This is a genomic window from Hydrogenovibrio crunogenus (assembly GCF_004786015.1).
Taxonomy (GTDB): Bacteria; Pseudomonadota; Gammaproteobacteria; order Thiomicrospirales; family Thiomicrospiraceae; genus Hydrogenovibrio; species Hydrogenovibrio crunogenus.
The window spans coordinates 1,842,645-2,304,017 of record NZ_CP032096.1 but is presented as its reverse complement, the minus strand read 5'-3'; the positions used below and the strand labels follow the sequence as shown (position 1 = coordinate 2,304,017).

The window sequence follows — 461,373 nt, the reverse complement described above, 5'->3', positions numbered from 1 at the left end:
AAAGAAGAGTTAAAAATTCTGGTTGAACATAACCAGATCTTAGAAAAAGGCCTTCCTAAACAATTTTATTATCAAAGCCTACTGCTGGACTTTGATGCCATTCAAGAAGCCAAAGAAGTACTCTATACGGAAGTGATTCCGACGCAGGATTATGCGGATGGACTGCTTTCTTCATTTCACTTGCTTGTTGGTCATTCCATCGAAAGGTTACAACAAGAGCATCTTGCCAAAAAAACAGAACGAAATAAGAACTTTAAACAGCAAGTCTGGCTAGTCATTATTCTGGTGTTGGTGATCAGTATTCTGGTGATTTCACTGGTCAGTTATTCTAAGCGTCGGTTACAGTCCTATACCGTTGAGTTAGAACAGGAAGTTAAGTCTCGAACCTTCCAGTTGACTGAAGCTAAAAACGAGTTGCAAAACTCATTGGCAGACTTGGAAAGTATTCTTCATGCCGCGCCAGATGGTATTTTAAAGACCAATAAGGATGGCAGAATCATGGAAGTAAACCCGGCAATGGAAAAATTGTTTGGGTACTCCGCAAAGGAATTGATTGGTAATAATGTCGCGATGCTGATGCCACGCGCCTACCGAAAATACCATACCGAAATTATCCATAACCTGAATGCCAATAGCTTCGATCGCACCAGTTTAATGGGGCAAGATGGTCGTGTTAAGGGGTTGCATAAGGAAGGTGGGATCTTTCCGATTGAAGCGGCCATTGGTCCGATTAAAGACTCTAACCAGGATGGCTTTACCATTATCATCCGAGACATTACCAATAATATTCATATTGAATATAAATTGAAAAAACAAAAAGAGCTACTTGAAACGCTTTGGAAAGCCACGAATCTATTTATGGTTTACAAGGATCTTTCAGAGGTGGCCGATTATTTATTGGGCCGAATTCTGAAATTGACCAAAAGTGACTATGGTTTTATAGGCGAAGTGTTACAAGATGCAGACGGGCGAAGCTATTTAAAAACCCATGCGTTGACCAATATTGCCTGGAATAAAGAAACTCGAAAATTTTATGATGAAAATGCCCCAGAAGGGCTGGAGTTCAGAAACCTTAATACGTTGTTTGGACATGCCATCACCACTCAGCGTGTAGTGATTAGTAATGATCCTAAGCAGGATGCGAGAAGTGGCGGACTGCCGGAAGGTCACCCAGATTTGAACGCCTTTTTGGGGGTACCGGTCTTTTATGGTTCTAAACTGGTCGGTATGTATGGTCTTGCAAATCGTCCTGAGGGGTATGATGATGAAATGGTTGAGTTTTTGGCATCTTTTACCCAAAACTATGGTGCCTTGATTTACGTTAAACGCATGCTGTCTCAGCAAGAAGAAATGCATGAAGAAATTTTAAAAGAGCGTAATGAAGCGGAAAAAGCCAGCCAAGCTAAATCGCAATTTTTATCCAGCATGAGTCATGAGTTAAGAACGCCGTTAAATGCGGTGCTGGGGTTTGCCCAGTTGTTGGATATGGATGAGAACCTAACCGCTGATCAAAAAGACAATATCTATGAAATTGTAAAAGCCGGAAATCATTTGCTTGATTTAATTAATGATGTGTTGGATTTAGCAAAAATTGAATCGGGTAATGTTGATTTATCGATTGAACCAGTCGGTTTAAAAGAAGTGCTTGAGGAGTGTCGTAACTTGATGTTACCGGTTGCCGAGAATAAAGGCATTTCATTGGATATTCCTGCTTTGAGTGAGCTGTATGTCCGTGCGGATCGTGTTCGTCTCAAACAAATTCTATTGAATTTGTTGTCGAATGCCGTGAAATATAATGATGACCATGGCCAAGTCTGGGTGGAGTGTGCATTGCAATCCGAAAATACCCTGAGGATTTCGGTCAAAGACAATGGGGTGGGCGTACCAGAGGGTAAGCAGTCGGAGCTTTTTCAGCCGTTTAATCGTTTGGGGCAAGAAGGCGGCGGCATTGAAGGGACAGGTGTCGGGTTGTCCATTACAAAAACGCTGATTGAGTTGATGGGGGGTGAGATTGGTTATCAAGCCAATAAACCCAAAGGGAGTTGTTTCTTTGTGGAGTTGCACATTGATTCATGCCACCCATTTGAAGCGGATTTTGATCAGACCTTGGTGATAGATTCAGATCAAGAAGGGGCATTGGGCAAAACCATTTTATACATTGAAGATAACCCGGCCAACTTAAAGCTGGTGTCACATGTTTTAGCCAAACGAGATCATACCCATTTAATTACCGCGCATGAACCTCAACTTGGAATTGAATTAGCGAAGGCGAATAAACCGGATTTAATCTTACTGGATATCAATATGCCAGGTATGAGTGGGTATGAAGTGTTAGAAGTGTTTAAGAAAGACAGTGAAGTCAGTCAAGTGCCTGTGGTTGCGATTACGGCGAATGCCATGTCGCATGATATTCGACGAGGGAAGCGTGCCGGGTTTGACGATTATTTAACCAAGCCGTTAGATGTTGAGAATTTCTTAAACGTGGTTGAGCGATACTTAACGAGAACGGAAGCCAAATAACATGGCTGACGGAGTGTAAAGTTGCATTCTATACCTAGATTGAAACCTTATTTTTCGAATGCGGAGACGCGCTCATTCGAACAAATTCCCAGCCTGTACGATGATAGCAGTCATACGATTTTTTTGCATGAAACGGCGAGCCAAAAAGAAGTCATTAAAGCTCTCAACTCGCAATCGGCTGAAGATTCCCCTTTCTGGCAAGGGATGGCCGAATTTTTCGGGGTTCATTTAAAACAGCAGTTGCAACACTTTGACTCGCTTTACCCTTTGATTGCACAATATTCTCCCCTTGAAATCCCCGCATTACTGCAGACGCTGGTTGTGCCAAACGAGTCCATTTGGGCAATCAAAACAGATTTTCTACCTGGTCAGTCTGTACAGTCTGAGCTGGTCACTTCTCAAATGGTGCGACAATTAGCTGAACACTTGGCCTGTTTACATCAAGTTGAATCCGATCAATTTGGTTATATTTTTGGCAAAACAAAAACAGAAACGAAACCGTCGTGGCCTCAGCATGTAAAGCAGCAATTAACACAATTACTGAGCGTTCATCCTCTATTGAATTCCACTGAACAAGAAGCGTTGCTTGGTCAAATCGATGCCCGCTTTCAACCCTCTGAATTTGGGGTGATTATGCCGGATTTGAGGTGGGATCAGTTTTTGCAACAAGAGAACGCTTTAACCGGATTAACCGATTTGGACGCATTGGTGTTTGGTCCGGTTGAGCTTGACTGGGTACTTCTGGAGTATTTGCTAAAGCCTGAGCAGGCTCAGCTATTTTGTGCGGAATATGAACGTCATCGAGCCATTCCTGAGATTGGCGCGGTTCGATCTGTGTATCGTGTGATGTTGTTTTTAATGAATGTGCTGGGAGAAAAAAACTACCAGGCCTGGCGAGATTATCCAGCGCTTTTTGTTTGAATACGTTCCCCTATCCGTGCGCTATTTGGCGTGTAATCCAGTCTTGACGCCATGCACGATAACCTGCAATGGCGAGACCAAAGTATAAGATAAACATCAAAATCGTAAAATAAAATCCGCTTTGCCAGTACAAAACAATCGCCGCGCTGTTAATCACCAGCCAATAAAGCCAATTCTCCAAGACTTTTCGTGCCATCAGGTAAGTGTTCATCACTGAAAAAACCATAACGCCTGCATCTAAAAAAGGCGCACGAGAATAGTCTCCTTGCTGCATGTAAAAGCCGATTGTCACAGTTAAAATTGTACCGATGACTAAAAACCCCAGATGAAAAGCAATGGGTTTTGTGTGGACGTGAATCGCTTTGTCCGACTGAATGGGCTTTTTCCAAAGCCAAAAGCCATAAATCGCCATGACTAGGTAGTAGGCGTTGAGAACCGATTGAAGTGGAAGTTGTCCATCCCAAAACAATAATGTGTAAATAAAGGTACTGAAAAAAGCACATGGCCACGCCCAGATGGATTGCTTAATCGCGAAAAGAATATAGCCAATGCCTAGAAGGGTGGCAAGCGCTTCCCAGCCAGATAACGCTAGGATAGAGGCCAAGACGTCAGCAAAAAGGTTAGGCGTTTCCACAGTGCTCAATGTCCGCTTTTGAACGATCTGTCCCGAGTAACTTTAAAACAAAAATGGTTTTGGGATTTTGTTGCAAAACCTGTTCGATATCCTCTGTCAGAGCCGCCATTAAAATACGATAATCACCGAAGATTTGTGTGCTCATGGCATTTTTCTCGATACGAATAGATTCATGTCTTTCCAGTGAAGCAATAAAGTATAAAATGGGCTGACAGTATTGTTCCTGTAATGGGTACATACTGATGTCAATAGACGCTAACATAGGCAGTCCTTTATTAATAGCCGTTAAAAATGGCCAGGCCTGGCCATTTTTTGAATCGTTTAGAAGTGAATTCGCAAGGTCGCGCCAAATTGACGCGGATCGCCTAAACGAATGTATTCTTGTACGCCATCGCCGTCATAATGGTCAAACTTGAAGCCTCGGGTGGCATAACGCTCATCGGTTAAGTTGTTCCCCCAAACATAGGTTTCCCAGTCTTTCGCTTCATATCCAATGCGGGCATTAATGATTTGATACGCCCCCGTTTTTCCATCGTTGACATTGTCAAAATAGTAACTGTCCATTCCTCGCACTTCGGTACGGGCAAAAAAACCGTTGGCAGCGCGATATTGTGTACCCAGGTGGAACTGATAGTTCGGGGCATGCGCTTGATCTCTGCCAGACATAGTAAAGTTGCTGTTTGCTGGCGTCCCTTCCACTTCGGTAAAGAGTAAGCCTAACGAACCGAACAGCTGCCAGGCATAAGTCGCTTGCCAGTCAAACGAGGTTTCCAGACCATAGTTTTGAGCCGCATCCAGATTTTCTTTATAGAAAATCCACTCTCCGGCACTGTCGTACGAATAACCGTCAAATTGTGGATTGTTTCGGTCCATATAAAAAACCGTGGTGGCGGTTTGCAAACGGTTATTCAGATAATTCGATTTTAACCCAACTTCATAATTTAATAAGGTTTCAGCATCATAAGTGACGTTGGTACTGGCACCACTACCTGCATTGAACCCGCCCGCTTTATAGCCTCGTGTAACTCCGGCAAAAGCCATATGGTTCGGGTTGTAACGATATTTGTAATGAATTGACCCTCCCCAAAGCGTTTCATCCGGTGAAAAATCATCGGTTAGGGTTTGGTCGGAATAGGTTTTTTTCGTTTGTTTGAAGGTTTGTCGATTATGTTCGACACGTAGCCCATAAGTCATTGTTTGCTTTGAGCTCACATGTTGGTCCAGCTGTGAGTAAACGGCCAGTTTTTGGTGGTTAAAGTCACTGTCAATCAACTCTGTTGAACCGGCGTAATAGTTATCAGAGTAGTTACTTTCATCCATATTGGAAGCATAAGCCCCTATTAACCAATCGGTTGAGTTATTAAAAATACGCGCTGATTCTTTCGATTGGAAGCGTAAGTCTTGTGACATATGACGACGGTGCTTTTGGTTTTCATAAAACTGTTCCGCTTTGGCCAGCCAGTCACCATCGTAATTATAAAGTGCGTCTGTGTTTGAGAGGCTGGTTGTGGAAATCACGTTGTAAGCCGTATTGCCTTCATAGGTCACTTTCATTGAAGCGGCATTCGACAATTGGTTGTCGTTTCCGGGTTGGTTAGAACGTGTGGTAAAGGTATTGTCGCGAGACCAAGCGTCATAGCCATCATTAAAATCGGCGTGTAGTAATGTTAAATCGACCGTGGTGTTCGCGGTAGCGAACATGCGCAACTTACCACGCAACGTCAACTCGTCTTTACCGTTAGTGTCTTTGCGGTTCAGGGTCTCATTTTGATAAAACCCATCACTTTGGTGTTTAAAAACCGCGATACGGTATTGTGTGGCCTCTTTCTTATCGCTCACTGGACCACTTGTCATGACGCCAAGTTCTTTATGGCCATACTGCCCAATGCTGGTTTCAACGAGGCTTTCGCGATAAGGGGTCGGATCGTTGCTTTGAATGTTAATCAGTCCGCCAATGGCACTTTGCCCATAACGCGTATTTTGAGGGCCGCGTAAGATTTCAACTTGTTGTACGTCAAATAAATTGCCAATGCCGCCCAGCCCACTGAAATCGATGTCATCAATAGCAAGCCCAACACTGGCATTTGGTGCGCCGGTATATTCGTCTCGCTCGCCCATGCCGCGTACTTGAATGTGTTTGACGCGTGCATTCTGATTTGAAACGTTAACGTTCGGGGCGCTTAATAGAACGTCATCTGTGTGGGTTGCGCCCGCATCTTGTAGTTCAGTAGAATCCATCACCGTGATGCTTACCGGCATATCTTCCGCTTGAGATTGTCTTAGGTCGGCCTCGACTTTAACCGGAGCCAATACAACGGTATCATCTGATAAGGCAAGTGGGCTATGCAATAAGCTCAATAATAAGGTTGGGGCTATGGAATAAGCAAAAGGCTTAAAGGGTGTTTTAGGAGTCATAATTCATTCCTTTTTAGTTAACCAAAAAGGACAGGGCAGGAATCGGTTCTTTGGAGAAAACAAAGTCGAGTTGCAGCCTGTTCCTACGCCAGTATTAACTGGATCAGGTTATAAGGGTTCCCAATTTAGGATCTCAGGCCGTATGGCCACCCCTCGGCGATAATTCAAAATACGATAAAGAGCCGGGATTATAAGGCAAAAACCTTCCAGACACAAAAACAACTTTAACTAATTGAAAAAATAAAGGATTTTTTAAGATTGTATAGAGACGGTTTGTATTAAAATAAAAAGAAGTGAATACGATATTCATTTTATTATTTTCGAAAGGAAATGCCATGGGTAATCAAAGCTTTGAAAAAAAGAATGCAATAAAACATGTATCCCGTTTGAAAGTGTTAAGTTTTGTGCTTTTTTTAAGCGTTTTTGCTGTCAATGCAATGGCGGATACTTCTCCTATCGTCACCGGTTGGGTCGAGAAAGTGGCGATTCCTGAATACAATTTGACGCTTAAAGCCAAAGTGGATTCCGGTGCGGACAGCTCTTCTTTACATGCGGTTTCGATTCATCGGTTTACTAAAAACAACCAGGCCTGGGTACAATTCAGAACACAAGATGGTATTGCGATCCAAAAGCCGGTTCTCCGGATTGTGCACATCAAAACGAAGACAAAAGGGACGCAAGCAAGGGAAGTCGTTGAGCTGCCAATTTGTTTGGCGGGGCAATTGACAACTGTACCGGTCAATCTTGTAGACCGAGGTCATTTTTCTTATCCAATGTTAATTGGGCGTTCTGCGATGGAAGGCAAGTTTTTGATCAACCCCAATCAGAAATTTTTAACAGAACCGAAATGCGGTTCCGTGAGTCGTAAAACGTCTTAAATGGATGGAATATCGTCATTATCGTAGGGGAGCGTGTCATCTCCATGAATGTCTTCGGCAAACGAACCAACACGTTCCTCAGCTAAGTCAGTACGGGCAAATTGGGCGATATGATATAACGCCTCACCTTCATTCACTAATGGCATGACCATTTGACCAATGACAATGCCACTGGCATTGGCGAAAATTTCAAACTCCTCCTCACCAAAGGGGTCGGAGACCACGCCTAATAAGGTTTTATCTTTTTGAACGCGATCACCATCGTTGACCAAAGAGCGGAAAATACCACTGTGTGGTGCACGAATCCAGTAACTTGATCGAGCAATCACAGGCTTTATCGGTGTTTTTTTAGAACGCCCTTTTGCAATCATGTCTAAAGATTTCATTACGTTCAAAATACCGTTCACGCCAGCACGAATACCAAATTCATCAAATCTGAGAGCTTCACCCGCTTCATACAACAGAATTGGAATGCCTTTCTTTACGGCTGAAACCCTTAAAGAGCCGGGTCGAAGTGCGGCATTCATCATTAAAGGTGCACCGAACGCCGTCGCCATTTCCAAGGTTTGAGGGTCTTCCAGGTCGGCACGAATTTGGGGTAAGTTGGTACGATTGATGGCGCCGGTATGCAAATCAATGCCATGTGAGCATTGCGCCACAATTTCTTTTAAAAATAAATTCGCCATGCGACCTGCCAAGGAGCCTTTTGAGGAGCCGGGAAAACTGCGGTTGAGGTCGCGCCGATCAGGCAAGTAGCGGCTCTGGTTAATGAATCCATATAAATTCACAATCGGCACCGCGATTAACGTGCCTTTTAAACGGTTGAGGGATTTGACTTTCATTAGACGTCGGATGATTTCGACGCCATTCAATTCATCACCGTGAATCGCAGCGCTGACAAACAATGTAGGCCCTTTTTGTTTGCCATTAATGACTTGTACCGGCATATTGAGTTCGCCGTGGGTATAGAGTTTGCCAACTTGTAAATCGACGGTCTTGCGTTCACCGGGGTGAATGGTTTCTGGCCCGATTTTAATTGGACGGTTTGCAATTTTTTTCATCAGGTGCGTTCCTAATAAACTCCGATTGGTTAGCCTTTACCACGGGTTTTGGTGTTATGCGGTTTAGCGTTTTTTTCAATAAACGCGATAATTTGACTCGCAATATCTTTTTGTGTGGCCGTTTCAATGCCCTCAATACCGGGGGAAGAGTTCACTTCCATTACCACGGGACCATGGTTAGAGCGGAGTAAATCGACACCACACACATTCAGTCCCATGATTTTGGCTGCCCTAACCGCCGTTGCACGCTCTTCTGGTGTGATTCTAACCAACGAAGCTGATCCGCCTTGATGTAGGTTTGAACGGAACTCTCCATCTTTTGCTTGGCGCTTCATGGAAGCCACAACCTTGCCACCAATGACGAAACAACGTAAGTCCGCGCCTCGGGCCTCTTTAATGAATTCTTGTACCAGAATGTTGGCTTTTAACCCGTTAAAAGCTTGGATAACCGATTCGGCAGCTGAATGCGTATCCGCTAACACCACGCCCACGCCTTGTGTGCCTTCAAGTAACTTAATCACAACAGGCGCGCCTCCAACGGTTTCCAGTAAGTCGTTAACATCATCAGGGGAATGGGCAAACCCTGTTACCGGAAGGCCGACACCACGTCGAGATAATAGCTGCAAGCTTCGAAGCTTATCGCGAGAACGAGAAATGGCTACGGATTCATTCAATGGGTAAACGCCCATCATTTCAAACTGTCTTAAAACCGCTGTCCCGTAGAATGTAATGGAGGCGCCGATTCTTGGAATAATCGCATCAAACCCGTCCAGAACTTCACCTTTATAGTGAACCTGTGGATGGTTAGACGAAATGTTCATGTAGCAGCGTAAAGCGTCAATGACTCTAACTTCATGACCACGTTCTTCAGCCGCCTCAATTAAACGACGGGTTGAGTAAAGTTTGGCATTACGGGATAAGATAGCGATTTTCATACGGATTTCTCTTTAAATTCTGTGTTTCAGTGAGGTGTTCATCTTGTTGAAATGCTTGAGGGAATTCAATCAAGTTAAATGACGCTTACCTACTACTCTAACTATAAGATATTTCTTGTCAAGGAGGTAAAAAAACACAAATTATTTGTGGTGTAACCGAGCGGTATGCCTTTAGTTTATGATGTAATTAGGGTATAAAGAGGGCGGCCTAGAAAAATGGCCGTTATAAAGCACATCTCCCTCATGATCAAGATGCAGTTCAGAACCTGATAGTCGGTTCAATATGATAAAAATGCCAGAGGTGAGCTCACTTACCCGAAAAAGAGATCGTTATGACTGTGAATGAAGAAACGCCATTCTCCTCAGAAGAAAAACTTGTCCAGCTCCAAGCCTTATTAACTCAGGAAGATCAAACAGCCGTTTGTGATTTTTTTGTTGATCTGCCCGATACCGAAATTGCTTTGTTATTAGAATCTTTTCCCGCAAGCGACCGGGAAAAGATTTGGGTATGTGTTCCCGAAGACTTGAAAGGCGAAGTGCTGGCTGAGGTTGGTGATGATGTCCGAAGCGCATTAATGTCTGAAATGGCTCTGTCTGATGTTTCTGAATTGACAAAAGACTTGGGCGCGCAAGACATTGCCGAAATCCTGGATACCGTGCATGAGTCAGTCAAAGAGGCGGTGATTGACAACTTGGATGACAGCACGCGCGAACAAGTTCAGGCCTTGCACGCTTATGACGATAATATGGTCGGTCGTTATATGGATCCGAGTACGGTAAATATCAAGCAAGATGTTACCTTGGAAACGGTGCAGCGCTATATTCGAATTAAGGGATTGTTGGACGAAACGACTCAGGAATTTATGGTCACGGACAAAGACAATCGTTTGGTGGGGTCTTTAGGGCTGGTTGATTTGGTTAAACAAAACCAAGAAGCAGAAGTCTCTGAATTCATGCATCAATCTGTGTCATTGTTGGATGAAATGAACGTTCATGATGCCGCAGTGATTCTACGGTCTAAAGAACTGCGTTTCGCTCCGGTTGTGAATCAAGAAGGCATTCTAGTTGGACAGTTGAATATCGATCATATTATGGAGATTACGCGTGAAGATGCTGATAACACCTTGCTGAGCATGTCCGGTGTCAGTGATGATGAAGAACTCTTTGCCCCGATTCTGTCCAGTGCCAAAAGTCGAGGAATTTGGTTAGGCATTAACCTGGCGACGGCTTTTTTAGCGGCCTATGTGATCGGACAATTTGAAGCGGTGTTATCTCAAGTGGTGGCGTTGGCCGTTCTGATGCCAGTCGTGGCGAGTATGGGCGGCATTGCCGGAAGTCAGACCCTGACCGTAATTATCCGCGGTTTGGCAATGGGTCAAGTTGGGGGGAATAACCGATGGTGGTTATTTAATAAGGAGTTATGGGTCGGAGCGTTAAACGGCTTGGTTTGGGCGCTCGTTGTTGGTGGTGTGGCTCAACTTTGGTTTGATAACTGGATGATGAGCCTGGTGATTACACTGGCCATTGTCATTAATATGACCGTAGCCAATGTGTCTGGTATCGCCATTCCTTTATTGTTGCGCCGAATGAAGATTGATCCTGCTTTATCTGGCGCAGTGATTTTGACGACAGTCACCGATGTGGTTGGGTTTATGTCTTTCCTAGGGCTTGCCACCCTGTTAATCTTGACTTAGATACAATCACCTAAAACCTGCTTTGCCTTATCAATCGATGACTTGATAGAAGCTTCATCGCCAGCCATTCCAGGCGCTTCGACAAGTGTGACGTCTTTAATTCCGATAAAGCCCAAAGCGGTCTTCAAATAAGGTGTCACGAAGTTCATCGCATCTAATGGCGCTTCTGTGTAATCTCCACCTGATGCCGCTACAACAATCGCTTTTTTTCCTTCTAATAATCCTTTTGGGCCTTTGTCCGTGTAAACAAATGTTTCACCGACGCGTAAACTGTGGTCTAAATAAGCTTTCAAAGTTGATGGAATGCCAAAATTATACATAGGGGTGCTGATTAGAATGACATCGGCGTTTTTCAACTGTTCGATATAATCAGTGGATAATGCCAGTTGTTGCGTTTGTTCATCAGAGCGCTTTTCAGCAGGGGTAAACATCGCGCCAATCGTCGCTTCGGATAAATGCGGTGGCGGTGTCTGGCTTAAATCAAGTGTTTGAAACGTATCGGTCGGGTGTTTTTCTAACCATTGGGTTTGAAAAAAATCGGCCAATGCTTTCGAATGAGACCCGTTTGATAACGCGCTGCTGTCAATTCGTAATACCGTTGCCATGTCGCTTTCCTTTTGAATATCAATTAAATTATCACTAGTGTAAAAAATTTAAGTGTTCTTAAAAAGCAAGGAAATAGCAAAAAACTATTGCGATTTTAGCAACAATAACGGGGAAAATAGGCAGGGGCGTCATAGCGTGTTTAAACACTGAGTGAACACGCTATGGCAAAAAGGCTTTTTATTTTAAAGCGGAAAGAATCGATTTCTCAACCGTATCGATCGGTTGCGTTCCGTCGACTTGAATATACTTCAATTGGTCGTTTTTCTCAGCTTCTGTTTTGTAATAGCCGATTAATGGGGCCGTTTGTTCATGGTAGACTTTTAAACGATCCAAGACCACTTCGGCTTTATCATCTTCTCGTTGAATCAGATCATCCCCAGTTTCATTGTCTTTATTTTCCACTTTTGGTGGGTTATAAGTGATGTGATAAGTACGACCAGATGCTGGGTGGACGCGACGACCTGCCATACGGTTAACGATTTCAGAATCAGGGACATCAATTTCAATGACGGCATCAATCTCAACGCCTGCCGCTTTCAGCGCATCTGCCTGTGGTACCGTTCTTGGGAAGCCATCTAATAAGAATCCATTGGCACAGTCAGGTTCTGCAATACGGTCTTTAACAAGGCCGATAATGATTTCATCCGTAACCAATTTACCGGCATCCATAAATTCTTTGGCCATTTTTCCCATGGGGGTTTGTGCTTTGATTGCTGCGCGCAACATATCCCCAGTAGAGATTTGAGGAATGTCGAATTCTTTGGTTAAGAATTGTGCTTGCGTTCCTTTGCCGGCACCCGGGGCACCTAACAGAATAAATTTCATAGTCAGTTCTCGCTAAGTTCTTGTTTTAAAATTAAATCAGACGGTTCATAAAAATTTTGGCGCTATTCTATCAAACTGAATCCAAAAGCGTTTGAATCATTCGTTCAGACTGGTTGGCATAGTGCCCACCAAACAAATTAAAATGATTGAGTACGTGGTACAAGTTGTAGAGATTTTTGCGCTGGGCATAGCCACTATCAATCGGGAAAACAGAGTCGTAGCCTTGATAAAAATCAGGACGAAAGCCACCAAATAATTCTGTCATCGCTAAATCTGTTTCTCGATCTCCATAGTAGCTGGCAGGATCGTAAAAGACAGCCTCACCGGCGTGGGTAAAGCTGCTGTTACCTCCCCAAAGATCGCCGTGCAAAGGGGAAGGCTCTGGTTGATATGTTTGGAAAAACTCAGGGAGTTTGTCGATGAGCTGAATGCCCTTATCCATTAATACAGGCGATGCCCCATTGGAAAGCGCTAGCTTTAATTGTGGCAATAAACGATTTTGACCGTAAAACTGAACCCAGTTCGATGTCCAGCTGTTTGGTTGGCGGGTCTTTCCGATGAAGTTGTCTTCAAACCAGCCGAATTGCTTCGTTTCGTTGATTTGATGATGCAGTAGTGCCAAATCCTTGCCGCGTTGAAAATCGTCGCCCTGTGGGGTCAGCTCTAAATATTCCAAAAGAAGCCAGGCCTGGTCATTTTCCACTCCCGTTGCAATGACTTTAGGCACGGTAATGCTGAGTGTGCTGGAAAGGGCTTTTAAGCTGTTTGCTTCTGTTTCAAATAAAGCGGCCTGAGAAGATTGGTTGCTCTTGAGAAAAAAGTTTCCCTCAGCGCTATGCAGGCGATAGGCTTTATGAATATCGCCTCCGCCAACGGGAGCGGCGCTTTCAATTTGAAAAGGCGTTCCGGTGAGTTTAGAAATTGAGTCTGCGAGTGCGTTCCAATTCATAGTCTCTCCTTTAATAGGGGATTCGCCTCCCTAGGGTTATTCAAACAGTTCTTGCGTGATCTCTTCCATACGTTTTTCGGAAAGGTCAGGAATTTTAGGCGCATAGGCTTCTCTGAACACCTCAAAGAAAGCACCCGGCGTGTCAGCGGGAACCGCCATGCCTGTTGAGCGATCAATGGGAACATTCACCAGTCCTTCTGGTAACGGGAAGGGGGCATTAGGGTAAGGCTTTAATGCTTCACGCATATAGTCAATCCAAATCGGCAGTGCGGCACGCCCACCGACTTCTGAGCGTCCTAATGTTTTGGGAGTATCAAATCCGACCCAAACGGTGGTGGCAATTTCTGGGTTGAACCCAGAAAACCAAGCGTCTTTTTGTTCATTGGTCGTGCCCGTTTTTCCGGCAATGTCTTGTCGTCCTAGCACTTTGGCTTTACGCCCAGAGCCATAGTTGATGACGTCTTGCATCATGGACGTCATGATGTAAGCATTTTGCGGAGTAATGACGCGCGGCGCATTTTGAGGGTCGCCTTCATAGCATTGAGTCATGCACGCTTTTAACGGATGTGCTTTATACAACGTATCACCATTAAAATCTAAAACAGAGTCAATAATGTAAGGGTCAATACGATAACCGGTATTGGCAAATGTGGCATACCCTCGAACCACTTGAATGGGGGTCAGGGGTACCGATCCTAGTGCCAGAGATAAATCCCGGTGTGCATTGAGTTGGTCCTTAGGAAACCCGAAGCGCTCCATGTAATTAACCGCATAACGAATGCCGATTTGGCGTAATAACCGAATCGATACCAGATTTCGAGAATGCGCTAAGGCTTTACGTAAACGGGTTGGGCCATAGAAACGACCAGAATAATTTTCTGGACGCCACGTATCTTCTAATGCGCTATCATGAAACACTACCGGCGCATCGTTGATGATGCTGGCCGCTGTCAGTCCTGTCTCCAGAGCACTGGAATACAAGAAAGGTTTGATATTAGACCCTACCTGACGCTGTGCTTGGAGGACACGGTTGAACTTACTTCTAAAGTAATCAAATCCTCCCACGAGGGCAATGATTTTGCCATCCTTAGGATCAACCGAAACCAAGCCTGACTCAGTTTGTGGGTCTTGAGCCAATTGCCAGTGGTCGTCTTTATTTTGCAAATAAATGACATCTCCGGCAGACAACACATCCAAAGCACTTTCAGGGTCGGGACCGGTTTTGTTTTCATCAATATAGGGAGCCGCCCAGCGCATGTCATCGAAATTCAAAGTAATTTGTTCATTGTTTGCCATCAACACGCTGGCATTGGCTTCGGTTACATCCGTAACCACGCCCACTTCAAGGAAGCCAAATTTTGGAATATCGTCCAAGGTTTCCAACAGTTGTTCGTTGTCGGAAAGCAGGGTTGGGGCAAGGTGTTTGATCGGGCCTCTGTATCCATGACGTCTTTCATAGTCCTGCAGTCCATTTCTGACCGCCAGGTTGGCGACCGATTGAAGGTGACTGTCAATGGTGGTGACAATTGTTAATCCGTTCTTTAAGGCATCCTCTCCAAATTTATCAACCGCGAAACTTCGCGCCATTTCTGCGACATAGCCGGCTTCAATATCAATTTGAGCTCCGGTTAACTTAGCGTGAACCGGAACATTTTGCGCTTGGTTCATCTCTTCCTGAGTGATGTAATGGTTTTCGTACATACGACGTAACACATAATTACGACGCAGTTTTGCGCGCTCAGGGTTGTAGATCGGGTTGTAGCGGGATGGTGCTTTAGGTAATCCTGCAATCATGGCAAACTCATCCAAAGAAAGCTCGTTGATGGATTTACCATAGTAAGTTTGGGCGGCAGCGGCAACCCCGTAAGAACGATACCCTAAAAAGATTTTGTTGAGGTACAGTGCCAGAATTTCCTGTTTGCTGATTTGGTGTTCAATTTTATAAGACAGGACAATTTCATTCACTTTACGTAAATAAGTTTTTTTCTTAGTCAAAAAGAAGTTACGCGCCACCTGCATAGTGATGGTAGACCCCCCTGACTTTTTACTACCGGTGGTTACCAATTCATAAACGGCGCGGGCTAATCCTTTATAGTCGACACCGCCGTGTTCAAAAAAGCTTTCATCCTCAGAGGAAATAATCGCCTGAGTCATGCGTTCGGGGATTTCTGAATAATCTAGCGGGATACGTTTTTTAGTTCCAATTTCAGTAATCAACTGGTGATCTTTGGTGACAATTTTTAAAGGAACTTGATAGGTCACCTCTTTTAATGCAGAAGCATCCGGCAGGGTTGGATAGATGGTAATGGCATAGGTGATCGCAATCGCGGCCGGAGCAACAATAAACCCGAAAAACGTGGAAAACCAGAAAAAGTGTTTAAATCGGCTGCGTTTTTTCTTTGGTGGCGTATCGTGTTCTTCAGGCGTCTGCGAATTTGAGTCTGTGGTCATGAGTGCGTTTTTTACCGTTTAGGGATTAAGGAATCTTTATAATATCAACTACCTAGGATAGGTTTAAGCAGCCTGTTAAATTATCGCATGTCTTTTGATAATTCAAAAAGATTTTTTGGCTAAATTTAGAGGGGGATTATACGAGAAAATCTTTAAATACTAAAGAGATAGGTTGAATGAAAGCAAAAACCCGGTATGAACCGGGTTTTTAGGCACGTTTTATTCAACGAAAGTTTATTTTGAATAACGCTTTGTTTTGATGTCACTGTAGATCATATAAATGTGACCTACAACAATCACAGTGATTGCCGCAATAACACCAAACATGCCGATACCAACTTGTAGAGAGTCTGGTAGGTAACCTGCCCAGATTCCTAATAGGACTGCCAGTGGGATAACAACCGTAACCACGAGCACACCAAGCATTTTCATAAAATTGTTCATTTTTTTTCCTCAGATAAGTTGTGATTCCTTACAACATTTCGAACTATACTGCGCTTATAGTCAAATTTCAAATAAAAATCTTGATTGAGGTCAAGAAAGAATCTTTATAAGCTGAAAAACTTTTAACAGGGGCTGTGTGCGATATTTGCTTTCAAACCAATAAGCCTATTGCACGCTATTTAAGCGGTTTGTTTATTCAATATTTTGAATTTGTTCGCGAATTTGCTCAATCAGGACTTTGAGTTCCACGCTGATTTGAGCAGTACGACTGTCGATGGATTTAGAACCCAGTGTATTCGCTTCCCGGTTTAATTCTTGCATTAAAAAGTCTAAACGACGCCCCATCACCCCTGTGGTTTTTACCAGCCGTTCAACTTCATCTAAATGCGTGTTGAGGCGATCCAATTCTTCTGCAACATCCATTTTTTGCGCTTGGATGGCCACTTCTTGATGGTATCTAGCTTCATCTAACGAGTCGGCCAATTCCATAATACGTTGTTTTAGCTGTTCGGCGAAGTGAGCTTGTATTTCTGGCAGTAACCCTTGTGCTCGGTTTACGAGTTCTCTCATGGCTTGTGTTTTCTCGATAATGATTTTTTGAAGCGATGTTCCTTCTCGTGAACGGGTTTGGTTAAACTCGTCCAAACAGGCTTGAAGTGTCCTTAAAATATCGTCATTGAAGGCGTCATTGTTTTCCGCATTTAGGTTTTGCAGCAGGCCTGGCCATTTCAGTAAGTCAACAGGGTTTACTTGAGTCGCTTCGGGTAACGCCATCTGTACTGTTTGAATGGCTTGAGTCAGGTCTTTTAGTAGAGGTTCATTCACACTGAACTCGGTTTCGGATTGTGTCACCGAAAGGCGCAGTGTCGCTTCAACCTTGCCTCGAGAAATGTTTTTTTTGAGTTGTTCCCGGATGGTCATTTCTAACGGTTTAATGCTGTCAGGAAGTCGTAAGTGTACTTCTAGAAAACGTTGATTGACAGCGCGCAATTCCCAAGTAAGGGAACCCCAGTCAAAAGCGTGTTTGGATAAGGCAAAAGCGGTCATACTTTTCATGATGGTTCCTTGCTGAATGTGTAGGCTTTTTGTGAAGCAAAAGCTGAGCTTTGGGTATAATGCCTTTATTCTAAAGGGTTATCGTTTTTTTTGCACTGAGTGAGTGTGATGGACAAAATACAGGAGTCATTTCATGAAAACCGTTATTCTTGCCACGGGAAACGTCGGAAAGCTTGCTGAGATGCAAGAAATTTTGGCGCCTTTGGCATTCAGTGTGCAGGCTCAATCGGACTATTTCAGCGAAGAAGCGGTTGAAGATGGATTCAGTTTTATTGAAAACGCCATTCTTAAAGCGCGGTTTGCCAGTGCTAAAACCGGTTTGCCAGCCATTGCAGACGATTCCGGGTTAGAGGTCGATTTTCTACAAGGTCGCCCGGGCATTTATTCCGCGCGGTATTCTGAAGGGTATCAAGGTCAGCCAGCTTCGGATGCACTTAACAATCAAAAACTATTAGATGAGTTGAACGGCGTACCGGTTGAAAATCGACAAGCGTGTTATTACTGTGCCATGGTGTATGTTCGGCATAAAGATGACCCAACCCCTTTGATTGGCTTAGGGCAATGGTGTGGGCGTGTGTTAGAGTCGCCAAGAGGCACAGGCGGCTTTGGATATGATCCTCTGATTTGGATGGAAGAGGAAGGGTGCTCGGTGGCGGAGCTTTCCAAGGCGGTCAAAAATAAAATCAGTCACCGAGCAAAAGCTTTACAAGCACTGGTTGCTCAATTGAAATAATTCATTAGTCGAATGCTTTTAATTGAACGCATTCGGCGACAACCCTGCCTCAATGAAGCTGGCTTTAGCCGATTCGACCATCGGCCAAGGGCCGCATAAATAGACCCGGGATTCACTTAAATCAGGGTGGTCTTGCAAAACTTTGTGGTGAATACCGCGTTGATCTGGGTGTTCCGCAAAATCTCCAGACACACTGGTGATATAACGAATGTTTGGATGGAAATCTGCCAATTGTCGCATGGCTTGGTCCAAATAAAGATCTTCTTCGCTTCTCGTGCCCCAGTAAAACTCAATTGATAGAGATTCATCCTGTTTGAGCAGTTCATCTAACAGCGCTTTCATTGGCGCAAATCCGGTTCCTCCCGCCACCAAAATGATGCGTCGTGATTTGAGCATGTCGATAGGGTCCAGCTCATATTGATTATTCGGCCCATCTATGTAAACGGTTTCTCCGACGTTCAGCGCAAACAGATCTTGCATCCATTGCGAATTGTCTTGGTTTCGAATGTGAAGTTCAATCAAGTCATCTGTACGACTGGCAGAGGCAATGGAAAAAGGCTTGAGATCGGTTGGCACCAGCCCGAGCATGACGTATTGTCCACCGTGATAAACGAATTCTTTGGACGGTCGCAATAACAACAACAGGGTGTTTTCTGTTAATTTTTCCGTTTTCTCAACCGACATGGGTTGCAACGCAGTTTGAAGCATGTTGATTCCTAAGCTTTTTCAGCGACGGGGTTAAAATTTAAATTCAGTCCAGACCGGTGCATGGTCGGAAGGCTTTACCATCCCACGAATATCATACGCAACACCACTGTCTACGGCTTTTTCAGCCAAACATTTGGTGGCCAATACGGTATCGATTCTGAGCCCACGTTTCGGCTCGGCATCGAACCCTTTGGAGCGGTAATCAAACCAGCTGAAAATACGGTCTTCTTCAGGATGAACTTTACGATAAGTGTCTTTCAGTCCCCAACCGATCAAGGTCGCCCACCATTCTCGTTCTTCCGGTAAGAAACTGGTTTTTCCGTCTCTTAACCAGCGTTTGCGGTTGGGTTCGCCAATACCGATGTCTTTATCTTCTGGTGAGATATTGAAGTCGCCGATGACCACCAGGTTTTGTTCAGGTGAACAGTCTTCTTCCAAGTAAGTCATCAGGTCTTGATAGAACGCTTCTTTTGCCGGGAATTTAATCGGATGGCTTCGGTTCTCACCTTGGGGGAAATAGCCATTCACGACACGGACTTCATTACTCTCTTGGTCTTCAAAGTCGGCCATGATCATACGCTTTTGAGCGTCTTCGCCATCGTGTGACCAACCATATTGGCTGTCTTTAAGAATAAGGGATTTTTTATACAGAATGGCGACACCATAATGGGTTTTTTGCCCCATATAAATCGCATGGTAACCCATGGCTTCGATATCCGACAAAGGGAATTCATGGTCTTGCACCTTGGTTTCTTGCAAGCCGATGATATCCGGGGCATAAGTATCGGTCAGCGCTTGTAGTTGATGTAAGCGCATACGTACGCTGTTAACATTAAAAGAGACAATTTTCATAAGGGATTGAGCTGTCATAATAAATAAAATTAATAAAGATAAAGTATAACAGACTTAAAGAAAAACACCCAGGCCTGGGTGTTTTTGGGAGCATTGTTGCGTTTTGATGCCGAAACGGACGGAATTTGCTAAACTATCTTTTTTTATTTAATAGCTTAGCGCTGATTTGAGAATTTATTATGAGTCGTGTTTTTCGTTTAATCATTTCTTGTCCGGATCAAGTTGGGATTGTTGCCAAGGTAGCAGGGTTCATCGCTTCTGAAGGGGGGTCGATTATTGAAGCCAACCATCATACCGATGCGTTGAACCAATGGTTCTTTATGCGCCATGAAATTTTGGCTTCTTCTTTAAATAATGATCTGGATGGGTTTAAAACGAAATTTGCAGAGATTGCAGCAGACTTCGATATGGATTGGCAAATTACCGACTCCGATCAGCCGAAAAAAATCGCCTTGTTCGCCTCAAAAGAGTCGCATTGTTTGGCGGACTTACTCTACCGTTGGCATGAAGATGACTTGCCGGGGGAAGTGGCTTGTGTAATTGCCAACCATGATGATTTGCGTCGAATGGTGGAATGGTATGACATTCCTTTTCATCATGTACCTGTCACGCCTGATACGAAGCCGGAGGCGTTTGCAAAGTCACAACAGCTGGTGGCGCAATACGATGTTGATGTGATTGTGCTTGCGCGCTATATGCAAATCCTTCCGCCACAAATGTGTCTGGATTACGCCGGTCGGGTGATTAATATTCACCACAGCTTTTTACCGTCATTTGTGGGGGCGAAACCTTATCATCAAGCCTATGAGCGAGGGGTGAAATTGATTGGCGCCACGTGTCATTATGTAACGGAAGAATTAGATGCCGGGCCGATTATTGAACAGGATGTGATTCGCGTCAGTCATTCGCACAGCATTGAAGACATGCGCCGTTTAGGGCGAGATGTGGAAAAAACCGTGCTGTCTCGTGGCTTGCGTTATCACTTGGAAGACCGTGTTTTGATTCATGGCAACAAAACCGTGGTTTTTGACAACTAAGAATGATTTGTGCGCTTAAAGATGTGCTTTTAACCAAGCCTTAAATTCGAATTCCAGCGCTTTTCGATTCAAACTTTCTTTTAAACACACCTGCTGCCAAGGGTGTGTTTGCAACACTTTTTCAACCCAACTTTCCGCCAAAGGCTGTGTCGCCAAGTGGTTGATGTGGGCTAAAGTCCACTGTCGTAATTGATACGCCACCACTTCATAAGGCTGTTGTTGTAAGTAACCTTTAGGAAAAGAAACGATGGGAAAGTCACACCCTTGCAGTAATGTGATGACCAGTGCTGATTCCAATCCTTTAAAACTCTCGGTCAGATTCCAGGCAAATTGGTTTTGGAACGCGGCTAAGGTCGAGTCAGTCAATGCCTTAGCAGTGGCGGAAAAGGGCCGACACATCGCTAAAGAGTGCATACCACTGGCCTTATCTCGTTTGAGCCCTAGATGTAAGGGAACAAATTGGTGTTTGCGCCAAAACTGGATCAATTCTGGAGTTGCGCCGTAGCTGGTGGTTACACAGTCGTAGTCAGCTTGATTGGCTTGCAGAAATTCATTGAGCAGTTGTGAGCCAATGCCTTGCTGTTGTGCATTTAACTGCACAGCAATCCGTTGAATGCGTAAAGTTTTGAGTGCAAGCCAGGAACGCTCTGCTGTATTCTTAGCCATGAGCTGAGGAAATAAGTGCCCTTGCGCACGACGATTTTCACCCAAATCTTGCGGCAGCAATCCTTCTTCAACAGCCAGTACCACACCGATGATTTGACCCGATACCTGTGCAACCCAAAGTTGTTGGTTCGGCACTTCCAAAATCTGCATTAAATCATTGGGTCGTGTTTGGTAGTGCGCTTGCGTTAACAATTGAAAAATTTGTTTGAGTCGAGTTTTACCTTTTGACGAATCCAACAATTCCAAAACGGAACAGCGTTCTATTTGGCAGGCTTCAATTGGTGAGCTCTGATGGGATTTGACCTCGGGCAGCGCTTCTTCTAACAATAAGAGTTGGTTGACACTTTTTTCCAATGGATCTTGAGCATGCCATCGAATCGGTGTCTTCATTTGTAGAGGCTTCCAACCTGGGTAATGTTGGGTCAAATAGTGTGAGAGTTTGAGTTGAAACCCTCGTCCTGATCCCTCATAGCCTTGCTGAGTGGTCGCCAGAACCGTCCGGGAATACTGTTGCAAAAGCTGTTTTAACATCGGTAAGGGTAAGTGTGCGGATTCGTCTATCAGCAGAATGTCGGTGACATTTGTCTTCGCAATCAAATCATCAGGCGCTTTGAACTCAATGCGATAGGGTTGATTGTTGTGTTCAAAAACCACCAGGCCTGGCCGTTTTTCAATGCATTCAAACCCGTTATACGTTAACGCATCGATTTGTTCTTCAATGGCTCTGAATGCCATCTGTACTTGTGTCAACCGTGCCGCCGTGAGCGTAATATGTTTTTTGCCGGATCGAATCAACTCAACGCAAGCCAATCCTAGAGCTGTGGATTTCCCTCGTCCTCGGTCAGCGGTGAGTACCAATGGACGTTTTCGATGACCATAAGCAACATGATGAATCGCGTCTAAAGCCATCACTTGGTCCGGCGTTTTGTCGCCTTGCCACTCCAAGCTGTCCGTGGCTGGTTTCAAGACGGATAAGTCGGGTAAAGGATTGTGTGGTGTGCACCATAAAGCGGTGTGTTGTAATTGTTGCCAGAGATAATGGTTAAACCCTTTTAAACTGTCTTTCGGTGTCAAAGGGAAATTCAGAAAGTGTTTCAGTAATGGGTTCGGTAAGTTTTTAAATGTGGCCTGGTCTGGCAAACAGATGATACACAATCCCCCTGCCCGAATCATGCCGCTGACGATTCCGAGTGCATCGGCTTCAATACCTTCTTCCGCGCGGAAAATAGCGAAATCGGTTTCCTGTCCCAGTAATAATTTGAGCTGTTTAGGGTGCGTGGCTTCGGCTTGAAGATGTAAGGAGTGAGAGCCAATAAAGAGCCCTTTTGTATCGGGCTGGATGACAGTATTGAGCATCTGTTGTTGCCAGCTAAGCTCGCCACTTAGAACCAAACAGGCTCGATGACGGTGAAAGGTCAGCGTATTGTGCAGTTGCTGGGACCAGTTTTTTAAGTCAGGGGAGGCTTGAGTCATAATCATATTCTAGCGCAACAAGACTGACAGGAGAGGAAACCTCATCCTAATCGGTTTCAATTTCAAACCGTATCAAGGTTTGACTGGGACCATAGGCAATAGAAAAGGCACCGCCAAATGGCGCAGCATTCAAGGTAACCTGAATGGTTTCGCCATCAATAAAGTGGCTGCTGACTTCAATGGACTTAGGTATTTGTTTGCGCATCACAATGGTTGACGCCATTTTGCACTGGCTAGGCGGGAAGTACAACGTATAGGTCTGGCCTTTTTTAATTTTAAGCGTCTGTTTTTGTGCTTTTTCGGCCGAAAAAGTGACCAGGCCTGGCTGGTTTGGCGTGGTAAATTGCCAGCGTTGGGTTTTGCGTTGTCCATCTTCTTTGTATTGGATTTCAGCTTGATACTGGCTGCTCCAATTCAAACGGTGTTTTGGGAAAAAAGCCACCCAGCGGTCTTTTTTTGAAGATGGTTTTGAATGGTTTGTTAGGGCGTTTAATTCTCTGACAGGGTTGCTTTGATTGTCAAAAATGGTTTCGGCGACGATGGGAATCAGTTCGTCATTTTTCTGTTCAAAGACTTTAAAGCTGTCATTCAGAAATTCGATACGTCCGGCATAAATCGGGTTGATCTGAATATGAACCGGATAACCTGAGACATTACATTCCGGCAATGGATCAGGAGACTCTTCATAGAAAACGGGAGAAACCTCTCCACCAGGGTTGGGCCAAGTAATCAGTTTGGGGTTGTTTTTCGCGACCTGATTCAAGGCTTGATCGTAATCCCGCTTTGAAACAGGACGATTGTTTTGACAGACCTCCTGGTAATAATAAGTTCCAGGTTTAGGAGATAGAGGCGATTGGCACAAGGCATTTAATGCTTGATTGCCCAGTAAAGCCGTTAAGCTTGAATTGACAGGCCCTTCGCCATTGCCAGAAATGCCGACACCGATTTGATCTTTGGTCATGTCCAGTAAAGACAAGCGGTGGTAGATTGCAGACATCAAGTCATCAATAAAAGGATGTGGACGGCGGTGGTTGTATGCAATGACTTCGGCAACCGGGCTTTGATAGCCTGCACTAAAAGCGCGTTCTGTAGGGGTGTGGCCACTGAATCCTGGAAGGTTGGGTTGCTCTTCGTGGCTTTGAAGATTGTTGAGTGAAGAATAGTTCGCATGGTGGCGTGCAGCATTTGACAATGCGGGTTGGTATTGCAATGAGGTCAGGTGTACGCTTTGGCGAATGCGATTCAGATAAAGCATGGCTTCGCGCTCCTGTGCTTCCACCATGGAAGGCGTTAGCGGCTTGGTGACAGGTGTTTTTTGATAAGGGTTCTGTTGCTCAGGAATGCTGGAAAGATCACTGGGTGGGGTCATGATTTTTTCCAGGCCACCGTTGAAAAACCAGATCAGAAACAGCCCGAGCATAAAATATAGCAGTAATCGAATCAGCATAGCAATCCTTTATGTCAGCCATTCTGTAAGAGGTTTGGGACGACCCAAGAAATAGCCTTGTCCATAAGTAATCCCAATTTCAGTTAGGGCATCCACATCTTCCTGTGTTTCCACATATTCGGCCACTGTTTCCTGATTTCTTAAGGCACTGATTTCTTGAATGTAGCGGATGACCGCCTTGTCGCTGGGATCCGAGTGCATGTCTTTGACAAAACTGCCGTCTATTTTAATCACATCAAAAGGAAGGCTCTTTAGGTATTCAAAAGAGGACATCCCGGTACCAAAGTCATCCAGAGCGAGCCCGATCCCTAGTGCCTGGCAGTATTGAATAAACGGCATGGCCTGATTGAAGTTGCCCACAGCAGAGGTTTCAGTGATTTCCAATTCCAGCTTACGCCAAGGGAAATGAGGGTGTTCACTCACAAGCTGTTTTAAGCGTGCTTGGAAATCTGCATTATTGAGACTGGAGCCTGCCAGGTTGATATGGGCTTTATGCAGCTTGGTTAAATGGGTTGGTAACGATTGCACCATGTTTAAGTACTGAGTGAGCACAAACCCATCGATATCGGCCATCATTTGATAGCGTTCTGCGGTAGGTAAAAACGCATCGGGTGCAATCAGGTTACCATTCATATCGCGTAAACGAATTAGGATTTCATAACTGACCTCATCGTGGTTATTATGTTGTAAGGGGGTAATGCCTTGTGCAAACAATTCGAAATAGGCGGTTTTTTTAGGCGGCTTGGATACAGGCGACTGCGCCAAAGCCTCTTTAATGTAACTGGCGATTTGTACTTCATGTTTATGATATTGAGACTCTTCATCCTCCGAGTGGAAAATATGAAGCTTATTACGTCCAGAAGATTTGGCGGAATAGAAGGCGGAATCGGCTGCTTTAACCAGTTCTTCCAGAGTGTATTCATAAGGTTTGAAAGCCACCATACCAATGGAGACCGATACAGAATAGGCTTGACCTTCCCAGCTAAAACGAAAATCTGACAAGTGTTCCAGCAGCATTTCGGCGATGGCCTTACCAATTTTTTCAGAATGATTCGGGAGTAAGATATAAAAGTCATCCCCGCCAATACGGGCCATGGAAACACTGTCAGGTAAAATGTCCTGGCAGCTGTGCGCCACCATTTTCAGCAGTTCATCGCCGGCACTATGACCTGCGGCATCATTGATCAGTTTGAACTGATCTAGGTCGATATTTAATAATACATGATGTTGGGTAGTTTCGTCTTGAAGGGCTTTTTGAATCAACAGTTCAATGTAATAACGATTATAAAGACCTGTTAAATCATCATGCTCAGAAAGATAACGCATTTGCTCAGTCGTGGCTTCTATTTTATGGATCATTTCGTTATAGCCATTAAAAAGCGCCCCAATTTCATTTTTAGCATCCGTATGCACAGGAGAAAACCGGTTGAGGCTGACGTCATTATTTTTCATCGCTTCGACTAATCGAGTGAAAGGTTGGTTGTAGCTTCGACTTATCCACCAAGTAAAGAGCAGTGCCAGCAATAACTCTAAGGGTAAAGCGATGAATAAAAAGATTAAGTGCTTTTGGAACTGGGTTGAAAAAGACATCATATCGATGACATAAACAGCGGACCCATATTGGTGACCGTCCTCTATTAGAGGATGTTTGACAAATAAATCTTCTCCATGAAACTGTGGGGTTTCCGTACTTCGGTCAACCAGGTCTTGATACGTTTTGTGGGTATGTAGGTAATTAAATACCGGCTGGTTTTGGTCATCCAGCAATAAAACCCGATCAATCTGTTGGAATCCGGCCAAACGAAAACTGAGATCTGAGTAAACACTGGCGTCATTGGACACAATGCCTTTCAATAAATCATGGCGTAAGGCAGCATTAACGGTAGTGGATAAACTTACCGCCAACGTTTCTCGTTGTTTCATATCTAACCAAAACGCAATGCCTAAAGAACCGATCGCAATCATAAAGGTCACGGCTGAAATCCAAATCATCAGTTGAACTTTGATGCTGAGTTTACGCCACATGCTCTATTCCTTACTTTTTCGCTTCAGATTGAGAAGGGTTGACGATTGGGAGAGAAAAGTCGTTGCCCCATTCCAACCAGGAGGCGTCATAGTTCGCCACATCATAGCCCAATTCACGTAATGCCAGGTAGTTGGTTGCCGAAATGCGACCGATGGCGCAATACAGCACGACCTTTTTATCTTTCGGAATATGGGCATAAACGTTTTTGAGTTGCGTTACCGAGGAAATCTTTGCAAAGTGGTTATTGGAATCAATATTATGAGAAGCTGGAATATTAATCGCTTTCGGGATATGCCCGAACCGTTTGGCATGCGATTTTAACCCCATATAAGCCGGCTCAGGACGGGCATCAATCACGACTTGATTTGGGTTTTGTGTGGCGATTTGTGTCGAAAACTTGGTGGCCAATCGTTTGTGGTTGATGACCGGGACATAGTCACTTGGGCGCACCTTCGGCACTTCTTCATTAATGGGATAATTTTGTGCAGCCCAGTAATCGTATCCTTGGTTTAAAACTTGAACATGGGTGAATCCGTAAACTTCTAATGTCCAGAATAGGCGAGCCGCATCGACCAATGCGCCTTCATCATAGATTACGATCGGCATTTCTCTATCTAATCCCAGTCGGCGCAAAATAATTTGAACCTGGTTGGGAGAGATGATTTTACCGTTGAGGCGTTTGTGTTGATAGGTCCAGTCGACAGGAAAGTTGCGTGACCCTGGAATATGGCCTTGTTGATATTGATCAGGGGATCGAGCATCCAAAATGGTCACGCTGTTATTGGTGAGGGCATTTTTTAGTTGTTCAGGCGCAAACAACAAGCTCTGTGCGTAGAGAGGAGTGCTGCATAGGCAGAAAAAGAGTATTCCCAGTTGTTTTTTCCACCAAGACATCATGCCTTCCTTTGCTGACCGAGTACATAAAATCAAATATAGCGGTTACTCTGTTATTATTCAATAAAATTTGTCCGGAATTTATAAAAGAAACGCCAAAATTTTTAAAGAAAATCGCTCCGTATATTTACCCAGCAATAATTTGCGTATAATGTTGTTAAGTTAAAAGGTTGCCGACAAAAAGGACAGGATCATGTTGAATCATAAAATGCATATTGGGTTCCTGCTCGGATGGTTTTGCATCAATGCATTTCATGTTGCTGTTGCAGAAGTTCAGCATGAACATACATTAGAGGGAACGTTGGAATCAGAGGTGTATCCTGCCACTAAGCCGATTGCAAACGTGCTGTGGGTGCCTTCCGAGCATGGGGTGCTTAAGGAAGAGCAGAAGGTAGCCGAACAGTTAGCCGATGCAGGGTTCACTGTGACCATGCCAAATCTATTTGAAAGTTATTTCCTGCCGGTGGCTTCTAGCAGTCTGAGAAAAATTCCGTCCAATATTATTGAACGGGAAATCGCCCGACTACATGCCAATGAGATACCTTTGTTTGTGATCAGTTCGAATGAAGGTGCATCATTGGTGATTAAAGCGCTCGCATCTTTCCAGCAAACGTCAACCTCGATGGTTGGCGTGGTCCTGCTGAACCCTAATCTCTATATTGAAACGCCTCAAGCAGGCCAACAAGCGAAATATTGGCCGACGGTGTCACAGGTTAATGCCCCAGTTTACGTTATTCAGTCTGAACTGTCTCCTTGGCGTTGGCATTTACCCCAGTTACAACAGGAATTGAGCTTGTCAGGATCAGATGTCTTTATTCGCTTGTTGCCCAAGGTTCGGGATCGTTATTATTTTCGTCCTGACGCGCTTCCTGTCGAGCAGAAACAAGCACAGACGTTGGCATCGGATCTGATGCAAGCGATGAAAACATTGTCTCCTTACTTACCGGTCTTTCGCGAGTCTGCTCTGGCGCAAAATGTGCAATCCGGGGAAGGGAAGGGCGTGGTCAGGACGAAATCTTCTCCTCAACCAACTGACAAAACCGGTTTGCAGCCTTACTCTGGGTCTCAGCAACGCTATCTAAAGCTCAATGATATGAACGCTCAAACGCATGCGTTGGAAGCTTATCGTGGGAAAGTCGTTTTACTGAATTTCTGGGCGAGTTGGTGTCCCCCTTGTGTGCATGAAATCCCCTCAATGACACGATTGAAGACGATGTTGAAAGGTCAACCGTTTGAAATTCTAGCTGCGAATTTGGCAGAGAATAAACCTGCCATTCAGGCGTTTCTGAAACAACATCCGGTGAACTTTCCAATCTTACTCGACCCGAAAGGATCGGCCGTGCAGGCCTGGCAAGTTTTTGCTTATCCGAGCTCTTACTTGATCGATGGCAACGGCAAAATTCGTTATGCTTTATTTGGTGGGCATGAATGGGATGATCCGTTAACGGTACAGAAAATTCAGTCCCTTATCGAGCAAACCACGGCTTCAAATTAGGAAACGCGAGACAGCTTATGAAATTGATTCAGCTTTTCTATTTAATTCTTTTATTGACGTTAGGCTTTTCCACCACTGTGAAGGCAGATGAGTGGCGTCTGAATACGATTGAAGATTTTTCCAAACTCGGTCAAAAAGCAAAACAGGACAAGTTGCCCATCGCTATTTATTTTAATCGCGTGCGGTGCGGTGCTTGTGAAAAGCTGAAGGATGCGGCGATTTTACCGATGATTGAAAATGGGTTGCTTGATGGTTATGTGCATATGGTTGAAATTCGTACCGATGCGAAGAACACCCAAACACGAGATTTTTACGGTGAGCAGGTAAAAAACAGTTTTTTTGCCGAATTGTATAACGTGACGACTTTTCCCAGTATTGTGTTTGTGAATGGCGATGGGGATGAAATCGGGAAACGTATGGTCAATTCCGGGGCGTATGATTATGTGCCCTATCGGTTAAAAAAATTGATTAACCGTGCTTTAGTTGACATGGATAATGACAAAAGAATGCAATGAGTTGATGACATGAATACGAAATAAGATTAGGTAACTTAATATGGAGTTGAGCTTGTTGATTATTTTTTGGTATGGTGTACTGCATGCAATGGGACCGGATCATTTAACGGCGATTGCCGATTTTTCAATTGGTAAAAACATCAAAAAAACCATGACCGTCACGTTGTTGTTTGCTGTCGGACATGGGGTGACCTTATTTTTGTTTGCCAAATTATTGCAAAATGTGCCAGGTCTTCAGGCGTACACTGACTATGGAGATATTATTTCTGCCAGTGTGATTGTAATGATGGGTGTCTATCTACTGTATATGGCTTTGAGCAATCGAATTTTATTGAATAAACACACCCATGACGGCAAAGAGCATATTCACATCACTTTTTCACGAAGTCACCAACATCGTTGGTCCGAGATGATGCCGGCACTCAGTTTAGGGGTATTGATGGGGATCGGTGGTGTTAGAGGCATGCTGATTACACTTGGATTGGTCAGCCATCAGGAAGTTACTTTGAGCATGGTTGCTTTGTTTGCCTTGGGCGTCATGTTGGTGTTTATCAGTTTCGGGGGCGTTATTTTGCTGCTGAACCGTTATTGGCTAAATTCACTAACGAATGTACGACGTGTGTTCGGAGGGTTAGGTGTTGGCTCCATCATGGTTGGCACGCAGATGTTATGGTTTTAATTCTCAAAGAAGTTAAAGGAAAAGATTATGTGTGAAGATTGCGGTTGTTCCATTACCGATGTTGCTGAAGAGCCACATACTCATTCTCACGACCATGCTCATGTGCATGATAACCCACAGTTAAATGAGCCAAAAACGGTGGATGTGATTAAAAATATTCTGCATAAGAATAATCATGAGGCCATGCATAATCGCGCGCATTTTGAGAAAGCAGGGGTTTTAGCAATTAATTTGATGAGCAGCCCCGGCAGTGGTAAAACCAGCTTACTGGAGGGGTTGGCCGAGTTTGACAAGCGCCCGTTTGAATTCGGCGTGATTGAAGGTGATTTGCAAACCTCCCGAGATGCAGAGCGCATTGAAGCCAAAGGGATTCCAGCCTATCAGATTCAAACCGGTTCGGCCTGTCATTTGGATGCTTTTATGGTGCACAAAGGGTTGCATGCGATGCCGATGAACAGCCTGGACGTATGTTTCATTGAAAACGTTGGTAACTTGGTGTGCCCGGCCAGTTACGATGTTGGAAGTCATTTGAATGTGGTGTTGGTGTCGGTGCCGGAAGGCGATGACAAGATTGAAAAATACCCTGTCATGTTTCATCAAGCGGACTTGGTCATCATCAGTAAAGTGGATTTGCTACCGCATTTTGAGTTTGATATCGAAGCGGCAAAAGCGATGGCCAGAAAACTCAAGCCCAATGTGGATATTTTAGAACTGTCGACCAAAGATCCGGCTTCCGTTCAGCGGTTGGTTGATTGGATTGAGTTCAAACGCAAAATGCGCGGATAAGGAAAACTGGCAGAGCTGATTATGTGTTTATCGATTCCTTCAAAAGTGATTCAGATTGATGCCACTAATATCGCGACAGTCGATACGATGGGGGTGCAGCGTCAAGTGAGCTTAGACTTGATGCCGGAACCCGTTGAAATCGGAGAGTATGTCTTGATTCATGTCGGGTTTGCTATGAATAAGATTGATCAAGAAGATGCCTTGGAAAGTTTGAAGCTGTATCAGCAGATTCATGAATCTCTCGAGGTCGAAGCCTTATGACGACGGCACTTCAATTACAAGATTTGTATCAAGGGTTCCGGCAGCCTCAAACCATTCAGGCGTTGGCGCAGAAAATTCAACAAGCGGCGCATTCTTTAAGTTCTCCCCTTCGTATTATGGAAGTCTGTGGTGGCCATACCCACACTATTATGAAGTATGGTCTGAATCAACTATTGCCTGACAATATCGAATTCATTCATGGCCCTGGATGTCCTGTTTGCATCATGCCGAAAGAACGGATTGATCACGCCATTGCCTTAGCGAAAATGCCAAATACCATCTTGCTGACCTTGGGCGATATGATTCGCGTCCCCGGTTCCAAAACCAGTTTGGCAAAGCAGCGCGCTTTAGGTAGCGACATTCGAGCTTTGTATTCGCCATTGGATGCCTTAAAAATTGCCCAGGAAAACCCGGATAAACAGGTGGTGTTTTTTGCCATAGGGTTTGAAACCACCACGCCGATGACGGCAGCAGTCATTCAGCAAGCGCTGACCCTGAAACTCCCCAATCTTTTTTTTCATATCAATCATGTCTTGGTACCCCCGGCTGTAGCAGCCATTTTGTCGGATAAAGACTGTCAGATCAATGCGTTGATCGGTCCTTCGCATGTCAGCGTCATCAGCGGCGCGCAAATTTATCAGCCGTTAGCGGCTCAATATCAAATGCCGATTGTTGTCAGTGGGTTTGAACCGGTGGATGTGATGCAAAGTATTCTGATGATTGTCGAGCAAGCCCTTCAAGAAAGACATGAGGTTGAGATTCAGTATTCACGGGCGGTGACAGAACAGGGTAATCAAAAAGCGCAGCAGGTGATGGAAACCTATCTAGAACCTCGCGCTCATTTCCGGTGGCGTGGATTAGGGGATATTCCGCTCAGTGCACTGCAACTAAAAGAGCCCTATCGTTTTTTGGATGCCGAAACGGTTTTTAAAGCGGAATTGTCTGATAAACCGATTGACGATCATAAACTCTGTATTTGCGGGGATATTCTTAAAGGTGTCGCCAAACCACAAGATTGCAAGGTATTTGGTCGAGGCTGCGATCCGTCACGGCCCTTAGGCAGTTGCATGGTGTCCAGTGAAGGCGCCTGTAATGCGTATTATCGTTATGCTGAGGTGAGCTTGCCTAAAGGAAAAACGCTTGAAAAAAAACGAGCCATAGCATGAAAGTGATTGAACTTAGCCAGGGCGGCGGTGGAGTCGAAAGTCAGCAGCTCGTCCAACAATTGTTTTATCGTCATTTCGGCAATGAGATTTTATTAAAATCGGAAGACGCCGCCGTACTTTCCCTGCAAGGCAACACCGCGTTTACCACCGACAGCTTTACCGTCAGTCCGTTGTTTTTCCAAGGGGGAAATATCGGTAATCTAGCCGTGGCCGGCACCTTAAATGATTTGGCGATGATGGGCGCAACGCCGTTATATTTAAGCTGTGCATTTATGATTGAAGAAGGGTTGCCTTTTAGCACCTTGGAAAAGGTGGTCAAAAGCATGGCCGAAGAGCTTAAAAAAACCAATGCGAAAATTGTGTGTGGTGATACCAAAGTCGTTCCACAAGGGGCTGTGGATAAGTTGTTTATAAATACGTCAGGTATCGGGCAGGTACCAACCAACCCTCAAGCGGTTCCTTCGGCGCATCGACTGCAAAAAGGGGATGCCATTTTAATCTCGGGAGACATTGGACGACATGGTGCGGTGGTGATGTCGGCACGTGACAATATGAATCTGCAGAGCGACTTGAAAAGTGACTGTGAGGTGTTATGGCCAGTGGTTGAATCCCTTATAAATAAAGGGCTGTCGGTGCATGCGCTGCGAGATGCGACCCGCGGTGGTTTGGCCGCTGTATTGAATGAATGGGCACAAACCTCACAGGTCTGTATCGAAGTGGAGGAAGATAAAATTCCAATTTCGGATGCCGTGCAAGGGTTGTGCGAACTGTTGGGTTTTGAGGCGTATGACTTTGCAAATGAAGGCACTTTTGTGATGAGTCTGCCCTGTTCACAAGTTGAAGACGCGTTAGCAGTTTTTCAACAATTTGAATTTACTCAGCAGGCAGCGATGATTGGAAAAGTGACCGAATTTCAGCCAGGCCTGGTCATTTTGCAAACCCCTTGGGGGAGCCAGCGGGTTTTAGAATTACCTAAGGGCGAATTATTGCCCAGAATTTGTTAAGCGAGTGCAAAGGCGATGCATGAATATTCTATTGTTCAGGCGCTGATTGAGCAGTGTGAAAGCCTGGCTCAGGAACACCGAGCATGCCAAGTTTCTAAAGTTTCGGTCAAGGTCGGACAGTTAAGTGGTGTAGAGCCGTATCTGCTACAAACCGCATTTGAAGCCTTTAAAAAAACCAGTGAGGTTTGTCGGCGAGCGGAACTGGATATGCAAATTCAAGCGGTAGAGGTCTTTTGTTTAGGCTGTGGAGAAACCAACCGATTGTCAGAACATCATTATGTCTGCCCAGCTTGCCAGAGTGATCGAGTAACGATAACGGATGGCAAAGAGATGTTTTTAATGCAGTTGGAAATGGCGTAGTATTTATTTCAGGTGAGCTGAACTTTAAAAAAGCGTCATCATTATGAGGGGGGAATCATGCGAATTGTCATCATTGGCGGCGGAATCGCAGCGGATTATTTAGCCAACCAGATTTTGGAAAAAGATCCAGCCACGGAAGTGCTGATCTTGTCCAAAGAGTCGTATGCGCCTTATGATCGTATTCATTTATGCGATTTGGTTTCGGGAACCTCCTGTATTCAAGATATTACGCTGGAACTGAACCCTAACGTCAAAGTGATGCTGAACCAAGAAGTGACGGCCATTGACCGACAGACCAAACACGTCATTACCGAACAAAGCCAATTCGAATACGACTATCTCATCATTGCCTCGGGTTCTCAGCCCAAAACCTTGTTTGATATTGAACATATTGATAATGCCGTTACCTTCCGCAGCGCGGATGACAGCTTTAAAATTGCTGAAAATTTGCAGGACCGCAACGTGGTGATTATCGGTGCCGGTCCAATTGGGCTGGAACTCTTGGATACGTTGATGGATATGCCCGCACCGAAGCGTATTTACCTGATTGTACGGGATGAATCTCTCTATTCCGGCGATTTAGACCCTTCCAGCGTTGCATTGATGCAAAAAACTTTTGAAGAAGATCCTCGAATTGTTTTGTCGTTCAATGATGAGATTGTCGATAAAACGGTTGAAAAAGGTCATATGACGGTGTTGCAAACCAAGCAACACCAAATTGATGATCCGTTGCTGATCTTCGGGATTGGGATTCGCCCCAACATCGACTTTGCACGGTCGTCTTTGGAATGTGATCGAGGGGTGCTGGTGGATCGTACCATGCGCACCTCAGACTTGTTTATTTACGCTGTCGGTGAAGCCGCGCAAATTGATGAAAGCGGCTTTAGTGCCGGTCACGCTAAAGAATGTCGCTTAGAAGCGGATGTGGCCGTCAGTAATATCTTCAAAACCGAGCCTGCGGAATTCCATCGTGAAGTGGCGATAGACGGTTTGAAAGTCGGTGCGTTTGAATTTATTGACGTGGTATCTCCTCGTTACAATATGCACGATGAAGACAATGAAGTGGTGTTGTTGCGCTCTAAAAAAGAAGGTCGTATCGACCAATACATTCTCAATAATGAGAAGCTGATGCGCTTTATTGGCGTCAATTCCAATGTGGACGCGTTGTATCTCAAGCAGCTGATCATTGAAAATGAAAACGTTGATGCTTCTTATTTGTACAACAATCGTCATGAGAATGAACGTGGACGGCTGGTCTGCAGTTGCACCGGCAGTTATCAGAAAGATTTGGTTGACCTCATCGAGGCAGAAGCGGTGACCAGTTTTGCGGAACTGAAGCCTTATTCCGAAGCTGGACGCGTGTGCGGACGTTGTAAAAAAGATGTCGCCAACCTGATCGCGCATGCCCATGTCGATAAAGCTGAAGTCGAACGTAAGAAGGCAGAACGTGAAGCAGCGGCAAAAGCCGCGCAAATCAAAAAAGTGGAAAAGCGACTGGAAAAGTTCAACCGTTTACATCCATCCAATCAAATTGATATGGCCGATTTTGAAGCGGCCTTGCAATCCTTTGATAAAGCGCAGGACTTTAATGGTTGGGTGTCGATGATGACGTTGAACTTACAACTGCCGCCAGAGTATGACAATCTGGTGTATCGAAGTATCCAGCATTTAAATAAAGTCCCCGTCATTTGGCTTGAATTGGCGGATTGTACAGGTAATTCCGAGGCCTTTATCAAAACGGTCAACCCGACGATTGACGAACTGATTTTGAAATTCATCTCACTCGATTATCATGAATTATTAATGGCTGCTTCCGGCCCCCACTCTGAAAATCGATTGGATCAATTGATTGAAGAAGACCAGGGCGACTATATTTTGATTGTGGAAGGTGCGGTACCGTTAGGCATGGGCGGCAACTTTCTGCGAATCGGCCCCCAAGGCGAAACGGGGGAAGCATTGTTAAAACGTGTGGCGCAACATGCTTCCGCGGTCATGGCGGTTGGTTCTTGCGCCTTTGATGGCGGGGTGGTCGCGGCCGCTCCGAACCCGACCGGTGCGGTTGGCGTGTCCGAAGCTTTAGGCCGTGATGACATTATCAATTTACCGGGGTGTCCGGTCAATCCGATTAACGTGGTCGGCACTTTGTTGCATTACATTATGTTTGCAGAAATGCCCGAACTGGGTGAAAACAACAAACCGGTTTGGGCCTATGCGCCTCGCGTGCATGACAACTGCGAACGTCGTGGACACTATGATGCCGGTGAGTTTGTCAAAGAATGGGGTGACGAAGGCGCCAAAAAAGGTTGGTGCCTGTTTGAAATGGGGTGTAAAGGACCTTACGCCGATATGAATTGCGCGCAAATGAAATTCAATGAAGGAACGTCCTGGCCGGTGCAAGTTGGTCATGGCTGTATCGCCTGCGGCAAAGGTAAAGTCGCCTTCGATGAATTTGCCAATAATCGTAAAGTAATCAATGTGCCAAAAGAGTTGACGTCATGACAGAAGCCACTAAAAAACAGAAAATTGTAATTGATCCGGTCACCCGAATTGAAGGGCATTTAAGGGTTGAAATTGAAGTCGATGAGCACAATACCGTCACCGAAGCTTGGGCATCCGGTCAATTGTTTCGCGGGATTGAAACCATTTTGAAAGGTCGGGATCCTCGGGATACCGGTTTGATTGCGCAGCGTATTTGCGGTGTCTGTACCAACTCACATTATCGTGCGTCAATCAGTGCGGTGGAAAATGCTTATGACATCGTGCCGCCGCGCAATGCTGAAATCGTTCGCAATCTGATTTCCCTAGCGTTGTTTGTGCAAGATCATCTCGTACATTATTACCACTTACACTCTTTGGATTATGTGGATGTTACCAGCGCATTGGAAGCCGATTGTCACAAAGCCAGTGAAATAGCCCATCAATGGCATAAACACCCGTATAACTGTTCGCAAGGGGATTTGGCAGCCGTGCAGGAAAAGCTGGCGAATTTTGTTAACGCCGGTCGTTTAGGGCTTTTCGCCAATGGCTATTGGGGGCATGCCCAATACAAGTTATCGCCGGAAGAAAATTTGATTCATATGAACCATTATCTGGAAGCACTGCGGATTCAAAGGGAAGTCAGTAAAGCCATCGCCATTTTCGGGGGCAAAACCCCACATCCGCAAAATCTGGTGGTCGGCGGGGTGACCAGCGTGATGGACATGCTGAATCCGCAGCGTTTGAACGACTATCTTTTCATTATCAAAGACATGCAGGAATTTCTAAAACGGGCGTATCTGCCGGATATGAAAATGGTGGTGGCCGCTTATGGCGACAATATCAAAGCCGGAGAAGGTCGCGGCCACGGCAATTTTATGTGTTCGGGAGGCTATCAATTGTCGGATGATGAACCGTTGTTTGCCAGTGGCATTATCTGGGGACATGATTTCTCGAAAACAGAACCGTTTGACGACACTCAAATTACCGAAGAAGCCTCTCGTTCCTGGTATGCCGATGAGGCTCCGACCAGCCCCTATGATGAAACCACGGAGCCGGATTACACCGATATGAATGCGGATGGAACCTTGAAGACCGAAGGGAAATACAGCTGGATTAAAGCCCCGCGTTATCAAGGGCAACCAATGGAAGTCGGGCCGGCTGCTAGAATGATCATTGGGTATGTGAAAAATGCTAAGGCGGTACGCCCTTATATGCAGCATTTTATGGATGAAACCGGTTTGGAGCTGATGGATTTCTCTTCCGCCATTGGCCGAAATGCCGCACGTGCCGTTGAGGCCGAAGTGGTGTGTGATCTGATTTTTGCATTTGTCAGTGAGCTGATTGAAAACATTAAATATTACGATGAAACCACATGGACGAAGTACGATTTTGAAGCCTTACCGCTTGAAACCAAAGGGCGAGCGGTTTTGGAAGTGCCGCGAGGTATGTTGAGTCATTTTATCCGCATTCAGGAGGCTAAGGTTAAGAATTACCAGGCGGTGGTCCCCACGACTTGGAATGCCTCGCCCAAAGATGGTCAGGGCGTTCGTGGGCCTTATGAAGAAGCCATTGTCGGCTTGAAACTGGCCGACCCGCAGCAACCTTTGGAAGTGCTTCGGGCGGTGCATTCTTTTGATCCGTGTCTGGCCTGTGCCGTGCATGTAATTGATGCGCAAGGTCACACCTTATCGGAGCACCGTGTAAATCCAATCGCAACTTGTTAAGGTTTTTATGACGTTTCCCGAGCTTTCTTCCAATCCTCCTTGCATTGCAATCATGGGGGTGGGTAATATTTTGTTCACCGATGAAGGAATCGGTATCTATGCCACGGAGTTTTTAAAGCAGAACTATCAGTTTTCTCCCACCATCGATTTGATTGATGGTGGCACGATCGGGATGGATTTGATTCATTATTATCAGAGTTACGATCACTTATTGTTATTGGATACCATCAGTGTCGGAGAGGCTAAAACGCCCGGAGAAGTCTATTCCTTAAGCTCGGAAGTCTTGCAAGGCATGGGACAATATCGACAGACCGCGCATGAAGTCGAAGTCTTGCAAACCTTGGAGTTAGGCGCTTTGGCAGGTGAGATTGCCCAGGTACAAATTATCGCGATGGTACCGCAAGACATCGAAACGGTTGCGTTTGAATTGACCCGACCCGTTCGGCAAAATATTGGATTGTTGATTAATAGTGTGATTCAGCACCTCAAAACTCTAGGTGTGACGGTCACGCCGGGTGCCTCACCAGCAACGTTGGATGCGATTATCGAACAGTTTAGCCAAGTCTCAGCCAGTGCCTAAGGGGAATGGTTTGACATTCGAAGAGACTATTCAACTCAGATTACACCTTTTTGGCCGTGTCCAGGGTGTGGGATTTCGTCCGTTTATTTTTCAGCTGGCGCAGTTGCTGGGACTGCGAGGATCGGTCGCTAATGATACGCAAGGCGTTGAGGTGTGGTTACAGGGGACGCCACAAGCCATTCAACAGTTTCAGCAATGTCTAACCAGCCAGAAACCTGATTTTTTTCCCAAGCAAGCGGTGATTGATGGAATTGAAAGCCATTCTGTGCCACTGGCAGAACAGAAGCGCTTTGAGAATTTCTCCATTATTGCCAGTTCGTCCGAGAATCAAGAATCGCAAGCCATTCAAATTTCACCAGACCTGGCGGTGTGTGACCATTGTTTGCAGGAGTTTCATGATCCGACGAACCGGCGTTATCATGACCCTTTTATCAATTGTTCAGATTGTGGGCCTCGCTATTCCATTTTATCTCATTCACCTTATGATCGACCGCATTCCAGTATGCAGGCTTATACGATGTGTGCAGCCTGCGCAGCAGAATATCAAAACCCAAATAGCCGTCGTTTTCATACTCAAGGTATTTGCTGCCCAGATTGCGGTCCGAGAATAACGCTGTTTGATGCTTTGCGACATCCTCTTGCCGAAGGAGCTACTGCGATTCAACAGGCTGCACAATGTTTGAAAACAGCAGGCCTGGTCGCTTTTAAAGGGGTGGGCGGGTTTCATTTGTTATGCAATGCGACCGATTCCAATGCGGTGGCAACCCTTCGGCAGAGAAAGCGTCGAGCGACCAAACCGTTTGCAGTGTTATGCTCCAACTTGGAGATGGCACAACAAATCGCTCACCTAAGTTCGCATGAAATCGAATTGCTGACCTCTGAAGTAAAGCCGATTGTGTTGGTTGAAAAAAGAACGGATTCTGACCTGTGTGAGGAGGTCGCCTCCAACATTCATCGTCTTGGTGTGTTTTTAGCGTATACGCCCTTGCATCACTTATTGTTTCAGTTAATCGATTTCCCCTTGGTGGCGACCAGTGCCAATCTCAGTGGCGAACCCATTTTGTATGAAGCGTCCGATGTTTTTGAGAAGCTTTGCCAACCTAATCATTCGTTAGTGGAGGCGGTGCTCGATTTTGATCGAGAAATTGTCAATCCTTGTGATGACAGCATTGTGCAAAGTATCAATGGCAAATCCATGGTGTTACGCTTGGGAAGAGGGTTAGCGCCTTATTATCAACCCTTGTCGCATCAGGCGGAATCCCCTAAAAAAACCGCCTTAGCGGTGGGGGCACAACAAAAAAGTGCCGTAGCCTGCGACGATGGCAAACGGGTTATGTTGTCGCCTTACCTGGGAGAGTTAGGGTCTTTAGCCGCTTTCCAACGCTTTCAATATACTCTGCAAAGCTTTCTTACTTTGCATCATCTCACGCCAAATCAAGTAATGAGCGATATTCATCCAGACTATGCGAGCAGTCAATGGGCGGCGGAGTATGCCCAACAGAATGCACTGCCTTATGTGACGGTGCAACATCATTACGCCCATGCGTTGGCCTGTATGGTGGAACATCAGTTGGAATCTCCCGTGCTGGCCTTTTGTTGGGATGGTACGGGACTGGGAGACGACCTCTCTAGTTGGGGCGGCGAAGTGTTGCTGGCTGACAAAACAGGATATGAACGTGTTTTGCATGTGAAACCATTTAAATTGCTGGGGGGCGATCAAGCCAGTCGCCAGCCTCGTCGAGTGGCGTTAGGTCTGTTGTTCGACTTTTATTCTTTAGAAACCGTTTTAACGTTGGATGTTCCGACGATTGACGCGTTTAGCCAAACAGAAATAGAACAACTGTATTCTCTGTATCAGCGAAACTTAAACAGCCCTTTTTCCAGTTCCATGGGGCGGGTGTTTGATGCCATTGCCAGTCTGTGCGGCATTGTGCAAACGCTGGATTATGAAGGGCAAAGCGGCCTTTGGATGGAACCCTTCTATGATAATTCGATCACGGAGGCGTATGATTGTCGAATCAAACAGAATCAGATTGATTTTGAACCGATGATTCAACAGCTCATTATGGATCACCAACAAGGCGTCGCTATATCTACCCGGGTCAGTCGCTTTTTGAATGCGTTGGTGAATGTCATCGACGACGTTGCCCACCAATTCAAGGAGCTTCCCGTCATTGTCACGGGAGGGGTGTTTCAGAATAAAACATTGATGGCCTTGCTTGAGCGACGCTTTGTCGATAAAGCCCGCCCATTCTATTTTCAACAACACACCCCATTGAATGATGGATCGATTGCGTTAGGACAATTGTTGGCAAAAAGAAAAGCGTCAAATTTATAGCCAGGCCTGGCTATTTTTGATGCATTTTTCTATGCTTTTGCGTATTTATCTGTAAAATCGAAAGGGAACGTTGGATTATCCATAAGAGGAAAAAATCATGTCAGAAGAAGAAACAGTTAAGTCCTATAAAGATCGTAATGTTTGGATGCGCGGTTTATATATGGTGATTTTTATGGTCTTTTGGGGTGTGGCGGAATTCGTCGCTTTTTTTGTGGTGCTGGTGCAGTTTCTGACGGTACTGTTTACCGCTAAAACGAATGACAAGCTGGTACGGTTTGGGAAGAGTTTGTGTCTGTATCAATATGAAATTCTGTTATTCCTGACTTACAACAGTGAAGAACATCCTTATCCAATGGGTGATTGGCCGGAAGTGCCTGAAAACATCGAGAAAGATGAACATGAAGTGCCCGAATATAAATCGGATATTTCTGAAAAGTAATGCACATTCATCATTTTTCAGCTGATTAAGATGGCGTTTAAATGGCTGAGCCACCTGCACACACGTTACATTCTGCATCGGCACCCGATTCCGCATGAGCTCTGGCATCGTTTGATGCGAGACAATGCTTTATTTCATGGTCTGACCTCGGTGGAAAAGGCGCATCTGCGAGAACTGACAACCTTATTTCTGCACCAAAAAAACTTTAAAGGCACGCAAGGGTTTGAAATAACGCTGAATATTGGGGTGGCAATTTCTGCTCAAGCTTGTTTATTAATCTTACATTTGGGGCTGGAATATTATGATGAATGCGACGATATTATTATTTATCCTGGTGCATTTAAAGTCGCAAGGCAGACACCGGATGAAATGGGCTTAGTCTCACATGAAGCGAAAGTGCTGGCGGGTGAATCTTGGTTGCAAGGACCGGTCATTGTCTCTTGGGATGCTTCTTTCGCAGAAATGGAAAAGACAATGCCAGGGCATAATGTGGTGTTGCATGAGTTTGCACATAAGCTGGATATGTTGAATGGCCGTGCCAATGGTATGCCGCCTTTGCACCGTAATATGGTGCGAGAAGTTTGGACAAAGGTGTTCACTGAAGCGTTTGAGCATCTTCAAACTCGGTTAGAGCATCATCAACATCCCGAAATTAATGAGTATGCTGCCACCTCACCGGCCGAATTTTTTGCCGTGACCACGGAATACTTTTTCACCGCACCGACAAAGCTGCGCCGTCATTTTCCAAAAGTCTTTACTCAGTTGTGTTTGTTTTATCGACAAAACCCAATCAAATGGCAATCAGGTTCATTCTCCTAGGGTTTCAGCCATTTTGTCGTAGACGATTTGGCTGCGTTCTTTGATTTCATGATTAAGAATACGATCATTTTCGCTGTAATCCATCGGCACTTCCACTAAATGCACACCGCCGGCTTCAAAGCAGGCTTCCATTGTGGGCATTAAATCGTCGGCTTTTGTAATACGGTGACCGTGCGCGCCATAGCTTTGCGCATACATGACAAAATCCGCATTGCCCACATCCAGTCCGAAATCGTCAAAGCCCATATTCGCTTGTTTCCATTTAATCATGCCAAATGCATTATCATTGAGTAATAGAATCACTAAATCCAATTTGAGACGGACAGCGGTTTCCATTTCCTGTGAGTTCATCATAAATCCGCCATCGCCACAGATGGCAATGACCCGTCTTTCCGGGTGAACCAGTTTGGCTGCAATGGCAGAAGGCAAACCCGCGCCCATGGTGGCGAGGGCATTATCGAGTAGAATGGTATTGTGATGATAGGCTAGGTAATTGCGAGCGAACCAGATTTTGTATATACCATTATCCAGAGCAATCATTCCGGTATCTGGCATAATTTTTCGAATGTCAGCGACGACGCGTTGAGGATACATTGGAAAGCGTCCGTCGTTAGCGCCTTCCATAATCTGTTTATCGATCAAGCGTTTGGCCTGTATAAAACAGTCGAAGTCCCAGGTTTCCTGTCGCTCGATTCGTTCTTTGATTTGATAAATACCGTTTCCAATGTCGCCGACTACCTCAGCTTGGGGAAAATACACCGGATCAACCACCGCATTGGTAAAGTTGATGTGAATGACTTTAAAGCCATCCGGCTGCATGAAAAAAGGCGGTTTTTCGACCACATCATGCCCGATATTGATAATCAGATCGGTATAACGAATGGCACAATGCACAAAGTCATGATCAGACAAAGCGGCACAGCCAAGATAAAGGTGGTGGCGCTCATCCACCACCCCTTTCCCCATTTGAGTGGTAAAAAAAGGAATACCGGTTTTATCGATAAATTGACGCAGCATTTTTCCAGCTGTTTTTCGGTTGGAGGCTGCGCCAACCAAGATTAAAGGGCGCTTGGCTTTTTCAATCATCTCCACCGCCGTTTTCACCGCTTTTTCTTCTGCCAAAGGGCGTCGATGCATGCCTTTTTGAATTACGACAGTATCGGTTTCTTCGGCTGCAATATCTTCAGGCAGTTCTAAATGACTGGTGCCAGGGCGTTCTGTATGAGCAGAACGGAAGGCTTCTCGAATGCGGGCGGGAATGTTTTGGCCGCTTTGAATTTGGCAACTGTATTTGGTGATGGGATGCATCATATCCACCACGTCGATAATCTGGAATTGCCCTTGTTTACTGGTTTTGATGGGTTTCTGTCCGGTAATCATCACCATCGGCATGGCGCCCAGTTGGGCATAAGCTGCAGCCGTGACTAAATTTGTCGCACCGGGCCCAAGAGTTGATAAACACACCCCTGCATTGCCGGTTAAGCGTCCATAAGTGGCAGCCATAAAACCGGCAGCTTGTTCATGGCGTGTGACGATAAGTTTTATTTTAGAATCTTTCAGGGAATTGATGAGGTCTAGATTTTCTTCCCCTGGGATGCCGAAAACGTATTCGACGCCTTCCGCTTCAAGTGCTTTTACAAATAAATCAGAAGCTTTCATAACCTTAACCTTACTCAGATTCGATTACCTAAAATCATAGCATGGTTTGAAAATAATTAAGTCATTTTACCCATTAAAAATGACGATAGGAGGTTAGAAAGTATTTGTGTTTTGGTAAATCAATAATCCGATCAGGGTTATAAAGAGTATGAAGCTGGTGGCTTTCCAAAATAAAACGGGATGTCTCTCCATCAAAGGTGGACGAGTTTTGTTAAGGAAAGTACGATTGGGATATCGTAAATCAAAAATGAATTCAGATAACTCATCGTAACGACGATTAGGATCCGGGTGAAGTGCTTTTTTTAATGCTTCGTCTATCCATGCCGGGATTGCGAGGTCATCATTCAGGACGCTTCGGTACATCAGATTACGTTGTGCGTTTTTGGTTCTGGCTTTGCTCACATTTGTGCCATAAGGCAGTTTGCCTGAAAGCATTTGGTAAGTTATGACGGCCAGAGAAAATAAGTCCGATTTTGTAGAACCGGCTTGACCTAAAAAATATTCCGGGGCGGTATAGGCGGCCGTTCCCAAAATTTCCGGTTGGGCGTTGTTGATTTCAGCAAGGCCTGCCACGTGAGTGGCGCCAAAATCTATGATCTTAACGGTGCCTTTTGAATCAATCATGATGTTATTGGGGCGAAGATCTTGATGAATCATTTCCTGATGGTGAAAAGCTCGGAGCCCTTTGGCAATCTGTTCAACAATGCTTCGCACGGTTTCAATATCCGGTTGAGGGTGATCTCGCATCCATTGATCCAATGATTTCCCTTTGATGTATTCAGTGGTTATGTAGAAATAATGGCGCTTTCGGGTTGGTGCATAAGCTTTTAACACATGCGGATCATTAAGACGTCGGGCGACCCATTCCTCCATTAAAAATCGCTCTAGATAGATAGGGTCATTCCGTTTTTCGATTGAAGGAAGTTTGAGGATGACGTGTTTTTGAGTGTCGAGGTCTTCAGCCAAATAGACATGGCTACGGCTACTGATATAGATCTCTCGCAGAATGCGATAACCGTCCAGTTCTGCGCGCGGTTCAATTTTCGGAGGAAAGGGTAAGTGGGTAATTTGTTGGTAAAGTTCACTTTTGCTGTGTGCAGGAAGATGATCAATTCGGACTATCTGAATGGTTAAATTATCATCGCTCCCTTGTTCATATGCCTTTTCTAAAATGGTTTGGGCTGCGAGGTTTAAATTATCAGAATGGCGGTCGATGATCTGGAGGATTTGCGAGGTTTCCACAAACTCATAAATACCGTCAGTAGCCAAAATGAATAGGTCATTTATTTCAACGGGAACGCTTTGATAATCAATATCACAATAATCGTCAACACCCAAGGCACGGCTTAAATAGCTTTTCTCTTCCGAGACGATCATGCGGTGGTCTTCAGTGAGTTGTTCCAGATTTTGCCCATTCAATCGATAAATACGGGTATCCCCCGCATGGAATAGATGAGCGGTATTCGATTTCAAAACCAGGGCACTGAAGGTGCAAACATACCCTTTGTTCTTATCAAATCGATAGTGGCTGCTACGTGTCTGAGCGTGTAACCAGGCATTAATGGCCAAAATAACTTTATAGGCCGACGTTTTGACTGACCAGGCATCGGATGTGCAATAGTAATCTGCTAAAAAACTGCTCACAGCGGATTCACTGGCTTCTTGGCTAACTTGGCTACTGCTGATCCCGTCTGCCAAAGCGATTGCGATGCCTTTTGTGCTAAGCAAAGGCTCTTTGGGCGTGTAAACACCAAAGAAGTCTTGGTTGATGGGTTTACGACCTTTGTCGCTGGACTGCCCTATGCTGATTTGGAGAGTGTTTTTTTCCATAGTCTTAAAATTAAAAAGCCCCTGTAGAGAACAGAGGCTTTTTTCCTTAATTATAAATTGACGGATTAACCGATTTTACGTTCTGGACTGGTTTTAACATGCGTGTAGTAAAGCGGAAGAGCGACAAATAAAATACCGCCTACCAAGTTTCCTAACGCCGTTGGAAGTTCATTCCAAAGTAGGTAATCCGTTACGGTGAATCCACCCCCCATAATCATTGAGAATGGGAATAGGAACATGTTTACAATTGAATGCTCAAATCCCATGAAAAAGAAGAGCATGACAGGCATCCACATTGACAAGATTTTACCGGTTGCTGATGTTGAGATCATCGCACCGACCACACCCATCGAAACCATCCAGTTACATAACATGCCACGCATAAAGATGGTTAGCCAACCTTCCAACCCGTGTTCTTTATAACCGAGCGTTCTGGCTTCACCAATATGTCCGACTTTTTCGGCAATGGCACCGCCATCAATACTGTACCCAAAGGTCAGAACAAAGGACATGATAAAGGCAACGGTCAAGGCCCCCATGAGGTTTCCTATGAATACCAAACTCCAATTCCGCAGCAGCTGATTCATGGTGGCGCCGGGTCTTTTATCTAAAATCGCCAATGGCACTAACATGAAAACACCGGTTAACAGGTCAAACTTCATTAGATACAGCATAATGAATCCAACCGGGAATAGAATAGCTCCTAATAATGGAGAGCCTGTTTTGGTTGCAACAGTGATCGCGAAAATGGCAGCAAGGCCTAGCACGGCACCAGCCATGAATGCTCGTATGACGGTATCTTTGGTCGACATATAGATTTTAGATTCACCGGAATCGACCATCTTGGTAACAAACTCATTCGGTTCTAAATAAGACATTTTGTTATTCCTTCAAATAAACGTATAACACTTTGGCAAGTTGATTAGGAAGCCGTTTTCCTACGTTTGCCAAACCGAAAATTCATTTAGAGTCTTCAGGGAGAAGGCAAAAAAAAAGCCCACAACAAACGGACTACTGAGGAATAGTCCGTTTGTTGTGAGCGTCATCACTCTTAAATCAATTTAAATACAATTAAGAAAGAAGTGTGCCAATGATTTTGAACCCTTTAAATAAAGGGGCTAAACATTTTTACTTATCAATAAAGGCAATTTTTTGCACCAATAATGATGTTGTTGCACCAAGCTTATGATGTTAAAAAGGACCAGGCCTGGCCATTTATAAGGTCAGTTGGACAGAAACAGAGGGTTAATTTTTATAATATGGCACTAGGTAAATTTTATTTGCCTGCCTAGTTGGAAAGAGTATACTCAGGCTTAGAAAAACGCCTGTTTTTCAGTTCAATAGAATGTCGAAACCAAACGTAAACTGCCCCTGAATGGGAGGATCATAATGTACCCACGGCATGACAACAGACCCGTTTATTTGAATCTGTTCAAGTTTCATTTTCCTCTCAATGCCATTCTTTCCATTTTGCATCGCATCACCGGTGTGTTGTTGGTGCTTTCTTTAGGGATTGGTTTGATTTGGTTACATGGCATGATTCTGCAGCCTGACGCCTATGCTGAAAATCTTCAAATATTAACGCACCCGATTGGGCAGTTGGTGTTGACGCTTGGCGGGCTGAGTTTGTGGTTTCATTGGTTGAGTGGACTGCGACACCTGGCCATGGAACATGATCTGGGCGGTTTATTGTCACAGCTGGAAAGAAGTCGATTATCCGCTCAGGTTCTGCTTTTGATTTTTGTGATCGGATCCCTGTGGTTATTGTGGGAGATTTGGCTATGACGTATTTTTTGTCCGGTTTGAGAGCACACACTTGGCAACGTATCAGTGCCTATTATTTGTTGTTATATATTCCGTTCAGTGTGTGGTACCTAAGTGATCGATCTTTTGATCGGTATGAGTTATTTCAAGCGCATTTGTTACAGCCTGAATTTTGGGTGCCGACGTTCATTGCGTTAGGTTTGTTAATCGTGCATAGCTGGGTCGGCCTGCGTGATGTTTTGCTGGATTATCTGCCCCGACGTTTTAATGTGATGGGGTTGGTTGTGTTGGGGGGTGGTCTGCTCTGGGTGAGTGCAGAGCTGATTTACCTCGCCCTGCAACTGACGCGTTAATTTTTTTAGTCAAATTAAGCGAGTGTGTAATACATGGTTTCATTAGACAGTGTGGATACCTTTCATTTTGACGCCATTATCATTGGTGCGGGCGGTGCAGGTTTAAGGGCTGCATTGCAATTGGCGAAGTCCGATCAGCGAGTGGCCGTGGTGTCCAAAGTGTTTCCAACGCGTTCCCATACGGTGGCGGCGCAAGGTGGCATTAATGCTGCGTTAGGGAACTTAACCGAAGACAACTGGCATTGGCATATGTATGACACCATCAAGGGCAGCGACTATCTTGGGGATCAGGATGCGATTGAATTCATGTGTCGAGAAGCTTCCGAAATCGTGCGAGAGCTAGAGCATTTTGGCGTCCCTTTTTCTCGAACCGAACAAGGCAAAATTTATCAACGCCCGTTTGGCGGGCAAAGTCAAAATTTTGGCGAAAGCCAAGCCACAAGAACCTGTGCCGCGGCCGATCGTACCGGGCATGCCATTCTACAAACGCTCTATCAACAGAATATCCAAGCCGGCACAACTTTTTTCGATGAATACTTCGCCATTGACTTGGTCAAAGACGAACTGGGTCATATCGGTGGTATGGTGGTGATGAATATTCAAACTGGGCAATATCAATTGTTGCGAGCTCATGCTGTGATGATGGCCACAGGCGGAGCCTGTCAGTTGTTTAAAACCAATACCAATGCCAAGATTAATACCGGCGATGGTTTGGCAATGGTGTTACGAGCTGGATTGCCTTTGCAGGATATGGAGTTTTGGCAGTTTCATCCTACTGGCGTCGCGAATAAAGGCATGTTGTTGTCAGAAGCCGCAAGAGGTGAGGGTGGGGTATTGCGTAATGGCAACGGTGAAGCCTTTATGGTGAATTATGCCCCGCATGTGAAAGACTTGGCATCCCGAGATGTGGTGTCTCGTGCGATTGCCATCGAGGTGAAAGAAGGTCGTGGCTGTGGACCGAATAAAGATCATGTGCTACTCGATTTAACCCATCTGGATGCTGACGTCATTAAAAAACGGTTACCCGGTATTCGAGAAATCGGCCTGACCTTTATGGGGCTGGATATGTGTTCCGATCCGATTCCGGTCTATCCCACGGCGCACTATATGATGGGCGGTATTCCCACCAATTTTAACGGTCAGGTGGTGACGCTGGATGAGAGTGGTCAATCTGTTACTGTGCCTGGTTTGTATGCCGTAGGCGAGTGCGCGTGTGTGTCGGTGCATGGGGCAAACCGGTTGGGTGGGAACTCCTTATTGGATATCGTGGTGTTCGGTCGCGCGGCGGCCAGTGAAATTGAACGCATTCTCAAGCTACAAAAGCCGGCCAGTTTTTTTGATAAAGCTTTGGAGTTATCATCCGTGGAAGCACGTTTGAATAAATGGGAAGCCAAGCCCGATGTTAACGCTCAAACCGAATCAACCGCCCAAATTAAACGTGATTTACAAACGGTGATGCAAGAAGGTTGTGGCGTCTTCCGAAATCAGGAAACGATGTCGACCTTGATTGAACAGCTGGAACCAATTCAAAAACGAATTGATCAGGCGGTTTTACAAGACCATAGTCATGCATTCAACTTAGAGCGGCTGGAAGCGTTTGAATTGGAAAACCTGATGACGCTCGCATATGCCACGGTGCATTCGGCCATTGAACGGCAGGAAAGTCGTGGTGCTCATTCCAGAGTTGATTTTCCGCAACGTGATGATGAAAACTGGTTACAACACAGTTTGTACTTTCAACAAAACCACCAGCTACGTTATAAACCGGTTTGCTTAACGCCGTTAACTGTGCCAGGGTTTGAACCCAAGGCGCGTGTATATTAGTCGTCGGAGAGAGAAGATGTTGTTTTCCATTTATCGTTACAACCCTGAAATAGACGCCGAACCATATCTACAAGATTATGAATTGGACGATGCACTGATCAGTCACGATATGATGCTGTTGGAAGCATTGGAAAAGTTACGAGAACAAGATCCAGGCCTGACGTTTCGGAGTTCTTGTAAAGAGGGCGTTTGCGGATCGGATGGCATGAATGTCAATGGTGAAAATAAACTCAGTTGCATTACCCGTGTGTCAGAGCTGAAGCAGCCCATCAAGATTCGTCCACTACCAGGGCTGCCGGTGATTCGAGATCTGGTGATTGATATGGCGCAGTTCTATGAACATTACCATGCGGTGGACCCGTTTTTAAAACCTGTGCCAGACGGTGTCTCGATTGATTTAGACCATGAGTTGCTGCAAACACCGGAAGAGCGTGAAAAATTAGATGGCAGTTATGAATGTATTTTATGTGGCTGTTGTTCAACCAGCTGTCCATCGTTTTGGTGGAATCCGGATAAGTTTCATGGTCCCGCTGCACTTTTGGCGGCGCAACGGTTTGTGGTCGACAGCCGAGACATTACCACTCGCGACCGCCTGGCCGAACTGGATGACCCCTTTAAAACGTTTCGTTGTCGAAATATTCAAAACTGTACCGCGAGTTGTCCGAAAGGACTCAACCCGAGTCAGGCCATTAATGAATTAAAATCCTTGATGTTGAAAAAGCAAATAGACTGATGAACCATTTGAGCTTATCAACGCAAATAAAAGCCATTCGCCTCAATTGTCGACGTGGAAATTCAGAAACGGAGCTTTTACTGCAGGCCTACATAGATCTTTTGGCTGAAAACCCTGACCCTGAAGCATTGCGTGAGTTATCAACGTTGGTGGCGGAAAATGATCAGGATTTATTTCATTGGTTAATGACGCCTGCGGAAGCGCCACACCAATACCAAACCTTAATTGAACGCATTCGGCAGACATATCTGAAGAGAGCTTAAATGTCGGTCTCTCCCGTAAAAACTGCCCAGGCCTGGCGGTTTATGGTTTTTTTGCCAGCTCTGAAAAGTAGATTTTGGCTGCCGCATTGACTTTCGGAGCCAATAATAAAGTGGCCACCATGGTTGGAATGGCCATCAAACCATACATGCCAATCATAAAATTGAAGATCACTTCCATCGACATCACCGCGCCTATTACGATCATTGCCAAATACAGGTATTTGTAAAAGTCGGCATATTCGGCTCCCAGCAAGAAACTGAAACATTTACTACCGTAATACCAAAACGTGAAAATGGTGGTTAAGCTTAATACTAACACCATTAATGCTAAAAAGATTTCACCGAAGAGTCCTAGTTCCTGACTAAAAGCCAGCATTGTCATCTGTACCCCTTGAATGCCATCGGCATGTTGCCAAACATCACTGGCGATGATAATAAGTGCCGTACAGCTGCAAACAATCAAGGTATCAATCACCGGCCCCAGGCTGGCAACCAGACCTTCACGAATCGGTTCATTGGTTTTGGCCGCGCTGTGTGCCATCACTTCGGTACCGATGCCCGCTTCATTTGAAAAAGCACCACGGCTCACTCCTATAATAATGACCCCTAATAACCCGCCTGTGAGGGCGCTGGGTTGCCAGGCTTCGGTGAAAATGAGTTGAAAGTAATGGGGAATGTCGCTGGCATGTTGTCCCAGTATCCAAACGGTAATGAGTAAATAACCGATGACCATCGAGGGCACCAGCGCGACGGATAAATGGGCGACGCGTTGTAACCCACCCCAAATGACGGAACCGACCAGCAACGCTAAAGCAATGCCAAACGCCCAATTAAAAAAAGGAATTTGGCTGACCCAGTCCGCCGTGAGGGTTTGAGTGCGCATGACTTCAACCAACTGGTTGACTTGAAAGGACGGGAAGGTGCCGAACAGCCCAGCGATGGCAAATAACATGGCCAGTGCCTGCCATTTTTTCCCTAAGCCTTCCTGAACGATGTACATCGGTCCACCTTGTAACTGGCCTAAGCTGTCATGGCCACGATACATAATCCCTAACGAGCAGGTGTAATATTTGGTGGATACGCCGACCAGCGCCGTGACCCACATCCAGAAAATGGCCCCGGGCCCACCCGCACTGATGGCTAAGGCAACACCGGCAATGTTTCCCAGTCCCAGGGTTCCGGCTAAGGCCGCGGATAAGGCTTGACGATGCGTTAAATCACCTTGTGCGTAGCGTCGATCGTAACGACCAGTGAGCAAGGCTATGCTGTGGCGGAAGTGGCGAAAGGGTTGAAGGCGGGCATAAAACGTGAACCAAAGTCCGCCGCCGACCAATAGAATCAGCATGGGAACTCCCCAAATAAACCCAACAAATGCATTTACCCAGTCATTGATCACGTGCTTCGTCCCTGATTAACATTGGGTCAATATGATACCTGTCATTGAACCGGATTGAAATGACCAGGCAGGCTTATTCCGATTCTTAAGCGTTCAGTTTTTCGGCAATGGCTTGCACCACCGCCCCAACACCAAAGTGATGCGTGCCTTCTTCAATGTTGCGCTCCAGTTCGGCAAGGTGCTTGAAATACATCCCGTTGAGTTCTTCCATCAGTAAGGATTTCGACATCATCAAACTGGCGTCTTTGGGGCCACCTGTTCCGTGTTCCAGTTGTTTTGGGGTATAGGCTTCCAGTAAAAAAATACCGCCAGGTTTTAATGCCGTGGTAATGTTGTTATGCAAGGGTTTGCGAATGGATTCCGGTAAATGACAGAAAATTGAGATGATGCCATCCCAACGATTGTCACCAAGATTAAACGTAGCCAGATTGGCATGAATGAACTGAATCGAGACATTTTCCGATTGCGCCAGTTTTCGAGCTTTGGCAATGCCGACCAATGAATTATCAACGGCGGTAACCCTGTATCCTTGTTTGGCCAGAAAAACGGCATTGCGACCTTCGCCTTCAGCAAGGCATAATACATCTCCGCGAGGGAGGGTTTCCACATTTTGCCGTAAGAATTCATTCGGCTCTGTACCATAGATATAGTGGTCCGCGCTGTATCGTTCATCCCACATAAGTTGCTCTCCCGTCTCATCGATGTGTTGAGTTAAAGGTATTGTGTGTTGCGTGGTCGAGACTGTCAACTTTTCCGGGACGGATAACGTCTTCGCACTTGTTTAGGTTGAGGGGTGGTTTTTAAGAAAGGCCTCAAATTCTGCAACGGGAAGCGGGGCGGAACAATAATAGCCTTGATAGGTTTCGCAGCCTGTCTGGGCGATGTAATTCAGTTGTGCTTCTTGTTCGATTCCTTCCGCGACCACATGCAAATCCAACGTGTGAGCGATTTTGACAATGGTCTCAATAAAAATGGCGCCGGATTCTGTGGCGTAATCATCGATAAACGTTTTATCAATTTTTAACGTATCAATCGGGAACTTTTTCAAATAAGCCAAGGATGAATAACCGGTTCCGAAATCATCCAATGAGATGGTAATGCCTTGTTCTCGCATCGCCGCAAGGCTGTTCAGGTTTTGTTCCGTGTTTTCCATAAACTGCGATTCGGTCATTTCGATATCGAGTTGGCTAGGATTGATGCCTGACTGATTGATAAGTGTCTGCAATTTACGATCAAAAAGCGTATCAATCAGCTGAACAGGGGATAGGTTAACGGAAATGTGTAGGTCGGCCAGCCCCTGCTCTTTCCATGCAACTTGCTGCTCAATCGCTGTTTTTAATACCCAGTCACCTAAAGGCACCATTAATCCTGTTTTTTCCGCCGCGGGAATAAAATCATTCGGTGGAACCAAGCCTTTCTGGGGATCATTCCAACGTACCAATGCCTCCGCGCCGACAATTCTTCCATCTTTCACACAGGTTTTAGGTTGGAAATACAGCTCAAACTCATCGTTTTTCAGGGCTCGTTGCATATCCTGTTCTAACTGAATCTCACCGATGACCTGTTTGTGCAATGACTCAGTAAAGAATTTAAAACGGTTTTTACCCGAATTTTTCGCCTCGTACATCGCAATGTCAGCATTTTTCATCAAGGCACTGATGTTGTCACCATCTTTCGGGAAACAAACAACTCCAATACTGGCAGAGACTTTCACAGGATGTGAGTCCACCATGTGCACTTCACTGATTCGATCCAGAATGCGATTAATGACATGGGTAAGTTCAAAGTTAGATTGGTAGTAGTTCAAAACGATCACAAACTCATCTCCACCGACACGGGCGATGATGTCATAATCACGCAGCACTTCCTGAATAATGGTCGAGACATTTTTTAATAAGTTATCCCCCACTTCATGGCCCAGCATATCGTTAACGGTTTTAAAGTTATCCAGATCCATGAACAGCACGGCAAACTCCTGTCCCGTGCGAGAGTATTCTGAAATCAACCAGTTGATGCGTTCATTCAAATGATTACGGTTTGCCAGTCCCGACAGGTTATCGGTTCGTGCCTGACGATATAGTTCATTTTTTTCTTTGTCTAAACGGTCAAACGTTTGCACCATGGAAGAGCGAATATATTCCAGTTCACGCAATTTAAATTTACTTGGAACGGTTGATTGATAGTAGGCGTATTGGCGCAGCGTTTCCAGAGGAGAAGTCACATACCTCTTCAATACCAGCCACAATAGCACAAGCATCAAAAAAGGCACCAAGCCAAAAAACATGAAGAAATTGTATTGGCTTTCTGCAAAATACTTTTGGATATAAGCGTGGTTAGCATAGAGAAAAAGCTTTAAATGAGCCGGTTTATCCTGAATAAAGAAGTGGATGTCCGTTTCAAATATGCGATGATCCACCAGCTCTTTCGGGCTCAGACCTATAAGTTTTTTTTGTATGGAAAGATCGGCCGGTAATGAGCGAATGGATGGGTCAGTGGTCAGAACAATCTTGTTTTCATACCCCACAGCTAAAGCAGAGACCAGAGAACTGTTGGCAACCTTACGATGTAAAAACGATTTAAACGTTCGAATGGCTTTTGGCGTTTTAAGTTCGCTTGAAATCACATAGGCGGTTTCGGATAAGTCATGTCGAATACTTTCAATAATCAGGTCTGTCTTTTTTTGTTGGTCATCAACAAAATAATAAAAAAAGACACCGTAAAAAACCGTCATGATTGTGACCAAAGCAATCACAAAAAAGGTGCGAATTGAAAGCATGTTATAACAAATCTCTTATTGGGAATTGGGCTTCATTGATTCGGTCGATGAGCGATGGAGATATCCCGCCATTCAGCCACTCGATGGTTCTTAGGCTTTCTTGAAACTCGGAATAACTTGTGTTTTCCAGGTAGGGATTGACCTTGTCATAATAATTTTTTGGGTTTTGTTTTAAAGCACGTATCGCACGGTTCACTATGGTTTTTAACGCTAAAAACTGTTGTTGGTGAGTATGATAGTTTTCTTTATTCGTATAAAGCGCATCCAGCACCAATAAGTTGAGTCCATCTCCTGTTGAGGCAATGGTCATAAAGCCTTGATTTTCCAATTCATGATTATAGGGTGCATAGGTCACGATAATGCTGGGGCTGTCCTTTTCGGCGATGGCGCGCTGCATTTTCAAGTGGTCGTTATTGATTAGGTTGAAAGACCGATTTGAGAGGCCATAGTGTTGCTTGAAATCTTTAAACAGCGGATAGTTGATGCTGTCAATTTCCAAAAAAACATCAATAGTCTGGTTGGCTGGAAGCGCTTGAAGCGTTTCGAGATTTCGGTTACTCATAATCATATCGCCGCCAACTGAGCGGTCAAACATCATAATGGGGATTAATGTGGAATCTTTTGCATACGCTTTATTGAATTCGTATTGTGTCCCAGTAAACCCGTCGAGTTTAGCGGAATGATAGATGTGTGTGCTTTCGCCTAACGAAACCACTGTCGACAATTCAATATTATGTTCTTCTAGCCAACCCTGTTCCTTGGCATAAAAAAGCGGAGAGTAACCAATCCAGCTATTGGTGATAATTTTTAAGGGTTCTTCAGCTTGGGAACTACATCCAGAGATTAGGACCACACAACTCATCAACAGTGCTTTTAAGGCGTTCATTTATTCTATGCGCTCATTTATTATTTACAATAAATCCTACCATATAATATAGGGGAATTTAAGGGTTTTATCTTTCCTATAATTGGCTTTTTTGGCACGATTTTTTCAGTCTTAAAAAGTAAGTACAAAACCTTATTTACTTATTGACCATAAGGAAAATGTTTATAAAATAAAAAGACCTTTTTTAAATAAGAGCTTGAAATTTTTTGAAATGCTCTTATATAAAAAAAGTATTTAAATCATTGGGTTATTTTTTGGAGGATAAGACAATGAGTTTATTTTTAAGACGTTTGGAACCGTTTAGAGAACTTAGAGACATAGAAAACCGTTTACATCAATTATCTTCAAAAGAAGGCGAATCGAATGTGGCGGCATTTACACCGACCGTAAATACTCGGGAAGGCGATTATGCTTACCACATTGAAGTGGACTTGCCCGGAGTTAAAAAAGAAGACATTCATGTCGAAGTCAAAGAAAACCGTTTGACGATTTCCGGCGAACGTAAAGTGAAAGAAGAAGTGAAAGAGGAAGACTACCATCGTGTTGAAAGCAGCTATGGTAAGTTTGAACGCAGTTTCACTCTACCGGATAATGTCGATGCGGAAAATGTCGATGCGAGTACCAATGACGGTGTTCTGGAAGTGGTGTTGCCGAAAAAAGAACGCGGTACCAGCAAGAAAATTGAAGTGAAATAAGGTTGGTGCTTTAAAACGGTTAAAACAATAAACCGGTATTTAAAAGGGCTCTATTTGAGCCCTTTTTGGTTTATTTTTATCAAAAACAGCCAGACCTGGCTGTTTTGTTTTTATTACTAAGCCGCTTTGATGGGCGTGAGATAACGATCACGTTTTTTAGGTTTGATTTTATCAATTTCAACCAAAATCAAACTGTCGATACAATCATTGAAATCCGGGTCCACACTGAAATCGATAAAGCGACAGCCACCCGGTTCACACAGCTCGGCATATTGCTTGAATAAAGTCGGCACTTTCACGCCATCTTCGGCTAATAAAGAGTTGAGTCTTTTGTAGCTGGTTTTGTAATCGCCGCTGAAGTATTCTTTGGCGATTTCCTGAACACTGTTGCTTGGAATAAATGGCCGTTTACCAATGGCTAAATCCTGTTTCGATCCCATCTGGGTTTGGAAAAAAGACACGATTAAATCTTTCGAATGGGTTGGGTAGGCATCCGACAAGCTTACCGGACCAAACAGGTATTTGGTTTCTGGGTGGCGGGCGACATAGGCTCCAATGCCATACCAAAGATAATCCAGGCTGCGTTTGCCCCAGTAACGCGGTTGTACAAAACTGCGCCCCATTTCCAACGCATTGGGTAAATAATCCCCCATTTCTGGTTTGAGATTGAATAAGGTGCTGGTGTAAAGACCATCAATGCCTTCTTTTTCAACAATATGTCGACATTCTCCGATACGGTAAGCGCCGACAATCTCTAAATCCTCATCATCCCATAACACCAGATGGCGGTAATCGGCATCGTATTTATCCAAGTCGAACGAATGACCGGTGCCTTCCTCCACGGTTCGGAAGGTCAGTTCCCGCAAGCGACCGATTTCGTGCATCACCGGAGAGTCCGGCTCATAATCAAATAGAAAAATCTTTTTGCCATCTGCCGTTTCCCCTAACAGTTCCGCACTTTTCAAATCTTTTTTCAGCGCTTTTCGATTCACGGGATGGGCGATGGTATTTTCCGTTTTAAACGGAAATTTCTTGGCCGCTTTGGCCGGTTGGTTGAGGCGGTAAATGTGTTTACGAAACAATTTAGCAATGGTTGTGATCGGTAAATCACACGTAGCCACCGATTTCCACGGCACGGGCGAGCCGACATGAAACGCGATTTGCTGATCGTTCTTATTAAACATTTCTTTTACTAGCATCAACGTACCAAGCGGTTTATAAAGTGTCGATAACCCATAAAACAACGCTGAGTTACGCGCATCGATATACACTGGCACAATTGGAGACTGGGTTTTTTTCGCCAGTTTCAGAAACCCAGTTTTCCAAGCACTGTCTCGAACCCCATTCGGACGAATGCGCGAGACTTCGCCGGCGGGAAAAATAATCACCGCCTCTTCATTTTCCAATGCGGCAATCATCGCTTTGAAATGGGCCTTGTGGCTTGCTTGACTCGACATGTTATCGATGGTCAAAAACAACGATTGAAACGGTTTGACCTGCGCCAGCAACTGATTTGCGACCACACGTACATCCGGGCGAATGCTACGAATAAACTTAAGCAATGCCAAGCCATCCAAAGAGCCAATCGGGTGATTGGCGACAATCACCACACGGCCTTCTGCTGGAATATTATTAAAAGAGCGGTTATTCACTTGATAGGTGAAGTTATAATGCTCTAAACTTTTGTCCAGAAATGCGAATCCACGCAGATGTTTGTTTTCTTCAATAAACTGGTTGATCTGTTTTTCAAAGGTCAGTTTCTGTAAAAACGAAATCAATTTTTTCGCCCCGGTTTTTTGATGAAAATCAGGGTATTTTTCCAGAATGGTTTGTTCAATATCTAGCATCAAGTGACTCTTTCAGTAATGTCAGGTAACGGCTTTATTTTGCAATGCTTACTTGACCTGAATATGACAACTGCGTGAGCGTGTGATGACCGTTATATAACAGGAATATGACAATGATAACCTTAGGGTATATGGATTTAGCCAGCCTGGCAGGCATGGTGTTTTTACTTGGCATTTTATTGATGCTGAACGGGTTTAAAGAAACTCGGCAACTGTGGATTGCCTCCGTTCGAATGGTGGTGCAATTGCTTTTGATGGGCGTTTGGTTAAGCTGGGTTTTCAATTCAGACAGTCTATGGTTGGTCGGCTTGGTCGGTGGCATCATGCTGGCGTTTGCCGGTTATGAAATTCTCAAGCGCCAAACCTATCGTTTTCAAAAAGCCGGTTCGTTTGTGGTCGGGTTGATGTCGTTATCCATGACCGCATTGGTGTTGACGATTTTCACACTCACGCTGGTCGTACAGCCGCAACCTTGGTATGAAGCGCAATATGCCATTCCATTGTTAGGTATGATTCTGGGGAACAGCATGACTGCCATTGGATTAGGGCTGGATGCGTTGACCAAAAGTGCAGTGAAGCAGAAGAACCAAATCGAAGCGCAATTGGCTTTGGGCAAAACCGCCAAAGAATCCATGTTATTTTTAAAGCGTCAAAGCCTGCACACGGCAATGATTCCGGTCATTAATATGCTTGCCGCCGCCGGGATTGTGTCGCTGCCCGGTATGATGACCGGGCAAATCCTCGCCGGCATCGACCCGATTGAAGCAGTGAAATACCAAATCATGATTATGTTGTTGATTACCGTCTCCACCGCATCGGGCGTGTTGATTGCATTGAGGTTGGCGCAAAAGCGCTTATTCGATCAGCGCATGCGCTTAACGCTGGATCATTTGATTCGAAATTGATTCGGTTTCTCTTTCCTGATGCGTTTCAAAAATAGCCAGGCCTGGCTATTTTGATTCAATGTGGAACCGTTTTCTCTTGTGCTTTCCCCTGCGCTTTGTCTGGTTAAAGTCACCTGTTTCTTAGGTGAACAGCCTCTCGTCCGTTATAATGAAATCCAACTAATAAAGCTTTGAAATCATTTTATTTCAGGGGTTTGATAAGGATTCAAGGTGTATGCAACAAAGTGCGTTTTTAAAATTGCCGAAAAGTTTTTACGAGTTGGTGTTGCCAGAGCCGCAGCAAAACGCTCGCTTAGTCGCGGTCAATCATAGCCTGCTGGATGAATTGAATTGTGATTTGAACGACAAGCAATTGCTGGCACTGGCATCGGGCAATTTAACCGATGAAAGTCTGATTAATTTCAATCTGATTCCATTGGCGCAAAAATACACAGGCCATCAATTTGGGTATTACAATCCCGATTTAGGGGATGGGCGCGGCTTACTATTAGGGCAATGGCACGACAAAAACAACCAGGCCTGGGAGTTTCATCTCAAAGGCGCCGGGCGCACACCGTTTTCTCGCCGGGGCGATGGGCGCGCCGTATTGCGCTCCGTCATTCGGGAGTATTTGGCATCCGAAGCGTTGCACGGTTTGGGGGTGCCGACGACGCGCGCCTTGGCGATTGCCAGCAGTCAAGAACAAGTACAGCGTGAAATCTTTGAACCGCGCGCCAGCCTTATTCGCGTGACACCCACGCATATTCGTTTTGGTCATTTCGAATGGGCCGCCTCATTAGGCAAAGAGGCGTTGGACGCTTTGATTGCCTTTGTGATTGAACATTATTATTCCGAATTGGCAGACTTGCCTGAAACCGAACAAGCCGGCGCTTTATTGAAAGCCGTCTGTGGTCGAACCGCCACTTTGATGGCAAAATGGCAAGCCGTCGGCTTCAATCATGGTGTGATGAATTCCGACAATATGTCGATTATCGGCGAAACCTTTGATTTCGGCCCTTACGCTTTTTTCGATGACTTTCAGATTGAATACATCTGCAACCATTCCGATGTGGAAGGGCGCTATGCTTACAACCAGCAACCTAAAATCGGGGTGTGGAACTGCCAAGTGCTCGCCGCCGCGTTTGGGCAAAGTGTCACCGAGGCGGAACAAACCGCCGCGCTGGATCATTTTGTGCAAACCTATAACCAACAGTATGTGAATGAAATGAACGCCAAACTCGGTTTGGCAACCCAGCAGGATACGGATAAAGATTTGATTGGCGATTTGCTGGTGCTGATGGACAAGCAACGGGTCGATTTCAGTTTGTTTTTCCGTCGCTTAGCCAAGTTAGGCCATACCGATGAAAATGAATTGAGGCAGTTGCTCAAAGAGCCGTCAGAGTTTGATGAATGGTTTGAGCGTTATCATCTGCGTGTGGCACAAGAAGAACTAGGTGAAACGGAACGACAGCAACGTATTTTAACCAACAACCCTTCGATTATCTTACGTAACTACATTGCGCAACAGATTATCGAAGCCGCCGAAGTGGGCAATTTCCAACCGCTGAATGATTGGGTCAAAGCGTTGCATTCGCCATTCGAAAATCACCCAGGCCTGGCCGAATTTCAACAATCGCCAACCCCGGAACAGAAAGGCCTGCAATTGAGTTGCTCTTCTTAAATGCTTATATCATTTATAGATAAATGAGTTTGATTAACCACTATTTTAACGGCGAGATAAATGTGGTTTAATTTCTAGCTCAATACCTTCAATGGCTTTGTTGATACGTTGGGTTAACTCATTTTCTTTAGATTTAGTATCAGATATACTTTGTCGTACCTTTTTACCAAACTCTCTGTCTTTAAAGTGTTTACCTCCAGAGTATTCATTCTCGATAAATGCTTCGATATCTACTTCCAGTGACCTAGTGCATTGTCGCAATTTATTAGCTTTTTCTTTTATTTCTTGTCCCCAAATAGCCTCAGCTTCAAGTGTGGCTGCATCAAATGCCTGAATTGCAGAGCTAACAGGTTCCCATCTTTTGGTATATACATATGCCCAGGCCTGCCCTTTTTCTTCAGGAGTTAGCTTTCTCTTACTCTGTTCTATTACATAGCTTTCGGGAAATTCTTGAGCTGCAACAAATGGTGAACGGCAGTAACTAATTTCATCTCTTAAAGAATAAAGCGTCTTCGCTAAATCACGTGCTACCTCGAAGTTTGCTTTACCTTTCAGTTCCTTCTGCCACTTTTCAACCCCGTTGTAAGCAACATAAGCCGTTGTACAAGCAGCAGCTGAGAGAGCGATGTCTTTTATTATTGAAAATATATCTACTGCATTCATGCTTAATACTTAGAATCCTTAAAATTAGTACACTACTGTATATAAAGGTTATACAAATGATGTTAGCTATTTCAGAGCATCCGTCACAATCGCTTGCGCTTCTTTCAGAATTTCATCCAAATGCGTTTGACCTTTAAAGCTTTCGGCGTAGATTTTATAAATGTCTTCCGTGCCGGATGGACGGGCGGCGAACCAGCCGTTTTCGGTGGTGATTTTCAGGCCGCCAATCGCAGCACCGTTGCCCGGTGCATGAGTGAGTTTGTCTACAATCGGTTCACCCGCCAAAGTATCGGCTTTCACCATTTCCGGAGACAAGTTTTTCAGAACGGCTTTTTGTTCCCGGTTGGCCGGCGCATCAATGCGGCTGTAAACCGGGTTACCGAATTGTTCGGTGAGCTCTTGATACAGTTGCCCCGGGTCTTTGCCAGTCACGGCGGTGATTTCCGCGGCGAGCAAGTTCATGATAATGCCGTCTTTATCGGTGCTCCAAGTGGTGCCGTCCATGCGCAGGAAGGATGCCCCGGCGGATTCTTCGCCACCAAAGGCAAAGTCGCCTGAAACCAGTCCGTCCACAAACCATTTAAAGCCGACCGGCACTTCGGATAGGTTTTTGCCTAAGGACGCCACCACGCGGTCAATCATGGAACTGGACACCAAGGTTTTCCCAATTTTAACCGAGTCTGACCATTGCGGACGATGGGTGCAAAGGTAGTGAATGGCCACCGCCAGATAATGGTTTGGATTCATCAAACCGACTGATTTAGTGACAATGCCGTGGCGATCAACATCGGGGTCGTTGCCGAAAGCAATGTCGTAGTTGTCTTTTAAGGCAATCAATCCGGCCATGGCGTAAGGCGAGGAACAGTCCATACGGATTTTGCCGTCTTTATCGACACTCATAAACGAGAATGTCGGGTCAACTGACTGGTTGACGATTTCCAGATTCAAACCGTAATGCTCGGCAATGGGTTGCCAGTAATCAATTGCGGCGCCGCCCATCGGGTCAATCGCCAGTTTCAGCCCGGCGTCTTTAATCGCTTTCATATTGACGACGTTTTTCAGGTCTTTGACATACGGCATGATTAAATCTTCGGCGGACACAAATTCCGAGGCCAAGGCGTCGGCTAACGGCATGCGGTTGATGGCACTCATGTCGTTCATCAGAATGTCATTGGCGCGGTCTTGAATCACCGTTGTGGCATCGGTATCCGCCGGACCACCATTGGGTGGGTTGTATTTAAACCCGCCGTCTTGCGGGGGGTTGTGCGATGGGGTGATGATGACGCCATCGGCCAAATCTTGCGTGCGGTTTTGGTTGTAGGTCAAAATGGCGTGAGAGACCACAGGTGTGGGAGTGTAGCGTCCGTTGCCTTGGATGATGACGTTCAGGCTGTTGCCGGCAAACACTTCAATGGCGGTGGCGTGCGCGGCTTCGGATAACGCATGAGTATCCATGCCGATGAAGATGGGGCCGCTGATGCCTTGTTCGTCACGATATTCGACAATGGCTTGTGCGATGGCGGCGATGTGGTTTTCGTTAAAGGCGGTGTTGCTGGCACAGCCACGATGCCCCGACGTACCAAAAGCGACCGCTTGATCGGGGTTGCTGGCATCGGGAATCAGGTTGTAATAGTCGGTCATCAGTTTGGGAATGTTTTCCAATAATGATTGGGGAGCGGGTTTTCCAGCATACGGTGAGAGCGACATAGAACATCCTTTATTTAATCTTGGTAATTTTCATTATAGACAGATTTGTTGAAAAATTCAGGTGGGATCAGTTGAATTCATTCAGTCGTCATAAAACCGATAAATTGAGTGGAGTCTATTTACTGAACAGGCTAGAATAATCTTCATGAAACAAGATCTGACATTGAATCAAAATACCGCTGTCCATTTGTTGAGCCATTGGCGACGCTTATTGCTCGTCTTTGTGTTGGCGTTTGCGCAATTCAGTGCATTGATCCATTCGGAAGTCCATCCGTTTCATGAACACAGTGAACTGTGTGATATCTTTACCGGGGTCGAGCATCAATCCAGTGATGTGACCCCGGACTTTGCTCTGAATGAGCGCCCTTTCCAAGGACACTTCGAATCGTCCGAATCGGTTTTTGCCTATGTGGGTGAAGTCGTTCCTGTCTATTCCAGCCGCGCCCCTCCAGCCTTTTCTTAATGTTAGAGACCTTTAAACTTTAATTTAAGAAACAATTCGGAGAATCCAGATGATTCGATATCAGCTTGTGTCGGCCATATTGGTGGTTGGCAGCAGTTTGCCGTTCGCTTATGCGGATGAAATAGAACAGAAAAAAACGGTTACTCAACTGAATAAGATTTCGGTGGAGTCCACGCAGGAAACCGTGTTAGAACCAATTGACATCAGTACCTCCACCCATTTAGCGGTGGATAAAAAAGACAAAGAACGCAATGGAACGGCGTCGTTAGGCGCTTCTTTAGAGACGTTGCCAGGCGTGAATAATTTAGGGTCGGGGTCACAGTCGGGCAAGCCGGTGGTGCGAGGCGATACGTCATTACGGTTGCCGGTTTTGTCTAACGGTGTGGCGATGGAGTATCAGGCCGAAGGAACACGACACAACCCGAATGTGGACCCCGCGTTGATGGAAAAAGTGGAAGTGATTCGCGGGCCACAAGGTCTTAAGTATTCCAGTCAGGCCGTAAAATCGGCCGTGAATGTGGAAGGGCTGCAATTGGATTATGCGGCACCGGGCGAGACACGCACATCGGGCGCACTAATGGGTGAGGTGAATTCAAATAATCATGAAACCATGCTGGGCGCAAAAGCAAAATATTCTTCTAATGGTGTGGCAGTGCTCGGGGGTTTGACGAAAAGAAAAGGCGAAAATGTTGTGTCGCCGCAGGCAGCGGAAGCCGGTGCGGTAAAACCGGGGGATCCGGCGGGCTCGAAACCGTTGGTAACCGGCACAATCCCTTACACTAACTTTGAAGGTCAGACCGCGGTGTTTGGCGTCGGGTATCTGGGGAATTGGGGTTCGGTGGAATTACACCATTCTCTTTGGGAATCGAAACAAAACTATCTGGGGGTGGAAGCCGATCCAGCGGGGTACGAGCTGATTCCCTCTGCGGGGCAGAAGCTGAAAAATGAAGAGACACAGTTAAAGGCGGAAATCTTTCAAGGGGATTGGGTCATCAAGCCGTCATACGCACACACCCGAAACCAGCGTGAAGCGATGCACGATGTGGCCTATGAGCAGATGTCGGCTTATGAAAATGATCCGGAATATTTGGATTTGGTGGTGCACCGTAATGACTATCAACTGGCGGTGGAGCACCCCGATTTTAAAGGGTGGTCAGGTGAATTTGGAGTCAGCTTTTTGGACAAAGACCAAAAGCTTCGCTCGGGGCATTTGAGCCCGAGCGCCACGGAAAATGGGACGGGCATCTTCATGGTGGAAAAGCAAACATTTGGTCAATGGGATGTCGAAATCGGAGGGCGTTATGACTCGCATCGGGTTAAGGCACCACTCAGTGCGGAAAATGCCCATTTCTGGGATGAAACTCAAGTGTATGATGCCTCCAATAATGAACGCACATTTTCAGACTGGTCTGGTGCCTTAGGGTTGGCGTTTCATGCGACGCCAAATTGGACGTTTACAGGAAACGTAGGACGCAGTTTCCGTGCGCCTTCGGTGTTTGAGCTGTATGCTTCAGGCGCGCATGGCGGTGTGCAGGCCTATCAGGTGGGGAACCCCGACCTGAAAGCGGAAACCTCCATCAATACGGAGTTGGCAGCCGTTTGGCAGTCAACGAAACTGCATTCCTCCTTATCCGTCTATTCGAATTGGGTCGATAACTACATTGTGCTGGAAAACACAGCGACGGAATTGTATTGCGATCATGAAGGGGTGTGTCAAACCACGCAGAGTTTGGCGTTTCCATACCGCAAAATGATTAATGCGCAAACCAATGCTTTGATTCAAGGTGTGGAATGGTCGGCTAAATACCAAATGACCGCACAGTTGCAATGGCGTGCAACCGCCGAAATCATGCGGGGACGCGATACGAAACATGACCGTGAATTGCCGTTGATGCCGGCGCACAACGCGACACTGGATGCGCAATATACCTTTAAGGGCCTTGACGGCTTGAAGCAACCGTATGTCGGATTGGGCACGCGTTATGTGGCGGAGAAAAAAGCGGCTGGGCTCTATGAGCCGTTCAGTCAATATGACAATTTGCCTTTTGGAACGGCATCCACATCGGATTATTGGTTGTGGAACCTGAGCGCAGGAACCGGTATTGCGTTTGATAAACAGACGCTTTGGCTTGATTTGACGGTGGAAAACGTGCTGGACACGCCTTATCGGGATTTCTTAGATACCTATAAAGGCATTGCGTTAGGCATGGGTCGAAATTTCAAATTGAATGCGCGCATGCCCTTTTAAAAGGCGCGTTCTTCAGACATAAAAAACCGCCAGGCCTGGCGGTTTTTTGGTTTAAGGCTCGCTTAGAAATGCGTTCTTGGGTTAAAGGGCATTTCTTTAGCCATTTTTTCATAAAACGCTTTGGCTTCATCCGTGTCCGCTGGGGGCGTATGGATTTGAATTACGATGTATTGGTTACCGGCTTTATCGCCTTTACCAAGACCGCGGCCTTTAATACGCAACTTCGCACCGGACTGCGTGCCCGCTGGAATGTTCATATTCACCTTGCCTTTCAGGGTCGGGATTTCTGCTTTTGTCCCCAAAGCCGCTTCCCATGGTGTTAACGGAAGATTCAGAATGATGTCTTCTCCATCAACCTTATACAACGGGTGATTTTGTAAATCGACTTCCAGATAAAGGTCGCCGTTCGGGCCACCGCCATAGCCAGGGGCACCTTGTCCGCTTAAGCGGATACGCGAGCCTTGCTTGACGCCGGCCGGGATTTTAACTTTCAGTTGTTTGGGTTGCTGAGACACCTGGCCGTAGTTGTTGGCCGTTGGTACTTGAAGGTTGAGTGACTTGGACGCGCCGCTGACCGCGTCTTCTAAGCTGACCAGCACCTTGACGATTTGATCGTCGCCTTTCTGCTGGAAACCGCCTTGATGACCGAAGCCACCTTGGCCGCCAAAGCCACCACCAAACATCGATTCGAAAAAGTCACTGAATCCGCCGGCTTGGCCGCCGCCGAAACCGCCGCCACCAAAAATATCTTCATAGCCTGGAGGTGGTTGGAAATTCTGACCATTATGATAGTTAGGCCCCAGTTGATCGAACATCTGGCGTTTTTCTTTATCGCCCAGCACTTCATACGCTTCATTGATTTCTTTGAACTTAGTTTCGTCACCTGACGGTTTGTCGGGGTGATGTTTCCCCGCCAACTTACGGTAGGCCTTTTTGATATCGGCTTCCGAAGCATTACGGTCGACACCTAAGATTTCATAGTAATCTTTGTATTCCATCATTTTTCCTAATTAATTAAGCTACTTTAGCTTATGGGGGCAAAGCGACTGTTTTTCAAGGGAGAACATGAAAAACGGACGCTCTTTTGAACGGTATCACGGTATTTTATTACTTTCAATAGTATTGAAATATGAATTATTTTTACATTTATCCCTTGGATGTTGATGCATTATTGTCTATATTGGGATAAGTTAGATCTTATATTTAAATCTGTCAGAGAACAGCATGTTTTATAGCACCCTTGAACAAGATATTATTCATTCCGACCCGGTGGCCACCCCGTTCAGTTTTCATTATGGCGAGGATGTGTTAGTCGGACGTTGTCTTTTTAAAGAAGGCTTAAGCGTTTATTGCCCTAATAAAGGCACTAAAGCGTTTCATTATAGCCGACAGCAAAAATTAAAGGACTGCTACATTCAAGTGGATGGTGTGACAGTGTATATTTGCTCTTTGGTTGTTTCGCAACTCCAAGAGATTGGCACTGAGTACGTGTATCGCTTAAAGATTAAAAGCATTTTGCCGGCTGAAAAAGAAAAACTGTTGCATCTTTATGAGAAAAAATCGGTTGATCCGGAAGCCTGTAGCGCTTCCTAATCCTTTTTAAGTCGGTTAAGACGCATCGACGATTCAGTTATTTAGGCTGTAGTGCTTCCGATTCAAACCGAATGCCTTCCCAACCATTATCAACAAAGTTACGAATGTTCGCATGATCGGTGCCTGTTGGGTTTTGCATGACATCCACCGTATAAAAGTTTCCGAACGCATTCAATGTGGCTTGTTCGCTTAAGTCATTTAATTGAGCGAACGCAAAAATCTTACAAGAACCATTATTGGTATTGGCTTCATTGACCTGTTCACTATTGATGAATTTGGTTGGCGTAAAGTCATAATGCGCATCAATGGTTTCCATCACCTCTTCAAAATTGACAGGGTGGCGATTGAGTTGTTTGATGAGTTCTTCAACAGTCATTTTGTTTTTCCTTTATTCCATGGACGACTTGGATCGTCATATTTTTATCGGCCTATTGTACTGATATCAAAGCCGTCGCGTTATTGAAAATCTACTCCTTTTAAAATTAACCCAGATAAGCAATTGAAAAAATGGCAAAATATTCAGCAATTAAATTGATTGCAAGGAAGTAGCATGAAAAGACGTGATTTTATTGGCGCCATTGCTGGGGCCACGGCAACGACCGCATTAACGGCTTGTGGTCAAAAAGATGAGCCGAAAGCGCAGGCCGCACAACCGATGGAAACCGTTGAATGGAAAATGGTGACGACTTGGCCAAAAAACTTCCCAGGCCTGGGGACGGGTGCAAACCGAGTGGCGGAATTGATTAACGAAATGTCTGGCGGAAGAATTCATGTCAAAGTCTATGGCGCAGGTGAATTGGTCGGGGCTTTTGAGGTGTTCGATGCCGTGTCTCGCGGCAATGCGCAATTAGGGCATGCTGGCGCCTATTATTGGAAAGGCAAAATTCCTTCTTCGGTCTTCTTCTCATCGGTTCCGTTTGGCCTGACACCGGATGAAATGAATGCGTGGCTTTATAATGGCGGCGGTATGGCGCTGTGGGAAGAAGCTTATAAGCCGTTTGGTTTGATTCCAAACCCGGCAGGAAATTCCGGTACGCAAATGGGCGGATGGTTTAATAAAGAAATCAACTCTGTGGCAGATTTGAAAGGTCTGAAAATGCGTATTCCGGGGTTAGGTGGCGAAGTCTTGAAAAGAGCGGGTGGTGTGCCTGTGACGTTGCCTGGAGGAGAGCTTTTCCCAGCTATGCAATCTGGGGCGCTGGATGCGACGGAATGGGTTGGACCTTATAACGATTTGGCTTTTGGGTTCTATAAAGCGGCGAAGTATTACTACACACCGGGTTGGCATGAGCCAGGTACGACGATGGAATGTATGATTAATGAGGAAGCTTTTAATCAATTACCTGCTGACTTACAAAGCATTGTGCGTAATGCAATGAAAGTGGCTAACTTAGAGATGTTGTCGGAATATACGGCGCGTAATCAACAAGCGTTACAAACGTTGATTGAAAAGCATGATGTTCAGTTACGCCACTTCCCAGATTCAGTGTTGAAAGAATTAAAAACGCTTTCGGCCGAAGTGGTGGAAGAAGAAGCGGCGAGAGATGCTTTATCGTCCAAGGTATGGGCGTCACAAAAAGCCTTTAAAGAGCAAGTGACAAAATGGACAAATGCATCTGAATTCGCCTTTATTCGAGCGCGGAATCTCTAACGTTTTATCAATATAACGAAAGATGAAAACCACCCGATTGGGTGGTTTTTTGTTTCCGGTTTCAAGAAATAGGTCTTTTACGGGTTTCGATATTTTTTAAATTCAAAAGATGCTAGTATTGGTTAACCTTATTGCTTTGTGTCAGGAGAGCCCGATGATCAAAAAAACCTTAATTGCTATCAGTGTCGCCAGTGTTTTGTCGGGCTGTGCCACTATTAAACTGGGGCCCTCCTACAATGAACCCTTAACAGAACAAAGATTGATTGAAACGCCGAATGCAGATGCGAAAGTACTGATGATTCCGGTAGAAGGGACGATTTCCAATGAAGAAGGGAATGGATTGCTATCGAAAAGCCCTGGATTACTCGATAGGGTTTCGATGCAATTGCGTAAGGCAGAAAAAGATGCCAGTATTCGAACCATCTTATTACGGATCAATTCGCCTGGCGGCGGGGTGACGACCAGTGATATTTTGTATCATGAGTTGCTCGCATTTAAACAGAGAACCGGCAAGAAAATCTTTGTGCAGATGATGGATGTCGGCGCCTCGGGGGCTTATTATATTTCGATGGCGGCTGACACCATTCAGGTACATCCAACGACTCTGACTGGGTCGGTCGGTGTAATCACCGTTGTGCCGAATGTGGTTGGACTCTCTGAAAAAATAGGGGTTGAAGTCAAAACCTATAAAACCGGTGCCAATAAGGATACTGGGTCGCCTTTTCGTCGTATGACAAAACAAGATGATGCGTATCTTCAATCAATCATTGATGGAATGGCAACGCGTTTTTATGACATTGTTCAAACCCACCGTGGCTTGAGTGATGCGCAGATGCAATCGGTTAAAACAGCTCGAGTTTATTTAGGAAAAGACGCGGTAAAAGCAGGCCTGGCAGATTCTGTTGGGTATTTATCCGATGCCCGGTCCAAGGCTTGTGAGTTGGGAGGAGCAAAGCGTTGTGACTTGGTGACTTATCGTTTTGAACCGAATGTGAATGCCAATATGTATAGCCCGAGTATGGAAAACCCCAGTACATCACCTGATATGAGTTTGGTTAAAACAAAATTACTAAGCCCGGTGATGAATTTAAAACCTGGGTCTTATTATCTTTATTTAGAGTGAAGCGTTAGGTGTGACTGATTAAATAACACAAAGCTTAAAATAAAAAGGCCAACATTTGTTGGCCTTTTTCGTTGGTATCGACGGAGCTTAAAATTCGCTCCATTCTTCTTCTTTAATTGGTTGAGAAGCAGGGTTGTTAGGGCTTTTTATCGGTTCTTGTTTCTGAGTGGGCGCCGTTTCTTTTTGTTTCTCTTTTGGTTTTTCTTGTTTAGGTGACGGTAGCGCCGCAGGAGCCGTTTGTGATTGTTGAACAGGTTTTTGTGTCGGCTTTGTGTTTGAGATTTGAGCAACATTGCCGGTTTTAAAGAAAGCCATGTCTTTTTCTAGAATGCCTGCTTGTTCACTCATGCTTTCTGCCGCGGCAGAGGTTTCTTCCACCAAGGCCGCATTTTGCTGTGTGACTTCATCTATCTGGCTGATGGCTTTATGGGCTTGTTCAATCCCTTCTGTTTGTTGAACAGAGGCTTGAGCGATGTGTTCAATCATTTGTGCGACGTTATCAATTGATTGGTTGATGGTTGATAATACTTCACCAGATTCAGATGCCAGTTTGGTGCCTTGGTCAATACGTGTCACACTTTCATTGATCAGGTTGGTAATGTCTTTAGCCGCATCGGCTGACTTCTGCGCCAAGGCACGTACTTCACCAGCAACCACTGCAAAGCCGCGACCATGATCACCGGCGCGAGCGGCTTCAACCGCAGCGTTCAACGCCAATAAGTTGGTTTGGAAAGCAATGCCATCGATTAAGGTAACGATTTCAGAGATTTTATGACTTGATTCTTGAATCGCATTCATGGCTTCAATGGTTTGTTGCATGACGCTTGAGCCTTCAGTGGATTTCTGCTGAACATCATGCGCAACATCGGTTGCTTGTTTGGCATGTTCGGCATTGTTCTGAACGGCAGAGTTCATCTCTTCCATGGTAGAAGAGGTTTCTTCCAATGCTGCAGCTTGTTCTTGAACACGCTGACTTAAGTCCATTGATCCTTGCGCGACTTCCGTGGCACCACTGTTCACAATGTTGGTGGCATTGATCGCTTTCGTAACCACATCGGTCAGTTTGGCAGCAGAGGTATTGATGGCATTTTTCAATGTCTTCAACTCACCATAGTAATCTGCCGTGATGTTTTGTGTTAAGTCTCCTTCAGATTGGGCAACGACCACTCGCGTAACATCTTCAATCGCGCTGTCTAATGCCGTCATTGACGTGTTGATACCTTCTTTTAAGGTAAGTAGATCCCCTTTTGCTTCGGCTTCCACCCGTTTGTTGAATTGACCTTGTTGCATCGCATCCATTACATTGATGATGTCGGAAATGGAGCTGTTAAGTGCTTTCATGGTGGCGCTGACATTGTTCACCATTTTAAGGAAATCGCCTTCTACATCGGCATTGACTGTAATGTTGAAATCACCGTTGTTCATTGATTCCATGACTCGACCAAGTTCTTTCATGGTTTGATCAATTGAATCGGCCGAGTCGTTAATCCCTTCTTTCAAGGTATTTAAATCACCATTAAGGTCCGCAGTAACACGCTGGTCAAATTGCCCTTTCGCTAGGGCGGTGACGACTTTATTTGCCTCTTGAATCGCATTTTGCATATTGTTCAGTAAGAAGTTCACAGAGCGCCCCATTTCACCGATTTCATCTTGACGTTCTTCATCGGCACGAATCGAGAAATCACCGGTTTTTCTGACCTTAGAAAGGGTGGATTGAATGCCGGAGATACCTCGTGCAATGGAGCGAGGAATAAAGATCGCGATGATGGTTGAAAGGGCGGTAATGATGATTGAAATAATAATCATCGCACTGATAATGCTGTCATTCAACGCCTGAACTTCTGGTCCGATACGGTCTTGATCACGTTTGATGGAAATCTGGACGTCGTCGGCCCATTTGCCTATTTGAGGCCCTATGACATTCAAGTCATTGTTAACGATCAAATTACGATTGCTAATTGCTTGATTTAACTCATTCACACCAGATTGGTATTCTGTGATTAATTGTTTAACTTGTCCTAATTGCTCAGTCCGCGTCGGGTTCTGAATCGAGGCCTCTAAGTCGAGCACCTGTTCATTAAGGTGATCGAATTCACTTAGCGTACGTTCCATGTCGGCGGCTTGGTTTGCTTCCATGAATTTAATGGCATAAATGCGTGCTAATAACAAGGTGCGAAGGGATTCTGCTGCTTTGTTCGCTGCCTCAACATTTTGATCCTGATAAGCGCTTCTTTGAACGCTGGTAATAAGTTGTTCCAGTGTTTTGCCGTTTTTATTCAGGTTATTAAAAACGATGTCGTTACGCTCATCCATTAATTTTTGAACAGAATCAAATTTGGAGCGGTAAGTAATTAAAGCTTCGTCTATCTGATCAATCAATTTGGCCCGTTCAGGATCTTGAATCTCTTTTTGTTCTTTCTGGATCAGTTCGGCTGTTTTGTCATAGTAGTGATTAAATTGTTCCACTTCTTTTTTGACAGGGTCGACAAGGTAACCTTTGACAGTCATGCGAACCTTAAGCATATTGCTTTGAACTTCTCCTGCCAGTACCGCATCTCTGGCCATGCCGTGATAATCTTTAAACCCGTCTGCGGAATCAAAGATTTTGCTCACACTGAAGATGGACATGAAAATAACGAGAATCGCGACTAGGATGAAACTGCCAAGCAACTTGGCGCGAATGGTTTTAAACATAAAGGTGTCCTCTTCGGGGTTCGTAAAACAAGCGTTGTTTTTTATGCCTTGTTTGACCGTTTAAATACTATGGGAATAAACATATATGTATGGGATGATAATGAAATATATCTGGCTATTCAAGGTTTTTATAAGGCGTGATTAGTTATAAGGTGGTGAAAAGAAGGGGTTAAGCATAAAAAAAAGCCAAACAAAGTTGGCTTTTTAATCTAAAAACGGTTTGTAGACGTTTGGTTGTTAGCCAAGCCGATTACGTTTTTTATTTTTTACGCGGTTTTAAACGACGTTTCGCACTTTGAGACACGTCTTTAACCGGGTTGATTTTAAGTTGTTGACCACAGACCCATGCACCTTTCAATTCATTGAAAACGTTTTTAGGCATGTCTGATGGTAAATCCACCATGCTGTAGCTGTCTTCAATGGTTAGTTTTTGGATAAACTCACCATCTAAACCTGCTTCATTGGCAATACAACCAATGATGTTGCCAGGTTTGACACCATGTTGACGGCCGACTTCCACTCTAAAGCGAGCCATTCCTTCATTAGGCGGTGTTTGACGACGACTACGGTTGCCACGATCGCCACGCTCACTTCTTTCGCCTTTGGCACGACGTGGATTTCTTTCACGGCCGCCATCACGCTCTTTAAACTCTTTATGTTTAATTGGCTTTTCGTCTAAGAAGAAAGGTACATCCCCTTGAAACAACTTGGCTAAGCCAGCCGCAATTTCAATGGCTGGAATATTGTTGTCAGATTCGATAGATTCGACCATTTTTTGATAGAAATCGAGATCTTTACCTTGCGCCGCATCAACGATTTTATCTTTAAAGCGCGTAATACGGCTATCGTTGATTTCTTGTGCGGTTGGTAATTCCATTTGGGTGATTTTTTTCTTGGTGGACGCTTCAATTGAGCGTAATAAACGGCGCTCTCTTGGTGCAACGAATAAAATCGCAGTTCCACTTCGGCCTGCACGACCGGTACGACCGATACGGTGAACGTAAGATTCGTTATCATAAGGAATGTCATAGTTGATGACGTGACTGATTCGTTCAACGTCTAATCCTCGCGCCACAACATCCGTGGCAATCAAGATGTCTAACTTGCCTTTTTTCAGTTGATCAACGGTACGTTCACGTTGATTCTGAGCGACATCCCCATTTAAGGCTGCGGCAGCGTAACCACGGGCTTCTAGTTTTTCTGCTAACTCAACGGTAGCCGTTTTGGTACGTACGAAAATAATAATGCCGTCAAACGTTTCAGCTTCTAAGATTCGTGTTAAGGCATCTAGTTTATGCAACCCACTAACCAACCAGTATTTCTGATCAATCAACGAAGCGGTTGCGGCTTTTTGCTTGATGATAACTTCGGTTGGAGATTGTAAGTAAGTGTTGGCGATACGGTGCACTTCTTTCGGCATCGTTGCAGAAAATAGGGCGATTTGACGCGAGTCTGGCGTATGTTTCAAAATCCATTCAACATCATCGATAAAGCCCATGCGAAGCATTTCGTCTGCTTCATCCAAAACCATCGACGTTAAGCTATCCAGCTTTAAAGTGCCTTTTTTAATATGATCCATAACACGACCGGGTGTGCCCACTACGACGTGAACCCCGCGTTTTAGAGCGCGTATTTGGGTGCCATATTCTGAACCGCCGTAAATAGGCAGTACGTGTAACCCTTTTACGCCACGGGAAAAGGTTTGGAATGCTTCAGCTACTTGGATAGCCAATTCACGAGTCGGTGCAAGAACCAAAACTTGAGGGTCTTTTTGCTTGAGGTCGATGGTAGATAGAATTGGCAAAGCAAATGCAGCGGTTTTACCGGTACCGGTTTGCGCCATCCCTAAAATATCTCCGCCTTTCAATAAAACGGGAATTGCTTGTTCCTGGATAGGAGATGGGGTTTCATACCCTATTTCTTCAAGGGTTTTTAAGATGGGCGCAGAAAGCCCTAGATCGGAAAATTTGATCTCTGTATTCATGTGGAGTCCTTTTTAACATGAGTGGCGACTTTGTGTTTTTTCACAGACAAAGTCTAATAAGCAAATGCCACCCTGTTTGCTCAGCGTTATGCTGGCTTTTAATCCCCAAAACAGAATATTTCGTTGCAAACAAAATACTCTTAAATAATGAATAACAGTACAGGCAGGCATTTAGAAAAGAGGCATTCTACAGTAAATTGAAATAAATATCTGTTTTTGTTTACAAAAGATGTCAAAAAAGACCAGGCCTGGTCAAATATCAAGCCGTTTTATGGCGAGCGTCAGATTTAATCAGTTCTTGTTCAAATTCAACAGCTGGAAGCGGTTGGCTGAAAAGATAGCCTTGTAAGACCATTTCGGGATTACGATTGATTAGGTATTGCGCTTGTTGTTGGGTTTCAACCCCTTCAGCGACGATTTTAAGTTGTTTGCTGGATGCCAGTTGAATGATGGAGTTTACGATGGCTTCATCATCGATATTTCCGGGCACTTGGTTAATGAATGTTTTATCTATTTTAAGTTCGTGAATGGGCAGTCTTTGCAGGTAACTCAAAGAAGAATACCCTGTACCGAAATCATCTATCGAAATTTCAAATCCTAAACTGACGAGGTGCTGGATTTTTTGCAATGCCAGCTTGGCATTTTTAATTAAGACGCCTTCAGTCAACTCCAAAGTAATGGTTTTGGGATCGACTTGGGTGAACTTAATCAGGCCGATAATCATCTCAATGAAACTTTGTTCATGAAACTGAACCGGACTGACATTGATGGCAATACGAATGTTACGGTGAATGGTGTTCCATGCTTTGGCTTGCAAAAACGCTTTATGCAGCACCCAAAGACCAATTTTAATGATTTGACGTCCTTCTTCCGCAACCGGAATAAATTTACTTGGAGAAACAGCCCCAAGTTTTGGGTGCACCCAGCGGAGTAGTGTTTCGGCCGAGACGATTCTTTTATCCTTGTCGACTTGTGCTTGAAAGTAGATCTGAAATTCATCATCCAGCTCGGAGTGATTTAAAGCTTCGATTAATTCCAAGCGGCGCTTGGCTTTTTGAATTAAGGTGTCTTCAAATAAATAGGCTTGATTACCGCCCAGTTTCTTGGCCTCATGCATTGCCATATTGGCATAACGCGTCAACTGGTCACTGTCCAATGAAACCGGTTGGTTTAATGCAAACGTGCAAATCCCGATGCTGGCGGCGCTATGAATGGAGTGTTTTTCCAGTTTGTAGCGATCATCGATTGCATCTAAGAGTTGTTCACCATATTGGTTGATGTCTTCTTTGGCGAGTTGAAGGTCTTGAGTTTTACATGTGTAAAGTATGGCAAAGCTTCCACCGCTCAAGCGAGCCAGCATGGATTCTTCTGGGAGTTTTTGTTTTAATTTTTGAGCCACCTGAGTGAGAAGTTGGTCGCCTGTTGTGTGACCAAAGGTGTCGTTAATGATTTTAAAGCCATCCAGATTAATCAGGTAGAGCGCGCGATAAGGGGTGATTGAGGTTTTGTCTTGTAGTGTTTTTTCGATGCGGTCATTTAATAAGGTTTGATTGGCTAACCCCGTCAGTTTATCAAAATAAGCCAGTTGCTGAATTTCAGCTTGTGCGGCACGAATATCTGTTGTGTCTTGTAAGACACCAATGAAATGCTCGACGTTTTTAGACTCGTCTAGAATCATAGAAAGACTTAAGACCGCATAAAAAGTGCTGTCGCTTGTCGTATGAATTTGTACTTCGCCCGTCCAGAAATGCTCCCTTAAAAGAGAAGAAACGACTTTTTCAAAGGGAACTTTGAAGCTGACTTGCTGCTTTAACCAGTCCAGATAAGTCAGTTCATTCAGGGCTTGATGGGAGAGTCCGGTGTAGGCACAGAACGCATGGTTAGGTTGTTTGATATAACCTTGAGAATTGGTCACAAATTGGCCCGCATAGCTGGCTTCCATCAGTTTGTTTTGTGCCGTGATTTGTTTGCTCAGGCTTTGGTCTGTGACAATAAGCAGAATATGTGGCGTGGTATGAAGGTCAATCCAATAGGCTTGCAAGCGAACGGGAACAGCCGTTTCCCTTTGTGAGCTTTTCAACCAGACTTGGCAATGTGGCGCTTCTTTGTTTTGGTGTAACGCTTGTAACCAGGTTTTTAAATCAAAGGTTTCACCACGGTGCTTTTGCTTGAATAATACGATCTCTTGATAGAATTTTTGCGGCGCTTCCAACGCGGGGTAATAATCTTTAAACGGTTGGTTGAATAAAATCGGGCTGGCATCGGCAGTGAAGAGAGCGACCCCTTCATCGAAACGGTTAATGATTTCGAGGGTTTGAGTGTGTGAGGTTTTTAGAGCTTTTAAATGCTTTTCTTCAAGTTCAGTATGCATTCGAGTCTAAGTTTATATAAGCAGCCATAATTGTTTTAATCATAGCGCATTTTCAATGCGCTTTAAGATTTTTTTAAGCAAATCACTGTTTAAGTGAATTTTCGCCAAAACAGCGTCTTTCCATGAGGTTAATTGTCATAGATTACGCTGGGCAACCAAGTCGCCAGTTCTGGCCAAACGGCGAGCATAACCAACACAGAAAGTTGAATCAAAATATAAGGCATGACCCCTTTGTAGATATCGATGGTTTTAACTGAAGGAGGCGTCACGCCGCGTAAATAAAACAATGCAAACCCAAAGGGCGGCGTGAGGAAAGCGGTTTGCAAGTTAATCGCAATCATAATACCAAGCCAGATTGGATCAACGCCCATCATAAGCAAGATGGGCGCGACGACCGGCACAATGATGTAAGTGATTTCAATGAAATCTAAAAAGAATCCGATAATGAACATTAAGACCATGACGATGAGTACCGCGGTAAAGACGCCACCGGGTAGATCCATTAAAAATTCCTGCATCAGTTCGTCACCGCCCAGCCCGCGGAAAGTCAGTGAGAAAAAGGCCGCACCGATAAAAATCAAGAAAATCATGCTGGTGACTTGGAGTGTGCCGCGCATTACGGTTTGAATCATGGTGAGGTTCAAACGGTTTTTGGCGGCTGCAAGCAACATGGCGCCAAGTGCTCCAAGAGAGGCTGCTTCCGTCGGCGTGGCATAGCCTCCTAAAATGGAACCTAATACCAATAAAATCAGAGCCAGTGGCGGAATCAAGCTATTGATGACACGTTTACCTAAGCCTGGTGGGTGTTTCACATTTGAGTCGGCTGGAACGGTTTCAGGTTTTAACATCGCCATTGTGAACACGTAGAGCATGTACAGCACTACGAGCAGCATGCCAGGGAAAAGCGCTCCGATAAAGAGATCGCCGACCGATAAGGTTTCAGGCGAAAAGATTCCCTGATTAAGTTGTGCTTGTTGATAAGACGAAGATAAGACATCCCCGAGTAGAATTAGAATAATGGATGGCGGAATGATTTGGCCTAACGTACCTGAAGCGCAGATGGTACCAGTTGCCAGCTTGGGGCAATAGCCTTGTTTTAACATGGTTGGTAAGGCCAGTAGCCCCATCGTGACCACTGTTGCTCCGACAATCCCGGTGCTGGCGGCCAGTAGCGCTCCGACCAGAATGACTGATAAGCCTAAGCCGCCTTTAAACCCTCGCATGACTTCATCCATTGTGCCAAGCAGCTGCTCGGCCAGTTTGGATTGTTCCAACATGATGCCCATAAAAACAAACAATGGCACGGCGGTTAAAGTCGGGTTGCTCATAATCGAATAAACGCGATTGGGAATGCTTTGTAAAAAAGCCATATCAAACCAACCGAATTGGACAGCCACCAAAGCGAATAACAGTGACACCCCAGATAGGGTCAAGGCCACGGGAAAGCCGATCATTAAGGCGATAAAAACAAGGGCAAAGAGTATTAACGCAAGAAATTCCATTAAAACATCTCCTTGCGATCGGATTGTTTTTGCACCAGTAGTGCTTTCACTCCATCATGGTCAGGGGCGGTGATTTGCAAATAAGATTCCGAAATCATAGCAAGGACTTGCAAAAGCATGAGTCCGCCCATGATCAAAATGAACGTTTTGAGTAGATAAAGATAAGGCAGTCCGCCGGCTTCAGAAGAGCCTTCTTGAATGGCCCAGCTACCACTGACATATCCCCAGCTTACCCAGAGTAAAAAAATGAGGGTCGGTAAAGCAAATACAAACCCGCCGATCAAATTCACCCAGGCCTGACGAGAGACAGACATTTGGCTATAAAATACATCCACTCGGACATGACGGTCTTGCTGAAGTGTATAAGCCATTCCCATCATAAAAAAGATCGCATGGTTATACAGGATGGTTTCTTGAAGTGCGATAGAACCGCTGTTGAAGCCATATCGCAATACAACGATCAACGCTGATAGAAGAACCAGAGAGAGTGCCAGCCATGCAGTCAGATGTCCGATTGATTTTTGAAATTGGTTTTGTTTGATTACAAACTGGACAAGAGCAGGGGTGATGTTTGTCATTCGGGTCTCATTTTGGCGGCTGGAAGTTGCGTTGATTCGACTTCAATATTGTTTTTTTTAGTCGCAAATATTCTACCTTAACTGATGTGAAAATCGCAAATAAGGGCTTAATTTGGCTTGAAAAAACAAAAAATGACCAGGCCTGGTCATTTTTTATAAAGCTCAATAAAGCGTCAACCCTGTTTAGCTTATTGGATTTTCAGATAAGCAAATCCCTCGCTTTGCAACATGGCGATTTTAGCCACGCCTGAAGCGGTCAGGTCAATGCCTTTGTAGACTTTCGCTTTATCCAATCCAACTTCTTTGCGAGTTTTATCACAAAGATGCACTTTCACACCACGAACATTAATTAACGCATCTAAGCGACCTTTGAGTTCCTCTCGGCGTTCCAAAAGCGCTTTGTCAGCCGCATATGGCGTGCCTTTGAGGGCATCGTCCGTGGTAAAGCGTAAGCCATAGCCGACAAAGACCAAATGAACTTCGGCTTCCATTAGTTGTGATTCGTAAAAGTTAATGATGTTGTTGATGGAGGTCAAGGTAGCGGAGTAGCGAGTGGGGTTCTTGAAGTCCACATGGTAAACCACTTTGGCACCGTCATCGGCGGCTTGAGCCGTCATGCTGGTTACCAAGAAAAAACTGATGAGCAATAGCGGAAGTAACTTAAAAAAACGCATGGCAAAATCCTTTTAAAAAATCAATGACATTTCATGTATTAGCGTAGACCGAAAATTTTGCAATGTCCAGTAAAGTGACGAGAAAGCATTTTGGATATGAAAATCTCGGTTGCTGATGTCGTTTTAAGGTGAGATATGTTGTACAGTGTTGTATAGAATTTGTATAATTATTCAAAGTGTGCAACAATATTGGCCAGAAGTATTGATTTATGTCATGTTACCATGACGTTCAGAATGAAAGATCAAAAAACGCCAGGAGTTGATATGTTCCACCAGAAAATAAAACAAACATTAAAAGATTGTGAACAAGAAAACAGTGCATTGCAGGGCGTTGTTCAAGCCATCAACCGTTCTATGGCAATGATTGTCTTTACACCGCAGGGCGAAATATTAGATGCGAACGAAAACTTCCTGAATGTGGTCGGGTTTTCTTTAGCAGAACTGAAAGGTCAGCACCATCGGGTATTGGTGCCGGAGGAAATCAAGCAATCTTTGGAATATCAGCAGTTTTGGCAAAAACTGGCTCAAGGGGATTATTTTCAAGATCGTTTTTTACGTCAGGATGCTCAAGGTAATTTTATTTGGTTGGAAGCCAATTACAATCCTGTTTTTGATGAAAATGGACGCGTGATCAAAGTCATCAAGTTTGCCACTGATATTACCGAGCAGGTTGAGCAGGAAGTTAAAATCGCGGCGAAACTGGAAGCGATTGACAACTCCATGGCGGTAATTGAATTTGATTTAGACGGTAATATTCTCGAAGCAAACGATAACTTTTGTCAAACGATGGGGTATGACTTGTCTGAAATCAAAGGGCAACACCATCGTTTGTTTGTTGAGCCCAGTTATGCACAAAGCCCAGCTTATGCAGCATTCTGGCAACGTTTGCAAAACGGGGAGGCGCAAATCGGAACTTTTGAACGTTTTGACAAGAATGATAACCCTATCTGGCTGGAAGCCAATTACAATCCAGTCTATAACCAGGAAGGAAAATTAACCCGCTTTGTGAAGTTTGCAACGGATGTCTCTACCAATAAAAGTACGTTGCTTTTGACGACCGTGGTAGACGATGCGGTTTCTGTGCTGGACGAATTCAGCCAAGGAAACATTACGGCCAGAATGAAAGACCATTTGGATCCTGCCAATAGAACCATGTTTGATGACAGTATCGGTCGGCTCAGTCATGGATTTGAAGTTGTGGCAGACCGTTTAGGCGAAGTGGTGGCTACGGCATTGAATGCCTCGGAAACAGTGAGTTCCGCAGCCCATGAAGTGTCTGAAGGCTCCGCAACACTGAATCAGCAGGTTCAAGAACAGGCTGCCGCATTGGAAGAAACCTCCGCAACCATGGAGGAGATGAATTCTGCTGTGCAAAACAATACCGATAACGCTCAAGAAACAGCCAAAGTCGCTTCGGATGTTCAGTTGAAAGCGGAAGAAGGGGCAAAAGTGATGCAAGAGACCATTGAAGCAATGAATGCGATTCAGGCGTCCAGTCATAAAATTGCAGAGATTGTCACGCTGATTGACGGCATCGCTTTTCAAACCAATTTGCTGGCGCTGAATGCAGCGGTTGAGGCGGCTCGAGCAGGAGACCACGGGCGTGGGTTTGCTGTGGTGGCAGGTGAAGTACGTGCTTTGGCTCAAAAGTCTGCCGAAGCGGCACGAGATATTAAAAAGTTAATTGACGAAAGTGTGGAGCGGATTGATATTGGTACCGGATTGGCCTCCAACTCGGGAGAGATGTTGCAAGGCATTCATCAATCGGTAGATCGAGTAGCTGAAATGATTGAGCAAATTGCCACCGCTTCGGTTCAGCAAGCACAAGGCATTAATCAAGTACGTCAATCCATTGCGCAAATTGAATCTGTGACTCAGCAAAATGCGGCGCTGGTTGAAGAGACTAATGCATCATCTGAAAGCCTCAGTTATCAATCTCAAGTGTTGCAGAAAGACATGTCTTTTTTCACGGTATCGCCACAATTAGCTGCCCCAGAAGATTCGATGAGTGATGCGAACCTGATGAAGCGAATCGCATAGTGAGATAAGAAGCGTGTGGTCGACACGCTTTAAAACAAAAAAACCGCCAGGCCTGGCGGTTTTTTATTGGAAGCAGTGGCGACTTAAAAACGATTGTTTCGGAAGTCATCAAATGCTTGATGAAGTTCCTCTTGCGTGTTCATGACAAAAGGTCCGCCTTTGGCGATGGGTTCACGAATCGGTTGCCCTGAGATCAATAAGAATCGTCCCGGCGTGTTGCCTGAATCGACTTGAACGCTGTCGCCGTTAGACAAAATGCCCAACATCCCTTTTTGTAAAAGCACACCTTTGTTGCCGACTTTGACACTGCCTTCAACCACTAGGATGAAACTGTGACTGTCCGTTTCTAAGGGTTGGCTAAATTCACTGTCCGCCGCCAAGCTCACGTCTAAATAAGTTGGGTTCACGAAAGTGTTTTTAACCGGCCCTTCGGTTCCTTTTTCGGTTTTCCCGGTTACCACTCGGATTTCAGTGCCATTTTCCCAGGTTTCAACCGGCACTTGGTCTGGTGTGAACTCTTGGTAGGCCGGCGGGTTCATTTTGGCATGGCCTGGCAGGTTGATCCAGAGCTGAAATCCTCTAAGCAACCCATTTTCTTGCTCGGGCATTTCAGAGTGAATGACCCCTTTTCCTGCTGTCATCCATTGCACCCCTCCGGATTCAATGACGCCTTCATTGCCCTGATTGTCCTGATGTCGCATCCGACCATTGAGCAGGTAAGTGACTGTTTCAAATCCGCGGTGTGGGTGCGGTGGAAATCCTGCAATATAATCATCCGGATCATCGGATTCAAAAAAATCCAACATGAGAAATGGATCCAAATCTTGAATTTCCGGTTGGCCGATGAGTCGGGTTAAGCGAACGCCAGCACCATCCGATGCCGGCATCCCGCGTGTCACGATCATCACTTCTTTGGTTGCGTTCATGGGATTCTCCTTTGAATGTCTGCAATAAGATTCTTTATCCTATGAAATAGATTAACGCTTGATTTGAGTGTAAAAAACCAGCAAAATCCAAAAACACTGTTCTAAAAAATAGAACAATCTCGAGGTGAGTGTTGAGGAGTATAGAAATAATGGGTCAACTTGAAGATATTCAGGTCTTTGTCCGGGTGGTTGAGGCTGGAGGGATTGGTCGGGCGGCTGAGCAATTGAATTTAGCAAAATCTGCGGTGAGTCGAAGACTGGCTGACTTGGAGGATCGATTAGAAACCAAGTTAATCAACCGCACAACTCGAAAATCAAGCTTAACCGAAGCCGGCCAAGTTTATTATGAAAAAGCGTTATCTGTGTTGGATTCGGTGACGGAAATGAATCAAATGACGGTGGCTCGAGAAGCCAGTTTGGAAGGTACCTTAAGGTTAGCCGTGCCACTTTCGTTTGGGCTGGAACATTTATCTCCTGCGCTGGATAGTTTTACGCAGGCACATCCTAATTTAACATTGCATGTCGACTTTTCAGATCGGGAAGTGGATATTGTTGAAGAAGGATTTGACTTGGCTTTTCGTATTACCGATTTAAAAGACTCAACGATTCAGGCACGAAAAATTGCGCCGATTCGATTTGTGATGTGTGCCAGCCCGAGTTATTTAAAAAAACATGGCACACCGAAAACGGCTGAAGACTTGAAGCATCATAAAATTTTACGTTATGGGTCGAAAGGCGCAGAGAATTGGCACTTGATTGGGCCGGATAATAAAGAGCGTCATTTGAACTTGCCCAGTCATCTCTATTCGAATAATGGCAGCTTTCTGTTGAATATGGCGAAAGCCGGGCACGGAATTGTATTGGAACCCACCTTTATTGCTTGGGAGGCTTTGGCGACAGGTGAGTTGGTTCCTCTTTTAACCGATCATAAAATTCCAATGATGCATGCTTATGCGGTGTATCCACAAAATCGTTTTCTTTCTCAAAAAGCGCGTGCTTTTATTGATTTTCTGGTCGATCGTTTTGGCAACAACGCTTACTGGGATCAAGGGTGAGTAAATCCACTTTATTTGCATATTCCGTAGGCATTTCAAGTCATAATAGAAAATTATTATTTACCGTAATTTGTTTTTGAAGGCAATAAACATGTTGGATGTTTTTTTTAAGTGGCGAGGCCATTACGCTTGGCTTTTTTTGATGACAAGTTCAGTTCTTGCTGATGAACTTAAGTCGACCCCATCGATTTCTTCTAAATCGCAAGCTGTTCCTGTCATTGCATACAGTGTGAAGCCCGTCAAAATCCCCGTTGATTTGGAAGTTTTAGGAACGCTTCATGCAAAGGAGTCGGTTGATATTACTGCTAATGTGACGGAGATTGTCCAGGCTATTCATTTTAAGGATGGTGAAAAAGTTCGCAAAAGTCAGCTGCTGGTGGAGTTGAATTCGCAAGAAGAGTTGGCTTTGCTGGAAGAGGCGAAAGAAGCGACTGAAGAAGCGAAACGTCAATATGACCGGGTTAAAGAGATTGAAGGACGAGGGTCCGTTACGCGTTCTTTAATTGACGAGCGTTATCGTTTGTGGAAGACTTCCGAAGCCAAGCGAAAAGTGATTCAAGCACAGTTAGCAGACAGACGTATTTATGCGCCTTTTTCCGGTCAAGTTGGGTTTCGTCAGTTAAGTGTAGGCGCTTTGGTTCAAGCTGGAACGAAAATTGTCAGCTTGGACGACACCAGTCAAATGAAATTGGATTTATTGCTTCCAAGCCAATATTTATCGAATTTAAAAATTGGTCAGGCAGTTGAGATTGAAACGGCTTCCTTTCCAGGGCGCCGTTTTAAAGGCGCGTTGCGAGCCATTTCCCCGCGAGTTGAAGCAAACCTGCGCATGATACAGGCAAGAGCACTTATCGCGAATCCGAAAGCAGAATTGAAAACAAATATGATGGTTCGAGCTTTTTTGCATTTGCCTCCGCACGCCAAGTTAATGATTCCCAACAGTGCCATCTTGATGTTGGGTGACCGCCAGTTTGTTTACCGATTAACCCCTTCAGAACGGTCGGGAATATACCAGTTGCAGAAAGTGGAAATTGAAACGGGGGATAGAAAGGCCAAATTGACACAAGTATTAAAAGGGCTTGGAGAAAACGACATTATTGTCAGTCAGGGCTTGATGCGAATTTCGTTGAATAAACCTGTCCGTATTAAAGCGATGCAGTCTGGACAGCCTCAAGAACTCTTACTCAAGAAAACCGTACCTCAAAGAGAGGTGCCCTAATGTGGTTGTCTGATACGTCGATTAAGCGACCCGTTTTAGCGACCGTCGCTTCTTTCTTATTGGTGGCTTTTGGGTTGATGGCTTTTGATCGTATGAGTTTGCGGGAATATCCGAATGTGGATCCGCCGGTTATTTCCATTGAAACCACTTACTTAGGCGCTTCTGCCGAAGTGGTTGAAAGTCGCATAACGAAACAGATTGAGGATCGCATTGCAGGCGTTTCGGGAATTGAGTATATCTCCTCCCAATCTACTGATGGTCGATCTAACATCACTGTAGAGTTCAGCATTAATCGGGATATTGATGCCGCTGCCAATGATATTAGAGATCGCGTTTCCCGGATTGCCGATAATTTGCCGGTTGCGGCCGATGCTCCGGAGGTTGAAAAAGCCGATGGGGATGATAGTCCGATCATTTGGTTTAACTTGGCCAGTGACCGTATGACCATTCCAGAACTCACGGATTTTGCGGAACGATATATTGTTGATCGTTTTTCCGTGTTGGATGGCGTTGCCCGTGTACGAGTCGGAGGAGGACAATCGTTTGCATTGCGTGTTTGGCTGAACCCACAAAAGCTTGCCCTTTACGGGCTTTCGCCCACGCAGATTGAGAATCAGATTCGTGCGTCAAATATTGAGTTGCCTGTGGGATCTCTCCAGGGAGATGACGTGATGTTGACGCTGCAAGCTGAAAAACCGCTACAAAGCGTTGAAGATTTTAAACAACTGGTCATTAAACAAGATAAGCAAATTGGTCAAATCACTCTGGGAGATGTGGCTCAAGTTCAGATGGGTGCGATAGAGCGGCGTCGGTTCTTTAAAGGAAATGGCATGCCGATGGTCGGAATCGGGATAATTAAACAGTCTAATGCTAATACCTTGACCGTTGCCGAGCTAGCCAACGAACGTAAGGAGTTGATTAATCAGACCTTGCCTGAAGGTCTGAACTTGGAAGACAGTTATGATGCTTCCGTTTTTGTGCATCAAGCTGTGAATGAAGTGTTCAAAACGTTATTTATCGCCTTAGGCTTGGTGGTACTGGTGATGTTGGTGTTTTTAAAAAATGTCCGTGCGGCTTTAGTGCCGGCTGTCACATTGCCGGTGTCATTAATAGCCACTTTCTGGGTGTTGTGGATGCTAGGTTTTTCGGTCAATTTGCTGACATTGTTAGCATTGGTACTGGCGATTGGACTGGTAGTGGATGATGCCATCGTGGTGCTCGAAAATACACAACGACATTTGGATCTGGGGTATAAACCGATTGCCGCTGCTTACCTTGGCACCCGGCAAGTTGGATTTGCGGTTATTGCGACCACGATGGTGTTGATTGCTGTCTTTTTACCGATTGGGTTCTTAGAAGGGAGTGTGGGGCGCCTGTTCTCAGAGTTTGCCATTACCTTAGCGGTGGCTGTGCTTTTTTCCAGCTGGGTCGCCCTAACCTTGTCTCCTGCATTGGCTTCCAATATTTTGTCTGCTTCTAAAACAACAGGCTCAACCGGTCAAAAAAGACATCATTCACGGCATCGGTTTAAAAAAATATTGGTTAAAAATTTACGTCATCCAGTTTGGGTCGTGTTAATTTTTTTAGGCGTGATAGCTTCCATGGTTTTCCTTTCTCAGAAAGTCCCGCAAGAGTATGTGCCTAAAGAAGACCGAGGCGTCTTTTTTGTAATGGTAAAAGGACCGGAAGGAGCCACATTTGATTATATGCAAAGTTATATGAATGAAATTGAAAATCGGTTAATGCCTCTGGTGGAAAAAGGTGAGGTAAAGCGCTTGATTGTTAGAGCGCCACGTTCATTCGGGTCTGGAGAGGTTTTTAACTCAGGTTTTGTTATTGTGGTGCTGAATGATTGGTCACAACGACGATCTGGTTTTGACATCATGCGCTCGGTTCGAAAAGATCTGGCAGACCTTTCCGGAGTGAAAGCCTTTCCAGTGATGCGATCGAGTATTGGTGGCCGTATACAGAAGCCAGTGCAATTTGTGATTGGGGGACCTAGTTATGACGCATTGGAACAATGGAAAGGCTTGATGGATCAGGCAATTGAGAAAACCAATCCAGGGTTGAACAGTTTGGATTGGGATTATGAACCCAGCAAACCACAACTTCGATTGAAAGTGGATTATGCCCGTGCTCGCGCATTGGGGATTTCTCATCAGGATATCACTGAAACATTACAGATTTTGCTGGGTTCAAAGAAGGTGACCACATTCGAATATGATGGAGAAGAGTACGATATTCTTCTAAAGGCAGATCCTAAATGGTTTAAGACTCCTGATGACTTGAATCAAATTTATCTCAATGCTGATGGAAGCGAACAGATGATTCCCTTGTCGAGTTTGGTTTCCATGAGCGAAGATGCAACGGCGTCCAGTTTGAATCGTTATAATCGAGTACGGGCGATTACACTGTCTGCAAAGTTGGATGATCATTTGTCATTGGGACAGGCCTTAAATTATTTAAATGATTTAACTCGTCAGACACTTCCTTCAGAAGCCACAATTGATTACAAAGGACAGTCCAAAGAATTTCAAACAGCAACCAGTTCGCTGTATTGGATCTTTTTATTTGGCACACTAGTTGTCTTTTTGGTGTTGGCTGCGCAGTTTGAAAGTTTTATTCAGCCGTTTGTCATTATGTTGACGGTTCCGTTAGCGTTTGCAGGGGGCATTTATGCGTTGTTATTCTATGGGTTAAGTCTGAATATTTACAGCCAGATTGCATTAATTATGTTGTTGGGTTTAGCAACTAAAAATGGGATTTTAATTGTTGAGTTCACCAATCAATTACGAGATAAAGGGGTGCCGGTCTATCATGCTTTGGTCTCGGCAACACATCTACGTTTACGGCCCATTATTATGACGGCATTTACGACTTGTGCTGGAACCATTCCTTTGATGTTTTCAGAGGGCGCGGGGGCAGAAACCCGTCAGATTTTAGGCTATGTGTTGTTGTGGGGGGTCGCATTTTCAACTCTGTTAAGTTTGTTCGTGCTGCCGGTGGCTTATGCGTTGGTGGCAAAAAATACCGGTTCGCCCCAGGCAAAAACAGGTGCCCTTAAACGGGCACTGTCAGAATCATAAGGCCTATCGTAGGAGGCCTATTTGTAGGTTTTGAATTGACCGATCAGCGTAGAAAGTTGTGCGGCATAATTATCCACTTCTTTACTCGCATTATCGGTTTTCGCAGCGCCTTGAGCCACCGATTGCGCGATGTCGTTAATTTGATTGACACTGTTATTCACGACTTCTGTCTGTTTGCGTTGGTCTTCCGCTGAGTTGGCAATTTGGTTGTTCATTTCAGTAATGGTGTTGACAGCCGCGGCGATATGTTTAAGAGAGTCACCTGCCTCGTTGGCTTTTTTAACACTTGAGCAAGCTTGTTCTCGACCTTTATTCATAACATCCACTGCCTGTTGAGCAGCTGTCTGCAAGTTGGCGATCATCGATTCAATTTTCTTAGCAGATTCTTGCGTTTTACTTGCTAGCGTTCGAACTTCGTCTGCGACCACGGCAAACCCTCGACCATTTTCCCCAGCGCGAGCCGCTTCAATTGCCGCATTTAAGGCAAGCAAGTTGGTCTGTTCGGCAATGTCTTTAATCACATCCAAAACGGTGGCAATATTTTCACTGTCTTCTTTTAGAAGCTGAATCGCATTGGCCGTTTTTTCTACTTCATCGGCCAAAGCTTGAATCGAACTGACTGTGTCCTGTACCACCATGGAACCATCATGGGTGGCCGTGTTGGCTTTTTCGGCGGCTTCTGAAGCAGCAAATGTGTTGTTGGACATTTCGGTAACCGTGTTGGTCATTTTGCCAATGGCTGAGACCACCATCTGAGTCCCTTCCTGTTGGCGACTGACGCCATTTTGAGTTTCATGCGTGACCGAAACCATTTCGTTGGCAGACTGGTTTAAATGGCTTGAAACGTCGGAAATCTGACTGATCATATTTCTAAGGTTTTCTGACATCAGGTTAAAGCTGTTGGCCATGTCGCCAATAAAGTCGAAACTGATGAGGCTGCAGTTATGCGAGACATCATTATTACTGATCGCATTCGCCACTTCACCGATGCGTTTTAAACGATTTAACAGCATGTAGTTCAATAACCAATAATTGAAAACCCCGATGCTGATCCCGGCAATGATACAAGAGAGGACGAACCATGCCAGCATACCTTCTTTCCATTCAACAAATAAGTTAGCAAACAATGGAAATGAAATGCCCATAAAAAAGCCGAAGCCGAGGAATACAAGCAGCATCTTTCTTAAAATACTGGGTTTGTTATAGTTCATAAAAGCCATATTGAAATTATCCATCTATTTTTGGTTAGCCATCATAAAGCAATTAGCTTGCCAGTGCGATCAAGAAAAAGCAGGCATGTATTAATATTTGTTATCTGTCTCGCTTTAAACCCTTACAAAATTTCATTGTTACTGAGAGATTAATTTTTTTAAAATCGAACTAGTTGTAAAGCAATTTCATTAAGATATTGTTTTATATAGATATTTATGTCGAATTATAAGGAGGGTGTTATGGCACATGTCAGTACAGTTCATTCACACCGACATTATAGTGATATGCCACAGGGCGAAGTCTTGATTTCGCATGAAGTTCAACTTCACCAAATAGGGGATTGGCTCATAAAGGGCTGGCAGGATATGGCTCGTGCGCCACTCGGTTCTCTATTTTATGGCTTGGCGTCGATGCTTATTATTATGTTAACGATGGCCTTTTTTAGAGGGGCTCCACCGTTGATGTTAATCGCTGGCGCGACCTTTATTTTTGTGATGCCATTTCTTGCGATGGGGTTGTATTACCTTGCCTATCGACTAGAAAAAGGCTTATCTCCGGATTTAATCTCGTCTCTTTTTGCATGGCGAAGCAATAGTTCCAATATAGCCTTATTTGCCTTAACGCTTGGGGGAATTTTAAGTTTTTGGTTAATGATGGCAATTGTAATCGCAGGGGGTGCAAGATCAGAAGCGCTGTTAATTGTTGATACCAGCGAAGGGATGTTGGGATTCTTAACGTCTGAAGCAGGCATGGTCTTTATGAGTGGTTTTTTCCTATTGGGGGCCGCGGTTTTGGCATTGGTTTTTACCATCAGTGTGGTCACGATGCCATTAATGTTGCGAGATGAAAAAGTGGCCTTTATTCCGGCAATGATCATGAGTTATAAAGTCACCATGGAAAATAAAGCTGTGATGACGGTCTGGGCTCTCACTTTAGGCATCCTTGCGACGATTGGGATTGCTACGATGGGGCTTGGTTTAGTCGTGATTATGCCGTTATTGGCTTATGCCAGTTGGCACGCCTTTAATGATTTGGTTGAAATACGACAAGAACCGTAATCCTTTCTAATTATTTTGGCTTATTAAAAAGCCCTTTACTTAAAAGGGCTTTTTTTATGTTTAACGTCATTTAGCTGACCATTTGTGCCAATAAATTTTCAGTGCCGCCAAAAAGAGGATAAGCAAGCTTAAAGCTTGAAGCCAAATTGGTAATGTTTCATGATGAGCTTGCATTGAGGTGACAAGGTTCCAGTTCCATTGTGCGAGCAGTGCATCGAAAACCAAGCCGGCAGCCAAAGCGGAAAAAACGGTACCGGCTAAATAAAGCCACATGGTTTTTCGTCCCAGTAGTTGCGAAATAATACCCAATGTGCCGATGTTGGTGGCGGGACCTGATAATAAAAAAACCAAGGCTACGCCAGGGGAAATGCCTGCCAAAATCAACCCCACAGCGATAGGTGTTGAAGCGGTGGCACAGACGTACATCGGAATACCGATTAACAGCATAATAATCATGGCCACTAACCCTGAGCCCCATTGGGTTAAGAAATCTGTCGGAATGTAGGTTTGTACGATGGCGGCAAAAATTAACCCTATGGTTAACCAACCCACGATATCAGCTAACATGTCACTGAAGGCGTAGCGAATGCCTTTCCATGAATTTTGCAACCATGATGTTTGACTCGAATGATCGTTGCTGCCACAGCAACGGGTAGAGGTTGTTTTTGGTGTTGAATCGCAGCGGCTAGATTCGGCTTGGCAACAAGACGAAGGGATCTCAGCTTCTTGTTGTTCATGTTTTGCAGGCCGTTCTTTGCCAAAAATCAGTACCAACAGCCCGGTAAAAAATGCTGAGAAAAGGGCGCTAATGGCTCTTACAATTGCCATCACCGGCCCCATTAATGCATAGGTCACACTGATTGAATCAACGCCTGTTTCCGGTGTGGAAATTAAAAAAGACACCGTGGCTGATTTGGAGGCGCCTGCTTTTCTCAACCCTACGGCTGCTGGAACAACGCCACAAGAGCACAGTGGTAAAGGAGCGCCAAGTATAGTGGCTTTGGTGATGGCACTTAAATCATTAGCTTGTAAATGTTTATTGAGAAAATCAATGGGCAGTAATGTTTTGATGAGTCCACCCAGCACTAACCCCAGCACTAACCAGGGTGCTGACTCTAGAGCTAAAGACAGAAAGTTCTCGAATAGTATCATGGGGCTTGCTTCCTAGTGAAATCTTTTAGCAAGCCTACTCTATTTGCTGTCAAAACTCAATTGCATTGGTGGTTTAAACCACGAGTATGACTTGTTATTTAATGGAGAATCGTTTATTTTGGCGCTCCGATTTAAAACGGTTCTTAATTATATAGAGAGTTTATGTCCGATTCGAAAGCTACCAATGCCTTATCCCTTTTACAAACCGTTTTTGGGTATGATGCATTCCGTTCCCATCAAGCCGAAATCATCGATGATTTGGTTGCGGGCTCAGATTGTTTTGTATTGATGCCGACGGGGGGCGGAAAGTCGCTTTGCTATCAGATTCCCGCCTTGATCCGTCCAGGAACGGCTATCGTCGTCTCGCCGTTAATTGCATTGATGCAAGATCAGGTCAGTGCTTTGAAAGCCAATGGGGTGAAAGCGGCTTATTATAATTCGACCTTGGATTATGAGTCTGCCGATCAGGTCCTGATGCAGTTGCATACCGGACAATTAGATTTACTTTATGTATCCCCTGAGCGTTTATTGAATCAAACGTTTTTTCAACAGTTACAACAATTACCCATTGCACTCTTTGCCATTGATGAGGCGCATTGTATTTCACAATGGGGACATGATTTCCGGCCGGAATATAGCAAAATTGGTCAATTACGAGACTATTTCCCGCAGGTTCCGTTTATTGCCTTGACCGCGACAGCCGATGCCGCGACCCGCCAAGATATTTTACAGCGCTTGAATTTGCATCAACCTCATGTGCATGTCAGCAGTTTTGATCGCCCTAATATTCGTTACACCGTGTTTGAAAAACGACAGCCGATGAAGCAATTGCTTAGCTTTTTGGAAGCTCGGCCAGGTCACCAAGAGAGTGGAATCGTGTATTGCCTGAGTCGAAAACGCGTTGAAGAAGTGGCTTTGCAATTGCAAGATAAAGGCTATCGGGCGAAAGCCTACCACGCAGGATTACCAGGAGATGTTCGACAAGCAGTGCATCAGCAATTTATTCGAGATGAAGTGGATATCGTGGTGGCCACTGTGGCATTCGGCATGGGGATTGATAAACCGAATGTGCGATTCGTGGTGCATTATGACTTGCCGAAAAATATTGAAGGTTATTATCAGGAAACCGGTCGAGCGGGTCGAGATGGCTTAGAGTCAGAAGCATTGCTGCTCTACGGCGCACAGGATATCGTCACCGCAAGGCATTTTGTCGAGAATAACCCGAATGAAGATCAGCGTCGTATTGAAAACTTTAAACTGAGTTGTATGGTCGATTTTGCCGAAGCACAATCTTGTCGCCGCAGTGTGTTATTGAATTATTTCGACGAGAGAACGGATCATGCCTGTGGCAACTGCGATATTTGTTTGAATCCGCCACGATTTTTTGATGCCACGGTTGCCGCGCAAAAAGCGCTGTCTTGCGTCTATCGGCTCGATCAAGGGTTTGGGGTGCGTCATGTCATTGATGTTCTACGAGGGATGGAGCATGAGCGCATTCGTCAGCTGAACCACCAAAGCTTGAGCACCTATGGCATTGGCAAGGAATATTCAGTGGTGGAATGGGATAGTCTTATCCGCCAGTTGATTCATTTGGGGTATTTGGTTCAGGATATCCAACAGTATTCCGTGCTCAAGCTGACCGAGAAAGCGGGAGACCTCCTCAAGGGCAAGGTGTCGCTGCAACTGGCGATGCCACGTAATAAAGTGCCCAAATCAACTCGTGGTGGTCAGAAAAATAAAGCCGACTTAACGGCAGATGAACTGGAGCGCTTTGAAACGTTACGCCGTTTGAGAAAAGACATTGCCGACAGTGAAGAGCGCCCAGCTTATCAAGTATTTGGTGATGCCGCTTTGATTGAAATGGCGAAACGCTGCCCGCAAAATGATTCGGAATTGTTGGCGATCAACGGCGTGGGCGAAAGCAAACTGGCCAGGTATGGCTTTGAATTCCTCAATCAACTGCGCCAGTTTGAATAATTATGACCAGGCCTGGTTATTTTTATGAGATGATTTCGGTCATTGGATCAATATAAAGAAAAATGAATATGCATATTTGGGTGGATGCGGATGCTTGTCCGGTCGTGATTAAAGAAATTTTATTTAAAGCAGCACAACGGGCTAAAGTTCAAATGACTCTGGTGGCAAATCATACGATGCGGATTCCAAAGTCTTCTTATATTGATTTTTTACAGGTCACACAGGGCTTTGATATCGCCGATAATGCAATTGTGAAACGCCTTTCAGAGAAGGATCTGGTCATTACCGCCGATATTCCGCTGGCTGCCGAAGCGATTGAAAAGGGAGCAATCGCTTTAAACCCTCGCGGCGAACTCTATACCACAGAAAATATTCGTGCTCGTCTCAATATGCGAGATTTTATGGACTCGTTACGTTCCAGCGGTATCGATACTGGGGGGCCTCCGCCGCTGAATCAAAAGGATCGTCAAGCCTTTGCCAATCATTTGGACCGATTATTGACGCAATATGCGCGTCAGCGTTAAAGCCCTTATTACTGATCTAACAAGCATTACTTAACCTTTTCTTCAGTTTTCCATACTCTTCTCAAGGTTACTCAATCGTTTTAAATTGCTTTATCCCTATAATTTCAGTGGAAATTAATAGGCCTGTGAATAGGGCTAAAAATAAAAATGATAGGACTGAGGACCAACCAAGTGAAGCATTCAAAAGTAGGACTAGCTGTGTTAGCAGCGATGTATAGCCCTTTTTCTTTTTCGCAAACGACGTTAGACGCCATTACTGTGACCGCCACCAAAGAAGAACGTAAAGCTTTAGATGTGTCTCAAAGTGTGGATGTTGCTGATCGAAAAACGATTGAAGATAAAAATGCCCGTAACATCAATGATGTGATTAAAACCATGCCCGGGGTGATTGCGGTGAGTAAGAACGGTGGGTATGACTCTCGTTTAATCATTCGAGGCGCTGGTTTAAAGGCACGTTATGGTGTGCGTGAAATCATGGTTATGCGAGATGGGGTTCCGATGACGGACCCTGATAGTTTTACACGTTTCGACTTCATTGATATTGATGATATGGAATCGGTTGAAGTGTTTAAGGGACCTGGTTCCATTGAAGCCGCCAATGCCAGTGGCGGGGTTATCTCTGTCCGATCCATTTCCGTATTTGATGATTCAAAAGATTATTTTAAAGTGGGAGCAGGATCTGAAACCAGCCGTAATGCGGCGATTCATAAAACCTGGCAGGCGGGAGATGATGACAATTTTGCCGTTCAGCTTTCTCGTCGCCAAACAGATAATAATTGGCGTGAACATAATCAGTTCGATACCACGCAGTTTTCGGTGAAGCAAGGACATTTTTTTGCTGATGACAGCACCTTAGAAACCGAGCTCAGCTATCAAGAATCCAATATGCAATTGCCAAGCTCATTGAATGAAGATGGGTTTGCTTACTATAAAAACACCGGAGAAACCTTAAATGATAAGGCCAATACCGGGTCAGTTTGGTCACACAGTGCGCGTGACAGTAAAACATTGTTCTTTAATACCCGTTATAAGACAGAGCTGGGGAATGGCATTAAATTTAACCCTCAGTTCTATGTCAACAAATGGGAACACCTTCACCCGGTGACCGGGTTTATCAATGATTCAAAAAATAATTATGTTGTCGGAACAGATTTAATGTTCAGCCGTCAACACTCAGCCTTTGGCAAACCTGCCAGCCAAGTGTTCGGGCTGACGATGCGGGCGGATATTCGAGACGATAGTAAAAAATATAAATATCGTGATATCACCACCATTCCATCAGGGCGTATTGTTCAAATTTCGTCTGATGAAAAAGGCGATCTGGCTCAAGTAGAAGATGCAAGCAGTCAATTGAGCGGTGCTTATTTCCAGCAAACGGTTTCGGTTTCGCCCGATTGGACTTTGGAGGCTGGGCTACGTTATGACCACTTGAATATGGACATTTCAGGTCAGCAGTATTATGCATTCGATTATGCAGCGGGAGGTTATAAAGCCGGTGAAGGAGCGTATTCGTATAAAGCCAGTTATGACTTGTTTGCGCCAAAAGTGTCCGCGAACTATGCGCTTAATAAGCAAAGTCGTCTTTATGGAACAATAAGTGGCGCACAGCAGGCTCCGACGGATAGCGAAGTCAGCGCCAATTATGCTTATGGTCAAGCAGATAAACTCAAAGCGTCAACAGCACTACAGTATGAATTGGGCTATAAGCTGAATGCAAGCAGATTGGCAACGACGGTTGCGGTGTATCAGATAGACTTAACCGATGAGATTGTTGGCGTGAAAGATGGCTGGACAACTTATTATGTGAATGCCGGGAAAACGCAAAAGCGTGGTGCGGAGCTAAGCGCTTCCTATCGTTTAACGCCTTCCGTGACGCTAGGAGGAAGTGCTGCTTGGCAAGATTACCAGTATTTAGAATATGAGGACAGCGGTAATGATTATTCTGGTAATCAAGTGCGTTTTATTCCGGAACAGCAGTATAACGTTTTTGTCGGGTATCAATCGAATGAATGGCAAGCTCGAATGGAGGCGTTAGGGTTTGGCAGTTATTATATCGATGATGCCAATAGCGAAAAATATGATGGGTATCAGATGGTATCGAATATGATGCTGGGATATGAAATGAAAAAGCATAAGCTTCAATTGAATGTCAATAATGTTTTTGACATGCGTTATGCCGAAGAAGTCTCGAAAGATACGCGCGGAACCTATGCTTATACACCCGGCGCCCCGAGAAACATTCAATTAAATTATCGTTACCAACTCTAAGGAAAGATCATGGCAATAAATAATTTATTACGTTGGCCTTTTTTGGGAACGATTTTGCGTCATCCATGGATGTTGAACGCCCTTAGGATGGCTGTGCTTATTTTATTTTCCAGTGCGGTTTATTTTGGCATCACGTATCCGACGGAAACGGCCAACCCTTATACGGTGGCCATTTTTTGGTCTCTCTTTTGGCCGTTCTTTTTAGTGGTCTCGATGGTGACGTTTGGACCGCTATTCTGCGCGGTCTGTCCGCACAGTTTTATTGGAAAGTACCTTAATAAGATAGGGCCTCAAAAACTGATGCCGAATTGGATGCGGCATCGTTCATGGGGGCTTGGGTTGTTGGTCTTGAGCTACTGGGTGCCGGTTTATGTCTTCCCGGATTTCTTAAAAGTGCCTTATGTCAGTGCGATGTATTTTCTCGTACTGACCATGATCGCGTTGGTCGGGTTTTATTTGTATCGTAATATGGATTATTGCCGCTACGGTTGCCCAATCGGATCGGTGATTAAATCTTATGGTAAGGTCAGTTTTGCCCGGTTAGAAACGCAGTCGTCTGATTGCCAGACATGTCGAAGTTTTGATTGTGTGAAAGCCTGTCAGTGGAATCTTCGCCCGTATTTATTTGAGAAAAAGAATAATATGCAGGACTGCACGCTTTGTATGGACTGTGCGCAAGCGTGTGATTCCGTGCAGTGGAAGGTGTCTTCTTTCGCCAAGCAAGTAATTCAACCGGTGAAACAGTTAGACCGAATGACCATTTGGGTCTTTATTACACTTTTGGCAGTCATTACCATGGCCATGCGATTCCACCATGCATTGGGTCACAGCCCGATTCAAGAGAGCCTGCCATGGTTTCAAGTGGGGAATTGGTTAGAAATGGTCATGCCCGTCATTCCGATGATGGATTGGGTTGGATTGGTTGCGCTGTTGATGGCGGTCATTATGACGTTCAGTTTGACCTTGGGAGGCATGTGGCTGACCAGTCGATACACGCAAATTGATTTTTGGAAAGTGTTTGAAACAGCTGGGTTGGCTTTTGGCTCCTTGATGTTGATTGGGGCGCTCAGTCATATTGGGAGTTTTTTCTTTATTCACTATGCGCCGGATTTAGGAAATGCGTATTATTGGTTGATCAATTCTGATTCAGTCATGAAACCTCTGGCAAGCCATCGAGATGGCTGGATTCATTTGTTTAACCTTTTTAATTTCCTTGCGGTCATTGTGAGCAGTGTGATTTTGTACCAAAAACTGAAGCAACTTAATTTGTCGGGGACTCGACTGGGTGTGGCTTACTTTTCATCTGGGGTGGTTATTTGGGTGTATTTAGGATTGGTCATTTTAACGCTTTGGGCCAGAGCGCAGTAGCAACTAGATCATTCTTTATTTAAAAAAGGCGCTCATTGAGCGCCTTTTTTATTTTAAGATAGAGGCTAGGAATAAGTCGGTGTGGGGTTGGTGATGGATGAAAAAACGATACAGTGCCCTTATTGCTGGGAACTCATCACGGTTTTGGTCGATACAAGTGTTTCCGAACAGGATTATATTGAAGATTGTAGTGTCTGCTGTCATCCGATTCATTTTCGAATCAAAGTGGACGAAGGTGAAACTGTCGAGATAGAGGCTTTACATGAGGATGCGTTTTAATGACTTTGAATTTATCCGATTTAAGACAACGTTATTTAAAAGATGGCTTGGATGAAAACAATACCGATGAAAATCCGTTTGTGCAATTTGAAAAGTGGTTCCACCAAGCACAAAAGTCAGAGTTGTTAGAGCCGAATGCGATGGTGTTGTCTACCGTCAATGAAGACACTCAGCCCTCAACAAGAACGGTTCTGCTCAAACAATTCAGCCACGATGGGTTTGTTTTCTTTACCAACTATCGAAGCCAAAAGGCCAAAGACATTCAACATAATCCTAAGGTGGCTTTGCACTTTAACTGGTTGGAGCTGGAGCGCCAGGTTAAGATTCAGGGCGTCGCGACAAAAATTTCTTTAAAACAGTCTATGCGTTATTTCGCAACGCGTCCGAAGGGCAGTCAGATTGGGGCTTGGGTGAGCCATCAAAGTGAAGTCATTTCATCAAAGCAGTTATTGTTATCTCAATTTGAAAAGATGAAACAAAAGTTTCAATCCGGAGAAATTCCTTTTCCAGATTTTTGGGGTGGCTATTTAGTGGCGCCTCACCAAATCGAGTTTTGGCAAGGTGGGGATAATCGTTTGCATGATCGTATTTGTTATACCTTGGCAGATAACCAATGGGTTAAACAGCGCTTAGCGCCTTAAACTAAAAACGTTGTTTATCGACAAGGTTGGACTTGAATCCATTGCTCTTGATTAATGCCAAGCTGTTGCGCTGCCTTAAAATAGACATCGCATTGTGTTTGGGTCGGGTGCTTTTGTCGAGATAGAATCCAGGCATAGTCTTTTGAAGGACCGACAATCAATGCCATTTGGTAGTCGGAGTCCAACTTGGCAATATGGTAACCGCCATAGAAAGGACCGAAAAAAGACACTTTTAAGCTGCCAACATTTTCCGAACCCAGAAAATAAGCTTTTCCGATCGCTTCTTTCCATTTGTTTTTTTCATTATTCCAACCACGGTTTATGACTTTAACACCGCCATCTTCTCGGCGAGAGTAGGTTGCTGTTACTTCGGTTAACCCTTTTTCAAAAGAATGGTCCAGTCGGGCAACCTCATACCAACGTCCTAAGTAAGATTGGAGCTGAAACGGACTGACGGGAGTGACCCCTTCAGGTACTTGGGTGCATCCATTGAGCAGGAAAACGCCTAATAATGCTGTCGCTCTTGTTAACCAATACCGTAACCGCATGACCTCTCCGAATTTGAGTTTAATCGAGCCGAGCTAACAACATACCGTGCCCAAGAAAGAGATGCAAGTGCTAAAGTTTGCCAGCTGCTTTTAGCGCTTTGATGGCGTAAATGTCATAACGCGTGTTGGGGCTTTGAATGGAAGCATTCGGTTGGATTCCCACTAATGTGGGGGCGTTTTTGGGACGTTTGACAACAACCCGTTTTTGCGCAACATGGAGTGCCGCCTTGAGAAGGGTTTCACTATCCATGTCTGGACCAACCAGATGTTGCAAAGCTTGCATGTCTTTTTTGGTAGCGGCGCTTTTTTTCTTTTCCGGGTACATCGGATCAAGGTACACCACATCACAGATCGGTGTCTGATTCGTTAAATATTGGGTGGCATCGTCATTGATTAAGCTGAGCCGGCTGACTATTTCTTGGATTTCTTCGGGTGTATCATTTTGTTGGGCTCGATTTAATGCGTCCTGCAATAATGCGGCAATGATGGGCGAACGTTCAATCATAGTGACTTGGCAACCGAGGCTGGCAAAGACAAAGGCGTCCCCTCCCATGCCTGCAGTGGCGTCTATGATGGTAGGGTGTTCGGCCGCCAGTACAGCACGAGCCAACGGTTGGCCTTTCCCGCCACCGAATTGACGGCGATGATTTTTTTTGCCGGTAACAAAGTCGACATATACCGGCCCGGTGTTGGGCGGAAATAATGCCAGTTTATAATCTGTTTCACCGATGTCATCGCCTGATTTTTTACCGTCTTGCCACCACCCCAGTTTCATCACCGGCTTGTCCTTTTCGGTATTGGAAGGGGACATTAGAGGAATGTTTAATTGCTGTGCCAAAGCATGCGCTTTATCTGGCAAAAGTTGGCCGTCAATGACGATGGGGAATGAGGAAGTCTGCATCAGCTTATTATAAGAGGTTTTAGTGTAAAGCTGGTAACTTGTTGACAGGGAGAGAATGGATTAGACAAGTGGTTCTTGCCTAATCCGTTTTGAAGAAAGGAGGCTACAAGTTTTCACCGAAGCCGAAGTTTTCCGTGACATAGTCGATGTCTTTATCCCCTCGGCCAGATAGATTGATCAGAATCGTACTGCCTGGGTTTTCCTGTCCATGTTTCATCGCCCATGCAACCGCATGAGAACTTTCTAGTGCAGGGATAATGCCTTCTTTGCTCGATAGTTTGTAGAAAGCATCCAGCGTTTCTTTATCAGTGACGCCGTGATAGTTCACTTTACCTTCCATTTTGAGGTGTGAATGTTCCGGACCGACGCCTGGATAATCTAAACCAGAGGCGATTGAATGCACTGGTGCGGGATTTCCTTCCTCATCCGAAAGTAACATGCACTTGAAACCATGGATCATGCCTGGTTTGCCATACGTCATGGTGGCAGAGTGCTCACCAAGCTTGGTGCCTTTTCCGAGCGGTTCGACCCCATTGAGCGTTACGTTTTCATCATCGATAAAGCCGGCAAACATGCCCATCGCATTGGAACCGCCTCCAACACAGGCACCGACCTGGTCAGGCAATTCGCCGACCATTTCCAAAAACTGTTCGCGAGATTCATAACCAACAACCGATTGGAAGTTGCGCACCATCATTGGGAAAGGGTGCGGGCCAACTACGGAGCCAATGGCGAATAACGCTGTGTCAGCTTGAGGCACGTAGGATTGGAATGCGGAGTCAACCGCTTCTTTTAAGCTGCGACCACCAAAAGAAACCGGCACGACATTCGCTCCAAGTAACTTCATGCGAGTGACATTGGGCGCTTCTTTGGCAATGTCAATTTCACCCATATGGATTTCACACTCCATACCAAAGTAAGCGGCGGCAGTGGCTAGCGCCACCCCGTGTTGTCCTGCACCTGTTTCGGCAATGAGTTTGGTTTTTCCCATGTGCTTAGCCAACAAGGCTTCTGCCATGCAGTGGTTCAGCTTATGCGCACCGGAATGGTTAAGGTCTTCTCGTTTCATATAAATATGCGCCCCAATTTCTCGACTGAGGTTGTGGGCATAATAGACAGGGGTCGGACGACCTTGGTAATGCTTACGGATATACTTTAATTCATTCAAAAAATCGGCAGAACGTCCTAACGTTAAATAAGCTTGATTAATCTCTTCGAAATGCGGCTCCAGTTCAGGCGGTAAAAAAGCGCCACCGAATTCGCCGAAATACCCTTCTTGGTTGGGGAAGTTTTTAAGATAGGACATGCTTGCTCCTGTTTTTATTGTTCTAAGTGTGAAAATAAATTTTTGTAAAGCATACACTTTGCACGGATTGATGCAAAGTGTTTACCGGTAAAAGCCACGTTATTCAGGCGCTTTTTCTTGCTGTTGTTTTTGTTGTTTATATTTAGCAATCACTTTTTCAGCGATTTGTTGTCCCCAAAGTTGACCCGCAATCATCGATTCTTTAGAAATTTGCGGTTGAACACGAATAAGTTTTTGGCCAACGGGGCTTTGATAAAAGGCATTGATGGCTTGAACATCCTGTTCCGTTAAATACTTTTGATAAATAGGGATAATCAATTCGTTAATTTGCTCGGCATTGATTTCTTTAAAAAAATCGTCCCAAAAACGATCAGGCGCTTCCGGCACCAGTTTTTTGAGCATGGGAATGATTTGGGTGGCCATTTGTTGTGCCATGTTTTCCGCCCCGGTGGTTTGCATCAGGGTTTGGATACTTTCTTTCGTGGCGGGTTGAGCGTTTTCGGATTGTGCATAAAAAGGCGTTAAACTTAAAACTACGCCAACGAGCAAATGAATGAGTTTAGAATGAATCATGGAGTCTTCCTTATTGAATCTAGACAAAAGTTTAGCGGAAGCCGGGACCGTATGACAACTTTTCTCAAGACGATCTGATTGGGCGTCTTTTTCAATCAGGATTGTTGGACTCATCATCTGATAGGGTTACAATAATGTGCTTGCACATTGTTTGCAAAGTCGCTTTGTATCATGAAGCCCATTAAAGCTTAATTTTTCTAAGGACTCTTCCCTTCTTATGTTCGTTAAAGTAGCCGTGCCAGGTCCTTTCTTATCCCCTTTGGATTATCGTATTCAAGCTGAAACAGCCGACTACAAGACCGAGACATTGGCGTTGGACTTAGAACCTGAAGAGTCGACAGAGCCGACCTCTTCTTTTTTACCTGTGATTGGGGGGCGGGTCAAAGTTCCTTTTCGTAATAAATCTTTGGTTGGCATCGTGATGGCAATGAGCGAGGACGCTGCGGTTGATTCTAAAAAACTCAAAGCACTTGAAGCCGTGATTGATGAAACGCCAATTTTTTCTGCACAGGAAATGGCATTATTGAATTGGGCCAGTCATTATTATCATGAGCCGATTGGCAATGTGATACAAACAGCGCTGCCGAAACGATTAAGAGAAGGAAAAACGGTCGAGGTTGCAGGGGTGCCGGCGTGGCAATTGACGGAAACCGGGCGAGAAGCAGAGAAGCAGATATCGTCACGGGCGACACAACAAAAAGCGCTATGGCAACTGCTACAAACGCAAGGCACAGCGTTGACAGCGGACATATTAAACCGTTCTTTGAACCAATGGCGCCTGCCTATGAAACGATTTCAGGAACAGGGTTGGGTCACTGAAGTCGAAAAAAGCTGTTTGCATGCCATGCCGATGCGTGAAAAAACAGCCAGGCCTGGCCACATTTTAAATGCCGAGCAACAGGTTGCGGTGGAGACGGTTTTGGCAACGTCTGGTTTTGATGCATTTTTGCTCGAAGGGGTGACGGGCAGTGGCAAGACCGAGGTGTACCTTGGCATGATTGAATCGGTCATCGCACAAGGGAAACAGGTGTTGGTGTTGGTACCCGAAATCGGGTTAACCCCGCAAACGGTTAAGCGGTTTGAAGCTTATTTGCAGGCGCCCGTTGCGGTCATGCACTCCGGTCTTAATGATAAAGAGCGTCACTGCGCCTGGTCATTGGTGAAAACCCACCAGGTAAATGTTTTGTTGGGAACGCGTTCAGCGATTTTTACGCCCTTTGCTGAATTAGGGTTATGCATTATGGATGAAGAGCATGACTTGTCTTTTAAACAGCAAGACGGCTTTCGTTATTCAGCTCGGGATTGCCTAGTTCGTCGGGCGCAATTAGAAAATGTGCCTGTGGTATTAGGATCCGCCACGCCTTCTTTGGAAACTCTTCATAATGCCTTAAGCGGACGTTATCGACATCTGCACTTAAAACAGCGAGCCGGTCAGGCTGAAATGCCGGAAGTTCAGTTGTTGGATGTTCGAGGGCAAGTTGAAGAGGAAGGTGTTTCCGAACCTTTAAGAGAACTAATGGAAAAGCATTTGAAGGCGGGCGGACAAGTGCTGTTGTTTTTGAATCGTCGTGGGTTTGCACCGGTGCTGATGTGCCATGATTGCGGTTGGCAAGCAGCTTGTCCAAGCTGTGATGCGAATATGACCTTTCATCAACAAGTCAATGAACTGCGTTGTCACCATTGTGGCTATCAGACAAAAGCCCCGTTGGATTGCCCAAGTTGTGGGTCGGCTTCGTTTACCAAGATCGGGCAGGGCACAGAGCGGTTAGAAGCCTTAGTCCAGCAATGGTTTCCTGATTTTAAAACATTACGAGTGGATCGAGATACCACGCGTAATAAGGGGCAAATGATGGCCCTGACAGAACAGGCCAGTCAAGGGCATGCGGATATTCTCATCGGTACCCAAATGTTGGCAAAAGGACATCATTTTCCAAAGGTCACTTTGGTCGGGTTACTTGATATCGATCAAGGTTTGTTCAGTTGTGACTTTCGAGCGGTCGAACGTATGGCACAATTAGTGGTTCAAGTCTCCGGTCGAGCCGGGCGAGGAGAAAAGCCCGGACAAGTTGTGATTCAAACACATCATCCTGAGCATCCGTTACTGAAAGTGTTGGTGGAGCAAGGATATGAAGCATTCGCGAAAGAAGCTTTGAAGGGGCGTGAACAGGCGGATTTGCCGCCTTATCAATATCAGGTGCTATTGCGAGCCGAGGCGGTAGATCCAAATGCGGGTTGGACTTTCTTAAATGATGTTAAAAGTGCGTTGAACTTTGCTAAAATGTCGTTGTTGCGTTCGTATTTATCAGTAAATGATTCTGAAAGTACTAAAGTGGAAGCATTACAGGGGTTGGAGGTGTTTGGGCCGGTGAGTGCTCCGATGCTCCGACGTCAAGGACGATACCGTTATCAGTTGTTGTTACAAGGTGCACATCGTGGTTTTTTACATCAATGGCTGGCTCAGGTTGAAACGCAGTTGTATACGTCCAACCAAGCCAAGAAAGTTCGTTGGTCGCTAGATGTTGATCCACAGGAAATGAGTTAAACCCCCGCTAAAAAGTGGACTAGGAGAATGCATGTCATTGTTGATTAAACTGTTCAAAGCATTAAATGCGAATCAATATCCCGGCCAAATTGCGTTGTCGTTTGTGCTGGGGATGATTCTGGGGCTGACCCCTTTGTTGTTCCCGCATAACCTGCTCACATTGGCTTTGGTTTTTCTTTTGAGAGTCAATCTGTCTGCCGTGATTGTGTCCACTCTTTTCTTTAGTGGGTTGGCGTACTTGTTGGATCCGGTATTCAACCAAGTGGGTCTGTGGGTTTTGCACATAGAAAGTTTGCAGCCTATGTTCACAGAGATGTATAACAATGCCTTTTGGCGTATTTTGCACTTTAATAACTCCATCGTAATGGGCAGCGTATTGACCGCTTATCTTTTAAGCCTGCCAGCATTTTTCTTATTCCTGGTACTGGTCAAAACCTATCGAGCTCGTTTCTTAACCTGGGTGAATAAATTTAAAATCATCCGTGTTTTAAAAGGGGCAAAAGGCGCTGGCTTTTTATCGGAGGTGATGAAATGAGTGCAGAAAAGCAAACAAACGATACCCTCACGGCTGGATCTAAAGAGTCGGTTAAATCTCCGAAAGGCTGGATTAGATGGTCAGGCCTGGGTGTTTTTGCGGCGTTAATCACTGCCATTTTGGCGTTAGGGTATTTCAGTTTTACGTTGGTTTTGAAAAATCAACTTGAGCATTATGCTTCCCAGGCCTGGGGCGCTAAAATTGAAATCGGCAGTTTAGACTTAGGATTAATGCCTTTGGAACTGGGCGTCCAAAACCTACAAATTACGGATCCGGAACATCCGATGGAAAATATTTTGGAGATCAAACGGGTTGGAGCATCATTGAATTTTTATCATTTGGTGGTGGGGCGTACAGTAATTGAAGATGTTTTTTTTAACGACTTGGCATTACATCAACCTCGGAAAACCTCCGGTGCCTTGCCTAAAAAAATAAAGAAAGAGGCTGCCGCTGACGCACAGGAAGCCAAAAAGAGCACAGGAATTGCGCTACCGAAGATGGCTTTGCCGAACCCGGATGAGATTTTGAAGCGTGAATCGTTGCAGACCGTGGAAACTGCGAATGACATTGAACGCCAGTTAAATGACGTTGAGCAGACTTGGGCAAAATTACAAGACAATTTGCCGAGTGATCAAACTTTGCAATCTTACCAAAAACGTTTGAATGAATTAACGCAAGGCGATCTAAGTGATTATAAAAATTTCGCGGCTAAAAAAGAGGCGTTTGAGCAGCTGAAATCTGAATTGGAAGGGAAAAAACAATCGATTGAGAAAGCCAGTCAATTGTTGCAAACGCAGTTGCCGAAAATTCAACAACAGGTAGCGGCATTAAAATCGATGCCGCAGAAAGATTTCAATCGTCTGATGGATAAATATGCGATGAACCAGACAGGTTTGTCGAATGTGACGTATTTGTTATTTGGCCCCCAGATTCAACAATGGACTGACACCGGGTTGAAATGGTATCGCAAAGCAGAGCCGTTTATTACTAAGCTCAAAGCGATGCAAGCCGAAAGAGCGGCAGAAGAGGCCAAGGCAAAAGCTCAGGCTCCGCAGCGCGCATTAGGCGAGGAAGTCGCTTTTAAGGAATATGATCCGCAACCAGATTTTATTATTAAGCGAGTGGATATTTCGGGTGATATGAAATGGGGGCGTTTAGAGGCAAAAGCGACTCAGGTTACGTTTGATCATCCGTCCTCGAAATTGCCTATTTTGTTTAATGTTAAAGCGACTCCAAAAGGGCAACCCAATGCCTTAAGCATTAAAGGGCAGAGTAATTTTGTGACGCCGGGAGCACCGGTCAATCAAGCTGATTTTTCATGGCCAGCGTACCAGATTAAGCAGTGGGCTATTTTAAAAGATGACACTTTACCCGTGACAATGAACCAAGCGGTGGTCGATGCGGCCGGTCAAGTGTCCTTGGTTGGGTTGGATAAAGTGGATGCACTGATTAATTTAGAGTATCAAAAGGTGGATATGGTCGTGTCAGGGTCGAAGTCTGATGACGTCTCACGTTATATTGCGCCTATTTTTAAAGAAGTGAATCAATTTAATGTGAAGGCCGATATCACAGGCAGTGTGACCTCTCCTGATATTGGCGCGAAGTCGAATTTGGATCAGTTGCTGTCAAAAGCGTTTAACAAAGCTTTGAACAAGGAAGTGGCTCAAGTCAAAACGCAACTGAGACAAGAGTTGAATGCTCGACTGGAACAAGAACTCGGTCCAATCAATCAGCAACTGAAGGGGCTGTTGGGCGAACAATTGTCGTTGCAAAAAGACAGTCAAGATATTGAAAAAATGTTGAGCGCTAAGCTTGAAGATCAAGTCAAAAAAGAAACAGAAAAGGCCGTTGGCGAAGAGCTGAAAAAACTTTTTAAATTTTAACGATATGTCTATCAGCCAAGGATTGGTTGATAAATACATGATAATTAAATAATTTTCTTTATAAAAAGAAAGTTGCACCACAGGAAAAAGGCACGTTGATGAGAAATAATTCTCCGGTTACCCAAAAAGAGTATGACATCCCCAGTAATTACATCCTTGTTTCAGAAACCGACTTACAAGGCAATATTACGTTTGCGAACCAGGAATTTATTGAAGTCAGTGGCTTTTCATGGGAGGAGTTAGAAGGCCAACCCCATAATTTGATTCGCCATCCCGATGTGCCTGAAAAAGTCTTTGAAGATTTATGGCGTACGCTGAAAAAAGGTCAACCATGGCATCAACTGGTTAAGAACCGTTGTAAAAATGGAGACCATTATTGGGTTGAAGCGAACATTGCTCCTATTGTTCAAAATGGAGAAATTGTCGGATATAAATCGATTCGTAACCCCATCGGCCAGAAAGAAGTGGCGTTGGCTGAAAGTGCTTATGCTCTGATTCAAAAAGGCGAGCGTTTTATTAAAGGTGGGGTTGTTGTGACGCCTTTTTCGGAAAAGCTTGCACGTTTCAGTCCATTACCGCAAAAAAGTATTTTGGGTAAAACCATCATTCCTTTGATTGTGATGGCCATTATATGGAGTGCGGTATTACAGGTGTATTTGCAGAATGTCGCCGATAATCTTTATTCTGGTGCCGTGAAAGACCGTCAGGAACTTCTATTGAAAAACCTGGATTCGGAAATTTCGAGTCAAAGCCAAATCGCTTTGACGAATGCGGTTGGGATAGCCGGAAACTCTGCGGTCATTTATGGTTTGTATGATCATCAAGATACGGTGCTGTGGCAAATCGTTAAAGTCAACTATGAACAGTATGTCAAACGCGCCAATATGTCTGGGATTGGGATTGCAATCTTTGATGCAGATTTAAAGAAAGTTGCCAATAGTGGGGTCAATATTGATGTTGGTTCGCTGCCGAAAGAAGCACAAACCTCTGTCCATTTCCAAAAAGAAGGCGGTTACATTCAAGCACAGGTTCCCGTGCCTTATGGGGATAAAACGATTGGCTTGGTGGTGATTAGTTTACCGTTAACTCAGGTGGCTGATTTAGAAAAAGAATCCAAACACGGTTATGCGGCGCTGGCCTTTGAGGAAGGTCAATTCCACTTGGCAGAAGGGTTTCAAAAATCGCCAATTCAACAATTGCTTAATGACGTTGATATTAAGCTTTTAACTGCTCAAGGTTATGCGGTGGTGGATAATGAATTGCTGGTCTTGGGACAGGTTAAGCAAGGTGACCAAGTTGTGGGTGCTCATGTGGTTTCAGAGCCGATGGTCATTCTGGATAAATTGTTAAGCGATACGTATTTTATGATTTACGTGTCGCAAATTGCGATGACAGGCGGCTTCATTCTGCTGTTGATCCAAGTGTATTGGAGAATGCGTAGTTTTGTATTGAAGCCGCTTAAATCTTTGACACAAAAACTGTCAAGAGCTTCGGAAGAAGGCAGCTTGTCGGTGCGGGCAGAAGTGGTAAATCAAGATGAAATCGGTCGGATGGCGATGAACTTTAATCTGTACGTCACGTCGGTTCAGCAATTAATGATAGGGGTCTCTGATATGGTATCCGCCTTGTCGAAAGGCAATTTGGATCATCGCTATAAAGCGGATGCAAAAGGTGATCTGAATATTCTAAAAGAAGACGTTAATATGTCAGCGGACAAGATTCAAGATGTCATCTCCGAGCTTGAGCGTGCGATTCATTGCATTAAGGAAGCCACGTATGACTTTGAATCTCAAACCCAGTTTGAAGGGGATTTTTCTGTGATGGTGTCCGATCTGCAAGATGCGATGAAAGTCACTCATGAAGCCGTTACCGGCATTAATGCGACCATGGAGCATATCGCGGCTGGAGAGTTTTCAAGCCGTTTGAATGCCAACTTGATGGGCGAATTGGACGCGTTGAAAACCAATATTAACCACTCATTAGACCAATTAGAAGATGGTATGACTGAAGCGGTGGATGTGATTGTCGCACAATCTAAAGGCGATCTAACGCAACGCATTGAAGGCGATTATCAAGGGAAGTTAAATGTGATGAAAGAGGCTTTAAATGCCTCTTTGGATAATGTCAGTGGTGCGGTGTCTGGGTTAATGTTGTCATCGCAAACCGTGAATGATGCTTCCAGTCAGATAGCTTCAGGCAGTCAGGATTTATCGGACCGTATTCAACAGCAAGCATCTACTTTGCAAGAAACCGTTAATTCTATGGAGTCGATTACGCAAACCGTGCGTAAGAATGCAGACAGCGCCAAAGAAGCTTCCGATTTAGCTTCATCAGCTAAAGTTCAAGCGGATAGTGGCGCGGCGGTCATGTCTCAGACAATGAATTCGATGCAGGAACTGTCAGAATCCAGTCAGAAAATTTCCGACATTATTGGACTGATTGACTCTATTGCCTTTCAGACCAATTTGTTGGCACTGAATGCGGCGGTAGAAGCTGCAAGAGCAGGTGAGCAGGGTCGAGGGTTTGCTGTGGTGGCCGGTGAAGTTCGTACCTTGGCTGGAAAGTCTGCAGAAGCCGCCAAAGAAATTCGAAGCTTGATTGAAACGAGCGTGAGTCAGGTGGCGCACAGTGAAGGATTGGTTGCGAAATCAGAACAGGAGTTTTCATCCATTCTGGAAATGATTTTACAGATGGACCGTTTTATTTCAGACATTGCAAAAGCCAATAACGAGCAAACGAAGAGTATTGAGGAGATCAATGAAGCGGTTGAAGACATGGATGGTGTGACCCAGCAAAATGCGGCATTGGTCGAAGAAACAGCGCATGCAGCCGATATGCTTAAGAGCGAAGCGGAAGAGATGCGCAGTCAGGTCACTTACTTCCGTGTAAAGCCAGGACAAAATAATAGGTTGGCAGCTCCTAAAAAGGTCCAAATGGCTGCGCTGCCTGAAGTGATTAAATAAAACAGGTAAATGAAAATGTCATTACGGATGAAAGGCATGTTTTTCGCTATGGCGGCTTGGATGGTGCTGGCCTCTACAGGGTGCTCAAAAAATGTAAAGATTCAGGTGTTGGAGCCTGCTAAGATTGACCGTGCAGCCCAAACAAAACAAATCGCCGTTTCCGATTTCAAGGACGATACAGTCGGTTTGGCAGGCAAGATAGAGGCTTTGTTGGCAAACCAAACTGTGGATGGTCAGAAGTACTTTACAACGGTTAGCCGAAACGAAATGGATCGCATTTTAGAAGAACAGAAACTGCAATACAGCGGCGTGGTTAACGATTCAAATATGGTTGAAGCTGGAGAGATTTTAGGCGCACAAGCCTTTATCTCTGGTGAAGTGATTTCAGCGTCGGTTAAAGACAATCGTCATTATGAAAAACGGACAAAATGTATTGATGATAAGTGTAAAGAGATTCGATCTTACCTAGTTTCATGTCTTAGCCGCAGTATTGATTTGAGCGCGAATATTAAAATGACGGATGTGAGTAAAGCCGATATTATTTACGCCGATGCTTTTTCAAAAAATTACCAGTGGAAGCACTGTCAAGATGATCGTAATGTTTTACCTTCCAAGTCTGATGGCTTAGGAAAATTAGCGAGTGAAATCGCCAATGAATTTGTGTATCAGTTGACGCCTCATTACACCACCATGTCGGTCTCATTACTCGATGATCCTGATTTAGATTACACCTCGAAACAAGAAAATACATTAGACATCGCCATTGATTATATTGAAGCTGGGCGCTTGGATAAAGCAGAACAACTATTAGGGACGTTGTTGACTTCAACTCAGAATCGATCCTATGTAGCAGCTTATAATTTAGGGGTGGTTAAAGAAGCACAAGGTGAATTGGAAGATGCAAAACGTCTTTATTTAATGGCGGATAAACTTCAGAAAGAGCCTGTGGATGAAATTAACCAAGCTGTGGTTCGAATTGATCAAATCATGCTGAAGCGTGAAAAAGCGTTATCACAAATTTCCCGATAAAAGGATATGGCATGAAGCTTTGGAATGTAGTCTGGTTGATTCTTCTCATACAAGGGTGCAGTACACAAAGCACTCAGCCTTTGTCGACGGCTGAAAAGCCGATGCCGGGATGGTTTTTACAGTTACCGACTGACAAGGCAGGAAAGGCGTTATACGGTGCAGGAGAAGGGACTTCTAGAAAAGCGGCGATTCAAGCGGCGTTAGTGGACATTGCTTCTCAGCTAAGTATTCAGGTGGCGTCTGATTTTGAAACTCGGTTGAATGTTAAAGAATCGACTTATACGCTTGTCGATCGAACCACACAGAAGCAGATTCGTTCTCAAGTTTCTGAGATCACCATCCAGGATTACCAGGTTTTGGAAGTGGAGCGATTGTCGTATGATAAATATGTCGCATTGCTGAAAGTGAGTAAGAAAAAATTATTTAACGACTTGAAGCGACAAGTGCAACAACAGGTTTCTTTATTAACTGCGGCGGAACAAAACCAATCCCAAAACAGTGCTTTAGTACAGTATCTGTTTTATCAAAACAGCCTGGATTCATTAAAAACATTCGAACAGACGCTCAGGATTCTGGAAACGTTAAATCCAACTGTTTCATTACGATCTTACCGACAGTTTTTAACGCATTATCAAAACCAAGCCAATCAATTAAAATCCCAAATTCAGTGGAAAATTGAAGCGGATCAACCCAGTCAAAAATGGGTGAGTTTAATTCAACATGCCTTGAGTCAGAAAGGATTCCGAGTGGCGACCTCAGTTGCCTCAAATTCAGCAACGGTGGTTCGTTTGAGAACCCAGCTTAATTCATCTCAAGCCTATGGATTTCATATTGCACGCGTGGTGTTGAATATTGATATTTTAAGCCAAGGGAGTTCAGTTGGGGGCAATCAAATTCATTTAAAAGGCCAAGCGGTTAAAAGTCTGGATCAGGCATTAAATAATGCCGCCACTAAGCTAAAAAAACAGCTAGAACAACAAGGGGTGAATCAGGTGGTTGGGTTGCGTCATCTTTAAAGCGATTGGGTTTGTTTGGCGAACTCATCTAGGCTGATTTCCACTATCCCTTCACGATTACGGTTGGGTCCTTTTATCACCTCGGGAGTAGCCCAAGCATGACCGTGAATCACTTCATAAGTTGCTGGGATTAATCCATTTTGACGTTGTTGTTCATAGGCTTCCAGCATTTGCATAAAACGCTGTTTACCCATTAAACCATGTTGACGGTTCTCAGTCGCATTCGTGGCGCCAATCGCTTTTAAATCTTTTAAAACGCCAATGGGTTTTTCATAAGTCAGTGTAAAGTGCTCAACATCCATGACGGGTTGACCAAAGCCGTTGCGAATCAAGGCATCCCCGATATCATGCATGTCAATAAAAGTATTGACATGTTCCTGACCGTCCACTTTTGACCAGGCCTGGCGCAGTTCTTTTAACGTGTCAGGCCCGAAAGTAGTGAGCATTAGTAACCCTTCAGGTTTTAATACGCGACGAAACTCTTGAAAGACCGTGTCCAGATCATCACACCACTGCAACATCAGGTTCGTGACAATCAAATCGACCGAGTCATCGGCTAACGGGATGTGATTGGCATCAGCATTGATGAATTTAGCCTGAGGCTTTGTCAATCCCAATACGTTTGATAGAAACTTTGGTAACCCCTTCCAGTGTGAACGAGCCAGATTTTTCTGTGCCCTTTCAAGCATGTTGTGAGACAAGTCCAGTCCGACGATATTGGCGTTTGGGTAACGTTGTATCAGTTTTTGGGTTAAGATCCCTGTCCCTGCTCCGACATCCAAAATGCTCTTAGGTTCGATAATGACTAGTTCTAAACGCTCATCAACATGGCTTGCGACTTGTCTTTGCAGCACGGCGGCTTCATCATAACTGACGGCAGCATGATTAAAATGTTTTTGAATATGAGCTCTGCTGAATTTTTGCATATCTTAAGGGGCCGCTTTGTAAGGGTGCGCTTGAAGGAATTGAATCAGTTGTTGCGCCGTTTCTTCCGGGTGTGAAAAAAAAGGCATGTGGCTGGCACCTGAAATTAGACAGGTTTTACCATCTGGTTGAAGGCTTGCAAGGTCTTCTATTAATTCCTTCGGAATTAAAGGGTCATGTTCTCCCAGTAGCCATAAGGTTGGCTGTTCCAATCTTAACAATAAGTCTCGGTTATCAATGTCACGCAGTAGATACAAACCTTGTATCAATCCTAAATAATGCGGCAAACGTCGGTTTGTCATGTGTTGAGTGAGTTTTTTCATTAAGGGGCGCGCATTGTCTGAACCTTGCAGTTGTAATCGCCAGAACTGTTTCAGCACACCGCCATACTCAACGCCCATCGCTTTGATGAAATCAGTAAGCAATGGTGGACTGACAGCCCATTTCCAGCCATCGTTCTGCACGAAACGGGGGGTAGATGCGAGACAAGTAAGGGTCTTGATTTTTTCTGGAAACTGCTCAGCCAGTTGTTGTGCCAGCAATCCACCGAGTGACCAGCCTAATAAATGGGTCTGCTCGGGGAGCTGAGCGTCTAAAACTGCCAACCAGGCTGCATTGATGTCTTCTTGTGCCAGCGTTTCAAAAGGGGGGCTTTGTCCAAACCCTGGTAACTCAATCAGAGTGACTTCGAAATAGGGGCAAAGGGTTTCTTTTGCCCAATCATCCCAGATCGAATTTTCTGCCGCCCAGCCATGTATGAGTGTCAAGCTTTCGACTTGCTCAGTGGGTAAGTTGCCAAGATAAGGCAGGGTGTCAGTATGCAGGGTGATTTCTTCCATGGCGCTATTTTACGTGTTTGATGTTGGAAAATCATCTTGGCACTGAGCTAAAGCCTGTAATAATTTTTCAATGTGTTGCGCAGTGTGTGCTGCAGATAGCGTCACCCGGAGTCTGGCGGTATTTTTAGGTACCGTTGGTGGGCGAATGGCCGTGACCCAAAGTCCTTGTTGTTTTAAAGCCTCGGACCATTGAATGGCTTGCAGACTGTCGCCCAGCATTACGGGTTGAATGGCACTGTCTGATGGCCATAGAGTCAGACCGAGTTGATTTGCTCCAGTTTGAAAGTGTTCGATATTGCGTTTTAGCTTTTCGCGTTCCGCATCGGCCTGTTGAACTTGTTTTAGAGCGGTACGTGCGACTCGAGCATTAATAGGTGGCATGGCCGTGGTGTAAATATAAGGTCGAGCCATTTGGATCAAGGTTTCGATAAGCACGTCACTGCCGGCCACAAAGGCACCTGATGCGCCAAATGCTTTACCCAGTGTCCCCATGATAATGGTGTTTTCATCTGGAGTGAGGTTGAAATGCGCCAATGTTCCCTTACCGTGTTCTCCCAGCGTGCCAAAGCCATGAGCATCGTCTAAAAACAGCCAGGCCTGGTAGGTTTTGGCTAATGTTTGAATGGTTTTTAATGGAGCACAGTCTCCGTCCATGCTGAAGACCCCATCGGTGACAATCAAGCATTGGCGGTTTTCCTGTTGTGCTTTTTGTAAGCGTGCTTCCAATGCTTGCATGTCCAAGTGAGGATAACGTTTAAGCTCGGCTTCGGAATACCGTGCACCATCAATCAGAGAGGCATGGTTCAGTTTGTCAGCAATGATCCAATCGCCTTTCTGCATCAGGGTCTGTTGAACCGCTAAATTGGCCATATAGCCAGTGGAAAACAGTAAAGCACGATCACAACCTAACCAGTCGGCCAGTTCATCTTCCAGCAGATGATGTTCCAAGTGATGTCCCGTGACTAGATGGGCCGCACCGGAGCCATAACTGAGGTCTTGAATGGTTTCGCAACTGTGTTTGAGTGCAGGGTGATTGGCTAAGCCGAGATAGTCATTCGAGGAAAAGTTAATGACCTGTAATCCATTGATTTGCATCTCGGCCGTTTGTGGAGACGTGACGAGTGGACGGCGGCGATAGAGTGCTTCGGCTTCCCGTTTTGCTAAAACCGGCGCAAAACGGTTTTTGATAGATTCAATGGCCATATAAGAAACTGGTACGCAGGGTTAGGCGGTCAGCTCTGTGGTTTGTTCAGCGAGTTTTTTGGCCGCGGCTTCCGCTTTGGCATTTTGCTGCATTTGAATACCGAGTTTCGCGAACAATTGCTCATCATGCCCAGCTTCTGGGTTGTCGGTCGTCAACAACTTGTCTCCGTAAAAGATCGAGTTGGCGCCTGCAAGGAAACATAAGGCCTGCGCTTCGTCAGTCAATTCCATTCGGCCTGCAGATAATCGAACGTAAGTTTGTGGCATCACGATCCGTGCCGTCGCGATGACTCGGATAAACTCGAAAGAATCGGTTTTATCTTTCATATGGGCTAAAGGCGTGCCTTCAACCGGTACCAATAAGTTGATCGGAACTGAGTTAGGATGATGGCGCATGGTGCCGAAAGTGCGGATAAGTTCGGCACGGTCTTTGTGTTGCTCGCCCATGCCGATGATGCCTCCGGAGCAGACATTGATACCGGCTTCCTGCACCTTATCAATGGTTTCCAAACGGTCTTGATAGCTTCGGGTCGTGATGATTTTAGGATAGAACGCTTCTGATGTATCCAGGTTGTGGTTGTAGTAATCCAGCCCAGCTTCTTTCAATTGCTTGACTTGATCATCATTCAGCATGCCGAGAGTCAGACAGGTTTCCAATCCCAAATCTTTAACGACTCGTACCATTTCCAGTACGCGTGGGAAGTCTTTTTTGGTCGGGTTGCGCCAAGCCGCGCCCATACACAAACGGGTGGCACCTTTTTCTTTGGCGGCCATAGCTTGTTCAATGACTTCTTGCACTTCCATCATCTGCTCTTTTTCAACTTCGGTTTGGTTGCGGGCACTTTGAGAGCAGTAGGCACAGTCTTCCGCACAACCACCGGATTTAATGTTAACCAGTGTACTGGTTTGGATTTCATTTGGATTAAAGTGTTGACGATGAACCGTTTGCGCTTGAAACATCAAGTCGTTAAACGGTTGATTCATAATGTCTTTAATCTCTTCGAGAGTCCAATCGTTGCGTACGTCACCCAGTGCCATATCTTCTTTCCATTATTGCATTTCGTTACGTTATTATAGCTTATTTAGCAAGCAAACTATCTTAAGAAATATGAACCGATTTGAAAAGTGGTTGTTTCCACCGGTCTGTGCGTTAACGGAACAAAAAGGTACATCGGTTGATTTAGCGCCCGAGTTATTGAAAAAAATGATTCGACCGGACCGGTGTTGTCCTGTCTGTGCTGAAAAAATGTCGAAGACACAAATCTGTGGGCGTTGCCTGGTAACGCCACCTGCATTCTATCGCACTCAGGCGGCGTTTTATTATGAGAGTGTGGTGCAAGATTTGATTCAATCACTAAAATTTGATCAACAGATTCATATCAGTCGGTTGTTGGTCGACTTATGGATGGATCGCTTGGATGTCGGTTTGACTGAAGTGATTATTCCTGTGCCGTTACATTCTTCACGTTTATTGGAGCGAGGCTTCAACCAATCTTTAGAGTTGGCGAAACAGCTTTCTAAAAGGACAGGGATTCCGGTTTTGTCGAATGAGGTGTCTCGAGTGAAAGCCACATCCTCCCAAGCGTTATTGGATGCGAAGGCACGACAGAAAAATGTCAAAGATGCTTTTTCTGTGATTGAGAATGTGGCGTCTAATCTTGCAGATATTAAAGAAGTAGCTTTATTGGATGACGTGATGACCACGGGAGCCACTCTGGATCAACTTGCTCAGACTTTGCAACGCAGTCATCCGCATTTAAATATACAAGCTTGGGTTGCCGCAAAAGCCACCGATAAAGTGGTTTAGCGCCCTTTAATGGCTCGAATCCATTTCCACAAATTAAACAGGCTCGATAATGATGCCGCAACATAGGTCATGGCGCAGGCACGTAAAATCTTATGTGCTTTTTTCAGATCATTGTTGGAAAGATAATGTCCTTCTTTTAGGAGTGGGAGTGCGCGCTTATAACTGGCATCAAACTCGACGGGCAGAGTGGATAAATGAATCATGACTGGCACTCCCATGGCAATAAATCCAGCGCCAAACGTTACTAGCCCTATCATGGGTGTGTGAAGCAGTGGAATTAAAACAGGGGTAATCATTAAGGCGATTCCGCTGAATTTTTGCATCCATTGAGAACGTTCAATCAAAACCGTTCGTTGCGTTAAGGGTTCATAGCCGGTCTTATCTTGTAAGGCATGGCCAATTTCATGCGCAACCGTTGTGATAGCCGTCAATGAATTGGAATGATAGTTTTCTGAGGAAATACGTACCACTTTTTCTACTGGGTCATAATGGTCACCTGAAGGTGTTTCTTCCAAGGTGACGGGGAGTTCATATTTTTTGATTAAATGTTCCGCAAATTGCCCCCCGGTTCCAGGTATATCCGGGTGCGGGCGGCTGTATTTTTTGAGAATATGATTGGTCCATAAATTGGGTAAAGAGGTTATCGCAAATAAAACGATAAACCCAATGATGAGTAACCCCATTGTTTAATCAGTCCTTTCAGTTAAAGAGTGGCAGTTCCACGCAGTCGCATAGCTCGCATAAGCAAGTGGGTAGCGTTGCAATTCATTTTGAGAGTGTGCCAGATGGGCTGAATTTCCGCAATCTAAAATCGCTGTTGGACTGGGGAGGGCATCGTCTTCCATTGCCCAGATTCCATGTTGTCCCGGCAACGGAGGTGCATCGCTGTAATGCCACCCTTGGGAACTCAAAAAGATGGTTTCAGCCTGTTGTTGGAGTTTTAAGAGAGTGGTTTGTATTGAGCGTTGTTTGGTCATAGCCTGCCAGTCTTTCAGGCCTTGAAGCACAAAGGCATAATCCTGAATATTCGCTTTTCCCATTGGTTTGTTTTCAAGGGAAAAGGCACGTGGTGGATCGGCTTGAAAGGCTTGGACGAGACGCTGGGCCAGTCGTTGTGCTTTTTGTTTTATTTGTTTGGAGTGTGTAGGGTCTGATTGATACGCGGTGACGTAGGTAGAGAGCATTAATCCATTCCAACCGAGAATGCTTTTGGTATCGGTTGGAATCGTATCAGGATGACTTTGTAATCTGGCTTGAATAATGGGCCAAAACTGTCGTGTTGGCTTGGGGTGCCAGCCTGCATCATAGGGGGCGGGTTGATCAAGTTGCCACTCTGTTCTGACTTGCTCATAGGCGTCAGGCGGCAGCTTTTTTTTAAGCGCTTCTTTTGTCAAAAGATAGTTGCCACCTTCTATGTTGTTTTGATCAATGGCAGATTGGCTGCCTCTAAAAAGCTGAGTTTTAGGGTTCCAAAGGTGGGTTTCAGCATATTTTAAGGTTTGCCTTGCGGTCTCGATATAATCCTTTCTTTGCCACTCGTTCCCCGCCTGATAATAAAGTTTTGCCAGTAACGCTTGAGTGTAGAGCATCTTTTCAAAGTGCGGGGTCTGCCATTCCGGATCAATTGTATAGCGATAAAACCCGCCATTTACATGATCAAATAAGTGCTGAGATTGCATTTGATCGAGGGTTAGTTGAAGCCAATCGGAAATCATGTCCGGCCGGTTTTTTTGGTCAAATGCCGTTTGTAGAATGGCGGCATTCGGGAATTTATTGCTGGCTTTCAAGCCTCCGCTGAGTTCATCTGCCTGATAAGACAGCTGCTGATTGAATCGTTGGATGAAGTCATGCTGCGTTAATCTTAGGGGTTGTGTTTGGACAGGATCGGGTTTTGAGATGGCCTTTAGGGCCGCTTGCCTAACCTGATCGGGCGAACTTTTCCATAGGGCGACAACGCGTTTTAAGGTAGTGAGAAGTTGAGCTTTGGGTTGGTAAACAAACGCGAAGAAGGGCAACCCATCCGGCGTTAAGATCACATGCTGTGGCCATCCCGCATGACCGGCCGCTTTTTGCGCAAATTGAATCAGGTATTGATCAATGTCTGGTGATAATTCACGGTCAATTTTGACGGATAGGAAGTGTTGGTTGAGGTAAGTGGCAACGGTTGTATCTTGATAGTTCTCTTGTTGCATCACATGACACCAGTGGCAGGAAAAATAGCCACTGGATAGGAAAATCAATTGATTGTTTTGCTGAGCGGTTTTAAGAACAGATGGTTGCCAGGGTTGCCAGTTTACAGGATCTTGCCCATGCATCGCCAAATAAGGGGAGGCATGTTGGTCTAAAGCATTTTTGGAAGCAGATTCGGGCTGAGCAAACAGAGAAAGAGGGAAAAGAAGACAAGAGAAAAAGAATAAAAAAGCCCTCAAAACCACCAGGCCTGGTGGTTCTTGAGCATTATTTATCCGATTTCGACGGTTTGTCTGATGAGTCTTTTGGCGTTGAGTCAGAAGGAAGGTCATCATCTTCTTTTTTCGCCTCTTTGTTTTGAGCGTCTTTTTCAGCTTGTTCGGCTTCTTTACGCTTTTTATATTCCTGCTCTAAGATGGAGAATTCGGAATCAATTTCATCAAAGGCTTTGTCCCAATCTTCATCATCTTCAAGCTGGTCTGCATAACGGTTATCAAAGTCTTCTTCCGGAATAGCGTACGGGTCTGTTTCGTCAGACGCTGGGGAAGCTTTATCATTAGATTGACCGGAATTGGTTGGATTTTGTTTCGCAGTATCATTCTCTTCTTCATTGGTATCTTCCTCGTCTTTGCGCCGGCGCGCTTTTTGCACGGCCGAGCCGACAATGATGCCGGCTTCATACAGCAACCACATTGGAATGGCGAGTAATGTCTGAGAAACGATATCCGGTGGTGTTAACAACATGCCGATGACAAAAGCGCCTACCACGACATAGGGGCGAGCATGGGATAGCTTTTGTGGAGACACCATGCGAGTCAGAATTAACAGCACGACGACAATGGGAACTTCAAACGCAATTCCAAAAGCGAAGAACATTTTGATGACGAAGTCTAAGTAAAGAGAGATATCGGTCGCAACCGTCACCCCTTCCGGTGCGGCAGTGGATAAGAAACCAAATACCAGAGGGAAAACGACATAATAAGCAAAGGCTCCGCCAGCATAAAACAAGAAAGAACTGAAAAACAGTAAAGGCCCTACCAGTTGTTTTTCATGATGATAAAGGGCAGGCGCGATGAAAGACCAGACCTGGAATAGTAAAAATGGCATGGCCAAATAAATGGCCAACACCAAACTTAACTTGAAAGGCGTTAAGAAAGGTGATGCCACACCTGTCGCAATCATGCTGGTGCCTTCAGGCAGGAAACGTGATAACGGTTCCGATATATAAAGGTATAAGTCGTTCGCAAAAGGGAATAAGATAACGAACAAGACCAGAATCGCTAGAATTCCCTTAGTAACGGAGTTCCTAAACTCTAACAGGTGTTGAACCAGAGTCATTTCCTGGTCATTTGGTGGCAGTGCGCTTTGACTCATGATTTATTCGAACTTTTAGAGGATGAATCAGTGGGCGTCGACCCGTCAGAAGTACTGATTTCTTCAGTCTCTTTTGTATTGGTTTCCGGTGTCGAAGGGTTTGATTCATCAGGGAATGGCATTTTAGGCTGCGCGGGAGCCTTATTAAATTGCGTGCCTGAAAATGCTGTCGGTTCATCAGAGTCGAAAGGGCGTGAAATCTCTTGATCGATGCCAAACTCATCTTGAATTTTAGAAAAGTCATCTTGAAGCGTATCGCTGACACTTTCGAGATTTCGTTTCTCTTCTTCAAGATTCATAGAGTTTTGCAAGTCGCGCACAGTCTCAGTGATTTCACTGTTTTCTTTCATGGAGTTGATAAACCGTTTGGTTTTTCCCATGAATTGACCGATTTTCCGAGCCACCTCAGGCATACGCTCAGGGCCAATGACGATGAGTGCGATGACCATAATGACGATGATTTCTAAAAAACCAATATCAAACATCTAGCGTATGCCTTTAATAAGTGGAAGTGAAATGAAAAGCAGTTTTATGCTTTGTCTTTTGTTTCTGTTTTGTCGTCTGCTTTTTGCTCAGCCTTCACATCAAAAACGTTTTCACCTTCTTTCTGTTCCAGTTTTTGCTCTGCTGTTGCTTTTTCTTCTTCTTTCTTATCTTCATCTGCAACCGCTTTCTTGAAACCTTTGATCGCACCACCTAGATCAGATCCAACGTTTTTTAATCTTTTGGCGCCAAACAGAACCAAAACGATTGCTAGGATGATTAATAATTGCCAAATGCTAATGCCCATTTTTGTTTCTCCAGTAAAAAGGATGACCCTTTTATAAAATGACCGCTAATAATAGCAGACTCTTAGTATATTTTTCAAATAGGATGAAAGGTTTAAAGGCCTTTCAAAAAAACCATTTAAATTGAATTAATTTCCTAACAGGTGGATGTGGATATGAAAGACTTCTTGTCCACCGGATTCCCCTGTATGTATTTGTGTTTTAAAACCGTCTAGTCCTTGAGATTGAGCCAGTTGAGGCAGTAATAACATCATGTGACCCATCAAGTCTTTGTCTTCAGGTGCTAAGTCAAACAAAGTAGCAATCGGTTTTTTAGGAATCACCAGCAGGTGTATTCTGGCTTTTGGATTGATGTCATTAATGACGATACACTTTTCATCTTCGTAAACAATTTCTGACGGGATTTCACGATCGATGATTTTACTAAAAATACTTTTTTCAGGTGTCATGATATTTTCCTGTATTTTAAATTATGCGTCGTTTTTTGAACGGTTCGCTTTTTCTTCATGGCCGGATAGGCCAAATCGTTTTTGTAATTCATTGGTGATGTCTGTGCTGGACAACCCTTGGTGTGACAGCAGGATTAAAGTATGAAACCATAGATCCGTCACTTCATAAACTAAGTTGTCGTTGTTTTGAGTATACTCGGCATCTTTGGCTGCCATCACGGTTTCAGTCGCTTCTTCGCCGACCTTTTTTAAAATCTTATCCAGCCCTTTTTCATATAGGCTGGCCACATAAGAAGTCTCGGGTGATTCTGTTTTTCGAGCGTCTAGAATTTTGTCTAATTGTAATAAGATATCATTACTCATAATCGAACCTCAATGCCTTCTTTTTGCATAGCTTGTTTGGCTTCTTGGACGGTGTGTTCACCAAAGTGGAAGATGCTGGCGGCTAACACCGCTTCAGCATGGCCTTGTGTAATACCGTCACATAAATCTGAAAGCTTGCCAACGCCCCCTGAGGCAATGACCGGGATTTTAACGGTGTCTGAAATGGTGCGGGTCAACGCTAAATCAAATCCGCTTTTGGTGCCATCTTTATCCATGCTGGTAACCAGTAATTCGCCTGCGCCAAGTGTTTCCATTTCCTTGGCCCATTCAATTGCATCAATACCGGTTTCTTTGCGACCACCATGGGTGAAGATCTCCCACTTGTCTGGTTCGCCTTTAGGGCTGACTTTTTTGGCGTCAATTGCTACGACAATGCATTGAGAGCCGAATGTGTCACAGGCTTCTTTGACAAAAGCGGGATTGAAAATGGCTGCGGAGTTAATCGCCACTTTGTCAGCCCCAGCGTTCAACATGGTGCGTACATCTTCAATTGAACGGATGCCGCCGCCAACCGTTAAAGGGATGAATACTTGGCTCGCAACGTCTTCTACCACATGAATAATGGTGTCTCGTTCGTGAGCCGTTGCCGTAATATCGAGAAATGTAATTTCGTCTGCACCCTGCTCGTCATAGCGTTTTGCTACTTCGACAGGGTCTCCGGCATCGCGGATATCGACGAATTGTACTCCTTTGACAACTCGTCCATTATCGACATCTAGGCAAGGGATGATTCGTTTTGCTAAGCTCATATTGAAATCTTACGCCTTTGATAATTCATCAGAAAGCGCCTGGCCTTCTTTAAAGTTCAGGCTGCCTTCATAAATAGCACGTCCTGTTATAGCGCCACTAACTCCATCTTCTTCGATGGTGGCTAGAGCTCGGATATCTTCCAGATTGGTGATGCCTCCCGACGCAATAATAGGAATGTTAAGCGCTTTTGCTAGTGCTTGAGTTGCTTCAATGTTTACGCCTTGCATCATGCCATCTCGTCCAATGTCGGTATAAATAATCGCTTCAACACCATCATTTTCGAACTGTTTTCCGAGGTCAATAACATTGTGATCGGTGACTTCAGCCCAGCCATTGATAGCCACCATGCCTTCCTTGGCATCAAGTCCCACCATGATATGCCCCGGAAAAGCCTTGCACGCTTCCGCAACAAACTCTGGGGTATGGACGGCTTTTGTTCCGATAATGCAGTAACTGACACCAGCTTTTAAATACGCTTCAATGGTTTCAAGGTCTCTGATGCCGCCGCCAATTTGAATTGGAAGGTCAGGAAAAGCTTCTCGTACTTGGTAAACCGCTTCTCCATTAACTGGCTTTCCTTCAAAAGCGCCATTCAGATCAACCATATGTAATCGTCGAGCGCCTTGATTGACCCAGCGTTCTGCCATTGCAACAATGTCGCCGGAGAAAACAGTTGCATCGTCCATTAAGCCTTGACGAAGTCGAACACACTCGCCATCTTTTAAGTCAATTGCAGGTATTAATAACATGAGAAGACCTTCTTGTTTATTGCCCGTTCCAGTTTAGGAGGTTTTTAAAGAGTTGTATGCCAGCGTCCGCACTCTTTTCCGGGTGCGCCTGAATGGCAAATAGGTTGTTTTGTGCAATGGCGGAGGTAAACCGGTTTCCATGAGTGGTTTCTCCAGCAATGATTTGTTTGTCATGCGGGCTGACAAAATAGCTGTGCACAAAATAAAATCGACTGTTTTGTTCAATGTTATGCCACAAAGGGTGATCGATTGTTTGATGTATCTGATTCCAGCCCATGTGCGGCATTTTGAGTTCTGGGTGAGCGCTAAGGTCAAATTTTTGAACATCCCCTTTTAGGATATCAAGACAATCCACCCCTTCATTTTCTTGGCTGTGGGTCATTAAAACCTGTAGTCCCATGCATATGCCTAGAAATGGTTTTTCAGCAGCTGCCTGGGTCAAGGCATGAATGATATTCGTTTCATTTAATGCTTTCATGCACGCTTTCGCTGCGCCTTGTCCGGGAAAAATAATCGCATCAGCCGAAAGAATGTCTTCGGCTTTATCACTGATACAGATTCGAGTATTGCTGTCAGCTGCATGCTCCGCTGCCTTAGCAACAGAGCGCAAGTTTCCCATGCCATAGTCTATAACGGTTACCAGTTTTTGATCAGCCATGGTTTACAGCGCACCTTTTGTTGAGGGTAGTTGATCAGCCATTCTTTCATCGGTTTCTAAAGCCATTCTAAGTGCACGGCCAAACGCTTTGAAAATCGTTTCTGCTTGGTGGTGAGCGTTTTTGCCACGAAGACAATCAATGTGTAAGGTGGTTTGAGCGTGGTTGGTGAATCCTTGAAAAAATTCTGCGACAAGCTCTGTATCAAATCCGCCGATGCTGGCACGGGTGAAGTCAGCTTTGAAAACCAATCCAGGTCGGCCAGACAAGTCAATGACCACTCTGGATAGTGCTTCATCTAATGGGACATATGCATGCCCATAACGTTTGATTCCTTTTTTGTCACCGACTGCTTCTTTTAACGCCATCCCCAAGCTGATGCCAATATCTTCAACTGTGTGATGATCGTCAATGTGAGTGTCTCCATCCGCTTTAACGGTGAGGTCGATTAAGCCATGCCGTGCAATTTGATCCAGCATGTGCTCCAAGAAAGGAACGCCTGTGTTTAAGTCGGCTTTTCCAGAGCCATCTAAGTTAACAGACAGTTCTATTTTCGTTTCTAAAGTGTTTCGCTGAATAGTCGCTTGACGCATGAAGTTGACTCCCTTTAAAGATAGAGGGTATTAAAAGGCGATATTATAGCTATTTTCGATTGAATTTAATGGTTAAATTTTAGTTTAACTTTAGAGGGTTAGGAAAATTTAATACGTGTTATAAAAAAAATTTGTAATAGAAAGCTAAAAATCTATCCGTTTTTTGAGATAATTGCGTCGATATTTTTTAGGTCGATTCTTTTGTTGAGAGACTGTCTAAAAGCGAGTTTGAGTCAATTTGTTGATTTAGATTAAGTTTTTCGGAACTTTAGGGCTGGTTGCATTTGTTGGACATTCATATAATGCGCTTGAGGAACTCGCTCTATGCTTTGGGATTTGGTCTCCCATTGAAAAAGAGTTGATTAAATTTTGACTATAAGGGGGAATCCAACTGATGGATACTACAGCAAAACCACAATATGATGATGGTGTGGTTAAGTACTTAGCTGTTGGTGCGATTACGTTTTTGGTACTAGGGACCTTTTTGGGAACTTTTGCCGCAGCGCAATTAGCATGGCCAGCTTTAAACTTCGATATTGCAGAAATTACTTTTGCAAGATTGCGTGTAATGCATACAAATACCGTTATTTTTGCTTTTGGTGGTATGACATTGATGGCAACGGCTTACTACACAGTTCAGCGCACCAATGGCGTTCGACTTTGGAGTAATGGCATGGCATGGGTGAACGCTATTTTGTTCACGATTGGTTTGTTAGCGGTTGTTTTGACTATTTCTCTAGGGATGACAACAGGTAAAGAGTACCATGAGCAAGAATGGCCATTGGCGATTGCAATTGCACTGGTTTGGACGCTTTATACGTTAAACTTTGTCATGACAATTGCTTCTCGAAATAAAGAAACACACCCGAACGTTTATGTTTCGAACTGGTTCTTTATGGGGATGATGATTGCCATCACATATCTTTATGTAGTGAATGGTCTTGCTATTCCAGTATCTATGTTCCGTTCTTATTCACTGTTCGCGGGTGTTCAAGATGCCATGATTCAGTGGTGGTGGGGGCATAACGCAGTTGGTTTCTTCCTGACAGCTGGTTTCTTAGCGATTATGTATTACTTCGTTCCTAAGCAAGCACAGCGTCCTATCTATTCTTACCGTTTATCTGTTATCCACTTCTGGGCATTAATGTTCGGTTATGTTTGGTTAGGTGCTCACCATTTACAATATACAGCGCTACCTGACTGGACTGGGTCTTTAGGTGCGGTGATTTCTTTGGCGATGATTATTCCTTCTTGGGGTGGGGCGCTTAACGGGATGTTAACGCTTTCAGGTGCTTGGGATAGACTTCGTACAGATTATATTTTGCGATTCTTGATTATTGCTTTGGCCTTCTACGCAATGTCAACTTTTGAAGGGCCTGTTATGGCTGCTAAAACAGTTAATGCGCTTTCACATTATACTGATTGGACGATTGGTCACGTTCACTCAGGTGCGTTAGGCTGGGTTGCAATGGTTTCTATCGGTGCGCTTTACCATATGGTTATGAAATTATGGAATACGGAAATGTATTCTATGAAACTGATTAACTTCCACTTCTGGTTGGCGACAATTGGTACTGTGTTCTATATCGTAGCGATGTGGGTATCCGGTATTATGCAAGGTCTGATGTGGCGTGCTTATGATGAGTACGGTACGCTTGCATATACTTTTGCTGAGTCTGTTGCGGCGATGCACCCATACTATGTCATGCGTACAGTAGGAGGGGTTTTATTCTTCTCTGGTGCGGTCGTAATGTTGTATAACGTTATTATGACAATCCGTATGGCGAATGCGAAGGAAACAGCGGCGGCAACAGCCAACGCATAATCCTGTATCAATCGAATTGCGGCAGTTGATAGTGTCCTGTCGCAAACTTTGAAATTATGAGTTGAGGAGCAATAGACTCATGTCAGATAATCAAGAACCTAAAAATTTACAGGAACGTCTGGAGAGAAATATCTTCGGGCTGTTCATGGCAACTGCACTAGCCGTTTCAATTGCGGGTATTGTAGAAATCGTCCCATTGTTTTATCTAAAAGAAACAGTGGACTATACTGAAAAAACCGATAAATACGGTAACGTAAAGAACGAGAAATTCCCTGAGTTAGTTTGGGAGCGTACCTTTACACAAGATGCTGATGGAAAGTTAGTATCTGATAAAGCATTATATAAACAAGATCGCAACGGTAACTGGGTGATTGCAGATTGGAAAGCCGGTGACGGTGTCCGTCCATATACACCACTTGAGTTAGCGGGTAGAGATATCTATTTGCGAGAAGGTTGTTATATTTGTCACTCACAAATGATTCGTCCATTCCGTGATGAGCGTGAACGTTATGGTCACTTCTCATTGGCGACAGAGTCAATGTATGACCACCCTATGCAATGGGGTTCAAAACGTACAGGGCCTGATCTAGCGCGTTTGGGTGGCAAGTATTCGGATGAATGGCATGTTATGCATTTATTACGTCCTCAGGATATGGTTCCGGAGTCAGTAATGCCTGCTTATCCTTGGCTGGCAGAAAATCCGATTACAGAAGATTTCTTTGGAACAAAGCGTGATATGACAAAGCGTCTTTCTGTAATGCGTACATTAGGTGTGCCATATACGGATGAAGAAATTGAAAATGCCAATAAAGCGATTGAAGGGTATACCGAGATGGATGCGATGGTTGCATACCTTCAGGTGTTAGGCACCATGGTTAAATTAGACGATAGTAAGTCTTACCGTGAGTAATCTTGAAGCCTACCTTGATACCGATTGGTCAGCAATGACAGGCTCGGACTGGGCTGGCCTAATTATAACGGTTGTCGTGTTTTTTGGCATGCTCTATACCTTTGCTAGAACGCTGCGTCCTAGCAAAAAGAAAGAATTAGAGCAGGAAAAATTCAAAATACTAGATGAAGATTAAATTATTCTGAGGAGAATAAATATGGCACATAATAATCCTTGGCCAGATGAAGGGAACACTGGTCACATTTGGGATGAAGATATTCGTGAATTAGATAACCCACCTCCACTATGGTGGATGTTGTCTTTGTATGCTGGGTTTGTCATGATGGTTTTTTATGCATTGTACTACCCAACAATTCCATTAAAAGATTCTCACTTTGAAGGTCTGGCTGGTTGGACACAGATTGAAGAGTATAAAGAAGACAAAGCGGTTCTGGAAAATTGGCGTAAAGCAAAATTTGCAGAACAAGAAGAGCAGTTAGCAGCCTTGTCTGTCGATGAGATTCTTAAAAATGATGAATTGAAAACCTATGCGGTTAAAACGTCTAAAGTGTTGTTCGGTGATTACTGTGCAGCATGTCACGGAGCAGGTGGACAAGGAAATCCTAACTTTCCAGTGCTAGCTGATGATGATTGGTTGTGGGGTGGTAAGCCAGCTCAAATCAAAGCATCGATTTCAAACGGACGTGTTGGTAACATGCCTGCTAGAGGGATGATGGGTAACCTATCTGATGAAGAGATCGGACAGGTTGCTGACTATGTCATCGCTTTAAGTGAAGGGAATGCGGATCAACCAAAATATGCAGCTGGAAAAGCCGTTTATACCAAAGGGATGTGTTTAGCATGTCATGGTCCGGCTGGTAAGCCATTGGCACCTGCTGGTGCAACGAACCTAACCGATGGTGTATGGCGTTTCAGTGGTGATCGAGATGAAGTCATCAAAACCATTACTTATGGTGTGAATGTTAAAAAAGGTGGCGAGTTAACAGAGAATACTCGTAAAGCAGTTATGCCAGCCTTTAAAGAGCGTTTACCCGATCCAGAAGTTAACATTAAGCGTTTAGCAGTTTATGTTTATTCACTTGGTGGCGGTCAGTAAAAGATAAAGAGGGCAGTTTTGCCCTCTTTATCCATAGTAGATTGATTGATGTCAATAAGGAGACAGAAATGAATGATTTAAATAGTGACTGGGTTTTATGGGGTTCTATTGCTGCTGTGGTTTTTTCAATCGTTGCCTTGATTGGTTTTGCTTGGAAAGCAACACGAGGCATTGAAGGACTGGAAAAAGATGAAAAGGATTCTTAACGCGAAGTGTTAAGTAACCCAATTAATTAAAGGCCTAATATTATTAGGCCTTTTTTCGTTTATTAGAGAGTATAAAAAATATTATTTATGCCTGAAGTAATATTTTTTATAGAATCTATCCAGCGCATGATGACGACTAAGGATTAAGTGATGTCAGAAGAAAATAAAACAGAATATACCAATAGCTCACAAACCAAGTCTTTACTGGATGACATGGATACCTCAAATAAAAACCTACAGCATATTGGTGTCGAATTATTAACAGTTCATACAGAAGGAACGGTTCACGCGAAACGAATGAGCGGAACTTTTAGAACCATTAAGTGGCTGGTCGCTGCAATGTGGTTATCCTTATTTATTGGGCCCTATCTACGTTGGGATGACCGTCAAGCCATTTTGTTCGATTTAGCGAATCGTCAGTTTCATTTTTTCGGTATTACCGTTTTACCTCAGGATATCTGGATTCTTGCAATGATTTTGCTTTTCTTTGCATTATTGCTTGCTGCAACAACCGCGATCGCTGGAAGGCTATGGTGTGGTTATGCTTGTTTCCACACAGTTTGGGTGGATGTGTTTACTTGGATAGAGGAAAAAATAGAAGGTTTGCCTAACAAGCGAGTTAAGCTTGATCAAGCACCGCTAAGCATCAGTAAGCTTCAAAAGAAAATTCCAAAATGGATTTTATGGGGCATCATCGGGTTTATGACAGGGTTTAGTTTTGTTGCCTATTTTGATCCAGTGTTTGGATTATGGGAAAGACTGTTTACTTTGGATTGGACCGTTACAGAAACCACTATCATTTTAGGACTTGCTGCGGCGACCTTTTTCTTCGCAGGTTTTATGCGTGAACAAGTATGTATTGGTTTTTGTCCTTATGCCCGTATTCAAGGGGCCATGATTGATACTGAAACAGTTGTGCCAACTTATGACATTGATCGTGGAGAACCTAGAGGTCGTATGAAACGTCCAAAACCAGGGGAAGAAGCGCCAGAACTAGGAGATTGTATCGACTGTAATTTGTGTGTGGCTGTGTGTCCTACAGGGGTGGATATTCGAAAAGGGCAGCAGTTCGGTTGTATTACTTGTGGTCTTTGTATTGACGCATGTGACTCGGTGATGGAAAAGATTAAAAAGCCAAAAGGGTTGATTCGATATGCTTCACTGGCTGAGTTTGCAGGTAAGGCTTTTGTTCCATTTTATAAGCGTCCGCGTGTTTTGGTTTATACATCCATTATGACATTTGCTGCAGCAGCGATGATTTGGGGATTAGCAACGATGTCTCCTATTGATGTAAAGGTACTACATGAGAGAGCTCCTTTGTTTGTACAAATGAGCGACCGTACCATTCAGAACAAATACTATGTCAAAGTGGTCGATAAAAGTAATGAGCCTATTGCGGCAAAAATAACTGTAACTGGTCCTGATAGCTTAATATATATAGTTGATAAAGTGATTCATGTTGCGCCAGGCAATGTTGGGACGGCAACACTGCTGGTTAAAATACCGAAGAAAGATTTGACCAGCTCCAATACACCGATCCAGATAAAAGTACAGGATTTAAATAACCCTAATATCAAGGAAACTTACGACAGTATGTTTATAGGGCCAAAAATGCGTTAAGCCTATTTCAATAAACTACTGATGTCGTCGCGCCTGAAGTTCAGGTATAATTAGGCTCTTAACAGGGCCTTTTTTATGGAGGAAAAATCCTTGGAAAATCTTGAAGAACAAACAAAACCATCTGCTAAAAAAGATAAGCGTGACTGGAGCGTCGCTTGGAAGAATCCTTTTGTAATCGGGTGGTTCTTAATTCTTACCGTCGTATTGACTGTTAATTTCTTTATGGTCAGTATGGCGATTGTGACGTCACCCGGCCTGACAATTCCTGACTTTTACGAGAAAGGAAAAAACATGGGTGCGATTATTGCAAAAAGAAAGCATATGGAAGACCTTGGTTGGCAGTTTAATATTGATCTGCCGCTGTTAAAAGAAGGCTCTGATCAGGTCGTCACTGTTAAGGTGCTGGATAAAAACGGTCAAGAATTTGATGTTGATAGCGCTGTATTATATTACTATCGTCCTTCTAATAAAAAATACGACGGTCAGTTAGTGCTTCAGTCAACAGGTCAAACAGGGACATATCAAGGGACATTGAACCTGCCCTTGAAAGGTAAGTATGACCTAGTCATGGAAGTGACGAAAGGAGAAGAAGTTTTTAATTTAGGTCGCTCCATTATGGTTCAAGACGCCTCCTAGGCAAATAATCATTATGAATCCATCCTGTTACCACTGCGGTCAAGGCATTAATCAAGGTGCCTTGGTTCTGCGTAAAATCAATCAAGTCGAGCGAGAATTTTGCTGTCATGGCTGTGCTGGCGTTTGTGACGCCATCCATGAAGCAGGGCTTGAAAGCTTCTATCGAAGAACGCCTGAAGGGGAGCTTTTTTCGCCTCCTCCACCTCCTAACAAAGATATTGAATTTTTTGACTATGATGAAGTTCAGTCACAATATGTGGGAGGGCTGGATCAGAAACGCGAAATTACTTTGATTTCTGAAGCGATTCATTGCGCTGCCTGTATTTGGCTTATCGAGCATACGCTGGCGAAGTTGGATGGCGTGCAGATGGCAAAAGTGAATTTTACCAATAAGCAAATCAAGCTACGTTGGGATAATGACCAGATCAAGCTGTCACAAATCATTCAAGAGTTAAACCGCGTTGGGTATGACGCAACCCCTTATGATGCGTCTAGCAGTGAAGAAGCCTTCCGCAAAGCCAATCGTGACTTGCTTTACCGGTTAGGATTTGCCGGGTTTGCGATGATGAATGTCATGTGGTTTTCGGTAGCGCTTTATGCAGGGGCCGACGAAGATACAGAATTTAGACATTACTTTCACTGGATCGAGTTTATCATTGCAACAATTACCCTGGCTTATTCTGGAAAGCCATTTTTAGCAGGTGCAATCACTTCTCTAAAAGCCCGTTCGGTAGGAATGGATGTCTCCATTTCATTGGGGATTTTAACCACGTACTTCTATTCATTCTGGGTCACAATTGATCCTCTGCATCCCGGCAATGTCTACTATGACACGATGATCGACTTTATGTTTCTATTGTTGATTGGACGTTACCTAGAAGCTATTTCCAAAAACAAAGCCATTGATTCAACCCGACGGCTTATGGATCTGCAACCAAAAGTCGCTCGGTTAAAAACTGAAAATGGCATAGAAATAGTTCCAGTCAGAAAACTGCAAGCGAATGATGTGGTGTTAGTAAAGCCTGGTGACCAAGTGCCGGTAGATGGAGAGGTGGTTGAAGGCATTGGAAATGTTAATGAATCTATGTTGAGTGGTGAATCTCGAGAAGTTTTTAAAACGGTAGGATCTCATGTTTCAGCAGGAACTTTGAATCTCGATGGCGCGCTGTTTATCAAAGTGACTTCAATCCTACAGGACACCATGTTAGGGAAAATCGTCCATATGGTGGAAGATGCGCAAGGTTCCAAGGCTCCGATTCAATGTACAGCTGAGAAAATTATGCCTTGGTTTGTATCAGTTGTGATTGCATTGGCAACTTTGAGTTTTGTTTATTGGATTGTTAATGCAGATTTAGAAACAGCCATGATTGCTGCGACTTCTGTATTAATTATTACCTGTCCTTGTGCTTTTGGTTTAGCAACACCAATGGCAACAGCCGTTGCTTCGGGAGTTTCAGCACAAAATGGCATCCTGATTAAGAATGGTGCTGTGTTGGAAGTTTTGAACAGTATTGATCATTTTGTATTTGATAAGACCGGTACTTTGACCAAAGGTCAGATGCAGCTGAAAGATTACAATTTTTATGACATTGAAAGTGAATATGAACTGCTGAAAGATTTGGTTAAAGTTGAGTTTCATTCTGAGCATTCTCTAGGAAAAGCAATTGTACAAAGCTTACAAGCGCAGCACCCTGAGTTCAAAACGTTGGATATGAAGACGACCTATTTTCAAGCGCATCCTGGAAAAGGGGTGGAAGCGAAAGTACAAGGTAAACATTATCAGATCGGTACATCGCAATGGTTAGAAGGGTTTGAGTTAGCCATACCTGAGCAACTACGAGCATTGGAAGCGGAGAAAGCTCAGCTGGGGCAAACCAGTGTATGGGTGGCTCAAAACAACCGTATTGTGGCGATTTTGTTCTTAGAAGATGAGATACGAGACGATGCAGTCGAGATGATTCAACGTCTTAAGCAGCGAGGTAAGAAAGTCACTCTGTTGAGTGGGGATCGTCAGTTGGTCGCAGAAACGGTGGCAGAACGATTAGGGGGCATGGCGTTGCAGGCAGAGGTTTTACCTGAACAAAAACACCTCGCGATTCAAACTTTGCAAAAAGACGGTCAAATGGTTGCCATGGTGGGAGATGGTATTAATGATGCCCCGGCAATGGCGCGGGCTGATGTCAGTATTGCATTAGGGTCTGGAACAGATGTCTCTATGGACTGTGCGGATATTGTCTTGTTAAATAATGAATTGCTGTCGGTGGATACGGCAATTGACTTGTCCGAACGAACGCTCAAAACCATAAAAGAAAATATTGCCAGTTCAATTATTTATAATATCACTCTGGTACCTTTGGCAATGGCAGCGATGTTAACACCGTTGATTGCGGCAATTACTATGCCGTTAAGTAGTTTGGTAGTCATTGGAAATGCGGCACGGATACGATCGTTTTACAGTAAAAATGCCATAGCAAAACGCCGTCAAAAATCGGTAGAATGATTATCTAAGTAACAAAAGGAGAAGATTGTATGGATGTGGTATTTGGATTAATTCCTATGATGCTCTTCTTTGGGTTTTTGGTGGTTGTGGTGTTTATTTGGATGGCGAAGTCGGGTCAATTTGATGATCTTGATGGTGCGGCGAATAGCATTTTTATGGATGAAGAGTTCGATGAAGAGTTAAAGAAAAAAGAAACAGATTCAAAAATGACGGAATTATCAGAATCAAAAGAAGATAACTCCTCCAGCTAGAAGACTCAAAAAAGCCCAGGCCTGGGTAGAATTAAACTTAAAGGTCGGGATAATAAAAAAGGCCGTTTAAAACGGCCTTTTTTGTATCTGAATGAAAGAAAGTTGGAATTTAACTTATTAAACCTAAACCTCTAAGTAATCCAAAATCCCTTCAGCTGCTTTCCGGCCTTCTGCGATAGCGTGTACGACAAGGCTTGAACCTCGTACCATGTCGCCCCCTGCAAATATTTTAGGGTTTGAGGTTTGGAAAGGGAACTCAGACTCTTCTTTTGCAACCACAGTGCGCCAATCTGTCAAGTTGATGTCGAAGTCATTAAACCATTCTGGCGGATTCGGCTGGAACCCAAACGCTACGATGACGGCATCGCAATCAATGATGGTTTCAGATCCTTCAACCATTTCTGCTCGACGACGACCATTTTCATCAGGTTCACCCATGCGGGTTTGAATGACCTTGATGCCAGCGACTTGCCCATCTTTTTCAATGACTTCGACCGGTGCCAGGTTGAATTTGAATTGAACGCCTTCTTCCTTGGCATTTTTCACTTCGGCTCTTGAACCAGGCATGTTTTCCTCGTCACGACGATAGACGCAGTAAACTTCAGAAGCGCCTTGACGGATAGAAGTACGTGTACAGTCCATAGTGGTGTCACCACCGCCTAATACGACAACACGCTTGCCTTTCATCGAAACAAAAGGCTCAGGGCTTTGTGCCATTTTCAGTTCGTTTTTAACGTTACCAATTAAGAAGTCGAGTGCTTTATAGACTTGAGGTAGATCTTCACCTGGGAAGCGTCCAGCCATCGGCTTGTAAGTTCCCATACCTAGGAAGACCGCATCATAATCTGAAAGTAGAGCGTCAAATGCGATATCCTTGCCGATCTCGGTGTTGCAATGGAACTCAACGCCCATACCTTCAAGAATCTTACGGCGTTTCACTACAATGTCTTTATCCAACTTAAACTGTGGAATACCAAACGTTAGCAACCCACCGATTTCTTGTTCTTTTTCAAACACGATAGGCTTTACGCCATTACGAATTAAGATGTCTGCACAACCGAGTCCAGCAGGTCCAGATCCAATGATTGCCACTTTTTTGTCAGTCATCGTGACATTATCAAGTGTCGGTGTCCAGCCCATGTCAGTAGCCGTATCGGTGATATATTTTTCCACCGCACCAATCGTGACGGCACCAAAATTGGTGTCTTCTAAAGTACAGGCTTCTTCACATAAACGATCTTGTGGACAGATTCGACCACACATCTCTGGTAAAGAGTTTGTTTGGTGTGATAACTCGGCAGCTTCAATGATGTTGCCTTCCGACACCAATTTTAACCAGTTAGGAATATAGTTGTGAACAGGACAAGCCCATTCACAATAAGGGTTCCCGCAATGAAGGCAGCGGTCAGCTTGCGCCATGGCTCGTTGTGGATCAAACTCTGTATAAATTTCTTCAAAGTTTTCCTTACGTTCCATCGCATCTTTCTTAGATGGAAGCTGGCGATCTAGTTCTAAAAATTGTCTTACATTTCCCATGATTAGCTCCCTTTATTCCCCATCACCGCCGTGGGCGAATAAATCTAATAATTTATCAACGTTAATGGCGCGTGATTTCACTAACCAGAAGTTATGCAAGTAGCGACTGAAATTATCGATAACTTCTTGCCCAAATTGACTGCCGGTTTTTTCAACATACTCTGTCAGTAGTTCTTGTAAATAGACACGATACGCTTCCGTTGATTCTGTATCAATACGAACCGCTTCTACCATTTCCGTGTTCAAACGATCTGGTAACGTTCTGTCTAAATCTAGGATGAAGGCCATCCCGCCAGACATTCCGGCACCGAAGTTAACGCCCACTTGTCCTAAGCTCACAACGCAACCACCTGTCATGTATTCACAACCATGATCACCTAAACCTTCAACAACTGCCGTCGCACCGGAATTACGAACAGCGAAACGTTCTCCACCTGTACCGTTAGCAAATAGTTTTCCACCGGTTGCACCGTATAAACAAGTGTTCCCAACGATTGGGGTGTTGTGTGGATCAAATCCATGTTCTTTGACTGGGCGAACTACAATTTCACCGCCTGACATGCCTTTACCAACATAATCGTTCGCATCCCCCTGAAGATGAAGGTTTAGGCCGTCCACGTTGAATACCCCAAATGATTGCCCAGCAATGCCTGTTAGAGATAAGGTAATTGGTGCATCTTTCATGCCATGGTTGCCATAGCGCTGCGCGATTTCACCTGCAATACGAGCCCCGATTGAACGCCCGGTATTAACAAGATGGAAACCAAACTCACCGCCTGTTTTATTTTCAATGGCAGGTAAAACGGTTTTAACCATTTCTTCCGCAATATGACCATCATCCCAAGGGTTGTTGCGAGAGACCTGCACCGTTTGCGGTTTGTTTTCAGGAACGCCACCATCCGTAATAAACGGCGTTAGGTCAATACTGTTTTGTTTATCTGTCAGAGGTTGGTCAATCATCTTCAGAAGGTCAACGCGGCCGACCAAGTCTTCCAGTTTGGCGACACCTAGTTTAGCAAGCCACTCACGCGTTTCTTCTGCAACAAAACGGAAATAGTTGATAACCATTTCAGGCATACCGATAAAGTGTTCTTTACGTAGTCTTTCATCTTGTGTTGCCACCCCTACAGCACACGTATTCAAGTGACAGATACGTAAGTATTTACAGCCAAGTGCGACCATTGGTGCTGTTCCGAATCCGAATGACTCTGCCCCTAATATCGCGGCCTTGATAACATCCAATCCTGTTTTTAACCCACCATCAGCTTGCAGGATAACTTGTCCACGCAAGTCATTCGCACGCAGTACCTGGTGTGCTTCAGCCAGTCCCATTTCGAATGGGTTACCGGCATATTTTACCGAGGTCAGCGGGCTGGCACCCGTCCCGCCATCGTAACCTGAGATAGTGATTAAATCAGCATAGGCTTTTGCAACACCGGCTGCAATGGTCCCTACACCTGGTTCCGCAACCAATTTCACTGAAACCAAAGCATTCGGGTTAACTTGTTTCAGGTCGAAAATAAGCTGAGCCAAATCTTCAATTGAATAAATATCATGATGTGGCGGTGGTGAAATTAAGGTAACGCCTTCAACCGAGTGACGCAGTTTCGCAATGGTTGCATCCACTTTATGACCTGGAAGCTGTCCACCTTCTCCTGGTTTTGCTCCTTGGGCCACTTTAATCTGTAGGACTTCAGCATTGCGTAAATAGTGTGCAGTCACCCCAAAACGACCGGATGCGATCTGCTTGATCTTCGACATCTTTTCCGTACCGTAACGGGCTGGGTCTTCAGCACCTTCGCCAGAGTTTGAGCGAGCACCAATGCGGTTCATCGCAATTGCCAAGGCCTCGTGCGCTTCTGGTGAAAGGGCACCTAATGAGATCCCTGCGGAATCAAATCGTTTGTAAATAGACTCAACCGGCTCAACGTCTGATAAATCTATTGATTTAATCCCGTCTTTAAAGCCAATCAGGTCGCGAACCGTCATCGCAGGGCGTTCATTGACCAGTTTGGCAAATTTGTTATAGGCGATTTGGTCGCCTTTTTGTACGGCTTCACGCAAATAATTGACCACATCAGGGTTGTAGGCATGATATTCACCGCCATGCACATACTTCAACAACCCACCAGGTTGTAAGAATTTACGAGGGTTAAAGGCATATTTTGACGTCTTGATTAGGTCAGCTTGTAAGTGTTCAAAGCGTGTCCCTTCGATGCGAGTCGGAGTGCCTTTGAAACATAGGTCAACAATTTCCTTGCTCAAACCAACGGCTTCAAATAATTGTGAACCACGGTAAGAGGTGATGGTTGAAATCCCCATTTTCGAAAGGATTTTGAACAACCCTTTGTTGATCCCTTTACGGTAATTTTTGATGTACTCAGAAATGCCAACTTTTTCATCAAGTTCCTTGGTACGAATCATATCCTGTAAGCTTTCATAGGCTAAATAAGGATAGACCGCTGTTGCCCCATAACCAAATAATACGGCAAAGTGATGAGGGTCACGGGCTGTACCCGTTTCGACAATGATGTTAGCTTCAGGGCGCAGGCCTTCAGCAATTAAACGGTGATGCACCGCACCTGTTGCCATCGCAGCCGGAACCGTAATCAACCCTTTTTCAATGTTCAGGTCACTTAAAATAAGTAATGTCACACCATTCTTAACCGCTTCAACTGCTTGCTCACAAACCGCGATGGTCGCTGCTTTCAAGTCTGTGTTTTCAGGGGTGTAATGTAGAGAAATGCGTTGGTTGCGATAATTATCATCCACAATGCTGGTTAAGTGTTTCATCATCGAGGGCGATAAAATCGGTGATTGTGATTCTAAACGACGCGCATGGTCTTCGCCTTCGTCAAACATGTTGAGCTCACGCCCAAAACAGGTATTCAAAGACATGACGATGTTTTCACGCAACGGGTCAATCGGTGGGTTGGTGACCTGAGCAAACATTTGACGGAAATAGTCAAACACCGAGCGTTCTTTATGAGAAAAGACCGGTAGCGGGGCATCGTCCCCCATTGAGCCAGTGGCTTCTTGCCCGGCTTCAGCCAACACACGGATGACCTGATCCCGTTCTTCAAAAGTGACCTGGTAGTATTTTTGATAAATGTCGGCTTCGTTGCTGTCCCAGTCGAATGTATGGTCTTCGCTGTCCAAACGTTCTTCAAGATGCATGTAGCCTTTATCCATCCATTCACGATAAGGCTTGGCGGCTTTTAAGCCAGCATCAATGTCTTCCGGTTTAAGCAGTTTTCCAGCTTCAAGGTCTACCGCAATGACTTGACCAGGTTTTAGGCGACCTTTTTCAACCACATCTTCAGGTGCATAATTATAGACACCGATTTCAGAGGCAAAGGTAATGTGACGGTCTTTGGTAATCACATAACGTGTTGGACGTAAACCATTTCGGTCAACACCGCAAATGGCATATTTACCAGTGTTGATTACCATCCCGGCTGGTCCATCCCATGGTTCCATATGCATAGAGTTATACTCTAGGAAAGCTTTTAGGTCTGGATCCATGTGTGGCATATTTTGCCAAGCTGGCGGGATCAATAAACGCAGTGCTTGGAAAACGGGCATGTCACCCATCATCAACACTTCCAGCATGTTATCTAGAGAGTTGGAGTCAGAGCCTTCTTGTGCAACAAGCGGTTTTAAATCAGACAGCTCGGGAATTAATGGCGTTTCAAATTTACTTTGTCGCGCTAAAGCCCAGTTACGATTCCCTTTGATGGTATTCAACTCACCATTGTGTGCTAAGAAGCGGAAAGGTTGCGCCAAACGCCACTGTGGCAAAGTGTTGGTTGAAAAACGCTGATGATAAGAAATCAAAGAAGATTCGAATCGTTCATCTTTTAAATCCAAATAGAACTCAGGCAGTTCTTTTGGCATCACCAGACCTTTATAGGAAATCAGTTGGCTATGTAAAGAGGCGATGTAAAAAGTTTCATCTTTTGGCTCAACCGCCATTTCCGTTTTACGGCGAGCAACAAACAATGCTCGGTTAAAGTCAGCATCACTCATCTCGACAGGTGCGTTGATATACACCTGTTCAATTAGCGGCTCCATACCAGCTGCTTGTGCCCCCAGTACTTCTGAAGCAACAGGGACTTTTCGCCAACCCGCAATGCTCAGCCCTTTAGATTCCAGTGCTTTTTCCAGCTCAGCTCTCGCAAAGGCCGCTTTATCAGCGTCTTGGTTTAAGAAAATCATACCGCTGGCATAGTTTTCAGACAGGGTAAATCCAAGATCCTTGGCTTCTTGGCGAAGGAACGCATTTGGCTTTTTAATCAATAAACCACAGCCATCCCCGGTGCAACAGTCTGCGGCGACACCACCACGGTGAGTCATATTGGCCAAGGATTCAATCGCTGTTTGAACCGCCCAATGACTCGGCTTGTCGTCCATTTGGGCGATCATGCCGAAACCACAGTTCTCTCTTTCAAATTCAGGAGAATATAGACCTTGTAAGCTGTTGAGTGAATTCATAATTCAGTTTCCTGTCTGTAAACATTTATAACACGTTGTTATAAAGGCACTTTTTAGGGTACGTTTGGGTATCTGAGTGCGAAAAAATTAAAATGGTGCGAAATTATACTTTTTTAGCGGTTTGAAAGCAATGTTTAGCATGCCCTCGCTAGTAAAATATTGGGAATGTAGATAAGAAATGAAATTTGTTCTATTTAGCAAAGTGTCATCCAAAAACAGCCAGGCCTGGCTGAATTTGGGTGCACTTTCTTGGCATTAAGCTTTGTCAATTAAGGAGATGCCGGTCATTTCTTCTGGTTTTTCAATTCCCATCATGTCTAACAAGGTTGGAATCACGTCGCATAACGCCCCACCATCCTTCAATGGATAGCCTTTCTTGCCAAAATAAACGAAAGGCACAGGGAAAGTGGTGTGTGATGTTAGCGGTTTGCCGGTTTCTTCATTGAACAGCATTTCCATATTACCATGATCTGCAGTCACAATGGCTTCACCATCGACCGCTTTGAGGGTTGTTAAAATTTCGCCTAAAGCTTCATCAACCGCTTCAGCTGCTTGGACGCAGGCATTAAAATCCCCTGTGTGCCCAACCATGTCTGGGTTGGCGATGTTACAGATAAAGGTATCATATTCCCCTGATTTAATCGCAGCAATGAGCTTTTCTTTAAGCTCCGGTAAGCTCATTTCAGGTTGCAGATCGTATGTTGCAACTTGCGGGGAGTTAATTAATACACGCACTTCATTGTCATTCGGTTCTTCAACGCCACCGTTAAAAAAGAAAGTGACATGGGCGTATTTCTCAGTTTCTGCAATGCGAAGTTGTTTTAAACCTTTTTTCGAAACAAACTCTCCGAAGGTGTTTCGAAGGCTGGTTGGACGATAGGCTACCAGTGCGCCAAATTTTTCAAAATTCTTTTTGTACTCTGTAAGTGTGACAAAAGCAGATAAAACCGGTGTTTTACAGCGATGAAAGTCAGCAAAGTCATCCATGATGAAGGCTTCGGTCAACTGGCGCGCCCGGTCGGAGCGGAAGTTCATGAAAATAACGGAGTCACCATCTTTAACACGGGCTGGTTTGCCATTGTTGCGAGGGATGACGGTGGCTTGAATAAACTCATCATTTTCACCTCGAGCATAAGCCATCTCTACAGCTTCTTTTGCATTTTTCGCTTCAAATTCCGCTGAACCGCAGGCAATGGCATCGTACGCTTTTTTGACGCGCTCCCAACGGTTGTCACGGTCTAATGCAAAGTAACGGCCTGTAACCGATGCAATGCGTCCGCCGCCCAGTTCTTTCATGAAGGTTTCGAGCTCTTCAATATACTGAAGTGCGCTTTGCGGTGCCGTGTCTCGTCCGTCAGTGAAGATGTGTACATACACTTTGGCGCCGCGGTCGTGAGCCATTTTAATGCTGGCCTTGATGTGGCTGATGTGTGAGTGCACCCCACCATCTGATAGAAGGCCTAAAATATGGACTTTGTGGTTGCGGTTGCTGGCCGCATCAATTGCTTTGACTAAAGCGTTGTTTTCAAAAAAGCGTCCATCATCGATGTCTTTCTGAATGCGAGTCAGTTCCTGGTAAACCACGCGTCCAGCGCCGAGGTTCATATGGCCGACTTCGGAATTCCCCATTTGCCCTTCAGGCAACCCTACGGCCATACCGGAAGTATTGATCAAGGTGTGGTGATAGTCTTTAAGTAGGTTGTCCCAGTTTGGCGTATGGGCTTGTGCAATGGCATTGTGTTGTGTTGCTTCACGATGTCCCCAGCCATCCAAGATGATCAATCCAGTTGGTCGGTTTTTAATTTGCACGGGTTTTGTCATATCGTTTCCTTTTGAGAAGATGTTTCGCAGAGTAGGGTGACATTCTCGGCAAAACGTATAAAAATTTCAAAATGTCATTTATTGTAACCAGTTTCACTGTTAAAATCATTAGCTTTGAATTTTGATTCATATGTTAGTTTAAGGGAAAACGAATGTTTATTGAATTTGTGGAAGAGCAAATTTTTCTGTTTATTGCATTAGGCGTCATCGTCATGATGTTGATTTTCAGTTATTTTGGAGACAAGGTTTCAGGGTATCGCTCTGTCAATGCAGATGAGGCGGTGCGACTATATAATTCCGGTGCTTGGGTGTTGGATGTCCGTACCGATGCAGAATATAAAACAGGGTACATCGGGGAAGCGGATAATATTTCATCCTCTGAGGTTGCCAAAAAACCAGAAATGGTCGCGAAGCACAAGGATGAAGATGTATTGGTGTATTGTCAGTCAGGCATGCGTTCGGCTTCCGTAGCCAAAGCCTTGGTTAAACAAGGCTTTACCAAAGTTCATAATTTGAGTGGCGGGGTGATGTCTTGGAAAAATGCAGGGTTGCCTTTGAATAAGCCCGTTTCAAAAAAAAAGCTAAGAAAGGAAAAAAAGTGAGTTCAACACAACCAGAAATCATTATTTATGCGACAAAAACCTGTCCTTTTTGCACCATGGCTAAGAGTTTATTGGATGGTAAAGGATTGACATACGATGTGATTGATGTCGGAACGGATCGTTCGATGTGGCAGGAGTTACAGGAAAAGACGGGGCGCAATACCGTACCGCAGGTTTTTGTAGGTGAACAGCATATCGGTGGTTTTGACGATTTATCTGCTGCCGACCGTTCTGGTGAGTTGGATCAGATTTTAGCAAAGTAATTAATTAAGGATTAAAGGCAAGATGTCAGAAGAAAACCAAGAAAAACAGTTTGGGATTCAAAAAGTCTACACGCGTAACGTGTCGTTTGAAGCGCCAAATTCACCAGAAATTTTCACACAAGACTTTCAACCACAGCTGGATGTTGACTTGAATGTCGAAAGCCGCTCTTTAGAAGAAGGTGTGTTTCACGTAGTTGTGCGCGTTACCGCGACAACTAAAATGGATGATAAGACTGCTTTCCTATGTGAAGTTGAGCAAGCGGGTATTTTCACTCTAATGGGCTTTGATGAAGGTGAAACGAATTATTTGTTAGGAGTTCAATGTCCAAATACCTTGTTCCCTTACGCGCGTGAAGCCGTTTCTGATCTAGTAACGCGTGGTGGATTCCCACAATTATTACTGGAGCCAGTGAACTTTGAAGGGATTTATGCAGATCATTTGCAAAAACAAGCTGAATCAACGAAACAATAAACTGGTAGAGACTGCGTGACAATAGCCAATAAACCTTTGACGATTGCCGTATTAGGTGCTGGTGCCTGGGGGTCGGCGTTGGCAATTCATTTGTCTCGAATTGGTCATCAGGTTAAGCTTTGGGATCACAATCCTGAAAATGCCGCAACGCTCGAGTCAGCAAGAGAAAATGTACGCTACCTGAAAGGGGTGCCTTTTCCAGACTTGTTAAGTGTGCAAAGTGATTTAAAGGCGACCTTAACGGATGTTGATGCTGTATTAATGGTGGTTCCTAGTCAGGCTTTTCGGGAAGTGCTTCAGAAAATGCATCACATTATGATGGGGTCTAAAGGTCATTATCACTTGGCCTGGGCAACCAAAGGATTTGAGCCGGATACCAGTTTAATGTTGCATGAGATTGTGCAGCAGGAGTTGGGTGAGCGCATTTCTTTTGCTGTACTCTCTGGGCCAACTTTTGCCGCGGAAGTAGCAAGAGGGTTGCCGACGGCGATGGTGAGCGCGTCGCGAGACCAGGAAGAAGCTCAGTTTTGGGCGGATGCTTTTCACTGTGATACCTTTAGAATGTATACCCAGCCTGATGTGGTAGGGGTCGAAATTGGCGGTGCCTATAAAAATATCATGGCCATTGCGACGGGTTTATCCGACGGGTTGCGATTAGGTGCGAATGCGCGAGCAGCACTGATTGGTCGCGGTATGGTTGAAATGATGCGATTTGGGGATGCACTTGGTGCGAAGCATGAAACAATGATGGGTTTGTCGGGACTGGGTGATTTGGTGCTGACCTGTACCGATGACTTGTCACGTAATCGTCGCTTTGGTTTGATGTTGGCACAGTCGCAGCGGCCTGCTGAAGAAGTGATTCAAGAAATTGGTCAAGTGGTTGAAGGGGTTAAAGCCGTCAAAGCAGTCAAGTTGATTGCGGATAAGTACCAGTTGGATTTGCCGATCATGGAACAGGTCTACAATATTATTGTCGGGAACAGCACTGCGGAACAAGCCGTGAAAGAGTTAATGCGTCGCCACGGCCGATCTGAGCTAGAGTTCGCTTAGTCACGATTATTGAAGCGGGTTTGAATTTGAACGTAGCATAAAAAACCACCAGACCTGGTGGTTTTTGCCGTTTAGACTTTATGGGCAGTATGCTCGGGCGTTGTTAGAGGTTCATGTCAAAGCCGAGCTGGCGCCAAGCTTCATACGCCATAACGGACACGGCATTGGCTAAGTTTAAGCTTCGACCACCTGGAATCATTGGGATGGTAAGCCGTTGGTCTTCAGGTAAACTTTCGATGACGTCTTTAGGAAGGCCGCGGGTTTCAGGGCCGAATAAAAAAGCATCTCCGTTTTCAAAAGTAGGTTCGGTATAATAGCGCTCGGTTTTTGTGGTCAAAGCGAAGACGCGATTTGGCTTGATCGTCTCGAGGCATGCTTCAAGTGAAGGGTGTTCTTGAAGGTTGGCGAGCTCTGCATAATCTAGGCCGGCACGACGAACTTTCTTTTCACTTAAATCAAACGCATAAGGTTGAATTAAGTGTAAGTGTGCGCCCATATTGGCGCTGAGGCGAATTAAAGCACCGGTGTTCTGCGGAATTTCGGGTTCATATAAGATGATGTGTATCATTTTGTTATAACTTTTAAGTGGTGAAAAATTTTGGTCGATTTATCTGTTAATTTGTGTGGTCTTAATTTTCGCAACCCTGTGGCGATGGCTTCAGGGAATGCGGGGTACGGCATAGAATACCAAGCTGTTTCTGGGTTTTCCAACCGCGATGTCGGCGCGGTGTTTTTAAAAGGCACCACGCTAGAGCCAAAGCTTGGTAATAAACCAGAAAGAGTCATGGAAACAGCCAGTGGTTTGCTGAATTCCATCGGACTGCAAAACCCCGGCGCTCATGCTGTGATAAAAGATTATCTACCAAAGTTAGACTTAAGCCAATCACAATTTATTATTAATGTGTCCGGCTCTTCTATTGAAGAGTATGCCGAAGTGGTTCGTTTGTTCGATCAAACCGACTTGCCGGCCATTGAGGTGAATATCTCTTGTCCGAATGTTAAAAAAGGCGGTGCGGCGTTTGGAAACGATCCTGATATGGCTGCAAAAGTGGTTGAAGCCTGTCGGGCCAATACGACCAAACCTTTGATTGTGAAATTATCACCCAATCAAACCGATATTGCGGAAGGTGCACGCCGAGTCATTGATGCCGGTGCCGATATGCTGTCGGCAATTAATACGTTAATGGGCATGCAAATTGACATTCACTCGGCTCGGCCCACGCTTGGAAACAATCAAGGCGGTTTGTCCGGCCCAGCGATTAAGCCGGTAGCGTTATTAAAAGTGCATCAGGTGTATCAAGTCGCAAAGCAATACAATGTGCCGATTATCGGTTTGGGCGGCATTGCTTCGGCAGATGATGCCATTGAATTTCTTTTGGCGGGTGCATCGATGGTTGCAGTGGGGACCGCGATGGCGAAAGATCCATTGTTGGTCAAAAAAATCAACCAGGGCATTGAAAAGTACATGGCCCGTTATGGTTATCAATCCGTTGCAGAAATGACGGGTAAACTCATATTAAATACAGACACCGTTTTGTGCGGTTAATGAGATAAGTAGAACAATGATGAAGACAGTAGAAGAACAGATGGCAGTAATTCAGCGTGGTGCTGAAGAAATCCTGGTAGAAAAAGAACTGATTGAAAAGTTAAAAAAAGGTAAGCCGTTGAAAATCAAAGCCGGCTTTGACCCAACAGCGCCTGATTTGCATTTAGGGCATACGGTGTTGATCAATAAGTTGCGTCAGTTTCAAGACCTAGGGCATGAGATTTTGTTTTTAATTGGCGATTTTACCGCCATGATTGGTGACCCAACAGGAAAGAGTGCGACGCGTCCGCCTTTGTCGGAAGAAGATGTTTTGAAAAATGCCGAAACTTATAAAGAACAAGTGTTTAAAATTTTAGACCCTGCTAAAACCAAGGTGGTGTTTAACTCAGAATGGATGTCGAAATTAAGTGCGGCCGATATGATTAAGCTGGCTGGAACGACAACCGTTGCCCGAATGTTGGAGCGTAATGATTTTGGTGAGCGTTATCAGTCCAATACGCCAATCGCTATTCATGAGTTTTTATATCCTTTGGTTCAAGGGTATGATTCCGTCGCGTTAGACTCTGATATCGAATTAGGTGGGACGGACCAGAAGTTCAACTTATTGATGGGGCGTACTCTGCAACAGCATTATGGTAAAGAGGCTCAATGTACCTTAACTATGCCAATCCTAGAAGGTTTGGATGGGGTACAAAAAATGTCGAAGTCTTTAAATAACTATATTGGGATTAAAGATGCACCAAATGATATGTTTGGTAAAGTGATGTCGGTTTCAGACGAGTTGATGTGGCGCTATTTTGAATTGCTTTCATTTGAATCGTTAGAAACCATTGCTGGGTATAAGAATGCGGTAGAGAATGGCGAGAATCCTCGTAATATTAAAATTAAACTAGCATTAGAATTGATTGAGCGTTTCCATGATAAAGAATCAGCTGAAGCCGCTTTGAAAGATTTTGAAACTCGTTTTTCAAAAAATGCCATTCCAGACGAAATGCCTGAATTTACTTTTAATGACGTTATGCCGTTAGCCAATCTTTTAAAAGAAGCGGGACTGGTATCTTCGACGTCCGATGGTCATCGAATGGTGAAGCAAGGCGCGGTTAAGCTTAATGGTGAGAAGGTAACGGATAGTAGAGCGCCTGTCGAAAACTGCGAGCAGCAAGTGTATCAAGTCGGAAAAAGAAAGTTTGCCCGCATTACGGTGAGTGCCTAGTCTTTTTATATTATATAAGTAGATCTGTTTTACTTTTAAGAAGCACTAAAAACCGCCAGGCCTGGCGGTTTTTGGTTTCAGGGTTAAAGGTAATGAAGCTGTTTAGATTTACTTCAAATTAGTCTAAAACTCTAAGTCCTTTATATTACAAGGGATTTGGTATGAATCGTCATTTGAATGTCAAAAAACTTTAAAAAAAGTAAAGAAAAGGGTTGCAAAAAAACGGGTGGCGGTTAGAATACGCATCTCTTTCAAACAGAGCTCAAATAAAGCAGCTACGGCAGCGGAATTTGGAAGTGTTTAAAAGGGTTTTTTGAGTGGCTATTTGAGATGAAAATCGAGAATAAAAACTTCGAAAAAAAAGCGTAAAAAAAGCTTGACGCTGATTAGAAGTTAAGCCTATAATACGCGGCTTACTGAGACGGAACACGAAGTGAGACGGCTTGGTAAGGAAGACCAAGAGTTCTTTAAAAATCAGGTAATTCAGAGATAATTTATGTGGAAGTTACTTAAGTGAGTAACCGCAAATATAAAAAATCTCGACAACTATGTATATGGTAAAACATGTACCTTGTTAATTTCGAGAGTTTTGTGAGCAGTTAAGCTCATTAAAAAACATAATCAAGATTAAACTGAAGAGTTTGATCCTGGCTCAGAATGAACGCTGGCGGCAGGCCTAACACATGCAAGTCGGACGGAAACGACAAGAACAATCACTTCGGTGTGCGTTTTTGGGCGTCGAGTGGCGGACGGGTGAGTAACGCGTGGGAATCTACCCTTTAGTTGGGGACAACATATGGAAACGTATGCTAATACCGAATATGCTCTACGGAGTAAAGGTGCCCTCTCCTTGGAAGGTATCGCTAAAGGATGAGCCCGCGTTAGATTAGCTAGTTGGTAGGGTAAAGGCCTACCAAGGCGACGATCTATAGCTGGTTTGAGAGGATGATCAGCCACACTGGGACTGAGACACGGCCCAGACTCCTACGGGAGGCAGCAGTGGGGAATATTGCACAATGAGGGAAACCTTGATGCAGCCATGCCGCGTGTGTGAAGAAGGCCCGAGGGTTGTAAAGCACTTTCAATTGTGAGGAAGATTAAGTAGCTAATACCTGCTTAGTTTGACGTTAACTTTAGAAGAAGCACCGGCTAACTCTGTGCCAGCAGCCGCGGTAATACAGAGGGTGCAAGCGTTATTCGGAATTACTGGGCGTAAAGCGCGCGTAGGCGGACTGTTAAGTCGGTTGTGAAAGCCCTGGGCTCAACCTAGGAACTGCATCCGATACTGGCAATCTAGAGTTTAAGAGAGGGAAGTGGAATTCCAGGTGTAGCAGTGAAATGCGTAGATATCTGGAGGAACATCAGTGGCGAAGGCGACTTCCTGGCTTAAAACTGACGCTGAGGTGCGAAAGCTTGGGTAGCGAACGGGATTAGATACCCCGGTAGTCCAAGCCGTAAACGATGTCAACTAGCTGTTGGCCTTATTAAAAAGGTTAGTAGCGTAGCTAACGCGATAAGTTGACCGCCTGGGGAGTACGGTCGCAAGATTAAAACTCAAAGGAATTGACGGGGGCCCGCACAAGCGGTGGAGCATGTGGTTTAATTCGATGCAACGCGAAGAACCTTACCATCCCTTGACATCCTGCGAACTTTCTAGAGATAGATTGGTGCCTTCGGGAACGCAGTGACAGGTGCTGCATGGCTGTCGTCAGCTCGTGTCGTGAGATGTTGGGTTAAGTCCCGCAACGAGCGCAACCCTTATCATTAGTTGCTAACATTTAGTTGAGAACTCTAATGAGACTGCCGGTGATAAACCGGAGGAAGGCGGGGACGACGTCAAGTCATCATGGCCCTTATGGGATGGGCTACACACGTGCTACAATGGGGGGTACAAAGAGCAGCCAACTGGCGACAGTGCGCGAATCTCATAAAACCTCTCGTAGTCCGGATCGGAGTCTGCAACTCGACTCCGTGAAGTCGGAATCGCTAGTAATCGTGAATCAGAATGTCACGGTGAATACGTTCCCGGGCCTTGTACACACCGCCCGTCACACCATGGGAGTGGGTTGCAAAAGAAGTGGGTAGTCTAACCTTCGGGAGGGCGCTCACCACTTTGTGATTCATGACTGGGGTGAAGTCGTAACAAGGTAGCCCTAGCGGAAGCTGGGGCTGGATCACCTCCTTTAAGACAAAGACGGTTGCGAGCTTAAGCTAGCTTTCACATAAATTATTTCTGAATTACTGAAAAGATGAGAACGACCTGGGTCTGTAGCTCAGTTGGTTAGAGCGCACCCCTGATAAGGGTGAGGTCGGTGGTTCAAATCCACCCAGACCCACCAATTTTTGCACTAAATCGTTAGTCAGAAATGAAATCAGGGGAAGAAAGATCACCTGCTGATTACCCGATTGGGGCTATAGCTCAGCTGGGAGAGCGCCTGCCTTGCACGCAGGAGGTCTGCGGTTCGATCCCGCATAGCTCCACCAATATCCCTGTTAATGAGTTTTAGTTACAAAAGTAACTAGAGTTTATTAACAGTCATATTGGCTGAAGAAACAAAGAAGTTCTTTAAAAATTAGGAAAAATCTCTAAGTTAAAAAATAAACTTAGAAACAATAAACTGGCGTTATTTGATGATAACGACAGCACTTTAAACTTTAATTAGTTTGAAGTGTCGCCAGTTTATTGAGTTAGTCCAGTTGTCTCCAACGACTGGGCTAACGAGGTAACAATGTATCTTAAGAGTTCAATGATTTTGATATGACGAATGTAAAGGTTCCGATATTAAAATCACGATACAAACTCAAGCGAGAACATGTCAGCGTAAAAAACTTTTAGTTACGTACACTCATTAGATCTTATAAACAGAAGCAGTTCATAAATGGTATAGCTACCAGAACTTGTGGAGTTAACAAAAGGCATAAGGTTATTTTTGAGTTGTATAGTTAAGTGACTAAGCGTACACGGTGGATGCCTAGGCGGTAGAAGGCGATGAAGGACGTAGTAACTTGCGATAAGCCACGGGGAGTTAGTAAACAAGCTTTGATCCGTGGATTTCCGAATGGGAAAACCCATCCTTTATGGATATCCCTTTATGGGAGGCTAACCTGGAGAACTGAAACATCTAAGTACCCAGAGGAAAAGAAATCAACCGAGATTCCCCAAGTAGCGGCGAGCGAACGGGGACCAGCCCTAAAGCATTTATTAAGATAGCAGAACACTCTGGAAAGTGTGACGATACAAGGTGATAGTCCTGTATGCGAAATCTTATTAAGTGTTATTCGAGTAGGACGGAACACGTGAAATTCTGTTTGAACATGGGGGGACCACCCTCCAAGGCTAAATACTCTCTACCGACCGATAGTGAACCAGTACCGTGAGGGAAAGGCGAAAAGAACCCCTGAAGGGGAGTGAAATAGAACCTGAAACCGTGTACGTACAAGCAGTAGGAGCCCACTTGTTGGGTGACTGCGTACCTTTTGTATAATGGGTCAGCGACTTACGTTATGTTGCGAGGTTAACCGAATAGGGGAGCCGAAGGGAAACCGAGTCTTAAATGGGCGTTTAGTAGCATGGCGTAGACCCGAAACCGGGCGATCTATCCATGGCCAGGTTGAAGGTGCCGTAACAGGTACTGGAGGACCGAACCCACGTATGTTGAAAAATGCGGGGATGAGCTGTGGATCGGAGTGAAAGGCTAATCAAGCCCGGAGATAGCTGGTTCTCCTCGAAATCTATTTAGGTAGAGCCTCATGTCTCACTGTTGGGGGTAGAGCACTGTTATGGTCTAGCGGGCCGTCAAGGCTTAGCAGCCCATTGCAAACTCCGAATACCAACAAGTGCAATCATGGGAGACAGACAGCGGGTGCTAACGTCCGTTGTCAAGAGGGAAACAACCCAGACCACCAGCTAAGGTCCCTAAACACTACTCAGTGGGAAAGGATGTGGGAAGGCTTAGACAGTCAGGAGGTTGGCTTAGAAGCAGCCATCCTTTAAAGAAAGCGTAATAGCTCACTGATCGAGTCGGCCTGCGCCGAAGATTTAACGGGGCTAAGTAGTGTACCGAAGCTGTGGATGCCATTTATGGCATGGTAGAGGAGCGTCGTGTAAGCCTGCGAAGGGGTGTTGTAAAGCATCCTGGAGGTATCACGAGTGCGAATGCTGACATGAGTAGCGATAAAGGGAGTGAAAAGCTCCCTCGCCGAAAGACCAAGGTTTCCTACGCAACGTTAATCGACGTAGGGTTAGTCGACCCCTAAGACGAGGCCGAGAGGCGTAGTCGATGGGAAGCAGGTTAATATTCCTGCACTTTTTATAACTGCGATGGAGGGACGGAGAAGGCTAAACTAGCTTGCTGATGGTTGCAAGTTTAAGGTAGTAGGCAGAGATCTTAGGCAAATCCGGGATCTTAATGCTGAGAACTGATGACGAGTCCTCTTTTGGACGAAGTAGTTGATGCCATGCTTCCAAGAAAAGCTTCTAAGCTTCAGGTTATAAAGAATCGTACCCCAAACCAACACAGGTGGTCAGGATGAGAATTCCAAGGCGCTTGAGAGAACTCGGGTGAAGGAACTAGGCAAAATAACACCGTAACTTCGGGAGAAGGTGTGCCCCTGCCGGTGATGAGACTTGCTCTCTAAGCTAGTGGGGGTTGCAGAGACCAGGTGGCTGCAACTGTTTACTAAAAACATAGCACTGTGCAAAATCGAAAGATGACGTATACGGTGTGACGCCTGCCCGGTGCCGGAAGGTTAATTGATGGGGTTAGCTTATGCGAAGCTCTTGATCGAAGCCCCGGTAAACGGCGGCCGTAACTATAACGGTCCTAAGGTAGCGAAATTCCTTGTCGGGTAAGTTCCGACCTGCACGAATGGCGTAATGATGGCCACACTGTCTCCACCCGAGACTCAGCGAAATTGAACTCGCAGTTAAGATGCTGCGTACCCGCGGCTAGACGGAAAGACCCCGTGAACCTTTACTACAGCTTTGCACTGGACTTTGATACTATCTGTGTAGGATAGGTGGGAGGCTTTGAAGCAGTGACGCCAGTCATTGTGGAGCCATCCTTGAAATACCACCCTGATATTATTGAGGTTCTAACCTAGGGCAGTGAATCCTGCCCAGGGACAGTGTATGGTGGGTAGTTTGACTGGGGCGGTCTCCTCCTAAAGAGTAACGGAGGAGCGCGAAGGTACCCTCAGCACGGTCGGACATCGTGCAATGAGCGCAAGAGTAAAAGGGTGCTTGACTGCGAGACAGACACGTCGAGCAGGTGCGAAAGCAGGTTCTAGTGATCCGGTGGTTCTGTGTGGAAGGGCCATCGCTCAACGGATAAAAGGTACTCCGGGGATAACAGGCTGATACCGCCCAAGAGTTCATATCGACGGCGGTGTTTGGCACCTCGATGTCGGCTCATCACATCCTGGGGCTGAAGTCGGTCCCAAGGGTATGGCTGTTCGCCATTTAAAGTGGTACGCGAGCTGGGTTTAGAACGTCGTGAGACAGTTCGGTCCCTATCTGCCGTGGGCGTTGGAGAATTGAGGGGGGCTGCTCCTAGTACGAGAGGACCGGAGTGGACGATCCGCTGGTGTTCCAGTTGTCATGCCAATGGCATTGCTGGGTAGCTATGATCGGAAAGGATAACCGCTGAAAGCATCTAAGCGGGAAACCTGCCCCAAGATAAGTTCTCCCTAGACTTTAAGTCTTCTAAAGGGCCGTTAAAGACTATGACGTTGATAGGCAAGGTGTGGAAGTTCAGTAATGAATGAAGCTAACTTGTACTAATTACCCGTGAGGCTTAACTATACAACTCAAAAGTAACTTTTGTTTATCAATGGATGAACTGAAGGTTGACATGTTTGAGCTTGAGTAAGACTCTAAAGAGCATTGAAGCCTAAGTTAAGATTTAAACAGAGATTTTTCCAAATTCAGTGAGTGGTTCATGACAATGAACCGCTTACATAACCCAATTGCTTGGGGACAATAGCAAGATGGAACCACCTGATCCCTTTCCGAACTCAGAAGTGAAACGTCTTAGCGCCGATGGTAGTGTGTCAGGTGGCATGTGAGAGTAGGTCATCCCCAAGCTTATATTCTGAAAAGCCCGTAGCTGTTCAATCACTACGGGCTTTTTTTTTGCGTTGACTATCGAAATGCACCATACTAATCTTTTCACCCTGGATTCTTTTAATGACTCTGCAAGATAGCCCATTTCATTTTATTGAATTTGATGAAGTTGATTCCACAAGCGGTTTCTTAAAAACGGAATTAAAGGCGGGAAACTTAAGTGGATATAACTTATGTACCACCCTAAACCAAACAGGGGGATATGGCCAAAGAGGACGAGAATGGGTCCATTCTGGATCTTCTCTAGCTTTTTCCTTATCAATACCATTTGAGCTGCCCATTCACCTTTACACCTTTCTGAGTTCATCTATTGCGCTGCTTCTTCGTGACTGCTTAGCCCAAAATTCATCTGAGTCATTTCAAGTTAAATGGCCAAATGATGTTTTTGTGCCTGGCGGAAAAGTGGCTGGCTCATTGCTTGAGTTGACGACAGCTCAGGCAACAAAGCAGACTTATCTGGTGATTGGTGTAGGCGTCAACTTATCTGAAATTAAGGATAAACAAAATAAATTTAAGGCTGGCTGGGTGTCAGATTTAAATCGTGAACGATTTTTAATCGATTTTTCTTCTGCTATTTATGCTTTATTTTCAAAGGCAGAAAATTCTTTAAATTTCAAGTTAGAAGAGTGGTTGAAACATGATTTTTTTAGCCCGAACCAGCCAGTGATTGTGTATCATAGCGACCATTCTAAAGTCGGTTTGTATAAGGGACTCACTCCTTCTGCAGAAGTGCAGGTTGAGATTGAAGGTTATGTTGAAACTTATCAATCAGGTGCTGTTTCCATAAGACCCATAACAAGTGAACAAACATAGTATGTTGATATTTTTTGAACTCGGTAATACTCAGCTAAAAGCAGCAACAATTCATAAAGGAACTTATCGGTTTCTCGGAAACGTGAAGCACGATGCGATTCTGTCAGGAGAGTTTATTGAGTCTTTTAATTTAGATGAGCAGAATTCTTCGGCAGTGTATGTCAGTTCCGTGGCACCTTCTGAGTTGAATGCGACTTTAACAGAGCTGATACAACAGTATTTTAAAGTCTACCCCACGTTTTTAGCCACGCAACCAAGTTGTTGTGGTATTCAGTGCGGATATGAGCGATTTGATCAATTTGGCGTAGATAGATGGATGGCGATTCTAGGCGCTTGCTCCGGGTCGAGCAAGCCTACTTTTATTGTAGATGCTGGAACCGCTCTTACTGTAGATGCTGTTATTGATAAGAAGCATATAGGCGGTTTTATTGTGCCGGGGTTAGGCTTAATGCGGGATTCTTTATTAAAGAATACCGCTTTAAACGAACAGTCACTAGTGCTTGAGCCTGCCCAAGATGGGTTATTGGCAAAAGATACTGCTGGTGGTGTTATGGGAGGCACTTTGTATATGGTTGGCTCTTATTTGAACAGCTTGATTTCTGACCTTGAATTGGAGACGGGTCGAAAATTTAATTGTATTGGAACCGGAGGTGATTTTTTATCACTCAAGCCGGTGCTGGATAAGCCATATACCTATATTGAGGATTTAACTTTACGTGGCATGAAAGAAGTTATCGAAAGTTTATAAAAAAGTGTTGACATAAATCGCCAACAATTTATAATACGCCGCATTCAGCCGACATAGCACAACTGGTAGTGCAACTGATTTGTAATCAGTAGGTTGGGGGTTCAAGTCCCTCTGTCGGCACCATATTCTAAGCCCGCATTCCAAGAAGGAATCGCGGGCTTTTTTGTATGTGGTAATTGCGTTGTAATGAAAATCCCTCTACTGTTATAATATAATCAAATTTTACAAACCTGGAAAATACATGGAACAGCAGTCTAGCTATAACAAAGAAGAACTTTTATCCTGTGGGCGTGGCGAACTATTCGGTCCCGGTAATGCACAACTACCTTTACCCCCGATGTTAATGTTTGATCGCATTACCCATATTTCTGAAGAAGGTGGGGCTTATGGAAAAGGTGAGATTCGAGCAGAGCTAGATGTGAAGAAAGATTTGTGGTTTTTTGAGTGCCACTTTAATGATGATCCAGTGATGCCTGGGTGTTTGGGTCTGGATGCTATGTGGCAGCTAATTGGTTTCTTCCTAGGTTGGACAGGTGGTCCTGGACGAGGCAGAGCTCTAGGTGCTGGTGAAGTTAAGTTTTATGGCCAGGTATTACCAACAGCTAAAAAAGTTGAATATGTTATTAATATGAAGCGAGTAATCAAGCGTAAGCTTTATATGGGGATTGGAGATGCCCATTTATATGTTGACGGACGAGAAATCTACTCGGCTGAAGACTTAAAGGTTGGTTTGTTTACAAATACGGATAATTTTTAAAATGAAAAGAGTCGTCATTACAGGTCTAGGTGTTGTTTCAAGTTTAGGAAACAATAAGGAAGAAGTCACAGATTCTTTGCGCAATGGTCGTTCAGGAATTGTTTATGCACCAGAATATGAAGAAAATGGTCTTCGTTCTCATGTGCATGGTGCTGTTAAAAACTTAGATTTTTCTGAGCATATTAACCGTAAAAGCTTACGCTTTATGGGAGATGCCGCTGCTTACACTTATATTTCAATGGATCAGGCTATTAAAGACGCTGGTTTAACAGAAGATCAAGTTTCAAATGTACGTACAGGTCTGGTTGCCGGTTCTGGTGGCGGGTCGAACTCTAACTCTACACAAGCAGTAGAAACTGCTCGCGAGAAGGGGGTTAAACGTGTCGGGCCATACATGGTGACTCGAACGATGGGGTCAACTGTTTCAGCTTGTTTAGCGACCCCGTTTAAAATTAAAGGAATCAATTATTCAATCAGCTCAGCATGCTCAACTTCTGCACATTGTATTGGAACCGCTGTAGAGCAAATTCAACTTGGTAAACAAGACATTGTGTTTGCTGGTGGTGGTGAAGAGCTACACTGGACGATGTCTGTTTTATTCGATGCGATGGGTGCACTTTCTACAAAATACAATGATACGCCAGATAAGGCATCTCGTGCTTATGATGCTGATCGTGATGGTTTTGTTATTGCCGGCGGTGGCGGCATGGTCGTTGTTGAAGAGCTTGAGCATGCTTTAGCTCGTGGTGCGAAGATTTATGCTGAAATTACCGGTTATGGTGCTAACTCCGATGGCTATGACATGGTTGCTCCTTCTGGTGAAGGCGCTGTTCGTTGTATGAATCTTGCTCTGTCGACAGTCAAGGGCGACGTTGATTATATCAATCCACACGGAACTTCTACTCCGGTTGGAGATACGAAAGAAGCGGCAGCGATTCGTGAAGTGTTTGGTGCTAAAGTCCCTAAGATCAGTTCAACTAAATCAATGTCGGGACATTCCTTGGGTGCAGCAGGAGTGCATGAATTCATTTATAGTTTGATGATGTTAGAAAATGACTTTATTGCTCCATCAATCAACATTGAAACAATGGATCCAGAATGTGAAGGGATGCCGATTGTTACTGAACTACAAGAAAATGCGGGGTTAACTCGTATGATGAGTAACAGTTTTGGTTTTGGTGGAACTAATGCGTCATTGGTTTTTGAAAAATATAAAGGTTAAGAAAAACGTCTTAACTTATTAAAAAAGGCCGCAAAAGCGGCCTTTTTTATTGCCCAACGTAAAATTAACAGTATGGCCATGCGGCACGACATTGTCCTTTCGATTTAGAAGGGCTGGAAGATGAGTAGGCCTGGTTACACTTTTTAAGCTGCTCTTTATAGCGTATAGATTGTTTAGTGACTTTATAGGCCACTTTTTTTAGCCAGGGTTTTCTTAGATAGGTCTTTCGAGAATAGCCCCCTTGTCCTTCATGATAGGCTAAATAAAGATTGTAAGTGTCATGCCGAGAAATGCCATTACGTTTAAAGGACTGGTAGTTATACCAGCCAATAAAATCCATCGAGTCTTCAATATTTGTTCGTCTTGCAGACCAGTTCCCGGTTGATTTCTGGTAGTCATACCAGGCAGGGTCTTGCGCTTGAGTATAGCCGTAAGCGGAAGATCGTCTTGGTAATGGAACCAATCCTAGTGCGTATTCCCTTGCGGGTTGTGCGTCATGTTTGAAACGTGATTCCTGATGTACAAATGCCATTAAAATATAGGCCGGCGTGCCCCATTTTTTTTCTGCATCAAGCGCCGCATCTTCCCAGTCCGAATCATGATCAAAAACCGAACAAATATTATTGTATGATGACTTAGGTGGGTTGGATGAACAGCTGGCTAATAACAAAGCTGACAAAGAAATAAAAAGGGCAGATAACTTCAACATATGGCTTTTTTACTCTATATAACGGAATGAATGGCGGTCAATAACATTTTTATGTTGGTCTAGAACTTCAATATACCACTGTCCTTTCCAAGCACTGGTGAGTCGCTTGCTTGACCAGGTCCGATAAAGTGGACTTTTAATTTGTAACGACACCGTTGCCATAACACGACTTTGGTAAATCCAACGATGATAAATTGTTTGGTCTTTCGCGTTGGCAATTTGAGTGAAAAAATACAGTTTTCGAACATACTTCGGTATCACCGTCGGCAATGCCGTTGTTGGTTCATGGTTGGTTATGCCAATGGTAAGCTGGGCAGCTTTAATCTCAATGTCACTGGGCTGTATTTTTTCCAGATTATGAGCCGGTTGTTTTGGTTGTTTTTCTCGCTGGTTTGCGGCTAAGTCCAAGCGTTGTTGTTTTGATAACAGGCTTAAGGTTTTTTCATCCGACTGATTTTCAAGAGAAGCATTTGATGGGATTAATTGGTTTTCTGGCGGGACGGCTTCAGCATCGAGTTTTAATGTCTTGTTCTGCTTTTCTTCCGTAACCGGTGTATTCTCGTCAATGACACTTAAAGACTGGTCGATGAATGCGATTTTTTCAGAAGCCGTTTCAGGCAGTTTTTGCGCGGTTTTTTCGTCAGCAGTTGACGTTTTTAAAGAAACACTATTTGTCTGCTGTGGCGTAGACTTTTCATTGGCCTGAAACAGACTTTGATCAATGCGGTGTTGTTGTTCTGCATTGTCTTCATTCATTTGGTTGATCATGAGGGATGCCGTGCCTATGCCTGCCAGCAACATCATTAGAAACCACGCAAACCGACTTCTCCACGGTGGTTTGGCATCAATTTCCTTGGCCGCTGCCATTTCTTCATGAAGTTGGTCCCAACCTTGTTGGAAATACGTGCGCATTTCAGGGTCATGCTTAATCACACTGGGCATATGGGATACAGGCTTGCCTTCCATTGCCATGCGGTATCCTTTTTTATAAGCATAATGATGGTTGGCATTTGTTGTTTCAGGGATGCTCATGCGTTTTCCTTAACCGACATTAGACTGATCAAATAACGCTTCAGAAAATTCGTTCGCATCAAATGGACGAAGGTCATCAATGGCTTCTCCTACGCCAATAAAACGTACTGGAATGCCAAGTTTTTCTGCAAGTGCGAAAATAATGCCGCCTTTTGCCGTACCGTCCAACTTGGTGAGTGTGAGCCCGGTAATTTCAACCGCTTCATAGAACTGTTGGGCCTGACTCAATGCATTTTGTCCTGTTCCTGCATCCAGCACCAGCATGACTTCATGCGGTGCCGAGCTGTCTACTTTCTGAATGACTCGTTTGACCTTTTTCAGTTCTTCCATCAGGTTTGATTGGGTGTGAAGTCTTCCTGCCGTGTCCGCGATTAAGACATCAACGTTTTTAGCCGTTGCGGATTGAATGGCATCAAAAATAACAGCCGCTGAATCAGCGCCAGTTTTTTGAGCGACTACGGGAACCTGGTTTCGCTCTCCCCAAGTTTGCAGTTGTTCAACTGCTGCGGCGCGGAAGGTATCCCCAGCTGCCAGCATCACAGACTTGCCTTCATTTTGAAATTTCTTGGCCAGTTTACCAATGGTGGTGGTTTTTCCAACACCGTTGACGCCCACCATTAAAATTACAAAAGGCCCTTCTTTTTCAGGTAACACCAATGGTTGTGTGACAGGCTCAAGCAAGCTTTCAAGTTGTTTTTTCAGTGCTTGAATGAGTTTTTCCGGCTCTTTGAGTTCTTTTCGAGACACTTGGTCGGTCAGGTTTTGAATGATGGTATCGGTCGCTTCAACCCCAATATCAGCGGTTAATAGAATCATTTCCAACTCGTCCAGTAACTCATCATCGATTTCCTTGCGACCCATGACCAAGCTGGCGAGGTTTTCGGTAAACCCTTTTCGTGTTTTGCTTAAGCTGTTTTTTAGGCGGGTAAAAAGCCCAGGCCTGGCGGTTTTTTCTGGCTCTGCTGGTTTTGCTTCAATTGATTGGGAGGGGGCATCTTCAACAAGTGCATCGGTTTCAAGGAGCGCTTCGGGCTGTTTTTCGGTTGTTGTTTCAGACGATACAACGTCCGCTGAGTCTTTTTGAACTTCTGTTTCAGATGATTTATCTTTACGTTTTAAAAAACTAAACATGTGTCTTCCTGTTTTCAAGTTTCGTTCATACTTGAATGAATTATTTCGGTTATTATAAATCAAATTACGGCTATTTTAGGAGATTCCAATGATGATGCGAATCGGTTTATTAGGACTGATTTTAATTTTTTCTTATCCGGCTCAAGCGACAGTTTCAAAGTTTCAGCTTGATAATGGCATGAAAATTTTGGTGAAAGAAGACCATCGTGCCCCTGTGGCGGTTCAACAGGTTTGGTATAGAGTTGGGTCAAACTATGAATATGGCGGTATTTCAGGACTTTCTCACATGCTTGAGCATATGATGTTTAAAGGCACTCAAAAGCTTGAGCCGGGGGAATTTTCTAAAATAGTGTCGAAATTAGGCGGGCAAGATAATGCCTTTACTTCGTCTGATTACACGGCTTACTATCAGGTGGTTGGTAAACAGCATTTGGAAAAAGTCATGGAGTTGGAAGCGGACCGGATGCGAAATGTCGTGATCACAGAGGCAGAATTTCAAAAAGAAAGAGACGTGGTGACCGAGGAACGTCGATGGCGGACAGAAGATCAACCTGAATCCAAATTGTATGAACTGTTTAAAGCGACAGCGTTTGTGAACAGCCCTCAGCATCATCCTGTCATCGGTTGGATGACGGATATTCGGCATTGGACATTGCAAGATGTGCGTCATTGGTATCAAAAATGGTATGCGCCGAATAATGCGACGTTAGTGGTGGTTGGTGATGTGGATCCGCAGCAGGTTTATCAATGGGCTCAGAAGTATTATGGGGTTCATCAAGCAGAGCAAATAACATCCCCTAAGCCCCGTACTGAAATAGAACAGGCTGGGGAACGCCGTATACAACTAAAAGGCCCGACAAAATCACCGAGTTTGATGATGGGGTTCCATGTGCCCTCTTTGGTCACGGCTGACAACCCAGCAGAGGTGTATGCATTATCTGTGTTAGGCAGTGTGTTGGATGGTGATGACAGCGCGCGATTGACCAAGGATTTGGTGCGTGGCTCAAAAGTTGTGGCTGGTGCATCGACCAGTTATGACGAAACCAGTCGTTTAGAAACGTTATTTCGTTTTGATGCGACGCCTTCAAAAGGTAAAACCTTACAAGAAGTTGAAGCAGCATTATGGAAAGAAATTGATAAACTCAAGTCGACACCGGTTTCTCACAAAGAGCTAGAGCGTGTGTTGGCTCATGCAGAAGCACAATACGTTTTTCATCAAGATTCGATTCAGACGCAAGCGATGATTTTAGGGTCTTTGGTTAGCGTCGGGTTGCCCACAGATACTTATGAAAACTGGATTGAAAACCTGAGAAAGGTTACGCCGGAACAGGTTCAGAAAGTGGCACAAAAATATTTAAAACGGGATGCGGTGACGGTTGCGACGTTATTGCCGAATGGTGAAGAAGCCAAACCCGCTTCAGGTCAAATGATGCACGGAGGGATTCGATAATGGAACGTCTGGTTGTTAAATGGATGTTGTTGATAACTGCCTTATTGTTTTCAGTGCAGGCGTTGGCGAATGTCAATATTCAAACATGGCAAACCCAAAAAGGCAGTAAGGTGCTTTATGTTCATGCGCCTGAATTGCCGATGGTGGATGTTGAAGTGTTGTTTGATGCGGGATCTGCCAGAGATGGAGATAATTGGGGGATAGCTTCAATGACTGCGGGACTGGTTGGTACCGCGACGCCTAAACATTCTGAAAACAGTATTTCTGAGACCTTTAATGAGCTGGGAGCTCAGATAGGATCGTCCGCAGGCCGTGATACAGCCAGTCTTCATTTAAGAGCGCTGACACGACCCAATATATTGACTCCAGCGCTGGATTTGATGTCTGAAGTCATCAGTCAGTCCATTTTCAGGCCGTCTATTCTGGCAAGAGAGAAAGCGCGTCTGTTGATTGGCTTAAAGCAAAAAACTGTTCAGCCGCAAGCGATTGTATCCGATGCGATGTGGGCAAAGCTGTATGGTGATCATCCCTATGCTCACCCAACGGCTGGCACCATCAAGACGGTTCAAAGCCTTACCCCGCAACAGATAACAGATTTTTATCACAAGTATTATGTAGCGCGTAATGCACAAGTGACCATTGTCGGAGCGGTTGACCGTGCTCAAGCAGAAAAAATAGCCGAACAGCTAACACGCAATCTGCCATCAGGAAATAAACCTAAAGCCCTACCAGAACCGAAACCTTTAAGTCAGCCACACACTATTTTGACACGTTTTGATTCGTCGCAAACTTATTATGCGTTGGCTCAAATAGGGGTTAAGCGTGGTGATCCGGACTATTATGCTTTGTTTCTAGGGAATCATTTGCTGGGCGGAAGCGGATTCGGTTCTTTGTTAATGGAAGAAGTACGTGAAAAACGAGGGTTGGTCTATGGCGTTTCCAGCGGTTTTTATCCAATGAAAGTCGCCGGCCCTTTCCAAATTGGACTGTCTACCAAAAACGCATCTGCAGCCAAGGCCGACAAAGTGGTTAAGCAAACCTTATCAGACTTTATGGAAGACTTTTCCGATAAGAAGCTCGCTGCAATCAAAAGCAATTTGATTGGTGGATTCCCGCTAAGGATTGATAGTAATTCAAAAATTGCCGGATACATTTCGATGATTGGGTTTTATAACTTGCCTTTAGACTATTTAGAACAGTTTCCTAAGAAAATAGAATCGATTTCTAAAGCAGATATATTGAAAGCTTGGAACGAAAGAATTCATCCTGATAAATTGTTAACTGTGATGGTGGGACAACCTCAATCAAAATAGGCGTCCTTCATCGTTTAAAAAAACCGCCAGGCCTGGCGGTTTTTTTATGTCCAGGATAAATGCCTTACCTTTTGAAAGGGTGTAATTCTGTGAAAAAAAGAGGGGCTTTTTATAGAATAGGCATTCATTAAGAGTTGGTGCGACCGGCTTTTCTTTTATCTGATAAGGACGAATCATGAACTTTTTGCATGGCATTACGTTACTGCTTATTTTCCAACTCATTGGTGAAACGACCGCTATCTTGTTTGACTTACCGGTTCCTGGGCCTGTTATTGGTATGATTCTGCTGTTTATGGTGTTGTTATGGCGGGGACGTTCCAGTGCGCCACTGGATGATGTCTCGAATGGACTGCTGAGCCACTTATCTTTATTGTTTGTGCCTGCCGGGGTTGGCATTATGGTCTATTTTGACCGGATCATCAGTGAATGGCTACCGATTGGGTTGACCTTGGTTTTTAGTACATTGGCGACGATGATTGCAACAGCTTTTGTGATGCTTTGGGCGCAAAAAAAGTTCTCCCAAAAGGAGCCGAATCATGACTGAAAACCAGTTAAGTCACTTATGGGTTTATCTGTCGGCGTCTCCTTTGATGGGATTGACGATGACCTTGGTTGCATACACTTTGGCGTTGAAGTTGTATGAGAAGAGCGGTAAAAATGCATTATTACATCCTGTCGTGGTTGCCATTGCCTTATTGATTTTATTTTTATCGCTGTCAGAGATGTCTTATGAAGATTATTTTGAAGGTGGACAGTTCATTCACTTTCTACTTGGTCCTGCAACGGTCGCCTTGGCGGTTCCGCTTTATAAGCAATTCAGTAAACTGAAACAGACCTGGTTTCCAGTCAGTTTAGCCTTGTTCTCAGGCGTTGTTATTGGCGCCATCAGTTCCATTGTGATTGCTCGGGCTTCGGGGGCCAGTTTGGAAACTTTGTTGTCTTTAGCCCCCAAGTCTGTGACGGTGCCTATCGCAATGGGGATTTCAGAGAAAATTGGAGGCTTGCCTTCTTTAACCGCCGTTTTGGTGGTGGTCACTGGAATTTTGGGCGCTATTATGGGCATTAAGCTATTTCAACTCCTCAAAATAAAAGAGGACAGCGTGAAAGGGATTGCAATGGGAGTGACCGCACATGGTATCGGGACAGCTCGTTCGTTTCAGGAAAGTTCTGAAATGGGGGCTTTTTCAGGGTTGGCTATGGCCTTGTCAGCGGTTTTAACAGCCCTAATATTGCCCTACTTAGTGACGTTTTTACATTGGCTGGAACTTTTTTAAAGAAGCGCTGACAAGCGAGACAGAATTGTTTATGATGGAATCATAAAAAATAATGAGAAAAGCAAGTGGTACAAAAAGTTTTGAATACTTTTCTTAACGGGGTGTGGCCTGAAAAGAAAGACATGATTTTCAAACGTGGCATGATGGGAATCATATGGTTGTGTATTGGGTGGAGTGTTTTGTTGTCAAGCGCTTCATATGCAGAATCAAAAGACCTTCCTTCCTCCAAGCTAGAAAAAGTGACATTACAATTAAAGTGGCTTCACCAGTTTCAGTTTGCTGGTTATTATGCAGCACAGAAAGAAGGGTATTATCAAGCTGAAGGCTTGGACGTTGATATTCGGCAACGTGACCTACATGAAAATAATATTCAACAGGTGCTAGATCACAAAGCTCAGTATGGCGTCAGTGATTCCATTCTGCTGTTATACCAGGCTAAAAAAGCTCCGGTGGTGATTGTTGCCCCTATTTTTCAGCACTCTCCTCAAGTTTTATTTACGTTAGCCTCTTCAGGGCTGGACAGTCCTTATAAGCTTAAAAATAAAAAAATTGCTTTATACCAAAAAGATACGGATGGGTTTTCCGTGTTAGCCATGCTACATGAAGTGGGCGTTTTTCCGACCATTGAGCGAACAATCAAATCTGACACGGGAATGCTGGTACAAAACCAAGTCGATGCCTATTCGGGATATTTGACTAATGAAGCGTATTTATTTCGTGAAAATAACATTCCCATCAGTGTTATTAATCCGATCAATTATGGTGTTGATTTATATGGAGATATGCTTTTTACCAGTCAAAAAGAAGTTTCCGAGCACCCTGAACGGGTTGAAAAAATGCGAAGAGCCTCTTTGAAGGGGTGGCAATATGCCATGAAGCATAAGGCGGAAATGGCGCGTTATATTCAGTCGCACTATGGGGTCAATAAAAGTTTTAAGCATCTGATGTATGAAGCGAATGCGATTGAGGACGCGATGTCTTTAAGTACCACCCCCATCGGAACATTGGATGAAGGTCGATTGCAATTTATTGCCAACTTATTTCAAAGGCATGGCTTAATCAATAACAAGGTCAATTTGAAAGACGGCATTTATCGCTCTTCTCAGAAAACAATTGAATTTACACCCGAAGAAAAAAAATGGATGAATCAGCACCCTGTTATTAATTTAGCAATTGATCGTTCTTATGCTCCTGTTGAGTTTGTGGATGAAGAAGGGCGTTTTTCAGGGATTGCCAAAGACCTTTTTCAGGTCATTCAGCATAAAACGGGCATTCAATTTAAACCAGCAACGGATTTAAGTTGGCCTGAAGCGGTTGAAAAAATGAAACAGAAAAAACTGGATGTCTTTTCCGCGGTTATAGAGACGGAAGCAAGGAAAGAGTATGTTAACTTTACGGTGCCTTATTTTAAGTTTCCGATGGCAATCGCAACACGGGAAAATGCGCCCTATATTGCCGACTCGAAGCAGTTGAAAGGTAAAGTGATTTGTGTGGTCAAAGATTATGCCTCTCATGCAAAATTAAAGCGATTCTATCCTGATTTGTCTTTATTGTTGGTTGATAACCCTAAGCAAGGTATCGAAGCGGTTGCAAACGGTAAAGCGTACGGCTATGTTGATAATGTAGCTGTGATTGGGCATCACATCAAAAATAGTGGATTGGCAAATGTCAAAATATCGGGAGAAATGCCTTTCAGGGCTGATATTGCCATTGCGATCCGGGATGACTGGCCTGAACTACACAGTATTATTCAAAAAGTATTGCAGCAGATTTCATCGGAAACTTATGCTGATATTTCGAATAGATGGCTACAAGTCAGTTACCAAAAACAATATAACTGGCAACAAATGACGATTGTCTTAGCGCCAATTCTGTTGTTACTAGGGGTGTTTGCGTTTTTTAATCGTAAACTCAGACAGACGCAAATAAAGCTTCAAGAAACCAATAAGCAGCTTTCTATCTTATCAGTGACGGATCATTTAACCGGGGTGTATAATCGTCAGTATTTAGACCAGCGCCTGGACAGTGAAGTCGAACGAGTTAACCGCTATGGTTCAACTTTCAGTGTCATTATGATGGATCTGGATAATTTTAAAAAAGTGAACGATCAGTTTGGTCATCTGGTAGGGGATGAGGTGCTGGTCGTGTTTGCGCAAACGGTTGAAAAAGAAATCCGTAAAATCGATATCTTTGGGCGCTGGGGAGGTGAAGAGTTCATTTTAATTTGCCCTGAAACGCCTTTGGCTCATGCAATTCAACTGGCTAAGAAAGTCAGAAAATCCATTGAAGATCAGGAATATCCTGAAAAGATTACGCAAACTGTGAGTCTGGGGGTGGCCGAATACCAGACAGATGAAGTGATCAATGACTGCTTGAACCGAGCGGACCAAAACTTATACAAAGCCAAGCAACTGGGTCGAAACCAAGTTTGCCCGGCAATGAAGGTTGAATGAAGCCCGTTTAAGGTTTCTTTTCGATAGACGTACTGAGTTTCTGATACACACCCAGACCGACAATCAATACTACTGCGGCAATAATCATAGAAGTGGGGTATAGTAGCAACGTAATGTCTCGAATGCCTGCTTTGAAGATAAAAATCAGCCCTTCAATTCCCACCGCAATCGATAAAATGACAACGACTTTTGTGATGGTTTGTCTGGCTTCTCTGGGGGAACGCAGTTCTTTATTTCTAAAGACCTCTTCTTCCACCATGTATTTGGCAACATCGATAATCGCAACTGAAATAACGATGGCCCCTACCGATTGCAACATAATCGAGACAAATTCGCCATTCAGAAGTTCTTCATTGTCCACTTCAGCGATGACCTCATAAACTGACCAGCCGATGGTAGTAAAGGCCATGCCAAATAAAACCAGAGCGGCCAGTGAATAGCTTGTGGTCATAATAAAATCAAAAAAACGTTTCATGCCGTTTCTGTCTCCATTAGAGTAGGGCGCAGAAAATGAGTGATCTCCCTCTTTATCCTTTATCGGTAATCGGTTTGTCTGTAAAGAGATAGTCTTTCATTTGTTGGTCAAGCGCCTTGTCTTTGCGACGCACCCACTCCAGCATCATCGATGCATGCTCTTTTTCTTCATCACGGTTATGAATTAAGATGGATTTGAGTTCTTCATCCTTGCAGGTTTCAATACGCTGGTTGTACCAATCGATGGCTTCGAATTCTTCCATGATGGACATTAGTGCACGATGCATGTCACGCGTTTCATGTGATAATTCATTGACGGGTTCATGGTATTCTGAACTTGACATAAGAGGGGTCTCCTTTAAGTATGTTTAAATTTAAATGATTTTGAGAAAATTAATCTTCAGACTGGAAAGCTTCAACTGACTTTTTCCAAGCTTGATTAACAGCTTGATAAGCTTCAGAAAAGCCTTTTTTCATCTGATCCCAGCTTTCAGCAGAGCTGTTTTTAAGGCTACCATACCACTCCGAGACTTTGTTACGCTGTTGTCGGAGTGCTTTGAGGCTTTCCTCGGTTTGTTTTTGTGTAGCCGCATCCATCTCATTCCAGTTTTTTCGGACGTCTTCTTCCAAGCGGTCAATACGAGCGTCAATCTTATTTAATGCCTTTTGAGTCGCTTGAATGGCTTCATCTTTTTGCTTCGCAGAGTAAGACTTGAGTGATTGCATCAGCTCTTTCGATTCTTTTTTAACGGCATCGAAAGAGGCGTCATCATTTGCTGCCGTAGCCAATGGCATGTTTATCATAGTGATGAGTGTCACTAGGATAGAGGCAGCTAGCGTGCTTTTATTCCATTTCATAGTTAAGGCCTCGTTTGAGTGAGTCTGATGTGAATGCGGGTAAGGAATGCGGTTAAACGAAACTAGAAGCGATCTGCTGCAGATTTGATTGCGGTTTGAAGGGTTTTCCAGGCTTCTTCCGTTCCGCCTTTTAAGTCCTGCCATGCATCATCACTGGCTGATTTGAGCTCAGACAATTTGGCATTGGCTTGTGCCTGGTATGCTTTTAAGGTTTCAATTTCTTGATTGTAGTCCAGTTGCGCATCGGCATCTGCTTGACGTGCTTTGGCCTTTAACTTGTCGATATCAGCGGACCATTCGTCAAGCTGGGCTTGAAGTTTTTCCTGATAGGCTTGTTTGTTACTCGTACTCATTGTTTCTCCTAAAGATTTGGATGAATTGTGTCCGTGTAACGTCGCTCATTTCATGTCGATGACTGAAATGAACTTGGTATTACCTTACCAATTAGAATGGTTATTTGTCAAATATGAGTACAATTACTTAATTATGTATGTGTTTTAAGTTACGATAGTGATATATCGTCGGTTTTTGTAACGAAATTAGATAGACTTGGTTATTATACGGGCTAGGTAATTCTTAAAAAATGCTGAATACGGAATAAATGAAAAAGCGAGTTGAAAGAAAATCAGGGCGAAAACATTCTTCTAATCAGACAGGCGGGAGTCTGCGTATTATTGGCGGTGATTTTCGGGGGCGCAAACTGCCCGTTTTGTCGGCTGAAGGCCTTCGACCAACGTCTGACCGTGTGCGTGAAACATTATTTAATTGGCTTCAATTTGATATCGCAGGTGCGGATTGCTTGGACGTATTTGCAGGCACAGGTGCCTTAGGCTTGGAGGCATTGTCTCGTGGTGCAAACTCGGTCTTTTTTTTAGAGCTGAACAAGCATAATGCTCAACAAATTCAGCAAAATTTAATCACCCTAAAGGTGTCTGATGCCGACGTGATTCATGGAGATAGCTTGCAATGGTTGCAGCAAGCACCGCCTAAAGTATTTGATGTGATTTTTCTGGATCCTCCTTTTCATCAAGGATTAATGCAACCTGCGGTAGAACTTCTTTTTCAAAATCACTATATAAAAACCGACCAGGCCTGGCTATATTTGGAACAAGAAAAAGCGCTGGATTGGCCTAAATTGCCTGAGGGGTGGGGGTGTTATCGAGAGAAAACCACCTCTGAAGTTAGATATGGGATATTTAAGTATACGGGTTCTGATGCATAATGCCTTCGTTATGAGAATATTGTTTTTTAGGTGATCACATGCGTTGCTTTCATATTGTTTTTAAAGGGTAACTAAAAGAAAAAATATGATCATTAGCTTGAAGAAATTGTTACGAACTTCATTGTTTCTGGTAGTGCTGTTCTGTCATACAGGGGTGGCTTATGCCGTTCCAACCTTTGACGAGTTTTTTGAACGTCAGAATGCGGTGATGCTGATTATGCACCCTGTAACAGGGAAGATCGTCCGAGCTAACCGGGCGGCTGAAACCTTCTATGGCTATTCTCGTGACGAATTGAAAAAAATGTCAATTCAAGACTTGAATACCTTAACGCCAAAGCAAATCTCAAAAGAACTAGCATTGGCACGAGAAGAAAAACGTAATTACTTTATCTTTCGCCATCGTCTCGCTGATGGAAGTACTCGTGAGGTAGCCGTTCATTCTATTCCTTATTCTTTTGGTGGACAGTCCTTTCTCGTTTCCACTATTCATGAATTGTCCTCCCGCGGACATCAGGAAAAAGATTTGCAGCATTATCAAAGCAACTTAGAAGAATTGTTACAACGGCAGGAAGAAGAGCTGGAACAAAGTAAAGAGAGACAGTCTTTAATTCTTGTGCTGGCAGTGTTTGCTCAAGCTCTTTTGATTCTGTTTTTATTTTACGACATTTCCCGACGAAAACAATTGCAGGCTGAGTTAAAACAGGTCGCGACCACCTTGACCAATATTATGGACTCTTCAACCGAAGTGGCGGTGATTGCGACCGATACGGAAGGGGTCATTACAGAGTTTAATTCAGGTGCTGAAAAACTTTTAGGGTATTCATCTGGAGAATTGGTGGGGCAGGAAACGCCATTGAAGTTTCATTCTCAAAAGGAAGTCGAAACGCGTGCTCAGAAGCTGTCTAAAGCGTTAAAACGACCCATTACAGGATTTCAGGTCTTTACGGAAAAATTAACAGAAGAATCACCTCACGATCATGAGTGGACTTACGTTCGTAAAGACGGCGTCAGAGTACCTGTTTCTTTAATTGTGACGCCTATTTTAGATGAAAATCATCAGAAAATCGGTTACTTAGGGGTGGCGCAAGACATTACAGAGTTGCGCCGCTCACAACAGGCTTTAGTTGAAGCCAGAAATCAGCTTGAAGCCACATTGGATACGATTCCGGACTTATTATTTGAAGTCGATAAAGAAGGTCGTATTCTTAATTTTCATACCGCTGATATTAAAAAGCTATATTTAAAACCGGAACAGTTTGTTGGCAAAAAAGTGAATGACGTGCTTCCTGAATCTGTGAGCGATGTTATTGCTCAGGCGATGACTGAAGCCTTGGAAACCGGACGGTCTCACGGATTGGAATATTCTTTGGCTCAGCATGGAAAATTATCTTGCTATGAATTATCCGTTTCAACCAAGACCAATCAACAAAATGAAGTCGTTTCTTTTATTTTCCTATCCCGAGATGTCACGACCCGAGTGAGGCAGTCCGAAGAGTTGGCTGAAAAAGATGAACGCCTTGAGTTAATTCTATCTGCCAGCAAAATTGGGCAGTGGGATTGGGACATCGACAATAATGTCATGCTTTGGGATGAACGTTCTTATACGATGCTAGGGTATCAGCCAGAAGCCTTTAAGGTGGACTATGATAAATGGGCTTCCCTGCTACACCCTGATGATGCGTATGTTTTGAAACGCTTAAAAGCACATTTAGAAAAAGGTGAAACTTATAGTGTAGATTATCGGTTGCGTTCTGGTGATGGCGACTGGGTTTGGATTGAATCTCAAGGACAAACGGTTGAATGGGACGCAGAAGGGCAGCCCACTCGTATGGTTGGGATTCATATGGATATTACAGAACGTAAACATTCTGAAGATTTACTGGTTAAAAACGAGGAGCGTTTACGTACGATTTTTGAAATTTTACCGATTGGCGTCACATTAACTGATAAAGAAGGGCAGATTGTAGAATGCAACTCTGCCTCTGAAGTACTGTTGGGTATTTCTCGTGAGGAGCATTTGGCACGAAAATACGATGCTAAGGAATGGACGATTTATCGAGCTGACGGCACCGTTATGCCGCCAGAAGAGTTTGCTAGTGTGCGTTCATTAAAAGACCAGGTTACCGTTAAAAACCAAATTATGAAAGTGTGTCATACCGATGGCTGCGTCTGGTTAAGCGTGAGTGCAACGCCATTAAACCATCCTGTTTATGGGTTGGTGGTGAGTTACATTGATATTTCCGATAAGCGTGAAGCGGAAGAACGCCTCAATTTAGCAGCCAGTGTTTTCACCCATGCAAGAGAAGGGATTATGATTACGGATAAACACGCCCGTATCATTGATGTCAATAAAGGGTTTACTCAAATCACCGGGTATGAACGTGATGAAGTATTGGGGTTGAATCCCAATATTCTTAACTCAGGGTGTCAGTCGAAAGAATTCTATAATTTGATGTGGAAAACCTTGTTTGAAGAGGATCATTGGTCAGGTGAGATTTGGAACCGTAATAAGCACGGCGTCGTTTACCCACAGATGATTACGATTACGGCCATTAAGAACAGCGATGGCATGACGCAAAATTATTTAGCCTTGTTTACGGACATCACTTCTTTGAAAGAACAGCAAAAACAACTTGAGCATATTGCCCATTATGATGTGTTGACCCAGCTACCGAATCGATCCTTGTTAGCGGATCGGCTACAACAGGCTATCTTTACATCCCAACGGCACAACTCTTTATTGGCGGTGTTATTTATTGATTTAGATGGCTTTAAAAAAGTTAACGATCAACACGGGCATGATGCCGGTGATGAGTTATTGATTGAACTGTCAAAACGAATGAAAATTGTTTTGAGAGAGGAAGATACATTGGCCCGAATTGGGGGGGATGAGTTTGTCGTTGTCTTGGTGAATCTCGATGCCCCCAAGGACTGCGAAATGATTTTAAGGCGTTTGTTGGCATCAACTTCGGAACCCGTTGAGATTGAGGGCGAATCTGTCAGTGTCAGCGCCAGTATCGGGGTGACTTTCTATCCTACGGATAATGTCGATACTGACCAGCTCATGCGGCATGCTGATCAGGCCATGTATCAAGCGAAACAGTCGGGTAAAAACCGTTATCACTATTTTGATGTTCAAATGGATTCCATGCTCCAATCACAAGGCGCCATTCAAAATGAAATGCAAGAAGCGTTAAGGCAAGAAGAATTTGAACTGTATTATCAGCCGAAAGTGAACCTGGCGCAGAATACGGTAATCGGTGTGGAGGCATTGATTCGTTGGAATCATCCTAAAAGAGGGGTATTGACACCTCATGAGTTCTTGCCGTTTATTGAAAACCATCCCTTTTCAGTCGAATTGGATCAATGGGTGATGGCAACAGCCTTGAAGCAAATGTCTGAGTGGCGTTCTCAATAACTTGATATGAACATCAGTGTGAATGTCAGTGCATATTTTTTACAGCAGAAAGATTTTGTGCAAATATTAGAGCGTTTGCTTAATCAGTACCCAGAACTTCCTAAGTTTTCGCTGGAAATAGAAGTGCTCGAAACGACCGCTTTAGAAAATGTCAGTAATATGAGTGAGCTGGTGCATCTCTGTCGAGAGATGGGGGTCAATTTTGCCTTGGATGACTTTGGAACGGGCTATTCCTCCCTCATGTATTTAAGACACTTGCCTGCGCGTACCATCAAGGTTGATAAAAGCTTTGTTCGAGACATGTTGGTTGATATGGATGATAGAGCCATTATTGAAGGGATTTTAAAGCTTGCCTCGGTCTTTAATCGTGAAGTGATTGCGGAAGGGGTTGAAACGGTCGCGCATTTTGAAGCTCTGTTGGAGATGGGGTGTGAGCAAGTACAAGGTTATGGAATTGCTCGGCCTATGCCTGCCAATCAAGTTTCAGAGTGGGTGTTAAACTGGAAAGGAATCGACGCCCCCTTTGCAGAGGAATGAAGTACACATTCACACTAGAGCAACAGGGTATTCTGAAGTAGAATAGCCAGCATTCATTTTTTGAGAAAAGGTTAAAAGAATTTATGTCAATCACTGCAGTTTATCCCGGCACATTTGATCCAATTACCTGTGGGCACTTTGACCTGATTGAACGAGCTGCCCGATTCTATGATCGTTTGGTGATTGCCGTTGCGGATAACCGAAATAAGACTTCGTTGTTTTCACTGGAGAAACGAGTGGCATTGGCGAAAGAAGTCACGGCTGGCATGCCAAATGTTGAAGTAATCGGTTTCAGTGGTCTGTTGGTTGACTTTGTGAAAAAAATTGATGGTAACGTGCTTTTGCGTGGACTAAGAGCGGTGTCTGATTTTGAGTACGAATTTCAGTTGGCTTCAATGAACCGCAAGTTGGCACCGGAGGTCGAAACCATGTTTATGACGCCGGCGGAACAGTATGCTTTTATCTCTTCCAGTTTGGTTAGAGAAATTTCTGCACTGGGTGGGGATGTTTCCGAGTTTGTGCATCCGGTGGTTGCAAAGGCGCTGAATGAGAAACAACTTTGATTCGGTGCTGTTTACGACGCGGCTATAAATAACCTTTACCCTTTACTCCGCACCGCTGGTTGATTGATTTGGTGCGCTCTTTCGATGCCATAAACCATTTTCTTTAATCATGGGGTATTGCGCCCAGCGCGCAAATTCCGCTCGCGTGATGCAGTCAGAGGTCTTTTTTTCCTGCCCGGCAATCTGTTTAAAAATAACATAATCTTTTGCAGGGTTATCACTTCTGGATTCGTCAATCACCTGTCGCATCGACCAGTTTTTCCCCAGCTTTCCGTTACTGTAAACTTCACCGAGCTGAATATCGTCAGGGTCAAGATGGGTGGCATTGGCATTGAGATTCGCCAATTCAAAAATGCGTTTTAAATCGTGTTCATTAATGTCGACGAACGAATCAATTTCTTTCAGGGCGTGAATGAAGTCTTCATGCGACAGGTTTTCATTTGAGGGGGTATCGGGGGGTGAGTAAGTGCTATGTTGCAAAGCAGCAGGGTAACGACGCCAGTGGAAGAAGGCATTGAATATAATGGCAATCATCAAGATGCACAGTACATTCAACAGCACAGGGGTGATGACAAATTGATAGCCTAATGCATGAATACTTTCACCGCCAATAGCAGCAGTTAAAGCGGTTGCGCCACCGGGGGGGTGAATACATTTAAAATAATACATCGCCAAAATAGCTAGCCCGACCGCTGTACTGGCCGCCAGAATCGGCGGGTCGATTAACTGCGCACACGTCACCCCGATGAAAGCGGAGATCAAGTTTCCTCCCAGTAACGGCCAGGGTTGAGACAAAGGGCCGTGAGGAACGGCAAATAAAAGAACCGCTGATGCCCCCATGGAAGCGACTAAAGCGACACTAGCCGACAACTCTAAAAAAGACCTGCTGACAAGCAGAATCAACAGAATAGAAAGAAAGCCCCCTAGTGCTGAAACCAGTTTTTCATGATGGCTTGCCTGAGACGCATTGAGTCCCCAGAAAGCTTTAAAAGCGTGACGTTTTTTCACATTCATAGACGGTTATGATCCCTGCTTAAGTTAGAGGAAGAAAATAACATGATGTGGAAGATTAAACAATCTTTTGCATTGGGATATGGCTGAATTGATTGGTGAATTGCATCAGTATTTATTCTAGTCTATAATTCGATATGTATTTAAGGTAATAACGTTGGTGTGATCTAATGGGATCTGAAAGCATGTCTGAACAATTAGTGCAGTCTTTTTTGATGGGAAGTAAGCAGTCCCAGTCAGGACAGCGCCGTTTGGAATTGTTGAATAAAATCGCCTCTTTGGGATCGCTTTCGGCTGCCGCAAAAGCCTGTGGTTTGAGTTATAAAGGCGCTTGGCAAGCGATTGAAGCCATGAACCAGTTATCCGGTACGCCGTTGGTCACCCCACAAAAAGGCGGCGCGGGCGGGGGTGGAATGACATTAACGCCATCGGGTCATTCTCTGGTGGCGGCGTATCAGTTGTTCAATGAACAAATGCAACAATGGATGAGGCAGTTAGAGACGCTTTCTCCGACCATGTTGAGCCAATTAGATTTAATGAGGAAAATTTCGATGAAAACCAGTGCTAGAAATTTGTTTCATGGATCTGTCATTCATATTGAAAGGGGAGCGGTTAACTGCGATATCACCCTTGCGATTGGAGGCGGTAATGAAATAGTGGCACAGATTACCTCAGGCAGCCTTGAACGCTTAGGTTTGGAGGTAGGGTCTGACGCTTATGCGCTCATTAAAGCCAGTTGGGTGATTTTGACAGAGGGGGGCAATGATGCTCTTAAAACCAGCGCTCGCAACCAATTCTGTGGTTCGATCAGTCATATTGAGACGGGCGAGATTAACAGCGATGTTTCGATTCAATTGGAAGGTGGTTTGGTTATTTCTGCCATCGTGACCAATCAAAGCGTTGAACACATGGCGTTGAAGGTTGGGGAGCCATGTTGCGCCTTAGTCAAAGCCAGCCATGTCTTACTTGCGGTTGCGGATTAAAAATTTTTTACCAGTCGATATGTATCAAAGGTAATATAGATTGAGTTTAAAGGGAAGAATGAAAATGAAAAATTGGGTTCGTCTATGGTGTGTTGCTATCAGTGTCTCGTTCAGCACGGTGGTTTTTGCCGAAAGTGCGACGATTGCTGTGGCAGCAAATTTTACCAAAACGATTGAAGTGATCGGTGAGGCGTTTGAAAAGGAATCAGGGCATCGGGTCAAATTTTCATTCGGTCCGACCGGAAAGCTATATGCACAAATTAAAAACGGAGCGCCATTTGATGCTTTTTTCGGAGCGGATGAGCGCCGTCCTAAAAAGACCATTGAACAGGGTATTGGCCTTAGAAACAGTTACTTCGTCTATGCACAAGGTCAGATTGTTTTATATAGCTCACAATATCCTGTTGATCGTCAGCCTATCGAGGTTCTAGAGTCGGCTGATTTTAGACATTTGGCGGTAGCGAATCCAAAAACCGCACCTTATGGTGAACGAGCGGTGGCTTATTTAAAGAAAAAAGGGCTGTATGACCATGTAAAATCTAGAATCGTTAATGGGGAAAGCATCGCGCATGCGTTTCAATATGTGGTGACCCATAATGCCCCGATTGGCTTTGTCGCCATGTCTCAAGTCGTAGATCCGGGCAGCCCGGTTTACCGAAAAGGCGCTTATTGGGTCGTGCCTGCTTCTGATTATGCCCCGATTAATCAAGGCGCTGTTATCTTGAAGCGTGGTGAAAAGAATGCTGCAGTCCAAGCGTTTATGGATTTTATGAAAACGCCTAAAGCCATCGCCATCATGAACCGTTTTGGTTATAACGTCCCATGATGTTCAAGGTATAATGCGTTCAAAAACAGCCAGGCCTGGCTATTATTTAAGCAACTTTTCTTGTTATAAACAGGATTGGAATAAGGAAACTCATGCTGGAAATTTTCGGTACAGAGATCAATTTAACCCCTATTTGGGTCACACTTGAAGTCGCAACTCTGACGACGGTCATTCTATTAATTTTAGGGATGCCGTTAGCTTGGTGGATGTCTCAAATGCGCTCGTCTAATAAGGTGTTGTTGGAGGCGTTAGTGGCGTTGCCGTTAGTGCTGCCGCCCACGGTGTTAGGGTTTTATTTATTGATCGTGTTGAATCCTACAGGGCCTGTGACAGAGTTTTTGCGTTGGTTTGGGTTTGAAGGACAGTTGACTTTCAGTAAAACCGGGCTGGTCATCGGCTCGGTTTTTTATTCCTTGCCATTTGCCGTGCAACCGTTAATGCATGCGTTTGAAGCAATTCCGCATCGTTTACTGGATGCCGCAGCCACTTTACGGGCTTCCTTTCTTGACCAATTCAGAACCATTATCCTACCGCTATCCAGACGCGGTATTCTGGTGGCAACGACCTTGACATTTGCGCATACCGTTGGCGAATTTGGGGTGGTTTTGATGGTTGGGGGGAACATCCCCGGCGAGACGCGTATGGTGTCGATTGATATCTTTGATCATGTCGAGAGTCTGGAATATACCCAGGCACATATTTTGTCAGGCATGATGTTGGTGTTTTCCTTGATGGTTTTAATGCTGGTTTATGGTATCAATCGTCGTTTCAGTGTGAAGGTGGGCTAACCAGATGACCGAACTGAGTATTCAAGGTGACCTAGAACTGGACATGGATCAATTCAAGCTCAGCACAGGGCCATTCGATTTCCCTTTGCAAGGTGTGACGGTGTTATTTGGCCGGTCAGGCAGTGGAAAAAGTACTTTGCTGTGCGCGATTGCCGGGCTGGATAAACGAACACGTGGGGTTTTACAGGTGGGGGATGTTTTTTGGCAAGCGGGAAAAAAGAGTGTCAAAACCGCTCAGCGTGATATTGGATTTGTTTTTCAAGATGCGGCTCTGTTTCCGCATATGACCGTGCGCGAGAATCTGCTGTATGGTATCAAACGACTGCCGAAAACACTTTCGCCCATGGATTTTGACTATCTGGTCGATACGGTGGGTATTCGAGATAAATTGGACCGGGCAGTGACTTTTTTATCTGGCGGGGAGCGTCAACGGGTGGCGATTGCACGTGCATTGCTGATGCGGCCGAAATTGCTTTGTATGGATGAGCCTTTATCCGCGCTAGACTGGCAATCTAAAGCAGAAATGTTAGCGCTGTTGGAAAACCTCATTGCTCATTATGGAATTCCGGTTCTTTATATTACTCATGTCCCCGCTGAAGTTGAACGTTTAGCAGATCGAGTAGTCTTTATGGCGAAAGGCAAAATCGAGTCGGTTGAATCGTTACAAGAAGCCTTGAAACGAGCCGATTCTCCCTTGTTTGATGAACAAGGAGCGGTGTCGGTGATTCAAGCGACTTCCTTGCCTGCAGAGCAAGGACTTTATCCAGTGCAATTAGGGCAGGACAGACTTTGGTTGTCAGAACCTTCGTTATCCGGTCAAGAACTTGTGCGTGTTAGAGTATTGGCGAGAGATGTCAGCCTGGCACTGTCAGACCCACAAGCGTTGAGCATCATTAACCATCTTAAGGTCACAATTGTTGAAATGATTCCACAAGGGGCGCACCGTTTATTGGTTCGTTTGCGACTGAAAGATGATCAAAACTTGTTTTGTGAGGTGACACAGCATTCGGCTGATCGCTTAAATTTGAAGCCAGGCCTGGCGGTTTTTGCGTTAATAAAATCGGTAGCCGTTACGAATTAAGCAGGGACATGACCTTTATAAAGAGTATGTTTGTTCTTTAATAATCGATAAAATTTCGGCCACATTGATCGGTTTGGTGAGATATTTATCAAACCCTTTTATTAATCCTTCTTTCACATCTTCTTTCATTGCATTGGCGGTCAAAGCATAATAAAGGGTGTTTTGTGCTTCCAGTTCCGGAATCGCTTTTAAGATAGGCAGCGCTTCATCGCCATTCATGCCGGGGAGATTGATGTCGATAAAGATGATGTTGGGTAAGTATTGTTGTGCTTTCGTAGTACCGTCCTCCGCATTGGGGGCGATCACAAGCTCGCAGTTATCCAGTGTTTCGATGATGTTGGCCATCAATTGCATGTTGGCTGGATTATCTTCGATGTAGAGTATCCTTAAAGTGGTTTTGCCGGTCTTTTTCGGCTCAATAGAAGTATTTTCAACCTGTTCCTCGTTTTTTAAACGACATTGTTCTAACGAATCTGAGTCAATATCGCTGGCGATGGGAATATCGAACCAGAATGTAGATCCCACCCCTTCGGTGCTTTCAAACCCAACCTGGCCATCCATCTTTTCAATCAGGTCTTTTGTAATGGCCAAGCCGATTCCGGTTCCTTCAATGGTTGATGTTTCATGGCCAAGGCGATTAAATGGTTGGAACAGTTTTTTCTGATACTTTTCTGCAATTCCATAACCGGTATCCTCGATACTGATTCTAATGCAGCCGTTTTTGTGTGGCGATTCTTCAGCGGTTTTCTTTTCTGCAAACAGAATAACTGAACCATTTTCACGGTTATATTTGATGGCATTGGTTAAGAAGTTCACCAGTACTTGCTTGAGCCGTAAATGGTCTGCAATGACAAAGTAATTACAATTGGACTTTTCCGATATCAGAATCTTGATATGATGTTTTTCCGCTGCTGTATGAATCATCTGTAAGCATTCTTCCACAATCGGTTTGAGTTCGGTTCTTTCAACCGACAAAGAAATGTTGCCAGATTCAATTTTGGCCAATTCCAGTAGGTCATTAATGAGGTGTAATAAATGCTCCCCACTGGTAGAAATGTTTTTTAACTGTTTCTTTTGTTTTTCGGATAGATCCGAGAGTTCCAGCAATTGAGCGAATCCAATGATTGAATTTAAAGGCGTCCGCAATTCATGACTCATGCTAGATAAGAATTCTGATTTTGCCTGGTTCGATTTTTCCGCCACCAGTCTTCTTTCTTCGGCATCCTGCTTGGCTTTCTCTAGCGATTTTTCGAGACGAACCCGTTCGGTGATGTCTTCTCTTATGGACAGAAACTCTTTGATGTTGCCATTTTTGTCCAGCAAGGGCATGATGTAAGACATGACGTAATACGTTTCGCCATTCTTACGCAGATTTTTGATTTCGCCTGACCAGATTTTTTTCGATTGTATTGTGGCCCAAACTTCTTCAAACGTACTTTTAGGCATCTCAGGGTGACGAACGATGTTATGTGGTTGGCCGACCAACTCTTCTTTTGAATAACCACTGATTCTGCAGAAGTTATCGTTAACATATAAAATGGTGCCATAAGGATCCGTCCTAGACACAATCAGTGTCTGGTCAATGGCTTTTTGTTGATAATTAATGGAATAAATCAGTTCGTTGATTTCTGACAGCAACCGATTGAAACGATGTTTCATCTGACCGATTTCATTGTTTTCAACAACTTCCACTTCTTGGTCAAACGACTGGGTTTGGATGATGGTTCCTATCTTTTTTTCCAACCGTTGAATCGGTTTAATCACCTCTTTTCGCATCATATTGAGGAGTGCCATACTTAAGACAAGCAACACAATTAAAATAAACGCGAAAACGATGATGTAGTTTTTGGTATTTTGCCAGGCTTCTCTCTGCAAAATCTCGATAGGTTCAGCCACGACGATTGTCGCTTTAATTTTGCCGGTGTTGTCAAAAAGGTTCTGAGTGTAAAGCACTTGGTTATTTTGAAAGTGCAAAGAGTTTGTTAACAGGTTTTTTTCAGTAAAGGATAAGTTTTTTAGAGATTGTGTTTGGTAAATCTCATTGTCATCCTGAACAAACTCAGCCGGCCCCCCGTTATCTGGTCGAATGGCTTTATAAATTGCAAACTGGAAGCCGGCTTTGTTCATGGCATTCATGATGGATTCAAAACCTTGAGACATGCTGATGAAGCCAACAATTTCTTCCGGGTCATCATTTGCAAATACCGGAATGATGTCGATGAGCCGATAGTTCGTTGAAGCGCCCCCGATATCGATACCACTGACATCTTTTCGGGTTTTGATGACTTTCTGGATGAGGTTGTGACGCGTTAAATCCTGGTTGTAGCTGGGAATGTCATACGTTCTGAGCAAAGAGCGGCCATCGGCGGTGATAATGTGCATGCCGATTTCTTTAAAACGGGTCCAGATAGAAAAATTTTGTTGGGTATGTTTTAGCTCTTTTATCAGAAAAGAACGGTCTTCAAAAGCGATGGCTTTTTTGAGTTGACTGTTGTTCGCGTAAGAGAGGTTGATGGCCTGACCCACATCAAACTTTTTCTTGATTTGTTCGTCTAATAATGTAGAGGAGACATCACTGAAATGCTTTTCGGCTTGCTTTAAATGAATTTGATGTAAAAGATAAGACGCGCTGCTAAACACAATAAATAAAACGACAAAAAGCCACAGAATAAGCATGAACGGTTTTTTAAGCAAAGAGGTCGTTTTTACCATACGAATAATGACTTTTTAGGATGACATAGGCTTTAGTTTATCGGTTTTATTGTGATGTTTCATTTAAAGTTTTTATGCCTCTATTTTTTTGCTAATTAGCATTTTGAGTGCAAAGTGCTTAAAAAACAACCAGGCCTGATGCGTTATAACCACTTAAATCTAAACAGTTCCTTGATGCCCGATAAAATAAAAGTTGGCAGTGCGGCGATAAAAAACGTCATAACCAAATGGTGCAATTGAAGGGGGGTTGTTCCTAGGACTAAATTTCCAAAGGGGCTGTAAACCATTAAAATGGAAAGTGCGCCGGAACCAAATACCGCCAATAGTAACAATCGGTTCGTAAAAGGGTTGCGTCGATAGAGACTGGTAAAAGTGCGTGCATCAAATACATGAAATAATTGCCCAAATATCAGGGTCATAAAAGCAAGTGTTTGGGCATACGCCAACGTCATGCCAAGGTGCAGCGCATAGTGAAACATCCAGAAAGTGAACCCCCCCATTACCAGCCCTCGGACAATAATTCGAGCGCCTAAGCTGTCGGCAAAAAAACTGTCTTTTTGATCGCGAGGAGAACGTTTCATGACATCCGCTTCAGCGACATCCACGCCTAACGCTAAAGAGGGCATGCCGTCACTGACCAGGTTGACCCAAAGAATCATTAGCGGCGCCAGAGCGAGCAGCGGCTCTCCACTGATCAGTAAAAAAGCAAATAAGATTGCTGAGACTTCACCGACATTGGCTGTCAAATCCTGGCGTATGAACTTGCGGATATTGTCATAAATTCGACGGCCTTCCCGAACCGCGGTCACGATGGTTGCAAAATTATCATCCAGCAATATTAAATCGGCAGATTCTTTCGCAACGCCGGTTCCGCTGTCTCCCATCGCGATGCCAATGTCCGCTTTTCTTAGGGCTGGTGCATCATTGACACCGTCACCGGTCATGGCAACCACATCTCCTCGTTGCTGTAGCGCTTTCACTATGCGTAATTTATGTTCAGGGGTAACCCGTGCATAGACATGAATTTTGGGAGCCAAGTTTCCGAGTTCTTCATCCGATAGGGCATTCAGTTCTTTTCCCGTGATGACGATTGCTTCCTCATTAGCATGAATGATTTGCATTTTTTCAGCAATGGCTCGGGCGGTGACAGCATGATCCCCCGTAATCATAATGACACGAATCCCTGCTTCATGGCACTCTTTGACAGATTGCGTTGCTTCCGGTCTCGGCAAGTCAATGATACCGTGTAACCCTGTAAATGTTAGCTGGGTTTCAAGCTCTTCCTGTGAAAGATGAATTTGAGCTTCTGATAAATGTCGATAACCGATAGCGAGTGTTCTTAACGCTTGAGAGCCAAAAGTGTGAATGACGTCTTCAATAAGGTATCGATTACTGGTGACATCTAAATGTTTGTCTTGGAATTCAATGATTTCAGAATGGTCTATTAAGACATCCGGCGCACCTTTTACAATCAGTTGATAGCTATTATCAGGCTCTTGTATGATGATACTCATCATTTTTCGTTTGGGATCAAATGGAAAGGTCTTGATGATTCTGTGGTGCTGTTGCAATGCTTCTTTGTGGATGTTGGCTTTTGCGGCTGCCACGACTAATGCCCCTTCTGTGGGAAGTCCTTGGATGTGGTAACGCCCCTCTTGTTCGACGAGTTGTGCTTCATTACATAAGGCCGACATTTCCAATAGGTGGTTTAAGTGCGGATGTTGTTGCGGGGTCACGGGCCGTTGCTGATCATCCTTAAATTCTCCTATTGGGCGGTAGCCTTCTCCTTGAATGTGATAATGCTCACCTCCTGCCCAGATTTGAACAGATTGCATTTTGTTTTGAGTCAAGGTTCCCGTCTTATCGGTACAGATAACAGAGGTGGAGCCAAGCGTTTCTACAGAGGCCAAATACTTCGCCAGCGCATGGTTACGCATCATGTGTTTCGCCCCTAATGTTAAGACGATGGTGACGACAGTCGTCAAGCCTTCGGGTATGGCTGCGACGACCAATGAGATACTGGTGTCTACCATGCCGGAAAGAGTAAGACCTTTATAGAATCCAATACCAATGATGACGGCTACAATAAATAAAGCAGCCCAGATCAGGGTTTTCGATAAAGCATGGATGCGAGCTTGCAAAGGCGTGAGTCGGTTCTGGGTGGTCTCGATCAGCCGAGCAATTTTACCGACTTCGGTTTTCATGCCTGTAGCGGTCACAACCGCGATGCCCCTTCCGTTGTGAACAGGTGTGCTCATAAATCCCATATTGAGTTGGTCGCCCAGTGTTAAATCCGACGATTCTAAAACAGAGGTTTGTTTTCTGATTAGATTCGATTCGCCTGTGAGTGCCGATTCATCCACCTCCAATTGGGTTGTTTCAACCAGACGGCAATCGGCAGGGATGATGTCGCCTGTTTTCAGAAGAATGATGTCTCCAGGAACGAGTTGCTTTGCCGACATCTCATGCCATTGTCCATTTTGTTTGACATGGCAATGTGGTGCCGACATATCACGTAAGGCATCGATTGATTTTTGAGCTTTATATTCTTGAATAAAAGTAATGGAGGCGTTGATTAAAATAATGGTGGTGATGGCAAACGCATCGACATGATGACCGGTATAAAAAGACAGTAATGCGCCCAGCGCAAGAATGATGAGTAATGGATTTTTTAACTGAGCGATAAAAATATGTAAGGCAGAAGCGTGTTTGACCTGATTAATTTCATTCAGCCCAAAAGCCGTTTGACGTTCTCCCCTTTGGTCCTCTGACAGACCTTGCTGATAATCCGATTTGAGGGCCTTGATAACCGAATCGGTTGATTGGTTAAACCATGTCATAACGTTATCCTCAGTTAAGGTGCTTTTATTTTGACATAGTTTGATTCGAATTCAAAAAAAGCCTTTTGAGTGATTGGGAGCGTTTATTGCGACCGAGTGGTTAATGCAAAAGGCGCCTGGATAAGCGGTTGGTTTTTCTGAGTCACCAAAACGGATAAATGCCAATCCATTTTGTCATTGGTACAGAAGGCGAGCATGGATTGACCCTCATACAGGTGCGGGTACCCTTTTACGGGCGTTAATGTGACTCGGTTATAGCCCATATACATGTTTTGTCCGGCGATATCGAGTTCTACTTTTTCGGCTTCAATGCCTGTCAATTTGACGCGGACATTCAACATTCTGGCTACCCGGATAGGTTTAGGTTGAATATCTAAAGTAATGGATTGATTTTTAACCGAAGTGGAGCAAGCGGAGGCATCTAATTTGCATGAGGTATTGACGGGCCACTGGCTGATTTGCTTATTGGAGGGTAAAAAGTCTGAATTGCAGCCACCCAAAATCAAAACGACAAATACACAACCCACTGCAACGAGTGAGTATGTTTTATGTAAATAAGTTAAGCCTTTAAAACGCATACTTTTCGATTAAGCCTCAAAAAAGAGTAATTTTTCAATAGGTTAATGTTTTTAATCAACCCTCTCAATTTTTCTTCGGCTGAAACACCTTCCTGTCATTTTATCTTAACAGTTGATTGGCGCTACTTTTGACAATTTGAACAAAAGTAGGCGGCGCGTTGATTTAGAACAACTTTTTCGATGGATGCATGACACCGTAAGCAAGGTGCGTTTTCTCTACCATACACATTCAGTTTCTGTTCAAAATAACCTGGCTTACCATCAGGGGTTAAAAAGTCTTTCAAGGTGGTGCCTCCTTGTTCTATTGCAGCACTTAAGACCATTTTGATATGTGCGACGAGCTTGGTCGTTTCTGTGAGTGTTAAACTCTGCGCCGTTCTGCTTGGATGAATGCCACTCAGAAAAAGCGATTCATTGGCATAAATGTTGCCAACGCCCACCACGATGTGGTTATTCATAATAAACGTTTTGATGGCCGTTTTTCTGCCCTGCAGTTTTTGGAAAAGGTACTCAGCATTAAAAGCATCGGTCAAGGGTTCAGGGCCAAGAGACTTTAATAGTGTGTGCTCCTGGATTGGCGCCTCAGTCCATAACCAGCTGCCAAAACGCCGGGGATCGTGGTAGCGCAACAAAAAGCCATTTTCTAGCAGCAGATCAATGTGGTCATGCTTGATTGCAGGTTCTTGTTGCGGGAGTACACGCAGGTTGCCAGACATGCCTAAATGGATAATTAAATGTCCTTGGCTGGTTTCCAGAAGTAGATATTTCGCACGACGTTTAATGCTTAAAATAACCAGGCCTGGCAGTTTTTCCGTCAGACTTGTATCGACAGGCCAGCGAAGCTTGCCATTACGAATGATGATTTTTTGAATGGCTTGACCTTCAACCTTGGGTTGAATGCCTTTTCGAGTCGTTTCTACTTCGGGTAATTCTGGCATGTTTATTTCTTATAAATTGGAAAAAGATGTCGGTATTTTAAAGAAGTTTGGGAAAAATGACACTCGGTTAAAGTTTTTTTATCTCAGCTTTGAAAGTAATGTGCCGATAACTGTCTTAAGCAAGGGAGAGACTAAAATGGCCGAACAAAATTACCATATTGACTGTGATGACGTTGGATATTGCGTTAAGAACTCGGAAAGAACCATTGCAAGCTTTGCGTTGATTGACGATGCTTACGCTGCACTTCGGGAGTTTCAATCGAAAAGGTTTCCAGAGAATTGGGCTAAAGTGCCCCCCGCGATGCGGCTTGCAAAACAGCGCTGTTATGAAGGGTGATATTAGCAAATTATTAAAGGTTGTTTTGTTGATAAGAAATAACTGTCAATCGGGTGGATTATTCATATAATAATTGTATGGAGATTAACGTACCCTCAGCTTTCAACTCTTTGCGAACACTTGTTTTGCTGGCTTCCCTCTTCTTTTCTATGAGTGGTCATGCCGCCTCTCAAGCTGAAATCTCTCCCAATGTTTCTGAAAATCCTTTAACCGTTCAAGTGAACTGGAACCATCAGTTTCAATTTGCCGGGTTTTACGCCGCCATCAAACAAGGCTATTATCAGGAAGTCGGGTTAGACGTCTCGATGAAGAACTGGAAACCGGGCATTCGTGTGGTGGACGAGGTTGTGTCTGGGCGGGCCGATATTGGTATTGGTTATAGTTCAATGATTGCCGATTATGCCAAAGGCGTTCCGATTAAGCTCATTATGAGTTCATTTCAATTCTCTCCCATGGTCTTGTTGTCACATCAGCCTATTAATGATCTGGCTGAGCTTGATGGCAAAACAGTCATGCATTATGGGAATTTACAGATTCTAGGGTTGATTAACAAAGCTCAAAATTTAGTGAAGAACCCGGTGATATCCGTTGACTCTTCTGGCAATTTGGAAGACTTTATTCTTCATAAAGTCGATTTGTATGGCGCCTATACCACGAATGAACCTTTTCGTTTGAAGCAACGCAACAAAGCATTTTTTATTGTGGATCCCAAATCCTTTGGAGTGCAGAGTTACGGCGATCTGGTGGTCACTTCAGAAGCCCTTGCTGCCAAGCACCCGGAGCAAATCCAAAAATTCAAAGCCGCCACCATTAAAGGGTGGCGGTATGCCATCCATCACCAAACGGAGATGGTGGACTATATCATGCAGCATTATCCGGTTGTAAAATCGCGTGAAGCTTTACTGAATGAAGCGAAGGTCACAACACACTATGTTCAATCTGGCCAAGTACCAATCGGTAAAGTGGAGCCTGCCAAATTGATGGCCACGGCAGCAGAGGCGAAAGAAGTGGGGTTAATCTCTCAGAAAGAGTTTAACCGTCTGAATATGAAGCAGTTTATTTTCAATGCATCACAATATGCCTATACCGAAGAAGAGTCAGCCTATTTAGCGGCTCATCCCGTTATTAAATTAGCCAATGATATCGATTGGGAGCCTTTTGAATTTATCGATAAAAAGGGGCAATACCGAGGAATCGCATCCGATTACTTTGCTTTGCTGGGACAAAAATTAGGAGTGCGATTTGAAGCCCAGAAAACACTGGGGTGGGCAGAAGTATTGTCTAAAACGAGAGCGGGCCAGTTGGAAGTGTTTTCTTGTGCTGTCGCCACACCAGAGCGTGAGCAATATATGCGCTTTACCAAGCCTTATTTGTCTTTTCCAATGGTGTTGGTGGGTCGAAAAAATGTCTCTTTTATTGAAAGCTATGATGCCTTAAAAGGGCAAAAAGTGGCGGTAGTGAACGGGTATTGGTCCCATGAAACTTTAAAGCAGCATTATCCCAGTATTGAGTTGGTCATTGTCGACTCGGTTAAAGAGGGGTTGGAAGCGGTCATGGATGGACGCGCCAGTCTGTACTCCGGTAATCTTGGGGCGATTAATTATGCGATTCATAAATATGGAATAATAGGCCTTCATGTCGTCGGGCAATCTAATCATCGTTTTGAATTAGCCATTGGGGTCACTAAAGATAATCCGGTTCTGTTTAATATCTTGCGAAAAGGGTTGGACTCCATTACGGACGAGGAACGTCAGCAAATCTTTAATAAATGGATCAAGCTGGAGGTTGTGAATAAACTTGACCGCAAGCAATTGATTGAAGTGGGTGGCATCTCGCTGGCCATTATTTTAACTTTGACGTTTTTCTTGTTGATGTTCCGTTATCAAAAGAACCGACAACAAGCCTATATTGAAAAAATTCATGAGCTGACGTACGCCACGTTAATTAATATGCAAACCTTAAAGTTTGAGTGGGTCAGTGACGCTTTTACTCGGTTATCTGGGTATAGTCGTGAAGAATTAAAAGAGATGCAATACCTTGATTTGGCAACAGAAACTTTGTCAAAAGAAGAGCAAGAAGCTATTTTAAAACAAGTGAATGCGGGTCAGTCATGGAAGGGTGAGATGGAAGGACGTGCCAATGATGGCCACTCTTATTGGGTTGAATTGACGCTGACCCCGGTTCTGGATGTGATGGGACATATTCAACAAGTCTGGGCCACTCGAGTTGATATCACGGACCGAAAGCGTAATGAGCAGCTGTCGATAACGGATGATTTGACCGGGTTGTATAACCGGCGTTATTTTAATCAAATTATTGAACGAGAAATCAATCGAGCGAAACGGGAGCACAGAAGCTTGGCTGTTGCCATGATGGATATTGATTTTTTCAAGACCATTAATGATACCTACGGGCACCAGGAAGGTGATCAGGTACTCAAACAGGTTGCAGACGTTTTAGAGACCTCTTTCCATCGAGCGACCGATTTTGTTTTCCGAATGGGGGGCGAAGAGTTTCTTGTGATTTCTTGGTTTAAAAGCGAAGCAGAATTCCAGTCTTACTTAGAGCAGCTATGCTTCAAAGTAAAATCGTTGGGTATTGAGAATGCGGCTTCTACAGAAGGGGTATTGACGATTTCGGTTGGCGCAATTTATTGTGATTCCGATGCATTAACCAACTCTGAAGAACTGTATAAAACGGTTGATCGACGGTTATATCAGGCGAAGCAAACAGGTCGAAATAAGGTGGTGATGACAGACTGACAGAAAAGTCAGGTGCGTCAGGTGGTGAATCCTCATGATTTTCAGGCATAAAAAAACCCAGCCTTTTGAGCTGGGTTCATCATTTAAGTTATGGTAAAACTTATTTGATTTTAGCTTCTTTAAAGAGAACATGTTTGCGCAAAACTGGATCATATTTTTTGATCTCAAATTTACCAGCCATGTTACGCTTGTTTTTATCCGTAGTATAAAAATAAGCGCTTTCTGTCGATTGAAGTTTAATTTTATCGCGCATGTCGGGCTCCCTTAAACTTTCTCACCACGTGCACGCATTTCTGCAAGCACTGACTCAATACCATTTTTGTCGATAATACGCATTCCAGAAGTTGAAAGGCGTAGTTTTACAAAACGGTTTTCGTTCTCAACCCAAAAACGGTGAGTTTGTAGGTTTGGTAAAAAACGACGACGAGTTTTACGATGAGAGTGGGAAACATTGTTACCGACCACAGGTTTTTTACCTGTTACTTGGCATATTTTAGACATTTCTCAATTCCTCTCAAAAACGGCTAGTTCATTAAAACTAACCACACATTAAAAATATTCGAATATTTCTATGTTAAAACAGCCCATTCAAGACTGTGAAAAACAAGAAGCGGAATTATCCATAAAATAGAATAGAAAAGCAAGCCATATTGCAAAGTAATTCAAGATTATATCGTTTGTTTGGCTTATCTTTTTTAAGTCGGTCGATTGAGAAATTGCTTTTAACGAAGATTTTACAATAACCCTTGCTGGGTAAAAGAGAGCCAACGACCATGATCTCCGAGGATAATATGGTCCAGACAACGTGCTTCAATTAGCTGTAGGCCTTGCTGAATCTGGCGGGTAAGATCTTTATCAGACTGACTGGGGGTCGGGTCGCCAGAAGGATGATTGTGTGCCAGAATCACGGCCGCAGCATGGTGATCAAGTACTGTTTTCAAAATTTCACGAATATGAACGGACGTTTGGTTGAGGGTGCCGGTAAATAAAGGGACAAATTGAATGAATTGGTTTTGTTGGTCAAGTAACACCAGGCCAAAAATTTCCCGTGGCTGATTGCCTATGTGATGCTGAAGTAAACGCGCCACTGCTTCAGGTTGTGTTAAGGCGACTCCTTTTTTGAGTCCTGATTCAAAGTGGCGGCGTGACATCTCCAAAACCGCTTTGAGCTGAACATATTTTGCTTGCCCAAGGCCTTTTGCCTCACAAAACTCGGTTTCATCTGCGTTCAATAATGCATCTAAACTGCCAAAGTGATCGAGTAAGTCCTGTGCGAGTTCAACCGCACTTTTCCCTTTCACGCCGACCCGTAAAAAAATGGCTAATAATTCGGCATCTGACAAATGTGGGGCGCCAAACTTCAGCAGTTTTTCTCTGGGGCGGTCATTTTCGTGCCAGTCGGTTATTGCCATGTTTTTTACGAATTTTTTGGTAAGATATCGTCATCATAATTAAAAGGGATGCCTCTGGCAATGTTTAAACTTGAGATGCGCGTTCGGGACTATGAATGTGATTTACAGGGTGTGGTGAATAACGCGGTTTATCAGAATTATCTAGAGCACGCACGTCATGAATTTCTTTTAGCTAATGAAATCAATTTCCCTGCTTTAGCCAAACAGGGCATTGATTTAATGGTAGTGCGTTCTGAAATTGATTACAAAGCTTCGTTACGCCCACATGATCATTTTTACATTACGGTGGAAATGATTAAGGAAGGGCGAGTGAAAGTCATTTTTTTACAAAATATTTATCGCGCTGATGACGTCTTGATGGTCTCTGCCAAAACGTATGGGGCAACGGTTAAAAATGGTCGTCCGGTGCGTTTGGTCGAAGAGCTGGCGAGCTTGGTGGCGGGATGAAGATTCTACTGGGTGTCACGGGCGGCATTGCTGCCTATAAATCGCTGGAATTGGTGCGCCTGTTTATGAAAGCCGGGCATCAGGTTCAAGTGGTAATGACCGCGGGCGCGAAAGAGTTTATTCAACCCTTGTCTTTTCAAGCCTTGTCAGGAAATCCGGTTCGAGATCAATTGTTTGATGAAAACCAGGAAGCGGGCATGGGGCACATTGAGTTGGCGCGCTGGGCTGATTTGATTGTCATTGCGCCTTGTTCGGCTGAAACGCTGGCAAAACTGAGAATGGGGCGTGCCGATGATTTATTGATGACGTTATGTCTTGCAACGGATCGTCCTATTATGCTGGCGCCTGCCATGAATCGTTTAATGTGGTCCAATGCCGCCACGCAAGAAAATGTCGCGCTGCTGCAACAGCGTGGATTTGAGATTTTGACCCCGGCAGAAGGCGAGCAAGCATGCGGCGAAGTGGGTGCTGGACGTATGCCAGAGCCGGAAACGATTTTTTCGCAAGCAGAACGTTATCTGGACGCGCAGCAGAAAAACGCCCAGGCCTGGGCAGAATTACACCCTTCTTGGCAAGGAAAACGCCTTTTGATTACTGCGGGCCCTACATTTGAAGACCTTGACCCGGTGCGGTTTATCGGTAACCGCAGTTCCGGCAAAATGGGGTTCGCCATTGCAGAAGTGGCGCATAAACTGGGCGCGCAAGTCACTTTGATTGCAGGCCCTGTGTCATTGAGCTGCTCTCCTGACATTTCAAGACTTGATGTCCGTTCTGCGCAACAGATGTTCGAGGCGGTGCAGTCTCATTATGCACAACAAGATGTTTTTATCAGCGCAGCCGCCGTCGCCGATTTTCGACCCGCCAATCAATCTAATCAAAAAATAAAGAAACGCACTGACCAGGACCTTATGTCATTACAGTTGGTAAAAAACCCTGATATTGTGGCGTGGGTTGCTGAGCAAGCAAATAAACCTTTTGTGGTCGGGTTTGCGGCCGAAACTGAGAATGTGCTAGATTATGCTCAATCCAAATTGAAACGTAAACAATTGGATATGATCTGCGCCAACCAGGTTGGCAAAAACTTAGGGTTTGAATCCGAACAGAATGCTTTAACCTTGGTAACCAGAGATGCTGTTGAAGCGCTGATGATTTCAAGTAAGAAACAGCAGGCATTTGAGTTGTTAAAATTCCTTGCCTCGCTTCATTCTTTCTAAGATGGCATCGCTCATACCTCTTCACAATAACCTAAATTAGGAGTAAGACATGTATCAAATCAAACAAGCTTTTTTTATTGTTATGCTGGGTGGTTTTTTATTGGCTGGCTGTTCTTTTAACGAACCGACTGAAGCCTCTAAACAAGTGATGCTGGTCAAAGATTATAATGTGACGAGCTGTCAAAAACTGGGGGTGACCGTCGCTAGAGTGAAGGATTCTTTAGGGGCAATAAAATTCTCCGAAGATGAAGTGCAAGAAGAATTGATTGTGATTGCTAAAAATGATGCCGCAGAAATGGGGGGCGATTCGATTGTAGCGGTTTCTGATGTGAAAGGGGGCGTGCAAAAGTTTGCCATTTATCGTTGCCGGAAATAGAGCCTTGCCAATTTCGAAATCAATCACTTATGCTGCTCAAGTGGTTTTGTTAAGGTTTGAATTCCATCCGGAATAAAACGGATTAATACTAGCCATTATAAGGATTGATTGGGTTCTTGTTGGAGGGGGTTAATTTAGGTGTATAATGAATAGAAAAGCCTAAACCAACTGGCGAAGCCAGCGACTTGAGTTGTCAGAATGAAGCCCGAATCTATAGAACCCAACCTCAAAAATGACTTTAACGATAAGCTGTCTAATCATTTAGACAATCTGTTATCTGAGATTCGTCGTTTAAATGTTAAGACAACATATGGTTCGGATCTTGCACCCTTTTATTACATTCTCGAATCTTTGTCTTATGTATCCAAATCTTATGGTTCTGCATCTTTTTCAAAAGTCCTCAAGCAATTAGAAAGCCTTATCTGGCGTCCCAAATCGTTATTGACCTCCCCTGAAAAAGAAGATTTTATCGCTTCACTAGAAGGGTTGAAAGAGACGATTGTTAAGGACAAAGCCTCGCAGCAGAATGAGCTTCTTTCTCCCCGCCTCTGTTTCTATGGAATTAAACCCGAAGAGATTGATACCGTTTTGCAAAACACGTCCGAGTTGTTTTTGCGCTATCGCGTATTTTCTTCATTAGAGGAGCTTAAACGTTTAAAGAGTGATGATATTTTAGTGTTTCGGTTAACCGAAGAAGAGCAGAAAACAATTGATTGTATTCACTCTTTAACGTCGCTGGTTTTTTCAGTTGATCAAGCTATTTATCTCCTGCCAGAAGAAAGTCTTTCCTCTCGTTTGAAATTGGCAACGCAAGGCATTGAAAATCTTTTTGTTTGGCCTGAAGAAGCGTTTTATTTTCGTCGTTATTTTTATCATCTGTATCATCGAGCACTGCCTGTCTGCAAACCTTTCAAAATACTTTTTGTCGGGACATCAAAACGCAGTGAAGAACTCTGTATTCGTTTACATGAGTTTGGCGTAGATATTTGCCGTGTCGGCGATAGCTTGACCGTGCTGGAAAACTTACAACAAGAGTCACCTGATTTAGTGATGATGGATGCGGAAGAAGATGATTTTGATGTTCAAGCATTAAGTACCGCGATCCGTCAGTTTCCAAATGCAAAGCGACTCATGGTGCTCAATTATCAAACCATTCCGGAACGTTTAAGACGATTTAATCGTTTAGCGCATTTTGAAGCGGATATTGCGGTTTCGAAATTACAAACGGTAGATGAAGCTTGCGCCGAGGTGTTGGCGCGCTTGGCACATCAAAGAGATGTCGTATTCTTGTCGTCCGCAACCGACGATGCACTTCAAAAAACAGCCGATTTTAAAACCGGGTTAGACTTTCATAACATCGTATCTGTGACGGATAAACAAGGTCGTATTATTGAAGTCAATGATATGTTTTGTCGAATCAGTGGCTATTCGCGTGATGAACTGCTTGGGCAAGACCATCGAAAAATTAATTCCGGAATTCATTCAAATACCTTTTTTAAAGAAATGTGGCAAACCATTTCAGCAGGTCAAGCTTGGACGGGAGAAATTTGTAACCGTGCCAAAAACGGTGAGCTCTATTGGGTGGAATCGAGTATTGTTCCGATTTTAGATGCCCATGGCCAACCTCAGAAATATATTTCCATTCGTACGGATGTGACACACTTAAAACAAACCGAGCAAAAGCTGATTGAAGCTCAATCTTTGGCAAAACTGGGCTATTGGGAAGCCGATTTGATAACCGGTTCATTGGAATGGTCGGATTATATTTATGATATTTTTGGGTTTGATAAAGCGCGTTTTTCTCCCAGTGTGGAAGCCTTTAAAAAAGCGATTCACCCTGATGATGTTGAGTTGGTTGAAGCCAGTGAGCGTGAAGCGAGTGTTTCAGGCGTGCATGATGTGATTCATCGGATTATTCGTCCAGATGGAAAGATTCGATATGTGCATGAACTTGGACAAGGACATCGTAAGAATGGCGAGTTGGTTCGGTTGTCTGGCACCGTTCAAGACATTACCGATTTAAAAGAAGCTGAGGCGGCACTGAAAAAAAGCGAACAAAGGCTGAACTTGAGCCAACGTTTTGCCAATATTGGAACCTGGGATTGGAATATCAAAACCAATGAGCTTTTTTGGTCTGAGCGTATCAGTCCGCTATTTGGCGGCGAAGAAGCAGAATTGGAAACCAGTTATGACAGCTTTTTAAATGCGGTGCACCCAGAGGATCGTCAAAAGGTCATTGAAGCGGTAACAAACTGTATTGAATGCGGAACGGAATACGATATAGAACATCGAGTGATCTGGCAGGACGGAACCGTTCATTGGTTGCAGGAACAAGGCGATGCGGTTAGAGACCAAAATGGTAATCCGACCAATATGTTGGGGGTGGTTCAAGACATCACTCGTCGAAAAGAGGCAGAAGAGAATTTGATTCAAGCTCTGGACAGAGCTGAAAAAGCCGATAAAGCTAAATCGGAATTTTTATCGAGTATGAGTCATGAATTGCGGACGCCTTTAAATTCGATTATCGGCTTTTCTGATTTGTTGAGCATGGCAGACTTACCAGAAAAAGAACAACATCAAGTTGACCATATTTCTGAAAGTGGCCATCATTTGTTGGCGTTGATCAATCAGCTTTTAGAGTTATCAAAAATTGAGCAAGGTGAAGTCGAACTTAAGATGACGGATGTCAGTCTGGAGGACACAGTTCATTATTGCTTGTCCACCGTTGATCCGATGGCGCAAAAATATTTAGTTACGTTGGAAAGACCGGATTGGACAACGTTTAATTACCATGTCTATGCGGATGAGCTGAAGCTGAAACAGGTGATGTTGAATTTTTTATCCAACGCGATTAAATATAATCGACCCGAGGGTAAAGTGACATTGGCCGCGACGTTACTGGAAACCGGCAGAGTGCGTATTTCCGTCACTGATACAGGGTTTGGTATTGCAAAAGATAAGCAGTCGAATGTGTTTAATTCCTATGACCGATTAGGACATGAATCTTCCTCAATTGAAGGCACGGGTATTGGCCTGAACATTACGCAAGAGCTAGTGTATTTGATGGGGGGAGACATTGGGTTTACCAGTGAAGAGAATGAAGGGTCTTGTTTTTGGGTTGATTTTCCTTTGTCCACGCTTCATCAGGTTGATTTGGAAACGAAAGAGCCCTCTGAATCGATCAACAACACTCTAGTGAAAGTGTTGTTAATCGATAACCAGCCACAGAATATGCATGTCATGGCCGGGCTAGGCAAGGGGAGCGAACTCATTGAGCTGAATGTGGCGCCTGATTTAGAACTTGGGCTAAACATGGCTCAAACCCTTAAGCCAGATATTGTTTTTGTGGGGATGGCTTTGAAAAAAGAAGCCATACAAACAACTGTTTCCAGCCTTAGGCAGTTGTCGGTTTTTAAACACAAAAAAGCTTATTTTGTGTCGATTAATCACTCAGAAATAGAGGGGGTGGATGATAAGCTGTCATCTCCGCTGAATGAGACAGAAATACTAATGTGGATTCATAAGGTACAGGAGTCAAGAAAATCATGACGCAACTCTATGATGCTCGGGTTTTGGTGTTAGATGATCAACAGGTCAACTTAGACCTTGTCATGGATCTTTTGACGCTTGAAGGTTATAAAAATATTCAACTCTTGAATGACCCGCTTCAGTTAAGCGCTGTGCTGGCATCTCAACCCATTGATTTGATTTTGTTAGACATTAATATGCCCATTTTGGATGGGTTTGCAGCCTTAGCGATGATTAAACAGCATTACCATGAACAGGATGCTCCCCCCGTTGTGATGTTAACGGCTCAAAATGATCAAGAGAATCGGCTCAGAGCTTTGAAAAATGGTGCCAGTGATTATGTGATGAAGCCTTTTAATCGTCATGAGTTGCTTAAGCGGATTGAAATTCAGCTTGAGAACTGGCAAATGAAAATGATGTTGAAGGAACAGAATCGATTGCTTGAGCAAAAAGTTCAGGAGCGAACGCAAGCTTTGGAGGAAGCGCACCATGAAATTATTTATCGACTGGGGCGCGCATCAGAATATCGAGATAATGAAACAGGCAACCATGTCAAACGCGTCAGTTATTTTTCAGAGTTGATCGCACTTGAAGCGGGCTTAGATAAAAAAGAAGCGCATATGATCCGAATTGCCTCGCCGATGCATGATGTTGGTAAGATTGGCATTTCAGATACGATTATGATGAAGCCAGGAAAACTATCTGAAGCAGAGTATCTTGAAATGCAGCGTCATGTCGAAATCGGGGGCGAAATTCTGGAAGGACATGATTCTAATGTGTTAAAAACCGCTTATGAAATTGCATTAACCCATCATGAAAAGTTTGATGGTAAAGGCTACCCTAAGGGGTTGTCTGGAAAAGATATTCCTATCTCAGGACGAATTGTGGCCATTGCGGATGTGTTCGACGCGCTAACATCCGAACGCCCTTATAAAGAAGCTTGGCCGGTTGAAAAGGCGGTGCACTTAATCAAGTCTGAGAAAAATAAACATTTTGATCCGGAGTTGGTGGAGTGTTTTTTGGCTGTCCTGCCCCAAATTATTCAAATCAAAGACAAGTATTCAGATAAGACATCGACCTAACTGAAAGGTTGGGTGCTATCTGCCTGAACTTGCACTATCGATGTAACAATTGTTAAACTGATTTTATTCTTATCAATAGAAGGAGAACACTCATGCGATTATCTCCCTTGTCTTTAGCGACACTTTTTTCATTTCCTTTTGTCTTTTCTTCAGTGCAAGCATCCAATCAGTTAGCCGGGGGTGTTTGGTTTAATTATAACCAGTCATTTCACTCTGGTGCCAATGAGCCTAATAACGGCACCATTGGTGATGAGGCTTTGGTTTTGTATGCTGATGGTCAAGCGGACAAAGGGAAAGGTAACTGGTCTTACTCTATGGAATGGCGCATGGGGCCAGGGAGTTTTACCGATCCCGACAATAATTCAACCGGTGACCAAGCCGGTATGCATAAAGCATGGGTCGGGTTTGATCTTAATGACGATCACAAGCTGATTGTGGGTAAAAGTCAGGTTCCGTTTGGTTGGAAGACTTATAACTTCTGGCCTGGTGATATGTTGCAAGGTGGTTATGGCGACCAAATGGATGTGGGGCTGAAGTTGCAAGGTAAAGCCTCTAATCTCAACTATGATGTGGCTTATTATCATCAGGACGACTGGGGCAAAACCAGTACCGATACCATGGACGACAATCGACACTGGGGGTCATCAACCACTTATCGAAAAGTTCAAACTGTGGTTGGAAATGTCGGCATTGATTTAGCTTCAAATCAGACCATTGGGGCGGCTTTACAAGCGGGACGTTTACAAGATTTTACAACTGCTAATGATAAGGTTGATGGAGATCATTCTGCTTTAGTTGTTTACTATAAAGGAACATTTGGAAAGACTTTCTTAAACGGGGAAGTTATTCAAGCGCAACGCAATTTACCTGAAAATTATGCAAACAGCAACGGGTTGGAACGTAAGGTTGAAAATACACGCTATGCCCTTGAAATCGGGCGTTCCAGTGGCGATTGGACGTATTATTTGGATGCCTCGTGGGCAGACCCACAAACCAAAGGCAATGATGCCAATGTTGTTTCTGCCTATGCGCCAGGTATCAAATATAACTATGGACCGGGTTGGATATATGCAGAATATTTAACGCAAGACGGTTATATCGGTCGGAATGGGAATGTCGGTGAAGGCGATTTTTCAGCACTGTATTTAACGATGGATTTCTATTTCTAGTTGTGGTCGCATCGTTGTTATTGATAGTCCGCACTTTTTTGCAATCGAATATTAAGATGAGGTTATTCGGATGAAACAATCCTCCACTGCAGAGCAAGCACGATTGAACCCCCCTGTCTTTTTTACCGCCTCAGGCCTGGTTATTTTACTGTTGTTGTATGCCGCTGTTTTTCCACAACAAGCGGACGGCGCTTTCAGCCATTTACAAAATATCATTGTTGATAATGGCAGTTGGTTTTACGTCTTAACGGTTGCTATTATTTTAATCACGGTGGTCTTTCTTGGGCTTTCCCGTTATGGCGATATCAAGTTAGGTCCCGATCATGCCTCGCCGGATTATTCTAAAATTACCTGGTTTTCAATGCTGTTTTCTGCCGGTATGGGAATCGGGCTTATGTTTTTCGGGGTTGCTGAACCGGTGATGCACTTCTTGTCACCACCTGTCGGTGATGCGGGAACGGTTGAAGCCGCTCGTGAGGCCATGAAAATCACTTTTTTCCATTGGGGGTTACATGCCTGGGCGATCTATGCGATTGTGGCATTGATTTTAGCGTTTTTTAGTTATCGTCATGGACTGCCTTTAACCATGCGTTCTGCTTTATACCCTTTGATTGGTGAACGCATTTATGGACCAGTAGGGCATGCAGTGGATGTATTTGCGGTTATTGGTACGGTATTCGGTATCGCCACCTCATTAGGGTATGGGGTACTACAAATGAATACAGGGTTAAATTATTTATTTGAAGTGCCTATCGGTGTGATTACCCAGGTGGTGTTAATTGCAGCTGTGACCGCCTTAGCGGCTGTTTCAGTGGTAACGGGGTTAGACAAAGGGATTCGCCGTCTATCAGAGCTGAATATGAGTTTGGCAGTCATTTTAATGTTGCTGGTATTGTTTTTAGGCTCAACCATTTTCTTGATGCAAGCTTTAATTCAGAATGCCGGAACCTATTTATCTGACATTGTTCGAGTGACTTTCAATCTTTTTGCTTATGAAAAGACAGATTGGATTGGGGGTTGGACGATTTTTTATTGGGCATGGTGGTTAGCATGGGCGCCTTTTGTCGGTCTTTTTATTGCCCGTGTTTCGCGAGGACGCAGTATCCGTGAATTCGTAACCGGGGTTCTATTTGTGCCGATTGGTTTCAGTATGATGTGGTTTACTTTCTTCGGGAATTCCGCCATCGATATGATTTTGAATGGTGGATTGGATAGTTTAGGAAAAGCCGTATCGAATGATGTTGCCATCGCTTTGTTTGCTTTCTTGGATCAATTTCCTTTTGGTTCAATACTGTCGTTTATCGCGATTTTAATGGTGATTATCTTTTTCGTTACATCAGCCGATTCCGGTGCGTTGGTGGTGAATATGTTGTGTTCAAATGGCCGAGATGATACCCCCATCTGGCAAAGACTTTACTGGGTCATCGGAGTTGGATTGATTGCTGCAATTCTCTTGCTTGCTGGAGGGTTGGGTGCTTTACAGACATTAACGATTGCCAGTGCATTACCCTTTTCCATTGTGCTATTAATTGCCACTTATGGTTTGATTATGGCGTTAAGGGTCGACATTGCTAAGCGTGAAAGTTTGCAGATGAATGTCGCGCCGACGCCACCTGCGACCACGGATGGCAATTGGAAAGAGCGGTTACATAATATCGTTGATTACCCAAGTAAATCCGTCGTGAGTCGTTATATTCAAAGTGTGGCTCGCCCAGCTTGCGAAGAGGTGGCTGAAGAACTTAAAGCACAAGAGTTGGATGTGTTGGTCGAAAATGAAAAAGAGAATGACCGAGTCCGTTTAATTGTTCGCCACGGTGAAGAGACTGACTTTATTTATGAAGTTCGCAGTCGTTCGCATTTGAAGCCGGAGTTTACTCAGGTTGAAACGTCGATGGACGAAATGGATGAATCGGCGCGTTATTATCGTGCTGAAATTCATTTACGTGAAGGCGGACAGGACTATGATGTGATGGGGTGGTCAAAGCAGGCGATCATTCATGATATTATTGATCATTACCATAAACATATGCATTTCTTGCACGTGTTGCGTTAATCTCATTGACGTATGGCAATAAAAAAGCCCGTTATTTAACGGGCTTTTTTTTGTCTTGAAGTTTGATTTAGAACTCTTTTGTATCGTTTTTATAAAGCGCTTTAGGCCAGGCTAAGGGTGCCAAAACAACCAGGCCTGGCCAGTTTTTATGACGCCTTGCGTTGATGACTTAAAAAGAGTCTTTCTCCGACAAAAATCAACGCTAAGCCGATTAGGGCAGCATAGATGACGAAAGGATCCGTTTGAAATTTAACTGCAATCAATGCGATGAGAATGATGATGTCTAAAACGATTGCCGTTATTAAAATCGCGGTACTGGCCTTCACTTCCTCTCGAAGGTAGCGTAGCACTCCCCAATGAATGGCGATGTCCATGATGATATAAAAGATTGCGCCTAAGGCAGCAATGCGACTGAGATCAAAAAATATCGTGAGGAGCATTGCAATGACAATGGTGTATACCAAGGTATGTTTTTGGAGATCGCCCGGCATACCAAAATGGCGATGGGGCACCAGCTTCATTTCGGTCAGCATGGCTAACATTCGACTTACCGCAAAGACACTGGCAATGACGCCGGACACTGTGGCGACGATTGCGAAAATAACGGTAAACCATAGCCCTGCATCACCAAAGGCAGGTCTGGCGGCTTCTGCCAAAGCATAGTCTTTCGCTTGAACGATTTCTTCAATGCTCAGGTTCGCCCCTATCGAAAACGTTACCAACATATATAAAGTCAGACAAAGTGAAATCGAAATAATAATGGCTCGTCCGACATTTGTATGAGGATACTCAATTTCGCCACCACTGTTCGTGATGGTGGTAAACCCTTTATAAGCCAATACCGCCAACGCAACCGCTCCCAAGAAATCGGTACTGCTTGATGTTGACGGCGGGGCGGCCGAAATGCTTTCAAAAGATAAACCAGAAACCCATAAGCCGGCTAATGCAAAAACGACCAGGCCTGCAATTTTGATGAACGCCATAAAAAAAGAAAAGCGTTCGATAAAGCGATTACTTAGGATATTGATGAGAAAAGCAAAGAATAATAGGGCGACCCCTAACGCTGGAATAACCCACTCGGGATATTGGTTCGCATCAAATAGCTCCATGGTGTAGGTACCAAACGTTCTCGCGACCAAACTTTCATTGATGACCATGGAAAAGTACATCAATAAAGCGCCGGCTCCGGTCATGACGGTTTTGCCATAGGCTTTTTTGAGGAACATCGCAATGCCGCCGGCAGATGGATAGGCGTTAGCCATTTTGACATAGGAATAAGCACTGAAACCAGCGACAATGGCGGCGGCCAGAAAGGCTAATGGAAACCAGCTTTTGGCCAGTTCTGCAACTTGTCCTGTTAAGGCAAAAATACCGGCCCCAATCATGACGCCTGTTCCCATGGCGACCGCACCGGTTAACGTTAAACTATTAGATTGATAATGCGTTGACTTCATCTGAGAGTGATCCATAAATTCCTTTTTGATGTTAATAACAGTTCTAAGGGAAATGGTTATCGACAGCTTTTGGTCTGGAGGTTAGGTCGCTGTCTTGTTTAGAGTTTTATCGTACAGTAAGTTTGTTTTTGATAAAAGTTTTTGAAATCAAGTTATTGTTTTTTTAAGTGAATTAGTTCCAGAAAGCCTGGCCTAACATGCCGAAGCAAAAGCCGAGAATGGCGCCTAATGGCGGGGCCCAATGTCGTTGCATTTTTGATTGGGGAGCAATGTCTTGGAAAATAAGATACAAGATACCGCCAGAGGCAAATAGCATAACAGCGCCTAATAACAAGGTGTTATGGCTTAAATAATGCCAGCCGATGATCGCGATAATCGGGCCGAGTAGTGCTAACCCTCCCATGAATCCTAAAATTCGTTTTTTGCTGGCATTGGGTTTGTTGATAAGCTCACGGTAAGCATTGAATCCTTCAGGTAAATTCTGTAATCCAATAAACAATGCCAGCAAAGGAGCAGAAGCGGCTCCAATGGCGAAGGCACCTCCCAGTGCAAGTGATTCTGGCAGATAGTCTAACAGCATTGCAGTAAACTGAGGTTTTTCTTGCCGTTTAGTGCCCAAGTATCGTTCCATCAAAAAGAAGAAGATACCTCCAAATAGGAAGAGGCCAACACTCCAAAAATCGTGGTCGACGTAATGTTTACCTTCCGGCACCAGAACTAATGCAACCGCTGCCACTAAAATGCCACCACCGAATGCAATAATACCGTGTCGGAGTTCATTTTCCAGCCATTGTGGGCGAATTTTTTCAAAGTAACCCAAAAGGCCACCGATAGGGATGCAGGCACCGGCAAATAAAGTATAGAGTATGATTTGAGTGAGTTCAGTCACAGGGCTTACTTTTAAAAAGAATGAGTCGTTATCGTAATTTAAATTCGTTAAGTAAGCAAAAATTGTTATTTTTATCAGTGTCTCAGAACAAGGTCAGCGGCTTTTTATTGTAAAATAAAGCGATTAAGAAAATAGAAGGACAAAAGTATGACAATGCAGGTGCAATATAAGATTCTAGATGCGCGTTTGGGTAAGGAAATTGAGATGCCGCATTATGGCACAAAAGGATCAGCGGGACTGGATTTAAGAGCTTGTATTGAAAAAGACATGATGATTGAACCCGGACAAACCGTCCTGATTCCAACCGGAATGGCCATTCACCTGGATGACCCTGGATTGGCGGCGATGTTATTGCCAAGATCTGGCTTAGGGCATAAACACGGTATTGTGCTGGGGAATTTGGTGGGGTTAATCGACTCGGATTATCAAGGCCCTTTAATGGTTTCATGTTGGAATCGAAGTGAAGAGGCATACAAGGTCACTGTGGGCGAAAGAATTGCTCAAATGGTCATTGTACCTGTGCTTCAACCGGTGTTTACACAAGTGGAAGAGTTTGGAGAGGCCACTGAACGTGGTAAGGGTGGTTTTGGTCATACGGGATCCCTCTAACCGTGTCATCTGTTTGCCATGATCAGCTGCTAACATATCCTTTATAACGCTAATAAACAGTCAGGTAATTGAATGCCACACGTTGAACCCAGTATTTTCAGAACTTATGATATTCGTGGCATTGTGGATCAAGCCTTCACTGAAGCAACGGTGGAGCTGATAGGAAAAGCGCTAGGGTCTGAGTTGGTACGTCAAAAAGAGACTGAAATCGTTTTAGGACGAGACGGTCGTTTATCGGGTGAACGCTTTTCAAAGGCCATCACAAAAGGGCTTCTTTCGGTGGGTGTGAATGTCATTGACCTGGGGCAGGTCATGACGCCAATGGTCTATTTTGCAGCTGAAACGTTGCCCAATGTTCGTTCTTGCGTTGTGATTACGGGATCCCACAACCCACCAAATTATAATGGCATTAAGATGGTGGTCAAAGGCGTGACACTCTATGGAGAGTATATTCAGGTACTCTTGAAACGTATCTTACAGAGTGATTTCCAGACGGGAAAGACATCCGGACACTATTCGCAGCATGATATCGCGGCGGATTATCAACACAGAATTATTTCCGGAATTCATTTGTCACGCCCTTTGAAGGTGGTCATCGACTCTGGAAATGGGATCGCCGGTGCTTATGCGCCTCGCATTTTTCGAAAACTGGGGTGTGACGTCATCGAGTTATTTTGTGATGTGGATGGGCATTTTCCGAATCACCACCCCGATCCAGCCAAGCTTAAAAACCTTCAGGACTTATCTAAAAAAGTGATTGAAACGCATGCAGACATTGGGGTTGCCTTTGATGGAGATGGTGATCGTTGTGGCGTCGTCGATAATCATGGCCAACCCCTTTATCCAGATCGACAAATGATGCTGTTTGCACAAGATATTCTTGGTCGGCAACCGGGAGCAGAAATTTTGTACGACATCAAATGTACCGCCTTGTTGCCAAAAGTCATACATGAAGCGGGCGGTAAAGCGACGATGTGGAAAACAGGCCACTCTTTTATGAAAGCCAAAATGCGAGAATCTGGTGCGGCTTTGGGAGGTGAGGTCTCTGGTCATATGTTTTTCAAAGAGCGCTGGTATGGCTTTGATGATGGCGTATATACCGCTGCAAGGATGTCAGAGATTGTGGCAGCGCAAGCCTTAACATCATCGGAGTTGTTCAGCCAGTTACCCGATGCCTACAATACCCCTGAAATCGATATTCCATTTGCAGAAGGGGAGCATTATGCTTTTATGAAAAAGATTGAAGCCATTGCTGATTTTCCTGAAGCGGATATTTTTGATTTGGATGGCATTCGAGCCGACTTTAAAGACGGTTGGGGCTTGATTCGTCCATCAAATACGTCACCGGTTATCGTCCTGCGGTTTGAAGGAGAAACGCCGCAAGCACTTCAGCGCATTCAACAAAAATTTAAAACGCTGATGTTAAAAGTGGAACCTACGCTTTCGCTTCCCTTTTGAATAAATATTAGTTATTTATTATATAGGCGCTTTTACGGAGTTTTTTATTGTGAAATATCAAGCGTCTGATTAAAATACCGTAAATTCATACCAACTAAAAGTGAACCTTACCACCATGCAAGAACGATTAAGAGCTGCCTTAAAAGCGATACAAGGAGTAAAGATTCCAGATTTACCTAAAGAAATCATGGAGTTGGATTCTGCTCTTAGTAGTAAGTTTCCTAATAATCAAGCCATAACGGATATTATTGAAAGTAATACCAAGTTGTCAGGTGAGGTGTTAAGAATTGTAAATTCACCGGTAATGAAGCTGAAAACCCCTGTTAAGTCGATTCGAGAGTCGGTAGATGTGCTGGGCTATGTCAACTTAAGAAACCTGGTGATTTCCGCGGCGATTAAAAATTTGTTTAACACGCATGAAGTAGAAGGGATTATCGAACACTCGAAAGATGTGGCGTTTTGTTGTGCCGAGCTTTCCGAGTATATTGCCGATATTTCCCGCGATGAAGCTTATTTATTGGGATTGTTCCATAATGGTGGTTGTTTGCTACTCGCCACCAAAGATGCAGACAAGTATGACAAAATGTTTTCTCGTCTCAATACGCATCCAGTTTCCGGGATTGAAAAAGAACTTGAGGTTTATGGTGCCAGTCATACCGATATCGGTATTTTACTGGGGCAGAAATGGAAACTCTCGGTTGAAATGTTGAATGCGATTATGCTGCACCATATCCCTGAAAACAATGTTGCCAAAGATAAAGTTCGTGGCATGATTGCCATGCTGAAAGTCGCGAATGTGATTGTCAATGAAGTTTCTTATGGCGCTTATATGACAGAAGAAGCGCGTGAATTTATGGCGGAAGGTCAAGAAGAGTTAATGCTTGAACCATCCGTTGTCAACCAGTTACGCCGGGTTCTAATCAGCTCTTCATAACGTCAAGCTATCGAGAAACGCTCGAATTTTTACAACGGCTTTTTGCAGTTGCTTTTCCGACGTCGTGTAAGCCAAGCGAACATGTTGCTGAGCTTTATGCGTGCCAAAATCCGTTCCCGGGGTTATTGCAACGCCAGTCTCAGCCAACAATCTTGAGCAAAACTGTTCCGCATTATCTGTATAGTCTGATACATCCCAATAGAGATAAAAAGCGCCCTGAGGTAAAACCTTTGGCGCGATGCCAGCTTCCTGCATGGCTTTAAACAGCGTATTACGGCGACGTTCAAATGTTTTTCGACGAGCTTCCAACTGCATTAATGCATCTGGCTCTAACACATGTAAAGCACCGTGTTGTGATGGTGTGGGTGCGCAGAGAAATAAGTTTTGTCCTAGTCTCTCCAATACGGGCATGAGATGAGAAGGTGCCACCATCCAGCCTAAACGCCACCCGGTCATGTTGAAGAATTTAGAGAATGAGTTGATCACAATGACATTGTCTGGTCGCTGGGCATGGCTTAAAATGGATTCTGCTGGTCGGTCATAAACCAGCCCTTGGTAGATTTCATCCACTAAAAAGTAGGCATTTTTTGTTGCCGCAAACTGAGCCATTTTGATCAGCTCATCTTGTTCAATCACGGTGCCACTTGGATTTGATGGGCTCGCAACCATGACGGCTTTTATGTCCTCTTGCCAATATTCTTCTAAATGCGCTAATGTCAGTTGATAATCACTGGAGGCGTCCACCGGCAAAAGCACTAGCTCGCCGTGTAATAGCTGAACAAATTGGCGGTTGCATGGATAGGTTGGATCGGACATGAGCACTTTATCACCGGGGTTGAGTAAAGCGGTTAATGCCAGCTGCAGTGCCGACGAAGCACCAGGCGTGAGCATAATGTTGTCGCTTTTGACATTGGCTCGATAAAAGTCAGCATAAAATTCGCCGAGTTTTTGACGCAGCTCAGGCAGTCCTAAAGTGGCGGTGTAGTGCGTTTTTCCTTGATCTAACGCAGCTTTAACAGCATCATGCACACATTCCAGCGATTCAAAATCCGGTTCACCAATCTCCATATGGATAATGTCTTTTCCCTGGCGTTCAAGCGCTTTGGCTTCTCCTAAAATTTTCATGACCCGAAAGGGTTGAAGGGTTTGGGCATGGTCAGCAATGTTGGGGGTAAAGTCTGTCATAAAAATTCTTCAATTCATCAGATAGCTTATCCTATCACGTCGTTCCGCGTTTTCCAGATAACGATGCCGATTCAAACTAAAAATAGCCAATGAATTTATCTTGGAATGCTAAAATAATGCTTTATTTTAGATAGGCTTGGTAAGGCAGAATAGCCAGGCCTGGTCATTTTAGGAGAAGATATGCCTTCATTTGATATTGTTTCAGAATTAGACCAACATGAATTAACCAATGCCGTTGATCAGGCGAATAAAGAAGTAACAACGCGTTACGACTTTAAAGGAACGGATTCCAGTTTTGAATTAAAAGAGTCCGTGGTGACGTTGAAAACAGAATCTGAATTTCAGTTACAGCAGATGTTGAATATCCTCATTGAAAAAGCCAATCGACGTGGCATTGATGTGAAGTGTATGGAAGTTAAAGACCCTGAGATTCAATTGAAAACAGCCAAACAAGTGGTCGAGATGAAAGAAGGGCTGGATGCCCCTTTGGCTAAGAAAATCATCAAAGCGATTAAAGAATCGAAAATCAAAGTACAAGCAGCAAAGCAAGAAGACACGATTCGTGTCACCGGAAAAAAACGCGATGATTTGCAAGCGGTGATGCAACTGTTGAAAGGGATGGAAGACCTCGACATGCCTCTGCAATTTAACAATTTTAGAGATTAATCCGGTTAATTAACTCAATAAAATATCAAACTGGTCGATAACAGTTTTAAGCTTTCACTCAGAATGAAGCACTCTAAACATAAAACAGAAATTGCCAGAGCAATTCGATAAGGCTTATAAGCCGTCACCGTTCATCGACCAGAAATGAAAGTGTGATTCTACGACATCGTGTCAGTTCGCTTGTCACGATTAAACAAGGGAAATTTGTTTAATAATGTATCGTGGAGCACCCAAAAATGATTATCCAATCTTCCGCTGTTCGCCTGCAACAGCAACATCAGTATGACTCGTCTTTTTCACAGAAACAAAGCTTAATGGTGGGCGAAGCCGTTCGCCCTCAATTGCTAACAAATAGTGATCAACGAGTAGAATATCAACAATCTGAACGTTTTGATTATTCACACCGAAAGCAAAGACAGTTTGAATCAACCAGTCAAGTCACTCAGGGACAACAAGAAACCGTTTTAAAGCAAACTCAAGTCATTCATGAATTGGCGCAATTAAGTTTGACAGGAGAATCGGCTTTAGTGGCGTCACAAAAGGCCTTTCCAGCCAATGATAAAGCGTCAATTGAAGTCAGTGGAGAAGTCTCATTTGATTTGAACCATCAGCTCCATCTTAAAACCGCCTCTTTTTCAGCTATGTCAGCCACTGGGCAGGTATTATTGAACGATGGACGTTCAATTGATTTTAAACTTGTAACCTCGCATTCAGCAAAAACGGAAGTAATGGCTGAAAGCAAAGCATCTTTGAGTGTTGCGTCAATGCAAGACCCGTTAGTGATTAACTTTGGAACAGAGTCCGTTACATTGAATGACCAGTTTTTTGAATTTGATATACAAGGAAACGGAGAGCAACATCATTTTGCACAGTTAGGTGCGGGGAGTGGCTTTCTCGTGTTTGATGAAAATCAGGATGGCCAGGTCAATGATGGCTCCGAACTGTTTGGCGCCCAAAGTGGGCAGGCATTTGCGGATTTAGCAATATTTGATGCCGATGGCAATGGCTGGATTGATGAAGCGGATCCTATTTTTCAGCATCTGAAGCTTTGGACAGATCAATCAAATGAATCACATTTGGTGAGCTTGGCTTCAAAAGGGGTCGGTGCGATTTATTTAGGACATGCTGAACAGGAAGAAGATTTAATGGGATCGCAAGGCGAGAAACTGGGTCATGTTAAGTCGGCAGGGATCGTTTTAATGGAGAATGGCGCCGTGCAAACTGCACAAGCGATTGATTTGGCGGAACGTCAAGCTTTTCAACCTTCAAAATCTGACTCTCATACCTTTTTTTCAGCATCTCAGCAACAGGCTATAAAAGACTTCAGTGAGGCTATGAACTCGCTTCAGCAAATCAAATCGGAAAGGGCGTCCGAGGCAATCAGCTTGGAAAGGCCTTTTGCTTCTTTAGGTAAAGGTCGGGAAGCTGCTCAAGATGCCAAGCAGTTTTTTGAACAATTGCGTGAGCAGATTCAAAAAATGATTGAGCAGCGAAAAGCCATTTTGGATCGGATTCAGCAACGCTATTCCGCATAACCAACAAAGCCTTCTTTAAGAAGGCTTTGTTGAATCAGTTCGTTTCATTTTCCAGCATATGAAGCGCTTCAGGTGGCACCATGGTTTTGATTTTGTTTAGGCTGTCATCCATCCATATCAAAAACTGTTGAATTTCCAAGATTTGAATGGTTTCATCGACAAATGTGATCGCGGTTTGTACTTGTCCGGCTCTATTCTCTGGGAGCATAGAAAATTTAGCAAAATTTAAATGACGGTTCAGTGCGATAATCAGTACAAACAGCTCAGGAGATTCTTGGTATTCTTCTTTAATTTTGAACAGTCGTGAAACAAGAATCCGGCTTAATCCATCTTCGACAATTTTGGGTTCCATTAAAAAATCATGCTCGTTGTAACGAACTAAAAATTGAGTGGGTGAAATTTTTCGAGTCGTAAATCCTTTTGCTTTTAAAGTATTGACTAACGCAGTCGTGGCTTCAATATTGTTTTTGTTTTGTAAATCAATTACTTCTTCGTTTGAAAAGCGATGTGGTAGCGTGTTGCAACCCGATAAAAACAACAACATAAGCAATGCTAAACTTAACCGTTTCATGCCCATTCCTTTTTAGTTCTCAGAGAATTCGCGTGATTGTAACCATACATGGCTTACACCACAAGAAATGCTTTCTAGGAGGGTTTATTATCAAAGCCCTTTTTAATAGGTTAAAAATGGTAAAATTGGAGGGTTGTTTTAAATGGCTGGATTTAAAAAAGCCAGTGATTTATTTTTCCTTTTAATCTTAAGAGTCTGTCATGAGAGTTCAAAAAACCATGAATTTAAATAAAGCCCAAGCCCAAAATATTGCCTCTGTTTTAGCCGAAGCCTTACCTTATATCCAACGTTTCTCCGGAAAAACAATTGTGGTGAAGTATGGCGGGAATGCGATGACGGAAGAAGCATTAAAAAATGGCTTTGCTCGTGACATTGTTTTGATGAAGCTGGTCGGCATGAATCCTGTCGTGGTTCATGGTGGCGGGCCGCAAATTGGTCATTTGCTTGAGCGCGTAGGAAAAGAATCCGAATTTATCCAAGGCATGCGTGTAACGGATTCCGAAACCATGGACATTGTTGAAATGGTCTTAGGCGGCATGGTCAATAAAGAGATTGTTAACCTGATTCACCAACACAACGGAAATGCCGTGGGATTAACGGGGAAAGATGGTAACTTGATTCGTGCCAAAAAAATGGAAATGACGGCATTTAATGAAGACTTGAATGCGCCAGAATTAATTGATTTAGGCCATGTCGGCGAAGTAGAGCGTATCAACACTAAGGTGTTGGATATGTTGATCCAAGATGATTTCATTCCAGTGATTGCGCCAGTAGGGGTTGATGATCAAGGGCACTCTTACAATATTAATGCGGACTTGGTGGCTGGAAAAGTCGCTGAAGCGCTGCATGCAGAAAAACTGATGCTGTTAACGAACACACCAGGCTTGTTGGATAAACAAGGGGAATTATTAACCGGGTTGAATGCGGAATCGGTTGCGGCTTTGATTGAGGATGGAACGATTTATGGTGGCATGTTGCCTAAAATCCAGTGTGCGCTAGATGCGGTGCAAAATGGCGTTGAGTCTTCTCATATTATTGATGGTCGTGTTGAGCATGCGGTTATGCTCGAAGTCTTTACAGATGAAGGGGTTGGGACATTAATTACCTCTCATTAATCTCTTCGATATTTTAGTGCCATGGATAGTGTCTCTGAACAAATTGTTTTATTTATTGTTTCCCTTGTCGCAAATTTGCTCTCAGCCTTAGCCGGTGGCGGGGCAGGGCTGCTACAACTGCCTGCACTATTATTTTTAGGGTTGCCTTTCAGTGTTGCATTGGCGACCCATAAAGTTGCTAGTGTTTTTTTAGGCATTGGGGCGACTTCCCGCCATATCCGTTCTTCCAAGCTTAACCTGCGTTTTGTCTCAATTATTTTGGTCTTTGGGCTTCCTGGCGTGATTTTAGGGGCAAATTTAATTTTGCAGTTGGATGATCGTTGGGCTCAGATAGCACTGGGCGTTTTGACCTTGGGATTGGGGATTTATTCAGGTTTAAAGCCTGAGTTAGGACAAAGCTCTTCGGCAAAGCACCAAACGTTGCCAGGGTTGTTAGTCGGTGGCATCGTTTTGTTTTTCATCGGTGTGTTAAATGGCTCCTTAACATCTGGTACCGGTTTGTTCGTTACGATTTGGCTCATTGTCTGGTTCGGCTTTGATTATAAGGCAGCTGTCGCTTATACCTTGGTATTGGTTGGTATTTTCTGGAATGGTGTCGGAGCCTGGACTTTAGGCGTGCAAGGGCAAATTGAATGGAGTTGGTTGCCAGCGCTTATTTTGGGTTCGTTAATTGGTGGGTATCTGGGAGCACACTTTTCAATTGTGCGTGGTAATCAACTCGTTAAGCGCAGTTTTGAAATAGTCACTGTGTTGGTTGGTATTGCCCTAATTGCGAAAGCCATTTAGTTTCTTGTCTTCATAAAAAAAACTGGGCTTCTGCCCAGTTTGTTGGTTTATGTCATCGCCTTTTGCCTAGAACTCACTCCACTCATCCGTCGAGGTGTTCTTTGGTTGAGAAGGCGCAGGTTTTTGCATTCCTTTTTCCGTATCCGGTTTTGCTTTTATTTGATCTGCCTTCGTTGTCTCCGCACTGTGTCTGGCAGTTGTGTTTTCTTTTTTAGGAGGAACTGACTTAGGTTTTTCCTGTGCCAGTTTGGGGGCAGAGGTCGATTTTATTGCTCGCGGTTGCTGCTGATGGGCTTTGGGTGATCGATCTTTTGCCAATGCTTGCTCAACCTGCGTGAGGCTATGAATCACTTCTTCGCTTGCTTTATCCAAATTACGGAATTCATTTTTAATGTTATCAATATCACCGACCTGGTGAGCCGTTAAGATACGTTTAATAGTAGCATGCAATTCGGCATGCCATTTTTCCAGTGTCTGCATTTCAGGCTGGTTGGCATATTGTTGACCTTCCGATCCATAGAACCACTGTCCTAAGGCACATTTGTGATGATCCGTTGCTGCCTCTTTATCAAATTCAACATGAACCCCTTCTACATAGGCTGTGACCAGTCCCTTCCATTGACTGTGTGCACGTCTGGCATTGGCAAAGGTAAACTCACCGGTTTGCATGGCTGTGCTGAAACCAATTTGGTTCAGGTCGATTTTAAAGGTGCTGATGACATTGTTGACGTCTTCAGCCAGTTTGCTCATATCGGTTGTTCTGTCGGCAGTTTCATCTACCAGAGCAGAGTTTTGTTGCGTCACTTGGTCGATGCTGCTGATGGCAATATTAACTTGTTCTACGCCTTTCGCCTGCTCTGCAGTTGTTTGAGAAATTTCACTGACATAATTACCAATTTTAGCGATAGAGTCATTGATTAATTCAAGTGCTTTACCAGATTCATCCGCAAGTTTAGCGCCCTCATGCACTTTTTCGACAGTATTATCAATCAATTGTCGAATGTCTTTTGCCGCTTCCGCCGATTTCCCGGCAAGGCTTCTGACTTCACCTGCCACAACGGCAAATCCTCGTCCATGGTCTCCGGCACGTGCCGCTTCAACAGCCGCGTTAAGGGCTAATAGATTAGTCTGGAAAGCGATGCTGTCAATTAAAGTGGTGATCTCAGAAATTTTTGTACTGGCTTCATTGATTTCATTGATTGACGTAATGGTTTTTTGAACCACTTGGTTGGCATCTTGTGCTTCCACCAAAGATTCATTTGCCGCTTCATTTGCTTCTCTGGCATTGTTCGCCGTTTGTTGAATAGTGGAAGTGATTTGTTCCATGCTCGCAGCCGTTTCCTCTAATGAAGCCGCTTGCTGTTGGGTACGGGCAGACAAGTCTGAAATGTCTTGCGAAATCTTGATGGTGCCATCTGACAACTTTTTAATGGAGTAGTTAGACTGCGATAGCAAACTTCCGATGTTGGTGACAGAATTATTGATTCCGGCTTTTAGAACGGCCAGTGTACCGTTTGTTTCCATCTCAATACGTTTTTTCAAGTCTCCGGTACCCTGTGCAATCATCACTTGGGTGGTTTCTTGAATAACCGCCTCCAGTTGGTCTAAAGAGGCATTGATATTGTTTTTAAGTTCTTTGATTTCACCTTCCGCTTCAGCGGTGATTCGTCTTCCAAAGAAACCTTCTGCGACTTGAGACATCAATTCATTCACTTCATAGAAAACCCCTTTTAAGATAGCCATCGCCGCTTCTGCGTCCTGCATGGCTTCCTTAAAGTCTCCTTGTGTCTCATGATTTGACTCATAGCTGAAGTTTCCGGAACGAATTTCTTTTAGAATGCCTCGAACTTCACCAAATGTTTTTTGAAGCATTCTCGATGCTTCGTTCAAGTTGGTTTTCATAACATTGAAGTCACCCACCATTGGGATGACAGTCTGAGTTTTGAGGTGTCCTTCGGACATATCTTTTAACATACGACCCGCTTCACCGAGTGAAATTTGGGCCGCTTGCATTTGATCATTATAAGCCTTCGCCAATTCGCCCATTTCATCATAACGAGAATTATCAACACGCGTACTTAAGTCTCCGCTCTCAGTCGCCTCATTCATTCCTTCGACGATTTTTCGTAAAGGCGCCGTGACACTGCTTCGAATAATCAATAAGAAAATGATGATTAAAATCAACATGGAAAGCGTGACCTTGACCACTGACGAGATCGCCGCTTCCAAACTTAACTTATTCAGTGTGTTGATCTGCGATAAATCTTCAATAAAGATATGGTACCCAACTAAGCTTTGGTTGGTATCAATGATCGGCATCATGACAAAGAAATCCGTTGCTGTAGTTAGGACTCCTTGGCTTTTCAATTTATTGAGGTCAATTTGTTTTAATTTCTCGATGGCTTCAGGCGCAAAATCCTTTGTGCTGGCTAAAGTCAAATTGCCAAATTTAGGGTTGTCTTTTGCTTTGATGGCAATATCCAGTGCGTTAGGGGTGAAGAGAGAAACATAATTGATGGAATCTTCTTTGAAATGCTTGACCAGAGCTTTGATACTGGAGACCACTTCAACCGAACCTAAAAATTGACTTCCATCGTCACTGAAAATCGGGGACAGGCTTCGAATGGCAGCACCTGCACGACCTAGCTCAATCCCCATGACGGTAGTTTTTTTGTCTCTAACCTGGTTGACGGTATAACGGAATGACTTTAAATCATCTCCCTGTTTGTCACGCCATGAGCGCACAAAAGAGTGACCTTGTGCATCATGAATATGCGCTCTAACGGATTGTCCTGATACCTTTTTGATGAAGTCTAATTCTTTTTTCAGCGCTGCTCTTGCGGCTTGGTGAGACCCATTTTCCAGCGCGGTAATGATGTCGGAATTCGAAGCTAAGCCTAACGCTGTGTTTAAGCTGGTTTTTTCCATTTTTTGAATGTAGTTGTTGATGTCTTTTTTAACTTGCTGGCTTCGAACTTTACTGTTTTCAGCAACGGTTTCAACATAAGTTGAATTGGCTAGGAAGGCGCTGGCTAAGAACCCAATGACAACCAAGAAAAGTCCCGCTGTTGCCAGCTTTCCTAGAATGCTGAATTTTCGGAAAGGGTTCATTTTCAATCGGCGGTATTCCGATGCTTTATAAATATGGCCTTCTTTGATGATGAGTTTGCCGGCATTAATGTCTTTATAAGCTTGAGAGGCCAGTTTGATTTGTTCTTCGGTAGCGGGGGTTCTAACTGAAATGTATCCGCTTATTTTGTTGTTTTCAAAAACGGGTGCCGCATTGGCTTTGACCCAATAATGTCGGCCGTCTTTAGCACGGTTTTTGACAATTTGCGTCCATGACTTTCCTGCTTGTAAAGTGTTCCAGAAATCTTTAAAAACCGCTTTAGGCACATCGGGATGACGCAAGATATTATGAGGTTGTCCCAGAATCTCATCGGCTTGATAGCCACTGATTTCAATAAACTCTGAGTTGGCTTCTAAGATGGTTCCGCGTAGATCGGTGCGGGAGATGATACGATAGTGCTCAGGAATGGTAACTGATTCATCAATGATCGGTCGATTAGGGTTTGTCATGTCAAGGTGCCTCAATGAGTATCCATTTATTTAATATGTATTTTTATGGGTCTAGCAATTGTTGTGCCTGTCTAACGTATTGATAATAAAAAGTTAAGTCGTTTCTTTACACGAAGCCAGTGTAATGTCCTTGGGTCGAATAAAGTTAATCAGCTTGGCATCACCTGTTGATAAGTCATGCCATTGGTTCGGTAAAATAAAATGTGCCAAGGTTGCCGTTGGAAACAGCTCCGGCTTACTGGGGTCATCCGTTGCCATCAATTGTCGCATCAGTTTTTCAAACCCAGGGTTATGGCCGATGAGCATGATGCGTTCAAATTGTGCCGGAATTTTCGATAGTAAATCTTTTAACTGATCTGTGTTGGCAAGGTAAAGAAGTTCTTGAGTTTCAACGGGAATTTCTTTAGGCAGGTTGAGTCTTTTTAGTGTCTGTTGTGCACGTTTGGCGGGGGAAACCCAAACCAGATCCGGCAAAACATTATTCTGACTGAGCCAATTTGCCATCTTGCAGGCAGATTTCTTCCCTTTATCGGAGATAGGTCTCTCCCTATCTGGAAGTTCGGGTTCTTTCCAGTCAGACTTGGCGTGCCTAAGCAGCATTAATTCGCGCAGTTGTTTACTCACTGAATTTATCCATGTTAGCCCGTTTGTGTTGATAGACGTCCTGTCTATTGAACAATACCATATTGTGCTCGATACGTTTTCATCGAATCTAGAATGGCCTGGTTTGCTTGGTTATGTGTTTCTAGATACTCAATAATGTCATTTAGGTTAATGATGCTGATGACCGGAATACCATACTGTTGTTCGACTTCTTGTATAGCAGACTTTTCCCCTTGCCCTTTTTCCATTCGATCTAAAGCAACCACTACGCCGGCTGGGCGAGCACCGTTCGCTTGAATTATGTCCATCGATTCTCGAATCGCTGTCCCTGCGGTAATGACATCGTCGATGATTAAAATATCTCCTTCAAGCGGATGTCCAACGATGTTGCCCCCTTCACCGTGATCTTTGGCTTCTTTACGGTTGAAAGCGTAAGGTGTGTCATGCTGAAAGTCCTGTGCCAAAGAGACACTGGTGGTGGCTGCAAGCGGGATGCCTTTATAGGCTGGGCCAAATAGGACGTCATACGCCAGTTTGCTTTCTGCAATGGTGGCGGCATAGGCTTTGGCCAGTTGAGCCATTTGTCCGCCAGTGTTGAATAGCCCAGCGTTGAAGAAGTAAGGGCTTTTTCGCCCGGATTTTAGTGTGAATTCACCCAGCTTGAGAACGCCAGCTTGCATGATGAATTCAATAAATTCAGATTTATTCATTGAGGTGTCAAATTGTCATTAAAAATTAATCTTTATCTTATCATGGGTTGCACATTTCTCAAGCATTAGCTGATAAAGATTTTTAATATAAGGAATGAATTTTTCATGTAATTCAAAAGCCTAGTGCGCCTTATTTCGTATCGTCATGTCTTTTTTCAATGTTGGCACACAATATGCATTGTAGAGACTAAGAAATGTATAAATGACAAAAAATTGACACTTTAAGTTTGAGTTTTCGAAGCAGTAAGTGGAGATTCTCTTTGATGGACAGACATGAGGAAAATGATATGGCGATTGATTTAAGAAAAGTCGAACCTTTAGGGTCGAAAAGTGTGCTTTTGGAGCAGGCTTTAAGACGTCATAAAGCGCAATCCAAAGCGGAAGAGTATGATGCAATGGATATGTCTGACATGGTGACGCCTGATTTCGAATGGCTAAAAGAAGATAAAACCGCCGTTCAGAATCTTGTCAAGCAGATGGATACTTCTATTGGTCAACTGGCTATTCAGATGCGTGATTTGGAAAATGTTTCTGAAAAATCACGTGCCAAAATGGAGAAAGAGCAACATCTGCTTTTTAAACAAATCCGAACGTTGAACGGATTGTTGAAAAAACAAGTAGATGTGTTTGGTGCGATAGAACGTCAAATGTCTGACGTCGAACTTAAAAACAATAACTTAATTCCTCAAATTGGTATTGGGCTGATCTCCGGCTTGATGTCAGCGGTGACCATTCTTGCCACAGCGCCTTGGTTGACGGTGTTGATTGAAAATATTCGAGGTTAATCTTCTCTTCTTTAGGCCGGTTCTGAATAGAGCCGGCGATGCTTCTTGCTTGTTTCTCTTGTTTCGCTTGATTGAAAAATTTGTATACTTCTCCTTGAACTCTATAATAAAACCCTGAGTAAAAATAAGGATAGGTGGATGCAAGCGACCGTTTTGTTTAATGAATTGCTGACCCCGAGTCACCCTGAAAAAGATGTTTACCATATTGGGCTGGAAACGGAAGTCCCTTTGGGCTATTTGCCAGGGGATTGGTTGATGGTTTCGGCTGAAAACTCGCCTGAAATGGTGGCGATGGTGTTAGAAAAGCTCGACTTGTCAGGCAATGAACTCATTGAACTGAGACGGTTTGGGGAGATGCCGGTCAAAGAAGCCTTACATTATCATTTAGAGTTAACGCAACTTAATCCCGCCATTCTCAACAAGCTCAAAAGACAATATGATTTGAATGACTGGGCCGACCGCGCTGAGATGATGGCGTATGCCGAAGGGCGCGATATCTTGGATTTACTTGAAGCGTATCCTTTCTTAAAAGGTGTTGATGTGTGTAATCTATTAACGCCTTTAGCGCCTCGTTATTATTCGATTGCCTCTGCACCGAAAGCGGTGGGAGAAAACCGGGTTGATTTAGTATACCGAAAGGTCTTTTTTGAACGAGAAAACCGTGCACGAAAAGGTGTGGTGACCACCGCTTTAAGCGAACTGGAAGCCGGTGACCAGATTGATGTGGCTCTGAGTAAAAACCGTAATTTTAAACTTCCTATTGCATTGGAAGAGTCGATGGCACAACATGCCCCGGTCATTATGGTCGGCTCGGGTACTGGGGTAGCGCCTTTTATTGGGTTTTTACAAGAATGGTTTTTGGATGAAAAGTTGGCTAAAAACCACCAGGCCTGGCTATTCTTTGGTGAAACCCATGAAGAAAAAAGCCATTTGTTTAAAGACATGATGGCTCAATGGAAAGCGGCAGGGCTTCAGTTAAGAACGGCATTTTCCCGAGATCAAGCGCATAAAGTGTATGTTCAGGACCGATTATGGGAAGAGCGATCAGCTATCTGGGCTCTCTTGCAGCAAGGTGCTTTTTTCTATTTGTGTGGCGATAAAACGCGACTGAAAACCTCTGTCGAAGAAATTATGCTGTCGATTCTACAAACCGAAGGCGGGATGACAGAAGAAGCGGCTGAAGCGCTTTGGCATGACTGGAAAAAGCAGCGTCGCGTTCAGTTGGATGTCTATTAATATTAAGTTTATTCGTAAGTCAGGGTGAAATCAGCGCCGGCTAAACGTTCAGCTTCCACTTCCAAGTCCATTTGTGTCAGCGGGTGAGCTTTTAACCAATCCTTTTCAAAGGATAAATGAATGGTCTTTTCACCTGTTGTGTAAAGCAAAATGTCCGGAATATCTTTTTCCCTTCCTCGGTGGATTCGAACCGCCAGACGCAATAACACCGTGAGATATTTCAGTTTTTCTTTATGCGGTGAGGCAAACCGTTCATAAGCTTCCGGCACGAATTTACCACGGTGATTCAGAAGCATGGTCGCCAACATTTGTTTTTCTTGCTGAGTAAATCCGGCTAATTCTGAATTTTCAATTAAATATGCACTGTGATGACGGTAGCGTTTATAGCTCAGCGCCATACCTGCTTCGTGCAATTGAGCCGCCCAGTTCAAGAGTTTTTTGTAGTTGTAGTCCGCATCATGGAGCTGCCAAATATTATGTGCCTGCTTATAAAATATTTTGCTGGTATGCGCAATCGCTTCGGCTTGTTCGGTATCAATTTTTAACCAGGCCTGCGCAGCTGCAACACTGGTTTCACGAACATCTTCTGCGAACAGGCGCCCTAAGGTATCAAATACCAGACCTTCTCGGAGAGCATTGGAAGAAACCTGCATTTGTGCAATTTTTAGCTCTTCAAAAGTCGCGATTAAGATGGCCAAGCCACCGGCCAGAACAGGGATCCGTTCTTCTTTGAGGCCTTGTAAACTGGCGGCTTGAATGGAGCCAGCCTGAAGCAAGGCATCTTTCAGTTTTAGCATGCCTTCTAACGTGATCTCTCCTTCCGTCCAGCCATTCTCTTTGAGCAGCGTGCCAATCGACTTGATGCTACCGGAGGCTCCAATAGCACTGTCCCATCCTAAGCTGGTCAGTTTGGTTAAATGAGGGCGTAAGATTTGCCGACAATTGGAAATGGCTTTAGTCATTCGTTTTTCAGTGATTTCAGGTTTTGAAAAGAACTGCTGAGTGATGCTGACACAGCCCATTTCGGTACTGGTTAAGTGTCGGTAATTAAAGTTTTTACCAATGATGTATTCCGTGCTTCCGCCTCCGATGTCCATCACCAAACGTTGTTCATCGTTTTGTGGTAATCCGTGCGCAACCCCTAAATAAATCAAACGAGCCTCTTCTTGCCCTGCGATGATTTGAATTTCATGTCCAAGAGCCTTGCGTGCCTGCCTTAAAAATTCTTGACTGTTTTTGGCATTACGGAGGGTATTGGTGCCAACAGCACGAACTTGATGACCGGGAATTTTTTTAATCAGTTGTCCAAAACGTTCTAAACATTCAATTCCGTTTTGAAAGGCTTCCGGAGTCAGGTAGCCTTTTTTATCCAGCCCAGAGCGAAGTCGAATCATTTCTTTATGCTTGTCAATAACCTGGAGTTGTCCGTGCACTTCACGGGCGACCATCATGTGAAAGCTGTTGGAGCCAAGGTCGATTGCGGCATAAATGTTCTGTGATTCAGTCGTGTCTGTCATTTTAGGCTTCTTGTTTGGCAAAAAGGGCGCATAGTGTACTCCCTTTTACAATAAATGAAAAATAGTAACCTTGCCGGGTTCAGGGCAAGGTTGAAGCACTTTAACTGGAGTATTTTTCAATTAACCAGTCTTGCGCGCTGAAGGGTGGCTCATCTTGTTGAGGCTCTCTTTTCAAGTAAGAACCATCCGGCTGAAGTATCCATGCACCGACATTGTCGTCCAAGTAAATGGCAAGTCCTTCGGTATAGACTTGCTGGAAGTTGTTTTTATCTAAAATTGGGAAACAGGTTTCCACTCGGGAGAATAAGTTGCGACGCATCCAGTCAGCACTTGAGCAGAAAAGCTCCGGGTTGCCATCCGTGTTTTCAAAGTAGTAAACGCGGTGATGTTCCAAAAAACGTCCGATGATGCTGGTCACTGTAATGTTCTCAGATAAGCCTGGAATACCTGGACGAAGACTACAAATTCCTCTAATAATCAGGTCTATTTTAACGCCGGCTTGAGACGCTTCATAAAGTGCATCAATGATGCCTTGTTCTTGTAATCCGTTCATTTTGGCAATAATACGTGCCGATTTTCCTAGGCGAGCATTTTCTGCTTCTCTCTGAATGCGTTTCACCATGCCGGGTTGCAAGGTAAAGGGCGATTGCAATAAAACCAATAAGTTGTTGGTATCGCCTAAACTGGTTAATTGCTGGAAGATTTTCGATACATCTCGCCCCATTGACGGGTTGGCGGAAAAAAGACCAAAATCGGTATAGAAGCGGGTTGTGATGTGATGGTAGTTTCCTGTTCCAAGATGGACATATTGTCTGAGCTGATCTTCTTCGCGACGTACCACAAGGATCATCTTGGCATGGGTTTTATATCCTACGACACCATATACAACGTTGACTCCGGCATCCTGTAAACGGTTGGCTTGAATGATGTTGTTGTCTTCATCAAAGCGCGCTCTTAATTCCACTACCGCGGTGACTTCTTTCCCGTTGCGAGCGGCTTTTTCCAAAGCATCAATAATGGCAGATTTCTCACCGGTTCGATAGAGTGTCATCCGAATGGCAAGTACATTCGGATCTTTGGCAGCCTGTTGTAAAAATTCAATAACGGGCGTAAAAGAATCGTAAGGGTGGTGCAATAAAATATCTTTGCGCTGAATTTGTTCAAATAACGATTCAGGCTGTTTACTTCGGCTAAAGAGTTTGAACCCGGCTTGTTTTTTCTTTTTAATGCTTAACTGTCTTGGTGAGTAGGGTGCAAACAGCAGGTCGGGCCGTTTGGCCAAGTCTGGTACCGCGTTCAAACGATGTAAGTTAACTGGCCCGTTAACCATGTACAGCTGGTCGTTATTCATGTCGAATTGGTCCAGCAGATATTCGTACATATTTTTCGGACACTGATCCGAGACTTCTAGGCGAATGGCGCCACCATATTGACGGCTGGTTAATTCACCTTGCAATGCACTCATGATATCGTCTACTTCTTCTTCATCGATAAAGAGGTTAGTATTGCGTGTTAAACGGAATTGGTGACAGCCGGTCACTGTCATGCCAGGGAATAGGTTCGATACGTTGGAGTGCAAAACTGAGGACAAGAAAACGAAGTCGTTCGGTCCATCGGTCGCTTCCGGGGGCAACTTGATAATTCTAGGTAAAGAGCGCGGTACTTGCACAATCGCCAAACCATTCGAGCGTCCGAAGGCATCTTTCCCTTCAAGAGAAACAATGAAATTTAAACTCTTGTTTAACAGTCTCGGGAAGGGGTGAGAGGGGTCTAACCCCATTGGGCTCATGACGGGCTGTAACGACTGGATAAAATATTCCCGTATCCATTCCTTTTGTTGATCTGTCCACCGGTTACGGCGTAAAAAGCGGATATTTTCTTTTTCTAGGTCCGGAATCAGGATGTTGTTCAGGGTATGGTACTGGTCTTTGACCAAGTCATGAGCGACTTCAGAAAGCATATCAATGACATCTTGCGGATCCATATTATCAGGCTGCGTTCGAGCTGCTGGATCGTTTCTTAACTCATATAAGCTTGCCAGTCGTACCTCGAAAAATTCATCCATATTGCTACTGGAGATACAGAGGAACTTCAATCTTTCTAATAAAGGGATTTCAGGGTTTTTAGCTTGCGCCAGAACACGACGGTTAAATTCAAGCAGACTTCTTTCTCGGTTGATGTAAGGGGTGTCTGGCGTCGCTTCGGTTTGCATAGGGTCCTCTTTATTATTGTTTTAGGGGGTTATTGTTAAGATGTCACGGTCCTGTTTTGACAGGGCGATTCCTTGATTTTACTCGTTTTGGTTCGAGCTGAAAACATTAAAAATAGGATATCGGATTTAAATGACGCTGAGATGACTTTTTCAGAGAAAGCAATATCAAGTTTTCTCTGAACCTTCCTTTGAAGAGGTTTCTTTATTGGTATGGCAGCCACAATCTGGCACAGGGTCAACCCCACCAGGGTTTCCTGGGTGACACTTTGCAATTCGTTTGATTGCCAGCCATAAGCCGCAAAACACGCCATGTTTTTGTACCGCCTCGATCGTATAGTGAGAACAGGTCGGGTAAAACCGGCAACGAGGGCCAAGTAACGGGCTGATAAAAAGCTGGTAGAAGCGGATAGGCAAGATGATCAGCCATTTAAAAGGGTTCATAATGTACTCTAAACAGTTGGGAATGATTTGAAACGATTATGATAAGCTTATCATAAATAGGCTGTGGTGCTTGAAAAGCAGTCTATGGGTTAGAACGTATAGATTGAAATAAAATACTGTTGAACCTTTTTATTAGCGTTTAGAATACATGTAATTATCGAAATGGACAGAGTGAAGCTATGAAAACGATTCTAATTACCCAAGCCAAAGTTGTGAATGAAGGTAAAATTTTTGAAGCCGATGTTTTAATCAAAGACGGCTTGATTCAACAAATTGCGCCGAAATTAGACGTTTCAGCCGATACCGTTATCGATGCCCAAGGTCAGCATTTATTGCCTGGTTTTATTGATGATCAGGTGCATTTCAGAGATCCTGGTTTTGCAGCCAAAGGCAGTATTGCAACAGAATCAAAAGCGGCCATTGCTGGCGGAACCACTTCGTTTATGGACATGCCGAATGTGAAACCAACCACGACGACGCTTGAGAATCTTGAAGCGAAGTTTGACTTGGCTTCTAAAACCTCTTGGGCCAATTATTCATTTTATTTGGGTGCCACTAACGACAATATCGAAGAAGTGAAGGCGTTAGACCCTAATCAAGCGTGCGGGGTTAAGATATTCATGGGAGCATCCACAGGAAATATGTTGGTCGATCGTGAAAAAGCGTTAACCGATATTTTTACCCATAGCCCGACATTGATTACCACGCATTGTGAAGATACCCCGATGATTCAAGCGCAAGAAGCGATTTACCGTGAAAAGTATGGTGAGGATGTCCCGATGAAATACCATCCTGATATCCGGTGCCGCGAAGCCTGTTACAAATCATCTTCTTTTGCTGTGGATCTGGCGAAAAAAACGGGGGCAGATTTACATGTATTGCACTTGACGACCGCTGAAGAAATGGCTTTGTTCGAACCAGGCCCGGTCGCAGGTAAAAAGATTACCGCAGAAGCCTGTGTGCACCATCTATGGTTTGCCGAAGAAGATTATGAAACCAAAGGCAGTTTAATCAAGTGTAATCCGGCGATCAAAAAAATATCCGATCGCGACGCGGTTCGTCAAGCGGTAAGAGAAGGCCGAATTGACATTATCGCAACAGATCATGCCCCACATACATGGGAAGAAAAGCAAAATACCTATTTTACCGCTCCGGCCGGTTTGCCGCAGGTTCAACAGTCGTTAACGGCATTGTTGGATATGGTGCATCAGGGGGTGTTTGATTTAGAAACTGTTGTGCAGAAAACCGCGCATAATGTCGCCATTCGATATGAAATTAAAGACCGTGGTTATATTCGAGAAGGCTATGCGGCGGATATTGTGTTGGTAGACATGAATAAGCCGCACACCGACAACAAAGCAGATAACCTGTATCAGTGTGGCTGGTCTCCGTGGGAAGGGCATACCTTTAAATCGAGCGTGATGACAACCATTGTCAATGGAGAAATTAAATATCATCAAGGGCAGTTTTCCGAGTTTACTCCGGGACAGAGATTGTCATTTGATCGCAGTTAATTTGATAGACCTTCAAAAATAACCAGGCCTGGCGGTTTTAAATAAACGATCTTAATCAACTTTGCTTTCTAATAAGTCATTTTTGCTTGCGTTCAATAAACGTGCAGAGTAAAGTTTTTATAAGCCTGATAAAAGCCTTTAAATACCTATTCTATATAAGTAAAGGCTGATTGAAGACTCTTGTTTAGCCACTCATTAGGGGTTTAAAAATGTCAGAAGTTTTTATTGGCCGCCAGCCGATTTTAGATCAATCTATGAAAGTCTTTGCCTATGAATTGGAATTTCATCAAGGACTTAATCCGAACCAAACGACCGTCGCTGCCACAGAACAGCTTCTTCAAAAAACCGAAGAGGAGATTGGGTTTCAATCGATTGTCGGCAAACATTCCGCATTGATGCAACTCCCCAGAGAGTTGATTGCTCATGCCAAGCTTCCTGCGTTTGACTCCAATCATCGTATCGTATTAGAAATCCCCAATGATGTAACGCATGATATTGAGATTTTAAAAAGTTTAAAAGCGCTAAAACAGGAAGGATCGTCTATTGCGCTGGATAATTTTACCGATGATGAATCGAGTCAAAAACTGGCGGCCATCAGTGATTTTGTCAAAATAGATAATGAAGCCTGTTCTGAAGTGAAGATGAAATCAATGTTAAAATCACTTCATGAGAAAGGGGTTAAAGTCATTGCTGAAAAAGTTGAAACGGAAGAAATGTTCAACTACTTGAAAAAGATGGGCTTTGATTACTTCCAAGGGTATTTTTTCACCAACCCTGTGGTTATGAATGGGCACAAGTTGTCTGGCAATAAACTGACTTTATTGCAGCTTGTTTCAAAAATAAATGATCCCAGTACCGGTTTTGAAGAACTTTCGAAGATATTAAGTCATGATGTGGCTTTAAGTCATAAACTGTTGGTTGCAGTAAATAATCCCGCAGCGATGATTCCAATTAAAGTTGAAACCATTGCAGACGCATTAAAGTATATGGGGCTCAAACGATTGAAATTCTGGGTGAATATGATGCTGCTGTCTGATTTGGAAGATACCCCCAAAGAGCTGCTGACAACCTCTTTGGTTCGAGCCAAGTTTTGTGAAAAGCTTGCTGAGAAATCTGGCCACAGCCGTGACAAAGACAGCTTCTTTTTAGTCGGCTTGTTTTCCAGCTTAGGCGCATTTTTCCGTGCTCCCATTGAATCGATTGTGGAAGAAATGCCATTGTCGGATGACATTAAAGTAGCGCTTGTGGATAAAAAAGGGCCGATGGGTGAAGCTTTGAAATGCTTACAAAAACTGGAGTCTACAGACGCCAGTAGTATTGATTTATGCTATGAAACCGTCGGTATCAGTGATATCGCCAACATTTTTATGTCAGCATCTGCTTGGGCACAGCAAGCAACCGACAATCTTTAATACTTATAAATTAACCGTCCAAACAAAGAAGGAAAAGGATATGGCCATGCAATCAATCAACCCTGCGACAGGAGAACTCGTCGCGGAATTCGATACTTGGGATCAAGCAACACTGGATGATGTTGTGACACAAGCAGGGTATGAATTTGCAGATTGGTCAAAGCTTACGCCTTTGGAAGACCGAGTGGCGTTATTAAAACGGCTAGGTGATGTTCTGATGGATGATCAGTCGTTGTTAGCCGAACTGATTACGCTTGAAATGGGAAAACTCTATTCCGAAGCCTTGGCGGAAGTTGAAAAGTGTGCGCTGCTGTGTGACTACTATGCTGAACATGCCGAGCAATTTCTGGCCGATGAGCCGGTAGAATCGGATGCCTCCCGTAGTTATGTCGCTTATTTACCCTTGGGTGTGGTGTTGGGTGTCATGCCATGGAATTACCCTTTCTGGCAAGTGTTCCGTTTTGCGGTGCCAACTGTCACGGCGGGAAATATCGCCTTGTTGAAACATGCTTCAAATGTCCCGCAATGTGCTTTGGCAATCGAGGAAGTGTTCCGAAAAGCTGGGTATCCTGACGGTATTTTTACAAACTTGATGATTGGTTCAGACAAAGTAGAATCGGTTATTCGTCATCCTACGGTAAGAGCGGTATCTTTGACTGGAAGTGAACCGGCCGGTCGTAAGGTCGCCAGCGTTGCGGGTGAAGAGTTGAAAAAAACGGTTTTGGAGCTAGGTGGGTCGGATGCGTTTATCGTGTTGGATAATGCCGATATTAAGCAAGCTGTTGCCGGCGCCGTAAAAGGTCGTTTTCTGAATGCGGGGCAAAGTTGTATTGCCGCGAAACGCTTTATTGTCGACAGTATGATTGCAGATGATTTTACGGCACAGTTCCAGGCGGCAATCGAAGATCAGTTTGTTGCCGGCGATCCGATGGATAAAGAAACGACTTTAGCGCCGATGGCGCGTCAGGATTTATTGGATGAGCTTCACCAGCAAGTGATGAAATCTGTGGAACTGGGGGCGAAAATTATCACGGGCGGTTATCAGCTGGACCGCCCCGGATATTATTATGCGCCAACAATTCTGACAAATGTCACCAGTAATATGCCGGCTTATAATGAAGAATTCTTTGGGCCTGTGGCCATTGTTTTGAAGGCTTCTGAGCCAGCGCATGCGTTAGGACTAGCTAATGCGACTGACTTTGGTCTGGGCGGTTCTATCTGGGGAAATGATATTGCCACCGCTGAAACGATGGCGAGAGGCATGGAGTCAGGCGCGACCTTTATTAACAGCTCTACCTTTTCCGATCCGCGTTTGCCTTTCGGTGGGGTAAAAAATTCCGGTTATGGCCGCGAACTGTCCGCGCAAGGGATTCGAGAGTTTACGAATATTAAAACCATTTGGGTGAAATAATGACATTGCTTTGGAAAACACTGGTCGATTTAAAAGAGCCTGCTATCTTGATTCGACTATTCATTCCGTTTGTGGTGGGGTTGATTGTCGTCTCTTTGATGGGGTACGGTTTGTTCGGGTTTATTCTGACCAGTGATTTCGTAACGCAAAGCGCTTTCGTGCAAGATTTTAACAGCTGGCAACAACAAGCCGAAGACACCATTGGTGGTATTCCATTAGTGGGCGGCTTGATTCTCTGGTTTCTTGGGTTTACCGTTGCCGTGATTGCAGGCATGCTTGGGATTGTTTTAGGCAGTTATTTAGTATTGTTGTTTGCCATGATTGTGACCGGGTTTATGACAGATTCTCTGGTAAAAGCGGTACACGATAAGCATTACCCACATACGCCTTACAGCGGGCATGGATCAATGGCAGGCATGATCTGGAAGTTGGTTAAATTCGGGTTGCTGATGTTGTTACTGATTTTAGTGACGTTTCCTTTGCTGTTTGTTCCATTGATTAATGTTGTTTGGTTCTGGTTGATTGGTTTTCTATTTTTTCATTACGCAATCGTATTGGATGTGGGGCAGGTCATTTTGCCGGAACCATTGTTTAAGAAACTGAAGCCGATTACTAATTGGCCACCCACGTTTTCCATAGGTGTGTTGTATGCCTTGAGTATTTTTCCGATTATCAGTTTCTTTGCTCCCGTACTCGCAGTGATCGCATTATCGCATTATTATTTCGACCAGCTCTCATTGGAACCTGGTTTAGATGATGTTGACGCCATTATTGATTGATATATTCCCTGTGAGTTCTTTTCTAGCAGGGGTTATGGTAAGGCCGGGTCGGTCGATAGTTTGATTTGATACGTGGCGTGACAACTGATACAAGTCTGCTGTAACGTTGCCAATCTTTCCAGTATGACGGTTGAATCGCCCATAGTTTCTGCTTCATAGGCAATGTCTTCAAATCCTCTATGAATTTTAGGCCCTAAGGTTTTAAACCCTTTCGGCAGTTTTTTTCTTAAGCTCGTTGGCGTGGAGTTCATTTGCTGAATGCCAACCTGTCGAGCCGTTATTTTGACCGTTTCCATGTCGTTATTTAAGCTGGCGGCCAAGATTTTTTGGCTGGCTACTAAGAACTGACGCATTTCACTCAAGAGTAAACTCTTTTCCTCTTTGTCTAACCATATGGCGGTTCGATTATCGGCAGACATTGCGGGAAGCGTGATGATGGTGAATAAAACGCCGAGTGTAAGGCGATTGAAGAATAATTGTATCGGGTATGCTGTCAATGTCATGCTAGCTCTCCTTTGTTTTTTTGACCAGGCCTGATTGCAGAATCTGAATCAGTTGCTGGGTAAAGTCATCCAATGTTGGATCAAGTTTTTCAGTGCTTTCAATATGGTCTCGCATTGGCTGGCTTGTCAGATAAAAACACAAGCTGCCGATAATCATAAAATGTGGCGTCAGAGGATTGATAGATTCAATGTGTTGGCAAAAAGGTCGCGTACTTAAAATGGCTTTCAGATTCGACAGTAATCGTTGCATTTGTTGCCGAGCAGTGACAGGCATATTGTGGCCACCAGACGCAATTTCTCGCATGAGAATTGCAGGCATTGCGGGGGTGTCATGTGCTAGTTTTGCAAATGTCTTGACGAACGCTTCCAGTTTTAAGGTATCCGTCGTGGCATGTTCGGTGGCTTCAATCACCGCATCGGCAACGTTGCCGAATAGGTGTGTTAAACATTGTTCATAGAGGTTCGACTTGTCTTGGAAGTGATAATAAATGCTGGCTTTATTAACACCTGATCGAATGGTTAATTCGTCCATTATGGTGCCATCGTAGCCTTTTTCAGCGAACATATCGGTTGCTGTATCACGAATTTTTAGTGCCGTTGTATTGTGTTTCTGGCGAGCCATTTATGGAGGAATCCTGAAGGATAATTAAATTAACTATATAGTTTAACTATTTAGTTATAAAAATCCAGGATTCAAATGTGAAAGAAATGTGCGAGTCATAAAAAAGGAGGTGAAAAAGGTTATTTTTTCTTTTTCTTGGCGGCTTTCTTCTTCTTTTTCTTGGGTTTTTTGAGCGCGTCTTTTAATTTGAAACTTGGCTCAAGCCCTTTGATTTTGCTGACAGGCAGAGATTGCTGCAAATGATATTCAATGCGTTGCAAGTTGGTGATGTCATGGCGTTCCACCAAGTTGATGGCGATTCCCACTTGTTGTGCACGTCCTGTGCGTCCAATACGATGAATATAGATGTCTCCACGATACGGAATGTCATAATTGATGACATGGGTCACGTTTGAAATATCTAAACCTCGAGCAGCGACATCGGTGGCAACCAGAACCTTGACCTTTCCTTGTTTGAATTTTTGAGTTTTTTCCAAGCGTTTGGCTTGAATAAAATCACCATGTAAGACCGTGCTGGAAATCTGTTCGTTTTGAAGCCAGTCAGCCAACTCAATTGCTCGGTCTTTTTTGTTGCAGAACACTATGGCGCTTTGGCAAGTTTCATCTTCCAAAATCGCTTTGAGTAGGGCTTGCTTATGTGCCTTATCGTTTGCTAGGTAAACCAATTGCTGAATCTGTTCTGATTTTTCATTCGGCGCGTTGACTTGGATGACTTCAGGGGAGTCGAGCACTTCTTCAGCAAATTTGGTGATGCCTGATCCCGCTAATGTGGCAGAAAAACAGGCCGCTTGGAAATCGCCAGGAATGGCTTCAATTAAAGCTAAAACATCAGGGCCTTGTCCCATGTCTAGCATTCGATCGGCTTCATCAATAATCAGGAGTTCAATGTCTGAAAGGTCAATAAACTCTTTACTCATAATATTTAGCAATCGTCCAGGTGTGGCCACCAGAATGTCCATATTCGATTGTAAGATTTCCAGCTGTTTGTCTGAAGCGAACCCGCCCGTCACAACATTCGACTCAAAAGGGCAGTGAGTGCCTAACTGTTTAACCACTTTATGGATTTGAAAAGCCAGTTCTCGTGTTGGCGCTAAAATCAGCACTCTCGGTTTACGGCTCGGTCTGGGGTCATCCAATAAAAACTGTAAGGCGGGTAACACAAAGGCGGCTGTCTTTCCTGTTCCGGTCGCAGCGCCAGCCAGCACATCTTTGCTCAACAACATTTCAGGAATCGCTTCCGCCTGGATAGGGGTCGGTTTGTGATAATGTTGCTCTTCAATCGCCGTAAGGAGTTTGGGATCAAGGTCTAGTTCTTCGAAGGTCATGGCTGCTCTTTGGTTATCAGTCGTTGCTTTTAATCATTTAAAAGCGTACGAGTCGTACAGAAAAAAGGAGTTATCCGTTAGGATTAATCAGAAATGATATTATAGCAAGGCTCGTAGTTATCCGTTCCTAATTTCATTCGGCGTTGTTCAATGAACTGTTTTAATAACTTATCCATGCGACTCATGATTTCACGATCCCCTTTGATTTGAAAAGGACCATGTTTTTCAATTTGAGCAATTCCTTCCGTTTTAACGTTTCCGGCCACGATGGCTGAGAAGACGCAGCGTAAATGACTGGCCAGTTCATGGGCGGGTTGCTCTTTATGCAACCTCAGTTGAGAAACGCTTTCATGGGTAGGATTAAATGGCTGTTGTAGTTCAAATGGAATGTGTAGGTTCCAGTTAAAGTAATACGCATCGCTGTTCGCTTTACGATGAATTTTGACCTCTTGAATGCCGTGTTGAATAAAATCAGCGGCTTCTTCCGGGTGGCCGATTAATAATGTCAGCTTATCAGTTGCTTCTTTCCCCAGTGTATATTCTATGAATTCAATCACCGCATCAAAATAAGCTTTACCGGATTTCGGAGCAGTCAGTACCACAGGTAAAGGAATATCTTCATTTTTTGGGTGCATTAAAACGCTCAGTAGGTACAGAATTTCTTCCATCGTGCCAGCACCCCCCGGGAAAATGATAATGCCATGCCCTAGTCGCATGAACGCCTCTAGGCGTTTTTCAATGTCCGGCATAATGGTGAGTTCATTCACAATCGCATTGGGTGCTTCTGCCGCGATAATGCCCGGTTCTGTGAGTCCGATAAAGCGTCCTTTGGTATATCGTTGCTTTCCATGCCCTAGTACGGCGCCTTTCATTGGGCCTTTCATCGCACCGGGGCCACAACCGGTACAAATATCCAGTTTTCGCAGTCCAAGGTGGTAGCCGGTTTGTTTGGTGTACTTATATTCTTCTAGCGTAATGGAGTGGCCGCCCCAGCACGTCACAATATTGGGAACGCAATCCGGTTTCATCAATGAGGCGTTTCTGGCTAGGTGGAAAATCGCATTCGTGATGCCGAAAGAAGTTGAGAGATTAAATTCACCACTGTCCATAATCTCATTTCGAGCATAAATTAAGTCCCGGATGACAGCGGTCAAATGTTCTTGTAACCCTTCAATCATGACCCCATTTACAAACGCGTTTTCAGGCGCATTCTCAATTTCCATTTGTAACCCGCGACCTTTGATGTACACCCGAATTTGAAAATCAGGGTGCGCTTCCAGTAAAGCCAACCCGTTGTCATCTTTAGTGCCGGTATTCAGTACAGCCAAACTACATTGTCTGAAAACATCATTCAGACCTTGATCGGTTTGGTCACACAACTGCTGTGCTTCTTTATAGGAAAGGATTTGCAGGGCGCCTGCGGGGCGAATTAAAGCTTTTTTGATGAGATTATTCATGATAGATTAGTGTTACTAAATTTCTGTCCAGGTTGATATTATGCGCTCAAATGCCCCTTATGAAGAAGGTTTTTTAATTATTTTACTCTTGACCGCTGTTGTCGGGCTACTTTGGCTGTTTTCCCCTTTTTTAGAGGCATTGCTGTTTGCGATGATTCTCGCCACCGCAACTTACTCCTTGTATTTAAAAGTATTACCCAAAGTAAAGCAATCGCCAAATTATGCTTCGGCAGTCATGAGTGTCTTTGTGTTTGCAACGGTGATTGCACCGGTGACATATTTGTTGCTGGAAGTTGGGTTGCAAGTCGGGCATATCGTCAGTCAGGCAGAACAGTGGTTATCTCAGCAGACGCCGGAAACTTTGGCAGAATTGAATAAAAACCTTGTGGAAGTCATTCCTTTTCCTGAAAGTACACAAATGGAATTGATTCGACAGGTCAAAGACAATTCCGACAAACTCATTGCCTTTGCACAAGAAACGATTATGTTTCTGGTGAAGGGGATTTTTGGCAGCACCACTTCATTCATTACCTTTATCTTTTTAGCGGTCTTTGCGTTGTTTTTCTTTTATCGTGATGGGCACCGTATTTCTCATCATTTAAAAATTTTGTCACCGTTGGAAAACTACTATGACACCATGATCATGACGCGCTTTTCAAATCTGTCGACCATTTTGTTATTGTCGGTACTGGGGGTGGCATTGATGCAAGGGGTTGTGTTTGCCATCGTGGCTTGGTTTTTAGGCATGCCGGGATTGTTTATCGGAATGGCGATCGCCATTACCTCTTTTATTCCGATTGTCGGTGCGGCATTGATTTGGATTCCTTTTGCTCTGGTTATGGCTGCACAGGGAGATTATGTCGCCGCCAGTGTGGTGGTGTTCTTTGGTGCCGTCGTGAACGGGTTCTTTATTGATAATGTTGTCCGTCCGATGTTGATTCAAAAAATCTCGGCTTCCTTAGGGGGCGCTTCTGAAGAGTTAGCCGTAGCAAATCATACTTTGATTACCGTGTTATCCACCTTTGCCGGACTGATTCACTTCGGGATGATCGGTTTGTTTTTCGGACCTGTCATCGCCGCCATGGCGATTACCATCTTTGATGTTTACGCCCATAAAAACTCAGATTTATTAGACCGAACGTAATTATTCCCTCAAACCCTATTGAATTATTTTGTCAGTGATTAAAAACCTCAATGAGGTTTTTACTGCGTAAATGTTATTATCGTTTTACATTTGAACTACCGTTTGCGTCACGCAATGAATGAAATGATTTAAAACAATGATTAGGAGGAATGATGAAAGGCACTTATAAACTGAGTTTTATTGCTTTAATGGCCGGGTTGGCTGTGTTGCCTAACGTCAACGCGGAAACCAATCAAGACCCCTATGTCGCTGGCTTTGAAGCCTGGGCCAAAGAAGTCGGTAATGGCAATGGTAATATCCAGTCTCAGGCCGCTAAAACCTATGTCAATAATGTGAAAGCAACCGAAAAAAAGGCTGGCTATATTGGTGATAAACTGCCGTTGCCAAAAGCCGTGAAAGTGACGGACGGCGTTTATACCATTGTTGGTAGTCAGATTTGGCATAACCCCTCCAACTTCGGACTGAATAACAATATTTCGTTTGTCATTTTCAAAGATGGCGTGTTCGTCTTCAATGCGGGCGCCAATCCGGCGATTGCTTATAGTGTGCATCAACAAATCAAAAAGCTGACTAAGAAACCAGTGAAATGGGTGGCAGTTGAAAACAATCAAGGGCATGCTTATTTGGGAGCAAGCTACTGGGTGGATGTCGGCGTTAAGAACCTGTATTCCAGTGATTTGGCCAATATGCAGTTCGATCAAGCATTTGACGCGATCAAACAGGAATGGTCAATGCGTGTCGGTAAGGCAATTACCGCATCGGCGCGTAATGTCTCAGATAAATTCACGACCTTTAACAATAAAATGGAAGTCGATGTCGGTGATGGCGAAAAATTCATTTTGATGGACTTTGGGCCTGGGCATACACCGGCATCCACCAGTGTTTACGTTCCATCAAGAAAAGTCTTTTTATCAGGTGATTTAGCGTTTAATGAGCGCATGCCGGTAATGTTTGCTTACACTAACAGTTTTGACTGGATGAACTCGTTTGAAAACATGATGAAAGTCATTCCAAAAGACGTGTTTGTGATTCCGGGGCATGGTACGCCAACCAATATGGCGACGGTGAAAAAACAAACTTATGACTATTTCCGTTACCTGCAGAAAGAAATCCAAAAAGTCGTCGATGAAGGCGGGCATCAGGAAGAAGCAGAAAACGTCGATCAGTCGATGTATAAAGATCGTCCCGTGTTTGACCAAGCTGCGAAAAACAATGCCAGACGCATTTACATCGAAATCACCGGTGGGGATTTTTAATTCACCTTTCTTAGAAAATCAGTAGGCAATAAAAAAGGGCTGAAAGCCCTTTTTTATTGCCTGAAAAGCATGAGTTTTTAACCAGGCCTGGGGTTTTTTATCGGTTATGCGACCAGGTTTCCTAAGATTCGGCGGAATTCGTTCGCCTGTTCCGGGTCGTTCGGCGCCAGCATTTGAATCACGCTTACGGTCATTTCTTGTGCGGCCCCGTCTTTATAATCCGGTTGCGTGTCCAGGATGGTGAATAGTTGATCCATCGCTTCCATATACTGATGATCGGCGATGTAACAAATCGATAAATCAAACCGTGCATCAAAATCATTTGGGTTGGCTTCCACTTGACCTAGTAAAGTTTCCTTTCCGGCGGTTTTATTAGCTAACCCTTTGAAAGTGATTTGCCCCGTTAAGGCACGACCGGTTTCACTGTCTTTTTGGCTATCCGGCAGTTTGTTGAACAGCTCGGTGGCTTGTTCCAGTAAACCGACATCCAGCATCACTTGAATCATGTCCATTGCAACCATGACGTTGCTCGGGTCTTTTTGAATCGCTTCAGTCAACAGTTGAATCGCGGCCGGCGTGTCGCCTTCCAGGTGTTTTAGTCGCGCTTGCTCGCGCATATCATCCGATTCACGGAAAATGCCAAAGTTCTTGAGTACGGCACGCAATTCGTCCGTGGTCATCAAGCCCACTTCGTTATGAACGATTTCGCCCTCTTTAAAGACTTTTAAAGATGGCACATTGACGATGTCATACATTTCACGTAAATCCACCTCCATGTCCGTGTCGACCCGTGCGGCAATAAATTGTCCGGCAAACGTTTCGGCCAGGTCAGAAAGCGAGTTTTCCATTTGAACGCAGGTACCAAGCGTCGGGTTCATGAATAAAACAAACACGGGCAGCTTGTACGAGTTGGTCAAAACAATGTTGTTGAAATTGTTTTTCGAGACTTCAAAGTTATAAATTTCTGGTTGGCTCATAATGGAATTCTTGTGTTGTGGGTTCAAGGTAATAGCTTGTTATTATAGCAATTTCAGAACATTCTGCCGCTCTGGTTTGGTTGTGCGAAAAAAAACCGCCAGGACTGGCGGTTTTACAATTAATGAATGGTGGACAACAAAGCCTGAATCATCGCGGAAACGGTGTCCTCCGCCATGGCGATCCCGATGCGTTTGCTGTCTTTATGTTGCACATACACATAGGCAATCGCTTTCGAGTCTTTGCCTTCATGCAAGGCATGCTCGCTGTAATCTAAAACATCCACCTGTTGCCCGGTGCGTCTTTGCCAGGCATCACACAAAGCGCTTAAGGTGCCATTGCCTTGACCCTGCCAAGTTTCGCCATTCACTTCCACGCTTAAATGCTCTTTGCCTTCCTTGCGGGATAGTTGGTAATTGTTCAATTCCGCTAAAGCTTTGTCCAAGCGATAATGCTGGATAAACGCATCATACAGCATCTGATGACTGACAATCCCGCCCGCTTGTTCGGCAATGGTTTGCGCGACCGGTGCAAAGTCTTGCTGCACCCATTTAGGCAAGTTCAAATCATACTCTTGGGTCAGCACGAATGCCGCGCCCGCTTTACCGGACTGGCTGTTGACACGAATAATCGCCTCATAGCTCCGGTTCAAATCTTTCGGGTCAATCGGTAAGTACGCCACATTCCACGGTTCATCGTCTTTTTGGCGCATCAAGCATTTGCGAATTGCATCCTGATGGCTGCCGGAATACGCTGTGTAAACGGCTTCACCCACCCACGGATGACGAACATGGGTGTCAATTTTGGTGACTTCTTCAATTACCGGTACCCAACTGTCTGGGTTGGACAAGTTCAGTTGCGGGTCGATGCCTTCGCTGTATAGGTTCATTGCCAAAGTCACAATGTCCATATTCCCCGTGCGCTCGCCATTGCCTAGCAAAGTGCCTTCTATACGATCGGCACCTGCTAATAATGATAGCTCCGCTGCCGCCACCGCACAGCCGCGATCGTTATGGGTGTGGATGGAGATAATGGCGGATTCACGGTTTTTCAAATGGGTGATGAAATATTCCACCTGGTCGGCAAAGCGGTTTGGAGACGTACTTTCCACCGTGGCGGGCAAATTTAAAATGCAGCGATTGTCTGGTGTCGGTTGCCACACATCCATCACCGCCTGGCACACTTCAACCGCATAATCGGTCTCGGTTTGAGAAAAGCTTTCCGGTGAGTATTGGAATACCCAGTTCGATTCCGGATGCTCTTTGGCATAACTTTGTACCCATTTGGCGCCTTGGACGGCCATGGCTTTAATATCGGCTTTCGATTTACAGAAAACCTTTTCACGTTGTACGGTAGAGGTGGTGTTGTACACATGCACCACCGCTTGCTTCACGCCTTGCAACGCTTCATAAGTGCGCTTAATCAAATGCTCTCTGGCCTGCACCAGCACCTGCACCGTCACGTCGTCCGGAATGCGGTTTTCTTCAATTAAGCGGCGCGCAAAATCAAATTCCAACTGACTAGCGGCCGGGAAACCGATTTCGATGGTTTTAAAACCAATCGCCACCAGTTGATCCCAAAGCTTAAGCTTTTGCTCCACCGTCATTGGGTTGGCCAACGCCTGATTGCCGTCTCGTAGATCGACACTTGCCCAAATCGGTGCCTGGGTAAGGCGTTGGTTCGGCCACTGGCGATTGGGTAAATCGGGCGTGATCGTTGGGCGATATTTTTCAGGAGTCATCGTGTTCACAGTTTTTTTTCCTATGGATGTTCGGTTATTGATTGCGTTTTCAGCGTTGCGAGCGAATGGCGCTCACCTCTGGAGAAAATTGTAACAACTTAAGCGGTCTATTTAATTGTGAAAAATTAACTAATTTACGGTAATATCACAACTAAATATCAATAATGTAGTTAAAATAGAAATAAACTGCTTGTATATAAAGTTTTATTAAAATAATTGGATAAAAATGGCCATTATGACAACCGAACATTTCGATAAATACGACAAAGCCATTCTGAGCACCTTGCAAAATAACGGCCGTTTAAGCAATCAAGAACTCGCCGAAGCCATCGGCTTATCCCCCTCAGCTTGTTTAAGGCGTTTTAAAGCTTTGGAAGAAGCGGGTGTGATTGTCGGCTATCGTGCTTTATTAGATGCCAAATCCTTAGGATTAGACTTGATGGCGCTAGTACATATTTCCATGGATAAGCACACGCACGAACGTTTTGAAGCGTTTGATGAAGCAATACAGGCATTGCCAAATGTGGTGGAGTGTCTGTTACTTACGGGGCAAACGGCGGATTATCAGTTAAAGGTTGTGGTGAAGGATTTGGAAGCCTATCAAGATTTATTGCTCAATCATATTACCCAAATCGAAGGCGTCAGCGGCGTGCACACCAGTTTTGTCTTACGCAAAGTGGTGGATAAAACGGCGTTGCCGATTGGAGAGTAATTCTATGTCTGATAGAAAGATAGAACATTTAACTGACGAAAATGGACGGATACCTATATTTCTGGATAACAATGTTTGGGATTTTTTGTTTCGTAACCGTATTGATTTATGTGCTGAGTTTCCACCAAAAAGGTTTAACCTTTGTATTAATAAAGAAGTTAGTTTTGAAAAAGATGAAATTCCTAATCTAGATACGCAAGAATTTATAAAGCACCTAATGGATGAGTGTGTCAAAGTCATTCCTTTTTTTGGTTTTTATGATGAAAGGCATTCCCCAGATAAGCAACGTTCCGGAGGGTTTGGTGACTTGTTTAATCCCGGTGTTGGTGGCGTATTTTCAGATAAAAATCAGGAAGCATATAGAAAACAATTAAATGATTTGTATTTGAAGGCTGGTAAAAACAAAAAAACCGATTTATATAAAAATGAAGCGGATATTGATTTAGCTGTGAGGTCCATGAGTTCAATTGTTTTAACGTTAGATAAAAAGCGAGGCCCTTTAAAAACGGCTTGTGACGATGGAAATTATGTTGTCTTTTTAAATCATTTTGAATGGTTTGGAGGAGGCAGCTTGGAATCTTATGTTTTAGAACAATTTCAATAAAAAAACGCCCAGGCCTGGGCGTTTTTATTGAGAACGAAACGACTTAGTTCTGGAAGCGTTCCATAAAGTTCGGTTCGTCGGAGTATCCGCCCGGAACGTTTTTGGTGACAATCGCCACGGCATCGTGTGGATGTAAGCTTTCCAAGTGGTTGACACGCACCCAGTAATCTTTGTATTCCGGGCAGCTTTCCAATTTGGCTTGTAAGCGGCGCGCGGCATCTTCACAGAACATCAGGTTGGTGGCATTCAAGCGGGCGAATTCTTGCTCGTCTTCGCGTTTCACCGTTGATTGCACCGGTGTTTTCACCGCGTCTTCAATCTGGTTGATGACATTGGATAAATTCAGCGGGTGCTCGGCATTCACTTTCAGTTTCACCTGTGCATAAGAGCGCTGGCTGTGCGGCGTGGCACAGATGCCTTCCGGCGTACCGAGCCATTCCAATACTTGGTTGTAATCCAATTCTTGTCCGTTGAACTGTTGTTCAAAGGCTTCTTGAATCAGCTGACGCGATAAAGCCGCTGAACAAGGGCAAGTGGAGGAATACGGCACGCTGATGCTGATTTCACACTCAAATTGGCCGTTTCGCATTTCCCCTCTTAGGGTACAAGGGTAATGTTTCCAACCAGAGTTGTCTGATTTGAGCGAGCGGCGTCTTTCATAGTAATCAAATCGAAATTCCACAAAGGCATTCTGGCTGAGGCCTTGGTGTGATTCGATGAACGCGGTTAACAGGGTTTGAATGCTGGCAGGGTTCAGCGGGGCATTCGACCCCATTTCATCGAGTATCAAGTACAGTCGAGACATGTGGATGCCTTTGCTTAAAGGATCGTCGAGACTGACGTAAGCTTGAACTTGTGATGAAAGGGTTAAGGTTTGCGAATCTTGTTCGATTTTGATTGGCAGTTCAATGCCACTCATTCCGACCCAGTTCAGTTTGCCTTGTGGGTCTTGGTGGGGCTGGCAAGCGATATCGGGCATGTGCTTTGTCATGCAATTTCCTTCGGCTTTTGAGTGCTTTGATTTAAACGATTTTAAAGCAAAGTCGTGCTCATATTGTAAAAAAGAAGAAAATTATACCATATGTTGTGATTATCTGAGTCAACGACTCAAGTTTATTTGTAAGCAAAGTCCGTAATTTACACGCTGCGTAAGCAAAAATTCGGGGTTATTTGTCTCGAATCAGCAGGGCTTTTTGTAGCTCGGTTTCGATGTGTTGCAGTTGGTCGCTGATGTCGGTTTGGTAGATAAGTTCCAAACGGCTGTCTTGGCGCCAAGCGATGTCTTCCAAGGTGATTTGGTCATCGATTTGATTGAACAGTTGCCATTCATTGCCCGTTCTTAAAATGCCTTTACCGCGAATCAAGTTGGGTTGTTGGCTGATGAATTCTTTGAACCGAATTCGATTGAATTGAACTTGTGGACTGAATTGCCAACCAATCGTGCTGGTGACGCCAATCTGTACCTGAATGTTTAAGCAATGTGGCAGGGAGGATTGATAGTCAATTGGCGTATGCTGGGTTTGTTCAGTATGTTCGTTCAGCCCTTCCAGCAAAGTGAAAGGCGCTTGGGTTTGTTTAAAATCGACCAGGCCTGGCTGCTTTTCGGCAAAGTCTCCGAATTGTGTGAGGAGGATGTTTTCTTTCGGAGGGTAAACGCTCTGTAACAACGTTTTGGCTTGTTGAATCTCTTCAGAGGAAGCGGTATCGATTTTGTTCAGCAAAATGGTGTCAGCCAAATGAATTAAGTCTCGCATCACAGCGGATTTTTGCCAGCGTTTCGGGGTCAGTTGAGCGGGGGTGATTAAGCAGATGATGCCAGCAAGATGAATTTGGGGTTGGAATGCTCTGAGGGTATCAATGATTTTAGCGGGGTGTCCCAATCCAGTTGGCTCAATGAGAATGCGGTCAAGCGGGTGTTTTAATAACGATTGCAAAGCCTGCTGATAGCCCATTTGAGCGCTACAGCAAATGCATCCGCCGGAAACGGCCTCGATGACATCGCTATCAAGATTAAGGGTGGCGGCATCAATACCGATTTCACCAAATTCATTGATGAGCAGCCCCCAAGTTTCGTGCGCGGGTTTGTGCTCAAGCAGATGGTGAATGGTAGTGGTTTTACCACTGCCAAGCAGGCCCGTCACCAAGGTGACAGGAATTGATTTAGAGGTCTTTTCCATCCAACAAATCGTTGATGAGTTCGTCTTTTTTCAAGGTTCTGCCCAGGCGTTCGCAAATGATTTGCGCATCACGGTAAGCATTCCCCAGACAGGTGGTGGCGCCAGGAGATGGCGTCATGTTAAAAATGACATTGCCGGTTTCTGGAACGATGCTGGCTTCACCCAGTTTAAGCTGTTTGGTGGTTTTATCGATGACTTGTGGTCGTACACCGCCAAACCCTTCGGCATAGGTTAAGTCATCCGTTGTGATGTTAGGTAGAATCTTACGCGCATCTTTCACAAACAGTTTTTTATTCAACCATGGAATTTCAAACAAGAAATTACGGAAAATGTAGTTTCGAATGGTGCTGTCTTTTAACAGATCCCAGAAAACGCGTAACACTTTGGTGTCCAATTTGAGAGTTTTCCAGAAATCCCAATAAGTGCCGCCTGTATAGCGCTCCAATTTAGGCAGTGCCAATGCAGTGGGTCCTAAACGCGTTTTGCCGGGTTCGGTCAAGTCCGGATCACCATGTAACGCGGCAAATGGTAGCTTGTCGTTTTGCATGGTGTAGACTTTTCCGTTCAGCATGTTCGGGGCAAAATAGAAGCTGCCCGCCATCGGTAGTGTGGATAAGTCCATGCCATGCCCCATTTTGTTGGCCAGCAATAAACTGTGTGCACCGGCTGAGACGACCACAAAGTTTGCCATAAAGGTGCCGTGGGCGGTGTTTAGTTCATAGTGGTCTTCAAAGTCCTTGATGTCATCGACTTTCGAGCTTAAGAAAACCTGGATGTCTTTACCGGTTTTACGAGCGCTTTCAATAAAAGACTTGGATAAGACGCCATAGTTCACCGCGGAGTATTCATCGGTGCAGCCGCTGGCCATGATTTTTTCCGGGCGTGGTTTGCCATTGATTAAAGCGACATTCGGCTCGACTTCGGCAATTTTTTCAGCATCCCACAGCTCCATGTAGGGGAAGCCTTCTTTGAATTCTTCATGACGTTTTTCCAAACGTTCACATTCCTCTTCGCCGACGGCAAGAATCATTTTCGGGTATTTGAACAAGAAGTCGTTTTTATCGACTTGTTCTGCGTATTTCACCAACATGTTAGCCGTACGCTTGACTGAAATGGCTTTTTCCAAGGTGTAGTTGGTTTCGATGTCACCGCAATGTAACGTTTGGCTGTTGCTACGCGCATTGGAGTTTAATGGCGCCAAAGAGCCGTACTTTTCCAGGATGGCGATGGATTTGATGTCGGTGTATTTGGCCAGGGTATAAGCCAGCGCGGTTCCAGTGATTCCACCGCCAACGATCACCACATCAAACATACGATTTTGCATAGCATTTCAGTCCATTTAAAATTTTTAGGAAGCTCGCTATTATATAAAATTCTTTAGGGTTTGCATAATGAGAATTGAGGTAAGCTGTTGTTATTCGGTCGATAGAAAAAAATTAAGAGGTCGATTGGCAGCTTCGAGGATGGATTTCGTATTTTTCTAACGCGACCAAATCGCTCTGGCATTCAGGCGTTGCCTTCAACAAAGTTTGAAGCTCGGTCAAGTTCAGTAAAGAAAGGGCGTGGTGTTCGATTTGGTAATGCATCCAAGTGCCTTCTCGCCAAGAATTGACCAGGCCTGCATTTTTCAGATAGTTAAGGTGGCGTGAGATGGTACTTTGGCCTTGTTCGAGAACGGTGACGAGATCGCAAACGCATAAGGTGTCTCTTTGCAGTAACAATGCAAGGATGCGTAATCTTAGCGGTTCGGAAAGGGCTTTAAAAAGACGGGCGGTATTATCTAGGGTCACAGTTTCGGTTTCAATTGGTTTTATTAATGATTTATATCATATCGCCTGTTGGTCTGTTCAGGCAACTTTGTTAATTTTTTATCGTGTGAGTGCTGTTCTGGTAATCAAAAGGTTTACTTTTTGATAGAGGGTGGCGTATTATATATCTGTTTATGCGGATATATGAATTTATATGATTTTTAAGGTCCTAAATTATGGGGGCAATTTGAAAATGAAAAACGTTATGAGATGGGTTGCGGTGTTGTTTTTATTGGGTGGAATGACGTCAGCGTGGTCCGCCGGGATTGAATTTCGTCAAGTCACGACAGGTGTCTATGCCTATGTGGGGCCTTTAACGGATCGTACGCCTGAAAATCTAGGGCTGAATAATAATATCGGTTTGATTGATACGTCGGAGGGTTGGGTCTTTGTCGATTCCGGTGCCGGTGATTTGGCAGCAAAGGCTTTGGAAAAAGCGGCTCAAAAGATTAAATCTCAGCCGGTCGTGGCAGTGGTGAATTTAGGCAGTCAGGACCACCGATGGTTGGGGAATGATTATTTTGCTCGACAGGGCGCGAAGATTTATGCCTACCAAGGAACGGTCGCGACCCAGAAAAAAATGTTTGCCCAATTGCAGTCATCGTTGGTCAGAAAGGTGCCCGCTTTAAAAGGCACGAAAATGAAAACGGCGGACAAAGTTCTAGATGCAGAGCAAAACAGCTTTTCAATTGGCGGGGTTGCAATGCAGCTTAATTTTTATGGCGACGCCCATTTCCCAGGTGATGCCGTGCTGTGGTTGCCGAAACAACAGGTTTTATTCACGGGTGATATTGTTTATGTCGACCGTATGTTAGGCATTCACCCTTGGTCGAATGTAGTGTCTTGGAATGCTGCTTATCAATCCATGCGTGCTTTACCGGCAGAATTCGTTGTGCCGGGACATGGTCGAGTGACAAACTGGCAGCAAGCGGATGCGGAAACCGGAGACTATTTGGCAAAGTTGGTTGAAACCATGACGGAAGAAGCGGAAAACTTTTCCGGCGTGGGGGCGGCAGTATCCGCCAATGTAAATTGGCCAGCTTTTAAACATTTGAAGCATTACGATTCGTGGCATAAACGAAACTTGAATCGTGCGTATTTGCAGATAGAAGCGTCGCTTTAAACTCAGAAATAACAGGAAATTTCATGTTTGAGTTAATCGGAAATCAGCTGGCCTATGAAGTATTGAAACTGGACCCACAAAGCGCACTGGGCGCGTCGGTGCAGTTTTTTATCATGGATACGCTGAAAATATTCGTGATGCTGGTGGTGATTATTTATCTGATGGGGTTGCTCAGAGCCTTTGTGTCGACCGAGCGAGTTCGAACCATTGTCGTGGGCAAACCGAAATGGATGGGACGTTCTTTGGCGATTTTGTTAGGTGGTGTAACCCCGTTTTGTTCTTGTTCTTCGGTGCCCTTATTTATCGGGTTTGTGGAAGCGCGTATTCCTTTAGGAATCACTTTTGCGTTTTTAATTGCCAGTCCGATGATTAATGAAGTGGCGGTGGTATTGCTGATCGGTATTTTAGGGTGGCAAGTGGCCTTGCTCTATGTATTAGCCGGCGTTGTTGTGGCCTATGTCGGGTCGATGGTGATGGAAGCATTTAAGCCGGAGCGCTGGGTAGAAGCCTATGTTTGGGACATTAAAGTGAGACAAACGCAAGAGCAACAGGCTTATTCCGGCGGCATAAAAGAACGTCATGACTTTGCCTGGAATGAAGTCAAGGTCATTGTTCAGCGTATTTGGTTGTGGGTTGTTGTCGGGATTGGAATTGGTGCGGCATTTCATGGTTATGTACCTCAAGCTTGGATTGAATCAACCTTGGCAGATGCTCAGAATTGGTGGGGTGTGCCGGCTGCCGTTTTAATTGGGGTGCCTTTATATTCCAATGCGACCGGTGTGATTCCGATTGTGGAAGCGATGTTGATGAAAGGGGTGCCGATTGGAACCAGCTTGGCTTTGATGATGAGTATTGCAGCGTTATCACTGCCGGAACTATTGATCTTACGTAAAGTCATCCGTTGGCCGGCATTGGTGCTGTTTATCACTGTGTTGGCAATCGCCTTTATGGCAGTGGGTTATCTATTTAATGCTATTTTTTAAGAATGTATCTTGATTGAAAACGGCCAGGCCTGGCTGTTTTTGCAAAGTGTCAAAATAATAGGAGAGAAGAATGAAAGGGAATTTGATGGTCAGAATGATGACCTTTATGGTGTTGTTGTCGATCGGCTTGGCGCATATATTTAACCAAGTGAATTTATGGGAGCTTAACTGGCTATGGCTGGCGGTGTTTGCCAGTGCGATGGGATTTCAAGCGACCTTTACCGGGTTGTGCCCTTCTAACTTAGTCGGTAAGCTGTCGAAAACGGGTGAATGTTGTCCGGCGGGCAGTTGCAGCACAACATCTCAAACTGAAAAGGCACAGAAAGCAACTTCTCAGGCGGGTTGTTGCGGATCAGATAGCAGTGCGAAAAACAGTGCGAATGACTGTTGTGGCTCGCAATCTGGGGTTGAAATTAAGGTATTGGGAACAGGTTGTGCCAGTTGTGACAATGCTGTGAAATTGATTCAGTCGGTGGCGGATCAGAAAAAGATAGCGGTGCAGATTGTGAAGGTAGAGGATGTCAGTGAAATTGCTTCTTATGGGGTGATGAGTACGCCGGCCATCGTGATTCATGAAGAAGTGATTCATAGTGGCAGCATTCCGAGTCAGGATAAAGTCGCTGAATGGCTCGATGAACTGGCTTCTTCATAATTCATGTAATTGCAATATATGGATGGCTAGCGAGCCATAAAATATGAATTTAAAAATACTGAATATAAAAAAGAGAGACTAGCATGATTAAGGTTGCCATCAATGGTTTTGGGCGAATGGGGCGCTTGGCGTTAAGAGAAGCGTATGATTGGCCGGATGTCGAGTTTGTGCATATTAATGAAATCGCAACCGATGCGGCAGGTTCGGCGCATCTGTTACATTTTGATTCGGCACATGGGCGTTGGTGGCATGAAGCGGAAGCGGAAGGCAATACGATTCAAATTGAAGATCAGGTCATTTCTTATTCATCCAATGAAGCGATTGCCGACACGAATTGGGGCGCGATGGATGTGGATGTCGTGATTGAAGCGACCGGAAAATTCCGAACGCGTGAGAGTCTGCAAGCTTATCTGGATCAAGGTGTCAAGCAAGTGATTGTGGCGGCACCGATGAAAGAAGACATCAAGAACATCGTGATGGGCATTAACGATAACGTGTTTGACGCCGGCCAAGATCCGATTATCACGGCGGCTTCGTGTACGACCAATTGTATTGCACCAGTAATCAAGATCATGCATGAAAAAATCGGTATTCAACACGGCATGATTACCACCATGCATGATCGTACCAATACCCAGAAAGTGGTGGATCACGGTCATTCGGATTTACGTCGTGCACGTGCGTCATTCGAGTCGCTGATTCCGACGACGACGGGTTCAGCCAAGGCGATTGGCACTATTTTTCCAGAACTGAATGGACGTTTGAATGGATTGGCGGTGCGCGTCCCCTTTATGAATGCGTCTTTGACGGACTTGGTACTGGAAATGAAACGTCCGACATCGGTGGAAGAAGTGAATCAGTTTTTAAAACAAGCCTCTGAAAATGAGCTGGAAGGCATTCTAGGCTATGAAGAGCGTCCTTTGGTGTCGGTCGACTATGAAGGCGAGACTTGCTCTTCGGTGATTGATGCGCCTTCGACGATGGTGGTGAATGGCACGCAAGTGAAATTACTGGCTTGGTATGACAATGAGATCGGCTATGTGACCCGTATGATGGAGTTGGCAGTAAAAGTGGCGTTGTTAAATCGTCACGCAAACGCGGAATAAATTCGGCATGACATTATCCCCTTTACAGCAATATGGCTTGGTGACGGCAAATTACTGGGCCTTTACCGTCACTGATGGCGCGATTCGAATGCTGGTGTTGCTGTATTTTCATCAGTTGGGCTACAGTCCGCTTGAGATTGCTTTGCTGTTCGTGTTCTATGAATTTTTTGGCATTGTTACCAATCTGTTCGGTGGCTGGCTGGGGGCGCGATTAGGTTTGAACGTCACCATGAATTTGGGGCTGGGGTTACAGATCATTGCCTTGATGATGTTGACGGTTTCCCCGGAATGGTTGACGGTGGCCTACGTGATGACCGCGCAAGCCTTGTCGGGCATCGCGAAAGATTTGAATAAAATGTCGGCCAAAAGTTCGGTGAAAAGCCTGGCCTCGGAAGCGACCGGACAGTTGTATCGCTGGGTGGCGTTATTGACGGGTTCTAAAAATGCCTTGAAAGGAGTGGGCTTTTTTGTCGGGGCCGCCTTGTTAGGGGCAGTCGGTTTTGCGAATGCGTTGTATGTCTTGACAGTTTTGATTGTTATTCCGCTGATCTTCTCATTACTGTGGTTGGATGGCTCGCTTGGGAAGGCGAAAAACAAACCGAAATTTCAGGACGTTTTTTCCAAGTCGTCGGCCATCAATTGGTTATCCGGCGCGCGCTTCTTTTTGTTTGGCGCGCGTGATGTCTGGTTTGTGGTGGCTTTACCGGTCTATTTGCAGGCGGTTTTAGGCTGGTCTCATACCGCGGTCGGCGCGTTTATGGCCAGTTGGATCATCGGTTACGGTATTGTTCAGGCGTTTGCGCCTAAATTGACGGGGCGAGGAAAAGAGCAGGCGAATCCGACACAGCAAACCGCGATGAAGCTGGCGTTGATGCTGGCGTTGGTGCCAATGACTATTGGATTGTTGCTGTCTTTTTCACCGACTCTGGTGGTGGCTTTCGGGTTGCTGGTGTTTGGGGTGGTGTTTGCTCTTAATTCTTCGGTGCATTCTTATTTGATTGTGTCTTATGCCGATGCGGATGGTACGTCTAAAGATGTCGGGTTTTACTATATGGCCAACGCCGCGGGTCGTTTAATCGGCACGATTTTGTCGGGTTGGTTATATCAAATCGCGGGACTGGAAGCGACATTGTGGGTATCGAGTCTGTTTGTGATTTTGGCGGCCTTGTTGGTTTTGAAAGCGAAACCGGTGCAAACCGTTTAGAATAGAAAGCGATGAATAAAAAACGACCAGGTCTGGTTGTTTTCAGAACCGCTTTAAGAAAGGAAACCATGTGATCTCGGATGCGATTTTAATCACCGGAGCAGGGCAACGCATTGGCGAATATCTTGCGCAACAGTTTTTAGCCCAACATCAACCCGTTGTTTTTACTTATCGAACAGAGCGCCCCGCGGTTGACGCGTTAAAAGCGCAAGGTGCGCTGGGGTTTCAAGTGGATTTCACTCAGCAGGAACAATTGACACAGTTCTTGCAGGCCTTACCACAAGAGGTTTCCAGCCTAAGAGCTGTGATTCATAACGCGTCGTTATGGCTACCTGACTCGAAAATTAAAACGGCTGACATGCTGGCGGATTTGATGGCGGTGCATGTCACCGCACCGTATCAAATCAACCAAGCTTGTGAGCCATTATTACGAAAAAGCCAAACAGCGGTGACGGATATTATTGCGTTATCGGACGCCAAAGTGGCTAAAGGGCATCCCGACTATGCGGGCTATTTGGCTTCCAAAGCCGGGTTGGAATCGTTAACCTTGTCGTTTGCCAAAGCGTTTGCACCGAATATTAAGGTGAACACGATTGCGCCCGGTCTGGTGATTTTTAATGAAGGCGATTCGGACGCGTATAAGCAAGCTCGCTTGGCGGAAAGCGCCATTCCGGTTGAACCGGGCATGGATTCGATTTGGCAAGCGGTGCAGTTTTTAATGAACAGCCCGAATGCCACCGGTTCTACCGTATCACTCGGACAATTACAGCACGAAACGTTTTAGCGTTATTGACCAAATTCGTCAGAGAGTTTTTTCTCTAATTGGTCGGCCAACTTGGCTTGTAAAGCGCGTTCTTCTTTGTCTGCTTCGGCATCAAATCCATCTCTTTCTGGCCAACCGCGCGTTTGTTGCAGAATGATTTGCGTCAGCGCCGTGGTATGGTCGTCGCGATCATTCAAGGCAGGGATATAACTGAACTTTTCCCCTCCGGCTTCTTCAAAGTATTCACGGTTTTCCTGATCAATTTCTTCAATGGTTTCCAAACAGTCGGCTGAAAAACCGGGACAAATGACCTGCAAGTGTTTGACCCCTTTATCGGGCAAGCCTTTTAAGGTTGCATCGGTATAGGGCTTGACCCATTCTTCCTTACCGAATAAGGATTGGAAGGTCACCATGTATTCATCTGAGCTCAGGCCGAGTTCTTCCGCGACCAAGCGAGAGGTGGCGCGGCATTCACATGGGTAAGGGTCGCCATTGTCAAAATAACGTTGTGGGATACCGTGATAAGACATAACCAGTAAATCCGGTTTGCCATGCTCCGCCTGATGTTCGCGAATGCTATTAGCCAAGGCTTTTATGTAGCCAGGGTGTTTGTGGTAGTTACGCACAAAGCGTAGCTCTGGAATCCAACGCCATTGCTGTAGTTCGGCTGAGACGGCATCAAATGTGGATGCAGTGGTGGCACCGGCATATTGTGGATAAAGCGGCACGACAATTAAGCGCTGCACATTACGGTCTTGTAAGGATTTTAAAGCATCGGCAATGGACGGGTTGCCATAACGCATGCCCAATGCGAATTCGACTCGGCCTGAAAAATGGGCACGTACCTTTTCTTCAATATCCGCTAGCTGACGATTGCTGATGTCTAATAACGGCGATCCATCACCATACTTTCCCCAAACTTCTTGGTAAGCTTCCGCAGACTTGGCGGGACGTGTGTTGAGGATAATTAAATTCAAAATCATTTTCCACAGCCATCGAGCTGGTGGTGGTTCCACTACGCGAGGATCCATTAAAAATTCTTTTAGGTAAGGTCTCAATGCTTCTTTTGTCGGTGCATCAGGTGTGCCTAGGTTGGTAATGAGGACACCAACAGCGGGTTCAGAACCATGTTGATAGGCGGTGTAATTTTTATATTCCATTATGGTATCCCAAAATAATTTTTGGCCATTTTAGACCGATTTGTGTGTCAGGTAAACTGCTCTGATGTATCCTAGTTTGTATTAAAACAGAATAATTAGAAAAATTCGGTATTATTGTGCAATAATTATACAAAACTTATTCATTAAGTCTATTGAATGTTTTATGGTGAGGAGAATGAATATGCTCACATCAAACCTTGATCGAACGAACTTTCCTAAGCTTAAAATTGCGGTTTCCGACTGCTTGAGGGGCACAGAGTGTCGTTACAATGGGGGTCATGCGCAGGACGATTTTATCAATCATGATTTGGCACCTTATGCACAGTTTCTCCCTTTTTGTCCGGAAGCGCCTGTCTTGGGAACGCCGCGAGAAACCATTCGTCTTGTCAATATTGACGGCAACATTCGGGTAAGAGGCACCAAGTCTGAAAATGATGTCACCGAAGGCATTCAAAACTATAACCACAAAATGATTCCGAAGTTGCTGGAACAAGGGGTGGATGGCGCTATTGTGAAGTCACGTTCCCCTACTTGCGGGATGGAGCGTATTAAAATTTACCGCCCAACCGGAGAATGGTATGGGTCGCAAGATAAAATGGGGCAAGGTTTGTTTACGGCTGAATTGCAACAGCAAGCCCCCCAGTTAGCCGTTGAAGAAGAAGGACGGTTGCAGGACGCTTGGTTGAGAGAGAACTTTGTGATGCGCGTGTTTACGGCAGCACGTTGGCGAGAGTTTTTAGCTTCAAATCCAACAGTGCATGATTTTCAGGTTTTTCACCGAGATCATAAGTATCTGTTTTTGTCGAAATCGGAACCTATTTATCGTGAAATGGGGCCGATTGTTGCGCAGGCCGCACCAGATAATTTAAGCGTTCAATTGGCGCGATATGAAGAAAATCTCCATGCGCTTTTGGCATGTCGCTCAACACGCGGCATGGTGATTAATGTGCTGGACCATATTTATGGGTATTTCAAAAAGCAATTGCTGGAAGATGAGAAAGAGCATTATCGTGAAACCCTAGAAGAGTTTCGAGAAGGCATTGTGCCTTTGATTGCCGTGATTAAAGTATTGCAACAGTTTTTGAAACATTACGGGTCAGATTATCTTTCAACTCAAGTTTTTTTGAACCCTTATCCTGCAGATTTAGCGCTTCGATCCAAGGTTACAGCTTACCGTTGAAGGATAAAAGACGCTATTGACTGTCCTCTGGCTAAGGGCTGAGCGCTATTTGATTGATTTTTATTATAAAATACGAAAAATTAATGAGTATTTTGTTGTAATTTCTTTATAATGGAATTGCTGAAGCTTATTTATGCCTTAATTTTCTAGTAATTTTAAGGTCTTAGCTTTAGTTTTATATTATTTGTTATAAAGGAAAAAGCATGTCAGAGTTAGTTACAGGTACAGTTAAATGGTTCAACGATGAAAAAGGTTTCGGATTCATCGAACAAGAAGGTGGAAAGGATGTATTCGTTCACTTTTCAGCTATTAACGGTGCCGGTCGCAAATCATTGATGGAAGGCCAGTCAGTTACTATGGAAGTAACTCAAGGTCAAAAAGGGCCACAAGCAGAAAACGTTACTGCTCAGTAAAAATCACTCTATAAGCCCTTTATTGATTTTTCACTGAAGGGTTTTTTTATATCTTTTTTCAGTTGTTTTCGTTTTTTTGCTCATTTTTTAAATAAAGAACTGTTCCTGCTTTGAGCGTGTTTTATTTAACAAATAAGTCCCTGAATGCTAAGAGCATTTAGGGGCGAGAATCTCTTCCCACTCTTTTTATTCAATTCTTGAAAAATTATTTCTTAATTAGATGGTTACTTAAGCGAATGCTTTATGGCAAACGTAAAGTTTGTGTGAGATAAATGCTTGAAGATTCAGAAGATAAATGGTGCGCCCGAAGGGATTCGAACCCCAGACCTTTGCCTCCGGAGGGCAACGCTCTATCCAGCTGAGCTACGGGCGCAATAGAAGAAGAGTGCTCTTTGCGCGGCTATTATAAAATATTTTTTGTCTGAATACTCAGTCGTCTTTCAACGAATGTTGAGAATATGAAACGAATAGAGGTGTATTAAATTCCCTTATTTTTAATAAGGGGTGTTTTATTGGACATCTGCTTTAAAAAATAAGAAAATTATTGACTACTTATAATGATAAAAATAAATAAACCCTCTATGCCACACTTTGCACAATTTTTTAACCAACGACTTTTTTCCTTAAGCGCGGTTTTTATTTTAATTGCACTTCCAATTATTTATTTTTTATATCAATGGCAAATTGAGACTGCGCGCAATCAGGAGTTTCAATTTTACAAAGCCAATTTAACCGAAAAAGTCGATGTCATGATTCAGGAGAAGCAAAGCACCACGCATGCTTTAGCCGTTGCAATGACCTCACCTCCAAACTTTAAAAAAGCTTTGTTAGAGAATGATAAATCGATTCAAAAAGAACTGGAAAATTACAGTCAACGACTCAAAACATTAACGAAATATAAAGGTGTCTGGATTCAGCTGATTGATGCTAACGGCATCAGTATTGCACGAAGTTGGACAAAAAAACACGGTGATGATTTAAGTAAAGTGCGACAAGATGTCGCAGCGCTGATCCAAGATCCGCGCCGAATGAATAACTTTAGTGTCGGCAAGTTTGCTTTGACGTTTAAGTCGATGGTGCCTTTGTTTGATGATAACAACCAATTTATTGGGATGGTGGATGTTATTTCACAAGTGAATTCCATTGACCATGCTTTGGCGGAAACCAATGGTGTTCACTCTGTGGTATTGGTAAGCAAGCGGTATCGTAAGCAGCTGACCAATGCCTTTACAGGTAAATTTATTGACGATTATTATGTCGCTAACAGCGATGCCGACACCCGTGATATGGCATTGATTAAAAAATTTGGCGTAGACAAAGTTTTTTCCAGCTCCAACTATGTCTTGTTTGAAGATCAATTGATGGTGACGCGTCCGATTTACGATATTCATGGCCAGCCGATGGCGACTTGGGTCACATTGAAGTCGCTAGAGGATTTTGCTTTCGTTAATGTGCAGAAAACCCAGCGTCAGTTCATTGTCATTACGGTGTTTATTTTTGCTTTATTGTTGATGCTGTTGGCGATGATGTATTTTAAGCGTCAAGCCGAGTTTGAAAAACGTTTCTTTTTCGATGTGTTCAACACTTCAACCGAAATTGTATATGTCTCCAATCAACGTCGAATTTTATTTGCCAATAAACGTTTTTTTGAGTTTTTTAATGAATTCGAAACACTGGACGAATTTCATGAAAAGCACCACTGTATCTGTGAGCTTTTTATGCCAGAAGAAGGGTTCTTGAAGCGTCACATGAACGGCGTCTACTGGTTTAATCATGTCATTCAAAATAAAAACGAATCGCATTATGCAAAGGTCCAAGTGAATGGCAAAGAATATATTTTCTTGGTGAAAGCAACGGAAATATCCAATACTTATGGGGATCAATATGTCAGTGTATTGATGACGGATATTACAGAAGAAGAACGTTATAAATCCCAGTTAGAGCATTTGATTATCCATGATGAATTGACGGGCATTTATAACAGGCACTACTTTAATCGCACTCTTGAGCAAGAAATCAAACGTCATCAGCGTTATCAATCACCGTTTTCAATGGCGTTTATAGATATTGATCACTTTAAAAAGATTAATGATACCTATGGTCATGATGTGGGGGATGTCGTATTGCTAAGTTTGGCGAAGAGCATCAGCCCATTGTTACGGAGTACAGATGTGTTCTGTCGTGTTGGGGGGGAAGAATTTGTCATTATGATGCCTGAAACCAACCTTGAAAATGCATTAATTATTTCCGAGCGTATCCGGACTTCTGTGGAAGAAATTTCCAGTAAAGAGGTGCCTGAAAAACTGACCATTAGTATGGGGTTGGTTGAGCTACACTCCTGGGATAACGTTCAGAGTTTCTATAAACGTGCCGATGAAGCCTTATACAAAGCGAAAGAAAATGGCCGAAACCGTATTGAAACCCAGGTAGAAGAGCGAACGTAAATTCGTTAATTCCCGTCTTGTCCAAACAGCCAGGCCTGGCTGTTTTTTTGATTGCCATTCTATTTTTCCGGATGCTTTTGGGGATGAAAAAAGTTTTTTCAGCCAATTTTTGGTATCATTCTTTTTATTTTACAGCGCCAGCTTTGAGGCCAATGCTGGCAACTTTATCACCCTTTATTTAGTGGGAGAATCACGGTGAGTGTGTTACCAAGTCATTTAAAATATGCAGATTCGCATGAATGGGTTTATCTGGATGAAGAAGGGCATGCGGTGGTGGGTATCACCGATTTTGCACAAGAATCTTTAGGTGACTTGATGGATGTGCATTTACCGGAAATCGGTGCGGACATTGCACAAGGCGAAGAAATCATGTCGTTAGAGTCTGTCAAAGCGGCATCCGATATTTTTTCTCCATTGAGCGGGGAAGTGGTTGCCGTCAATACCGAATTAGAAGATGAACCCGAACGCGTCAATGATGAACCTTATGATGGCGGGTGGTTGTTTAAGTTGGCACCACATGATCTATCGGAAATGGATGGTTTGCTGTCCGACTCGGATTATCAAGGGTTGATTGACCAGTAATTAAGTTCACTTAGCTCAAGTATTGTTTGCTAAGGGAGTAAAGGCGTATCGTCGTTTAGATATACGTCAATATGTATTAACAATGAGGGCGTGCGAGATGAGGAGATGCAAACCATCTTTTTCATCCACATGCCCTTTTTGTTTCAGGAGAAAGCATGACTATGTCAGCGATAAGATTAAAGAAAAACGAAGATAAGCGCTTAAAGCAGGGTCATTTGTGGATTTTCAGTAATGAAATTGACAATCAGGTCTCGCCTTTGAAAAATTTTGAAGCCGGTCAGGTTGTCACGGTTGAAGCAGCTAATGGTAAGGCCATAGGGGTGGCTTATGTTAATCCGAATACTCTGATTTGTGGTCGTTTATTGAGTCGCAACCCGAAAGTGCAGTTTAACCAAGCATTTTTAAAGAAGCGGATTCAAGCAGCACAAGCATTGCGTGAAGCGAATTTTGATGCGCCCTTTTATCGTTTGGTGTTTGGTGAGTCAGATGGTTTGCCAGGGTTGGTGATTGACCGTTTCGGCGATGTTTTTGTCGCACAAATTACTACAGCTGGCATGGAAGCTTTAAAAGAGGAATTGGTGCAGACCATTGAGAATTTATATCACCCTCAAGCGTTGGTATTGAGAAATGATAGCCCTAGTCGAGAGTTGGAGGGGCTTTCACTCTATACTGAAGTCGCCATCGGGCCATTACCGGACGAGATTGTAATTGAAGAAAATGGTGCTAAGTTTGCCATCCCGACAGAGGATGGACAAAAAACCGGTTGGTTCTATGACCATCGTATAGCGAGAGGACGTTTGCAGGACTTTGTTAAAGATAAAACCGTTTTGGATGTGTTCAGTTATTTGGGCGGCTGGGGGATTGAGGCTGCCGTGGCGGGAGCGAAAGAAGTGACGTGTGTTGATGCCTCTACTTTTGCTTTGGATGGTGTGGACCGTAATGCCGAACTCAACGGTGTGGCAGAAAAAGTCATCACGATTGAAGGAAATGCATTTGATGTCTTAAAAGCGCTGGCAACTGAAGCGCATAAATATGATGTGGTGATTGTGGATCCACCGGCATTTGTTAAGCGTAAAAAAGATTTTAAAGCCGGAGCTGATGGCTATCGTCGTATCAATGAGTTGGCGATGCGTCTGCTAAATACTGACGGCATTTTGGTGTCGGCTTCCTGCTCACATCATATGAGCCGAGATGCTTTGTTACAACAGATTCAACTAGCGTCTCGCCATATTGATCGCAACATTCAAATGTTCGAGCAAGGGCATCAAGGTCCCGATCACCCTATTCATCCGGCGATTCCGGAAACGGAATATATTAAAACCTTTTTCTTTAAAGTGTCTAAAAGCTGGTAAGGTCGTTTCATGAAACCCGTATTGTCCACACAAGAAAGGCAACTTGCGAAACACTGTTTTTGGGATGACGAAGCGCAGACCTTATGGGTCGATTGCCGTCGTTGGATGCCGAAATATGGGGTGTTTTCGATTCCCGGTTGGGATGCGATGATGATGGGGTCGGAACCGATTCCTGATTATCCTAAAAACCTGTCTGTTCTAGAGTGGTCGTCATATTCCCAGCTCAGTTTTTGGAAAAAACAGATTCCTGCATGGGTACTGGAAAGTTGTGCGTTGTTTCCAACCCATCAGTTGCATTTGCTTCATTATGTTGGGCGTTATCCACAACTGCTGGAGCTGTTGGATCATTCTCCTATGTTGGCTTGGCGTTTGGTTGCTTCTAAATTAACGGAAGCCGACATTGTTGCTCTGTTACAGGATAAGCGCACGCAAGTGGTTGAGCAGTTGGGCTGGCCAGGTAAAAAGGAAACGGTGCAATTCTTGCGCAAACTTCGACTGCGTTACGTTACTTCTGAAATTTCTGAATTTGTTGAGACGTGTATTTTAGATGAAGCGCGGTTATCAGCTTTGCAGACCTTGCCTAGAGTCAATTCAATGGCATTGTCTTTGGCGGCGCGTTTTCCGCAATTGATTGGCTCTCGCTTACATGTCAGCTTGGCGCAGTTGCCGTGTCGTCCAATGCAATGTCAAAGTATGATTGCGCAGTTAGAGGATACCTTTCGATTAGCAGCCTTTTTACAACTTCCTACAGAAGAGGTCAATAAAATTGGTCAATGCCGGTATCTGGTGGATGTCGAAAAAATCTACCAGGCCTGGTGGTCTTTTGAGTTAGGGGACAGCGGCATACTGACATTAAATAAGAAACCTGTTCAGCTCACCGAATATGCCTCTTGGATGGCATTAAGTCGTTTGCAGTCGCATTACTGGTTAACGGATTGGGCCGACTTTCAGGCCGGAAAGGTTTCCTTATGGGCCGCAGAAATAGAGGGGGTTGCCGTGGCTGTTTTGCGCGAAGAAGCAGCCGGTCTGGATGACGATGAAATGCCTAAAATACGCCGTATTCGCCAGCCAGAGAATCAACTACCAAGCTCTCAACAGCTTAGCTTCTGGCATTTATGGCTCGTAGGAAAAGAGTCATTCTGAGTTGTTACGCTATAAAAAAAGCCCCGATAATCGGGGCTCTTTTATAAGCTTAATGTTTATCTATTAAGGGATGAGTTTTTCAGTTCCCATTAAGTCATTATAAGTTTCCCGTGGGCGAATTTCATAAGCTTGTTTATGGTCAACCAGGATCTCAGCGGCGCGCGTTCGTGTATTGTAGTTTGAACTCATGGTAAAGCCATAAGCGCCTGAGGACATGACTGCCAGATAATCGCCTGCTTTTAAGTTCAGCTTACGTTGCTTCCCTAAAAAATCTCCCGTTTCGCAAACCGGACCGACTAAATCCCATTCAACATCCTCACCGTCTGTTCTAGGGGTGACCGGTTGAATGGTTTGATGTGACTGATAAAGTGCGGGGCGAATTAAATCATTCATTGCGGCATCAATGATGGCAAAGTTTTTGTGTTCCGTTGGTTTAAGGTATTCAACCTCAGTCACTAACACCCCTGCATTACCGGCAATGGCGCGTCCCGGTTCGATAATGACTTCAATTGAAGCATCATTCAGCTTTTTCAATAATGCCTGAATGTAATCAGCGATTTCCGGCGGCGTTTCATCTGTGTATTGAATGCCTAGACCGCCTCCCAAATCCAAGTGGTGGATGTTGATACCTTGATCCGTTAAGGTCTTTTTAAGCTCTAAAACTCGATCAAGCGCATCGACGAAAGGGGTGATTTCCGTAAGTTGAGAACCGATGTGACAATCAATCCCGATGATGTCGATATGCGAGAGCGCTTGGGCATCAGCATATAAAGCTGGGGCAGTATTGATGTCGACTCCGAACTTGTTATCTTTCAATCCAGTCGAAATGTAAGGATGGGTTTTGGCATCTACATCAGGGTTGACGCGTATGGAAATTGGAGCGATTTTATTCAGTTTTTTGGCAACTGCTTGAATACGATCTAACTCGGCGTGAGATTCTATATTAAAACAACGAATACCGACTGTTAGGGCTCGTTCGATTTCAGAAGATTTTTTTGCGACTCCTGAAAAAACCACTTTAGAAGGATCTCCACCCGCGCGCAAAACACGTTCAAGCTCTCCTTGAGAGACGATATCAAACCCAGAGCCTAAACGGGCCAAGAGGTTTAAGATTGCAATGTTGGAATTGGTCTTGACTGCATAACACACTAAATGCGGTTGGCGGCCAAACGCTTCATCAAATTCACGCCAGCGTTCTTCAAATGCTTGGCGGGAATACACGTATAATGGCGTGCCGTATTTTTGAGCCAGAGTGTCTAAGGGGCAGCCTTCGGCATGAAGCGTGTTGTTTTGGTAATGGAAAATTGGGCTCTGACTCATGGTTGTTCCTGTTCTGTTTCTTGTTCTTGAGGCGGTTGTTTTGGTTCTGGAGTGACCTTGGCTTCTTCAGGAGGGGTTTCCGGTAAATACAAAGGTCCTTTTTTGCCGCATCCTGTTAATGAAGACGTCATTAATGCGATCGAGAAAGCTACGATAACAGCAGAATATTTTTTTTGTGTCGCAACAGATAAATAAGGCATTGAACTATCCAAAACAGTAAAGCGATTATTTTATCTTATCCCTTGGTTAAATTAAAAACTTTAAAGGCCTTGCAGTGCAAATAACGCTTGGTTTTTCGTTAAAATAGCCATCAACCACAATTATCAAATAAGGAAGTGTTTTATGGATGCTGTTCAGCCCCCGATTATTCTAGAGCCAAATGCTCAAGCCGAGGCTTGCGTGATTTGGTTGCATGGGCTTGGCGCAGACGGCCATGACTTTGAAAATATTGTTCCAGAGCTTGGGTTACCTGAGAATCATTCTGTTCGTTTTGTTTTTCCTACAGCCAGGAAAATGCCAGTCACGGTTAACCTAGGGAGCGAAATGACAGCATGGTATGACATTCGATCTTTAAATCTTATTCACGATGTGGATTGGGAAGGAATTGATCAGAGTGTCACAGTAGTGCACGATTTGATTGAATCTCAGATTTTTTCAGGCATTGAGAGTGATAAAATAGTCTTAGCAGGGTTTTCTCAAGGAGGAGTGGTTATTTTGAATGCCGGTTTAACGTTTGAAAAACCATTAGCCGGGATGATGGCGTTGTCGACATACTTTCCTGATCCTGAAGCTCGCAAGGGAAAATACATGCAACCTAAAAGCTGCCCTGTTTTTATGGCTCATGGGATGGACGACCCGGTTTGTCCATTTTTTGTTGCCGAGCAATCTCGTCAAGCATTGACGGAATTAGGATTTCAACCTCAGTGGCACACTTACCCGATGCAGCATCAAGTGTGTTTGGATGAAATAAAAGACATGGCGGCTTTTGTTCGACAATGTTTGAATATTCAATAAATAGCCAGGCCTGGGAGAAACAGCAGATGACAGACGCATTTGAAAAGCGGATTAAGGAAAGTTAGATGGCAAATGTAAGACGTTTTTTTCGATATGATGTTGAGGTTCCTTTGTATTTTGAAACCGTCGACGATAAGGGATATGTTCTGAAAGTAAATCGAAAAAAATTAATTTCAGAGCAGGAAGAAGCGCATCTCGAACATTTAAACCTAACGATCAAAGAACTGTTGGCAGAAGCTTTTTCAGCCGAATCGGACGCTTTACATATCTTTTATATGCTGAATCATCGAATTAATTATATGGCTTGGTTATTGGATGATTTGATTGATCAGGTCGATCCGCGTTTGAGATCGGATTATAAGTTCCGTTTAAGAGAAGACCATAAACATAAACTACCCGATGTTCGCAACGAGTCGAAAGTCGGCCCATTGATAGAAGGGTTTTTCTTACAACTGACTGATCATATTCATGAATTGATTGAATCGGTAGAGAACAGTATTGATGGAAAAATCTTTTTATTTCCCAGAAAAATCAAGCCGAACTTTAACGAACGAGACTATGTCAAAAACTTGAAAGAGTTAAGTGACAAAGGGATTGCGCCGGCAAAAGCATTGATTCTTTTGATTGAGCGGTTGAATTTATATGAAACCATTTTAGGGCGTTTAAAAGAGGCATATCATTCTATTTCTGACCCGGAAACCTGGGCTGTTCAAAAGATTAATTTAAGCGCGGGTGGATTCAGTTTTTTGACCAATCAGAAGTTTGAAAACTTTGCACATATGAATGTTTTTATGCAGCTGGATGATCACATCTTGGTTTGCCGAGGCAAAATTGTTTTAAATAAAAAACTGAAAAGTGCAGAATTTTCATACCGAGTTGCCGTTGAATTTGAATTTCTGAGTAATGAACATGCGCAAAAAATAACGCTTTTTGAGCAACATTGTGAGTTACAAGATGCGATGAAAATGGTTCCTGACGACTTGTTAAATTAACCCTTTAGACTTGGCGTGTTTGACAAATTCCATGCGCACTTCATGCACTTGCTTTAACCAGTCGGCAAAAAACACATAATCCTTTTCAACCCGTTTGATGAGTTCACTTAAAGTGGCATCCGGTTCGTGCAATGCGAAAGCGGTGATTTCTAATAGCTTATTGATGTGTTTAGGTGTCATTTGCGTTGTCACGTCAAAATAACTGACTTTGGTTAGGATTACGGCATCTAATACCTGTAACCAATGCATGGTTTTTAAATCAAAGCGCTTTTTTAGGTCGTCATCCACACCTTCTTTACGCATGATAATGAGCTGTGATAATCGGTAATAATGTAGTAAGTCTGCAGCAGCAGGTCTTAGTGAATTCGGCAAGGCATCTAAAAAGCCGGCTTCTACAGAGTGATTTCTTCCTGGCATAATCTGGCTTCAGAGCGTTAAGCTCATACATTCCTCAAGTTCGTAACGCTGAATTTCATTTTGAAGAAAGTCTTGTGTTTTTCCATCTGGAAACTCAAAGTTTACCGCAACCCTTTCTTTGTATTGATCGTCAATACTTCTGACATCGACAATACTACCACTAAAGGACAGTGTGGCATTCTGCGTTGGGAAATAAAAGTAAACATCGACTTTTTCAAAATTCTTAAAGCGTTTGTTCATCAGCAAGGCGATACCAGATGCGCTGACATTCGCTTGCTGTAGTTTCCATTCTTGTGGGTATTGTCGCATGATGTTGTCATCGTTGATTTGTCGGTAGGCTTCAATGTACGTATCCATGAAGGTGCTTAATGACAGAATGGCCTGAATCAGCGGTATTTTGGCAAATTTATCACTTTTGAAGAGTTCCAACGTTTCATCGATTTTGAAGCCATAAGGTAAGTTAGCATTGGCTTTAAACTCTGTTGGGGTTGAAAGTGAAATACTGTCGGCAATAGATTGTAAAAATAGCAAGTATTTTTCTTCAATCAGCTTAAAGTAACCGTATGTTTTAGGAGATGAAGATTTAAGGGTTTCAATGGTTTGAAATCCTTTTAAACGTTGGTTGATTTGCATCCAATATTTCGGGTCGACTTTCGGATTGATTCCTTTTGAAACCGACTCAGCACACTGACCAAAAAATTCAACGGCTTCAATGGTTTCCTGAAAGAGTGCCGATACAATTTCTTTTTGATCTTGAATGCGATTAATCCAGAAATAGGTTTCGTTTTTTTGTCTTTCAATAAGCCGCTTGGTGGTCGGTGGAAAATAATCAATGCCGGTGGCAAATATTTCACGATCTTTAATGGGAGAAGAGGGAGCAATGAACAAACGAATCGGCATGTCTATTCGAAAGAATCGACGCGAGTTACCTTTGTGAAACCATCTATTCATTAATTGTGCTCTTTAAAAGTAATTTGGATTAGAACGCTGCTATATTGTTATGCAAAGTCAATGCCAATGAAGTATATAGTACGTTGTTTTACGATTAAGTATGATTCTAATGAATCTCAAGCGGAATGTGTATCGATTTATGTTGTTTGTCGGTCCAAAAATACTCTTTTTGTGCCCCGACAGTACAACCTGTTTGGCAGGTTCCCGTGCTGCAACTGTTACCACTAGAGGGGTGTACCTCTTTGATGTGCCCCTGCTCTACAAGGGGGCGAATCAATCCTTCAAGCGTTTCTTCTGATATGTCAAAGTGGTTTTGGATATTTTGGGCCGAGACGGATCGATGTTTTTTTATATAGCGCTTGAGCTCTAATAAAATCATAATCAACTCCTTTTTGACCCAATATTAGCTTTTTCTGGCGGGTAATGTGGCTTTTCCGATTTGCTTCAGTCCTAAAAAGAGTAATAGGTAGCAAAGTGCAAAAAAGCTAACCCACAATAGACTGCTGGTTGGGTGTTGTTGATACGTCATGAGCTGATAGAAACTCACAGCGGTGCTGTAACCTAAGAATAAACTCCAGCCCCCACTTGAAAGAGCCCAACGCCAGCCCAGTTCTTTTCGAATGGCTGCAAATGTTGCCACACAAGGGAAGTATAGCAATACCAGTAGCAAGTATGCATAGGCTCCGACTTCACCGTTAAAATGCTGAACCATTTTCGTTAAAGTTGAGGATGAAATATCCAGTTCAGAAGAAGCTTTATTACTGTCTTCTACGCTTGAAAGCGATTTCAGGCCTAAAGGATCTGAGAAATCATTGAAAAATTTGCCAAAGTTATCAGGAATGGTTTGAACCGCCTGTGTCAGTTTTTCTCCGATGGTAAATTGAGGCGCCGGCGCTTCGGTCGAAGGTTTATCAAGTGATTGGTAAAGGGCATCAAGTGCACCTACCACTACTTCTTTGGCCAGGATACCCGTAATGAGGCCCACGGTTGCTGGCCAGTTTTCTTCATCTACACCAAGTGGTTCAACAATGGGCGTTGCAGTTTTGGCGATGCTACTTAGGACTGAATTGCTTTGGTTTTCATTGCCAAAGCTACCATCGGTTCCCAGGCTGTTAAAGAAATTGATGAGTAAGACAATAATGACAATGACTTTCCCTGCACCAAAGATAAAGCCTTTCATTTTGTTGTAGGTATTGATGCCCACATTCATGAGGGAAGGTTTGTGGTAGCTAGGCAGTTCCATCAACAAAGGGGCAGCTTGACCATGAAGCAGAGTGTGCTTTAAAAGCAATGCGGTAATAACCGCGGCGATAATTCCGATTAAATATAAGGAGAACACCAATAAAGTTGCATGGTCAGTAAAAAAAGCAGTTGCGAAGAGTACATACACTGTTAAGCGTGCACTACAAGACATAAAAGGGGTCATCATGATTGTCATGATTCGAACGCGCTCATCCGGTAAGGTTCGGCTGGCTAACACGGCAGGAATGTTACATCCAAACCCCACGACCAAGGGAATGAAGGCCTGGCCGGAAAGTCCGAGTTTTCTCATTGCACGATCCATGATGAACGCTGCACGTTGCATGTAACCGGTTTCTTCAATCACAGAAAGCAACAGGAATAGCGCTCCAATGACAGGGATAAAGGTGGCGACAACCTGCAAACCTCCTCCGATGCCATTGGCCAGTAAGGCAATTAACCATTCCGGTGCATTCACTTCCGCCATCAGTTCCGTTGGGGCATCGACAAACAAAGCCTGTGCGCTGAGATCGAAAAAGTCGATAAACAGGTTTCCAAGCGTAATCGATAAAGCGAATAATAAGTACATGACCCCTAAGAAAATCGGAATGCCCCAAATAGGGTGGAGCGTCCAATGATCGATCATTTCCGTGGTGTCACGGGTAAATTTATCAGTATGTGTCTGGCTGGCGTGTGCCGCATCATGTGCGAACTGAAAGTATAAATCAGCAGCAATTAACGCCAAATCTTCTTCGTAATAGTCTTCCAGGCGCTCTTTTTCCTGCTTTGCAAACGCTTGCAATGTCACCGGCGCATTTTCTGGTTTGATTAAATAATGTAAGGATTTCCAGCAAGATTCGTTGCGGTTTTGATCCGGGAGTTTGTCTCTAATCGCATGTACCGAATCATGCAGTTCATCTGGCAAGTCAAAGTGGAGCGGGGTGTGATTGTCCAGCAGGCCAGACAGTGTTTCTTTAAACTCATCGATCCCTTGGTTGTAGTAAGCCGAAATCGGGATGACTGGACAACCTAATTTTTCAGACAAAATGTTTTCATCCAGCTCTAAATGATGGTTTTCGAGTTTGTCCATCTGATTCAGAACCACCACCACGGGAAGTCCCATATGGAGTAATTGTGCCGTCAGGAAAAGCTGACGTTCCAGACACGTCGCATCGACCACATTAATTAACAGGTCTACCGGGTGGTTTTGTAGAAAGTCGCGTGCTACTTTCTCATCCAACCCAGAACGGGTTGAGTTTTCTAAGCTGTAAACCCCTGGCAGGTCGGTGATGTGATAGTTTTGTAATCCAGCTTGAAAATCGCCTACTTTTTTTTCAACCGTCACCCCCGGCCAATTTCCAGTTGTTTGGTTGGAACCGGTTAAACGATTAAACAGCGTCGTTTTCCCTGAATTGGGGCTTCCAATCAGAGCAACTTGATGCGGGATTTTTTTCTTAATCTGGGACAGTTTCATGAAAGTAATTGAACTTGAATATGTTGTGCAACACTTCTATCAACCGCAAAGCGGCTACCATCGACAGAGATGATCAAGCTGTCGTTGCAGATCATCGCAAGCTTTATATGGCTCTCAGTATGAAAACCAAGATTCACTAAATGCAGTTTGCATTCCAAATCTCCCGTCAAAGAGATGATTTGACAGGTTTGGCCTTGCAAGCATTCCGCTAAGCTAATTGTTGGTTTTTTAGAAGTATAATTCATAAAATAAATAATAATTATTATTGATTGCAATTACATGTTAAGCAAAAAGGATTGTATTGTCAAATGTTGGTTATGGCTATATCAAGACTTTCTTTGTACGCGATAAAGTGCGATTTCTCCAAGCCAGTTTGGAGCAAACCGCATGGCAAAAGTCGGCTCGTGTCGGCTGTTGACAACCGTTCTTGCGACGACTTCAATGTTTTTTTCTTCACATAAATCTTCGAAGTCATTGAAGGTGCATAAGTGGATATTTGGCGTATTGTACCAAGGGTTGGGTAGGCTTTTGTTTTGAGGCATGTGACCCCCAAAAAACAATTGAGCACGGTTTCGCCAGTGTCCGAAATTAGGAAAAGTGATAATGCTTTGTTTGCCAACGGCCAACATTTCATCCAATAATAAATCAGGTCGACTCACGACTTGAAGCGCTTGAGTCATGATGACGAAATCAAAAGAATCTTCATCAAAATAATCGCAGATGTCATGGCTGTTCAGGTTGCTCTGAATGACATTAATGCCTCGTTGAACCGCCTTGATGTTTTTTTGAGGGTCGATTTCCATGCCATAGCCGGTAATGTTGCGGTGCTGGATGAGATAATCAAGTAATTGGCCATCACCACAGCCCAAATCAAGTACTCGGCTCTTGCTGTGAATCCATTCGGCGATTAATTTGAATTCAGGAGAAAGGGGTTGTGAGGTCATCTTCTATTCTCCTTCCTGTAAAAGAGGGGGATTCAGTTCGACATGAATCCGGTTCATATAAGCCCGAAAAACCCCCTCATAATGGTCATTCGGTAATAAAAAAGCATCATGTCCGTGTTGAGAGTTCACTTCTGCGTAACTGATGTCGGCATCATTATCGAGTAGCGCTTTAACGATTTCATGTGATCGCTCTGGGGAGAAACGCCAGTCAGTAGTAAAAGAGATGATTAGGAATTTTGCCGTTGCTGCTGAAAGTGCTTTGGACAGGTCGTCGTCAAAGTCCGCAGCAGGATCAAAATAATCCAGTGCCTTGGTCATCAATAAATAGGTGTTCGCATCAAAGTTTTGTTTGGTCGCAAACTTTTCCCCTTGATAACGAAGATAGCTTTCAACTTGAAATTCCACATCAAAGTTATAATTGAGCTTGCCTTCACGCAGTTCGCGACCAAACTTTGACCCCATCATATCATCAGATAAGTAGGTCAGATGCCCTAGCATTCGGGCTAAGGCCAGTCCTCTTTTTGGCGTGGTGCCAGCTTCGATGAAACGACCGTCATGAAAGTCGGGGTCGGTCATAATGGCACGACGTGCGACTTCATTGAATGCAATATTTTGTGCCGATAATTTAGGGGCGGATGCAATCACGATGGCATGGCGAATTTGATCGGGAAAGTCGATGGCCCATTGTAAAACCTGCATGCCTCCCATTGAGCCGCCAATGACGGCCGCCCAAGCCTCAATCTCTAAATGTTGACGAAGCGTATTCTGACTATGAACCCAGTCCTTACAAGTCACAATCGGAAAGTCGGGGCCATACACCTTTCCTGTCAAGGGGTTGATGCTGGCCGGCCCTGTTGAGCCATGGCAACCGCCCAAATTATTGGAGCAGACCACAAAAAAACGATTGGTATCGATGGGTTTGCCTGGTCCGATGTAACCATCCCACCAACCTCTTGTTGAGTCTCCTTCGTATTGACCCGCCACATGATGGTTTCCACTTAACGCATGGCAAATTAAAATGGCGTTGCTTTTATCAGCATTTAAGGAGCCATAGGTTTCATAAGCCAGGTCATATTCCGGCAAAGTGGAACCACTGACCATCTCAAGAGGGGTCGAAACATGGAGTTTTTCAGGGGTGACTATACCAATTTCATCTGTCATGGGCGTTATTTTACAGTATCTATATAAATGTCAGTGGGTTGATTAGAGATCAATTAAAAGTGCTTGTTTGCACAGGCTTCAAGCACGGCCTGGCATTCATCCTAAAGCAACATGTTTTGGCCCAGTTGCGCAATGGAACCGACAACGACAATCTGTGTCAATTTGATGGCAATGATGGCCACAATCGGCGATAAATCGAGTCCACCCATCGGAGGAATCAGTCTTTGAAAAGGGCTTAAAATAGGTTGTGCCATTTGATCGAAAATCGCTGTGTTTGGATTGTAGCCCTGCGACACCCAGCTTAGAATCACTTGAATGATAATCAGCCAGAACATCATATCCAGAAGTTGGTTCATAACCTCGGTGACAGAAGAAATAACAATCAACCCCACCCCAAAACTACGATCCGTTAAAAATCCGATTAAGATGACTAAAAGCGCTTGTACCAACATAGCGGTCAAAATGGCACTCCAATCCCAGCGGTGTGGTTTCGGTAAAATGGTATTGAGTGGGGCGCACAATGGGTTGGTGACTTTGGCAATAAAGGTCACGATAGGGTGTCGCCAATCGACATAGGTTGCACGCATGAAAAAACGTAACAGTAGGGTAAAAATAACCAGGCCTGCTAAAAATTGAATTAAGAACAAACCACCTTGACCGACTGGTGACATTATTTTTCTCCTGTTTTATTCTGAAAATCTGTTTGGGTGGACCCCAGCTCGTTGGCCAGGCTAATAGCACGATCTTTAGCCGCTTTCATCGCTTCTTCAATCGTTTCGCGTAATTGATGGCTTTCAAAGCTTTGAATGGCTTTTTCAGTCGTGCCGTTTGGCGAGGTCACTTTTTGTCTTAACGTTGCGCAATCATCGGGACTTTCAAGCGCCATTTTTGCGGCACCAAAGGCCGTCTGAATGGTTAATAAACGTGCCGTTGATTCATCCAGGCCAAGTTTTTGTCCAGCTTGTTGCATAGCTTCCATAAACAAGAAATAGTATGCAGGTCCACTTCCTGAAATCGCGGTAACGATGTCTAAATCTGTTTCTTTTGGGACCCAAACCGTAATGCCCGCGGCACGGAGAATATGTTCGGCCTGTTCTTTTTGTGCGTCATTTACCGCGTTGTTGGCAAATAATCCGGTTGCGCCACTGCGAATTAAAGCCGGCGTGTTTGGCATGGTTCTCACAATGGCCATATTGCCACCCAGCCAATAGTCAATATCCGTTGATCGGACGCCAGCGGCAATTGAAATCACTAATGGGCGTTTTGCCTGAAGGGTTGCCGACAATTCCTGACAAACCGATTCCAGCATTTGCGGCTTGACCGCTAAAACAATGATGTCCGAGTTTTTGGCGGCGTCAATATTATCTTCGCTGCAGTGAATTCCCATGGATTGCGTTATGTCACGCCGTCTTGCTTCAGAGGGATCTGTTGCCCGTATTTTGTCTTTAGGGTATCCACTGGCAATCAGTCCGCCAATCAAACTGATCGACATGTTTCCAGCGCCAATAAAGCAAATGGTTAAATTCATGGGCAAATCTCTTTTCGTTTAAATTGGAGTGGTGTTCAAATGGTCTGAACCGCAATTTTATATGATGCTATTATAACGAATTCCTGTCAGGTTCGGTAAGTCTGACCGCTAAAAAATCATGTTGCAACACTTAATTTTTTTTAAAGAATTTACAGTTTCCTCGTTGGTTAATCGCCCCAGCTAATCGTTCAATGCCATGAATATAAGCCGCCGTTCTCAAAGAGGTTTCATAACGAATGGCTAGGTCATAAATAATATTAGACTCTCGTTGCATAATTTTAGCCAATTTGGCTCGTATTTCATCTGCTTCCCAGTAAAAGCCCGCGCGGTTTTGAACCCATTCAAAATAACTGACGGTGACCCCGCCCGCATTCGCCAACACATCTGGAATGATTTGAATGTTTTTAGCATAAAGTACTTCATCCGCTTGCGGGGATACCGGCCCGTTGGCAATTTCAAGAATGGTATGGGCTTGAATGTTGTCTACGTTTTCTTGTGTGACCTGGTTTTCCATCGCTGCTAAGACCAGAACATCAATTTCCAGTTCCAGTAATTCTTCATTGGTTAATTTTTCATGTTCGATCACTTTGCAGTCAGAACCATCACAATAGACGGCTTGCAGTTCAGATGTCTGATCTTTGTACTGTTTGACATCGTCTATGTTCAGGCCACTTGGCGTCAATATGCCCCCGCTGGAATCAGAGACTGCAATCACTCGATATCCTTCTTGTTGCGCGAGGCGAGCAAAATGGTACCCGGCATTCCCAAATCCTTGTACCGCGACGGTGGTGTTATTAATGTCCCAGCCCTGACGGCGTGCGTATTCATTCAAACAGAATAATGCGCCTTGGCCAGTGGCTTGTGTGCGACCTTCAGAGCCGTTCAAGTGAACGGGTTTTCCTGTAATAATGCCAGGAACTTGCTGGCGAGATATGATGGAGTATTCATCTGCCATCCACCCCATAATGGTGGCGTTGGTGTACATGTCCGGTGCCGGAATGTCTCGCGTTTCTCCAATCACATCTGCAAAGGCCCGAATGTACCCGCGAGAGAGGCGCTCAATTTCTAACTGAGAGAGTTCTTTTGGGTTAACGGTGATGCCGCCTTTGGCGCCACCAAAAGGCAATCCGGCCACGGCGCATTTCACGGTCATCCAGAAGCTTAAAGAGGTCACCTCATCTTCGTTGACCCGAGGATGGTAACGAATACCGCCTTTGGTGGGGCCGCGTGTGTCATCATATTGCACACGATAACCGGTAAAGATACGAAGGCTGCCGTCATCCATTCGAACCGGAATACTGGCTTTAATGGATCTTTTCGGCACGGAGAGTCGAGTAATCACTTCTTCTTCTACGTCAATATGTTTAAAAACGTCACTCAATCGCTGCTTTGCAATTTCAAACATAACACTCTCTTTTTCAGTTAAAGGCGTCTCTTTTGTAAGACAATATTAAGTAAGTTTACTGGTTCGTTAAGGATAAGCGAAAATAGTTGGAATGCAACCAAAAGAAAGCGTTTTGATGGTGAATCATCAAATTTATGAAATCGCGTTGCAGCAAAAAAGCCCTATATTTGGAAGGAAATTTTTAGTAAAGAATGGAGAGATTTCCCTTGAAGAAAGAGGGGTTTGAAATAATTTATTGATTTTTAAATTAATTTAGTAAAGTTTATAGTGCAGTGGCCGTTACATATACAGTAAGCTATAAAATAATAATAAGGGAGTCGTTTAGGTGAAAGCGGGTTACCCTCTCAGAATTAGAAAAGGAATTTTCTTATGGCAACTATTACACCTCAAAATGATTCTGTCAACTATATGCAGAATCATGATAGAAAGTCAGCCAGTGCATTGGATGAAGCGTTAAAAGCTAAGCACCGAGCCGAAAGTGTGGCGGCTCAAGATAATAGCGATGGTGCTGCTTCATCGGTTTCTGATGTCTATTCGCCAACAACGAAAGGGATGCAAGCGGCTTCAGCGATAGAAAAATATCAGCAATCCTATCAGTACAGTCAAACCATGACGATGAGCTTGCAAACCCAAGAGGGGGATGTTGTTCAAGTCGATTTTCGACAATTGTACGCACAATACCAGTCTTATAAGCAAGAGCAATCTATGCAAGAAGGCCCAAAAGGTGCTCGTTATTTTGAAAGCACAGAAGCTATGGAGGCAACGGCTTTTCAAGAGCGTTTTGGGTTTTCCATTAAGGGTGATCTGAATGAAGATGAGTTGAAAGCGGTTTATGACGTCTTCGAAAAAGTCGACAAACTGGCGAGCGAGTTCTTTAATGGTGATATTGAGAAAGCGTTTGAAAAAGTACAAAGCCTGGAAATCGATTTTGGTCAGATCAAAAGCTTTAATTTGAATTTACAGAAAACAGAAAGTGCAACCGTGGCGTACCAGCAAGCGAATGCTTACAAAGGAACAGAACAACAGGCAGCAGAACCTTCAGAAGAAACGAAAGGTCAAATCGCTCAACTGCCGCCATATTTACAAAACTGGCAAAATATCATTGAGAAGATGAATGAAAAGTTTGTGAATGCACGAGAAACCTTTGATCGTTTATTGGCAGGAACCGTCTCGCAAAGAGCAGGAGATGAAACCAATTTTTCGACTTGGTACGATCGTGTGAAATCATTCCATGATCAATTAGCGGAAGCTGCCGGACTGGATAAGCAAACATTAAAGCCTAGCGGTGTCGAAGTGGAACCGTTAGCCCATAAGAGTGAAGAAGGAAATCCTCCCTCTGAGCCGGCGATAAAAGATGAGCAGCTAACCTCTGAGACTTAAGAGTGAAAGAAATGAGTCTTTACTCTAAAGATTGGTGACATAATAAAAAACCGAGTCTGTATTTAAACATGGACTCGGTTTTTTGTTTTCAAGCGGCATGTTTTTAGGTGCGAGCACCAAAGATATCTGTGCCGATTCGAACAATGGTTGCGCCTTCTTCAATTGCGGCTTCTAGATCAGCTGACATTCCCATCGATAAGGTATCAATAGGTTGGCCTGGAAAGGTTGCTTGCAAAGAATCTAAAAGCACTTTCATTTGATGAAACGGTTCTTTTTGCTCTTCATGAGAATGGGTTTTGGCTGGAATGGCCATCAGTCCTCGCAAGGTAAGATGAGGCAGCTCTAGGACTTGCTTGGCGACGTCTAAAATTTCAGTTGGAGAAAACCCGGCTTTGGAGGTTTCATTGCTGATGTTGACTTCCAATAAGATATTGAGGCTTGGTGAGTTATCTGGTCGTTGGTCAGACAAGCGACGTGCAATCTTAAAACGGTCTACGCTGTGAACCCAGTGAAAATTTTCTGCAATAGGTTTGGTTTTGTTGGATTGAATCGGCCCAATAAAATGCCATTCCAAGTCCGGCCTTTGTTCTATTTTATCCAGTGCCTCTTGAACGTAATTTTCCCCAAAAGCGCGCTGTCCAACTTCGGCCAAAGCGACAATGTCTTCAATAGGTTTGGTTTTACTCACGGCCAATAATTGGATGTGGTCTGTACGATTGGCTGACAGCATTGCGTCATCAATCCGCTTCTGGACGTTTTGATAACGTTGTATCAGAGAGGTAGTCATAAAAATGCCCTGTATAAAATGAGTTTGTATGGTTTATTAATATATTTCATTATGGGGTGGATTGCCACCAGCGTAGAATAGAAGAAAAAGATTATAAATAATCAGGTTGTTTAATTTGAGTTCTTTGCGTGATGTAAATCACCTTGTGTTGAAAGTCAGGAGAATAAATGAAAAAAATTCAATCCAGTGATGTGAGTTATCCCTATACCGAGAAAATGTCTCGTTCCGAGTATGAAGAAACCAAAAAATTATTGCAAATAGAACTCTTGAAGCTGCAGAAGTGGATTAAACACAACGGTGAGCGTTTGGTGATTTTGTTTGAAGGTCGAGACGCGGCAGGAAAAGGGGGCACCATTAAGCGCATCATGGAGCACTTAAATCCTCGTGGCGCGAGAGTGGTGGCTTTGGATAAGCCGAGTGAAACTGAAAAAGGCCAATGGTATTTTCAACGCTATGTGCAACATTTACCCACTGCGGGAGAGATGGTGCTCTTTGACCGGTCTTGGTATAACCGCGCGGGTGTGGAACGCGTGATGGGATTTTGTACCCCGCCTCAGTACAATCAGTTTGTGCATCAGGCACCTGAATTTGAGCGCATGATTTCCGCAAGTGGTATTCACCTGATGAAGTTTTGGTTTTCAGTCGGGCGAGAAGAGCAATTACGCCGCTTTAATGCCCGAAAAAACGACCCCCTTAAACAATGGAAGCTCAGTCCGATGGATTTGGCATCCTTAGATCGATGGAATGATTACACCAAAGCGAAAGAAGATATGTTCTTTTACACCAATACCACTGAGGCGCCTTGGACGGTCATCAAATCAAATGATAAAAAGCGTGCCCGACTGGAAGCTATGCGTTTTATTTTGAATTATTTTGATTACGAGGACAAAAACGAAGGCGTGTTACAACAGGATCCATTAATCATCAGCAGTGGTGAAGATGTGTTTAAAGAAGATTAAAGCGTAAAGGAAAGGTCAGAATGAGTTTACATTATCAAAAACACGCTAAAGAAGTCGTAGAGCGTTTTCAACAAATGCTTTCTGACGATCAAGTGGATGTCATTACCGAAGAACATTTTCAAGAATTGGAAACGTTGATTACCGCTGCTTTGGGCGTGGTGCACTCGGAAGTGTCGCATAAAGCCGCCAAGTCGTTAGAAAACGTTGCAAGAGAGTTACGGCAAGAAGCCAACGAAACGGATTAAACGACGTTATTAAGCTAGGTTAAAGTTGATTACAGTCGAGGGTTTGCCAGTCGGAAGGGGGCGTCCATTCTGTCAACAGTTCGGAGAGACTGCCTTCGTAGCTTCCCGGTAGAAAAGTATTGCAACAAAGGCGATTGGGCACTTTCCAATCTTCCAGTAATGTGGAAGCACCAATGGCATAAGCCGGGAAATCAGCGAACATAAACCGCGCCGGTTTGATTTGGAAAGGAAAAGTATCTGCTGTATGTAAAATGGTTCGTACGTCAAAGTTTTGAGATAACGTTTTGGAAAGATAAAAAGCCGTGGCCATTTCGATTCCCGAAGCCACGATCAGAATGGGGTGGTTTGGTAACAGATTGTTAACGAGTTCCGGTAAAAATAGCCAGGCCTGGCTGTTTTTTGAGGCATTAAATTCGCTACCCGGGGGTAAGGACACTGCCTGAGTTGTCAGAAATTGTAACCGGTTGTCCTGTTGGGCAAACAGTTGCAAGGCAATTTCATTTATCGTGAGTTGCAAATTAACAGGCACAGGTTGCGTGTTTTTCTGCTCAAACTCTACTAGCCAATAGCCATTCGGCTGTTCTATCTGTTGGATAAACTGTAAAACCACCGACACGCTATTTCTTTATACTTGATTGTTACGATAGACGGGGCGGCCTTGGAAATAAGTCGTTTCAATTTGCCCGGTGAACTCCCACCCTTGGAAAGGTGAATTATCCCCTTGGCTGACCATTTCTGAGCGGTTTAATATCCAAGGTGTTTCAGGGTTGAATAAACTGAAATCGGCATAATGCCCTTCAATCAAGCTGCCGTTATGAATGCCCAGAATATCGGCCGGGCGTTGCGTTAAGGCGCTGATAGCGGTGTTGAGGTCGAGAACGCCTTCTTCGACTAATCTTAACGTTAAGGGCAGTAAGGTTTCCAATCCACTGATACCTGGCTCACTTTCTCCAAACGGCAGTAATTTGACATCACGATCCAAAGGCGTGTGGTCACTGACAATGGCATCAATAATGCCCATTTTAACGCCGAGACGCAGGGCTTCTTTATCTTCATGCGTTCGTAATGGCGGCGTCACATGGAACAAGGAATCAAAGTCCATCACATCATATTCGGTCAGGTGCAGCTGGTGGATGGCCACATCACAGGTTACCGGCATGCCTCGCTTTTTCGCATCGGTAATCATTTCCAGAGAACGTGCGGTGGATATCTGGGAGAAATGGACGCGTGCGCCGGTTTCTTCAGCCAGAATCAAGTCACGCGCCAGTGCCGCGGTTTCTGCGGAAGCTGGAATTTCAGACAAACCCAAACGGCTGCTAATCACACCACTATGCACGACACCATTATTTTTCAGTTCGGCGTCTTCGCAGCGTAGCATGAGTAAGATTTCATTGCTGGCTGCATAAGCCATCGCATTTTTCATTGTCAGCGGGTTTTGTATGGGTTGACTGGCCTGACTCAGAGCAATGCAGCCGGCATTTTTCAATGCCGCCATATTGCTGAGCATTTTGCCTTCCAACCCTTGGGTCAGTGCTCCGATCGGCAATACGAATGCCGTAGCTGCTTGGCGAGCACGACGCTGAATGAGTTCAGTGACTGCTTGTGTGTCATTCACTGGGTTGGTGTCCGGTGGACTGCAGATGGTGGTAATGCCCCCGGAGACAGCCGCTTTGGTTTCTGATGCAATGTTTCCTTCATAACGGCTACCGGGTTCTGCAAGGCGGGCATGTAAATCGACCAGGCCTGGCAACACCCATTTTCCCGCACCATCAATCACTTGATCCGCTGTAAAGCCTTCCGGATCGGTGTCGCTGATTTTAAGGATACGTCCACGAGAGATATAAAGGTTCGATACTTGATCCATTTGTTGGCTCGGATCAATGATACGAGCATTTTCGATTAAAAGTCTCAAGAGCGAGCCTCCTCTGTTACCTTTTTCGTGGTTTGTCTATCTGCGTTCAGTTGCTTGGCGTTATCGATGATGATACTCATCACCGCCATACGAACCGCGATGCCATAAGTGACTTGTTCTAAAATAACGGATTGGTGACCATCGGCGACTTCAGAATCGATTTCCACGCCGCGGTTTACTGGACCAGGGTGCATGACTATAGCATCGGGCTTGGCGTAACTCAGTCTCTCTTTCGTGAGACCATACAAGTTAAAGAATTCTTTTTCACTTGGTAGCAGGGCGCTCTTCATGCGTTCGTTTTGCAGTCGGACATTGATAATGACATCCACTCCGTCTAAACCTTCTTCGATATGATCGTAAACATGTACCCCTAAGGCTTCCGGATGCGAAGGCATGAGCGTTTGAGGGCCAATGACTCGGATTTCACGTGCTTCCAAAATGCTGAGCGCTTGGATTTGGGAACGGACGACGCGGGAGTGTTGCACATCGCCGATGATGGCGACCTTGAGATCAAAAATATCGCCCTTGTGTTTGCGAATGGTAAACATATCCAGCATGGCTTGGGTTGGATGGGCATGCTGTCCGTCGCCTGCATTCACAACATGAACATGGGGGGCGACATGTTTAGCAATGAAGTGAGCTGCGCCACTTTCACTGTGGCGAACCACAAACACATCGGCAAGCATGGCCTCTAAGTTCCAAAGTGTATCGAGTAAGGTCTCCCCTTTTTTGGTGGAAGAGGTTTCGATGTTTAGGTTCACGACATCAGCGGAGAGTCGTTTTTCCGCAATTTCAAACGTAGTGAGAGTTCGGGTACTGGGCTCAAAAAACAAATTCATGATGGTTTTACCATGCAAATTAGGCACTTTGCTGATCTCACCAGTCACGGGGTCAATGAAACTTTCTGCAACATCTAAAATTTCGGTTAAATGATGTTGTTTTAACCCTTCGATGGTTAAAAAGTGGCGCAACTTTCCTTGTTCGTTCAGTTGGAGGTTGGGCGTTGAGAGTCTCATTGAAATTCCTTTTGATATTTAGAGAGCGTCTAACCAATTTTCTAAAATAATTTGCGCGGCGTGATCATCCATCGGTTGACTGGTTTTTGTTTTGCGTTGTTCAGCTTCAATAGAGCTCAGTTGCTCTTCGATATAAAAAACCGGTCTTTGATAACGGCCACTCAAGCGCTGTCCAAATTTACGGGCAGGTTGTGTTAAAGCTTGTTCTTCTCCATTTAAGCGCATCGGCAACCCAACGACAATCGCACTTGGCTTCCATTCCTCAAACAGGCGAGTAATATGTTCCCAGTCGGGTTTGCCATCCTTGCTGGCCACAATCGCTTCCGGGGTGGCGGTGCGGGTAATGGTCTGTCCAATCGCCACCCCGATACGCTTTAAACCAAAGTCAAAACCGATCACGACGCCTTCAACTGGCTTAGTCATGACCGGCATCCATACTCAGCGATTCGGGGGAAATGCCGAGCGTGTTTAAAGCCACTTGCCACTTCTGATCATGAGGAACATCAAACAATAGGGCTTCATTATAAGGAATCGTCAGCCAATTGTTGGCTTGAATTTCGTCATTCAGTTGCCCTTTTTCCCAGCCTGAAAACCCTAAACACACCACCGTTTTTTCTGGAGCAGTGCCTTCTGCCATGGCTTTTAAGAAGTCTTCAGAAACCGTCATGGCGAGGTTGTCCCGTAAAGGAAGGCTTTTTTGCCAAGCACCTTGAGGTTCATGCAAAATAAATCCATGTTCTAAATCAACGGGTCCTCCCATCAATACAGGCTGATCAGCATAGGTTTCCGGTGCTTCCACTGTCAGCTCAAAGTGGTCGAGTAATTCTGGAACGGTTAAATTATGTTCTAAATTAATGACCAGCCCCATCGTGCCATGTTCATTGTCTTCGACAATATAAATCACGGTTTTATCAAACCAGCTTTCCGTCAAATTGGGCATGGCGATAAGAAAGTGGTGTTCCAAAGAGTTTAAATGTTCCATAAATTCGAATTATATCAGTTTGTATGACCTATGGCGGATAACATGAGATTTGGAGCGTTTTTTTAATCTGAATCCTCATTTATTAATTGCATACGTTTTGCCATGTCCGGTGTGACATAGGTTTTTTGATTGTCATCAACCATGAATGCCTCTGTGATCTGCATTTGTTGTGCAATTTTTTGCCAATGCTTGGGGCCGGCAATCATTAAGGCTGTCGCCGCCGCATCCGCAGTGGTGGCATCTTTGTGAATTACAGTGACGGAAATAAAGTGATCCGCCGGATAGCCTGTGTTCGGGTTAATGATGTGACTGTAACGCTTTCCTTTCCATTCAAAGTAACGTTGATAAGAACCTGATGTCACGATGCTTTCGTCCCCTTGGATTTGGATTGCCGCTAAAATCTGTCCCGGGTGTTTTGGGTTTTGAATGCCTATACGCCAGGCTTGATGTCGATTTGGGTTTTTGGAACCAATAATCCGCATATCGCCACCGATATTCACAATCGCATTTTGGATGCCAACAGATTTTAAACTATGAATGGCAATGTCTAGCGCTAATCCTTTTGCATTGCCACCAAAATCGAGTTGCACATTTGGGTTATCGCTGATTAAGCGATTGCCTTTAAAGTGAATGTTTTTAATGGATGGTCTGCTTGTTAGCCATTGCTGGATGACTTTTTGTGACGGTGGCGGGCCATGCCAGTCTTCTGAATGAAAGCCCCATAGATTCACCAGTTGACCAATGCCGGGGTCGAATAAATAATCGGATTCGGCAGCCAGTTTTTTTGATTTTAAAATAAAAGCTTTGATGCTTTCCTGTACTTCAATGGGCTTTTGCTGCGAAATGGCTGTGTTGATTTTGGCAATGATGCCGCCCGGTTCCCAGGCGTGCCAATCGCGATTGAATTTCTGAAAACGTGCTTCGATGGTTTGAATGGCGTGTTGTGCTTTGTCTTTTGGCGTGTCGACGATTTCTACCTGCACTTCAGTGCCAAACACATAAAAAGTTTGCTGTACTTTTTCATAGGATGGTTGGGAACAACTACTCAAAACAAGCAGTAGCAAAAAAAAGCTAAGCCCTTTAAAAATCGGAAGCGGTCGAAAAGAGAAGGAAGTCATAAAACGGCGTTTTTTCTCCAAATAAAAGCAGACAGGGTTATTCCGTTACCGGCCTTTAAAACGCCCAGGCCTGGGCATTTAAAGGTAAGAGATTATGCTCGGAGAGACTCTAGGTGGTCAAACAGCTGTCCGGCGATATTTAAATTATATTGAGCATCCAACTCGCGAATGCAGGTCGGGCTGGTGACATTAATTTCAGTAATGTAATCACCAATGACATCCAGTCCAACAAAATGCAATCCTTTGCGCTGAAGGGTCGGGGCAATCTGCTCACACAACCAACGATCGCGTTCAGAAAGCTCAATGCCAATTCCTTTGCCTCCAGCTGCGATATTCCCCCGAGTTTCGCCCTCAGCAGGGATTCGTGCAAGCGCATAGGGAACCGGTTCGCCGTTAATCAGAAGGATACGTTTATCCCCCTGCCTGATTTCTGGCAAATAAATCTGCGCCATAATGTGGTGTTGGCCATGGTCAGTCATGGTTTCAATAATGACATTGATGTTCGGGTCGTTTTGTTTGACTCGAAAAATCGATGCGCCGCCCATTGCATCAAGTGGTTTTAAGATAACATCTTGATGGTTGTTAATGAATGTTTTCAGTTGAGTTGCATTCGCTGAAACCAAGGTTGGCGGAATGCAGTTCGGAAACCAGCTGGCAAACAGTTTTTCATTAGCATCTCTTAAGGATTGCGGTTTATTCACGACTAACACCCCCTCGGCCTCAGCCAGCTCCAACATATGGGTCGAATACAGGTAGTCGTTATTAAATGGTGGATCCTGTCGAATCAAGATGGTATCTAAGCTTGAAAGGGCTGTATCATAACTGGCACCGAATCCATAAAACTGGGAAGAGGTGTCCGATTGCGCGCGATCCCAAACCTTGAGTTCGGTAATCGTTGCATTAGGTAGACCGTTTTTTAAAAAAATATCTTCCGGTTGCATGTAAAACAGCTCATGGCCACGACGTTGTGCTTCTAAAAGCATGGCAAAAGAGCTGTCTTTGTAGGGTTTTATCTCCGAGATGGGGTCCATGACGATGCCGACTTTGCATGGTTTCATGATGCTTTTTCAACCTCGCTGGCATTTTTAGAAGCTGCAATTTCCCGTGCCGCGGCTAATAGGGCTAAGCGGGCGACGACGCCATAAGCGTAGAAGCGGTTTGGACCGGCATCTGGTGCTTGGTTTTGATCCGGCATCACACAAGAACTTTGGAATGAAATCGATTCAAAGTGCATGCCTGGGGAGTTCAAATTGTCGGTAGACCCCTTGCCGGTGTGGACACGATAGAATCCGCCGATGACTTGGTTATGCATCATATACACCACCGGCTCCGCCACCGCATCATTGATGCGTTCATTGGTGTAAACCCCTTCCTGAACCAGCATTTGTTCGGCCACCAAGCCTTCTTTGGCGGAAGACATTTTGTTACGTTGCTTACGGTTCAAGTTAAGTACATCGTCTGGTGTATTGACCGACATGATTGCCATGCCATAGGTCCCGCTGTCAGATTTTACAATCGCAAATGGTTCGCTGTCGATGTCATGTTGATCGTAATATTGTTGGGTTTCCTGCAAAACGGTATTGACCGCGCCTGCCAAACATTCCAGCCCCGTGCGGTCTTTGAAATTGACCGGACCACACTGCAAAGACATCGGGTTGATGAGCCAAGGATCGATTTCGATGATTTTTGAAAATTCGTTGCTGACATTTTTATAGTGATCAAAATGTTCGGTTTTATACCGGTTCGCCCAGCCTAAATCCAGTGGCGGAAGCAAGGTTTGGTCAATGTCTTCTAAAATTTCCGGGCGACCGCTGGACAGATCGTTGTTTAATAGCACGGCACAAGGGAAAAAATCTTCCACGCCGACACGATCGTCTTTTTTGACTAATGGCTTTAACGTGAGTTTTTTGCCAGAAGGAAGGTCAATGGTGGTGTTTTCCGTAATTTCTGGGTTGAGACTACCGATTTGAACTTCATAGCCGGCGGAAATCAAAATCTCCTGCAGAACGACGACATTTTCTAAATAGAATTGATTACGTGTATGGTTTTCCGGAATTAGTAATACGCCATCGGCAATGGGACACGCTTGTGTGATGGCGCTTTGTGCGGCTTGAATGGCCAGTGGGCGTAAATCAGGGTGTAAGTTATTAAAGCCTGCTGGGAACAGATTGGTATCAACCGGCGCTAATTTATAGCCGGCGTTTCTCAAATCAACCGAGGCGTAAAACGGGGCAGGGGTCTGCTTGAATTGTTTTCGAAACCAACATTCTATATCCGCTTGATGGTTTAGAAGATGTTGCTCCAATTCCAATAAAGGGCCCGTTAAAGCCGTTTGTAGATGAGGTACCTGATTGACTGTTGGCATAGTGCTCTCTAATTTATTCTATTGAGTTTTAATTATACAGATTCACATTGAAATTTCTTGAATCTCAGTTTAACGAAAATCACCCCATAAGGTTTGCAATGCGGATAAAACGACCACACCCGCGGTTTCTGTTCGTAAAACGCGCGGTCCCAATCTTATGGAAGTCAGTCCTTGTTGAGTGCCTTGTAAGACCTCTTCTTCGGTTAAGCCGCCTTCCGGCCCAATGAGTAAATATATCGTTTTTTCTGATAACGAAGAAGGTAGCGTTTGCAGGGTATATTCAGCTGTTGGGCTCAACACCAGTCCCGACACTTTTTTGTGTGTGCTTAGCCAGTCACCGTAAGAGAGTGGTGGTAAAACTGTTGGGACAATATTACGGTTGGATTGCTCACAGGCATTAATGGCAATGTCTTGCCATTGGGTTTGTTTTTTATTCAATCGATCTCCCGTCAGTTTGACGTCGCAGCGCTCAGTGAAAAGCGGTTGGATAGCCGTAACACCGAGTTCGACCGACTTCTGAATGGTGTAGTCCATTCGATCGCCTTTTGAAATGCCCTGTAGCAATACTGTTTGCAGAGGCGATTCGGTATTGACCGATTCACAGTGTTCGATTAACACATCCGCTGTTTTACGCCCTGTGACCTGGAGTGTGGCATGCGCTTGATGGCCTTTGCCATCAAACACTTCAACGGGACGCTGATCTTTTAACCGTAAAACCGTCAAGGCATAGTGCGCTTGCGATTTGTCTAGAGAAATAGACAGCCCTTCCTGGAAGGTCTTTGGTAAATAAAAGCGAGGAATTCTCATCAGAACCACTCAATTAGCATTAGGTGTTTTTAAAGGTTAACGCATTGACAATATTAAGCGTAGGGGCAGATTGGTTCATGCTGTAAAAATGTAGCCCTGGTGCGCCAGCGTCAAGTAATCTCTGAGAGAGTTCAGTGACAACATCTTCCCCAAACGCTTTTAAGCTGTCGGTATCATCGCCGAAACTTTCCAGACGGCATTTTAACCAGCGAGGAACTTCTGCGCCACACCCTTCTGAAAAACGAATCAGGTTTTCATAGTTTGTGATCGGCATAATGCCGGGCACAATCGGTAAATCAATTCCTGAACGTTCACAATTGTCGATGAAATACAGATAGCTGTCCACGTTGTAAAAATATTGGGTAATGGCCGAATCCGCTCCTTGATCCACTTTGTGTTTGAACCATTTGATGCCGATGTCACAGTTACGCGCCTGTGGATGGGTTTCCGGGTAGGCCGCCACTTCCAGCTTGAAGGTATCGCCACGTTCCTGACGAATAAAAGCAATTAAATCACTGGCGTATTTGAACTCGCCTGGATCCATCATGCCAGAAGGTAAGTCGCCTCTTAATGCCACGATGCGCTTGATTCCCATGGCTTCATAACGGTCTAATAATTCAAGAACGCTCTCTTCTGATGCGCCAATACACGTTAAGTGTGGGGCGGCGTCAAAAGCTGTTTGTGTTTGGATGTACTCAACGGTTTCGATGGTTCGGTTTTGAGTGGTTCCACCTGCTCCATAAGTCACAGACATATATTCAGGGTTGATCGTTCCCAGCTCTTCAATGACCGTTTTCAGTTTCTCAACGCCTTTTTCTGTTCGTGGCGGAAAAAATTCTAAACTCAATTTTTGCTCGTATTTCTGTTGAGATTGCATAAGGTTTCCTTGTGTTTAACCGAATAAAAACGACCAGGTCTGGCTGTTTTATCCGATTAAATCCTCTTGTATTGCTTTGATTTTACAGACCCGCGTCTGCTTTTAATGCCGCCGCTTTATCTGTTTTTTCCCAAGTGAATTCGGGTAATTCGCGACCAAAATGACCATAAGAGGCTGTTTTCTGATAAATCGGGCGATACAGATCCAGCATTGCGATGAGGCCTTTCGGGCGCAAATCAAAATGTTCGCGTACCAGCTTTTCAATCAAAGAAACAGCCACTTTTTCCGTGCCGAATGTTTCAATGCTGATCGACGTCGGTGCCGCCACCCCAATCGCATAAGAAACCTGAATTTCGCATTTGTCGGCTAAGCCTGCAGCCACGATGTTCTTAGCAACATAACGCCCTGCGTATGCAGCTGAGCGGTCAACTTTGGAAGGGTCTTTTCCGGAAAACGCCCCGCCACCATGTCGAGCCATGCCACCATAAGTGTCCACTATGATTTTGCGGCCTGTCAGTCCCGCATCGCCAACCGGGCCACCAATGACAAAACGTCCTGTCGGGTTGATGTGATACTGAGTTCCCGAGTGCAGCCAGTTTTCCGGTAGAACAGGTTTAATGATTTCTTCCATAACGGCTTCATGCAGGTCTTTGTTATCCACTTCGGGAGCGTGTTGCGTCGATAATACGACGGCATCCACGGCAACAGGCTGACCGTCTTCATAGCGTAAAGTGACCTGACTTTTAGCGTCCGGTCTTAACCAGTCAAGCTTGCCTGCTTTTCGTAGTTCGGCTTGTTTTTCCATTAAGCGGTGGGCAAAATAAATCGGAGCCGGCATCAGAACATCGGTTTCATTCGAAGCATATCCAAACATCAACCCTTGGTCGCCGGCACCTTGTTCGTGGTCATCGTATTCATCCACGCCTTGAGCAATTTCTGGCGATTGCTTGCCAATAGAACTTAGCACAGCGCAAGTTTCGCCATCAAACCCTAAGTCTCCATGATTGTAACCAATGTCATTAACGACCTGACGAACCAATTCTTCCTGGTCTACCCAGGCTGAAGTGGTGATTTCGCCACCTAGCATGACCATCCCTGTTTTAACAAAGGTTTCACATGCCACGCGGGCTTTAGGGTCTTGTTTCATAATGGCGTCCAACATCGCGTCGGAGATTTGATCTGCAATTTTATCCGGATGGCCTTCGGAGACGGATTCAGAAGTAAATACTGTGGTTGTCATGGGGTCGTGTCCTCAAAGTTTATTCAATACAAAGTTGAGATACGGGATATCAGGCGGGAATACTACATAGACAGTTCCTCGCTTTAGCCGTACTTTTTATGCGCCCGCAAGCTGATGATTCAAATCGGCGCTAGGTCGCCATTTTCTTTAAAAAAGCAGTGTGATGCAAGTTTTTTATGCTTTTTACCGAAAATAGTTATTATTTCAACAGGAAGCACGGATAGGTGTATCACGAAACTGTCATATTCATAAAAAATCATTTTGCTATTATCCGCAAACAGTTTTAAGGAAGCGTTTTATCTCAGCGTTCCAACAAGCGTTAACAGGATCATAAAGGGTTTGATGTGGAAAAAGTCGTATTGCCAGCCGAAAAAAGCACGGGATTGCAAAACACGCACTTGGGGCGAGAGCTTCAGCAGGTATTTGAGCAACAGGCAATCAGCACCCATTTTCAGCCGATTGTGGGGCTTAAAACACGTTCGATTTATGCTTTTGAAGCATTGACCCGTGGTCCGGAAGATTCAGCATTATACTCGCCCGCCAACTTGTTTAATGTTGCATCGGAGCACAACTGTTTACTTGAGATGGATTTGATGGCCCGACGAGTTTCCATTAAAAACTATATGCAAGCGGTTTCGACACATCAAAATCAAGCCAAGCTGTTCTTAAATATTTCCGTCAGTTCTTTAATGAATACCGAACATCGCACGGGGCTTACGCTGGATTGTTTGCAGTACTACGGTTTGAATATTCGCCAAGTGGTTATTGAGATTACCGAACTGCAACCGGTTGAAGACAGCGGGTTGTTCTTGAACGCCATCAAGCACTACCGCAAGATGGGGTTTAAGGTGGCAATTGATGATCTGGGATCGGGCTATAATGGGTTGAAGCTATGGTCGGAAGTAAAGCCTGATTTTGTCAAAATTGACAAACACTTCATTGCCAACATTGATAAGCAAGCCGATAAATATCGGTTTATGGAAACGATTCTAACGCTGGCAAAAAGCTTAGGCACCAAAATTATCGCCGAAGGGGTGGAAACCGAAGCCGAGTTGCAAATCTTAGAGAAGCTTGGTGTGGATTTTGTTCAGGGGTTCTTATTGAAAAAACCTTCTCCTTCAACCGCACTGACCTTAGATTACCAGTGGCGTGAATCCATTAAAGACATCGCCAGCCCGAAAGAGACGGTGAAGTTGTTGTGTCGTGAAGCGTTTACGATGCCTCCAGACACCACGGTAGATGCGATTACGGAAGAGTTGTTGCATCGCCCTGGTGTTGAATTTGTGCCGATAGTGGAGCAGGGAGTGGTGCATGGTGTGGTGTGGCGACGAGAATTGATCGAATTATTGGCCAGTAAATTCGGACGTGACTTGCATGGCCGAAAGAACATCTCAAAAGTCATGGATAAAGCGCCGCTTGTTTTTGACTGGAATACGCCTTTAGTCGAGGTTAGTCGTGAGATTACCGAGAACGGCTCTTATGATAAAGGAACCTTTATCATTACTGAAAAAGGACTTTATAAAGGTTATGGTTCCTTTATGGAACTGCTTCGAGTGATTACCGATTTGAAAATTCGAAGTGCACAATATGCCAATCCACTGTCTGGATTGCCAGGGAATGTCCCTATTCAGAATACGATTCAAGAGTATTTGGACAAACAACTGCCCTTTGTTGTGATTTATGTGGATGTGGATAACTTCAAGCCTTATAACGACTACTATAGTTTTGAACAAGGGGATCAAGTGATCAGTGAAGTGGCAAAAGTGCTCCAGGATGCGGTGGGGCAGCAATCCAGTTTTATTGGACATGTTGGTGGAGATGATTTTGTGGTTGTGATTCCTATGTTGGCGTATCAAGAAATTTGTCAGCGTATTTTGACCGGCTTCCAAGGGGCTACGGCCAGTTTTTATACTCGGGAAGACCGTGAGCATGGTGGGATTTATACCGAAGATAGATCCGGTAAAGAGGTTTTCTTCCCAATGATGACGCTTTCTCTTGGCGTTTTGCTGGTTCATCCAGGGGTGTTTGACCATACACAAAAATTATCTTCCTACGCGACTCGCGCTAAGAAAGGAGCGAAGTCAGAAGGGGGGAATACTTATTATGTAGTGGATTCTCGCCAAGTCGGATTATTACGCGCTTAATATCAACCTTCTCCTCAGTGCCGTTCTAGTCTAAAATATATAAAAATTAATAGTAACAAAGACTTGCCGCTTATGCTCTTGAGTGATATTGCTTGCATATCTACAGAAGTCATGTAAAATTAGCGGCTTTTTTCAAAACAGGTACGAAAGTATGTCGACCGCAAAAACAGGAAGTAACATCCCGTTGGTGGGTGTGATTATGGGGTCCAAGTCAGATTGGCCAACCATGGAAAAGGCCGTTGAAATGCTTGAAGAATTCGGCGTGGCACATGAAGTGAAAGTCGTGTCGGCTCACCGTACACCCGACTTGATGTTTGAGTATGCGTCAGAAGCGGAAGCACGTGGGCTGCAAGTCATTATCGCGGGGGCTGGCGGTGCAGCTCATTTACCCGGTATGGTTGCGGCTAAAACCATTGTGCCTGTTTTAGGTGTGCCGGTGCAGTCCCGTGCATTAAGCGGTCAGGACTCTTTGTTATCGATCGTACAAATGCCGGGCGGCATCCCAGTCGGAACGCTTGCAATTGGTGAAGCAGGTGCGAAGAATGCCGGTATTATGGCGGCGCAAATCGTCGGCAACCAAAATGCTGCGGTACGAGAGAAAGTCAGAGCGTTTCGAGAAGCTCAAACTCAGTTCGTTTTAGAAAATCCTGATCCGACCCTCCCTTAAAAGATTAATTTCAATCTCGCAAAACTTTTAACGTAAAATATTCTTTTTAAGAAAATCAGCCGACTTTGTCGGCTGATTCTGTTACAGAGATTTCAGTTTGAGGAATGATATGACCCCAGTGACAAAAAAGATTGGTGTTTTAGGTGCCGGACAACTTGGTCGCATGTTAGCGATTGCCGGCTATCCGTTAGGACAAAAATTCGGGTTTTTAGGCGCCAGTCATGAAGAACCTTCGGCACTGTTGGGGCATATGTATACAGAAAAAGATGAAGCGTCTTCCTTGTCGGAGCTGATTGCCTTTTCCGATGTCATGACGTATGAAAGTGAAAATACATCGGTTGAGTTGGTTCGGAAAATTGCCGAAACCACTCCGGTCTTTCCGGCGGAAAAGTCGCTGTATTATTCTCAACATCGTGGCCGTGAAAAAGGCATGTTTGATAGCTTAAATATTCCTTGTGCTCCTTATCAAGTGGTGGATTCATTAGAAAGCTTGACACAAGCGGTGGATGAAATTGGGTTGCCTGCCGTGTTGAAAACCACCACAGAAGGCTATGACGGTAAAGGTCAGTTTGTCATTAAAGAAACCACTCAAATTGACCAGGCCTGGAAGGAAGTCGGCGGGCGAGAACTTATTTTGGAAGGCTTTGTCGATTTTAGCCGCGAGCTTTCCATTGTCGCGGTTCGTAATGTTGATAATCAGCATGTTTATTATCCGCTGGTGCAGAATGTCCATCATGAAGGGATTTTACGTTACACCATCGCACCGGCCCGTCAGATTTCAGAAGAGGTTCAAACTCAGGCTGAACAATATATGAAAGCTTTGTTGGATGAGTTGGATCATGTCGGCGTGTTAACGCTGGAGCTTTTTGAAACGGTGGATGGACTGGTGGCGAATGAAATGGCACCGCGAGTTCATAATTCAGGGCATTGGACAATCGAAGGCGCATTGACCAGTCAGTTTGAAAATCATATTCGGGCGATTACCGGATTGCCGTTGGGTGACACCTCACCGCGCCAGGAAATTGCCGCCATGGTAAATATTATTGGTGAAACAGGCCCCGTTAAAGACGTTTTGACGATGCCGAAGGCTTTTTTGCATTTGTACGATAAAGCTGAAAGAGCGGGGCGAAAACTCGGGCATATCAACTTGGTGGCGGACAGTGAAGATGAGCTTTATCAGCAAATCAATCAGCTGAGTGCGTTTCTGCCTAAGGTCTAACTCAAGCATTTTTGCTGGCATAGCTTAACAGCTGACTCATTACCAAAGCCAGGTCGGAAGGAATGACTCCGGCTTGGCTTTTTTGATTGGCTAGAGTGTCGCCGCTATGTGCATGTAGAGAAACCCCTAAACATGCAGCGGAATATAAATCCATGCCTTGTGCGATAAAACTGGTGATCGCACCGGTTAAAACATCTCCCATTCCGCCCACTGCCATGCCGGCATTGCCAGCGGTGCACAATTCCATTTGCTTACCATCGTAAACCAAGGTGCCATTGCCTTTTAATACAATGACGCCACCATACTTTTGTTGCAGTCTTTTGACGGCTTCGATTCGGTTGCTTTGAATGGCTTCCGTTGATGTTCCCAGTAATCGGGCTGCCTCTCCCGGGTGGGGCGTAAGCACCCAATCATCATCTTGTTGCGGCGATTTCGCTAACAGGTTTAATGCATCGGCATCTAACACTTTGGGTATGTCTTGATTAAGCGTCTCATGGAAGCGATCAACTGCCCAATCATCTTGATCCAATCCGGGGCCAATGCCAATGACTTTAGCCGAAGCGGCTTGTTGCTCAAAATCTTGTTGGGTGTAAGTCATAAGTTCAGGCTGAGCCTGGGTTAAAGCCGTTAAGTGATCAGTTTGGGTGATGATTTTGACCAGGCCTGCTCCTGTGGTTAAAGCAGCCAAACTGGCTAACTGAATGGCGCCCATCATATGATGGTTTCCGCCGATCAGCAAGAGGGTGCCTCGCGTGCCTTTATGGCTCGATGCAGGCGTTTTAGGCAGTTGGTTTAGCCAATATTTGAGAGAGTGGCTTTCAGCGATAGGAGGATGTCCGCTGTAGTTGCTCTGATTTAGAAATAATGGACTGTAATGAACTTTGCCTGCCGTTTCGGGGCCAAGGTAAGTGTAGAGTCCCGGCTTATGGGTGATAAATGTGCAAGTGTGGCTGGCACGAATCGCCGTGCCTAAGATGTTGCCGGTGTCAGCTTGTAAACCGCTGGGAATATCGAGTGCCAGAATGGGCGTATGCGTTTCGTTCAAGCGTTCAAAAATCTCAGCGTACTTTCCGGTCACTGGCTGATTTAAACCTGTGCCAAACACCGCGTCCACAATCGTGTCGACATTTTCAAGTAAGGCAGAGTCAAACGGTTGCGGCGAGAGGCCAAGTGCCAGGCATTCCTGCAAACAAGTTTGGGCGTCACCTTTAATTCTATCTTGTGATCCCAGTAACGCAATGGAAACATTGCAACCGTCAATCAGTGCATACTGCGCCAGAGCCAATCCATCGCCGCCATTGTTGCCCGTGCCGCAGACGACCAGAACATTTTGTGAATCGGGATAGCATCTTCGAAGGGTCTGGTAGCTAAAATAAGCGGCGCGTTTCATCAAAAGGAGTCCAGGAATGCTTTGCTGATCAATGGCGAAACGTTCAATCGCTTGCGTGCTTTGAGTAGTGTACAGCTGCATCATGACAGTCCTTTTGATATCAGGTTAACGCATTAAACGAACCAAATTAATAACACAATTCCAAAGACAATACGATATACCCCAAATGCATTGAAAGTAAAGGTTTGCAGGAATTTAATAAACACTTTGATGGTCAGCCAAGCGGCAAGGAAAGCCATTAAAAATCCAACCATTAAAGGGGTCCAGCTGGTGTTGTTGAAGTCTTCATAATGCTTGAGCAAATCCAAACCAGAAGCTGCCATTAACACCGGCAAGGCGAGTAAGAATGAAAATTCAGCCGCTGTTTTTCGGTCCAACCCCATCATTACACCGCCGACAATCGATGCGCCAGCACGACTGGTTCCGGGAATTAAGGCAAACACTTGAATGATTCCTATCCAAAAAGCTTGTCTTATTGTTAAGTCTTCTATGTCTTGGGTTCGGTGTTTGCCGTCCACATACAGCTTTTCCATGACGAGGAAAATCAGACCGCCGATAATGAAAAACCAGGCGACGGTTTCAATGGTAAAAAAGGCTTTCACAGTGTCTTGAAAGATAAACCCGATGATTGCAATGGGTAAAAAGGCAATCAGAACGTTGTTCCAAAGCCGAAGATGTTGCAGCGAAAATTTTTCTTTGTAGTGCGAAAAAATGGCCAAGATGGCTGCGACCTGAATAATCACTTCAAAGGCAGTGTTCTGTTTGGTTTGTTCAATTCCCAGCCAATCACTGACAACAATCAAATGACCTGTAGATGAAATGGGTAGGAATTCGGTTAGTCCTTCAATAATGCCTAAAATAGCGGCCTGAAATATTTCCATAAAATAGGGTTCCTTAAAGCTGGTGGCGTAAGTCGCGTAATTTAAATCCGATTAATGACAGGTCAACGTCTTTGGTTAAGGCGATGACTTTGAAGCTCTCCCCCATTTCATCGGGCAAGGTCAATGTTTTGATTTGCTGTGCAATTTTAAGCGATTCGGTAATGTCGGCCGTCGGGTCGCCAGACATTTCCAATAAGCCACTGCCCATTAGAAAATGCGCTTGGGTGGTGTAACCAGCGACCTTAAAGCCTGTGTCAAAGCCCGATTCCGCCACGCTGGTAAAGTCCACATGAGCTGTAATGTCCTGTAACCCCGGGAAAAAGAAAGGGTCGCCATGCGCTCGGTGTTGGTAATGGCAACGTAGCGTTCCCATGTGACGGGACGGTTGATAATATTCTTTTCGGCTGTAACCGTAGTCGATTAAAAGCACCGCGCCTTGGCTTAAAAAATCCGCAATGGATTGCAACCAAGGGTGAATGTTTAAATTGATTTCGGTTTCATACCCGCGCGGTGACGGAGTACCAATGAGGTTTAAAATCGCATTGCTGGCTTTCTGAAGTGTGGCGTCTGTGATTGGGTGGTAATCCCACTCAAATCGTTGTTTGTCTTCATTAAACGTGACATAGCCACGAAGACTCTGATCTTCTTCCAAGCGAAGCCTTTCAACCGGCATGGCATCTAGTACCTCATTGGCCAGCACCACGGCTTGCAGTGAGTCTTTTGGTAATTGATCCAGCCAGACCACTTTGTTAAATAACGTTTCAGGTAATGTTTGAAGGGTTTCTTGTTGCCGAGCTCTTAAATCCGCACTGAGTTCAACAATATAGTATTGTTCAATAGGCTGTTCTAGCGCATCCAGTTCCCGCAAAATGTCTTTTGCCATGGTGCCTTTCCCAGCACCGAATTCAATCACATTGGGGGTGTCCAATGTTTCGAGTACTTGCGCTGCTTGTCGAGCAAGGCAGCGTGAGAAAATAGATGATACTTCCGGGGCGGTAATAAAGTCGCCCTGCTGACCGATCTTTGGCAAGCCGCTGGCGTAATACCCCAGCCCTGGGGTGTAAAGCGCCATTTCCATAAAACGTGGAAACGGCATCATACCGTGGCGTTTGAGCATTTGACGGATCTTTTGTTGTAACGAAAGGCTTTTTTGTTGCGCCTCTTCAGAAGGCGAGGGGAGTTGTTGATTGGGTTTCATGGTGACCAGTCTAGCGTTTAATTGAATTAAAATTTTAAAACATTATATTATAGTATGAAGCAAATAACTGGATGGTATTTGGCAGTCTTTTTGCTTTAACGGTATCATTAAGAAGGCTTACCCGATTTTAAGGCAGGATGACATGAAGTTAGGAATTAAAAAAGTTCATGAGAATGAATGGTTAATCCATATTGGCTATGCGTCGATTAAAATGGATCGTTTTTCGGTTGAGCTATTGAATATTACGCTGGAGCATTTGATTGCGTTAGAGCATGGTGAAACGCATTCCATTCTAAACAGTTATATTGAACTAGGGCGAAAAATTAAAGAGCTGACACCAGCAGGTGTGCAGTTATTGGTACGTTCAATTGATAACCAAGATTTGCTGAAACTAATGCAGGTTGCAAATGATGCCGAGCTGTCAGAGATGGTAGTTGGTAATGTAGGCAGTATTTTGTCTAAACAACTGAGTGCTGACCTTGAAAAATCGATTATGCCGTCTGAAGGTGATGCTAAAGTGGCGATTAAACGAATCGTTGAAAAGATGTTTGATCTTGAATCACAAGGCAAGATTGAATTTATGGATGAAATGACCGAGTATATTTAAATCGTTTCATGACCTAACAAAGTAGGATGATACATGGAAATTACCGCTAAACGAGATCATGATGGGCTTTATATTTTGGAAACTGGGCCTGTGAGTTTTGAGTTGCCGCAACAGGCACTGGAAAGCCTGCAAAAGGTGGTGAGTGATCGTCTGGAGAAAGCAACGTCTTCAAGTTCGGAAGGGTTGAGTAGAAAACTCAATACCTATCGAAACTTGGCGACCAAAATGATCACGGTGGATGACCGTATCTTGCAAAGTTTTCTGCCGCAAGCTTCAGCGGAACAGTTGGTTACGCTGGTGCGTCTGGCAGAGGGAGAGCGGTTGTTCCATAAAGTCATGCGTAATATGTCTCGCCAAAATGGTCAGCAGTTCCAACAGGACTATCAAGATTTGAATCGGATTACCGAACATCAGGCCTGTTTGTACATGGAACAAATCGTGCCGATGATAAAAAAGGCCGCTCAGGCACAAAAAGAAATGTTGGCGCAATCGAGTTAGAGTGTGGGTGGCTTCATTATTATTAAAAACGACCAGGCCTGGTCGTTTTTTGTTTTGAGCGCTTTAAAACGTTTAAGAGCGAGAACGAACTATCTTTAATCCCACGGTTTCCGCTTCCACCACCGCGTTTGGTTTTTTCAATGTCAATTCAATTTGTTGCACCGCTTGATGGCGTTGAAAGATCTGCTGGCAAGTCGCTTCCGCCAATGTTTCAATCAATTCATAACGACTGTTTTCCACCAACTCAATCACTTCATCGGCAATCGTCTTATAGTTCACCGTGTCATTAATGTCATCCGACTGAGCAGACGCTTGAAGATCGGTGGATAATGACAGATCAAAAATTAACGGCTGTTTGAATTGTTTTTCCCAGTCGTACACACCGATGACGGCGTTGATTTTCAACCCTTGAATGAAAATGATATCCAGTGCCATAAAGTTCTCTTGTGGTTTAAATAAAGGAATTAAGTACGAAATTATCGCACATTCCGCTAGAATAACGCTCCAAGTTTTTAAGATAAATAAAGGTGACCATCAGTGGTAGGCTTGTCAGAAATAGAGTTAGCAGGGATTGCAGGCGCGTATTTTTTAGGGTCGCTATCGTCAGCGATTATTGTTTGTCGTTTAATGGGGTTGGGCGATCCACGTCAGGAAGGGTCTGGCAACCCTGGTGCAACTAATGTTAAGCGACTTTATGGCTCCAAGCCTGCGGCGATCACTTTGTTGGGCGATATGCTGAAAGGGGTTGTGCCTGTTGCTTTAGCGAATATGGCGGGCTGGTCGCCTTTGGCCGTTATTCTGGTTGGGTTTGCCAGTTTTATTGGTCACCTTTACCCAATTTTCTTTGGCTTTCGTGGTGGCAAAGGGGTCGCAACCATGCTGGGAGTAATGTTTGGGTTGTCTTTGCCAATCGGTGCCGCTGTTGCCGGTACATGGTTGTTTGTGGCGAAGGTTCTTAAAATTTCCTCTTTGTCGGCCTTAATCGCCACGGCTTTGGCGCCACTTTACATTTATTTATTGGCCGACGGCAATATGGCTTGGGTGTCGGTGACGGCCATCATGACCCTTATTTTGTTCTGGCGTCATCGAAGCAATATCGAGCGATTGCTAAAAGGAGAAGAAGATTTGATTAAAAAGTCATAAGCTGAACCAGTAACAACTTTTTACGCATTTAAATTTTAAGTGTGCTTTTCTGTGTAGAGTTGTCGTATCCCTTCAATGGGGTCGAACCCAAGGGAGCGACAATACCAAATAAATTCAATCACATCTAAACGTCGTTGACCGACTTCTATTTTTCCAATAAAAGAATGCGGCTTTCCAAGTAAATGGGCCGCTTCTCTCATTGTGAGTCCTTTTAGTTCTCTTTGTTTTCTTAACCAAAGGCACAATATTTTAGATTCTGGGGAATAAATGGTTTTCATTTGTTCCTATTATCGAGACAAAATGCTTGTACCTAAATCAGGAACAAAGTAGAATTAGCGACTGTTTATAAATACGTGTTTTTAAGGAAAAAAGTTTTGAATTGGTTTTTGAAGTGTCCTTCCCTCAAAGTCTGCTCTTTTGGTATGGTGATGACGTTTTTTTATCCTGCCATTTTAATGTTGCCTTCTAAATTAGGGTTCATTGCAATGAGCCTATTTCACATTTTTGTGTTGTATTTAATTTGGCAATGGGATGTAAGTTACGCAGGTCTGTTTTTATTTATGATTCTGCTGGGGGTGTTATATCAGGTCAGAAAAAGATGGAATATTGACTACTTATGGGTTAGGAGAAGCCAATGAATACGACGCCCGATCGTGCCCATGTAGATGATGAAATTGATTTGTTTGAATTGTGGCGTGCTTTAGTTCGGCAAAGAAAGTTGATTGTCGGAATTGTGTTGACTGTATTGCTGCTGGCGGTGATTTATGTACTTACCGCACAAAAAATATATCAATCCGAAGCGGAAGTGGCACTGCCTAATAGTAGTCAAATCGCATCGTTAAAGAGCTTGTCGAACACCCAAGATATTGATCGTGAATCAGTTTATGTTGAGTTCTTAAAGAATTTGCAAAATCAGAATACATTTCAAGTTTTATCTAACTCAAAAACGTTGAATCAACTCCTAGCCAATGCAGGATATGATTTTGATTCTGCATCAGAGTTGCGAGTGTTTCTGAATGATGGCAAGTTGAAGGTGGCATGGCCAGAGCAAAATAAAAAAGTGCAGCTATCCGTTCTTCAAAAGACCAAACTTTCGATGTCGTTGCCTTCTGTACAAGCCAGTCAAAAAGCATTGGCACTTGTTTTAGAAATTGCGAACCGTCAAGCGGTTAATGCCCTTAAACAAGATTTAACCTCACATTTAAATGAAGTGTTAGGAATAAATCGTTTTCACTATCAGCTGGAAAATCAAAAAATTAATTTAGAAATCGAATCAGAAATTGAACGCATACAAGAAGCTGATGCTTTAAAGCGTGAACAAATAGAACAAAAAATCAAAGCGCTGATTGATAATTCAAAAGAAAATTTGGATGATCAATTACAGCGGTTAAATGAAAACTTGCGGATTGCCCAAAAGTTAGGTATTACAGAGCCTATTGAACCAGGGCAATATGGCAAAACAATGCAAGCAAAAAATACGTCCAATATGATTGTTGATGTGAATACGCAATCTGGTATGAAAGGATATTGGATGGGAACGAAAATCTTATCGGCAGAAATAAACAGCTTGAAACGCCGCCAGAATTTAGCCGCCTTTATTCCGCAAATTTCAGCTTTAAAAGCAGATTTATTGCTTTTGAAGCAAAATCCGCGTGTTGATCAGCTTAAAAATCGTCAAAGTAACTTGCCTTATTCAGAGCGTTTAAGAATGCTGAAGATTGAAAAAGAAAAGATATTACATGATCTTAAAGCATTGAAAGCCATTACATTTGATACCTTTCTTGTACTTAAGTCGCCAAGCACACCGGAAGCCCCTGTGAAACCCAAAGGAAAATTGATTATCGCAGTTGCTATCGTTTTAGGGTTGTTATTGGCGGTGTTTGTTGCACTTATTCGCTCTGCGGCATTAAATCATCAAGAAAAGAGACGTTTTGAGGAAGCTAAAGGTTAAAACGACCAGGCCTGGTCGTTTTTTGTTTGTAAGAGTTGGAAGGCGTTAAGCCACTTCAATGGGGTCTATCGGCTCCAGTGATTCCAAATCCCAGCGAGGTTGGCAGGCAAAATTTAAATCAGAAGATTGCCCGGCGTCTAATCGTTTTGACCCGGCATAGGCAATCATCGCACCGTTGTCGGTACAGAATTCAAGCCTTGGGTAAAAAGCGCTGCCTTTTCGTTTCGCCATTAACGCATCCAGCTTCGCTCGAATTTCACGATTCGCACTGACGCCGCCGGACACCACCAAACGGTTCAACCCTTCCTGTTCTAAAGCACGCTTGCATTTAATGCTCAACGTATCGGCCACCGCCACTTCAAACGCACGGCAAATGTCGGCTTTGGTTTGTTCAGAATCATCACCGCTCTCTTTTGCTTTTAGCCATGTGTTGAGGGTAAAAGTTTTCAAACCACTGAAACTCATGTCCAAGCCAGGGCGATCCACCATCGGACGTGGAAATTTATAACGATCGGTTTGGCCTTGCAACGCCAGTTTGGACACTTCAGGTCCGCCCGGGTAGCCCAAACCAAGCATTTTAGCGGTTTTATCAAACGCTTCACCTGCGGCATCATCTAAGGTGTCGCCGAGTAATTTATAACGCCCAATGCCGTCCACTCGAATAATCATTGTGTGACCGCCAGACACCAACAGACAGACAAATGGAAATTCCGGCTGGGTTTCTTCCAACATCGGCGCCAGTAAATGGCCTTCCATATGATGAATGGCAATGGCTGGAATTTGCCAGGCAAACGCCAGGCTGCGAGCCACCGATGCACCTGAAAGCAGGGCACCCATTAGCCCCGGTCCCGCCGTATAGGCAATGCCGGTAATGTCTTTCGCGCTGACCTGACCCTTTTTCAACGTTTCCTGAATCAACGGGGTGATCTTTCGAATGTGATCACGAGAAGCCAGTTCCGGCACCACACCGCCATACTCCGCATGAAGTTTTATCTGGCTGTAAAGCGTGTGTGCAATTAATCCTTTTTCAGAATGGTATAATGCTATTCCAGTTTCATCACAAGACGTTTCAATGCCAAGCGTTAAGGAAGGAGATGACGGATTCGAATGAGTTGTCTGCATAAAATCGTTTTACTAGAGCCTATTGAGTGTCGAGTACTTAAGAAAGGTTAACGATTTTAACAAAAACTCAAGAAATGTCTGAAGTTTTGTTTGCAAAACAAGGCACTTAATTTTATAATTCGCGTTTTCCCGATTTTCCCTATTGAAAGTCATAAAACGAATTTTAAAGAAAGAGTATATTATGCCAAGCGTAAAAGTAAGAGATACAGAACCATTTGACGTTGCACTACGTCGTTTCAAGCGTGCTTGCGAAAAAGCAGGTGTGTTAACAGAGTCACGTAAGCGTGAGTTCTATGAAAAGCCAACTTGGGCTAGAAAGCGTATGAAAGCGGCAGCCGTTAAGCGTTTAGCAAAACGTTTGTCGCGTGAAAACCGTCGTACGACTCGTATGTACTAAGTTTGACTGGATAAAAGGTCAATCAATGTCAAGTGAATTAAAAGCCCGTCTGACTTCAGAAATGAAGATTGCCATGAAGGCAAAAGAGAAAGAGCGCCTAGCGGTAATTCGTTCAATGCAGGCTGCAATCAAGCAAGTGGAAATTGATAATCAGACCACGCTTGAAGATGACGCGGAAGTGTTGCCAATTTTAGATAAAATGTTGAAGCAACGTCGCGATTCTTTGCAGCAATACGAAGAAGCAGGCCGACCAGAGCTGGCTGAGCAAGAAGCTTTAGAAATGAAGATTATTCAAGACTTCTTGCCACAACCACTAACAGAAGCAGAGGTTTCGCAATTAGTGGATGAAGCGATTTCAGACGTTTCAGCATCCTCCATGCAGGATATGGGGAAAGTCATGGGGCTGTTAAAGCCAAAGATGCAAGGTCGTGCCGATATGGCAGAAGTCAGTAAACTGATTAAGGCAAAATTAAGCTAATACAAAGACTGTATTAATTTAATTCACTTAACTGATCGTTGATAAGATAAAACCCGTTGGTGATTTCACTAACGGGTTTTTTGCGTTTAGAGCCTGTGTATTTTTCTGTGGATAACATGTGTTTAGTTTCATTAAATCGGATTTAAAGTTGAAAGGATTGCGCATTAGTGAATAAGACGGCAAAAGGAACGATTCCTCGTTCATTTATTGAAGACTTGCTGGCACGAGCCGATATCGTGCAAGTCATTAATCAACGAGTGCCGTTAAAAAAAGCAGGCACCAATTACAAAGCCTGTTGCCCGTTTCATGATGAAAAAACCCCTTCTTTTAATGTCAGTGCCCAAAAGCAGTTCTATCATTGTTTTGGTTGCGGTGCCAGTGGCGATGCCCTCAAGTTTTTAACCGACTATGATGGGTTGTCCTTTGTCGAAGCCGTCGAAACCCTAGCAGCCATGAACGGCATGGAAGTGCCTAGAGAAAAACTCACCCAAAAACAAGCACAGCAGCAACAAAAAACACGCGATCTATATGACGTCATGCACAGTGTCGCGAAATTTTATCGCCAACAACTCAAGAGTCATCCCGCATCAGCAGAAGCCAAAACCTATTTGAAACAAAGAGGGTTGACGGCTGAGATCGCCAAAGAATTTGTTATCGGTTTTGCGCCTCCTGGTTGGGACAGTTTAGTTTCTAACTTAAAGGCCGATACAATACTCAAGCAACAACTTGTTGAAACAGGTATGTTGATTCAAAAAGAAGATGGCAAAACCTATGACCGTTTTCGGCATCGCATAATGTTCCCTATTCGCGATGGTCGTGGGCGGGTCATTGCCTTTGGCGGTCGAGTTTTATCTGCAGAAGAACAACCTAAATACTTGAATTCTCCAGAAACGCCCATATTTCATAAGTCAGTGACCTTGTATGGTCTGTATGAAATGCGTCAAGCACGGCAACAGGTCAATCATATTTTGGTCGTAGAAGGGTATATGGACGTGGTTGCTCTGGCGCAGTTCGGTATTCGCAATGCTGTTGCAACGTTAGGGACTGCGATTACAACCGAACACCTGGACATTATGTTTCGTCAGGTCAATGAAGTGGTGTTTTGTTTTGATGGAGATGACGCCGGACAAAAAGCCGCTTGGAAAGCATTGGAATTGGCGTTGCCTAAAATGCAGGATACGCGCTCGATCAAGTTTTTGTTTTTAGATCAAGGCGAAGACCCGGATTCCACGGTACGCCAAGAAGGGGTTGAAGGGTTTCAAAACCGCATTCAGCAAGCCATGACTTTATCAGGCTTCTTGTTTAAAGGCTTGATTGGGCGTTTAGGCTCACCGGTATCCACTGTGGAAGGCCAGCAACAACTGATTGCGTTGGCAACACCTTATATTGCATCAGCACCAGGCGCTATGCCGGATCTGTTAACCAAGGTTTTGTCAGATTATGTGGATGTGCCGGTGTGGCGTTTAGGGCAAATTATGGGGATTCGGGTCTCTTCCACCAAGCAGCCTTCTGCGAAGAAAAAAAATGAACAGCCTGTTCGGATCAAAGCGACCAGCATTGTATTAAGATTGATTCGACTGTTAATGTTACGCGCCCATTGGGCGACCGTGTTTTCAGACGACTTGTTACAAGATTTACAAGAATCGCATAATGCTGAATTCCGTTTTTTAGCACAAGCGATTCAAGTGCTAAAACAAAATGCCTATATCAGTGAGTCGTTAGAAAGCTGGTTAGGCGAAGCGAACCGGGCACATGTTCTAAAACAAGTGTATGCCATTGTAATCCAAGAGAATGAAGCGTTCATTGAAAATGAATTCAAAGCGATTGTGTTGCAGATTGGGTCAGAATTGAAAAAAGAAAAAGACAAAAAAACGTTGCAAAAAAAATTAATGAATTGAAAAAACGGCATTAATTTTGCAAGGATAAAATTAGAATTTAATTAAATTTCAAAGCGTTAAATTAAAAAATCTAGTATAATATTCTGTTCTATTTTTTGGGAGGCGTTCCTTCCTTAGAATCTAAAATTGAGGCGAAGATGACAAGAGTAGAAAGAAAGCAGCAATTAATCGATTTGATTGAAAGAGCCAAGGATCTTGGTTACTTAACCTTCTCTGACGTGAATGATGTTCTGCCAGATGATATTGAAGAAGATCAACTGGGGCAAGTTTTAACGATTCTAAGGGATTTTGGAATCCAATTATTTGAGTCTGCTCCCGATGCAGATGAGTTGTTGACCAAAGAAGGTGAAACCTTCGATGATGCGGCAGCTGAAGCCGCTATCTTAGCTCTAGCAGAAGTAGACGCTGAATTTGGTCGCACAACAGATCCTGTTCGTATGTACATGCGTGAAATGGGATCGGTTGAGCTGTTGACGCGTCAAGGCGAAGTCGAAATTGCGAAGCGTATTGAATACGGCATTCGTGACATGCTTGAAGCCATGGCCAAATATCCTCAGGTCGCTATGGAGTTACTAGCCTCTTTCTCTCGAATCGAAGACGGTGAAGGAAAAACCGCTGACTTGATTCAAGGTTTTATTCGCCCGGCAGACTTGGTCGATATTCCAATTGAAGAGCTGTCGCCAGACAACGATTCAGGCGAACCAAAAGAAGACGGTATTAATCCAGAAGAGCTGGAAGCGTTTTTGCAAAAGTTAGCCAAACTGAATGCCGATACGCTGAAAGCAGAAGAAAAGAACGGTTATTCTGATCCGAAGTCCGTTAAAAAACGTGCTGAAATTGTCGAATTGCTTGCAACCGTCAAACTGTCGCCTGTTTTCGTAAACCGCATGATTAAGGGCATCAAGTTACGCGTTTCATCCATTCGTGAACAAGAGCGTAATATCGTCAATGTTGTGATGCGTCAAGTGGGTGTGCCTCGCCCAAGCTTCCTAAAACTATTCGTTGGGTCTGAAACGGATTATGAAGTCTTAGACCGTCTGAAAGAAGCGCACCCAGATAAAGCCGATGCACTGGAAGAAGTGCGAGCTGATGTGAAGCGAGCTCAAAAACGCCTGGCGATGATTGAAAAAGCTGAAAAAATGCCAATCAATCAATACAAAACAATTTACAAAGATTTAAGTAAAGCCGAAAGCATCGCACGTGTTGCAAAACGTGAAATGATCGAAGCGAACTTGCGTCTGGTAATCTCGATTGCCAAAAAATACACCAACCGCGGTCTACAATTCCTAGACTTAATCCAAGAAGGGAATATTGGTCTCATGAAAGCGGTTGAGAAGTTCGAATACCGTCGTGGTTACAAGTTCTCAACTTACGCCACCTGGTGGATTCGTCAGGCCATTACCCGTTCGATTGCCGACCAGGCTCGTACGATCCGTATTCCGGTGCACATGATTGAAACCATCAACAAACTGAACCGTATTCAGCGTCAGTTGCTGCAAAAAATGGGGCGTGAACCGACTCCTGAAGAGCTGGCTGAAGAAATGGAAATGCCGGAAGACAAAGTTCGCAAAGTGATGAAAATCGCCAAAGAACCGATCTCAATGGAAACGCCAGTTGGGGATGATGAAGATTCTTCTTTGGGAGATTTCATTGAAGATTCCAATATCTTATCTCCGCAAGACTCTGCCGATTTAGAAGGCATGGGTGAAACGGTTCGTGAAATGTTAAGCACTTTAACACCACGTGAAGCCAAGGTGCTTCGTATGCGTTTCGGGCTAGGCATGAACACGGATCATACGCTGGAAGAAGTGGGTAAACAGTTTGATGTCACGCGTGAGCGTATTCGTCAGATTGAAGCCAAAGCCTTGCGTAAACTTCGTCACCCAAGTCGTGCGGAACGCTTAAAAAGCTTCTTAGATTAATATCGTTTTGTAGTGTTGAAAAACCACTGCAAAAAATATTAATTTGCCTATAATAGGCAACCAAAAAACCACCAGGCCTGGTGGTTTTTGTTTAACACCTTCCTTACGCCTCCTTAGCTCAGTTGGTTAGAGCACCCGACTCATAATCGGTAGGTCCTGTGTTCAAGTCACAGAGGAGGCACCAATTTATTTCTTTATTTTCAATAGCTTGTCTTGTTTTTATTTCTTTTCTTTAAAGTATTATTTATTTTGTGCAACCTCTGTGCAACTTTAAAAAAAGGTATTACTATCTAAATAGATACTGACGCCCTCCCTTTAGTCGGTTGTCGGGCGGTGATTCGCAATGGTTGTAAACAACCATTACGTATCACCACCTCATTATTTTTAAGTACACAAGTAGCCCTACAAAACCTACAAAACCTACAAAAATACAATTCATCTGAATAATTTGATTTTAGTGGCGTAGTAATTTTGGTTACAACATAATTAGACTCTTTAAAAGGTATCCACTTTTACGTTTTACCAAACTAAAAGCAACCAGTTTTACGTTTCACAGAACAAAATATAGGTTTATGAAGCGTAATCCTCGGCATACAGGTATATTGTCCACTTGAAAGGCGTAATTCTTTACACTTTCAAACAGGTTTACCATGTAGTGGTCAAGTAAATTTGGCCACGTCTTTAGAGCAATTTAACCAGTAAATCTGCTCCGCCTTATTTGGCGTTTTACCGCCGTTAAATTGATGCGGCCTCACCTGTGAGTAATACCCCAGAATGTAATTTCCGATGTGTTTTTTGGCCTCTGCCAGATTCCGATAACCCGCTGTTGGAATCCATTCAGTCTTTAAGCTTCTAAAGAAGCGTTCCATTGGGCTGTTATCCCAGCAATTTCCTCTGCGACTCAAGCTCTGTTTTATCTTGTATCGCCACAGCGATTGGCGATATTTAACACTGGTATAATGGGTTCCTTGGTCGGAGTGAAACATCACACCTTCCGGTTTCCCCCTAGACTCATGAGCTATCGTTAAGGCTTTGACTGTCAATTCCGAATCAGGAGAGTAACTCATAGCCCAGCCAATAGGTTTTCTGGCAAACAGGTCTAGCACTACGGCAAGATAAGCCCAGCGATTGCCCGTCCAGATATAGGTGACATCACCCGACCACACTTCGTTCGGTTTACTCGGTGAAAACTGTCTATCGAGCAAGTTAGGTATGGCAATGTGTTCTTGCAACGCTTTTTTGTAGTTATGCTTCGGCAACTGGCAGCTTTGTAGTCGCAATTGCTTCATCATCTTGCCAGCACGATAACGACTGATTGGTAATTCTCTATCAGAGGATATCTGCTCAATCGTTCTTGCCCCGGCTGAACCGTTGCTTTCCGCATGAATTCGCCGAACCATAGCGAGTTCTTTAACTCGTTTGGCATTCGGTCGTCTGCGACGATTTTTCCAGTATTTAAACGTGCTACGGTGAACCTGGAAGACCTTGCAAAGACGCTTGACTGAATAGCGCTCCTGAAGCTTTTTGATGACCTTCAGCTGTTCAGTGAATCCGACATCAAGAGCGCTGTAGCCTTTTTTAATATGTCTTTTTCCTCTTCGAGGTACTTAACCCGCTTTTTGAGTTGCTGAATCTCAATCTGTTCAGGCGTTAAAGCACTGGCTTTAGGCGTTTTACCTTTGCGTTCTTCACGCAACTGCTTAACCCACTTATTCATCGTTGATAAACCAACACCCATGGCTTCAGCGGCTTCTGATGCCGTATAGCCCTGGTCAACGACCAATTGCGCAGATTCAAGTTTGAATTCGGCTGAAAATGTTCTTCTTGTCTTTGTCATTTTGACTCACCTTTTTGATTTAGATGCATTTTAGCATCTCCAATTAGGTGGCCAATTTCACTTTACCACTACACCATGTCTAAACGTAAAACTTTACACCTGTGGCATAAACTGACGTTGGGAAAGCTTAGTCAGAAAGCACGATAAGGTTATCAGGAATATGTCAGTACAAACAATTTTTTTGGTAGTAAAATTATGCCAAAAATAAATGACATGCATGGTTCCGCACCATCTGCGGATCAACAAGAGAAAATCTCTTGTCAAATAGATCGTAGAGAAGATCTTGACGTGCTTGGCAGCGATATGTAGCCTGAGTCTACCAGGTAGAGGAACCTGTTAGTTCAGTTGTTGGGCGCATGGTAGATAAGGCTAAAGACTATCTTTCATAGCAAAAGATTCCAGTCCTAATGGAGAGCAAGTTAAAGCAGGTATTTGCGGGTACCGATTATGAAGTTTCAAGTCGTTCAGGAGGAAGATAGTAACCCCACATAGTAAATTATGAGGGGATTAATTTAAGGCACCTAATCATCATAGGTTGCAACGTCACCAGGATCCACACCATAGCCAAAAGAATCATCTTCTTCAGGTTTATTTTGGATACCTATTTCTTCTTTTTGCTTTTCAATTTTTTTTCCGTAAAAATAAATGAAAGCTCCAAAAGCTAAAAATCCTAAAAATAACCACATAATTATTCCTCTTTATTTGTGGCGATTCAGTTTTAATGAGACCTAATGATCGATGTGGCTTTAAAAGAGTTTTAAATTATATTGACTCTTTACAGGTCTCTAATCGTTTTTCTTGTTCTTCTTTTTTATTGGCAACTTTAAGCATCCAGAGGGCGAAACTAACTAGATATCCGCCTACAAGAAGCACAACTATTGAACCAATGACTAAAGAAGTTGTAGGATCGATTTTGTCCATTATTATCACCTTTTCGTTTTATAAACATAATGTTAACACACTTCATAATAAACAATTTTAGCGGATTTTCTATATTTGGTTGCTAATGCAGTTCTTAGAAACAGGGGGTGGAATTGATTAAAGTACTTTTTTAAAAATTGATTTTTTGTACTTAATTTTAGAAATTTTTTATATAAATCTGCATAGGTGCGTCACTAGTGGGAGCATTTTTTCTGCATAGGCACGTCACTAGGAGAAAAAAAATATTTTTTTGAATTTGTAATTGTGACGGTCACATGTCTGCGTCACAATATTATTAATTGTGTCTGAGCAATGTTTAAATAAATTTTTATAAAAAAATACAAAAAAATTGAGCAATTGATTTTTACAAAGTGACTCGATATTGCTGATACAAAATGTATGGTTGTGTTGATGTCGTACAGTATGGAATGAATACAGGATAATTAGCGCTTTGTTTGGATCCGGATGACTTGAAACCTAAAAAGTGTGTTGAATAAAAAATAGCTTGTTTGCTTAAACGGGTACTCTTAAAGGTGATGGCTTTTAGAGTGTCACTTAAAAAACGTAAATTTGTAGCAGAACTAAAGTGTCACTTATCCATTCCATGCTTCACAAGTGTTAAAACCTCATTTTGAAGGCGAAATATCATTTTTGTACGCACGATATATACATATCGTACATAATCTTGGAGTTTTACAGCATTTCTCCTAGATTCTAAAATCAGGATGCAATTTTGCCCAATGCTCTTTAAGCTGAGATTTGTGCTGCTCAATCATAGGAAGATGATTTAATTCTTCTAGCCATCTTGTTCTTGCTATATTCATGGTTTCATCTAAATGAACTTTGATTGCACTCCAGTTGACGTCAATTCTTTCTGCCCAGCTTTTAAAGTGTTCGAAGGACATTGCGTACCAATCTTTATTTTTAGCCATGTTTAAAGCTAAATCACGTTCATTATGGATATAAACCATCGTGCTGAGAATGTCATATGCAGGTGAGAGCTGAGGTGTTTGTTGGTCATGGTATATCATCGACCAGTTTTTAATATGCGCATCCCCATTTCCTAACAAGATATTGATAAGTAGTCTTTTGGCGAACTGCTGAACATCAAAAAGTCCTTTTTGACTAAAATCTTTAATGATTAATCCCATCTGCTCATAATTTACTTTATCGTATTTTTGGGTTGGGTATAAATTGAGGATTTGGGCAAAATCTTCTGTATGTAATCTTTGAAAACCATCAGCCTTAGCTTTTCTATCAAATCGTTTAATGGCATATGCAAACTCTTCGTCGGGTAGTTTTATATCAGGCAGGTTGTCTAGGTCACTTAATTTAATAAGTTTTATTTCTGGAATTTCTATTCCCGCTATTTTTGCAAGAGTCATAGCAGTGAACTCGTTTTCAGGCACGTTTTTGTGCTGTGTGCTAGGGGTTTTTATAATCCAGGAATCTCCGTTGGTGTCATCTGTAATTAAAAAACGACCATCTTCTCTTTTGGAGGAAAATTTCATTTGAATGCCAGCCAGCGAGAATTTGTTCTCAGGAGCTGTGACGTTGATCTGTACTGGGTCCGTACTTTGCCGAGAGTCTAACGCCCAAGGTGGAATTTCGCCTTTAGAGATAGGGATGGCAATAATTCCACCAGTTAGATTTTTACCAGCGTAGGCCATTAAAGCAAACTCATTGTCGGGATGAGTTTTTAGTGATTTCGCCATCCATTCTCTTAATGCACCTTCGGGAAGAAGATTTGAAAGAATAGGCATTATTTTTTGATTGCTGACTATTGGTTTTTCAACAAAACTTTTAGTAATTATTTGTCTTAGAGAGATTGTGGGTTTTAAGTATTCAGGTATGGCAATATAGTCTGGTGAGAATGTAAGGATATTCTTACCGCCGGTATAATGTGTCAGAACTCCTATTTCAACTCCCTGAAGAGTTATGCGTAATGCAGCTACGTCTTCATGTCTTTTAGTCATCAGCAAGAGCCTTTAGTTTAGATTCAAAGCTTTCTGGGTCATATTCGGTTTTAGGCTCTAAGGTTTTATCGATTTCCTCTAAATTTTTACCAAACATGGTTTCTAGCAGTTTGTCTAAATTTTCCGGTTTTTTTTCAATTTGATCAGAAATGAAGGCTTCGATTTTTAGATGTTCTTTTGGGATGAACTTAATTTCAAGCTCTAATCCTTCTAAGACTCTCAATAAGGTGCTTAATCTCATTTCGCCAGAAGACTCTAATTTTGAGTACTGTTGTTGGGACATGCCTATACGAGACTTCATGTCTGTCTGATCAAGGGAAAGGTCATTGCGTCTTTTGATTAAGGCTTTTGATATTTCATTTAAGTTTTTCATGTTTATAGCCAATGTATTTGAATGTCCTTATATTACAACTAATAAGTTGTTTTATGCAATAAAAACAACTTAAATATTGTTTAAATAATAATTTACAACTAATTAATTGTATTATGTTTTTTAAACAACTTATTAGTTGTATTAGTTTTAGTGATTGTAATACAGTTATAAAACGACCGTTTTATTTACATCTACCTGCCAAGTCTAAAAACTAACAAAAGTACTTGTTATTGTGTAAAGAAATTACGATAATAAATCTATTATTATAAAAGGTACCTTTTATTATGTTTGTAGGTTATGCACGAGTAAGTACTCAGGATCAAAATCTTGAACTTCAAGTAGATGCCTTGTCGAAAGCAGGTTGTGAACAAACTTTCAAAGAAAAAATTACAGGTAAGAGCAAAGATCGCCCTGAACTTAGTTTCTGTTTAAAGATGTTGAGAGCTGGGGATGTTTTGGTGGTGTGGAAGTTGGATCGGCTTGCTCGTTCCCTTAAAGATCTCGTTGAGATTATTTCAGAGCTTGAAGCTAAAGGGGTTGGTTTTAAGTCATTAACTGAATCTATTGATACCACCTCTCCTGGTGGGAAGCTCATTTTTCATATATTTGGTGCTTTATCTGAGTTCGAGCATAGTTTGATTAGAGAAAGAACTCTTGAAGGTCTTAAAGCAGCAAGAGCAAGAGGTCGTAAAGGCGGTCGAAAACCTTCGATGACCCGGTCAGATGTTCAAAAAGCAGCTGCCATGTTAAAAGACCCAAATATTACTAAAAAAGAAGTAGCAGAGCATTTTAAGGTGAGTCGTTTAACTTTGAATAAATCATTAACACGAGAGGGGTTTGATGGATTGCCTGAAAGGCCATAAAATCATGCAATCTTCTGTAAACACGTTATAGTATTACGCAAAATTGTCAGTCTTAAACTTTTTTAGTACTAATAACTTCTTTTGGTAAAAACACTTTTTAAGGAACATGCATGTCTAACACAAACTTTTCTTCAATTGCTTCGTTTATCTGGTCGGTCGCCGACCTGCTGCGTGGAGATTATAAACAAGCAGATTATGGAAAAGTGATTTTACCCTTTACGTTGTTGCGCCGTTTGGAATGTGTGTTGGAGCCCACCAAACAAGACGTGATTGATGAGTATGAAGCGCGCAAGCATTTAGATATTCCATTAGAAGCCTTTCTAACCAAAAAATCCGGCCAAAGCTTTTACAACACCTCACCTTATAATCTGGCTTCTTTGCTGGGTGATCCAAACAATTTAAAAGACAACTTGGAGGCTTATATCAATGATTTCAGCGCCAATACGCGTGAAATCTTCGAGCGTTATAAGTTTATCGAACAATTGGATTATCTGGACGAATCCGACCTGTTGTTCAAAGTGGTCGAAAAATTCACGGCCATTAACCTCAAGCCCGAGGTGGTCACCAATCACGACATGGGCTTAATCTTTGAAGAGCTGATTCGTCGTTTTGCCGAAGCCTCCAACGAAACTGCCGGGGAACACTTTACCCCCAGAGACATTGTGCGTTTAACCACCTCGTTACTGTTTAGTTTGGATGATGACGTTTTAACCAGGCCTGGTATTGTACGCAGCCTGTATGACCCCACCGCGGGCACCGGCGGGTTTTTAAGCTCCGGTTCGGAATACATTCATGAGATGAACGAACAAGCCAAGCTCGTCACCTTTGGGCAAGAGTTAAACCCGGAATCGTACGCCATCTGTAAAGCCGACATGCTCATAAAAGGTCAGCCGGTTGAAAACATTAAATACGGCAACACCCTCAGTGACGACCAGCTTGATGACCAAAAGTTCGATTACATGCTCTCCAATCCGCCATTTGGTGTGGAATGGAAAAAGGTCGAAAAAGCCGTTAAAGACGAACATACCTTAAAAGGCTACGAAGGCCGATTTGGACCAGGCCTGCCCAGAGTAAGCGATGGCTCTTTACTGTTTTTAATGCATTTGATTTCTAAAATGCGACCAGCCGAAAAAGCGGATAAAGCCAATAAACAGCCGGGTAGCCGCATTGGCATTATCCTCAATGGTTCCCCTTTGTTTACTGGCGGCGCAGGGTCGGGCGAATCCGAAATACGGCGTTATGTGTTAGAAAACGACCTGCTGGAAGCCATTATCGCTTTGCCAACCGATATGTTTTTTAATACCGGCATTGCCACCTATATCTGGATTTTGTCCAACCACAAAACCTCAGAGCGTAAAGGCAAGGTACAACTGATTAATGCCACGGCCATGAGTGAGCCCATGCGTAAATCATTGGGATCAAAACGCAAACAGCTCAATGAAACGCACATCAAAGAAATTAACCGGCTTTACGGAGACTTTGAAGCGAATATAACCTCCAAGGTGTTTGATACCACCGACTTTGGTTTTAGACGCATTACCGTTGAGCGCCCATTGCAGCTCGCCTTTTACCCGCATGATGAAAACAGATTAGCAGCCCTGCAAGCCGACAAAGCCTTTGAAAAACTACCAGGCCTGCTTAAAACCGAAGTGTTAGACGCTTTAAAATCCATTCCAGAAGACGAACTGCTTGACCGGGAAATCTTTAAAACCCACTTTAAAGTCAAACTCACCGCCGCGCAATTTAAGTTAATACAAAAACACATCTCCGAGCACAACGATAATGCAGTGATTTGCACCGACAAAAAAGGTAACCCAGAACCCAATCCAGACTTACGGGATTACGAAAACATCCCATTAAAAGAAGACATACAAACCTATTTTGAACGAGAAGTGTTACCCCATGTGCCGGATGCGTGGATAGATCAAAACAAAACCGATGACAAAGACGGAAAAACAGGCATTGTCGGTTACGAAATACCATTTAACCGACACTTCTATGAATACACACCACCCAGAGCCTTGGAAGAAATTGATGCGGATTTGGATGCGGTTACAGCGGATATTCTTAAGCTTCTGAATGAGGTGCATGCCTAATGCCAGAGGTCATGAATATGGGTAAATATAAACCTTATCCAAGTTATAAAGATTCTGGAATTGAGTGGTTGGGTCAGATTCCACTTGATTGGAGTACGAATCGATTAAAAAACATCATTAGAGCATCCATTACGGATGGGCCTCATACAACGCCAGTTTTTATTGATTCTGGGATACCTTTTTTGTCAGTGGATGGTATTCAGAATGGTGAATTAGTTTTTGATAAATGCCGATACATAAGTCAAGAGGACCACAAAGAGTACAAGAAAAAAGCTGACATTGAAAAGGATGATATTTTATTAGGAAAAGCGGCTTCAATAGGTAAAGTAGCTAGAGTAAAGGTAGATTTTGAATTTAGCATTTGGTCACCTTTGGCTCTTATCAAACCAAACCTAAACAAGGTGCTGGCACCTTATCTGGAATACTTGTTAAAAAGTCCGCTTACTCAATATCAAATACAACAGTTGAGTACATCAAATACCCAACAAAATATAAGTATGGCAGATATACCAAAATTTATATTTTCGTTGCCTGCTATTAATGAACAAAAAGCTATAGCCAATTTCCTAGACCAAGAAACAGGCAAAATAGATTTGTTGATTGAAAAGCAACAAGCCATGATTGCTTTGCTAAAAGAAAAACGCCAAGCCGTCATCAGCCACGCCGTCACCAAAGGCCTCAATCCCAACGCCCCACTCAAAGACTCAGGCATCCAATGGCTAGGCCAAATCCCTGAGCATTGGGAGCAACCGAAGATTAAATGGGTTGCAAATACCGATAGCGGTGGTACGCCTAATACTTCAAAGCAAGATTTATATTACGAGGATGGTATCTACCCTTGGATTAGAACGACAGACCTTAATAATGCGCTGTTGTTTGATACTCCAATCAAGATTACAGAAAAGGCAGTTGCTGAAACAGCTTGTTCAATTATCCCTGAGGGCAGTGTGTTACTAGGTATGTATGGTGGTGCAGGAACAATCGGTAAACATTCGTTGTTAAAGTTTAACTCTACAATCAATCAAGCTGTTTGTGCAGTAATACCTGATGCGAATAAAGTTGTGTCCGAGTATTTGCATTATTTTGTTCAACATTACCGACCTTATTGGATGGTTGGGGCGGAAGGTACGAGAAAAGACCCTAATATCGGACAAGATACCATCAGGGAAGCAAAATACCTTTTTCCTCCCAAAATGGAGCAACAAGAAATCGTAGATTATCTCGATAATCAAACCAAAAAAATCGACACCCTAATCGAAAAATCCCAACAAGCCATAGAACTGCTCAAAGAACGCAAAACCGCCCTAATCTCCGCAGCGGTTACCGGCAAAATTGATGTTAGGGGGAACGATGAATAGTTATTGTTGTGTTAGCCGATGTATTGGAAAGCGCTCTGAAGGAAGTTCGGATTGCATCCTTCACTGTAATAAGAATGGATTATTTGAAGAATATAACGAGTTTTGCATAGAACTTATAAATCATATAGCCGGATACCTTTATTTTGATTCCAATTTAAAGAAAGTCCTAAAAGTTGATGAAACTGATACAGGTGGTGAGCTTAGCTATCGTCGTATAGATAAGTATGGATATTCAGATAATGATCTGGATGAAGGTTTAGAGATTGACGGTGAGTTTTATGGTGACTTTAATGAATTTCAATTTAAGTTATATCCTTATTTCGGGGTAGTAGAAGACGAGAATAGCTATGATACTGGGTTTAGAATCGTTAATAGAGTAACTCCTCCTGATGCATTTTTTGATGAGATAAGAAGTGTTGAAGTCCAATTAACCAAAATCAAATTCCCTTTTAGTTCTAATGAATACATTAAAGTCTTGCACAAACTTAATAATGTCTCGTTTAGAGATTGTGAAATTACAGCTTCTTTGGCCTTAATGAATCAGCAAGTATTTTTTGAATCATGTACTTTTAAACATGAATGGCATTTAGTGAACTATATGCTTCTAAAGAACCCTTCTTCATCCTTGTACTCTAAATGTATTTTTGAAAAGCAAGTTATTGCTAAAGGGGATGAGCTTAATGATTTGATTCTGGCTGCAAGTCAATTTTCGAATTGTACTTTCAAATCTGAAGTGTATTTTCAATATTGTTATTTTGAAAAACCTATTTTTTCTGCTATCAATTTATCTAAAAAAATAAAGATGATTAATATCGAAAACTGCAAGGTGGGTGGGCGTTTTATTCTTAGCGGTTATAAAGGTTCACGCGGTTATATTGAAAATATTTTACTTAGAAAGAGCTTATTTGAAGACAAATTCGAGCTTAAATCTTGTGATATAGGAAGCTTAGTTGTTGATGATTGCAATTTTGAAAAAGTTGCTGATTTGAATGGTTCTATATGCGATTCAGTTTATATCAGAAAGTGTGTGTTTGAAAACTTTGTGGGCTTTGAAAGCCTACAGGTAAAAAGTAAAAAAGCCGTTTTTATTCATAACACATTTAATCAGGTAATCAGTTTTAGGGATGCCAAGTTTTTTAAAGGCGTAGATTTAGGGAAGTGTAATTACAATAGTGAATCAAATTTTCTTGGTATAACTATTGACGGACCTTCGACAAGAGAGACATATAGAACTATAAAAAATTCATATGATTTAGCTAGTAATCACATTGAAGCTAATAAATTTTTCAAGCGTGAAATGGTTGAGTATAGAAAGGACTTGGCAGAAGAGAGCAAAAATTATTTTAAAAGGTTTCTTCTATGGTTTAATCATAAAGTATCTGATTTTGGACAGTGTTATATACGCCCATTAATCTTGTTCTTTCTTACAACAATTTTATTTTCGGTTTATACGTTCATTCATGACAAATTTACTATTTCAGATATTGCTCGTTTGAATTACTCATTACCAATAGCTGTATTAGACATAATAAATGATTGGGCGAAATCAGTAATACCTTTTAACCAGTTTCTTGTTAAAGGTATGGAAATAGAAAGTTTATTTTTTGGTTTGCTATGCTCAATATTTTTATGGCATGCAATTGTAGCTATAAAAAGAACTTCCCAAAGATAATTGTAATAGATAAAGGAAATAAAACGGTTTCGTATTTAGATGAGAAAATTACCAAAAATATATATGAAAATCGAAAAATCCCAACAAATTATATTGCTACTAAAAGAAAGCAAAACCGCTCTGGTCAACAACAAGATTGATGTGAGGAGGGGGGATGTCAACTGATAAGAAACTAACTCTAAAAGAGCGTATTGATGCTGACGAAGGGCTAAAGTCAAAAAGGCTATTGCTAACTACCGTTAGCCTCGTTCTAATTGTTGTGACTTTTACCGGTGCCGTAATTGAAGAGGCTAATACATTTATCCTAAAAATTTCTTTCCAGCAAGGTGAAGCTTTAAGTCTTCTATTGGCACTCGTTGTTTTATTTTTAACTATTCGTTACTACTCCTATGCCTTTAAATACCATCAGGAGTTAACTCAGCTTTGGAAAAATGATTTTTTTAAAACGCCATCTATTTTAGACCGTGATTATCACAGTGATGAACTTTCGGGTCTATTAATTGACGTTTCGCCAGGTAGTTTTGAATCTGATTTGGCACATATGAGTCACCCACAATGTGAAACTGAATGGGATTATTATTATGAATCTCGGTGGCTAGTTTTAAGGTATTTTGTTTTTGAGGAAATTAACAAACAGGTTGGTGAAGTTGTTAGTGTTAGGAGAATTAACTTATTAATGACATATCCTAAAGTGTATTTTCAAGCTCTCTTAATCGAGTTTAGACATCGGTTTGGTGGGTATTTGAGATATCCTGAGAACTTGGATATTCAAGCTCCTTATTTAATGGCTTTAGCAGCAATTTGTTCTTTGGTATTCCAGAGTCAGCTGGCACAAGTGCTATCACAAATTCTTAATCCATAAAGGAAGTCATAAATGAACCAAGATATTAACAGTATTGGTCAGTGATATTATGATAATGCAAATGAATGAAAACCAAATCGTCTATGTCTTAACCAATCCAGCGATGCCGAATATGGTCAAGATTGGCAAGACTACGCAAACCGATGTGGAGCAGCGTATGTCGCAATTGTATTCAACTGGCGTGCCTTTGCCGTTTGAGTGTGTGTATGCGGTTGAGGTTGAGGATTGTTCCGTGGTGGAGCAGGCATTACATATAGCTTTTCATCCAAATCGTGTTAACCCTAAACGAGAATTTTTTGACATTGAGCCAGAGCAGGCGATAGCGGTATTAAAACTGTTAAGACTTAAGGAGGTCACGCCACAGGTTAATCAGCAGCTGAATGTGGGAGTAAGTGAGTCTGAAAAGAATTCGGCTAAAAAAGCCAAAAGACGTCCTAATATGAACTATGTCGAAATGGGTATTCCTATTGGTTCAACTTTAGTTTATGTAGAGGATGATTCGATTACCGCTGAGGTCATTTCTGAAAAGAAAGTCTTGTTTAATGGCGAAGAAATGTCGTTAACTCGGGCAACCAGAATCGTTTTGGAGTTGGATTATAGCGTTCAACCTGCGGGGTATTGGTTTTACAATGGAAAAGACCTGTTAAGTATCTATAATGAAACTTACACTTTAGAAGATTTTTAGTGGACATTTTTTTAGACGTTAAGTATAGTTAAATCTATGTAAATGTTTGAATAATAAGTAAAATACTCTTTTTTTTATCTGGACAATTTAATGGACATTTTGTTGGACGAAACCTTAACAAAACGAGTTGAGACGATCCGGTCAGGCATTGTTAAGTTTCAGCTTGGCCTAAATGATGACGATTTGGCTGTGTTGTTGCAGCGGGTTATGGATGCTCAGGAACGTTTTCGTACCTCGCCATTAGCGACGGTGGCGAACGACCTTGAAAAAGAGGTGGTAGTCAGTTCGGTTTTTGGCACCAATACGATTGAAGGCGGCGAGCTTTCTGAGCAGGAGACTCAAGAGGCGTTATCGCTTTCTCCAGAGCAAGTTCAAAACATTCAGCAGAAGCGTGCAGTGAATATTCGAAATGCCTACGATTATATTCGTGAGGTGTCGGTGCAAAAAGGTTGGCAACCCTCACTAGCCGATGTTCTGAAAATTCATCAATTAGTTTATGACGGCTTAGAAGCCGATAATGAAAACAACGAACCAGGATTGTTGCGAGACAATCCAAAAGGAATCGTAACACGGGTGGGTAATGCCGAACATGGGGGCGTTTATAAGCCGCCTCAGCTTGGGAAAGATATTCGACTATTGCTGGAATCTTTATTGGCGTGGCAGGCTGAGCTGGCCGAAAAAGGCGTGCCTGCATTGATACGCGCCCCATTGGTTCATTTGTATTTTGAGTTGATACATCCTTTTTGGGATGGAAATGGCCGGGTCGGGCGCGTATTGGAAGCGGGTATTCTGTATTCTGACGGGTTTCGGTATGCACCTTTTGCCCAAGCGAATTACTATTTAAGAAATATTCATGAGTATTTTGCGCTGTTTAATCGTTGTAGAAAGGCGGCGGACAAGAAGAATGAATTTGCCAATGCAGAATTCGTGGAATTCTTTTTAGAGGGCATGCTGGAAACGATTAATCACTTACATGATCGTGTGAATCGACTGATTCATATTGTGTTATTTGAAGCGAACTTGAAGCGAATACATGATGAAAAGCAGATTAATGACCGACAGTATGCGATTGTGAATGCGGTTTTACATAATGGTGCTGGAATGTCTTTGAGTGAGTTGAAAAAGGCGCCGTGGTATTTAGCGCTGTATAGCAAGCTGACCGATAAAACCAAGTCTAGAGATTTATCTAAGCTGAAAGAATTAAAGCTGATCTTGGTAAATAAAAAGGGTGAGTTGATGCCAGGTTTTATAGAAGACTTTTAAATAGAGACAATATGAAACATAAAGAAATCGTATTTGAAACTGAAATCATCCAGCATCTTACCAATCATGATTGGATTGAAGGACAATCTGATGACTACGACAAGGCGTTGGCTTTGTATCCTGAAGATGTGGTGAGTTTTGTCAAAAACACGCAACCTGAAGCTTATGAGAAATTTGCCAAGCGTTATGCGACGGATACGGATTCGCACTTGGTGAAAGAGGTGGCCAAGAACCTGGATAAGCAGGGCGCGTTGTTTTATTTGCGTAATGAGATGAAGTTTATTGGCGGTAAGTTTCGATTATGTCAGTTTCAGCCCGATTTACCCACACCAGGCCTGGTAAAAAAGTATCAGCAGAATATTTTACGTGTGGTAAGGCAAGTTTATTATTCCGAACATAATCAGAATTCGATTGATTTGGTGCTGTTTGTGAATGGTTTGCCGGTGGCAACTTTAGAGCTGAAAACCGATTTTACCCAGAACGTACAGGATGCCATTAATCAATACAAATACGACCGCCAACCTAAAGACCCCAAAACCAGACAAGAAGAGCCTCTGTTAGCGTTTAAAAAGCGTGCTTTGGTGCACTTTGCGGTGAGTACCGATGAAGTCTATATGACCACTAAATTAAACGGCAAAGATACCTTTTTCTTGCCGTTTAACAAGGGGCGTAACGGCGGGGCGGGCAATCCTCCTAATCCACATGGTTATACGACTGCCTATCTATGGGAAGAGATTTTTGCCAAGGACACTTGGTTACGCATATTAGGGCGTTTTTTGCACCTGCAACAAGAGTACAAAGAAGATCATACCGGCAAGAAGCATTTGAAAGAATCGCTGATCTTTCCGCGTTATCACCAGCTTGATGCAGTTCGAGCACTTATTGCTGATGCCAAAGAACAGGGATCGGGGCATAACTATCTGATTCAACATAGTGCGGGATCGGGAAAATCCAATTCCATCGCCTGGTTGGCACACCAGCTTTCATCTCTTCATGATACAGGGCAACAACAAGTCTTTGATACCGTCATAGTGTTAACAGATCGAACCGTTCTGGATTCTCAGCTGCAAGAGACTATTACTCAGTTTGACCATAAAAGTGGCGTGGTGGTCACTATTAACCGAGAAGAAGGCGAGGGGAGCAAGTCAGCTAAGTTAGCGGATGCATTAGAACATTCCGCGTCGGTTATTGTGGTCACAATTCAAACCTTTCCGTTTGTGTTGGAAGTGATTCAAGAAAGGACCTCGCTAAAAGATAAAACATTCGCCATTATTGCGGATGAAGCGCACTCTTCGCAGTCTGGCAGCACCGCTAAAAAGCTAAAGGAAGTACTGAGTGCTCAACAGATAGAAGAGGACGAAGAGATTTCAGCGGAAGATGTGTTGAATGCCACCTTGGAAGCCAATACCAATCGCAAGAACATCAGTTTCTTTGCCTTTACGGCGACACCAAAACCAAAAACTATGGAGATGTTTGGGCGTCCTAAGCATCCTGAATTACCATTATCCGATGAAAATAAGCCAGAACCTTTTCATATTTACACAATGCAACAGGCCATTGAAGAAGGCTTTATTTTGGATGTTCTGCAAAACTACACCACTTACGATGTGGCTTACAAACTGGCCAGTCACGATGATGATAAAGAAGTGGACAGTAAAAAAGCCAAGGTTCAGCTGGCTAAGTGGGTGAAACTGCACCCATACAACATCGCACAGAAAATCGAGATTATTATCGAGCACTTCAGAACCAATATCGCCCCTTTATTGGGCGGCAAAGCTAAAGCCATGGTGGTGACGTCTTCACGCAAAGAAGCAGTACGTTATAAGATTGCGTTTGATCAATACATTGAAGATCAGGGGTATCCGAATTTACAGGCCATGGTCGCTTATTCTGGGAGTGTGGTGGATGATGTGGAAGGGGAGCCTAAAGAATATACAGAAATTAATCAGAACCCAGGGTTAAAAGGTCGTGATATGCGTAAGGCGTTTGATACCGATGAGTATCAAGTGATGCTGGTGGCGAATAAATTCCAGACTGGTTTTGATCAGCCAAAGCTGTGTGCAATGTATGTGGATAAGAAGTTAAGCGGCGTTGATGCGGTGCAAACATTGTCACGTTTAAATCGTACCTACCCAGGAAAAGATAAGACGTTTATTCTAGATTTTTTTAATAAACCCGAAGAGATTAAAGAGGCATTTGATCCTTACTATACATCAGCTAAGCTTGATGCAGTGACGGATCCAAATCTGATATTTGATTTACAAATTAAACTGGATTCAAGTTCCATTTATACCCAACAAGAAGTCGATCAGTTTGCCAAAGCGTTTTTTGATCCTAAAGGCACACAAGCAGCGATGGCTTCAGCGGTTAAGCCAGCGTCGGATCGATTTAATCACCGATATAAGAGGGTTGTTCAGGCGATTAACTCTGCAAGAGATGCTTTAAATATGGCAAAAGCCAATCAAGATGAGGCTTTAATTCATAACGCGGAAATGGATCTGAAAGGTTCGAAAGAAGATAAAGATGAGCTGGATATTTTCAAAAAAGACTTAGGGACCTTTGCGAGAATGTATGAGTTTTTATCACAAATAGTGGACTATGGTGATGAAGAGTTAGAGAAGTTAAATGCTTTTGCCAAAGGACTGGTTCCGAATCTAGTAACAGGCGAGTATGAGCCTCCTATCGACTTATCTGAAGTGGAGATGACTCATTACAATATTAAAAATCAAAAGACCTATAACATCGATTTAACAGGTTCTGAAATACGTGGAATTAAAGAGCCAGGTTCTGCTTACGGTAAAGACCGCAAAGCAGATACGCTTGCGCATATAGTAGAAGTCATGAATGAGTTGTTTGCGGGGGAATTGACTGAAGATGATAAGCTAAATTATGCTCAGACAATTCGCGATAAAGTGATGGAAAATGAAGGTGTAATGGCCCAGTTTAAAGTAAATACTCCAGAACAAACGATGCTAGGGGATTTTCCGGCTTTGATTACTAATGCTGTTATCGAGAGTATGGATAACCACCAAAATATGGCAACACAGGTGCTTCGTAATGAACAGGTCCAAAATGGGTTTGCACGTTTGATTTTGGGAATGGTTTATGAACATATTAGTTCTGCTTCATCGCGCTGATAATAGAGAGGTAGAGCATAGTCTTGATATGTTCTGACTTAAGCGATAAAGAATGGCAGTAGATTAAAAGAAGGTAATCAGTATTCAAGAATTTTGAGGAGTTTCTAAACAAATAAAAAAGCCCTCATTGTTCAGGGCTTTTATTATCTCTTTGTAGTGGTAAAGTGAAATTGGCCACCTAATTGGAGATGCTAAAATGCATCTAAATCAAAAAGGTGAGTCAAAATGACAAAGACAAGAAGAACATTTTCAGCCGAATTCAAACTTGAATCTGCGCAATTGGTCGTTGACCAGGGCTATACGGCATCAGAAGCCGCTGAAGCCATGGGTGTTGGTTTATCAACGATGAATAAGTGGGTTAAGCAGTTGCGTGAAGAACGCAAAGGTAAAACGCCTAAAGCCAGTGCTTTAACGCCTGAACAGATTGAGATTCAGCAACTCAAAAAGCGGGTTAAGTACCTCGAAGAGGAAAAAGACATATTAAAAAAGGCTACAGCGCTCTTGATGTCGGATTCACTGAACAGCTGAAGGTCATCAAAAAGCTTCAGGAGCGCTATTCAGTCAAGCGTCTTTGCAAGGTCTTCCAGGTTCACCGTAGCACGTTTAAATACTGGAAAAATCGTCGCAGACGACCGAATGCCAAACGAGTTAAAGAACTCGCTATGGTTCGGCGAATTCATGCGGAAAGCAACGGTTCAGCCGGGGCAAGAACGATTGAGCAGATATCCTCTGATAGAGAATTACCAATCAGTCGTTATCGTGCTGGCAAGATGATGAAGCAATTGCGACTACAAAGCTGCCAGTTGCCGAAGCATAACTACAAAAAAGCGTTGCAAGAACACATTGCCATACCTAACTTGCTCGATAGACAGTTTTCACCGAGTAAACCGAACGAAGTGTGGTCGGGTGATGTCACCTATATCTGGACGGGCAATCGCTGGGCTTATCTTGCCGTAGTGCTAGACCTGTTTGCCAGAAAACCTATTGGCTGGGCTATGAGTTACTCTCCTGATTCGGAATTGACAGTCAAAGCCTTAACGATAGCTCATGAGTCTAGGGGGAAACCGGAAGGTGTGATGTTTCACTCCGACCAAGGAACCCATTATACCAGTGTTAAATATCGCCAATCGCTGTGGCGATACAAGATAAAACAGAGCTTGAGTCGCAGAGGAAATTGCTGGGATAACAGCCCAATGGAACGCTTCTTTAGAAGCTTAAAGACTGAATGGATTCCAACAGCGGGTTATCGGAATCTGGCAGAGGCCAAAAAACACATCGGAAATTACATTCTGGGGTATTACTCACAGGTGAGGCCGCATCAATTTAACGGCGGTAAAACGCCAAATAAGGCGGAGCAGATTTACTGGTTAAATTGCTCTAAAGACGTGGCCAAATTTACTTGACCACTACATATTGAGGGAGGTAATGAATTAAGTGCAGATTTGCTAAGTAGGCTTAACTCGCGCTTGAAAAGTATTTTGGTTACTGAGATTGTAAGGTCTTCCTGATCTTTGTTTTAGTAGTGGATTTTTGTATTTCTTCTTTCCCACAACTTAGGCTAACTTAACGTATTTAAATCCTTTTTAAGCATGTTTAAGGCAGGTTTTTGGGAAGGAGTCTGTAGTTTAACTTGTTGATATTTGTATAATAATATGTTAATAGAGTCTTCGTCTCATAACTGGTAGGTTTGTGTTCAAGTCACAGATGAGGCACCATTTTAATTTTTTCTAATAGTTGCTAATAACTTTATTCACTATTCTTAAATTTTTTTAGCACTTTATTGGTGCAATTCTAATTCCTCTAAATAACAAAATATTCATTAATCCATTCAAAATCAATACCTTATGTTTATGGCATGGTCACTGCTAACTTAGTTATTACAAATTTTATATTTCATAATAACTAAGGCGTTTAGGGTCGGGTGGTGAGTGATGGATAACAAGCAGTCTTTATTCAGGCATGAAGATGCAAAGTTACCTAATTTTTTAGCATTTACCTATATTGCGTTAACGTATGTGTTTGGCTTTGTGTTTGTTTTGTCAGAGCCTCTTTGGCTGAATGTAATTGGTGTGGTGATGTTGGCGCACTCGATGGTGATTGCCGCTTATTTGATTCACGAAGCCGCGCACCACAGTTTGTTTAGGAATAAAAAACATAACCAGTGGTTTTCTGAAATCCTGTTATGGGTCACGGGCACCAGTTATTCTCACTTTGAAGATATTCAAAACAAACATAACCGACATCACATTGACCGAGCCGATGTGGTTTCTTTTGATTTCCGTCCTTTATTACAAAAGCATCCTCTGTTTTTAAAAGTCATTAAAGCTTTCGAATGGGCGTATATTCCGGCACTGGAAATTTGGATGCACTTTTTGGTGATTGTCCTTCCGTTTATCAAAGAGAGTCGTCGTGCACGCAGAACCCATGTCGTGACGGTTCTGATTTTAAGAGTGGCTTTTTTCTGGGGCTTGGCGTCCATTTCCATTGATGTGCTTTGGTTGTATCCCATCGCTTATTTAATGTTTTTGACGGTGATGCGTTTTATGGATGTGCATCAACATACTTATGAAGTGTTTGAAACATTGGATCAGAAAAGAGGACCAGAGGCGAAACTCAGAGACGCTGAGTTTGAAGAACATAATACCTATTCTAATTTGTTGTCGCTGCGTTACCCTTGGGTGAATTTGTTGGTGTTGAATTTTTGTTATCACAATGTGCATCACAAAAGCATGCTGCAACCTTGGTATCGATTGCCGAAACTGCATGCCGAGATGTTCGGCAACGACTATCAGCAGATTTTGACCTTTAAGCATTTAATCAAAAGTTTTCATCGTTATCGTGTGCCGAGAATCCTGAATGGCGATCCGGTTAATCTACCGGTGAAGCAAGATGAAGGGGAAAGTTTTATCGGGGTGGATGGGGTTTCCTTTTTAACCGCACATTAATCTTAAAAGAGCAGGCTTATGACACAAGTAACCAAATTTTGGCCGATTTTAACCGGTCGACATACCTACGAAAAAACGCTTTCAACTCGAAATAGAGGGCATGGAGAGTTGATCAAAGCACCGATTTTGGCATATTTGATTGAAACGACAAATGGTCGAATTTTGTTTGATGTGGGGTGTGATTACCAAAAGATTCAACAAGACGACCAAAGAAAGCAATATTACGAAAATGATGCCTTTCCGTTTGGTCCACCAGAAATGTCTGAAGAAGAGCGACTGCCGAATCGTTTGGAAGTGTTAGGTCTTCAGTCGGAAGATATTGATTTGGTTTTTTGTAGTCATTTGCATTTTGATCATGCGGGTGGGTTGTGTGAATTTTGTCATGCGGAAGTGCATGTGCATGCAAAAGAAATGCAGGCGGCTAAAGAGCCGGCGGATGATGCCTATTTTGCTTCGGATTTTGAATTGCCTTTGAACTGGAAGATTCAAACGGGTGAGTATGATTTGGTGCCGGGTGTCAGCGCGATTGAAACACCGGGACATACTGCGGGGCATATGTCGATGTTGATTGAGATGCCAAAAGGCAGCCCGATTTTATTGGCGGGCGACGCGGCCGATCTTTCTGAGAATATCGAAGAAGAAATCGCCCCGGGATTGTGTTGGCAAGACAATGAGCAACTGGCGATTGAAAGTATTCAGAAGTTGAAATATCTAAGCCAAAAAAATGAAGCCAATTTGTGGCCGAATCATGACTGGGAATTTTTTCAGCGCCATAATCGTTTTCCAAAACATTTTGAGTGATGCGAATGGAACTTAAATTGTTTAAAAGCCTTTGGGGCAATACGCTTAAATTTGACCAGGCCTGCCTTCAAGCCAAAGACGCTTTGTTTGATGGAATTGAAGGCCCAGCGCCATTAGTCGTTACCGAACAGAAAGAGTGGCGCGATCAGTTAAATCAAAATGGATTGGATTACATTGCCGAGATTGTCACCGGTGGGGATTATGTGCCTCAGCGAGATTGGACGCCCAAACAACACTTGGATGATTTTAAAAGACGGCTGGAAGCCAGTTTGATATTGTCGCCTGTGGCGGCCACCTGTTTAACCGGTTGTGATGCTTGGGAAGAATCTCAAAGTGTGGACTTTTATGGCGAGGCGTTAGGTATTGCAAAAGAGTATGGGCTGCCGTTGAGTTTTGAAACGCACCGGAGTCGTCCTTTCTTTAATCCGTGGTCGACCTTAAGAATCGTGCAGCAATTGCCGGATTTAAAGTTGACCGCGGACATCAGTCATTGGTGTGTGGTGTGTGAGCGTCTGATGGATTCGGAAATGGAGACATTGATGCAGTTGGTGCCACGGGTGGCGCATGTCCATGCTCGCGTTGGATACGATCAAGGACCTCAAGTACCTCATCCGGCTGCACCGGAGTATGAAGCGGCACTGCGTTCGCATCAGACTTTTTGGCAAGCTATTTGGCATGATCATTTGGATCAGGGCAAAGCCTTTACAACCATGACCCCGGAATTTGGGCCGGATGGTTATTGTCATTTATTGCCTTTCACGCAAGCACCTGTCGCGGATATCTGGCAAATCAATCAATGGATGGCGCAAACCGAGCGTCAGCATTTCAATCAGTTTTTAAAGTCTCAAGTTTAATCAATACGAAAATTAATAAGGATCTTTTATATGGAAGCAGTCGCGATCTTCGTGCTTTTTAGTGCCTCAGTTTTATGGGGGTTAACCTGGCTTCCTTTGAAGTATCTGAATCAGATGGGGTTTGATGGGGTTCCGTTGACCCTTTTTTTGTATCTGATTATGTTTATTTTGATTCTGCCTTGGGCTTGGCGGGAACGGCATCATATTTTAACGTCATGGAAAGTGTTGTTAGGGGTGGCTTTGTTGGGCGGTGGTGCCCAGCTCGCTTTTAATACTGCGCTGGTTTATGGCGAAGTGATTCGGGTCATGGTGTTGTTTTACCTGGTACCGCTTTGGGGCGTACTGGGAGGGCGCATCTTTCTCCAAGAGAAGATTGATCAGATCCGATGGCTGGGGGTGGGATTTTCAATTTTCGGCGCCTTTTTAGTGGTGGGTGGGTTGCACGCTTTTGTGGCGCCTCCCTCATGGATTGACGGGGTTGCCTTGTTGTCTGGATTTTTATTTGCGATGAATAATATTGTGTTTCGTGTTTCACAGGCAGTTCCGGTCAAAATTAAGTTAGCGTTCATGTTTTTCGGTGCTTTTTTATTGGCAGGCGCGGTTATTACTCAGATGGAGATTCCAGTGTCATTCGATGTTTCTGGCCAGGCCTGGGGGATTTTATTCCTATATGCTGCTGTTTGGATGATGGCCGCTAATTTTGGAACGCAGTGGGCGGTCACACATATTGAGGCAGGGCGTTCTTCCATCATCATTATCATGGAATTGGTGACTGCGGTGGTGTCGGCGAGTTTGATTTTAGGTGAGACCATGACACCGCTGGAAATGGTTGGCGGCAGTTTGATTATGTTGGCTGCTTTTTTAGAAGCTCGACGCGCACAATAATGAAACATTATGTGATTTTATGTTCTATATTGATGCAAAAAATATTTTTATATACGTCTTTTAAAAGATTGTTATTTTGTTAACTTTTTGATAAATAATGATTTATAGAAAACTGGTTCATAGTGTGTTTATAAGTTATTACCTTTCTTTTAATTTGTAATAACTTAGGGTGGTGTCAAGATGTTCTCTCGTAAAAAACTATTAGGATTGTTCTCAGGATTATTCCTTTCCGCTCAAGCGCTTTCAGTGAGTGCGGAACCGTTGAAAATTGGTTACAGTGATTGGCCAGGATGGGTTGCTTGGGAAGTAGCCATTGAAAAAGACTGGTTCGCCAAAGAAGGTGTGGATGTTAAGTTTGAATGGTTTGATTATGTTGCTTCTATGGATGCATTCGCAGCGGGGCAAATCGATGCTGTGGGTATGACCAATGGTGATGCTTTGGTGACCGGTGCGACAGGCGCGCAAAGTGTCATGTTCTTAATGAACGATTACAGTAATGGCAATGACATGGTGATTGGTGCCCCAGGCATTGATTCGATTAAAGATTTAAAAGGTAAGAAAGTAGGCGTTGAAGTTGGTTTCGTGAGTCATTTATTACTGTTAAATGCTTTAAAAGACAATGGGATGTCAGAATCTGATGTAACGTTGGTGAACGTTCCAACTAACGAAACGCCACAAGTATTGGCTTCTGGTCAAGTGGATGCGATTGTGGCATGGCAGCCAAGTTCAGGTTCAGCTCTGGATCTTGTTCCTGGATCAAAACCGATTTATACCAGTGCGGATGAGCCGGGTCTAATCTATGACATGCTATGCGTCTCTCCAAGCAGTTATTCTGCGAAGCGTGACGAGTGGGAAAAAGTGGCTAAGGTTTGGTATAAGGTTGTTGATTACGTGAATGATCCTAAAACCAAAGCGGATGCGATTGCAATTATGGCATCACGTGTCGGGTTAACGCCTGAGAAGTATAGTCAGTTTGTAAAAGGGACTAAGATCTTATCTTTAGAAGAAGCTAAGAAACACTTCAAGAAAGGTGACGGATTTAGCTCAATCTATGGTTCAACCAAGCTATCTGATGACTTTAACGTTGCCAATAAAGTTTACGCTGATCCACAAGATATCAAATCATATATTGACCCTTCTATAACGCTGGGAATGTAATCCAACCCAGTCGTTTTAAATAATCATAGCCGCAGCTCTGCGGCTATTTTCTTAATTAAATTCTTTTTCATTTTCAATATATTGTTAGAAGGTCTCTTTCTGGCAAGGGGTTGGTTTGTGTATGAAAAAGAGGGATTTTAGGTAGAAAAAAATGAACCAATGGCATCAGATGACATGGGAAGAAGTGTCCCGATTGGTGAATTCCGGTATCGATTCGGCGTTGTTACCGGTAGGGGCGACGGAACAACATGGTCCGCATTTGGGTTGTGGGATGGATTCGGAGATTGCCAGTCAACTGGCAGAAAAAGTCTCTGAACAAACGGAGGTGGCTTTATTGCCGACATTGCCTTATGGCTGTTCCATCGGGCATTCAGAACGCTGGCCGGGCACGATTGCACTGCAACCGAAGACCTTAATCGATGTGGTTAAGGAAGTTGGCGATTGGGTGCATGCTTCCGGGTTTAAGCGATTGTTTATTTTAAACAGTCATGTTTCCAACTTCGCCCCTTTACGCTGTGCGTTGGAAATGCTGCGTGCGGAGCATGATGGTTTTATGGTGGCGCTGGTCAATTCGGCAACGGTGAGTGAGCGAGTGAAAGACCGCCACTTTGAAGATGCCGAAGACTGGCATGCCAATGAAGCAGAAACCTCGTTGATGATGGCGCTGGCGCCAGAGTTGGTACGAGAAGATAAATTGCAAGACAGTGATGACCCTGATCGAACGGAGAGCTGTGTGTTTTCGCACCCCGTAAACCGCACCAGCTTAAACGGTGTGACCGGATGTCCGAGTTTGGCAACGTTCGAAAAAGGCCAAGAGTTATTTAGCTGGATGGTTGAAGATTTAAGTTGTGTGGTCAAAAAAGGAATGACGGAAACGTCCCCTCTGCCGTATGGCTATTTTGATAAAACAAACCTTTAAAAGAGATAAGAAGTTATGAGTCATGATATTGAGAATAAGAAACAGGCATTAAAAGACATGGGCGTCAAATATTGTTTAGGCGCTTATGTCGATATTCATGGAATACCAAAGGGAAAATTTGTCCCGATTGATCATTTGGGGCATATGCTTGAAGGATCTGAACTGTACACCGGGTATGCACTGGATGGGTTAGGACAAATGCCGAATGAGGATGAAATCGCATCCGTGCCGGATTTAAACAGTTTAATTCAGTTGCCTTGGCAGCCGGAAGTTGCCTGGATGGCGGCAGATAACACTTTGCACGGCGAGCCTTATGAAATCAGCACACGGGTGGCTTTAAAGAAAGTACTGGCAGAAGCCGAAGAAATGGGGTTTGGATTTAATCTCGGTATCGAATGTGAGTTGTTTGTGCTGAAAGAAGAAGAGGATGGTTCCTTGTCGGTTCCCGATCGGGACGATAAGTTGATTAAACCTTGTTACGATGTTCGCAGCTTTATGAATCGTTTTACCTGGCTGGATAAGATGGCCACGACCATCAATGACCTAGGGTGGGATTTGTATTCGTTGGATCATGAGGATGCAAACGGTCAATATGAATTCGATTTCCAGTACAGCGATGCATTGACCATGTGTGACCGTTTTATTTTCTTCCGTTATATGGCAAAGCATTATGCACAGGAAGAAGGCTTGTTGGCGACATTGATGCCCAAACCGTTTGCGGATAAAACCGGGAATGGGGCGCACTTCAATATGTCGTTGTTCGATAAAGAAACCGGCAAGAATGTGTTTGCCTGCGACCCGAAAGATGATCCAAGAGGGTTAGGGTTAACGGAACTGGGTTATCAGTTTATCGCTGGCGTTTTAAAGCATGGCCCGGCTTTATGTGCGGTGTTTTCACCGACGGTAAACAGTTATAAGCGACTGATTCGACAAGGGGCGATGGCGACTTTTTCTTGGGCGCCGGTGTTTAATTCGTTTGGTTCCAACAACCGAACCAATTCCGTGCGTGTGCCTTTAGGCGGCGGACGTTTTGAATCGCGTAACGCGGATGGTTCGGTCAATCCATATTTGGCTTCGGCACTTGTTTTGGCCGCTGGGTTGGAAGGCATTAAAGAGAAACTCGACCCAGGTTTGCCACAAGAAGAAAACCTGTATGAGTTGTCTGAAGCAGAAAGAGCTGAAAAAGGGATTGAATTCTTACCGCAAAACTTAGGTGAAGCGGTGCGTGCGTTTGCCGAAGATCCGTTTGTTGAAAAGGTGTTGGGGAAAGGCTTGAGTGATGAGTTTATTAAATATAAATCACAAGAGTGGGAAGAATATCATCGTACGGTATCCGCTTGGGAAATTGAGCGATACAGCCACTTGTTTTAACCGTTATTTTTCACTGTATTTGGAATGAAAAAACGACCAGGCCTGGTCGTTTTTTCGTTTGGACGGAGCGATATTACATTTCATATAGCCAATAAAAGCTGAAGCCTGGCACAATCAACGCATTGTTGAAAATTTCCGGACTCTGTCGGGTATATAAATCCATTAATTCACCATTTTGGTAACTTCCCCAGCTACTCACTTCTTCCAGATTCAAAGATTGCGGTTTGCTGTTGAAGTTAGCCACCACCAGTACGCGGTCGCTGAATTTGTGCGGGTCAAACCGGCTGATAACAAACAGGTTCTCATTGTCGACCTCAATCAGTTCTCGGTTGTTGAAGTCAGAAAACACGCTGATTTCCTTACGTACCGCAATCATTTTTTTCAAAGCACTGAAGATTTGATATTCGACTGTGCCTGTCGTGTTACGGCGTTCAGTTTTTTCCCAATCAATATGAGGACGATGCACCCAGCGATTATCATCCATTTTATTTGGATCAGATAAGTAGGCATCATCGTTCAAGGTTCCGATCTCATCACCGTAATAAAGCAAAGGGATACCACCAAATGCCAGAATCATGCTGTGCAGTAATAAAATGATTTTCACCGCATCTTCAGTGGCTTCAATGTCGCCGGTTTCCATGGCATATTGCAATCCAACCAACGAGGCAAGGGAGCCAGAGATACGAGCGTCACCGGTTTTGGCATTTTCACCAAACGGTAGACCTCGCGCATGCGAATCATCAAATTGTCCTGTTAAATAATCAATCAAAAATCGACGGTGAGAATTAGGGTCGTAGCCTGCTTTGATAATATCTTTGTCATCAAATCCAAGCCCGATGTCATCATGGCAGCGCACATAGTTCAACCAGGTTGCGCGCTCCAACTTGACTGGAAGGCTTTTGATGCCCTGATTCAACAATTTGGCATTTTTGGTCGCGACCGCATCCCACATCAAAGCCATAAACGTAGCGTTATAAGCGATTTCACACTCTTTGGCGATGACGGCATCTTCACCGAAGTATTTTGTGACTTCAACGGGGGCCACAATTGCTTCCGCAATAAAAAGTACGCCGGGTGCGGTGACCTGACAACAGTCTTTTAAAAGCTGTAAGATCAGGTGCGCTTCGTGTTCGTTTTGGCAGGTGCTGCCGATTTTTTTCCATAGAAAGGCCACGGCATCCAATCGAAGAATGTCTGCCCCTTGATTGGCCCAAAACAGAATCACATCGAGCATCTCGATAAAGACGGCAGGGTTGCTGTAGTTCAAATCCCATTGGTAATTGTTGAAGACCGTCATGACCCAGCGCTGCATTTCCTCATCCCAAGTGAAGTTACCGGGAGCGGTTTCAGGAAAGACCTCCAGCATGCTTTGTTCAAACATGTCCGGAATATTGCGAGATTCAAATGTGTAAAAGTAGTCTTGATATACGGGGTCACCAGAACGTGCTTTTTGCGCCCATTCATGTTCATCCGAGGTATGGTTCAACACCACATCGAGCACCAGAAGCAGGTCTCTTTGCTGCATTTCAGAAGACAATTCGTTCAAATCTTCTAACGTTCCGATACGGTCGTCGATTTCACGAAAGTCGCTGATGGCGTAGCCACCGTCACTTCGCCCTTCCGGACATTTCATGATTGGCATAATGTGCACGAGGTTGACGCCCAGTTCCTGAAAATAACTCAAGTGTTCTTTCATGCCTTTCAGGTCATTGGCAAACCCATTGGAGTAGAGCGCCATGCCCACCCATTCTTGACTCAGAAACCAGTTGTAATCATCTTCCCTTTCAATGTCCAAATCCTTCAACTTGTCCGGGCGCTTGATGTATTGGCGTGCCATGGTCTCGACTAATCGTAGAGATTGTTCTTTAAAATCTGGTCGATTACCGTAAAGTCGGTCAAACAAGGAATGAATGGCGTAGAAGTTTGCACCCAGGCGAGTGTAGAAATGCCGTAAGTCCTGTTCATAAATATCTGGCTTAATCTGATTTAGGATATCGTTGAGTAAAGAATGAGATATTTGTTCGTACATACGCTACCTAATAGTTTGAATTAAACGATCTTGGGTGCTACTTAACGTGTCTGGTTACTAAAGTGTATCAATAAATTGTTGATAAAATGCGGGGTCGGTAGATGTGGCACCCCGGATACCGATGACTTGACTGGCAAATCCTTGTGCTGCAGCCAATGTTTTTTCAATTGACCACTTAGACATTAGACCATGAATGTAAACCGCAGTAAAGGCATCGCCAGCGCCAACGGTGTCAACAAATTTGGCTAAATCATCCGGTTTTTTTTCATGAAATTGGTTGTCTTGGGTGAGCACAATGGGGCCTTCACTCCCTCGTGTGACAATCACTTGCTCCAAGTCAAACTGGTTCTGAAATTGACGCATTTCAGATTCAGTATGGTTTGTGGCAAACCCGAGTGTTTTGAGTTCATCAATGTTTAGTTTGACCCAAGTCGCTCGAGATAACCACTGTTCGACATCGTCTTTCTGCCACCACGGGTCACGAAGGTTTACATCTAAAAATAAAGGCGCACCAGTGGTTTGGATGAGTGCTTCCAAAGCTTGGCGAGAGGGCTTGTTTCTCAAAGCTAAAGTTCCATGATACAGAATATCGGGCGGAGAGGGCAGCTTAATAAGGTGTTGATCAATAAAGTCATAAGCACTGTCAGGCGTAATCAGGTAATGGGGTTCACCCTCTTCAACGGTGATGGCGACTTGCCCGGTTGGATGGGTCGGATCCAGCTGAATATGGTCTGGCTTCAATCCCCATTCTTGAGCGCTCAAGATAATTTGTTTGCCTAGGTCATCCGTACCGACTCTTGAGATAAAGGTGGGCGAATCCCCCATTGCTTGAAGATGCCAGGCGATATTAAAGGGCGCGCCGCCCAATACTTTTTCGCCTGTTGGGAAACAATCAAACAGTACTTCGCCAAAAATGGCAATGTTAGAAGGGGTCATCATAATAGTGTGCATCACCTTTATTATGTTTTATATGTTTTGAAGTGTTGGAATGTAATGCCTAACGCCTTGTAAAACACCGGCAGCATAGTTGCCGTTTTCACCTGATTGGTTTTGTGCAAGGTATAAGGCTTCAGTCGTTTGATTGGCGTGTGCCAAATGTAACGCCTGCTTTTTAATGTCATCACTGGCGTTGGCAACCAATACCGAATGAATTTCACTGGTGAGTACCGGAAGATCATTGCCGCTGTCTCCTGCAAAAACAACTTCCTCCAAAGAGTAGTTTAGAAAACGTTGTAAAAACTGTATCGCATGCAGTTTGGTGGCATTTTTCGGTAAAATATCCAGCAAGCCAATATTTTCAGCTTCATCAATACTCCAAATCAAGCTGGCATCGACTTTCTGTGCTTGTAGCAGGGAATCGGCTTCTTTAAGTAATCGGTCAATATTGGTTGATAAGGAGACATAGTAACTGAGTTTATGGGTATTCTGTTTGCTCGGTTCTTGCAGCTCCATCCCTTCCAGAAGCGTTAATGTTTCGAGTAAGTCCTGGTGGGTTTTGCCATGCCAGTCTTGGTCGATGACGGATTCCCACTGGTCAAGTACTTGCCATTCATCTTGTTGTGTCTGGTAAATTTTCGTGCCGACATCGCTGATGACATAATCAGGATAAGGGAGTTGATATTCCTCGATGGCTTCTTGAACCAGTGCTCGATGGCGCCCGGTAACATAAACCAGTGTCACTTCCGGTCGGTCGCAAAAGGTTTTTAAGTCCTGTCTAGCGGTGGAGAGTTCTTTTTGAACACCATTTGGAATAATGGTTCGATCCATATCCGTGCAAAGTAATAATCGAGACGACATTAATTGGCTTCCCTTGAAAGTTCTTCCGGCGCGGTACAGCTGTCAAAGAAATCATAGTATTCCAAGGCTTCTAAGATGCCTTCTTCAAAGGGCTTTTTAGCAAAATAAATACGGTCGACATCAACCAATTGTGATAGCTCTTCTTTGTTTCGGTTAGCGACAACTGCGGCTAAAGCATTCCCTCGCATCATATCTTCATCGGAACCGGAACCGCCGGCGACAAAAATACGGTCCAAAGGAATTTCCCAGCGGTTAGCGACATAGCGCAAAGCCATTCCTTTGGATGCACGGATGGGAAGAATATCCAGATACTTTCCAAAAGACAGTTGTACATTGACGGATTGTTCTTCCCAATGCAATAGTTGTTTGATTTCTTCTACGTCTGCCATGCTGGTATCAATGATATAGCTCACTTTGAAGTGATTTTGCTCACTTTTAGGTTGTTTTTTCAAGCCGGGATATTTGTCCAGCATGCTTCGAATCTTATGCGGCATCCAGTGATAATCAATGTGTTTTTCCCATGATGTGTCCGTTGTCAATTTAGGCGCATAACTGATTTCAGTGCCGCTACTACTGATTAAAATATCCGGTTCAGGGATATGGTAATGCTTTAGAAGCCTTAAAGCCGAGTCTAAGCGCCGTCCGGTTGCAACGATAAACAGAGTGGTTTTTCGATGAGACCGTAAAAGCTGAATGAGGCTTTGCAAAGAGGCGGTGTCGCCTATTAAGTTTTGATCTAAGCTAGTGACGAATGCACGATCTCGGTACAGCTCGGTTCGTCGTTTGGTTATTTTGCGCTCTAGACGTTCATTTTCTTTCACGATTGGGCAAATCAAGTCGAGGTAGCTATTTGCATGTGCTTCCCAGGCATAATGGGTAAAAACACCTTTTAGACCCTTCTCGATATAGGTTTGTTTTAAGTTTTGATTGCCAAGTAATTTTAACAAGGCATCCGTAATCGTTTCAGGCTCTAGCGGGTCAATTAAGATACCATTTTCACAGTTACCGATAATGTCTCTTGGGCCACCATCTTCTGTGGCGACAATCGGGAGGCCAGATGCAGCAGCTTCAATTAAAGTCAAACCGAACGGCTCGGTTAATGCCGGGTTGACGAACACACCGCCCGATGCGGCAGCAATCCGATAGATAAACGGGACTTGGTCTCGTTGATGGTGCTTAGGCAAGGTGACTTTGCCATATAAATCGTAGCGGTCAATGGCCACCAACAAATCATGAAAAACATGGCGTGCGCCATCTTCTAAATCGTCAATATCGTCACGATTACCAGCGATAATAATTAAATTGGCCAGTGCTTGCAAGGGTTTAGACTGGCCATAAGCTTCAATCAGGGCTGTGATGTTTTTGCGTGCGTCCGGGCGCGACAACGCCAATATAATGGGTTTGTCAGGCGTCTTTAAGTGTTGGGTCAATTCAAAATAGAGATCAGACGTGAGTTCGTCACCTTTGGGTGGCATAAAATGATTTAAGTTTGTTCCCGGAGGGACGACCCTCATTTGTTCCGGTTGGTAGAAATCATACAACTCATACTGTTCTTCAATTTCCTGATGCGTACTGGTAATGACTCTTTCTGCCGAGGCCAAGGTTTCTTCTTCCGCATCAATCCGGCGTGTCATGTTATAGACAGATTCGATTTCATCTGCGCTTAGGCCGCTGGCTAGTAATCGTGCTCGTTTCACACGACCTAAGGAGTGCCCGGTATGAATCAATGGAATCGCCAGCTGGTTGGCTAAGTGGTAGCCTACATATCCTGCGTCAGCATAATGGCTGTGGATAATGTCCGGCATTTTTTTCTGCAATCGCAGGTAATCCATCATATTGTCGGTATAGGCATCAAGGTAATCCCATAGGCGCTCTTTGGCAATGTATTGATCGGGGCCGGCAGGAATTCGAACAATATTAAATTGGTCACTGACGGACTCGATGGGTAGGGCGTACTCTTCTGAAACAGCTGAGTCGATGACTTGACGGGTAAATAAATCCACCTTGCTGACGGCAGGATGATTGGCTAATGCTTGTGCCAGCTCAAGGACATAAAGGGTTTGTCCGCCGGTGTCGGCATCTCGTCCGAGTTCTAGATTTTGTCCACGAATCAAACCGTGCACACTGATTAATGCAATGTATAACTGACCCGCCTGTTCGTTCTGTTCGCTCATAGTTAGTGTTTCACTTATCTTGGTCGTTGAACGCGTATGTGTCGTGGTTATCACTCTTAAAGAGTGATGCAAAAGAAATGTGTTGCTTACGGAAGACTAAGTGTTTCCGATTTTATACGTATGAATTTTTTAAAAGAAGTTAGTTTGATTGTACAAAAAGTGACAAAGAAAACAAGGATAATTCAAAAAAATGACCAGGCCTGGCCATTTTTTGAATCGATTCAGGACGTTACTTAGGAGGGTTTTTCTGTTGCATCCAGTTTCGCCAACCGCCCGTCTCAGTGATTTCAGTGGCGCCTTCGATGCCATAAGGTTCGCAAATGAACCCCACCACTTGATCGCCCTCGATCAGTTCTACTTTTCCGAGCCCTAATGGAGAGGGGATTAATGCGAGAAAAGACCCTAAATGTTGTTTCGGCATCGCCCAAACCTCGACTTCGATGGAACTTCCTTTTGAGTCATCCTTGACTAAACCGGGTTTTAAAATAGGACCGCCAGCCAGTTCAAAAAAACGATATTTGGGCGCGGTTTGAGTGGTTTTCAATAATTGCGCTCCACGCTCAGTTAATTGAGTGTTTAGCGGAAAATCGGTGAGGTGGGCACCGACCACCGCTAATGGAATGGTATCGGGTGTTTGAAAAAGGCTTGAGTTCGCAGTGGGAAGAGGGGTTTTTTTAGCGCCAGCCACGTCAACAAAATGAGCATGAAGTTCATCAGTCAACTGTAATAGCTTGCGGTCACTTCCAGCTGGAGCGAACAAAGTGATGCCGGTTGGCATCTGGTCGGCTCTGAATCCTGTTGGCATGGCCACGGCGGCATAATCCAGCAGATTCATAAAATTGGTGTAGGTGCCGAGTATCGAATTTAACCCGATTGGATCAGACTCGATTTCCTCAATACTGAAAATAGTGGGGGTGGTTGGCGTTAAAAGACAGTCTACGGTTTTCCAGATGGACTGCGTTTCATTTTGCGCCTTTTGTAAGGCATAGCTGCCTTTGTAGGCATCCACTGCGGAGAGATTTCTTGCCCCGGCAATGATATTGCCGACTGTAGGGTCAAGTACAGATTCATTGGCTTCAAAAAAGGACTCAATAGCAGCATAACGTTCCGCAACCCAAGCACCACCATACAGTAATTTAGCGGTTTCCAGCCAAGGCTGAAAATCAATTTCTTTGATTTCAAATCCAAGTGTTTTGAGTGTTTTGATGGTCTCAATAAAATTGGCTTCAGCTTTTGCATCATCATTGAAGATTAAACTGTTTTTGTCAGGAATACCAATCACCGGTTTTGTTGGCCATGCAGGAGGCGTTAAGGTGATTTCCGTTCGACTGAAATCATCGGTTGAATCTGGCTGAGCTGCGGTGTCAAAAACGGTATAAGCGTCTTGTGCATTTAAGGCAAAGATGCTCACCACGTCTTGAGAACGCACCGCTGGGACGACTCCAGATGTGCTTAACAGTCCTTTCGAGGGTTTTAGACCAATCAAGTTATTAAACGCTGCTGGTACACGACCGGACCCCGCTGTATCGGTGCCGAGTGAAAAACTGCACAACCCTAAAGACAGCGCCACGGCCGACCCTGAACTGGAACCGCCTGAAATCATGTCGAAATCAAATGCGTTATGACAAACCCCGTAAGGTGAGCGTGTCCCCACCAGACCCGTTGCAAATTGATCCATATTGGTTTTGGCGAGAGGAATTGCGCCGGCATCAATCAAAAGTTGCACCACAGTGGCTGATTGCTTAGGCATATAAGCGAATTCTTTGCAGGCCGCCGTGGTGGGAATGCCTTCCAAATCAATATTGTCTTTTATGACAAATGGAATCCCCCAAAGTGGCAGACTGTTCGGGTCAGTCGATTCCAGCCGAGTTAGATAAAATTCCAGTTCCTGTTCAGTCAATAGATGAGTAAACAGGTTGTAATCAGCATATTCCCGTGCTTGTTGCCTTAGCGTCGCGACCAGTTTTCGGGGGGTTAATTCCCCTGACTCATAGCTTGTTTGTAATTGAGAGATACGACAGTCCATTAGTCTGTGACCTCCATAACCATTAATGCTTGACCATTTTGAATGAGGTCGCCTTCATTAATTAAGATTTCAGTAATCACGCCATCGGTTTCTGCTTCCACTGGAATTTCGATTTTCATGGTTTCTAAAATCGCAATCACGTCGCCTTCTTCGACTTTATCGCCCGGCTTAACGGTAATTTTCCAAGCACTTCCGGTAATCGGCGACAGTGCCGCTTCAAACCCTTCCGGGATTTCGGCCATCGGCTCATTCGCAATTTCTTCTTGGTCTGAAGACACATCGTAATTGGCCTGACCGTTTTCTTCCCAGCGTTGACGTTCGGCTTCAAACGCGGCTTGTTGCTTGGTTCTGAAAGCATCAATGCTGTCGGATTCTTCGGCCAAAAAGGCTTGGTATTCTTTCAGTGATAAGGTCGTTTCTTCAATCGAAATATCGTAGCGACCTAATGGGAAGTCTTGTCTGGCTTGCGCCAACTCTTCTTCACTGACCGGATAAAATTGGATCTGGTCAAAGAAGTCGAGCAACCAGGGTTTGCCAGGTGGGAAAAATTTTGTATTGCGATAAGCGTTCCACATTTGAATGGTTCGACCTACAAATTGGTAACCGCCCGGGCCTTCCATACCGTAGACGCACATATATGCGCCTCCAATCCCAACGGCATTTTCCGGTGTCCAGGTGCGGGCCGGATTGTATTTAGTGGTGACCAAACGATGACGAGGGTCAAGCGGTGTGGAAACCGGTGCGCCCAGATATACATCGCCTAATCCCATTACTAAGTATTTGGCTTCGAATACAATGCGTTTTACATCTTCGATCGAATCCAACCCGTTGATGCGGCGAATAAACTCAATGTTGCTCGGGCACCAAGGGGCATCCGGACGAACCGAATTCATGTATTTTTCAATCGCGAGCTTGGTGCTCGGATCATCCCAAGACAATGGTAATTTCACAATCCGGCTTTTCACGGTTAAATCTTGTGCCGAAGAAATTTCTTCTTCCAACGCAATCAGTTTTGCAATGATGTCTTTTTGAGAAATCTTGCGAGGATCATAGTGCACTTGCAAAGATCGGATACCAGGGGTTAAGTCATTTAAAAATGGCCAGGCCTGGTCGTTTCTCAGTTGTTTGAGTTTATCTGTCAGTACCTGGATTCGGAACCGTAAAGCCAAATCCAATTCCATTGCACCATATTCAATTAAGACATGGCTGTCCCCAGAGCGGCGGTATTTGACACCGAATTCATGCTCTTTATCCGACAGCTCAAAGGCGAGGCACGATTGTTCGGTGGGTTCCTTTAAAAACGTTAAAGCGGGTAAGGCTTTTGGCGTTAAGCTTTGCAAAGCAGCTTCTTGTGCTTTTAAAGCGGTTTCTGCCATTTCAGTCGAAACGGGTTTGAAACGGATTTTATCGCCAGGGCGTAATTGCCCCATTTTCCATTGTTCCGCTTCGATGATGGTCGCCGGACAGACGAACCCACCTAGGCTAGGCCCATCCTGCGCCAGAATAACCGGCATATCACCGGTAAAATCAATCGCGCCAATCGCGTAGGCATTATCGTGAATATTGGAAGGGTGTAATCCGGCTTCGCCGCCATCGGTTCTTGCCCAATTGGGTTTTGGACCATTCAATCGAATCCCGGTTCGACTGGAGTTGTAATGCACTTCCCAGTCGGTGGAGAAGAAGGTTTCGATGTCTTCCTCCGTAAAGAAATCCGGACACCCTTGTGGACCGTAAATCACGGCGATTTCGGCATAATTGGTCAACTCTGGCATCAGTTCCGATGGTAGGTGGTTTATTTGTGTGTCGTCAACAGAGGTCGATAAATGCAATACATCGCCGGCACGCAATAGACGGCCGGCATGACCACCAAAGCCACCCAATGAGAAGGTGGTTTTACTGCCCATATAATCCGGTACATCAAAGCCACCTTTGACGGCTAAGTAAGCTCTCTGCCCCAGTGATTTAATGACTTTTGATTTCAGTTGTTGCCCGGCTTTCACCGATACGGCTTCATTTTGCGGGATCGGTTGTTTATCTAGCGTAGGGTTGATATTAGCCCCGGTAATACAAATCACCGTATCGCGGTCAAACTTCAAGCTGACACCGGAAACCGTCATTTCAATGGTGGCCGCTTCTTCTTCGTTGTTCAAACAGCGGTTTGCCAAACGATGGGAGAGGGCATCCATCGGCCCGGAAGGCGGCACGCCGATGTCCCAATAGCCTAAACGACCAGGGTAACTGACCAGCATCGAGTGTGTACCCGGGTTGGTGATTTCGACCGTACTCGGTTGGTGAGTAAAGCTATTTAAAAACTGGGTATATAAGTTTTTGGCTTTGATAAACGCAGGCGCATGGCTGAGTGCAGCCAGGTAAATAATGTTGGTTTCAAACCCATCGATACGGGTCTCACCCAAAGCCGTCTGAAGTTTGGTGACCGCCGTTGCACGATCATCGCCTTTCACAATGATTTTCGCCAGCATCGGATCATAATAAGAACTGACATCTTGTCCGCTGGTACACCAAGTATCAACACGGCAATCTGTTGGCATTTTCCAACCGGTCAGTTTTCCTGAGCTGGGTTGGAAATTTTTGAAAGGATCTTCGGCGTAGACACGTACTTCAATAGCATGACCTTGTGCTGGCTTAACCGCTTCTGGAAATGTCTGGTCGTAAGCCACTTGAATCATCCATTGAACCAAATCGACATCACGCACGGCTTCGGTAATCCCATGCTCGACCTGTAAGCGGGTGTTGACCTCCAAGAAGTAATATTGATTGGTATCGGCATCGTAGACGTATTCAACCGTTCCGGCAGATTGGTAATCTACCAGCTCACCCAGTCGAACGGCATGGGCTTCCATTTCGGCGACCTGTTCTCGACTGATACCGACAGCGGGGGTTTCTTCCACCACTTTCTGGTTTCGACGCTGCAATGAACAATCACGTTCACCAAAGGAAACCACTTTGCCAAGCCCATCCCCGAAGATTTGAATTTCAATATGGCGTGCATTCACCACGAATTTTTCCAGGAAAATGCCGCTTTGACCAAAAGAGTTTTGACTGAGACGCGCGACCTGCTCAAATGCTTCTGCAAGATCATCCGGCGTATCGCAACGTTGCATCCCAATACCCCCACCACCAGCGGTACTTTTTAACATCACCGGGAAACCAATGCGGTCTGCTTCTTGTTGCGCGTCTTCGAGTGAGGAAAGTAAGTCTGATCCCGGTAGTAACGGTACATTGGCTTTTATGGCAAGCTCGCGTGCAGTGTGTTTGAGTCCGAAATCGCGAATATGGTCAGGTGCCGGTCCAATGAATTTAATGCCCATGCTTTCACAGGTTTCGGCAAACCCATCGTTTTCACTTAAAAAGCCATATCCTGGGTGAATGGCTTCCACACCAAGTTCTTGCGCTTTTTCCAAGATAAGCGGTACGTTTAAATAGGTTTCGGTTGCTACATTGCCTTTCAAGAAAATGACTTCATCTGCTTGCTGTACGTGCAATGACGCGCGGTCAGCATCGGATGCCAGCACCACTGACTGAATGTTCATTTGTTTCAAGGTACGGATGATTCGGGTTGCGATGGCTCCGCGGTTGGCAATGAGAATTTTCTTAAACATGGCTATTCCTTTTCAGCTCGTTCTGAAGGGTTCAATTTCGTTTTGCTGTTTATTTCCAGATAATCATTTCGACAGGCGTCGGGTTATATCCATTACACGGGTTATTCAGTTGCGGACAATTGGAGACCAAAATCAAGGTATCCATATGAGCTTCCATTTCCACATAGCGTCCAGGAGCAGAGATACCGTCATCAAAATCTAAATGTCCATCTGGCGAGACCGGAACATTCATGAAGAAATTGATGTTGCTGGATAAGTCGCCTTTAGTCATTGGCTTATCGGCATTGCATTCACATTGCCCGAGTGCCGTTAAGAAAGAATCGCGACAAGAGTGCATGTGTCTTTTCTCGATGGCATAGCGCACAGTGTTACTCTCTGCTGAGCACGCGCCACCAATCGTGTCGTGGCGACCACAGGTGTCATCCACAATCGTCAACATGGGGTTCAGTAAGTTCGACTGAAGAACGGACCCCTTGGTTAAATAAATATTGCCTTGCTCCCGAATCGTATCCGTCGCTGAATAACGCTCGGAATGGTCATGAGCATTGTAAAACAAGGTATCTACCGCTTGATTGCCTTCAAGGTCGACGATGCGAAAGCGCTGCCCGGCTTTGACTTCATGCATCCAAGGATCGCCTGCTTCGACGACTTCACGATAAACAATTCGATTGGCATCAATATTAGCATTCGTCATTGGGATTTTCTCCATAGTAGATTTTGGTGTTGTAATAAGCGCGTTCATTTTCCGCGCGATGTAAGCGGCACGCATCGTCTTTTTTGATAACATCGGCTTTGAATACGGTCAACTCAATTGGTTTTGGGTTGTATTCAGGGGCGGGGTCAAGCGGGTGTTGAACGGTTGAAAGGCAGACAATGGCGTCCATTTCAAAGCGTAGGTCAACATAATTTCCCGCAGATGAATTGTTTGGCACATAGGTCATGCTGCCGTCATCTTCTACGCGGACTTTACTGAACCAGTTGATATTGGGCATGATATCACTGGCATTCAGCCCCCATTTTTCCAGTTCATTTAAAAGACTGTCGTAGCCGTTTTTAAAGTAGTCGTTATGAGCAGTCTGGTAGCTTTTGTCACCATATTTTTGTTGGACTGATTTGGCGTGAGATAACCCACCGATAGTGTCATGCCAACCACAGGTGTCTTCGATAATTGAACAGATGACACGTCCCATATCGGTAAAACACATATTGGGCTTCGTCAAAAACGCGGTTTTTTGGGCTTTTAATGTGTCGGGCATGTTGTAGCGTTCATTTTTAACCTCAATGTTGTTCATTAACATTGATACATTGGCGTTGCCTTCAATGTCAGTTAAACGAAGCACGGTGCCGCGACGAATGATGCCGGACCAATGTGCGCCACCCGGCAAATGTTCTTGCCAGATAAAACCGCCAGGCCTGGTTGTTTTTTGAGAAAGGTTAGCAGTATTTTCAGTCATCAGACGTCTCCTGTGAAAAATCATTGGATGCCGTAAAAATTGGCGGCAAAGCAAAATTGGTTAAGTAAAGATTGCCTGTTTTCACTCCTCGGTTCGAGAGAAATTTATGGCTGATTTTGTTTAAATCCTGTGCGGGTCCTTGCATTAGATTTACTTCTAATGTGTGGTGGTTCATCAACTGTATTTGTGTTGAGGAAATGATTTCCGCGACATATTGATGCTTTAGCTGATTCAGTTTCATTTGCAAACCGGGTACAGCATGGTCATAAACCAGAGTTAAGGTGCCTGCCATGACTTCATTTGTATGATCTTGCTGGTATGCCGACACTTCTCTTTGAATGATTTCAGCCAATAGCGCAGAACGGTTGTTGAAACCTCGGTCAACGACCAGTTTGTCCAAATCTTCCAATATTTTGGCGGGTAAAGATGCGCTGGTTCTGACTAAGTGATTATTATTTTGTGTCATTAGAATATATCCGGTACTTCAGCATTAACGGGAACAAGGCGCACCATGCTTAATTTTTCTTCAAAATCTAGCTCTGGTTGTGGCGGGTGAACCAAACTTTCCAAGTATTCTTTAGTCGCCATAAATTCTGGGCTGAGCATGGTGTCTTCTTCTCGGGGGCGAGGCAAAGGCACATTGACCACTTCATGCACGCGTCCAGGATTCGCGTCTAGCACTAAGATGCGATCAGCCAAATAAATCGCTTCATCCAAGTCATGCGTGATGAAAAAGATGGTGATATCAATGTTTTGCCAGATTTCCAGTAAATATTGCTGCATTCTTAGGCGGTTTTGAGGGTCAAGAGCCGCAAAGGGTTCATCCATCAGTAACACCTTAGGCTGGTTTGCCAGTGCTCGAATAATGGCCACACGTTGTTTCATGCCACCGGATAATTGATGTGGATAGGCCTCAGAGAACTTTTCCAACCCAACTAAATCTATCCATTGCAACGCTTCGGTTTCGGCTGAGTTTTTTGACATGCCACTTTGGGTTAAACCAAACATGACATTTTCTTTCACCGACATCCAGGGGAATAAAGAGTAGCTTTGAAATACCATGCCGCGATCAGGGCCAGGTTCGACGACTGCTTTGTTTTCCACATAAATTTCACCGGCTTCTTTGGTTTCCAGGCCTGCAATCAGGCGAGCCAGTGTCGATTTACCACAGCCAGATGGACCGACGACGCAAACAAATTCACGTTTATAAGCGGTAAAGTCGATACCATCGAGTACCTTATTGGTTTTTCCTTTATGTTCGAAAGATTTTTCAAGCGCATTAATCTCAAGAGCTTTAGGGCGTTCGGTAATGCGTTGATTGCGGTCTTTGATGGCCGGTGTTTGCCATTTTTCTAAGGGATGGTTTGATTGTGTCATTTGTCTCACTCCTTAGTGTGAACCATGCCATGGGAAAAGACGCTTCCCAATGCGAGCTAAAATCATGTCGGTAACAATACCGATGAACCCAATAATTAAGATGGCGGCAAACACATTGTCGAAGTTTTTATACCGTGCTTGCTGTGTGATGAACCAAGTAATCCCTGAACTGGTTCCGATTAATTCCGCTACGATCAAGTAAGTCCATGCCCAACCGAGCAGGATTCTCATATCTCGGTATAAATCTGGCAGTACACCTGGAATAATCACTTGACGAATCATCGAAATGCCTTTGCATCCTAGGGTTAATGATGCTTCAATCAATGCCATGTTCAGTTTTCGAGTGGTATTAGCCGAAATCAATACCATTTGAAAAAAGGTTCCGATAAAGATAATGGCAATTTTGGGGGCGTCATAAATACCAAGGATGGCGACCGCTAAAGCCCCAAAGGCCGGCGCGGGTAAATAACGAAAAAATTCGGTAAAGGGTTCGATTAAACGAGAGGCCGAATCATAGGTTCCAGCCAGCAGTCCAAGCGGCAAGCCAAATACCATGGACCAAAAGAACCCCCAAGCAATGATTTGAATGGAATGTCCTAGGCTTTCATGAAACCAGGGTTCGTTACTGCGTTTAGGCGGTGTTGTGAAAGCTGTGTAAAGCGCCGTAGCCACTTCATGCGGTGCTGGAAGATAAACCGGATTGGCCGGTTCACCTTTTGGCAAGTGAACAGGTTGCTCGGTTTCGGTTTGTTTAACGAGAATTTTATCGATCTCTCGTTGATAAATTTCTTTATCAATCAACGTGCCTTCTCTAAAGTAACTGACATCCCCCGGATCGGTGATTTCTACTTGCGGATGCCAGATGAAAGGCACGTAACTGACGATAGACCAAAGCAGAATCGGAATCGCAAAACTGGCGAAGGTTAACCAGTTTCTTGAACGTTTATCGAGTTCAACGCGTGGAGTGGTCCAAGATTTTGAAAGTATAGCCATAGAAAAGGTCTCTTGAGTTATGGTTTGTTTTTAAAGTAACAAACATAAACAGTATTACGTTTTTATTTAATCGTAATAAGCAATGGGTGTACCAGTTAAAAAAGACCTTTTAATTCAGTGTGTTAGGAGTTTTTAAAATTTATTTTTGGTGTTTTTTATTCGATTTGGTGCTTGTTTGAAGTATTTTGGGGCGTCTATTGAGGAGGTTGGAATAAGTCTAAGGCATTTTGGTAGGCGATTTTTTCGGCGACCGGTTTTGGGAGTTGTTCCAGCCATAGTCGAATTTTGCTGACAGCGTCGTCGAACCTTAACCAGCGTTGAGTGCTGAAGGTGTCAATGGCGGCCAGAAGTTTGTCTTGGTGTTGGATAAGGAAAGCTTTCCACTCCGGTTTAATCTGGCCTGATGCAGTAACAAATAAGTTATCTCTAACCGAAGTATCCATATATAGATGTGTTGGATGCCTTTTAAAAATCTTAGCTAAAGAGTTGGGGGTAGGGTGTGTTCCTAAGTGAGCCCAAATAACCGTTGTGTTAGGAGCAAGCTTGAAGATATGATCGACAATTTCGGCATCACCATGAATCATGATCATCAAGTTTCTTTGTTGAGCGGTCTTGATTACTTTGGCTAAGACCGGGCTATAGACATCTTGCTTAAAGATATGAAACTCTCCTATGCCTTGATAGGGGAAGTGGTCGAGTGTTGCGTTAAGACCGTTAAGCGTTGAGAGGTCAAGCATCCAGTTTGGCTTGTTTGCTTTGGTTTGATAAAGACTTAAAAAAGGAATAATCCGATTGGGCATCGCTTGATAGAGTAATTCGGTTTTGGCGGTAGGAGTGCTGGAAATTAAAGCGCCAATAATATGGTTTCGGTCATAACGTTGCTGAATCTGTTCTGGGGATAATGTCTGACTGTCCGCTAAAGAGTAATGTGAATGGCTGTCAAAAATGGGCATAGGTTCTGCGGCACTATTTAATGATAGCCCTATTGATAAGATCAACAGAACGGATTGAAGCTTTTTCATTTCGACCCTCTTATAAATGGTAAGTGACCAGTTCATTTATGCGTTGCTGATAATTTACCTCAGGTGTTGGTGCCTTTCCAATTGGGTCAATATTTTTTTCAGGGTTGTTTAGTAAGGTGTGAAATGTACCGACGGCACATTTTGCTAAAGGCTCTAGGTTGTAGCCCCCACCCAGTGAAAAGCTGATTCGGCCTCCGCAGAGCTCCTTGGCAGAGTTAAGGCATTTCTCTACGAGTTGGTTAAACCCGGTTACCGAGACCTGATGCTCCGCAAGAGGGTCTTGCCAATGTGCGTCATAACCGGCAAACACAATAATATGTTCGGGCTTGAAAGCTTCTAGCTTCGGGTGGATGACCTGGTCGTAGACATTTAGATAGGTTTGATCGCCAGCGCCTTTTGGGAAGGGGCAGTTCACGACGGTGCCTTTCGCGTTGTCTTTTCCTGTAAAAGTATGTCCGCCGGTCATCGGCCAAAACGGGTGCTGGTGAATCGAGACGGCCATAATGGAAGGGTCATTGTCCGACAAGTCTTGGGTGCCATTGCCGTGATGGACATCAAAGTCAATAATAGCAATACGCTTGACACCTCTATATTTCTGCAAGGCACGGGCGGCAATAATATCGGAATTAAAAATACAAAAACCCATGGCTTTATTTTGTAAGGCGTGATGACCGGGTGGACGAAGCAGGGCGAAACCATGGTCGATCTTTCGATCGTAAATGGCGAGATTTAAGTTAATGTTGCTGCCTGCCGCCATTTTGGCGGCATCAAAGCTGGAAGTGTTCAAGTAAGTGTCACCTTGGTATGGCTCGTAAAAGCCACCGCCGGACTCGCTCAGTATTTCAATTTCATCAATATAGCTTTGTGTGTGAGCTAACAGTAATTCCTCATTGGTAGCTAGGCGGCTTTCAACCGGCGTTAATTGAGACCAGATGTCTTGTTTTTCCATCTCGTTATTAATGGCTACTAAACGTTGGGCATTTTCAGGGTGGTCGGCCATGTCGTGTTTAAAAAATAAAGGGTCAAGTACCACGCCTGTAGAAAAACGACCAGGCCTGGTGGCTTTTCCGAAACTAACGGTGCTGAGCGAGCTTGAGCTGAGAGCACTCAGGGCTAATAGGTTCTTAATAAACTCTCTTCTGCTGGACATGGCTATTCTCCTAAAAAGAATCGTTCAATATAGTCTCTCTATAAAGTGTATGTTTTTTGATTAAAAAGTATAGAGGGAACGAGCGAGTTCAACATTTGATTCTTATTTCATCCAGATTTAAGGTTTGCTGACGTGTTGAGGGAGAATATAAGTCGAAAATATGTCGCTTTATCGTAGTATTGCGAACCAAAAGCATCAGAAAGCAAAAAACTTTAAAAAAAGTAAAGAAAAGGGTTGCAAAAAAACGGGTGGCGGTTAGAATACGCATCTCTTTCAAACAGAGCTCAAATAAAGCAGCTACGGCAGCGGAATTTGGAAGTGTTTAAAAGGGTTTTTTGAGTGGCTATTTGAGATGAAAATCGAGAATAAAAACTTCGAAAAAAAAGCGTAAAAAAAGCTTGACGCTGATTAGAAGTTAAGCCTATAATACTCGGCTTACTGAGACGGAACACGAAGTGAGACGGCTTGGTAAGGAAGACCAAGAGTTCTTTAAAAATCAGGTAATTCAGAGATAATTTATGTGGAAGTTACTTAAGTGAGTAACCGCAAATATAAAAAATCTCGACAACTATGTATATGGTAAAACATGTACCTTGTTAATTTCGAGAGTTTTGTGAGCAGTTAAGCTCATTAAAAAACATAATCAAGATTAAACTGAAGAGTTTGATCCTGGCTCAGAATGAACGCTGGCGGCAGGCCTAACACATGCAAGTCGGACGGAAACGACAAGAACAATCACTTCGGTGTGCGTTTTTGGGCGTCGAGTGGCGGACGGGTGAGTAACGCGTGGGAATCTACCCTTTAGTTGGGGACAACATATGGAAACGTATGCTAATACCGAATATGCTCTACGGAGTAAAGGTGGCCTCTACTTGTAAGCTATCGCTAAAGGATGAGCCCGCGTTAGATTAGCTAGTTGGTAAGGTAAAGGCTTACCAAGGCGACGATCTATAGCTGGTTTGAGAGGATGATCAGCCACACTGGGACTGAGACACGGCCCAGACTCCTACGGGAGGCAGCAGTGGGGAATATTGCACAATGAGGGAAACCTTGATGCAGCCATGCCGCGTGTGTGAAGAAGGCCCGAGGGTTGTAAAGCACTTTCAATTGTGAGGAAGATTAAGTAGCTAATACCTGCTTAGTTTGACGTTAACTTTAGAAGAAGCACCGGCTAACTCTGTGCCAGCAGCCGCGGTAATACAGAGGGTGCAAGCGTTATTCGGAATTACTGGGCGTAAAGCGCGCGTAGGCGGACTGTTAAGTCGGTTGTGAAAGCCCTGGGCTCAACCTAGGAACTGCATCCGATACTGGCAATCTAGAGTTTAAGAGAGGGAAGTGGAATTCCAGGTGTAGCAGTGAAATGCGTAGATATCTGGAGGAACATCAGTGGCGAAGGCGACTTCCTGGCTTAAAACTGACGCTGAGGTGCGAAAGCTTGGGTAGCGAACGGGATTAGATACCCCGGTAGTCCAAGCCGTAAACGATGTCAACTAGCTGTTGGCCTTATTAAAAAGGTTAGTAGCGTAGCTAACGCGATAAGTTGACCGCCTGGGGAGTACGGTCGCAAGATTAAAACTCAAAGGAATTGACGGGGGCCCGCACAAGCGGTGGAGCATGTGGTTTAATTCGATGCAACGCGAAGAACCTTACCATCCCTTGACATCCTGCGAACTTTCTAGAGATAGATTGGTGCCTTCGGGAACGCAGTGACAGGTGCTGCATGGCTGTCGTCAGCTCGTGTCGTGAGATGTTGGGTTAAGTCCCGCAACGAGCGCAACCCTTATCATTAGTTGCTAACATTTAGTTGAGAACTCTAATGAGACTGCCGGTGATAAACCGGAGGAAGGCGGGGACGACGTCAAGTCATCATGGCCCTTATGGGATGGGCTACACACGTGCTACAATGGGGGGTACAAAGAGCAGCCAACTGGCGACAGTGCGCGAATCTCATAAAACCTCTCGTAGTCCGGATCGGAGTCTGCAACTCGACTCCGTGAAGTCGGAATCGCTAGTAATCGTGAATCAGAATGTCACGGTGAATACGTTCCCGGGCCTTGTACACACCGCCCGTCACACCATGGGAGTGGGTTGCAAAAGAAGTGGGTAGTCTAACCTTCGGGAGGGCGCTCACCACTTTGTGATTCATGACTGGGGTGAAGTCGTAACAAGGTAGCCCTAGCGGAAGCTGGGGCTGGATCACCTCCTTTAAGACAAAGACGGTTGCGAGCTTAAGCTAGCTTTCACATAAATTATTTCTGAATTACTGAAAAGATGAGAACGACCTGGGTCTGTAGCTCAGTTGGTTAGAGCGCACCCCTGATAAGGGTGAGGTCGGTGGTTCAAATCCACCCAGACCCACCAATTTTTGCACTAAATCGTTAGTCAGAAATGAAATCAGGGGAAGAAAGATCACCTGCTGATTACCCGATTGGGGCTATAGCTCAGCTGGGAGAGCGCCTGCCTTGCACGCAGGAGGTCTGCGGTTCGATCCCGCATAGCTCCACCAATATCCCTGTTAATGAGTTTTAGTTACAAAAGTAACTAGAGTTTATTAACAGTCATATTGGCTGAAGAAACAAAGAAGTTCTTTAAAAATTAGGAAAAATCTCTAAGTTAAAAAATAAACTTAGAAACAATAAACTGGCGTTATTTGATGATAACGACAGCACTTTAAACTTTAATTAGTTTGAAGTGTCGCCAGTTTATTGAGTTAGTCCAGTTGTCTCCAACGACTGGGCTAACGAGGTAACAATGTATCTTAAGAGTTCAATGATTTTGATATGACGAATGTAAAGGTTCCGATATTAAAATCACGATACAAACTCAAGCGAGAACATGTCAGCGTAAAAAACTTTTAGTTACGTACACTCATTAGATCTTATAAACAGAAGCAGTTCATAAATGGTATAGCTACCAGAACTTGTGGAGTTAACAAAAGGCATAAGGTTATTTTTGAGTTGTATAGTTAAGTGACTAAGCGTACACGGTGGATGCCTAGGCGGTAGAAGGCGATGAAGGACGTAGTAACTTGCGATAAGCCACGGGGAGTTAGTAAACAAGCTTTGATCCGTGGATTTCCGAATGGGAAAACCCATCCTTTATGGATATCCCTTTATGGGAGGCTAACCTGGAGAACTGAAACATCTAAGTACCCAGAGGAAAAGAAATCAACCGAGATTCCCCAAGTAGCGGCGAGCGAACGGGGACCAGCCCTAAAGCATTTATTAAGATAGCAGAACACTCTGGAAAGTGTGACGATACAAGGTGATAGTCCTGTATGCGAAATCTTATTAAGTGTTATTCGAGTAGGGCGGGACACGTGAAATCCTGTCTGAACATGGGGGGACCACCCTCCAAGCCTAAGTACTCCTTAACGACCGATAGTGTACCAGTACCGTGAGGGAAAGGTGAAAAGCACCCCGATAAGGGGAGTGAAATAGTTCCTGAAACCGTGTACGTACAAGCAGTAGGAGCCCACTTGTTGGGTGACTGCGTACCTTTTGTATAATGGGTCAGCGACTTACGTTATGTTGCGAGGTTAACCGAATAGGGGAGCCGAAGGGAAACCGAGTCTTAAATGGGCGTTTAGTAGCATGGCGTAGACCCGAAACCGGGCGATCTATCCATGGCCAGGTTGAAGGTGCCGTAACAGGTACTGGAGGACCGAACCCACGTATGTTGAAAAATGCGGGGATGAGCTGTGGATCGGAGTGAAAGGCTAATCAAGCCCGGAGATAGCTGGTTCTCCTCGAAATCTATTTAGGTAGAGCCTCATGTCTCACTGTTGGGGGTAGAGCACTGTTATGGTCTAGCGGGCCGTCAAGGCTTAGCAGCCCATTGCAAACTCCGAATACCAACAAGTGCAATCATGGGAGACAGACAGCGGGTGCTAACGTCCGTTGTCAAGAGGGAAACAACCCAGACCACCAGCTAAGGTCCCTAAACACTACTCAGTGGGAAAGGATGTGGGAAGGCTTAGACAGTCAGGAGGTTGGCTTAGAAGCAGCCATCCTTTAAAGAAAGCGTAATAGCTCACTGATCGAGTCGGCCTGCGCCGAAGATTTAACGGGGCTAAGTAGTGTACCGAAGCTGTGGATGCCATTTATGGCATGGTAGAGGAGCGTCGTGTAAGCCTGCGAAGGGGTGTTGTAAAGCATCCTGGAGGTATCACGAGTGCGAATGCTGACATGAGTAGCGATAAAGGGAGTGAAAAGCTCCCTCGCCGAAAGACCAAGGTTTCCTACGCAACGTTAATCGACGTAGGGTTAGTCGACCCCTAAGACGAGGCCGAGAGGCGTAGTCGATGGGAAGCAGGTTAATATTCCTGCACTTTTTATAACTGCGATGGAGGGACGGAGAAGGCTAAACTAGCTTGCTGATGGTTGCAAGTTTAAGGTAGTAGGCAGAGATCTTAGGAAAATCCGGGATCTTAATGCTGAGAACTGATGACGAGTCCTCTTTTGGACGAAGTAGTTGATGCCATGCTTCCAAGAAAAGCTTCTAAGCTTCAGGTTATAAAGAATCGTACCCCAAACCAACACAGGTGGTCAGGATGAGAATTCCAAGGCGCTTGAGAGAACTCGGGTGAAGGAACTAGGCAAAATAACACCGTAACTTCGGGAGAAGGTGTGCCCCTGCCGGTGATGAGACTTGCTCTCTAAGCTAGTGGGGGTTGCAGAGACCAGGTGGCTGCAACTGTTTACTAAAAACATAGCACTGTGCAAAATCGAAAGATGACGTATACGGTGTGACGCCTGCCCGGTGCCGGAAGGTTAATTGATGGGGTTAGCTTATGCGAAGCTCTTGATCGAAGCCCCGGTAAACGGCGGCCGTAACTATAACGGTCCTAAGGTAGCGAAATTCCTTGTCGGGTAAGTTCCGACCTGCACGAATGGCGTAATGATGGCCACACTGTCTCCACCCGAGACTCAGCGAAATTGAACTCGCAGTTAAGATGCTGCGTACCCGCGGCTAGACGGAAAGACCCCGTGAACCTTTACTACAGCTTTGCACTGGACTTTGATACTATCTGTGTAGGATAGGTGGGAGGCTTTGAAGCAGTGACGCCAGTCATTGTGGAGCCATCCTTGAAATACCACCCTGATATTATTGAGGTTCTAACCTAGGGCAGTGAATCCTGCCCAGGGACAGTGTATGGTGGGTAGTTTGACTGGGGCGGTCTCCTCCTAAAGAGTAACGGAGGAGCGCGAAGGTACCCTCAGCACGGTCGGACATCGTGCAATGAGCGCAAGAGTAAAAGGGTGCTTGACTGCGAGACAGACACGTCGAGCAGGTGCGAAAGCAGGTTCTAGTGATCCGGTGGTTCTGTGTGGAAGGGCCATCGCTCAACGGATAAAAGGTACTCCGGGGATAACAGGCTGATACCGCCCAAGAGTTCATATCGACGGCGGTGTTTGGCACCTCGATGTCGGCTCATCACATCCTGGGGCTGAAGTCGGTCCCAAGGGTATGGCTGTTCGCCATTTAAAGTGGTACGCGAGCTGGGTTTAGAACGTCGTGAGACAGTTCGGTCCCTATCTGCCGTGGGCGTTGGAGAATTGAGGGGGGCTGCTCCTAGTACGAGAGGACCGGAGTGGACGATCCGCTGGTGTTCCAGTTGTCATGCCAATGGCATTGCTGGGTAGCTATGATCGGGAAGGATAACCGCTGAAAGCATCTAAGCGGGAAACCTGCCCCAAGATAAGTTCTCCCTAGACTTTAAGTCTTCTAAAGGGCCGTTAAAGACTATGACGTTGATAGGCAAGGTGTGGAAGTTCAGTAATGAATGAAGCTAACTTGTACTAATTACCCGTGAGGCTTAACTATACAACTCAAAAGTAACTTTTGTTTATCAATGGATGAACTGAAGGTTGACATGTTTGAGCTTGAGTAAGACTCTAAAGATCATTGAAGCCTAAGTTAAGATTTAAACAGAGATTTTTCCAAATTCAGTGAGTGGTTCATGACAATGAACCGCTTACATAACCCCATTGCTTGGGGACAATAGCAAGATGGAACCACCTGATCCCTTTCCGAACTCAGAAGTGAAACGTCTTAGCGCCGATGGTAGTGTGTCAGGTGGCATGTGAGAGTAGGTCATCCCCAAGCTTATATTCCGAAAAGCCCGTAGCTGTTCAATCACTACGGGCTTTTTTTTGTCTAAAATTCAGTGATTCCAGATATTCTGCTGAAAATAGACTGCCAGTCTTGATTGAATTAAGACGATATCAAAGGGTAGCCAATCTCAGTGCACTATTAATGGCTGGCATTAACCAAGCCTTTACTTCCCCACTTATTGACCGCTGCCATCGCTGCTGTGAGCGCGTTGTCAGGGAGCGAAAGCACTTGTTTGGCGGCATCGCGATATTCTTTTAATTCTTGATTAATATATAGATCCTGATCTGTTGAGCTGACGATGTAATTTGAAAGTATGGTGAGCGCTGTTAAATGTTTAATAGTTTGGTTTCCAACTGTTTTGATTGCGAAATCAATATCATGGTGGAACAGAATCGTTTTATAAATTTCTGGTTGAAGGTGCCATTTTTTGGCTAATAGACTACCAACATAGACATGGCTCGTTTGATAATGTTTTAACTCATTTTGATAAGCTGATATTGGATTACTCAGTGAGGCTATGAACATTTCTTCATATAAATCAGGCTCTAATTTAGACAAATAGATAGCACCGATATTCTGCATAAGACCTGCCATATAAGCCTGTGATCTTGATACATCATATACCCAATAGGATAGTTCTGCGGCAGCTAATCCTGATTTTGCGCCATGAGTGAGGATGGATTTTTCGAGCGCATTTTGAGCAACTAAATTTGAAATAATTGTTGATACAAAAAGATTCAGTATATCATCCAATCCAAGCAGATTAACTGCAGCTTTTGCATCACGAATTAAAGATCTTTCACTGGTGACATTTGTATTCACTAAGGCTAGAAATTCAGCCAGTAATTGTGGGTCTTTGCTGATTAAGCTTGCAATGGTGACTGTATTGGGGAATTTTTTATTAAGTTCTTCTTTTAAAAGTAAAATGACTTCAGGTAAATCAGGTACTTCAATAGTTGATAATAATGTAGCGGCTTTCTTGATTAAATTTTCCATAAAATAGTACGTAGTTTTATTGAGTAGAGATTCTACCAATATTTGTCCTAAAACAAATATGTTTTAGGCAAAAAGTTGATTTCCTTCATAAAATTATTAATTAACATTTAAAAATCATGGTGTTATACTTGAGTTATTGAATCATCAATGCGTGTTATATTATGGTTGTTTCGCTTAATACAATATCTCCTAATGCATCTCCCCATGGAGTAATCAGTCAAAATGTGCCTGATCACAAGTTAGATACGACTCCCGCTAATGAGATTCTAATCCCATCGAAGTCTAGAACTTCAGCGTTGGATACCTTTCAATCAACTCTAAAAACAAGCACCCAGAGCGGTGCAGAAAATAATCAAACAGATGAAAAAAGCCGAGCAATTGCTGATCAGAAAAAAAATGAGCAAGAAGTTGCACAAATTATTCAGCAACTTAAGGTCAGAGATTTAGAAGTAAAGGCACATGAACAAGCCCATTTGGGTGTGGGTGGGCAATATGTTACCAGTGGTGCCAGTTATGTTTATCAGACTGGTCCAGATGGTAATCGTTATGCGATTGGTGGTGAAGTGGGCATTGATACCAGCCCAATAGCAGGGGACCCTGAAGCGACGCTGTTGAAAGCACAACAAGTACAAGCCGCAGCGATGGCCCCAGCAAAACCTTCTTCACAAGATTACAGTGTGGCTCGGGCGGCCATGCAAATGGCGAATAATGCAAGAATGGAATTAGCACGTTCTGATGAGAAAGACCAAACAACTAACAATAATCAAGCAACAGAAAATAACAGGAATGATGCACAACAATTAGTTGCGGCTGAAGAATCAGTTGAACCAAAAGTAATTGCTAAAAATGATAATGGTTCGCTCATCAGTCCAGAAAGACAACAGTTTGATTTAAGAATGGCGACGCGCTAAATAGGCCAAAGGACGGCAAGTCCAATGGTTATTTTAAACCTATATTTAAACGCTTTTAAACTGGGCAGAATGTTTGTTGCATTGCGAGCCTGTAAATAATTCTGTGTAAACGCTCGGTTGATCAAACATAAGGTTTCAAGCGTTCTTCATGCAGAATCATAAACTGGTTCATGGCTAATTTCCAGTCTCGAATCGGCATGGTCCATTTTTTTGAGGCCGATTCAATGGCCAGAAAAATGATTTTAAAGGCCGAGTTATCATGGCTGAAGATCTTGCGATTCTTGGTGGCTTTGCGAATCACCGAGTTCAAAGATTCAATCGCATTCGTCGTATAGATCACCTTGCGGATCGCCTGAGGGTACTGGAACAGCGTGGCCACATTGTCCCAGTTGTTGCGCCAGGAACGACCGATATTGGGGAATTTGTCATCCCATTTGGTCTCGAACTGCTCAAGCGCCAACAGAGCTTCTTCTTCGGTCACTGACTGGTAAACCTGTTTGAGGTCGTTGGCGACCTGTTTGCGCTCTTTGTAGCCAACATAACGCAGGGAATTGCGCACCATGTGCACAATGCAAAGTTGAACATCTGCCTGAGGGTAGACGGTATTGATGGCCTCAGGAAAGCCCGTCAGGCCATCAACGCTTGCGACCAGTATGTCCTTGACGCCTCGGGCTTCAAGGTCGTTTAAAACGCTCAACCAGAACTTGGATGACTCGGTCTCAGACAGCCACAGGCCCAGGCATTCTTTTTGGCCGTCGGTATTGACGCCAAGCGCTACATACATGGTTTTTCGCACCACCTGTTTGTCCTGGCGGACCTTGATGACAATACCATCGAGATACAGCAGCGGATAGACTTCGTCCAACGGACGAGAACGCCAGAGGGTGACTTTTTCCATGACCGCTTCGGTGACCTTGGAGATCAGTGTTGGCGAGACATCAGCGCCATACATCTCTTTGAACGTTGCCACAATGTCTCGGGTGGTCATGCCTTTGGCATAAAGCGCCAGTATCTGGTCATCCATGCTGGTCAGGCGGGTTTCGCCTTTTTTGATAATGGTGGGGTTAAACTCACTCTGGCGATCCCGAGGGATGGCGATTTCCACTTCGCCATGGTCGCCTTTGAGGGTTTTAAATGAATAGCCGTTTCGGCTGTTGTCGCTGTCGGAACTGTGGTGCTTGGGATAGCCCAGGTGCTCTTCCATTTCAGCACCGAGGGCGGCTTCAACGGTCATTTTAAGCAGACTGGCTGAGAGGTCAGACAAGTCGCTCTGAGTTTTGATATCCTTGGCCAGCTCAGCGGCCATGGCTTTGAGTTTTTCTTGGTCGATGTTGCTCATAGTGATTTTCCTTTTCGGGGAATTTTAAACTATGAGCGTTTACACAATTTGGTTTACAGGCCCTTGCATTGCTTCAAGTAAGTTCAGAATTTGCGGGTCTCTTACTCGGCATAGAATTTTGCTACCTTCTCTTCTTGACGTAATAATTTCTTTTTCTCTTAAGATATCAATGTGTTGTGAAATGTTACTTTGAGTGGTTCCTACTTTAGAAACAATGTCCATAACAGGTAGTTCACTGTCTCCTAATACACATAGAATCTTTAATCTTAGCGGATGTCCCATTGCTTTTAATGCTTTAGATGCTTTTTCAATGTTTTCTTCTTTTATTGCCAATGGGTTTACTTCTTCCATTATTCTGTCACCATCTTATAGTTATATAAAAATATGCTTAAATGTTAATTCTAAATAAATAGTACACTAAAGTCACTTAAAGTTAACTTATAATGGGACTAAATTAATTTTTACGGTGCTTTTAGAGTTAAAAAGCTATAAATCCTTGGAGTAAAGAGTGAAAGTAACTTGGGCAAAGAAAAGTTTTTGGATGTTTTTTGGCGCAATTTTAGGCGCAATGGCAGTTGTTGGAACCAGTGTCTGGGCTGAAGGAAAGAGTGGAGATGCTGGAGCTGAAGCGACAAAAGAAGTGGCGGTGCCATTAGAAGAGCTGCGCGCATTTGTGGAAGTCTTTGATCGAATTTCAACGGATTATGTTGAACCGATTGAAGATAAAAAATTGTTAGAAGGGGCGATTGATGGGATGTTGTCAAGCTTAGACCCTCATTCGGCTTATCTTCCGCCTAAAAATTATAAAAGAATGGAAGAACATACAACCGGTCAGTTTGGTGGACTGGGTATGGAAGTTGGTATGGAAGACGGATTTGTGAAAGTGGTTTCGCCGATTGATGATACTCCTGCGCAAAAAGCTGGTGTGAAAGCAGGTGACTTAATCATCAAGTTGGATGAACATCCTGTCAAAGGTAAGTCATTAGCTGAGGCAGTTAAGATTATGCGAGGCAAGCCCGGTTCAAAAATCACATTAACAATTGTCCGCGATGGTGTAGATAAACCGATTGTGATGGTTTTGACTCGCGCTATTATAAAAGTGAAGAGTGTTAAAGAGCAGTTATTAAAAGATGGGATGGGGTATGTTCGTATCAGTCAGTTCCAACTGCGTACCGGTGAAGATTTAATTAAATCGATTAAGGCGTTAGAAAAGGAAAATAAAAAACCACTGAATGGTTTAGTGTTGGATTTAAGAAACAATCCCGGTGGTGTTTTACGGGCAGCAGTACAAGTCTCGGATGCTTTTTTAAATGATGGCTTAATCGTTTATACGAAAGGGCGCGTTAAAAACTCAGAAATGCGTTTTGAAGCGGAAGAAGGAGATGTCCTTAACGGTAAACCGATTGTGGTATTGATTAATGAAGGCTCTGCTTCGGCTTCAGAAATCGTATCGGGTGCTTTACAGGATCAAAGACGTGCGTTAATTGCCGGTCGTACCAGTTTTGGTAAAGGCTCTGTTCAAACTTTGATTCCATTAAATAATGGTGGGGCCATTAAAGTAACAACGGCACGTTATTTCACACCGTCTGGACGTTCTATTCAAGCGGAAGGGATTGTGCCAGATATTAAAATTGATCAAGTGAAAATTGAAAAATTGAAAGCGGCTGACTTTACTCGAATTAAAGAAAAAGATTTATCAGGTCATTTAGATAATGAAGATGACAAAAAACAAGCGGAAAAAGTCGTCCAGAAAGCAGATAAAGCACTTGAAGAGCTACTGGCCAATGACTATGAACTGCATGAAGCATTAAGCTTACTAAAAGGCATGTACTTTACACAACAGATGCGAGGACATGAATGAGTCAAAAAAAGGTACTAATTCCACTGGCGCAAGGATGCGAAGAGATAGAAGCCGTCACTTTGATTGATTTGTTGGTTCGAGCTGAAATAGAGGTAGTCACGGCCAGTCTTGATGATAATCGGACCATTACGGCGAGTCGAGGTGTTCAATTAATCGCACAGACTACATTAGAGTCTGTGTTGAAAACGCCGTTTGATTTAGTCGTGCTTCCGGGTGGCCTTCCAGGGGCAGATCACTTGAATAAAGATCTGCGATTGCATCAACTCTTAAAAAATGTGTTGGTAGCGGGCGGTTATGTCGGTGCCATTTGTGCGGCACCTAAGGTGTTGGTGTCGGCAGGTCTTCTGGAAGGCAAGCAAGCCACCAGTTTTCCAGGCGTGATCGATCAGCATCCGGCAGAGGGGATGACTTATCTGAACGAACCTGTGGTTGTGGATGGCCAAATTATTACTTCCCGCGGTCCTGGAACCGCAATTGCGTTTGCTTTGACTTTAATTGAAATGTTAGTAGGGGCTCCGAAGCGCGCTGAAGTACAGGCAGCCCTTCAAATTTAGTTCAAATGCTTTCTCAGGATTTTTTTAATCTGTAATGCCAGTTGCCTAGATTGTTCATCGGTTAATTCCAAAGTGGGTCGTCTTTGGTGGCTGGCTTCTTGCTGTGCTTGTATTAGAAGCTCTTTTAACACCGTACGTTCATCCAATGTTTTGTCTGAATCTTTAGGTTGATTCATGGCGTTTCCTTTTGATTGGGAGATCTTTCAAGTGGTCAGGCCTGGTTAAAAGGTATTCTTTTTTGGCATCATATCGATTTCATTTAAAGCACACAAATTATTTTTATTTGTTTTTGGATTTTATTTGTTTTAGACTTTAGCTATGAAATTTTCATATATCGCGCTCATTTTTGTTTTTCTGTTCAGTCAGTTGCAACTTACGGTTGCTTCAGAAACAGAAACGATATCAGCTTCTCAGCAAGCTGAGCATGCGTCATGTATGTCTAATATGTCTCATCACGACATGGCATCTGCCCATGACTGTTGTCAACATGATTCAACATCGGATATGCATTGTCCATCGTGTGGTGATGATTGTCATTGTGGTCCATCATGTCATTTTTCAATGCATTCGGTCGATATCGCTCCTTTTATTGATTATTCTTTCCAACCAGTGGTTGCGTCTTTTGTCCAACCGAGTACTTCAACACTGGTTTCGGCTGAACTGACTCACGAAAAGCGTCCTCCCAAATTTTCATAATTTCTTCTAGATTAATTGCCTGTTTGTCCTAAATAAAGGGGAGATCAGGTCTGTTTCATTTCTTTTTACATCCAATCACAGTGTATTGGCGTTAAAAGAAGACTAAAAGGATTATTATGATGACTCGATTATTTTGGTTGTTTCTATCACTTATTTTTACTTCTATGCCCGGGCTTCAAGTCTATGCGGCTCAAAAAGACTCCGATAGTTCTCCGCCATCCTTTGGCGAAAACGAAGGGGTTTACAAATATGTTTGCCCCATGCATCCACAAATTGTGCGGGACCATCCCGGTACCTGCCCAATCTGCGGTATGGACCTAGTTAAACAACGTTTTTCTCAGATGGAAACGGCACCTGAAATTGAAGTAAATTCAGGTGCTTCAGCTACAGACGCTTCAGCTGTCGGATTACAACAGAAATTTTCCATTCGCACGGCGAAGGCGGAAAAACACACGCTGTGGAAATACATGCCTACTTTTGGAAAAGTAGTGGCCGATGAAACAAAAGTGGTGCACGTTCACCCACGAGCTTCCGGTTGGATCAGCGATTTGGCGGTTCGTAATAATGGAGATGCCATTGAAAAAGGGCAGTTACTGTACCGAATTTATTCCCCAGAAATTGTGGCGGCACAGCAAGATTATTTGCAGGTCATACACAATCAGCGTCGTTTAGGTCAACAAGCCAATTCGCTGGTCGATTCGGCGAAGGTGCGTTTGCAACTGTTAGGACTCGACAGCCGTACAATTAAAGCACTCGCTAAAAAAGGCTCTCCTATCCATAAAGTTCCGGTTTATGCGCCTCAAACGGGATTTGTGAATGACTTAAGTGTGCAAACCGGCATGTATGTTCAGCCGCAAACCGAACTCATGAGTTTAATGGATTTATCAACCGTTTGGGTGGAAGCCGAAGTCTTGCCGCTTCAGCAAGATTGGTTAAAAGAAGGGTTGACGGTGGACATTAAAACACCGGCCTACCCTGGAAAACACTGGGAAAGCCAAATTGATTATTTATATCCAACGGCCGACCCTGTGACCCAAGCATTCAAGGTGCGAATTCCTTTGAATAACGCCCAGCAGAAGTTCAAACCTAACATGTTGGTGGAAACCATTATTTATGGTGGACCAAAACGCGATGTCTTGGCGATTCCGTTAGAAGCGGTAATTGATGATGGTGAAAGCAAACGCGTGGTGGTTAAGAACGAAAGTGGAAGCTTCAAGGTGAAAAAAGTCGTTACTGGGATGCAGACTCAAGGCATCGTTGAAGTGATTTCAGGGATTCAACCGAACGAAGAAGTTGTCATTTCCGGACAATTCTTGATCGACTCTGAAAGTCAGGTGCAATCAAATTTGCGTCGTTTAAGCGGACAGAAACCTGCTCATAACGCGCACGCAAACCATTAGGAGGCTTCTATGATTCGTTCAATTATCGCAGCTTCCATTGAAAATAGACTTTTGGTTCTGCTTATCAGTGTGATGATGGCGGTTTGGGGTTGGAAAGCGGTTCAAGAAACACCGTTGGATGCCATTCCTGATTTGTCAGATGTTCAAGTCATTGTCAAAACGCCTTTTCCAGGACAAAGTCCTCAATTGGTAGAAGACCAGGTGACATATCCGATTTCAAACCTGATGATGTCGGTTCCGAAAGCGAAAACCGTTCGGGGGTATTCTTTCTTCGGCGACTCTTATGTGTATGTGTTGTTTGAAGAAGGAACCGACCCCTATTGGGCGCGTTCTCGAGTCTTGGAGTATCTCAACCAAGTCAAAGCGCAACTCCCTAGCGGGGTTCAACCCAGTTTAGGTCCCGATGCGTCGGGTGTCGGTTGGGTTTACCAGTATGCGTTGGTTGATAAAACCCACAACCTGGATTTATCTGAGCTTCGTACTTTGCAAGACTGGTTTTTAAAATTTGAATTGCAAGCGATTCCCGGGGTGTCGGAAGTCGCCGCCGTTGGCGGAATGATTAAGCAATATCAAGTGGAGGTAGATCCGAATAAATTACGTGCGTACCACCTGCCGTTGAACAAAGTACAAACCGCCATTCAGCAAAGTGCGGTTGAAATGGGAGCTTCTGTCATAGAATTGGCCGAAGCCGAATATATGGTCGGTGTGAAAGGTTATATCACCACTTTGGAAGACTTGCAAAACGTGCCTGTCGGAAAAAACTCAGTGACGAACACCCCTTTGTTATTGAAAGATATTGCACGGGTGAAGCTGGGTGCAAAACCACGACGGGGTATTGCGGATCTGAATGGTGAAGGTGAAGTGGTTGGCGGTATTGTGGTGATGCGTTCGGGTGAAAATGCTCAGAAAGTCATTGAAGCCGTGAAACAAAAAATCGCTCAAATTCAACCAGGCCTGCCTGACGGAGTAGAGTTGGTTGAAGTGTATAACCGTGCCGGTTTGATCCAACGTTCCGTGGCAACCTTGAGCCATAAACTCATTGAAGAGATGATTGTAGTGGCGCTGGTGTCGTTACTGTTTTTGCTGCATTTACGCTCTGCATTGGTTGCGATTATTTCGTTGCCGTTAGGTGTTTTAGGGGCTTTTATCGTTATGCAGTCTATGGGTGTGACAGCCAATATCATGAGTTTAGGGGGGATTGCCATTGCCATCGGTACCATGGTGGATGCCGCCATTGTAATGATTGAAAACGCGCATAAACATTTAGAGGCGTATCGACATCGAACAGGTGAAGCCGCCACAGGTAAAACGCACTGGCAATTGATTTTAAAATCTTCTCAGGAAGTTGGTTTGCCTTTGTTTTTATCGCTTTTGATTATTGCATTGAGCTTTTTGCCGATTTTCGCGTTACAAGAACAGGCGGGTCGTCTTTTTACGCCTTTAGCGTTAACAAAAACACTTGCGATGGCGGTAGCGGCCGGTCTGGCGATTAGTTTGGTGCCAGTGTTAATGGGGTATTTCATTCGAGGAAAACTGCCTGATGAATCGAAAAACCCGTTAAATCGTGGCTTGATAAAGGTGTATAAACCTTTGTTAAAAGGGTTATTGAAGTTTCCTAAAACCACGATTTCCGTCGCGGCGTTGGCGTTAGTGACCATTATCTACCCATGGCAACAAATTGGTTCAGAATTTATGCCAGAGTTGGAAGAAGGCGACTTGCTGTATATGCCGACCACCTTACCGGGGATTTCCATTGGTGCCGCGCAAGGATTGCTGCAAGAAACCGATCGCATCATCAAAGGGTTTCCTGAAGTGAAAAGTGTCTTTGGTAAGATCGGTCGAGCGGATACCGCAACCGACCCGGCGCCATTGACAATGATCGAAACGACGATTCAGTTAAAAGACAAGTCGGAATGGCGAGAAGGCATGACGCTGAAAAAACTGATTGATGAGTTGAACAATGCTGTGTCTATTCCTGGTTTAACCAATGCTTGGGTTCAACCGATTAAAACGCGGATTGATATGCTTTCCACTGGGATTAAAACCCCGATTGGAATCAAGGTTTCCGGGGATGATTTAGCTGAAATTCAAACAGTCGGTAAACAAGTTGAAGCGACGGTATCAAAAGTACCAGGCACACTGTCAGCGTTTTCAGACCGTTCAGAAGGTGGGCGTTATATCGATGTTCTGCCAAAACGAACTGAAGCGGCGCGATACGATTTGAGTATGGCGCAATTGGCGAATATTGTGCAATCGTCTGTGGGCGGCAAGGTCTTACAAGAAACCATTGAGGGACGTGAACGTTATAGCATCAATTTACGTTACCCACAATCTTGGCGAAACTCGGTGGAAGCGCTTCGGCAATTGCCGATTGTGACCGCCTCCGGTGCTCAGATTCAGCTTGGCATGGTCGCAGACATCAAAGTGCGTTTAGGGCCTCCGGTCATTAAATCCGAAAATGCCCGTTTGAATGGCTGGACCTTTGTCGATTTGAAGGCAGGAACGGACTTGGCCGGCTATGTTCAACAAGCCCAAGCCACTGTGGCGGACGAAGTGGATTTGCCGCCAGGATACAGTATTGAATGGTCTGGACAGTATGAGTACCTTCTTAAAGCTCAGAAGAAGCTTGAAGAGATCGTGCCCTTTACACTGTTGATTATTTTTATTCTGCTGTATTTTATTTTCAAAAATCTTACTGAAGCCTTGATGATTTTAGGGGTGATTCCGTTTGCGCTACTCGGATCGGTTTGGTTTATCTGGGCGTTAGGCTTTGATTATTCCATTGCCGTTGCTGTGGGAATGATTGCATTGGCCGGGGTTGCCACTGAATTTGGTGTGGTGATGTTGATTTACCTGAAAAATGCCATTGAAACCGCTAAAGAGAATCATCAACTGAATAATGCCGCCGATCTTCGTGCCGCCATTATGCAAGGGGCCGTCAATCGGGTGCGACCGAAGGCGATGACCGTCAGTGTCATTGTGGTCGGTTTATTACCGATTATGTTTTCTGATGGCACCGGTGCCGAAGTAATGCAACGCATTGCCGCCCCAATGGTGGGAGGAATGATTTCAGCGCCAATTGTATCGATGGTCTTGATTCCATTATTAACGTATTTGCTGTATTTGAAAAAAGGTTTTTCAGACTCAGCGGACTCTGAAAAAGGAGGGGCTTAATATGAAAGTATTACATCCTATTATTTTCATGTTGGTCGGCAGTGTTTTAGGAATGTCATCCGCTCAGGCGGTTGAACGCGATCATCTGGATTTATCAACCTTGTTTGCATTAGCAGTTGAGCATAATCCGAGCTTGAGTAAAGCGGCGGCCGATCAATCGGCCGCACTGAGCGCATTGCATAACACGGAAGGGTTACAAAAACCGGAAGTACGTTTTAAAAGTGAGCTCAGTTATGCCTGGATGTCAAAGGCGGAGTTCCCAAGAACGGCTAATCAGCTGGTGGCAACCTATCCGCTTTACCAACCGCAGCTCGATGATTTAAACCAAAAGTCACAGTTTGCTTATCAAGGAAAGCGACTGGATCATGTGGCCGAAACACAAAAAGTGTTTTTAAACATTTCTCAGTTGTACTTTACGTTGTGGCAACAGCAAGAAAACTATCGTTTTTTGGAAAAAGAACAACGTTCAATCGAATCGATCATCAAGCAGGTGAAACAGCGTTTTCAGGTGGGGTATCAAGATTTAAATGATATTGCAGAAATTCAATCTCGTTTGGATTTTAACCGCGCTGAAATGCTGAGAGCCAAGCAGGATATTCGGCAAACACAAGCCAACTTAATGGCGGCACTCGGCGGGGTTCGCCAACCTGAAGAACGGTTGGATACAGTGACCTTTCCGTTTAAACGCCCGTTAGAAGTGGCTAAAATTGAACAGATGGTACGGCAAGCGAAAGAGGATAAAAACGACCAGGCCTGGTCAAACTTGGTGGAAAGCAATCCGAAAGTGTTGGCTCTTCAGCAGCAATGGTTGGCCTCTCAGAAACAAGTGTCGTATGAAAAAAACAAAGATACCTTTCAGCTAGAAGCTTTTGGCGCTTATGTTTATAACGAATCGGATAATCATTTTTATGATGATATGCAAGGCGCTCGAGGCGGTATTCAGCTTAATGTACCGCTTTATTTAGGAGGACGAACCGATGCGTCTGCTGCCATGCAGCGCAATCAAGCGCAGAAAGTTCAAGCGGCTAAGCGAGAACTCAGTTTGTCGTTACAGGCAAAAGCTGAAAATGCCTGGTTGGCCTTGAAAGCAGGAACCAGTCGTCTAAATGCCCTGAAAGCGGCTTTGGCATCGAGTAAACAAGCGGTTGAAGCCAATGAACAAGCGTTGAAAACAGGCCGACGGAATATTCTCGATTTACTGGATGCACAACGCCAGTTACATAAAATCGAACGCGATATCCCGGTGCTTAAAGCATCGATTTGGCAAAACGTTTACGCTTTCTATTGGGCTATAGGTAATTTGAATCAAGAAACCCCTGATCAATTGAAATAAAGTCAGATAAACTAGGTCTGATAAGAGAAGGGAATTGAAACCAAGTTTTTGATTTGTATCAAAAAATGAAGTAAATGTAATTGTTTTTAATTGAATGGAGAAACATAATGTCTAAGCAATCAAGAAGAGATTTTTTAAAGTTAGCCAGTGCGACAACAGCGGCTACGTTGACCGGGTCGGCCTTGGCATCAGAAAACCCGTTTGGGTTTAAAAAACTGGAAGGGGGTTACCAGCAAGTTGCCGTAGAAGGGAAATGCGGTGAAGGTAAGTGCGGAGAAGGGAAATGTGGTGGTTCCATGCGTAAAAGTATTCCACAAGAAGGCAAGTGTGGTGAAGGCAAATGTGGTGCTGGCATGGACATGACGCCTAACAAAACCCAAGAAGGTAAGTGTGGTGAAGGCAAATGCGGTGCTGGCATGGACATGACGCCTAATAAAACCGAAGAAGGTAAATGCGGCGGGCGAAGTTAAGCTTAAATTAAGCAATATTTTCTTTGTGATCTGAATAAAAGCCGCGATTGTTGCGGCTTTTTTATTTATGATTACGTTTGCCCGCTTAATTATTAATCAAAAGGACAACAGTGATGGAATCAAAATTTGCGAATCAAGTCGAAGGCGTCGGCTTAGGCTTAAGGCGTGATTTTTTTGATGAATTATTGAATCGACCAGAACTTGAGATTGATTTTCTGGAAATTGCACCTGAAAACTGGCTCCGTTTTGGGGGACGTCAAGGGCGTGTACTAAGAACGCTTTCGGAGCGCTATCCTTTTACTTGCCATGGTCTATCGTTGGATTTAGGTGGGCCGAATCGACTAGATGAAGACTATCTTAAAGACCTGAAAGCGTTTTTTAAGTTGCATGATGTGAGGGTCTATACCGAGCATTTAAGTTATTGCGGTGATACCGGACACTTGTATGACCTGATGCCGATTCCCTTTACAGAAGAGGCCGTGCATTATGTGGCCAACCGGATCAAACGTGTGCAGGATATTTTGGAGCAACCCATTGGGGTTGAAAATGTTTCTTTTTATGCCATGCCATCAAATGAATTGACGGAAGCTGAATTTATCAATGCGGTGGTCGAAGAAGCCGATTGCGGCCTTTTATTTGATGTGAACAATACCTTTGTGAACAGTATTAATCATCAGTATGATGCAACGGAATTTATGAAAAAGATGCCAACGGAAAGGATGATGTATTGCCATATGGCCGGTCATTTTGATGAAGCGGATGATTTAAAAATCGACACGCATGGGCAAGATGTTAAGCCTCAAGTGTGGGATTTACTGGATGAGACTTATGCTCATCACGGGCTTCACCCGACCTTACTGGAAAGAGATTTTAATATTCCTCCAATGGATGAATTGCTGTCTGAAGTAGACCAGATTCGTCACGCTCAAACCCAATGGAAAAGCGCTTATGAAGCCAACTGACTTTGATACATTGCCAAAATTTCAACGCCTACAATATGTGTTTTCAAACCATATTAGGAATCCCGAGGAAGTCCCTTATTCTGTTGAAGATGAACCAGGCCTGGCTGAGATTGCACAGGAGATTGAACCCAGGCGTTTAAAAGCTTATGAGTCTTTGTTCTTTAACAACCTGTACGATTTTCTCTCCAATCTGTTTCCCGTGCTAAAAAGTATTGTGGGGGATGGGCGTTGGCAGGAAATTGTTCGAGAATATATGATTAAGCATCGCTCTAAAACACCATTGTTTCATGAATTAGGTCAGGAATTTATTTTGTTTTTACAAAATGAATTTGAGCCTCAATCAGCTGATCCCGATTATCTGTTAGAACTGGCACACTATGAATGGGTTGAACTGGCGTTGACCATTGCGGAAGAAGAGGGCTTTATCAATCCTTTAGATGTTGTTTCTGACTTAGACGCTGTTTACGAGCTTTCACCGGTCGCCTTCCCTTTAGCTTATGAATGGCCAGTGCATAAGATAACGGTGGAGAATTCAGACGAGCCAAAGCCGGAGTATATTACGACATTATTGGCTTTTCGTGATGAAATGGACCAGGTGCAGTTTATGGAGTTGTCGCCTGTGCTGTATGAGTTGGTTCAATCCATACATGATAATTCGGAACAAGCCACTGTCAGGGAATTATTGCACCGTTTATGTGAAGGGCTCGGGTTAGAAAAATCAACGGTTGAAGGTTTTGCTGTTTCAATTTTGGAAGATTTGATTGACATGCATCTGGTTCGGTCGGTTTCTTAGCAAAACGTGGAAATGTCTAAGATAAACATTTCATTTCAAATTTTTCAGCGTCTAAAGGCTTGCTGAATAAGAAACCTTGCCCCTCATCACAGTTCAGCGATTTTAAAATATCCAGCTGATTTGGGGTTTCAATACCTTCCGCTAAGACTTTTAATCCTAAGCTGTGCCCCATGTTAATGATGGCTTTAACAATGGAACGGGCTTCTGGTTTGAATTCAATATCGTCAATGAAGCTTTTATCAATTTTGATGCGATCAACATTTAAATGCTTAATGTACGACAGTGACGAATACCCCGTACCAAAGTCATCGATAGAGATTTCGAGTCCTTTTTCTTGCAAGATGCTCAAGCAACTTGTGTCGTTTTCTCCTGCGCCATTATGTTCAATGTTTTTCATCATCACCGATTCGGTGACTTCAATATCGATGCGGTCTGCAGCGAGTTGATTGGTGCTGAGTGTCTGCTCAACGAATGCACCAAAGTTTCCAGTGAGTAACTGGGTGGAGGAGGTGTTGATGGCAACGCGAGGTAAAGCAACGTTACAATGACTCCATTGATTAATTTGTTTGACGGCAGTATCAAACACAAATTCGCCGATTTGATTGATCAAGCCAAACTTTTCAGCCAAGGGGATAAATTCTCCGGGAGGCACCATTCGATTCTTCCTTGGCCAGCGAACCAATGCTTCTGCGCCCACTAGCTCTAACGTATTTAAGCTGTACTGTGGTTGATAATGCACTTGGAACTGTTTTTCGCGGACGGCAAGATGTAGGCTTTCTTCGATTTCATGTAAGTAACTTAATTGTTCACTCATTTCCTGTGAAAATAAATAACATGGGAGGTCGCCCTCTTTTTTGGCGCAATACATTGCGTAATCGGCATGCTTAAGCAAAATTTCAGGGGTATTGCCGTGTTCAGGATAAGAAGAGATTCCAATGCTGCATCCTACTTCATGCCCTGTATTCTGTTTTTGATTCACTTTTCTTAATTTTGCTAATAACTGGTTTGCCAGCTGTCTCAAGTCAGCCGGTTGCATTGGCTTTTGAATGATAATGGCAAACTCATCTCCTCCAAGGCGGGCAATAAATTGGCCTGGTGGCAACGCCTGTTTGAATGCCAGTCCAACCTCCCATAAAAACTCATCTCCAACCGCATGACCTAAATGGTCGTTGACCCATTTGAAATCGTTTAGGTCGAGATAAAATAGATGGAAAGGCGCATTCGGTGATTTTTGAATGAGATTATAAATTTCATAGTTAAAAGAATGTCGGTTAGGCAATTGAGTGACAACGTCGTAATTGGCGGTAAACTCCAGTTGGTTTTGAATGCCTTTTAATTCAGTGATGTCGGTTAAGATAATGGAATAATAAATCCCGGGTAAGCTGCTGTCTTGTACTCTAGCGATATCAATAATGAGGTATTGTTGAGAGTGGTTGGTTAAAGCCGCTTCACCACGCCATGCCCCTTGGATAGCAAGCTGCTGTTGAATGTCTAAGATGTCCAGATTTAAAAACGCTTTGGAGAGCAATTCCCAAACGGAATGCGAGTTGTCCAGGTTGTTTGACAGTCGTAGTTCTGTCAGTTTTTTATTACTAATATGCAGTTGGTCATTCTCATCAAAAATACCGATGGCTTCGTTTAGGTTATGCATTAAATTACGATCCAGCTGTAATTCATGCGTTCGTTTATTGACCCGGTCTTCCAGATTCTCTAATAGCTCTTGTTGGGTGTTTGCAAAGCGTTTCAAGCGACGAATGCTCAGCATGGCAATCACAAAGATGCTCAATAAGATGGGAATGGCAACTAATAAGATTAAGTTGCGCATTTCAGAAATTAAAAAAGCAAAGCGTTTCTGTGAGCGTTGTATTTCAGCTTCATAACCTTTTTTCAGTTGGTTTAATATGCTGATGACTTGTTTCTGTAAGGGCAGTGTGACATCGACCAGTTGATTTAAAGCCGCCTGTTTCTTGTTTTCCATTAATAAGTTGTAGACACTTTCCTGGTAAGTTCGGTTTTGGGTCATCACTTGACCGGCTTTGGAAAGAAGATCTTTTTGGTCTTCTCGAACCGTGTTCTTTCTTAAGGCCATTAAGTTTTGAATCACATGTTGTTCATGAGCGAACATTTGCAAATGCAGTTCATCAATTTCAAAAATGTCTTTGGTATTAATCATTCGAACCATCAAGATGCTACGTTGAGTTGCCGAATTGAAAAGGGCATTAATGTTATTTTGAAAGGCGTTGTTTTCAGAATAAGTCTGAAATGCATGAGAAATTTTTTGTTCATAATTAAAGAAAATGCCGGCGGAGATTGTCACTAAGATAATGACAAAGGAATAGCCGATGACCAGATAATTGATGAATTTGTTTGAATTCTTATGCATATCGCTATTTTGATAGAATCAATTAGGTGAAGCAATTTAAAAAAATTAATGATGGTATGTAGTTTTATTGAGCTGAAATAGCAATTTTTCAGGTAGGATAAAAAGAAAAGAGGATTTTCGTGCATGAAAATTGAAAATCGGGTTTATAAACCTCAATTTTGGGTACAGGCGAGTCAAAACTTTATCCAAAAAGAAGGTTTGGATGCGGTGACGGTACTGGCTTACGCTTCCCTAGTCGGGTTGGTGCCATTTTTAACCATTATTTTCAGTGTCTTTTCCATGTCTGGTAGCTTCGAATCCATTCAAACGGATGTGATGGATAAAATCATGCATCATTTGTTGCCTGAGTCGACGCCCAAGGTCGAGTTTTATTTTCGTCAATTCTCCGAAAAAGCACGAGAGCTTCAGGGGATCGGTATTCTAACGATGCTGGCCATTGCGTTGATTCTATTGTGGACGGTAGATAAAAAAATCAATTTAATGTGGAGTAAACATTTACAGCGAACTTGGTGGGTCAGTTTATTACGTTATCTAGGCGTCAGTATTATCGGTCCAATTTTATTAGGAATCAGCTTGGTGTTGAATTCGATGTTAATGGCCGGCCCCCTTTTTCCTGTGTTGCAAGAACAAACTTGGGTGTTAAATCAAGCTCCGGTGCTCATCAATATTCTGGGGTTTGCTTTTATCTATCATTTTGTTCCGATTCATCCGATTAAGGTGTCGTATGCTTTTATCGGCGCATTATTCGCTTCCATGGAATTGGAGCTGTTGAAGTTTTTATTCAGTTTCTATGTCGATTGGTTTCCGACAGTCAGTATTGTTTACGGTGCCTTTGCGGTCATACCGTTATTCTTGTTTTGGTTGTATTTATTGTGGTTTGTCATCATTTTCAATGCGTCGGTTGTGCATCAATTGACTCTGGAAAGGCGGCCTGTGCTTCCTTGGCGTAAAAAAAGCAGCTCACTGATATGATCAGTTCAAATTATTTTGAAAGAAAAAGGTTGTGTGGCGGTCTTTTGAGTAAGGCATATGGATGTGGACAACATGAATCTTTCTAACTCTTTTTTTGAACAACTGGTCAAGGCGTACGCAAACGATTTATTTCGTTATGCTTTCTGGCTTTCAAAAGACCGTGATGTGGCTGAAGATTTGGTTCAAGAAACGTTTTCTCGTGCATGGAAATCGATTGATAAGTTAAACGATGAGAAAGCCGCAAAAGCTTGGCTTATTACTATTTTACGGCGGGAAAATGCTAGGCGGTTTGAAAAATACCAGCCAGAACTGGTAGACGTTGAAACTGAATTAATGGCCGGAAACGTTCAATACGAACCAGAAGAAAAATTAGAAAAACAAGGCTTATATCAAGCGATTTTGTCATTGGAACCCAAGTTTAAAGAGCCTTTGATTCTGCAGATTCAATGGGGTTTTAATGGGGAAGAAATTGCTGAACAGTTAGGGTTGAAACTAGCGACAGTGAACACGCGTTTGTTTAGAGCAAGACAACAACTGAAAAAAATGTTGGCGCAACCAGAGCGAATACAAAGATCTGATAGGGTGACGTTAAAATGAATGAGTTTGAATTTCAACAAAGAATTCAACAGGATCCAAAACAATTGGATGCTGATATGCTGGCGTTTTTAAAAGCGCACCCTGAAAAAATGGAGTGGGTGAAGGCGGCTCGGGCATTTGATAAAGGTATTTCAAATACTTTGGAAGTCGGGGTTCCGGAAGGGCTTCAAGAACGCATTTTACTGAAAAATAGCTTTGAAACGTCTGCGGCCAATGATCGAAACTGGTTGAAAAATTTATCGGTATTTGCGGCTTCGTTTGTGGGGGTGGCCTTTGTAATAAACCTGTGGCTGTCCCCTTTGGAGAATGGGACTGCGGTGGATAAGCCTTTACTATTAGCACAGGCGCATGAGATGGAAGGTGCCATTATCGAGCATATTGTTGAGCATTCAAAAGAAGCGCCTGAAATTATGCTGAAACAAGAGCTTCCTTTGAAAGAGGATGATCTCAAAGGCATGTTTTTGAAAGTGGGGGCGGTCTTAAATAAACCTGTAGAATTTATGAGCTATGCAGGTGAGTGTGAAGTCGATGGTGAAAAAGGGCTGCATTTAGTGTTGCAAGAAATCGACGGCCCCGTCACGATTATTGTCTTACCTGGTAAACAAGTACCATCCATGCAAGCCTTCCGTAAAAGTGGCTTGGAAGGGCAAATGATCCCTGTTAACGGGGGAGTGGTTGCAATTGTCGGGCATTCTTTCCAACAGCTTGCCAGTGCTCAGAAACACTTCTTTCAAGCCGTTACGTTTGGATGACTCTACAGTGTTTGAATGGCCTCCAGAACCAAGTCACGCGCTTTGTGAAAGTCAATTCCTCCTGTGAGCTCAAAGCAAGGAATGTTTCCTAATCGGTCGAGATACTCTTTGGGATCAGGTTGTGTTTGGTTGGCTAAAAACACGTTGTTTGAATCAGAATAAAAAGGGCCTGGGCTTTTGATAATGGCTTCTAGTAGTTTTGGTGATTGGTTTAATGTGGTATGTTTCAGTTGCGCGTTATCTGTGCTGTCTGACAGCCAGTTGAGAATCACAAAAGCATTCAGTTCCGTTTCGGGCTTAAAGCAATCAGCGTGATAAAGTGTATTGACGTCGGCGTCATACTTTTCTTCCAGTTCTCGTAGCATTTCGGTAGGCAAAGCCAGCAGTTCTTGTCGGCGTTCTTGGCTGATCAGCTTGTGTAGCCGTTTGTTGTACACAATGGTGCCGGGGTTAATTCTCGGTTGTTTAGGTATGCCGCGCATCCAAAATTGCCCAGGCCTGGCTGTTTGTTGTGTATTCAACAATAACCGGTCATTGCTGATAAAGTGTTCGCCATCTTCCAATAAGTGCAGCATTAAGGTCGATTTTCCTCCGCCCGATAATCCAGCAATGGCAATCCCTTTGTGCTGTATTTCTAAGCCAGCAGCATGCCCTAGTAACCAACCTTGTCGCAAGTTTTCGTTTAAGTACTGGGTGAGAATGAAATTAATGATTTGATTGGGGTGCTGCTCAACTGGACCAACGGCCACTGGCGTGTCATTTTTTTGCCAAAACAGCACGCCAGTTTTCACTTTATAGATCAGGCGTTGTGTTTCGTTTTTTTCTTCAATATCAATAAAACTGTCTTTACGTCCGCTTTTTCCGGCTTCTCTTTTCCAGTCTTGCCATTGAATGCCTCGGTCAATAAATTGATGGTTTTCGTATGCAGCGACTTTGAGAGAGGGAGGCGTTTTAATGGGATCAGGCAGCAAAACGGGGTTGAAATAAGCTTTCAGCGTTTTTAATAAAACAGGGGAATTTGTGCTTATTTCAATGGAAAAACCTGGCAGACCAATGGTGATGGACTCTGGCACTAACGGAGCAGAAACGATGTAATGCTTAAGGTCTGAAATCAGATGAGACGGCAAAATAACTCCTTGAGATAGGTCTGTTATGCGGAGTGTTCGAGAGTGTCAATGACGTAACGAGCATACTGAGTAGCCATATCAACGCCTAACCCCTCATGCACGCCTTTGAACCCACCAAATGCCGACACTTCAAAGCAGACAGGGCCTTCTTCCGTTTCGGCAATGTCGACGGTGGTATAGCTTAAGTCAAACTGAGATTGCGCTTTGTGTGCGATTTCAATGATTTCATCAGATGGATGCGCCTCAGCATATTTTCCCCCGGAATGAATGGTTGTATTCCAACTGTTGCCAGAAGAGACTCTTGCATAAGCCCCTTGGTATTCGCCGCCTAAAAAGACCAACCCCATATCTTTTCCTGGCAATTTGAGTTTTTTTTGTAAATAGAAAAACCCTTGTTTCTCATAATACTGGTTCAATTGCGCCTTGAGTGTTTTTGCGGAACTTTCGCTGTTGAGGACTTCCATACCCCGTGCTTTTGTCGAAAAGAGAGGTTTTAAAATCGCTTTTCCAAAAGAAAGGACACCTTCATAAGCCGCATCCATGTCTTCGGTAATAATGGTGGGTGGCATCGGGATATTGGCTCTGGCGAGAGAAACCGTACAACTCATTCGGTCAACCAAACGGATAATTTCCTGGGGTTTTGAAAAGATTTTGACACCGCATTTTTCAACAAAGCGTAAAATCTCCAAGCGGTCAATAATCGCTGGGCTGTATGTCTGCGAGATTTTTTTGATGATGATGCCATCTAGCCCGCACAGGCAAGTGCCTTTATATCGGACAGATGGCTCGTCTAAGTAAGCGACAACCTTTTCGATGTCAATGACCATTCGAAAACCGGTTTTCGCTTCGATCGCATCGGCAAGTACTTCGGTTGACCATTTTCCAGGAATCCCTACAACGCCTATTTTTAAAGATGATGTGTTTTTAATCATGAAATATCTCTTTCGGAATTCGATAAGTTAATCGCTCTTCATCCGTTAGTCGAATAACTTGTTCTATCAAATAACGACCTCGAAAATGCATGGATTTTGCATGCTCTTTATCTAAAACAAAACGGGTCGAGCTTAAAAATGAACGACTTAATCCTAATGCCATTCGTAAGTGATATGAGGTGTCATTGATGCCTTCTGCATAATCCGATCCGAACTGATAGATGGCCTGCATTGTTTGAGCAATGAGTTTTCGAACCTGAGAATCAAAGTTGGACAGTCGGTAACAAGAAACCATTAGAACGGAAAGATCTTGTACAAAGTCTAAGTATTCAGAGCGATGCAAATCAATGAAGTTGATTTCATTTTCTAAGGGATCATAAATGATGTTATCTAGGTTGAAATCACCATGAATGTAAACAGAAGGAGGGCAGCTTAGAGTCTCTTCTACATCCTCTGCAGCATCGATCAATTGCCCTAATGCCTGGTTTTTGACGCCATTGATACTGACAGTTTGCAATTTAAAGTCTGGGTGTACGTCATAAATATCATGCAGTCTTTTTTTGAGTTGTCGCATATAGTGTGCAGGATGGACTTCGTCGGATTGCGTTTCTTGCCAGATCTTTCGTAACGTATTGAATAAAGTGTTTAATGCTGCTTTTAAGTTCTTTCGGTCTTTCTCGACCAATAACGTTTCAAAAGTATCGCCGGTCAGGTATTCAAACAGCAGGGCAGCTTTATTGCCATTTTTATGATAGGAGTACACTTTAGGCGCTATGCCTGGAAAAATTTCGTGCCAGCTTTCAATGCCGGTTTTTTCTTCTTTCAGTTTGGTTTTATCACCTTCCTTGAAAACTGCCAACATTTGGCCTTCTGATTCCTCGGCATTCATCACGCCTGAAATCGTACAGCCAGACTTGGTTTCTCCCATTGCACGAATGCTTAAGGCATCTTCTTGTGGACTCAGTTGTAATGCGCTTAAAGTGGCTTCCAGGGAGTGATAACGATCGATCTGGATCATCTGCCCCATGTTGGCCGAAATAATCCCTTCACCAATTCGAAGCAACGCTTCTCCCATTTCACTGATGTCTCTTAAAATAAAGCTGGCATTTAAAAGCGATTCAGTTTGCTGTCCCTTTTTTAAACGTGTTTTATACTTTTCCAGTTGCTGGTCACATCGTTTATCAATGTGGACTTTTAGTCGACAAATATCAATGGCTAGGGTTGAACTTTCCGATTCAATTGCCGGTTCAATCAACTCCAATCCAATCTGAAGGTCTTTGATGGCTTTGAAAACCGCTTTTTTTCGTAGAAGTTTTAGGGCACTAGAGGATTGTTTTGCTTGAAAGACAATGGCCTGTAATTGTCGAGAGAGTGCTTTGAGACTTTGGTTCAAATGTTCATAGCTTTGGACAGTAATTTGAGTTTCTTCATCATTGTTGTCTGTCAGATAGACCGATGCTCGGTTAAGCAGATTGACATGAATATTGTCGATATAATCGACGCGTTTTAAACTGATTTCCGCCGCTTTATGTTCGCCCGTTTCAAAAAATAAATTTACGGCATCCAGTTGTTTCTGCACTTCAATGATCAGAAACCGTAAGGGGTCGTAAAGTTCGGTGAGTATCTGCATAAATCGGTATCTGTTATCGGATTACTTTTTAGGTTTCTTGGGATCAATGAATAACGGTGACTCTTCAAAGTCACTGCTTTGATCAGAAGACCAGCTGATTTTAATATTCAGTGTTTGTCCTTTTTTGGTCTGGTTAGCTTTAATTCTTAAATTAGCCAACTTTTGAGGCGTCAGAATGAAGTCGTCTTCTTCGTCGCTGAATTCAATGGCGCCTTTTTTAAATCCTTGTGTGATCGCTTTCAGGTAACTGGTAATGGAATCTTTATCCTGTAAGGATTCATGTTCAAAGTACTTATCTTTTTTTGCCATATTGGTAACCTTTAGAACGCTTAGTGTTGCTTAAGCTGCTTGGGATGAAATTGTTTTGTTGCAGGGAAATCACTGCTTAAAGCTGATACCATCCCATCTGAATAGAAAATTGTAACAGCTTCCCCAAGGGTTTGTATGTTAGATTTTCGACGACAATTTGTATTTATCAAGGTGTCACACTCAAAATTTAACAGCCCTTGACGAACAAAAAGTTGTTGTCCCTGTTGATGGCTGCGGTGACCATTCACCATCGCAAAAATCTTGTTTTGCTTTAACGAGCACGCCCCTTTTTCGGTCAGTGGCCAGTCATTGTCTCGGTATTTGGTTCGAAAAACATTGCCGAATTCGCTGTAATACATTTCAAAAATTTGGCCAGCTTGCATTTGGCGGCGGAATTGTTGGTTTAAACGTTCAATAGAGTCATATTTCATTTTCTCTGCAAATTGGTCGTCCAAACCGGCATGACTGAAACAATAGCTGCCAGAAACATGGACTAAATCCATATTTTGGAAGAACCAGGCAAACTCTCCATCCTGGTCGATAAATAAGTGCTTTGCCATCTGTGCGGCTTGATAAACTTGTGTCAGTGTCAAGCCATGTTCGAAACATGCTTGGATAAAATCGGTTTGTTTTTTTTCAATCTGGCGTATTTCTTTCTGGATTTTTTGAAAAGAAAGATCGTCTTTGACCGATTCAGGAAAGGTACGAAACCAGTTTTTGGGCGGTAATAGGACGGCCTTTATCTCTGCCTCACTTAAAGAACAGGGCGTCATGTCTTGGCAGTATTCATGATAAATTTCGCTAAGCAGGCTGACTGTCTTTCTGCCCATTCGAACAAAGAAGTGAGCTTGCTTTGGGTTGTCCATAAAATCGATAGCCAGTAAACCAGCATAAATACGGACGTCATGGTTACCGGCAAGCAGAATCAAATCGCAATGTGTTTGTCTGAGTTGCTGAATCAATTTAAATAGCGCAAGGTTACTGGGACCTTTGTCAAAGCAGTCGCCTCCGATAATAATTTGACCGTGCATTCCTTTAGTGGTGAGCTCAATAGACTCAACTGTACTGTCGAGAGTCACTAGATAGCTGAGTTTAAGTGATCTTAAAAAAGCTTCTGCATCGGCATGTAAGTCACAAAAAAAGTAGGTGTCCTGGCTGGGCGCAAGCCAGCGATCAACTGGTAAAGGCGTTGTTAATTCAGGTTGCCAGGGGATGACGCTTGACGCATACATAATTTTTCCTCAGTCAATCAATGAAATGTTGATGGCAGGTCTTTTTTTCCATTCACCTGCAATTTTTTTCCACTGCCCAGAAGCTGGAAAGTATTCAAAAAACAAAGGTTTTGCGTGATACATGGAGAGTTTGGTAATGTCCTCAAATTCCAAAATTCCCAACAGGTGAGCAGCGTGGCGAAAAGCTGCACCATGCCCCACCATGACTTTAAGTTGAGATTGGTTTTGTTTAACCAGTTCATCGAAATGTCGAACAATGACGTTTTTGACTCTTTTCCCTGCCTGCATTAATGATTCCGCGCCATCATAGGGCAGGCAATAGTGACTGTCAGATTTCCAGTTTGTGGGCGGATTGGAAAAGCGGGGATCCTGCGCCAGATAGCTTTCGATTTCTGCGATAGTGAGATTTGCCATCACACCAACCGAGCGTTCATGTAAGTCCTTTTCGGCATGAACACTTAGAGTGTTTGAGTGCTCAACCTGTAGAACGGATTGTATAAGATCGGCGGTTTGCCAAGCTCTTAAGGCATTGGAACTTTCGATTTCTGAACAAAGCGGGATGGTATTTTCGGCGATAAAGGTTTGTAGTTGAAAGGCCGCTTTGAGGGATTGTTGGAGTCCTATAGGAGTCAATGCACCTGGCTGGAGCGCACTCGGTGTATTGGGACGTTGATCGTAATCACCGTGTCGGACAAAAGCTAATATATATCTTGGTTGTTTCATGCAACCAAGTATAGAGAGCTTATTTGAAACCTAAGTGATAGCGATGTGACAGTTTTATAACAATTGGCAGGCTTGCTGGCCACAAGCCCAAGAGAAAAGGTGAGGTTAAAGCGCGAAATCGTTGAAGTCGTCTTTATCGACTGTTGAATCGACCTGACCGACTAAATAAGAACTGATTTCGGATTCCTGTGGCGCCACTTGCACGTTATCGGACACTAACCAGTTGTTCATCCATGGCAGAGGGTTGCTTTTATTTTCAAAAATAGGGTCCAGTTTGATGGCTTTAATGCGGGTATTGGTGATGTATTCCACATAATCTTTGAGGATGCCGGCATTTAGCCCGATCATTGATCCATCTTTAAATAAGTAATCTGCCCATTCCTTTTCTTGTTCTGCCGCTTCACGGAAAATCTGATAAACCTTGTCTTCATTTTCTTTAGCAATGTCCATCATTTCTGGATCATCTTTTCCTTCACGCAAGATGTTGATTAAGTGTTGCGTTCCTGATAAATGCAACGCTTCATCTCGGGCAATCAGTTTAATGATTTTGGCGTTCCCTTCCATCAGGGAACGTTCAGCGAATGAGAAGCTACATGCAAAAGAAACATAGAAGCGGATCGCTTCTAAAACGTTGACGGAAACAATGGTTAAGAACAATGCGGTTTTAATTTCTTTACGGAAGGCATCATCCTTTTCCAAATCGATTTCTTCAGCATACATACGATTTGTCAGATTGATGAGTTTGTCGTAGTAAACGGTCACACTGATGGCACGTTTGACAATTTCTTCATTGGTTACAATGTCGTCAAATACCAAAGATGGGTCTGATACGATATTACGAATGATATGAGTATAAGAGCGACTGTGGATGGTTTCCGAAAAAGACCAGGTTTCAATCCAGGTTTCCAGTTCCGGAATCGACACCAACGGTAGCAAGGCGACGTTAGGTGAACGGCCTTGTACGGAATCCAATAGTGTTTGGTATTTTAGGTTACTGATGAAAACGTGTTTTTCATGTTCAGGTAAATTAGCATATTCGCCTCGATCTGAAGATAAATCGATCTCTTCAGGTCGCCAGAAAAAACTGAGTTGCTTTTCAATCAACTTTTCAAAAATCGGGTGTTTTTGTTGATCATAGCGCGCCACATTGACGTTTTGACCAAAGAACATCGGTTCTTTCAAAGCGTTGTTCGAAGAACGGCAAAAAGTTGAATAGGTGTGTTTTTCATTACAGCTCATAGGGCAAATTTCCTGCAAAATAGCAAATTTTAAGGTTACGTTAACCGTTATTTCAGTTTAACAGTAGGTGAAAATTGTATCTTATTTTAGAGCTTGTTGAGATACGTTTTCTAAGAGTTTTTTTATAGCATCATGAATGGATTATTTTACAGCGAATTTCTTTAAATGCAATTAATAACTATTATTGTTTGTAGTGAAGGGAACTGATCAGGCGTTTGGTTTTTAATAGCTTTTTAACCTGACTTTATTGATAATGATAAGAACTATCGATAAAGCGCCTTTAAAAAGGGTGAGGTATGCAGCTTAAACAATCGTTAATGTGGTTAAAGGGACGACGCATTATTGTATGTGATCCGGACTTGGGGCGACTGGATCGGTTGCGACAGTTCTTTAAAGGATTTGGACTTGAAGTGGTTGCCTTGAGTACAGCAAAACAGGTAACGGCGGAAATCGAAAAGCATCATTACTCAACCCGCCGGGTTTATTTGGCAGTTTTAATCGATCAGTCTCTTGCACAAGCTGTCGTGGAAGTTTGGGGGCAGGTGACCCATGACAACCCGACAATTTTATCTACGCCTGTGGTGTTAATGCGACAGGCGTCTGATTTGTCTGAACTGCAGGGGTTGATTGAAAAAGGGTATTTTAAATATCAACTCGATCAACCGCCATCTTCCAAAGCATTACTGCGGTTGCTTATTCGCTTGAACCGTTGGAAAAAATGGCAAAAAGAGCTTTCAAGTCGGCCTCGCCCCAGCGTCTTTTTAAAACGTTGAGCAATAACTTGCGTTAATCGTTTAGTTGGGCTTCCAGGTGTTCCCAGCGTTCAAATGCGGCTTCAAGTTCCGACTCACAAGTGTTTAGACGGTCAATGACTTCTTGTGTGTTGTCTTGCTGGTAAAAATCCGGTGCACTCATCTGCTCATTTAATTTTTCCAGTTCTTGTTCTAGCGTTTCTATTTGTTGAGGCAGCGCATCGTATTCTCGCTGGTCTTTATAACTCAGCTTTTTGGGTTTTTTAGAGGCCTTACTCTCCTCTTCCGAAGATGAATTTTCGCCAGGCCTGGTTGCTTTGGCTGTTTTTTCGGTTTGTTTTTCAAGCGTGGCAGATTGAGCTAAATGGTCAGGGCGTTGACGTAACCAGTCATCATAGCCGCCGATATATTCATTCACGATGCCCGGTGCATCGAACACGATTGAACTGGTCGCCACACTGTTTAAGAAAGCCCGGTCATGGCTGACAATCAGGACGGTACCGGGATAGTCGAGTAATAATTCTTCTAGCAGTTCAAGGGTCTCGATATCCAAGTCATTGGTCGGTTCATCCAAAATCAACAAGTTAGACGGTTTGGAGAATACTCGAGCAAGTAACAAGCGGTTGCGTTCACCACCCGATAAAGCCTTCACTTGCTGTCTGGCCCGTTCCGGGCTGAATAAGAAGTCGGACAGATAGCTCATGATGTGCTTACGCTGTCCATTGATCTCGACATAGTCCGATTCTTCAAGCACACTTTCAACCACCACTTTATTTTCGTCGAGTTGGTCTCGGTGCTGGTCAAAATAAGCAATCTGAATGTTGGTTCCCAGTTTTACTGTGCCGGACTGCGGTTCAAGTTTACCAAGCAACAGTTTGAGTAAGGTGGATTTACCACATCCATTGGCACCAATAATCCCAACCTTATCACCCCGTAAAATCATGGTTGAAAAATCCTGAATGACCGGCTGGTCAGGCCAAGCAAAGGATAAATTTTCAACTTCAATGACTTGTTTACCAGAGTTCGCCCCTTGGTTAAATTGCAGATTCGCCTTACCTTGTTGTGAGCGTCGCGCTTTATGTTCTTCCCTGAGTTTTTCCAAGGCACGAACGCGGCCTTCGTTTCGGGTGCGTCGTGCTTTGATGCCTTGACGGATCCAAACCTCTTCTTGTGCCAGTTTTTTATCAAACTCGGCATTGGTTTTGGCTTCAGATTCCAATTGTGCTTGTTTACGCTCTAGGTAAGTTTTGTAATCGCACTCCCAGTTATGTAACTGCCCACGATCCACTTCCACAATACGTGTTGCAAGCGCCTGTAAGAAGGAGCGATCATGGGTGATGAAAATCAAGCTGCATTGCAGGTTTTTAAGAAAGTCTTCCAGCCATTGAATGGACGGAATGTCCAAGTGGTTGGTGGGCTCGTCCAGTAATAGAATATCCGGATTTTGGATCAGGGCTTGCGCCAATAAGACCCGACGCTTCATGCCGCCAGAAAGCGCTGAAAACTCAGCGTCGGCTGGCAATGACAGCTTGGAAATAATGGTTTCCACTTTTTGATTGAGGTCCCAACCGTCCTGTGCATCAATGGCTTGTTGTGCTTTGGTCATTTTGGCCATTAATTCATCCGTATAATTTTCTGAGATGGCATGGCTGAGGCGGTGGAATTCTTCAATATGGTGACCAATATCTCCCAATCCTAAGGCAATAATGTGGAAGACGCTACCCGCTAAATCGTTAGGCACTTCTTGCTGAAGTTTTGCGATCTTAACGCCATCCTGCACAATCCGGGTTCCGTCATCGGCCTGAATACTCCCTTCGATGACTTTTAATAAAGTCGACTTACCTTCGCCGTTGCGTCCAACGATACAAACGCGTTCATTGGTTTCGACTTTAAAGGAAACTTTATTTAAAAGGGTGTGTGTTCCGTAACTCAAGAACATATCGCGCAAAAAAAGTAGAGCCATAAAATTCGGTGTCTTTTGGTTGAGAATTAAGTTTGGACTAACCTGCTTTGTATGAAGTTAGTGGTTGTTAGTGTTAATCAGGTGGTTGTCAGTGTTTTTATCGGCCGTTTTAAGGCTTATGTTGTCGGGTATTCTATCGTTATTTTCTATGGTTGCAATATCGTAGGTCAATATCCCCCTGCGTAGGGAATTATTTTAACGGTTTGGGTTGGATTGTGGGATTCATTTTTACGGCATTGATATCTAACTGAGATAATCCGAGCTGATTTGTTGATGTTGATGATGTTAAAAATCCACGCAAAGAATGATGTTCCCACTGGATTGGATTTCTCGTGTTTTGAGATGAGCACCGCGGTGTTGTTCCCAGAATTGGATGATTTTTAAGGTTGTATCGGGAGAGCTTTTCCATAAATTAAATAAAATGCGGCCCGAACCAGAGACCAAATAATGCAGTCTTGATAAAAATGTCTCTTCACTAAAAATCCAAGGCATGCTGTCATTGTCATACAGGTCGACAATCATCAGGTCATATTGTTGCGCTGCTTGCTGGACAAAGTCATTGGCATCACTTTGTATCGGTTGTATTTGTGGGGTATCGGGTAAATAAAAATAACGGTAGGCAATCTGGATAACCGCCTCACGCAGTTCAACCACAGTTTGTTGGCAGTTAGGTAACACACTGTGTAGCTGAGTGGCAAGACTTCCTCCACCTAATCCCAGCATTAAGATCGATTGGACAGATGTTGAATGAGCATGCTCCAGTGTCTCTTCTAACAGAGCGGATTGATATTCAAATGCCAATGTTAAAGGGGCATGGAAATAGTAACGACTTTGTTCCACAAGAGAGTCAAAATAAAGACTTCTCATAATCTCATTGTCGACCACTTGGATTAAGCCGTATACATCTCGCTCACTATAAGAAATGGAGCCGTTCGGGTGTTTTGCCATAGAAAAATAAGATTACTGACTGAGCCACCAAAGCCGGGCTTTTAATCCTAAGCTGGTGGAGTAACCGACCTCTACGAACTCTATCTTCCCTGTCGGCCCAATAATAAAGGTTGCCGGAACGGCTCTTGCGCCAAATTGTTTCATCAAGCTCCCATCAAAGTCATTGACAATGATGTCCGCATTCATTTGGTGAACATTGGCATAGGTTAACAATCCTTCATCATCGTTCGACTGGGTAGCAATATTGATGACAGCGTAGTCCTGTGCAATATTTTCAATGCCATCCCGTTCAAATTCACAGATCGGGCACCACGTTGCCCAAAAATGCACCATCACGGGTTTTCCACGATAGTCTTTCAAATGAATTTCCTTGCCCGTAATAGATTCAGTTGTCAGTTCAGGAGCAAACCCTTCAGCCACATCTCCTTGCATAAAAGGGCGGATGGCAAGATATAGAGCAATAAAAAAAATCGCTGTGAGGAAGTTTTTGACCCAGTTGCGTTGTAATAAAGGCAAAGCCTCTCTGGTTTCAGAGCCCTCTTTTTTAGGCGTATTAGCAGGTGGAGGTGATTTTTTCATGTAAATAAATAACTCATTTTTTGAATTTTATTTCGGGAAACAGTATCTTTAGCGCAAATGATAACAAAGGAAGCGGTATGGAAGCAGATTTTTGGCACCAAATGTGGCGCAGTGGGCGAGTAGGATTTCATCAGCCTGATGTGAATGCTTTCTTAAAAAAACACTGGAAAAAATTGAATTTGTCAGGGCATGAACAGGTTTTTGTTCCGTTATGTGGTAAATCTCTAGACATGCTTTGGTTAAATCAGCAGGGGCATACCGTATTAGGCGTCGAATTAAGTGAAAAAGCGCTTCAAGAATTTGTGACAGAAAATGGTTTGCAAGCGACGACTTTAAAGCATCCTCGGTTCAGTGGTTTTGAGATGGATAAAATGTCTTTGCTGAGTGGTGATTTTTTTGATGTGTCCGTCAAGGAGTGTCGCGAGGTGAAAGCCGTGTATGATCGAGCTGCTTTAGTTGCGCTTCCTCCGGAAATGAGACAACAATACGCGTCTCATTTGAAAGCTGTTTTAGCGCCGGGGGTGCCGATTTTATTGATTGCAATGGATTATGACCAGTCATTGCAGTCAGGACCACCGTTTGCGGTCTCTGCATTAGAGGTCAAAGCCTTGTTTGAAGACCGATTTAACATTGAAAAAGTCGAATCGGATACGTTTGAACGTAAAGGCGTTCAAACAACGGAGAATGTGTTTGTGTTAATCCCGAAAACCTAATGATTCAAGGCATGATTTCGCTGAAGTTTTCAAAACCGGGGAAGCCTTTAGGGTCGATTTTATCCATTTTAGGACTCACGTGAACCGCAGCAAGCTGGTAACGGATGCCATAATCCTGCGCTGATTGTAACGCTTGTAGATTGTCATCAATCAATAGGGTTTTAGCTGGGTTGTATCCAAATTTATTTTCAATTTTTTGCCACAATACTTCATTTTCTTTTGGCATACCAAAGTCATGAGATGAGATCATTTCATCGAAATAATCGCCGATTTCAGTCATTTCCAGTTTGATCGCCAAGCTGTCTCTGTGGGCATTGGTCACCATGACAACTTCTTTATTTAAGGTTCGCAGACGTTCTAAAAAGGTGATCACTTCTGGATGCGCCTGAATCATGTGTTTCAGCTCATGTTTTAGTTCTGCGATCGGGAGGTTGAGCTGCTCTGTCCAGTAATCCAAGCAATACCAGTTTAAAGTGCCTTGCTGGGAATGAATTTTGCCCCGAATGATTTTGTTGGCTTCTTCAAGGGTCATGTGGTTTTGGTTGGCGTACATTTTCGGCACATATTCCATCCAAAAGTGCCAGTCAAAATGCAAGTCGAGTAAGGTGCCGTCCATGTCGAGTAACACGGTTTCAATGTCATTCCACGGAATTTGTAGGCCTTGAGATGAGTGTTTAATTCGCATTTTGACTCCTATTTTCGTATTATTCTTTTTATGAAAAAGAAAAAAACGCCCGTTATTCTAACGAAAAAAGAACTGGCTAACACGCGTATTTTTACCGTGGAAGGCTTGGACATTGTTTATGGAAATGACACTCAAGTTCAATTTGAACGGTTAGTAAGTTCCGTCCATGGTGCCGTTTTAATTGTACCGATTATGGATGACTGTCTGGTGCTGATTCGGGAATATGCCGCCGGTGTTGAACGCTATGAACTGGGATTTCCAAAAGGAAAAATTGATCCGGGAGAAACCTGGGAAGAAGCGGTACTTCGAGAAAGTCAGGAAGAAATTGGATTTTTGCCGGCTGATATTGCCTTGATGGATTCGGTGACGTTGGCGGCGGGGTATATGTCACACCAAACGCACTTAGTCTTAGCAACGGGACTGTCTCCCAGTAATGCCGAAGGAGATGAGCCCGAGCCGTTGGAAGTGGTACACTGGCCAATTAAAGATTGGCCGGCGTTGTTGGCTCATCCTGAGTTTTCAGAAGGTCGGGCTTATGCCGCTTTAATGTTGACATTGCAGCATTTAAAGCACATTGGATAAATCGCCGTAGACTTTTTCAGACGACATAAAAAAACCGCCAGGCCTGGCGGTTTTTTATTGTTATCAATGAAACGATTAAGCGTCTTTCATAAAGCTGTCAATGCGATCCAAAGCATTAATCAAATTGACCATGCTGGTTGCGAAAGAAATCCTTAAATGACCTTCAGCACCAAATCCAGAACCGGGAACAGCAGCTACTTCCACTTCTTCTAGGATGGCGGTCGCAAAATCGGCATCGGTTTCATACCCTTTTTGTTTCATTGCCTCTTTCACATCCATAAAGGCATAAAAAGCGCCTGCAGCCGGAATGCATTTAAACCCTGGGATTTCGTTGATGCGCTCCACAACAAACTCATGGCGCTTTTTAAACTCTGTCAGCATGGTTTCAATACAATCCTGTGGGCCATTCAGGGCTTCTGTTGAAGCCGCCTGTGAAATCGAGCAAGGGTTTGAGGTGCTTTGAGATTGAACTTTTCGCATCGCTGCGATCAAGTCTTTCGGACCGCCGGCGTATCCAATACGCCAGCCGGTCATTGAGTAAGCTTTAGAAACCCCATTCATAACCACGGTTCTATCGGTTAGCTCTGGGCAGACTTCTAGAATATTTGTAAACGGGGTGTCATTGAGTAGGATATGTTCATACATATCGTCCGAGGCAATGACAATGTCCGGGTATTGTTGTAACACTTCGCCCAGTGCTTTCAATTCACTTGCCGTGTAAACAGCACCAGTCGGGTTAGACGGACTGTTAATCACAACCATTTTGGTTTTAGGGGTGATGGCCGCTTTTAATTGTTCGGGAGTGATTTTAAAGCCTTGCTCTATATCAGCTTCGATAATGATTGGCTCACCGCCTGCTAGAAGCGCCATGTCAGGATAGGACACCCAGTAAGGTGCAGGAATGACAACTTCATCGCCATCATTCAGCAAGCCCTGGCATAAGTTATAAAAACTTTGTTTTCCACCGGAGGACACCAGGATTTGATCCATTTCATACGTCAGGTTATTGTCGCGTTTGAATTTTTCAATAATGGCACCTTTTAATTCCGGTGTGCCATCGACGGCAGTATAACGAGTCTGTCCATTTTGAATTGCGCTGATACCAGCCGATTTGATGTGATCTGGGGTATCGAAATCAGGTTCCCCGGCACCTAAGCTGATAATATCTTTTCCGGCTCTTTTCAGCTCTGCCGCTTTGGCAGAAATCACTAAAGTCAGAGAGGGTTTGACTCGATTAACGCGATTAGACAATCTGGACATAATGTTTAAGGTCTCATTCATGTTTGCGATTGCTGTACAGTTTCATCCTGTGTTTTGGTGAGATTGAGTTATTGCTTCACGAAATACACGGTTTTGTTCTGTTCAGCTCTCAGGTAAAATGTTTCAGTTATTTTACAACCAAACGGGCTTTTTTTTAAGAGAAAATTCGGTCACCTTGGCGCAAAACGTTAAATAAGTAAGCATAATGGTCGCAAGTCTTGATTTTTAATGACAAACACTTGTTTTCAGCAGCATCGATAAGAGTTAGAAATACGTTACTATGGCAAAAAAATTTGAAATTGTCTCTCAGTATGAGCCCGCCGGGGATCAACCGGTCGCCATTGCACAACTGGTGGAAGGGTTGGAAGACGGTGAAGCTTTCCAAACCTTACTCGGGGTAACTGGATCCGGTAAAACGTTTACCATGGCGAACGTGATTGCCAAGGTACAAAGACCCACTATTATTCTGGCGCATAATAAAACGCTGGCGGCGCAACTCTATGGTGAGATGAAAAGCTTTTTCCCGTACAATGCGGTGGAATACTTTGTTTCTTATTATGACTATTATCAGCCGGAAGCCTATGTGCCAGCCTCTGACACCTATATTGCTAAAGATTCCTCCGTCAATGAACAGATTGAACAATTACGATTGTCTGCTACCAAGGCGTTGATGGAACGGAAAGATGTGGTTTTGATTGCGACGGTCTCTGCCATCTACGGGTTAGGGGATCCGGATCAGTATTTAAAAATGATTTTACAATTGCGATTGGGCGATGCGGTTTCTCAACGTGATATTTTGCAACAACTAACCACAATGCAATATACCCGCAACGATGTAGAGCTTTGGCGAGGTTGCTTTAGGGTTCGCGGGGATGTGATTGATGTTTTTCCTGCAGAAGCTGAAGAATATGCCATTCGTATTGAACTTTTCGATGATGAGGTCGATTCACTGGCTTGGTTTGACCCTTTGACAGGCGAGGTGTTAACGCGTCCAACCCGGGTGACAGTCTACCCTAAGTCGCACTATGTCACCCCGAAAGAACGTGTGTTACAAACCATTGAGCAAGTCAAAGTGGAGTTGGTCAGTCGTTTGGAAGAGCTGCGCAGCCTGAATAAACTGGTGGAAGCGCAACGCTTAGAAGAACGGACACGGTTGGACATAGAAATGATGTCAGAATTAGGCTATTGTTCAGGGATTGAAAATTACTCCCGTTATCTTTCCGGAAGAGCTTCTGGTGAGCCGCCACCAACGTTGTTGGATTACTTGCCTAAAAATGCTTTGATGTTTATTGATGAAAGCCACGTGACCATTCCTCAAATCGGTGGGATGTACAAAGGGGATCGTTCTCGAAAAGAAAATTTGGTCACTTTTGGTTTTCGCTTACCTTCTGCGATGGATAACCGTCCAATGCGGTTTGATGAGTTTGAAAAAATTATGCCGCAGACGATTTTTGTGTCTGCTACGCCGGGCAAATATGAAGCGGAGCATGAGTCCAAAATTGTAGAACAGGTGGTTCGTCCGACCGGTTTATTGGATCCTGTTTTGGAAGTGCGCCCAGCATTGACCCAAGTGGACGATTTGTTAGGGGAAATTCGTTTACGCGTTGAGAAAGAAGAGCGTGTTTTGGTGACTACGCTGACCAAGCGAATGGCTGAAAACTTGACCGAGTACCTTGAAGAGCATAATGTTCGGGTTCGTTATTTACACTCGGATATTGATACGGTTGAGCGTATTGAAATCATTCGTGATTTGCGCTTGGGAGAGTTCGATGTGTTGGTAGGGATTAACTTGCTCAGAGAAGGCTTGGATATCCCCGAAGTGTCTTTGGTTGCGATTTTAGATGCCGATAAAGAAGGTTTCTTGCGTTCTGATCGCTCCTTGATTCAGACGATTGGGCGTGCCGCTAGAAACGTGGACGGAAAAGCCATCTTGTATGCCGACAAAATCACCCAATCGATGCAGAAAGCGATCGAGGAAACGGAAAGACGTCGTGCCAAACAGATTCAGCATAATACGGAACAGGGTATTACACCGCAGAAACTGAACAAAAAAATAACCGATATTTTGGAAGATTCGCCTTATGCGCCTAAGCCGGGTGCATCCGCTGCAAAACTCAAATCAGCCGAGGCGGATGGGGAGTATTCGTCACAGGAAATGCAACGTATGACCCCCGCGCAATTGGCGTCTGAAATCAAACGTATGGAAAAACAAATGTACCAAGCCGCCAAAGATTTGGATTTTGAGTTGGCCGCAAAATTGCGTGACGATCTAAAACGTTTAAAAAGTTCTATGGTTGGGGTAGGGGATTTACGTTAAAATAGATTGTTTTTTGAATAAATTACACATGAAATCCCTTAAAATAAGTGATTGATTCGAAAGGTGAGTTTATGAAAAAATGAACCGAATCAGTTCAAACACACTCGTCAGAAGCGGGTAAACGAAGAAACAGGATTAAAAAGAATTAAATGAGCGTGCAAAAAACATCGAATTTGATCGTATTGGCAACGACACTACTACTATCGTTTACAGCGAGTATAAATGTTTGGGCTGCAGAGGGTGATACCTATCAAGCGCAATTTGAACAAGCCGCCAAAGCTTCTCAAGCCGGTAATATGGAAAAAACCATTTCAATATTAACGTCGATGTTAAAAACCTATCCGCAAGATTTAGCTGTTAGTAATAATCTTGCAGTCGCATATATTAAAAAGCAGCAGTATAAAAAAGCACAACAAGTGTTAGAGTCAGCACTGGATGGCGACCCGAGAATTGCTTCCTTACGTGAGAATTTAAATCAAATTTATGCTTACCAGGCACAACTGGCTTACCAAACGGTGTTTGATAAGACAGAGATTACATTGCCAAAAGGACGGTGGATATTAAGTGCCAGCAGTGACTTGAAAACACCTGAAAAATCCCAGTTAAAGCAAGTTGAGCGTCATATGCAAACAGTGGCGGATTTGGTTGAACGCTGGCGTGCAGCATGGGCCAGTCAAAATATATCAGCTTATTTAGGGTTTTATGTTTCGACTTATGCACCTGAAGGCTATAAGACACATCAAGCTTGGGCAAACAGTCGGAAAGGCAGTCTAAAACGTCCTAGTTATATTAAAATACAATTAGATAAAGTGCAGGTTGTGCCTTTAACGCCAAATACCATTCAAGTGACTTTTTGGCAGGCTTATGAATCCAATACCTTTAAAGATAAAGTTCGCAAAAAACTGGTTTGGCAAAAACAAGATCAAACCTGGAAAATTGTGCAGGAAGATGTGATATATGAATAGGTTTTTGCAGAAAGTCAGAGAAAGTAAAAGTTGCCAGGCCTGGTCATTTTTAGTGGTGTTTTTCTGTTGCTTACCTTGGTCTGCCAGTATGGCGGAAGATTTTGTGTCGTTGCCCGAAAAAAAATTGATTACCGGTCTGAACGCGATTAAGAATTTATCATTTAATGAAGCTTTTTACGACATGCAGGATTTGGCTAAAAATATGCCGAAGTACCAGCTGGCTCAGTTGATGAAAGCCGATTTATATGCGATTAAAGCTGGGAAATCCGAATGGGTGACTCAAAAAAGAACCGCGCATGCTCGCAAATCCAATGCCTTGTTATCGGAAGCAAAAGTACGCTGGCAACGAAAAGCCGATCTTGAACGTTCCCGAGGAGATTGGGATGCTTTATTGGCTCAGTATGTTTTGAAAACTAGTCATGAGCCTTATTTAGTGATTGTCGATTCTGCCGCACACCGACTGTACTTGTATCAAAAAAATGAAAACGGCTATGAAGAAGTGGCGAACTATTATGTGTCAATTGGGCAAAAAGGCGTGGGTAAACAGGTCCGTGGCGACCTGAAGACGCCCATTGGCATTTACAAAGTTGAAAAAGAATTATCCGATTCAAAGTTACCTGAGTTGTACGGCGTTGCGGCCTTAACCTTAAATTACCCGAATAGTTGGGACAAGCAAAAAGGTCGAACCGGTTCAGGAATCTGGTTACACGGCACACCTCGAAGCACGTATAGCCGTCCTCCTCTAGCGAGCCGAGGATGTGTGGTATTGAATAACCCTGCCATGCAAACTTTGATTTACCAATATCGTTTGGCACCTGCTACACCTGTTATTATTGCTCAAAGTGCACAGCGTAGTTTGATTGATCGTAATTATGAAGATAAGCAGCAAGTGTTGTCCCAAATCAATCAATGGTTGCGTTCACAGCAGAATTATCAAGTCGATTGGTCTCGTGTAAGCGTGTTTGCCTATCCTGGAGAGCAGGGGGTTTATTATGTCAGTTTCCCTGTTAAAGGTGGCAAACTGGTTGAGCAATACTGGCAAAGACAAGGGGTTAGCGGAAGTTGGCAAATGGTCTACGAGACTTTTCAAAAATCAAAAGTGGGTCCGCAGGTTTCTTAACCCATATCTTTTAGTGTCTGTGCTTCAAAAAAGGTTTGATGATGTGAGAACGTTTTTGGAGTCGCGCTTCACGTTATTATAAATCCCAGTCATTTTGTTTAATCTTTTCTGCGACCCAATTTTCCAAGTCTTGTAGCATATGTTGAATCTCGGAGTCTTTAGGCATTCTGCCAGCCGATTTCAATTCCAATGTTAATACGGGGATGTTTAGATGTTCACCAGCATAACGCCCTAAAGAACCGGGGTAAGTTCCTAAAGCGCGATGCTTCAAGTGGCCGATTTTATTTGGCTGTGCGTGTTCGGGTCCATCATAATCGAGCAAACCATAGGGCGCGTGGATAGAAATAATCGCGTTCGGCTGGAAACGTTCAATCAATTCAACCAACCATTGTGTTTCCGGTTCACTATTAGCAAAAGGACCTGGGTAACGACGTTTATTTCTATGATAGTGATTCTTCCAGGTACGTAAAGCCAGCTCATCCCAGTCAGGCGAGGGGAAATTACGGTTCAGGTCAACTGAGTTAGCATTGGGACGGGTTGCAGGGTTTTTAAATAAACCATCCGGATTGGCTAAAGGTAAAAACAACCAGTGATAGCCTGTCTCTGTTCCTTGTTTTAGTAAGGTTTGTAGCCAAAGATAAGTTAAACTGATGGCGGCGTATTCATCACCGTGGATACCGCCGATAAATAAAATGCGGCCTTTAGGGGGCATGGAAGAAGAAGGGAGTACTTCTCTATAGGTTAAAGGGCGTTTTTCGGTACTCTGGTAGAGGTGACTTTCGTTTAAACCTAATTCTAAACATTTTTGATACTTGACTGTGCGGAGCTTTTTAGACAGGTCTTTACAAAAGTCTTGAATGACTTTCTTATCTCCTGATGGCATGGCAGGAATGGATGCAAACGCATGCGGTGTCGTTAACAGCAATCCAATAAAACTGAAGATAAAAGGCTTAATTGACACACTGTACACGGTTTGCAGGCTAATATTCATGATTGAATGGGTTCTTAAATTCTTTTGTTTTGAGTTGGTCTATTTTAAAGCTTAGAACAACTTACGTGTTCAAATTTTTTTATTACGTCTATTTATTTTTATCAAAACAAAAAAATCATAAGAAATCGGTTTTGTTCACTGCCTTACTGCGAGCAATTTCTTTATTCACGATTCCATTTTTGACCAGACGTTGCAAATCCTGATCCAACGTCTGCATACCAAGTTTATTTGAGGTTTGAATAACGGAATACATTTGAGGGACTTTATCTTCCCGAATAAGGTTTCGGATGGCAGGAGAGCCCAATAAAATTTCATGTGCAGCCACTCGCCCACCGTTTTGTTTTTTCAATAGGGTTTGAGAAATCACCGCTTTTAAAGATTCTGAAAGCATTGAGCGAACCATGTTTTTTTCACCTGCTGGAAAGGCATCGATGATTCGGTCAATGGATTTTGCTGCCGAGCTGGTATGAAGTGTCGCGAGTACTAAATGGCCGGTTTCAGCAGCGGTTAATGCCAAGCTGATGGTTTCCAGGTCTCGCATTTCACCGACCAAAATGACATCGGGATCCTCACGTAAGGCTGATCGTAATGCATTGCTGAAGTGGTGCGTGTCTCGATGGACTTCTCGTTGGTTGATGAGAGCATTTTTAGGTTGATGTATAAATTCAATTGGGTCTTCAATGGTGAGAATATGCGCTTGCTGGGTTTCGTTAATAAAATCAATCATAGCTGCAAGAGTGGTTGATTTACCCGAGCCAGTCGGTCCGGTCACCAAGACAATGCCACGTGGGGTTTGGGCGATTTCCTTCAATATTTCCGGAGCATTGAGTTCTTCAAATGTCATGACCTTGTTCGGAATCGTCCGAAATACAGCACTCATGCCTCGGTTTTGTTGAAAAATGTTGACCCGAAATCGGGCAATATTGGGCAATTCATAAGAAAAATCAATTTCAAACGCCGTTTCAAACTGTTCTTGTTGCGGTTTGGACATGATCTGATAGAGCATGTTTTGAAGGGTCTTAGCATCGAGTTCAGGCAAATCTATACGACGCATATCGCCGTCAGAACGAAGCATAGGAGCCGTTCCGGCAGAAAGGTGTAAGTCCGATGCCTTTTGTTGCACACTGAACTCTAATAACTGTGTAATATCCATAAGCTTCCTTCAATCGCCTCATGAATCGAGCAAATCTGAAACTCTTCTAGGTTTCAGTTTATTTTATTTTGTGAACGGTCGGCTCTAATCCTTCTTTTTTATAAGCTTTCCAGCGCTCACGCCCCATTTGAATTAAATGTTCTGTTTGATCTAACACTTCAATTGTACGGTTATAAAGCTGAAAGTTTTGTGGAAAATCAGGATGAACATTTAATAGAACGTCTTGGCATGGGCTCGCTACCTGACCCATCCACAGTTGAATAGGCGCTTGAACAGTCTGTTGCACGCTGTGGGGAATGAACGCTTCGGGGTGGTATTGCCATAAGGATAAGTCGAAGCGTGTCATTTCCTCCTCGCTGGCAAACCGAATATCACACAGGCGTTTTTCACGATGTATCTTGTTGACCAGCTTGGCAATAAAGGCTTCTCGCTGTTGGGCTGTATTCGTTCCCAATACGTAAAAAATGACATCCTTTTCAAGAGGAGGGGTTGCGGTCATCAAATTTGCTCAAGTAAGAAATCAACCAATGCAGGCACTGGGCGCCCAGTTGCCCCTTTATCTTTTCCGCTGATCCAGGCGGTGCCAGCAATATCCAAATGTGCCCAATCTACTTCTTTTGTGAATCGAGCTAGAAATTGAGCCGCTGTGATGGTGCCGGCAGCACGGCCGCCAATGTTTGCCATGTCTGCAAAGTTTGATTTAAGCTGTTCATCGTACTCTTCGCTTAACGGCATTTGCCAAAAACGATCATAAGTCTTCTGGCCGGAAGCGACAAGTGCATCCACCAAGGTTTGATCATTCCCTAATACGGCTGACATTTGATGACCCAGTGCAATAATGCAAGCCCCTGTCAAGGTTGCCATATCAATAATCTTACTTGGTTTATAGGTTTGTTGCGCATAAGTTAATGCATCACATAAAATCAAACGGCCTTCTGCATCGGTATTGAGTATTTCAATGGTTTGGCCAGATAGGGATTTAACGACATCTCCCGGCTTGATGGCGTTGCCTGCAGGCATGTTTTCCGTAGACGGAATGACCGCAACGACATTGAGTTTTGGTTTTAAACGTCCTAGTGCTTCAAAGACACCTAGCACTGTCGCCGCGCCACCCATGTCATATTTCATTTCATCCATAGCTTCGCCAGGTTTGAGTGAAATACCTCCAGTGTCAAATGTCACCCCTTTACCCACTAGGGCAATCGGTGCTTCTGAAGCATCCGAGCCTTGATAAGAAAGACAGATCATCTTAGGAGGCGTGTGAGCGCCTTGTGCGACCGCCATAAAAGACCCCATTCCCATCTGAATCATTTCATCTTGTTCCAGAATATTGACGTCAAAACCGTAGGTTTGTGCCATCTTTTCTGCTGTTTCTGCAAGGTACGTCGGGGTGCAATAGTTACTTGGCATGTTGGCCAAATCTTGAGTCAATGCCATACCCAATGCTGAAGCTTGTGCCTGAGTTACGGCTTTTTCATTCTCCACTGTTGTCTCAGCTGCATAAGTCATGCTGTTAAGTTTTGGATCTTTGGGAGTTTTTTTGTTGCGGCTTTCATGTTCATAATCATAAATGCTGCGCTGGAATGCCAAGGTGTTTTGGTAAATTGCCCAGGCCTGGTCGTTTTTAGCAGGAATACATTCAATTAACGTGTTAAGTACATTAACCGCACCTGAATTGTCCAGTGCTTTAGCTGCAGCATTCAAGCTATCAAGATAATTTTTAACCGTTAATGTTTCAGCGTTTCCCATGCCCACCAATAACAAACGTGCGCAATCAATGTTTGCAGGTTGGAAAATCATTTGAGTCTGGCCTGGTTTTGCTAAGAAGTCACCTTGATTGAACAAAGCCTGAGTTAATTCTAGGAGATGAGTTTCTTTCGCTAATTGCGTGCTTTGGCCTTGGTCAAATACCGGTAAAATAAGTGTGTCGAAAGACTTTAAATCGGTGGTTGCATTCAGCTTGAACTGGATTTGTTTCATCTCGTTGAATCCCTTCTTGTATAATCTTGGAAACAGTTGGCAAACTCATATGAATTAGAAGTTTACCGCTCGCTGATGTCATATTAAAGATGGCATCGCTGGTGTTTATTCATTTGAATCTTATTTTAACGTTTTGGTGGCCTTTTTTTGCGAATTCTTGATAAATATCTATACAAAGAGCTTTTTGCGACTTTTTTTGCGGTGTTGTCAGTATTACTGTTGATAACGTTTGGGACGGAAGCTACCAAGTTGCTTGCCGTGGCGGTAGAGGGAACGATTCCTTCAACCGTCATTATGCAAGTGTTATTGCATAAAATCCCGCCGGCATTGGAAGTTATTTTGCCTTTGGTTGCATTATTGAGTGTGATGTTGGCCGTTGGTCGTCTTTATCAAGACCAAGAAATGGTGGTGCTACAAAGTTGTGGTATTGCGACAGGTTTTTTTCAGAAGCGGGTGTTCTGGTTTTTAGTCCCGTTGGCATTTTTAACCGCTTGGATTACGTTAGTGGTTACACCGTGGAGCTATGAGCAAGAGCGAAAACTGATTATGGAAGCTCAAACAACGTCACCTCTGGCGGCATTGGTTCCTGGTAAATTTAATCCTCTGCCGAATGGTGAAGGCATCTTTTACACGCGCTCCATTGATAATAAAGGAGATCTTGAATCCGTTTGGGTGCAGTTGAATACCGATGAGAGAGACATTCTTTTAATTGCACCGAAAGGCAAATTTGAGTGGATTGATGACAAGCTGGCTTTGGTGTTACTCAATGGCCAAAGTTATGAAGGCCTGAAAAAAGGCGACGACTTCACGGTCAGGGAATTTGACCGTTTCGAAGGTTTTTTACCGGAAATTCAATCGACTTCTACGGCACAAAAAATTTTTGAAATACCTACGTCAACTTTATGGCAATCAGATAAGCCTGCGCATCAAGCGTTGCTTCAATGGCGAATTGTGACGCCTTTTAGCATTCTGGTTTTAGGGCTGCTGGGATTGAAAATGAGTAAGTCTGGCCCGCGAGAAGGCCGGTTTGCAAAAGTCTTTTTTGCATTGGTTCTTTATGTTATTTATAACCAGTTGTTGGTGACTTTTCGAGAATCTATCAGTAATGAAGCTTTGTCACCTTGGATAGGTTTGTGGCCTGTTCCTGTTGTGTTCTTGATGTATGCTTTGTATCAAGGCTCGCTTAGACCGGCTTGGTTTCAATTACCTCACATGTCTCTTTCGCTTCCCTTTAAAAAAACGATACAACGAAAATGATGAATTTAATTGAACGATATTTGGGCCGTGTTTTAGTCAGTCATACCTTGTTGGTGCTGATGGTATTGTTGATTATTCTCGGATTTTCTGAGTTCATGATACAAATTGGTAAGGTCTCTAACGACTATACGATTGCCAAAGGGGCGATGTATACCGTATTGAAGCTTCCAGTTTATGGGTATGAGATTTTTCCAGTCGCATTGTTGATTGGAACCTTGATTGGGCTGGGAGGCTTAGCAAACCATGCAGAACTCACTATTTTACGCGTGACAGGCTGGTCCATCAGGCGTATTTTTTTTGCAGTTATGAAGTCCGCTTTCATCTTGTGGGTGTGTGCAGCGGTCATCGGAGAATGGGTCGCCCCTGCTAGTGAAAGTTATGCTAAAAAAATGCGCGGCGAAGCATTGCATAAGAGTTTTTCAATTGGGTCAACCGATGATTTTTGGATGCGAGATGGTGAACGTTATATTCATGTCGGTCGTGTCATTTCCGATACTCAGTTTTATGATGTAACGATTTATGCATTGGTTAATGGGCAATTATCAGAACAGATTCACGCTAAAACAGCACGCTATTCAACAAAAGATGGACAATGGGTTTTGTATAGCTTGAATCGGAAAGTGCTTGACTGGCAGCAAATGCCAGCTTTATCGCCCGATAGGAAAGCATGGAAAAAGTTACAATTTAGGCAATATGGTGAAGTTGAAGGTGCTGTCGATTTGCCCGTTTCACCGACATTGTTGCAAACGTTACATGTTGAAACGCGTTATATGGGAATCACCGATCTCTATAGTTATATTGCATTTTTAGAAGAAAATGGACTGGATGCTGAAGCCTATAAGCTGGCTTTTTGGCGAAAGTTAGCGATGCCATTTGTCATTCTGGGAATGATTGCGCTGGTGTTTCCTTTAATTTTCGGTTCGCAGCGACAGGTCAGCATTGGTCAGAGAGTTTTCGTAGGGATTATGATTGGTATGAGTTTTCATCTACTCAATCAAATCTTCGGGAATTTAAGTGTCGTCTACCAATTACCCGCGATTATGGGCGCTTTTCTGCCTTCAATCGTTTTGGTATCAGCCGCCTTTTTGTTAATGCGACGACTGCGTTAGCGACTTGGGCTCACGTCTTTATGTCGGGTCTTTGAGCTCGATTTCGATTTGTTTTATGACTTGATCGACTGTGATCGCATCCATACAAACCGGTTCCGTACACGGTGTTTTTCGATGGTTTGCCGCACTGACACAAGGTGAACAAGCTAACCCTGCAAAAAGAGGTGTGCTATTGCCTAAAGAACCATATAATTTCGGTGTTTCCGGGCCAAATAAAACAAAGGTCTTTAATGGGGTGATGGATGAAAAATGTCCTGGCCCAGAGTCATTCGTGACCATTAGACGAGAGACTGTATATAAAATAGGCATTTCTAATAACTTCAATTGTCCTGCAAAGTTCACGCAGCGTTCATGACCAACCTGAAGCCGAAGTGCTTCGGCTTCTTCCTGCTCGTTTGGCGCACCTGTGATTAAGATAATCGCATTTTCATAACGTGCCAATACAGCTTGCATCAACGCAATAAAGTTTTCCTTAGGCCAGCGGCGTTGCGGTAATAAGTCGCTTGCATTCGGGTTCATTAAAATCAGTTGATGTTGCTCTTTGTTAAATGCAGGAAAGCATGCTTGGATTTTATCGTAAACAAATACTTTTTCTTCCTGATTAAAACTTACTTGATCCAGTTGAATGTCGTGATCGGTAATCAGGACTTTTGAATAAGGCACCTCTTCAGTTTTTGCCTCTAAGGCGTGAATTAATGCGATAAAGTTTTTAGCAATATGGATGTGCGGGTTGTAGGTGACTTTATGGGTCAGCATTTCCCCACGATAAAGACCTTCACCATGAAAGTTATGGTAGCCAACGCGATTGTTGGCGCCACTGAACCCGGTCAAAAGAGCTGAAACGCGCGAAAATAATTCCAAATCAATTGCGGTGTCGATTTTGTTTCTGCGACACCAGAATAAATAGCGAACGGCATCACGCATTAAGGTAAATAGATTGTCTTCGCACAGCGTGAAAATGTTTTCCTGGGGAATGGTATTCAATAGGTCGAGACTGGGTTTGTTTTTGCTGAAAATGACAAAGAACAAATTGGCGTTGAATCGTTTTTGGGCTCGTTTCATGGCTGGGTCTGCAATGATGGTGCTTCCCATTTCAGACAGCTCGACAAATAAAATGTTTTTAGGTGTCGTTGCTTTTTTACGAGTGATCCAATGAGCCACTTTTAATAAATAAGTGCTCACAAAGGTCAATGGGATGCCTAAGTGGTGATCAATTTTTCGCATTAAATCAACGTTCATGAATCTGTCCTAAAAGAGTGTTGGTTAGTTATTATAGGTATTTATGTTGGCTGGTGAGATAAAACAATAGCCCCGGCAAAGCACTGAGAATTAAAATAATGCCATATAATAAAGACATCGCCAAGACTAACTTCTCATCAATACCAATCATCATAAAGAGTGCAATCAAAGCACCTTCACGCACTCCCCAACCAGCAAAAGAAATGGGTAAGATTGTTAAAAGTATCGCAGGCGGAACAATAACTAAATACGTAATCAAGGGCTCATTAATGCCCACGCTGTGTCCAATGCCGAAAATGGCGACCATTGATAATAAATGAATCAAGATGGATAAGCCGAGTTGTTGACTGATACGTTTAGGTGTTTTGTAAATGAAGCGGAAACGTTCAGAAAGTTCATAAAAAAGTCGGGTAATTTTGTAACGCTTAAAGATTGGGAATTTGTGGATAGCCATGAGTACAAATAACCCGAACAGCGCAGCGATTAAAATAAGGTTGATTGCCATAAAGACCTCATAGGGCATAAGGCTGAATTCAAACGAATTGGCAAATAGATTTAATAACAATAACCCAACCAACCCGACGATTCGATCAATGAAAACACCGTAAAAGGCTTCTTTAATCAACCCTCCATGAGCCGAGACTTCAGCAATACGATAAGCATCCCCACCTATACTGGTCGGAAGAACCTGATTGAATAAACTGCCTTTAAAATAACTGCGGAAATAAAAAGAGAAGGGATGTTTGAACTTGAGTGCTTCCATAATCAAAGACCAGCGATATGCGGCAATGGTTTGACTAAGCATTTGAACAAGCAGTGCTGCAACTAGAAGTCCTAGGCTGGCATCTAACATGGTATCCCAGACAGCGGTAATATCAAATTTATATAAAATGAACCCGATAATAAAAACGGATAATCCGAGTTTAAGAAGATTGCCCAAACGAAATCCTTTAAAGGTTGGTCAAAAAAATTGGGGCTATTATCGCAAAACTGGCGACAAACTGCGAGCTAAGTTAAGTTTGTTTATTGCGTCATCATTTTTTGTGCAATGTTAAGGTCTTTAACCCAGCCTTGATAAGAGACGGCTTGAAAGTTTTCACAAAAATAAAAATGATAGGTCACAATCGTGACTCCGTGTTTGATAATGGGTAACTTTTTGAGCGCGCTACATTTTTGAAAGTGCCCTGATGAGTTGGTTTGAGGTGGAATGTCTTCATAGGATGGCACAATCATTAAACCGTTTGTTCCAGTTGGAGGGTTGCCGAACCATAGGTCAAACTGGTCAAAACGATTATCCGTCACATAAATAGGCTGAGGGTATGCATACCAACCAATACGACTGGCTTGTGTCCAGTTTGAGGCAAACAGTGGAACGCTATCATATTGAGTTTGCAGCTTTTTCGCTTGTTGAATAGCTTCAGGCCAGCCGTGGAGGTCTCGGACGATGTTTTTGTTGTCAGGCAAAGGTAGCCAAGGCGTAGCCAACTGGCTATTTAATACCAAAGAAGCGGAAAGAGTGATAAGACTGCTGATATAAACATAGACCCTCACACCTTTGTGTTGCCAGTGTCTCCAGCACCAGTAAACAACAGCAGGACTAATCAATAACCAAGCAAGTTGTGTCCAGTGCGGTAAACTCATTTCGTAACCTGAATTCATGGCAAAAAGCAGTACGATTGGCAAGGTGAAAGCGGCTAATAGTTGAGTCACTTCAGTCTGTTTTTGGAACCAGGCAGAGAGCATTAACCACCAGCCGACACCGAATAGCAGTAAAGAATAGACTCCGGCTTGCGCCAGTTGCGTATTCAAAACGCGGTTCCAATCCCAAAGTTCATTGTGCGTGCCGTGTTTAAGCTGATATAGAATAGAAATCCAGTCGTGAGTACTGTTCCAATACAGTACTGGTGAAATCATGATTGCAGCAATGAATACAGCCAGCCACAAACCTTTGGTTTTTAACCAATAAAATCGTTTTTCGATAATCATCACAATTAGGAGTGATAAAACTAAGGTAATGGCGGTGTATTTTGATAAGCCTGCAACGCCTAACCAAAAACCAAGCCAGAGCCAGTTTTTGAAAGCCTGTTTTGAGTCACAAGGCGATTCACGTAAATTGAGCAGTACCCAAAAAACCATTAAGCTGGCGAAGATTAAAGGCGTGTCCGGCAGCATGGAAATGCTGAGCAATTGAAACATAAACGCACTGTTAATCAGCGCGAGGGTCCAGAAACCTATCCAATGAAAACTAGGGTAAAGCCGTACCGAAATACGGTATAACAACAAGTTTGATGCGGCGAAAAATAAAGCAGGAATCACGCGTAAAGCCATATCGGAATGAGATAAGGGAACAATTAACGCATTAAGCCAGCCGACCATGGGCGGGTGGTCAAAATAACTCCAATCGAGCTTCAAACCATAGAGCGCATAATGGGCTTCATCCACACTCAAGTTAACCTGACCGGCTAAAATTAAGTGCCACAGTGCCAGCGTGACAATTAAAATCACACTGTAACGATAGGGTTTGGGTTGTGATTGGATGAGAACAGGTTGTCTTATCATGCCGTTGGCTTTATGTCCTGAGAATTTGGGTCTATTAATAACGTTTTATAAGGTTCGCCTGCGATTTCTTCCACAAAACGCGGCACAAGATATCCGGGCAGCGTCTGGCGCAATTGTTCAAATATTGCCCAGGCCTGGTGTTTTTGGATGTCAAAATGACCGGAACCGGAAACCTTATCTAATAAGTGACAATAATAAGGCAAAATCCCTTGAGAGAATAATTTTTTGCTCAAAGCACTTAATGTATTCGCTGAATCATTAATGTCTTTGAGGAGCACAGTCTGGTTTAATAAAAAGACATTAGATTGGCGAAATTGCTGCATCAGCTCGGCCGATTCAGGCGTGAGTTCGTTGGCGTGGTTGCAATGAACTACCAGTACGGTTTGTAAACGCGATTTTGACAGTGTTTTTAAAAGCGTTGGGCGGTGTGCTTTGTGTGGGGCCACAATCGGGGTTCGGCTATGAATTCTCAATGTGCTGACGTGCGGGATAGCTTCAATGCCATCTATTAATTCGACCAAGCTGTTTTCAGACAGCGTCATCGGGTCGCCACCACTTAAGATGACTTCGCTAATCGAATGGTCTTGAGCAATGTTTTCCAGTGCCGCTTGCCAATGTTGTTTTTTAGCCTGCTCATAAGGGAAGTGTCGACGAAAGCAATAACGGCAATGAATGTCGCATCGCGGGCTGGCAATCAGCAATGCACGTCCGTGATATTTATGTATTAAGCTGGGTTGAGGGTTGGCGGCTAGATCCCCAACCGGGTCTGGAGAAAAGCCCGGGTAAACGTCCCGTTCCGCCAGGCCTGGTAGAATTTGTTTTAATAGAGGGTCGTTTGGGTTGCCTTTTTCTATTTGTTCCGCAAAGTGTTTAGGCACTTTAAAAGGAAAAATACTGTCAAAATCGATCGCTAAGTCATCAGGAGATAGGTCAACAAAGTCACACAGTTGTTCTATCGATTGAATCATTTGGCCTCACTTCATCTGGTATTTGGACTGGCGTTTTGTTTTGTTTAACAAGAAACTACCTTAGGCGGTCGAGTTGCGTTAAAATATGCGGCTTATTTTACATGAAAGACATTTGAAAAGAATTTTAAAAAGTGAGTCGCTTTATTGTTAAGCGAGAATCGTAAGGGTAGAATTTTATGGCAACAGTCAGTACAAGTGAATTTAAAAACGGTTTGAAATTTTTAATGGATGGCCAACCCTGCACCATTGTTGATAATCAAATCGTACAACCGGGGAAAGGTCAGGCGTTTAACCGAGTTAAATTTCGTAACTTGGTGACTGGACGGGTTTTGGAAAATACATTCAAATCAGGTGAGAAGGTAGAAGCCGCTGATGTCATAGATACCGATTTACAGTATTTGTACAATGATGGTGAATTCTGGCATTTTATGGATCCAAACACATTTGAACAATATCAAGCAGGAGAGGCAGCTGTTGCCGATGTGCAAAAATGGCTGATTGAGCAAGACATGTGTACCGTCACGCTTTGGAATGGTGACCCAATTTCTGTATTGCCGCCTAAACAAGTGGTGTTAGAGGTCACTGAAACCGATCCTGGTTTGAAGGGGGATACGGCAGGAACAGGTGGCAAACCTGCAACGTTATCGACGGGTGCTGTGGTTCAAGTGCCTTTGTTTATTCAAATTGGTGAGAAGGTGATTTGTAATACCCAGACAGGTGAATACATCTCACGTGCTAAGTAAGTCGGCTTTCCACTAAATATGACTTGGCAGCCAACAGCTTCAATAACACAGCTTAAAAAACGCTCGCAGTGGTTAAAAGACCTGCGGGCGTTTTTTTATGCTCGCTCGGTGATGGAAGTGGATACACCGATGCTTTCGAATGCAGCAACCCCGGATCTTCATTTGCATTCGCTAAAAACTTGGGTGCAAGTGCCGGGCATCAAAGAAAAACAACCTTTCTTTTTACACACCTCCCCTGAATATCCCATGAAACGGTTGTTGTGCGCAGGTAGCGGCGATATTTTCTATTTAGGTAAGGTGTTTCGAGATGGCGATTTAAGTCCTCGACATCAAATCGAGTTTACCTTGTTGGAATGGTATCGTCTGGGGTTTGATTTAAAAGAGATAATGACGGAAACGGCCGCAGTCATTCAACTCATTATCGGTCCAAGACCCATCGAGATGTTGAGTTATGAACAAGCCTTTCGACAGTATGCCGGCATACAGAATATTCACGATGCAACAGCGGGAGACTGCCAACAATGCCTCGCTCGTCATCAAATTCCAGAAATTGTAGGGGTCGATGCTGATGATAAACCCCTTTGGGAACAGTTGGTTTTGACCGAAGTCATTGAGCTTCAATTAGGACGCAATGTCATCACGTGTATGTTTCATTACCCTGCCAGAGAAGCGGCATTAGCACAAATTTCATCTGAAAACCCACAGGTGGCATTACGTTTTGAAGTTTTTGTAGAAGGGATGGAACTGGCAAATGGTTACCAGGAACTGCAAGCGTCGGAACTGTATCGCTCAAGGTTTGAAGCCAGTCTTTCCGAGCGAATAGAACGGGGAGTCGAAACCGTGCCTTTGGATGTCAATTTATTAGAAGCCTTACAAGCATCGGGGTTGCCTGAGTGTTCAGGCGTTGCACTGGGTGTTGACCGGTTGTTTGCATTGGCTTTAGCATGCGACAACATTGAGTCGGTCATTCCTTTTGGTTTGAACAATGCTTAGTTGGGCTTTTATTGAGGGCTTGACATGGCATGTATAATAATTTAGTAGCCCTTGATTTTTATGAAGAGGGTGGTGTGAAAAAACTTTGCTGGATTGTTTGCTGTCAAGTTTTTATGCGCCATGATTATCGTCAGACTTGACTAACAAAAACAACCGTTTTGATGACTTAACGACTTCCAGGAGAACTCCATGTCAGATTTGCCTATTACGCAAAGATCCGTAATGACTTTATTTTCAGATTCAAAAAGCCCCAGCTCTCATCGAGTTAGATTGATGGCACAAGAAAAAGATATTCCTCTGGAAATTATCGAAGTCGATACCTCGGAAGGCATGCCGGAAGATTTACTGGAATTGAATCCATACGGAACCCTGCCAACGTTAGTCGACCGTGATTTGGTACTGTATGACCCGCAGGTTATTGTTGAGTATTTAGATGAGCGTTTCCCGCATCCGCCACTGCTATCGGTAGACCCTATCTCCAAAGCGCGTTCACGTCAGATGCTTCGCCAAATTGAACAAGAGTGGTACGCATTGGTCGATATTATTACCCAGAGTGATGATGAAAAAGCAATCAAGACAGCTCGCCGTGATCTACAAGAGCGGTTAATCCAGATGATTCCCGTTTTTGAGCACCAGCCTTACTTTATGAATGAAGAATACTCATTGGTGGATGTAAGTTTAGCGGTGTTGATGTGGCGTTTGCCTTATTTAGGGATTGAACTCCCTAAATCAGCTAAAGCAGTTAAAGACTATTCGGATAAAGTGCTGGCACGCGCAGTTTTTGCAGACAGTTTGTCTGATGATGAATTAGATATGCGAGAAGTGATTTAATTTTCAATTGTTTTTGAATACAACAGATGACACCGGAGTAATGAAAAAACTATGATTTCGAATCGCCCTTATATGATTAGAGCGTTATTTGACTGGATTGTGGATAATGAATGGACACCGCATTTACAAGTGGATGCGAATTATCCTGGCATCCAAGTGCCAATGGAATTTGCTCAAGACGGTGTGATTGTCTTGAATGTGCACCCTGATGCTGTCAGAGAGTTACAATTTGCAAATGATTGGTTCTTCTTTAAAGCGCGCTTTCAAGGGGTTGAAAGAGAAATCGGTTTTCCTCCGGAAGCTGTTTTGGCGATTTTCGCTCGTGAAAACGGCCAGGGAATGCCGTTCCCTCCTGAACCTTACCCGGAAGAAATGGAGTCAACGACTGAGAGACCATCTTTGTCAGCGGTGGATTCAACCGATACAGATGAACCCTCATCTTCTAAAACCAATTCTGAACGCTCTAAAACGGATAAGGCTAAAAAGCGATCTCATTTGTCGGTCGTTAAATAACCGATAAGCCTTTATCTCTCTATCAGTTTTCTTTGATTTTCTTCGTTAACTATTCAGTTTAACTTAGCCGTCAGCCTATTGGGGAAAAGGTTGAATGATTTTAATCGAAGGAAAGTGGGTTTGAATCACAGTGGCATCCTGTTTTAAAAACAGCAGCTTTAAATTCGGCCCTGCGTCCATCGTGAAATATACATTACATCCATCATTACGCAGTTGCCAAATTTTATGCATGGCAGCGACCGATTCCGGTTGCCAGTAGAGAATTGGCGGCCAAGTTGCAATCATCGTGGCATGCATCGCCAATGCGTTGTTTTCTGCGGTTTGCCCGAGTTGTTGAAAATTTTTGTCTTGAATCGCGCGGTGAATCTTTTGTAAATCTGCTTCCGCTTTATCGGGCCAGGCCTGATACAGTTCGCAATGATTGACTGTATTTTGCATGCCTTTAGTGGAACTAATCGGTTTGGTGGAGATATCAATCTCTAGTAATCCAATACATAATTCCGGCCAGGCCTGGTCAATTTTTTCAGCATAGCTGTCCATGCCGTTATCGAGTTGTCCTTTGTGCCATAATGCGAACCCCTCATATAAAGACCGGCTGGCACTGCCACTGCCAAGTCGAGCCAGTAAAGAAAGGCGTTTTAAAGGCAAACCCCACTGGAAGCAATCGTTTAGAGCCAATACTAACGCGGCATAGCCTGACGCAGAAGACGCCAGCCCTGCTGCGGTTGGAACACTGTTGACAGTGTTTACAATGAACCCTCCTTTTGGACTGGGCCGAAATAAGTCTAAAAAAATACGGATTCTTTGCGCAAAGGAGCTATCAAAGGCCATTTTTGTTTCATTTAAATAGATTTGGTCGGACTGGTTTTCAATCCATTCTATCTGCGTTTCAGTTCCTAACCCCGGCAGACTGATAGATAAACTGCTGTTGGTGGGTAAATTCAAATCCACATTACGTTTGCCCCAGTATTTACTGAGTGCAATATTAACCGGCGCTTTTCCAACTCCCTTTTGCTTGGGTATCCGGTGGGGGATGATGTGATCGACAAAATTACGCTGTGTGTTTTTCATAAATGAGACTTTTGGAGCATCAGTGAGGTGTGATGCTTAATCCTTCCGTTGATAAGTGCGTTAAAATACTTTCGTAATTTGCTAAAGTTTCAGGCTGCATAATACCAAAACCGATGACACAGTCTCCCAAGCCTGATCCTGAGATTTTGCTGGCCTGTATTTCACAGTCTTGGCGAAGTTGATACACTAGATGAGACAGGGTTGCGTCATTGACGCCCAAAGCATCCATCAGACCTTGGTAAGTGTTGACCAGCTTATAAAAAGACTCAATGTAATTGTTGGCTAAGCTTTGGTAGGCCGCTTCGGTAGTTTGCCCCATTATTTGATATAAGTGGTTCAATAATGCTGGCTGATCTTGCCAATCTGTAGCGACCTTTTCCAATACTTTTGCCGTTGGCGTTTTATAGCCACAATATACTAATGAAATTGGAAAATCACAGGCAAGCTTTTGAACGGTTTGGTTTTGAGGGTCAAACAAAATAATGCCACCGTGCAAGCTGGCCGCCAAATCTGTTCCAGACCCGCGCCCTTGGATGTGTTGAATAATATGGAGCCCGGTGTCAAATAAGCTTTCTAGTGATGCTTTTTCTTGCGTGAGGTAATCAAGCCCGCCAAGCATGGCCGCCAAAACGGCAGCCGAGCTGCCCAACCCAACGGTCGAGCTAAAGTCACTTTCTATTTCAATGTTTAGGCCGGAATTCAATTTAGCTTGGTAATGCCGCAAACAAGCCATAACCCACTTTAAACTAGGGTGTTCAGCCAGTGTTTGAGTGTCGGTGATATGGTCTCCTAAGTTTGAAACAATATGGATTCCATTATCATCGCGCGTTGTCCAATGAATGGAAAGGCGATGATTGAGTGAGCACGCTATGGCTTTGTGCCCATAGACAACGCTGTGCTCGCCCATCAACATCAGGTTTGCAGGGGCACTAGAGGACCATTTCACATCGACTTCCTTTTTCGCTGAATTTGAGAGGGTAATAATCATATCCATATTCTTGGCAAAGGGCCTCGGGGGCGTGTTGTGAAATGCACAACACAATGCCTGCTTTTTCTCCTGTGACGCTGCCTGCGCCACAGATTTTAGCCGCACTTTCCGAAGACTGATTCAAGGTATGAATGAATCGTTGTACGGTTGGCGGCACCACGCCGATTCTTTCCAAAAGTTGCTGATTCTGTTTGATGGCTTCTTTTAACTCAGTGGCATTGGAGTCTTGCCAGGCCTGTTCAATTAACTGCGCCACATTTTTGAACTCTGTCCAGATAGGGTGCTGATGGTTGAAGTCACGATGAACCTGGTTCACTGCTTGGCCGGTTGTACTTTCTGGCGAGCCTGTATCAATAATCCAGCCATGAAAAGGGTGAGACGTTAATTTTTGGAGCGGGCTACCTTGTTGATAACGCAATAAACCACCTTTGAGTACCGTGGTAGGATCTAGCCCACTGGAAGAACCATGTTGGTGTGACTCAACTCTCTGAGCCATGCTGAGTAGCTCTATATCCGAATAGTTCAGCTCATGATGTGAATATAAGCTTTGCAGTAAGCTGATAATGACTGACGCGGAACTGCCTAACCCTTTTTCGGTCAATTGATGGGATTGAATTTTTACTGTCCAATGTCCTGGATTTAAACGGTAGGCATTATGAAATTGCTGGAAGGTTAATAAGATTAAATCAACGGGTTGCTGTAAAACCGATTGAATGGATAAGGACTGTTTTTCATAGAGGGCAAACCGCGTTTCAATTTCAATCACTCTCTGTTGCCAGACCGAAAGTGGATAGCTTTGTTTTTCATTGAAATCGCTTAACTCAATTTCCAAGCAAGAGGATTCTAGTGAGCTGGTATAGGGGGAAAAATCCATATAACAGCGGGTTGGTAAGTCAATCGCCATGCTCAATGCCGGCGCACCAAATAATACGGCATGCTCTCCGGTCAGAATTAATTTTGCAGGCGTTTGACAAAGCGTTTTCATAGACATTTCTTTAATCTGTTTGCGTGATTATACCGAATCCGTTGAATGAACGTAAAACCGCATCCCATTTTGTTTTAAAAAGTTGATAACGATAAAAGAGAGTCGCTGTTTTCATATTCTTTTCACAATTAAAAATCGAAAAGGTTTTACCCTTGATAAGGTCATTAAAGGCTGTTTTGTGTTGAATTTGATCTTTATTTTTTAACGATTTTTTAGAGATTGATTCCTCACTGAATTTAAAGTTTAATAAACTTGAATCATATAATAATCAGCATAAATAGATGATTTTAATCAAACATTAGGATTGAAGTCAGATGGGTAGAAAACAGATTGCCCGTAAATTAAGTTATGTAAAAGGAAGGTGAATATGAGCAAAATGAAATCAATGGTCTTAGCCTCTTTAATCGGATTGACTGCAATGGCTCCAGTACAAGCAGAAGACGATATGGCTGTGAATGTCAGTCGTATTACCATGGATGTGGCTAACCGAATCGCTGTAGCGTCGATTGAAGCTTGTCGCAAGGAAGGGATTCCAATCAGTGTGACGGTGGTTGATCGTAATGGTATTCCTCAAGCGCAGTTACGAGACACGATGGCGCCACCTGTGTCTTGGGGCATCAGTCAAAAGAAAGCCTATACGGCTGTGATGTTTAACGTGAAAGGATCGCAACTGGAAGGTCGTGCAAATAGTCCTTTGCAGACAATGGGAGAAGGGCTTGCATTTATGGCGGGATCGGTTCCGATTCAAGCCGGTGGTAAACTTTATGGTGCCATTGGGGTCAGTGGTGCACCAGATGGAATGGTGGATGAGAAATGTGCTGCTGCTGGTTTGGATGAAGTGAAAATGGATCTGGAAATGATGTGATCTTATAAATCAAATATCAGGCCAAAATAACCAGGCCTGGTTATTTTTTGATTAAAAACCGACTTTTCAGTCGGTTTTTTTATGTCTAAATGCTAATTAAATAAGTAAATAATTTTATTATTATTTTCTAATATTATTACTGTTTATTGCGTAATAAATCTAACTATTTATTTTAAAAACAATCAGTTAGGGTATGATTTTGTGTTTTATTAAAGCTAAGTAAAATTATTTATCGAAACATTAAAAGATTTACTTATAAAAACGTATTAAATAAATTGATTGTTGTTTTCTTTAACGTTTTAATAGCGCCTGTCAGTTGCACGGCAACTCTGTTAAATAACATTGGAGAATCAAAATGTTAAATGAAAAAAAATTACATCAAATGATTGAAATGCAAAAAACGGAACAAGGTCTTAAAAAGCAAAAAGGCGCAAGCATGATTGAATATGCCCTTGTAATCGCCGGGGTAGTTGCTTTGGGTGCGACATTTTTTGGCACGGATGGCAAGATATCCCAAGCCGTAAGCAATAAAGTCGATAGTATTTCGACTGAAATTGGCGGGTCAAGTACAGCAGGTTCAGGAACAACTAGCGGAGGCTAGTGACTTCACATGATTGAAAAGCAAAAAGGCGCAGTGATGCTAGAGGCAGCTTATGTGCTGCCTTTAGTATTGATTGTGGCGTTATTGTCGGTTGAGGCGGTCAATTATGCTTCGGATCGATATTCAGCCAATAATGTGTTGGCAAACGTCAATGAATCGATTTTGCTTGAAGCCAGTGCGGTTTCTTCGGGTGTGACAAGTAATTCGCCCTTGGTGACCTGCCAGAACAATCAGGTGGTTCCAAATGAAGCAGCTGTACAAACTCTACTGAATACGAATATACAAAGCAGCCAGGTTGGCGGTGCAGGGAATATGCCCGATGGATTTCAGCTGGATTGGACACAGCAAACAGTCTCTGGTCTATTGGTCTATGTGGTGAATATTTCGTTTCCCTCTAAAACCTTGGTATTGCCTGAGGCAATGGCACAATCCTTTCCAGTGAAGTCCAATACGATTGTCACACTTGGGTTTAGTTGTTAAGACACTCAACTCTCTTTTTCTTTGAGGAAAAATATGAAACTTAAAACCAGCGATTGGGTGGTTTACGGTATTGCTGCGCTTTCAGCAATTCTGGCCATTGTACTTGTGTACGGTTATGTACAAAATCGAGTCGCGGAAGCAGAAGCCAATGCCGGCATGAAAACCATTACGGTTGTCGAAAAGCCTGAATTGCGTTCTATTGTGGTCGCCAGTCGAGATATCTATCGGGGCGAGAAAATAGACGCTGATGATGTGAAAGTCCTGAATGTGCCAATGGAAGGGTTGGTTGTAAAGGGGGTGATCATTAATCCGCAAAATGCAGTGGGTCATGTTGCGCATCAAAAAATTTATGCAGGCGAATGGATTTTAGCTAAAAAGTTGAAATCAGAATCTCAGAGTCGCTCTCAAAGTGTGGAAGCCTTACTGGAAAAGAAACGACGTGCTATTCGGCTGCCAATTGATCCGGCAACTGGATTGCTGGGCATTTTAACGCCAGGAGATCATGTTGATGTGATTAGTGTGTTTGAAAGTGCAGACAGTAAACGTATGGTGAGCCGTACCATTTTACAGAATATTACCGTGCTTTCGATTGGGATAGAAAATCAAATGCGATCGCGTTCTGTGGAGTCTGAAGAAGAGACAAATACGCCATTTGTAAAACAAGCTTCGAATAAGAAATCTATGGTGGCGTTAGATGTGGATACCACTCAGGCCGAAAAATTGGCTTTGGCGATGAATGTCGGTGCGATTCATTTATTGTTAAGAAACTCGGCGGATACCGAATTGGTTAATACCAAAGGGGTGAACTTAAAAGTCATGGAAAAAGGACAACGAAGACCGCCAAAATATAAACCTAAGAAAAAGCGTGAAGTCATTGAGCTTATGCAAGGTGGCAATGTACAAGAGGTAATTACACGATGAATCTTTCTCATAAAATTTTTACTAGGTTCATTATCATCAGTGTGGTGGTATTTCCTGGGCTTTTAAAAGCTGCGCCCTTGCCGGTTTACCATCTAATGGCGACAGAAAGCCAAATTGTGAAATTTGATTATCCCATTAAAAGAGCATTGGTCGCTAACCCGGACTTAGCCAACCTAAAAGTGTTAAACAGTAAAGAGCTATTAGTGAGCGGGAAGCAAGCAGGTAAAACCGAACTCATTATTTGGTATAAAAGAGCGCCAAATCAGGTGGGTCGTCATATTGTTTTAAAAGTTGCCCCAGATGCATCACGCCGTGAAGAAATTGAGCAAACGGTTGCCACGCTCATTCGCCAATTGGATCCTGATAAGAAAGTTAACTTTGTGTTAAAGAATATTTGGATTGAATCCGGTTCTTCTGTACGACGAGAGCTAGATAATGTAGGGAATCAAATTGACAATGATTCTACCATCAAGGCAAAAGGTAATGGAAATCAGGATATTCAGCAAGAAACCCAAAAGGCGGGCAGTTTGAATATTAAACCGGTCGCGGGTAATTATATGGTGTTACTCACTGGTGAGGTTCCGAACAAAGCACGTAAAAAGCGTATCCAGTCTGTTATTTCGGCGTTAGGTTTAAGTGTCGTTAACATGATTGATGTCACCGGGAAAAGCCAGATTAAATTGTCGGTCAGAGTGGCAGAAGTCGTAAAAGGCAATCCTTTCAAAAGCGGGGTAGCCATTCGAGATAAAAAAGATCGTTTTGGAATTTTTCCTCCAGGCAATTTAGGCACGCAAGCATTATTCAGCTTAAATAATAACCCAGGTAATCAAGCAGGAATCAGCTTTCCCCATCCGGATGCTTTTCAAATCGGGTTTAATCCTGAAAACGGCAGTATTTTTGGGGTGTTGTCACTATTGGAAGGCCATAACCTCGCGCGAGTTTTGGCCAAACCGGAACTGATTGTGCAGTCAGGTGAAACAGCTACCTTCCTAGTCGGAGGTGAAATTGCCATTCCTGTGTCTCAAAATCAAAACACTATTACCGTATCTTATAAAGAGTATGGTGTTCGATTACGTTTCAGTCCGATTGTGACCGAATCGGGTGATATCCAGATGACGGTGGAGCCAGAAGTAAGCGATATTGATACTGCGAATGGGACGCAAAACGGTACCATTATTATTCCAAGTTTCCGTTCTCGTAAAACGTCCACGACCGTTACTTTGGCGCCTGGGCAAAGTTTTATTATCGGAGGCCTATTGCAAGACAATATTCGTTCACAAATCAGCAAGGTCCCCGTGTTAGGTGATATCCCAATTCTGGGAGCGTTATTCCGTTCCAATTCGTATGTGCATGATAAATCGGAATTGGCCATTATGGTCACACCTACTTTTGTGTCCCCTGTTGATGTTGGTAAGAAGGTGAGCTTGCCAGGCGAAAATCTAAAAAGACCCAGTAATATGGATGCGTTTTTCTTAGGTAAAGTAGCGGAAGTACTTCCGGAAGGTCAAAATGCGTTACCAGAATCGGATGTTAAAATTGGTTTGGAGACAATTGAATGAGTCAGCAGATTAACTCAACCTCAATCGCGTTAAAGCAAGCCGTTTACATTGGTCAGGACGACGATTTGCTGGAAGCTGTCAGAGTTTCGATAGTATCAAAATATGAGCTGGAAGAAATGAAAGACATTCCTCATATTTGGCCGGATGATATTGATTTGGTTTTAATGGAATTTGACGGCGAAGTTAATCAGACATTGGAACGAATCAACCAGATTTTAACCTTGTCTAAAGGTGTGAATCTGTATGTTTTGCTTAAAAATAAAGATGCAGATTTTATTATCGAAGCGAACCATCAAGGCGTTCAAGGGTTTATTGAATGCCCGAATGAAGTGTTTCATATCCTCTCTATTCTGCACATGCAAGACCGTCGTCGAAAAGGAAAAAACGGTAATGTTTCTTCCTTTTTCAGTTTAAAAGGCGGCGTTGGCTGTACTGCTCTGGCCACTAATATTGCTTCTGAGCTTTCAGAAATGACAGAAAACAGAACCGTGCTGGTCGATTTGAACATGCCGTTAGGCGATACTTCGTTGTACTTGAACATGGAAGGGGAGCGTTTATATACCTTGACGGATTTTGTGTATAACTTGAACCGTTTTGACGAGAACTTGATTTATAAATCGTTATCACAGCATCAATCGGGATTGTATTTACTGTCGCTACCGTCCGAAATGGGGGAGCTGGACAACCTAAATGCCGATCTAATCAAAACCATTATCCAGTCGCTGAGAAAGTATTTTGATCATGTCGTGATTGATTGTTCATCAGACTTATCGGATGTGACATTAAGTTGTTTAGATGAATCGGATAATATTGTCTTGGTGGCAGAACCTTCTTTGTCGTCCTTAAGAGCTGTTAACACGGTGATCAAACTCACTCAACGACTGGGGTATTTAAAAGAATCTTTAAAATTGATTATTAACCGGGATCACTCCAACCAAGATGAAATGATGGAGGAAATCATTGGTGTGATGGATGTCGATCGAACCGTTCGTGTCTATAACGATTATCAAAGTTTTAATGGTTCCTTAAAAGAAGGTCAGTTGTTGAAAGCTTTTTCGCAGGACGCCAAAGTGAATCAACAACTTCATGCGATTGCCAACATGCTTCACAACGGCAGCTTTCAAATGGAATCCGTTTCAACGCAACCTCAAAAACCGGCCTTTCAGTTTCTACACGAGTGTCAAAGAGTCTTGACTAAGTTACTCAAAAAAGTGAAGCCTGAAGAGGCTAAAACCGCTTAAATAAGGCAGATAAGTAATGGGAATTCGAGAAAGACTTAGAAAGGTTGAACAGCAGAGGCATGTTGCTGAAAAGATTGAGAAAAAACAACAGTCTTCTGAAAAAACAGTTGCAGAAGTCGAGGCCAATCCTGCCCAAAACACCTCTTTTTTAGAGATTAAGAACCGTTGTCAGAAAAAAGCCGCTGAAGACGATGCCTTTTATGAAGCCGACAGTCAGGAAACGCGTAAGGAATTACGACCCAGACTTGAGGAGTTGGTGCGTGAGGTTGCCGGGGATATTGGGTATCCTTTAACGGATATTGAAGTCCGACAGCTCAGTTTGGAATTATTGGATGAGATTTATGGGCTCGGACCGATAGAACCATTGATGGCCGACCCCAGTGTTTCCGATATTCTGATTAATGGTCATCAGCAGATCTATGTTGAACGTCGGGGTAAGCTTGAGTTGACCGATGTTTCTTTTATCAGTGAAGAGCATTTACGTAATAAAGTGGATCGAATGCTATACAGCACTGGGCGTCGCGTTGATGAATCGTCGCCATTGGTAGATGCGCGTTTGCCTGATGGGTCACGAATCAACATTATTATTCCCCCTTTAGCCGTGGATGGCATCAGTGTCTCCATTCGACGTTTTCCTGAGCAGCATTTGCGCCCGAAAGATATGATTGCTTATGGTTCGATGACCGAGCAAATGTATGAGTTTTTGAATTATGGCGTTAAGTCGGGATTGAATATTTTGGTATGTGGCGGGACAGGGTCTGGTAAAACCACCACCTTGAATATGCTCTCGGGATTGATCCCCGAAGATGAGCGTGTGGTTACGATTGAAGACAGTGCTGAGCTGAGAATGCAACAATCTCATGTGGTTCGTTTGGAAACCAGACCCGCCAATGCGGAAGGACAAGGTGAACTGACGCAGCGTGAGTTATTAAAAAATGCGCTCAGAATGCGTCCCGACAGAATTATTTTAGGGGAAGTTCGTGGTGGTGAAGTCTTGGACATGCTTCAGGCAATGAATACGGGGCATGATGGTTCTTTAGCGACGCTGCATGCGAACAGTCCGAGAGATTGTATTTCCCGTTTAGAGTTAATGATTAATTTATCCGGTGTGGATATTCCGGCCGCATCAATCCGTAAACAAATTGCCAGTGCGATTGACATCATTATTTATGTCAATCGTGGGCGTGAAGGGAAAAGGCGCGTTGAGTCTATTACCGAAGTGGTCGGTATTGAAGAAGAAAATGTGGTGTTGCAGGAAATTTATCGATTTGATAACAAGGTAGATGTGGCCACAGGGCGTCAATATGGTGTTTTCAAGTCATCAGGATTAAGACCGAGTTGCGGCAAAAAATGTGAGTCCGCTGGTATGGTCTTGCCAGAAGACCTGTTTAACTTTGAAAAAGAGGTTTCTTAGGTGCTTGATTTAGGGTTTTTGATTGTCGTTCTGGCGATTTTGATGCCGTTTTTGGTATTAATGACAGGTTTTTACCTTAAATCCAATCGACAGAAAAAAGAAGTTTTAGACACTCTCATGCAGCGTGTTGGTATTGAAGCAAGTCAAAAACAAAACTATCGGGCGGCATATCGTCCAATTCAGCAAAAAGAGTCTATACTCCGCTGGGGGTCATCGGTACTGAAAAAAGCTGGACTACAAGATTCCAAAATAGTGATTCGCCTTTTAGTAGTGCAGTCACTGTTATTTTTTTTCAGTGCTTATCTGTTGTCGACGCGATTCAACCACCTAAATGGTCAAACAATTATAATTGCCACCTTTCTCCCATTTCTCCCATCACTTTTTATTTGGTTTAAAAAGAAACAGCGACAAAACCAATTGCGTCAGCAATTTCCTGAAATGTTAGATGCGATTGTGCGTGCTTTACAGTCTGGGTATGGAATTGATGGCGCTTTGAGCATGATTGCTGAAGAGTTTAGAGCGCCTTTAGGCAAAGAGGTGAAAGAGGTCAACCGACAGTTAACGTTAGGCATTAGTATGCGAGAGATTTTGCGTGATTTTCAAACCCGAATTGAAATTCCAGAAGCTCAGTTTTTTGTGGTCACTTTGATTATTCAGCGTGAAACGGGCGGACAACTGGCCCCTATTTTGGAAGAACTTTCTCGCTTGATGCGTCGGCGTGAAATGTTTCAAGCAAAGTTAAAGACACTAACAGCAGAATCAAGGTTTACAGCGATTTTTTTAGGTTTGGCTCCGCTAGGGTATTTAGGGTACAAGTATTTTTTTGATCCCGTTTCGATGGCCTTTTTCTTAAATGACTCTACGGGACAGAATATTTTGATTGCTTCCTTGGTTCTAATGATTTTCGGTGCGATTATTTTGAAATCGATGTTAAGGATGAAATTCTGATGGTATGGATTTTATTGGCAGTTGCGATTTTATTTTTCACATCAACTTTATTGATTGTTAAAACGTTCAAAAAAAATCAACAAGCCCAAGAGGATATAGAATACCTTAAGTCACGGGTTGGGCTGGTCAACCAATATCAGGCTAATGTGAAGCGTCATAAAACCTGCCACTGGTGCGCCTTGGGTGCTTTTATAGGGCCTAAAAATGAAAAAGAAATTAATGCAAACCGACAATTTTTGATGAATGCCGGTTTTCGAGAAGATCATCATCTGGGGGCCTACTTTTTTATTAAATATGCTCTGGTACTGAGTTCTCTAGTGGTGATGCTAATGTTGTGGAGTTGGTTTCAAGTCAGTCCAGTTGTTGCGATTTTAGTGCCACTTGCTTTTTTATTGTTGCCCGAACGAGTTTTGATTTTTTGGGGAAACACTCGGTTGAATAAAGTGAATATTGCACTGCCGGATTTTCTAGATATGGCAAATATTTGCATGAGTGCTGGACTCAGCTACTTAGAGGCCATAAAACGTGTTTCAAAGGAACTAGAAAGCACGTTTCCGGAAATTTGTTATGAATTTAATTTTTTGATAGAGCAAATTAAAATCGGTGTGCCAAGACAGGAAGCGTTAAAACAATTTGCGCAACGCAATCCTTCCAAGGACATTCAAGACTTGGTGCAAATGCTAATTCAAAATGAAAAGTTGGGTAGCCCTATTTCAACAGCACTTAATGAATTTTCACGTCGTATGTATCAAAAACGTGAAAGTGCCATGGAAGAAAAAGCCGCGAAAACCTCCGCTAAAATGGCAATCGTGATTTTACCTTTTTTAATGCTGCCGTATTTCATGTTGATGCTGGGAGAGAAAATAGTGATGTTAGGAAGAAATTTTTAATGAAAAAACACCTTATATTTGTGTCAGTCTTTTTGATTTTATTGAGCGGGTGCTCTTCAGAACCGAAAAAACTCTCAGGAAAAACGAAATCGTCAGTGCCGATGGAAGAAGTTAAACCATTAGCAAAAGATTTAACAGAAGACGATGAGTATGAGTTTGCGCTAGATTTGGCTCGGTTAAATGTTGAGCAGGAACATTATGAAAAAGCTTACTCTTTACTTAAAAAACTGAAACAGTTTAAGCCAGATGATATTCGAATCTATCGACTGTTGAGCACTTACTATGAGAAACAGAATGATTTGAAAATGGCGTTTATTTCAAGTCAGCAAACCCTTAAAAATCCAGCCAAAACCATACAGGATGAACAGGTGTATGCTCGATATGCGTTATTAAATGAAAATTATGCAGAAGCCGATAAAATTTACCAGGCCTGGCTGGACCGGACGAAGTCACAGGCCGTCACAGTGATTGCCTTGAATAACTTAGGATTCAGTGCGTTACTCCAAAAGGATTTTGAGAGAGCGCAAACTTACTTTTTAAAGGCGCTTAAGTTGGACCCCTTAAATGAAAAAGCGCGTAACAATCTTAAATTGATTGAATCTATTCAAACAGAACAGACAAACTAAGGAGTCAGGTATGTCACTGAGTGTTCGTGAAAAGCAAAAAGGGTCCATTTCATTAATGGGCGTGATGGCGATGGTGGCCAGTTTCAGTGCCTTTTATTTGGTGATGGAAATGGGTAACAAGATGATTGAAGATCGAAACTTCACGAATTATGCCAAGTCACTTGCCCCCATTGCGCTGCGAACAGAATTGGCTATCACGCGTGAGATGGTCAAAGAGGGAACGGCCAAAACATCGCAGGATGTGGTTAGTGAGTACCTTTCTCAGCTCGGCTTAAAAGCAGGCAGTAGCTTTAGTTTTAAATTAACGTTTGGGAATATGGAACCCTCAGGTAATGGAGAACAAGATGTTTTTAATGCGCTTCCGCAGAATGCCGAGAGACCTAAAATGTCAACGGCAACGGGTGAAGATCCCCCTGTATTCAGTGCCATTAAAGTGGTGCTGGAAAATAAGGGTGGCCTTTTAGATTTTCACCCTAAAGGAATCGCTGTATACGGGCTGAGCTCAGATTCTCGAGACAGTGGAAATGTGGCATCTTGCTATTGTGATGTGCGTTACGAAGCATGTCTATTACAAGAACCAGGCACAGATTCAGGTGCTATGGGCAATATTGGATCCGACCAACGCAAATCCTACTGTGAAACAGGGTATGCACCGGTTAAAAAGAAGTTCACTATGTTTCCCCCTTTTATTGTTGAGTCTGCCAAATACAGTAGTGTGAACTTATCACCACAGTGGGTTGGAAAGGCTTATAAAAATCAAGAAACTGGTACTGCAACGGATGAGACTACAACTGCTTGGCAGAGAGTACAAGCCAGCAAACCAGTTGAAATCAGTAATGGAGTAAATGTCTTTCCTTTAGCTAGCTGGAATGCCGCAACCACTCGCTGGACGACTCCAGCTGAAACTTTAATAGGAAAAACAAGTTCTTTTAGTAGTAGTTCAGTAAATGGTTCATTTTATATCGGGCGTTCCGCAACTTGTGCCCATCCAAGCGGAGGGTGGTTCTTTTTCAATATGTTTTCCAGCATGATGGACTGGTTTTCTGGTGGAGGAACGGATGACTGTCTGGTTTATACAGGAGACTTAAATTATAAACGTGATTATCCGACGGTTATGAAAGCATTTTTAGACATGGTCGCTTCTTCTACCGGTAGCAATGAGTATCTGTATAGTTGTCGTGATTTTGTTGGCATCAGAGAAGCGCGTGGTGGTTTTATTCAATGGTTTACCCGTCTATGGACCAGCCCGTTTGTTGATTGGACTCAGTCTTATGGTGAAACAGGCTGTGTTTCTCGTAAGATGCGTTGGTTTGGTCCGGAGAGCTTTGGCAATTAACGTGATTCAGCAGACTCTAGAGTTCGCTGACGATATGAAATGAAAAAGGAATAATGCAAATGAATAAAGGATGGTTGAGTATTTTGTTTATGGTCGTGTCTGGAAATAGTCTGGCGGCTGGCTTGGTTTCAGATTCCGAAGGGCATGACTTTCACGGCTATTACGGTCTTGGGTATGAGCACAATGATGTGTCGATACCAGGCCTAAAATCGGATGTCATTCCAGGACTGACGGTGATTGCGGGAAATCATTATCGCCAATGGTTAGATATAGAGATGAGACTTTCAACCGCATTGGATACCCCGAAATTCAAAACAGATAATGCGGCGACAGCAGATACAAAGGTTTCCTATGATTATCGTATAACCGGGTTGCTTAAGTTTAAATGGTCCCCAGTTAAGTCTTTAGATCTGAATCTCTCTACGGGCTATAGCTATATGGACTATCGCTTGTCATCCTCAGCTGCTGAAAAGCGTGATTATGAAGGCGGCTTAGTATTTGGTGGCGGCGTTGGAGTCAATTTCTCTAAACATTATTCGATTAACCTGGATTATTTGAGCTATCAACGAGATAAAGGTATGAATGATTCAAGTCAAACATGGCAAAGTGGTACGCTTTCAATGCAGTATCACTATTAAAAAGAGAATGGAAGCAGTTTTTCTTTAATCTCTCGGCAAAAGTCGGTATAATCCTGACTTCTTTCGGATAGCTGTCTGAGCGGTTGAAGGAGCACGCCTGGAAAGCGTGTATAGGTTAATAGCCTATCGAGGGTTCGAATCCCTCGCTATCCGCCATTTCTTTATTCTTTTGCACTCCAAATCATATACCCCTCTAAAACGTCTTTATTTTGCGAACGAGCGTAATCAAAGAAATATGTGCAATCTGAACGATGATTATAAATGACATACATTAAAGAAGGATAATGGCGAGAGGCGAATGGTGTGTCAGAAACTGTGGCTTACCGGCAAGCAAGCCAGTTTACAGGTGAATCGACTAGAGAGCCTGCTTTTCGTAAATTCGAATATGATCTCGAATGGCTTCTAACCGGAAGAGGCCTTTGTTGTAGCGAGGGAAGGTGATGTTGTCGGCATCCGTATCCGCTTGATGATAAAAGTTCAGGTATTCTTTATAACTCAATGCTTGACGGCTTTGAATTTGTGTTTGGTGGCTAGCGGTCATTAAGTGCTGTTGATAACCAGGTTGAATAATGCCACTGAAAAACTCAGCGACACAACCTGAGCCATAGCTGAAGAATCCAAAACGTTTATTGCCCAAATCCTGCGCTGCATTATCTAAAAATGAACAGAACCCAATAAACAGCGACGCACTGTAACTGTTCCCTACCACTCGATTATACGTTTGTCCGGCTAAGGTCTGTTCTTTAAATTTTTCATTTGAAACGTCCGCCTTAACTTTTTTAATTAGGGTTTTATGTGCCTTTTCCGTCATGCGAGAAAATGGAATGTGATAACAGAAGGCATCAATCTCGTCGAAGTGACGATCTGTTTCTTCAACAAAATGTTCCCAGGCCTGCTTGAGGCTATTTAAATACACTTTGGTGGAGTATTTACCATCGACTAAAGCTGTCGTGCGATAGTTAGGACGCCAAAAATCCATGACATCATCCGTGTAATAGCCAGAACCGGGTTCAATCGTTAAAATGCGAGGGTTTTCTTTCACCAGCATGGCGACCGCGCCGCAGCCTTGCGTTGCTTCTCCCGATGAATCCACGTCGTATTTGGCAATATCTGCAGCAATCACCAGGATTTTTTCTTTAGGATTGGCTTTGACCATGGTATTGGCCATTTGTAGTGCGGCTGTTCCAGCATAGCAGGCATGTTTGAATTCAACGACGCGACAGCGTTTTGGAAGGCCAAGTAATCCATGTAAAAAAGCACCCGCTGATTTTGATTGATCCACGCCCGATTCGGTGGCGAATAAGACCGCTGTGATTTTTTGTTTATCAATTTGCTCTAAAATCGGTGCCGCCGCTTTTGCAGAAAGGGTTACGATATCTTCATCTGGCGGGGCGATTGACATTTGTTCCTGCCCGATACCGATGAGATATTTATTTACATCCGTTCCTTTTTCCTTGGCAAAGGTATCCAGCCCCAAAAAATAATCTGAGGTTGCAAAGTGAATTAAGTCAATACCAACTTTCATGAGTTAAATAGGGTCTTCCGTTACGGCACTAAAAGTGAATCGTTTAAAAATAAATCTGCCATTTTTGGCATTCCCAACAAGAATTGCGCTGTACGAAATTCTTGTTGTAATTGTTCGATGGTTTCAATCGTCGCATTTGTTGAGGCCATGGCGGGTTTTAACAACGGCGCAGCGACACCACAAATTTGGGCGCCCATTATAACCGATTTAACCATGTCGATGCCATTGCGAATCCCCCCGCTGGCAATAAATTGTGCCTGAGATTGAAAAGGGCGTGCTTGCTTCAAAGCTTGGGGCGTTGTCAGCCCCCAATCTTGGAACATTTTACCCAGTTCTGCCTGTTGATTATTGTCAGTGCGGTGTGCTTCGATACGGCTCCATGATGTGCCCCCTCTGCCAGCGAGATCAAACCATTTAATGCCTGCCTCCAGTCCTAGCTGAATGTCTTTTTCAGAGAGACCACAGCCGACTTCTTTTAAGATAATGGGGACGGAAAGACGGCTTTTCAAGTGCGCAATTTTTTTGGCCAGTTTGGCAAAGTTGGTGTCACCTTCCGGCTGAATCACTTCCTGTAATGGATTGAGATGTAAATAGAGCGCATCGGCTTCTAATACGTCCACCATTCGTTGCGCTTCATCAAACCCAAACCCATAGTTCAATTGAATCGCGCCCATGTTTGCAATGAGAGGAACGGTGGGTGCAAACTGTCTCAGCTGGAAGCTTTTTTCTGCTTTGCGATCGAGAATCATAGTTCTTTGCGAACCGACTGCCATCGCCACTTGACAGTGTTCTGCTGCTCTGGCCAGGTTCTCATTGATGGTGTTTAACGTGTTGGAGGCACCACCGGTCATGGATGAAATCAATAACGGGAAGCTTAACGAATGCTGTAAGAAAGTGATGCCGGAGTCGACCTGCGCATAGTCGCACTCTGGCAACCCGCGATGCGTCAATTGAATTTGATCGAAACCCGACTGGCGACGCTCTATTTTTTCGTCTTGCAATAACCAATCGATATGATCTTGTTTGCGTTGTGTAATCGGTGAATCAGACATACAAGCTTAAGAAGAAGCGTTCTGGCGTTCAAGTTTCAGATGGGCGGACATCAATTCTCCCGGATTGGTTTGTGCCGCCAGCAGAGACAATTCCCCACATAACGCTGTGGCTCCGGCAATGCAGGCGAGTCTGCGGGAATTTTGGCCCGGTTTGGCTGTTTGGTCGGCACAGCCCAACTGTTCTAAATTGTCGAGAACAAAATCGAGTCCTTTTCCATTGCCGACGGTGCCGACAATCAAATTAGGCAAAGTCGTCGAGAAGTACAAGTCGCCGTTTGCATTGACTTCAACATGGTTGATGGATTGAGAGCCTTCAACGATATTGGCGGCATCTTGCCCTGTGGCCAAATAAAATCCCAGCAACATATTGGCAACATGGGCGTTTGCGGTTCTAAGGCCACCGGATACGATACTGCCGATTAAATCTTTTTTGATGTGTAAATCGACAATGGCTTCCGGCGTGGTTTTTAAAAAACGCTGACACAGTTTCCGCGGAATCGTGGTTTCGCAGACCACATTTTTTCCTCGGCCTAAAATGCCGTTTACAGCAGAGACTTTTTTATCAGTACAGTAGTTTCCAGAAATGGAGACATAATTTAAATCTGGGTAGGTTTCCAAAATCCAAGGGATTAGTTTATCGGCTGCATTGGTCACCATGTTGTGACCTGAGGCATCACCGGTGCTGAATTCCAATCTCAGGTAAATTAAATTACCGACAATTTGAACATTTAAATCTAACAGTTTGGCATATTGACTTGTTTCAGAAACCACTGCTTGAAGCGCTGCTTGATCGGCTTTTAATGCTTGAAAGCGTTGCAAAGCAACACTCGCATTCGGGGCTTCTAACAAGACCGAGCGCGTCATACGTTCATCAATCACAGTGACTCGAATACCGCCTGCATGATGCGTGACACGGGCGCCACGCGCTACGGAAGGCCAAAGAGGCGTTTCATAGGTCGCCATTGGAACCATCAAGTCATCTGTTTCGACTTCCCCAATCAGTTTGAAAGGGCCGACAGACTGCATAGGGATATGCGCAAAGTTTCTAAGTGATTCGTTTTTCATATTCAGGTATTATATGACAACTTAGTGTTCGATTGATTGAAAAGTTATGGCGAAGAAGCCATAAGAAAAGTTACAAGGAAAAGAAATGGCGTTAGCGACCGCAAGACATATTTTAGTAGAGACAGAAGAAAAAGCATTAGACCTGAAAAAACAGATTGAAGAGGGCGCGGATTTTGCCGATGTCGCAAAAGCAAACTCAGCTTGCCCGTCAAGCAGAACTGGAGGAGACTTAGGTCAGTTTGGCCCAGGTATGATGGTGCCGGAATTTGATAAAGTTTGCTTTTCAGCCGACGTTGGATCGTTAGAAGGACCAATCAAAACACAATTCGGTTATCACTTGGTTGAAGTGACTGATAGAACCGAATAATTTCGATTTTCTATCATCCTGTTAAAAGCTCGTAAAATTGACCAGGCCTGGCTGATTTTACGGGCTTTTTTGTTTTAGAAATCGGCGTTTTCTCTAACTATCTGCAACTGGCTGCAAAGTTTTAAAGGGAATGATTTTTTACTCTGGAATCATTCTCTATATAATGGGTATCATTACTTAGATATTTGATTGGATTGAACAGCCACAGGAAAGCTTATGCGAACATCCTTTTATTGCCTTGCGTTATGGGTTTCTTTTTTCTCTATACCTTCTTCTTTTGCCGCCCAGTTAAGTTTAACGCCCCAAGCGGCTGTTGCCATGCCGGACTCTTACAGTGCCGAGGTCGCGCGTAAAATTTTATTATCCGGCGGGAATGCGGTGGATGCATCGGTCGCGGCTGCTTTTGTGCTAGCGGTCACGTATCCTGAAGCCGGCAACCTCGGTGGTGGTGGGTTTATGACACTTTATACGAATGCCGCTACGTCATCACAAAAGCAAGCTTACTTTCTGGATTATCGTGAAAAAGCGCCCAAAGCCGCATTTCGAGATATGTATCTCAATGCTAAAAAAGCAGTCATTCCCTATAAATCTTTGGTCGGTTATCAGGCTTCAGGTGTGCCTGGAACGGTCATGGGATTGTGGGTGGCGCATCAGCGGTTTGGAAAACTGCCATGGGCATCGTTGGTTCACCCTGCCATTGTTTTGGCCGAAAAAGGGTTTGTGGTACCGAAATCTTTAGAAGAGGTAGCAGATTGGTATCAGAAATGGATCGCCAATAAATCAAGGGTACCTTTGAATTTTAAGCGTTATTTCGGTGAGTTGAAGACAGGGTTGTTATTTAAACAACCGGATTTGGCAAACACCTTGAAGCGTATTGCGCAAACAGGGCCTTATGATTTTTATTTTGGACAAACGGCTCAATTGATTGTTAAAGAAATGCAGTCGCAGGATGGGTTAATTACCATGGACGATTTGGCGCATTATGACGTCAAGTGGCGTCAACCTGTAGAAGCCGATTGGAAAGGGCATCAAGTCATTTCTGCACCGCCGCCAAGCTCAGGTGGGGTGGCGATTGTTCAATTGTTGAAAATGAAAGCCATATTGGAAAACCAGTATCAAGATGCATTGTTGTCGATGGACAAAGCGGGGATTCCACCGCAGGCGACTCGCGCACATTTTTATGCCGAGTTGTCAAAACGGGTCTATGCTGATCGAGCTCAATACCTAGGTGATCCGGATTTTATTAAGGTGCCAACAAAAAAACTGATTTCGGATGCCTATCTAAGAAAGAGAGCAGCGGATGTATTGATGGATGAAATATCAGAAACTCAAACGATTAAACCTGGTTTAGCGGAGTCGACTGATACGACGCATTTTTCAGTGGTGGATGCTCAAGGCAATGCGGTTTCCAATACCTATACTTTGAATATGCCATTCGGGAGTGGGGTGGTGGTTTCGAAAGCCGGGTTTTTAATGAATGATGAAATGGATGATTTCAGTACCAAGCCAGGCGTTGCCAATGTGTTTGGTGTTGTGGGGGGGAAAGCGAATGAAATTGCGCCGGAAAAACGTATGTTGTCTTCCATGTCGCCGACGATTTTAGTCAAAAACGGCGCTGTCGAAATGGTGGTGGGAACGCCAGGCGGGTCTTCGATCATCACGTCGGTTTTCCAAACGATCGTCAATGTGATTGACCGCAATCTCTCTCCACAAATGGCGGTTGATGCCCCGCGTGTCCATCATCAACTGTTGCCGAAAGATGTGATTATGTATCACCCTGAGTTGAGTACGGAAACCAAGCAAGCGTTGCGATTAATGGGGTATCAGTTAAAGCGTAATAATTACTTGGGCGATGTGCAACTGATTGTGCGCCGGCATGGACAATTACAAGCCGCTTCCGATGTTAGAGGACGAGGCGTTTCGAAGGTGTTCCCCGTTAAGCCATAAAAGTTTAAGAGTCGAGAGTGACTGCCATCACGTCGCACTGTGCTTGATGTAGAACACTGTCGGTGGTGGAACCGATCAACTTGTCAAAAAAAGACATGCCGTGCCGTCCCATGACAATCAAATCCGCTTGTATCTGGTTGGCATAGTCAACAATTTGTGTTTTAGGAAAACCGGTTAAAGTATGGCAAGACGTTGCCGGAATTTGGTTTGTTTCGGCTAAATGCGTCAGCTTTTCGGTAGCTGCCTTTTGAAGGTTTTCCAACATATCTGGAAACCAGGCATTGGGGGTCGCGCTTAAGCTGATATCATCATAAATCGGGTACATGGGCTCTTCAATGACATGTAATAATTGGAGTTCAGCTTCATACATGGCTGCCAGCTGTTTGGCACGGGCAATGGCTTTTTCACTGTGTTGGGAAAAATCGACCGCAACTAAAACCGTTTGATAGTGATGCATATTCATCTCCAAAAGACAGGGCAAATAGAAACCAGTTATATTATTACTTGTACCGTATTACTTTATGCCACTGTAAGCGATTAATCAACTTTACCAGTAAAACTGCCAGACCTGGTAATTTTTGCGTTGTTTATTGCGCTCTAACGGAAAAGGTATCGGTGGCTTTGAGTTTAATGATGTCCGGGTTAGGGGTATTGTTTTCAATCAGCCAAGCAATTTCTTCTTGCTGCTGACTGGCTTCAAAGACTTTTTGCCAGACACGTTCTGTTGGTTGCCAACGATAACCGCGTTGCTTTAACTCATCTTTTAAATCAAAAGGTGCACCGGTCGCTTTAATCAACACTTTTTGCTGACGCACGGAAGCGAGTAAAAAATGAAAAGCGGGTAATGCCGCTTCTGAAATCGGGAAGGTCAGCAGATGGGTTAAGGCTTGCACATCATCTAATGCACGGTGAGCCCCATAAAAAAACTGACCGACTTTCCAGCACAAAAACTCCTGACTGCGCGAACCGACTTTTGCTAAATGGAACCAATCGATTTGGACCGCTGAACAGCCCCAGACTTTATCGATAAAACAATCGCTGTAACGTTCAACGACAGGGCGGTCAAATGCCGCATTATGGGCGACACAGAGTTGTACATCGGCCATATCCGCTTCGACTTCCGCCCATGGGATTTGATGCCCTTTCACATCGTCCAATGTTAACCCCGTCACCTGAGTCACTTCAGCGGAAATCTCGCCTTCTGGTTCATTTAAAAAGTTTTTCGCGCTTAAAATTTGATAGAAATTGCCCTGCGAATCGAATTCAACGATTTGATACCCCAGCTCAATGATTTCACAAACGCGCGTATCCAGGCCGGTGGTTTCCGTATCAATAATACAGACTTTGTGCAATGTTTCACCCGCAGGCGTTCGGTAACCGGAGAGGGGTTTGAAACGGCGTAATACCTGATAGTCGTCGGATTGTTCAAGTTGTTGCGCGAGGGGTTCTAAGTCGGTTTGCGGGGTCATAAGTCGTATAGCTCTTGGAAAATGAGAAAGGTTATTCTTGCAGAAGCGGCAAGGGAATTCAAAAAATCTTTAAACAAACCAGCTTATCTGGATTCTTTGCCAGAAAGTTAAATGCGTGGTGATATTGATATAAAGATATAAGCGCTGGTATTGGCGATAACAGGTTTCAAGTCGACAGTCGCTTAAACAATGATGGGTAATAAGCCAGTTCACTCGTTTGGCGTCAGATCTTGGAATATATCCCAGTAAATGGGATTGTAACAAGTTGTCGGCAACCCAAATTTGAACGGCGTTGGCATCGTATTCATTGTCTGGTTCCAGGTGAAGCTGTAACGGCATGTTCAGGGTGAATTGACCTGCCGCATCAATACGATCAGCATCATAATAATAACTTCCTTTAATCAGTAGAACCTGGTTTTGCTGACGCGGTTGATTGAACCAGCTAAAAAACGCGTTTATTTTATGCATTTCTTTCCTTGACTAACTTTGCGGAATAGGCGGGTCTAAATCAGCAGGTAAAACATCGTGAGCTGCCTGATGTTGCCGACAAATTTTTTGACACTCTGTATTCAGTTGGCGCAGTTGTTTCAAGAGAGTTTCTATTTCTGGAGGTTGTTTTTGCTCCAGCAAGTAACTATAAAAACAACTGTGTACCTGGACAATGTCACTCATTAATTTCCAGGCATCCGATTCACTCATTAAATAATGAGCATGAGTTAAAGCGCTGACTGGATGAATGTAATCGTGATAAGGAATCTCCCAGGGTGGAATTTCAGGCAGTGAAATTGCAGCTGAGAAGTCTTGCATTAATGTTTGTTCGGAGACAATATGTGGGCAGAGTTCTTCAAATACTTTGGCCGCCTTAAGATTATGGTGGGCTTGTAAGGTGTGGCAGAGTGTTTCACAGTGATAAATACTTTCCTCAAGCATTTCATGGATGGCTGCCAGTGTCCAGGCGACATTTTTATGGGTTGTTTTGAGATGAGGGTGCGCTTCTGTCCTTTTGTTCATAGCATTCATATGCATAACTCCTTCTCGATGTCCGATAGGATTTCTTCAGGGTTGTTACAAGGGGTATGCGTGGGTTCATAAACCGGTAAGTCGGCTTGATAAAAAATGCCAGTATCAAAACCGTCACTGCTGTAAATGGCTTTAGCCGCCTCAGCCGGGTTGGAAGAGGGAGCAATATTTAAAGAGCGCATCGATTTCTGCCACTCTTTCTCTTCCGGACGAAAAGTGACGCAAGGGCTTTTAATTTCAATCAGTGAAAACCCTTTGTGTTGAATCGCTTCAGTCATTAATTTAGTGAGGCCGTTGGGGTCACCAGAAAAGCCTCTGGCGATGAAGCTTGCACCTGATGCCAGTGCAATTCCCAAAGGGTTGAATCTCGCAACACCGGTTCCTTGTGGGGTCAGTTTGCTTTGCCATTCGGAGGGCGTTGTTGGAGAGGGTTGGCCTTTCGTCATGCCATACACTTCATTGTCCATCACGATGTACGTCATATCCATATTGCGGCGGCAAGCATGAATGAAGTGGTTTCCTCCAATCGAATAGCCGTCTCCATCACCACCGGCAACTAAAACCGTCAAGTCGGGTCGATTCGCCTTTAAGCCGCTGGCTAAGGCCAAAGCCCGACCATGTACCCCGTGAAAGCCATAGACATTCAAATAAGCTGGTAATCGGGAAGAACAACCGATGCCTGAGACTAAGCCAATTTGTTCTTTTGGCAGTTTCAGCCAAGCCAGTGCTTTGGTTAAGGCACGCAAGATAAAGAAGTGCCCGCATCCCGGGCACCAAACGGGATGGATGTTCGATAAATATTCGGTGGGTTTGACGGTTTTTACCGCGATTTTTTCAAGCGTGGCAGATGCAGAATGCGTCATTTAATCGCCTCCAAGCAATGGGTTAAAGCCGCCTGAACCGTTGAAGGTTTGAATAAAACCGGGCCGGTTTCCGCAATGCTCTGACTGGCTCTGGGGATGGCGTTGTCAGAGAGTAAATAATGAAAGAGTTGCCCTGAAGCATTTTGTTCAATCACGATGACCGTTTTGTCTTTGCATAGCGCTTGAATCTTTTGAGTCTGCAAAGGCATTAATAAGCGTAATCCCAATAAGCTGATGCGTGCGCCTTGTTTGTTTAAGGCGTCAACGGCAACGCGAACGGCTTCATAAGTCGACCCCCATGTAATCACCATCTCATTGGCATCTTCTTTTTCAGTGCGTTTTGCCCAGCGTTCACCATAGTCGAATTGGGTGATTTTTTGTGACCGCTTTGTCAATTGCTGCTGATGGTCTTTTGCTGCAGAGGAAGGTTTGCCTGTTTCAGTGTGTTCTAAACCGTCCGCGGTATACTGGGTTTCAGGTGTTCCCAACCATGCCATAGGAGATATCGCATCTTGAGTTAATTGGTAACGTTGATAATCGGATGGGGTGGCGGGGGGGTGCAACCGGTTCAAGTTGAAATCGACGGGTGGCACAGGGTCGATAATGACTCGAGATTGCCCTAAATGCTGGTCAGACACTTCTACAACCAGCGTTTGTAATGTTTCTGCCAGACCTAGAGACCATTGTGAGACAGTCACCATTTCCTGTACATTCAATGGTGCGGTGACAACGTGGGGCGCTTCTCCGTGAAACCCATAAAGTACTTGGTTTAAATCGGTCTGCTCTGATTTGGTTGGGATACCTGTGGACGGGCCGCCGCGCATAACCGTCACCACTAGGGCAGGGGTTTCACTGGCGATGGCCAGCCCCATCGCTTCGGTCATCAGCGAAAACCCTGGACCGGAAGTCGCTGTCATACTTGGATAACCGCCAAAAGAGCCCCCAATGACCATGTTCATGGCCGCCAATTCATCTTCGGCAATGAGGACGCGGCCACCCAGTTTTTCGATACGGGGGGCTAAATATTCCACTATGTCAGTCGCCGGAGTGATTGGGTAAGCCGCCGCTAACTTTAACCCGCCACGCAATGCACCTAAGCCACAGGCTTCATTCCCGCTGATATTCCAGCGCGTTTTGTTGGAAGATTGCCAGCGGGATAACACGTTAAAATGGCTGTTTGAAATGAGTTGTCTGCCTGCTTGAATGGCTTCTAAAGAGGGCGTGATGACCGCATCGCCTTTTTTGCCCAGCGTCTTTTTCACAGCAGATTCTATGAAAGCGGAATCCAACCCGATTTGCTGCGCTAATACACCCAAAGCAAACATATTCATGCGGCTGCCTTGGATGGTTTTAACCGCATTTTGTAAGGCGAGTCCAATCAGTTTCGCACCGGATGATTCCACCAGGCCTGGCGGTTTCTCACGGCTGTTGTCGTAAATCACCAAGCTGTCTTGTGTTAACGGAATTTCATCGGCAAACCGTTCAAACTTGAGCCAGTCCAGCGCTAAGTGAATATGAGAAAATTCTGCCAAAGTTTCAATGGGCTGGTCGGATAGATTCAACATCACCGCTGACTCACCTCCACGAATTTGTGGACCAAAAGAGCGAGTCATTACGCCATAAAACCCGGCTTTTGCGACAGCTTCAAGTAAAATCAACCCTACTGTGACCGCACCTGTCCCACCCGATCCCGATACGGAAATGGCCAAAGTGTTTTGGGAAACTGAAACAGGGTGTGTCATGAATTGTCCTCTAAGCTTTTTTACGTGCCAAATCTGTTGAAATAATCTAATCCCTATTCTAGAACAATCAAAACTAGGATACACTGTGAATCTGCCAACAAAAGGTGGTTTTTTAATTAAAAAAGGTATCAACAGTGAAACAAATTTGGATCAGTGCTTTGTTATTGAGCTTCTTAAGCGTTTATGGATGCAGTTCAGCTGAAGAAAGAGCGTATGAAAAAGAATATCAGAAGGACGCTGCTGAGAAATCTCATCAGGAGTTGAGCAGGGAAGCTGAAAAGCTCGACTAAATCGATATATTGGGGCGTATGTTTTCTGGCAGTTGGAATTGTTGTTCAATGTTCCCTTGTGGCGATAAAAAAGTAATTTCGACGGCGGTCAGTTGCAAGTCCTGATCTGCTGCTTGCGCATCGCCATACAATCGATCCCCTATAATTGGAAAGCCGGCTTCTGATAAGTGGATTCTGATTTGATGTTTCCGCCCCGTGGCAATGCTCACTTGTACTAGGCTGCAGTCGTTCTCTGAGTTGTAAGTAAGTTGTTGGGCTGTAGTTAAAGCCGGTTTGCCATTGATTTCTTGGTCATAAGTATGCTCTGTTTCGCCAAATTTCCCTTTCACCCAGGCCTGGTAGGTTTTACCTATTTGGCGTGTCTCAAATCGGTGTGCCAGTCGTTGAGCAGATTTTTTATTGTGGGCAATCAACATCAAACCGTCCGTCGCTTTATCTAATCGATGAACGATCCAACAAGGGCGCTTTTCAGGCGATTCTTTAAAGAGATATTGGGTTTCAATCCAGCGATTTAAGGTCGTATGGTCGCCCCATTTTGATCCTTGTGACAACACACCTTTCGGTTTGTACCAAACACTAAAATCATGACAATCTTTGATTAAAACAGGAGGTGGGATTTCGGCATTTAAGATGGCTTCATTGAAGTAAAAAGACACTTCAGCGCCTTCTTTCAGCAGTTTTTTTGCGCGGCGAACACGCGCTTTTTTAGAGCGTATTTGGGGTTGGTTTAACGGTTCAGAAACCCAAACAGCCCCTTGCTGGCAAAAACGTTTCAACTGCTGATTGGAAAACCCAAAGCCGTCAGGCAAGTGTGATTGCAATGCGTCTAGTAGCGGTTGTGCCTGTTCAAGGGTAAAATGGCATTCAAATGGCTTGGCACGGTCAATGCTGTGATCAGTGGTCGAGGTAGTAGTCATAAGAGAATTTTACCTGATTCCGAGCAGTTAAATTGGGTGATTCAGGCAGCAAAAGGTGTTTTGTGAAAACGTTTACAAGCACGCCGGCTTAGCAAGCACTCAGGTTTTGATATGAACCTGACGGCGTACGCCCAGCCAGAGTAACAATGCGAGTGTTAATAGAATTGCTTGCGAGAGCGCCATCCATTGTAAGCTATGGTGCACATAAGGTACGACCAGCGCCGCGACCAGTCCGGCCATCCCCATTTGGAAAAGGCTTTGTACCGAACTGGCCAAACCGCGCTGACTGGGTAAACAGTCCAAAGCCACCAGACTGAGTCCCGGGTTCGCCATGGCAAATGCAAATGAATAGAGGACCAGCGGGGAAATGACCAGCCCGACATGAACCGGTAAAAAAGTTTCAAAGATAAGGTTAAGCGCCACGGCCAGAGTCGCCAGCGTGAAGGCGATATTAATCAGTGTGGTGGTTTTGAAGCGATGTGTTATACGGTGAATGAGAATGGAACCGAATAACACACCCGACACCACGGGAACAAACAGCACCCAGAAATCCTGTTCTCCCAGTTTCAAATGATCGAAAATCACACTGGCAGCACCGGCTACATACACAAAAAAACCACCGATGATCAACCCTTGCGCGGCCACCAGCCGTAAAAATTGAGGATGCACTAGGCTCTGCCAGTATCCTTTGAGAATGCGCGCGGGGTGAATCGATTGCACATGCTCGGGAGATTGTGATTCTTTTATGCGAACGGAAAACAGCATAATGATAACCACACTGTAAATCGCCAAAAAATAAAACACCGAGCGCCACCCCATATGTACTTCCAACCAACCGCCAATAATCGGTGCCAGAGCAGGTGCCATTGTAAACAGCATCATCATCAATGCCATCGCTTTCTGGGCTTCATCACCCTGAAAAACGTCGCGAAGCATGGCTCGGCTCGCCACTAGGCTGCCCGCCAAAAGCGTTCCCTGCAAGGCGCGCCCCAGCAAAAGTGTTTCGATATTTTGCGCCAGTGCACAGAGGAAAGATGCCGCTAAATAACCGATTAAGCTGGTGAGGATAATCGGTTTGCGCCCCCAACGGTCAGCCATCGGCCCCCAGACCAAGGTTGCCATGGCAAAGCTGATTAAATAAATTGCCAGCGTTTGCGACAGTAAATCCCGGTTTGCCGACAACTCGGCCTCGATGGCTGGAAAAGAAGGTAAATAAGTGTCGATGGTAAAGGGCGCCAACATGCCGATTAAGGCAACGACCATAATTAAAAACATGGACGAAAGGTTGGCAGTCGAAGCGCCGAACGAAGAAGAATTGGGGGCTGATGACATGGAATATGTTCAATTTCAAAACAATCATTATAGCGTTTTTAACAAAACGATGAAACACGAAAGCCCTGTCTGCTAATAAACAAAAAAACTTCCGCTTTTACATGCTTTTTCGTCCACATCCTTTCAGTAAGGTTGTCTGTGTTGAGGTGACAATTAAATGGGTTGATTCAGCATTTAAATTGCCATGAATCAGCAGAAGCACATACCATAGATAGCATTGCTAATTTTGTAGGCAAATCGTTCACAAGCAAACAGCCGTTGAATGATGTTGATGGATATGTGACTTGGAAATTGTGGTTAAGAAATGAAAATGCGGCGTCTTTTACAGTACAATCTTGAGAACTTAAGCAGAATGGTTTGTTAAATGGCGCACGTATTACAACTTGATAACGAAACAATTGAAGTCGTTAAAACCTCAAGGCGAGGGTCGATTGGACTCAAGGTTGAGCCCGATCGCATTGCTTTAATGGTTCCAAAGCAGTTTTCCGATTTAACGATTGAGTCTTTAATCGCAAATGAAAAAGACTGGTTGCTGGATCAAATTCGTAAACATCAGGCTGAAATGCCGAAAAAGCTGGTTTTGAAGTCTGGGCATGAGTTATTGTTGTTTGGTGACAAGATCTTGTATAAAGAAGACCATAAAACGCCGGTTAAATCGCTTCAAGTGATGCTGGAAGGTTCTTGTTTAACGGCCTATATGCAAACAGCTCGTGCTTTAAAGGCGCCGGAGGTCACGGCCAGAAAAAAAATAATACAGTTTTTAACCCAGCAACTGCAATGTTATTTAATGGAAAAGGTGCCCTTGTTTGCTGAACAAATTGCGGTTTCACCGACCGAAATAACCGTACGCAATTATAAGTCTCGTTGGGGCAGCTGTTATCCGGACGGTCGAATTCAATTTAATTGGCGTTTGGCGATGGCTCCGAAGGATGTGATTGATTACGTTATTCAGCATGAGTTGTGTCATTTGGTTCATCCGAATCATTCCACACAATATTGGCAACTGGTGGCTGAACATTGCCCGGACTATGAAACGCATAAGCTGTGGCTAAAAGAAAATGGCACGGCATTAATTCATTTTTAATCAAACGACTTAAGTGAGAAAACATGGACAATAAAACACCTGCTTCGGAAGAAGTAATCGTCGAGAACGTATCTGAAAATTCACCGGATGTGACACAGGTTGCCACGGACACGCCTTATGCCGGTTTTTGGAAACGAGCCATTGCCTACCTGATTGATGCTCTTTTATTGACGTTTGTCTTGGTGCTGTTAGGGTTTGTTTTTGCGATGTTTGGCGTGGTGGATTTTAATGCCGAAGGGGAAATGGTCCAGAATGCGAACGTGATGGATTTAGTGTCCATTTTGGTCAGCTGGGGGTATTTTGCTTTCATGGAGTCCTCCAATAAGCAGGCGACGTTCGGGAAAATGGCGTTGGGTATTCAAGTGACCGATTATGCGGATCAGCGCATTTCATTAGTGCGTGCGACCGTGCGATTTTTCTCAAAATACCTTTCGGCCATTTTGTTGTTGATCGGGTTTATCATGATTGCTTTCACCGCACGTAAACAAGGGTTGCACGATTTTATTGCCAGCACGTTGGTGGTCAACAAGCCTTAAGGTTTCCCCACCAGTTCAAATGACTTTTCAGCCATCGGTTGACCATTGATAATGAGGGTCAGCCCGTGTTCACCGGGATAATAACGTCGCGTGGACAAGGGTTGGAAAGATAGATGCTTTTCGACCTTTTTTTCTTTTCTGTAATTTCCTTCAATCACTTTAAAACGTTTATGAGAGAGCTGGCCGTTGGCACGGCGGTAATGTAAACAAACTTCTACTCGAAGCTTTCCCAGTTCTGCTTGTTGCGTTTGTAATTCAATGATCATTTTTAAGTTGGAACCGATCTCGACCTGTGCGGGCACGTTAAAAATTGAAAGGTCGACATGACTTGGCTTGGCAAAGCCAAACAAAGCTAGGAGGTCAGGATGCGCCTGTTTCAGTAGGGTGCGACAGCCGTGTTTTAAAATCCAATCGGTATGAGGGTGTTGCCCAAACCAATTTTGTGCGGTTTTTAAAATGAGCTCGGGGTGGTCCTTGGATATGTCATTTAAATTATTCGCGACGCTTTTACGTACATAGCGGCTATCGTCTTGTTTCAGAGCTTCCAAGATAGGCAAAATAGGGTGAGGATCTTGTTGAAAAATTTTTAAGGCTTTCGCCCAGGGAAGCCTCGGACGACAGCCTTCGCTGGCAAGACGCCTGACGTGCTCATTTTCTGACTGCGTCCATTTTAAAAGTTGCCCCATCATTTTTTGGGGATAACGCTCAATCAATGGACGCACAGCAAACTCAGCCGAAGAGTAAGGTGTCATGGCTTCTAATGCCTGAGCGGAAATGTCATAGTGATCTTGCCCGAACTGCTCGATATAATCCGGAAAGAAAATATATTCAAACCCTTTAAAGTGTTGAGCCGTTTGTGTCAGTATTTTTGCCGCTTGAGCAAAATCTTTTGGCAGGAAGTGTTTCAGGGTTAGGCTGATTTTTTGAATGCGTTGCTTTAGCTCAAGCGTTTGCCATTCGTTATTCAGAACGGCTTTTTGAAATGCATTACCGTTAAAATTAGGCGCATAAAACGAAATAGTCTCTGCCAGCGCTTGAATGAGCTTAGCATTGTAAAAGTCTTTTAAAGGGTCCATGCCATTTAGTTTAGCGCTTTTATGATGAATTCAAAACGTTTGTTGTATCTCATGAACGGATGAATTTCTCCCTGTGCTGTCATTTTTCCAGTTGCATAATATGGAAATAATTGCGTAAACGGTGACTTTTTGAGTTTAAACATTTATGATGATTTTCTTATATAAAATGCTAGAAGAGACTTTATGCGCTTTTTAATGTTATGTTGTTCTTTGTTGGCCTGTCACACGCCTTTCGTTTTTGCGAGTGACGTTTCCTCTGAGTCTCGTTGGGTGGAAGCCGTTCATGTGACAACTCCCTCTCCGGACAGTTGGCAATTAACCGGAACCCTTCAGCCTCGTTATCAGTTTATGTTGAGTTTTCGAGTCGCTGGACAAGTGGAACAGCGTTCGGTTGAATTAGGGCAGTTTGTTAAAAAAGGTCAAGCATTAGCAAAACTTGATCAGACTGATTTAAAACTGTCGGTAGAGCAGGCAAAAGCCAATCTGGCTTCAGCGCAATCGAATATGGAAAATGCCGCACGAGAAAGTCAACGGCTTGCTAAACTTTATCGAGATAAGTTGATTAGCTTACAGCAACTACAGCGTGCAGAAACCTATGAAACAGAAAGTCGCCAGTCGATGGTTGCAGCCAAAGCGGCATTGAAATTAGCGCAAAATCAATTAAATTACAGTGTATTGAAATCACCGGTAACCGGTATGGTCAGTCAGGTCTCTGTGGAAGTCGGGCAAATGGTGCCCGCTGGACAGCCTGTTTTCCAAGTCGTGAGTGAACTGGCCGAAGCAGAAGTGTCTTTGCCCGCTAATCGAATCACCAATGACATTCAATCGGGTTCGCTGAGCGGGGTTGATCATCCAGGTCACTGTCAAGTTACATTGCGTGCTAAAAGCCCCCTCAACTCATCTTCCGGACTGCAATATCAAGCACGCTATCAATTGCTTACTTGTTCTCGACCTCTGCCGTTAGGGAGTGTGGTACAACTTCATTTTCAAACCGAATTTAAGCACAAACAACAGTTACCGATTACCGCCGTGTTCAATAAAGGAGAGCACAGTTTTGTTTGGTTAATAGAAGACCAACATGTCACTGCTAAACCGGTCACCGTCACACAGATGACGAATGAATTCGCTATTATCGAAGCGGATTTAGAAGAACCGGCGCAAGTAGTCAAGCAAGGCACTCATGCGTTGGTTGAAGGCCAAGCTGTGAGTGTGCGTCCATGATGCAGCGTTTTAACCTTTCGGAATTAGCGGTTAAGCATAAAGCGGTTACTTTGTATTTTATTTTGTTGTCCATTCTGGTGGGAACAGTTTCGTTTATTAATTTGGGGCGTGCCGAAGACCCTAACTTTACTATTAAAGTGATGGTGGTGTCTGCCAATTGGCCGGGTGCAACGGCAGAGCAAATGCAAAATCAGGTCGCCGACCCTATTGAGAAAAAACTACAACAAGTGGAGTATTTCGATTTTGTGGAAACCACTGCTCGCCCCGGTGAAGTGACGATGCTGGTGACCTTTAAGGAATATACGCCTCCCGAAGCTGTTGAAGATCAGTTTTATCAAGTTCGTAAGAGAATGTTGGATTTGAAAGGTGCTTTGCCTCAAGGAGTGCAAGGGCCCTTTGTGAATGACGATTTCGCCGATGTTTATTTTACACTTTACTCGTTAACTCAGGGCGACCTCAATTATGCAGATTGGTTGCAGACCGCGGAAAAAACACGGGATGCGCTGTTGCGAGTGAACGGGGTGCAAAAGGTCAATTTGCTGGGAGAGCAGACGCAGCAGATTCAAATCACTTTTAATGCAGCCAAAATGAAAGCATTGGGGGTAACGCAGCAGCAACTTCTGCAAAATCTAAATGCTTATCAATCGATTGCCCCCTCTGGGTTTGTAGAAACCATTGGGCCTCGGGTTTATCTACGCCAAACCGCAGCGAGGGATTCGCTGGAAGAGATTCGCCAGGTACCGATTGCAGTGAATGGGCAAGTCATGCATTTGTCAGATTTTGCCACTGTTTCAAGAGGATTTAAGAAACCGAGTCATTTTAAAATTCGAAACCAGGGGCAAGAAGCTTTGTTATTGGGGGTCGTGATGAAAAAAGGCCATAACGGTCTGGATTTGTCAGACCGTTTGTCGACTTTTACTCAAAACTGGCAACCGAATTTGCCTAAAGGCGTTACTTTGGAAAAAGTCACCAATCAGGGTGATGCTATTGCGTTAGCAGTGAATGCCTTTCAGTTGAAGTTTTTAATGGCGGTGCTGGTTGTGCTTGCGGTGAGTTTTCTGGCATTGGGTTGGCGTGCTGGAATTGTAGTAGCTCTGGCGATTCCACTCACTCTGGCTTTGACCTTTTTCTTAATGCAAATAACGGGGAAAAACCTGGACCGGATTACTCTGGGGGCGTTGATTTTAGCTTTAGGCCTGCTGGTAGATGATGCCATTATCGCCATTGAAATGATGCTGGTGAAAATGGAAGAAGGGCTTGAAAGAACTAAAGCAGCCGCTTATGCGTGGACGGTGACGGCTTCCCCTATGTTATTCGGCACGCTGGTGACAGTGGTCGGCTTTGTACCGATTGGTTTCGCCGCCTCCAACGTTGGAGAATACGCCGGTAATATTTTCTGGATCCTAGCGTTCGCTTTGCTGTTATCTTGGTTGGTGGCGGTGACTTTTACACCTTATTTGGGCTTTAAGTTGTTGCCGAATGTTGAAACGCAAAACGTGCACGACAGTGGCGCGCCCGATAATCGGTTAACACGATTTTTATCGACCTGGGTGCACCGTTGTGTGCGTTATCGTAAAACCGTTGTTGGCGTGACATTGGGTATTTTTTTAGTGTCCACGTTCGGTATGGCAAAGCTGGTGGAAAAACAGTTTTTCCCAAGTTCCGATCGACCTGAATTGATGGTAGATATTTATTTGCCAGAAGGGTCCAGTCAGCAAGTCACGGATGATTTGTCTCATCAAATCGAAAATTATGTACGTCAGCAACCTGAGGTCAAAACCTTAAGCAGTTACATTGGGCAGGGAGCGCCTCGTTTTTTCTTGGCGCTGAATCCAGAACTGCCTAATCCCGCGTTTGCGAAGCTGATTATTGTTACTTCCGATGCCGAAGCGAGGAACCGTCTAAAAGCGCGGTTACAAGACTATATCGCAGCCGGTCATTTTGATGCGGCCCGTGTTCGGGTGCATGCCTTACTTTATGGACCGCCAGTGGTTTGGCCTGTCACTTTTCGTGTGATGGGAGATGACTTGAATGTGTTGCGAGACGTCGGCGAGCAAGTGCGTCAAAAAATGACTGAGAATGAACATATTTATGATCCGCATTTGGAATGGGGTGAAAAGAGTCCTGATATCGAGTTGTCTTATGATTTGGATCGTCTGGCTTTATTAGGGGTGACACCGTTGAATCTGTCGCAACAATTGCAACAGGCTTTAAGAGGACAAACGGAAGCGGAATTGCGTGAAAATACCCGACGTATCCTATTGACTAGCTTTACCCAATTCTCATCCGGTGATGCGCTTAAACAGCTACAAAGTTTGCCAATTGAAACTCAGAATGGTTCCAAAGTCCCGTTGCAACAATTGGCGGACTTAAATGTTGTGTTTAACAATCCGGTATTAAAACGTCGTAATCGAACGCCATATATTAATATCAATGCTGAAGTGGAAGGCGCACAACCACCTGATGTCACCATGGCGATTTGGAAAGATATGGCGAATTTGCGGGAGTCACTCCCGGATGGCGTTCGATTAGAAATCGGCGGCTCTGTGGAGCAATCTGGTAAGGCACAAGCTTCTATTCAGACTTTGATGCCCGTTATGGTGTTATTGATGGTGACCTTGGTCATGTTGAATATGCAAAGTTTTCTAGGGACGTTTATGGTGTTAGTGACCGCTCCGTTGGGGTTGATTGGTGCCGTGGCGGCATTGTTGCTGTTTTCACAGCCGTTTGGTTTTGTCGCCACCTTGGGGTTGATCGGATTAGCGGGTATTTTAATGCGAAATACGCTGATTTTGGTGGGGCAAATCAATGATAACCAAAAGCAGAATATGGCACCGAAAGAAGCTTTGATTGATGCGACGCTACGCCGCGCAAGACCGGTTTTATTAACGGCTTTGGCCGCGATTTTGGCCTTTATTCCACTCACCACGAATACGTTTTGGGGGCCTTTAGCGTATGTGTTGATTGGCGGTATTGGAGTCGGTACCTTGCTGACGCTGCTTTTCCTGCCTGCTTTATATGCATTGTGGTTCCGTATTCCGCAGTCCAATCAGTCGGGTTAATCTCCTTAAAAACGCCCAGGCCTGGGCGTTTTTTTATGACTTGAAATAGGTATCACGAGTTGAAATCTTCAGCTCATTAAAATATTTGATTGGAATTAGAATATATATTCTAGAATAATCATTCTAAATTAAGTTTGAGGAACAAAAATGGCCAATTTTTTTGAAGAAGCTGATATCAGTGCATCGAAAAAAAGAATCTTAGACAGTGCGTTGGTACTGTTTGTTGAAAAAGGGTTCTTTAATACATCGATTCCTGATTTGGTGGCGCACTCCGGGGTGAGTACGGGATCCATTTATCATGCGTTTAAAGATAAAGAGCATTTGGCGATGACGTTGATGGATTTGTTGCTGGCGAAGATTGAAGCCGACCAAGCGTCCTTATTGGCTACGTATTCTGATTGCTGGCAGCGATACTATCACTTAGCGAAATGGCTGTTTGAGATGACGGAACAGTTTCCTCATGTGATGCAGTTTATTTTGTATGCACGGCACCGTGAGTTTATGCCGTCGATTCAACCATTATGTTCTTCCAAACCTTTTATGACGTTAAGAGGTGTATTGGAGGAAGGGCAGCAGTCGGGTCAAATTCGTGCGATGGACTTAATGGTGGCGTCATCCATTGCGTACGGCAGTATTCTGAGATTGATTCAACTGCATTTGGATGGCTTAGCCCCAGAATCGTTAAACGAACATTTAGATGAACTCACCCGCGCAGCTTGGCGCGCAATTAAAGCAGACTGACAAAGGAGTCAATGATGGTTTTAAAAATGGATTTAATTTGGTGGTATTGGGCTATTACGGATGTGTTGTTAATTGCCGGCGTGGCTGGCATGCCTTATGGAATTGAAGCGGCGATTGCTTTTAATATTATTCAGGTCATACATTTTTATACTCGAACGCCTTCGGCTTCAGCCTTTCCTGTTCAGGTACGTTTAGCCTATTTGGCTTTATTGATTGTGGCGTTGTATCCACCGTTATTCTTTTTGTATTACCTGATTATTTTAGGCACATCGGCGATGGTATTGTTTGACTACTGTTTTTTAGCACGATTTATGTCTTTGATGCCGTGGAATCATCATCAAAAATTTAGTATTGGATTGCTAATGGATACTTTTTTCACCAAGCCCGTGGATGGCAGTGTACAAAAATTAAATTAGGAGTCATTAAAATGAATGAACTAGAAGGTAAAAGACCCCAAATGAGATTGATATTTTTAGCATTGATTGTTTTTTCATTGATTTTAGCGGCATCGCCGATGATTTATGCATCACAGCAGACAGGAGATTCAGATCCTTATTTGATGGGGTTTACGGCTTATGCTAAAGAAGTGGGGGCGACCACTATCGGACAAAATGTGTATGAAAATTACGTGAACGAAGTGGCAAAAGTAGAACAAAAAGCCGGTTATATCGGCCCCATTTTGCCTTTACCGAAACCCGAAAAAGTGATGGATGACGTCTATACAGTGGTCGGAAGTTTGATTTGGCACAATCCTTCCAATTATGGTTTGAATAATAATTTGACCTTTATGGTGTTTGAAGATGGCGTGTTCGTCTTTAACGCTGGACCGAATCCTGCAGTGGCGGCTTCTTTTCATCATCAGATTCGAACAGTCACTCACAAGCCAGTCAAGTGGGTAGCGGTTGAAAACAGCCAGGGTCATGCCTATCTGGGTGCCAGTTACTGGGTCGATATCGGTGTTAACAACCTGTATTCTCATCAGCGAGCCAATGAGGACTTTCATCAAGGGTTTGATGCCATTAAATCACACTGGGCGACGCGTGTCGGCAAAGTCTTAACGCATACCGCGCGCGACGTGTCAGATCAATTCATAACGTTTGACGATAAAATCACTGTAGACGTCGGTGGCGGAGAAACAGTGGAAATTCTCAATTTCGGTCCGGGGCACACGCCCGGTTCAACTTTGTTGTATGTGCCGTCACGAAAATTATTACTGACGGGCGATTTAGCCTATAACAGTCGTATGCTGGCGCTGTTTTCGTATACCAATACGTTAGATTGGGTGGACTCGTTCGAACGGATGATGGCATCGGTTCCTAACGATGTTATTGTCATCCCAGGACATGGTGCACCGACTGATATGGATACGATTAAACGAGATACTTACGACTATCTTAAGTACATGCAATCTGAGGTGCAAAAAATTATTGATCAAGATGGCACAGAAGAAGACGCTTTAGCAATTGATCAATCTCAATATCAGCATCGGTCGGTGTATGAACAAACCCATCAGAATAATGCTAGCCATATTTACCGTGAAATGACCGGAGGGAATCTGGGGCAAAACTTTGAATAACAGAGTGTGTTTTTATCCATTAAAGCCTCTTAAATGAGGCTTTTTTAATGCCTTATTTAAACCTGACATCTTTTTGTCAACTTGATGCGGTAAACTCAGTTTTTTGATATGAGTTTATGACAATGACGGTTTCGGCCTGGACGGTTTTTATTCAGTTTTTAAAATTGGGATGTACCTCTTTTGGTGGGCCTGTTGCACACATTGGATTTTTTCGAGAGGCTTTTGTGGTGCGACAGTGCTGGTTTGATGAGACGCAGTTCGCACGGTGGGTCGCTTTGTGTCATTTCTTGCCCGGTCCTTCCAGCTCCCAGCTTGGCTTTTTAATCGGCTATCAACAAGCCGGTTGGGTGGGTGCAATGGCGGCTTTTGTGGGCTTTACCTTACCCTCAGCCATGATCATGGTTTTGTTGGCTTATGGCTGGGTCGTGCTGGATGATAGCTGGCGGATGCTATTACAAGCCTTGATCATTGTTGCCGCGGCTGTCGTATTGCAGGCTATCTGGAAAATGAGCCAGACGTTTTGCCAATCATGGATACTTAAAGGCGTGATGCTTTTAAGTGTTGTGCCTTTGTTTCTGGTGCCAACCGTTTTGACGCCGATCGTGTGGCTGACAATGCTAGCCGTAATAGGGCCTTTTTTTTCGGTTTCAAGTGATACGGATGTCTCTTCTTTTAAGCAAAGAACGCCCAGTGTTTGGCAAGGCGTTTTTTTAATCAGCAGCGCTGTCGCTTTGTTGGTGATAATTCCCGTCATCAGTCAATATTCTTCGCATATTTTATGGCAAATTACAGAAGGCTTTTACCGTGCCGGGGCCATGGTATTTGGCGGAGGACATGTGGTGTTGCCTTTATTAGAATTGGAATGGGTACAGACACAGCAAATTTCGGAAGAGGCTTTTTTAGTTGGGTATGGCTTGGCACAAGCATTACCGGGCCCTTTATTTACGTTTGCCGCTTATTTAGGCGTTTTATTGGGCGGCGTGCCGGGGGCTGTTTTGGCTACCTTCAGTATTTTTCTCGCGGGTTTTTTGCTGGTAATTGGCGTTTTGCCCTTCTATGAAAAAGTGACGCAGTCAAAGCCTCTGCAAAAAAGCTTGATTGTCATTCAAGCAGGCGTGGTGGGCTTTTTAGTGTTTGCCTTTGTGAACATGATTTTGCCTCATGCCATCATTAACTGGCAAAGCGGAGTGATGTTATTGCTGAACGTGCTGCTGTTATTTCGGTTTCATTGGTCTGTACCGAGTTTGATGTTGGTCAATGTGATGACCACTTTCGCAATGATTCAGTTTCTTTGATCGGGATGTTAGTGGCTCATTAAAAACGCCCAGTCCTGGACAATTTTTCAACGTTAAAGCGGTTAAGAACCAGATAAATTTTACGTTTTTTGGTATGCTTTTAAGCTTTAAAAGTTCAGGTTTTTGCTTATATGAAGAATGTGGTTCACATCACGGCTAACAGTCGACTTTCCCGTTTTTTGAAACAACAGTTATTGGCCGATCAATGGCAGGGAAAAACGGTTGTTAAAACGCCTGAAGTGATGACTTGGGCACAGTGGTGGATGCATTGGCAGCAAGCCGCTTTATTACGTGGCGATTTACCACTTGAACACTTGCTGCATAAAACCTTGTCGGCTTTTGAAGCCCAGCTTGTCTGGGAACAGTTGTTGGATGAGAAGCTTCAGCAACAACCTGAACTGGCCTTACTGAACCAAACCGCAACGGCAAAACAGCTGTATCAGGCCTGGTGTTTGTTTGCCGAATATTTTCCTGCCCCAGCATTTGACGATGCTTTTATCACCGAAGAAGTCCGTCTGTTTCTAGATTTGAAAACGGCCTATTTGGCCGAGTTAGAAAAGCATCAGTGGGCCGATGCGGTATTACAACAGCAGCAACAATTGGCGCACTTAAAAACCATTGGACATCTGCCGGAAGTCTTTCAACTGCATGGATTTGATGAGTTGTCACCTTTCATGAAACAGTGGATCGAAATCGTGGAAGCGCATGGTTCTGAAGTCTATCAAGTGAATGATGATTCTCAAGCGACGGCGAAGCAACAAAGGTGTTATTCGGCCTTAAACCCGCAAGATGAAATTCAGCAGATTGCTTTATGGTGTGCAGAGCAGCTGAAGCAGCAATCTGAAACCAAACCCTTGCATGCTATTCGCATTGCGGTTGTGGCGCCGAATCTGGCAGAGGTTCAACAGCCTCTGAGTTGGGCGTTGGATGAGGTGCTTTACCAGCAATTCGGTCAGGCGCTGCCATTAAAGCCGGCACGACACACACTATATAATATTTCGCTGGGCACGCCGTTGGCGCAGACACCGATTGTCAAAAATGCATTACAGACATTGGCCTTTGCGATGATGCCGGAAAAAACACTGGTCTATGCGGATTGGTCCAGTTGGTTGACGTCACCTTATACACTTGGTCGTCTTGTACAACGCCAAAAAGCAGATGTGCGGTGTCGCAGATTGCAATGGGCCAGCTTCAAGTGGCCGAACTTATTGCAAGCCATTCAGCAGAAAGAAACCGAAAAAGATCGTATTCAATTACCTAAGTCATTAATGCAGACTCTGGAAAAGGTCGCTCAAGCACCACGGTCAACGTCACTCAGTTTGTCACAGTTTATTACCCAGGCCGAAAATAAATTGCAGGAATTTAGATGGGCAGAGTCTTCTAAAGAACGTGCTTTGAGTAGCATTGAAATGCAGCAAAAAGAAACCTTTCTAGAAGCCCTTGCTTCCTTTGCTCAGCTGAATATGACGCAAGCCAAGCAGCCTGTTTCTGTTTGGCTGGGGCTACTCAAACGGTATCTCAATGAAACCGTGCATCAACCGCAAACGCAAGGCCTTGTTCCGATACAAATCATGGGAACGTTAGAAGCAGGTGGCCAGGCATTTGATGCGCTTTGGGTCATGGGATTAACCGATGAAGCCTGGCCCAGACCGCCGAACCCGAACCCTTTTTTACCGATGGCGTTGCAACGAACATACGGCTTACCGCGATCGGATGCGTTACGAGAGCTAAACTATGCCCGGCAGGTCACGTTGCGGTTGGCAAAATCAAGCCCTGAGATCGTGTGGTCTTACCCGCAGCAATTAGACGATCGAGTGGCCTTGCCGAGTCCGTTATTGACGCTGGCTGAGTTAAAAGCGGCTCAAATGTATGAACCTGTGCCATATCAAAGTCTGGCAACTCAGTTATGGGCACAAGGGGAACCTCTGGAATGGGTGACAGACTATCAAGGGCCGGAAGTGCCGTTGGGCACTCGAGTGCCCGGCGGGTCCGGTATTTTGACCGCACAAAACAAATGCCCACTCATGGCGTTTATGGATTATCGTTTGGGGGCGCGCCAGCAATTGGAAGACGTTGAAGAAGGCATGCGTTCCAATCACTTGGGGACGTTGGTTCATGCTGTTCTAGAGGCCTTCTGGCGTCAAGTGCAAACACAGCATAATTTACTGGAAATGGATGAGAAAGCGGTCAGTGAATTGGTGTTGCAGTTGTTGGAAGAGGCCATGGCGCCTTTGAGTCATCAGTTTGATGCGCATTATTTGTCGTTGGAGCAGAATCGTATTCATCAATTGATTTTAGAGTGGTTGGCCTTGGAAAAGGACCGACCTAGTTTCAAAGTAGTGGCCTTTGAAGAGAATCATACGCCCACCATCGGAGGGATTGAGTTCAACCTTAAAATTGACCGTGTGGATGACGTATTTGATGCAGAAACCGGCGAAGTAAGCCGATTGATTTTGGATTACAAAACAGGCAAAGCCTCCGTGGGCGATTTATTAAAAGAACCGATTGAAGCGCCACAACTCGCGGTGTATTTGCATGCGTATCATGACGTGGTCGCCGGATTGGGTTATGGCATTTTACACAGTGATGATGGCGTCAAATTCAACACCTTGATTTCGGATGAGGGCGTAATGTTAAAAGACCGCTCGCAGCTGATCTTTGCCAAACTGGCCGCGAAAGAAGGGGGTGATTTTGAAGGAATGAGCTGGTCGGATTTTTTGCAGGCGCTGCGTGATGAGGTTTCCGAACTGGCTACCCAGATTCAGCAGGGACAGGCTGAAATGACGTTTCGAAAAGAAACCGATTTAAATTATGCCGCCAGTTTATTGGCCTTGCGATTACCGGAAGTGATGGCTCAGATGGGCGAGCAAGGTTTGGCGGATGAGGAGTCGGTAGAATGAATTTAAATTTGGATTTTGGAACGCCTGATGCTGTGAAGTATTCTCAAATTGAAGCGATTAACCCGTTAAAAAACTTGATTTTGGATGAGGCGTTGCCGGATGGCAAAGCCCGTTTTCAAGCGATTCATCCAGAACATTCCTATATTGTTCAAGCCCCGGCCGGGTCGGGTAAAACCGCGCTTTTGACGCAACGTTTTTTGGCGTTATTGTCTCAAGTGGAAACGCCGGAGCAAGTGGTGGCGATGACCTTTACCAAAAAAGCCGCGGCGGAAATGCGAGAACGTATTTTGGAAGCGTTGCACTTCGGGTTGACCACGCTGGATGAATCCGCATCGATTTATGATCAAAACACCTGGCACTTAGCGCAAGCCGCTTTACAGAATAACCAACAACGTCAATGGCAATTATTGGACAACCCAAATCGGTTACGGATTCGAACCATTGATTCCATGAATGGGTATCTGGTTCAGCAGATGCCTTTACTGTCGCGCTTAGGTGCACAGCCTCAAGTCGCGAGTATGAATGACGCCTTGTATCTGAAAGCGGTGCGTTTGGCGTTAAAAGATGGTGATACGACGGAAGCGTCTGCCAGTTTATTGCGATTGGTCAATGGTAATTATCGCAGTGCCGAAAATCTATTGGTGACGATGCTGAAAAAACGTGATCAATGGATGGGCGCGCTATTGTCGTATGGCCAGGATGCAGAGGCACAAGAACGCGCTGAGTTGGAAAAGGCTTTGGCTTTGTTGGTCTCGCAGGAAAAAACACAAGCCATTGACACGCTTTATCCGGTGATGTCTTTGTTGCAACAGATAGCGGAATTTGCCGCATTTGCCATGCAAAATGACCAGCCTCAACTGAAACCGTTGGTGGATGACCCTTTAACGAAGGAATCCGGTTTAGCGGCCTGGAAAACGCTGGGGGACTGGATTCTTTCGACTCAAGGAAAATTTTTAAAAACGGTCACGGTCAAGAAAGGGTTTCCAGCCGGTAAAGGGGAAAACAAAGAACAAAAAGACGCTTTTTTAGCGTTATTGGCGGAACTGAATGTGGCGGATATCCGAGGACACTATGCGGAAGCACTGGTGTTATTAAGCCAACTGCCGGAAGGTCATTACACGGATGAGCAATGGCAAAACCTTCGACATTTGATTCAACTGTTACGCCGCACCGTTGCGCATTTGAAACTGTGTTTTCAAACAGAAGGCGAGACCGATTTTATTGAGGTCGCGCAAGCCGCTTCCCAAGCGTTGGGGAATGAGCTGGAACCGACTGATTTGGCCCAACAGTTGGACTACACCTTAAAGCATCTCTTAATTGATGAATTTCAAGACACCAGTGTCGCGCAATACGATTTAGTGAAAAAAATCGTGGCGGGTTGGTCATTGGACGATGCGCACAGTTTGTTTATTGTCGGCGACCCGATGCAGTCCATTTACCGTTTCCGGGAAGCGGAAGTGGGTAACTTTTTGCAAGCTTGGAAAGGACGGTTGGGGGACGTGCCTTTAACCCCTTTGAGTCTGGAAGTGAACTTTCGTTCTTCAAAAGGCGTAGTCGACTGGGTGAATCAAACCTTTGCTAAGGTGTTTCCTAAAAAGAGTTTGATTGAACAAGGCGCGGTAAGCTACGCCCCTGCGGTGGCATTTTCTGAAGAAGATTCACCTGCGGTGTATACTCATTGGGCTTTGCAACAGTCGGCGTGGGACGAGGCAGCTGATATTTTAACGTTGATTCAAGAACGGTTATCGACCTTGAAAGCGGATGCCGCAATTGGAGTATTGGGTCGAAGCCGTTCGCACTTAATGGGCGTGGCGACTCAGCTGAAACAAGCGGGCATCGCTTTTCGTGCGGTTGAGCTGGAAGGCCTGAAGGATCGGCAGGAAATTCAGGATTGTGAAGCCTTGACCCGATCATTGTTGCATTTAGGTGATCGACCTGCGTGGATCGCGTTATTACGTTCACCGCTCGTTGGGTTATCGTTAACGGATTTATACCGTTTATTGGGTGAGAATGACGACTATTTTCAGACGCCGGTCTGGGAAACCTTGCAGGATAAAACCCACCTCGGATGGCAACAGGTATCCGAGGCTGGGCGTCAACAATTGGGGCGGAGTTTGCCTGTGCTTGAAAAAGCGCTGAATGCAATAGGATCTTACGCCTTGGAAGTGCTGGTGCATGAGACTTGGTTGGCGCTGGACGGGCCACAAACGGTTGAGTCGGCAGTGGCCTTGCAGAATGTGGATGCCTTTTGGATGATGCTCGGTAGCTTGGAAGCGCAACAGGATGTCTCGGCGTTAACCGCGAAAGGATTGTCGGATACATTGGAGACACTCTATGCCTTGCCCGATGCCTCGGAAGCCAGCCAGAAAATCGAGCTGATGACGATGCATAAGTCGAAAGGGTTGGAGTTTGATACCGTGATTTTACCGGGATTGGGACGTCCGCCTCGTTCCGATGAAAAACAATTGTTGTCTTGGTTGTCTTTCAAAGGACAGCATGAACAATCGTATTTGGTGATTGCACCGTTTGAGCAAAAGGGCAAAGCGGCGCAAAAACAGCCAGGCCTGGCGAATGTCATTAAGCGGTATGAAGAAATCAAACAAAGCTATGAGCTATCGCGTTTGCTGTATGTGGCCTGCACGCGTGCCAAACAGCAGCTGCACTTGTTCGGCAGTGTGGCGGTTTCTGAAAAATCCTTTAATGGCGACGCGGCGTTGATGCCTAAGAAGAAAAGCTTGTTGGAATGTTTGTGGTCGTTAGAGGCTTCGGCTTTTGAAGAACGTTTGATGGGGTATCAATTCAAAGACGTGGAAGAGAATACTCAGGTATTGTTACCGAAAGTCAGCCGTCTGCCACTGGAAAGACAGGGCTTTTGGCAAACGCAAAGAGAGGAATCCGAATTGGTTAAAGCCGCTCGAATGGGTGTTGTGGAGGATGAAGGCACGGATGAATCGCTTGAGGTTGATGTCACGGCCCCGTCTGCAACGCCGCTTTCTTCTTTGCACGGTGGGGTTTTGGCGAAAACGGTTGGTAATTTTGTGCATGCTGTGTTTGAACAGTGGGCGCAGCAGGATCTTTCAAGCTGGGATGCCACCGTGCTTGAATCACAACGAGAACGGTATCGTTATGGGTTGATGCAGATGGGCTTGAATCGTGAGTTACTGAAGACCGCATTGGAACGCGTCATGGTGTCTTTAAGCCATGCGCTACACAATCCCAAAGTTCGTTGGGCGTTATCACGAGAGCATGCCGAGTCGGCTGTTGAATTACCTTTGAGCGCCAAAGAAGAAACCGGACAGTCCAATCATATTATTGATCGCACATTCGTGGACGAGCACAATACGCGCTGGATTATTGACTATAAAACCAGTGTGTTTGATTTGGACAAGCCCGAACAGGATAAAAAAGCGTTTTTACAGTCTCAAATAGACGTTTACACGCCGCAACTTGAACGATATGGTCAGCTGTTGGGGGCGATAGAGAATCGACCTCAAAAGAGAGTACTTTATTTCAGTTATTTAGACGAATGGATTGAGTTGAATTGATCTTGATCTACTGGCACCTTGTAGGAAATTGAAAATGACAAAAACGTTAGAACAAACACAACAACAGATTTTGAAACACCATGGTGGCGATGGTGCTCATGCGCGTCAGATGATTACCAATAGTTACGACCGACGACATGATGAGGCCTTTTGGCGGTTTTGGGATGATATGATGGCGCTGAACCATCAGCCGAAAGACGGGGTGCTGGATATGGGAGCCGGAATCGGGCAGTTTGTGAAAGACTGCGCAGAACGTTATCCGGAGTCAAAAATTTACGGTATTGAGGCCGCACCTTACATGCTCGAAACTCCGCTTGAGTTACCTAACAATGCAACACTTTTGGTGGATGATTTGAATCAGCCTCAAGCGGAGATTGCAGCGGGCAGTTTAAGCATGGTCATGGCCAATATGGTGGTGCACGAACTCATTCAGCCAATTAAAATGTTTAAAGCGGCGTATGAGTGGTTAAAACCTGGCGGTCGATTGTGTGTGATTGACGTGGTTCGACAGCCATTGGAAAGTTATCTGAATCAACGTTATACCGACACTCTGGTGTGGGGAGACCAAACCACTGTTGCAGACTTGGAAGATGCGTTTGAACATTTTCAGGAACATAACCGTTATCACCCTGACGACATAGTGTTTATGTTGACGTTGGGCGGATTTAAGTTGATTGAGAAAACACCACAGCGAGACGGGCGCTTTGTTCGGATTGTGGTGGAAAAATAAACTACGTCAATCGCTTGTTTAACTCCAAAAGGCATCTTGCAGCCACTCCGGTTGAGGTTGACTGTTTTCAAAACAGAGCACATCAAATCGCATGTTGTACGCTTGGTAATCCGGGTGTTTCTGCAAATAGGTTTGGGCGCACTGAATTAAGCGTTGTTGTTTTTGTGGGGTGACAAATTCCGAGGCCGTTCCGTAGGCACTGTTTTGACGGTATTTGACTTCAAAAAAGATCAACGTGCGGTTGGCATCCAAGCCGATTAAATCGATTTCGCCGCCTTTGCAGCGAAAGTTTTGTGCAATAATATGGATGGCTTGCGTCTTTAACCAGACCTCCGCTTGGTGTTCTTTTTGTTGGCCCATCTGTTGACTGAACCAGCCCATTGTTATTCCGTGATGTCCTCAGAAGCATTTTTCGTATTCGTGTCCGTTTGCGTCAGGTCAAAAAGTTTGATCGGTATAACTGGCTCGATAGGCTCAACAGGCTCTTGTTCTTCTTCAATCGGTTTTGGCGGTACATAAGGCGGCGCTTCAGTAATGTACCCATAACGGTCATATTGTGCCCAGGTAAAGGTATGGTCGATTAGATTATCCTGCATTGAAAGTTTGCCTGTCATGCCTTTGTTAAGGCAAAGTCCCGGTGCGAGATTTTGCTGATTCAGTACCAGTGTTAAGCTGTCCCAGCCAAAGGCTTCAAATGGGGTTTTTAATGGCGTTTTTGTCAGCGCCGCCGTCATGGTCGGAAAAATAAGATGGCTTAAATCTTTATTGGGTGGTGTTTGCTGTAATTGCGCCGGCGTTAGCTTGGAAGAGCCATACGTCGGCAAATTCAAATCAAAAAACTTGAACTGAGGTTTAAACACCGCCAAACGTTCCGTGCTGCCGATCAGCAAAATGGCATCCAAGTCCTGTCGAAGACGCGGTGTGAAATGGATTTGTTCTTTAAAGAGCCATCTCAGGTTGTTTTTACGCGCTTCACTTTCGGGTTCATTAATAACACTGCCTAATGCGGCGCGTAAATTCGGTCGCTGAGTCGGGTAGGTTTTTAACACGGCATGGTTGCCTTCCGTTTGAATCCAGTTATACAGAATATGTTGTGCCAAATTGGTATCGGACGAGGCGGTGCTGGTTAAAATGCCCAGCCGTTTAAAGTCGTGATATTGCAGTTTATGCGTGATTTGAGTCGCTTCAGAGTCCGATTTAAAATTGAATTGTTTAATATTCGGGTCGTTGATTTGATTCAACGCCAGCAAGTTTTCTGGTTTTAACTCGGCTAAGGTTTCAATCGCTTCTTTACGCAGAGGGCCAATGACCCATTCGGCACCTTGATGAATCGCGGTTAAGTAAGTTTGTTTGAGTTCGGTCAGGTCGCTGCTGTCATAAAAGCGAATCTTGAGGTTGGTTTGGTTGGTGAAGTGATTTTTCAACAGACCATTTCGAATTTGCAAACTGATGTTGGCATATTCGCCACTGAACGGCAGTAAGACTGCAATGTTTTTGACGGTGGCGGGATGATTCAGTTTGTTTTGCAGTTCAGGCAGTAAATGTTCAGAGTATAAGGCTGTTGGGTAAAATTCCCGTAAGTCGCGTAAGGCTTGTTTTTGTAAAATGGGTTTTTGTTGGGTTGCTTCGACCAAACGAAGCCAGTTCTGTAAATCGGCATTGCCCTCAGAAGAGGTTTGAAGTTTTTGCAGGGTTGGTTGTGGTAAGTTTTTGAACGTTGACCAGACTTGAAACTCAATAGCCAACTGATTTGCATCATCCACCTCTGTCCAAAGTTCTCGGCTTAATTGAATGTATTCTGCCCAGGCCTGGTCGCTTTTAGCCTCTTGGATGGCGTTTTCTAAATAATCCAATTGGTTTGGCATTTTTGGCAGTGCGTCTAAAAAACCGCGCTGGATTTCTTTTAAGCGGTCTGATTGCTTTGGGGTGGTACTGCACCCGGCTAACAAAGCAGCGGCAAAGAAGGCTAAAATTAATGCAATTTGTTTAAACATTTCAAATAAAATGACCTGAATGAATCGTGTTGACAATTATAACGGTTAATACGTTTGGAATCGAATTTATAACTGAGACCTCACTCGTGCAAAGGTCTCAACTAAGAGTACCGCATGTCATACCAAGATAAAAGTGAATATACATCCATTAACACTGATCAGGGCAAGCTTTTTATTGTCGCCACCCCGATTGGAAATCTGAAAGACATTACCTTAAGGGCACTTGAGGTGTTAGAAAGTGTTGATTGGGTCGCCGCAGAAGACACGCGGCATTCTAAAAAATTGTTGCAGCATTACGGTTTGAATAAAAAATTAATCAGTCTGCATGAGCATAATGAATTAGAAAGACGAAATGAGTTATTGGCGTTATTAAACGCCGGTGAACAAGGTGCGCTGATTTCGGATGCCGGCACACCGTTAATCAGTGATCCGGGGTATCATTTAGTCAATTTATTACGGCAAGAACATATTCAGGTTGAACCAATCCCTGGGCCGTCGGCCATGATTGCCGCGTTAAGTGCCGCCGGCTTGCCAACGGATCGTTTCAGTTTTGAAGGCTTTTTACCCGCGAAAAAACAAAAACGATTGCATGTGTTGGAAGGTTTGACGCAGGAATCGCGCACCATGGTGTTTTATGAATCGCCCCATCGATTGCTGGAAAGTTTAGCGACTTTTGTAGCCGCTTTTGGTAATGATCGGGAGATAGTGGTCGCGAAAGAACTCACCAAACAGTTTGAGTTATTCTTTTCCGGAACCGTTGAAGAGGCGTTACGTTTCTTTGAAACGAATGCAGATAAAGTCCGAGGCGAGTTTGTGTTCATTTTAAAAGGCGCCGAAGCGGCGGAACCAAACGCCATAACCGATGCCGATCAATTGATTCAATTGCTGCTTCAGCAGGCGTTACCTGTCAAGCAGATTTCTGAGATTGTGGCCGCGCATTTAGGCTTAAAGAAAAAAGCGGTGTATCAAAGGGTTTTGGAGATAAAGTAATTTTTTTCCTTATTTTTGAAATTGGTTTATGGTGTCATAAATCCTTCATAATTAAGGTAACTAATTAATTTTAAACCATAAAAATTTTTAAGCTTATTAAGCCTCTTTTGTTTTGAGCAAAATCACTTATCCCTTAGTGTTTTAAAGCCTGTAAATTTGCATGGAAATAAAGTAGAATTGCCTAATGTCTTTAGAAATGTAAATTGTAAATGATGATAGGAAAGAATTCATAAATGTGCGGAATTGTCGGCGGCATTGCTGAAAGAAATTTGGTTCCAATTTTGTTGGAAGGTTTAAAAAGGCTGGAATACCGAGGGTATGATTCCTCCGGCATTGCGGTTTTAGATTCCAATCAAACCATTCAACGTGTCAGAGCGTTGGGGAAGATTAAAAGCTTAGAGCAAAAAATACAGCTCGATGAATCGCCTATTTCTGGGCAGGTCGGTATCGCACATACGCGTTGGGCCACACATGGCATTCCTGCCGAGAATAATGCCCACCCGCACATTTGTAATAATGAAGTGGCGGTGGTGCATAATGGCATTATTGAAAACTACCAAGCGCTAAAGCAGCTTCAGCTGGAAAAAGGCTACCGATTTACGTCTGAAACCGACACTGAAGTGGTGGCACACTGTATTCACAGGCAACAACAAACCTCAGAAACCCTTTTGGAAGCGGTTCAAAAAGCCATTGTGCATTTTGAAGGCGCGTATGCCATCGGCGTGGTCTCCGTGCATGAACCGGATACGTTGATTGCGGCTCGAAAAGGCAGCCCTTTGGTGATTGGTGTGGGGATTGGAGAGCATTTTATTGCTTCCGATGTCTCGGCGTTGTTGCCAGTCACACAAAACTTTATTTTTTTAGAAGAAGGTGATGTCGCCGAAATCAAGCGTGGCAGTGTTGAAATTTACAATGCGCAAGGCCAGAAGGTCGCGCGTGAAGTGAAACAGTCTTCGCTCAGTATGCATTCGATTGAGCTGGGTGAGCATCGCCATTATATGCATAAAGAAATTTTTGAACAGCCGCAAGCGGTGACTGATACGCTGGAAGGGCGCATTACACAAGATCATGTTCTGGTGTCCGCCTTTGGTCATGAGGCGGAAGCGCTTTTCGAATCGATTCAACAAGTGCAGATTATCGCTTGTGGAACCAGTTATCATGCTGGGATGGTGGCTAAGTATTGGTTTGAAGACATTATCGGCTTGCCTTGTCAGGTGGAAGTGGCCAGTGAGTATCGTTATCGAAACCCAGTTGTGTTAAATAACACTCTATTTGTGACCATTAGTCAATCGGGCGAAACAGCCGATACGCTAGCGGCATTGCAACAGATTAAGCAATTAAAAGCCAAAACACCCTCAAGTCATGTTCAAACGTCGTCATCCTCGAGCTATGATCAAACACCGTCATCCTCGGGCTTGACCCGGGGATCTCCAATCCATAAAACAGGCCTAAACATCCCAACCCTCTCAATCTGCAACGTACCTGAGTCCAGTTTGACCAGAGAGTCTGATTTAACGTTTTTAACGCATGCCGGTCCTGAAATTGGGGTGGCGTCTACCAAAGCCTTTACCACTCAGTTGGTGGCTTTATCGTTATTGGTGACCGCCGTTGGAAAAACGTTAAATTTAATGTCTGAAACGCAAGAGCGTAAAATTGTACATGGGTTGCAAAAACTCCCAGGCCTGCTGCAAAAAGCGTTGACGCATGAAGACAGCATTAAGCAAATCGCACAAGGGTTTGCTGATAAAACAAGTGCTTTATTTTTAGGGCGCGGCACCATGTTTCCTATCGCGCTTGAAGGCGCGTTAAAACTCAAAGAAATCAGTTATATTCATGCGGAAGCCTACCCGGCGGGAGAATTAAAGCATGGGCCTTTGGCGTTGATTGATGAAAATATTCCCGTGATTGCTATCGCGCCTCATGATGATTTGTTGGAAAAATTGAAATCCAATTTACAAGAAGTGAAAGCACGCGGTGGCCAGATGATTGTATTCGAAGATGAAATGTCCTGCGTGGGGTCAGAAGAAGGCTTTCAAGTCGTTAAGGCGACTTCAAATGTGGGTCGTATTACAGCGCCGATTACCTTTAATGTTCCCTTGCAGTTATTGAGTTATCACGTTGCGTTGATTAAGGGCACGGATGTCGACCAGCCTCGCAACTTAGCAAAATCGGTGACTGTCGAATAATATGAAAAGAGATAAAGTATGAAAGTTGCTGTTGCCGGAACCGGTTATGTTGGTTTGTCATTAGCCGTATTATTAGCCCAGCACCACGAAGTCGTGGCAGTGGATATCATTAAAGAAAAAGTAGATCTGATAAACAACAAGCAATCTCCGATTGTGGATGTTGAAATCGAAGACTTCTTAGCGAATAAACCGCTTAATCTAACGGCCACGCTTGATCCAATCCAAGCCTACAAAGACGCCGAGTTTGTCGTCATCGCTACACCAACGGATTACGATACACAAACCAATACCTTCAACACTCAATCCGTTGAAGCCGTGATTAAAGATGTATTGGCGATCAATCCGAATGCGACCATGATCATTAAATCAACGGTTCCGGTGGGTTATACCGCCTCAGTAAAAGCCAAGTTTAATACCGATAACATCATCTTCTCCCCAGAATTCCTGCGTGAAGGCAAAGCCCTGTGGGATAACCTTCACCCATCGCGGGTTGTGATAGGGGAACAATCAGAACGCGCCCAAACCTTTGCCAACTTACTGATCGAAGGGGCCGAAAAGCCAAAAGACGAGATTCCAGTACTTTTCACCGACGCCACGGAAGCCGAAGCGATTAAGCTGTTCTCCAATACCTATCTTGCGCTACGTGTTGCATACTTTAACGAACTCGACACCTATTGTGAAACCCACGGCCTAAGCAGCAAACAAGTCATCCAAGGCGTTGGATTAGATCCACGTATTGGCGACCATTACAACAACCCAAGCTTCGGCTATGGCGGTTACTGTTTACCCAAAGACACCAAACAACTGCTCGCCAACTACAACGACGTCCCCCAAAACCTAATCAAAGCCATCGTCGACTCCAACACCACAAGAAAAGACTTCATCGCCGACCAAATCATTAAACGCATATCAAATCCCCCTCTCCCTCAGGGAGAGGGCTGGGGAGAGGGTGAAATATCAACAGGCAAAGTTGGAATATACCGCCTCATAATGAAGCAAGGCTCTGACAACTTCCGAGCCAGCGCCATCCAAGGCGTAATGAAACGCATTAAAGCCAAAGGCATTGAAGTCGTGATCTACGAACCGGTGCTCAGCGAACAAGGCCAAACCGACTTCTTCCACTCAAAAGTCATCACCGACCTAGATGAGTTCAAAAAAATGTCTGACGTTATCATTGCTAACCGACTCGTTGAAGAAATACAAGACGTGCAAGATAAAGTCTATACCCGTGACTTATTTGGTAAAGATTAAGTTTAATTAAAGGAAATATTTATGTTGAAATTCGCATTGTTAGGTTGTGGGCGTATCGCAAAACGTCACTCTGAACTATTAGGTAATAACCAAATTGATAACGCCCAGCTAGTTGCTGTTTGCGATATTGTAGAAGAAAAAGCCAAAAAAATTGGTGAACAGTTTGGCGTGCCATACTTTACTGATATGAATGAAATGCTTGAAAAAATTGATATGGATGTTGTCTCAGTCTTAACCGAAAGTGGCTACCATGCAGGGCATGTTATTGAGGTGGCAAAATATAAAAAACATATCGTAGTTGAAAAGCCTATGGCTCTGACGCTTGATGATGCCGATGCCATGATTAAAGCCTGTGACGAAGCTGGCGTTAAGTTATTCGTGGTTAAACAAAACCGCTTTAATGTGCCAGTAGTGAAGACAAGAGAAGCCTTAGAAGCAGGGCGCTTTGGTAAATTAGTGTTAGGTACTGTGCGCGTTCGTTGGTGTCGCCCACAAGCCTATTACGATCAAGACTCGTGGCGTGGAACTTGGGCGCTAGATGGTGGCGTATTAACAAATCAGGCCAGTCATCACGTTGACCTTCTTGAATGGATGATGGGTGAAGTGGAAAGCGTACAAGCAATGAGCACAACAGCGCTTGCTAATATTGAAGCCGAGGATACGGCAATCGTAAATCTGCGTTTTAAAAATGGTGCATTAGGCATTATAGAAGCAACCACTGCGGTACGACCTAAAGACTTAGAAGGCTCTTTATCAGTTTTAGGTGAGTCAGGAACAGTTGAAATTGGTGGCTTTGCAGTCAATCAAATGAAAGTTTGGAACTTTGCTGAAGAGCAAGAAGGTGATGCGGATGTGATGGAAAAATATTCTGTCAACCCGCCAAATGTGTACGGTTTTGGGCATCAAGCTTACTATGACCATGTTGTAGATTCCATTCTAAACAACAAAAAACACTTAGTTGACGGATTGCAAGGTAGAAAGAGTCTTGAACTGATCAATGCTATTTACGAATCCATCGAAACCAAAAAAGAAGTCTTTTTACGTTTTAAGCCGAAACATTGTCGCTTAGGTCAAAAAAATGAACCAGCCTAATCTAAAAAGCGTTTCGATCCGTGATGACGTGGTTTTTGGAGAAAACGTCACAGTCGTACAGCCTGTTAACCTTTACGGCTGCGAAATCGGTGATAAAACCTTTATCGGCCCGTTTGTTGAAATTCAAAAAGACGTCAAAATTGGCCAGCGCACACGCGTGCAGTCGCACGCATTTATTTGCGAATTGGTCAGCATTGGTGATGACTGCTTTATTGGGCACGGCGTGATGTTTATAAATGACCTCTTCGCAAAAGGCGGCCCGGCTCGTGGCGACACCACGCTTTGGAAAAACACCAAAATTGGCAACCATGTATCCATTGGCAGCAACGCCACCATTCTACCGGTCGAGATTTGCGATCATGTTGTTATAGGAGCCGGTGCTGTGGTCACCAAAAATATAACCCAGTCAGGTATCTATGCCGGAAATCCGGCCAGAAAAATAAAGGATTTAGAATCAAATGGTTAAGTTTTTAGATTTAGCGGCGCAATACCAAACCATCCAACAAGACATAGATACGGCAATTCACGATGTCATCGCAAAATCGGCTTTTATAGGTGGAGAGTACGTCAGCAAGTTTGAACAAGAGTTTGCCGATTATTGTAACGTCGAGCATTGCATCGGTGTCGCGAACGGCACCGATGCGATAGAAATTGCCATAGAAGCCCTAAACCTACCACAAGGCTCAGAAATTATCGTGCCTGCCAACTCGTTTATAGCCAGCTCCGAAGCCGCAACCCGACAAGGGCATAGAGTCGTGTTTGCCGATTGTGATCCACAATCTTACGTCATCTCGATTGAAGATGCGAAAAAACGCATTACACCTAAAACCAAAGCGATTATCGCGGTTCACCTATACGGCCACCCGTGCGATATGGACGCGCTACAAACTCTAGCCGACCAACACGGCTTATGCATTATTGAAGACTGCGCCCAATCGCACGGTGCCGAATATAAAGGCAAAAAAGTAGGCTCCATTGGCGACATCGCTACCTTCAGTTTCTATCCGGGCAAAAACCTGGGTGCCTATGGCGACGGTGGAGCGATTACCACCAACAATCCTGAACTTGCCAAAAAATGCCGCATGATTGCCAACCACGGACGAATCGCCAAATACGATCACGAATTCGAAGGGCGCAACTCTCGCTTAGACGGACTGCAAGCCGCCATTCTATCGGTTAAGCTAAAACATTTACCGGCATGGACAGAAAAGCGCATCGCCGTAGCGGATTACTATCTTGCGAATTTAAAAGACATCCAGCAAATCACTTTACCTGTTAGACAAAATTGGGCAAGACAGGTTTATCACCTGTTTGTCATCCGCACTGCAAAGCGTGATGAACTTAAAGCATTTCTTACAGAAAAAGGAATTCAAACCGGTATACATTACCCGATTTCATTGCCCAAGCTAAAAGCTTATAATCATACAAAACAGGCTAATGAAAACATGTTTGCAAACAGCTCAGATATTAAGCTTCTTAGTTTACCTATAGGTGAACATTTGAATGAGCAAGAGTTAAATCGAGTGGTAACAGCGATTAAAGAATTCTTTGAATGAAAAAAGTTGTTTATTTTCTTAAAAACAACTCTATTTTTTGGATATAGAGTTAATGCAACACGTTAAATATAGAGAAGACATTGATGCACTGAGAGGTTTAGCGGTTTTATTGGTAGTTATCTATCATGCTTTTCCAAACCTGTTACCCGGCGGGTTTATTGGTGTTGATGTTTTTTTTGTTATTTCGGGGTATTTGATTACCTCGATTATGATGCTTTCAATTCAAAGAAATGAGTTTTCATTAAGAGATTTTTATGCAAGACGTATCCGTCGCTTATTTCCAGCGCTGATTACGGTTTTGTTATTTGTTTTATCCCTTGGTTGGTTGGTTCTGTTCCCTGAAGAGTATGAACAGCTAGGTAATCATGTTGCCAAGAGCGTGATTTTTGTACTCAATTTTGAGCTTATAAATGAAGTTGGCTATTTTGATGTAGAGAGTCACTACAAACCGTTGCTACACCTATGGACACTGAGTGTTGAAGAGCAATATTATTTATTATGGCCATTAATTGTTTTGCTTTTTTTAAAGTTTAATAAGCATCCGTTTTTTTTACTGGCATTTATTTTTATATCTTCATTAGTCGCTAATCTATATTTTTCTTCAGGATACACACAAGAAACTTATTACCACACCTTAACCCGTTTTTGGCAGTTAGCGGCAGGCTCTCTCCTGGCTGTAGCGTTATTAAATAAAAAAGTTAATAGCAATAAGCTATTGTTGATAGGTGGGGCGTTAGTTATTGCCTTTTCTGCTATGTTTATAAATAGCAATATGGCTTATCCAGGATATTGGGCTATTTTGCCAGTATTGGGAGCGAGCTTGATTATCGTTGCTAATGCACGTTTACCATATTACTTTGGTTTGGTTAAACTGGGGTTGATAAGTTATCCGCTTTATCTCTGGCATTGGGTGTTGATCTCTTTTTTGTATATTTATCTTGGCCGACAACCAGAGAACTTGGTGTTGTTTGTCGCAATTTTAGTTGCGCTGCTATTGTCATATCTTACTTATAAATATATTGAACGGCTTCGCTATAAAAAACAATCGGTGCCTTATTTAATTCTCGGGCTTATCATTGTCGGTTTAATGGGGTTTTATGTTCAGCACAAAAAAGGAATCCCCGAGAGGGCTGGTGTACAAAGTTTTGTAGATGCGAATGAACAATTCAAAAGAACAACAGCAAAAGATGATGACTGCGTTAATTATTCGAATCGTGCACTAGGAAGTGCTCAAATCTTTAATTACTGCCGTTCATCCGAGATTGAAAAAAATAAGTTGGTCGCAATAATCGGCGACTCACATGCGCATGTTCTATTCCCAGGTATCGCAAAAGTAGCTCATGATCATGGGTATGGCACATTGTTATTAGCAAACTCAAGCTGTCCGACCCTTCAAGGTTTTAAATGGGGTCGAAATCCCAAAGAAGTAGAGTCTTGCGAAATAAAAATCGAACAAATTTCCACAATCTTAGAAAAAGATCAAAAAATTGAAAAAGTGATTGTGGCAACCAGAGGCCCTGTCTATATTAATGGAGAAGTAGATGGTGTGTTTACACCTGAAACAGTGAAGAAAAGTTTAAGTATCGTAAAAGACGACAAGCATACTTATAAAACCTATTTTGACGGCTTTAACAAAACTCTTATGCAATTAGAAAATATCTCGCACATAAACGAAGTTTTCTATATGTTAGAAAACCCAGAGCTAGATTTTTTGCCTAAAGAGGTAATTCCAAGACCCTATGATTTTTTTGAGATCAGTCGTAATCGGAGCTTTATGGATAAGAAGCTTTATTTACAAAGAATGTCGATTTACCGAAGTTATGCTACACATTTAAATTTTTCTAAATTAAGCATTCTTGATCCAATTGATGTGCTTTGTGATGATAAAAATTGTTATTCCAATAAAAACGGGCAGTTTTTATATGCGGATGATGATCATTTTTCTGTGTATGGATCAGAATTAATTGCATGGTTTTTCGAAAATCAGATTTTTAAAAGGTAGTTTCAAATAAAAAACTCGTTGCACACAACCGTTAAGTTGGCGAAGTTGCGGATAAATAGAGAGTTCTCGAGCATTTTGCATTGACTTGGAAGAATATTGGAAAGCATGTGACTAATAACGTAAAGCAAACTGTAAAACTCAATATCGCTATTGTTGGAGGCGGAATTAACGGCATTATGACAGCTTGGGAATTACTCAAGCAAGGTCATAGTGTTACGTTATTTGAAAAAGATGAGGTCATGAAACAAACCTCATCGGCTTCCTCAAAATTACTGCACGGTGGACTTCGCTATTTAGAAAACTATGAATTTCGTTTAGTCAAGGAAGCTCTTAAAGAACGCCAATGGTGGATAAAGCAAGCGCCACACCTCGCGCAACCATTAAAACTCTTCATCCCAATTTACAAAACCAGCCGCCGACCCGCTTGGATGTACAAAGTCGGCTTATGGTTATACGACACCCTAGCCGGTAAACAAAACATCGGCAACCACCAAAGCCTCACCAAACAACAAATGCAGCAGGCTTGCCCAGAATTTAAAACCGAAGGCTTGATTAAGGGCTTTTCCTATTACGATGGCCAAATGGACGACTACCAACTTGGCCTTTGGGCACTTGACCAAGCCAAAAAAAGCTCATGTCATTGTGAGGAGCAAAGCGACGTGGCAAGCACCAGCAGGTTAGCATTAAAAGAACACACTGAAGTCACTCAAATCGACCCACAAGGCAACCTAACCCTTGCCAACGGCAAAATGCAAACCTACGATAAAATAATCAATATCGCTGGCCCCTGGGCAGAACAATTATTAAAACAAAGCAACATAAAACCTGCATACAACCTAGATCCAGTACGCGGCAGCCACATACTTATTGAAGACACAGTCATCCCGAGCGAAGGCAACAAGGGATATCCAAAAGGCAATCAACTAGGCTACCTTCTTGAAATCCCCAACGAGCACCGTATATTCTTCGTTTTACCTTATCAGGGAAGAAGACTAATCGGTACAACAGAAATACGCCAAACCCTAAGCGACGACATAAAACCCAGCGAACAAGAAATAGACTATCTAATCAACGCCTATAATTACTATTTCAGAGTGCCGATCAGCAAACAAAACATCGTCCAAAGCTTTGCAGGCCTACGCCCATTGGTTAAAAGCACTGACAACCCAAACAAAGCCACTCGTGAATACGCTATTGAACACAACCAAAATCTAATTAGCGTAATCGGCGGAAAATGGACAACCGCAAGACAGCTCGCCAAAAAAGTATCAGGTCTGGTGAAATGATCAAACGTCTCAAGCCTAAATCTGAATTTAGCCGTAATGTGTTGACCTTAATGACCGGCACAACTATTGCACAGGCATTGCCTATCGCAGCAGCCCCAATTTTAACCAGAATTTTTACACCTGAAGACTTTGGATTGTTTGCATTTTATTTTGCAATCGTATCAATATTGGCTGTTTTGGCGACGGCCCGATATGAATTAGCAATAGTTTTGCCGAAAAGAAAGTCCGATGCCTATCAGATTGTTATCTTGTCGTGGTTGATAGCTACAGCTGTCAGTGTTTTAACATTTTTTTTTATTTGGATATTTGAGCTCCAGATAATTAATCTCTTAGAGAACCCTAGTCTGGCCAATTGGCTTTATTGGATACCGATGAGTATATTTTTAATGGGAATATACCAGTCACTATACTATTGGTTCAACCGTGAAAAAGAATATAGAAACATGGCAAATAGTCGGGTGATACAAAGCACAGCGATGGTCACAGGACAAGTAGGGTTCGGTACTCTGACTAAACTTTCTGCACTAGGTTTGATTTTAGGACATGTCGTTGGTCAAATCATAGCCACGTTATATATGGCAAGTAAGTTTATTAGAAATACGCGTAAGGTACATAAGCCACATAAATTAAAACAAATTGTCTTGGCAAGAAGATATGTAAACTTCCCCAAATTTTTACTTGTTGCACACACAATGAACGCCACGTCTCACCAGCTACCGAGTATTTTGTTTAATATATTATTTTCAGCAACCGTCGCAGGCTTTTATTTATTGGTACAAAGAGTAATTGGTGCGCCAATGACAATTATTGGTGGAGCAATTGGTGATGTATTTAGACAGCAAGCAAGCCAGGCTTATGCCGCAAGAGGTGAATGTGTCACTGAGTACAAAAGCACACTAAAAAAACTTTTCATTATTTCTGTGGTTCCTTTTGTAATATTTATTTTTATAGCTCCAGAACTATTCGCTATTATATTTGGTGTAGAATGGCGAGTTGCAGGAGAATATGCACAGATTTTAGCTCCAATGTTTTTTATACAGTTTATATCAAGGCCATTAAGCGTGATGTTTTTAATTGCAGAACAGCAATCTAAGTATCTAATAATTCAATTATTTTTATTTTTTGGAATTATTCTGTCTTTTTTTACAGGCAAAGATGTTAAAGAAGTTTTGATCTTAATATCATTTAGCTATTTATTAACGTATTTATGGGATTTATATTTATCGCATAAGCTAAGTTATGGAATAGAAACTAAGATTTAGTAGTTTTATATGTGACTAGATGTAATTGCTTTTATTATACCCTCTGTCGGAAAATTGTAAATTAGAGTGCGACTAAAAGTGGGGGCATAGGTAATAAGTTTTTAATTGCGTTAGATGTTGCACTTATGAGTTGAATCTATGATTAAAATAGAGCTAAAGAAAAAAGGTTTTAAAAGCTTGAAAAAAACTACTATCAATTCAATGGTACCAGTTAAATACTTAGTTATGTCATTTATTTATATGGTTCTTCTTAATGTTAATTATATATTTATTAAGACAAGTGGTTTTTCTTTATATCTAGGTGGCTGGTTTGATTTTGAATTTAGTTGGTTTTCTCTATTTTCATCAGTTATATTTGGTTTATTAATCCTTTACACGTTCTTAAAAAAAATAAACAGCATTTATTCAATGTTAATGTCGGCAATAGTTTTTTTTGGGGTGCTTCCTGCAATTGTTATATATTCATATACCGGTGATGTGTCAAAGTATTATTTTTATTTTTTCTATGTTTTTCTTCTTCTATTGTTCTCCTTTTTTGGAAGGAGGGAGGTTAAATTTTCTAAAAAACAAGATATAAGTAAACAGGCGAAGGTGAATGTAGGAGTTTTAAGACTTATTGGTCTTTTGGGTTTGATATTGTTTTTTTATTTTTTGTTTAAAAATTTTTCAAATCTAAGTTTTGCAAGTTTTGACGAAGTTTATGATCAAAGAGCGCTTTCGAAAGAATTAATTATAGGGTTTGATAAATATTTATATTTATTTATGAAGTTTGGGTCTGGTTTTGCATTTGTTCTTTTAGCATTTTACTTTAAATCGTTTTTTTATTTTTTTATGTTTGCAATTATCTTTATCTTTGATTATTTATTGGGTGCGCACAAATTTTCTCTATTTGTTATTGCTTTAACGTTTGTTTTCTTTGTGTATGTCAAGTATAAGTTTTTGTCAAAAATTAAATTAGAGTATTTGTTCTTTACTATTTGCTTTTATTTTTTATTAATGATTTCAATTCTAATTCACACGGTTAAAGATGATTTTTTACCTTACGTAGTGGCAATATACGATAGGTTGTATTTTGTTACAGCTGGTATTTTTTCAAGGAATTATGAATATGTTAATATTCATGGTTTCTTTTATGGAGGATCATCAAAAATCGGTTCTATATTTAGTGCTGAACCTGTAGATGTTTATTCTGCTATTGGAGCTTATTATTGGGCTGATGGAGTG

General features: G+C 43.9%; 399 protein-coding genes, 8 tRNA genes, 6 rRNA genes, 1 pseudogene and 1 riboswitch (2 of these 415 running past the window's edge). Of the genes and pseudogenes, 226 read left to right on the top strand and 188 right to left on the bottom strand.

Annotated features, from left to right (window positions below; genetic code table 11):
• Together GHNINEIG_RS10900 and GHNINEIG_RS10895 are read left to right on the top strand one after the other, a co-directional pair.
• Nucleotides 1–2,520, top strand: the 3' portion of a protein-coding gene (locus tag GHNINEIG_RS10900) for an ATP-binding protein (protein WP_135796677.1). 327 nt of this gene lie to the left of the window's left edge; 2,520 of the gene's 2,847 nt are visible here — the last part of the coding sequence; the start codon falls outside the window, past its left edge; its stop codon occupies nt 2,518–2,520.
• Between the two features lie 21 nt (nt 2,521–2,541).
• Nucleotides 2,542–3,441 carry an aminoglycoside phosphotransferase/kinase family protein gene (locus tag GHNINEIG_RS10895; protein WP_135796676.1) on the top strand — a complete coding sequence of 300 codons (900 nt, stop codon included), beginning with the start codon at nt 2,542–2,544 and terminating at the stop codon, nt 3,439–3,441.
• Nucleotides 3,442–3,451: 10 nt separating this feature from the next.
• Here the strand turns inward: GHNINEIG_RS10895 and pnuC are convergent, their stop codons facing one another.
• The 3 genes from pnuC to GHNINEIG_RS10880 are packed head-to-tail and all read right to left on the bottom strand — an operon-like array spanning nt 3,452 to nt 6,490.
• Entirely contained in the window at nt 3,452–4,075 is a 624-nt protein-coding gene (gene pnuC / locus GHNINEIG_RS10890; protein ID WP_223260887.1) for a nicotinamide riboside transporter PnuC, read from the bottom strand.
• Nucleotides 4,062–4,337 (bottom strand): hypothetical protein, encoded by a 276-nt coding sequence (locus GHNINEIG_RS10885; RefSeq protein WP_135796675.1) that lies wholly within the window; start codon nt 4,335–4,337, stop codon nt 4,062–4,064. The genes pnuC and GHNINEIG_RS10885 overlap by 14 nt, the downstream gene beginning before the upstream one ends.
• 59 nt (nt 4,338–4,396) lie before the next feature.
• Nucleotides 4,397–6,490 carry a TonB-dependent receptor gene (locus GHNINEIG_RS10880; protein ID WP_135796674.1) on the bottom strand — a complete coding sequence of 698 codons (2,094 nt, stop codon included), beginning with the start codon at nt 6,488–6,490 and terminating at the stop codon, nt 4,397–4,399.
• Nucleotides 6,491–6,552: 62 nt separating this feature from the next.
• A riboswitch (TPP riboswitch) is annotated at nt 6,553–6,654 on the bottom strand.
• 171 nt (nt 6,655–6,825) lie between these two features.
• On the opposite strand from GHNINEIG_RS10880, the gene GHNINEIG_RS10875 reads away from it, so the two are divergent.
• Nucleotides 6,826–7,368, top strand: coding sequence for an ATP-dependent zinc protease family protein (locus tag GHNINEIG_RS10875; protein WP_135796673.1), 543 nt, complete (start codon nt 6,826–6,828; stop codon nt 7,366–7,368).
• Here the strand turns inward: GHNINEIG_RS10875 and GHNINEIG_RS10870 are convergent.
• Nucleotides 7,365–8,429: a succinylglutamate desuccinylase/aspartoacylase family protein gene (locus tag GHNINEIG_RS10870; RefSeq protein ID WP_135796672.1), complete on the bottom strand. Its 1,065-nt coding sequence runs from the start codon at nt 8,427–8,429 to the stop codon at nt 7,365–7,367. The genes GHNINEIG_RS10875 and GHNINEIG_RS10870 overlap by 4 nt on opposite strands.
• 29 nt (nt 8,430–8,458) lie before the next feature.
• Entirely contained in the window at nt 8,459–9,364 is a 906-nt protein-coding gene (gene rimK, locus GHNINEIG_RS10865; RefSeq protein WP_011371478.1) for a 30S ribosomal protein S6--L-glutamate ligase, read from the bottom strand.
• A gap of 332 nt (nt 9,365–9,696) precedes the next feature.
• On the opposite strand from rimK, the gene mgtE reads away from it, so the two are divergent.
• Nucleotides 9,697–11,058, top strand: coding sequence for a magnesium transporter (gene mgtE, locus GHNINEIG_RS10860; protein ID WP_135796671.1), 1,362 nt, complete (start codon nt 9,697–9,699; stop codon nt 11,056–11,058).
• Here the strand turns inward: mgtE and GHNINEIG_RS10855 are convergent.
• From GHNINEIG_RS10855 to GHNINEIG_RS10830, 6 genes are all read right to left on the bottom strand, one after another.
• On the bottom strand, nt 11,055–11,663 hold the full coding sequence (locus tag GHNINEIG_RS10855) for an FMN-dependent NADH-azoreductase (RefSeq protein WP_135796670.1): 609 nt from the start codon (nt 11,661–11,663) through the stop codon (nt 11,055–11,057). The two genes, mgtE and GHNINEIG_RS10855, sit on opposite strands and share 4 nt — an antisense overlap.
• 178 nt (nt 11,664–11,841) lie before the next feature.
• Complete coding sequence (adk, locus tag GHNINEIG_RS10850) at nt 11,842–12,489, bottom strand: adenylate kinase (protein WP_135796669.1); 648 nt, start codon at nt 12,487–12,489, stop codon at nt 11,842–11,844.
• Nucleotides 12,490–12,559: 70 nt separating this feature from the next.
• Nucleotides 12,560–13,438 (bottom strand): fructosamine kinase family protein, encoded by an 879-nt coding sequence (locus GHNINEIG_RS10845; RefSeq protein WP_135796668.1) that lies wholly within the window; start codon nt 13,436–13,438, stop codon nt 12,560–12,562.
• Between the two features lie 36 nt (nt 13,439–13,474).
• Nucleotides 13,475–15,889 (bottom strand): penicillin-binding protein 1A, encoded by a 2,415-nt coding sequence (locus GHNINEIG_RS10840; protein ID WP_135796667.1) that lies wholly within the window; start codon nt 15,887–15,889, stop codon nt 13,475–13,477.
• A gap of 234 nt (nt 15,890–16,123) precedes the next feature.
• Nucleotides 16,124–16,333, bottom strand: a complete 210-nt coding sequence (locus tag GHNINEIG_RS10835; protein WP_135796666.1) for a hypothetical protein — start codon at nt 16,331–16,333, stop codon at nt 16,124–16,126.
• Between the two features lie 192 nt (nt 16,334–16,525).
• Nucleotides 16,526–17,389: a YicC/YloC family endoribonuclease gene (locus GHNINEIG_RS10830; protein WP_135796665.1), complete on the bottom strand. Its 864-nt coding sequence runs from the start codon at nt 17,387–17,389 to the stop codon at nt 16,526–16,528.
• Between the two features lie 133 nt (nt 17,390–17,522).
• Between GHNINEIG_RS10830 and rdgB the strand changes: the two genes are divergently transcribed.
• Nucleotides 17,523–18,122 carry an RdgB/HAM1 family non-canonical purine NTP pyrophosphatase gene (rdgB, locus tag GHNINEIG_RS10825; protein ID WP_135796664.1) on the top strand — a complete coding sequence of 200 codons (600 nt, stop codon included), beginning with the start codon at nt 17,523–17,525 and terminating at the stop codon, nt 18,120–18,122.
• Nucleotides 18,123–18,140: 18 nt separating this feature from the next.
• Here the strand turns inward: rdgB and GHNINEIG_RS10820 are convergent, their stop codons facing one another.
• Together GHNINEIG_RS10820 and xthA are read right to left on the bottom strand one after the other, a co-directional pair.
• Nucleotides 18,141–18,830, bottom strand: a complete 690-nt coding sequence (locus GHNINEIG_RS10820; protein ID WP_135796663.1) for an FAD-binding oxidoreductase — start codon at nt 18,828–18,830, stop codon at nt 18,141–18,143.
• Nucleotides 18,831–18,860: 30 nt separating this feature from the next.
• A complete protein-coding gene (gene xthA / locus GHNINEIG_RS10815) occupies nt 18,861–19,682 on the bottom strand; it encodes an exodeoxyribonuclease III (protein WP_135796662.1) in 822 nt (273 codons plus the stop codon).
• A gap of 179 nt (nt 19,683–19,861) precedes the next feature.
• Here xthA and purU point away from each other — a divergent pair, with 179 nt between their 5' ends.
• On the top strand, nt 19,862–20,719 hold the full coding sequence (purU, locus tag GHNINEIG_RS10810; RefSeq protein WP_135796661.1) for a formyltetrahydrofolate deformylase: 858 nt from the start codon (nt 19,862–19,864) through the stop codon (nt 20,717–20,719).
• A gap of 15 nt (nt 20,720–20,734) precedes the next feature.
• Here purU and GHNINEIG_RS10805 read toward each other — a convergent pair whose 3' ends face one another.
• The 4 genes from GHNINEIG_RS10805 to GHNINEIG_RS10790 are packed head-to-tail and all read right to left on the bottom strand — an operon-like array spanning nt 20,735 to nt 27,228.
• The gene (locus GHNINEIG_RS10805; protein ID WP_189636884.1) at nt 20,735–22,858 is read right to left on the bottom strand and encodes a GNAT family N-acetyltransferase; all 2,124 of its coding nucleotides are present in this window, start codon (nt 22,856–22,858) and stop codon (nt 20,735–20,737) included.
• Between the two features lie 46 nt (nt 22,859–22,904).
• A complete protein-coding gene (locus GHNINEIG_RS10800) occupies nt 22,905–24,305 on the bottom strand; it encodes a CAP domain-containing protein (RefSeq protein ID WP_135796659.1) in 1,401 nt (466 codons plus the stop codon).
• 9 nt (nt 24,306–24,314) lie between these two features.
• Nucleotides 24,315–26,330 carry an EAL domain-containing protein gene (locus GHNINEIG_RS10795; protein ID WP_135796658.1) on the bottom strand — a complete coding sequence of 672 codons (2,016 nt, stop codon included), beginning with the start codon at nt 26,328–26,330 and terminating at the stop codon, nt 24,315–24,317.
• 10 nt (nt 26,331–26,340) lie between these two features.
• Entirely contained in the window at nt 26,341–27,228 is an 888-nt protein-coding gene (locus tag GHNINEIG_RS10790; protein WP_223260886.1) for a sulfurtransferase, read from the bottom strand.
• 190 nt (nt 27,229–27,418) lie between these two features.
• Between GHNINEIG_RS10790 and GHNINEIG_RS10785 the strand changes: the two genes are divergently transcribed.
• The 14 genes from GHNINEIG_RS10785 (at nt 27,419) to GHNINEIG_RS10720 (ending at nt 41,869) form a co-directional block, all read left to right on the top strand.
• A complete protein-coding gene (locus GHNINEIG_RS10785; RefSeq protein ID WP_135796657.1) occupies nt 27,419–28,720 on the top strand; it encodes a TlpA disulfide reductase family protein in 1,302 nt (433 codons plus the stop codon).
• A 17-nt stretch (nt 28,721–28,737) separates the two neighbouring features.
• Nucleotides 28,738–29,235, top strand: coding sequence for a thioredoxin fold domain-containing protein (locus GHNINEIG_RS10780; RefSeq protein WP_135796656.1), 498 nt, complete (start codon nt 28,738–28,740; stop codon nt 29,233–29,235).
• 52 nt (nt 29,236–29,287) lie between these two features.
• Nucleotides 29,288–29,914 (top strand): hypothetical protein, encoded by a 627-nt coding sequence (locus GHNINEIG_RS10775; RefSeq protein ID WP_223260885.1) that lies wholly within the window; start codon nt 29,288–29,290, stop codon nt 29,912–29,914.
• Between the two features lie 27 nt (nt 29,915–29,941).
• Nucleotides 29,942–30,700, top strand: coding sequence for a hydrogenase nickel incorporation protein HypB (hypB, locus tag GHNINEIG_RS10770; protein WP_135796654.1), 759 nt, complete (start codon nt 29,942–29,944; stop codon nt 30,698–30,700).
• Between the two features lie 21 nt (nt 30,701–30,721).
• Nucleotides 30,722–30,961: a HypC/HybG/HupF family hydrogenase formation chaperone gene (locus tag GHNINEIG_RS10765; protein WP_135796653.1), complete on the top strand. Its 240-nt coding sequence runs from the start codon at nt 30,722–30,724 to the stop codon at nt 30,959–30,961.
• The gene (gene hypD, locus GHNINEIG_RS10760; protein ID WP_135796652.1) at nt 30,958–32,127 is read left to right on the top strand and encodes a hydrogenase formation protein HypD; all 1,170 of its coding nucleotides are present in this window, start codon (nt 30,958–30,960) and stop codon (nt 32,125–32,127) included. Before GHNINEIG_RS10765 ends, hypD begins: the two co-directional genes overlap by 4 nt.
• Nucleotides 32,124–33,131: a hydrogenase expression/formation protein HypE gene (gene hypE / locus GHNINEIG_RS10755; protein ID WP_135796651.1), complete on the top strand. Its 1,008-nt coding sequence runs from the start codon at nt 32,124–32,126 to the stop codon at nt 33,129–33,131. The genes hypD and hypE overlap by 4 nt, the downstream gene beginning before the upstream one ends.
• 15 nt (nt 33,132–33,146) lie before the next feature.
• Nucleotides 33,147–33,491, top strand: coding sequence for a hydrogenase maturation nickel metallochaperone HypA (hypA, locus tag GHNINEIG_RS10750; RefSeq protein ID WP_135796650.1), 345 nt, complete (start codon nt 33,147–33,149; stop codon nt 33,489–33,491).
• A 57-nt stretch (nt 33,492–33,548) separates the two neighbouring features.
• On the top strand, nt 33,549–35,990 hold the full coding sequence (locus tag GHNINEIG_RS10745) for a hydrogenase small subunit (RefSeq protein ID WP_135796649.1): 2,442 nt from the start codon (nt 33,549–33,551) through the stop codon (nt 35,988–35,990).
• Nucleotides 35,987–37,693: a nickel-dependent hydrogenase large subunit gene (locus tag GHNINEIG_RS10740; RefSeq protein WP_135796648.1), complete on the top strand. Its 1,707-nt coding sequence runs from the start codon at nt 35,987–35,989 to the stop codon at nt 37,691–37,693. The genes GHNINEIG_RS10745 and GHNINEIG_RS10740 overlap by 4 nt, the downstream gene beginning before the upstream one ends.
• A 7-nt stretch (nt 37,694–37,700) precedes the next feature.
• On the top strand, nt 37,701–38,273 hold the full coding sequence (locus GHNINEIG_RS10735) for a HyaD/HybD family hydrogenase maturation endopeptidase (protein WP_135796647.1): 573 nt from the start codon (nt 37,701–37,703) through the stop codon (nt 38,271–38,273).
• On the top strand, nt 38,230–40,611 hold the full coding sequence (gene hypF / locus GHNINEIG_RS10730; RefSeq protein ID WP_135796646.1) for a carbamoyltransferase HypF: 2,382 nt from the start codon (nt 38,230–38,232) through the stop codon (nt 40,609–40,611). The genes GHNINEIG_RS10735 and hypF overlap by 44 nt, the downstream gene beginning before the upstream one ends.
• Nucleotides 40,612–40,708: 97 nt before the next feature.
• Nucleotides 40,709–41,050 (top strand): DUF4389 domain-containing protein, encoded by a 342-nt coding sequence (locus GHNINEIG_RS10725; protein ID WP_135796645.1) that lies wholly within the window; start codon nt 40,709–40,711, stop codon nt 41,048–41,050.
• Between the two features lie 30 nt (nt 41,051–41,080).
• On the top strand, nt 41,081–41,869 hold the full coding sequence (locus tag GHNINEIG_RS10720) for a M90 family metallopeptidase (protein ID WP_135796644.1): 789 nt from the start codon (nt 41,081–41,083) through the stop codon (nt 41,867–41,869).
• On the opposite strand, the gene GHNINEIG_RS10715 is transcribed toward GHNINEIG_RS10720, so the two are convergent.
• From GHNINEIG_RS10715 to GHNINEIG_RS10705, 3 genes are all read right to left on the bottom strand, one after another.
• Nucleotides 41,858–43,528, bottom strand: coding sequence for an acetolactate synthase large subunit (locus GHNINEIG_RS10715; RefSeq protein ID WP_135796643.1), 1,671 nt, complete (start codon nt 43,526–43,528; stop codon nt 41,858–41,860). The two genes, GHNINEIG_RS10720 and GHNINEIG_RS10715, sit on opposite strands and share 12 nt — an antisense overlap.
• Nucleotides 43,529–43,621: 93 nt before the next feature.
• Nucleotides 43,622–45,358 carry a bifunctional protein-serine/threonine kinase/phosphatase gene (locus tag GHNINEIG_RS10710; protein WP_135796642.1) on the bottom strand — a complete coding sequence of 579 codons (1,737 nt, stop codon included), beginning with the start codon at nt 45,356–45,358 and terminating at the stop codon, nt 43,622–43,624.
• 65 nt (nt 45,359–45,423) lie between these two features.
• Nucleotides 45,424–46,236, bottom strand: a complete 813-nt coding sequence (locus GHNINEIG_RS10705; RefSeq protein ID WP_135796641.1) for a formate/nitrite transporter family protein — start codon at nt 46,234–46,236, stop codon at nt 45,424–45,426.
• A gap of 511 nt (nt 46,237–46,747) precedes the next feature.
• Here GHNINEIG_RS10705 and sdhC point away from each other — a divergent pair.
• The 5 genes from sdhC to GHNINEIG_RS10680 are packed head-to-tail and all read left to right on the top strand — an operon-like array spanning nt 46,748 to nt 50,295.
• Entirely contained in the window at nt 46,748–47,143 is a 396-nt protein-coding gene (gene sdhC / locus GHNINEIG_RS10700; protein WP_135796640.1) for a succinate dehydrogenase, cytochrome b556 subunit, read from the top strand.
• Entirely contained in the window at nt 47,140–47,475 is a 336-nt protein-coding gene (gene sdhD, locus GHNINEIG_RS10695; protein ID WP_135796639.1) for a succinate dehydrogenase, hydrophobic membrane anchor protein, read from the top strand. Before sdhC ends, sdhD begins: the two co-directional genes overlap by 4 nt.
• 33 nt (nt 47,476–47,508) lie before the next feature.
• Entirely contained in the window at nt 47,509–49,299 is a 1,791-nt protein-coding gene (sdhA, locus tag GHNINEIG_RS10690) for a succinate dehydrogenase flavoprotein subunit (RefSeq protein ID WP_135796638.1), read from the top strand.
• Between the two features lie 16 nt (nt 49,300–49,315).
• The gene (locus GHNINEIG_RS10685) at nt 49,316–50,032 is read left to right on the top strand and encodes a succinate dehydrogenase iron-sulfur subunit (protein WP_135796637.1); all 717 of its coding nucleotides are present in this window, start codon (nt 49,316–49,318) and stop codon (nt 50,030–50,032) included.
• Nucleotides 50,032–50,295 carry an FAD assembly factor SdhE gene (locus GHNINEIG_RS10680; RefSeq protein WP_135796636.1) on the top strand — a complete coding sequence of 88 codons (264 nt, stop codon included), beginning with the start codon at nt 50,032–50,034 and terminating at the stop codon, nt 50,293–50,295. Before GHNINEIG_RS10685 ends, GHNINEIG_RS10680 begins: the two co-directional genes overlap by 1 nt.
• Nucleotides 50,296–50,335: 40 nt before the next feature.
• Here GHNINEIG_RS10680 and GHNINEIG_RS10675 read toward each other — a convergent pair whose 3' ends face one another.
• The 4 genes from GHNINEIG_RS10675 to GHNINEIG_RS10660 form a co-directional block, all read right to left on the bottom strand.
• On the bottom strand, nt 50,336–51,691 hold the full coding sequence (locus GHNINEIG_RS10675; RefSeq protein ID WP_223260884.1) for an alanine/glycine:cation symporter family protein: 1,356 nt from the start codon (nt 51,689–51,691) through the stop codon (nt 50,336–50,338).
• An 85-nt stretch (nt 51,692–51,776) separates the two neighbouring features.
• Nucleotides 51,777–52,370, bottom strand: a complete 594-nt coding sequence (locus tag GHNINEIG_RS10670) for a class I SAM-dependent methyltransferase (RefSeq protein WP_135796635.1) — start codon at nt 52,368–52,370, stop codon at nt 51,777–51,779.
• Nucleotides 52,371–52,472: 102 nt separating this feature from the next.
• Nucleotides 52,473–54,467, bottom strand: coding sequence for a putative bifunctional diguanylate cyclase/phosphodiesterase (locus GHNINEIG_RS10665; protein ID WP_135796634.1), 1,995 nt, complete (start codon nt 54,465–54,467; stop codon nt 52,473–52,475).
• 1 nt (nt 54,468) lies between these two features.
• On the bottom strand, nt 54,469–55,353 hold the full coding sequence (locus GHNINEIG_RS10660; RefSeq protein WP_135796633.1) for an ABC transporter substrate-binding protein: 885 nt from the start codon (nt 55,351–55,353) through the stop codon (nt 54,469–54,471).
• A gap of 269 nt (nt 55,354–55,622) precedes the next feature.
• Between GHNINEIG_RS10660 and GHNINEIG_RS10655 the strand changes: the two genes are divergently transcribed.
• A complete protein-coding gene (locus GHNINEIG_RS10655; protein ID WP_135796632.1) occupies nt 55,623–56,048 on the top strand; it encodes an Hsp20/alpha crystallin family protein in 426 nt (141 codons plus the stop codon).
• Nucleotides 56,049–56,164: 116 nt separating this feature from the next.
• On the opposite strand, the gene GHNINEIG_RS10650 is transcribed toward GHNINEIG_RS10655, so the two are convergent.
• A complete protein-coding gene (locus GHNINEIG_RS10650) occupies nt 56,165–57,895 on the bottom strand; it encodes a GNAT family N-acyltransferase (protein WP_135796631.1) in 1,731 nt (576 codons plus the stop codon).
• A 107-nt stretch (nt 57,896–58,002) separates the two neighbouring features.
• Between GHNINEIG_RS10650 and GHNINEIG_RS10645 the strand changes: the two genes are divergently transcribed.
• Together GHNINEIG_RS10645 and GHNINEIG_RS10640 are read left to right on the top strand one after the other, a co-directional pair.
• Nucleotides 58,003–58,800: an ABC transporter permease gene (locus tag GHNINEIG_RS10645; protein ID WP_223260883.1), complete on the top strand. Its 798-nt coding sequence runs from the start codon at nt 58,003–58,005 to the stop codon at nt 58,798–58,800.
• A 214-nt stretch (nt 58,801–59,014) separates the two neighbouring features.
• The gene (locus GHNINEIG_RS10640; RefSeq protein ID WP_135796630.1) at nt 59,015–60,460 is read left to right on the top strand and encodes a protein adenylyltransferase SelO; all 1,446 of its coding nucleotides are present in this window, start codon (nt 59,015–59,017) and stop codon (nt 60,458–60,460) included.
• Between the two features lie 45 nt (nt 60,461–60,505).
• On the opposite strand, the gene GHNINEIG_RS10635 is transcribed toward GHNINEIG_RS10640, so the two are convergent.
• Together GHNINEIG_RS10635 and pgm are read right to left on the bottom strand one after the other, a co-directional pair.
• Nucleotides 60,506–61,123, bottom strand: coding sequence for a hypothetical protein (locus GHNINEIG_RS10635; RefSeq protein WP_135796629.1), 618 nt, complete (start codon nt 61,121–61,123; stop codon nt 60,506–60,508).
• A 66-nt stretch (nt 61,124–61,189) separates the two neighbouring features.
• Nucleotides 61,190–62,830 (bottom strand): phosphoglucomutase (alpha-D-glucose-1,6-bisphosphate-dependent), encoded by a 1,641-nt coding sequence (pgm, locus tag GHNINEIG_RS10630; protein ID WP_135796628.1) that lies wholly within the window; start codon nt 62,828–62,830, stop codon nt 61,190–61,192.
• A 145-nt stretch (nt 62,831–62,975) separates the two neighbouring features.
• Between pgm and GHNINEIG_RS10625 the strand changes: the two genes are divergently transcribed.
• Together GHNINEIG_RS10625 and GHNINEIG_RS10620 are read left to right on the top strand one after the other, a co-directional pair.
• Nucleotides 62,976–63,293 (top strand): hypothetical protein, encoded by a 318-nt coding sequence (locus GHNINEIG_RS10625; protein WP_135796627.1) that lies wholly within the window; start codon nt 62,976–62,978, stop codon nt 63,291–63,293.
• A 49-nt stretch (nt 63,294–63,342) separates the two neighbouring features.
• Nucleotides 63,343–65,541, top strand: a complete 2,199-nt coding sequence (locus GHNINEIG_RS10620) for a TonB-dependent receptor (RefSeq protein ID WP_135796626.1) — start codon at nt 63,343–63,345, stop codon at nt 65,539–65,541.
• A gap of 62 nt (nt 65,542–65,603) precedes the next feature.
• On the opposite strand, the gene GHNINEIG_RS10615 is transcribed toward GHNINEIG_RS10620, so the two are convergent.
• Nucleotides 65,604–66,539, bottom strand: coding sequence for a DnaJ C-terminal domain-containing protein (locus tag GHNINEIG_RS10615; protein ID WP_135796871.1), 936 nt, complete (start codon nt 66,537–66,539; stop codon nt 65,604–65,606).
• 226 nt (nt 66,540–66,765) lie between these two features.
• Between GHNINEIG_RS10615 and GHNINEIG_RS10610 the strand changes: the two genes are divergently transcribed.
• On the top strand, nt 66,766–67,134 hold the full coding sequence (locus GHNINEIG_RS10610) for a hypothetical protein (RefSeq protein WP_135796625.1): 369 nt from the start codon (nt 66,766–66,768) through the stop codon (nt 67,132–67,134).
• Nucleotides 67,135–67,171: 37 nt separating this feature from the next.
• On the opposite strand, the gene GHNINEIG_RS10605 is transcribed toward GHNINEIG_RS10610, so the two are convergent.
• Complete coding sequence (locus tag GHNINEIG_RS10605) at nt 67,172–67,510, bottom strand: HopJ type III effector protein (RefSeq protein ID WP_135796624.1); 339 nt, start codon at nt 67,508–67,510, stop codon at nt 67,172–67,174.
• 174 nt (nt 67,511–67,684) lie between these two features.
• Here GHNINEIG_RS10605 and GHNINEIG_RS10600 point away from each other — a divergent pair, with 174 nt between their 5' ends.
• Nucleotides 67,685–68,785: a TRAP transporter substrate-binding protein gene (locus GHNINEIG_RS10600; RefSeq protein ID WP_135796623.1), complete on the top strand. Its 1,101-nt coding sequence runs from the start codon at nt 67,685–67,687 to the stop codon at nt 68,783–68,785.
• 154 nt (nt 68,786–68,939) lie between these two features.
• Entirely contained in the window at nt 68,940–69,908 is a 969-nt protein-coding gene (gene sppA / locus GHNINEIG_RS10595) for a signal peptide peptidase SppA (protein WP_189636883.1), read from the top strand.
• An 87-nt stretch (nt 69,909–69,995) separates the two neighbouring features.
• On the opposite strand, the gene GHNINEIG_RS10590 is transcribed toward sppA, so the two are convergent.
• The 6 genes from GHNINEIG_RS10590 to GHNINEIG_RS10565 all read right to left on the bottom strand — a co-directional run bounded on the left by GHNINEIG_RS10590 (nt 69,996) and on the right by GHNINEIG_RS10565 (nt 79,711).
• A complete protein-coding gene (locus GHNINEIG_RS10590) occupies nt 69,996–72,602 on the bottom strand; it encodes a HAMP domain-containing methyl-accepting chemotaxis protein (RefSeq protein WP_135796621.1) in 2,607 nt (868 codons plus the stop codon).
• 259 nt (nt 72,603–72,861) lie between these two features.
• Nucleotides 72,862–74,586, bottom strand: coding sequence for a DEAD/DEAH box helicase (locus GHNINEIG_RS10585; protein WP_135796620.1), 1,725 nt, complete (start codon nt 74,584–74,586; stop codon nt 72,862–72,864).
• Nucleotides 74,587–74,845: 259 nt separating this feature from the next.
• Nucleotides 74,846–76,957, bottom strand: coding sequence for a sensor domain-containing protein (locus GHNINEIG_RS10580; RefSeq protein WP_135796619.1), 2,112 nt, complete (start codon nt 76,955–76,957; stop codon nt 74,846–74,848).
• Between the two features lie 128 nt (nt 76,958–77,085).
• Nucleotides 77,086–78,459: a TRAP transporter large permease gene (locus GHNINEIG_RS10575; RefSeq protein ID WP_135796618.1), complete on the bottom strand. Its 1,374-nt coding sequence runs from the start codon at nt 78,457–78,459 to the stop codon at nt 77,086–77,088.
• The gene (locus GHNINEIG_RS10570; RefSeq protein WP_135796617.1) at nt 78,459–79,037 is read right to left on the bottom strand and encodes a TRAP transporter small permease subunit; all 579 of its coding nucleotides are present in this window, start codon (nt 79,035–79,037) and stop codon (nt 78,459–78,461) included. The genes GHNINEIG_RS10575 and GHNINEIG_RS10570 overlap by 1 nt, the downstream gene beginning before the upstream one ends.
• 188 nt (nt 79,038–79,225) lie before the next feature.
• Complete coding sequence (locus GHNINEIG_RS10565; RefSeq protein ID WP_135796616.1) at nt 79,226–79,711, bottom strand: DsrE family protein; 486 nt, start codon at nt 79,709–79,711, stop codon at nt 79,226–79,228.
• Nucleotides 79,712–79,945: 234 nt separating this feature from the next.
• On the opposite strand from GHNINEIG_RS10565, the gene GHNINEIG_RS10560 reads away from it, so the two are divergent.
• Nucleotides 79,946–81,751 (top strand): methyl-accepting chemotaxis protein, encoded by a 1,806-nt coding sequence (locus tag GHNINEIG_RS10560; RefSeq protein WP_189636882.1) that lies wholly within the window; start codon nt 79,946–79,948, stop codon nt 81,749–81,751.
• An 83-nt stretch (nt 81,752–81,834) separates the two neighbouring features.
• On the opposite strand, the gene GHNINEIG_RS10555 is transcribed toward GHNINEIG_RS10560, so the two are convergent.
• On the bottom strand, nt 81,835–82,677 hold the full coding sequence (locus tag GHNINEIG_RS10555) for a pirin family protein (RefSeq protein ID WP_135796614.1): 843 nt from the start codon (nt 82,675–82,677) through the stop codon (nt 81,835–81,837).
• Nucleotides 82,678–82,826: 149 nt separating this feature from the next.
• Between GHNINEIG_RS10555 and GHNINEIG_RS10550 the strand changes: the two genes are divergently transcribed.
• The 3 genes from GHNINEIG_RS10550 (at nt 82,827) to GHNINEIG_RS10540 (ending at nt 88,037) form a co-directional block, all read left to right on the top strand.
• A complete protein-coding gene (locus tag GHNINEIG_RS10550) occupies nt 82,827–83,732 on the top strand; it encodes a LysR family transcriptional regulator (protein WP_135796613.1) in 906 nt (301 codons plus the stop codon).
• A gap of 142 nt (nt 83,733–83,874) precedes the next feature.
• Entirely contained in the window at nt 83,875–84,951 is a 1,077-nt protein-coding gene (locus GHNINEIG_RS10545; RefSeq protein WP_223260882.1) for an efflux RND transporter periplasmic adaptor subunit, read from the top strand.
• A complete protein-coding gene (locus tag GHNINEIG_RS10540) occupies nt 84,951–88,037 on the top strand; it encodes an efflux RND transporter permease subunit (RefSeq protein ID WP_135796611.1) in 3,087 nt (1,028 codons plus the stop codon). Before GHNINEIG_RS10545 ends, GHNINEIG_RS10540 begins: the two co-directional genes overlap by 1 nt.
• Before the next feature lie 17 nt (nt 88,038–88,054).
• On the opposite strand, the gene GHNINEIG_RS10535 is transcribed toward GHNINEIG_RS10540, so the two are convergent.
• Nucleotides 88,055–89,257, bottom strand: a complete 1,203-nt coding sequence (locus GHNINEIG_RS10535; protein WP_223260881.1) for a methyl-accepting chemotaxis protein — start codon at nt 89,255–89,257, stop codon at nt 88,055–88,057.
• Nucleotides 89,258–89,488: 231 nt separating this feature from the next.
• Here GHNINEIG_RS10535 and GHNINEIG_RS10530 point away from each other — a divergent pair, with 231 nt between their 5' ends.
• On the top strand, nt 89,489–90,307 hold the full coding sequence (locus GHNINEIG_RS10530; RefSeq protein ID WP_135796609.1) for a DUF2189 domain-containing protein: 819 nt from the start codon (nt 89,489–89,491) through the stop codon (nt 90,305–90,307).
• Nucleotides 90,308–90,373: 66 nt separating this feature from the next.
• On the opposite strand, the gene GHNINEIG_RS10525 is transcribed toward GHNINEIG_RS10530, so the two are convergent.
• Entirely contained in the window at nt 90,374–91,459 is a 1,086-nt protein-coding gene (locus tag GHNINEIG_RS10525) for an SO_0444 family Cu/Zn efflux transporter (protein WP_135796608.1), read from the bottom strand.
• 162 nt (nt 91,460–91,621) lie between these two features.
• Between GHNINEIG_RS10525 and recQ the strand changes: the two genes are divergently transcribed.
• The 6 genes from recQ to pdxH all read left to right on the top strand — a co-directional run bounded on the left by recQ (nt 91,622) and on the right by pdxH (nt 98,516).
• Complete coding sequence (gene recQ / locus GHNINEIG_RS10520) at nt 91,622–93,436, top strand: DNA helicase RecQ (RefSeq protein ID WP_135796607.1); 1,815 nt, start codon at nt 91,622–91,624, stop codon at nt 93,434–93,436.
• 68 nt (nt 93,437–93,504) lie between these two features.
• On the top strand, nt 93,505–93,960 hold the full coding sequence (locus GHNINEIG_RS10515; protein WP_135796870.1) for a YaiI/YqxD family protein: 456 nt from the start codon (nt 93,505–93,507) through the stop codon (nt 93,958–93,960).
• 171 nt (nt 93,961–94,131) lie between these two features.
• A complete protein-coding gene (locus tag GHNINEIG_RS10510; RefSeq protein WP_189636881.1) occupies nt 94,132–96,228 on the top strand; it encodes a TonB-dependent receptor in 2,097 nt (698 codons plus the stop codon).
• Nucleotides 96,229–96,237: 9 nt separating this feature from the next.
• The gene (locus tag GHNINEIG_RS10505; protein ID WP_135796605.1) at nt 96,238–97,596 is read left to right on the top strand and encodes a 4Fe-4S binding protein; all 1,359 of its coding nucleotides are present in this window, start codon (nt 96,238–96,240) and stop codon (nt 97,594–97,596) included.
• Between the two features lie 93 nt (nt 97,597–97,689).
• Complete coding sequence (locus GHNINEIG_RS10500) at nt 97,690–97,875, top strand: CPXCG motif-containing cysteine-rich protein (protein ID WP_135796604.1); 186 nt, start codon at nt 97,690–97,692, stop codon at nt 97,873–97,875.
• Nucleotides 97,875–98,516, top strand: coding sequence for a pyridoxamine 5'-phosphate oxidase (gene pdxH, locus GHNINEIG_RS10495; protein ID WP_223260880.1), 642 nt, complete (start codon nt 97,875–97,877; stop codon nt 98,514–98,516). The genes GHNINEIG_RS10500 and pdxH overlap by 1 nt, the downstream gene beginning before the upstream one ends.
• 14 nt (nt 98,517–98,530) lie before the next feature.
• Here the strand turns inward: pdxH and GHNINEIG_RS10490 are convergent, their stop codons facing one another.
• The 4 genes from GHNINEIG_RS10490 to GHNINEIG_RS10475 form a co-directional block, all read right to left on the bottom strand.
• On the bottom strand, nt 98,531–99,064 hold the full coding sequence (locus GHNINEIG_RS10490) for a lipocalin family protein (RefSeq protein WP_135796603.1): 534 nt from the start codon (nt 99,062–99,064) through the stop codon (nt 98,531–98,533).
• Nucleotides 99,065–99,134: 70 nt separating this feature from the next.
• Nucleotides 99,135–99,965, bottom strand: coding sequence for a class I SAM-dependent methyltransferase (locus tag GHNINEIG_RS10485; protein WP_135796602.1), 831 nt, complete (start codon nt 99,963–99,965; stop codon nt 99,135–99,137).
• A 103-nt stretch (nt 99,966–100,068) separates the two neighbouring features.
• On the bottom strand, nt 100,069–101,271 hold the full coding sequence (gene trpB / locus GHNINEIG_RS10480) for a tryptophan synthase subunit beta (RefSeq protein ID WP_135796601.1): 1,203 nt from the start codon (nt 101,269–101,271) through the stop codon (nt 100,069–100,071).
• Between the two features lie 99 nt (nt 101,272–101,370).
• Entirely contained in the window at nt 101,371–101,844 is a 474-nt protein-coding gene (locus GHNINEIG_RS10475; RefSeq protein ID WP_135796600.1) for a DUF2059 domain-containing protein, read from the bottom strand.
• A gap of 217 nt (nt 101,845–102,061) precedes the next feature.
• Here GHNINEIG_RS10475 and GHNINEIG_RS10470 point away from each other — a divergent pair, with 217 nt between their 5' ends.
• The 6 genes from GHNINEIG_RS10470 to GHNINEIG_RS10445 all read left to right on the top strand — a co-directional run bounded on the left by GHNINEIG_RS10470 (nt 102,062) and on the right by GHNINEIG_RS10445 (nt 111,812).
• Nucleotides 102,062–104,386, top strand: a complete 2,325-nt coding sequence (locus GHNINEIG_RS10470) for a primosomal protein N' (protein ID WP_135796599.1) — start codon at nt 102,062–102,064, stop codon at nt 104,384–104,386.
• Nucleotides 104,387–104,417: 31 nt separating this feature from the next.
• Nucleotides 104,418–104,921 (top strand): DUF2062 domain-containing protein, encoded by a 504-nt coding sequence (locus GHNINEIG_RS10465; RefSeq protein ID WP_135796598.1) that lies wholly within the window; start codon nt 104,418–104,420, stop codon nt 104,919–104,921.
• Complete coding sequence (locus GHNINEIG_RS10460) at nt 104,918–106,804, top strand: TIGR03545 family protein (protein ID WP_135796597.1); 1,887 nt, start codon at nt 104,918–104,920, stop codon at nt 106,802–106,804. The genes GHNINEIG_RS10465 and GHNINEIG_RS10460 overlap by 4 nt, the downstream gene beginning before the upstream one ends.
• A 98-nt stretch (nt 106,805–106,902) precedes the next feature.
• Complete coding sequence (locus GHNINEIG_RS10455; RefSeq protein ID WP_135796596.1) at nt 106,903–109,767, top strand: methyl-accepting chemotaxis protein; 2,865 nt, start codon at nt 106,903–106,905, stop codon at nt 109,765–109,767.
• A 15-nt stretch (nt 109,768–109,782) separates the two neighbouring features.
• On the top strand, nt 109,783–110,796 hold the full coding sequence (locus tag GHNINEIG_RS10450; protein ID WP_135796595.1) for a CsgG/HfaB family protein: 1,014 nt from the start codon (nt 109,783–109,785) through the stop codon (nt 110,794–110,796).
• A gap of 11 nt (nt 110,797–110,807) precedes the next feature.
• On the top strand, nt 110,808–111,812 hold the full coding sequence (locus GHNINEIG_RS10445) for an LPP20 family lipoprotein (protein ID WP_135796594.1): 1,005 nt from the start codon (nt 110,808–110,810) through the stop codon (nt 111,810–111,812).
• Here the strand turns inward: GHNINEIG_RS10445 and bioC are convergent.
• From bioC to bioB, 4 genes are read right to left on the bottom strand one after another with little or no spacing between them, the layout of a single operon-like run.
• Nucleotides 111,809–112,738 carry a malonyl-ACP O-methyltransferase BioC gene (gene bioC / locus GHNINEIG_RS10440; protein WP_135796593.1) on the bottom strand — a complete coding sequence of 310 codons (930 nt, stop codon included), beginning with the start codon at nt 112,736–112,738 and terminating at the stop codon, nt 111,809–111,811. The two genes, GHNINEIG_RS10445 and bioC, sit on opposite strands and share 4 nt — an antisense overlap.
• Before the next feature lie 3 nt (nt 112,739–112,741).
• Nucleotides 112,742–113,575, bottom strand: a complete 834-nt coding sequence (locus tag GHNINEIG_RS10435) for an alpha/beta fold hydrolase (RefSeq protein ID WP_135796592.1) — start codon at nt 113,573–113,575, stop codon at nt 112,742–112,744.
• Nucleotides 113,576–113,584: 9 nt separating this feature from the next.
• Nucleotides 113,585–114,778, bottom strand: coding sequence for an 8-amino-7-oxononanoate synthase (gene bioF, locus GHNINEIG_RS10430; protein WP_135796591.1), 1,194 nt, complete (start codon nt 114,776–114,778; stop codon nt 113,585–113,587).
• 21 nt (nt 114,779–114,799) lie between these two features.
• Nucleotides 114,800–115,816 (bottom strand): biotin synthase BioB, encoded by a 1,017-nt coding sequence (gene bioB / locus GHNINEIG_RS10425; RefSeq protein WP_135796590.1) that lies wholly within the window; start codon nt 115,814–115,816, stop codon nt 114,800–114,802.
• Nucleotides 115,817–115,886: 70 nt separating this feature from the next.
• Between bioB and GHNINEIG_RS10420 the strand changes: the two genes are divergently transcribed.
• Nucleotides 115,887–116,585 (top strand): ComF family protein, encoded by a 699-nt coding sequence (locus GHNINEIG_RS10420; RefSeq protein ID WP_135796589.1) that lies wholly within the window; start codon nt 115,887–115,889, stop codon nt 116,583–116,585.
• On the opposite strand, the gene GHNINEIG_RS10415 is transcribed toward GHNINEIG_RS10420, so the two are convergent.
• From GHNINEIG_RS10415 to hisB, 11 genes are all read right to left on the bottom strand, one after another.
• Entirely contained in the window at nt 116,582–117,268 is a 687-nt protein-coding gene (locus GHNINEIG_RS10415; protein ID WP_135796588.1) for a zinc metallopeptidase, read from the bottom strand. The two genes, GHNINEIG_RS10420 and GHNINEIG_RS10415, sit on opposite strands and share 4 nt — an antisense overlap.
• 3 nt (nt 117,269–117,271) lie before the next feature.
• Nucleotides 117,272–119,110, bottom strand: a complete 1,839-nt coding sequence (locus tag GHNINEIG_RS10410; RefSeq protein ID WP_135796587.1) for a thioredoxin domain-containing protein — start codon at nt 119,108–119,110, stop codon at nt 117,272–117,274.
• A complete protein-coding gene (tatC, locus tag GHNINEIG_RS10405) occupies nt 119,043–120,149 on the bottom strand; it encodes a twin-arginine translocase subunit TatC (protein ID WP_135796586.1) in 1,107 nt (368 codons plus the stop codon). The genes GHNINEIG_RS10410 and tatC overlap by 68 nt, the downstream gene beginning before the upstream one ends.
• A complete protein-coding gene (tatB, locus tag GHNINEIG_RS10400; RefSeq protein ID WP_135796585.1) occupies nt 120,146–120,634 on the bottom strand; it encodes a Sec-independent protein translocase protein TatB in 489 nt (162 codons plus the stop codon). The genes tatC and tatB overlap by 4 nt, the downstream gene beginning before the upstream one ends.
• A gap of 44 nt (nt 120,635–120,678) precedes the next feature.
• A complete protein-coding gene (locus tag GHNINEIG_RS10395) occupies nt 120,679–120,939 on the bottom strand; it encodes a Sec-independent protein translocase subunit TatA (RefSeq protein ID WP_135796584.1) in 261 nt (86 codons plus the stop codon).
• Nucleotides 120,940–121,065: 126 nt separating this feature from the next.
• On the bottom strand, nt 121,066–121,386 hold the full coding sequence (locus GHNINEIG_RS10390; protein ID WP_011371388.1) for a histidine triad nucleotide-binding protein: 321 nt from the start codon (nt 121,384–121,386) through the stop codon (nt 121,066–121,068).
• Between the two features lie 21 nt (nt 121,387–121,407).
• Nucleotides 121,408–121,749: a phosphoribosyl-ATP diphosphatase gene (locus tag GHNINEIG_RS10385; protein ID WP_135796583.1), complete on the bottom strand. Its 342-nt coding sequence runs from the start codon at nt 121,747–121,749 to the stop codon at nt 121,408–121,410.
• On the bottom strand, nt 121,746–122,519 hold the full coding sequence (hisF, locus tag GHNINEIG_RS10380) for an imidazole glycerol phosphate synthase subunit HisF (RefSeq protein WP_135796582.1): 774 nt from the start codon (nt 122,517–122,519) through the stop codon (nt 121,746–121,748). Before hisF ends, GHNINEIG_RS10385 begins: the two co-directional genes overlap by 4 nt.
• Before the next feature lie 9 nt (nt 122,520–122,528).
• Nucleotides 122,529–123,269, bottom strand: coding sequence for a 1-(5-phosphoribosyl)-5-[(5-phosphoribosylamino)methylideneamino]imidazole-4-carboxamide isomerase (gene hisA / locus GHNINEIG_RS10375; RefSeq protein WP_135796581.1), 741 nt, complete (start codon nt 123,267–123,269; stop codon nt 122,529–122,531).
• A gap of 16 nt (nt 123,270–123,285) precedes the next feature.
• The gene (hisH, locus tag GHNINEIG_RS10370) at nt 123,286–123,927 is read right to left on the bottom strand and encodes an imidazole glycerol phosphate synthase subunit HisH (protein WP_135796580.1); all 642 of its coding nucleotides are present in this window, start codon (nt 123,925–123,927) and stop codon (nt 123,286–123,288) included.
• A 3-nt stretch (nt 123,928–123,930) separates the two neighbouring features.
• Complete coding sequence (gene hisB, locus GHNINEIG_RS10365) at nt 123,931–124,518, bottom strand: imidazoleglycerol-phosphate dehydratase HisB (protein WP_135796579.1); 588 nt, start codon at nt 124,516–124,518, stop codon at nt 123,931–123,933.
• A gap of 394 nt (nt 124,519–124,912) precedes the next feature.
• Here hisB and ccoN point away from each other — a divergent pair, with 394 nt between their 5' ends.
• From ccoN to ccoS, 9 genes are all read left to right on the top strand, one after another.
• On the top strand, nt 124,913–126,343 hold the full coding sequence (gene ccoN / locus GHNINEIG_RS10360) for a cytochrome-c oxidase, cbb3-type subunit I (RefSeq protein ID WP_135796578.1): 1,431 nt from the start codon (nt 124,913–124,915) through the stop codon (nt 126,341–126,343).
• Nucleotides 126,344–126,422: 79 nt separating this feature from the next.
• Nucleotides 126,423–127,253, top strand: a complete 831-nt coding sequence (gene ccoO / locus GHNINEIG_RS10355) for a cytochrome-c oxidase, cbb3-type subunit II (protein WP_011371381.1) — start codon at nt 126,423–126,425, stop codon at nt 127,251–127,253.
• Entirely contained in the window at nt 127,246–127,428 is a 183-nt protein-coding gene (locus GHNINEIG_RS10350; protein WP_048810712.1) for a cbb3-type cytochrome c oxidase subunit 3, read from the top strand. The genes ccoO and GHNINEIG_RS10350 overlap by 8 nt, the downstream gene beginning before the upstream one ends.
• 21 nt (nt 127,429–127,449) lie before the next feature.
• Nucleotides 127,450–128,349, top strand: a complete 900-nt coding sequence (gene ccoP / locus GHNINEIG_RS10345; RefSeq protein ID WP_135796577.1) for a cytochrome-c oxidase, cbb3-type subunit III — start codon at nt 127,450–127,452, stop codon at nt 128,347–128,349.
• A 68-nt stretch (nt 128,350–128,417) separates the two neighbouring features.
• Entirely contained in the window at nt 128,418–128,555 is a 138-nt protein-coding gene (locus GHNINEIG_RS11705; protein WP_189636880.1) for a hypothetical protein, read from the top strand.
• Between the two features lie 150 nt (nt 128,556–128,705).
• Nucleotides 128,706–130,175 (top strand): cytochrome c oxidase accessory protein CcoG, encoded by a 1,470-nt coding sequence (ccoG, locus tag GHNINEIG_RS10340; RefSeq protein ID WP_135796576.1) that lies wholly within the window; start codon nt 128,706–128,708, stop codon nt 130,173–130,175.
• 90 nt (nt 130,176–130,265) lie between these two features.
• Entirely contained in the window at nt 130,266–130,811 is a 546-nt protein-coding gene (locus GHNINEIG_RS10335) for a FixH family protein (protein ID WP_223260879.1), read from the top strand.
• Nucleotides 130,812–130,824: 13 nt separating this feature from the next.
• On the top strand, nt 130,825–133,311 hold the full coding sequence (locus GHNINEIG_RS10330) for a heavy metal translocating P-type ATPase (protein ID WP_135796574.1): 2,487 nt from the start codon (nt 130,825–130,827) through the stop codon (nt 133,309–133,311).
• 29 nt (nt 133,312–133,340) lie between these two features.
• The gene (gene ccoS, locus GHNINEIG_RS10325; RefSeq protein WP_135796573.1) at nt 133,341–133,562 is read left to right on the top strand and encodes a cbb3-type cytochrome oxidase assembly protein CcoS; all 222 of its coding nucleotides are present in this window, start codon (nt 133,341–133,343) and stop codon (nt 133,560–133,562) included.
• A 123-nt stretch (nt 133,563–133,685) separates the two neighbouring features.
• Here ccoS and GHNINEIG_RS10320 read toward each other — a convergent pair whose 3' ends face one another.
• From GHNINEIG_RS10320 to gpmI, 3 genes are all read right to left on the bottom strand, one after another.
• Nucleotides 133,686–135,098, bottom strand: coding sequence for an FAD-dependent oxidoreductase (locus GHNINEIG_RS10320; protein WP_135796572.1), 1,413 nt, complete (start codon nt 135,096–135,098; stop codon nt 133,686–133,688).
• Between the two features lie 12 nt (nt 135,099–135,110).
• Nucleotides 135,111–139,592 (bottom strand): glutamate synthase large subunit, encoded by a 4,482-nt coding sequence (gltB, locus tag GHNINEIG_RS10315; protein WP_135796571.1) that lies wholly within the window; start codon nt 139,590–139,592, stop codon nt 135,111–135,113.
• Nucleotides 139,593–139,847: 255 nt separating this feature from the next.
• Nucleotides 139,848–141,413 carry a 2,3-bisphosphoglycerate-independent phosphoglycerate mutase gene (gene gpmI, locus GHNINEIG_RS10310; protein WP_135796570.1) on the bottom strand — a complete coding sequence of 522 codons (1,566 nt, stop codon included), beginning with the start codon at nt 141,411–141,413 and terminating at the stop codon, nt 139,848–139,850.
• Nucleotides 141,414–141,565: 152 nt separating this feature from the next.
• Between gpmI and GHNINEIG_RS10305 the strand changes: the two genes are divergently transcribed.
• From GHNINEIG_RS10305 to GHNINEIG_RS10290, 4 genes are read left to right on the top strand one after another with little or no spacing between them, the layout of a single operon-like run.
• Entirely contained in the window at nt 141,566–142,015 is a 450-nt protein-coding gene (locus GHNINEIG_RS10305; RefSeq protein ID WP_135796569.1) for a rhodanese-like domain-containing protein, read from the top strand.
• Nucleotides 142,012–142,278 (top strand): glutaredoxin 3, encoded by a 267-nt coding sequence (gene grxC, locus GHNINEIG_RS10300; protein ID WP_135796568.1) that lies wholly within the window; start codon nt 142,012–142,014, stop codon nt 142,276–142,278. The genes GHNINEIG_RS10305 and grxC overlap by 4 nt, the downstream gene beginning before the upstream one ends.
• 22 nt (nt 142,279–142,300) lie before the next feature.
• Nucleotides 142,301–142,750, top strand: coding sequence for a protein-export chaperone SecB (secB, locus tag GHNINEIG_RS10295; RefSeq protein WP_135796567.1), 450 nt, complete (start codon nt 142,301–142,303; stop codon nt 142,748–142,750).
• Nucleotides 142,751–142,765: 15 nt separating this feature from the next.
• The gene (locus GHNINEIG_RS10290) at nt 142,766–143,800 is read left to right on the top strand and encodes an NAD(P)H-dependent glycerol-3-phosphate dehydrogenase (RefSeq protein ID WP_135796566.1); all 1,035 of its coding nucleotides are present in this window, start codon (nt 142,766–142,768) and stop codon (nt 143,798–143,800) included.
• 103 nt (nt 143,801–143,903) lie between these two features.
• Here GHNINEIG_RS10290 and GHNINEIG_RS10285 read toward each other — a convergent pair whose 3' ends face one another.
• Nucleotides 143,904–144,368 carry a tRNA (cytidine(34)-2'-O)-methyltransferase gene (locus tag GHNINEIG_RS10285; protein ID WP_135796565.1) on the bottom strand — a complete coding sequence of 155 codons (465 nt, stop codon included), beginning with the start codon at nt 144,366–144,368 and terminating at the stop codon, nt 143,904–143,906.
• A gap of 30 nt (nt 144,369–144,398) precedes the next feature.
• Here GHNINEIG_RS10285 and GHNINEIG_RS10280 point away from each other — a divergent pair, with 30 nt between their 5' ends.
• The 12 genes from GHNINEIG_RS10280 to fabB all read left to right on the top strand — a co-directional run bounded on the left by GHNINEIG_RS10280 (nt 144,399) and on the right by fabB (nt 156,223).
• Entirely contained in the window at nt 144,399–145,346 is a 948-nt protein-coding gene (locus GHNINEIG_RS10280; RefSeq protein WP_135796564.1) for a dihydroorotate dehydrogenase, read from the top strand.
• 19 nt (nt 145,347–145,365) lie between these two features.
• Complete coding sequence (gene tyrS, locus GHNINEIG_RS10275) at nt 145,366–146,559, top strand: tyrosine--tRNA ligase (protein ID WP_223260968.1); 1,194 nt, start codon at nt 145,366–145,368, stop codon at nt 146,557–146,559.
• A gap of 629 nt (nt 146,560–147,188) precedes the next feature.
• Nucleotides 147,189–148,744 (top strand): 16S ribosomal RNA (locus tag GHNINEIG_RS10270).
• A gap of 77 nt (nt 148,745–148,821) precedes the next feature.
• Nucleotides 148,822–148,898, top strand: a tRNA-Ile gene (locus GHNINEIG_RS10265).
• Nucleotides 148,899–148,967: 69 nt separating this feature from the next.
• A tRNA-Ala gene (locus GHNINEIG_RS10260) sits at nt 148,968–149,043 on the top strand.
• A gap of 457 nt (nt 149,044–149,500) precedes the next feature.
• Nucleotides 149,501–152,362, top strand: a 23S ribosomal RNA gene (locus GHNINEIG_RS10255).
• A 167-nt stretch (nt 152,363–152,529) separates the two neighbouring features.
• Nucleotides 152,530–152,644: ribosomal RNA gene (gene rrf / locus GHNINEIG_RS10250) — 5S ribosomal RNA — on the top strand.
• Together the 16S, 23S and 5S rRNA genes with 2 tRNA genes alongside form the textbook arrangement of a ribosomal RNA operon.
• 102 nt (nt 152,645–152,746) lie before the next feature.
• Nucleotides 152,747–153,496, top strand: coding sequence for a biotin--[acetyl-CoA-carboxylase] ligase (locus tag GHNINEIG_RS10245; RefSeq protein ID WP_135796562.1), 750 nt, complete (start codon nt 152,747–152,749; stop codon nt 153,494–153,496).
• 1 nt (nt 153,497) lies between these two features.
• Nucleotides 153,498–154,244, top strand: coding sequence for a type III pantothenate kinase (locus GHNINEIG_RS10240; protein WP_135796561.1), 747 nt, complete (start codon nt 153,498–153,500; stop codon nt 154,242–154,244).
• A 47-nt stretch (nt 154,245–154,291) separates the two neighbouring features.
• Nucleotides 154,292–154,367, top strand: a tRNA-Thr gene (locus GHNINEIG_RS10235).
• 118 nt (nt 154,368–154,485) lie between these two features.
• Nucleotides 154,486–155,001 (top strand): 3-hydroxyacyl-[acyl-carrier-protein] dehydratase FabA, encoded by a 516-nt coding sequence (gene fabA / locus GHNINEIG_RS10230; protein ID WP_135796560.1) that lies wholly within the window; start codon nt 154,486–154,488, stop codon nt 154,999–155,001.
• A gap of 1 nt (nt 155,002) precedes the next feature.
• Nucleotides 155,003–156,223 carry a beta-ketoacyl-ACP synthase I gene (gene fabB / locus GHNINEIG_RS10225; RefSeq protein ID WP_135796559.1) on the top strand — a complete coding sequence of 407 codons (1,221 nt, stop codon included), beginning with the start codon at nt 155,003–155,005 and terminating at the stop codon, nt 156,221–156,223.
• 64 nt (nt 156,224–156,287) lie between these two features.
• Here fabB and GHNINEIG_RS10220 read toward each other — a convergent pair whose 3' ends face one another.
• From GHNINEIG_RS10220 to ftsY, 3 genes are read right to left on the bottom strand one after another with little or no spacing between them, the layout of a single operon-like run.
• Nucleotides 156,288–156,932, bottom strand: coding sequence for a transglycosylase SLT domain-containing protein (locus GHNINEIG_RS10220; RefSeq protein WP_135796558.1), 645 nt, complete (start codon nt 156,930–156,932; stop codon nt 156,288–156,290).
• A 9-nt stretch (nt 156,933–156,941) separates the two neighbouring features.
• Nucleotides 156,942–157,964, bottom strand: coding sequence for a DUF2914 domain-containing protein (locus GHNINEIG_RS10215; RefSeq protein WP_135796557.1), 1,023 nt, complete (start codon nt 157,962–157,964; stop codon nt 156,942–156,944).
• Between the two features lie 9 nt (nt 157,965–157,973).
• Nucleotides 157,974–159,095: a signal recognition particle-docking protein FtsY gene (gene ftsY, locus GHNINEIG_RS10210; protein ID WP_135796556.1), complete on the bottom strand. Its 1,122-nt coding sequence runs from the start codon at nt 159,093–159,095 to the stop codon at nt 157,974–157,976.
• Nucleotides 159,096–159,183: 88 nt separating this feature from the next.
• Here ftsY and GHNINEIG_RS10205 point away from each other — a divergent pair, with 88 nt between their 5' ends.
• From GHNINEIG_RS10205 to GHNINEIG_RS10185, 5 genes are all read left to right on the top strand, one after another.
• Nucleotides 159,184–160,545 (top strand): M16 family metallopeptidase, encoded by a 1,362-nt coding sequence (locus tag GHNINEIG_RS10205; protein ID WP_135796555.1) that lies wholly within the window; start codon nt 159,184–159,186, stop codon nt 160,543–160,545.
• Nucleotides 160,545–161,858 (top strand): M16 family metallopeptidase, encoded by a 1,314-nt coding sequence (locus GHNINEIG_RS10200; protein WP_135796554.1) that lies wholly within the window; start codon nt 160,545–160,547, stop codon nt 161,856–161,858. The genes GHNINEIG_RS10205 and GHNINEIG_RS10200 overlap by 1 nt, the downstream gene beginning before the upstream one ends.
• 175 nt (nt 161,859–162,033) lie before the next feature.
• Nucleotides 162,034–162,402 (top strand): CidA/LrgA family protein, encoded by a 369-nt coding sequence (locus tag GHNINEIG_RS10195; RefSeq protein ID WP_135796553.1) that lies wholly within the window; start codon nt 162,034–162,036, stop codon nt 162,400–162,402.
• The gene (locus GHNINEIG_RS10190; protein WP_135796552.1) at nt 162,395–163,132 is read left to right on the top strand and encodes an LrgB family protein; all 738 of its coding nucleotides are present in this window, start codon (nt 162,395–162,397) and stop codon (nt 163,130–163,132) included. The genes GHNINEIG_RS10195 and GHNINEIG_RS10190 overlap by 8 nt, the downstream gene beginning before the upstream one ends.
• A 65-nt stretch (nt 163,133–163,197) precedes the next feature.
• On the top strand, nt 163,198–165,585 hold the full coding sequence (locus tag GHNINEIG_RS10185; protein ID WP_135796551.1) for a transporter substrate-binding domain-containing diguanylate cyclase: 2,388 nt from the start codon (nt 163,198–163,200) through the stop codon (nt 165,583–165,585).
• A gap of 7 nt (nt 165,586–165,592) precedes the next feature.
• Here the strand turns inward: GHNINEIG_RS10185 and GHNINEIG_RS10180 are convergent, their stop codons facing one another.
• The 4 genes from GHNINEIG_RS10180 to GHNINEIG_RS10165 form a co-directional block, all read right to left on the bottom strand.
• Nucleotides 165,593–166,060: a hypothetical protein gene (locus tag GHNINEIG_RS10180; RefSeq protein WP_135796550.1), complete on the bottom strand. Its 468-nt coding sequence runs from the start codon at nt 166,058–166,060 to the stop codon at nt 165,593–165,595.
• A gap of 52 nt (nt 166,061–166,112) precedes the next feature.
• A complete protein-coding gene (locus GHNINEIG_RS10175) occupies nt 166,113–166,403 on the bottom strand; it encodes an encapsulin-associated ferritin-like protein (RefSeq protein WP_135796549.1) in 291 nt (96 codons plus the stop codon).
• A gap of 49 nt (nt 166,404–166,452) precedes the next feature.
• A complete protein-coding gene (locus GHNINEIG_RS10170; RefSeq protein WP_135796548.1) occupies nt 166,453–166,917 on the bottom strand; it encodes a sll1863 family stress response protein in 465 nt (154 codons plus the stop codon).
• A gap of 62 nt (nt 166,918–166,979) precedes the next feature.
• On the bottom strand, nt 166,980–167,270 hold the full coding sequence (locus GHNINEIG_RS10165) for a sll1863 family stress response protein (RefSeq protein WP_135796547.1): 291 nt from the start codon (nt 167,268–167,270) through the stop codon (nt 166,980–166,982).
• A gap of 248 nt (nt 167,271–167,518) precedes the next feature.
• Here GHNINEIG_RS10165 and rsmD point away from each other — a divergent pair, with 248 nt between their 5' ends.
• The 3 genes and pseudogenes from rsmD to coaD all read left to right on the top strand — a co-directional run bounded on the left by rsmD (nt 167,519) and on the right by coaD (nt 172,657).
• Entirely contained in the window at nt 167,519–168,139 is a 621-nt protein-coding gene (gene rsmD, locus GHNINEIG_RS10160; RefSeq protein ID WP_135796546.1) for a 16S rRNA (guanine(966)-N(2))-methyltransferase RsmD, read from the top strand.
• 85 nt (nt 168,140–168,224) lie between these two features.
• Nucleotides 168,225–172,094, top strand: a pseudogene (locus tag GHNINEIG_RS11780) (PAS domain S-box protein).
• An 83-nt stretch (nt 172,095–172,177) separates the two neighbouring features.
• A complete protein-coding gene (gene coaD / locus GHNINEIG_RS10135; protein ID WP_135796545.1) occupies nt 172,178–172,657 on the top strand; it encodes a pantetheine-phosphate adenylyltransferase in 480 nt (159 codons plus the stop codon).
• A 42-nt stretch (nt 172,658–172,699) separates the two neighbouring features.
• On the opposite strand, the gene GHNINEIG_RS10130 is transcribed toward coaD, so the two are convergent.
• On the bottom strand, nt 172,700–173,671 hold the full coding sequence (locus tag GHNINEIG_RS10130; RefSeq protein WP_135796544.1) for an HPP family protein: 972 nt from the start codon (nt 173,669–173,671) through the stop codon (nt 172,700–172,702).
• 182 nt (nt 173,672–173,853) lie between these two features.
• On the opposite strand from GHNINEIG_RS10130, the gene GHNINEIG_RS10125 reads away from it, so the two are divergent.
• The 4 genes from GHNINEIG_RS10125 (at nt 173,854) to modC (ending at nt 177,346) form a co-directional block, all read left to right on the top strand.
• Nucleotides 173,854–174,651, top strand: a complete 798-nt coding sequence (locus GHNINEIG_RS10125) for a TOBE domain-containing protein (protein ID WP_223260878.1) — start codon at nt 173,854–173,856, stop codon at nt 174,649–174,651.
• Nucleotides 174,652–174,709: 58 nt separating this feature from the next.
• Nucleotides 174,710–175,477: a molybdate ABC transporter substrate-binding protein gene (gene modA / locus GHNINEIG_RS10120; RefSeq protein WP_223260877.1), complete on the top strand. Its 768-nt coding sequence runs from the start codon at nt 174,710–174,712 to the stop codon at nt 175,475–175,477.
• Between the two features lie 92 nt (nt 175,478–175,569).
• Entirely contained in the window at nt 175,570–176,265 is a 696-nt protein-coding gene (modB, locus tag GHNINEIG_RS10115) for a molybdate ABC transporter permease subunit (RefSeq protein WP_135796542.1), read from the top strand.
• A 4-nt stretch (nt 176,266–176,269) separates the two neighbouring features.
• On the top strand, nt 176,270–177,346 hold the full coding sequence (modC, locus tag GHNINEIG_RS10110) for a molybdenum ABC transporter ATP-binding protein (protein WP_135796541.1): 1,077 nt from the start codon (nt 176,270–176,272) through the stop codon (nt 177,344–177,346).
• A gap of 15 nt (nt 177,347–177,361) precedes the next feature.
• Here the strand turns inward: modC and GHNINEIG_RS10105 are convergent, their stop codons facing one another.
• From GHNINEIG_RS10105 to mutM, 4 genes are all read right to left on the bottom strand, one after another.
• Nucleotides 177,362–180,022 (bottom strand): ATP-binding protein, encoded by a 2,661-nt coding sequence (locus GHNINEIG_RS10105; RefSeq protein ID WP_189636879.1) that lies wholly within the window; start codon nt 180,020–180,022, stop codon nt 177,362–177,364.
• A 179-nt stretch (nt 180,023–180,201) separates the two neighbouring features.
• Nucleotides 180,202–182,898: a cation-translocating P-type ATPase gene (locus tag GHNINEIG_RS10100; protein ID WP_135796539.1), complete on the bottom strand. Its 2,697-nt coding sequence runs from the start codon at nt 182,896–182,898 to the stop codon at nt 180,202–180,204.
• An 83-nt stretch (nt 182,899–182,981) separates the two neighbouring features.
• Nucleotides 182,982–183,476 (bottom strand): hypothetical protein, encoded by a 495-nt coding sequence (locus GHNINEIG_RS10095; RefSeq protein WP_135796538.1) that lies wholly within the window; start codon nt 183,474–183,476, stop codon nt 182,982–182,984.
• A gap of 122 nt (nt 183,477–183,598) precedes the next feature.
• Entirely contained in the window at nt 183,599–184,414 is an 816-nt protein-coding gene (gene mutM / locus GHNINEIG_RS10090) for a bifunctional DNA-formamidopyrimidine glycosylase/DNA-(apurinic or apyrimidinic site) lyase (RefSeq protein WP_135796537.1), read from the bottom strand.
• A 136-nt stretch (nt 184,415–184,550) separates the two neighbouring features.
• Between mutM and GHNINEIG_RS10085 the strand changes: the two genes are divergently transcribed.
• Entirely contained in the window at nt 184,551–184,751 is a 201-nt protein-coding gene (locus GHNINEIG_RS10085) for a hypothetical protein (protein WP_135796536.1), read from the top strand.
• 110 nt (nt 184,752–184,861) lie between these two features.
• On the top strand, nt 184,862–187,513 hold the full coding sequence (locus tag GHNINEIG_RS10080; RefSeq protein WP_223260876.1) for a diguanylate cyclase: 2,652 nt from the start codon (nt 184,862–184,864) through the stop codon (nt 187,511–187,513).
• A 100-nt stretch (nt 187,514–187,613) separates the two neighbouring features.
• On the opposite strand, the gene rpmG is transcribed toward GHNINEIG_RS10080, so the two are convergent.
• The 3 genes from rpmG to radC all read right to left on the bottom strand — a co-directional run bounded on the left by rpmG (nt 187,614) and on the right by radC (nt 188,925).
• Nucleotides 187,614–187,766, bottom strand: a complete 153-nt coding sequence (gene rpmG, locus GHNINEIG_RS10075) for a 50S ribosomal protein L33 (RefSeq protein ID WP_011371336.1) — start codon at nt 187,764–187,766, stop codon at nt 187,614–187,616.
• A gap of 11 nt (nt 187,767–187,777) precedes the next feature.
• The gene (rpmB, locus tag GHNINEIG_RS10070; RefSeq protein ID WP_011371335.1) at nt 187,778–188,014 is read right to left on the bottom strand and encodes a 50S ribosomal protein L28; all 237 of its coding nucleotides are present in this window, start codon (nt 188,012–188,014) and stop codon (nt 187,778–187,780) included.
• A 233-nt stretch (nt 188,015–188,247) separates the two neighbouring features.
• Nucleotides 188,248–188,925: a RadC family protein gene (gene radC / locus GHNINEIG_RS10065; RefSeq protein WP_135796534.1), complete on the bottom strand. Its 678-nt coding sequence runs from the start codon at nt 188,923–188,925 to the stop codon at nt 188,248–188,250.
• Nucleotides 188,926–188,985: 60 nt separating this feature from the next.
• On the opposite strand from radC, the gene GHNINEIG_RS10060 reads away from it, so the two are divergent.
• The 7 genes from GHNINEIG_RS10060 (at nt 188,986) to betT (ending at nt 198,794) form a co-directional block, all read left to right on the top strand.
• Entirely contained in the window at nt 188,986–189,372 is a 387-nt protein-coding gene (locus GHNINEIG_RS10060) for an acyl-CoA thioesterase (protein WP_135796533.1), read from the top strand.
• On the top strand, nt 189,369–190,586 hold the full coding sequence (gene coaBC, locus GHNINEIG_RS10055) for a bifunctional phosphopantothenoylcysteine decarboxylase/phosphopantothenate--cysteine ligase CoaBC (protein ID WP_135796532.1): 1,218 nt from the start codon (nt 189,369–189,371) through the stop codon (nt 190,584–190,586). Before GHNINEIG_RS10060 ends, coaBC begins: the two co-directional genes overlap by 4 nt.
• 49 nt (nt 190,587–190,635) lie before the next feature.
• Nucleotides 190,636–190,962 (top strand): DUF4156 domain-containing protein, encoded by a 327-nt coding sequence (locus GHNINEIG_RS10050; RefSeq protein WP_135796531.1) that lies wholly within the window; start codon nt 190,636–190,638, stop codon nt 190,960–190,962.
• A 198-nt stretch (nt 190,963–191,160) separates the two neighbouring features.
• Complete coding sequence (locus GHNINEIG_RS10045; RefSeq protein ID WP_135796530.1) at nt 191,161–194,511, top strand: PAS domain-containing protein; 3,351 nt, start codon at nt 191,161–191,163, stop codon at nt 194,509–194,511.
• Nucleotides 194,508–195,572 carry an HD domain-containing phosphohydrolase gene (locus GHNINEIG_RS10040; RefSeq protein ID WP_135796529.1) on the top strand — a complete coding sequence of 355 codons (1,065 nt, stop codon included), beginning with the start codon at nt 194,508–194,510 and terminating at the stop codon, nt 195,570–195,572. Before GHNINEIG_RS10045 ends, GHNINEIG_RS10040 begins: the two co-directional genes overlap by 4 nt.
• Before the next feature lie 92 nt (nt 195,573–195,664).
• On the top strand, nt 195,665–196,741 hold the full coding sequence (locus GHNINEIG_RS10035) for a hypothetical protein (protein WP_135796528.1): 1,077 nt from the start codon (nt 195,665–195,667) through the stop codon (nt 196,739–196,741).
• A 70-nt stretch (nt 196,742–196,811) separates the two neighbouring features.
• The gene (betT, locus tag GHNINEIG_RS10030) at nt 196,812–198,794 is read left to right on the top strand and encodes a choline BCCT transporter BetT (protein ID WP_135796527.1); all 1,983 of its coding nucleotides are present in this window, start codon (nt 196,812–196,814) and stop codon (nt 198,792–198,794) included.
• Nucleotides 198,795–198,940: 146 nt separating this feature from the next.
• Here betT and GHNINEIG_RS10025 read toward each other — a convergent pair whose 3' ends face one another.
• Complete coding sequence (locus GHNINEIG_RS10025) at nt 198,941–200,263, bottom strand: APC family permease (RefSeq protein WP_135796526.1); 1,323 nt, start codon at nt 200,261–200,263, stop codon at nt 198,941–198,943.
• A 157-nt stretch (nt 200,264–200,420) separates the two neighbouring features.
• A complete protein-coding gene (locus GHNINEIG_RS10020; protein WP_135796525.1) occupies nt 200,421–201,137 on the bottom strand; it encodes a ZIP family metal transporter in 717 nt (238 codons plus the stop codon).
• A gap of 147 nt (nt 201,138–201,284) precedes the next feature.
• Here GHNINEIG_RS10020 and dut point away from each other — a divergent pair, with 147 nt between their 5' ends.
• From dut to GHNINEIG_RS10005, 3 genes are all read left to right on the top strand, one after another.
• Nucleotides 201,285–201,746 (top strand): dUTP diphosphatase, encoded by a 462-nt coding sequence (gene dut / locus GHNINEIG_RS10015; RefSeq protein ID WP_135796524.1) that lies wholly within the window; start codon nt 201,285–201,287, stop codon nt 201,744–201,746.
• Between the two features lie 72 nt (nt 201,747–201,818).
• The gene (locus GHNINEIG_RS10010) at nt 201,819–203,204 is read left to right on the top strand and encodes a phosphomannomutase/phosphoglucomutase (protein WP_135796523.1); all 1,386 of its coding nucleotides are present in this window, start codon (nt 201,819–201,821) and stop codon (nt 203,202–203,204) included.
• A gap of 115 nt (nt 203,205–203,319) precedes the next feature.
• A complete protein-coding gene (locus tag GHNINEIG_RS10005; RefSeq protein WP_135796522.1) occupies nt 203,320–204,138 on the top strand; it encodes an HDOD domain-containing protein in 819 nt (272 codons plus the stop codon).
• Here GHNINEIG_RS10005 and GHNINEIG_RS10000 read toward each other — a convergent pair.
• The gene (locus GHNINEIG_RS10000; RefSeq protein WP_135796521.1) at nt 204,133–205,323 is read right to left on the bottom strand and encodes an aminotransferase class I/II-fold pyridoxal phosphate-dependent enzyme; all 1,191 of its coding nucleotides are present in this window, start codon (nt 205,321–205,323) and stop codon (nt 204,133–204,135) included. The two genes, GHNINEIG_RS10005 and GHNINEIG_RS10000, sit on opposite strands and share 6 nt — an antisense overlap.
• Before the next feature lie 180 nt (nt 205,324–205,503).
• On the opposite strand from GHNINEIG_RS10000, the gene GHNINEIG_RS09995 reads away from it, so the two are divergent.
• Nucleotides 205,504–205,989, top strand: coding sequence for a YajQ family cyclic di-GMP-binding protein (locus GHNINEIG_RS09995; protein ID WP_135796520.1), 486 nt, complete (start codon nt 205,504–205,506; stop codon nt 205,987–205,989).
• 236 nt (nt 205,990–206,225) lie between these two features.
• Nucleotides 206,226–207,524, top strand: a complete 1,299-nt coding sequence (locus tag GHNINEIG_RS09990) for a hypothetical protein (RefSeq protein ID WP_135796519.1) — start codon at nt 206,226–206,228, stop codon at nt 207,522–207,524.
• A 34-nt stretch (nt 207,525–207,558) separates the two neighbouring features.
• On the opposite strand, the gene GHNINEIG_RS09985 is transcribed toward GHNINEIG_RS09990, so the two are convergent.
• Nucleotides 207,559–208,095, bottom strand: a complete 537-nt coding sequence (locus tag GHNINEIG_RS09985; RefSeq protein ID WP_135796518.1) for a hypothetical protein — start codon at nt 208,093–208,095, stop codon at nt 207,559–207,561.
• A gap of 200 nt (nt 208,096–208,295) precedes the next feature.
• Here GHNINEIG_RS09985 and argB point away from each other — a divergent pair, with 200 nt between their 5' ends.
• Together argB and GHNINEIG_RS09975 are read left to right on the top strand one after the other, a co-directional pair.
• Nucleotides 208,296–209,210, top strand: coding sequence for an acetylglutamate kinase (argB, locus tag GHNINEIG_RS09980; protein ID WP_135796517.1), 915 nt, complete (start codon nt 208,296–208,298; stop codon nt 209,208–209,210).
• Nucleotides 209,211–209,231: 21 nt separating this feature from the next.
• Complete coding sequence (locus tag GHNINEIG_RS09975) at nt 209,232–209,996, top strand: sulfite exporter TauE/SafE family protein (RefSeq protein WP_135796516.1); 765 nt, start codon at nt 209,232–209,234, stop codon at nt 209,994–209,996.
• A 66-nt stretch (nt 209,997–210,062) separates the two neighbouring features.
• Here GHNINEIG_RS09975 and GHNINEIG_RS09970 read toward each other — a convergent pair whose 3' ends face one another.
• The 3 genes from GHNINEIG_RS09970 to pyrE all read right to left on the bottom strand — a co-directional run bounded on the left by GHNINEIG_RS09970 (nt 210,063) and on the right by pyrE (nt 214,888).
• A complete protein-coding gene (locus tag GHNINEIG_RS09970; protein ID WP_135796515.1) occupies nt 210,063–213,575 on the bottom strand; it encodes a methyl-accepting chemotaxis protein in 3,513 nt (1,170 codons plus the stop codon).
• A 93-nt stretch (nt 213,576–213,668) separates the two neighbouring features.
• Nucleotides 213,669–214,199 (bottom strand): SixA phosphatase family protein, encoded by a 531-nt coding sequence (locus tag GHNINEIG_RS09965; RefSeq protein ID WP_223260875.1) that lies wholly within the window; start codon nt 214,197–214,199, stop codon nt 213,669–213,671.
• A 44-nt stretch (nt 214,200–214,243) separates the two neighbouring features.
• Nucleotides 214,244–214,888 (bottom strand): orotate phosphoribosyltransferase, encoded by a 645-nt coding sequence (pyrE, locus tag GHNINEIG_RS09960; protein WP_135796514.1) that lies wholly within the window; start codon nt 214,886–214,888, stop codon nt 214,244–214,246.
• A 263-nt stretch (nt 214,889–215,151) separates the two neighbouring features.
• Here pyrE and GHNINEIG_RS09955 point away from each other — a divergent pair, with 263 nt between their 5' ends.
• Nucleotides 215,152–215,673 (top strand): hypothetical protein, encoded by a 522-nt coding sequence (locus GHNINEIG_RS09955; protein WP_223260874.1) that lies wholly within the window; start codon nt 215,152–215,154, stop codon nt 215,671–215,673.
• 138 nt (nt 215,674–215,811) lie between these two features.
• The gene (locus GHNINEIG_RS09950; RefSeq protein WP_135796513.1) at nt 215,812–216,909 is read left to right on the top strand and encodes a ferredoxin reductase domain-containing protein; all 1,098 of its coding nucleotides are present in this window, start codon (nt 215,812–215,814) and stop codon (nt 216,907–216,909) included.
• An 8-nt stretch (nt 216,910–216,917) separates the two neighbouring features.
• On the opposite strand, the gene ppx is transcribed toward GHNINEIG_RS09950, so the two are convergent.
• The 3 genes from ppx to yidD all read right to left on the bottom strand — a co-directional run bounded on the left by ppx (nt 216,918) and on the right by yidD (nt 221,079).
• Nucleotides 216,918–218,426, bottom strand: a complete 1,509-nt coding sequence (gene ppx, locus GHNINEIG_RS09945) for an exopolyphosphatase (protein ID WP_135796512.1) — start codon at nt 218,424–218,426, stop codon at nt 216,918–216,920.
• Between the two features lie 100 nt (nt 218,427–218,526).
• Nucleotides 218,527–220,638, bottom strand: coding sequence for a polyphosphate kinase 1 (ppk1, locus tag GHNINEIG_RS09940; protein WP_135796511.1), 2,112 nt, complete (start codon nt 220,636–220,638; stop codon nt 218,527–218,529).
• Nucleotides 220,639–220,803: 165 nt separating this feature from the next.
• Entirely contained in the window at nt 220,804–221,079 is a 276-nt protein-coding gene (gene yidD, locus GHNINEIG_RS09935; protein WP_135796510.1) for a membrane protein insertion efficiency factor YidD, read from the bottom strand.
• A gap of 179 nt (nt 221,080–221,258) precedes the next feature.
• On the opposite strand from yidD, the gene GHNINEIG_RS09930 reads away from it, so the two are divergent.
• The 4 genes from GHNINEIG_RS09930 to GHNINEIG_RS09915 all read left to right on the top strand — a co-directional run bounded on the left by GHNINEIG_RS09930 (nt 221,259) and on the right by GHNINEIG_RS09915 (nt 226,195).
• On the top strand, nt 221,259–222,593 hold the full coding sequence (locus tag GHNINEIG_RS09930) for a dihydroorotase (RefSeq protein ID WP_135796509.1): 1,335 nt from the start codon (nt 221,259–221,261) through the stop codon (nt 222,591–222,593).
• A gap of 209 nt (nt 222,594–222,802) precedes the next feature.
• Nucleotides 222,803–224,005, top strand: coding sequence for an EAL and HDOD domain-containing protein (locus GHNINEIG_RS09925; protein ID WP_135796508.1), 1,203 nt, complete (start codon nt 222,803–222,805; stop codon nt 224,003–224,005).
• A 40-nt stretch (nt 224,006–224,045) separates the two neighbouring features.
• Nucleotides 224,046–225,416 (top strand): NAD-dependent succinate-semialdehyde dehydrogenase, encoded by a 1,371-nt coding sequence (locus tag GHNINEIG_RS09920; RefSeq protein WP_135796507.1) that lies wholly within the window; start codon nt 224,046–224,048, stop codon nt 225,414–225,416.
• Nucleotides 225,416–226,195 (top strand): EI24 domain-containing protein, encoded by a 780-nt coding sequence (locus tag GHNINEIG_RS09915; RefSeq protein ID WP_135796506.1) that lies wholly within the window; start codon nt 225,416–225,418, stop codon nt 226,193–226,195. The genes GHNINEIG_RS09920 and GHNINEIG_RS09915 overlap by 1 nt, the downstream gene beginning before the upstream one ends.
• 32 nt (nt 226,196–226,227) lie before the next feature.
• Here the strand turns inward: GHNINEIG_RS09915 and GHNINEIG_RS09910 are convergent, their stop codons facing one another.
• The 4 genes from GHNINEIG_RS09910 to ppnN all read right to left on the bottom strand — a co-directional run bounded on the left by GHNINEIG_RS09910 (nt 226,228) and on the right by ppnN (nt 230,102).
• A complete protein-coding gene (locus GHNINEIG_RS09910) occupies nt 226,228–226,698 on the bottom strand; it encodes a hypothetical protein (protein ID WP_135796505.1) in 471 nt (156 codons plus the stop codon).
• 1 nt (nt 226,699) lies between these two features.
• Nucleotides 226,700–227,320, bottom strand: a complete 621-nt coding sequence (locus GHNINEIG_RS09905) for a TetR/AcrR family transcriptional regulator (protein ID WP_135796504.1) — start codon at nt 227,318–227,320, stop codon at nt 226,700–226,702.
• Nucleotides 227,321–227,439: 119 nt separating this feature from the next.
• The gene (locus GHNINEIG_RS09900) at nt 227,440–228,645 is read right to left on the bottom strand and encodes a DEAD/DEAH box helicase (protein WP_135796503.1); all 1,206 of its coding nucleotides are present in this window, start codon (nt 228,643–228,645) and stop codon (nt 227,440–227,442) included.
• Nucleotides 228,646–228,728: 83 nt separating this feature from the next.
• Entirely contained in the window at nt 228,729–230,102 is a 1,374-nt protein-coding gene (gene ppnN / locus GHNINEIG_RS09895) for a nucleotide 5'-monophosphate nucleosidase PpnN (RefSeq protein ID WP_135796502.1), read from the bottom strand.
• A 40-nt stretch (nt 230,103–230,142) separates the two neighbouring features.
• Here ppnN and GHNINEIG_RS09890 point away from each other — a divergent pair, with 40 nt between their 5' ends.
• Together GHNINEIG_RS09890 and GHNINEIG_RS09885 are read left to right on the top strand one after the other, a co-directional pair.
• On the top strand, nt 230,143–231,246 hold the full coding sequence (locus GHNINEIG_RS09890) for an AI-2E family transporter (RefSeq protein ID WP_135796501.1): 1,104 nt from the start codon (nt 230,143–230,145) through the stop codon (nt 231,244–231,246).
• Nucleotides 231,247–231,398: 152 nt separating this feature from the next.
• Nucleotides 231,399–232,502 (top strand): MBL fold metallo-hydrolase, encoded by a 1,104-nt coding sequence (locus tag GHNINEIG_RS09885; protein ID WP_135796864.1) that lies wholly within the window; start codon nt 231,399–231,401, stop codon nt 232,500–232,502.
• A gap of 104 nt (nt 232,503–232,606) precedes the next feature.
• Here the strand turns inward: GHNINEIG_RS09885 and GHNINEIG_RS09880 are convergent, their stop codons facing one another.
• Complete coding sequence (locus GHNINEIG_RS09880) at nt 232,607–233,479, bottom strand: tetratricopeptide repeat protein (protein ID WP_135796500.1); 873 nt, start codon at nt 233,477–233,479, stop codon at nt 232,607–232,609.
• Between the two features lie 119 nt (nt 233,480–233,598).
• Nucleotides 233,599–235,218, bottom strand: a complete 1,620-nt coding sequence (locus tag GHNINEIG_RS09875) for a 2-isopropylmalate synthase (protein WP_135796863.1) — start codon at nt 235,216–235,218, stop codon at nt 233,599–233,601.
• 235 nt (nt 235,219–235,453) lie between these two features.
• Between GHNINEIG_RS09875 and GHNINEIG_RS09870 the strand changes: the two genes are divergently transcribed.
• Both GHNINEIG_RS09870 and GHNINEIG_RS09865 read left to right on the top strand, forming a co-directional pair.
• The gene (locus GHNINEIG_RS09870) at nt 235,454–235,930 is read left to right on the top strand and encodes an Lrp/AsnC family transcriptional regulator (protein ID WP_135796499.1); all 477 of its coding nucleotides are present in this window, start codon (nt 235,454–235,456) and stop codon (nt 235,928–235,930) included.
• Between the two features lie 4 nt (nt 235,931–235,934).
• Nucleotides 235,935–236,534: a hypothetical protein gene (locus GHNINEIG_RS09865; RefSeq protein WP_135796498.1), complete on the top strand. Its 600-nt coding sequence runs from the start codon at nt 235,935–235,937 to the stop codon at nt 236,532–236,534.
• Nucleotides 236,535–236,577: 43 nt separating this feature from the next.
• Here the strand turns inward: GHNINEIG_RS09865 and folE2 are convergent, their stop codons facing one another.
• The 4 genes from folE2 to GHNINEIG_RS09845 form a co-directional block, all read right to left on the bottom strand.
• Nucleotides 236,578–237,525 (bottom strand): GTP cyclohydrolase FolE2, encoded by a 948-nt coding sequence (folE2, locus tag GHNINEIG_RS09860; RefSeq protein WP_135796497.1) that lies wholly within the window; start codon nt 237,523–237,525, stop codon nt 236,578–236,580.
• Nucleotides 237,526–237,700: 175 nt separating this feature from the next.
• Nucleotides 237,701–238,711, bottom strand: a complete 1,011-nt coding sequence (locus tag GHNINEIG_RS09855) for a CobW family GTP-binding protein (RefSeq protein WP_135796496.1) — start codon at nt 238,709–238,711, stop codon at nt 237,701–237,703.
• Complete coding sequence (locus GHNINEIG_RS09850) at nt 238,695–240,035, bottom strand: FAD-dependent oxidoreductase (RefSeq protein WP_135796495.1); 1,341 nt, start codon at nt 240,033–240,035, stop codon at nt 238,695–238,697. The genes GHNINEIG_RS09855 and GHNINEIG_RS09850 overlap by 17 nt, the downstream gene beginning before the upstream one ends.
• Before the next feature lie 112 nt (nt 240,036–240,147).
• Complete coding sequence (locus tag GHNINEIG_RS09845) at nt 240,148–240,501, bottom strand: ArsR/SmtB family transcription factor (RefSeq protein ID WP_135796494.1); 354 nt, start codon at nt 240,499–240,501, stop codon at nt 240,148–240,150.
• 223 nt (nt 240,502–240,724) lie between these two features.
• Here GHNINEIG_RS09845 and GHNINEIG_RS09840 point away from each other — a divergent pair, with 223 nt between their 5' ends.
• From GHNINEIG_RS09840 to folM, 6 genes are all read left to right on the top strand, one after another.
• Nucleotides 240,725–241,642, top strand: coding sequence for an MBL fold metallo-hydrolase (locus GHNINEIG_RS09840; protein ID WP_223260873.1), 918 nt, complete (start codon nt 240,725–240,727; stop codon nt 241,640–241,642).
• A gap of 23 nt (nt 241,643–241,665) precedes the next feature.
• Nucleotides 241,666–242,625 carry a permease gene (locus GHNINEIG_RS09835; RefSeq protein ID WP_135796492.1) on the top strand — a complete coding sequence of 320 codons (960 nt, stop codon included), beginning with the start codon at nt 241,666–241,668 and terminating at the stop codon, nt 242,623–242,625.
• A gap of 70 nt (nt 242,626–242,695) precedes the next feature.
• Nucleotides 242,696–243,277 carry a thioredoxin family protein gene (locus GHNINEIG_RS11775; RefSeq protein ID WP_135796491.1) on the top strand — a complete coding sequence of 194 codons (582 nt, stop codon included), beginning with the start codon at nt 242,696–242,698 and terminating at the stop codon, nt 243,275–243,277.
• 83 nt (nt 243,278–243,360) lie between these two features.
• Nucleotides 243,361–244,383, top strand: coding sequence for an ArsJ-associated glyceraldehyde-3-phosphate dehydrogenase (locus tag GHNINEIG_RS09825; protein WP_135796490.1), 1,023 nt, complete (start codon nt 243,361–243,363; stop codon nt 244,381–244,383).
• Between the two features lie 7 nt (nt 244,384–244,390).
• A complete protein-coding gene (arsJ, locus tag GHNINEIG_RS09820; protein WP_135796489.1) occupies nt 244,391–245,587 on the top strand; it encodes an organoarsenical effux MFS transporter ArsJ in 1,197 nt (398 codons plus the stop codon).
• A 70-nt stretch (nt 245,588–245,657) separates the two neighbouring features.
• Entirely contained in the window at nt 245,658–246,371 is a 714-nt protein-coding gene (gene folM / locus GHNINEIG_RS09815; RefSeq protein ID WP_135796488.1) for a dihydromonapterin reductase, read from the top strand.
• 2 nt (nt 246,372–246,373) lie between these two features.
• On the opposite strand, the gene hemH is transcribed toward folM, so the two are convergent.
• The gene (gene hemH, locus GHNINEIG_RS09810) at nt 246,374–247,510 is read right to left on the bottom strand and encodes a ferrochelatase (protein WP_135796487.1); all 1,137 of its coding nucleotides are present in this window, start codon (nt 247,508–247,510) and stop codon (nt 246,374–246,376) included.
• Between the two features lie 181 nt (nt 247,511–247,691).
• Here hemH and GHNINEIG_RS09805 point away from each other — a divergent pair, with 181 nt between their 5' ends.
• On the top strand, nt 247,692–248,690 hold the full coding sequence (locus tag GHNINEIG_RS09805; RefSeq protein WP_135796486.1) for a YbgA family protein: 999 nt from the start codon (nt 247,692–247,694) through the stop codon (nt 248,688–248,690).
• Between the two features lie 203 nt (nt 248,691–248,893).
• Nucleotides 248,894–249,103 (top strand): cold-shock protein, encoded by a 210-nt coding sequence (locus GHNINEIG_RS09800; protein WP_011371279.1) that lies wholly within the window; start codon nt 248,894–248,896, stop codon nt 249,101–249,103.
• Nucleotides 249,104–249,399: 296 nt separating this feature from the next.
• On the opposite strand, the gene GHNINEIG_RS09795 is transcribed toward GHNINEIG_RS09800, so the two are convergent.
• Nucleotides 249,400–249,476 (bottom strand) — tRNA-Arg (locus GHNINEIG_RS09795).
• Between the two features lie 208 nt (nt 249,477–249,684).
• Between GHNINEIG_RS09795 and GHNINEIG_RS09790 the strand changes: the two genes are divergently transcribed.
• The 4 genes from GHNINEIG_RS09790 (at nt 249,685) to GHNINEIG_RS09775 (ending at nt 254,624) form a co-directional block, all read left to right on the top strand.
• On the top strand, nt 249,685–251,547 hold the full coding sequence (locus GHNINEIG_RS09790) for a sensor domain-containing diguanylate cyclase (protein WP_189636878.1): 1,863 nt from the start codon (nt 249,685–249,687) through the stop codon (nt 251,545–251,547).
• A gap of 195 nt (nt 251,548–251,742) precedes the next feature.
• Nucleotides 251,743–252,129, top strand: a complete 387-nt coding sequence (gene gcvH / locus GHNINEIG_RS09785; RefSeq protein ID WP_135796484.1) for a glycine cleavage system protein GcvH — start codon at nt 251,743–251,745, stop codon at nt 252,127–252,129.
• 161 nt (nt 252,130–252,290) lie between these two features.
• On the top strand, nt 252,291–253,481 hold the full coding sequence (locus GHNINEIG_RS09780; RefSeq protein ID WP_449549716.1) for a class I SAM-dependent rRNA methyltransferase: 1,191 nt from the start codon (nt 252,291–252,293) through the stop codon (nt 253,479–253,481).
• A gap of 9 nt (nt 253,482–253,490) precedes the next feature.
• Nucleotides 253,491–254,624, top strand: a complete 1,134-nt coding sequence (locus tag GHNINEIG_RS09775; protein WP_135796482.1) for a hypothetical protein — start codon at nt 253,491–253,493, stop codon at nt 254,622–254,624.
• A gap of 63 nt (nt 254,625–254,687) precedes the next feature.
• On the opposite strand, the gene lysA is transcribed toward GHNINEIG_RS09775, so the two are convergent.
• Nucleotides 254,688–255,944, bottom strand: a complete 1,257-nt coding sequence (lysA, locus tag GHNINEIG_RS09770) for a diaminopimelate decarboxylase (protein WP_135796481.1) — start codon at nt 255,942–255,944, stop codon at nt 254,688–254,690.
• Nucleotides 255,941–256,144 carry an LPS translocon maturation chaperone LptM gene (gene lptM, locus GHNINEIG_RS09765; protein WP_135796480.1) on the bottom strand — a complete coding sequence of 68 codons (204 nt, stop codon included), beginning with the start codon at nt 256,142–256,144 and terminating at the stop codon, nt 255,941–255,943. The genes lysA and lptM overlap by 4 nt, the downstream gene beginning before the upstream one ends.
• 142 nt (nt 256,145–256,286) lie before the next feature.
• Between lptM and GHNINEIG_RS09760 the strand changes: the two genes are divergently transcribed.
• Nucleotides 256,287–256,958 carry an alpha/beta hydrolase gene (locus GHNINEIG_RS09760; protein ID WP_135796479.1) on the top strand — a complete coding sequence of 224 codons (672 nt, stop codon included), beginning with the start codon at nt 256,287–256,289 and terminating at the stop codon, nt 256,956–256,958.
• Nucleotides 256,959–257,023: 65 nt separating this feature from the next.
• Nucleotides 257,024–257,950, top strand: a complete 927-nt coding sequence (locus GHNINEIG_RS09755; RefSeq protein ID WP_135796478.1) for a PilZ domain-containing protein — start codon at nt 257,024–257,026, stop codon at nt 257,948–257,950.
• On the opposite strand, the gene GHNINEIG_RS09750 is transcribed toward GHNINEIG_RS09755, so the two are convergent.
• The 10 genes from GHNINEIG_RS09750 to GHNINEIG_RS09705 form a co-directional block, all read right to left on the bottom strand.
• Nucleotides 257,942–258,367, bottom strand: a complete 426-nt coding sequence (locus tag GHNINEIG_RS09750) for a hypothetical protein (protein WP_135796477.1) — start codon at nt 258,365–258,367, stop codon at nt 257,942–257,944. The two genes, GHNINEIG_RS09755 and GHNINEIG_RS09750, sit on opposite strands and share 9 nt — an antisense overlap.
• A 9-nt stretch (nt 258,368–258,376) precedes the next feature.
• Complete coding sequence (locus GHNINEIG_RS09745; RefSeq protein WP_135796476.1) at nt 258,377–259,318, bottom strand: PilZ domain-containing protein; 942 nt, start codon at nt 259,316–259,318, stop codon at nt 258,377–258,379.
• Nucleotides 259,319–259,424: 106 nt separating this feature from the next.
• The gene (locus GHNINEIG_RS09740) at nt 259,425–259,697 is read right to left on the bottom strand and encodes a FeoC-like transcriptional regulator (protein WP_135796475.1); all 273 of its coding nucleotides are present in this window, start codon (nt 259,695–259,697) and stop codon (nt 259,425–259,427) included.
• Nucleotides 259,698–259,721: 24 nt separating this feature from the next.
• Nucleotides 259,722–262,031 (bottom strand): Fe(2+) transporter permease subunit FeoB, encoded by a 2,310-nt coding sequence (gene feoB / locus GHNINEIG_RS09735; RefSeq protein WP_135796474.1) that lies wholly within the window; start codon nt 262,029–262,031, stop codon nt 259,722–259,724.
• Complete coding sequence (locus GHNINEIG_RS11830; RefSeq protein WP_135796473.1) at nt 262,028–262,276, bottom strand: FeoA family protein; 249 nt, start codon at nt 262,274–262,276, stop codon at nt 262,028–262,030. Before GHNINEIG_RS11830 ends, feoB begins: the two co-directional genes overlap by 4 nt.
• Before the next feature lie 81 nt (nt 262,277–262,357).
• On the bottom strand, nt 262,358–262,975 hold the full coding sequence (gene metW / locus GHNINEIG_RS09725; protein WP_135796472.1) for a methionine biosynthesis protein MetW: 618 nt from the start codon (nt 262,973–262,975) through the stop codon (nt 262,358–262,360).
• Between the two features lie 3 nt (nt 262,976–262,978).
• Nucleotides 262,979–264,136, bottom strand: coding sequence for a homoserine O-succinyltransferase MetX (metX, locus tag GHNINEIG_RS09720; protein WP_135796471.1), 1,158 nt, complete (start codon nt 264,134–264,136; stop codon nt 262,979–262,981).
• A gap of 101 nt (nt 264,137–264,237) precedes the next feature.
• A complete protein-coding gene (locus GHNINEIG_RS09715; RefSeq protein WP_135796470.1) occupies nt 264,238–264,807 on the bottom strand; it encodes a YggT family protein in 570 nt (189 codons plus the stop codon).
• Nucleotides 264,807–265,664 carry a pyrroline-5-carboxylate reductase gene (gene proC, locus GHNINEIG_RS09710; protein WP_135796469.1) on the bottom strand — a complete coding sequence of 286 codons (858 nt, stop codon included), beginning with the start codon at nt 265,662–265,664 and terminating at the stop codon, nt 264,807–264,809. Before proC ends, GHNINEIG_RS09715 begins: the two co-directional genes overlap by 1 nt.
• 130 nt (nt 265,665–265,794) lie before the next feature.
• Nucleotides 265,795–267,069, bottom strand: a complete 1,275-nt coding sequence (locus tag GHNINEIG_RS09705) for a Glu/Leu/Phe/Val family dehydrogenase (RefSeq protein ID WP_135796468.1) — start codon at nt 267,067–267,069, stop codon at nt 265,795–265,797.
• 369 nt (nt 267,070–267,438) lie between these two features.
• Here GHNINEIG_RS09705 and GHNINEIG_RS09700 point away from each other — a divergent pair, with 369 nt between their 5' ends.
• Complete coding sequence (locus GHNINEIG_RS09700) at nt 267,439–268,449, top strand: hypothetical protein (protein ID WP_135796467.1); 1,011 nt, start codon at nt 267,439–267,441, stop codon at nt 268,447–268,449.
• A gap of 103 nt (nt 268,450–268,552) precedes the next feature.
• On the opposite strand, the gene GHNINEIG_RS09695 is transcribed toward GHNINEIG_RS09700, so the two are convergent.
• The gene (locus GHNINEIG_RS09695; RefSeq protein ID WP_135796466.1) at nt 268,553–269,236 is read right to left on the bottom strand and encodes a YggS family pyridoxal phosphate-dependent enzyme; all 684 of its coding nucleotides are present in this window, start codon (nt 269,234–269,236) and stop codon (nt 268,553–268,555) included.
• A 167-nt stretch (nt 269,237–269,403) separates the two neighbouring features.
• Here GHNINEIG_RS09695 and ppk2 point away from each other — a divergent pair, with 167 nt between their 5' ends.
• Both ppk2 and GHNINEIG_RS09685 read left to right on the top strand, forming a co-directional pair.
• Entirely contained in the window at nt 269,404–270,195 is a 792-nt protein-coding gene (gene ppk2, locus GHNINEIG_RS09690) for a polyphosphate kinase 2 (RefSeq protein WP_135796465.1), read from the top strand.
• Between the two features lie 20 nt (nt 270,196–270,215).
• Nucleotides 270,216–270,440, top strand: coding sequence for a hypothetical protein (locus tag GHNINEIG_RS09685; protein ID WP_135796464.1), 225 nt, complete (start codon nt 270,216–270,218; stop codon nt 270,438–270,440).
• Nucleotides 270,441–270,459: 19 nt separating this feature from the next.
• Here GHNINEIG_RS09685 and GHNINEIG_RS09680 read toward each other — a convergent pair whose 3' ends face one another.
• From GHNINEIG_RS09680 to metK, 11 genes are all read right to left on the bottom strand, one after another.
• A complete protein-coding gene (locus GHNINEIG_RS09680; RefSeq protein ID WP_135796463.1) occupies nt 270,460–271,056 on the bottom strand; it encodes a hypothetical protein in 597 nt (198 codons plus the stop codon).
• Between the two features lie 9 nt (nt 271,057–271,065).
• Nucleotides 271,066–272,352 carry a dihydroorotase gene (locus GHNINEIG_RS09675; protein ID WP_135796462.1) on the bottom strand — a complete coding sequence of 429 codons (1,287 nt, stop codon included), beginning with the start codon at nt 272,350–272,352 and terminating at the stop codon, nt 271,066–271,068.
• A complete protein-coding gene (locus GHNINEIG_RS09670; protein ID WP_135796461.1) occupies nt 272,349–273,368 on the bottom strand; it encodes an aspartate carbamoyltransferase catalytic subunit in 1,020 nt (339 codons plus the stop codon). The genes GHNINEIG_RS09675 and GHNINEIG_RS09670 overlap by 4 nt, the downstream gene beginning before the upstream one ends.
• Before the next feature lie 18 nt (nt 273,369–273,386).
• Nucleotides 273,387–273,791: a Holliday junction resolvase RuvX gene (gene ruvX, locus GHNINEIG_RS09665; protein WP_135796460.1), complete on the bottom strand. Its 405-nt coding sequence runs from the start codon at nt 273,789–273,791 to the stop codon at nt 273,387–273,389.
• Nucleotides 273,784–274,350, bottom strand: a complete 567-nt coding sequence (locus GHNINEIG_RS09660; protein ID WP_135796459.1) for a YqgE/AlgH family protein — start codon at nt 274,348–274,350, stop codon at nt 273,784–273,786. The genes ruvX and GHNINEIG_RS09660 overlap by 8 nt, the downstream gene beginning before the upstream one ends.
• A 62-nt stretch (nt 274,351–274,412) precedes the next feature.
• Nucleotides 274,413–275,414 carry an FAD:protein FMN transferase gene (locus tag GHNINEIG_RS09655; RefSeq protein ID WP_223260872.1) on the bottom strand — a complete coding sequence of 334 codons (1,002 nt, stop codon included), beginning with the start codon at nt 275,412–275,414 and terminating at the stop codon, nt 274,413–274,415.
• A gap of 146 nt (nt 275,415–275,560) precedes the next feature.
• On the bottom strand, nt 275,561–276,526 hold the full coding sequence (gene gshB, locus GHNINEIG_RS09650) for a glutathione synthase (protein WP_135796457.1): 966 nt from the start codon (nt 276,524–276,526) through the stop codon (nt 275,561–275,563).
• Nucleotides 276,523–277,833 (bottom strand): glutamate--cysteine ligase, encoded by a 1,311-nt coding sequence (gene gshA, locus GHNINEIG_RS09645; protein ID WP_135796456.1) that lies wholly within the window; start codon nt 277,831–277,833, stop codon nt 276,523–276,525. Before gshA ends, gshB begins: the two co-directional genes overlap by 4 nt.
• Before the next feature lie 69 nt (nt 277,834–277,902).
• Nucleotides 277,903–278,640 (bottom strand): 16S rRNA (uracil(1498)-N(3))-methyltransferase, encoded by a 738-nt coding sequence (locus GHNINEIG_RS09640; RefSeq protein WP_135796455.1) that lies wholly within the window; start codon nt 278,638–278,640, stop codon nt 277,903–277,905.
• 19 nt (nt 278,641–278,659) lie between these two features.
• On the bottom strand, nt 278,660–279,517 hold the full coding sequence (gene metF / locus GHNINEIG_RS09635; protein ID WP_135796454.1) for a methylenetetrahydrofolate reductase [NAD(P)H]: 858 nt from the start codon (nt 279,515–279,517) through the stop codon (nt 278,660–278,662).
• Between the two features lie 82 nt (nt 279,518–279,599).
• The gene (gene metK / locus GHNINEIG_RS09630) at nt 279,600–280,757 is read right to left on the bottom strand and encodes a methionine adenosyltransferase (protein WP_135796453.1); all 1,158 of its coding nucleotides are present in this window, start codon (nt 280,755–280,757) and stop codon (nt 279,600–279,602) included.
• Between the two features lie 344 nt (nt 280,758–281,101).
• Here metK and GHNINEIG_RS09625 point away from each other — a divergent pair, with 344 nt between their 5' ends.
• The 3 genes from GHNINEIG_RS09625 to GHNINEIG_RS09615 all read left to right on the top strand — a co-directional run bounded on the left by GHNINEIG_RS09625 (nt 281,102) and on the right by GHNINEIG_RS09615 (nt 284,787).
• Nucleotides 281,102–282,901, top strand: a complete 1,800-nt coding sequence (locus tag GHNINEIG_RS09625) for a GGDEF domain-containing protein (protein WP_135796452.1) — start codon at nt 281,102–281,104, stop codon at nt 282,899–282,901.
• 151 nt (nt 282,902–283,052) lie between these two features.
• The gene (purE, locus tag GHNINEIG_RS09620) at nt 283,053–283,568 is read left to right on the top strand and encodes a 5-(carboxyamino)imidazole ribonucleotide mutase (protein WP_223260871.1); all 516 of its coding nucleotides are present in this window, start codon (nt 283,053–283,055) and stop codon (nt 283,566–283,568) included.
• A 109-nt stretch (nt 283,569–283,677) separates the two neighbouring features.
• Nucleotides 283,678–284,787 (top strand): 5-(carboxyamino)imidazole ribonucleotide synthase, encoded by a 1,110-nt coding sequence (locus tag GHNINEIG_RS09615; protein ID WP_135796451.1) that lies wholly within the window; start codon nt 283,678–283,680, stop codon nt 284,785–284,787.
• Between the two features lies 1 nt (nt 284,788).
• Here the strand turns inward: GHNINEIG_RS09615 and GHNINEIG_RS09610 are convergent, their stop codons facing one another.
• Genes GHNINEIG_RS09610 through GHNINEIG_RS09600 form a run of 3 tightly spaced genes read right to left on the bottom strand, consistent with a single transcriptional unit; the run spans nt 284,789 to nt 288,256 of the window.
• Nucleotides 284,789–286,261, bottom strand: a complete 1,473-nt coding sequence (locus GHNINEIG_RS09610) for an NAD(P)H-hydrate dehydratase (protein WP_135796450.1) — start codon at nt 286,259–286,261, stop codon at nt 284,789–284,791.
• 29 nt (nt 286,262–286,290) lie between these two features.
• Nucleotides 286,291–287,058, bottom strand: coding sequence for an undecaprenyl-diphosphate phosphatase (locus GHNINEIG_RS09605; RefSeq protein ID WP_135796449.1), 768 nt, complete (start codon nt 287,056–287,058; stop codon nt 286,291–286,293).
• A gap of 13 nt (nt 287,059–287,071) precedes the next feature.
• Nucleotides 287,072–288,256: a class I SAM-dependent methyltransferase gene (locus GHNINEIG_RS09600; protein WP_135796448.1), complete on the bottom strand. Its 1,185-nt coding sequence runs from the start codon at nt 288,254–288,256 to the stop codon at nt 287,072–287,074.
• Nucleotides 288,257–288,398: 142 nt separating this feature from the next.
• On the opposite strand from GHNINEIG_RS09600, the gene GHNINEIG_RS09595 reads away from it, so the two are divergent.
• Together GHNINEIG_RS09595 and GHNINEIG_RS09590 are read left to right on the top strand one after the other, a co-directional pair.
• Nucleotides 288,399–288,863 (top strand): FliG C-terminal domain-containing protein, encoded by a 465-nt coding sequence (locus tag GHNINEIG_RS09595; RefSeq protein WP_135796447.1) that lies wholly within the window; start codon nt 288,399–288,401, stop codon nt 288,861–288,863.
• 33 nt (nt 288,864–288,896) lie between these two features.
• Complete coding sequence (locus GHNINEIG_RS09590) at nt 288,897–289,361, top strand: FliG C-terminal domain-containing protein (protein WP_135796446.1); 465 nt, start codon at nt 288,897–288,899, stop codon at nt 289,359–289,361.
• 72 nt (nt 289,362–289,433) lie between these two features.
• Here the strand turns inward: GHNINEIG_RS09590 and folB are convergent, their stop codons facing one another.
• Complete coding sequence (gene folB, locus GHNINEIG_RS09585) at nt 289,434–289,796, bottom strand: dihydroneopterin aldolase (RefSeq protein ID WP_135796445.1); 363 nt, start codon at nt 289,794–289,796, stop codon at nt 289,434–289,436.
• 102 nt (nt 289,797–289,898) lie between these two features.
• Here folB and plsY point away from each other — a divergent pair, with 102 nt between their 5' ends.
• The gene (gene plsY, locus GHNINEIG_RS09580; RefSeq protein WP_135796444.1) at nt 289,899–290,504 is read left to right on the top strand and encodes a glycerol-3-phosphate 1-O-acyltransferase PlsY; all 606 of its coding nucleotides are present in this window, start codon (nt 289,899–289,901) and stop codon (nt 290,502–290,504) included.
• A gap of 35 nt (nt 290,505–290,539) precedes the next feature.
• Here the strand turns inward: plsY and GHNINEIG_RS09575 are convergent, their stop codons facing one another.
• A complete protein-coding gene (locus tag GHNINEIG_RS09575) occupies nt 290,540–290,704 on the bottom strand; it encodes a hypothetical protein (RefSeq protein ID WP_262982061.1) in 165 nt (54 codons plus the stop codon).
• Between the two features lie 434 nt (nt 290,705–291,138).
• On the opposite strand from GHNINEIG_RS09575, the gene GHNINEIG_RS09570 reads away from it, so the two are divergent.
• A complete protein-coding gene (locus tag GHNINEIG_RS09570; protein WP_135796442.1) occupies nt 291,139–292,455 on the top strand; it encodes a Wzz/FepE/Etk N-terminal domain-containing protein in 1,317 nt (438 codons plus the stop codon).
• Between the two features lie 45 nt (nt 292,456–292,500).
• Here the strand turns inward: GHNINEIG_RS09570 and tsaD are convergent, their stop codons facing one another.
• Entirely contained in the window at nt 292,501–293,577 is a 1,077-nt protein-coding gene (gene tsaD, locus GHNINEIG_RS09565) for a tRNA (adenosine(37)-N6)-threonylcarbamoyltransferase complex transferase subunit TsaD (RefSeq protein ID WP_135796441.1), read from the bottom strand.
• A 181-nt stretch (nt 293,578–293,758) separates the two neighbouring features.
• On the opposite strand from tsaD, the gene rpsU reads away from it, so the two are divergent.
• The 5 genes from rpsU (at nt 293,759) to GHNINEIG_RS09540 (ending at nt 298,456) form a co-directional block, all read left to right on the top strand.
• Entirely contained in the window at nt 293,759–293,974 is a 216-nt protein-coding gene (rpsU, locus tag GHNINEIG_RS09560) for a 30S ribosomal protein S21 (RefSeq protein ID WP_011371230.1), read from the top strand.
• Nucleotides 293,975–293,999: 25 nt separating this feature from the next.
• Complete coding sequence (locus GHNINEIG_RS09555) at nt 294,000–294,452, top strand: GatB/YqeY domain-containing protein (protein WP_135796440.1); 453 nt, start codon at nt 294,000–294,002, stop codon at nt 294,450–294,452.
• A gap of 167 nt (nt 294,453–294,619) precedes the next feature.
• Nucleotides 294,620–296,350, top strand: coding sequence for a DNA primase (gene dnaG / locus GHNINEIG_RS09550; protein WP_135796439.1), 1,731 nt, complete (start codon nt 294,620–294,622; stop codon nt 296,348–296,350).
• A gap of 137 nt (nt 296,351–296,487) precedes the next feature.
• The gene (gene rpoD, locus GHNINEIG_RS09545) at nt 296,488–298,272 is read left to right on the top strand and encodes an RNA polymerase sigma factor RpoD (protein ID WP_135796438.1); all 1,785 of its coding nucleotides are present in this window, start codon (nt 296,488–296,490) and stop codon (nt 298,270–298,272) included.
• 107 nt (nt 298,273–298,379) lie between these two features.
• Nucleotides 298,380–298,456: transfer RNA gene (locus GHNINEIG_RS09540), tRNA-Ile, on the top strand.
• Nucleotides 298,457–298,931: 475 nt separating this feature from the next.
• On the opposite strand, the gene GHNINEIG_RS09535 is transcribed toward GHNINEIG_RS09540, so the two are convergent.
• From GHNINEIG_RS09535 to GHNINEIG_RS09525, 5 genes are all read right to left on the bottom strand, one after another.
• Nucleotides 298,932–300,109 (bottom strand): IS3 family transposase gene (locus GHNINEIG_RS09535; protein ID WP_135795037.1). Its coding sequence is split into 2 segments (ribosomal slippage): nt 298,932–299,845 and nt 299,845–300,109, totalling 1,179 coding nucleotides; the frame shifts between segments, so codons are not numbered across the junction.
• Nucleotides 300,110–300,630: 521 nt separating this feature from the next.
• Nucleotides 300,631–300,795, bottom strand: a complete 165-nt coding sequence (locus GHNINEIG_RS11695; protein ID WP_189636877.1) for a hypothetical protein — start codon at nt 300,793–300,795, stop codon at nt 300,631–300,633.
• A 76-nt stretch (nt 300,796–300,871) separates the two neighbouring features.
• Nucleotides 300,872–301,030 (bottom strand): hypothetical protein, encoded by a 159-nt coding sequence (locus tag GHNINEIG_RS11690; RefSeq protein ID WP_189636876.1) that lies wholly within the window; start codon nt 301,028–301,030, stop codon nt 300,872–300,874.
• 707 nt (nt 301,031–301,737) lie between these two features.
• Nucleotides 301,738–303,006: a type II toxin-antitoxin system HipA family toxin gene (locus GHNINEIG_RS09530; RefSeq protein ID WP_135796437.1), complete on the bottom strand. Its 1,269-nt coding sequence runs from the start codon at nt 303,004–303,006 to the stop codon at nt 301,738–301,740.
• Entirely contained in the window at nt 302,999–303,379 is a 381-nt protein-coding gene (locus GHNINEIG_RS09525) for a helix-turn-helix domain-containing protein (protein WP_135796436.1), read from the bottom strand. The genes GHNINEIG_RS09530 and GHNINEIG_RS09525 overlap by 8 nt, the downstream gene beginning before the upstream one ends.
• 284 nt (nt 303,380–303,663) lie before the next feature.
• On the opposite strand from GHNINEIG_RS09525, the gene GHNINEIG_RS09520 reads away from it, so the two are divergent.
• The 16 genes from GHNINEIG_RS09520 to glnT all read left to right on the top strand — a co-directional run bounded on the left by GHNINEIG_RS09520 (nt 303,664) and on the right by glnT (nt 324,248).
• The gene (locus GHNINEIG_RS09520) at nt 303,664–304,242 is read left to right on the top strand and encodes a recombinase family protein (RefSeq protein WP_135796435.1); all 579 of its coding nucleotides are present in this window, start codon (nt 303,664–303,666) and stop codon (nt 304,240–304,242) included.
• A 110-nt stretch (nt 304,243–304,352) separates the two neighbouring features.
• A complete protein-coding gene (locus tag GHNINEIG_RS09515) occupies nt 304,353–306,338 on the top strand; it encodes a type I restriction-modification system subunit M (RefSeq protein ID WP_135796434.1) in 1,986 nt (661 codons plus the stop codon).
• On the top strand, nt 306,338–307,696 hold the full coding sequence (locus tag GHNINEIG_RS09510) for a restriction endonuclease subunit S (RefSeq protein ID WP_135796433.1): 1,359 nt from the start codon (nt 306,338–306,340) through the stop codon (nt 307,694–307,696). The genes GHNINEIG_RS09515 and GHNINEIG_RS09510 overlap by 1 nt, the downstream gene beginning before the upstream one ends.
• Nucleotides 307,689–309,368, top strand: a complete 1,680-nt coding sequence (locus GHNINEIG_RS09505; RefSeq protein WP_135796432.1) for a hypothetical protein — start codon at nt 307,689–307,691, stop codon at nt 309,366–309,368. The genes GHNINEIG_RS09510 and GHNINEIG_RS09505 overlap by 8 nt, the downstream gene beginning before the upstream one ends.
• Nucleotides 309,369–309,522: 154 nt before the next feature.
• Complete coding sequence (locus GHNINEIG_RS09500) at nt 309,523–310,230, top strand: hypothetical protein (RefSeq protein WP_135796431.1); 708 nt, start codon at nt 309,523–309,525, stop codon at nt 310,228–310,230.
• A 61-nt stretch (nt 310,231–310,291) separates the two neighbouring features.
• Nucleotides 310,292–310,915, top strand: a complete 624-nt coding sequence (locus GHNINEIG_RS09495; RefSeq protein WP_135796430.1) for a GIY-YIG nuclease family protein — start codon at nt 310,292–310,294, stop codon at nt 310,913–310,915.
• Between the two features lie 90 nt (nt 310,916–311,005).
• On the top strand, nt 311,006–312,178 hold the full coding sequence (locus GHNINEIG_RS09490) for a Fic family protein (RefSeq protein WP_135796429.1): 1,173 nt from the start codon (nt 311,006–311,008) through the stop codon (nt 312,176–312,178).
• 11 nt (nt 312,179–312,189) lie between these two features.
• On the top strand, nt 312,190–315,315 hold the full coding sequence (locus GHNINEIG_RS09485; protein WP_135796428.1) for a type I restriction endonuclease subunit R: 3,126 nt from the start codon (nt 312,190–312,192) through the stop codon (nt 315,313–315,315).
• Nucleotides 315,316–315,540: 225 nt separating this feature from the next.
• Nucleotides 315,541–316,718 (top strand): IS3 family transposase gene (locus GHNINEIG_RS09480; RefSeq protein WP_135795037.1). Its coding sequence is split into 2 segments (ribosomal slippage): nt 315,541–315,805 and nt 315,805–316,718, totalling 1,179 coding nucleotides; the frame shifts between segments, so codons are not numbered across the junction.
• Nucleotides 316,719–317,246: 528 nt separating this feature from the next.
• The gene (locus GHNINEIG_RS09475) at nt 317,247–318,260 is read left to right on the top strand and encodes a fatty acid desaturase (RefSeq protein WP_135796427.1); all 1,014 of its coding nucleotides are present in this window, start codon (nt 317,247–317,249) and stop codon (nt 318,258–318,260) included.
• Nucleotides 318,261–318,278: 18 nt separating this feature from the next.
• Complete coding sequence (locus tag GHNINEIG_RS09470) at nt 318,279–319,061, top strand: N-acyl homoserine lactonase family protein (protein ID WP_135796426.1); 783 nt, start codon at nt 318,279–318,281, stop codon at nt 319,059–319,061.
• Between the two features lie 5 nt (nt 319,062–319,066).
• Nucleotides 319,067–319,915: a sugar phosphate isomerase/epimerase family protein gene (locus tag GHNINEIG_RS09465; RefSeq protein ID WP_135796425.1), complete on the top strand. Its 849-nt coding sequence runs from the start codon at nt 319,067–319,069 to the stop codon at nt 319,913–319,915.
• 30 nt (nt 319,916–319,945) lie between these two features.
• Nucleotides 319,946–320,800 carry a DMT family transporter gene (locus GHNINEIG_RS09460; protein WP_135796424.1) on the top strand — a complete coding sequence of 285 codons (855 nt, stop codon included), beginning with the start codon at nt 319,946–319,948 and terminating at the stop codon, nt 320,798–320,800.
• A gap of 180 nt (nt 320,801–320,980) precedes the next feature.
• Nucleotides 320,981–321,958, top strand: a complete 978-nt coding sequence (locus GHNINEIG_RS09455) for an ABC transporter substrate-binding protein (protein WP_135796423.1) — start codon at nt 320,981–320,983, stop codon at nt 321,956–321,958.
• A gap of 151 nt (nt 321,959–322,109) precedes the next feature.
• The gene (locus GHNINEIG_RS09450) at nt 322,110–322,877 is read left to right on the top strand and encodes a creatininase family protein (protein ID WP_135796422.1); all 768 of its coding nucleotides are present in this window, start codon (nt 322,110–322,112) and stop codon (nt 322,875–322,877) included.
• Nucleotides 322,878–322,892: 15 nt separating this feature from the next.
• Complete coding sequence (gene glnT, locus GHNINEIG_RS09445; protein WP_135796421.1) at nt 322,893–324,248, top strand: type III glutamate--ammonia ligase; 1,356 nt, start codon at nt 322,893–322,895, stop codon at nt 324,246–324,248.
• A gap of 73 nt (nt 324,249–324,321) precedes the next feature.
• Here the strand turns inward: glnT and GHNINEIG_RS09440 are convergent, their stop codons facing one another.
• The 13 genes from GHNINEIG_RS09440 to GHNINEIG_RS09380 form a co-directional block, all read right to left on the bottom strand.
• Complete coding sequence (locus GHNINEIG_RS09440; protein WP_135796420.1) at nt 324,322–326,277, bottom strand: amylosucrase; 1,956 nt, start codon at nt 326,275–326,277, stop codon at nt 324,322–324,324.
• A 57-nt stretch (nt 326,278–326,334) separates the two neighbouring features.
• Nucleotides 326,335–327,216: a carbohydrate kinase family protein gene (locus GHNINEIG_RS09435; RefSeq protein WP_135796419.1), complete on the bottom strand. Its 882-nt coding sequence runs from the start codon at nt 327,214–327,216 to the stop codon at nt 326,335–326,337.
• Nucleotides 327,217–327,243: 27 nt separating this feature from the next.
• The gene (locus tag GHNINEIG_RS09430; protein ID WP_135796418.1) at nt 327,244–328,074 is read right to left on the bottom strand and encodes an HAD-IIB family hydrolase; all 831 of its coding nucleotides are present in this window, start codon (nt 328,072–328,074) and stop codon (nt 327,244–327,246) included.
• Nucleotides 328,074–330,248 carry an HAD family hydrolase gene (locus GHNINEIG_RS09425; protein WP_135796417.1) on the bottom strand — a complete coding sequence of 725 codons (2,175 nt, stop codon included), beginning with the start codon at nt 330,246–330,248 and terminating at the stop codon, nt 328,074–328,076. The genes GHNINEIG_RS09430 and GHNINEIG_RS09425 overlap by 1 nt, the downstream gene beginning before the upstream one ends.
• A 229-nt stretch (nt 330,249–330,477) precedes the next feature.
• On the bottom strand, nt 330,478–332,274 hold the full coding sequence (gene atzF / locus GHNINEIG_RS09420; RefSeq protein ID WP_135796416.1) for an allophanate hydrolase: 1,797 nt from the start codon (nt 332,272–332,274) through the stop codon (nt 330,478–330,480).
• Nucleotides 332,274–335,894 (bottom strand): urea carboxylase, encoded by a 3,621-nt coding sequence (gene uca, locus GHNINEIG_RS09415; protein WP_135796415.1) that lies wholly within the window; start codon nt 335,892–335,894, stop codon nt 332,274–332,276. The genes atzF and uca overlap by 1 nt, the downstream gene beginning before the upstream one ends.
• 49 nt (nt 335,895–335,943) lie before the next feature.
• Nucleotides 335,944–336,588: an urea amidolyase associated protein UAAP2 gene (locus GHNINEIG_RS09410; protein WP_135796414.1), complete on the bottom strand. Its 645-nt coding sequence runs from the start codon at nt 336,586–336,588 to the stop codon at nt 335,944–335,946.
• Nucleotides 336,575–337,348 carry an urea amidolyase associated protein UAAP1 gene (locus GHNINEIG_RS09405; protein ID WP_135796413.1) on the bottom strand — a complete coding sequence of 258 codons (774 nt, stop codon included), beginning with the start codon at nt 337,346–337,348 and terminating at the stop codon, nt 336,575–336,577. Before GHNINEIG_RS09405 ends, GHNINEIG_RS09410 begins: the two co-directional genes overlap by 14 nt.
• Nucleotides 337,341–337,814, bottom strand: coding sequence for a CopG family ribbon-helix-helix protein (locus tag GHNINEIG_RS09400; RefSeq protein WP_135796412.1), 474 nt, complete (start codon nt 337,812–337,814; stop codon nt 337,341–337,343). The genes GHNINEIG_RS09405 and GHNINEIG_RS09400 overlap by 8 nt, the downstream gene beginning before the upstream one ends.
• On the bottom strand, nt 337,814–338,725 hold the full coding sequence (locus GHNINEIG_RS09395; protein WP_135796411.1) for an ABC transporter ATP-binding protein: 912 nt from the start codon (nt 338,723–338,725) through the stop codon (nt 337,814–337,816). Before GHNINEIG_RS09395 ends, GHNINEIG_RS09400 begins: the two co-directional genes overlap by 1 nt.
• A 12-nt stretch (nt 338,726–338,737) precedes the next feature.
• A complete protein-coding gene (locus GHNINEIG_RS09390; RefSeq protein WP_135796410.1) occupies nt 338,738–339,718 on the bottom strand; it encodes an ABC transporter permease in 981 nt (326 codons plus the stop codon).
• Between the two features lie 194 nt (nt 339,719–339,912).
• On the bottom strand, nt 339,913–340,740 hold the full coding sequence (locus GHNINEIG_RS09385) for an amidohydrolase family protein (RefSeq protein WP_135796409.1): 828 nt from the start codon (nt 340,738–340,740) through the stop codon (nt 339,913–339,915).
• Nucleotides 340,741–340,750: 10 nt separating this feature from the next.
• Complete coding sequence (locus GHNINEIG_RS09380; RefSeq protein WP_135796408.1) at nt 340,751–341,890, bottom strand: histone deacetylase; 1,140 nt, start codon at nt 341,888–341,890, stop codon at nt 340,751–340,753.
• A gap of 651 nt (nt 341,891–342,541) precedes the next feature.
• On the opposite strand from GHNINEIG_RS09380, the gene GHNINEIG_RS09375 reads away from it, so the two are divergent.
• The 5 genes from GHNINEIG_RS09375 to rrf (GHNINEIG_RS09355) all read left to right on the top strand — a co-directional run bounded on the left by GHNINEIG_RS09375 (nt 342,542) and on the right by rrf (GHNINEIG_RS09355) (nt 347,998).
• Nucleotides 342,542–344,097 (top strand): 16S ribosomal RNA (locus GHNINEIG_RS09375).
• Nucleotides 344,098–344,174: 77 nt separating this feature from the next.
• Nucleotides 344,175–344,251: transfer RNA gene (locus GHNINEIG_RS09370), tRNA-Ile, on the top strand.
• A 69-nt stretch (nt 344,252–344,320) separates the two neighbouring features.
• A tRNA-Ala gene (locus tag GHNINEIG_RS09365) sits at nt 344,321–344,396 on the top strand.
• Nucleotides 344,397–344,853: 457 nt separating this feature from the next.
• Nucleotides 344,854–347,716: ribosomal RNA gene (locus tag GHNINEIG_RS09360) — 23S ribosomal RNA — on the top strand.
• Nucleotides 347,717–347,883: 167 nt separating this feature from the next.
• Nucleotides 347,884–347,998, top strand: a 5S ribosomal RNA gene (rrf, locus tag GHNINEIG_RS09355).
• 147 nt (nt 347,999–348,145) lie between these two features.
• Here the strand turns inward: rrf (GHNINEIG_RS09355) and GHNINEIG_RS09350 are convergent.
• A complete protein-coding gene (locus GHNINEIG_RS09350) occupies nt 348,146–349,003 on the bottom strand; it encodes an HDOD domain-containing protein (protein WP_135796407.1) in 858 nt (285 codons plus the stop codon).
• Nucleotides 349,004–349,227: 224 nt separating this feature from the next.
• Between GHNINEIG_RS09350 and GHNINEIG_RS09345 the strand changes: the two genes are divergently transcribed.
• Nucleotides 349,228–349,914 (top strand): putative metalloprotease CJM1_0395 family protein, encoded by a 687-nt coding sequence (locus GHNINEIG_RS09345; RefSeq protein ID WP_223260870.1) that lies wholly within the window; start codon nt 349,228–349,230, stop codon nt 349,912–349,914.
• Between the two features lie 121 nt (nt 349,915–350,035).
• On the opposite strand, the gene GHNINEIG_RS09340 is transcribed toward GHNINEIG_RS09345, so the two are convergent.
• Nucleotides 350,036–351,244, bottom strand: coding sequence for an IS256 family transposase (locus tag GHNINEIG_RS09340; RefSeq protein ID WP_135796803.1), 1,209 nt, complete (start codon nt 351,242–351,244; stop codon nt 350,036–350,038).
• Nucleotides 351,245–351,292: 48 nt separating this feature from the next.
• Nucleotides 351,293–351,604 carry an ArsR/SmtB family transcription factor gene (locus GHNINEIG_RS09335; protein ID WP_135796405.1) on the bottom strand — a complete coding sequence of 104 codons (312 nt, stop codon included), beginning with the start codon at nt 351,602–351,604 and terminating at the stop codon, nt 351,293–351,295.
• A 190-nt stretch (nt 351,605–351,794) separates the two neighbouring features.
• Here GHNINEIG_RS09335 and GHNINEIG_RS09330 point away from each other — a divergent pair, with 190 nt between their 5' ends.
• On the top strand, nt 351,795–353,114 hold the full coding sequence (locus GHNINEIG_RS09330; protein ID WP_135796861.1) for a S41 family peptidase: 1,320 nt from the start codon (nt 351,795–351,797) through the stop codon (nt 353,112–353,114).
• Entirely contained in the window at nt 353,111–353,668 is a 558-nt protein-coding gene (locus GHNINEIG_RS09325) for a DJ-1 family glyoxalase III (RefSeq protein WP_135796404.1), read from the top strand. The genes GHNINEIG_RS09330 and GHNINEIG_RS09325 overlap by 4 nt, the downstream gene beginning before the upstream one ends.
• Here GHNINEIG_RS09325 and GHNINEIG_RS09320 read toward each other — a convergent pair.
• Entirely contained in the window at nt 353,665–353,844 is a 180-nt protein-coding gene (locus GHNINEIG_RS09320; RefSeq protein ID WP_135796403.1) for a hypothetical protein, read from the bottom strand. The two genes, GHNINEIG_RS09325 and GHNINEIG_RS09320, sit on opposite strands and share 4 nt — an antisense overlap.
• A gap of 142 nt (nt 353,845–353,986) precedes the next feature.
• Between GHNINEIG_RS09320 and GHNINEIG_RS09315 the strand changes: the two genes are divergently transcribed.
• The 7 genes from GHNINEIG_RS09315 (at nt 353,987) to GHNINEIG_RS09285 (ending at nt 362,496) form a co-directional block, all read left to right on the top strand.
• Entirely contained in the window at nt 353,987–354,364 is a 378-nt protein-coding gene (locus tag GHNINEIG_RS09315) for a hypothetical protein (protein ID WP_135796402.1), read from the top strand.
• 116 nt (nt 354,365–354,480) lie between these two features.
• Nucleotides 354,481–355,764: an efflux RND transporter periplasmic adaptor subunit gene (locus GHNINEIG_RS09310; protein WP_135796401.1), complete on the top strand. Its 1,284-nt coding sequence runs from the start codon at nt 354,481–354,483 to the stop codon at nt 355,762–355,764.
• Between the two features lie 9 nt (nt 355,765–355,773).
• Complete coding sequence (locus GHNINEIG_RS09305) at nt 355,774–358,938, top strand: efflux RND transporter permease subunit (RefSeq protein WP_135796400.1); 3,165 nt, start codon at nt 355,774–355,776, stop codon at nt 358,936–358,938.
• A gap of 1 nt (nt 358,939) precedes the next feature.
• The gene (locus GHNINEIG_RS09300; RefSeq protein WP_135796399.1) at nt 358,940–360,271 is read left to right on the top strand and encodes a TolC family protein; all 1,332 of its coding nucleotides are present in this window, start codon (nt 358,940–358,942) and stop codon (nt 360,269–360,271) included.
• A gap of 107 nt (nt 360,272–360,378) precedes the next feature.
• Nucleotides 360,379–360,741 carry an HvfA family oxazolone/thioamide-modified RiPP metallophore gene (locus GHNINEIG_RS09295; RefSeq protein ID WP_135796398.1) on the top strand — a complete coding sequence of 121 codons (363 nt, stop codon included), beginning with the start codon at nt 360,379–360,381 and terminating at the stop codon, nt 360,739–360,741.
• Nucleotides 360,742–360,854: 113 nt separating this feature from the next.
• A complete protein-coding gene (locus GHNINEIG_RS09290) occupies nt 360,855–361,703 on the top strand; it encodes an HvfB family MNIO-type RiPP peptide maturase (RefSeq protein ID WP_135796397.1) in 849 nt (282 codons plus the stop codon).
• Complete coding sequence (locus tag GHNINEIG_RS09285; RefSeq protein WP_135796396.1) at nt 361,690–362,496, top strand: HvfC family RiPP maturation protein; 807 nt, start codon at nt 361,690–361,692, stop codon at nt 362,494–362,496. The genes GHNINEIG_RS09290 and GHNINEIG_RS09285 overlap by 14 nt, the downstream gene beginning before the upstream one ends.
• Before the next feature lie 16 nt (nt 362,497–362,512).
• On the opposite strand, the gene GHNINEIG_RS09280 is transcribed toward GHNINEIG_RS09285, so the two are convergent.
• Nucleotides 362,513–364,879, bottom strand: a complete 2,367-nt coding sequence (locus GHNINEIG_RS09280) for a putative bifunctional diguanylate cyclase/phosphodiesterase (protein WP_135796395.1) — start codon at nt 364,877–364,879, stop codon at nt 362,513–362,515.
• Between the two features lie 123 nt (nt 364,880–365,002).
• On the opposite strand from GHNINEIG_RS09280, the gene GHNINEIG_RS09275 reads away from it, so the two are divergent.
• From GHNINEIG_RS09275 to GHNINEIG_RS09265, 3 genes are all read left to right on the top strand, one after another.
• A complete protein-coding gene (locus GHNINEIG_RS09275) occupies nt 365,003–365,851 on the top strand; it encodes a YihY family inner membrane protein (RefSeq protein WP_135796394.1) in 849 nt (282 codons plus the stop codon).
• 72 nt (nt 365,852–365,923) lie between these two features.
• Nucleotides 365,924–366,448 carry a sigma-70 family RNA polymerase sigma factor gene (locus GHNINEIG_RS09270; protein WP_135796393.1) on the top strand — a complete coding sequence of 175 codons (525 nt, stop codon included), beginning with the start codon at nt 365,924–365,926 and terminating at the stop codon, nt 366,446–366,448.
• Nucleotides 366,445–367,200 (top strand): DUF3379 family protein, encoded by a 756-nt coding sequence (locus tag GHNINEIG_RS09265; RefSeq protein ID WP_135796392.1) that lies wholly within the window; start codon nt 366,445–366,447, stop codon nt 367,198–367,200. The genes GHNINEIG_RS09270 and GHNINEIG_RS09265 overlap by 4 nt, the downstream gene beginning before the upstream one ends.
• A 2-nt stretch (nt 367,201–367,202) precedes the next feature.
• On the opposite strand, the gene GHNINEIG_RS09260 is transcribed toward GHNINEIG_RS09265, so the two are convergent.
• The 7 genes from GHNINEIG_RS09260 to nrdB all read right to left on the bottom strand — a co-directional run bounded on the left by GHNINEIG_RS09260 (nt 367,203) and on the right by nrdB (nt 374,392).
• On the bottom strand, nt 367,203–368,327 hold the full coding sequence (locus GHNINEIG_RS09260; protein WP_189636875.1) for an HprK-related kinase B: 1,125 nt from the start codon (nt 368,325–368,327) through the stop codon (nt 367,203–367,205).
• 23 nt (nt 368,328–368,350) lie between these two features.
• Nucleotides 368,351–369,259, bottom strand: coding sequence for a GAK system ATP-grasp enzyme (locus GHNINEIG_RS09255; protein ID WP_135796390.1), 909 nt, complete (start codon nt 369,257–369,259; stop codon nt 368,351–368,353).
• Nucleotides 369,252–370,889: an aminoglycoside phosphotransferase family protein gene (locus tag GHNINEIG_RS09250; RefSeq protein ID WP_135796389.1), complete on the bottom strand. Its 1,638-nt coding sequence runs from the start codon at nt 370,887–370,889 to the stop codon at nt 369,252–369,254. Before GHNINEIG_RS09250 ends, GHNINEIG_RS09255 begins: the two co-directional genes overlap by 8 nt.
• Nucleotides 370,890–370,910: 21 nt before the next feature.
• The gene (locus GHNINEIG_RS09245) at nt 370,911–371,198 is read right to left on the bottom strand and encodes an amphi-Trp domain-containing protein (RefSeq protein WP_011371187.1); all 288 of its coding nucleotides are present in this window, start codon (nt 371,196–371,198) and stop codon (nt 370,911–370,913) included.
• A gap of 20 nt (nt 371,199–371,218) precedes the next feature.
• On the bottom strand, nt 371,219–372,430 hold the full coding sequence (locus GHNINEIG_RS09240) for a metallophosphoesterase family protein (RefSeq protein WP_135796388.1): 1,212 nt from the start codon (nt 372,428–372,430) through the stop codon (nt 371,219–371,221).
• 9 nt (nt 372,431–372,439) lie between these two features.
• Nucleotides 372,440–373,153, bottom strand: a complete 714-nt coding sequence (locus GHNINEIG_RS09235) for a histidine phosphatase family protein (RefSeq protein WP_135796387.1) — start codon at nt 373,151–373,153, stop codon at nt 372,440–372,442.
• A gap of 105 nt (nt 373,154–373,258) precedes the next feature.
• Nucleotides 373,259–374,392, bottom strand: a complete 1,134-nt coding sequence (nrdB, locus tag GHNINEIG_RS09230; protein ID WP_135796386.1) for a class Ia ribonucleoside-diphosphate reductase subunit beta — start codon at nt 374,390–374,392, stop codon at nt 373,259–373,261.
• Between the two features lie 296 nt (nt 374,393–374,688).
• On the opposite strand from nrdB, the gene GHNINEIG_RS09225 reads away from it, so the two are divergent.
• Nucleotides 374,689–375,165 carry a DNA-binding transcriptional response regulator gene (locus tag GHNINEIG_RS09225; RefSeq protein ID WP_135796385.1) on the top strand — a complete coding sequence of 159 codons (477 nt, stop codon included), beginning with the start codon at nt 374,689–374,691 and terminating at the stop codon, nt 375,163–375,165.
• 13 nt (nt 375,166–375,178) lie between these two features.
• Here GHNINEIG_RS09225 and GHNINEIG_RS09220 read toward each other — a convergent pair whose 3' ends face one another.
• From GHNINEIG_RS09220 to GHNINEIG_RS09210, 3 genes are all read right to left on the bottom strand, one after another.
• On the bottom strand, nt 375,179–377,107 hold the full coding sequence (locus tag GHNINEIG_RS09220; RefSeq protein ID WP_135796384.1) for an ATP-binding cassette domain-containing protein: 1,929 nt from the start codon (nt 377,105–377,107) through the stop codon (nt 375,179–375,181).
• A 285-nt stretch (nt 377,108–377,392) separates the two neighbouring features.
• The gene (locus tag GHNINEIG_RS09215; RefSeq protein WP_135796383.1) at nt 377,393–378,055 is read right to left on the bottom strand and encodes a spermidine synthase; all 663 of its coding nucleotides are present in this window, start codon (nt 378,053–378,055) and stop codon (nt 377,393–377,395) included.
• A 12-nt stretch (nt 378,056–378,067) separates the two neighbouring features.
• The gene (locus tag GHNINEIG_RS09210) at nt 378,068–378,634 is read right to left on the bottom strand and encodes a protein disulfide oxidoreductase (RefSeq protein WP_135796382.1); all 567 of its coding nucleotides are present in this window, start codon (nt 378,632–378,634) and stop codon (nt 378,068–378,070) included.
• Between the two features lie 77 nt (nt 378,635–378,711).
• Here GHNINEIG_RS09210 and GHNINEIG_RS09205 point away from each other — a divergent pair, with 77 nt between their 5' ends.
• Nucleotides 378,712–379,347: a thiopurine S-methyltransferase gene (locus tag GHNINEIG_RS09205; RefSeq protein WP_135796381.1), complete on the top strand. Its 636-nt coding sequence runs from the start codon at nt 378,712–378,714 to the stop codon at nt 379,345–379,347.
• Nucleotides 379,348–379,351: 4 nt separating this feature from the next.
• Here the strand turns inward: GHNINEIG_RS09205 and yrfG are convergent, their stop codons facing one another.
• On the bottom strand, nt 379,352–380,032 hold the full coding sequence (gene yrfG, locus GHNINEIG_RS09200; RefSeq protein WP_135796380.1) for a GMP/IMP nucleotidase: 681 nt from the start codon (nt 380,030–380,032) through the stop codon (nt 379,352–379,354).
• Between the two features lie 30 nt (nt 380,033–380,062).
• On the opposite strand from yrfG, the gene nudE reads away from it, so the two are divergent.
• Nucleotides 380,063–380,614, top strand: coding sequence for an ADP compounds hydrolase NudE (gene nudE, locus GHNINEIG_RS09195; RefSeq protein WP_135796379.1), 552 nt, complete (start codon nt 380,063–380,065; stop codon nt 380,612–380,614).
• A gap of 75 nt (nt 380,615–380,689) precedes the next feature.
• Here the strand turns inward: nudE and GHNINEIG_RS09190 are convergent, their stop codons facing one another.
• Entirely contained in the window at nt 380,690–381,874 is a 1,185-nt protein-coding gene (locus GHNINEIG_RS09190) for a pyridoxal phosphate-dependent aminotransferase (RefSeq protein ID WP_189636874.1), read from the bottom strand.
• Between the two features lie 280 nt (nt 381,875–382,154).
• Here GHNINEIG_RS09190 and uvrB point away from each other — a divergent pair, with 280 nt between their 5' ends.
• The 3 genes from uvrB to GHNINEIG_RS09175 all read left to right on the top strand — a co-directional run bounded on the left by uvrB (nt 382,155) and on the right by GHNINEIG_RS09175 (nt 386,276).
• Nucleotides 382,155–384,191 carry an excinuclease ABC subunit UvrB gene (uvrB, locus tag GHNINEIG_RS09185; protein WP_135796378.1) on the top strand — a complete coding sequence of 679 codons (2,037 nt, stop codon included), beginning with the start codon at nt 382,155–382,157 and terminating at the stop codon, nt 384,189–384,191.
• 149 nt (nt 384,192–384,340) lie between these two features.
• On the top strand, nt 384,341–385,156 hold the full coding sequence (locus GHNINEIG_RS09180) for a nuclear transport factor 2 family protein (RefSeq protein ID WP_135796377.1): 816 nt from the start codon (nt 384,341–384,343) through the stop codon (nt 385,154–385,156).
• Nucleotides 385,149–386,276 (top strand): L,D-transpeptidase family protein, encoded by a 1,128-nt coding sequence (locus tag GHNINEIG_RS09175; RefSeq protein ID WP_135796376.1) that lies wholly within the window; start codon nt 385,149–385,151, stop codon nt 386,274–386,276. The genes GHNINEIG_RS09180 and GHNINEIG_RS09175 overlap by 8 nt, the downstream gene beginning before the upstream one ends.
• A 76-nt stretch (nt 386,277–386,352) precedes the next feature.
• Here GHNINEIG_RS09175 and GHNINEIG_RS09170 read toward each other — a convergent pair whose 3' ends face one another.
• The 4 genes from GHNINEIG_RS09170 to GHNINEIG_RS09155 all read right to left on the bottom strand — a co-directional run bounded on the left by GHNINEIG_RS09170 (nt 386,353) and on the right by GHNINEIG_RS09155 (nt 390,400).
• On the bottom strand, nt 386,353–387,267 hold the full coding sequence (locus GHNINEIG_RS09170) for a M14 family zinc carboxypeptidase (protein ID WP_135796375.1): 915 nt from the start codon (nt 387,265–387,267) through the stop codon (nt 386,353–386,355).
• A gap of 115 nt (nt 387,268–387,382) precedes the next feature.
• Nucleotides 387,383–388,420 (bottom strand): type IV pilus twitching motility protein PilT, encoded by a 1,038-nt coding sequence (locus GHNINEIG_RS09165; RefSeq protein WP_135796374.1) that lies wholly within the window; start codon nt 388,418–388,420, stop codon nt 387,383–387,385.
• A gap of 58 nt (nt 388,421–388,478) precedes the next feature.
• Nucleotides 388,479–388,919 carry a DNA polymerase III subunit chi gene (locus GHNINEIG_RS09160; protein WP_135796373.1) on the bottom strand — a complete coding sequence of 147 codons (441 nt, stop codon included), beginning with the start codon at nt 388,917–388,919 and terminating at the stop codon, nt 388,479–388,481.
• Entirely contained in the window at nt 388,919–390,400 is a 1,482-nt protein-coding gene (locus GHNINEIG_RS09155; protein ID WP_135796372.1) for a leucyl aminopeptidase, read from the bottom strand. The genes GHNINEIG_RS09160 and GHNINEIG_RS09155 overlap by 1 nt, the downstream gene beginning before the upstream one ends.
• A 147-nt stretch (nt 390,401–390,547) precedes the next feature.
• Here GHNINEIG_RS09155 and lptF point away from each other — a divergent pair, with 147 nt between their 5' ends.
• Together lptF and lptG are read left to right on the top strand one after the other, a co-directional pair.
• Nucleotides 390,548–391,657, top strand: a complete 1,110-nt coding sequence (gene lptF / locus GHNINEIG_RS09150; RefSeq protein ID WP_135796371.1) for an LPS export ABC transporter permease LptF — start codon at nt 390,548–390,550, stop codon at nt 391,655–391,657.
• Nucleotides 391,654–392,766 (top strand): LPS export ABC transporter permease LptG, encoded by a 1,113-nt coding sequence (lptG, locus tag GHNINEIG_RS09145; protein ID WP_135796370.1) that lies wholly within the window; start codon nt 391,654–391,656, stop codon nt 392,764–392,766. Before lptF ends, lptG begins: the two co-directional genes overlap by 4 nt.
• Nucleotides 392,767–392,784: 18 nt before the next feature.
• Here the strand turns inward: lptG and GHNINEIG_RS09140 are convergent, their stop codons facing one another.
• The 4 genes from GHNINEIG_RS09140 to epmB form a co-directional block, all read right to left on the bottom strand.
• Nucleotides 392,785–394,005 (bottom strand): glycosyltransferase family 9 protein, encoded by a 1,221-nt coding sequence (locus GHNINEIG_RS09140; protein WP_135796369.1) that lies wholly within the window; start codon nt 394,003–394,005, stop codon nt 392,785–392,787.
• A 31-nt stretch (nt 394,006–394,036) separates the two neighbouring features.
• Nucleotides 394,037–394,945, bottom strand: coding sequence for a lysylphosphatidylglycerol synthase transmembrane domain-containing protein (locus GHNINEIG_RS09135; RefSeq protein ID WP_135796368.1), 909 nt, complete (start codon nt 394,943–394,945; stop codon nt 394,037–394,039).
• Nucleotides 394,946–395,028: 83 nt separating this feature from the next.
• Nucleotides 395,029–396,564, bottom strand: coding sequence for an ArnT family glycosyltransferase (locus tag GHNINEIG_RS09130; RefSeq protein WP_135796367.1), 1,536 nt, complete (start codon nt 396,562–396,564; stop codon nt 395,029–395,031).
• Nucleotides 396,561–397,532 (bottom strand): EF-P beta-lysylation protein EpmB, encoded by a 972-nt coding sequence (gene epmB / locus GHNINEIG_RS09125; protein WP_135796366.1) that lies wholly within the window; start codon nt 397,530–397,532, stop codon nt 396,561–396,563. Before epmB ends, GHNINEIG_RS09130 begins: the two co-directional genes overlap by 4 nt.
• A gap of 176 nt (nt 397,533–397,708) precedes the next feature.
• On the opposite strand from epmB, the gene efp reads away from it, so the two are divergent.
• The 4 genes from efp to GHNINEIG_RS09105 all read left to right on the top strand — a co-directional run bounded on the left by efp (nt 397,709) and on the right by GHNINEIG_RS09105 (nt 400,612).
• Complete coding sequence (efp, locus tag GHNINEIG_RS09120; protein WP_135796365.1) at nt 397,709–398,275, top strand: elongation factor P; 567 nt, start codon at nt 397,709–397,711, stop codon at nt 398,273–398,275.
• An 18-nt stretch (nt 398,276–398,293) separates the two neighbouring features.
• Complete coding sequence (gene epmA / locus GHNINEIG_RS09115) at nt 398,294–399,268, top strand: EF-P lysine aminoacylase EpmA (RefSeq protein WP_135796364.1); 975 nt, start codon at nt 398,294–398,296, stop codon at nt 399,266–399,268.
• A gap of 189 nt (nt 399,269–399,457) precedes the next feature.
• Nucleotides 399,458–400,099 carry a glutathione S-transferase N-terminal domain-containing protein gene (locus GHNINEIG_RS09110; RefSeq protein WP_135796363.1) on the top strand — a complete coding sequence of 214 codons (642 nt, stop codon included), beginning with the start codon at nt 399,458–399,460 and terminating at the stop codon, nt 400,097–400,099.
• Between the two features lie 51 nt (nt 400,100–400,150).
• Nucleotides 400,151–400,612: a ClpXP protease specificity-enhancing factor gene (locus tag GHNINEIG_RS09105; protein ID WP_135796362.1), complete on the top strand. Its 462-nt coding sequence runs from the start codon at nt 400,151–400,153 to the stop codon at nt 400,610–400,612.
• 75 nt (nt 400,613–400,687) lie between these two features.
• On the opposite strand, the gene mvaD is transcribed toward GHNINEIG_RS09105, so the two are convergent.
• Genes mvaD through GHNINEIG_RS09090 form a run of 3 tightly spaced genes read right to left on the bottom strand, consistent with a single transcriptional unit; the run spans nt 400,688 to nt 403,656 of the window.
• Nucleotides 400,688–401,683, bottom strand: coding sequence for a diphosphomevalonate decarboxylase (mvaD, locus tag GHNINEIG_RS09100; protein WP_135796361.1), 996 nt, complete (start codon nt 401,681–401,683; stop codon nt 400,688–400,690).
• Between the two features lie 19 nt (nt 401,684–401,702).
• A complete protein-coding gene (locus GHNINEIG_RS09095) occupies nt 401,703–402,629 on the bottom strand; it encodes a mevalonate kinase family protein (protein WP_189636873.1) in 927 nt (308 codons plus the stop codon).
• Nucleotides 402,613–403,656, bottom strand: a complete 1,044-nt coding sequence (locus tag GHNINEIG_RS09090; protein ID WP_189636872.1) for a mevalonate kinase family protein — start codon at nt 403,654–403,656, stop codon at nt 402,613–402,615. Before GHNINEIG_RS09090 ends, GHNINEIG_RS09095 begins: the two co-directional genes overlap by 17 nt.
• 367 nt (nt 403,657–404,023) lie before the next feature.
• Here GHNINEIG_RS09090 and GHNINEIG_RS09085 point away from each other — a divergent pair, with 367 nt between their 5' ends.
• From GHNINEIG_RS09085 to GHNINEIG_RS09025, 13 genes are all read left to right on the top strand, one after another.
• Nucleotides 404,024–404,521, top strand: coding sequence for a GlcG/HbpS family heme-binding protein (locus GHNINEIG_RS09085; protein WP_189636871.1), 498 nt, complete (start codon nt 404,024–404,026; stop codon nt 404,519–404,521).
• A gap of 355 nt (nt 404,522–404,876) precedes the next feature.
• Nucleotides 404,877–405,122: a Flp family type IVb pilin gene (locus GHNINEIG_RS09080; RefSeq protein WP_135796358.1), complete on the top strand. Its 246-nt coding sequence runs from the start codon at nt 404,877–404,879 to the stop codon at nt 405,120–405,122.
• A gap of 9 nt (nt 405,123–405,131) precedes the next feature.
• Nucleotides 405,132–405,602, top strand: a complete 471-nt coding sequence (locus tag GHNINEIG_RS09075; RefSeq protein WP_135796357.1) for a TadE/TadG family type IV pilus assembly protein — start codon at nt 405,132–405,134, stop codon at nt 405,600–405,602.
• A 33-nt stretch (nt 405,603–405,635) separates the two neighbouring features.
• Entirely contained in the window at nt 405,636–406,523 is an 888-nt protein-coding gene (cpaB, locus tag GHNINEIG_RS09070) for a Flp pilus assembly protein CpaB (protein WP_135796356.1), read from the top strand.
• Nucleotides 406,520–408,082: a type II and III secretion system protein family protein gene (locus tag GHNINEIG_RS09065; protein WP_135796355.1), complete on the top strand. Its 1,563-nt coding sequence runs from the start codon at nt 406,520–406,522 to the stop codon at nt 408,080–408,082. Before cpaB ends, GHNINEIG_RS09065 begins: the two co-directional genes overlap by 4 nt.
• The gene (locus GHNINEIG_RS09060; protein ID WP_135796354.1) at nt 408,079–409,323 is read left to right on the top strand and encodes an AAA family ATPase; all 1,245 of its coding nucleotides are present in this window, start codon (nt 408,079–408,081) and stop codon (nt 409,321–409,323) included. The genes GHNINEIG_RS09065 and GHNINEIG_RS09060 overlap by 4 nt, the downstream gene beginning before the upstream one ends.
• A gap of 16 nt (nt 409,324–409,339) precedes the next feature.
• Nucleotides 409,340–410,737, top strand: a complete 1,398-nt coding sequence (locus tag GHNINEIG_RS09055) for a CpaF family protein (RefSeq protein ID WP_135796353.1) — start codon at nt 409,340–409,342, stop codon at nt 410,735–410,737.
• Nucleotides 410,738–411,685, top strand: coding sequence for a type II secretion system F family protein (locus tag GHNINEIG_RS09050; RefSeq protein ID WP_135796352.1), 948 nt, complete (start codon nt 410,738–410,740; stop codon nt 411,683–411,685).
• Nucleotides 411,685–412,575, top strand: coding sequence for a type II secretion system F family protein (locus GHNINEIG_RS09045; RefSeq protein WP_135796351.1), 891 nt, complete (start codon nt 411,685–411,687; stop codon nt 412,573–412,575). The genes GHNINEIG_RS09050 and GHNINEIG_RS09045 overlap by 1 nt, the downstream gene beginning before the upstream one ends.
• Complete coding sequence (locus GHNINEIG_RS09040) at nt 412,575–413,201, top strand: tetratricopeptide repeat protein (protein WP_135796350.1); 627 nt, start codon at nt 412,575–412,577, stop codon at nt 413,199–413,201. Before GHNINEIG_RS09045 ends, GHNINEIG_RS09040 begins: the two co-directional genes overlap by 1 nt.
• Before the next feature lie 10 nt (nt 413,202–413,211).
• The gene (locus GHNINEIG_RS09035; protein ID WP_135796349.1) at nt 413,212–414,537 is read left to right on the top strand and encodes a hypothetical protein; all 1,326 of its coding nucleotides are present in this window, start codon (nt 413,212–413,214) and stop codon (nt 414,535–414,537) included.
• 59 nt (nt 414,538–414,596) lie between these two features.
• Nucleotides 414,597–415,175, top strand: a complete 579-nt coding sequence (locus GHNINEIG_RS09030; protein ID WP_189636870.1) for an outer membrane beta-barrel protein — start codon at nt 414,597–414,599, stop codon at nt 415,173–415,175.
• A 65-nt stretch (nt 415,176–415,240) separates the two neighbouring features.
• A tRNA-Ser gene (locus GHNINEIG_RS09025) sits at nt 415,241–415,331 on the top strand.
• A 199-nt stretch (nt 415,332–415,530) separates the two neighbouring features.
• Here GHNINEIG_RS09025 and GHNINEIG_RS09020 read toward each other — a convergent pair.
• From GHNINEIG_RS09020 to GHNINEIG_RS09010, 3 genes are read right to left on the bottom strand one after another with little or no spacing between them, the layout of a single operon-like run.
• Nucleotides 415,531–416,700 carry a hydroxymethylglutaryl-CoA synthase gene (locus GHNINEIG_RS09020; protein WP_135796347.1) on the bottom strand — a complete coding sequence of 390 codons (1,170 nt, stop codon included), beginning with the start codon at nt 416,698–416,700 and terminating at the stop codon, nt 415,531–415,533.
• Nucleotides 416,701–416,720: 20 nt separating this feature from the next.
• A complete protein-coding gene (fni, locus tag GHNINEIG_RS09015; RefSeq protein WP_135796346.1) occupies nt 416,721–417,752 on the bottom strand; it encodes a type 2 isopentenyl-diphosphate Delta-isomerase in 1,032 nt (343 codons plus the stop codon).
• Between the two features lie 6 nt (nt 417,753–417,758).
• Nucleotides 417,759–418,817: a hydroxymethylglutaryl-CoA reductase gene (locus GHNINEIG_RS09010; protein WP_135796345.1), complete on the bottom strand. Its 1,059-nt coding sequence runs from the start codon at nt 418,815–418,817 to the stop codon at nt 417,759–417,761.
• Nucleotides 418,818–418,902: 85 nt separating this feature from the next.
• Between GHNINEIG_RS09010 and GHNINEIG_RS09005 the strand changes: the two genes are divergently transcribed.
• Together GHNINEIG_RS09005 and ggt are read left to right on the top strand one after the other, a co-directional pair.
• Nucleotides 418,903–419,184 (top strand): peptidylprolyl isomerase, encoded by a 282-nt coding sequence (locus GHNINEIG_RS09005; protein ID WP_135796344.1) that lies wholly within the window; start codon nt 418,903–418,905, stop codon nt 419,182–419,184.
• Between the two features lie 216 nt (nt 419,185–419,400).
• A complete protein-coding gene (gene ggt, locus GHNINEIG_RS09000; protein ID WP_135796343.1) occupies nt 419,401–421,131 on the top strand; it encodes a gamma-glutamyltransferase in 1,731 nt (576 codons plus the stop codon).
• Between the two features lie 4 nt (nt 421,132–421,135).
• Here the strand turns inward: ggt and GHNINEIG_RS08995 are convergent, their stop codons facing one another.
• The 6 genes from GHNINEIG_RS08995 to GHNINEIG_RS08970 all read right to left on the bottom strand — a co-directional run bounded on the left by GHNINEIG_RS08995 (nt 421,136) and on the right by GHNINEIG_RS08970 (nt 426,225).
• Nucleotides 421,136–421,588: a universal stress protein gene (locus tag GHNINEIG_RS08995; RefSeq protein ID WP_189636869.1), complete on the bottom strand. Its 453-nt coding sequence runs from the start codon at nt 421,586–421,588 to the stop codon at nt 421,136–421,138.
• Between the two features lie 130 nt (nt 421,589–421,718).
• Nucleotides 421,719–422,600 (bottom strand): 3'-5' exonuclease, encoded by an 882-nt coding sequence (locus GHNINEIG_RS08990; protein WP_135796341.1) that lies wholly within the window; start codon nt 422,598–422,600, stop codon nt 421,719–421,721.
• Between the two features lie 69 nt (nt 422,601–422,669).
• Nucleotides 422,670–423,068, bottom strand: coding sequence for an HIRAN domain-containing protein (locus tag GHNINEIG_RS08985; protein WP_135796340.1), 399 nt, complete (start codon nt 423,066–423,068; stop codon nt 422,670–422,672).
• A gap of 12 nt (nt 423,069–423,080) precedes the next feature.
• Nucleotides 423,081–423,620, bottom strand: a complete 540-nt coding sequence (locus GHNINEIG_RS08980) for a hypothetical protein (protein WP_135796339.1) — start codon at nt 423,618–423,620, stop codon at nt 423,081–423,083.
• On the bottom strand, nt 423,617–424,483 hold the full coding sequence (locus GHNINEIG_RS08975; RefSeq protein WP_135796338.1) for a 2-oxoacid:ferredoxin oxidoreductase subunit beta: 867 nt from the start codon (nt 424,481–424,483) through the stop codon (nt 423,617–423,619). Before GHNINEIG_RS08975 ends, GHNINEIG_RS08980 begins: the two co-directional genes overlap by 4 nt.
• Nucleotides 424,480–426,225 (bottom strand): 2-oxoacid:acceptor oxidoreductase subunit alpha, encoded by a 1,746-nt coding sequence (locus GHNINEIG_RS08970; protein WP_135796337.1) that lies wholly within the window; start codon nt 426,223–426,225, stop codon nt 424,480–424,482. The genes GHNINEIG_RS08975 and GHNINEIG_RS08970 overlap by 4 nt, the downstream gene beginning before the upstream one ends.
• A 134-nt stretch (nt 426,226–426,359) precedes the next feature.
• On the opposite strand from GHNINEIG_RS08970, the gene GHNINEIG_RS11685 reads away from it, so the two are divergent.
• Nucleotides 426,360–426,515, top strand: a complete 156-nt coding sequence (locus tag GHNINEIG_RS11685; RefSeq protein ID WP_189636868.1) for a hypothetical protein — start codon at nt 426,360–426,362, stop codon at nt 426,513–426,515.
• Here the strand turns inward: GHNINEIG_RS11685 and GHNINEIG_RS08965 are convergent.
• Nucleotides 426,512–427,432 carry an RluA family pseudouridine synthase gene (locus tag GHNINEIG_RS08965; protein WP_135796336.1) on the bottom strand — a complete coding sequence of 307 codons (921 nt, stop codon included), beginning with the start codon at nt 427,430–427,432 and terminating at the stop codon, nt 426,512–426,514. The two genes, GHNINEIG_RS11685 and GHNINEIG_RS08965, sit on opposite strands and share 4 nt — an antisense overlap.
• A gap of 99 nt (nt 427,433–427,531) precedes the next feature.
• Nucleotides 427,532–428,764 carry a multidrug effflux MFS transporter gene (locus GHNINEIG_RS08960; RefSeq protein WP_135796335.1) on the bottom strand — a complete coding sequence of 411 codons (1,233 nt, stop codon included), beginning with the start codon at nt 428,762–428,764 and terminating at the stop codon, nt 427,532–427,534.
• A gap of 364 nt (nt 428,765–429,128) precedes the next feature.
• On the opposite strand from GHNINEIG_RS08960, the gene GHNINEIG_RS08955 reads away from it, so the two are divergent.
• A complete protein-coding gene (locus GHNINEIG_RS08955; protein ID WP_135796334.1) occupies nt 429,129–429,848 on the top strand; it encodes a M48 family metallopeptidase in 720 nt (239 codons plus the stop codon).
• A gap of 23 nt (nt 429,849–429,871) precedes the next feature.
• Nucleotides 429,872–430,384, top strand: a complete 513-nt coding sequence (locus tag GHNINEIG_RS08950) for an RDD family protein (protein WP_135796333.1) — start codon at nt 429,872–429,874, stop codon at nt 430,382–430,384.
• Here GHNINEIG_RS08950 and GHNINEIG_RS08945 read toward each other — a convergent pair.
• Nucleotides 430,381–431,460 (bottom strand): DNA alkylation repair protein, encoded by a 1,080-nt coding sequence (locus tag GHNINEIG_RS08945; protein WP_135796332.1) that lies wholly within the window; start codon nt 431,458–431,460, stop codon nt 430,381–430,383. The genes GHNINEIG_RS08950 and GHNINEIG_RS08945 overlap by 4 nt on opposite strands.
• A 183-nt stretch (nt 431,461–431,643) precedes the next feature.
• Here GHNINEIG_RS08945 and GHNINEIG_RS08940 point away from each other — a divergent pair, with 183 nt between their 5' ends.
• From GHNINEIG_RS08940 to GHNINEIG_RS08900, 9 genes are all read left to right on the top strand, one after another.
• The gene (locus tag GHNINEIG_RS08940; RefSeq protein WP_135796331.1) at nt 431,644–432,681 is read left to right on the top strand and encodes an efflux RND transporter periplasmic adaptor subunit; all 1,038 of its coding nucleotides are present in this window, start codon (nt 431,644–431,646) and stop codon (nt 432,679–432,681) included.
• A complete protein-coding gene (locus GHNINEIG_RS08935) occupies nt 432,678–435,743 on the top strand; it encodes an efflux RND transporter permease subunit (RefSeq protein ID WP_135796330.1) in 3,066 nt (1,021 codons plus the stop codon). The genes GHNINEIG_RS08940 and GHNINEIG_RS08935 overlap by 4 nt, the downstream gene beginning before the upstream one ends.
• A 147-nt stretch (nt 435,744–435,890) precedes the next feature.
• Nucleotides 435,891–436,484 carry a TetR/AcrR family transcriptional regulator gene (locus tag GHNINEIG_RS08930; RefSeq protein WP_135796329.1) on the top strand — a complete coding sequence of 198 codons (594 nt, stop codon included), beginning with the start codon at nt 435,891–435,893 and terminating at the stop codon, nt 436,482–436,484.
• Between the two features lie 11 nt (nt 436,485–436,495).
• Nucleotides 436,496–436,900: a hypothetical protein gene (locus GHNINEIG_RS08925; RefSeq protein ID WP_135796328.1), complete on the top strand. Its 405-nt coding sequence runs from the start codon at nt 436,496–436,498 to the stop codon at nt 436,898–436,900.
• A gap of 11 nt (nt 436,901–436,911) precedes the next feature.
• Complete coding sequence (locus GHNINEIG_RS08920) at nt 436,912–438,060, top strand: MBL fold metallo-hydrolase (protein ID WP_135796327.1); 1,149 nt, start codon at nt 436,912–436,914, stop codon at nt 438,058–438,060.
• Between the two features lie 116 nt (nt 438,061–438,176).
• Nucleotides 438,177–439,355: a chromate efflux transporter gene (gene chrA, locus GHNINEIG_RS08915; RefSeq protein WP_135796326.1), complete on the top strand. Its 1,179-nt coding sequence runs from the start codon at nt 438,177–438,179 to the stop codon at nt 439,353–439,355.
• Between the two features lie 131 nt (nt 439,356–439,486).
• Nucleotides 439,487–442,255, top strand: a complete 2,769-nt coding sequence (locus GHNINEIG_RS08910) for a PD-(D/E)XK nuclease family protein (protein WP_135796325.1) — start codon at nt 439,487–439,489, stop codon at nt 442,253–442,255.
• A complete protein-coding gene (locus GHNINEIG_RS08905; protein ID WP_135796324.1) occupies nt 442,252–445,800 on the top strand; it encodes a UvrD-helicase domain-containing protein in 3,549 nt (1,182 codons plus the stop codon). Before GHNINEIG_RS08910 ends, GHNINEIG_RS08905 begins: the two co-directional genes overlap by 4 nt.
• Before the next feature lie 34 nt (nt 445,801–445,834).
• Complete coding sequence (locus GHNINEIG_RS08900; RefSeq protein ID WP_135796323.1) at nt 445,835–446,530, top strand: class I SAM-dependent methyltransferase; 696 nt, start codon at nt 445,835–445,837, stop codon at nt 446,528–446,530.
• Between the two features lie 18 nt (nt 446,531–446,548).
• Here GHNINEIG_RS08900 and GHNINEIG_RS08895 read toward each other — a convergent pair whose 3' ends face one another.
• Together GHNINEIG_RS08895 and GHNINEIG_RS08890 are read right to left on the bottom strand one after the other, a co-directional pair.
• On the bottom strand, nt 446,549–446,911 hold the full coding sequence (locus GHNINEIG_RS08895) for a YraN family protein (protein ID WP_135796322.1): 363 nt from the start codon (nt 446,909–446,911) through the stop codon (nt 446,549–446,551).
• Nucleotides 446,912–446,913: 2 nt separating this feature from the next.
• The gene (locus GHNINEIG_RS08890; RefSeq protein ID WP_135796321.1) at nt 446,914–448,524 is read right to left on the bottom strand and encodes a penicillin-binding protein activator; all 1,611 of its coding nucleotides are present in this window, start codon (nt 448,522–448,524) and stop codon (nt 446,914–446,916) included.
• A 114-nt stretch (nt 448,525–448,638) separates the two neighbouring features.
• Here GHNINEIG_RS08890 and rsmI point away from each other — a divergent pair, with 114 nt between their 5' ends.
• The 10 genes from rsmI to GHNINEIG_RS08840 all read left to right on the top strand — a co-directional run.
• Nucleotides 448,639–449,514: a 16S rRNA (cytidine(1402)-2'-O)-methyltransferase gene (rsmI, locus tag GHNINEIG_RS08885; RefSeq protein WP_135796320.1), complete on the top strand. Its 876-nt coding sequence runs from the start codon at nt 448,639–448,641 to the stop codon at nt 449,512–449,514.
• Nucleotides 449,515–449,747: 233 nt separating this feature from the next.
• Nucleotides 449,748–451,700 (top strand): glutamine--fructose-6-phosphate transaminase (isomerizing), encoded by a 1,953-nt coding sequence (gene glmS / locus GHNINEIG_RS08880; protein WP_135796319.1) that lies wholly within the window; start codon nt 449,748–449,750, stop codon nt 451,698–451,700.
• Between the two features lie 18 nt (nt 451,701–451,718).
• Nucleotides 451,719–452,951, top strand: a complete 1,233-nt coding sequence (locus tag GHNINEIG_RS08875; protein ID WP_135796318.1) for a nucleotide sugar dehydrogenase — start codon at nt 451,719–451,721, stop codon at nt 452,949–452,951.
• Nucleotides 452,952–452,972: 21 nt separating this feature from the next.
• Entirely contained in the window at nt 452,973–454,043 is a 1,071-nt protein-coding gene (locus GHNINEIG_RS08870) for a Gfo/Idh/MocA family protein (protein WP_135796317.1), read from the top strand.
• Entirely contained in the window at nt 454,030–454,509 is a 480-nt protein-coding gene (locus GHNINEIG_RS08865) for an acyltransferase (protein WP_135796316.1), read from the top strand. Before GHNINEIG_RS08870 ends, GHNINEIG_RS08865 begins: the two co-directional genes overlap by 14 nt.
• Nucleotides 454,502–455,599, top strand: a complete 1,098-nt coding sequence (locus GHNINEIG_RS08860) for a DegT/DnrJ/EryC1/StrS family aminotransferase (RefSeq protein ID WP_135796315.1) — start codon at nt 454,502–454,504, stop codon at nt 455,597–455,599. The genes GHNINEIG_RS08865 and GHNINEIG_RS08860 overlap by 8 nt, the downstream gene beginning before the upstream one ends.
• Nucleotides 455,600–455,651: 52 nt before the next feature.
• Nucleotides 455,652–457,601: an acyltransferase family protein gene (locus GHNINEIG_RS08855; RefSeq protein ID WP_135796314.1), complete on the top strand. Its 1,950-nt coding sequence runs from the start codon at nt 455,652–455,654 to the stop codon at nt 457,599–457,601.
• Nucleotides 457,602–457,708: 107 nt separating this feature from the next.
• A complete protein-coding gene (locus GHNINEIG_RS08850; protein ID WP_223260869.1) occupies nt 457,709–458,887 on the top strand; it encodes a glycerol-3-phosphate dehydrogenase/oxidase in 1,179 nt (392 codons plus the stop codon).
• Nucleotides 458,884–460,149 carry a lipopolysaccharide biosynthesis protein gene (locus GHNINEIG_RS08845; protein WP_189636867.1) on the top strand — a complete coding sequence of 422 codons (1,266 nt, stop codon included), beginning with the start codon at nt 458,884–458,886 and terminating at the stop codon, nt 460,147–460,149. The genes GHNINEIG_RS08850 and GHNINEIG_RS08845 overlap by 4 nt, the downstream gene beginning before the upstream one ends.
• A 138-nt stretch (nt 460,150–460,287) precedes the next feature.
• Nucleotides 460,288–461,373 carry the 5' portion of a hypothetical protein gene (locus tag GHNINEIG_RS08840; protein WP_135796312.1) on the top strand. It continues 255 nt past the right edge of the window, so only the first 1,086 of its 1,341 coding nucleotides appear in the window; the start codon lies at nt 460,288–460,290; its stop codon lies beyond the right edge, outside the window.

Bases quoted from the DNA above. Each gene is read 5' to 3' on its own strand.
- uca (WP_135796415.1), bottom strand. From the start codon at position 335,894: ATGTTTAAGAAAATTCTCATTGCCAACCGCGGAGCCATCGCAACCCGA.
- GHNINEIG_RS09215 (WP_135796383.1), bottom strand. From the start codon at position 378,055: ATGGCAAAACACCCGAACGGCTCCATTTCTTATAGTGAGCGAGATGTA.
- GHNINEIG_RS09225 (WP_135796385.1), top strand. From the start codon at position 374,689: ATGCAGCTTAAACAATCGTTAATGTGGTTAAAGGGACGACGCATTATT.
- rimK (WP_011371478.1), bottom strand. From the start codon at position 9,364: ATGAAAATCGCTATCTTATCCCGTAATGCCAAACTTTACTCAACCCGT.
- GHNINEIG_RS08890 (WP_135796321.1), bottom strand. From the start codon at position 448,524: ATGTTTAAACAAATTGCATTAATTTTAGCCTTCTTTGCCGCTGCTTTG.
- GHNINEIG_RS10880 (WP_135796674.1), bottom strand. From the start codon at position 6,490: ATGACTCCTAAAACACCCTTTAAGCCTTTTGCTTATTCCATAGCCCCA.
- GHNINEIG_RS10795 (WP_135796658.1), bottom strand. From the start codon at position 26,330: ATGTGGCGTAAACTCAGCATCAAAGTTCAACTGATGATTTGGATTTCA.
- hypE (WP_135796651.1), top strand. From the start codon at position 32,124: ATGAAAGTGATTGAACTTAGCCAGGGCGGCGGTGGAGTCGAAAGTCAG.
- GHNINEIG_RS11830 (WP_135796473.1), bottom strand. From the start codon at position 262,276: ATGAATTATACTTCTAAAAAACCAACAATTAGCTTAGCGGAATGCTTG.
- yidD (WP_135796510.1), bottom strand. From the start codon at position 221,079: ATGAACCCTTTTAAATGGCTGATCATCTTGCCTATCCGCTTCTACCAG.
- tatB (WP_135796585.1), bottom strand. From the start codon at position 120,634: ATGTTTGATATTGGTTTTTTAGAAATCATCGTCATTATGGTCATCGCA.
- GHNINEIG_RS10685 (WP_135796637.1), top strand. From the start codon at position 49,316: ATGTTGTTTTCCATTTATCGTTACAACCCTGAAATAGACGCCGAACCA.
- ruvX (WP_135796460.1), bottom strand. From the start codon at position 273,791: ATGACTAAGCCAGTTGAAGGCGTCGTGATCGGTTTTGACTTTGGTTTA.
- GHNINEIG_RS10215 (WP_135796557.1), bottom strand. From the start codon at position 157,964: ATGAGCATCCCTGAAACAACAAATGCCAACCATCATTATGCTTATAAA.
- rpmB (WP_011371335.1), bottom strand. From the start codon at position 188,014: ATGTCTAAAATATGCCAAGTAACAGGTAAAAAACCTGTGGTCGGTAAC.
- GHNINEIG_RS10525 (WP_135796608.1), bottom strand. From the start codon at position 91,459: ATGATACTATTCGAGAACTTTCTGTCTTTAGCTCTAGAGTCAGCACCC.
- GHNINEIG_RS09250 (WP_135796389.1), bottom strand. From the start codon at position 370,889: ATGCAGATACTCACCGAACTTTACGACCCCTTACGGTTTCTGATCATT.
- GHNINEIG_RS09300 (WP_135796399.1), top strand. From the start codon at position 358,940: ATGAAAGTATTACATCCTATTATTTTCATGTTGGTCGGCAGTGTTTTA.
- GHNINEIG_RS10000 (WP_135796521.1), bottom strand. From the start codon at position 205,323: ATGACAGACTTTACCCCCAACATTGCTGACCATGCCCAAACCCTTCAA.
- ggt (WP_135796343.1), top strand. From the start codon at position 419,401: ATGCGAACATCCTTTTATTGCCTTGCGTTATGGGTTTCTTTTTTCTCT.
- GHNINEIG_RS10710 (WP_135796642.1), bottom strand. From the start codon at position 45,358: ATGGAAAAAAACACTCTCCAAATCAGCATAGGGCAGTCCAGCGACAAA.
- GHNINEIG_RS09775 (WP_135796482.1), top strand. From the start codon at position 253,491: ATGAAACCCGTATTGTCCACACAAGAAAGGCAACTTGCGAAACACTGT.
- GHNINEIG_RS09275 (WP_135796394.1), top strand. From the start codon at position 365,003: ATGAAAATTGAAAATCGGGTTTATAAACCTCAATTTTGGGTACAGGCG.
- GHNINEIG_RS09600 (WP_135796448.1), bottom strand. From the start codon at position 288,256: ATGAAACCCAATCAACAACTCCCCTCGCCTTCTGAAGAGGCGCAACAA.
- GHNINEIG_RS08930 (WP_135796329.1), top strand. From the start codon at position 435,891: ATGGCCAATTTTTTTGAAGAAGCTGATATCAGTGCATCGAAAAAAAGA.
- GHNINEIG_RS10220 (WP_135796558.1), bottom strand. From the start codon at position 156,932: ATGTTGAAGTTATCTGCCCTTTTTATTTCTTTGTCAGCTTTGTTATTA.
- GHNINEIG_RS10715 (WP_135796643.1), bottom strand. From the start codon at position 43,528: ATGAAAGCTTCTGATTTATTTGTAAAAGCACTTGAAGCGGAAGGCGTC.
- GHNINEIG_RS10410 (WP_135796587.1), bottom strand. From the start codon at position 119,110: ATGATGACCTTCCTTCTGACTCAACGCCAAAAGACTCATCAGACAAAC.
- GHNINEIG_RS09925 (WP_135796508.1), top strand. From the start codon at position 222,803: ATGTCAGAAGTTTTTATTGGCCGCCAGCCGATTTTAGATCAATCTATG.
- GHNINEIG_RS09505 (WP_135796432.1), top strand. From the start codon at position 307,689: ATGAATAGTTATTGTTGTGTTAGCCGATGTATTGGAAAGCGCTCTGAA.
- GHNINEIG_RS10195 (WP_135796553.1), top strand. From the start codon at position 162,034: ATGAACTTTTTGCATGGCATTACGTTACTGCTTATTTTCCAACTCATT.
- GHNINEIG_RS09920 (WP_135796507.1), top strand. From the start codon at position 224,046: ATGGCCATGCAATCAATCAACCCTGCGACAGGAGAACTCGTCGCGGAA.
- GHNINEIG_RS09105 (WP_135796362.1), top strand. From the start codon at position 400,151: ATGATTTCGAATCGCCCTTATATGATTAGAGCGTTATTTGACTGGATT.
- GHNINEIG_RS09555 (WP_135796440.1), top strand. From the start codon at position 294,000: ATGTCAAGTGAATTAAAAGCCCGTCTGACTTCAGAAATGAAGATTGCC.
- GHNINEIG_RS10420 (WP_135796589.1), top strand. From the start codon at position 115,887: ATGAACCGATTTGAAAAGTGGTTGTTTCCACCGGTCTGTGCGTTAACG.
- GHNINEIG_RS10620 (WP_135796626.1), top strand. From the start codon at position 63,343: ATGATTCGATATCAGCTTGTGTCGGCCATATTGGTGGTTGGCAGCAGT.
- GHNINEIG_RS10725 (WP_135796645.1), top strand. From the start codon at position 40,709: ATGTCAGAAGAAGAAACAGTTAAGTCCTATAAAGATCGTAATGTTTGG.
- rpsU (WP_011371230.1), top strand. From the start codon at position 293,759: ATGCCAAGCGTAAAAGTAAGAGATACAGAACCATTTGACGTTGCACTA.
- GHNINEIG_RS10565 (WP_135796616.1), bottom strand. From the start codon at position 79,711: ATGCGTTTTTTTAAGTTACTTCCGCTATTGCTCATCAGTTTTTTCTTG.
- GHNINEIG_RS09985 (WP_135796518.1), bottom strand. From the start codon at position 208,095: ATGAAACGGTTAAGTTTAGCATTGCTTATGTTGTTGTTTTTATCGGGT.
- GHNINEIG_RS09080 (WP_135796358.1), top strand. From the start codon at position 404,877: ATGTTAAATGAAAAAAAATTACATCAAATGATTGAAATGCAAAAAACG.
- GHNINEIG_RS10535 (WP_223260881.1), bottom strand. From the start codon at position 89,257: ATGGCTTTTATGAACTATAACAAACCCAGTATTTTAAGAAAGATGCTG.
- pgm (WP_135796628.1), bottom strand. From the start codon at position 62,830: ATGTCGCTCTCACCGTATGCTGGAAAACCCGCTCCCCAATCATTATTG.
- GHNINEIG_RS08965 (WP_135796336.1), bottom strand. From the start codon at position 427,432: ATGACTACTACCTCGACCACTGATCACAGCATTGACCGTGCCAAGCCA.
- ccoO (WP_011371381.1), top strand. From the start codon at position 126,423: ATGTCAGATAATCAAGAACCTAAAAATTTACAGGAACGTCTGGAGAGA.
- GHNINEIG_RS09410 (WP_135796414.1), bottom strand. From the start codon at position 336,588: ATGACGAATGCTAATATTGATGCCAATCGAATTGTTTATCGTGAAGTC.
- nudE (WP_135796379.1), top strand. From the start codon at position 380,063: ATGAAAAAGAAAAAAACGCCCGTTATTCTAACGAAAAAAGAACTGGCT.
- GHNINEIG_RS10555 (WP_135796614.1), bottom strand. From the start codon at position 82,677: ATGAACGCAACCAAAGAAGTGATGATCGTGACACGCGGGATGCCGGCA.
- GHNINEIG_RS10165 (WP_135796547.1), bottom strand. From the start codon at position 167,270: ATGAGTACGAGTAACAAACAAGCCTATCAGGAAAAACTTCAAGCCCAG.
- GHNINEIG_RS10500 (WP_135796604.1), top strand. From the start codon at position 97,690: ATGGATGAAAAAACGATACAGTGCCCTTATTGCTGGGAACTCATCACG.
- GHNINEIG_RS09270 (WP_135796393.1), top strand. From the start codon at position 365,924: ATGAATCTTTCTAACTCTTTTTTTGAACAACTGGTCAAGGCGTACGCA.
- GHNINEIG_RS10390 (WP_011371388.1), bottom strand. From the start codon at position 121,386: ATGACACCTGAAAAAAGTATTTTTAGTAAAATCATCGATCGTGAAATC.
- GHNINEIG_RS10800 (WP_135796659.1), bottom strand. From the start codon at position 24,305: ATGCTGATTCGATTACTGCTATATTTTATGCTCGGGCTGTTTCTGATC.
- GHNINEIG_RS08910 (WP_135796325.1), top strand. From the start codon at position 439,487: ATGAAGAATGTGGTTCACATCACGGCTAACAGTCGACTTTCCCGTTTT.
- hisB (WP_135796579.1), bottom strand. From the start codon at position 124,518: ATGCGTCAAGCGACTATTCAGCGAAACACTTTAGAAACGAAAATAGAA.
- GHNINEIG_RS09290 (WP_135796397.1), top strand. From the start codon at position 360,855: ATGGAATCAAAATTTGCGAATCAAGTCGAAGGCGTCGGCTTAGGCTTA.
- GHNINEIG_RS10845 (WP_135796668.1), bottom strand. From the start codon at position 13,438: ATGAATTGGAACGCACTCGCAGACTCAATTTCTAAACTCACCGGAACG.
- GHNINEIG_RS09440 (WP_135796420.1), bottom strand. From the start codon at position 326,277: ATGTACGAACAAATATCTCATTCTTTACTCAACGATATCCTAAATCAG.
- GHNINEIG_RS09700 (WP_135796467.1), top strand. From the start codon at position 267,439: ATGGCAACTATTACACCTCAAAATGATTCTGTCAACTATATGCAGAAT.
- GHNINEIG_RS09090 (WP_189636872.1), bottom strand. From the start codon at position 403,656: ATGAAAACGCTTTGTCAAACGCCTGCAAAATTAATTCTGACCGGAGAG.
- modB (WP_135796542.1), top strand. From the start codon at position 175,570: ATGCTGGAAATTTTCGGTACAGAGATCAATTTAACCCCTATTTGGGTC.
- hypD (WP_135796652.1), top strand. From the start codon at position 30,958: ATGACGACGGCACTTCAATTACAAGATTTGTATCAAGGGTTCCGGCAG.
- GHNINEIG_RS09390 (WP_135796410.1), bottom strand. From the start codon at position 339,718: ATGGCTATACTTTCAAAATCTTGGACCACTCCACGCGTTGAACTCGAT.
- GHNINEIG_RS10820 (WP_135796663.1), bottom strand. From the start codon at position 18,830: ATGCTTCAAACTGCGTTGCAACCCATGTCGGTTGAGAAAACGGAAAAA.
- GHNINEIG_RS10190 (WP_135796552.1), top strand. From the start codon at position 162,395: ATGACTGAAAACCAGTTAAGTCACTTATGGGTTTATCTGTCGGCGTCT.
- gshB (WP_135796457.1), bottom strand. From the start codon at position 276,526: ATGAAACCATGCAAAGTCGGCATCGTCATGGACCCCATCTCGGAGATA.
- GHNINEIG_RS10625 (WP_135796627.1), top strand. From the start codon at position 62,976: ATGAAACAAGATCTGACATTGAATCAAAATACCGCTGTCCATTTGTTG.
- GHNINEIG_RS10320 (WP_135796572.1), bottom strand. From the start codon at position 135,098: ATGGGAAATGTAAGACAATTTTTAGAACTAGATCGCCAGCTTCCATCT.
- GHNINEIG_RS10665 (WP_135796634.1), bottom strand. From the start codon at position 54,467: ATGCTTTCAATTCGCACCTTTTTTGTGATTGCTTTGGTCACAATCATG.
- GHNINEIG_RS08990 (WP_135796341.1), bottom strand. From the start codon at position 422,600: ATGACCCCGCAAACCGACTTAGAACCCCTCGCGCAACAACTTGAACAA.
- GHNINEIG_RS10875 (WP_135796673.1), top strand. From the start codon at position 6,826: ATGGGTAATCAAAGCTTTGAAAAAAAGAATGCAATAAAACATGTATCC.
- GHNINEIG_RS10170 (WP_135796548.1), bottom strand. From the start codon at position 166,917: ATGAAATGGAATAAAAGCACGCTAGCTGCCTCTATCCTAGTGACACTC.
- GHNINEIG_RS09990 (WP_135796519.1), top strand. From the start codon at position 206,226: ATGATTATCCAATCTTCCGCTGTTCGCCTGCAACAGCAACATCAGTAT.
- GHNINEIG_RS11705 (WP_189636880.1), top strand. From the start codon at position 128,418: ATGAATGATTTAAATAGTGACTGGGTTTTATGGGGTTCTATTGCTGCT.
- GHNINEIG_RS09030 (WP_189636870.1), top strand. From the start codon at position 414,597: ATGAATAAAGGATGGTTGAGTATTTTGTTTATGGTCGTGTCTGGAAAT.
- GHNINEIG_RS09805 (WP_135796486.1), top strand. From the start codon at position 247,692: ATGCTCACATCAAACCTTGATCGAACGAACTTTCCTAAGCTTAAAATT.
- lysA (WP_135796481.1), bottom strand. From the start codon at position 255,944: ATGAGTCAGAGCCCAATTTTCCATTACCAAAACAACACGCTTCATGCC.
- GHNINEIG_RS08875 (WP_135796318.1), top strand. From the start codon at position 451,719: ATGAAAGTTGCTGTTGCCGGAACCGGTTATGTTGGTTTGTCATTAGCC.
- GHNINEIG_RS09310 (WP_135796401.1), top strand. From the start codon at position 354,481: ATGATGACTCGATTATTTTGGTTGTTTCTATCACTTATTTTTACTTCT.
- GHNINEIG_RS09460 (WP_135796424.1), top strand. From the start codon at position 319,946: ATGGAAGCAGTCGCGATCTTCGTGCTTTTTAGTGCCTCAGTTTTATGG.
- GHNINEIG_RS09245 (WP_011371187.1), bottom strand. From the start codon at position 371,198: ATGGCAAAAAAAGATAAGTACTTTGAACATGAATCCTTACAGGATAAA.
- pyrE (WP_135796514.1), bottom strand. From the start codon at position 214,888: ATGAATAAATCTGAATTTATTGAATTCATCATGCAAGCTGGCGTTCTC.
- GHNINEIG_RS09130 (WP_135796367.1), bottom strand. From the start codon at position 396,564: ATGATAAGACAACCTGTTCTCATCCAATCACAACCCAAACCCTATCGT.
- GHNINEIG_RS10130 (WP_135796544.1), bottom strand. From the start codon at position 173,671: ATGAATGTGAAAAAACGTCACGCTTTTAAAGCTTTCTGGGGACTCAAT.
- GHNINEIG_RS08985 (WP_135796340.1), bottom strand. From the start codon at position 423,068: ATGCATAAAATAAACGCGTTTTTTAGCTGGTTCAATCAACCGCGTCAG.
- GHNINEIG_RS09605 (WP_135796449.1), bottom strand. From the start codon at position 287,058: ATGGAAATATTTCAGGCCGCTATTTTAGGCATTATTGAAGGACTAACC.
- GHNINEIG_RS10540 (WP_135796611.1), top strand. From the start codon at position 84,951: ATGTGGTTGTCTGATACGTCGATTAAGCGACCCGTTTTAGCGACCGTC.
- GHNINEIG_RS10085 (WP_135796536.1), top strand. From the start codon at position 184,551: ATGGCCGAACAAAATTACCATATTGACTGTGATGACGTTGGATATTGC.
- argB (WP_135796517.1), top strand. From the start codon at position 208,296: ATGAGAGTTCAAAAAACCATGAATTTAAATAAAGCCCAAGCCCAAAAT.
- GHNINEIG_RS08905 (WP_135796324.1), top strand. From the start codon at position 442,252: ATGAATTTAAATTTGGATTTTGGAACGCCTGATGCTGTGAAGTATTCT.
- GHNINEIG_RS09970 (WP_135796515.1), bottom strand. From the start codon at position 213,575: ATGACAAACCCTAATCGACCGATCATTGATGAATCAGTTACCATTCCT.
- GHNINEIG_RS09975 (WP_135796516.1), top strand. From the start codon at position 209,232: ATGGATAGTGTCTCTGAACAAATTGTTTTATTTATTGTTTCCCTTGTC.
- GHNINEIG_RS09500 (WP_135796431.1), top strand. From the start codon at position 309,523: ATGTCAACTGATAAGAAACTAACTCTAAAAGAGCGTATTGATGCTGAC.
- GHNINEIG_RS10545 (WP_223260882.1), top strand. From the start codon at position 83,875: ATGACAAGTTCAGTTCTTGCTGATGAACTTAAGTCGACCCCATCGATT.
- ppx (WP_135796512.1), bottom strand. From the start codon at position 218,426: ATGACAGACACGACTGAATCACAGAACATTTATGCCGCAATCGACCTT.
- GHNINEIG_RS08845 (WP_189636867.1), top strand. From the start codon at position 458,884: ATGATCAAACGTCTCAAGCCTAAATCTGAATTTAGCCGTAATGTGTTG.
- tyrS (WP_223260968.1), top strand. From the start codon at position 145,366: ATGAAGACAGTAGAAGAACAGATGGCAGTAATTCAGCGTGGTGCTGAA.
- GHNINEIG_RS09495 (WP_135796430.1), top strand. From the start codon at position 310,292: ATGAATGAAAACCAAATCGTCTATGTCTTAACCAATCCAGCGATGCCG.
- GHNINEIG_RS10835 (WP_135796666.1), bottom strand. From the start codon at position 16,333: ATGAACAATTTTATGAAAATGCTTGGTGTGCTCGTGGTTACGGTTGTT.
- GHNINEIG_RS10650 (WP_135796631.1), bottom strand. From the start codon at position 57,895: ATGCTAGATATTGAACAAACCATTCTGGAAAAATACCCTGATTTTCAT.
- GHNINEIG_RS10765 (WP_135796653.1), top strand. From the start codon at position 30,722: ATGTGTTTATCGATTCCTTCAAAAGTGATTCAGATTGATGCCACTAAT.
- coaBC (WP_135796532.1), top strand. From the start codon at position 189,369: ATGAAGATTCTACTGGGTGTCACGGGCGGCATTGCTGCCTATAAATCG.
- GHNINEIG_RS09905 (WP_135796504.1), bottom strand. From the start codon at position 227,320: ATGGCTCGCCAGAAACACAATACAACGGCACTAAAAATTCGTGATACA.
- GHNINEIG_RS09490 (WP_135796429.1), top strand. From the start codon at position 311,006: ATGGACATTTTGTTGGACGAAACCTTAACAAAACGAGTTGAGACGATC.
- GHNINEIG_RS08980 (WP_135796339.1), bottom strand. From the start codon at position 423,620: ATGAATGCTATGAACAAAAGGACAGAAGCGCACCCTCATCTCAAAACA.
- GHNINEIG_RS08925 (WP_135796328.1), top strand. From the start codon at position 436,496: ATGATGGTTTTAAAAATGGATTTAATTTGGTGGTATTGGGCTATTACG.
- GHNINEIG_RS09335 (WP_135796405.1), bottom strand. From the start codon at position 351,604: ATGGAAGAAGTAAACCCATTGGCAATAAAAGAAGAAAACATTGAAAAA.
- GHNINEIG_RS10790 (WP_223260886.1), bottom strand. From the start codon at position 27,228: ATGATGTCTTGGTGGAAAAAACAACTGGGAATACTCTTTTTCTGCCTA.
- GHNINEIG_RS10605 (WP_135796624.1), bottom strand. From the start codon at position 67,510: ATGACTGTTGAAGAACTCATCAAACAACTCAATCGCCACCCTGTCAAT.
- xthA (WP_135796662.1), bottom strand. From the start codon at position 19,682: ATGAAAATTGTCTCTTTTAATGTTAACAGCGTACGTATGCGCTTACAT.
- GHNINEIG_RS08860 (WP_135796315.1), top strand. From the start codon at position 454,502: ATGGTTAAGTTTTTAGATTTAGCGGCGCAATACCAAACCATCCAACAA.
- GHNINEIG_RS10460 (WP_135796597.1), top strand. From the start codon at position 104,918: ATGAGTGCAGAAAAGCAAACAAACGATACCCTCACGGCTGGATCTAAA.
- metK (WP_135796453.1), bottom strand. From the start codon at position 280,757: ATGACAACCACAGTATTTACTTCTGAATCCGTCTCCGAAGGCCATCCG.
- GHNINEIG_RS09160 (WP_135796373.1), bottom strand. From the start codon at position 388,919: ATGACCGCAACCCCTCCTCTTGAAAAGGATGTCATTTTTTACGTATTG.
- GHNINEIG_RS09060 (WP_135796354.1), top strand. From the start codon at position 408,079: ATGAGTCAGCAGATTAACTCAACCTCAATCGCGTTAAAGCAAGCCGTT.
- GHNINEIG_RS09615 (WP_135796451.1), top strand. From the start codon at position 283,678: ATGACCCCAGTGACAAAAAAGATTGGTGTTTTAGGTGCCGGACAACTT.
- fni (WP_135796346.1), bottom strand. From the start codon at position 417,752: ATGTCTGATTCACCGATTACACAACGCAAACAAGATCATATCGATTGG.
- GHNINEIG_RS10465 (WP_135796598.1), top strand. From the start codon at position 104,418: ATGTCATTGTTGATTAAACTGTTCAAAGCATTAAATGCGAATCAATAT.
- GHNINEIG_RS11695 (WP_189636877.1), bottom strand. From the start codon at position 300,795: ATGTGGTTATTTTTAGGATTTTTAGCTTTTGGAGCTTTCATTTATTTT.
- purU (WP_135796661.1), top strand. From the start codon at position 19,862: ATGAGTCGTGTTTTTCGTTTAATCATTTCTTGTCCGGATCAAGTTGGG.
- GHNINEIG_RS09190 (WP_189636874.1), bottom strand. From the start codon at position 381,874: ATGTCCAGATTGTCTAATCGCGTTAATCGAGTCAAACCCTCTCTGACT.
- GHNINEIG_RS09430 (WP_135796418.1), bottom strand. From the start codon at position 328,074: ATGTCGTCTCGATTATTACTTTGCACGGATATGGATCGAACCATTATT.
- GHNINEIG_RS09165 (WP_135796374.1), bottom strand. From the start codon at position 388,420: ATGGATATTACACAGTTATTAGAGTTCAGTGTGCAACAAAAGGCATCG.
- GHNINEIG_RS09045 (WP_135796351.1), top strand. From the start codon at position 411,685: ATGGTATGGATTTTATTGGCAGTTGCGATTTTATTTTTCACATCAACT.
- sdhA (WP_135796638.1), top strand. From the start codon at position 47,509: ATGGTTTCATTAGACAGTGTGGATACCTTTCATTTTGACGCCATTATC.
- GHNINEIG_RS09610 (WP_135796450.1), bottom strand. From the start codon at position 286,261: ATGATGCAGCTGTACACTACTCAAAGCACGCAAGCGATTGAACGTTTC.
- GHNINEIG_RS09325 (WP_135796404.1), top strand. From the start codon at position 353,111: ATGAGTCAAAAAAAGGTACTAATTCCACTGGCGCAAGGATGCGAAGAG.
- GHNINEIG_RS10445 (WP_135796594.1), top strand. From the start codon at position 110,808: ATGAAGCTTTGGAATGTAGTCTGGTTGATTCTTCTCATACAAGGGTGC.
- GHNINEIG_RS10560 (WP_189636882.1), top strand. From the start codon at position 79,946: ATGAAAGATCAAAAAACGCCAGGAGTTGATATGTTCCACCAGAAAATA.
- GHNINEIG_RS08940 (WP_135796331.1), top strand. From the start codon at position 431,644: ATGCGCTTTTTAATGTTATGTTGTTCTTTGTTGGCCTGTCACACGCCT.
- GHNINEIG_RS09170 (WP_135796375.1), bottom strand. From the start codon at position 387,267: ATGAATATTAGCCTGCAAACCGTGTACAGTGTGTCAATTAAGCCTTTT.
- GHNINEIG_RS09525 (WP_135796436.1), bottom strand. From the start codon at position 303,379: ATGAAAAACTTAAATGAAATATCAAAAGCCTTAATCAAAAGACGCAAT.
- GHNINEIG_RS10830 (WP_135796665.1), bottom strand. From the start codon at position 17,389: ATGAAAAGTATGACCGCTTTTGCCTTATCCAAACACGCTTTTGACTGG.
- uvrB (WP_135796378.1), top strand. From the start codon at position 382,155: ATGGCAAAAAAATTTGAAATTGTCTCTCAGTATGAGCCCGCCGGGGAT.
- GHNINEIG_RS10600 (WP_135796623.1), top strand. From the start codon at position 67,685: ATGAAAAGACGTGATTTTATTGGCGCCATTGCTGGGGCCACGGCAACG.
- chrA (WP_135796326.1), top strand. From the start codon at position 438,177: ATGACAATGACGGTTTCGGCCTGGACGGTTTTTATTCAGTTTTTAAAA.
- GHNINEIG_RS09800 (WP_011371279.1), top strand. From the start codon at position 248,894: ATGTCAGAGTTAGTTACAGGTACAGTTAAATGGTTCAACGATGAAAAA.
- GHNINEIG_RS10660 (WP_135796633.1), bottom strand. From the start codon at position 55,353: ATGAACGCCTTAAAAGCACTGTTGATGAGTTGTGTGGTCCTAATCTCT.
- GHNINEIG_RS08950 (WP_135796333.1), top strand. From the start codon at position 429,872: ATGGACAATAAAACACCTGCTTCGGAAGAAGTAATCGTCGAGAACGTA.
- GHNINEIG_RS09400 (WP_135796412.1), bottom strand. From the start codon at position 337,814: ATGACACAAAATAATAATCACTTAGTCAGAACCAGCGCATCTTTACCC.
- GHNINEIG_RS09880 (WP_135796500.1), bottom strand. From the start codon at position 233,479: ATGAGCCAACCAGAAATTTATAACTTTGAAGTCTCGAAAAACAATTTC.
- GHNINEIG_RS09180 (WP_135796377.1), top strand. From the start codon at position 384,341: ATGAGCGTGCAAAAAACATCGAATTTGATCGTATTGGCAACGACACTA.
- GHNINEIG_RS09955 (WP_223260874.1), top strand. From the start codon at position 215,152: ATGGACAGACATGAGGAAAATGATATGGCGATTGATTTAAGAAAAGTC.
- GHNINEIG_RS09295 (WP_135796398.1), top strand. From the start codon at position 360,379: ATGTCTAAGCAATCAAGAAGAGATTTTTTAAAGTTAGCCAGTGCGACA.
- GHNINEIG_RS09595 (WP_135796447.1), top strand. From the start codon at position 288,399: ATGAAGTTAGGAATTAAAAAAGTTCATGAGAATGAATGGTTAATCCAT.
- GHNINEIG_RS09280 (WP_135796395.1), bottom strand. From the start codon at position 364,879: ATGCATAAGAATTCAAACAAATTCATCAATTATCTGGTCATCGGCTAT.
- GHNINEIG_RS09065 (WP_135796355.1), top strand. From the start codon at position 406,520: ATGAATCTTTCTCATAAAATTTTTACTAGGTTCATTATCATCAGTGTG.
- GHNINEIG_RS10870 (WP_135796672.1), bottom strand. From the start codon at position 8,429: ATGAAAAAAATTGCAAACCGTCCAATTAAAATCGGGCCAGAAACCATT.
- GHNINEIG_RS09005 (WP_135796344.1), top strand. From the start codon at position 418,903: ATGGCGTTAGCGACCGCAAGACATATTTTAGTAGAGACAGAAGAAAAA.
- GHNINEIG_RS09520 (WP_135796435.1), top strand. From the start codon at position 303,664: ATGTTTGTAGGTTATGCACGAGTAAGTACTCAGGATCAAAATCTTGAA.
- GHNINEIG_RS10840 (WP_135796667.1), bottom strand. From the start codon at position 15,889: ATGACCACAGACTCAAATTCGCAGACGCCTGAAGAACACGATACGCCA.
- GHNINEIG_RS09240 (WP_135796388.1), bottom strand. From the start codon at position 372,430: ATGTATGCGTCAAGCGTCATCCCCTGGCAACCTGAATTAACAACGCCT.
- GHNINEIG_RS10780 (WP_135796656.1), top strand. From the start codon at position 28,738: ATGAAATTGATTCAGCTTTTCTATTTAATTCTTTTATTGACGTTAGGC.
- GHNINEIG_RS09470 (WP_135796426.1), top strand. From the start codon at position 318,279: ATGACACAAGTAACCAAATTTTGGCCGATTTTAACCGGTCGACATACC.
- GHNINEIG_RS09210 (WP_135796382.1), bottom strand. From the start codon at position 378,634: ATGAAAAAATCACCTCCACCTGCTAATACGCCTAAAAAAGAGGGCTCT.
- ppk1 (WP_135796511.1), bottom strand. From the start codon at position 220,638: ATGCAAACCGAAGCGACGCCAGACACCCCTTACATCAACCGAGAAAGA.
- GHNINEIG_RS09915 (WP_135796506.1), top strand. From the start codon at position 225,416: ATGACATTGCTTTGGAAAACACTGGTCGATTTAAAAGAGCCTGCTATC.
- GHNINEIG_RS08955 (WP_135796334.1), top strand. From the start codon at position 429,129: ATGGCGCACGTATTACAACTTGATAACGAAACAATTGAAGTCGTTAAA.
- GHNINEIG_RS09875 (WP_135796863.1), bottom strand. From the start codon at position 235,218: ATGACTCCTGAAAAATATCGCCCAACGATCACGCCCGATTTACCCAAT.
- folB (WP_135796445.1), bottom strand. From the start codon at position 289,796: ATGGCACTGGATATCATTTTCATTCAAGGGTTGAAAATCAACGCCGTC.
- ppnN (WP_135796502.1), bottom strand. From the start codon at position 230,102: ATGAATAATCTCATCAAAAAAGCTTTAATTCGCCCCGCAGGCGCCCTG.
- GHNINEIG_RS10670 (WP_135796635.1), bottom strand. From the start codon at position 52,370: ATGTGGGATGAACGATACAGCGCGGACCACTATATCTATGGTACAGAG.
- bioF (WP_135796591.1), bottom strand. From the start codon at position 114,778: ATGGCCATTGAATCTATCAAAAACCGTTTTGCGCCGGTTTTAGCAAAA.
- GHNINEIG_RS10040 (WP_135796529.1), top strand. From the start codon at position 194,508: ATGACGCAACTCTATGATGCTCGGGTTTTGGTGTTAGATGATCAACAG.
- GHNINEIG_RS10060 (WP_135796533.1), top strand. From the start codon at position 188,986: ATGTTTAAACTTGAGATGCGCGTTCGGGACTATGAATGTGATTTACAG.
- GHNINEIG_RS09175 (WP_135796376.1), top strand. From the start codon at position 385,149: ATGAATAGGTTTTTGCAGAAAGTCAGAGAAAGTAAAAGTTGCCAGGCC.
- GHNINEIG_RS10490 (WP_135796603.1), bottom strand. From the start codon at position 99,064: ATGCGGTTACGGTATTGGTTAACAAGAGCGACAGCATTATTAGGCGTT.
- GHNINEIG_RS11775 (WP_135796491.1), top strand. From the start codon at position 242,696: ATGAAAGGGAATTTGATGGTCAGAATGATGACCTTTATGGTGTTGTTG.
- GHNINEIG_RS09995 (WP_135796520.1), top strand. From the start codon at position 205,504: ATGCCTTCATTTGATATTGTTTCAGAATTAGACCAACATGAATTAACC.
- yrfG (WP_135796380.1), bottom strand. From the start codon at position 380,032: ATGCGAATTAAACACTCATCTCAAGGCCTACAAATTCCGTGGAATGAC.
- efp (WP_135796365.1), top strand. From the start codon at position 397,709: ATGGCAACAGTCAGTACAAGTGAATTTAAAAACGGTTTGAAATTTTTA.
- GHNINEIG_RS10205 (WP_135796555.1), top strand. From the start codon at position 159,184: ATGATGATGCGAATCGGTTTATTAGGACTGATTTTAATTTTTTCTTAT.
- GHNINEIG_RS09235 (WP_135796387.1), bottom strand. From the start codon at position 373,153: ATGAAACAACCAAGATATATATTAGCTTTTGTCCGACACGGTGATTAC.
- GHNINEIG_RS10305 (WP_135796569.1), top strand. From the start codon at position 141,566: ATGTTTATTGAATTTGTGGAAGAGCAAATTTTTCTGTTTATTGCATTA.
- GHNINEIG_RS10105 (WP_189636879.1), bottom strand. From the start codon at position 180,022: ATGCTTATTCTGTGGCTTTTTGTCGTTTTATTTATTGTGTTTAGCAGC.
- GHNINEIG_RS10740 (WP_135796648.1), top strand. From the start codon at position 35,987: ATGACAGAAGCCACTAAAAAACAGAAAATTGTAATTGATCCGGTCACC.
- GHNINEIG_RS09715 (WP_135796470.1), bottom strand. From the start codon at position 264,807: ATGTCACCAGTCGGTCAAGGTGGTTTGTTCTTAATTCAATTTTTAGCA.
- GHNINEIG_RS09435 (WP_135796419.1), bottom strand. From the start codon at position 327,216: ATGATGACCCCTTCTAACATTGCCATTTTTGGCGAAGTACTGTTTGAT.
- GHNINEIG_RS09465 (WP_135796425.1), top strand. From the start codon at position 319,067: ATGGAACTTAAATTGTTTAAAAGCCTTTGGGGCAATACGCTTAAATTT.
- GHNINEIG_RS09220 (WP_135796384.1), bottom strand. From the start codon at position 377,107: ATGGCTCTACTTTTTTTGCGCGATATGTTCTTGAGTTACGGAACACAC.
- GHNINEIG_RS08895 (WP_135796322.1), bottom strand. From the start codon at position 446,911: ATGGGCTGGTTCAGTCAACAGATGGGCCAACAAAAAGAACACCAAGCG.
- proC (WP_135796469.1), bottom strand. From the start codon at position 265,664: ATGAATTTAACCATTTGCTTTATTGGCGCTGGAAACATGTCGATCAGT.
- modA (WP_223260877.1), top strand. From the start codon at position 174,710: ATGAAAATGAAAAATTGGGTTCGTCTATGGTGTGTTGCTATCAGTGTC.
- GHNINEIG_RS09040 (WP_135796350.1), top strand. From the start codon at position 412,575: ATGAAAAAACACCTTATATTTGTGTCAGTCTTTTTGATTTTATTGAGC.
- sdhD (WP_135796639.1), top strand. From the start codon at position 47,140: ATGACGTATTTTTTGTCCGGTTTGAGAGCACACACTTGGCAACGTATC.
- GHNINEIG_RS09350 (WP_135796407.1), bottom strand. From the start codon at position 349,003: ATGGAAAATTTAATCAAGAAAGCCGCTACATTATTATCAACTATTGAA.
- GHNINEIG_RS08900 (WP_135796323.1), top strand. From the start codon at position 445,835: ATGACAAAAACGTTAGAACAAACACAACAACAGATTTTGAAACACCAT.
- GHNINEIG_RS10330 (WP_135796574.1), top strand. From the start codon at position 130,825: ATGAATCCATCCTGTTACCACTGCGGTCAAGGCATTAATCAAGGTGCC.
- GHNINEIG_RS10645 (WP_223260883.1), top strand. From the start codon at position 58,003: ATGACAATGATAACCTTAGGGTATATGGATTTAGCCAGCCTGGCAGGC.
- GHNINEIG_RS09755 (WP_135796478.1), top strand. From the start codon at position 257,024: ATGGCAAATGTAAGACGTTTTTTTCGATATGATGTTGAGGTTCCTTTG.
- GHNINEIG_RS08855 (WP_135796314.1), top strand. From the start codon at position 455,652: ATGCAACACGTTAAATATAGAGAAGACATTGATGCACTGAGAGGTTTA.
- rdgB (WP_135796664.1), top strand. From the start codon at position 17,523: ATGAAAACCGTTATTCTTGCCACGGGAAACGTCGGAAAGCTTGCTGAG.
- GHNINEIG_RS10550 (WP_135796613.1), top strand. From the start codon at position 82,827: ATGGGTCAACTTGAAGATATTCAGGTCTTTGTCCGGGTGGTTGAGGCT.
- fabA (WP_135796560.1), top strand. From the start codon at position 154,486: ATGGAACAGCAGTCTAGCTATAACAAAGAAGAACTTTTATCCTGTGGG.
- GHNINEIG_RS10095 (WP_135796538.1), bottom strand. From the start codon at position 183,476: ATGCGTTTTAAAGGCTTAACTTATTTACATAAAACATACTCACTCGTT.
- GHNINEIG_RS10050 (WP_135796531.1), top strand. From the start codon at position 190,636: ATGTATCAAATCAAACAAGCTTTTTTTATTGTTATGCTGGGTGGTTTT.
- GHNINEIG_RS10245 (WP_135796562.1), top strand. From the start codon at position 152,747: ATGACTCTGCAAGATAGCCCATTTCATTTTATTGAATTTGATGAAGTT.
- GHNINEIG_RS10035 (WP_135796528.1), top strand. From the start codon at position 195,665: ATGCGATTATCTCCCTTGTCTTTAGCGACACTTTTTTCATTTCCTTTT.
- hypA (WP_135796650.1), top strand. From the start codon at position 33,147: ATGCATGAATATTCTATTGTTCAGGCGCTGATTGAGCAGTGTGAAAGC.
- epmB (WP_135796366.1), bottom strand. From the start codon at position 397,532: ATGATTCAATCGATAGAACAACTGTGTGACTTTGTTGACCTATCTCCT.
- GHNINEIG_RS09110 (WP_135796363.1), top strand. From the start codon at position 399,458: ATGTCAGATTTGCCTATTACGCAAAGATCCGTAATGACTTTATTTTCA.
- GHNINEIG_RS09695 (WP_135796466.1), bottom strand. From the start codon at position 269,236: ATGACTACCTCTCTGATACAACGTTATCAAAACGTCCAGAAGCGGATT.
- GHNINEIG_RS09385 (WP_135796409.1), bottom strand. From the start codon at position 340,740: ATGAAAAAGCTTCAATCCGTTCTGTTGATCTTATCAATAGGGCTATCA.
- GHNINEIG_RS10885 (WP_135796675.1), bottom strand. From the start codon at position 4,337: ATGTTAGCGTCTATTGACATCAGTATGTACCCATTACAGGAACAATAC.
- GHNINEIG_RS10705 (WP_135796641.1), bottom strand. From the start codon at position 46,236: ATGTCTTATTTAGAACCGAATGAGTTTGTTACCAAGATGGTCGATTCC.
- ccoN (WP_135796578.1), top strand. From the start codon at position 124,913: ATGGATACTACAGCAAAACCACAATATGATGATGGTGTGGTTAAGTAC.
- secB (WP_135796567.1), top strand. From the start codon at position 142,301: ATGTCAGAAGAAAACCAAGAAAAACAGTTTGGGATTCAAAAAGTCTAC.
- nrdB (WP_135796386.1), bottom strand. From the start codon at position 374,392: ATGAGCTGTAATGAAAAACACACCTATTCAACTTTTTGCCGTTCTTCG.
- GHNINEIG_RS09305 (WP_135796400.1), top strand. From the start codon at position 355,774: ATGATTCGTTCAATTATCGCAGCTTCCATTGAAAATAGACTTTTGGTT.
- GHNINEIG_RS10505 (WP_135796605.1), top strand. From the start codon at position 96,238: ATGGCAATAAATAATTTATTACGTTGGCCTTTTTTGGGAACGATTTTG.
- GHNINEIG_RS10100 (WP_135796539.1), bottom strand. From the start codon at position 182,898: ATGACATGGTTTAACCAATCAACCGATTCGGTTATCAAGGCCCTCAAA.
- pdxH (WP_223260880.1), top strand. From the start codon at position 97,875: ATGACTTTGAATTTATCCGATTTAAGACAACGTTATTTAAAAGATGGC.
- GHNINEIG_RS10385 (WP_135796583.1), bottom strand. From the start codon at position 121,749: ATGAGTAATGATATCTTATTACAATTAGACAAAATTCTAGACGCTCGA.
- mutM (WP_135796537.1), bottom strand. From the start codon at position 184,414: ATGCCAGAATTACCCGAAGTAGAAACGACTCGAAAAGGCATTCAACCC.
- GHNINEIG_RS10735 (WP_135796647.1), top strand. From the start codon at position 37,701: ATGACGTTTCCCGAGCTTTCTTCCAATCCTCCTTGCATTGCAATCATG.
- GHNINEIG_RS09140 (WP_135796369.1), bottom strand. From the start codon at position 394,005: ATGAACGTTGATTTAATGCGAAAAATTGATCACCACTTAGGCATCCCA.
- GHNINEIG_RS09020 (WP_135796347.1), bottom strand. From the start codon at position 416,700: ATGAAAGTTGGTATTGACTTAATTCACTTTGCAACCTCAGATTATTTT.
- GHNINEIG_RS10025 (WP_135796526.1), bottom strand. From the start codon at position 200,263: ATGGATCACTCTCAGATGAAGTCAACGCATTATCAATCTAATAGTTTA.
- GHNINEIG_RS09010 (WP_135796345.1), bottom strand. From the start codon at position 418,817: ATGAAAAACGAATCACTTAGAAACTTTGCGCATATCCCTATGCAGTCT.
- GHNINEIG_RS10485 (WP_135796602.1), bottom strand. From the start codon at position 99,965: ATGCAGACTTCCTCATTCCCCATCGTCATTGACGGCCAACTTTTGCCA.
- GHNINEIG_RS10180 (WP_135796550.1), bottom strand. From the start codon at position 166,060: ATGAAACGTTTTTTTGATTTTATTATGACCACAAGCTATTCACTGGCC.
- GHNINEIG_RS09790 (WP_189636878.1), top strand. From the start codon at position 249,685: ATGCCACACTTTGCACAATTTTTTAACCAACGACTTTTTTCCTTAAGC.
- rsmI (WP_135796320.1), top strand. From the start codon at position 448,639: ATGTCATACCAAGATAAAAGTGAATATACATCCATTAACACTGATCAG.
- GHNINEIG_RS09205 (WP_135796381.1), top strand. From the start codon at position 378,712: ATGGAAGCAGATTTTTGGCACCAAATGTGGCGCAGTGGGCGAGTAGGA.
- GHNINEIG_RS09835 (WP_135796492.1), top strand. From the start codon at position 241,666: ATGTTTGAGTTAATCGGAAATCAGCTGGCCTATGAAGTATTGAAACTG.
- GHNINEIG_RS09660 (WP_135796459.1), bottom strand. From the start codon at position 274,350: ATGGAACATTTAAACTCTTTGGAACACCACTTTCTTATCGCCATGCCC.
- cpaB (WP_135796356.1), top strand. From the start codon at position 405,636: ATGAAACTTAAAACCAGCGATTGGGTGGTTTACGGTATTGCTGCGCTT.
- GHNINEIG_RS08945 (WP_135796332.1), bottom strand. From the start codon at position 431,460: ATGGACCCTTTAAAAGACTTTTACAATGCTAAGCTCATTCAAGCGCTG.
- GHNINEIG_RS10580 (WP_135796619.1), bottom strand. From the start codon at position 76,957: ATGCATACTGAACTTGAAGAAAAGCATTTAAAAGCTCTAAAAACCTCA.
- GHNINEIG_RS09590 (WP_135796446.1), top strand. From the start codon at position 288,897: ATGGAAATTACCGCTAAACGAGATCATGATGGGCTTTATATTTTGGAA.
- GHNINEIG_RS08870 (WP_135796317.1), top strand. From the start codon at position 452,973: ATGTTGAAATTCGCATTGTTAGGTTGTGGGCGTATCGCAAAACGTCAC.
- GHNINEIG_RS09855 (WP_135796496.1), bottom strand. From the start codon at position 238,711: ATGGAAAAGACCTCTAAATCAATTCCTGTCACCTTGGTGACGGGCCTG.
- rpoD (WP_135796438.1), top strand. From the start codon at position 296,488: ATGACAAGAGTAGAAAGAAAGCAGCAATTAATCGATTTGATTGAAAGA.
- GHNINEIG_RS09705 (WP_135796468.1), bottom strand. From the start codon at position 267,069: ATGTTTGAAATTGCAAAGCAGCGATTGAGTGACGTTTTTAAACATATT.
- GHNINEIG_RS09380 (WP_135796408.1), bottom strand. From the start codon at position 341,890: ATGTCCAGCAGAAGAGAGTTTATTAAGAACCTATTAGCCCTGAGTGCT.
- hypB (WP_135796654.1), top strand. From the start codon at position 29,942: ATGTGTGAAGATTGCGGTTGTTCCATTACCGATGTTGCTGAAGAGCCA.
- GHNINEIG_RS09155 (WP_135796372.1), bottom strand. From the start codon at position 390,400: ATGAAACAAATCCAGTTCAAGCTGAATGCAACCACCGATTTAAAGTCT.
- GHNINEIG_RS09750 (WP_135796477.1), bottom strand. From the start codon at position 258,367: ATGCCAGGAAGAAATCACTCTGTAGAAGCCGGCTTTTTAGATGCCTTG.
- GHNINEIG_RS10610 (WP_135796625.1), top strand. From the start codon at position 66,766: ATGTTTTATAGCACCCTTGAACAAGATATTATTCATTCCGACCCGGTG.
- purE (WP_223260871.1), top strand. From the start codon at position 283,053: ATGTCGACCGCAAAAACAGGAAGTAACATCCCGTTGGTGGGTGTGATT.
- GHNINEIG_RS10585 (WP_135796620.1), bottom strand. From the start codon at position 74,586: ATGAATACAGAGATCAAATTTTCCGATCTAGGGCTTTCTGCGCCCATC.
- GHNINEIG_RS10785 (WP_135796657.1), top strand. From the start codon at position 27,419: ATGTTGAATCATAAAATGCATATTGGGTTCCTGCTCGGATGGTTTTGC.
- GHNINEIG_RS10575 (WP_135796618.1), bottom strand. From the start codon at position 78,459: ATGGAATTTCTTGCGTTAATACTCTTTGCCCTTGTTTTTATCGCCTTA.
- GHNINEIG_RS10175 (WP_135796549.1), bottom strand. From the start codon at position 166,403: ATGTCAAGTTCAGAATACCATGAACCCGTCAATGAATTATCACATGAA.
- GHNINEIG_RS09740 (WP_135796475.1), bottom strand. From the start codon at position 259,697: ATGATTTTATTAGAGCTCAAGCGCTATATAAAAAAACATCGATCCGTC.
- hisH (WP_135796580.1), bottom strand. From the start codon at position 123,927: ATGGCTGATCAAAAACTGGTAACCGTTATAGACTATGGCATGGGAAAC.
- GHNINEIG_RS09425 (WP_135796417.1), bottom strand. From the start codon at position 330,248: ATGAGCGAACAGAACGAACAGGCGGGTCAGTTATACATTGCATTAATC.
- glmS (WP_135796319.1), top strand. From the start codon at position 449,748: ATGTGCGGAATTGTCGGCGGCATTGCTGAAAGAAATTTGGTTCCAATT.
- GHNINEIG_RS10590 (WP_135796621.1), bottom strand. From the start codon at position 72,602: ATGTTTAAAACCATTCGCGCCAAGTTGCTTGGCAGTTTCATCCTAGTC.
- atzF (WP_135796416.1), bottom strand. From the start codon at position 332,274: ATGGACTGTCGTATCTCTCAATTACAAACAAGCTATGAGTCAGGGGAA.
- epmA (WP_135796364.1), top strand. From the start codon at position 398,294: ATGACTTGGCAGCCAACAGCTTCAATAACACAGCTTAAAAAACGCTCG.
- betT (WP_135796527.1), top strand. From the start codon at position 196,812: ATGAAACAATCCTCCACTGCAGAGCAAGCACGATTGAACCCCCCTGTC.
- bioB (WP_135796590.1), bottom strand. From the start codon at position 115,816: ATGGCACTGGGTGACGTACGCAACGATTGGACTCTCGAAGAGATTAAA.
- GHNINEIG_RS10240 (WP_135796561.1), top strand. From the start codon at position 153,498: ATGTTGATATTTTTTGAACTCGGTAATACTCAGCTAAAAGCAGCAACA.
- radC (WP_135796534.1), bottom strand. From the start codon at position 188,925: ATGGCAATAACCGACTGGCACGAAAATGACCGCCCCAGAGAAAAACTG.
- GHNINEIG_RS09575 (WP_262982061.1), bottom strand. From the start codon at position 290,704: ATGAGAGAAGCGGCCCATTTACTTGGAAAGCCGCATTCTTTTATTGGA.
- GHNINEIG_RS10680 (WP_135796636.1), top strand. From the start codon at position 50,032: ATGAACCATTTGAGCTTATCAACGCAAATAAAAGCCATTCGCCTCAAT.
- GHNINEIG_RS10010 (WP_135796523.1), top strand. From the start codon at position 201,819: ATGCCACACGTTGAACCCAGTATTTTCAGAACTTATGATATTCGTGGC.
- GHNINEIG_RS10745 (WP_135796649.1), top strand. From the start codon at position 33,549: ATGCGAATTGTCATCATTGGCGGCGGAATCGCAGCGGATTATTTAGCC.
- GHNINEIG_RS09930 (WP_135796509.1), top strand. From the start codon at position 221,259: ATGAAAACGATTCTAATTACCCAAGCCAAAGTTGTGAATGAAGGTAAA.
- adk (WP_135796669.1), bottom strand. From the start codon at position 12,489: ATGAAATTTATTCTGTTAGGTGCCCCGGGTGCCGGCAAAGGAACGCAA.
- rsmD (WP_135796546.1), top strand. From the start codon at position 167,519: ATGAAAAAGCGAGTTGAAAGAAAATCAGGGCGAAAACATTCTTCTAAT.
- sdhC (WP_135796640.1), top strand. From the start codon at position 46,748: ATGTACCCACGGCATGACAACAGACCCGTTTATTTGAATCTGTTCAAG.
- bioC (WP_135796593.1), bottom strand. From the start codon at position 112,738: ATGCAAAAATTCAGCAGAGCTCATATTCAAAAACATTTTAATCATGCT.
- GHNINEIG_RS09910 (WP_135796505.1), bottom strand. From the start codon at position 226,698: ATGACATTGACAGCATACCCGATACAATTATTCTTCAATCGCCTTACA.
- GHNINEIG_RS10455 (WP_135796596.1), top strand. From the start codon at position 106,903: ATGAGAAATAATTCTCCGGTTACCCAAAAAGAGTATGACATCCCCAGT.
- glnT (WP_135796421.1), top strand. From the start codon at position 322,893: ATGAGTCATGATATTGAGAATAAGAAACAGGCATTAAAAGACATGGGC.
- GHNINEIG_RS10005 (WP_135796522.1), top strand. From the start codon at position 203,320: ATGCAAGAACGATTAAGAGCTGCCTTAAAAGCGATACAAGGAGTAAAG.
- GHNINEIG_RS09950 (WP_135796513.1), top strand. From the start codon at position 215,812: ATGCAAGCGACCGTTTTGTTTAATGAATTGCTGACCCCGAGTCACCCT.
- hemH (WP_135796487.1), bottom strand. From the start codon at position 247,510: ATGGAATATAAAAATTACACCGCCTATCAACATGGTTCTGAACCCGCT.
- GHNINEIG_RS09760 (WP_135796479.1), top strand. From the start codon at position 256,287: ATGGATGCTGTTCAGCCCCCGATTATTCTAGAGCCAAATGCTCAAGCC.
- GHNINEIG_RS09685 (WP_135796464.1), top strand. From the start codon at position 270,216: ATGAGTTTACATTATCAAAAACACGCTAAAGAAGTCGTAGAGCGTTTT.
- GHNINEIG_RS10640 (WP_135796630.1), top strand. From the start codon at position 59,015: ATGCAACAAAGTGCGTTTTTAAAATTGCCGAAAAGTTTTTACGAGTTG.
- GHNINEIG_RS10805 (WP_189636884.1), bottom strand. From the start codon at position 22,858: ATGACTCAAGCCTCCCCTGACTTAAAAAACTGGTCCCAGCAACTGCAC.
- GHNINEIG_RS09870 (WP_135796499.1), top strand. From the start codon at position 235,454: ATGACAACCGAACATTTCGATAAATACGACAAAGCCATTCTGAGCACC.
- recQ (WP_135796607.1), top strand. From the start codon at position 91,622: ATGTCCGATTCGAAAGCTACCAATGCCTTATCCCTTTTACAAACCGTT.
- hisF (WP_135796582.1), bottom strand. From the start codon at position 122,519: ATGAGCTTAGCAAAACGAATCATCCCTTGCCTAGATGTCGATAATGGA.
- GHNINEIG_RS08995 (WP_189636869.1), bottom strand. From the start codon at position 421,588: ATGCATCACTATCAAACGGTTTTAGTTGCGGTCGATTTTTCCCAACAC.
- GHNINEIG_RS09640 (WP_135796455.1), bottom strand. From the start codon at position 278,640: ATGAGAATTCCTCGCTTTTATTTACCAAAGACCTTCCAGGAAGGGCTG.
- GHNINEIG_RS10125 (WP_223260878.1), top strand. From the start codon at position 173,854: ATGTCTGAACAATTAGTGCAGTCTTTTTTGATGGGAAGTAAGCAGTCC.
- GHNINEIG_RS09745 (WP_135796476.1), bottom strand. From the start codon at position 259,318: ATGAATAGATGGTTTCACAAAGGTAACTCGCGTCGATTCTTTCGAATA.
- GHNINEIG_RS10285 (WP_135796565.1), bottom strand. From the start codon at position 144,368: ATGATACACATCATCTTATATGAACCCGAAATTCCGCAGAACACCGGT.
- sppA (WP_189636883.1), top strand. From the start codon at position 68,940: ATGATCAAAAAAACCTTAATTGCTATCAGTGTCGCCAGTGTTTTGTCG.
- GHNINEIG_RS09315 (WP_135796402.1), top strand. From the start codon at position 353,987: ATGAAATTTTCATATATCGCGCTCATTTTTGTTTTTCTGTTCAGTCAG.
- GHNINEIG_RS09850 (WP_135796495.1), bottom strand. From the start codon at position 240,035: ATGCAAAATCGTATGTTTGATGTGGTGATCGTTGGCGGTGGAATCACT.
- hisA (WP_135796581.1), bottom strand. From the start codon at position 123,269: ATGTTATTAATACCTGCAATTGACTTAAAAGATGGCGAGTGTGTTCGA.
- arsJ (WP_135796489.1), top strand. From the start codon at position 244,391: ATGACATTATCCCCTTTACAGCAATATGGCTTGGTGACGGCAAATTAC.
- ccoP (WP_135796577.1), top strand. From the start codon at position 127,450: ATGGCACATAATAATCCTTGGCCAGATGAAGGGAACACTGGTCACATT.
- metF (WP_135796454.1), bottom strand. From the start codon at position 279,517: ATGCAATCTCAACAGAAATACGAGCAAAAATTGAGTTTAGAATTTTTT.
- dut (WP_135796524.1), top strand. From the start codon at position 201,285: ATGACAATGCAGGTGCAATATAAGATTCTAGATGCGCGTTTGGGTAAG.
- GHNINEIG_RS09475 (WP_135796427.1), top strand. From the start codon at position 317,247: ATGGATAACAAGCAGTCTTTATTCAGGCATGAAGATGCAAAGTTACCT.
- GHNINEIG_RS09570 (WP_135796442.1), top strand. From the start codon at position 291,139: ATGAATACGACGCCCGATCGTGCCCATGTAGATGATGAAATTGATTTG.
- GHNINEIG_RS10720 (WP_135796644.1), top strand. From the start codon at position 41,081: ATGGCGTTTAAATGGCTGAGCCACCTGCACACACGTTACATTCTGCAT.
- GHNINEIG_RS10855 (WP_135796670.1), bottom strand. From the start codon at position 11,663: ATGGCAACGGTATTACGAATTGACAGCAGCGCGTTATCAAACGGGTCT.
- GHNINEIG_RS08865 (WP_135796316.1), top strand. From the start codon at position 454,030: ATGAACCAGCCTAATCTAAAAAGCGTTTCGATCCGTGATGACGTGGTT.
- mgtE (WP_135796671.1), top strand. From the start codon at position 9,697: ATGACTGTGAATGAAGAAACGCCATTCTCCTCAGAAGAAAAACTTGTC.
- GHNINEIG_RS09330 (WP_135796861.1), top strand. From the start codon at position 351,795: ATGTTTTTTGGCGCAATTTTAGGCGCAATGGCAGTTGTTGGAACCAGT.
- GHNINEIG_RS09825 (WP_135796490.1), top strand. From the start codon at position 243,361: ATGATTAAGGTTGCCATCAATGGTTTTGGGCGAATGGGGCGCTTGGCG.
- GHNINEIG_RS09485 (WP_135796428.1), top strand. From the start codon at position 312,190: ATGAAACATAAAGAAATCGTATTTGAAACTGAAATCATCCAGCATCTT.
- hypF (WP_135796646.1), top strand. From the start codon at position 38,230: ATGCGATTATCGAACAGTTTAGCCAAGTCTCAGCCAGTGCCTAAGGGG.
- GHNINEIG_RS10475 (WP_135796600.1), bottom strand. From the start codon at position 101,844: ATGATTCATTCTAAACTCATTCATTTGCTCGTTGGCGTAGTTTTAAGT.
- ppk2 (WP_135796465.1), top strand. From the start codon at position 269,404: ATGAAAAAAATTCAATCCAGTGATGTGAGTTATCCCTATACCGAGAAA.
- GHNINEIG_RS09055 (WP_135796353.1), top strand. From the start codon at position 409,340: ATGGGAATTCGAGAAAGACTTAGAAAGGTTGAACAGCAGAGGCATGTT.
- GHNINEIG_RS09405 (WP_135796413.1), bottom strand. From the start codon at position 337,348: ATGACTGAAAATACTGCTAACCTTTCTCAAAAAACAACCAGGCCTGGC.
- GHNINEIG_RS09255 (WP_135796390.1), bottom strand. From the start codon at position 369,259: ATGATTAAAAACACATCATCTTTAAAAATAGGCGTTGTAGGGATTCCT.
- GHNINEIG_RS09900 (WP_135796503.1), bottom strand. From the start codon at position 228,645: ATGACCTTCGAAGAACTAGACCTTGATCCCAAACTCCTTACGGCGATT.
- GHNINEIG_RS10200 (WP_135796554.1), top strand. From the start codon at position 160,545: ATGGAACGTCTGGTTGTTAAATGGATGTTGTTGATAACTGCCTTATTG.
- modC (WP_135796541.1), top strand. From the start codon at position 176,270: ATGACCGAACTGAGTATTCAAGGTGACCTAGAACTGGACATGGATCAA.
- GHNINEIG_RS09320 (WP_135796403.1), bottom strand. From the start codon at position 353,844: ATGAATCAACCTAAAGATTCAGACAAAACATTGGATGAACGTACGGTG.
- fabB (WP_135796559.1), top strand. From the start codon at position 155,003: ATGAAAAGAGTCGTCATTACAGGTCTAGGTGTTGTTTCAAGTTTAGGA.
- GHNINEIG_RS10450 (WP_135796595.1), top strand. From the start codon at position 109,783: ATGTCATTACGGATGAAAGGCATGTTTTTCGCTATGGCGGCTTGGATG.
- gltB (WP_135796571.1), bottom strand. From the start codon at position 139,592: ATGAATTCACTCAACAGCTTACAAGGTCTATATTCTCCTGAATTTGAA.
- tatC (WP_135796586.1), bottom strand. From the start codon at position 120,149: ATGAGTCAAAGCGCACTGCCACCAAATGACCAGGAAATGACTCTGGTT.
- GHNINEIG_RS08975 (WP_135796338.1), bottom strand. From the start codon at position 424,483: ATGACGCATTCTGCATCTGCCACGCTTGAAAAAATCGCGGTAAAAACC.
- gshA (WP_135796456.1), bottom strand. From the start codon at position 277,833: ATGCCAACAGTCAATCAGGTACCTCATCTACAAACGGCTTTAACGGGC.
- GHNINEIG_RS09075 (WP_135796357.1), top strand. From the start codon at position 405,132: ATGATTGAAAAGCAAAAAGGCGCAGTGATGCTAGAGGCAGCTTATGTG.
- GHNINEIG_RS10045 (WP_135796530.1), top strand. From the start codon at position 191,161: ATGAAGCCCGAATCTATAGAACCCAACCTCAAAAATGACTTTAACGAT.
- GHNINEIG_RS10570 (WP_135796617.1), bottom strand. From the start codon at position 79,037: ATGACAAACATCACCCCTGCTCTTGTCCAGTTTGTAATCAAACAAAAC.
- GHNINEIG_RS08920 (WP_135796327.1), top strand. From the start codon at position 436,912: ATGAATGAACTAGAAGGTAAAAGACCCCAAATGAGATTGATATTTTTA.
- metW (WP_135796472.1), bottom strand. From the start codon at position 262,975: ATGACCTCACAACCCCTTTCTCCTGAATTCAAATTAATCGCCGAATGG.
- tsaD (WP_135796441.1), bottom strand. From the start codon at position 293,577: ATGCAGACAACTCATTCGAATCCGTCATCTCCTTCCTTAACGCTTGGC.
- GHNINEIG_RS08970 (WP_135796337.1), bottom strand. From the start codon at position 426,225: ATGACACACCCTGTTTCAGTTTCCCAAAACACTTTGGCCATTTCCGTA.
- gpmI (WP_135796570.1), bottom strand. From the start codon at position 141,413: ATGACAAAACCCGTGCAAATTAAAAACCGACCAACTGGATTGATCATC.
- GHNINEIG_RS08960 (WP_135796335.1), bottom strand. From the start codon at position 428,764: ATGTCATCAGCCCCCAATTCTTCTTCGTTCGGCGCTTCGACTGCCAAC.
- mvaD (WP_135796361.1), bottom strand. From the start codon at position 401,683: ATGAAAAACACACAGCGTAATTTTGTCGATCACATCATCCCCCACCGG.
- GHNINEIG_RS09035 (WP_135796349.1), top strand. From the start codon at position 413,212: ATGTCACTGAGTGTTCGTGAAAAGCAAAAAGGGTCCATTTCATTAATG.
- ccoG (WP_135796576.1), top strand. From the start codon at position 128,706: ATGTCAGAAGAAAATAAAACAGAATATACCAATAGCTCACAAACCAAG.
- feoB (WP_135796474.1), bottom strand. From the start codon at position 262,031: ATGAAACTGTCCCAGATTAAGAAAAAAATCCCGCATCAAGTTGCTCTG.
- GHNINEIG_RS09890 (WP_135796501.1), top strand. From the start codon at position 230,143: ATGCGCTCAAATGCCCCTTATGAAGAAGGTTTTTTAATTATTTTACTC.
- GHNINEIG_RS09085 (WP_189636871.1), top strand. From the start codon at position 404,024: ATGAGCAAAATGAAATCAATGGTCTTAGCCTCTTTAATCGGATTGACT.
- GHNINEIG_RS09455 (WP_135796423.1), top strand. From the start codon at position 320,981: ATGTTCTCTCGTAAAAAACTATTAGGATTGTTCTCAGGATTATTCCTT.
- GHNINEIG_RS09265 (WP_135796392.1), top strand. From the start codon at position 366,445: ATGAATGAGTTTGAATTTCAACAAAGAATTCAACAGGATCCAAAACAA.
- GHNINEIG_RS09885 (WP_135796864.1), top strand. From the start codon at position 231,399: ATGAAAGGCACTTATAAACTGAGTTTTATTGCTTTAATGGCCGGGTTG.
- GHNINEIG_RS11690 (WP_189636876.1), bottom strand. From the start codon at position 301,030: ATGGACAAAATCGATCCTACAACTTCTTTAGTCATTGGTTCAATAGTT.
- lptG (WP_135796370.1), top strand. From the start codon at position 391,654: ATGATGAATTTAATTGAACGATATTTGGGCCGTGTTTTAGTCAGTCAT.
- GHNINEIG_RS09515 (WP_135796434.1), top strand. From the start codon at position 304,353: ATGTCTAACACAAACTTTTCTTCAATTGCTTCGTTTATCTGGTCGGTC.
- GHNINEIG_RS10655 (WP_135796632.1), top strand. From the start codon at position 55,623: ATGAGTTTATTTTTAAGACGTTTGGAACCGTTTAGAGAACTTAGAGAC.
- GHNINEIG_RS10530 (WP_135796609.1), top strand. From the start codon at position 89,489: ATGGCACATGTCAGTACAGTTCATTCACACCGACATTATAGTGATATG.
- GHNINEIG_RS10435 (WP_135796592.1), bottom strand. From the start codon at position 113,575: ATGGAAGAAATCACCCTGCATACTGACACCCTGCCTTATCTTGGCAAC.
- GHNINEIG_RS10415 (WP_135796588.1), bottom strand. From the start codon at position 117,268: ATGGGGTTACTCATCATTGGGTTTATCGTTTTATTTGCGATAACCTCT.
- GHNINEIG_RS08935 (WP_135796330.1), top strand. From the start codon at position 432,678: ATGATGCAGCGTTTTAACCTTTCGGAATTAGCGGTTAAGCATAAAGCG.
- ccoS (WP_135796573.1), top strand. From the start codon at position 133,341: ATGGATGTGGTATTTGGATTAATTCCTATGATGCTCTTCTTTGGGTTT.
- GHNINEIG_RS09510 (WP_135796433.1), top strand. From the start codon at position 306,338: ATGCCAGAGGTCATGAATATGGGTAAATATAAACCTTATCCAAGTTAT.
- trpB (WP_135796601.1), bottom strand. From the start codon at position 101,271: ATGTCCTATCTTAAAAACTTCCCCAACCAAGAAGGGTATTTCGGCGAA.
- coaD (WP_135796545.1), top strand. From the start codon at position 172,178: ATGTCAATCACTGCAGTTTATCCCGGCACATTTGATCCAATTACCTGT.
- GHNINEIG_RS09865 (WP_135796498.1), top strand. From the start codon at position 235,935: ATGTCTGATAGAAAGATAGAACATTTAACTGACGAAAATGGACGGATA.
- metX (WP_135796471.1), bottom strand. From the start codon at position 264,136: ATGACAGATGAAATTGGTATAGTCACCCCTGAAAAACTCCATGTTTCG.
- GHNINEIG_RS09450 (WP_135796422.1), top strand. From the start codon at position 322,110: ATGAACCAATGGCATCAGATGACATGGGAAGAAGTGTCCCGATTGGTG.
- folE2 (WP_135796497.1), bottom strand. From the start codon at position 237,525: ATGACAAAGCACATGCCCGATATCGCTTGCCAGCCCCACCAAGACCCA.
- GHNINEIG_RS10515 (WP_135796870.1), top strand. From the start codon at position 93,505: ATGCATATTTGGGTGGATGCGGATGCTTGTCCGGTCGTGATTAAAGAA.
- GHNINEIG_RS10635 (WP_135796629.1), bottom strand. From the start codon at position 61,123: ATGAATGCAGTAGATATATTTTCAATAATAAAAGACATCGCTCTCTCA.
- GHNINEIG_RS10470 (WP_135796599.1), top strand. From the start codon at position 102,062: ATGTTCGTTAAAGTAGCCGTGCCAGGTCCTTTCTTATCCCCTTTGGAT.
- ftsY (WP_135796556.1), bottom strand. From the start codon at position 159,095: ATGTTTAGTTTTTTAAAACGTAAAGATAAATCATCTGAAACAGAAGTT.
- lptM (WP_135796480.1), bottom strand. From the start codon at position 256,144: ATGCCTTATTTATCTGTTGCGACACAAAAAAAATATTCTGCTGTTATC.
- GHNINEIG_RS09395 (WP_135796411.1), bottom strand. From the start codon at position 338,725: ATGACACAATCAAACCATCCCTTAGAAAAATGGCAAACACCGGCCATC.
- GHNINEIG_RS10395 (WP_135796584.1), bottom strand. From the start codon at position 120,939: ATGGGCATTAGCATTTGGCAATTATTAATCATCCTAGCAATCGTTTTG.
- GHNINEIG_RS10615 (WP_135796871.1), bottom strand. From the start codon at position 66,539: ATGGAATACAAAGATTACTATGAAATCTTAGGTGTCGACCGTAATGCT.
- GHNINEIG_RS09670 (WP_135796461.1), bottom strand. From the start codon at position 273,368: ATGAGACTCTCAACGCCCAACCTCCAACTGAACGAACAAGGAAAGTTG.
- GHNINEIG_RS09530 (WP_135796437.1), bottom strand. From the start codon at position 303,006: ATGACTAAAAGACATGAAGACGTAGCTGCATTACGCATAACTCTTCAG.
- GHNINEIG_RS09285 (WP_135796396.1), top strand. From the start codon at position 361,690: ATGAAGCCAACTGACTTTGATACATTGCCAAAATTTCAACGCCTACAA.
- GHNINEIG_RS09840 (WP_223260873.1), top strand. From the start codon at position 240,725: ATGAGATGGGTTGCGGTGTTGTTTTTATTGGGTGGAATGACGTCAGCG.
- GHNINEIG_RS09780 (WP_449549716.1), top strand. From the start codon at position 252,291: ATGTCAGCGATAAGATTAAAGAAAAACGAAGATAAGCGCTTAAAGCAG.
- rpmG (WP_011371336.1), bottom strand. From the start codon at position 187,766: ATGCGCGATAAAATTAAACTTCAATCGACAGAAAGCGCTTATTTTTAT.